Annotated in this window: 370 protein-coding genes, 1 other RNA gene and 3 riboswitches (1 of these 374 cut by a window edge); of the genes, 186 read left to right on the plus strand and 185 right to left on the minus strand. The window is 38.3% G+C overall.

Translation table 11 applies throughout. The features are described 5' to 3' along the window. Positions 1–241 carry the 3' portion of a biliverdin-producing heme oxygenase gene (locus AC1RJ8_RS07925; protein ID WP_492953591.1) on the plus strand. It extends 344 nt beyond the left edge of the window, so the window shows 241 of its 585 coding nt (coding positions 345–585); its start codon lies beyond the left edge, outside the window; it ends in the stop codon at positions 239–241. A 182-nt stretch (positions 242–423) separates the two neighbouring features. After that, positions 424–603 (plus strand): Hc1-related histone H1-like protein, encoded by a 180-nt coding sequence (locus AC1RJ8_RS07930; protein ID WP_010602585.1) that lies wholly within the window; start codon positions 424–426, stop codon positions 601–603. A 363-nt stretch (positions 604–966) separates the two neighbouring features. Here AC1RJ8_RS07930 and AC1RJ8_RS07935 read toward each other — a convergent pair whose 3' ends face one another. Both AC1RJ8_RS07935 and AC1RJ8_RS07940 read right to left on the minus strand, forming a co-directional pair. Continuing rightward, positions 967–2,007, minus strand: a complete 1,041-nt coding sequence (locus tag AC1RJ8_RS07935; RefSeq protein ID WP_492953590.1) for an HmuY family protein — start codon at positions 2,005–2,007, stop codon at positions 967–969. 25 nt (positions 2,008–2,032) lie between these two features. Beyond that, positions 2,033–4,105, minus strand: a complete 2,073-nt coding sequence (locus tag AC1RJ8_RS07940; protein ID WP_492953589.1) for a TonB-dependent receptor plug domain-containing protein — start codon at positions 4,103–4,105, stop codon at positions 2,033–2,035. A gap of 185 nt (positions 4,106–4,290) precedes the next feature. Here AC1RJ8_RS07940 and AC1RJ8_RS07945 point away from each other — a divergent pair, with 185 nt between their 5' ends. Continuing rightward, entirely contained in the window at positions 4,291–5,226 is a 936-nt protein-coding gene (locus AC1RJ8_RS07945; protein ID WP_492953588.1) for a helix-turn-helix transcriptional regulator, read from the plus strand. A gap of 21 nt (positions 5,227–5,247) precedes the next feature. Here AC1RJ8_RS07945 and AC1RJ8_RS07950 read toward each other — a convergent pair whose 3' ends face one another. After that, on the minus strand, positions 5,248–6,264 hold the full coding sequence (locus AC1RJ8_RS07950; protein ID WP_215128868.1) for a LacI family DNA-binding transcriptional regulator: 1,017 nt from the start codon (positions 6,262–6,264) through the stop codon (positions 5,248–5,250). Positions 6,265–6,835: 571 nt separating this feature from the next. Here AC1RJ8_RS07950 and AC1RJ8_RS07955 point away from each other — a divergent pair. The 8 genes from AC1RJ8_RS07955 to AC1RJ8_RS07990 all read left to right on the plus strand — a co-directional run bounded on the left by AC1RJ8_RS07955 (position 6,836) and on the right by AC1RJ8_RS07990 (position 13,497). Beyond that, positions 6,836–7,930 (plus strand): MBL fold metallo-hydrolase, encoded by a 1,095-nt coding sequence (locus AC1RJ8_RS07955; protein ID WP_492953587.1) that lies wholly within the window; start codon positions 6,836–6,838, stop codon positions 7,928–7,930. Between the two features lie 52 nt (positions 7,931–7,982). After that, entirely contained in the window at positions 7,983–8,345 is a 363-nt protein-coding gene (locus AC1RJ8_RS07960) for a hypothetical protein (protein WP_492953586.1), read from the plus strand. 54 nt (positions 8,346–8,399) lie between these two features. Beyond that, positions 8,400–9,182, plus strand: a complete 783-nt coding sequence (locus tag AC1RJ8_RS07965; protein ID WP_492953585.1) for a hypothetical protein — start codon at positions 8,400–8,402, stop codon at positions 9,180–9,182. Next, entirely contained in the window at positions 9,182–10,111 is a 930-nt protein-coding gene (gene miaA / locus AC1RJ8_RS07970) for a tRNA (adenosine(37)-N6)-dimethylallyltransferase MiaA (RefSeq protein ID WP_492953584.1), read from the plus strand. The genes AC1RJ8_RS07965 and miaA overlap by 1 nt, the downstream gene beginning before the upstream one ends. Positions 10,112–10,228: 117 nt before the next feature. Next, the gene (locus tag AC1RJ8_RS07975) at positions 10,229–10,747 is read left to right on the plus strand and encodes a hypothetical protein (protein ID WP_426329591.1); all 519 of its coding nucleotides are present in this window, start codon (positions 10,229–10,231) and stop codon (positions 10,745–10,747) included. Between the two features lie 149 nt (positions 10,748–10,896). Then, complete coding sequence (locus AC1RJ8_RS07980; RefSeq protein WP_492953583.1) at positions 10,897–11,448, plus strand: hypothetical protein; 552 nt, start codon at positions 10,897–10,899, stop codon at positions 11,446–11,448. 95 nt (positions 11,449–11,543) lie between these two features. Beyond that, positions 11,544–12,074, plus strand: coding sequence for a DUF3347 domain-containing protein (locus tag AC1RJ8_RS07985; protein ID WP_492953582.1), 531 nt, complete (start codon positions 11,544–11,546; stop codon positions 12,072–12,074). Positions 12,075–12,207: 133 nt separating this feature from the next. Then, complete coding sequence (locus tag AC1RJ8_RS07990; protein ID WP_057934373.1) at positions 12,208–13,497, plus strand: citrate synthase; 1,290 nt, start codon at positions 12,208–12,210, stop codon at positions 13,495–13,497. 194 nt (positions 13,498–13,691) lie between these two features. Here AC1RJ8_RS07990 and AC1RJ8_RS07995 read toward each other — a convergent pair whose 3' ends face one another. From AC1RJ8_RS07995 to AC1RJ8_RS08015, 5 genes are all read right to left on the minus strand, one after another. Further along, positions 13,692–14,810, minus strand: a complete 1,119-nt coding sequence (locus AC1RJ8_RS07995) for a DUF3667 domain-containing protein (protein ID WP_492953581.1) — start codon at positions 14,808–14,810, stop codon at positions 13,692–13,694. 14 nt (positions 14,811–14,824) lie between these two features. After that, complete coding sequence (locus AC1RJ8_RS08000) at positions 14,825–16,204, minus strand: nucleoside permease (RefSeq protein ID WP_492953580.1); 1,380 nt, start codon at positions 16,202–16,204, stop codon at positions 14,825–14,827. A gap of 187 nt (positions 16,205–16,391) precedes the next feature. Further along, positions 16,392–17,006, minus strand: coding sequence for a bifunctional nuclease family protein (locus tag AC1RJ8_RS08005; RefSeq protein WP_029275168.1), 615 nt, complete (start codon positions 17,004–17,006; stop codon positions 16,392–16,394). Between the two features lie 71 nt (positions 17,007–17,077). After that, a complete protein-coding gene (locus AC1RJ8_RS08010; protein WP_492953579.1) occupies positions 17,078–18,046 on the minus strand; it encodes an electron transfer flavoprotein subunit alpha/FixB family protein in 969 nt (322 codons plus the stop codon). An 80-nt stretch (positions 18,047–18,126) separates the two neighbouring features. Beyond that, a complete protein-coding gene (locus tag AC1RJ8_RS08015) occupies positions 18,127–18,864 on the minus strand; it encodes an electron transfer flavoprotein subunit beta/FixA family protein (RefSeq protein WP_492953578.1) in 738 nt (245 codons plus the stop codon). 131 nt (positions 18,865–18,995) lie between these two features. Between AC1RJ8_RS08015 and AC1RJ8_RS08020 the strand changes: the two genes are divergently transcribed. Together AC1RJ8_RS08020 and chrA are read left to right on the plus strand one after the other, a co-directional pair. Continuing rightward, the gene (locus AC1RJ8_RS08020; RefSeq protein ID WP_108198752.1) at positions 18,996–19,331 is read left to right on the plus strand and encodes a tetratricopeptide repeat protein; all 336 of its coding nucleotides are present in this window, start codon (positions 18,996–18,998) and stop codon (positions 19,329–19,331) included. Between the two features lie 35 nt (positions 19,332–19,366). Then, positions 19,367–20,584 (plus strand): chromate efflux transporter, encoded by a 1,218-nt coding sequence (gene chrA / locus AC1RJ8_RS08025; protein ID WP_492953577.1) that lies wholly within the window; start codon positions 19,367–19,369, stop codon positions 20,582–20,584. A 542-nt stretch (positions 20,585–21,126) separates the two neighbouring features. Here chrA and dnaB read toward each other — a convergent pair. Continuing rightward, a complete protein-coding gene (gene dnaB, locus AC1RJ8_RS08030) occupies positions 21,127–22,689 on the minus strand; it encodes a replicative DNA helicase (RefSeq protein ID WP_029275163.1) in 1,563 nt (520 codons plus the stop codon). A gap of 200 nt (positions 22,690–22,889) precedes the next feature. Here dnaB and rlmB point away from each other — a divergent pair, with 200 nt between their 5' ends. Beyond that, positions 22,890–23,657: a 23S rRNA (guanosine(2251)-2'-O)-methyltransferase RlmB gene (rlmB, locus tag AC1RJ8_RS08035; RefSeq protein ID WP_492953576.1), complete on the plus strand. Its 768-nt coding sequence runs from the start codon at positions 22,890–22,892 to the stop codon at positions 23,655–23,657. A 148-nt stretch (positions 23,658–23,805) separates the two neighbouring features. Here the strand turns inward: rlmB and AC1RJ8_RS08040 are convergent, their stop codons facing one another. Further along, positions 23,806–24,897: a mannose-1-phosphate guanylyltransferase gene (locus AC1RJ8_RS08040; protein WP_492953575.1), complete on the minus strand. Its 1,092-nt coding sequence runs from the start codon at positions 24,895–24,897 to the stop codon at positions 23,806–23,808. 15 nt (positions 24,898–24,912) lie between these two features. Next, the gene (locus AC1RJ8_RS08045; protein ID WP_492953574.1) at positions 24,913–25,881 is read right to left on the minus strand and encodes a KpsF/GutQ family sugar-phosphate isomerase; all 969 of its coding nucleotides are present in this window, start codon (positions 25,879–25,881) and stop codon (positions 24,913–24,915) included. 91 nt (positions 25,882–25,972) lie between these two features. On the opposite strand from AC1RJ8_RS08045, the gene recQ reads away from it, so the two are divergent. The 3 genes from recQ to AC1RJ8_RS08060 all read left to right on the plus strand — a co-directional run bounded on the left by recQ (position 25,973) and on the right by AC1RJ8_RS08060 (position 29,783). Continuing rightward, positions 25,973–28,162 carry a DNA helicase RecQ gene (recQ, locus tag AC1RJ8_RS08050; protein ID WP_492953638.1) on the plus strand — a complete coding sequence of 730 codons (2,190 nt, stop codon included), beginning with the start codon at positions 25,973–25,975 and terminating at the stop codon, positions 28,160–28,162. Positions 28,163–28,251: 89 nt separating this feature from the next. Next, positions 28,252–29,064, plus strand: coding sequence for a 3-deoxy-8-phosphooctulonate synthase (gene kdsA, locus AC1RJ8_RS08055; protein ID WP_029275158.1), 813 nt, complete (start codon positions 28,252–28,254; stop codon positions 29,062–29,064). Positions 29,065–29,066: 2 nt separating this feature from the next. Then, a complete protein-coding gene (locus AC1RJ8_RS08060) occupies positions 29,067–29,783 on the plus strand; it encodes a YqjF family protein (RefSeq protein WP_492953573.1) in 717 nt (238 codons plus the stop codon). Between the two features lie 94 nt (positions 29,784–29,877). On the opposite strand, the gene AC1RJ8_RS08065 is transcribed toward AC1RJ8_RS08060, so the two are convergent. Both AC1RJ8_RS08065 and AC1RJ8_RS08070 read right to left on the minus strand, forming a co-directional pair. Continuing rightward, positions 29,878–31,764 carry an OmpA family protein gene (locus AC1RJ8_RS08065; RefSeq protein WP_492953572.1) on the minus strand — a complete coding sequence of 629 codons (1,887 nt, stop codon included), beginning with the start codon at positions 31,762–31,764 and terminating at the stop codon, positions 29,878–29,880. A 37-nt stretch (positions 31,765–31,801) separates the two neighbouring features. Beyond that, positions 31,802–32,425, minus strand: coding sequence for a 7-carboxy-7-deazaguanine synthase QueE (locus tag AC1RJ8_RS08070; RefSeq protein ID WP_057934199.1), 624 nt, complete (start codon positions 32,423–32,425; stop codon positions 31,802–31,804). Positions 32,426–32,532: 107 nt separating this feature from the next. Here AC1RJ8_RS08070 and AC1RJ8_RS08075 point away from each other — a divergent pair, with 107 nt between their 5' ends. Continuing rightward, positions 32,533–32,868 (plus strand): Rieske (2Fe-2S) protein, encoded by a 336-nt coding sequence (locus AC1RJ8_RS08075; protein WP_492953571.1) that lies wholly within the window; start codon positions 32,533–32,535, stop codon positions 32,866–32,868. Between the two features lie 155 nt (positions 32,869–33,023). On the opposite strand, the gene AC1RJ8_RS08080 is transcribed toward AC1RJ8_RS08075, so the two are convergent. The 4 genes from AC1RJ8_RS08080 to AC1RJ8_RS08095 all read right to left on the minus strand — a co-directional run bounded on the left by AC1RJ8_RS08080 (position 33,024) and on the right by AC1RJ8_RS08095 (position 38,238). Next, a complete protein-coding gene (locus AC1RJ8_RS08080; RefSeq protein WP_492953570.1) occupies positions 33,024–33,905 on the minus strand; it encodes a bifunctional 5,10-methylenetetrahydrofolate dehydrogenase/5,10-methenyltetrahydrofolate cyclohydrolase in 882 nt (293 codons plus the stop codon). A 117-nt stretch (positions 33,906–34,022) separates the two neighbouring features. After that, entirely contained in the window at positions 34,023–35,810 is a 1,788-nt protein-coding gene (gene lepA / locus AC1RJ8_RS08085) for a translation elongation factor 4 (protein WP_029275149.1), read from the minus strand. 260 nt (positions 35,811–36,070) lie between these two features. After that, on the minus strand, positions 36,071–37,495 hold the full coding sequence (locus AC1RJ8_RS08090) for an MATE family efflux transporter (RefSeq protein WP_492953569.1): 1,425 nt from the start codon (positions 37,493–37,495) through the stop codon (positions 36,071–36,073). A gap of 323 nt (positions 37,496–37,818) precedes the next feature. Then, positions 37,819–38,238: an acyl-CoA thioesterase gene (locus tag AC1RJ8_RS08095; protein ID WP_492953568.1), complete on the minus strand. Its 420-nt coding sequence runs from the start codon at positions 38,236–38,238 to the stop codon at positions 37,819–37,821. Between the two features lie 114 nt (positions 38,239–38,352). Here AC1RJ8_RS08095 and AC1RJ8_RS08100 point away from each other — a divergent pair, with 114 nt between their 5' ends. After that, complete coding sequence (locus AC1RJ8_RS08100; protein WP_057934204.1) at positions 38,353–38,556, plus strand: hypothetical protein; 204 nt, start codon at positions 38,353–38,355, stop codon at positions 38,554–38,556. Between the two features lie 7 nt (positions 38,557–38,563). Further along, a complete protein-coding gene (locus AC1RJ8_RS08105; protein WP_492953567.1) occupies positions 38,564–39,040 on the plus strand; it encodes a hypothetical protein in 477 nt (158 codons plus the stop codon). A gap of 98 nt (positions 39,041–39,138) precedes the next feature. Here AC1RJ8_RS08105 and AC1RJ8_RS08110 read toward each other — a convergent pair whose 3' ends face one another. Next, positions 39,139–39,687: a hypothetical protein gene (locus tag AC1RJ8_RS08110; RefSeq protein ID WP_492953566.1), complete on the minus strand. Its 549-nt coding sequence runs from the start codon at positions 39,685–39,687 to the stop codon at positions 39,139–39,141. Positions 39,688–39,876: 189 nt separating this feature from the next. Here AC1RJ8_RS08110 and rpsO point away from each other — a divergent pair, with 189 nt between their 5' ends. The 4 genes from rpsO (at position 39,877) to AC1RJ8_RS08130 (ending at position 45,948) form a co-directional block, all read left to right on the plus strand. After that, a complete protein-coding gene (rpsO, locus tag AC1RJ8_RS08115) occupies positions 39,877–40,161 on the plus strand; it encodes a 30S ribosomal protein S15 (protein WP_029275143.1) in 285 nt (94 codons plus the stop codon). A 177-nt stretch (positions 40,162–40,338) separates the two neighbouring features. Beyond that, positions 40,339–42,474, plus strand: a complete 2,136-nt coding sequence (gene pnp / locus AC1RJ8_RS08120; RefSeq protein WP_492953565.1) for a polyribonucleotide nucleotidyltransferase — start codon at positions 40,339–40,341, stop codon at positions 42,472–42,474. Between the two features lie 290 nt (positions 42,475–42,764). After that, positions 42,765–43,436: a ribulose-phosphate 3-epimerase gene (gene rpe, locus AC1RJ8_RS08125; protein WP_492953564.1), complete on the plus strand. Its 672-nt coding sequence runs from the start codon at positions 42,765–42,767 to the stop codon at positions 43,434–43,436. Between the two features lie 85 nt (positions 43,437–43,521). Further along, positions 43,522–45,948, plus strand: coding sequence for a TonB-dependent receptor (locus AC1RJ8_RS08130; RefSeq protein WP_492953563.1), 2,427 nt, complete (start codon positions 43,522–43,524; stop codon positions 45,946–45,948). 97 nt (positions 45,949–46,045) lie between these two features. On the opposite strand, the gene AC1RJ8_RS08135 is transcribed toward AC1RJ8_RS08130, so the two are convergent. Next, positions 46,046–46,891 carry a M57 family metalloprotease gene (locus AC1RJ8_RS08135; protein ID WP_492953562.1) on the minus strand — a complete coding sequence of 282 codons (846 nt, stop codon included), beginning with the start codon at positions 46,889–46,891 and terminating at the stop codon, positions 46,046–46,048. A gap of 477 nt (positions 46,892–47,368) precedes the next feature. Between AC1RJ8_RS08135 and serC the strand changes: the two genes are divergently transcribed. Continuing rightward, positions 47,369–48,442, plus strand: coding sequence for a 3-phosphoserine/phosphohydroxythreonine transaminase (gene serC, locus AC1RJ8_RS08140; protein WP_492953561.1), 1,074 nt, complete (start codon positions 47,369–47,371; stop codon positions 48,440–48,442). Between the two features lie 62 nt (positions 48,443–48,504). After that, on the plus strand, positions 48,505–49,455 hold the full coding sequence (locus AC1RJ8_RS08145; RefSeq protein WP_492953560.1) for a D-2-hydroxyacid dehydrogenase: 951 nt from the start codon (positions 48,505–48,507) through the stop codon (positions 49,453–49,455). Between the two features lie 338 nt (positions 49,456–49,793). Here the strand turns inward: AC1RJ8_RS08145 and AC1RJ8_RS08150 are convergent, their stop codons facing one another. Then, positions 49,794–50,318 (minus strand): hypothetical protein, encoded by a 525-nt coding sequence (locus AC1RJ8_RS08150; protein ID WP_492953559.1) that lies wholly within the window; start codon positions 50,316–50,318, stop codon positions 49,794–49,796. Positions 50,319–50,502: 184 nt separating this feature from the next. Beyond that, on the minus strand, positions 50,503–51,282 hold the full coding sequence (locus AC1RJ8_RS08155; RefSeq protein WP_057934213.1) for an SAM hydrolase/SAM-dependent halogenase family protein: 780 nt from the start codon (positions 51,280–51,282) through the stop codon (positions 50,503–50,505). A gap of 103 nt (positions 51,283–51,385) precedes the next feature. Between AC1RJ8_RS08155 and AC1RJ8_RS08160 the strand changes: the two genes are divergently transcribed. The 4 genes from AC1RJ8_RS08160 (at position 51,386) to AC1RJ8_RS08175 (ending at position 54,820) form a co-directional block, all read left to right on the plus strand. Beyond that, positions 51,386–52,345, plus strand: a complete 960-nt coding sequence (locus AC1RJ8_RS08160; protein WP_492953558.1) for a PhoH family protein — start codon at positions 51,386–51,388, stop codon at positions 52,343–52,345. Positions 52,346–52,479: 134 nt separating this feature from the next. Continuing rightward, positions 52,480–53,424, plus strand: coding sequence for a phosphoribosylaminoimidazolesuccinocarboxamide synthase (locus tag AC1RJ8_RS08165; RefSeq protein WP_492953557.1), 945 nt, complete (start codon positions 52,480–52,482; stop codon positions 53,422–53,424). Between the two features lie 43 nt (positions 53,425–53,467). Further along, positions 53,468–53,845, plus strand: coding sequence for an STAS domain-containing protein (locus tag AC1RJ8_RS08170; protein WP_426329623.1), 378 nt, complete (start codon positions 53,468–53,470; stop codon positions 53,843–53,845). A 69-nt stretch (positions 53,846–53,914) separates the two neighbouring features. Then, the gene (locus AC1RJ8_RS08175; RefSeq protein ID WP_492953637.1) at positions 53,915–54,820 is read left to right on the plus strand and encodes a ribonuclease Z; all 906 of its coding nucleotides are present in this window, start codon (positions 53,915–53,917) and stop codon (positions 54,818–54,820) included. Positions 54,821–55,024: 204 nt separating this feature from the next. On the opposite strand, the gene AC1RJ8_RS08180 is transcribed toward AC1RJ8_RS08175, so the two are convergent. From AC1RJ8_RS08180 to AC1RJ8_RS08195, 4 genes are all read right to left on the minus strand, one after another. Then, positions 55,025–56,307 (minus strand): IS3 family transposase gene (locus AC1RJ8_RS08180; RefSeq protein ID WP_492953556.1). Its coding sequence is split into 2 segments (ribosomal slippage): positions 55,025–55,938 and positions 55,938–56,307, totalling 1,284 coding nucleotides; the frame shifts between segments, so codons are not numbered across the junction. Between the two features lie 96 nt (positions 56,308–56,403). Then, a complete protein-coding gene (locus AC1RJ8_RS08185) occupies positions 56,404–57,357 on the minus strand; it encodes an MlaD family protein (RefSeq protein ID WP_492953555.1) in 954 nt (317 codons plus the stop codon). Between the two features lie 169 nt (positions 57,358–57,526). Continuing rightward, positions 57,527–58,303: an N-acetylmuramoyl-L-alanine amidase family protein gene (locus AC1RJ8_RS08190; RefSeq protein ID WP_492953554.1), complete on the minus strand. Its 777-nt coding sequence runs from the start codon at positions 58,301–58,303 to the stop codon at positions 57,527–57,529. Between the two features lie 12 nt (positions 58,304–58,315). Then, on the minus strand, positions 58,316–59,179 hold the full coding sequence (locus AC1RJ8_RS08195) for an N-acetylmuramoyl-L-alanine amidase family protein (RefSeq protein WP_492953553.1): 864 nt from the start codon (positions 59,177–59,179) through the stop codon (positions 58,316–58,318). Positions 59,180–59,343: 164 nt separating this feature from the next. On the opposite strand from AC1RJ8_RS08195, the gene AC1RJ8_RS08200 reads away from it, so the two are divergent. The 5 genes from AC1RJ8_RS08200 to trxA all read left to right on the plus strand — a co-directional run bounded on the left by AC1RJ8_RS08200 (position 59,344) and on the right by trxA (position 65,750). Next, positions 59,344–61,914 carry a putative LPS assembly protein LptD gene (locus AC1RJ8_RS08200; protein ID WP_492953552.1) on the plus strand — a complete coding sequence of 857 codons (2,571 nt, stop codon included), beginning with the start codon at positions 59,344–59,346 and terminating at the stop codon, positions 61,912–61,914. A gap of 3 nt (positions 61,915–61,917) precedes the next feature. Continuing rightward, positions 61,918–63,162, plus strand: coding sequence for a competence/damage-inducible protein A (locus AC1RJ8_RS08205; protein WP_492953551.1), 1,245 nt, complete (start codon positions 61,918–61,920; stop codon positions 63,160–63,162). A gap of 56 nt (positions 63,163–63,218) precedes the next feature. Then, on the plus strand, positions 63,219–64,568 hold the full coding sequence (locus AC1RJ8_RS08210; protein ID WP_492953550.1) for a dihydrolipoamide acetyltransferase family protein: 1,350 nt from the start codon (positions 63,219–63,221) through the stop codon (positions 64,566–64,568). A gap of 64 nt (positions 64,569–64,632) precedes the next feature. After that, a complete protein-coding gene (locus AC1RJ8_RS08215; RefSeq protein ID WP_492953549.1) occupies positions 64,633–65,247 on the plus strand; it encodes a hypothetical protein in 615 nt (204 codons plus the stop codon). Positions 65,248–65,453: 206 nt separating this feature from the next. Beyond that, positions 65,454–65,750 (plus strand): thioredoxin, encoded by a 297-nt coding sequence (gene trxA, locus AC1RJ8_RS08220; protein ID WP_057934223.1) that lies wholly within the window; start codon positions 65,454–65,456, stop codon positions 65,748–65,750. Here the strand turns inward: trxA and pdeM are convergent. From pdeM to AC1RJ8_RS08240, 4 genes are all read right to left on the minus strand, one after another. Further along, positions 65,747–66,385 carry a ligase-associated DNA damage response endonuclease PdeM gene (gene pdeM / locus AC1RJ8_RS08225; RefSeq protein WP_492953548.1) on the minus strand — a complete coding sequence of 213 codons (639 nt, stop codon included), beginning with the start codon at positions 66,383–66,385 and terminating at the stop codon, positions 65,747–65,749. The genes trxA and pdeM overlap by 4 nt on opposite strands. A 72-nt stretch (positions 66,386–66,457) precedes the next feature. Next, the gene (locus tag AC1RJ8_RS08230) at positions 66,458–68,935 is read right to left on the minus strand and encodes a ligase-associated DNA damage response DEXH box helicase (RefSeq protein WP_492953547.1); all 2,478 of its coding nucleotides are present in this window, start codon (positions 68,933–68,935) and stop codon (positions 66,458–66,460) included. A 258-nt stretch (positions 68,936–69,193) separates the two neighbouring features. Beyond that, positions 69,194–70,783 carry an ATP-dependent DNA ligase gene (locus AC1RJ8_RS08235; RefSeq protein WP_492953546.1) on the minus strand — a complete coding sequence of 530 codons (1,590 nt, stop codon included), beginning with the start codon at positions 70,781–70,783 and terminating at the stop codon, positions 69,194–69,196. Between the two features lie 2 nt (positions 70,784–70,785). Then, positions 70,786–71,814, minus strand: a complete 1,029-nt coding sequence (locus AC1RJ8_RS08240; protein ID WP_492953545.1) for a ligase-associated DNA damage response exonuclease — start codon at positions 71,812–71,814, stop codon at positions 70,786–70,788. Positions 71,815–71,969: 155 nt separating this feature from the next. On the opposite strand from AC1RJ8_RS08240, the gene AC1RJ8_RS08245 reads away from it, so the two are divergent. After that, positions 71,970–72,581, plus strand: coding sequence for a SatD family protein (locus AC1RJ8_RS08245; RefSeq protein WP_492953544.1), 612 nt, complete (start codon positions 71,970–71,972; stop codon positions 72,579–72,581). Next, positions 72,581–73,291, plus strand: a complete 711-nt coding sequence (locus AC1RJ8_RS08250) for a DUF3307 domain-containing protein (RefSeq protein WP_492953543.1) — start codon at positions 72,581–72,583, stop codon at positions 73,289–73,291. The genes AC1RJ8_RS08245 and AC1RJ8_RS08250 overlap by 1 nt, the downstream gene beginning before the upstream one ends. Positions 73,292–73,324: 33 nt before the next feature. Here the strand turns inward: AC1RJ8_RS08250 and AC1RJ8_RS08255 are convergent, their stop codons facing one another. The 6 genes from AC1RJ8_RS08255 to AC1RJ8_RS08280 all read right to left on the minus strand — a co-directional run bounded on the left by AC1RJ8_RS08255 (position 73,325) and on the right by AC1RJ8_RS08280 (position 81,856). Next, positions 73,325–75,496, minus strand: coding sequence for a S9 family peptidase (locus AC1RJ8_RS08255; RefSeq protein ID WP_492953542.1), 2,172 nt, complete (start codon positions 75,494–75,496; stop codon positions 73,325–73,327). Positions 75,497–75,594: 98 nt separating this feature from the next. Then, positions 75,595–76,242, minus strand: a complete 648-nt coding sequence (locus AC1RJ8_RS08260; protein WP_492953541.1) for a DUF4412 domain-containing protein — start codon at positions 76,240–76,242, stop codon at positions 75,595–75,597. A 22-nt stretch (positions 76,243–76,264) separates the two neighbouring features. Beyond that, positions 76,265–77,041 (minus strand): enoyl-CoA hydratase/isomerase family protein, encoded by a 777-nt coding sequence (locus tag AC1RJ8_RS08265; protein WP_492953540.1) that lies wholly within the window; start codon positions 77,039–77,041, stop codon positions 76,265–76,267. A gap of 1 nt (position 77,042) precedes the next feature. Further along, positions 77,043–79,130, minus strand: coding sequence for a ComEC/Rec2 family competence protein (locus AC1RJ8_RS08270; RefSeq protein ID WP_492953539.1), 2,088 nt, complete (start codon positions 79,128–79,130; stop codon positions 77,043–77,045). 3 nt (positions 79,131–79,133) lie between these two features. Beyond that, positions 79,134–81,131, minus strand: coding sequence for a helix-hairpin-helix domain-containing protein (locus AC1RJ8_RS08275; RefSeq protein ID WP_492953538.1), 1,998 nt, complete (start codon positions 81,129–81,131; stop codon positions 79,134–79,136). 389 nt (positions 81,132–81,520) lie between these two features. Then, on the minus strand, positions 81,521–81,856 hold the full coding sequence (locus AC1RJ8_RS08280) for a MerR family transcriptional regulator (protein WP_029274329.1): 336 nt from the start codon (positions 81,854–81,856) through the stop codon (positions 81,521–81,523). 116 nt (positions 81,857–81,972) lie between these two features. Between AC1RJ8_RS08280 and alaS the strand changes: the two genes are divergently transcribed. Then, positions 81,973–84,591, plus strand: a complete 2,619-nt coding sequence (alaS, locus tag AC1RJ8_RS08285) for an alanine--tRNA ligase (RefSeq protein WP_492953537.1) — start codon at positions 81,973–81,975, stop codon at positions 84,589–84,591. Between the two features lie 114 nt (positions 84,592–84,705). On the opposite strand, the gene AC1RJ8_RS08290 is transcribed toward alaS, so the two are convergent. From AC1RJ8_RS08290 to AC1RJ8_RS08300, 3 genes are all read right to left on the minus strand, one after another. Then, positions 84,706–85,209, minus strand: coding sequence for a hypothetical protein (locus AC1RJ8_RS08290; RefSeq protein WP_492953536.1), 504 nt, complete (start codon positions 85,207–85,209; stop codon positions 84,706–84,708). Positions 85,210–85,336: 127 nt separating this feature from the next. Further along, on the minus strand, positions 85,337–85,843 hold the full coding sequence (locus AC1RJ8_RS08295) for a hypothetical protein (protein ID WP_492953535.1): 507 nt from the start codon (positions 85,841–85,843) through the stop codon (positions 85,337–85,339). 101 nt (positions 85,844–85,944) lie between these two features. Further along, positions 85,945–86,544: a hypothetical protein gene (locus tag AC1RJ8_RS08300; RefSeq protein ID WP_492953534.1), complete on the minus strand. Its 600-nt coding sequence runs from the start codon at positions 86,542–86,544 to the stop codon at positions 85,945–85,947. Between the two features lie 358 nt (positions 86,545–86,902). Here AC1RJ8_RS08300 and AC1RJ8_RS08305 point away from each other — a divergent pair, with 358 nt between their 5' ends. The 6 genes from AC1RJ8_RS08305 (at position 86,903) to AC1RJ8_RS08330 (ending at position 94,343) form a co-directional block, all read left to right on the plus strand. Then, positions 86,903–88,051, plus strand: a complete 1,149-nt coding sequence (locus AC1RJ8_RS08305) for an ATP-binding protein (protein ID WP_492953533.1) — start codon at positions 86,903–86,905, stop codon at positions 88,049–88,051. A 94-nt stretch (positions 88,052–88,145) separates the two neighbouring features. Continuing rightward, positions 88,146–89,609: an Asp-tRNA(Asn)/Glu-tRNA(Gln) amidotransferase subunit GatB gene (gatB, locus tag AC1RJ8_RS08310; protein WP_492953532.1), complete on the plus strand. Its 1,464-nt coding sequence runs from the start codon at positions 88,146–88,148 to the stop codon at positions 89,607–89,609. Further along, entirely contained in the window at positions 89,609–90,721 is a 1,113-nt protein-coding gene (locus AC1RJ8_RS08315) for a redoxin domain-containing protein (RefSeq protein WP_492953531.1), read from the plus strand. Before gatB ends, AC1RJ8_RS08315 begins: the two co-directional genes overlap by 1 nt. A gap of 103 nt (positions 90,722–90,824) precedes the next feature. After that, positions 90,825–91,514 carry a response regulator transcription factor gene (locus AC1RJ8_RS08320; protein ID WP_029274338.1) on the plus strand — a complete coding sequence of 230 codons (690 nt, stop codon included), beginning with the start codon at positions 90,825–90,827 and terminating at the stop codon, positions 91,512–91,514. Between the two features lie 241 nt (positions 91,515–91,755). Further along, positions 91,756–92,478, plus strand: coding sequence for an RluA family pseudouridine synthase (locus AC1RJ8_RS08325; RefSeq protein WP_492953530.1), 723 nt, complete (start codon positions 91,756–91,758; stop codon positions 92,476–92,478). A gap of 74 nt (positions 92,479–92,552) precedes the next feature. After that, positions 92,553–94,343 carry a chloride channel protein gene (locus tag AC1RJ8_RS08330; protein ID WP_492953529.1) on the plus strand — a complete coding sequence of 597 codons (1,791 nt, stop codon included), beginning with the start codon at positions 92,553–92,555 and terminating at the stop codon, positions 94,341–94,343. Between the two features lie 212 nt (positions 94,344–94,555). On the opposite strand, the gene AC1RJ8_RS08335 is transcribed toward AC1RJ8_RS08330, so the two are convergent. After that, on the minus strand, positions 94,556–95,959 hold the full coding sequence (locus tag AC1RJ8_RS08335) for a sigma-54-dependent transcriptional regulator (RefSeq protein ID WP_492953528.1): 1,404 nt from the start codon (positions 95,957–95,959) through the stop codon (positions 94,556–94,558). Positions 95,960–96,065: 106 nt separating this feature from the next. Beyond that, entirely contained in the window at positions 96,066–97,313 is a 1,248-nt protein-coding gene (locus AC1RJ8_RS08340) for a serine hydrolase (protein WP_492953527.1), read from the minus strand. Positions 97,314–97,396: 83 nt separating this feature from the next. Next, a riboswitch (cobalamin riboswitch) is annotated at positions 97,397–97,592 on the plus strand. Positions 97,593–97,687: 95 nt separating this feature from the next. Between AC1RJ8_RS08340 and AC1RJ8_RS08345 the strand changes: the two genes are divergently transcribed. The 13 genes from AC1RJ8_RS08345 (at position 97,688) to AC1RJ8_RS08405 (ending at position 112,051) form a co-directional block, all read left to right on the plus strand. Then, complete coding sequence (locus tag AC1RJ8_RS08345) at positions 97,688–99,724, plus strand: TonB-dependent receptor plug domain-containing protein (protein WP_492953526.1); 2,037 nt, start codon at positions 97,688–97,690, stop codon at positions 99,722–99,724. Continuing rightward, positions 99,721–100,854, plus strand: a complete 1,134-nt coding sequence (locus AC1RJ8_RS08350; protein WP_492953525.1) for a YncE family protein — start codon at positions 99,721–99,723, stop codon at positions 100,852–100,854. The genes AC1RJ8_RS08345 and AC1RJ8_RS08350 overlap by 4 nt, the downstream gene beginning before the upstream one ends. Before the next feature lie 9 nt (positions 100,855–100,863). Further along, positions 100,864–101,979 (plus strand): DUF5074 domain-containing protein, encoded by a 1,116-nt coding sequence (locus AC1RJ8_RS08355; protein ID WP_492953524.1) that lies wholly within the window; start codon positions 100,864–100,866, stop codon positions 101,977–101,979. A gap of 51 nt (positions 101,980–102,030) precedes the next feature. Continuing rightward, the gene (locus tag AC1RJ8_RS08360; protein ID WP_492953523.1) at positions 102,031–103,167 is read left to right on the plus strand and encodes a PKD domain-containing protein; all 1,137 of its coding nucleotides are present in this window, start codon (positions 102,031–102,033) and stop codon (positions 103,165–103,167) included. 4 nt (positions 103,168–103,171) lie between these two features. Next, entirely contained in the window at positions 103,172–104,107 is a 936-nt protein-coding gene (locus AC1RJ8_RS08365) for a PKD domain-containing protein (protein ID WP_492953522.1), read from the plus strand. A 6-nt stretch (positions 104,108–104,113) separates the two neighbouring features. Then, positions 104,114–105,217 carry a DUF5074 domain-containing protein gene (locus AC1RJ8_RS08370; RefSeq protein WP_492953521.1) on the plus strand — a complete coding sequence of 368 codons (1,104 nt, stop codon included), beginning with the start codon at positions 104,114–104,116 and terminating at the stop codon, positions 105,215–105,217. A gap of 273 nt (positions 105,218–105,490) precedes the next feature. Next, positions 105,491–105,682: riboswitch (cobalamin riboswitch) on the plus strand. Positions 105,683–105,779: 97 nt separating this feature from the next. Further along, positions 105,780–107,645, plus strand: coding sequence for a TonB-dependent receptor plug domain-containing protein (locus AC1RJ8_RS08375; RefSeq protein ID WP_492953520.1), 1,866 nt, complete (start codon positions 105,780–105,782; stop codon positions 107,643–107,645). Between the two features lie 39 nt (positions 107,646–107,684). Continuing rightward, the gene (locus AC1RJ8_RS08380) at positions 107,685–108,272 is read left to right on the plus strand and encodes a DUF6580 family putative transport protein (protein WP_492953519.1); all 588 of its coding nucleotides are present in this window, start codon (positions 107,685–107,687) and stop codon (positions 108,270–108,272) included. A gap of 227 nt (positions 108,273–108,499) precedes the next feature. Beyond that, positions 108,500–109,441 carry an ABC transporter substrate-binding protein gene (locus tag AC1RJ8_RS08385; RefSeq protein ID WP_492953518.1) on the plus strand — a complete coding sequence of 314 codons (942 nt, stop codon included), beginning with the start codon at positions 108,500–108,502 and terminating at the stop codon, positions 109,439–109,441. Between the two features lie 8 nt (positions 109,442–109,449). Beyond that, positions 109,450–110,136, plus strand: coding sequence for an SIR2 family NAD-dependent protein deacylase (locus AC1RJ8_RS08390; protein ID WP_492953517.1), 687 nt, complete (start codon positions 109,450–109,452; stop codon positions 110,134–110,136). Beyond that, positions 110,126–110,851: a Dph6-related ATP pyrophosphatase gene (locus tag AC1RJ8_RS08395; RefSeq protein WP_492953516.1), complete on the plus strand. Its 726-nt coding sequence runs from the start codon at positions 110,126–110,128 to the stop codon at positions 110,849–110,851. The genes AC1RJ8_RS08390 and AC1RJ8_RS08395 overlap by 11 nt, the downstream gene beginning before the upstream one ends. A 131-nt stretch (positions 110,852–110,982) precedes the next feature. Beyond that, entirely contained in the window at positions 110,983–111,477 is a 495-nt protein-coding gene (locus AC1RJ8_RS08400; RefSeq protein WP_492953515.1) for a YMGG-like glycine zipper-containing protein, read from the plus strand. 238 nt (positions 111,478–111,715) lie between these two features. Further along, on the plus strand, positions 111,716–112,051 hold the full coding sequence (locus tag AC1RJ8_RS08405) for a Dabb family protein (protein ID WP_492953514.1): 336 nt from the start codon (positions 111,716–111,718) through the stop codon (positions 112,049–112,051). A 511-nt stretch (positions 112,052–112,562) separates the two neighbouring features. On the opposite strand, the gene AC1RJ8_RS08410 is transcribed toward AC1RJ8_RS08405, so the two are convergent. Further along, on the minus strand, positions 112,563–112,814 hold the full coding sequence (locus AC1RJ8_RS08410) for a hypothetical protein (RefSeq protein WP_492953513.1): 252 nt from the start codon (positions 112,812–112,814) through the stop codon (positions 112,563–112,565). A 17-nt stretch (positions 112,815–112,831) separates the two neighbouring features. Continuing rightward, entirely contained in the window at positions 112,832–113,521 is a 690-nt protein-coding gene (locus tag AC1RJ8_RS08415; RefSeq protein ID WP_492953512.1) for a DUF3291 domain-containing protein, read from the minus strand. A gap of 129 nt (positions 113,522–113,650) precedes the next feature. Here AC1RJ8_RS08415 and AC1RJ8_RS08420 point away from each other — a divergent pair, with 129 nt between their 5' ends. The 8 genes from AC1RJ8_RS08420 (at position 113,651) to AC1RJ8_RS08455 (ending at position 119,943) form a co-directional block, all read left to right on the plus strand. Then, positions 113,651–114,130, plus strand: coding sequence for a GAF domain-containing protein (locus AC1RJ8_RS08420; RefSeq protein WP_492953511.1), 480 nt, complete (start codon positions 113,651–113,653; stop codon positions 114,128–114,130). 13 nt (positions 114,131–114,143) lie between these two features. Continuing rightward, positions 114,144–114,749 carry a DNA-3-methyladenine glycosylase gene (locus tag AC1RJ8_RS08425; RefSeq protein ID WP_492953510.1) on the plus strand — a complete coding sequence of 202 codons (606 nt, stop codon included), beginning with the start codon at positions 114,144–114,146 and terminating at the stop codon, positions 114,747–114,749. Positions 114,750–114,803: 54 nt separating this feature from the next. Beyond that, positions 114,804–115,292, plus strand: coding sequence for a pyridoxamine 5'-phosphate oxidase family protein (locus AC1RJ8_RS08430; RefSeq protein WP_492953509.1), 489 nt, complete (start codon positions 114,804–114,806; stop codon positions 115,290–115,292). A 64-nt stretch (positions 115,293–115,356) separates the two neighbouring features. Then, the gene (kynU, locus tag AC1RJ8_RS08435; RefSeq protein ID WP_492953508.1) at positions 115,357–116,646 is read left to right on the plus strand and encodes a kynureninase; all 1,290 of its coding nucleotides are present in this window, start codon (positions 115,357–115,359) and stop codon (positions 116,644–116,646) included. 36 nt (positions 116,647–116,682) lie between these two features. Then, positions 116,683–117,543, plus strand: coding sequence for a bestrophin family protein (locus AC1RJ8_RS08440; protein ID WP_492953507.1), 861 nt, complete (start codon positions 116,683–116,685; stop codon positions 117,541–117,543). Then, entirely contained in the window at positions 117,543–118,445 is a 903-nt protein-coding gene (locus AC1RJ8_RS08445; RefSeq protein ID WP_492953506.1) for a histone deacetylase family protein, read from the plus strand. Before AC1RJ8_RS08440 ends, AC1RJ8_RS08445 begins: the two co-directional genes overlap by 1 nt. Positions 118,446–118,486: 41 nt before the next feature. Continuing rightward, the gene (locus AC1RJ8_RS08450; protein ID WP_492953505.1) at positions 118,487–119,170 is read left to right on the plus strand and encodes a pseudouridine synthase; all 684 of its coding nucleotides are present in this window, start codon (positions 118,487–118,489) and stop codon (positions 119,168–119,170) included. A 38-nt stretch (positions 119,171–119,208) separates the two neighbouring features. Continuing rightward, positions 119,209–119,943, plus strand: coding sequence for a hypothetical protein (locus AC1RJ8_RS08455; protein ID WP_492953504.1), 735 nt, complete (start codon positions 119,209–119,211; stop codon positions 119,941–119,943). 479 nt (positions 119,944–120,422) lie between these two features. Here the strand turns inward: AC1RJ8_RS08455 and AC1RJ8_RS08460 are convergent, their stop codons facing one another. The 3 genes from AC1RJ8_RS08460 to AC1RJ8_RS08470 all read right to left on the minus strand — a co-directional run bounded on the left by AC1RJ8_RS08460 (position 120,423) and on the right by AC1RJ8_RS08470 (position 123,207). Beyond that, the gene (locus AC1RJ8_RS08460) at positions 120,423–121,787 is read right to left on the minus strand and encodes an MATE family efflux transporter (protein ID WP_492953503.1); all 1,365 of its coding nucleotides are present in this window, start codon (positions 121,785–121,787) and stop codon (positions 120,423–120,425) included. Between the two features lie 293 nt (positions 121,788–122,080). Then, on the minus strand, positions 122,081–122,710 hold the full coding sequence (locus AC1RJ8_RS08465; protein ID WP_230141197.1) for an AlbA family DNA-binding domain-containing protein: 630 nt from the start codon (positions 122,708–122,710) through the stop codon (positions 122,081–122,083). Positions 122,711–122,721: 11 nt separating this feature from the next. Then, positions 122,722–123,207, minus strand: a complete 486-nt coding sequence (locus AC1RJ8_RS08470; protein ID WP_492953502.1) for a DUF4442 domain-containing protein — start codon at positions 123,205–123,207, stop codon at positions 122,722–122,724. Between the two features lie 80 nt (positions 123,208–123,287). Between AC1RJ8_RS08470 and AC1RJ8_RS08475 the strand changes: the two genes are divergently transcribed. The 4 genes from AC1RJ8_RS08475 to hemF all read left to right on the plus strand — a co-directional run bounded on the left by AC1RJ8_RS08475 (position 123,288) and on the right by hemF (position 126,294). Next, entirely contained in the window at positions 123,288–123,596 is a 309-nt protein-coding gene (locus AC1RJ8_RS08475; RefSeq protein WP_477583312.1) for a phosphoribosylpyrophosphate synthetase, read from the plus strand. A 127-nt stretch (positions 123,597–123,723) separates the two neighbouring features. After that, positions 123,724–123,945 carry a coproporphyrinogen III oxidase gene (locus AC1RJ8_RS08480; RefSeq protein ID WP_426329677.1) on the plus strand — a complete coding sequence of 74 codons (222 nt, stop codon included), beginning with the start codon at positions 123,724–123,726 and terminating at the stop codon, positions 123,943–123,945. A gap of 102 nt (positions 123,946–124,047) precedes the next feature. Next, complete coding sequence (locus AC1RJ8_RS08485; RefSeq protein WP_492953501.1) at positions 124,048–125,280, plus strand: MFS transporter; 1,233 nt, start codon at positions 124,048–124,050, stop codon at positions 125,278–125,280. Between the two features lie 99 nt (positions 125,281–125,379). Then, positions 125,380–126,294 (plus strand): oxygen-dependent coproporphyrinogen oxidase, encoded by a 915-nt coding sequence (hemF, locus tag AC1RJ8_RS08490; RefSeq protein ID WP_492953500.1) that lies wholly within the window; start codon positions 125,380–125,382, stop codon positions 126,292–126,294. Between the two features lie 132 nt (positions 126,295–126,426). On the opposite strand, the gene AC1RJ8_RS08495 is transcribed toward hemF, so the two are convergent. The 4 genes from AC1RJ8_RS08495 to gyrA all read right to left on the minus strand — a co-directional run bounded on the left by AC1RJ8_RS08495 (position 126,427) and on the right by gyrA (position 132,193). Further along, entirely contained in the window at positions 126,427–127,128 is a 702-nt protein-coding gene (locus AC1RJ8_RS08495) for an endonuclease V (RefSeq protein WP_492953499.1), read from the minus strand. Between the two features lie 113 nt (positions 127,129–127,241). Further along, complete coding sequence (locus AC1RJ8_RS08500; protein ID WP_492953498.1) at positions 127,242–128,387, minus strand: tetratricopeptide repeat protein; 1,146 nt, start codon at positions 128,385–128,387, stop codon at positions 127,242–127,244. A 99-nt stretch (positions 128,388–128,486) separates the two neighbouring features. After that, the gene (locus AC1RJ8_RS08505; RefSeq protein WP_492953497.1) at positions 128,487–129,575 is read right to left on the minus strand and encodes a tetratricopeptide repeat protein; all 1,089 of its coding nucleotides are present in this window, start codon (positions 129,573–129,575) and stop codon (positions 128,487–128,489) included. A 26-nt stretch (positions 129,576–129,601) separates the two neighbouring features. Next, complete coding sequence (gene gyrA, locus AC1RJ8_RS08510) at positions 129,602–132,193, minus strand: DNA gyrase subunit A (protein ID WP_057934667.1); 2,592 nt, start codon at positions 132,191–132,193, stop codon at positions 129,602–129,604. Between the two features lie 598 nt (positions 132,194–132,791). Between gyrA and AC1RJ8_RS08515 the strand changes: the two genes are divergently transcribed. After that, positions 132,792–134,003, plus strand: coding sequence for a TCR/Tet family MFS transporter (locus AC1RJ8_RS08515; RefSeq protein ID WP_492953496.1), 1,212 nt, complete (start codon positions 132,792–132,794; stop codon positions 134,001–134,003). A gap of 157 nt (positions 134,004–134,160) precedes the next feature. Here the strand turns inward: AC1RJ8_RS08515 and AC1RJ8_RS08520 are convergent, their stop codons facing one another. Next, entirely contained in the window at positions 134,161–135,513 is a 1,353-nt protein-coding gene (locus AC1RJ8_RS08520) for a PhoH family protein (RefSeq protein ID WP_492953495.1), read from the minus strand. 796 nt (positions 135,514–136,309) lie between these two features. Here AC1RJ8_RS08520 and AC1RJ8_RS08525 point away from each other — a divergent pair. Both AC1RJ8_RS08525 and AC1RJ8_RS08530 read left to right on the plus strand, forming a co-directional pair. Continuing rightward, positions 136,310–138,427, plus strand: coding sequence for an FUSC family protein (locus AC1RJ8_RS08525; RefSeq protein ID WP_493008043.1), 2,118 nt, complete (start codon positions 136,310–136,312; stop codon positions 138,425–138,427). Positions 138,428–138,545: 118 nt separating this feature from the next. Further along, positions 138,546–138,956 (plus strand): organic hydroperoxide resistance protein, encoded by a 411-nt coding sequence (locus tag AC1RJ8_RS08530; RefSeq protein ID WP_492953493.1) that lies wholly within the window; start codon positions 138,546–138,548, stop codon positions 138,954–138,956. A gap of 230 nt (positions 138,957–139,186) precedes the next feature. Here AC1RJ8_RS08530 and bioB read toward each other — a convergent pair whose 3' ends face one another. The 4 genes from bioB to AC1RJ8_RS08550 form a co-directional block, all read right to left on the minus strand. Then, a complete protein-coding gene (gene bioB / locus AC1RJ8_RS08535) occupies positions 139,187–140,188 on the minus strand; it encodes a biotin synthase BioB (RefSeq protein ID WP_492953492.1) in 1,002 nt (333 codons plus the stop codon). A gap of 24 nt (positions 140,189–140,212) precedes the next feature. Further along, a complete protein-coding gene (gene mgtE / locus AC1RJ8_RS08540; RefSeq protein WP_492953491.1) occupies positions 140,213–141,562 on the minus strand; it encodes a magnesium transporter in 1,350 nt (449 codons plus the stop codon). Between the two features lie 307 nt (positions 141,563–141,869). Beyond that, a complete protein-coding gene (gene corA / locus AC1RJ8_RS08545) occupies positions 141,870–142,991 on the minus strand; it encodes a magnesium/cobalt transporter CorA (RefSeq protein WP_492953490.1) in 1,122 nt (373 codons plus the stop codon). Between the two features lie 3 nt (positions 142,992–142,994). Next, a complete protein-coding gene (locus tag AC1RJ8_RS08550) occupies positions 142,995–143,606 on the minus strand; it encodes a WbqC family protein (protein WP_492953489.1) in 612 nt (203 codons plus the stop codon). A gap of 39 nt (positions 143,607–143,645) precedes the next feature. On the opposite strand from AC1RJ8_RS08550, the gene AC1RJ8_RS08555 reads away from it, so the two are divergent. Together AC1RJ8_RS08555 and AC1RJ8_RS08560 are read left to right on the plus strand one after the other, a co-directional pair. Continuing rightward, the gene (locus AC1RJ8_RS08555; protein WP_492953488.1) at positions 143,646–144,518 is read left to right on the plus strand and encodes a lysophospholipid acyltransferase family protein; all 873 of its coding nucleotides are present in this window, start codon (positions 143,646–143,648) and stop codon (positions 144,516–144,518) included. 5 nt (positions 144,519–144,523) lie between these two features. Beyond that, positions 144,524–145,537, plus strand: coding sequence for a glycosyltransferase family 2 protein (locus AC1RJ8_RS08560; protein WP_492953487.1), 1,014 nt, complete (start codon positions 144,524–144,526; stop codon positions 145,535–145,537). 221 nt (positions 145,538–145,758) lie between these two features. On the opposite strand, the gene aroQ is transcribed toward AC1RJ8_RS08560, so the two are convergent. Beyond that, positions 145,759–146,175, minus strand: coding sequence for a type II 3-dehydroquinate dehydratase (gene aroQ, locus AC1RJ8_RS08565; RefSeq protein WP_492953486.1), 417 nt, complete (start codon positions 146,173–146,175; stop codon positions 145,759–145,761). Between the two features lie 49 nt (positions 146,176–146,224). On the opposite strand from aroQ, the gene xerD reads away from it, so the two are divergent. Further along, positions 146,225–147,124: a site-specific tyrosine recombinase XerD gene (gene xerD / locus AC1RJ8_RS08570; protein ID WP_492953485.1), complete on the plus strand. Its 900-nt coding sequence runs from the start codon at positions 146,225–146,227 to the stop codon at positions 147,122–147,124. 148 nt (positions 147,125–147,272) lie between these two features. On the opposite strand, the gene prmC is transcribed toward xerD, so the two are convergent. Next, positions 147,273–148,133, minus strand: a complete 861-nt coding sequence (gene prmC / locus AC1RJ8_RS08575) for a peptide chain release factor N(5)-glutamine methyltransferase (RefSeq protein ID WP_492953484.1) — start codon at positions 148,131–148,133, stop codon at positions 147,273–147,275. Positions 148,134–148,213: 80 nt separating this feature from the next. On the opposite strand from prmC, the gene ribD reads away from it, so the two are divergent. From ribD to AC1RJ8_RS08595, 4 genes are all read left to right on the plus strand, one after another. Further along, positions 148,214–149,266: a bifunctional diaminohydroxyphosphoribosylaminopyrimidine deaminase/5-amino-6-(5-phosphoribosylamino)uracil reductase RibD gene (ribD, locus tag AC1RJ8_RS08580; RefSeq protein ID WP_492953483.1), complete on the plus strand. Its 1,053-nt coding sequence runs from the start codon at positions 148,214–148,216 to the stop codon at positions 149,264–149,266. Beyond that, complete coding sequence (locus tag AC1RJ8_RS08585) at positions 149,267–150,136, plus strand: EamA family transporter (protein WP_492953482.1); 870 nt, start codon at positions 149,267–149,269, stop codon at positions 150,134–150,136. Next, positions 150,123–150,737: an IMPACT family protein gene (locus AC1RJ8_RS08590; protein ID WP_492953481.1), complete on the plus strand. Its 615-nt coding sequence runs from the start codon at positions 150,123–150,125 to the stop codon at positions 150,735–150,737. Before AC1RJ8_RS08585 ends, AC1RJ8_RS08590 begins: the two co-directional genes overlap by 14 nt. Positions 150,738–150,813: 76 nt before the next feature. Then, positions 150,814–151,674 carry a nucleoside phosphorylase gene (locus AC1RJ8_RS08595; RefSeq protein WP_492953480.1) on the plus strand — a complete coding sequence of 287 codons (861 nt, stop codon included), beginning with the start codon at positions 150,814–150,816 and terminating at the stop codon, positions 151,672–151,674. A 124-nt stretch (positions 151,675–151,798) separates the two neighbouring features. Here AC1RJ8_RS08595 and AC1RJ8_RS08600 read toward each other — a convergent pair whose 3' ends face one another. Continuing rightward, positions 151,799–152,194, minus strand: a complete 396-nt coding sequence (locus tag AC1RJ8_RS08600; protein WP_492953479.1) for a DUF1398 domain-containing protein — start codon at positions 152,192–152,194, stop codon at positions 151,799–151,801. A gap of 3 nt (positions 152,195–152,197) precedes the next feature. Further along, entirely contained in the window at positions 152,198–153,247 is a 1,050-nt protein-coding gene (locus tag AC1RJ8_RS08605) for an aldose epimerase family protein (protein WP_492953478.1), read from the minus strand. Between the two features lie 76 nt (positions 153,248–153,323). Between AC1RJ8_RS08605 and AC1RJ8_RS08610 the strand changes: the two genes are divergently transcribed. The 4 genes from AC1RJ8_RS08610 to AC1RJ8_RS08625 all read left to right on the plus strand — a co-directional run bounded on the left by AC1RJ8_RS08610 (position 153,324) and on the right by AC1RJ8_RS08625 (position 157,327). Next, complete coding sequence (locus tag AC1RJ8_RS08610) at positions 153,324–154,490, plus strand: galactokinase (RefSeq protein ID WP_492953477.1); 1,167 nt, start codon at positions 153,324–153,326, stop codon at positions 154,488–154,490. A 63-nt stretch (positions 154,491–154,553) separates the two neighbouring features. Beyond that, a complete protein-coding gene (locus tag AC1RJ8_RS08615) occupies positions 154,554–155,084 on the plus strand; it encodes an RNA methyltransferase (RefSeq protein WP_492953476.1) in 531 nt (176 codons plus the stop codon). 7 nt (positions 155,085–155,091) lie between these two features. Then, positions 155,092–155,754 carry a YdeI/OmpD-associated family protein gene (locus AC1RJ8_RS08620; protein WP_492953475.1) on the plus strand — a complete coding sequence of 221 codons (663 nt, stop codon included), beginning with the start codon at positions 155,092–155,094 and terminating at the stop codon, positions 155,752–155,754. Positions 155,755–155,989: 235 nt separating this feature from the next. Next, positions 155,990–157,327 (plus strand): OmpA family protein, encoded by a 1,338-nt coding sequence (locus AC1RJ8_RS08625; RefSeq protein ID WP_492953474.1) that lies wholly within the window; start codon positions 155,990–155,992, stop codon positions 157,325–157,327. Positions 157,328–157,491: 164 nt separating this feature from the next. Here AC1RJ8_RS08625 and AC1RJ8_RS08630 read toward each other — a convergent pair whose 3' ends face one another. Continuing rightward, a complete protein-coding gene (locus tag AC1RJ8_RS08630; RefSeq protein ID WP_492953473.1) occupies positions 157,492–158,790 on the minus strand; it encodes a DEAD/DEAH box helicase in 1,299 nt (432 codons plus the stop codon). A gap of 348 nt (positions 158,791–159,138) precedes the next feature. Here AC1RJ8_RS08630 and AC1RJ8_RS08635 point away from each other — a divergent pair, with 348 nt between their 5' ends. Both AC1RJ8_RS08635 and AC1RJ8_RS08640 read left to right on the plus strand, forming a co-directional pair. Continuing rightward, entirely contained in the window at positions 159,139–159,300 is a 162-nt protein-coding gene (locus AC1RJ8_RS08635) for a hypothetical protein (RefSeq protein WP_492953472.1), read from the plus strand. A gap of 744 nt (positions 159,301–160,044) precedes the next feature. Then, positions 160,045–161,067 carry a S66 peptidase family protein gene (locus tag AC1RJ8_RS08640; RefSeq protein ID WP_492953471.1) on the plus strand — a complete coding sequence of 341 codons (1,023 nt, stop codon included), beginning with the start codon at positions 160,045–160,047 and terminating at the stop codon, positions 161,065–161,067. A 92-nt stretch (positions 161,068–161,159) separates the two neighbouring features. Here AC1RJ8_RS08640 and AC1RJ8_RS08645 read toward each other — a convergent pair whose 3' ends face one another. Next, positions 161,160–162,476, minus strand: a complete 1,317-nt coding sequence (locus AC1RJ8_RS08645) for a nicotinamide mononucleotide adenylyltransferase (RefSeq protein ID WP_492953470.1) — start codon at positions 162,474–162,476, stop codon at positions 161,160–161,162. Positions 162,477–162,853: 377 nt separating this feature from the next. After that, on the minus strand, positions 162,854–163,288 hold the full coding sequence (locus AC1RJ8_RS08650; protein WP_492953469.1) for an Hsp20/alpha crystallin family protein: 435 nt from the start codon (positions 163,286–163,288) through the stop codon (positions 162,854–162,856). 123 nt (positions 163,289–163,411) lie between these two features. On the opposite strand from AC1RJ8_RS08650, the gene AC1RJ8_RS08655 reads away from it, so the two are divergent. Continuing rightward, complete coding sequence (locus AC1RJ8_RS08655) at positions 163,412–163,852, plus strand: acyl-CoA thioesterase (RefSeq protein ID WP_492953468.1); 441 nt, start codon at positions 163,412–163,414, stop codon at positions 163,850–163,852. A gap of 85 nt (positions 163,853–163,937) precedes the next feature. Here AC1RJ8_RS08655 and AC1RJ8_RS08660 read toward each other — a convergent pair whose 3' ends face one another. Next, the gene (locus tag AC1RJ8_RS08660; RefSeq protein WP_492953467.1) at positions 163,938–165,341 is read right to left on the minus strand and encodes an FAD-binding oxidoreductase; all 1,404 of its coding nucleotides are present in this window, start codon (positions 165,339–165,341) and stop codon (positions 163,938–163,940) included. Positions 165,342–165,343: 2 nt separating this feature from the next. Beyond that, entirely contained in the window at positions 165,344–165,712 is a 369-nt protein-coding gene (gene folB / locus AC1RJ8_RS08665) for a dihydroneopterin aldolase (RefSeq protein ID WP_492953466.1), read from the minus strand. 113 nt (positions 165,713–165,825) lie between these two features. Here folB and AC1RJ8_RS08670 point away from each other — a divergent pair, with 113 nt between their 5' ends. Genes AC1RJ8_RS08670 through AC1RJ8_RS08690 form a run of 5 tightly spaced genes read left to right on the plus strand, consistent with a single transcriptional unit; the run spans position 165,826 to position 171,149 of the window. Further along, on the plus strand, positions 165,826–167,016 hold the full coding sequence (locus tag AC1RJ8_RS08670; protein WP_492953465.1) for an acyl-CoA dehydrogenase family protein: 1,191 nt from the start codon (positions 165,826–165,828) through the stop codon (positions 167,014–167,016). 15 nt (positions 167,017–167,031) lie between these two features. Further along, entirely contained in the window at positions 167,032–169,707 is a 2,676-nt protein-coding gene (locus AC1RJ8_RS08675; protein ID WP_492953464.1) for a DUF3857 domain-containing protein, read from the plus strand. Continuing rightward, entirely contained in the window at positions 169,694–170,074 is a 381-nt protein-coding gene (locus tag AC1RJ8_RS08680) for an SRPBCC domain-containing protein (RefSeq protein WP_492953463.1), read from the plus strand. The genes AC1RJ8_RS08675 and AC1RJ8_RS08680 overlap by 14 nt, the downstream gene beginning before the upstream one ends. A 7-nt stretch (positions 170,075–170,081) precedes the next feature. After that, positions 170,082–170,894 (plus strand): hypothetical protein, encoded by an 813-nt coding sequence (locus AC1RJ8_RS08685; RefSeq protein ID WP_492953462.1) that lies wholly within the window; start codon positions 170,082–170,084, stop codon positions 170,892–170,894. A 42-nt stretch (positions 170,895–170,936) separates the two neighbouring features. Then, entirely contained in the window at positions 170,937–171,149 is a 213-nt protein-coding gene (locus tag AC1RJ8_RS08690) for a hypothetical protein (RefSeq protein WP_492953461.1), read from the plus strand. A gap of 64 nt (positions 171,150–171,213) precedes the next feature. Here the strand turns inward: AC1RJ8_RS08690 and lysA are convergent, their stop codons facing one another. Both lysA and AC1RJ8_RS08700 read right to left on the minus strand, forming a co-directional pair. Then, a complete protein-coding gene (lysA, locus tag AC1RJ8_RS08695; RefSeq protein ID WP_492953460.1) occupies positions 171,214–172,383 on the minus strand; it encodes a diaminopimelate decarboxylase in 1,170 nt (389 codons plus the stop codon). 318 nt (positions 172,384–172,701) lie between these two features. Beyond that, complete coding sequence (locus tag AC1RJ8_RS08700) at positions 172,702–174,015, minus strand: aspartate kinase (protein ID WP_492953459.1); 1,314 nt, start codon at positions 174,013–174,015, stop codon at positions 172,702–172,704. A gap of 345 nt (positions 174,016–174,360) precedes the next feature. Here AC1RJ8_RS08700 and AC1RJ8_RS08705 point away from each other — a divergent pair, with 345 nt between their 5' ends. The 12 genes from AC1RJ8_RS08705 to rnpB all read left to right on the plus strand — a co-directional run bounded on the left by AC1RJ8_RS08705 (position 174,361) and on the right by rnpB (position 182,990). After that, complete coding sequence (locus tag AC1RJ8_RS08705) at positions 174,361–176,097, plus strand: phospho-sugar mutase (protein WP_492953458.1); 1,737 nt, start codon at positions 174,361–174,363, stop codon at positions 176,095–176,097. Between the two features lie 267 nt (positions 176,098–176,364). Further along, positions 176,365–176,736 (plus strand): hypothetical protein, encoded by a 372-nt coding sequence (locus tag AC1RJ8_RS08710; protein ID WP_492953457.1) that lies wholly within the window; start codon positions 176,365–176,367, stop codon positions 176,734–176,736. A 201-nt stretch (positions 176,737–176,937) separates the two neighbouring features. Then, entirely contained in the window at positions 176,938–177,708 is a 771-nt protein-coding gene (locus AC1RJ8_RS08715) for an MbnP family protein (RefSeq protein WP_492953456.1), read from the plus strand. Between the two features lie 27 nt (positions 177,709–177,735). Beyond that, positions 177,736–178,746 (plus strand): cytochrome-c peroxidase, encoded by a 1,011-nt coding sequence (locus tag AC1RJ8_RS08720; RefSeq protein ID WP_492953455.1) that lies wholly within the window; start codon positions 177,736–177,738, stop codon positions 178,744–178,746. A 25-nt stretch (positions 178,747–178,771) separates the two neighbouring features. Beyond that, positions 178,772–179,686 (plus strand): transporter, encoded by a 915-nt coding sequence (locus AC1RJ8_RS08725; RefSeq protein WP_493008044.1) that lies wholly within the window; start codon positions 178,772–178,774, stop codon positions 179,684–179,686. Positions 179,687–179,696: 10 nt separating this feature from the next. Next, positions 179,697–180,128, plus strand: a complete 432-nt coding sequence (locus AC1RJ8_RS08730) for a hypothetical protein (protein WP_492953454.1) — start codon at positions 179,697–179,699, stop codon at positions 180,126–180,128. Between the two features lie 109 nt (positions 180,129–180,237). Then, the gene (locus AC1RJ8_RS08735; protein WP_492953453.1) at positions 180,238–180,498 is read left to right on the plus strand and encodes a YHS domain-containing protein; all 261 of its coding nucleotides are present in this window, start codon (positions 180,238–180,240) and stop codon (positions 180,496–180,498) included. 142 nt (positions 180,499–180,640) lie between these two features. Then, a complete protein-coding gene (locus AC1RJ8_RS08740; RefSeq protein ID WP_492953452.1) occupies positions 180,641–181,291 on the plus strand; it encodes an SCO family protein in 651 nt (216 codons plus the stop codon). Between the two features lie 154 nt (positions 181,292–181,445). Continuing rightward, a complete protein-coding gene (locus AC1RJ8_RS08745) occupies positions 181,446–181,871 on the plus strand; it encodes a c-type cytochrome (protein ID WP_492953451.1) in 426 nt (141 codons plus the stop codon). Positions 181,872–181,890: 19 nt separating this feature from the next. Continuing rightward, complete coding sequence (locus tag AC1RJ8_RS08750) at positions 181,891–182,118, plus strand: UPF0175 family protein (RefSeq protein ID WP_492953450.1); 228 nt, start codon at positions 181,891–181,893, stop codon at positions 182,116–182,118. Next, entirely contained in the window at positions 182,102–182,560 is a 459-nt protein-coding gene (locus AC1RJ8_RS08755; protein WP_492953449.1) for a PIN domain-containing protein, read from the plus strand. Before AC1RJ8_RS08750 ends, AC1RJ8_RS08755 begins: the two co-directional genes overlap by 17 nt. Positions 182,561–182,608: 48 nt before the next feature. After that, an RNA gene (gene rnpB, locus AC1RJ8_RS08760) (RNase P RNA component class A) lies at positions 182,609–182,990 on the plus strand. Here the strand turns inward: rnpB and AC1RJ8_RS08765 are convergent. Continuing rightward, the gene (locus AC1RJ8_RS08765; RefSeq protein WP_492953448.1) at positions 182,990–183,868 is read right to left on the minus strand and encodes a polyphosphate kinase 2 family protein; all 879 of its coding nucleotides are present in this window, start codon (positions 183,866–183,868) and stop codon (positions 182,990–182,992) included. The genes rnpB and AC1RJ8_RS08765 overlap by 1 nt on opposite strands. A 144-nt stretch (positions 183,869–184,012) precedes the next feature. Between AC1RJ8_RS08765 and AC1RJ8_RS08770 the strand changes: the two genes are divergently transcribed. Both AC1RJ8_RS08770 and AC1RJ8_RS08775 read left to right on the plus strand, forming a co-directional pair. Then, positions 184,013–186,463 (plus strand): transglycosylase domain-containing protein, encoded by a 2,451-nt coding sequence (locus AC1RJ8_RS08770; protein WP_492953447.1) that lies wholly within the window; start codon positions 184,013–184,015, stop codon positions 186,461–186,463. A gap of 174 nt (positions 186,464–186,637) precedes the next feature. After that, positions 186,638–189,811 carry a peptidase MA family metallohydrolase gene (locus tag AC1RJ8_RS08775; RefSeq protein ID WP_492953446.1) on the plus strand — a complete coding sequence of 1,058 codons (3,174 nt, stop codon included), beginning with the start codon at positions 186,638–186,640 and terminating at the stop codon, positions 189,809–189,811. Positions 189,812–189,998: 187 nt separating this feature from the next. Here AC1RJ8_RS08775 and AC1RJ8_RS08780 read toward each other — a convergent pair whose 3' ends face one another. Further along, positions 189,999–190,349, minus strand: a complete 351-nt coding sequence (locus AC1RJ8_RS08780) for a GIY-YIG nuclease family protein (RefSeq protein WP_029275228.1) — start codon at positions 190,347–190,349, stop codon at positions 189,999–190,001. A 133-nt stretch (positions 190,350–190,482) separates the two neighbouring features. Here AC1RJ8_RS08780 and AC1RJ8_RS08785 point away from each other — a divergent pair, with 133 nt between their 5' ends. From AC1RJ8_RS08785 to bioD, 4 genes are all read left to right on the plus strand, one after another. Next, the gene (locus AC1RJ8_RS08785) at positions 190,483–191,259 is read left to right on the plus strand and encodes an XRE family transcriptional regulator (protein WP_086546492.1); all 777 of its coding nucleotides are present in this window, start codon (positions 190,483–190,485) and stop codon (positions 191,257–191,259) included. 79 nt (positions 191,260–191,338) lie between these two features. Beyond that, on the plus strand, positions 191,339–191,791 hold the full coding sequence (locus AC1RJ8_RS08790; RefSeq protein ID WP_492953445.1) for a DUF4890 domain-containing protein: 453 nt from the start codon (positions 191,339–191,341) through the stop codon (positions 191,789–191,791). Positions 191,792–191,865: 74 nt separating this feature from the next. Next, complete coding sequence (locus tag AC1RJ8_RS08795) at positions 191,866–192,987, plus strand: aminotransferase class I/II-fold pyridoxal phosphate-dependent enzyme (protein ID WP_492953444.1); 1,122 nt, start codon at positions 191,866–191,868, stop codon at positions 192,985–192,987. Next, the gene (bioD, locus tag AC1RJ8_RS08800; RefSeq protein WP_492953443.1) at positions 192,988–193,596 is read left to right on the plus strand and encodes a dethiobiotin synthase; all 609 of its coding nucleotides are present in this window, start codon (positions 192,988–192,990) and stop codon (positions 193,594–193,596) included. A 90-nt stretch (positions 193,597–193,686) separates the two neighbouring features. Here the strand turns inward: bioD and AC1RJ8_RS08805 are convergent, their stop codons facing one another. From AC1RJ8_RS08805 to AC1RJ8_RS08835, 7 genes are all read right to left on the minus strand, one after another. Continuing rightward, positions 193,687–194,382, minus strand: a complete 696-nt coding sequence (locus tag AC1RJ8_RS08805; RefSeq protein WP_492953442.1) for a GDSL-type esterase/lipase family protein — start codon at positions 194,380–194,382, stop codon at positions 193,687–193,689. Positions 194,383–194,408: 26 nt separating this feature from the next. Next, positions 194,409–195,308: a glycerophosphodiester phosphodiesterase family protein gene (locus AC1RJ8_RS08810; protein ID WP_492953441.1), complete on the minus strand. Its 900-nt coding sequence runs from the start codon at positions 195,306–195,308 to the stop codon at positions 194,409–194,411. A gap of 132 nt (positions 195,309–195,440) precedes the next feature. Further along, positions 195,441–196,850, minus strand: a complete 1,410-nt coding sequence (locus AC1RJ8_RS08815) for a calcineurin-like phosphoesterase C-terminal domain-containing protein (RefSeq protein WP_492953440.1) — start codon at positions 196,848–196,850, stop codon at positions 195,441–195,443. An 87-nt stretch (positions 196,851–196,937) separates the two neighbouring features. Further along, positions 196,938–198,500, minus strand: coding sequence for a DUF5689 domain-containing protein (locus tag AC1RJ8_RS08820; RefSeq protein ID WP_492953439.1), 1,563 nt, complete (start codon positions 198,498–198,500; stop codon positions 196,938–196,940). 25 nt (positions 198,501–198,525) lie between these two features. After that, positions 198,526–200,091, minus strand: a complete 1,566-nt coding sequence (locus AC1RJ8_RS08825; protein ID WP_492953438.1) for a SusD/RagB family nutrient-binding outer membrane lipoprotein — start codon at positions 200,089–200,091, stop codon at positions 198,526–198,528. Between the two features lie 10 nt (positions 200,092–200,101). After that, positions 200,102–203,413: a SusC/RagA family TonB-linked outer membrane protein gene (locus AC1RJ8_RS08830; RefSeq protein WP_492953437.1), complete on the minus strand. Its 3,312-nt coding sequence runs from the start codon at positions 203,411–203,413 to the stop codon at positions 200,102–200,104. A 504-nt stretch (positions 203,414–203,917) separates the two neighbouring features. Beyond that, positions 203,918–205,138, minus strand: a complete 1,221-nt coding sequence (locus AC1RJ8_RS08835; RefSeq protein WP_492953436.1) for a sterol desaturase family protein — start codon at positions 205,136–205,138, stop codon at positions 203,918–203,920. A 163-nt stretch (positions 205,139–205,301) separates the two neighbouring features. Between AC1RJ8_RS08835 and AC1RJ8_RS08840 the strand changes: the two genes are divergently transcribed. The 5 genes from AC1RJ8_RS08840 to AC1RJ8_RS08860 all read left to right on the plus strand — a co-directional run bounded on the left by AC1RJ8_RS08840 (position 205,302) and on the right by AC1RJ8_RS08860 (position 210,362). Next, on the plus strand, positions 205,302–206,060 hold the full coding sequence (locus tag AC1RJ8_RS08840) for an ROK family protein (protein ID WP_492953435.1): 759 nt from the start codon (positions 205,302–205,304) through the stop codon (positions 206,058–206,060). An 85-nt stretch (positions 206,061–206,145) separates the two neighbouring features. Next, positions 206,146–207,561, plus strand: a complete 1,416-nt coding sequence (gene gnd, locus AC1RJ8_RS08845; RefSeq protein ID WP_057935067.1) for an NADP-dependent phosphogluconate dehydrogenase — start codon at positions 206,146–206,148, stop codon at positions 207,559–207,561. A gap of 29 nt (positions 207,562–207,590) precedes the next feature. After that, positions 207,591–209,105: a glucose-6-phosphate dehydrogenase gene (zwf, locus tag AC1RJ8_RS08850; RefSeq protein WP_057935068.1), complete on the plus strand. Its 1,515-nt coding sequence runs from the start codon at positions 207,591–207,593 to the stop codon at positions 209,103–209,105. Between the two features lie 171 nt (positions 209,106–209,276). Then, positions 209,277–210,002: a 6-phosphogluconolactonase gene (pgl, locus tag AC1RJ8_RS08855; protein ID WP_492953434.1), complete on the plus strand. Its 726-nt coding sequence runs from the start codon at positions 209,277–209,279 to the stop codon at positions 210,000–210,002. Positions 210,003–210,008: 6 nt separating this feature from the next. Beyond that, positions 210,009–210,362: a DUF5655 domain-containing protein gene (locus AC1RJ8_RS08860; protein WP_492953433.1), complete on the plus strand. Its 354-nt coding sequence runs from the start codon at positions 210,009–210,011 to the stop codon at positions 210,360–210,362. 268 nt (positions 210,363–210,630) lie between these two features. On the opposite strand, the gene AC1RJ8_RS08865 is transcribed toward AC1RJ8_RS08860, so the two are convergent. From AC1RJ8_RS08865 to AC1RJ8_RS08875, 3 genes are all read right to left on the minus strand, one after another. After that, on the minus strand, positions 210,631–211,512 hold the full coding sequence (locus AC1RJ8_RS08865) for a Ppx/GppA phosphatase family protein (RefSeq protein ID WP_029275244.1): 882 nt from the start codon (positions 211,510–211,512) through the stop codon (positions 210,631–210,633). Then, the gene (gene ppk1, locus AC1RJ8_RS08870; protein WP_426329759.1) at positions 211,512–213,572 is read right to left on the minus strand and encodes a polyphosphate kinase 1; all 2,061 of its coding nucleotides are present in this window, start codon (positions 213,570–213,572) and stop codon (positions 211,512–211,514) included. Before ppk1 ends, AC1RJ8_RS08865 begins: the two co-directional genes overlap by 1 nt. Before the next feature lie 99 nt (positions 213,573–213,671). Continuing rightward, complete coding sequence (locus AC1RJ8_RS08875; protein ID WP_492953432.1) at positions 213,672–214,301, minus strand: hypothetical protein; 630 nt, start codon at positions 214,299–214,301, stop codon at positions 213,672–213,674. A 76-nt stretch (positions 214,302–214,377) separates the two neighbouring features. On the opposite strand from AC1RJ8_RS08875, the gene AC1RJ8_RS08880 reads away from it, so the two are divergent. From AC1RJ8_RS08880 to AC1RJ8_RS08895, 4 genes are all read left to right on the plus strand, one after another. Next, positions 214,378–214,869, plus strand: a complete 492-nt coding sequence (locus tag AC1RJ8_RS08880) for a YajQ family cyclic di-GMP-binding protein (protein ID WP_029275247.1) — start codon at positions 214,378–214,380, stop codon at positions 214,867–214,869. Positions 214,870–214,944: 75 nt separating this feature from the next. After that, positions 214,945–215,391, plus strand: coding sequence for a GNAT family N-acetyltransferase (locus AC1RJ8_RS08885; RefSeq protein WP_492953431.1), 447 nt, complete (start codon positions 214,945–214,947; stop codon positions 215,389–215,391). Between the two features lie 58 nt (positions 215,392–215,449). Then, positions 215,450–216,046, plus strand: a complete 597-nt coding sequence (locus AC1RJ8_RS08890; protein ID WP_492953430.1) for a DUF4142 domain-containing protein — start codon at positions 215,450–215,452, stop codon at positions 216,044–216,046. Between the two features lie 157 nt (positions 216,047–216,203). Beyond that, positions 216,204–217,817: a S8 family peptidase gene (locus tag AC1RJ8_RS08895; protein ID WP_492953429.1), complete on the plus strand. Its 1,614-nt coding sequence runs from the start codon at positions 216,204–216,206 to the stop codon at positions 217,815–217,817. 253 nt (positions 217,818–218,070) lie between these two features. Here AC1RJ8_RS08895 and AC1RJ8_RS08900 read toward each other — a convergent pair whose 3' ends face one another. From AC1RJ8_RS08900 to AC1RJ8_RS08910, 3 genes are read right to left on the minus strand one after another with little or no spacing between them, the layout of a single operon-like run. Then, on the minus strand, positions 218,071–220,194 hold the full coding sequence (locus AC1RJ8_RS08900) for a xanthine dehydrogenase family protein molybdopterin-binding subunit (RefSeq protein ID WP_492953428.1): 2,124 nt from the start codon (positions 220,192–220,194) through the stop codon (positions 218,071–218,073). A 2-nt stretch (positions 220,195–220,196) separates the two neighbouring features. Continuing rightward, positions 220,197–221,180, minus strand: coding sequence for an FAD binding domain-containing protein (locus AC1RJ8_RS08905; RefSeq protein WP_492953427.1), 984 nt, complete (start codon positions 221,178–221,180; stop codon positions 220,197–220,199). Beyond that, a complete protein-coding gene (locus tag AC1RJ8_RS08910) occupies positions 221,177–221,800 on the minus strand; it encodes a (2Fe-2S)-binding protein (protein WP_492953426.1) in 624 nt (207 codons plus the stop codon). The genes AC1RJ8_RS08905 and AC1RJ8_RS08910 overlap by 4 nt, the downstream gene beginning before the upstream one ends. Before the next feature lie 174 nt (positions 221,801–221,974). Between AC1RJ8_RS08910 and AC1RJ8_RS08915 the strand changes: the two genes are divergently transcribed. Beyond that, on the plus strand, positions 221,975–222,625 hold the full coding sequence (locus AC1RJ8_RS08915) for a YceH family protein (RefSeq protein ID WP_492953425.1): 651 nt from the start codon (positions 221,975–221,977) through the stop codon (positions 222,623–222,625). Positions 222,626–222,926: 301 nt separating this feature from the next. Here the strand turns inward: AC1RJ8_RS08915 and fabF are convergent, their stop codons facing one another. The 5 genes from fabF to AC1RJ8_RS08940 form a co-directional block, all read right to left on the minus strand. Further along, on the minus strand, positions 222,927–224,177 hold the full coding sequence (gene fabF, locus AC1RJ8_RS08920) for a beta-ketoacyl-ACP synthase II (RefSeq protein ID WP_492953424.1): 1,251 nt from the start codon (positions 224,175–224,177) through the stop codon (positions 222,927–222,929). Between the two features lie 104 nt (positions 224,178–224,281). Next, positions 224,282–224,407 carry a DUF2798 domain-containing protein gene (locus tag AC1RJ8_RS08925; RefSeq protein WP_492953423.1) on the minus strand — a complete coding sequence of 42 codons (126 nt, stop codon included), beginning with the start codon at positions 224,405–224,407 and terminating at the stop codon, positions 224,282–224,284. A 12-nt stretch (positions 224,408–224,419) separates the two neighbouring features. Then, positions 224,420–225,190 (minus strand): SDR family oxidoreductase, encoded by a 771-nt coding sequence (locus tag AC1RJ8_RS08930; RefSeq protein ID WP_492953422.1) that lies wholly within the window; start codon positions 225,188–225,190, stop codon positions 224,420–224,422. A 1-nt stretch (position 225,191) separates the two neighbouring features. Further along, positions 225,192–225,689 carry a PaaI family thioesterase gene (locus AC1RJ8_RS08935; protein WP_492953421.1) on the minus strand — a complete coding sequence of 166 codons (498 nt, stop codon included), beginning with the start codon at positions 225,687–225,689 and terminating at the stop codon, positions 225,192–225,194. Positions 225,690–225,727: 38 nt separating this feature from the next. Continuing rightward, on the minus strand, positions 225,728–226,315 hold the full coding sequence (locus AC1RJ8_RS08940; RefSeq protein WP_492953420.1) for a TetR/AcrR family transcriptional regulator: 588 nt from the start codon (positions 226,313–226,315) through the stop codon (positions 225,728–225,730). Positions 226,316–226,439: 124 nt separating this feature from the next. Here AC1RJ8_RS08940 and AC1RJ8_RS08945 point away from each other — a divergent pair, with 124 nt between their 5' ends. The 3 genes from AC1RJ8_RS08945 to AC1RJ8_RS08955 all read left to right on the plus strand — a co-directional run bounded on the left by AC1RJ8_RS08945 (position 226,440) and on the right by AC1RJ8_RS08955 (position 229,147). Further along, entirely contained in the window at positions 226,440–227,351 is a 912-nt protein-coding gene (locus tag AC1RJ8_RS08945) for a helix-turn-helix domain-containing protein (RefSeq protein WP_492953419.1), read from the plus strand. Between the two features lie 82 nt (positions 227,352–227,433). Beyond that, on the plus strand, positions 227,434–228,276 hold the full coding sequence (locus AC1RJ8_RS08950; protein ID WP_492953418.1) for an SDR family NAD(P)-dependent oxidoreductase: 843 nt from the start codon (positions 227,434–227,436) through the stop codon (positions 228,274–228,276). Between the two features lie 19 nt (positions 228,277–228,295). Beyond that, positions 228,296–229,147: an SDR family oxidoreductase gene (locus AC1RJ8_RS08955; protein WP_492953417.1), complete on the plus strand. Its 852-nt coding sequence runs from the start codon at positions 228,296–228,298 to the stop codon at positions 229,145–229,147. 200 nt (positions 229,148–229,347) lie between these two features. Here AC1RJ8_RS08955 and arsB read toward each other — a convergent pair whose 3' ends face one another. From arsB to AC1RJ8_RS08980, 5 genes are all read right to left on the minus strand, one after another. Continuing rightward, a complete protein-coding gene (arsB, locus tag AC1RJ8_RS08960) occupies positions 229,348–230,415 on the minus strand; it encodes an ACR3 family arsenite efflux transporter (protein ID WP_492953416.1) in 1,068 nt (355 codons plus the stop codon). Between the two features lies 1 nt (position 230,416). Continuing rightward, on the minus strand, positions 230,417–230,836 hold the full coding sequence (locus tag AC1RJ8_RS08965; protein WP_492953415.1) for an arsenate reductase ArsC: 420 nt from the start codon (positions 230,834–230,836) through the stop codon (positions 230,417–230,419). A gap of 19 nt (positions 230,837–230,855) precedes the next feature. Further along, a complete protein-coding gene (locus AC1RJ8_RS08970; RefSeq protein ID WP_492953414.1) occupies positions 230,856–231,422 on the minus strand; it encodes a DUF6428 family protein in 567 nt (188 codons plus the stop codon). A gap of 37 nt (positions 231,423–231,459) precedes the next feature. Then, positions 231,460–231,789 carry an ArsR/SmtB family transcription factor gene (locus tag AC1RJ8_RS08975; RefSeq protein ID WP_057935091.1) on the minus strand — a complete coding sequence of 110 codons (330 nt, stop codon included), beginning with the start codon at positions 231,787–231,789 and terminating at the stop codon, positions 231,460–231,462. A 379-nt stretch (positions 231,790–232,168) separates the two neighbouring features. Beyond that, the gene (locus AC1RJ8_RS08980; protein WP_492953413.1) at positions 232,169–234,454 is read right to left on the minus strand and encodes a GH92 family glycosyl hydrolase; all 2,286 of its coding nucleotides are present in this window, start codon (positions 234,452–234,454) and stop codon (positions 232,169–232,171) included. A 471-nt stretch (positions 234,455–234,925) separates the two neighbouring features. On the opposite strand from AC1RJ8_RS08980, the gene mnmA reads away from it, so the two are divergent. Then, positions 234,926–236,017: a tRNA 2-thiouridine(34) synthase MnmA gene (gene mnmA, locus AC1RJ8_RS08985; protein ID WP_492953412.1), complete on the plus strand. Its 1,092-nt coding sequence runs from the start codon at positions 234,926–234,928 to the stop codon at positions 236,015–236,017. 288 nt (positions 236,018–236,305) lie between these two features. Here the strand turns inward: mnmA and AC1RJ8_RS08990 are convergent, their stop codons facing one another. Then, positions 236,306–236,623 (minus strand): hypothetical protein, encoded by a 318-nt coding sequence (locus AC1RJ8_RS08990; RefSeq protein ID WP_492953411.1) that lies wholly within the window; start codon positions 236,621–236,623, stop codon positions 236,306–236,308. Between the two features lie 295 nt (positions 236,624–236,918). Here AC1RJ8_RS08990 and AC1RJ8_RS08995 point away from each other — a divergent pair, with 295 nt between their 5' ends. Continuing rightward, positions 236,919–237,281 carry a response regulator transcription factor gene (locus AC1RJ8_RS08995; RefSeq protein ID WP_492953410.1) on the plus strand — a complete coding sequence of 121 codons (363 nt, stop codon included), beginning with the start codon at positions 236,919–236,921 and terminating at the stop codon, positions 237,279–237,281. 208 nt (positions 237,282–237,489) lie between these two features. Here AC1RJ8_RS08995 and AC1RJ8_RS09000 read toward each other — a convergent pair whose 3' ends face one another. The 14 genes from AC1RJ8_RS09000 to AC1RJ8_RS09065 form a co-directional block, all read right to left on the minus strand. Beyond that, complete coding sequence (locus AC1RJ8_RS09000; RefSeq protein ID WP_492953409.1) at positions 237,490–238,086, minus strand: FMN-dependent NADH-azoreductase; 597 nt, start codon at positions 238,084–238,086, stop codon at positions 237,490–237,492. A 166-nt stretch (positions 238,087–238,252) separates the two neighbouring features. Next, complete coding sequence (locus AC1RJ8_RS09005; RefSeq protein WP_492953408.1) at positions 238,253–240,202, minus strand: glycoside hydrolase family 97 protein; 1,950 nt, start codon at positions 240,200–240,202, stop codon at positions 238,253–238,255. A 67-nt stretch (positions 240,203–240,269) separates the two neighbouring features. Further along, positions 240,270–241,934, minus strand: a complete 1,665-nt coding sequence (locus AC1RJ8_RS09010; protein WP_492953407.1) for an FAD-dependent oxidoreductase — start codon at positions 241,932–241,934, stop codon at positions 240,270–240,272. A gap of 1 nt (position 241,935) precedes the next feature. Continuing rightward, positions 241,936–242,682: an SGNH/GDSL hydrolase family protein gene (locus AC1RJ8_RS09015; protein WP_492953406.1), complete on the minus strand. Its 747-nt coding sequence runs from the start codon at positions 242,680–242,682 to the stop codon at positions 241,936–241,938. A 13-nt stretch (positions 242,683–242,695) separates the two neighbouring features. Then, positions 242,696–243,556, minus strand: coding sequence for an ROK family protein (locus AC1RJ8_RS09020; protein WP_492953405.1), 861 nt, complete (start codon positions 243,554–243,556; stop codon positions 242,696–242,698). A gap of 14 nt (positions 243,557–243,570) precedes the next feature. Beyond that, a complete protein-coding gene (locus AC1RJ8_RS09025) occupies positions 243,571–244,695 on the minus strand; it encodes a glycoside hydrolase family 88/105 protein (protein WP_492953404.1) in 1,125 nt (374 codons plus the stop codon). A 17-nt stretch (positions 244,696–244,712) separates the two neighbouring features. After that, positions 244,713–246,293: a glycoside hydrolase family 28 protein gene (locus tag AC1RJ8_RS09030; protein ID WP_492953403.1), complete on the minus strand. Its 1,581-nt coding sequence runs from the start codon at positions 246,291–246,293 to the stop codon at positions 244,713–244,715. A 15-nt stretch (positions 246,294–246,308) separates the two neighbouring features. Continuing rightward, the gene (locus tag AC1RJ8_RS09035) at positions 246,309–247,460 is read right to left on the minus strand and encodes a glycoside hydrolase family 76 protein (protein ID WP_492953402.1); all 1,152 of its coding nucleotides are present in this window, start codon (positions 247,458–247,460) and stop codon (positions 246,309–246,311) included. Positions 247,461–247,509: 49 nt separating this feature from the next. Next, on the minus strand, positions 247,510–248,643 hold the full coding sequence (locus AC1RJ8_RS09040) for a SusE domain-containing protein (protein WP_492953401.1): 1,134 nt from the start codon (positions 248,641–248,643) through the stop codon (positions 247,510–247,512). A gap of 22 nt (positions 248,644–248,665) precedes the next feature. After that, positions 248,666–250,474, minus strand: coding sequence for a RagB/SusD family nutrient uptake outer membrane protein (locus AC1RJ8_RS09045; protein WP_492953400.1), 1,809 nt, complete (start codon positions 250,472–250,474; stop codon positions 248,666–248,668). Positions 250,475–250,492: 18 nt separating this feature from the next. After that, a complete protein-coding gene (locus AC1RJ8_RS09050) occupies positions 250,493–253,798 on the minus strand; it encodes a SusC/RagA family TonB-linked outer membrane protein (RefSeq protein ID WP_492953399.1) in 3,306 nt (1,101 codons plus the stop codon). Positions 253,799–253,992: 194 nt separating this feature from the next. Further along, positions 253,993–255,129 (minus strand): FecR family protein, encoded by a 1,137-nt coding sequence (locus AC1RJ8_RS09055; RefSeq protein ID WP_492953398.1) that lies wholly within the window; start codon positions 255,127–255,129, stop codon positions 253,993–253,995. Positions 255,130–255,205: 76 nt separating this feature from the next. After that, positions 255,206–255,784: an RNA polymerase sigma factor gene (locus AC1RJ8_RS09060; protein WP_492953397.1), complete on the minus strand. Its 579-nt coding sequence runs from the start codon at positions 255,782–255,784 to the stop codon at positions 255,206–255,208. Positions 255,785–255,896: 112 nt separating this feature from the next. Next, a complete protein-coding gene (locus AC1RJ8_RS09065) occupies positions 255,897–256,580 on the minus strand; it encodes a DUF4142 domain-containing protein (RefSeq protein WP_492953396.1) in 684 nt (227 codons plus the stop codon). 167 nt (positions 256,581–256,747) lie between these two features. Here AC1RJ8_RS09065 and AC1RJ8_RS09070 point away from each other — a divergent pair, with 167 nt between their 5' ends. After that, a complete protein-coding gene (locus AC1RJ8_RS09070) occupies positions 256,748–257,059 on the plus strand; it encodes a hypothetical protein (protein ID WP_426329788.1) in 312 nt (103 codons plus the stop codon). Between the two features lie 54 nt (positions 257,060–257,113). Here the strand turns inward: AC1RJ8_RS09070 and AC1RJ8_RS09075 are convergent, their stop codons facing one another. Continuing rightward, positions 257,114–257,938, minus strand: a complete 825-nt coding sequence (locus AC1RJ8_RS09075) for an ion transporter (protein WP_492953395.1) — start codon at positions 257,936–257,938, stop codon at positions 257,114–257,116. Positions 257,939–257,970: 32 nt separating this feature from the next. Next, positions 257,971–258,822 carry an SDR family oxidoreductase gene (locus AC1RJ8_RS09080; RefSeq protein ID WP_492953394.1) on the minus strand — a complete coding sequence of 284 codons (852 nt, stop codon included), beginning with the start codon at positions 258,820–258,822 and terminating at the stop codon, positions 257,971–257,973. A gap of 194 nt (positions 258,823–259,016) precedes the next feature. Between AC1RJ8_RS09080 and AC1RJ8_RS09085 the strand changes: the two genes are divergently transcribed. Continuing rightward, positions 259,017–260,366, plus strand: a complete 1,350-nt coding sequence (locus tag AC1RJ8_RS09085) for an alpha-L-fucosidase (protein ID WP_492953393.1) — start codon at positions 259,017–259,019, stop codon at positions 260,364–260,366. A 199-nt stretch (positions 260,367–260,565) separates the two neighbouring features. On the opposite strand, the gene cobA is transcribed toward AC1RJ8_RS09085, so the two are convergent. Beyond that, positions 260,566–261,330, minus strand: a complete 765-nt coding sequence (gene cobA / locus AC1RJ8_RS09090; protein WP_492953392.1) for a uroporphyrinogen-III C-methyltransferase — start codon at positions 261,328–261,330, stop codon at positions 260,566–260,568. Between the two features lie 252 nt (positions 261,331–261,582). Between cobA and nirB the strand changes: the two genes are divergently transcribed. The 7 genes from nirB (at position 261,583) to AC1RJ8_RS09125 (ending at position 272,219) form a co-directional block, all read left to right on the plus strand. Continuing rightward, a complete protein-coding gene (nirB, locus tag AC1RJ8_RS09095; protein ID WP_492953391.1) occupies positions 261,583–264,096 on the plus strand; it encodes a nitrite reductase large subunit NirB in 2,514 nt (837 codons plus the stop codon). A gap of 36 nt (positions 264,097–264,132) precedes the next feature. After that, positions 264,133–264,480: a nitrite reductase small subunit NirD gene (gene nirD / locus AC1RJ8_RS09100; RefSeq protein WP_057934647.1), complete on the plus strand. Its 348-nt coding sequence runs from the start codon at positions 264,133–264,135 to the stop codon at positions 264,478–264,480. A gap of 60 nt (positions 264,481–264,540) precedes the next feature. Further along, complete coding sequence (locus AC1RJ8_RS09105; protein ID WP_440822041.1) at positions 264,541–264,936, plus strand: hypothetical protein; 396 nt, start codon at positions 264,541–264,543, stop codon at positions 264,934–264,936. A 38-nt stretch (positions 264,937–264,974) separates the two neighbouring features. Continuing rightward, complete coding sequence (locus tag AC1RJ8_RS09110) at positions 264,975–266,342, plus strand: MFS transporter (RefSeq protein WP_492953390.1); 1,368 nt, start codon at positions 264,975–264,977, stop codon at positions 266,340–266,342. A gap of 42 nt (positions 266,343–266,384) precedes the next feature. Next, positions 266,385–269,936, plus strand: coding sequence for a molybdopterin-dependent oxidoreductase (locus AC1RJ8_RS09115; RefSeq protein WP_492953389.1), 3,552 nt, complete (start codon positions 266,385–266,387; stop codon positions 269,934–269,936). A gap of 294 nt (positions 269,937–270,230) precedes the next feature. After that, positions 270,231–270,734 (plus strand): nitrate reductase associated protein, encoded by a 504-nt coding sequence (locus AC1RJ8_RS09120; RefSeq protein WP_492953636.1) that lies wholly within the window; start codon positions 270,231–270,233, stop codon positions 270,732–270,734. Between the two features lie 3 nt (positions 270,735–270,737). Beyond that, the gene (locus AC1RJ8_RS09125; RefSeq protein WP_492953388.1) at positions 270,738–272,219 is read left to right on the plus strand and encodes a rubredoxin; all 1,482 of its coding nucleotides are present in this window, start codon (positions 270,738–270,740) and stop codon (positions 272,217–272,219) included. 257 nt (positions 272,220–272,476) lie between these two features. On the opposite strand, the gene AC1RJ8_RS09130 is transcribed toward AC1RJ8_RS09125, so the two are convergent. Beyond that, entirely contained in the window at positions 272,477–273,061 is a 585-nt protein-coding gene (locus AC1RJ8_RS09130) for a molybdenum cofactor guanylyltransferase (RefSeq protein ID WP_492953387.1), read from the minus strand. Positions 273,062–273,187: 126 nt separating this feature from the next. Further along, positions 273,188–273,871 carry a Crp/Fnr family transcriptional regulator gene (locus tag AC1RJ8_RS09135; RefSeq protein ID WP_492953386.1) on the minus strand — a complete coding sequence of 228 codons (684 nt, stop codon included), beginning with the start codon at positions 273,869–273,871 and terminating at the stop codon, positions 273,188–273,190. 198 nt (positions 273,872–274,069) lie between these two features. On the opposite strand from AC1RJ8_RS09135, the gene AC1RJ8_RS09140 reads away from it, so the two are divergent. Continuing rightward, positions 274,070–274,270, plus strand: a complete 201-nt coding sequence (locus AC1RJ8_RS09140) for a hypothetical protein (RefSeq protein ID WP_492953385.1) — start codon at positions 274,070–274,072, stop codon at positions 274,268–274,270. A gap of 161 nt (positions 274,271–274,431) precedes the next feature. Here the strand turns inward: AC1RJ8_RS09140 and AC1RJ8_RS09145 are convergent, their stop codons facing one another. From AC1RJ8_RS09145 to AC1RJ8_RS09155, 3 genes are read right to left on the minus strand one after another with little or no spacing between them, the layout of a single operon-like run. After that, a complete protein-coding gene (locus AC1RJ8_RS09145; protein ID WP_492953384.1) occupies positions 274,432–275,730 on the minus strand; it encodes a PepSY-associated TM helix domain-containing protein in 1,299 nt (432 codons plus the stop codon). Between the two features lie 40 nt (positions 275,731–275,770). Further along, positions 275,771–277,018 carry a DUF4374 domain-containing protein gene (locus tag AC1RJ8_RS09150; protein WP_492953383.1) on the minus strand — a complete coding sequence of 416 codons (1,248 nt, stop codon included), beginning with the start codon at positions 277,016–277,018 and terminating at the stop codon, positions 275,771–275,773. Between the two features lie 30 nt (positions 277,019–277,048). Continuing rightward, positions 277,049–279,406: a TonB-dependent receptor gene (locus AC1RJ8_RS09155; RefSeq protein WP_492953382.1), complete on the minus strand. Its 2,358-nt coding sequence runs from the start codon at positions 279,404–279,406 to the stop codon at positions 277,049–277,051. A 271-nt stretch (positions 279,407–279,677) separates the two neighbouring features. Here AC1RJ8_RS09155 and AC1RJ8_RS09160 point away from each other — a divergent pair, with 271 nt between their 5' ends. Further along, the gene (locus tag AC1RJ8_RS09160) at positions 279,678–280,259 is read left to right on the plus strand and encodes a DUF4142 domain-containing protein (protein WP_492953381.1); all 582 of its coding nucleotides are present in this window, start codon (positions 279,678–279,680) and stop codon (positions 280,257–280,259) included. A gap of 119 nt (positions 280,260–280,378) precedes the next feature. Here AC1RJ8_RS09160 and AC1RJ8_RS09165 read toward each other — a convergent pair whose 3' ends face one another. Further along, positions 280,379–281,056: a competence protein CoiA family protein gene (locus AC1RJ8_RS09165; RefSeq protein WP_492953380.1), complete on the minus strand. Its 678-nt coding sequence runs from the start codon at positions 281,054–281,056 to the stop codon at positions 280,379–280,381. 190 nt (positions 281,057–281,246) lie between these two features. Between AC1RJ8_RS09165 and AC1RJ8_RS09170 the strand changes: the two genes are divergently transcribed. From AC1RJ8_RS09170 to AC1RJ8_RS09180, 3 genes are all read left to right on the plus strand, one after another. Then, the gene (locus AC1RJ8_RS09170) at positions 281,247–281,465 is read left to right on the plus strand and encodes a DUF6965 family protein (RefSeq protein ID WP_029276033.1); all 219 of its coding nucleotides are present in this window, start codon (positions 281,247–281,249) and stop codon (positions 281,463–281,465) included. A 263-nt stretch (positions 281,466–281,728) separates the two neighbouring features. Next, entirely contained in the window at positions 281,729–283,816 is a 2,088-nt protein-coding gene (pta, locus tag AC1RJ8_RS09175) for a phosphate acetyltransferase (RefSeq protein ID WP_492953379.1), read from the plus strand. Position 283,817: 1 nt separating this feature from the next. Further along, positions 283,818–285,014, plus strand: coding sequence for an acetate/propionate family kinase (locus tag AC1RJ8_RS09180; protein WP_492953378.1), 1,197 nt, complete (start codon positions 283,818–283,820; stop codon positions 285,012–285,014). 66 nt (positions 285,015–285,080) lie between these two features. On the opposite strand, the gene AC1RJ8_RS09185 is transcribed toward AC1RJ8_RS09180, so the two are convergent. Then, entirely contained in the window at positions 285,081–285,464 is a 384-nt protein-coding gene (locus AC1RJ8_RS09185; protein ID WP_492953377.1) for a VOC family protein, read from the minus strand. A 115-nt stretch (positions 285,465–285,579) separates the two neighbouring features. Continuing rightward, positions 285,580–286,056, minus strand: coding sequence for a DinB family protein (locus tag AC1RJ8_RS09190; RefSeq protein WP_492953376.1), 477 nt, complete (start codon positions 286,054–286,056; stop codon positions 285,580–285,582). A gap of 115 nt (positions 286,057–286,171) precedes the next feature. On the opposite strand from AC1RJ8_RS09190, the gene AC1RJ8_RS09195 reads away from it, so the two are divergent. Then, positions 286,172–287,245 (plus strand): aminotransferase class V-fold PLP-dependent enzyme, encoded by a 1,074-nt coding sequence (locus tag AC1RJ8_RS09195; protein WP_492953375.1) that lies wholly within the window; start codon positions 286,172–286,174, stop codon positions 287,243–287,245. On the opposite strand, the gene AC1RJ8_RS09200 is transcribed toward AC1RJ8_RS09195, so the two are convergent. Genes AC1RJ8_RS09200 through AC1RJ8_RS09220 form a run of 5 tightly spaced genes read right to left on the minus strand, consistent with a single transcriptional unit; the run spans position 287,242 to position 293,283 of the window. Next, the gene (locus tag AC1RJ8_RS09200; protein WP_492953374.1) at positions 287,242–288,216 is read right to left on the minus strand and encodes an L-histidine N(alpha)-methyltransferase; all 975 of its coding nucleotides are present in this window, start codon (positions 288,214–288,216) and stop codon (positions 287,242–287,244) included. The two genes, AC1RJ8_RS09195 and AC1RJ8_RS09200, sit on opposite strands and share 4 nt — an antisense overlap. A 7-nt stretch (positions 288,217–288,223) precedes the next feature. Further along, positions 288,224–289,375 carry an ergothioneine biosynthesis protein EgtB gene (gene egtB / locus AC1RJ8_RS09205; protein ID WP_492953373.1) on the minus strand — a complete coding sequence of 384 codons (1,152 nt, stop codon included), beginning with the start codon at positions 289,373–289,375 and terminating at the stop codon, positions 288,224–288,226. Continuing rightward, complete coding sequence (locus AC1RJ8_RS09210) at positions 289,375–290,946, minus strand: ABC transporter permease/substrate-binding protein (protein ID WP_492953372.1); 1,572 nt, start codon at positions 290,944–290,946, stop codon at positions 289,375–289,377. Before AC1RJ8_RS09210 ends, egtB begins: the two co-directional genes overlap by 1 nt. After that, positions 290,939–291,898 carry an ABC transporter ATP-binding protein gene (locus AC1RJ8_RS09215; RefSeq protein ID WP_492953371.1) on the minus strand — a complete coding sequence of 320 codons (960 nt, stop codon included), beginning with the start codon at positions 291,896–291,898 and terminating at the stop codon, positions 290,939–290,941. Before AC1RJ8_RS09215 ends, AC1RJ8_RS09210 begins: the two co-directional genes overlap by 8 nt. 2 nt (positions 291,899–291,900) lie before the next feature. Beyond that, positions 291,901–293,283: a mercuric reductase gene (locus AC1RJ8_RS09220; RefSeq protein ID WP_492953370.1), complete on the minus strand. Its 1,383-nt coding sequence runs from the start codon at positions 293,281–293,283 to the stop codon at positions 291,901–291,903. A 197-nt stretch (positions 293,284–293,480) separates the two neighbouring features. Between AC1RJ8_RS09220 and AC1RJ8_RS09225 the strand changes: the two genes are divergently transcribed. Next, on the plus strand, positions 293,481–293,615 hold the full coding sequence (locus AC1RJ8_RS09225) for a hypothetical protein (RefSeq protein WP_280739890.1): 135 nt from the start codon (positions 293,481–293,483) through the stop codon (positions 293,613–293,615). 311 nt (positions 293,616–293,926) lie between these two features. On the opposite strand, the gene AC1RJ8_RS09230 is transcribed toward AC1RJ8_RS09225, so the two are convergent. The 8 genes from AC1RJ8_RS09230 to AC1RJ8_RS09265 form a co-directional block, all read right to left on the minus strand. Further along, the gene (locus AC1RJ8_RS09230; RefSeq protein WP_492953369.1) at positions 293,927–296,488 is read right to left on the minus strand and encodes a M1 family metallopeptidase; all 2,562 of its coding nucleotides are present in this window, start codon (positions 296,486–296,488) and stop codon (positions 293,927–293,929) included. 11 nt (positions 296,489–296,499) lie between these two features. Next, positions 296,500–297,684 carry an NRAMP family divalent metal transporter gene (locus tag AC1RJ8_RS09235; RefSeq protein WP_492953368.1) on the minus strand — a complete coding sequence of 395 codons (1,185 nt, stop codon included), beginning with the start codon at positions 297,682–297,684 and terminating at the stop codon, positions 296,500–296,502. Beyond that, complete coding sequence (locus tag AC1RJ8_RS09240) at positions 297,681–298,442, minus strand: 5-oxoprolinase subunit PxpA (protein ID WP_492953367.1); 762 nt, start codon at positions 298,440–298,442, stop codon at positions 297,681–297,683. The genes AC1RJ8_RS09235 and AC1RJ8_RS09240 overlap by 4 nt, the downstream gene beginning before the upstream one ends. Continuing rightward, complete coding sequence (locus tag AC1RJ8_RS09245; protein ID WP_492953366.1) at positions 298,439–299,437, minus strand: 5-oxoprolinase subunit C family protein; 999 nt, start codon at positions 299,435–299,437, stop codon at positions 298,439–298,441. The genes AC1RJ8_RS09240 and AC1RJ8_RS09245 overlap by 4 nt, the downstream gene beginning before the upstream one ends. Before the next feature lie 2 nt (positions 299,438–299,439). Next, positions 299,440–300,180 carry a 5-oxoprolinase subunit PxpB gene (pxpB, locus tag AC1RJ8_RS09250; RefSeq protein ID WP_492953365.1) on the minus strand — a complete coding sequence of 247 codons (741 nt, stop codon included), beginning with the start codon at positions 300,178–300,180 and terminating at the stop codon, positions 299,440–299,442. Positions 300,181–300,485: 305 nt separating this feature from the next. Then, a complete protein-coding gene (locus AC1RJ8_RS09255) occupies positions 300,486–301,259 on the minus strand; it encodes a GDSL-type esterase/lipase family protein (RefSeq protein WP_492953364.1) in 774 nt (257 codons plus the stop codon). 51 nt (positions 301,260–301,310) lie between these two features. Then, complete coding sequence (locus AC1RJ8_RS09260) at positions 301,311–302,624, minus strand: ATP-binding protein (protein ID WP_492953363.1); 1,314 nt, start codon at positions 302,622–302,624, stop codon at positions 301,311–301,313. Positions 302,625–302,708: 84 nt separating this feature from the next. Continuing rightward, positions 302,709–304,325 carry a Na+/H+ antiporter gene (locus tag AC1RJ8_RS09265; RefSeq protein ID WP_492953362.1) on the minus strand — a complete coding sequence of 539 codons (1,617 nt, stop codon included), beginning with the start codon at positions 304,323–304,325 and terminating at the stop codon, positions 302,709–302,711. Between the two features lie 155 nt (positions 304,326–304,480). Here AC1RJ8_RS09265 and AC1RJ8_RS09270 point away from each other — a divergent pair, with 155 nt between their 5' ends. Beyond that, positions 304,481–306,067, plus strand: a complete 1,587-nt coding sequence (locus tag AC1RJ8_RS09270) for a 7TM diverse intracellular signaling domain-containing protein (protein ID WP_492953361.1) — start codon at positions 304,481–304,483, stop codon at positions 306,065–306,067. Between the two features lie 96 nt (positions 306,068–306,163). Here the strand turns inward: AC1RJ8_RS09270 and AC1RJ8_RS09275 are convergent, their stop codons facing one another. Beyond that, positions 306,164–306,295 carry a hypothetical protein gene (locus AC1RJ8_RS09275; protein WP_492953360.1) on the minus strand — a complete coding sequence of 44 codons (132 nt, stop codon included), beginning with the start codon at positions 306,293–306,295 and terminating at the stop codon, positions 306,164–306,166. Positions 306,296–306,617: 322 nt separating this feature from the next. On the opposite strand from AC1RJ8_RS09275, the gene AC1RJ8_RS09280 reads away from it, so the two are divergent. After that, on the plus strand, positions 306,618–306,935 hold the full coding sequence (locus AC1RJ8_RS09280) for a hypothetical protein (protein ID WP_492953359.1): 318 nt from the start codon (positions 306,618–306,620) through the stop codon (positions 306,933–306,935). A gap of 16 nt (positions 306,936–306,951) precedes the next feature. Beyond that, positions 306,952–307,344 carry a response regulator transcription factor gene (locus AC1RJ8_RS09285; RefSeq protein WP_492953358.1) on the plus strand — a complete coding sequence of 131 codons (393 nt, stop codon included), beginning with the start codon at positions 306,952–306,954 and terminating at the stop codon, positions 307,342–307,344. Positions 307,345–307,351: 7 nt separating this feature from the next. On the opposite strand, the gene cysM is transcribed toward AC1RJ8_RS09285, so the two are convergent. From cysM to AC1RJ8_RS09305, 4 genes are all read right to left on the minus strand, one after another. After that, a complete protein-coding gene (gene cysM, locus AC1RJ8_RS09290; RefSeq protein ID WP_477582643.1) occupies positions 307,352–308,224 on the minus strand; it encodes a cysteine synthase CysM in 873 nt (290 codons plus the stop codon). Positions 308,225–308,235: 11 nt separating this feature from the next. Further along, positions 308,236–309,048 carry a serine O-acetyltransferase EpsC gene (gene epsC / locus AC1RJ8_RS09295; RefSeq protein ID WP_492953357.1) on the minus strand — a complete coding sequence of 271 codons (813 nt, stop codon included), beginning with the start codon at positions 309,046–309,048 and terminating at the stop codon, positions 308,236–308,238. A gap of 222 nt (positions 309,049–309,270) precedes the next feature. Continuing rightward, positions 309,271–309,651: a hypothetical protein gene (locus AC1RJ8_RS09300; protein ID WP_492953356.1), complete on the minus strand. Its 381-nt coding sequence runs from the start codon at positions 309,649–309,651 to the stop codon at positions 309,271–309,273. Positions 309,652–309,793: 142 nt separating this feature from the next. Continuing rightward, positions 309,794–312,400 carry a DUF7133 domain-containing protein gene (locus tag AC1RJ8_RS09305; protein ID WP_492953355.1) on the minus strand — a complete coding sequence of 869 codons (2,607 nt, stop codon included), beginning with the start codon at positions 312,398–312,400 and terminating at the stop codon, positions 309,794–309,796. 429 nt (positions 312,401–312,829) lie between these two features. Here AC1RJ8_RS09305 and AC1RJ8_RS09310 point away from each other — a divergent pair, with 429 nt between their 5' ends. The 4 genes from AC1RJ8_RS09310 (at position 312,830) to AC1RJ8_RS09325 (ending at position 316,048) form a co-directional block, all read left to right on the plus strand. Next, positions 312,830–313,000 (plus strand): hypothetical protein, encoded by a 171-nt coding sequence (locus AC1RJ8_RS09310; RefSeq protein WP_157258207.1) that lies wholly within the window; start codon positions 312,830–312,832, stop codon positions 312,998–313,000. Positions 313,001–313,323: 323 nt separating this feature from the next. Then, positions 313,324–314,409, plus strand: coding sequence for a fatty acid desaturase family protein (locus tag AC1RJ8_RS09315; protein ID WP_492953354.1), 1,086 nt, complete (start codon positions 313,324–313,326; stop codon positions 314,407–314,409). Positions 314,410–314,665: 256 nt separating this feature from the next. Continuing rightward, on the plus strand, positions 314,666–315,253 hold the full coding sequence (locus AC1RJ8_RS09320; protein ID WP_492953353.1) for an SGNH/GDSL hydrolase family protein: 588 nt from the start codon (positions 314,666–314,668) through the stop codon (positions 315,251–315,253). A 66-nt stretch (positions 315,254–315,319) separates the two neighbouring features. Further along, on the plus strand, positions 315,320–316,048 hold the full coding sequence (locus AC1RJ8_RS09325; protein WP_492953352.1) for an esterase family protein: 729 nt from the start codon (positions 315,320–315,322) through the stop codon (positions 316,046–316,048). A 21-nt stretch (positions 316,049–316,069) separates the two neighbouring features. Here the strand turns inward: AC1RJ8_RS09325 and AC1RJ8_RS09330 are convergent, their stop codons facing one another. Next, positions 316,070–316,594 carry a hypothetical protein gene (locus AC1RJ8_RS09330; protein WP_492953351.1) on the minus strand — a complete coding sequence of 175 codons (525 nt, stop codon included), beginning with the start codon at positions 316,592–316,594 and terminating at the stop codon, positions 316,070–316,072. Between the two features lie 210 nt (positions 316,595–316,804). Between AC1RJ8_RS09330 and AC1RJ8_RS09335 the strand changes: the two genes are divergently transcribed. Beyond that, complete coding sequence (locus tag AC1RJ8_RS09335; RefSeq protein WP_029280385.1) at positions 316,805–317,587, plus strand: HAD-IIA family hydrolase; 783 nt, start codon at positions 316,805–316,807, stop codon at positions 317,585–317,587. A gap of 286 nt (positions 317,588–317,873) precedes the next feature. Here AC1RJ8_RS09335 and AC1RJ8_RS09340 read toward each other — a convergent pair whose 3' ends face one another. The 10 genes from AC1RJ8_RS09340 to AC1RJ8_RS09385 form a co-directional block, all read right to left on the minus strand. After that, the gene (locus AC1RJ8_RS09340; protein ID WP_492953350.1) at positions 317,874–318,149 is read right to left on the minus strand and encodes a hypothetical protein; all 276 of its coding nucleotides are present in this window, start codon (positions 318,147–318,149) and stop codon (positions 317,874–317,876) included. 666 nt (positions 318,150–318,815) lie between these two features. Then, entirely contained in the window at positions 318,816–320,318 is a 1,503-nt protein-coding gene (locus tag AC1RJ8_RS09345) for an alpha-L-fucosidase (protein WP_492953349.1), read from the minus strand. A 24-nt stretch (positions 320,319–320,342) separates the two neighbouring features. Further along, positions 320,343–321,932: a beta-N-acetylhexosaminidase gene (locus AC1RJ8_RS09350; protein WP_492953348.1), complete on the minus strand. Its 1,590-nt coding sequence runs from the start codon at positions 321,930–321,932 to the stop codon at positions 320,343–320,345. Beyond that, entirely contained in the window at positions 321,932–323,329 is a 1,398-nt protein-coding gene (locus tag AC1RJ8_RS09355; protein WP_492953347.1) for an alpha-L-fucosidase, read from the minus strand. The genes AC1RJ8_RS09350 and AC1RJ8_RS09355 overlap by 1 nt, the downstream gene beginning before the upstream one ends. Positions 323,330–323,381: 52 nt before the next feature. Next, positions 323,382–324,812 (minus strand): beta/gamma crystallin family protein, encoded by a 1,431-nt coding sequence (locus AC1RJ8_RS09360; RefSeq protein ID WP_492953346.1) that lies wholly within the window; start codon positions 324,810–324,812, stop codon positions 323,382–323,384. 58 nt (positions 324,813–324,870) lie between these two features. Further along, positions 324,871–325,146 (minus strand): hypothetical protein, encoded by a 276-nt coding sequence (locus AC1RJ8_RS09365; protein ID WP_492953345.1) that lies wholly within the window; start codon positions 325,144–325,146, stop codon positions 324,871–324,873. A 172-nt stretch (positions 325,147–325,318) separates the two neighbouring features. Next, positions 325,319–327,064 (minus strand): RagB/SusD family nutrient uptake outer membrane protein, encoded by a 1,746-nt coding sequence (locus AC1RJ8_RS09370; protein WP_492953344.1) that lies wholly within the window; start codon positions 327,062–327,064, stop codon positions 325,319–325,321. An 11-nt stretch (positions 327,065–327,075) separates the two neighbouring features. Further along, the gene (locus AC1RJ8_RS09375; protein ID WP_492953343.1) at positions 327,076–330,165 is read right to left on the minus strand and encodes a SusC/RagA family TonB-linked outer membrane protein; all 3,090 of its coding nucleotides are present in this window, start codon (positions 330,163–330,165) and stop codon (positions 327,076–327,078) included. 105 nt (positions 330,166–330,270) lie between these two features. Beyond that, a complete protein-coding gene (locus tag AC1RJ8_RS09380) occupies positions 330,271–331,899 on the minus strand; it encodes a RagB/SusD family nutrient uptake outer membrane protein (protein ID WP_492953342.1) in 1,629 nt (542 codons plus the stop codon). 9 nt (positions 331,900–331,908) lie between these two features. Beyond that, positions 331,909–334,815 (minus strand): SusC/RagA family TonB-linked outer membrane protein, encoded by a 2,907-nt coding sequence (locus tag AC1RJ8_RS09385; protein ID WP_492953341.1) that lies wholly within the window; start codon positions 334,813–334,815, stop codon positions 331,909–331,911. A 721-nt stretch (positions 334,816–335,536) separates the two neighbouring features. On the opposite strand from AC1RJ8_RS09385, the gene AC1RJ8_RS09390 reads away from it, so the two are divergent. Continuing rightward, complete coding sequence (locus tag AC1RJ8_RS09390; RefSeq protein ID WP_492953340.1) at positions 335,537–339,523, plus strand: hybrid sensor histidine kinase/response regulator transcription factor; 3,987 nt, start codon at positions 335,537–335,539, stop codon at positions 339,521–339,523. Positions 339,524–339,873: 350 nt separating this feature from the next. On the opposite strand, the gene AC1RJ8_RS09395 is transcribed toward AC1RJ8_RS09390, so the two are convergent. The 8 genes from AC1RJ8_RS09395 to AC1RJ8_RS09430 form a co-directional block, all read right to left on the minus strand. Next, complete coding sequence (locus tag AC1RJ8_RS09395) at positions 339,874–342,084, minus strand: alpha-galactosidase (RefSeq protein WP_492953339.1); 2,211 nt, start codon at positions 342,082–342,084, stop codon at positions 339,874–339,876. A gap of 52 nt (positions 342,085–342,136) precedes the next feature. Beyond that, a complete protein-coding gene (locus tag AC1RJ8_RS09400; protein WP_492953338.1) occupies positions 342,137–343,972 on the minus strand; it encodes an alpha-galactosidase in 1,836 nt (611 codons plus the stop codon). 214 nt (positions 343,973–344,186) lie between these two features. Continuing rightward, on the minus strand, positions 344,187–346,520 hold the full coding sequence (locus AC1RJ8_RS09405) for a glycoside hydrolase family 95 protein (RefSeq protein WP_492953337.1): 2,334 nt from the start codon (positions 346,518–346,520) through the stop codon (positions 344,187–344,189). A 153-nt stretch (positions 346,521–346,673) separates the two neighbouring features. Further along, positions 346,674–347,894, minus strand: a complete 1,221-nt coding sequence (locus AC1RJ8_RS09410) for a DUF4998 domain-containing protein (protein WP_492953336.1) — start codon at positions 347,892–347,894, stop codon at positions 346,674–346,676. A gap of 27 nt (positions 347,895–347,921) precedes the next feature. Further along, on the minus strand, positions 347,922–349,160 hold the full coding sequence (locus AC1RJ8_RS09415) for a DUF5000 domain-containing lipoprotein (protein ID WP_492953335.1): 1,239 nt from the start codon (positions 349,158–349,160) through the stop codon (positions 347,922–347,924). 99 nt (positions 349,161–349,259) lie between these two features. Beyond that, positions 349,260–351,191, minus strand: a complete 1,932-nt coding sequence (locus AC1RJ8_RS09420; RefSeq protein ID WP_492953334.1) for a RagB/SusD family nutrient uptake outer membrane protein — start codon at positions 351,189–351,191, stop codon at positions 349,260–349,262. Next, a complete protein-coding gene (locus AC1RJ8_RS09425; protein ID WP_492953333.1) occupies positions 351,191–354,442 on the minus strand; it encodes a SusC/RagA family TonB-linked outer membrane protein in 3,252 nt (1,083 codons plus the stop codon). Before AC1RJ8_RS09425 ends, AC1RJ8_RS09420 begins: the two co-directional genes overlap by 1 nt. 788 nt (positions 354,443–355,230) lie before the next feature. Beyond that, on the minus strand, positions 355,231–356,253 hold the full coding sequence (locus AC1RJ8_RS09430) for a GntR family transcriptional regulator (RefSeq protein ID WP_492953332.1): 1,023 nt from the start codon (positions 356,251–356,253) through the stop codon (positions 355,231–355,233). A 358-nt stretch (positions 356,254–356,611) separates the two neighbouring features. On the opposite strand from AC1RJ8_RS09430, the gene AC1RJ8_RS09435 reads away from it, so the two are divergent. Further along, positions 356,612–356,812: a hypothetical protein gene (locus AC1RJ8_RS09435; protein WP_036670470.1), complete on the plus strand. Its 201-nt coding sequence runs from the start codon at positions 356,612–356,614 to the stop codon at positions 356,810–356,812. A 144-nt stretch (positions 356,813–356,956) separates the two neighbouring features. On the opposite strand, the gene AC1RJ8_RS09440 is transcribed toward AC1RJ8_RS09435, so the two are convergent. Continuing rightward, positions 356,957–358,393, minus strand: a complete 1,437-nt coding sequence (locus AC1RJ8_RS09440; RefSeq protein ID WP_492953331.1) for a SusD/RagB family nutrient-binding outer membrane lipoprotein — start codon at positions 358,391–358,393, stop codon at positions 356,957–356,959. Positions 358,394–358,403: 10 nt separating this feature from the next. Next, complete coding sequence (locus AC1RJ8_RS09445) at positions 358,404–361,571, minus strand: SusC/RagA family TonB-linked outer membrane protein (RefSeq protein WP_492953330.1); 3,168 nt, start codon at positions 361,569–361,571, stop codon at positions 358,404–358,406. A 323-nt stretch (positions 361,572–361,894) separates the two neighbouring features. Continuing rightward, positions 361,895–362,001: riboswitch (SAM riboswitch) on the minus strand. A gap of 136 nt (positions 362,002–362,137) precedes the next feature. On the opposite strand from AC1RJ8_RS09445, the gene AC1RJ8_RS09450 reads away from it, so the two are divergent. Continuing rightward, the gene (locus AC1RJ8_RS09450) at positions 362,138–363,406 is read left to right on the plus strand and encodes a peroxiredoxin family protein (protein ID WP_492953329.1); all 1,269 of its coding nucleotides are present in this window, start codon (positions 362,138–362,140) and stop codon (positions 363,404–363,406) included. Positions 363,407–363,986: 580 nt separating this feature from the next. On the opposite strand, the gene AC1RJ8_RS09455 is transcribed toward AC1RJ8_RS09450, so the two are convergent. The 12 genes from AC1RJ8_RS09455 to AC1RJ8_RS09510 all read right to left on the minus strand — a co-directional run bounded on the left by AC1RJ8_RS09455 (position 363,987) and on the right by AC1RJ8_RS09510 (position 379,990). Then, positions 363,987–365,663: a trypsin-like peptidase domain-containing protein gene (locus AC1RJ8_RS09455; RefSeq protein WP_492953328.1), complete on the minus strand. Its 1,677-nt coding sequence runs from the start codon at positions 365,661–365,663 to the stop codon at positions 363,987–363,989. A gap of 3 nt (positions 365,664–365,666) precedes the next feature. Beyond that, on the minus strand, positions 365,667–366,251 hold the full coding sequence (locus AC1RJ8_RS09460) for a TlpA family protein disulfide reductase (RefSeq protein WP_492953327.1): 585 nt from the start codon (positions 366,249–366,251) through the stop codon (positions 365,667–365,669). 66 nt (positions 366,252–366,317) lie between these two features. Beyond that, positions 366,318–368,186 carry a protein-disulfide reductase DsbD domain-containing protein gene (locus AC1RJ8_RS09465; protein ID WP_492953326.1) on the minus strand — a complete coding sequence of 623 codons (1,869 nt, stop codon included), beginning with the start codon at positions 368,184–368,186 and terminating at the stop codon, positions 366,318–366,320. 23 nt (positions 368,187–368,209) lie between these two features. Further along, on the minus strand, positions 368,210–369,343 hold the full coding sequence (locus AC1RJ8_RS09470; protein WP_492953325.1) for a redoxin domain-containing protein: 1,134 nt from the start codon (positions 369,341–369,343) through the stop codon (positions 368,210–368,212). A 64-nt stretch (positions 369,344–369,407) separates the two neighbouring features. Then, positions 369,408–370,829: a PKD-like family lipoprotein gene (locus AC1RJ8_RS09475; protein WP_492953324.1), complete on the minus strand. Its 1,422-nt coding sequence runs from the start codon at positions 370,827–370,829 to the stop codon at positions 369,408–369,410. Positions 370,830–370,839: 10 nt separating this feature from the next. Beyond that, positions 370,840–371,649: a DUF4843 domain-containing protein gene (locus AC1RJ8_RS09480; protein WP_492953323.1), complete on the minus strand. Its 810-nt coding sequence runs from the start codon at positions 371,647–371,649 to the stop codon at positions 370,840–370,842. A 30-nt stretch (positions 371,650–371,679) separates the two neighbouring features. Beyond that, on the minus strand, positions 371,680–373,170 hold the full coding sequence (locus tag AC1RJ8_RS09485) for a RagB/SusD family nutrient uptake outer membrane protein (protein WP_492953322.1): 1,491 nt from the start codon (positions 373,168–373,170) through the stop codon (positions 371,680–371,682). Between the two features lie 32 nt (positions 373,171–373,202). After that, complete coding sequence (locus tag AC1RJ8_RS09490; protein ID WP_492953321.1) at positions 373,203–376,535, minus strand: SusC/RagA family TonB-linked outer membrane protein; 3,333 nt, start codon at positions 376,533–376,535, stop codon at positions 373,203–373,205. Positions 376,536–376,811: 276 nt separating this feature from the next. Next, positions 376,812–377,930: a FecR family protein gene (locus tag AC1RJ8_RS09495; protein WP_492953320.1), complete on the minus strand. Its 1,119-nt coding sequence runs from the start codon at positions 377,928–377,930 to the stop codon at positions 376,812–376,814. A gap of 146 nt (positions 377,931–378,076) precedes the next feature. Next, the gene (locus tag AC1RJ8_RS09500) at positions 378,077–378,700 is read right to left on the minus strand and encodes an RNA polymerase sigma factor (protein WP_492953319.1); all 624 of its coding nucleotides are present in this window, start codon (positions 378,698–378,700) and stop codon (positions 378,077–378,079) included. 264 nt (positions 378,701–378,964) lie between these two features. Further along, a complete protein-coding gene (locus AC1RJ8_RS09505; RefSeq protein WP_492953318.1) occupies positions 378,965–379,456 on the minus strand; it encodes an anthrone oxygenase family protein in 492 nt (163 codons plus the stop codon). A 312-nt stretch (positions 379,457–379,768) separates the two neighbouring features. Beyond that, positions 379,769–379,990 carry a cold-shock protein gene (locus AC1RJ8_RS09510; protein WP_492953317.1) on the minus strand — a complete coding sequence of 74 codons (222 nt, stop codon included), beginning with the start codon at positions 379,988–379,990 and terminating at the stop codon, positions 379,769–379,771. A 122-nt stretch (positions 379,991–380,112) separates the two neighbouring features. On the opposite strand from AC1RJ8_RS09510, the gene AC1RJ8_RS09515 reads away from it, so the two are divergent. Continuing rightward, positions 380,113–380,835, plus strand: a complete 723-nt coding sequence (locus tag AC1RJ8_RS09515; RefSeq protein WP_492953316.1) for a LytR/AlgR family response regulator transcription factor — start codon at positions 380,113–380,115, stop codon at positions 380,833–380,835. Between the two features lie 96 nt (positions 380,836–380,931). On the opposite strand, the gene AC1RJ8_RS09520 is transcribed toward AC1RJ8_RS09515, so the two are convergent. After that, a complete protein-coding gene (locus AC1RJ8_RS09520; RefSeq protein ID WP_057933955.1) occupies positions 380,932–381,111 on the minus strand; it encodes an Hc1-related histone H1-like protein in 180 nt (59 codons plus the stop codon). A 354-nt stretch (positions 381,112–381,465) separates the two neighbouring features. Here AC1RJ8_RS09520 and AC1RJ8_RS09525 point away from each other — a divergent pair, with 354 nt between their 5' ends. The 3 genes from AC1RJ8_RS09525 to map all read left to right on the plus strand — a co-directional run bounded on the left by AC1RJ8_RS09525 (position 381,466) and on the right by map (position 384,321). Then, positions 381,466–382,620: a helix-turn-helix domain-containing protein gene (locus AC1RJ8_RS09525; protein WP_492953315.1), complete on the plus strand. Its 1,155-nt coding sequence runs from the start codon at positions 381,466–381,468 to the stop codon at positions 382,618–382,620. Between the two features lie 157 nt (positions 382,621–382,777). Further along, a complete protein-coding gene (locus tag AC1RJ8_RS09530) occupies positions 382,778–383,389 on the plus strand; it encodes a Crp/Fnr family transcriptional regulator (protein WP_492953314.1) in 612 nt (203 codons plus the stop codon). Positions 383,390–383,520: 131 nt separating this feature from the next. Continuing rightward, positions 383,521–384,321: a type I methionyl aminopeptidase gene (gene map / locus AC1RJ8_RS09535; RefSeq protein WP_492953313.1), complete on the plus strand. Its 801-nt coding sequence runs from the start codon at positions 383,521–383,523 to the stop codon at positions 384,319–384,321. 78 nt (positions 384,322–384,399) lie between these two features. Here the strand turns inward: map and AC1RJ8_RS09540 are convergent, their stop codons facing one another. Beyond that, positions 384,400–385,404 (minus strand): 2-hydroxyacid dehydrogenase, encoded by a 1,005-nt coding sequence (locus tag AC1RJ8_RS09540; RefSeq protein ID WP_492953312.1) that lies wholly within the window; start codon positions 385,402–385,404, stop codon positions 384,400–384,402. 63 nt (positions 385,405–385,467) lie between these two features. Beyond that, positions 385,468–388,221, minus strand: coding sequence for a glycoside hydrolase family 2 protein (locus AC1RJ8_RS09545; RefSeq protein WP_492953311.1), 2,754 nt, complete (start codon positions 388,219–388,221; stop codon positions 385,468–385,470). A gap of 268 nt (positions 388,222–388,489) precedes the next feature. Here AC1RJ8_RS09545 and AC1RJ8_RS09550 point away from each other — a divergent pair, with 268 nt between their 5' ends. After that, positions 388,490–388,675 carry a KOW motif-containing protein gene (locus AC1RJ8_RS09550; RefSeq protein WP_492953310.1) on the plus strand — a complete coding sequence of 62 codons (186 nt, stop codon included), beginning with the start codon at positions 388,490–388,492 and terminating at the stop codon, positions 388,673–388,675. Positions 388,676–389,282: 607 nt separating this feature from the next. Continuing rightward, entirely contained in the window at positions 389,283–391,994 is a 2,712-nt protein-coding gene (locus tag AC1RJ8_RS09555) for an outer membrane beta-barrel protein (protein ID WP_492953309.1), read from the plus strand. Between the two features lie 167 nt (positions 391,995–392,161). Here AC1RJ8_RS09555 and AC1RJ8_RS09560 read toward each other — a convergent pair whose 3' ends face one another. Beyond that, complete coding sequence (locus AC1RJ8_RS09560; protein WP_029277822.1) at positions 392,162–393,286, minus strand: AI-2E family transporter; 1,125 nt, start codon at positions 393,284–393,286, stop codon at positions 392,162–392,164. 312 nt (positions 393,287–393,598) lie between these two features. On the opposite strand from AC1RJ8_RS09560, the gene mnmE reads away from it, so the two are divergent. The 3 genes from mnmE to AC1RJ8_RS09575 all read left to right on the plus strand — a co-directional run bounded on the left by mnmE (position 393,599) and on the right by AC1RJ8_RS09575 (position 397,652). After that, positions 393,599–394,957 carry a tRNA uridine-5-carboxymethylaminomethyl(34) synthesis GTPase MnmE gene (mnmE, locus tag AC1RJ8_RS09565; protein WP_492953308.1) on the plus strand — a complete coding sequence of 453 codons (1,359 nt, stop codon included), beginning with the start codon at positions 393,599–393,601 and terminating at the stop codon, positions 394,955–394,957. A gap of 317 nt (positions 394,958–395,274) precedes the next feature. Further along, entirely contained in the window at positions 395,275–395,457 is a 183-nt protein-coding gene (locus tag AC1RJ8_RS09570; RefSeq protein ID WP_492953307.1) for a hypothetical protein, read from the plus strand. A 572-nt stretch (positions 395,458–396,029) separates the two neighbouring features. Further along, entirely contained in the window at positions 396,030–397,652 is a 1,623-nt protein-coding gene (locus tag AC1RJ8_RS09575; protein ID WP_492953306.1) for a sensor histidine kinase, read from the plus strand. Positions 397,653–397,661: 9 nt separating this feature from the next. On the opposite strand, the gene AC1RJ8_RS09580 is transcribed toward AC1RJ8_RS09575, so the two are convergent. Continuing rightward, complete coding sequence (locus AC1RJ8_RS09580) at positions 397,662–398,024, minus strand: response regulator transcription factor (RefSeq protein WP_492953305.1); 363 nt, start codon at positions 398,022–398,024, stop codon at positions 397,662–397,664. Between the two features lie 514 nt (positions 398,025–398,538). Between AC1RJ8_RS09580 and AC1RJ8_RS09585 the strand changes: the two genes are divergently transcribed. The 6 genes from AC1RJ8_RS09585 to AC1RJ8_RS09610 all read left to right on the plus strand — a co-directional run bounded on the left by AC1RJ8_RS09585 (position 398,539) and on the right by AC1RJ8_RS09610 (position 406,922). Then, positions 398,539–399,132: an RNA polymerase sigma factor gene (locus AC1RJ8_RS09585; RefSeq protein ID WP_492953304.1), complete on the plus strand. Its 594-nt coding sequence runs from the start codon at positions 398,539–398,541 to the stop codon at positions 399,130–399,132. An 89-nt stretch (positions 399,133–399,221) separates the two neighbouring features. Beyond that, on the plus strand, positions 399,222–400,376 hold the full coding sequence (locus tag AC1RJ8_RS09590; RefSeq protein ID WP_492953303.1) for a FecR family protein: 1,155 nt from the start codon (positions 399,222–399,224) through the stop codon (positions 400,374–400,376). A 20-nt stretch (positions 400,377–400,396) separates the two neighbouring features. Continuing rightward, positions 400,397–400,531, plus strand: a complete 135-nt coding sequence (locus tag AC1RJ8_RS09595) for a hypothetical protein (RefSeq protein WP_492953302.1) — start codon at positions 400,397–400,399, stop codon at positions 400,529–400,531. A gap of 132 nt (positions 400,532–400,663) precedes the next feature. Next, positions 400,664–403,957 carry a SusC/RagA family TonB-linked outer membrane protein gene (locus tag AC1RJ8_RS09600; protein WP_492953301.1) on the plus strand — a complete coding sequence of 1,098 codons (3,294 nt, stop codon included), beginning with the start codon at positions 400,664–400,666 and terminating at the stop codon, positions 403,955–403,957. Positions 403,958–403,968: 11 nt separating this feature from the next. Next, complete coding sequence (locus AC1RJ8_RS09605; protein WP_492953300.1) at positions 403,969–405,357, plus strand: RagB/SusD family nutrient uptake outer membrane protein; 1,389 nt, start codon at positions 403,969–403,971, stop codon at positions 405,355–405,357. Between the two features lie 74 nt (positions 405,358–405,431). Further along, positions 405,432–406,922: a redoxin domain-containing protein gene (locus tag AC1RJ8_RS09610; RefSeq protein WP_492953299.1), complete on the plus strand. Its 1,491-nt coding sequence runs from the start codon at positions 405,432–405,434 to the stop codon at positions 406,920–406,922. Between the two features lie 409 nt (positions 406,923–407,331). Here the strand turns inward: AC1RJ8_RS09610 and AC1RJ8_RS09615 are convergent, their stop codons facing one another. Next, a complete protein-coding gene (locus AC1RJ8_RS09615) occupies positions 407,332–408,720 on the minus strand; it encodes a sigma-54-dependent transcriptional regulator (protein ID WP_492953298.1) in 1,389 nt (462 codons plus the stop codon). A gap of 128 nt (positions 408,721–408,848) precedes the next feature. Beyond that, complete coding sequence (locus AC1RJ8_RS09620; protein ID WP_492953297.1) at positions 408,849–410,975, minus strand: sigma 54-interacting transcriptional regulator; 2,127 nt, start codon at positions 410,973–410,975, stop codon at positions 408,849–408,851. 485 nt (positions 410,976–411,460) lie between these two features. On the opposite strand from AC1RJ8_RS09620, the gene AC1RJ8_RS09625 reads away from it, so the two are divergent. Continuing rightward, complete coding sequence (locus tag AC1RJ8_RS09625; protein ID WP_492953296.1) at positions 411,461–412,318, plus strand: alpha/beta fold hydrolase; 858 nt, start codon at positions 411,461–411,463, stop codon at positions 412,316–412,318. A gap of 54 nt (positions 412,319–412,372) precedes the next feature. Here the strand turns inward: AC1RJ8_RS09625 and AC1RJ8_RS09630 are convergent, their stop codons facing one another. Further along, positions 412,373–413,428, minus strand: coding sequence for an aldo/keto reductase (locus tag AC1RJ8_RS09630; RefSeq protein ID WP_492953295.1), 1,056 nt, complete (start codon positions 413,426–413,428; stop codon positions 412,373–412,375). Between the two features lie 135 nt (positions 413,429–413,563). Continuing rightward, positions 413,564–416,128, minus strand: coding sequence for a BamA/TamA family outer membrane protein (locus AC1RJ8_RS09635; RefSeq protein WP_492953294.1), 2,565 nt, complete (start codon positions 416,126–416,128; stop codon positions 413,564–413,566). A gap of 534 nt (positions 416,129–416,662) precedes the next feature. Here AC1RJ8_RS09635 and AC1RJ8_RS09640 point away from each other — a divergent pair. After that, positions 416,663–419,596, plus strand: a complete 2,934-nt coding sequence (locus AC1RJ8_RS09640) for a histidine kinase dimerization/phosphoacceptor domain -containing protein (protein ID WP_492953293.1) — start codon at positions 416,663–416,665, stop codon at positions 419,594–419,596. Between the two features lie 45 nt (positions 419,597–419,641). Here the strand turns inward: AC1RJ8_RS09640 and AC1RJ8_RS09645 are convergent, their stop codons facing one another. The 3 genes from AC1RJ8_RS09645 to AC1RJ8_RS09655 all read right to left on the minus strand — a co-directional run bounded on the left by AC1RJ8_RS09645 (position 419,642) and on the right by AC1RJ8_RS09655 (position 422,120). Continuing rightward, positions 419,642–420,424: an alpha/beta hydrolase gene (locus AC1RJ8_RS09645; protein WP_492953292.1), complete on the minus strand. Its 783-nt coding sequence runs from the start codon at positions 420,422–420,424 to the stop codon at positions 419,642–419,644. 190 nt (positions 420,425–420,614) lie between these two features. Continuing rightward, complete coding sequence (locus AC1RJ8_RS09650) at positions 420,615–421,295, minus strand: metal-dependent hydrolase (protein ID WP_492953291.1); 681 nt, start codon at positions 421,293–421,295, stop codon at positions 420,615–420,617. An 18-nt stretch (positions 421,296–421,313) separates the two neighbouring features. Continuing rightward, positions 421,314–422,120 (minus strand): MBL fold metallo-hydrolase, encoded by an 807-nt coding sequence (locus tag AC1RJ8_RS09655; protein ID WP_492953290.1) that lies wholly within the window; start codon positions 422,118–422,120, stop codon positions 421,314–421,316. Positions 422,121–422,720: 600 nt separating this feature from the next. Here AC1RJ8_RS09655 and AC1RJ8_RS09660 point away from each other — a divergent pair. The 6 genes from AC1RJ8_RS09660 (at position 422,721) to AC1RJ8_RS09685 (ending at position 429,029) form a co-directional block, all read left to right on the plus strand. Continuing rightward, entirely contained in the window at positions 422,721–423,761 is a 1,041-nt protein-coding gene (locus AC1RJ8_RS09660) for an alpha/beta hydrolase (RefSeq protein ID WP_492953289.1), read from the plus strand. Between the two features lie 61 nt (positions 423,762–423,822). Next, a complete protein-coding gene (locus AC1RJ8_RS09665) occupies positions 423,823–424,752 on the plus strand; it encodes an alpha/beta fold hydrolase (RefSeq protein ID WP_492953288.1) in 930 nt (309 codons plus the stop codon). Between the two features lie 259 nt (positions 424,753–425,011). Further along, positions 425,012–425,791, plus strand: a complete 780-nt coding sequence (locus AC1RJ8_RS09670; protein ID WP_492953287.1) for an alpha/beta hydrolase — start codon at positions 425,012–425,014, stop codon at positions 425,789–425,791. 614 nt (positions 425,792–426,405) lie between these two features. Further along, positions 426,406–427,203 carry an alpha/beta fold hydrolase gene (locus AC1RJ8_RS09675; RefSeq protein ID WP_492953286.1) on the plus strand — a complete coding sequence of 266 codons (798 nt, stop codon included), beginning with the start codon at positions 426,406–426,408 and terminating at the stop codon, positions 427,201–427,203. Beyond that, positions 427,193–428,329 carry a PAS domain-containing sensor histidine kinase gene (locus AC1RJ8_RS09680; protein WP_492953285.1) on the plus strand — a complete coding sequence of 379 codons (1,137 nt, stop codon included), beginning with the start codon at positions 427,193–427,195 and terminating at the stop codon, positions 428,327–428,329. Before AC1RJ8_RS09675 ends, AC1RJ8_RS09680 begins: the two co-directional genes overlap by 11 nt. Positions 428,330–428,549: 220 nt before the next feature. Continuing rightward, positions 428,550–429,029, plus strand: coding sequence for a glycosyl-4,4'-diaponeurosporenoate acyltransferase CrtO family protein (locus AC1RJ8_RS09685; RefSeq protein ID WP_492953284.1), 480 nt, complete (start codon positions 428,550–428,552; stop codon positions 429,027–429,029). 105 nt (positions 429,030–429,134) lie between these two features. On the opposite strand, the gene AC1RJ8_RS09690 is transcribed toward AC1RJ8_RS09685, so the two are convergent. Together AC1RJ8_RS09690 and argS are read right to left on the minus strand one after the other, a co-directional pair. Then, complete coding sequence (locus AC1RJ8_RS09690) at positions 429,135–429,908, minus strand: sulfite exporter TauE/SafE family protein (RefSeq protein WP_492953283.1); 774 nt, start codon at positions 429,906–429,908, stop codon at positions 429,135–429,137. Positions 429,909–429,968: 60 nt separating this feature from the next. Then, entirely contained in the window at positions 429,969–431,741 is a 1,773-nt protein-coding gene (argS, locus tag AC1RJ8_RS09695; protein ID WP_492953282.1) for an arginine--tRNA ligase, read from the minus strand. 590 nt (positions 431,742–432,331) lie between these two features. On the opposite strand from argS, the gene AC1RJ8_RS09700 reads away from it, so the two are divergent. From AC1RJ8_RS09700 to AC1RJ8_RS09725, 6 genes are all read left to right on the plus strand, one after another. Then, positions 432,332–433,783 carry an arginine deiminase family protein gene (locus AC1RJ8_RS09700; RefSeq protein ID WP_492953281.1) on the plus strand — a complete coding sequence of 484 codons (1,452 nt, stop codon included), beginning with the start codon at positions 432,332–432,334 and terminating at the stop codon, positions 433,781–433,783. 179 nt (positions 433,784–433,962) lie between these two features. Further along, positions 433,963–434,880 carry a citrulline utilization hydrolase CtlX gene (ctlX, locus tag AC1RJ8_RS09705; RefSeq protein ID WP_492953280.1) on the plus strand — a complete coding sequence of 306 codons (918 nt, stop codon included), beginning with the start codon at positions 433,963–433,965 and terminating at the stop codon, positions 434,878–434,880. Between the two features lie 20 nt (positions 434,881–434,900). Further along, positions 434,901–435,215 (plus strand): hypothetical protein, encoded by a 315-nt coding sequence (locus tag AC1RJ8_RS09710; protein WP_492953279.1) that lies wholly within the window; start codon positions 434,901–434,903, stop codon positions 435,213–435,215. 431 nt (positions 435,216–435,646) lie between these two features. Further along, on the plus strand, positions 435,647–436,225 hold the full coding sequence (locus AC1RJ8_RS09715; RefSeq protein WP_492953278.1) for a PhnA domain-containing protein: 579 nt from the start codon (positions 435,647–435,649) through the stop codon (positions 436,223–436,225). 860 nt (positions 436,226–437,085) lie between these two features. Continuing rightward, on the plus strand, positions 437,086–438,474 hold the full coding sequence (locus tag AC1RJ8_RS09720; protein WP_029277861.1) for an arginine decarboxylase: 1,389 nt from the start codon (positions 437,086–437,088) through the stop codon (positions 438,472–438,474). A 172-nt stretch (positions 438,475–438,646) separates the two neighbouring features. After that, on the plus strand, positions 438,647–439,543 hold the full coding sequence (locus AC1RJ8_RS09725) for a DUF72 domain-containing protein (protein ID WP_492953277.1): 897 nt from the start codon (positions 438,647–438,649) through the stop codon (positions 439,541–439,543). Positions 439,544–439,640: 97 nt separating this feature from the next. On the opposite strand, the gene AC1RJ8_RS09730 is transcribed toward AC1RJ8_RS09725, so the two are convergent. Further along, positions 439,641–440,138 carry a DUF1579 domain-containing protein gene (locus AC1RJ8_RS09730; protein ID WP_492953276.1) on the minus strand — a complete coding sequence of 166 codons (498 nt, stop codon included), beginning with the start codon at positions 440,136–440,138 and terminating at the stop codon, positions 439,641–439,643. Positions 440,139–440,233: 95 nt separating this feature from the next. Between AC1RJ8_RS09730 and AC1RJ8_RS09735 the strand changes: the two genes are divergently transcribed. From AC1RJ8_RS09735 to AC1RJ8_RS09760, 6 genes are all read left to right on the plus strand, one after another. Continuing rightward, positions 440,234–440,947, plus strand: coding sequence for a 3'-5' exonuclease (locus tag AC1RJ8_RS09735; RefSeq protein WP_492953275.1), 714 nt, complete (start codon positions 440,234–440,236; stop codon positions 440,945–440,947). After that, entirely contained in the window at positions 440,948–441,211 is a 264-nt protein-coding gene (locus AC1RJ8_RS09740; RefSeq protein ID WP_492953274.1) for an Imm32 family immunity protein, read from the plus strand. It begins immediately after the preceding gene. Next, positions 441,211–442,917, plus strand: a complete 1,707-nt coding sequence (locus tag AC1RJ8_RS09745; RefSeq protein WP_492953273.1) for an ABC transporter ATP-binding protein — start codon at positions 441,211–441,213, stop codon at positions 442,915–442,917. The genes AC1RJ8_RS09740 and AC1RJ8_RS09745 overlap by 1 nt, the downstream gene beginning before the upstream one ends. Before the next feature lie 6 nt (positions 442,918–442,923). Beyond that, positions 442,924–443,958 (plus strand): sialidase family protein, encoded by a 1,035-nt coding sequence (locus AC1RJ8_RS09750; protein WP_492953272.1) that lies wholly within the window; start codon positions 442,924–442,926, stop codon positions 443,956–443,958. A gap of 306 nt (positions 443,959–444,264) precedes the next feature. Beyond that, positions 444,265–446,397, plus strand: a complete 2,133-nt coding sequence (rnr, locus tag AC1RJ8_RS09755; RefSeq protein WP_492953271.1) for a ribonuclease R — start codon at positions 444,265–444,267, stop codon at positions 446,395–446,397. A gap of 47 nt (positions 446,398–446,444) precedes the next feature. Continuing rightward, the gene (locus AC1RJ8_RS09760; RefSeq protein WP_492953270.1) at positions 446,445–447,419 is read left to right on the plus strand and encodes a polyprenyl synthetase family protein; all 975 of its coding nucleotides are present in this window, start codon (positions 446,445–446,447) and stop codon (positions 447,417–447,419) included. A gap of 144 nt (positions 447,420–447,563) precedes the next feature. Here the strand turns inward: AC1RJ8_RS09760 and AC1RJ8_RS09765 are convergent, their stop codons facing one another. The 3 genes from AC1RJ8_RS09765 to rplU all read right to left on the minus strand — a co-directional run bounded on the left by AC1RJ8_RS09765 (position 447,564) and on the right by rplU (position 449,535). Then, positions 447,564–448,409: a hypothetical protein gene (locus tag AC1RJ8_RS09765; protein ID WP_492953269.1), complete on the minus strand. Its 846-nt coding sequence runs from the start codon at positions 448,407–448,409 to the stop codon at positions 447,564–447,566. Between the two features lie 333 nt (positions 448,410–448,742). After that, complete coding sequence (gene rpmA / locus AC1RJ8_RS09770) at positions 448,743–449,171, minus strand: 50S ribosomal protein L27 (RefSeq protein ID WP_131032291.1); 429 nt, start codon at positions 449,169–449,171, stop codon at positions 448,743–448,745. A 52-nt stretch (positions 449,172–449,223) separates the two neighbouring features. Beyond that, positions 449,224–449,535, minus strand: coding sequence for a 50S ribosomal protein L21 (rplU, locus tag AC1RJ8_RS09775; protein WP_025146774.1), 312 nt, complete (start codon positions 449,533–449,535; stop codon positions 449,224–449,226). Positions 449,536–450,102: the final 567 nt, after the last annotated feature.

The following is a 450,102-nucleotide window of genomic DNA, read 5'->3' on the forward strand; positions in this document are numbered from 1 at the left end:
AGAAGGGGCTACATTGGGCGGAAACGTAATTAAAAGGCATATTTTGGCCAATCCGAATTTTAAAGATCACGAAGAAGGCCTAAATTATTATGGTGTTTATGGTGATGATCTGGGTACAAAATGGAAAATATTTGTCTCAGTAATAAACCAGACCGTTGCTGAGGCCGATTATAAACGCTGTATAAATAGCGCCAATTTAACCTTCAATAACCTGATCAACTTATCCAAACAACTGAATTGAGTTATCAGATTTTGATCTCAAAATCCGAAAAAATACCTCTATAATAGTGCCAGGGCATTTTTTTGATTGTGTAAATGTGCAAAACTTCTTTTAAATAAATATTTGCTTTCTGTTGTTAATTCAAGGTAAATATGTATTATTGAAAAAATAAATTTTTTAAACCTTAAAAACATCAATTAGCGATGGAAAAATTCTCAAAAGTTAAAGCTGCTGTTGCTGCTATTGAAGCAGATGTAGAAAAATTTTATAATGCTGGCAATGCAGCTGCTGGTACTCGTGTGCGTAAAGCAATGCAAGATCTTAAAGTTTTAGCACAAGAAATCCGTGCAGAAGTAACTGACAAGAAAAACTCTGGAAAATAATATTTCGCGAGTAAGAAACAAAAAGGGTTCTGGTATGCCGGGGCCCTTTTTGCGTTTAATGTTAGTTAGACTTACGAAGTCTAACTACGATATGCATGTCAGACTTCATAAGTCTTGCAGCTACTCGTCGTATCGTCACCCTGAACTTGTTTCAGGGTCTTCTTTTAGCATGATAGATGCTGACCACGGAGTAGCTACAAAGCAATTAAAAATACTATTTCTGCTTGTAAAGTAAATCCAATAGCCATCGGATCAACATGGCGTTTAAGACTTATACCCTTCATAAAAAGATAAAGCTCCCCATCGCGGAGAGCCTATATCCAACTAACAAAACATATTTTTTTAGGTAAGCCTTAGCTCACATTATCCCTTCTTAACCAATTTATATTCGATTACCGGTTTACCGCGTTCACCACCATCGCCAGAAATGTAGCTGTTGAATTTCAGTTTATAATAATTACCGGTAGCGTCTTTAATAATATAACAAAGATCAGTTTTAACTGCTCCGCCCGTACCAGCTTGGCTAGGTGAAGTTCTCCAGGTTGTACCAATTACATCTTTTGCCGATAGAAAAGTAAGACCAGCCAAATCTGCTTCAGTAAATGTGGCGTAAGCATCTTTTTTAGCTACCATTGCCGCACTTACACCGCCTAAGTTATTGATTGACACAAAATCCTGAACCCAATAAGGCGAGCCTAAACCAGAGTTGAACGTACTATAACTCCATGAAATATCCCATGCACTTTTTACCGGTTCGGCCTGAACAATTTTATTGTTTTCCAATGAAACAAAAACCAGGTTATAGTCTGCACTTTTAGGCACATCCAAAGTTTTTATTACCGTTTCGTTTAGTCGGGCATATTGAATTTTGTAGCCTGAGCCATTACGTGTAACTTTTAATTTAAACCACTTGTCTTTATCCTTATTCCCTTCGTAGCTTAATAAATAAACTTTGTTTTCTGCTTCAGTAGCACTTACTTCGGCAAAAGCTGTTTTAGTGATATTTCCATCCCAATAATCAACTAACGACACCGTAAGCGGATCCATGATATCGTGATTTAAATTAACTGTTGTTCCTGGGTCTGCCAATGTAACAGCTGTAATGTCGGTTTTTGATGTTACCGTTGCCGTAGTTTGATAAGAAGGATTAAGTACAACTCTGAATTTGCTATCAGAAGTTAACCCGATATTGAAACTCTTTCGCTCTGCAGAAGTCTGTTTATCAGCGCTAAAATCTACATAAACGATATTTGTATAATTTGATTCTGCTGTTTTACCACTAAGGGTTAAAGTACTTCCATCAGAAGGTGGGGCAACAAAAATAGGTTCTTCTGTGTTTTTTTTACAGGCCGTAAATGTTGCAGCTAAACACGCAATAGCGATTAATGAGTTTAGTTTATTCATGTTATTATAATTATGTTGTTTATTGTTAAAGTTTATTCCAGTTATAGGTTAGCCCAAGCACATACGATCGGCCATAACTATATGGAACATCACCACCTGTGCTGTGTGCTCCACCAGTTTCCGTTGAAGTATTGCTTAATTGTGTAACATTAAAGAGGTTTTTAATACCTGCATTAATGGTTAAAGATTTAAATAGATTTTTGTTCAGCATTAAATCTGCGGTATGGAAATCGCCAATTTTCGTCAGTTTTACTGAGGTGGGATCGTTTTCGGCAGTAAGTTTATAGCTTGGTAAGCTCCCCGTATATTTGTAAAAGAGGCTGATACTCCCATTTATTTTCGGAAGCGTATAAGTTATATTCGAGTTTACCTCCGTAGCCCATGCAAATTCAGGAGTCTCCAAGTCTGGATTACTCACACTTAAATCATTATATCGGCCGATATACGATATGCCGAGTGTAGCCTGAATATTTTTATAAATCAATGTATTGTCTAAAGTACCACCCGTGGTTTTATATTTTTCTACATTAAATAGTGAGGTTATGGAGTTATCTGTAGGAGACTGGGCAAAATTAATCCTGTTTTTAAACAGATTGTAGAAACCCGATAGCGTAGAACGGAACTGCAAATCTTTTCGATGTAAACCGGCCCAGGCCAAGGAGCCATTAAAACTGTTCGATTCTTCGGCTTTTAAATTGGGGTTACCTAAAATATTATGACTGGCATCTACAAAATCGTAATATAACTCCCTCAATGCCGGGGAACGAAAACCTTTAGCATAAGCCAATCGAAGATCCAGATCTTTAGCTAAAGTAAACTTGGTATTTATTGATGGAATTACGGGGGGAGCATCGTAAATGGAGTTTTTAATAAACCTCAATCCCGGCCTTGCACTTATTCCATTAGCAAATTTAATCTCGGCAGAAATAAAGGCAGCATAATCATTAATTACAGGTGATCCATTAATTCTCTGTCCGCTGGCAGCATCTCTGTTGTACTCGATGCCAGGCTGAAATGAAACTGACTTATTTAAGGTGTAAATTGCAGTTGCCCTAAAAATAGTTGAGTTAAATTTTGCTATATCTTGTTCGCCCTTATCGTCACTTAATCGTTCTGTGTTGTTTGTAAAATTATGGATAATGGTATGGGTTGATCGTTGTAAATCGGTGTAACCTCCTATAGCTGTAACCTGTAATTTATCATTTAGCCTCCATTCAGACTGCAATTGTTGCGTATAACGTTTGGTGGTGTAGGTAGACAGCTTCCCTTCGAAACTCGATGGATTTATTCCAAAACGCGAATCGATATCCTCGTTTAGCCCATCTAAGCGATACCATAGGCTAAAGTTTTGATTTCTATAGCCGATTTTAGTATTACCAAGCCATTGCTCCTTAGGCTTCCATTGATTTTTATAGCTATTAAATTCTTCTAAAAATGCTGTTTTCGGAGCCATATTCCAGCCACCGAATTCGTTGTGTGATGCACCAAGCAAAACACTCCAGCCTTCTTGCTGCCAACTCATACTTAGATGCTGATTATGCTGGCCTGCACCGTTGAGTAGGTTATATTCTTTTCCAGCGCTTTCTTCCTGTACACGTGCATTAACGCTTAACAATTGCTTTCCGGCATTTTTGGTTATAATATTAATTACTCCGGCCAGCGCATCGGTGCCATACACAACAGACATCGGACCCTCTACAATTTCTATCCTTTCAATGGTGTTGATGTCGATTTGGTTTAAACTTTCTCGGGCATCCGATCGGTCTACCATCGGTACTCCATCCAGCAAAATTTTAATATTTCGGCCGGTCATCCCCATTAAAGAAACATCGGTCGTACCTAAGGTTAAATCGTTACTAAAGCGAAAGCCGAGTTCGGTATTTAAAATCTGCTGCACATTGGTTGCTGCTCTTAGCTTAATCCGCTCTGCACTTATTGTTTTTACATTGTATACCGAATTCCGCAAAGTTTGCGGTCCGTATTGCCCTGTAACTACCACATCTTTCAAATCATTTGCCTTTGTAGTATCAACTTTAATTTCCTGAGCCACAGTAACAAATCCACAAAGCCATAGGAAAATTGATAAATATATCTTCATTTATTTAGACTAATTATAAATAATTGTGCAAATTTGTAGATAATCACAAAAAGCAGATAACGTTAAACGGATAATTAATGCCGCCAAACGGATTAAATAAATAGGGGCCATTATGATTTTTCCTATCAAACCATGGGATGTATAAAATCATGATAGCCTTATTGCATTTAAAACGATATATACAGATGGAAATTAAACTCTCAGCCTATTCAAAAGGAGATATTATTTATAAGAACACCTATCCTGATGACTTTGATACCCTTAAGGATATAGACGAAATGGCTGTCGCGCTGGAAAAGAATGATGTAAAATACCATATTAAGGAAAAGTGGTTTAGGGGGATCCACATTAGCCTTATTGAGATCCACCCTCAACAGGAAGAAAATTTTCATTTTGAATCTTCTCAGCAACACATTGGTTTTCTATTTTGTCTGAGCGGTACAGTTAATTATGGTTATGATCATCAACAAGATCATTTTTTATCACTGAATAAAGAGGAGCAGGATTTTAATATAGGAAGCGTTAATGCAATTAGATTTAATATAACGACGAAAACCAAATACCTTTATATACAACTCACAGAACAGTATTTTCTTCAGATAACGGGTGGAAGATCTACTACCGATACCAAAACTGCCATCCCAAAACCCATTAGCGCTGAAATCGGGTTAATACTGCAGCAAATTATGTATCCTAAGCACGAGGGGAGGATGAAGCGCCTATTTCTGGAAGCCAGAATATTTGAATTAATTATCGCCTATTTTAATCAAAAACCAGAAAAACAAACGCTCATTTTAAAAAAGGAAGATGTAGAAAAAATTCTCCTGGCCAAACAGTTGGTAGCGTATGATTTACAGCATCCGAATTCGTTAATGGAGCTGTCGCGTAAGGTTGGTATTAACGATTATAAGCTTAAAAGAGGATTTAAAGAACTAACCGGCTATACAGTGTTTGGCTATTTATATAAAATCAGGATGGAAAAGGCCCATTACTTTCTTTCTAAGGAAAAGAAAACTGTAAATGAGGTTGCTTTCCTTGTAGGTTATAAAAATGCACAACATTTTATCACTGCTTTTAAAAAACAGTTTAATATCTTACCTGGAAGTTTAAACAAAAGCTAGAAATTTAGCGCAAACGTTTGTTTATTCTTTTACCTCATTCACAATCAAATCAGACTCTACAATGGTGTTGTAGTAAGCCTGGTTCTCAGAATTAGGGCTATGAATAAGATCTAAAAGAATATTTGCGGCTTTTTGTCCCTGTAAATATGGGTATTGCTCTACTGAAGCTACTGGCGAATTATCCAAATAGCTGATAATGGGCAGATTTGCATAGCTCACTACATCAAAATCATTTATTACATTCAGTTTTTTGAAATATTTAATCAAGAAGAGCGCTACATAATCATTAAAGGCCACAATTGCTGTAGGTTTACGCTTATGATTTAAAAATTGATTGGCAGCGTCGATAGTACCTTCCTCAGTTAAATCACAGTTCACCACTAACGACGGATCAAATTTTAAGCGGTTAAAAGTAATCGCCTGCATATAGCCATCTTTACGTTCCTCACTCGCGTACAGGGTACTTGGCCCATTAATCATTCCAATACTTCTGTGTCCTTTTTTCAAAAGATAGTTCACAGCTTTAATTGTTGCACTCTCTAAGCTACACGCTACATAATGCACGTTTTTAAAAGGAGGTATCCGATCAAAAAATACGACAGGTATATTAAATGAATTGAGCTTCTCGAAATGATCAAACTTTGAAGTGTCTTTACTGATGGATACCAACAAACCATCTACACGTTGATTTTTCATTTTTTCAACGAGCTTTACTTCCTGGTCGTAATTATCGTGCGACTGCGCAAAAATAACCGTATAGTTTTTCTTAATGGCCTCGTCTTCAATTGCAGAAATAGCAATAGAGAAAAAGTGTTCTGATAGTTCAGGTAAAATAACGCCAATAGTGTAGGTTTTCCCTTTTTGAAAAAGAATTGCCGCATTATTAGGCTCATAGTTTAGAGACTTCGCCAGTTGCTTAATTTTCTCCCTTGTTACCGCTCCAATGCTTGGATGATCGTGCAATCCCCTGGAAACACTGGATGGAGAAATGTTTAAGATTCTGGCTATTTCTTTGATGGTTGTTGGTTTCGACTGCATTCTGAGTGCTAAACTACATTAAATTTCTTCAATATGTAATAATACAAAATTAATCAAACGTTTGCGCTGTTTTTTTTTCTCATTTCTTTCCTCTGCTATATAAATATCAATACTTTCGGAAAAGATAAAGGCCATACGTTCTAAAAATTAATAATAGAAAAATTATAAATAGAAAGCAATTTTAGCCCCTTAAAAAAAACAAAATTGATATACAATCATAAATTATACCCCAATGATTAACAGTAGTACCCCTCAATTTTTGGAGGGGTATTTAAACAAAAAAGACGAGAAGTGTTCGTACCACTCCCCGTCAAATTGGGTTATTTTCCTGCAAGCAGGCACAAAAGTTATCTAAGCTATCTGTTTAACCCTTATCCAAAGGTATAAAATTTATGCATGTTATAAATAAAGCAGTGCCTTATTCTAATTATTTTAAAGTTTTCACAGCAATGCCTCAGTCAGCTGAGGCATTGCTGTTTAAACCCATGAGAAGTAATCCATACGTCATATATCTAAAGCATGCTATTCTTTTAAAATCATATTCCTACTTTGGTTTTATTAATTTTTAAAAATGATAGCTGTATATCTTTTACTTTTTATCTTAATTGCATTCTTCATTATAACGAACCTGCCTGTTTTTGGCCGTTTGCCAAGGGGACAACGATTAAAAAAAATTCACCATCTGGCTAATTATCGTGATGGTGCACTGCAAAATCAATCGGTAACACCAATGCAGCCTGAGGGTGTAAGCTTTTTTAAGATTTTGAAGGCATTTTTTTTCGAAAAACACCCTGATAAAGTTCCGAATAAAGCACTACCTTTTATTGTGCCTAACATAAACGGCGACCCTAAAAGCGATACCCCTGAAATTATTTGGTTTGGACATTCATCTTATCTAATCAAAATAGAGGGTTTAAGGATTCTGGTCGATCCGGTTTTTAGCAAAACCCCGTCTCCATTTTCATTTATTGGAAGTAAGGCTTTTTTAGGTACAGACGTTGTAAAAGCAGAAGAATTTAGAAATATTGATGTCCTGATCATCACACACGATCATTACGATCACCTGGATTATAATAGTATTTTAAAAATTGTACCACAAGTTAAAACCATAGTTACTTCGTTGGGCGTAGGAGAACACTTAGAAAAATGGGGAATTAAAGTTGATAAGATCAATGAATTGTGCTGGAACGAATCGTTAACATTATTTAATAGCCTGAAGTTAACAGCGGTTCCGGCAAGGCATTTTACCGGAAGAAAATTTAAAAGAAATCAAACCCTTTGGTCGGCCTTTGTATTGAAAACTGAAAACTACCAATTATTTTTGGGTGGTGATTCTGGCTATGATACACACTTCGCCAAAATAGGCGAGGAGTTTGGCCCTTTCGATTTAGCCTTGCTCGAATGTGGGCAGTACAATGCCTATTGGCCGTACATCCATATGTTTCCCGAAGAAACTGTGCAGGCTGCAATCGATTTAAAGGCAAAAGTTTTAATGCCGGTGCATTGGGGAAAATTTAGCTTAGCCATGCACCCCTGGAACGAGCCCATAAAAAGAGTGGTTTTAGCTGCAGCAGCAAAGCAACTTCCTTTGGTTACCCCAAAATTGGGTGAAACAATAATTTTAAATGAATATTTACCGACAGAAAATTGGTGGATTGAGGAATAAAAATTAAACAATAATTGTACTATGGTGTTTAATTCTAAAATCAAATGCAATTATGAAAACTGATCTTGTTGAAATTTTCCAGACCATTAGAGCCGGAATACAGCCCTATGCCACCCGCGGATATACGGTACACGAAAATTCGGAAAACGGGTATGATCTTTATAGTGAAAAAAACGTTGAATTAAACGGTGAAAAAGTAACTGAACGCTTTTTTACAGGCGTTTATATCAATGGGAATGCCGTAGAAGTTAAAATCAATACTGATGAATTTTCTACTACAAATCATAATTTAACCGATTTTGGTAAAAACAAAGCAGGTTTAAAAATTTCAGCACTTGATGATTCCAAATTAAAAGAAGTAGAAACACTGGTAGAAATTATCCATACCAACTTTAAAGAAAAAGAATGGATTTAACAATCTGATGGTTAAATTTGCAGTAGATAATTTTTCTAAAAAACCTTCTACTGATTGAATAATTTAACTTCTGATGCTAACTGGCATCATCAATTAAGCTTAGCACTTGCTAATAACAAAATTGAATGTTTTTTTTTTACAGCGCATGAATTTCGATTATTACAGATTGATTCTCAATTGATCATTCATCTGGTAAGTTTAAACAATGAATTTACCCCGCAACATCTCATTGGATTACAGGAAAAATACCGTCAGGCAGGCATTAAACTCGTTCATCTCTGGGAAGATCTGTGGCAATCAAAACCAGATCAGGTTTTAGCGAGAATAAAATCTTTGCTTGGAAAAAATACCCGTATTCACGGTAGAAAAACTAAAGTATCCAAAATCACCAAACCCGTTGCCGATTCTTTTTTAATTGAAAATCACTTGCAGGGGGCAGTAAGCAGCCGTTATAAAATTGGCCTATTTGAAGAAGAAACGCTTGTAGCGGTTGCTACTTTTTCGGCATTACGCAAAATGAACCATACCGAAAATTATAAATCGGCAGAATTGATCAGGTTTGCTGTTAAAGCAGGTTATTCTATTACGGGTGGACTAAGCAAACTGATAACTTATTTCGCTGAAACGTATAAATCTAATGACCTGATGACTTATGCAGATCGAGACTGGTCGGCAGGAGAAGCCTACATTAAATTGGGTTTTAAGCAAACGGCAATTTTGGAGACACAGACTTACGTTCTGGATGAAAATCTAAATCGTCAGCTTAAAAAAACCAATCAGGTATTGGCAACGGAAGTGTTTAATATAGGAAGTTTAAAGTTTATTCTGAAATTTTAATGGATCAGCATAATCTCATCATCATTTTAGGTGCAACGGCATCGGGCAAAACGAAACTTGCTGTAAGCGTTGCTGAGGCCTTAAATGGCGAAATTATTAGTGCCGATAGCCGTCAGATATTTAAACGGATGGATATCGGTACTGGTAAAGATTTGCAGGAATATCATATTAATGGTAAAACAATTCCTTATCATTTAATCGATATTTTAGCGCCTGGCGAACGTTATCATGTAGATGCTTTTAAAAACGATTTCTACAAGGCCTTTGAAACCATAACAAAAAAAAACAAAATGCCTATTCTTTGCGGTGGAACAGGTATGTACATCCATAGCCTTTTGCAAAATCAGACCTATACAGCTATTCCTGTAAATGAAGAGTTAAGGGATGAGCTGAGCTTTTTATCTAAAGAAGAACTAATTGTTAAACTCAATAATACTAATCATCAAGACCAAAGTCATGTCGATCTATCTTCCAAAAAGAGATTGATCCGAGCATTGGAAATAGCAGATTTCCTAAAACATAACCAGCTAGAGGCTGTAGAGCGGCCAGAAATTAAACCTATTATTTTTGGCTTAAAGAATGAAGTCGAAACAACACGTGCCAAAATCCTGGCAAGGCTCGATCAAAGATTTAAAGCAGGCTTAATTGAGGAGGTAGCGCAATTGCTTAAAGAAGGTATCAGTAAAGAAATTCTGGTTTTTTATGGCTTGGAATACAAATTCATTGTTAATTATCTGGATGGCTTATTCACATTTGATGAACTGAAACTAAAACTTGGCATCGCCATTTGCCAATATGCAAAAAGGCAAAACACCTTTTTCAGGAAAATGGAAAAGGACAATGTTGAGATCATTTGGCTCGATGCATCAGCATCTACAAACCTATTACAACAGTTGGTAATTGAAAAAGTTTCACTTAGCGAAAATTAACTTTTATTGGTCATCTTAATGTTGGTTTATGCCCTAAATGATATTAAAAAAGCCCTTTTGGCACAACCTTTGTATTTGTTGCAGCATATTAGTTTAACTCAAAAACAATACTTTAAAATGAAAACAATTACTAAAATCATTGCTACTTCAGCAGCTGTCGTGGCTTTATTCTTTACCACAAATGCTAATGCGCAATCTTCTCAAAAATTAGGAATAGGAATTTTTGGCGGTATACCAACAAGTGATGCATATAGCGTGGCGCTTGGTGCAGATTTACGTTATCAATTTGATATTGACAAACAATTATCGATTCCCGTTACTGCTGGTTATACCCGTTTCTTAGGTAAAGAAATTGGTAATACTGGTGTAGATGTTCCAGATTTTGGATACATTCCTGTAAAAGCTGGTGTTAAATATTTCTTTAACGAATCGGGTTCTGGTATTTATGGTTTAGCAGAACTTGGTGCAGGTTTTGGTACTAACGAAGGTAGTGGAACATCATTTGTGTATTCACCAGCTCTTGGTTATGCCTGGAGTAACGGTTTAGATTTAGGCGTAAAATACGAAGGCTTAGCTAAAGATGGTAACAGTACTGGTTATGTTGGCCTACGTTTAGCATACGGATTTAGTCTATAAGCTTAATCACAAATAACATTGGAAGCCCCCTTTTTTAGGGGGCTTTTTTATTTCATAACATTCTGAAAAAAATGAAAATTTAAAAATCCACCTCAGGTATTTTAACGTATATAAACCAAACCCTTAATTAATAACTTAAAATATCTAAGATGAAAACAGTTACTAAACTTTTTGCAACGACATTAACGGCCCTTGCAATATTAAGCACTTCAAATTTAAAGGCTCAAACAATGGGCACCACCGAGCCGATGACAACAGGAAGCGGAATGGCTTTTAAAATTGGTGTAGGTGTTAACTATGGGATATTTCCAGATAAATCTGAAATGGATTATGGCTATGGTGCAGATGTAAAACTTCAGTATGATTTAAGCCCTTATGTGGCCGTTACTGCTTCTGGCGGTTATACCCGTTTAAAATGGAAGGGGAGCCCGCTAAAATTCGAGTTCATCCCTGTGATGGGTGGTGTTAGGGTATTCCCGATCGAAAGAATGTACCTCGCTACTGAACTTGGTTCAGGTTTAGCCATAAAAGACGGTGCTAATATGAACTTTATCTATACCGGAGGTTTAGGTTATGAATGGAAAAACGGTCTAGATCTTGGTGTAAAATATGAAGGTTATGTAAACAATAGCGCTTCTGATCTCTACTTCATGAAAACCGGACAATTTAACCTGAGGTTAGCTTATAATTTTAAATTATAATTATAACATCATTTAATTTAAAGTCCCGATGAAAATCGGGACTTTTTTATTTATTTACCATTTTAATTGCTATTTTGAGCCGAAAACCAAATACAATGAAAAGAATATTCGGACTAGTAATACTTACCGCCTTAATGGCCTGTAACCAAGCAGAAAAAAAATCTACGGAAACCAAAGATTCAACAAAAACAGATTCAACATCGGTTAAAAATGAGCTTTCTATAAAAGACAAGCAGAAATCTGAAATCTTTAACCAATATGTAGATTTAAAAAACGCGCTGGTAAAATCAGATGCAGCAAATGCACAAAAATCTGCAGCGCATTTACAAACGAGTTTGGCTGCTTATAAAGGTTGTGAGCCTACTGCAGCTGTAGCGGGCAAAATTGCGGGAAGCAATAATCTTGTTTCGCAAAGAAAAGATTTCACGGTTTTAAGCGCTGATTTAATAGCATTGTTAAAAAATGCGGAAATAGAAAAAGGCACAATTTATGTTCAGCACTGCCCAATGGCGAATAAAGGAGATGGAGGTGATTGGCTATCAACCGAAAAGGAAATTAAAAACCCTTATTACGGTAACGAAATGTTAGAATGCGGTAGAGTTGCCGAAGAGATTAAAGCAAAATAAGGTGCTAAACCTGGTTTAATTAAGCATGATTGTTACGTCATTTTGACCAATTATTCATATTAATTTAACAGATTTGTTATGCATGTATATTAATTTTATATAATTTAGAAAGCTATAAACACAATACAATAATATGTCAGATATTGCAGAGATCAAAGTTGATGGTAAGACAGTAGAATTGCCAGTAATTACAGGAACAGAAGATGAAAAGGCCATTGATATTTCAAAATTAAGAGATCTAACAGGTTTTGTTACTTTAGATACTGGTTTTAAAAATACTGGTTCTACAAAGAGTAAAATCACATTTTTAGATGGTGAAAAAGGCATTTTAAAATATAGAGGTTATTCAATCGAAGAGCTTGCCGCAAAATCAAGTTTTTTAGAGGTTATTTATCTGATCATTTACGGAGATCTGCCAACACAAAAACAACTTGAAGATCTACAGGCTGACATAAGCAAGCATACTTTGATCCATGAAGACATGAAGAAATTTTTTGATGGTTACCCATCAAGATCTCATCCAATGGGTCAATTAGGATCCCTGATCTTCTCATTGTCTACATTCTATCCTGAGTGTTTAAAACCAAATCAAACTGCAGAAGAACAGGATTTAACCATTATCAAACTTTTGGCTAAATTTCCAACCATTGTTTCTTTCGTTTATAAAAAATCATTAGGTCATCCGCTTATTTATCCAAAAAATAAATACGATTATGTAACCAATTTCCTTTGGATGACATTTGGACAACGTACAGAAGATTACGATGTAAATCCAATTGTGGTTAATGCCATGAATAAATTGCTTATTCTGCATGCAGATCACGAGCAAAACTGCTCAGCATCTACAGTACGTATTGTAGGTTCGTCTGACTGTAATTTATATGCTTCAATTGCTGCTGGTATTGCTGCACTTTGGGGGCCACTACATGGTGGTGCTAACCAGGCCGTAATCGATATGCTTGAGTTGATTAAAGCCGATGGTGGTGATACAGAGAAGTGGATTGCAAAAGCAAAAGACAAGAACGATCCATTCCGTATGATGGGCTTTGGACACAGGGTTTACAAAAACTTCGATCCAAGAGCTAAAATCATTAAAAAAGCTTGTGATGATATCCTAGAAAACCTAGGTATTGATGACCCGATTTTAGAAATTGCCAAGAAATTAGAAGAAGCGGCTTTAACTGATCAATACTTCATCGACCGTAAGTTATATCCAAATGTAGATTTCTATTCAGGTATTATTTACCGCGCATTAGGCTTCCCATCCGAAATGTTTACTGTGCTATTTGCTTTAGGCCGCTTACCAGGATGGATTGCACAATGGAAAGAAATGCACGAAAACAAAGAGCCGATAGGTCGTCCACGCCAGATTTATGTAGGTGAAACAGATAGAGAATTTGTTGAGCTTAAGGATAGAAAATAATTTCATTAAGCATAAAAAAACCACTCGACACTATCGGGTGGTTTTTTTTATGGAGTTAACTCTTTACCAATAGTCACCCTGAATTTATTTCAGGGTCTCATAGCAAGCCAAAAAAGATACTGACCATGCAATAGCTACAAGACAATTGAAAACACAATTTTTACTTGCAAAACAAGTTCAGTATGACGATCTAGTTAGGTAGCTACGTAATAAATCAGGTTTACCATGACCACTTCTGATACATTAAAGGCTATCCAATACATTACAATGATCCAAAACATTTTAAAAATTATACTCCAAGGTTTTCTTTGATAAAATACTTTTAAAGCATTGTACATGTACCAGCAGATCCATACCACTACACCAAATTGAATAATATTGGTAATAATAGTACCATTGCCAAAAACATGTTTAATTAAGGGGTTTGTAAAAATTTGCACAATAAAATAGGCGGTCATTCCATGGATAGCAAAAATCAGGTGATTTAAATAATAAATATGATTTTTCCTGAAATTCCACATAATAAAAAGAGCAAGTAAAGGCATTAACAAAAAGTATTGTTTTGGTCGGTTATGCTCTAGCGTTTCTTGAATTACTTCAGATTTTTCTCCAATATTAATTGCCCTTTTTTTGATCATCCGCTCATACCAATTGTCTTGCTCGGTGGGAGGTAATTTCTTTTGCCTTCCTAAATAAGCTGCATAAGTGCTATCGTTTCTTTCAATATGGATATCATTATAATCTTCAATCATATCGGCAATAGAATCAGACGCTAGTTTAGCGTTTTCGGTTCTAAGCCTGTTCAGTTCCTTTTCCTGCTCAGCAAAACCAAGTTTTATAAATTCTTTTTTCTTGATTGCTGTATTAATCGATGTTGTTGCCTTATTTGCAATGTTTTTAGGTATTCCTGAAAGTTTCAGCACCTTATTTACACTATCGGTAACACTTTCATCTCTTCGTTTTTCGATTTTAGTTGATTCATGCGCATCTTTTTCAACATGTTTTGGTGAATACACGACCAAAAAATATACGATTGAGACGAAGATGTACATGCTCACCGGATTAATATACCTTGCTCTTTTGCCAGCTAAATAATCGAGTGTAACCTGCCCGGGCTTTGTTAAAAGAGGAGAGAGGGTTTGGAAGAATTTATTGTCGAAATGAAAGTAATGCGCTATGCTGTGACTAATAAAGGCCCAGAAACTTTCTTTTAACTCTAAATTTGGTTGACCGCAATCGCTACAATAATGTTTCTCAACATGAGCACCGCAGTTTAAGCAATTGTGTTCTTTTCTATACTTACCAGCTGACATAGGATAAATGGAAATTATAAATGATTAATGGCCTCTACTTCTGCCCGTGTATGTTTGTGTTTAAATATGACTACAAAAACTAGCGCAATAACCAGAACATAAATGGTGAAAGATAACCAGATGTTGTGCCAGTCTTTCACATCTAATGCCCTGCTTAAATTTCCATTTTCTAATACACTGATCCCTTTGTTTTTCAAAAATTGAAGGAGATGTTTATTGTCTGCTTCGCTCTTTACATATTTAGATAAGGAATCGATACTGCTATAATAGGTAGTAAAATATTTATTGATCATCCAACCTGACACTAAACTTCCAAACACAGCTCCGAAACCGTTAGTCATCATCATAAATAAACCCTGAGCAGATGAACGTGTTTTTGGTGTAGTTGAAGTTTCGACGAACAGTGAGCCCGAAATATTAAAGAAGTCGAATGCCATGCCATATACAATACAGGAGGTAATGATCATCCATAAATTAGTAGAGGGATCGCCAAAGGCAAATAAGCCAAAACGTAATACCCAGGCAAACATGGCAATTGCAATTACCCATTTAATCCCAAACCTTTTCAAGAAAAACGGAATAGCCAGAATGAATAAGGTTTCTGATATTTGAGAGATAGATAAAATGATCGTAGAATAACGGATTACAAAAGATTCGGCAAAAACCGGGAATAGTTTAAATTCATCCAGAAAAACATCACCATAAGCATTTGTTAGTTGCAATGCTGCTCCTAAAAACATAGAAAAGATGAAAAACAAGGCCATTTTGTAATCAGCAAATAGCTTGAAAGATTCTAAGCCCAGTTTCTGTGCGAATGTTTTTTTCTCACTAATTAAATTTAAAGGTTTACAGGCAGGTAAAGTGAAAGAGTATACACCTAAAAATAAAGCACTTATACCAGCAATATAAAATTGATTTGCACTTGCTTTATTACCGGTTAAATTGGTAAGCCACATGGCAGCAATAAAACCGACTGTTCCCCAAACACGGATGGGTGGAAAGTTTTTTACCACATCGAAGTTGCCATTTTTTAACGTTGTGTAACTAATTGAATTACTTAATGCAATGGTTGGCATGTAAAAACACATAGACACCAATATTACCCAAAAGAAAGTATGCGGATCTTCTACTTGAGGCAGATAGAACATGGTGGCTGCGTAGAGGGTATGTAAAATAGCATACAACTTTTCTGCATTGATCCATTTATCAGCAAGAATACCGGTTATGGTTGGCATGAATAGCGATGCAATGCCCATGGTAGAGAAAATTATCCCAAAATCTGCACCGTCCCATTGTTTGGTTCCGAACCAATAATTTGCAATCGTAATTAACCATGCAGCCCATACAAAGAATTGCATGAAACTCATTATAGTTAAGCGAAACTTAACGTTCATAATAATAGTTTAGTTTGATTATTGAAAGTAAAAGCTGAATATAGAACTATTTTGAATGATAATCCAAAATGAACCTAAATTATTTTAAATAATTTGGCTCATCTTAGAATTTAGCTTTTTATAGAAAGGATTTGAGAAAAAATTTAGACAAATTTTGATTAGGTGAACATTTTTATGAGCAACAACGTTAAGATGTTCCGCGTTTATTCAATTCATCTCTTAACCTTGCGGCTTTTTCATAGGCTTCTTCTGCAATGGCTTCCTGTAACTTCTGCTGAAGTTCTTCTAAGGTAAGATCACCAAAACCTTGTTGTTGGGTTGAGGTGGGTAAGCTATCCGCTTCAGGCTCTTTTGCAATAGAATCCATATTTTCGAGAAAAAGAAAATCATTCCCTTCTATTACGATTCCGGCAGAAGCCAAAATAAACTCGTAAGTATAAATCATGGCGTTAAAGCGAACGGCCAAAGCAATAGCATCGGATGTTCTGGCATCAACTTCATGTGTATTTTTTCCATCGCTACAGATCAACTTAGCATAAAAAACACCATCAACCAGATTGTAGATGATAATTTCCTGGATATTGATATGAAAAGTATCAGCCATAGATTTGAATAAATCATGTGTTAATGGCCTACTAGGAGTCATTTTCTCAATTTCTATAGCAATGGCCTGTGCTTCAAATGCACCAATAATAATTGGTAAGCGGCGGCGTCCATTTACTTCTCCTAAAACAAGGGCATAAGCACCAGATTGAGTCTGGCTGTAAGATAAACCTACAATATCTAATTTTACTTTTTTCATATTTGTCGATGTCATGTTGAGCTTGTCGAAACATTTAGTTTAATCCTTCGACAGGCTCAGGATGACAAAAATTATCCTTTATGTGCTTTTAATGCTTCAATTAATTTTGGTACAACCTCAAAAGCATCGCCAACAATACCATAATCGGCCACTTTGAAGAAAGGCGCCTCTGGATCTTTGTTGATTACCACAATCACTTTTGATGAACTCACACCAGCTAAATGCTGTATTGCGCCAGAAATACCGATAGCAATATAAAGGTTAGGGCTAATGGCAATACCAGTTTGACCAACGTGCTCTGAATGTGGTCTCCAGTCTGCATCCGATACCGGTTTAGAACAAGCTGTAGCAGCCCCCAACAAACCAGCTAATTCTTCGATCATGCCCCAGTTTTCTGGTCCTTTTAAACCTCTGCCAGCCGAAACTACCAATTCTGCATCAGGTAATGAAACTTTATCAGTTGCCCTAACAATTTCTTTAATAACAGTTCCTAGGTCTGATTGTTTAACATCAGCAGTAAAGGCCTCTATTGCCGCATCTGTAGCATTTTCTTTAACACCATAAGCATTTGGATTTAAAGCAATTACTTTATTGGCCGATGTTAATTCGGTAATGGCGAATGCTTTGCCGGAGAAAGCTGTTTTCTTAACCGAAAATTTACCATTAGTACTCGGTAATTCTACCGCACCATCAGCTAAACCCGCTTTAAGTTTTACTGCAATACGGGGCGCTAAACCTTTACCAGAGAAAGAGTTAGATAAAACTACAATATCGGCACCTTCTTTTTCTGCTGCAGCAGCAATAACACTTGCATAGGCCTGATTAACGAAAGTTTTTAATTGATCGGCACTTACGTTTAGTACTTTTGAGGCGCCGTATTTACCTAATTCCTTTAATTCACTGTCGGCTACATCGCCAATAGAAATTGCGGTTAAACTAGTTGATTGTTGATCGGCAATGGCTTTGGCATAAGATACGGCTTCAAATACAGATTTCTTAAATTTCCCCTCAGCTTGTTCTACATATACTAATACTGACATATAATTTATTTCCTTAAAAGGATTTTAGTAAAATTTAATTTTTTAGTTATTTTAAAAGTCCCCTTCAGGGGATTTAGTGGCTAGATTACTTTAGCTTCGCTGTGAAGTAAACCAATTAACGATTCTGTTTGGTCGGCAGGAATTAACTTAACCGTTCCGCGCGGAGCAGGGGTTTCGTATTTCGTAACCTTAGTTACTTCTTCAATAGCAACTGCATCTACTACAGCCAATGGTTTTGTTCTGGCACTCATGATACCACGCATATTCGGTATTTTCGGTTCTGCCACACCTTCAGCACAACTTGCAACAAACTTGCCAGAAACGGTTAATACTTCTTTACCACCTTCAATTTCTCTCTCAATCGTTGCTGTATCACCATCAATAGCTAATTTTTTGATAATAGATACTGAAGGGATATCTAAAAACTCACCAACCATAGCAGCAACCTGATTACCATTGTAATCGATAGATTCACGACCGGTTAAAATTAGATTGAAATCTTTATCTTTTGCATATTCTGCAATCTGTTTTGCCACGAAATAAGCATCCCTAGGTGCCGCATTAACCCTAACCGCATCATCTGCACCAATTGCAAGCGCTTTTCTAATGGTTGGATCGTTACCTGCTTCGCCTACATTAATAACCGTTACCGTTCCTTTACCGCCTTCAGTTAGCTCAATTGCCCTTGATAAAGCGATTTCATCGTATGGATTAACAATATATTGCACTCCTGACGTATTGAATTCGGTATTATCATTAGTAAAAGTTATTTTTGTCGTTGTGTCTGGCACATTACTGATACAAACTAATATTTTCATATGTTAATAGTGGTTTTTATTGCTATGAAGCTATCGCAAGCCGAAATTTTTAGCTCATGATAATTTCATATGTTATATGTTTATTATATAAGGTCTTTCTGCAAATTTAATTAAAAAAGCAAGGAAATAAAATGTCATCAACCCGTTTAAGTAAGTTATTAGAATTTTTAGAAAGCGATCCGAACGATCCTTTTATACTATATGCCTTAGCCACAGAGTATAACGCACAAAATGATAAGGAAAAGGCTTATTCTTTTTACCTTCAGTTAACGGATAAACACCCCGATTATGTTGGCACTTATTACCATTTGGGGAAATTGCTTGAAAAAGATGATCAAAAAGAGAAAGCTATAGCCATTTATCAGAAGGGAATGCAGGTAGCACGCAACAAAAGAGACATGCACGCTTTTTCTGAACTACAGGGCGCATATAATACAGCTGCCGGATTAGATTATGAAGACGATTAGTTCAGTTAAAAGTTATCAATTTTCAGTTTGAGCTAATGCAAACAAAACCCATAGCTGCAAAAAAACAGTGGTTATTTATTAGAAACGTAATCTTTTTTACATTTACTTCTTTTGGAGGTGCACAAGCGCATCTGGCTTTGTTGCTTAAATACTTTGTTCAGAGCACTAAATTTATCTCAGAGGAAGAACTTTTAGAGTTAAATGCACTGGCACAGGTACTGCCCGGACCAGCATCCACCCAAACCCTGGTTGGGATCGCCTGGAAAGTTGGAAAACTTAAACTGGCCATCATTACTTTCCTGATCTGGATTTTACCTACAGCAACCATAATGACCTTTGCTGCAATTAGTTATGCTTTACTGGATCAAAAACAAAAGTTTAACGATATTTTAGAATACATCCAGCCAATTGCACTGGGTATTGTAGCTTATGGTGCATGGAAACTTGGTAAAAAAGTTTTATCCTCTCAGGTTTCTATATTCCTGGCCATTGCTTCGGTTATTGCCACATTAGTTTTGAGAAATGCCTACGTGTTTCCATTGTCGATATTAATAGGCGGAATGATCTCTTCAGCCATCGAAACACCAAAAGAGGAAGCGGAGTTAAGGGTTAAACTTTTTTCGAATATCAATCCTAAAAAACTGGTTTACTTTCTGGGTGCTTTGCTTTTATTTGCCTTGGTAGGTGCAATTATAAACAGAACATCGCCCTTTAGTTTACCGATTCGTTTGCTCGAAAACTTTTACCGTAACGGGATATTGGTCTTTGGCGGTGGACAAATACTTGTCCCTTTGATGTTTACCGAGTTTGTAGAGATGAAACATTATTTACCTTCATCTGGATTTTTATCGGGTTTTGCATTACAGCAGGCCTTACCTGGACCAACATTTTCTTTTACGAGCTACTTAGGCGCATTAAGCATGAGGAATTTTGGTTATGGATTATGGGGCCAAATTTTAGGAGGACTGATCGGGGTGATCGGCATCAACTTACCCGGATTAATCCTCGTTTTATTTATTGTACCTTTTTGGGACGATCTGAAAAAGATCTCACGGATCCGTCATAGCCTTTCAGGAATCAATGCGGTTAGCGTTGGATTTATTATCGCTGCTTTTGTGCTACTGTTAATACCGATGGGCTTTAACTGGATATTTTTAGGGATAATGGGTGCTACATTTTTATTGTTAAATTTTACTAAAGTTAGTCCACCTGTTATTGTATTAGCAGGTATATTAATTGGATATTTATTTTAGTAATAACAAATGAAGGTTTTGAATCTTCACTATAATTTGAAAAGCAATTACAGTACTAATACGTTAATGTAGCCCCGCTATCACTGCTGCTCCGATGAAGTATCGGGAGCATTCGTTTTATCGGGTTTAGATTGGTTGGTTCCCTGCTACTAGGCCAGTTTTCCGTGCCTGAGTTCTAGCTTTTAACTTGAGAGATCTGGTACTTGTGGGTATATTAATAGGAATGACATGAAGATTTTCGTGCATTTTAGCTCATGTGGATTGTCATTGCTAGAAGGCTTTTTCAGCCGACAGCCTGTCCCGACCTTTCGGGGAAGCAATCTTACCGCTAGTAGCGAGCGCTTTAAGATTAGCTTCGCTGAGCACTGCGTGGTTCCCGCCTGCGCGGGAAAGACGACCACCTTAGGGGGGCCGTCAATGGTAGCCAAGTCGAAGGGTAAAAAAAGATCATAACATAAAAGCATAGGCAAACTTCAAAAAAGCTAAACTTTTATGCTAAAAAATAAAAATGAGTTTTGTTCCAAAAGGTAGATTATTTATTCCTAAAACGGTGGATCATCATCGTTATAATCGTCCATTTTTGAAGGGCGGATAATCACATTGCTTTGTTTTTCAAAATCCTGAGATGGGTACATACCGGCTGAAGGATCAGCTGCAAACGAACTTGGCGGCGCATTAAAGTCCTCTTCCAAATCGGTAAACTTCACAAATTTACCTACGAATTTAAGTGGTACAATTCCGGTTTCACCGTTACGGTGTTTTGCAATGATAACCTCACCAATACCTGCTTGCGATCTTCCTTGTTCATCCTCGGTAATACCGTAATATTCAGGACGGTATAAGAACAATACCATATCCGCATCCTGCTCAATTGAACCCGACTCACGTAAATCGGATAACATAGGCCGTTTTCCTTGCAAACCTGGTCTACTCTCTACCGCACGACTTAACTGCGATAGTGCCAGCACCGGAACATCAAGTTCTTTTGCAACCGATTTTAATGCTCTCGAAATACTACCAATTTCCTGCTCACGGTTACCGCCACCTTTTCCTTCGCCTTTACCATGCATTAACTGCAAGTAATCGACAATTACCAATTGAATATCGTATTGTGATTTTAATCTTCTGCATTTTGCCCTGAACTCAAAAATATTTAGTGCAGGCGTATCATCAATTAATAGGGGAGCTTCGGTTAAACGGCCAATTTTACTGTGTAACTGCTGCCACTCCCATTCCTGTAAATTTCCTTTCCTGATTTTTTCCTGCTCAATTTCGGCTTCTCCAGAAATCAAACGATTAACCAACTGAACTGACGACATCTCTAGCGAGAATACTACCGTTGGTTTTGCAAAATCGACGGTGGCGTTTCTTGCACAGGTTAGTACGAAAGCCGTTTTTCCCATCGCCGGACGTGCAGCAATAATTACTAAATCCTGCTTTTGCCAGCCACCAGTTATTCTATCTAGCCCTGTAAAACCAGTTGGCACACCAGTTAAACCATCGGTTTTGGTACGAAGCTCTTCAAGTGTGGCTAACGATTGTTTAATGATATCGTCCATTTTCTGTGTATCTCTACGCAGGTTATTCTGGGCAATTTCGAAAAGTCCTTTTTCTGCCTGGTCTAAGAGATCGAAAATATCAGTTGTATCTTCATAAGCATTTGTAATAATTTCGGTTGAGATTCTGATCAGTTCACGCTGAATATATTTCTGAGAAATAATACGGGCGTGAAACTCGATATTCGCTGCCGAAGCAACTCTATTGGTTAAGTTGGTAATGTAATAGGCGCCACCAACCATTTCTAAAGAGCCTAATGTTCGCAGTTCTGCCGTTACTGTTAAGATATCAACTGGTCGCGATTTTTGAAATAGAATATGAATCGCTTCAAAAATTTTCTGGTGGGCAATGTTATAAAAAACCTCTGGTTTCAAAACATCAATTACAGCAGAAAGCGCATCTTTTTCGAGCATTAACGCTCCAAGAACTGCTTCCTCAAGATCCAATGCCTGAGGGGGAATTTTCCCCTGTGAACTTATAGTATTACTTAACCTGCTTTTTCTAGCAGTTATACTGTTCTTTCCGCCTTGTTCATTATCGATACTCATTCCACAAAAGTAATCAAATTTTGATGCGCTTGTTCGAATTAGTTACTAGCTGTTTGTTAACAAATTGAAGCATAATCAGATTAAATTTTATTGGATTTACGATGTCATATAAATTTTTAAACAATTAAATGTTAATAAGGCGCACATTGTTTAGGGCTAAAACATTTTATTTGAATACTTTTGCCTAACAATTTCAAAACATGGATAATTTTAGAAGACCGCAACGCACAAAAGAGAATAATGAGTTTGTATTCGGCATCAGGGCTGTAATAGAGGCCGTTAAAGCAGGAAGAGACATTGAAACCATTTACCAGCAACGCGGTCTGGGCGGCGATCTTTTTTTAGAATTAAAAGCCCTTCTAAAAGACACTTTGATCCCTTTAAATTCGGTTCCGGTTGAGAAGTTGAACCGCATGTCGCAGAAAAACCATCAAGGTGTAATTGCTGTTATTTCGCCAATTACCTATCAGAATATTGAAGATATTATTCCAACCATTTTCGAAAAGGGCGAGGTTCCATTAATTTTGGTTTTAGATAGTGTTACCGATGTGCGTAATATGGGTGCAATTGCGCGTACGGCCGCCTGCGTAGGGGTTCATGCTATTGTTGTTCCATTAAAAAATGCAGCACAGATCAATGCTGATGCAATTAAAACCTCTGCGGGCGCATTATTCAGCATTCCGATTTGTCGCCATGCTAACCTACACAAAACCTGTTTATTTCTACAAGAAAGTGGACTGCAGCTGGTAGCCTGCACCGAAAAAACCAGCGATTTTATTTATGCACCAGATTATACTATGCCTACGGCAATTATAATGGGATCAGAAGATGAAGGAATTTCTAACGATCTTTTAAGGGTAGCCGATCACCTGGCCAAAATACCAATGGCAGGAAAAATCGAATCGTTAAATGTTTCTGTTGCTGCCGGAGTAATTTTATACGAAGCTGTTAGACAAAGAACAGTTTAATGCAAAAGGGAAGAAGGTTGATGGAATTAATATCGATTAATACATCTCATCAGCGTTCGTCTTCCTGAACTTGTTTCAGGATCTTACAATGGATAAAAATATAAAATGGATGATGAACACTATGCTACATCATCCATTTTACATTTATTTAAATAAATTTATTGCCAAAACGCGATTTAACCTCTGCAACAAACTCTTTAACTTTTTGCTCTTCATTTCTTGGGCAGATCATCAGCATATTATTGTTTTCCACAACAATGTAATCGTGCAGCCCCTGTAGGATAACCAATTTATCTTTAGGAACATTTACCATACAGTTCGATGAATCGAACATCAGTACCTGCTCTGAAGGGATAACCGCATTACCCACATAATCTTTCTCAGCCATCTCATAAATAGAGGCCCAGGTTCCCAAATCAGACCAGCCGAAATCGGAAGGAAGCACATAAACATTTTCTGCTTTTTCCATAATCCCAAAATCTATTGAAATATTGGTGCATTGGAAATAAGCATTATTGATAAATTCTTTTTCGCCAGCTTTATTCAACTCAGACCTACCGATGTTAAATATCTCATACATATCTGGAAGGTGTTTCTCGAAAGCACTCAATATCGACTTCGCCGACCAGATAAAGATCCCTGCATTCCACAAGAAATCGCCACTCTGCAAAAATGATTTTGCCAATTCTAAATTTGGCTTTTCGGTAAAGGTTTTAACTTTATGCAGATCAGTATCGGTATTGAGCACATAATCTGTATGCTGGATATAACCGTAACCCGTATCCGGGCGGTTTGGTTTAATACCCAAAGTGATTAAACAATCATTTTTTGAGGCAGCCGCTAAAGATTGCTCAATAGATGCTATAAAGCCATCAATATTTGCGATGGTATGATCAGAAGGGGCAACAACAATCGTTGCATTAGGGTTTAACTCGGCTATTTTTAAACTTCCATAAGCCACACAAGGGGCTGTATTTCGCATTAAAGGCTCAGCCAAAATCTGGTTATCTGTTAGTTGCGGTAATTGCTCTTTAATTAAATCTGAATAAATTTCGTTGGTAACGATAAATATATTTTCAGGAGGACAGATGTTTAGAAATCTTTCGTAAGTACTTTGAATCAAGGTTTTTCCAACACCGAAAAAATCGATAAACTGTTTTGGATATTCTGTTCTACTTACTGGCCAAAAGCGACTTCCGACGCCACCGGCCATAATTAATGCATAATAATCTTTATTCATTTTTTATTTTAAAAATTACACAATGCCTTCGTTAAGGAGATCGTGTAAATGGATAATGCCAAAGTAAGTATTTTGTTCTAGAACTAGCAACTGTGTAATGTTATTTTGCTTAATAATATCTAAGGCATCAACCGCTAAAGCATCAAATTGTATGCTCTTTGGCGTTCTACCCATTATATCTTCGGCTTTTAAGTTTGCAATAGAATTGTTATTTTCTAACATCCGTCTTATATCACCATCGGTAATAATGCCAAGCACCTTATCATCGCTATCAACAACAACAACAGCACCCAAACGGTTTTTACTAATTTCTATTAACACATCTTTAACAGAAGCTGATGGATGTATGGCTGGTTTTTCGTTAGACAGGGCCAGATCCCGGGCTTTTAAATATAATTTTTTACCTAATGACCCGCCTGGATGATATTTCGCAAAGTCGGATTCATTAAAATCTCTGCACTCCAATAAACAAATAGCTAAGGCATCGCCCAATGCCAATTGCGCCGTTGTACTGGTAGTGGGGGCCAAATTATGCGGACAGGCTTCTTTTTCGAAAGAAGTATTTAAAATCAGATCGGCCTGTTCGGCTAAAAAAGAATTCAATTCACCAACCATCCCGATGAGCAGATTGCCAGAGGTTTTTAACAAGGGGGTAAGTACTTTTATTTCTGGCGTATTTCCACTTTTAGAGAGGCAGATTACAATATCATCAACCTGGATCATCCCCAGATCGCCATGAATAGCATCTGCAGCATGCATAAAAATAGCAGGGGTACCTGTTGAATTAAAAGTAGCTACCATTTTTTGTGCTATGATTGCACTCTTTCCTATACCCGTAACAATTACCCGTCCTTTGCCATGTAAAATGCTCGATACGACTTTTTCAAAATCGCTGTTAATATTCTTTGCAACATTTAATATTGCTGCTGCCTCAAGCTCTAATGTGCTTACAGCCGATTGGATTATTGATTTTTTACTTTTCAAAGAGAAAATAATTGTCTGTTAATACTTGAAATTCTTGTAAAATTATGTTATTTTGGATACAAAAATAGCATCGCATATTTTATTACACAAAATGGACGTGAAAAAGTCGTTATTTGATAACCTACAAAATTTCTTCGGGTTTGACAATTTCAAAGGTGATCAGGAGTCGATCATTACAAATATTTTAGAAGGCAATAACACATTTGTTATTATGCCAACAGGCGGAGGGAAGTCTATTTGCTATCAGTTACCCGCTTTAATGAGCGAGGGAACAGCAATTGTAATCTCTCCACTAATTGCATTGATGAAAAACCAGGTAGACCAATTAAGGGCTTTTGGTGGAAATGACAGTATTGCTCACTTTCTTAATTCATCCCTAAATAAATCTGAAATTACTCAAGTTAAATCTGATCTTTTAAGCGGTCAGACTAAGTTATTATATGTTGCGCCAGAGTCTTTGGCGAAGCAGGATAATATTGAATTTTTAAATCTGATTAAAATCTCGTTCGTTGCCGTTGATGAAGCGCATTGTATCTCTGAATGGGGGCACGATTTCAGACCAGAATACCGTAAGATTAAACAGGTTATTGCAGGATTAGGAAATAATATTCCAATTATAGCATTAACAGCAACCGCTACGCCAAAAGTACAGCAGGATATTATGAAGAATCTTGGAATGACGGAAGCAACCTTGTTTAAATCGTCATTTAACAGGCCCAACTTATTTTACGAAATCCGCCCTAAAAGAGACATTACCAAAGAAATTATTAAGTATATCAAATCTAATCCGGGCAAATCCGGGATTATTTACTGCCTTAGCCGTAAAAAGGTTGAGGAAGTGGCAGAAGCATTAAATCTAAATGGAATTAGTGCCTTGCCTTATCATGCGGGGTTAGACCCAAAGGTTAGGGCCGAAACACAGGATAAATTTTTGATGGAAGATGCCGAGGTGATTGTTGCAACCATCGCCTTTGGTATGGGGATCGATAAACCGGATGTTCGCTTTGTGATTCACCATGATGTGCCAAAAAGTATGGAAGGTTATTACCAGGAAACTGGTAGGGCCGGACGTGATGGTGGCGAAGGCGTATGTATAGCTTTCTACGCTCAAAAAGACGTAGATAAACTGGCTAAATTTATGAAAGATAAACCAGTTTCGGAACGCGAAATTGGCACTCAGATATTAAAAGAAGTGATCGATTACGCTGAATCTGGCGTATGCCGACGCAAACAGATCCTTCATTATTTCGGTGAAAATTTTAACGAAACGGGCTGTAACTGCATGTGTGATAATTGCAAAAAGCCTAAAAAACAATTTGATGCGGAAAGTCAATTGTTGACTGTTTTGAAATTTATCGAAAAATCTGGCGAAAAATTTGATGATGCACACTTGTTAAACGTATTTTTAGGTTTAGAAACCGCTCAGACAATTGCTTACGAACACAGTAAGATTCCTGAATTTGGAATCGGTAAAGAAGAAGGCGAGCTGATGTGGAAATCGATTATCCGCCAGGCTGTTTTAAATAATTATCTTTTTAAAGACATTGATAATTACGGTTTATTAAAATTAACCAAACAGGGAAGAGATTTTATTATCAACCCTTATAGCCTTAAATTCATACTAAACGAACCAATAGAGAACGGTGCTGATGACGATGATGATGATGTAAAACAAGGTACAGGTGCTTTAGATTCCCATCTTTTATCATTGCTTAAAGAGCTGCGTAAAAAAATTGCGAAGCAGAAAAGTGTTCCTCCATTCGTAGTTTTCCAAGACCCATCTTTAGAGGAAATGTGTACACATTACCCGATTACGATGGAAGAACTTCGCCAGATTTCTGGTGTAGGTTCGGGTAAAGCGATGAAATTCGGGACACCTTTTATCGAACTGATCAAAAAATATGTCGAGGATAACGATATCGAACGTCCTATCGATCTGATTATTAAAACGCAGGCCAATAAATCGCAAATGAAGGTTTCGATCATTCAAAATATCGACAGACAGATTGGTTTGGAAGATATTGCCGATTCGAAAGGCATCACCTACGAAGAAATCCTAAAAGAAGTAGAATCGATCGTAAACTCTGGCACTAAACTTAACCTAAACTATTTCATTGATGAGGTAATTGATGATGATAGACAGGATGAAGTATTCGACTATTTCAGAGCAGCTGAAAGCGATTCTATCGACGAAGCACTTAACGAATTAGGTGAAACCGATTATACCCGCGAAGAAATTCAATTGATGCGGATTAAATTCATGTCAGAACTAGGAAATTAAAATAGATTTGAGATGTTAGATTTGAGATAAGAGAGATGTACACTCGTTTCAAATCTCATGTCTCAAATCTCATGTCTCAAATCTCAATTATGTTAAACTATTTAGATAAATTAAAAAATACAGACTCGGGAAATTTCTTTTTAATGGCTGGCCCATGCGCTATTGAAGGCGAGGATATTGCCATGAGAATTGCCGAAAAGATTATTACAATTACGGATAAACTTCAGATTCCATATATTTTTAAAGGTTCGTACCGAAAAGCAAATAGAAGCAAAGGAAGTTCTTTTACAGGCATTGGCGATGAAAAAGCTTTACGCATTTTAGAAAGGATTGGTAGAGAATTTGGTGTACCAACGGTTACCGATATCCATGAAAGTGGCGAGGCCGCAATGGCAGCTGCTTATGTAGATGTATTGCAGATCCCTGCATTTTTATGTCGCCAAACTGATCTATTAATTGCTGCCGCCGAAACCGGAAAAGTAGTAAACGTTAAAAAAGGTCAGTTCCTTTCTGCAGGTTCAATGAAATTTGCAGTTGAGAAGGTAAAAGAAGCCGGAAACAACAAAGTGATTTTAACAGATAGAGGTAATACTTTTGGTTATCAGGATCTGATTGTTGATTACCGTGGTTTACCTGAAATGCAGGGGTTCGGCGTTCCTGTAGTGATGGATTGCACGCATTCCTTACAACAACCTAATCAAAGCAGTGGTGTTACTGGTGGTAAACCAGAATTGATTTCCACTATCGCTAAAGCAGCAATTGCAGTAGGAGCAGATGGCTTGTTTATTGAAACACACCCTGATCCTGCAAATGCAAAATCAGATGGTGCCAATATGTTACATTTAGACCTTTTGGAAGAAACATTAACCAAACTGATCCGAATCAGACAAGCTATATTATAATCTTGAATAATCCGAAAGTATTTCTCACTGCCGAATGGCGTAAACTGGCTTTGGCTCAGTATACTGTAGATAAAGAAATACTTTCGAAATACTTGCCCGCACATACTGTACTGGATGATTGGCAGGGCAAGTATTATGTGAGTTTAGTCGGCTTTATGTTTGTTGATGTTAAACTCCGAGGCTTTAATATTCCCTTCCATACCAATTTTGAAGAAGTTAACTTAAGGTTCTATGTTAAATTTAAAGATGAAGATACATGGAAAAGAGGCGTTGTATTTATTAAAGAATTTGTACCCAAGCCTGCCATCACCTTTGTAGCTAACACCATTTATAAGGAAAATTACCAAACATTTCCGATGAAACATGTTTGGATTGAACAAGAACATCAGCTTGAGGTAGATTATCGCTGGAAGAACCGAACCTGGCATAATTTTTCAGTTATAGCTTCTTCAAAGGCAGAAGAAATACGAGTTGGTAGCGAAGAAGAATTTATTACAGAGCATTATTGGGGTTATACTAAAATCGGAGCGAATAAAACATCTGAATACGGTGTTGAACATCCGCGCTGGCAAGTTTATCCTGTAAAAGATTATAAAATTAATGTCGATTTCGGAATTAACTACGGAGATGATTTTTCTTTTTTAAACGATGCTAAGCCTGATTCTGTATTCTTGGCTGAAGGCTCTGAAATAAGGGTACTAAAAGGAAAGAAGTTTTAATCTAGATCCTTACTCCATGCGTCACCCTGATTTATTTCAGGGTCTAATATAGCATAAAAGGTTCTGAAACAAGTTCAGAACGACGAACGCCTGATTAAATCTTTGTAATCACAAATGAAGTTCTACGATTGTTTTTCCTACCTGATTCAGTTTTATTATCAGCGATCGGTTTACTTGCTCCAAAGCCCTTAAAGGTAAGCCTTTTAGCATTAATACTATTTTTAATCAGGTATTCATAAACAGCATTTGCACGGTTAAAAGATAACTTTTCGTTCAGTTTATCATCGCCCACATTATCGGTATGACCCTGAATCTCAATCTGAACAGTTTCGTTTTGATGCAGAAAATCAATAAGCAGGTCTAGCTCACGGATAGAGGCAGGCAAAAGATTAAACTTATTGGTATCGAAGAAGATATTCCTTAGCGTAACATTCCCGCCCTGCTTTATTTTTTCGATATAAACTTCAATCTGATAAGGCTTATTAATATCCCCCGCCTTAAGTTCGAAGTTTTCAGAGTAAAACATATAACCTTCGGCATTTACATTAAACAAATAATTACTCCCAACAGGCATTACCGCTAAAAACTGACCGGTTTCTGGATCAGTATAATCGTCGAAAACAGTTTTATTGCTTTTCAGATCTACCACCTGAACATTACTTTCGATCGTTTTTTTAGTATCCCGGTCTCTTACTATTCCTTTTACATAAGAAATCTTGAGCGGTTTAGCGACTTCAGGAATTCCAAAACTATAAATATCCTGTAAACCAAAACCTCCTTTTAAATTCGAAGAAAACAAACCGAAACTTCCATCAGCACTTACTACCAAACCACTTTCGTCTTCATAAGAATTGATCGGATACCCCATATTGGTGGGCTTTTGCCATTTACCATCATTTTCCTGCCGGCTGTAATAAATATCTTTGTTTCCGAAACCTGGCCAACCATCAGAAGAAAAATACAAGGTTTTACCGTCTACATGTAAAAAAGGGGTGTTCTCATCAAAAGCGGTATTGATCTCTGGACCAAGATTAATGGCAGGTCCCCATTTGGCATCATCGGTAATGGTGCTTTTCCAGATATCGTAACCTCCAGATCCGCCCGGTCTGTTACTTATAAAATACAAAGTTCTTCCATCGGGACTGATTGCCGGTTGTGATTCCCAATATTCTGAATTAACGGGTTTGCCAATATTATAAGGTTCGCCCCAATCTTTTCCTTCACGGTGTGAAACATAAATATCACATCTACCCAGACCATCCGGTCGGTTGCATCCCGTAAAAAAAAGGTACTTCCCATCAGGTGAAATGGTTTGCGCCCCTTCATTGTATCGGGCAGTATTTATTTTGCTGGATAAGGGAGTAGCGACATCCCATTTACTGTTTTTAAGCTGTGATGTCCAGAAATCTTCATTACCATTTACCTGGCGGGTAAAAACCAAGGTTTCGCCATCAGCAGTTATGGAAGGAAAGTACTCAGCATCTGTTGTATTTACACCTTCACCTAAATTTGTTGGACTATATTTTACGGGTTTATTAATTGCTGTGGCAGCGAAATCACAATCTAAAAGATATTTCTTTGCTCTTCTTGCTCTATCAGATGAAGGATCTAATATCAAAAATTCATTAAAATGCTGTTTCGATTTTAAATAATCCTGACTTGCTAATTCGGTTTCAGCCAAGCCATAAATTACAGCCGGAGCTACCGTTTTATTGATCAATATGGCTTTTTCGTAAGCGGCTTTGGCATCAGCATACTTTTTTTGTGTTTTATAAACGCCAGCAAGCACAATGTAGGCATTTTGAAATAACGGATCAGCTTCAACTGCACTTTTTAATACCTGTTCGGCAGCAGCATAATCCAATTTATCAATAAATGGACCTGCTTTCTCAAAAAAAACCTGTGCTTTTTTATTCAGGGAGCTTTGCCCAAAACAATAAATACTCAGTATGCTAAAGAAGAGGGCTAAGCGAAATTTCATTACATTAACATTTGGTTATAAAGCTAATGTATTGTTTTTAAGGAATATTTAAAAATTTGTGCGTTTGTAATGAAATTTCCCATTTTGGGTTTGCCATTACATAATCAATAATTAATGGTGTAATTTCTTTTGATTTAGACCATTCGGGCTGGAGATATAATTTACAGGTAGGAGATACCATCGCCGCGTATTCTTCAGCCCATTTAAAATCGCTTTTATTAAAAACGATCACTTTTAATTCGTGCGCAAAAGGCGTAATATCCGGCCTTGGTGCTTTAAATTTCTTTGGTGATAAGCAGATCCAGTCCCAATTTCCAGAAAGAGGGTAAGCACCAGATGTTTCGATAAAGGTAAGAATACCTCTTTCTTTTAATTTGTTGGTTAAATAATCCAGGTTATAAATCAAGGGTTCACCACCGGTAATTACAACAGCCTTACCAGGGAATTTATCGGCGTTTTCAACAATTACATCTGAAGCCGTAAGTGGGTGCATTTCGGCATCCCAGCTTTCTTTCACATCGCACCAATGGCAGCCTACATCGCAGCCCCCTAAACGGATAAAATAAGCTGCTTTACCAGTATTAAATCCTTCGCCCTGTATGGTATAAAATTCTTCCATTAAAGGAAGTAATGTGCCGTCTTCTGGTATATCTTGTTTCATTTTTGAGGATGCAAATATCCTAAAAAAATATGGTGATGCTGTTCCTCTTTTAAAATTTAATGCAAAGATGAAATAAGACTGATATTTATTTGCCGTATTTTAGCTGTATGAAGTGGTTTAAGGCGCTAAATAATAATCAAATACCCCGTCCTGATACAATTAAAACAATTGAAGTTGCAGGAAAACAAATTTGTTTGATTAATAATGAAGACAAAATTACCGCAACCCAATCGCATTGTCCGCATGCTGGAGGGCATTTTAGTGGTGGCTGGTGCAAAAACGGGCACCTGGTTTGTCCAATCCATCGGTACGAATACAGTTTATCCACGGGAAGGGGAGCAGAGGGACAAGGTGATTATATCAACATCTATCCAACGGAATTACGCGAAGATGGCCTCTATATCGGTTTTGAAGAAAGCTGGTGGAGTAAACTTTGGGGGTGATTGGTTCACTAATTCATTTGTCATTAGTTTATTGGTGAATTCCCGCCTAACAAAAAAAGCGGCTCAATTTCTTGAACCGCCTTTGATATTTCTTCTGCAATGGGTTTACCTTAAACCCTCCACCTTTCAACCCTATACCTTTCAACCTTCTACCGCTAAGCGTATATCTCTTTTCTAGCCGATGCTAAAGTATTTTTCAATAAACCAACAATAGTCATTAAACCCACACCACCAGGAACAGGCGTAATGTATGAAGCCTTAGGTGCTACGTTTTCGAAATCTACATCACCATATAACTTAAAGCCAGATTTGGTTTCAGCAGAGGTTTCGCGGTTAATACCTACATCGATAATAATGGCGCCAGGTTTTACCATATCAGCCGTAACAAAATTCTTTTTACCAATAGCGGCAATCACAATATCAGCTTGGAGAACCTGTTCTTTTAAATCTTTGGTACGTGAGTGGGTAAGTGTTACTGTACAATTGCCTGGATTGGCATTGCGGGCCATTAAAATGCTCATCGGGCTACCTACAATATTACTGCGCCCCACAACAACACAATGCATTCCGGTCGTATCAATATTGTATTCCTGTAGCATCAATAAAATACCATAAGGTGTAGCCGGGATAAAGCAAGGCAGGTTGCGCATCATCCTACCCAAATTTACCGGGTGAAAACCATCCACATCTTTACGATGATCGATTTTTTCGGTAACTTTCTCCGGATCGATGTGTTTTGGCAAAGGCAATTGAACAATTAAGCCGTCTACATCATCATCCTGGTTAATTTCTTCAATTTTCGCCAATAACTCAGCTTCAGTTACTGAATTATCATATCTATGCAGTGACGATTTAAAACCAACTTTTTCGCAGTTTTTCATCTTACTGGCCACATAAGTTTCGCTACCACCATCATTGCCTACTAAAATGGCAACCAAATGCGGCTTGCGACCACTTTTATTTAAAAATTCAGCAGCTTCTTCTGCAATTTGAACTTTAATCTTTTCTGATACGTATTTACCGTCTAATAATTTCATTCTAAAAGTATCGAGTAGTGAGAATCAAGTATCAAGACCAATGGTCAACTCAATCATCACTGTGCTTTAACTATATTTTTATCTTGATACCTAATACTGGTATCTTGATACTATGTATTAATCTAATTTCAAAACCGCCATAAAAGCACTTTGTGGAATCTCTACGTTTCCAACCTGGCGCATACGTTTTTTACCTTTTTTCTGCTTTTCCAATAATTTACGTTTACGGGAAATATCACCACCATAACATTTAGCTGTTACATCCTTACGTAAAGCGCTTAGCGTTTCGCGGGCAATAACTTTGGCTCCGATAGACGCCTGTATTTTAATCTCGAATTGTTGACGAGGGATTAATTCTCTTAATTTCTCGCAGATTTTCTTTCCGAAATCGTAAGCATTACTTCTATGGATTAGCGATGATAAAGCATCAACAGGCTCATCATTTAACAATAAATCTAATCGCACCAAATCAGATTTACGATAACCAATCTGGTGATAATCAAACGAAGCGTATCCTTTAGAAAGCGTTTTTAACCTATCATAAAAGTCGAATACGATTTCGGCCATTGGCATTTCGAAAACCAACTCAACCCTGTCTGAAGTTAGATATGATTGATTAATGATCGCTCCCCGTTTTTGGATACAAAGCGACATTATTGGACCAACAAAGTCAGCCTTGGTAATAATATTTGCTTTAATATATGGTTCTTCAACCGAATCCAACTTACTTGGATCTGGCAAATCAGATGGATTATTTACAATAAACTCATCACCTTTTGTAGTGTGCGCAATGTATGATACGTTGGGAACTGTTGTAATTACCGTCATATCGAACTCACGTTCTAAACGCTCCTGGATAATCTCCATGTGCAGCATTCCTAAGAAACCACAACGGAAACCAAATCCTAATGCGGCAGAACTTTCAGGTTCGAAAACGATAGAAGCATCATTCAACTGCAACTTGTGCATGGCTTCGCGCAATTCTTCAAATTCATCCGTATCAACAGGGTAAATACCCGCAAAAACCATTGGTTTAACCTCTTCGAAACCTTGAATGGCATCTAACGAAGGCCTGGCAACAGTCGTAATCGTATCACCAACTTTTACCTCTCTGGCTTCTTTAATTCCAGAAATAATGTAACCCACATCTCCGGTTTTCACCACACTACGCGGCGACATATCCAACTTCAAAATACCAACCTCATCGGCCAGATATTCTTTACCAGTATTAATGAATTTTACTTTGTCGCCTTTTTTAATTTCGCCGTTTACTACTTTATAATAAGCAATAATTCCCCTGAATGAGTTAAAAACAGAGTCGAAAATCAAAGCTTGCAAAGGCGCTTCCGGATCACCAACCGGAGCTGGAACGCGGTCTACAATTGCCTGGATTATATCAGGAATGCCCATACCGGTTTTACCCGATGCAGGAATAATATCTTCTCGTTTGCATCCAATTAAATCAATAATCTGGTCTTTTACTTCCTCGGGCATTGCCCCAGGTAAATCCATTTTATTTAAAATCGGAATAATTTCAAGGTCGTGTTCAAGCGCTAAATATAAGTTAGAAATGGTCTGTGCCTGAATACCTTGCGAAGCATCAACAATAAGCAATGCACCCTCACAGGCGGCGATGGAACGCGAAACTTCGTACGAAAAATCTACGTGTCCAGGTGTATCAATCAGGTTGAAATTATATTCAATATCACCAACTTTATAGTTCATTTGTATGGCATGACTTTTAATTGTTATGCCTCTCTCACGCTCTAAATCCATGTTATCGAGCAATTGTGCCTGCGCCTCACGCTTTGAAATTGTCTCGGTGTATTCTAATAACCTATCAGCCAAAGTACTTTTACCGTGGTCAATATGTGCAATAATGCAAAAATTACGTATATGCTTCATCTTTGCGCAAAGATATGCTTTTTAATGGAAAATGTAAGAGGGAAAATGGAAAGCATGTTTGCCATTTTTTTACTGTTTTGGAAAGCAAAAACAAGGTCTATTCGGTTACTGCAGTCCTGCTTTCCACGATATATTTTTTAGTGAGTGCCGCCTAGAGGAGAGGTTAATTTCTTAAAAACCAATATTTAAGAGGGGTTGATTTTAGTAAATTAGTAGGCTACAATGACGAGCTGTCTATTAAGGTTTTATATTACATAAAATTAAACCATCGTTTTTTTCCATTTACCCTTTTTAAACAGGATAAATGCTGCTATGGCAATACCTGCTTCGGCCGTTGGGATGGCAATAAAAACACCTGTTGGGCCCATTTCTAAAAACTTGGCCAAAAAGTAAGCCAAAGGAATCTGGAACAACCAAAAGGCAAAAACATTAATTTTGGTAGGCGTCCAGGTATCGCCAGCGCCATTAAACGCACTACTGAATACCATCGCAGCTCCATAAATCACAAAACCAATACTTAAAATTTTTAAAGCTTTGCTTGCAACGGCAATTACAATTTCATCTGATGTAAAAAATGCCGCGAACAAATGTCCACAGGTTAAGAACAGTACACTTACTACTGCCATGAAAATAATAATGTATTTCAAGGTTTGGAATACCGATTTTTCAGCGCGGTCTATATGGCCAGCGCCCAAATTCTGACCAACCAAGGTAGCGGCTGCATTGCTTAAGCCCCAGGCTGGCAACATAAAAAACATCATGAGCCGTAGTGCTGTTTGGTAACCCGCCGACCCAGTATCGCCACCGGTGGTGGCAACAAGTTCTGCCAAAAACACCCAGCTACAACTCGCAATTACGAACTGAAAAATAGCCGGAGCGGCAATCTTAACGATGGCTTTAATCTGGGTAAAATCAGGCAAGAAGTGACTAATGCGTATTTTTAATATGTTTTTACCACTAAACAGATTATAAACCTGATAAGTAACACCCAAACCGCGGCCAATTGTTGTGGCAATGGCAGCACCTGTTAAACCAAATGCAGGTATTGGCCCTAAACCATTGATAAAAATAGGGCAGAGGATGATATTCGCAATATTGGCGATCCATAAACTCCTCATGGCGATGGCCGCATTACCTGCCCCTCTAAAAATCCCATTGATTAAGAATAAGAGTACAATAATGATACTTCCACCCATCATAATCCGGACAAATGGAACGCCTTGAGCGGCTGTTTCAGCTGAAGCCCCCATGAGCAATAGAATATCTCTGGCGTAAATTAAGCCCAGAATACTGATGATAATGTTAACGAAAACCGCAATTACAATCGTCTGCATACCGGCTTTTGATGCCGCTTCCGGATTTTTCTCGCCAATTCTCCTGGCAACCACCGCTGTCGCGGCCATACTCAACCCGATGGCCAATGAGTAAATAATGGTTAACACCGATTCTGTTAAACCAACGGTTTGTATGGCGTGACTACTGTTTTCCAAGTGCCCTACAAAATACAGATCGACTAAGGCAAAAACCGACTCCATAGCCATTTCCAGCATCATTGGAATGGCCAATAAAATAATTGCGCGTTTGATACTAATTGAAGTTAAATCAACCTCATGACCTTTTAAAGATTGGACGAGGATATCGAAAAAAGACGAAAGTTTGCCCTGCGTCTTTGTTGACTGTGACATATAATAAAGTAAAGTGTAAGGATATAAACCAATGATACGCCTTTAAGCGTACATATCTAAAAATTGAAAGGGGGAGGGAATCCTCGGTTATTTAGAACCTCAAACGGATTGCAGATACTATCATGGCTCTGTTCTTTTTGATGAACCAAAGATAGATAAAATTTTGAATTGTCAAATTTAGATGACTATTTTTTTTGTGAAAGTGATTAATTTTTTATTGTTATCCATGGTATGTGTCTCACAGACCATCCAGGTGGATTTACGAGTGTTTTTTTTATCACGTAGACTATTTAACAGCTATCAGTCTGAGCGCAGTCGAACACTTATATACTATAGGCTTTAATCATTTCTTCTGAAACCTTTGTTCCACGGCCAGTAGTTAAATCAATCAATACGTAATCAAAAATGCCATCTGAAGCTACTTTGCCAGTTTTTCGATTAACGATTTCGAATTGAACCGAACAACCTTTATCGTTCATTGTTAAAATACCAGTCCTAATCAGCATTAAGTCATTCATTAACAATGGGCGTTTAAAGTTAATGTCAACATGGCTTACAACCCAGCCCAGCCCCTGTTTGGTAAAATGCTCCCAAGGCATACCGTAGAATTTTTCCATTTGCTCATAACGTGCTGCCAGTACATAATCAAGGTATTTACTATTATGTACATGGTTAAACATATCGATATCATCAGGACGAACCCGTAATTCACTTTCGAAAATGCTGTATTGATTCTTTTCCAACGGTAAATGTTTTGTGCAAAAGTATTAATAAAGCTTGATTGTAAAGTATTGCTTGCAAAATGTGGAAGAAAATGTAATGTATTACTTGACAATTTTTCGTATTTTTGATATGAAATGGGAAAACTCAAATTATATGATATTAATACTCCGCGCGAAACAATCGTTGAGGAACGTGATGCTATTTATTTGAGTCGCACCCCTGAGCAGCGTTTTTTTAGCGTTCTGCAGCTTAATAATATTTCGGTTACCATGAATGGCGGCAAGCCACTAAAATCTCCGCAAGGCAAAGGGCTTGTAATCCGTAAGCCATCAATTTAATTGGTTTATGTCTTTTGATAAAGAAAATCCTGAAATGCTTTTGTTATTAGAAACATTTGAGCATTTTAACGTCAATTATCTAATTGTTGGCGGCTTTGCCGTTAACCGATATGGTTACAACCGTACTACAGGCGATTTAGACATCTACTTAAAAGACACAGAAGAGAACAGGCAAAACCTTATTTACGCTTTAGATAAAATGGGTTACGGCCGGTACGATATGTTGTTAGACGTTCCAATTATAGCAGGCTATTGTGAAGTCTTAATGGATGATGGCATGTATGCAGATCTAATGACCGATATCCCCGGGTTGGATAAACAGAAATTTAATGAGTATTTTGAAATGGCTACAGTTGATGAAATAAATGGAATTAAAGCCAGATTTCTTCATTATAACCACCTTTTAGACAATAAGCGGGCAACAAACAGACCTAAGGATCAATTGGATGTTTTGGAATTAGAGCGCATTAATAAAAGAAATTAAGTTAATTGCAACATCTGTACCTAAACAGGACTTAGGGGCAAGAGGGTAGCAAACGATGTAAAACTGAATTGGCTTTTTAAAAAATGATAAATTAAAATTTAATCAATTTCCTGTGGCCCGGCTTTATCATTACTGATAAAACGCCATTCTTCTCCATAAAGCGATTTATATTGAACCATAATTTTAATATTAGCTTTTTCTACTAGCGGTCCCAGGTGTTCATCGTTTATATTGATCAGACTTAACTTTTCGCCGACAGGCAAAATTTCATTTTTCCAAAGATTAGTTAGCACGACAGATTTAGTAGCTTCTAATTTGTTATCGTTTTTTATTTCTTTAAGAATTTCCGCAATATTCTCATAACGTTCATTTTTGTAATAAAAACCATAATCGGATACTATGGCCGGGCCAAGTCCTTGGTTTACAATCAGAAACTCATAATGATAATTATCTTCCCCAGTTTTTTTTATATCCGAAAAACTGTTTGAATAACTCATAAGCAGGGGTTTCACAGAAGCATATTGCTGAACTTTTTGCAACCTGGTTTGATATAAGGTTATAATAATGGCACAAACACTGGTTACAATTGCACATAAACCAACCACAGTATTTAATGATAACTTGGACTTATTTTGCGCTTTCTGCATATTTCATGAGGTTTTAAATTCAATCTAAAATAGAAAATATCAGTTGTTGAACCAATAACGTGCTGAATATTTCCAAAACGCCTAATACACAAGAAAGATAATAATAACAGGCACTTGCTTATAAATAAAAATAGCCTTATCTTTGCGCCACAATTAATTAATTTTTTATTGCTTTAATATTATTCAAGAATGTATTTAAGTCCAGAGAAAAAAGCTGTAATCTTTAAAGAACACGGCAAAGTAGAAACCAACACTGGTTCTGCAGAAGGTCAAGTAGCGTTATTTACATACCGTATTGCGCACTTAACGGAACACTTAAAGAAAAATCGTAAAGATTTCTCTACCCAGTTGTCACTTCAAAAATTGGTAGGTAAACGCCGCGGTATTTTGGCTTACCTATACAAAAAAGATATTGAGCGCTATCGTGCTATCATCAAAGCTTTATCGCTTCGTGATATCATCAAACAAAAATAAGCGCAAGTTTATCGATAAAAGCCATTCTTTAGGGAATGGCTTTTTAATTCCCTGTTAATTTTTTTAACGGGTTTTATTATAGATAGGCTTTTTTAATCCTATCTTCGTTTGCAAAAACAAAAACATATATAAACAACGGTGTGTAGAAAGAGGAAAACACACCATAATTCTAATTAAATGAATGTAATAAAAAAATCGTTCGATTTGGGCGATGGCAGAATTGTAGAAATTGAAACGGGTAAACTGGCTAAACAAGCTGATGGTTCGGTTGTAGTAAAAATGGGCGATACAATGTTGTTGGCAACAGTTGTATCTACTGTTGGTGCTAAACCAGGTACTGATTTTTTACCATTATCGGTTGATTATCAGGAAAAATATGCGGCTACAGGCCGTATTCCAGGAGGCTTTTTACGTCGTGAAGCAAGGTTATCTGATTACGAGGTTTTAATCTCTCGTTTGGTGGATAGAGCTTTACGCCCAATGTTTCCAAGTGATTATCACTCTGATACACAGGTGATGATTTCTTTAATCTCTGCTGATAAAGATATTATGCCTGATTGTTTGGCAGGTTTAGCAGCATCAGCTGCATTATCGGTATCTGATATTCCTTTCAACGGTCCGATTTCTGAAGTACGTGTAGCGAAAATTGATGGTAAATTGGTAATCAATCCATTAGCTAGCCAATTAGAACGTGCAACTTTAGAGTTTATGGTTGCTGGTTCAGCTAACGATATAGGCATGGTTGAAGGTGAGTGTGATGAGATTCAGGAAGATGAAATGGTTGAGGCTTTAAAATTTGCACATGATGCAATTAAAGTTCAATGTGCCGTTCAGGTTGAATTAACAGAGGCTACTGGCAAAACCGTTAAACGCGAATACAGCCACGAAGATCATGATGCTGATTTAAAAGCTAAGGTTTATGCTGATACTTACGATAAAGTTTATGCCGTAGCAAAAGCTGGTGGCAATAAAGATGTCCGTAAAGAAGGTTTCACTGCAATTATTAACGAATTCTTCGAGGCTATGCCAGAAGATACTGCAGATTTAACTAAAGCAATGGCTAAACATTATTATCATGATGTTCAGTACGATGCCATCAGAAACCTATTGTTAGATGAAGGTATCCGTTTAGATGGCCGTAAGACTACCGAAATCCGCCCGATCTGGAGTGAAGTTGGTTATTTACCTGCTGCTCACGGTTCAGCTGTATTTACACGTGGCGAAACACAATCATTAACTTCAGTTACTTTAGGTAGTAAAGATGATGAGCAAATGATTGATGGTGCTTTCTTTAATGGTTACAACAAATTCTTATTGCACTATAATTTCCCTGGTTTCTCAACTGGCGAGGTTAGACCAAACAGAGGCGCTGGCCGTCGCGAAATTGGTCACGGTGCTTTAGCACAACGTTCATTGAAAAAAGTGTTGCCTCAAGGTGAAGCAAATCCTTATACCATCCGTATTGTTTCTGATATCTTAGAATCTAACGGTTCATCATCAATGGCAACTGTTTGTGCTGGTACATTAGCATTAATGGATGCAGGTATTAAAATCAAGTCTCCAGTTTCAGGTATCGCAATGGGTTTAATTACCGATGAGAAAACCGGTAAATATGCAATCCTTTCTGATATTTTAGGTGATGAAGACCACTTAGGTGATATGGACTTTAAAGTAACTGGTACTGAACACGGTATCGTTGCTTGCCAGATGGACTTAAAAATCAATGGTTTATCTTACGAAGTTTTAACCAAAGCTTTGTTACAGGCTAAAGAAGGTCGTTTACACATCTTAAACGAGATGAAGAAAACCATCAGCTCGCCTAACGAAGATTACAAACCACATGCACCACGTATTGTTTCTTTAACTATTGATAAAGAATTTATCGGTGCAATTATCGGCCCTGGAGGTAAAATTATCCAGGAAATGCAACGCGAAACCGGTGCTTCAATCTCTATCGAAGAAGTTGATGGCAAAGGTATTGTAGAAGTATTTGCAGATAACAAAGCAGCTATCGATGCAGCGGTTACCCGTATCCGTAATATCGTAGCTAAGCCAGAAATCGGCGAAGTTTACCAAGGTAAAGTAAAATCAATTATGCCATTTGGTGCATTTGTTGAGGTGATGCCAGGTAAAGATGGTTTATTGCACATCTCTGAAATTTCATGGGAACGTTTAGAAACCATGGATGGTGTATTAAAAGAAGGTGATAAAATCGAGGTTAAATTATTAGACATCGATAAGCAAGGTAAAATGAAACTTTCTCGTAAAGTTTTATTGCCAAGACCGGAAAAACCAGCAGCGCCACAAGCGTAATAATCAATACGTCACGCTGAACTTGATTCAGCATCTGTTTAATAGACCCTGAAATAAATTCAGGGTGACGACACAAATAATAAAACCCTTTCAGTTTTACTGGAAGGGTTTTTATTTTATTTAAAAATTTAACTTCGGGCTTTCTGACTAAAAACTTTCGGACTTCTTTCGTAACTTGCATTCTTAGTAAATCGTACAAACAAATCGTCATTGCGAGGCACGAAGCAATCTTCAAGTAGACTATTTTAAAAGATTGCTTCGTGCCTCGCAATGACGGAATTATAAAAGAAATGAAATACATCATTGCCCCATCCATACTTTCTGCCGATTTCGGCAATTTACAACGAGATATTGAAATGATTAACCACAGCGAGGCCGATTGGTTCCACGTTGATGTGATGGATGGTGTTTTCGTTCCAAACATTTCTTTTGGTTTTCCCATCATGGCTGCTGTAAAAAAGCATGCGACCAAAGCTTTAGATGTACATTTAATGATTGTTGAGCCAGATAAATATGTTCAGGATTTTGCCAAAGCAGGAGCAGATAGGATCACGGTACATTATGAAGCCTGCACACACCTGCATAGAACCATTCAGTTAATTAAAGCTTCTGGTTGCAAAGCTGGTGTAGCACTAAATCCTCATACACCAGTAACCTTATTGCAGGATGTAATTGAAGATCTTGATCTTGTACTCATTATGTCGGTTAATCCTGGTTTTGGTGGACAAGCTTTTATCCATAATACCTACAAGAAAATAAAGGATTTAAAGACTTTGATTCAAGGGGTAAATGAAGACTTAATAATCGAAATCGATGGTGGTGTTGGTTTGCAAAATATTGCTACATTAGTATCAGCAGGTGCCAATGCTTTTGTGGCCGGAAATGCGATTTTCGCAACAGATAATCCAACGGAAACCATTTCTAAAATGAAAAGCTTGACAACTAGCGCTATAAATATTTAAATTGTTAAATGTTTTATTGCTAAATTGTTTTTAGGGTGAGGCGCATACAGTCTTAATACCTGATACTTTTGTCTTGATACTAAAAATGCTCAAATTTCGGCTAATCCTCTTCCTTTTAATTGCTGGTTGCAGTTTTGCGGTTGCCCAGCCTTTAGTTAGGGTTTCGGGGATAGTTTACAGTGATGAAAAATTACCCTTGGCGCAGGTTACCGTAATCGTTTTAGGGCAGGCACAATCAACAGTTACTGATGAGTTTGGTGTATATACCATTTATTCAAAATCGAAAACGTTTAGCATTAAATATTCGCTTTTGGGCTATCAACCGCAAACAATAAAATTTAGTGAGCGGTCGGGTGCTCGCATTATCAAACAGATAAATTTAATTGCCAATATCAATGAATTAGAACAGGTTAACATTACCAATAAACAGAATCAGTTAAGTAACACTACTACTATTAATATTGCCGATGTTTCTTCAATGCCATTGGTTTCTGGGAATTTTGAAACCATGCTCAAAACCCTGCCAGGTGTATCTACAAACAACGAACTCAGTGCCCAGTATAGCGTTCGGGGAGGTAATTTCGATGAAAATCTGATTTACATTAACGATGTAGAAATTAACCGACCGGTATTGATCCGCAATGGACAGCAGGAGGGACTAAGTTTTATCAATTCAGACCTGGTGAGCAAAGCAAAATTCTCTGCAGGTGGCTTTGAAGCGAAATATGGCGATAAACTTTCTTCAATCTTAGATATTAAATACGATAAACCGGATAGTAATCAAACCATCTTTAGCAGCAGTCTTTTAAACACTTCGTTAACAACCAAAAAGCTGTTCAAAAACAGCTTCATTTTGGCTGGTTTACGCTATAAAAATAATTCGAGTGTATTAATTAAACAGGACGAAAAGGGAAGTTATAGTCCAAATTTTGCCGATGCGCAGCTCCTGTATCAATATGATTTTTCATCAAAATTCAACATCAGTTTTTTGGGCAGTTTTAATCTTGGTCAGTTTAAATTGGTACCCACCAATAGAGAAACCCAGTTCGGAACATTGAGCACTACATTAAGGCTAAATGTGGACTATATGGGACAAGAAATAGACGATTACCAAACTTTGGGAAGCGCCGTTACCGCTACTTATTCGCCCAAACCAAATCTGGTGATCAAGTTTATTAACAGTTATTTTAGTACGGTAGAAAGAGAGCGTTTCGATATTAATGGCAGCTATATTTTTGATGAGGTGGATAATAATTTTTTAGGTGAAAATTTTGGGGTGATCAATAAAAACAGGGGCATTGGCAGTTATTATAATTATGGAAGAAATAGTTTAAATACACAAATTTTCGCTTCTGAAATAAAAGTAGATCAAAATTTCAATAATCATGTTTTTTCCTGGGGGATAAAATTTGATAAATCTAATTACGACGATCAGTTGAATGAATATAACTATACCGATTCTGCCGGCTTCATTTTGCCCAACAATTCGAAAAATATTACGTTACAAAATGTAATCAACATACAGAACAATATCGATATTAAAAACTACAGTGCTTATATCCAGGATAGTTATTCGCTTTCAAATTCGGCAGAACTGCAATTGGGCGCCCGTGCTACCTACAGTTCATTAAGCAAGCAGTTGCTAATCAGTCCGAGGATATTAATTGCTTACCGGCCTAACTCGAACAATAAAATTTTAAGGTTTTCTGCCGGCGTTTACAAACAACCGCCTTCCTACCGGACCATTCGTGATTTTTCGGGCGTGCTGAATATCGATCAGAAAGCGCAAAGTTCTTACAATACTTCTCTGGGTTATGAATACGCTTTCGATGCTTTTGGAACGCGCTTGAAGTTTACTTCTGAGGCATATTTTAAATATTCGGACCGATTGATTCCGTATAAAATAGACAACCTGAGAATTAAATACCTGGCGAATGAGGTCTCTCGTGGTTATGCTTATGGTGCCGATTTCAGTATTGGCGGCGAATTTGTTAAGGATCTGGTTTCTTATTTCAGAATGTCGGTTATACATGCCAACGAAGATATTATTGGAGATAGTTATATCCAGAATGGAACTACGATTTATCCTGGCTATCTAAAAAGACCAACTGATCAACGTTTAAATTTCTCCATATTTTTCCAGGATAAATTATTAAATAGTCCAACTTATAAAGTACACTTAAACGCGCTTTATGGCTCAAAATTACCGATCGGTCCATCGCAAACACCAAGGTATTTGGATAAGTTTTTTATCCCATCATATAAGCGTGTAGATATCGGTTTTTCCAAAGATTTCCTTGATGACGCCGCTTTGCACAAACCCAAATTTTTAGACAAGAATTTCAGTTCAGTTATTCTGTTTTTCGAGGTTTTTAATATGTTGAATATCAACAACACCGTTTCATACTTATGGCTAAAAGATGTAGATAATGTACAGTATGCTATTCCAAATTATTTAACAGGCAGACAGTTTAATTTAAAATTGATTGTGAAGCTTAAGAACAGACCGTAAAACATTAACCAACTGGCTAAATATCATTAAAAGATATTTTAAAAAAGGCGTCTTTATAGTGATATCTAACGCCTTTATTAAATAATTGTCTTTATTTTTATTTATAAAGATGCTTAAGTGCAACGATATCATTATCGTTAAAAGTACTGCTACTACCATCAAAACAGGCTAACATTATAGATCCGGCGTCTGGTTTTGATGGTGTTCCTTTAATGCGAATGGCACCAATATCAGCCTTCCCCTCATTATTATTTCCGGGATCATTCGGACAGCTAAAATTCCGGTTCATATAATCGGTATGTCTGAAACCAATACAATGGCCAATTTCATGCTGGAGTACAGAAGCGATGTAATTCTTGTTTGGATTAGTACCATAGGCCTGCGGGTGTATATTCATTTTAATGTTTGGATGTGGCTCACCTGATGCTTTAGGAAAGCCAGCATACCCAAGCAAAATTGTTCCATTAGGTTTAGGTCCCTCACGAAAGCCACCGATGTGTATATCGCCTGTTTTGCCAGACATCGCTCTTTTGAATTTAATCCTTAAGTCTAACGCATTATACCTTGAAATCATTATATCTGCAGCTTTACTGTATGGATCTGCTAAATTGGAGCCTATCGATATGCTGATTACTCGTGGTAAACTTTTAACAAGGTTTTTGGTTCTGTATTGTTCAGTTTCAGCAATATTAAGGCTAGTTCCCGACACTGTTTCAGTTAAATTTTCTTCAGTTAAAAAAATATCACCTTCTACTACATACCCATCCTCATACTTTTCTACGTTGCTAGTACCAAACCCCAAGCTTTTTATCTGCTCAATTTTATCAGTTGGTACATCAATTTTAGTTTCTACTGTTTGTTCAGTTACATTGTTTTTACAAGCGTAAAATGCTGTTATAAATAAACAGGCTGTAATTGTTGACGAAAATTTTAGATGCTTCATACACTTGACATTTTAAATTTTTAAATAGCTTACTAATAGCGTTTTAAAATCGCTTTGTTCTCCTCGTAATTAACAGCTATCGCATATTTTTGTTTGATAAATTCAATTTATACGAAGATCGGCAATCTAGCTGTTCTGATAAATAGTTATAAAAGGGGAAATTGTGTTTAAGCAGTACTAGGATAACTGATCAGAGCTTGTAATTCGAATCGTATTCAACGTTGTTTTATAAGCTAGAAATGATATTAAATCGCTAAATCTGAAAAAGGTTTACCAACTGATGAAAACACCATAATTACTACTCAAAATAAAAAATGAATAAACAATTTTAGTTAAACGATTTAATTACAAAAACTGCAATAAATTAATCAATTTTCTACTTTTTTTTAACAAAATTTAATTTTTTATGATACGATTTTATGGGCATAACTGCTTTAAAAATTTTACATTTACGCCCATAAAACATTATATAATAAGATGAAGCATAATTTTGGCGCAGGCCCTTGTATTTTACCTCAAGAAGTGTTTAAACAAGCAGCTCAGGCTGTTTTAGATTTTAACGATGGATTATCAATTTTAGAAATTTCGCACAGAACAACCGAATTTGAGGCAGTTGTTGCTGAAGCTGATAAGTTGGTAAAGGAATTATTAAATGTGCCGTCGGGTTATTCCGTTTTATTTTTACAAGGTGGTGCAAGTTTACAGTTTGCAATGGTTCCGATGAATTTATTGGGCGATGGGCAAACAGCAAGTTATTTAGATTCAGGCGTTTGGGCAACCAAAGCATTAAAAGAAGCTAAATTTATCGGTAATGTAAATGTGGTTGCTTCTTCTAAAGATGCAAACTACACTTTTATTCCAAAGGATTTTGAAATCCCAGCTGATAGTGCTTATTTCCACTATACTTCAAACAATACCATTTACGGAACTGAGCTTTTCGAAGTCCCTAAAACAAACGTTCCTGTTGTTTGCGATATGTCTTCTGATATTATGAGCCGTGTAATCGATGTTTCTAAATTCGATTTAATTTATGCCGGAGCTCAAAAAAATGTAGGTCCTGCTGGTTTAACCATCGCTATTGTTAAGAATGAAGTTTTAGGTAAAATCGACCGTAAAATTCCATCTATGTTGAACTATCAATCGCATATCGATAACGATTCGATGTACAATACACCTCCGGTTTTCTCAATCTATGTAGCTTTATTAAATCTACGTTGGTTAAAATCAAAAGGTGGCGTTGCTGAGATTGAAAAAGAAAACAAACAAAAAGCAGAAGCACTTTACAGAGAGATCGACCGTAATCCATTATTTAAAGGAACTTGTGCAGTTGAAGACCGTTCTAGAATGAATGTTTGCTTCGTAATGGAAAACCCAGAATTGGAAAAACCATTTTTGAAATATGCTGAAGAGCAAGGTATTGTGGGTATTAAAGGGCACAGAAGTGTTGGTGGTTTCCGTGCATCGATGTATAATGCATTGCCAATTACAAGTGTACATGCCCTGGTAGATGCCATGCAGGTATTTGAAGAACAACAGGCAAAAACAAATTAAGAATTAATTATAACCGCAGATTATCAATATAATCGTTTTAATCTGTGTAATCATAAATAACAATGATTAAAATATTAGCAAACGATGGGATTGATCCGATCGGAAAAGAATTATTAGAAAAAGCAGGTTTCCAGGTTGATACTGAAACCGTTCCTCAGGATAAATTAGCTGAAGCATTAAAAAACTATGATGCCATTACTGTACGTAGTGCAACAAAAGTTAGAAAAGAATTAATTGATGCTGTACCTAACATCAAATTAATTGGTAGAGGTGGAGTAGGCATGGATAATATCGATGTAGAATATGCACGTAGCCAAGGCATTAATGTAGTAAACACGCCAGCTGCGTCTTCGTTATCCGTTGCCGAGTTGGTATTCTCTCACTTATTTACAGGTATCAGGTTTTTACAGGATGCTAACCGTAAAATGCCGGTAGAAGGTTCAACCCAATTCAATAACTTGAAAAAAGCTTATGCTAAAGGAACTGAATTAAGTGGTAAAACCATCGGTATTATCGGTTTCGGCCGTATCGGTCGAGCCACTGCAAAAGTGGCTTTAGGCTTAGGCATGAATGTTTTGGCTTACGATTTATATCCTTCAGAATCTGAAATTACACTAGAATTCCAAGGCGGGAAATCAGTAAGCATTCCAATTAAAACGGTTTCATTGGACGAAGTAATTGCAGGAAGTGATTTCTTTAGTTTACATACTCCATTTGCTGATAAACCAATTTTAGGTGCAGAAGAATTTGCTAAAATGAAAAACGGAGTAGGTATTGTAAACTGTTCACGCGGTGGAACAATTGATGAACCAGCTTTAATTGAAGCACTGAATTCTGGTAAAGTTTCTTTCGCTGGTTTAGATGTTTTCGATAACGAGCCTACACCATTGGCAGAAATTTTAACCCATCCAAAAATCTCTTTAACACCACATATTGGTGCATCAACTAACGAAGCACAAGAACGTATTGGTACGGAACTGGCCACGCTGATTATTGAGCATTTTAAGAATTAACATTAGTGCCATCACCCTGAACTTGTTTCAGGGTCTTTCAAAAACAGGTGCTGAAATAAATTTACTGCGTAACTTTCCACTGCGCTACAGGTCAGCATGACGAATTTTGTAAAAAGACCAATCTCAGATTGGTCTTTTTTAATCTAGCGCATTCGTTAGCACCCAATAGCGATAACCCAATATCGCTCTCTGAAAAGCAGTCAGCTTATTCGGATCTTTTCTATACAAACTTGGTAAGAGCGCCTTATTTATCTTCACCAAGATTTTAAACATTCTCTTTTTCATAATTTGTCTATTATTTTTAATAATCAAGAAGCTACTAATATCCAATTGTAATTTTAAGCGCTGATTTTAGCAGTTTTATACCCTTGAAGTTTTTTGCTGAAGAAATAAAATCCACCTGCCATTACTAAAATTAAAAAGACGATGATGTAGGTTGATAGACCTCCTTTATTCTTTTTCTCTAAATCTTCTTTGAGCTGCGCATTCTGATCCTGTAGTTTTTTAATGGTTTGCATATAACGTTCCATACGCTCCTGAGAATTATCCGCCACAGCTACTTTCTGCCGGTTCTGCAAATCTTTATAATCCATTAATACTTTCAGCTCTTTGAAAATATTGTTGTCGGTTAAAACTACCTGACGAAGAATTTCATTGGAATTTTTAATATCACGTTTGGTTTGCCACCCGAATATTCCAGTTCGTTGGTTTAAACTTTCATCATACTGACCAAACTTGTTACTTCTTTCTACAAGTAATGAATTTACTTTAGCACGCTGAGCTGCATAGGCAGCGGTGTCTTGCTGTGCAATCGCCTGCATATTCAGCATCAAAAAAGAGAACAGATAAAAATATTTCTTCATGCGATATAAACGTGAAAAGGGTGAAAGTTGTTTTGGCTGGTTTATTGGTTCATTGGCCATTAGTTCATTGGTTAGCAAAGTGGTTATTCTGTTTCATCATTGCGAGCGCCAAAAAATAGTTTGCAATTAGTTGTTTAGGCACCATGCCAAATGAACCATTGAGCCAATGAACTACTGAACTTTCTTAAGGATGAAACTCCACCCGTACAATATCACCTAAATGCAGGCCTAATAAACCACTTGCTTTACCTTTATTAATTGCTATCTCCAAGTGGTTACTAATCCCAAACAGGCAAAGTTTTTCACCTTCCTGTACTTCGTTGTAATGCCAGCTCAATTGTGTAATGGTTTCGCTTTTTCTAAAGTATAAAGTAAAGTCCCTGTTTTTCTGGATTTTGGTAAACAGATCTTTAGTAATGTTGGTAATTACATTACAAAAAGTATCGATATATACCACACTACCGCGGATCACATCTCGTTCAATCACAGGATGTAAAAGCATCTTCTGCTCAATCTCTGCTACAGGTAAACCGATGTCTTTAAGTTTGCCACCCTTGGCCAAATGCGTTGCTGCTTTAACAAAAATATCAACCAAGGGAAAGTGTAGATATTTCAAATCCTGCATAATGTTCAGTTCTACCACATCTTCCGGAATATCGTCAAAAAGAAGGGAGAAAATACCATTATCAGCCCCTACAAAAAAGTGATCACGATGCTTTACAGCAATATATTTGGTGTTTTCACTGTATACAGAATCGATACCGATTAAGTGCACCGTATTCTTCGGAAAGTAAGGATAAGCGTTTTTTAGCACAAAGGCTGCGTACGAAATATTGAATGACGGAACCTCGTGGGTAATATCAACTAAATTAACATTAGGCATAAGACTCAACAGACTACCTTTAAGGGCACTCTGGTAAAAATCTTTTGAACCTAAATCTGTTGTTAAAGTAATTATCCCCATTAAAAATTCATTATTATTGCTTATTCTTGTGTACGGGCCTAAGCGTCTGCAAATATTCAAATTTTAATTAATATACCCCGATAACTTTTTAAAATACTACAGTTTGAACGAATTAAAATTAACTCTGGATACCGTAAATCCTGCTCACTTTTGGGGGCCGAATAACGAGAATTACGAAATGATTAAAGGTGCTTTCGCGAAGTTGAAACTGGTAGCGAGAGGTAGTGACGTTAAGGTTCTCGGTGATGAACAGGAACTTAAGACTTTCGAGGATAAGTTTAACCAGCTTATTGCACACCTCGAGAAATATAGCTCACTTACCAATAATGATGTAGAATCTATACTGGGTGCAAAGGTAGCCGGTGTAGTAAAAAAAGATGTAGAACAACCTACCGGAGGCGGTGGAGAGGTAATTGTTTTTGGCACAAACGGCCTTTTGGTTAAGGCACGAACTGCAAATCAGCGCAAAATGGTAAGCAGTATTGCTAAAAATGATATCCTATTTGCCATTGGCCCCGCCGGAACAGGAAAAACATATACTGCCGTAGCTTTGGCTGTTAGGGCATTAAAGAATAAAGAAATTAAACGGATTATTTTAACCCGTCCGGCGGTTGAAGCAGGGGAGAATCTTGGTTTCTTACCTGGCGATTTAAAAGAAAAAATCGATCCATATTTACGTCCGTTATACGATGCATTGGATGATATGATCCCTGCAGAGAAATTGAAATTCTACATCGAAAACCGTACGATAGAAATTGCGCCATTGGCATTTATGCGCGGACGTACCTTAGATAACTGTTTCGTGATTTTAGATGAGGCGCAAAATGCGACCGATATGCAGTTAAAAATGTTTTTAACCCGTATGGGGCCTACCGCTAAATTTATTGTCACTGGCGACGTAACACAGATCGATCTGCCTAAAAAACAGATGTCGGGTTTATTTAACGGCTTAAGGATTTTAGAAGACATTAAAGGTATTGATATTATTTACCTAAGTGGCGAAGATGTGGTAAGACATAAACTAGTGAAAGATATCCTGAAAGCTTACGGCGATATTCAGTAAGTCGTAGGTCAGAAGTCAGAAAAGTCCGAAGTTTAGGTCTTACAATAGAACTACTTCGGACTTTTGTTTTTTACCCTTCATCATCCGACTCCTGTCTTCGGACTTTCGGACTTTTTTCCTATTTTTATCCCCTCATGAAAGCACTAAAAGAAACTCATTTCAATTTTCCAAATCAAAGTAATTTTTACAAAGGCAAAGTTCGCGATGTATACACCATAGCTGACCAATTTATGGTAATGGTGGTATCAGACCGTATTTCTGCTTTTGATGTAGTATTACCTGAAGCTATTCCATTTAAAGGGCAGGTATTAAACCAAATTGCAGCTAAGTTTTTAGCAGCTACGCAGGATATCGTTCCTAACTGGGTTTTAGCCGTGCCAGATCCAATGGTTACGATAGGTCGTATTTGTGAGCCATTTAAAGTAGAAATGGTAATTAGAGGTTATTTGGCCGGTCATGCATGGCGCGAATACAGCGCAGGAAAACGTTCCGTGTGCGGTGTTTCTTTACCTGATGGATTAAAAGAAAACGATAAACTACCTCAGCCCATTATTACCCCAACCACAAAAGCTTCGGTGGGGCATGATGAAGACATTTCAAAAGAAGATATTTTAGCAAAAGGTATTGTTTCTATAACCGATTACGAAAAGTTAGAAGAATACACTTATGCACTATATCAACGCGGAACTGAGATTGCTGCTAAAAGCGGATTGATTTTAGTGGATACGAAATACGAGTTCGGCGCTGCTGATGGCGTAATTTATTTGATCGACGAAATACACACACCAGATTCTTCACGCTATTTTTATGCAGAGGGATATCAGGACCGCCAGAATAGTAATGAGCCACAAAAGCAACTTTCGAAAGAATTTGTAAGAAAATGGTTAATCGAAAATGGTTTTCAGGGAAAAGATGGACAAGTTGTGCCAGAAATGACACCTGAAATTGTAAATTCAATTTCAGAACGTTACATCGAACTTTACGAACAAATTGTAGGAGAGACCTTTATAAAAGCTGATGCTGATGCCATTTCTAGCCGCATTGAAACCAATGTTTTAAAGGCTTTAGAAACACTTTAAATTCGAAAGAAATTTATACATTAGTAAAATAAAGATTAGAGAGATGAAATTTTCAGTAGATAAACACGATAAATATGTAACCTTAAAGTTAGAAGAACCTAAGTTTACAAACGATAATGCTCCAGGATTAAAATCAGAGTTCTATTTGCTCAACGCAGAGGGATTTCAAAATATAATTGTTGATTTAAGTCATGTTACAGAGTGTAACGATGCGCAGGATTTAAGCTGCTTATTGGTTGGGGATAGGCTTTGCAAATCGGCAGGTGGATTATTTATTGTAACCGGAATTAATGATGAGTTGGCATCTATTATCGAATTATCAAACATATTTCAATCTGTAACGTTTGTTAATACAATAGACGAAGCAACTGATTTTATCTTTATGGATGAGTTGGAAAAAGAGTTTAGAGGCGCTAAATAACAAATATTTAAATAACATTCCGGCCTCGTAGTTTCTAAAAATCTACGAGGCTTTTTATATCTTATCATGATGAAATTTGAAGTTACAATTTTAGGAAGCAGTTCTGCAACTCCTGTATTTAACAGGAACCCATCGGCACAGCTTTTAAATTGTAATGAAAAATATTACCTCATTGATTGCGGTGAAGGCACACAACAACAATTGGCCAAGTACAACCTTAAAGCCGCCCGCATCGATTATATTTTTATCAGCCACTTACATGGCGATCATTATTTCGGTTTAATAGGCTTGCTTTCCAGTTTGCATTTAAACGGCAGGATAAAACCCATGCAGATATTTGGCCCCAAACCTTTATTAGAAATTTTAGAGATTCAGTTTAAATATTCTGATACCGTATTAAGGTATCCAATTGAGTTTTTTCCGATTGAAGCCGATGAGTCAAGACAGATATTCGAGAATAGTGATTTAACAGTTAAAACTATTGTTTTAAATCACCGTATCCCTACAACTGGCTTTATTTTTCAGCAGAAGAAACGACAACGTAAACTAATAAAAGAAAAGACTGATGAAGTGCCAATGGCGTATTATACGGCCTTAAAAAAAGGACTTGATGTAGAACTACCAAATGGCGATATTTTACGCAGTGAAGATTATACCATCGAGGCAGATGCACCAAGATGTTACGCTTATTGCTCCGACACCTTATTTGATGAAAGTTACTTTGCTACAATAAAAGATTGTGATACCTTATACCACGAAGCTACCTTCATGCATGATTTATTGGATAGGGCTAAAGAAACGCATCACACAACCGCTTTACAGGCAGCAGAGGTAGCCAAAATTAATGGCGTAAAGAAATTACTTATCGGCCATTTTTCTTCGCGTTACAAAACCTTACAAATGCTTTTAGAAGAAGCACAATCTGTTTTCGAGAATACCGAGTTGGCTGTAGAGGGGAGAACTTTCCATCTTTAGGGATTTTATCTTTTTACCACAGAGCACACAGAGGAATGCGCAAAGAACCATAGCGTTGCGTGGATGCCATTCGTCATCCTGAACTTGTTTAGGATCTAGAAAGATGCTGAAATAAATTCAGCATGACGAACGCTAAATGTCTAGTCCTTGAAAAAGTTGACTATTTATTTTACTAAATTATAAAATTAAAAGAACCATTAAAATCTATTTTGATGGTTCTTTTTTCTTCCACCGTTTTACAAATATCTTAGGTTTTGAGTGCGCTTGTCTCGGCGTTAACATATTTACTGAGGAGTGTAATCTCATCTGGTTATATAATTCAATCGCCTGGTGCACTTGTTTATATAATTGGGCTTTCCCCTTAAAGACTGCATCCAATCCAAATTCGTCCTTTAAAATCCCATTGACTCTTTCTGCGACTGCATTTTCATATGGATCACCATTTTCAGTCATACTGATTGTGATGTGGTTATGCGATAAAAGCCTGATATAATCATAGCTGCAATACTGTAGTCCCCTGTCAGAATGGTGGATGAGCTGATGCTCATATTCCCTCTTGCTTATGGCCATCTCCAATGCCTTTTTCGTAGACACAGCCTTCATATCGCCACAGACTTCATACCCCATTATTAGCTTCGAGCCTGCGTCGGTAACCAGATGAAGATATTCATTTCCCGCAACCGTTTGTAGATATGTTATATCTGAAACCCATAGCTGTTCAGGCATGGTAAGTTCCAGGTCCTTAATTAGGTTGGGGTATTTCCTCATCCAGTGCTTCGAATCAGTTGTTCTGGTATACTTGCGTTTCCGTTGGACTAGCAGATGCTGTGATCTTAATATCCCAAAAAGTTTGTCGCGTCCAACCCTCATGTTCTTGCGGGACATGCTTTCCCGTAACATCACATGCAGCTTACGGACCCCGGTCCGCGGTAGCTTATGTCGAATGTTCAGTACCATCTCTTTGATCTCCTGCTCTGCAACAGTCTTTTTTGAGCTATTGGATCCTGCCTTATAGAAAGCCTGTTTCGTGTAGCCAAACAGCTTGCACAACTTAGTAATAGTGTTCTTACTGGATAAAAGTGCTATTTCTTGAACTGCTTGGCGCCAGACTTTTTTCGGATCTCGATGTTCAGTTCCCGCTCCGCGATCTCAACAAATTTCTTGTACATGGAAAGCTGATGTTCTGCTTCCCTCAACTTCTTTTCCAATGCCTTGTTCTCTTGCTTTAACTCGGACTCAAGCTCTTTGAGTCGCTGTTGATCATTGTCCTTCATAGGCCTGCCAATGCTTTTATATCTTGGATAGGCTAATTTACTATATTTTCGCAACCAATTCTGAATACACTGATTGCCGCGGATATCGTATTTACGTTGCAACTGGTCTTTATTCAAATGACCGTTCTCGTATTCCTCTACCACTAATCGCTTGAAACTCTCACTGTAACTCCGGGGTGAACGTTGCAGTTTTTTTAAATTATTATTGACCATTTTGTTAAGATTTGGTCAACCTTTTTTAGGACTCCACAAAAACAAAAAAAGCCCTACAATTTAAAACTGTAAGGCTTTCGAATTTATAAAAATTAATTACTTGTCTTTTTTGTTGCCACCTCCAAATACCGAGAAGTGTACATAACGTTTAGGATTAGCTTTCAAATCGATCATTAATTCATCAAGATTTTTTGAAGCACTATTTAAATTCTGATACATTTTATCATCATTTAACAGCAATCCTAAACTGCCTTTTCCATCTTTAATTCCTGAAATTACACTTTGTAAGTCAGCGATAGCATTGTTTGCATTATCTAAGGTTTGTTTAAAGTTAGCAGCGGCAAACTTATCGGTAACCGTATTAATGTTGGTTAAGATATCGCTGATTTTTTGATTATTGTTATTCAGGTTGGCCGTAATACCTTCAACGTTTTTGAAAATTGCTGCAATACGTGCGCTTTCTGAACCTACTAAACCATCAACTTTTTTCGATGTAGTTTCTAACGAAGCTAATGTGCCAGCTATACTGTTAAAGCTTTTATCGACATTTTTCTGAAAGTTAGGGTTCAGAATAGAGTTTACACTACTTAGAATAGAATCCATTTTGCCGATAATTAATTCTGCTTTCTTTTGAACCGGCTGTACCTGTTCCATTAAGCCTTTTTCTACATTTGCGTTTAAGGTGTAACCATCTTCGGCCATCTTTTTCGAATTACCTAACGACATTACAATAGCCTTGCTACCTAAAAGATCTGTACCTTCTAAACGGGCAATACTATTTTCTGGAATTTCATATTTGCTGTTTACACTTAAGGTGGCAATAATACTACCGTCTGGCTGTAAATCCAATTTGGCCACCCGGCCAATCTGATAACCATTAATTAGGATAGGTTTTGAAACACTTAAACCATCAACCCTCGTATATTTTGCATATAATGTAGTTTCATTTGAGAAAATTGAATTTCCTTTTAAAAAATTATATCCAATTATTAATAAAGCAATGGCAAATGCAGCTAAAATACCTACTTTGGTTTCGTTCTTAATCTTCATGAGTGTTTTATTTAATGGCTACAAGCGCTGAAGGTATTCTTTCTTCACTTGTTAGAGCGTAATTAATTCTTGTGCTAAACCCTATAAATACACAAAGGCTGCACTATTTGTTTGGTACCTTGTTTTATATTTTTTCCAAAGGTAAAATAAACATCATTTATAATGCCACTTATTTAACCTCAATATTTTTTTTATATGTTTTTATTGCTTCCAAAATAGAATTGGCGATTTCGCTTTGTCCATTTTGGGAATTAATATATTTTTCTTCCTCTGTATTCGAGATAAAACCGACTTCTGTTAAAACGGCGGGCATACCACAACGCTGCAGTACTAAAACGCCTTGCTCTTTAACACCTCGGCTTAATCGCTCATCCCGCTTGATATAACTGTTCTGTATTAATTTGGCAAAATTAATACTTTTGTCCCGAAAGGCATTTTTTAAAAGCGATAAAAGGATAAAACTACTCGGGTTACTTGGATCATACCCATCATACTTACTTTTGTAGTTCTTTTCCAATTTAATATCGGCGTTCTCACGTATGGCCGCATCCTGTTCTTTTAACCGGTGCGACCCCGCAACCAATGTTTCTACTCCTTTGATATGCTTGTTGCCTGGAGGCATTGAATTGCAGTGTACCGATATAAAAAGATCGGCATTAGCTTCATTCGCTATTTCCGCCCGCCTGTATAAATCAACATCTATATCCGTTTTACGCGTAAAAATTATTTTAACATCCGGCATTTGCTCCTTTAATAAGGCGCCTAGTTTTAATGCAACCTTTAAAGAAACATCTTTTTCTTTCGAAAAACTACCAGAGGCTCCAGGTTTTCTGCCGCCATGGCCGGGATCAATAACAATTGTTTTGATCTTATAACCTTGAGCAGGTGCTTTTTCAGCAATTAGTAACGAAAAGAAAAGTATTGTAATCAGAAGTTTAATCTTCATGCAGGAGGGATGTTAAAATGAGGTTTCAGCGATACGTTTATAATTTTTAATTGCTTTAATAATTCCACTTACAATTTCATTTTGTCCTTCAGGAGAATTCATGTAATCTTCTTCATCTGGATTACTCACAAAACCAATTTCAGTTAACACAGCAGGCATAGCTGCACGGGCCAATACCGCAAGGCTTTTTTCTTGTACACCTCTGTTGATCCGGCCTGCATTAACATATTCTTGTTGAAGCATTGAAGCAAACTTTAAACTCCTATCTCTATTGGTTTGTTTCATTAACGATAACATAATGTCACTCTCAGGGGTATTTGCAATAAATCCCTCATAGTTTTTCTGATAATTCTCTTCCAGAAACATCGATGCATTTTCTCGTTTGATCACCTCATCCTGCTCACCTAAGCGGCGAGTTCCCGACACGAATGTTTCTGTTCCCCTCGTTGAGGTACTTTTAGATGTAACCGTTCTATAAACAGGTACTTTTCTGCCTCTTACTTTTTTGTAATAATCTACCACTCTCGATACCCGAACCGGCATATCATTTAAGTGGATAGAAATAAATAAATCGGCCTTTGCATTATTTGCAATATTGATACGCTCGTATAAAGGAATAAATACATCCGACTCCCGGGTATAAATCACTTTGATATCTTTCAAACTATCTTGAAGCGCCCGGCCAAGGTTCAATGCCGTTTTAAGTGCCACATCTTTTTCCTTCGAGTATACACCATGGGTTGCACCATCTTTACCGCCGTGACCGGCATCGATCACAATTGTTTTAATTTTATATTCTTGCGCAAACACCTGATTATCAATCGAATTTGATAACACTAAGTAAATAATAATTGTTAAAATGGATTTAAGATACATCAATGGTATATTTTTCACTAATTTTGAACGTTTTTGATTAAACATTTGTGCAAAAATAACATTCAAATACGAATTTGAAACTTCTTAAGAGCTCTATTTTACTAATATCTGTCATTTTATTAACACTTGTTGTTGGTAAAGCTAACGCATTTTCTCATTTTTCATTGCAACAAATCATCCGGCAAGACACAACCAAAAAGGATACGACTAAAAAGACAGGTAAAAATAATAGCAGTATCGACCAGAAAGTAGAATACAAAGCGGAGGATTCCGTAAAAATGAGTGCCGATAAAAGCATTGTGTATTTATACGGAAACGCAAGGGTTGTATACGGTGATTTTGAGCTAGATGCGGCTTATATCAAATACGATAAAAAGCAAAATTCCATATTTGCACGTGGTATTAAAGATCCGAAAACTGGTAGATATACCGGAAAACCAATCTTTAAATCGGGTGCTGATGGAACAGCCATTGCCGATTCTATTTTTTACAATTCAGAAACAACACGGGCCAAAGTATATGGTGTTTTTTCTGAACAAGAGGGAGGTTTCTTCTCTGGTGGGCAGAGTAAAAAGCAAATAGATGATGAGCTGCACATTAAAAATGTAATGTACAGTACCTGTAATCTACCGCATCCGCATTTTGGATTAATGATTTCTAAAGGGGTGGTAACAGAGAAACAGATTATTACCGGGCCTGTTTACATGATTATCGAAGATATCCCCACGTTTCTGGGGCTACCGTTTGCTTTTTTTCCAAAACCTAATAAACGAACATCGGGTGTAATCCTTCCTACGCCGGGCGAAGATGCAACCAGGGGGTTTTTCTTGCAAAACGGTGGTTATTACCTCGGATTGAATGATTATTGGGATGCTAAACTTTTAGGCTCTATTTATACCAATGGCTCTTATGAAACAAGTTTGCTGAGCAATTACACCAAAAGATATAAATACAACGGTAACATTAACTTGGCTTACTCTAGTTTTAAAGATGGTTTAGAAGGTACCGAGGCATTTAGAAACCCCACTAAAAACTTTAGTATCAATTGGAGCCATAGCCAAAATGCCAATGCCAATCCGGGTACAACATTTAGTGCAAGTGTGCGATTGGTATCTACAGGAAGAAGAGGTTATTATAAAAATACTGCAGCAGGTACCACTTACGACATTAACACCATTGCAACCAACTCAACAAGTAGTAGTATCAGTTATGCTAAGGCTTATTCGAATGGGATGAATTTCTCTTTGGCTGCATCAAGTGATCAGACTTTAAGTACAAGAGCGATATCGTTAAGGTTGCCCGAAATGACATTCAACGTACCTACATTTAACCCGTTTCGACCTAAAGATGCAGTTGGCGAGCAAAAATGGTATGAAAAAATAACGGTTGGCTATAGCTTACAGGGAACCAACAGAATTGATACTTTTGATAGTTTGTTGTTCCAAAATGATGGTTTAAAGCGATTAAGAAGTGGATTTTCGCATAGTATTCCGATAAATATGTCTTTTACTGCCTTAAAATATTTAAACTTTAGTTTGGGCGGTACCTATAATGAGGTTTGGAATTTTCAGAGTGTAAATAGAAGATATACACAGTTTGCCGATAATACCTATACTTTTAGAGAAGATACCCTCAGTGGCTTTAAAAGAGCGGGCAGCTACAGCCTATCAACCAGTATGTCGACTAAAATTTATGGCAGAAGAGATTTTAATCCAGCTGGCAAAATTCAGGCACTAAGACATGTAATGACTCCAAATGTTTCCTTCTCTTATTCTCCGGATTTTACGAAAGCAGGAGCGGGGCCTTTTAGACCTGCAATAGACCAAAATGGCAATCAAATTTATACTAGTGGACAACCTTTAAAATATTCCATTTTTGATGGTATGGCACAGCCAGGCTCTTTTGGCGGCCCTAATGCATCCATTGGTTTCGGCCTGGATAATACCGTAGAACTGAAGGTGAGGAATAAAAACGATACGACCGGAACAGGCTCAAAAAAGATCCCAATTATTCAAGGTTTGAGTTTTAGTGGTTCATATAACTTTCTAGCGCCTTCTTATAAATTATCAACCATTGGTTTTAGTGGCCGCTCGCAGTTTACCGATAAATTAGGGATAAATTATAATGGAACATTAGATCCGTATGCTTTAAAAGACACAACAGTTAACGGTCAAACCATTAAAATAAGAGAGGATCGTTTATTTTTCCAAAAGAACAAATTCCTGCCACGTTTAACCAACTTTGGGTTCTCATTCGATTATAGTTTAAATCCAGAGGCATTAAAACGTAAAAATGAGGCTAATGATAAATTAGGCGAAGCCGCCAATAAAAAAGGATTGACCGATATACAATCGGAACAATTGGCGGCAATAAGTCGTGATCCAAATGCTTTCGTTGATTTTAACATTCCCTGGAATTTCTCTTTCTCTTACAGTTTTCAATATTCGAATGACGGAAACAACAATACAATTTCGAATACACTAAACTTTAATGGCGATGTTAACTTAACACCAAAGTGGAAAGTTACTTTTAACTCCGGTTACGATTTTAAGAACAATGGCTTAACCCCAATGAATTTAGCTATTTACCGCGATTTACATTGCTGGGATATGAGTGTAAACTGGGTTCCATACGGTGCATACAAAAGTTATTCTGTTACTATAAAAGTTAAGGCATCGATATTACAGGATTTGAAATTGAGCAAAAGACAAGGTTTTTACAGCACATACCAATAAATTATGCTAGCCGAAATTATTACCATTGGTGATGAGATTCTCATTGGCCAAATCGTTGATACCAATTCTGCCTGGATGGCTAAACAGTTAAATTTAATTGGTGTTTCCGTTAAGCAGATTACTTCAGTTTCTGATGATGAGCAACATATTATTGAAGCCCTCGAACTTGCCGAAAAACGTGCAGATATTGTTTTAATTACAGGTGGACTAGGACCGACCAAAGATGATATTACCAAGAAAACCTTGGCAAAGTATTTCAATATGGGCTTTCGCAATGATCCCGGAGCATTAGAAATGGTTCGTCAGATTTTCGAAAAATACAAGCGTCCTTTATTGGATATCAATATTCAACAGGCTGATGTTCCTGATGGTTGTGAGGTTATTGTAAACAAAAATGGCACTGCGCCTTGTATGTGGTTTGAACAGAACAACACCATTTTTGTATCGATGCCAGGTGTACCCTACGAAATGATGTACCTGATGGATGACGAAATTCTACCCAGAATTACGAGCAGATTTAAGCTACCGTTTATTGTACATAAAACTATTCTTACGGCAAATATAGGCGAATCATTTCTGGCCAAAGAGATTGAGGAAATTGAAGATAGCTTGCCAGCGCACATCAAATTGGCCTATCTGCCAAAATTAGGACAGGTACGTTTGCGCTTATCGGCCAAAGGCGATAACGAAACAGTGTTACTCAAAGAGGTTGAGGTGTATGCCAAACAGATCATTTCAAAAGTAAATAAGTTTGTGGTAACCGACGAAGATATTCCTTTAGAAAAAGCGATCCTGAACCTCATGAAAAGCAAGGGTTTAACCCTATCTACGGCAGAAAGCTGTACCGGTGGGTACATAGCGCATCTGATTACGCAGCACCCGGGTTCTTCTTCGGTTTATTGGGGCGGGGCAGTAGCCTATGCGTACGAGCTTAAAGAATCTATTCTTGGTGTAAAAGAAAGTACCTTAAATACCTTTGGCGCCGTGAGCGAACAAACTGTTACAGAAATGGCCGAAGGTGCAATTAAACATTTCAAAACAGATTATGCTATTGCGGTTAGTGGCATTGCAGGTCCTGATGGCGGAACAGAAGACAAACCAGTTGGTACGGTATGGATTGCAATTTCTTCAAATCACAAAACTGTAGCTAAGTTGTTTAATTTCAGCAACAAACGTATTCAAAACATCGAACGATCTGCTGCATCGGCACTCGCCATGTTATTAAATCTCCTTAAAGAAACAGTTTAGAAAGAATAAAAACTGTATTTTTGTAGCATTACCAATATAAAATACTGTAATTTAATATGGCTCAATACGAACTATTGTTACCAAAAATGGGTGAAAGTGTTGCGGAAGCAACGGTGATTAAATGGGTAAAACAACCTGGTGATTCTATTGAATTAGATGATACCATTCTGGAGATCGCTACTGATAAGGTAGACTCTGAAGTTCCTTCTCCGGTTGCCGGTAAATTGGTAAAACAGTTATTTGCTGCAGATGAAGTTGCCCAGGTGGGCGATGTAATTGCCATTATTGAAACTGAAGGTGGAGAAACCTCAACGGTAGAAGCCCCAGTTGCAGAAAAGCCAATAGCTGAAGAAAAAATTGAAACTATTCCTGGAATTGCACAACTGCCGTCAGAAAAAACAACTGTAGCAACTGATTTCAGCACGTCTGACCGCTTTTATTCTCCTCTGGTTAAAAGTATTGCCGCACAAGAAAATATCTCGTTAGCTGAGCTTGATACCATTAAAGGCTCTGGTACTGACGGACGGTTAAATAAAGATGATCTATTAGATTATATTGCTAAGAAAAATGGTGGAGAACCGATATTAACTCAAACCGTTACTATCACAGCACCTGTTCCACCAACAAACCAACCTGCTGAAAATAAAACAAGTTCAGCATCAGTTGTAAATAAAACATCAACAACCAGTGTTAGTGGTGGCGACGAAATTATTGAGATGGATAGAATGCGTAAACTGATTGCCGATCATATGGTAATGAGTAAAACAACTTCACCGCATGTAACTTCGTTTGTTGAAGCCGACGTAACCAATATGGTTTTATGGCGCAATAAAGTAAAAAATAGCTTCGAAAAGCGTGAAAGCGAAAAAATAACCTTTACACCAATATTTGTAGAGGCAGTTGCCAAAGCGATAAAAGATTTTCCGATGATCAATGTTTCGGTTAACGGTACTCAGATTATCAAAAAGCGTGATATCAATATTGGTATGGCCGCTGCTTTACCAAGTGGAAACCTAATCGTTCCTGTAATTAGAAATGCCGATCAGTTAAATTTGGTTGGCTTAACCAAAGCAGTTAATGATTTAGCTGCAAGAGCGAGAAACTCTAAATTAAAGCCTGATGAAACGCAAGGTGGCACTTTTACGTTAACCAATGTAGGTAGTTTCGGCAATGTAATGGGCACACCGATTATCAACCAGCCCCAGGTAGCTATTTTAGCAGTAGGCGCCATTAAAAAGAAACCAGCTGTTTTAGAAACCGAACATGGTGATGTAATTGCGATCAGGCATATGATGTTCTTGTCTTTATCTTACGACCACAGGGTTGTAGATGGTTCTTTAGGGGGAATGTTTGTACGTAGAGTAGCAGATTATTTAGAAGGCTGGGATCTGAACAGGGAGATTTAACCAGTTTACAGTTAAAAGTTTACCGTTGGCTAATACCAACAATTTACCAGTTTAACAATCAAAAATGTTAGCTTCAAATTTAAAATCGATAGTTTCAGATAATGTATTGCATGCCAAATGGTTAAATACATTGTCTTATATGGAAAATGCAGGTGCAAAGAAGATTTCAGCTTCGGAGCATAAAGAAAATGTAAACCTCATTATTCTTAAACACGCTGCAGAAGAACACCGCCATGCTTATTATTTAAAAAAGCAGATTTCGAAGATTGACGTGGCACATTGTAAAACTTACACCAATGCCGAGTTATTATCTCCAAATCATACAAAATATTATTTACATGCTTTAGATATTGCTGTTTGTCGGTATTTAAAAGCGGTATTTAACCTTTCTGGTTACGATTTAAAATTCGCGGCCTATTTATTTGTTACTTATGCGATTGAAGTGCGTGCCGATGAATTGTATCCAATTTATCAAACGGTTTTAGACGAAGCAAAAAGCAAGGTAAATGTAAAATCGATTATATTAGAAGAAGAGGGCCACTTAGAAGAAATGATGAACCAACTGGTTAGTTTTTCTGATGACTGGGAAAATCATGCAGCTGAAGTAATCAAAATCGAAAAAGCTTTGTTTGAAGGTTGGGTTGCTGCCTTAGCCGCAGAACTGCCGGTAAGTGCTTAATTGAATAATTAATTAATCAAATTCGTCATCTCGACTGAAGCATAGCTGAATGTTCCAAAGGAACTCCTTCTGAGGAGAGATCTATTATAGATTTAGCTTCGCTGAGCACTACGTGGTTCTCAACTACGTTGCATTTCTTTCGAAATGACGATTTTTCGTTAAAAACTAATCCAGCTCATCGTTGTTTCTAAATAAATACAAATATCATGGCTAAGTTTTCAGATTTAATTAATGGTGACAAACCTGTTCTTGTTGATTTTTTTGCCGAGTGGTGTGGTCCTTGTAAAATGATGAAGCCCATTTTGGAACAATTAAAATCTCAGGTTGGCGATGCTGTTTCTATCATTAAAGTAGATATTGATAAGAATCAGCCAGCTGCTTCTTCCTTTAATATTCAAGGCGTACCAACTTTAATTCTTTTTAAAAACGGAAAACAGGTATGGAGACAAAGTGGTGTTTTACAGGCATCACAGTTAAAACAGGTAATTGATGCCCACGCCTAAACTTCTACCACACTTTTAGGCGTTACTGCAAAAATGCGTTCGTTTGCTTTAGGATAAACCGTATAAAGTCCGGTAAATAAACTAAAAGCGGGCAAAACGGCGTAGTCTTTACCAAAATAAAAACATGGAAATTTTAATCTTTGTTTGGCTTTGCCTACAATGGTTACACCTGGATGGATATGGCCGCTAATGGGATATAATTCTTCTTTCATACCATTTGGAGCATCATGAATAAAGCAAAATGGCCCCAGGCAAAAACTAGGTTCATTTATTTCGATATTCATCGCAGCATAATTGGCGTCTGAAAGCCTATCGTGATTTCCCTTTACCAATAAAAAATTAAGTTCCTGGTATTGTTTTCTCCATACAGAAAATTCATCAATATCGGTATTTAAACCATGATGAAACATATCTCCATTAATTAGCAATGTTTTCGGATTGTATTGGTTAATCAATAAACTCAAGCGTTGAAGATCGGTTTGGGCAATAGTAGAAGGTACTTGCAAACCGGCCTGACGGAAGTGCGCAGATTTACCCAAGTGCAGATCGCTTATGGCTAAAAGCTGATGTTTAGGTAAAAATAAAGCCCTTTCTTTATTTAAAATCAATTCTTCACCCTGGCTTATTATGTTCATTTATTTCGCTCTATTGTCTTCCTGAGCCTGTCGAAGGATTTTTTAAATTCCGACTGAGCCAAGAAGATGCATTTATTTAATTTTCTCTGATTCCGCTTTCATCCGTATAATCCGTTGCTCTAACTCTTCTGAACTCATATTTTCACGCAAGCTATCTACCTTAATTGGGAAAGACAGTGGTGTAAAACTTTTAGGATTGGTGATTACAATTGCCCCATGCTGGATTCGATCCAACGCTGCCGCCAATCTTGGCTCTTCCAGTTGTTGGTAAAAAACTTCATCGTATGCCTGTCGCAAAAGTAAATTATGTTTATCATAATCGCTAAAAACATTAAAAAACAAACCAGCAGATGACTGGAGATGCTTATTAGCCACATATTTACCAGGGTAACCCTGAAAAACGAGTCCGGAAATGCAGGCAATATCTCTAAATTTTCGTCTGGCCATTTCAGTTGAATTGATGCTCAGTGTAATATCTTCGGTCAAATTTACGGGCGAAAAAACCTCGTAGGCAATCGATTCGTCCATAGGAATTTCCGTTTCACTCAAAAGTTCAAAGCCATAATCGTTCATGGCAATAGAAAAACTGATCGGCAACAATTTACTTAAACGATAGGCAACCAGGGCCGCCAAAACCTCATGTACCAAACGCCCTTCAAATGGATAGGCAAAGAGATGAAAACCTTCTTTGTTATTAATGAGTTCGATCAGTAATTCATCATTTTTGGGTACATGAGAACGTTTTTCCTGTAATAGAAACAGCGGATACACGGTATCTAATTCTTCATCCTGATGTGTTTTATCCAATGCTTCATTGTATTTCTTCCGTAAAACTGACCCTAAATTGGAAGAAAGAGGTAAGCGGCCACCATTCCAGCTTGGAGAGATCGCATTTTTCTGTTTACTAACCCTCACCACCACAGTCATATCTTTTACCTGAATAAATTCTAAAACCCTACCGGCCAGACGGAAATTATCGCCAGCTTTTAAACGGGTAACAAAATATTCTTCAACCATACCAATATAACCTCCGGAAATAAATTTGACTTTCAGCATCGCATCACTGACGATTGTTCCAATATGCAAGCGGTGTCGCATAGCTAATTGTCTGCTCTTTACTTTCCAAAGCCCATCTTCGTCCTTAACCACTTTCTTAAATTCAGTGTAGGCACTTAAACTATCTCCTCCAGAAGTGATAAATTGCATTACCCAGTCCCATTCTTCGGGAAGGATAAGCTTGAAAGCATGGGTATTCTTAATTTCTTCGTAAATGATTTTATCATCAAATCCGTCACCTATGGCCAATGTAACCAAATATTGAACCAAGGTATCAAATACCATAATAAAAGGCTCACGGCTCTCTATATTATTGGTTTTAGCAGCTTCTTTAATCGCTGCTGCTTCTACCAGTTCTAATGCGTGGGTAGGTAAAAAATATATTTTAGAGGTTTCGTGAGGGGAGTGGCCCGAGCGGCCCGCCCTTTGCAAAAACCGGGCAACACCCTTTGGCGAGCCTACCTGAACAACAGTATCAACAGGTTTAAAATCTACACCCAAATCTAACGATGAAGTAGCAATAACAGCTTTAAGCTGTCCGGTATGTAAAGCATCTTCAATCCAGTTACGAAGCTCAAAATCTATCGATCCATGGTGTATGGCAATCCTTCCGGCAAGTTCTGGTTCGATATTCAACAAATGCTGATACCACATTTCCGATTGTCCGCGGGTATTGATAAAAATTAATGTGGTTTTACTTTTCTCAATAATCGGTAAAAGTTTATAGGCTAGTTTTAAACCCAAGTGTCCAGCCCAGGGCAATGTTTCGATATCATCGGGTAAAATTGATTTGATTAAGATTTTCTTTTCCAAATCGGCTTTAACAATAATCCGTTTGGCCTCCATATTGGGTTCGAGTACATCCAATGCCTCTTCAATATTACCAATAGTGGCAGAAATCCCCCAAATTCTTAAAAACTGGTTTTTCTCTAACTTTTGTAAGCCCTTAATCCGCGATACGGCCAACTCCACCAACACGCCTCGTTTGCTACCCAAAAGCTCATGCCATTCATCAGCAACAATACATTTAAGATTTTTGAACAAAGTTGAAGCGCCTTTTTGCGCCAGTAACAAGTGCAGGCTTTCCGGCGTAATCAACAAAATTTCAGGCATCGATTTTTTCTGCTGTAATTTCTCTGCCTGAGAGGTATCGCCATTACGCACACCAACGTGCCAATCCAACTCCAGCTCCAATAAGGTTTCGCGCATGGCCCTTGCAATATCTTTGGCCAGGGAGCGGAGTGGGGTAATCCAAATTAACTGTAAACGGTCTTTCGCTTTTTTATTATTGGCTTCAGTTGCATTTAGGGCCTCAATCACTACCGCTAAAAATAGAGAAAATGTTTTTCCGAAACCTGTTGGTGCATTTACCAAACCGCTGTAACCATCCAAATAATACTGCCAGGCATCTTCCTGGAACTGAAAAGGCTTGCGTTTATTGGTCTTTAGCCAGGCTTTTATCTTTTTATAACCTTTGGTTTTGGTTTGGTCCATGCTTAAATATCGCTGCTTTTGATGGTTTTCTAATTATTTTTTGAAAAGCAATAACAGTAATGCTTCGGTTACGGCAGTCCCGCCATTCGCTTTACCTTTTTTGTAATTACCGTTAAATGTTAATTTATCAGTAACAAAAAAGGGTACCGCTGCTGTCGGGTTTAAAATCGTGGGGCATACCTATATAGGCTAAACCTGACAGTAGCAAGCATCTTCAAAACCTCGCAGGTTTTGAAAACCTGCGAGGTTTAAAATACCTTACAAAGTTGATTGCAGCAACTGCCTCAAATCTTCCAAAGTATTAATTTCATCGGCTTTTTTATCTTTTCGCCAGCGCAATATACGCGGAAAGCGCAACGCTAAACCTGCTTTATGCCGTTTACTTTCAGCAATTCCCTCAAATGCAATTTCGAAAACCAGTTCGGGTTTTACGGTACGTACCGGGCCAAATTTCTCAATTGCATTACGGGTTACAAAGGCATTTACTTCTTTAATTTCTTTATCCGTTAAACCTGAATAGGCTTTTGCAATCGTGACTAAGTTTTCGCCATCACGAACAGCAAAGGTATAATCGGTAAAGAAATTAGCCCTTCTGCCACTTCCTTTTTGCGCATAAATCATTACCGCATCAACCGTATAGGGATTGATTTTCCATTTCCACCAATCTCCCCGTTTTCGTCCACTATGATAATGAGAGGTTAACTTCTTCAGCATAATCCCTTCGCTATTAATCGATCGTGATGTTTGCCTTAACTCTGCCAATTCTTCCCAAGAGCTGCAACTGATCACAGGAGATATCACCACCGGACTTTCAGTTAAACCACCAATCAACCCTTCGAGTGTTTTTCGTCTTATACTTAAAGGTTCTTCTCTAAAATCCTTGGCTTCATATTCTAAAATATCATAAACAAAAAAGCCAATGGGTGCATCTTCCAATTGTTTTTTACTAATCGTTTTGCGATTTAAACGTTGTTGCAGTGTACTAAATGATAACACCTGTTTATTTTGCACAGCTAATATTTCGCCATCCAAAACCACACCATCAGGCAAAACATCGATCATAAAATGCAGTTCGGGGAACTGTTCTGTAACGAGTTCTTCGCCACGGCTCCAGATAAAAAGTTCTCCATTCCGTTTTACAATCTGCCCGCGGATGCCGTCCCATTTCCATTCGGCCTGCCATTCAGAAATATCACCCAGTTTCTCTGGTTCTTGCTCTAAGGCATAAGCGAGGCAAAAGGGGTAAGGCCAGGAATTATCAGTATTCACATGAATACCATTTATCAGTTCGTGAAAGGTAATTTCATAAGGGTTCCATTTCCCCATAATGCTATGCATAATCTGGGCGCTATCTAAACTGCTTTGTTTAGCCAGCGCATTCACCAGCATTTTATTGGAAACACCAATCCTGAAATTTCCAGAAATCAATTTGTTAAAAATAAAACGTTCCTGTGTTTCCAGTTTATTCCATGCGCTCAGAATAAATTCTTTTTTGGTTTCATCATCTTTACCTTCCAGATCATGCAAATCTTCAATCCATTTGTGCAATTGAAAATCTGAGGTGTTTTCGGCAGGTGGCAATAACAGGGCGATGGTTTCGCTTAAATCGCCAACATTGGCATAACTTTCGCCAAATAACCATTCTGGCGTTTCGGTAATGTTTATGGCCCAATATTTAAGCAGGGCTGATTTAATTGGTCTTTTAGGTTTTTTACCGGTAAACAGTGCGATAACCCACACCTTGTCTTTATCATCAGCATGGTTAAAATAATTAACCAATGCCGCAATTTTATCGTTGGTTTTATTGCTCAGTTCGAGCTGTTGGATCAATTGGGCAAAACGTTTCATCCTTATTTATTTTCGTTTTGATCAACTAGATCTACTTTATTTTCTTCATCATCTTCTTGCCCAAACTTGGTTAATACTTCAGCAGCTTCTATACCTGCATCGTTTAAAAACCGACTAAAGGCAGCCGTAAAACCATGCGTAACATATACTTTTTCTGCTCCGGTTGCAGTAATGGCTTCCATTAAGCCGGGCCAATCGGCATGATCACTCAGCGCAAAGCCGGCATCGGCACTTTGCCAACGGCGGTGTGCCCGCACCTGCATCCAACCAGAACAAATACCTGTTACGGGATGGGCTAAATTTTTGATCCACCGGCTGTCCCTCATAGCGGGCGGCACAATTACAATACCTTTCTGTAATTCATCCTTAGTAGTTTCTGGCGTAATTCTAATGGTTTCTGGAAGCTTTACACCGGCATCAATAATCACTTCATTCAGATTAGCAATACTGTTATGTACGTAAATAGGAATATCACCAGCCAAATTTTTAATCAAACGTTGTGCTTTGCCTAAACTATAGGCAATTAATACACTTGTTTTTTGCTGTATAATATTATCGCTCACCCAACTCTTAATGCCGTTAAAAACAATTTCTTGCTTTTGCCATTTGTAAACAGGTAAACCAAAAGTACTCTCAGAAACAAAGGAATGGCACTTAACAGGCTCGAAGGGTGTGGTAATGCCATCATCTTCAATTTTATAATCACCAGAAATTACACAAATTTCACCTTTATAAGCTAAACGCACCTGCGCAGATCCGATAATATGTCCGGCAGGAAAAAATGAAATATTCACTCCATTACGTGTAATGCTTTCTCCATATTCCAATGTTTCTACGTTCAAATCTTCGCTGATCCTGCGTTTGATGATGGGCTTGGTTAAGGTATGGCAGAGATAGTATTTATTTCCAAAACGCACATGATCGCTATGTCCGTGCGTTGTAACCGCATAATCTACAGGCCACCAGGGATCTATATAAAAATCGCCCTGCTTACAGTAAATTCCTCTTTTGGTAAATTCTATTAATGCCATAGCTATTAAACAATAAATTTATTGATTAGTTTTAGATCAATATCGGCTAAATACCCGATAATTTAAAATATCGGCTAAATACCCGATAAATAGAAATATCGGCTAATTAGCCGATATTATTTTTGAAATATGAATAATAAATTCGATATTGTAGTATGATTTGCATTATAACAGGTGACATTGTAGGCTCAAGGAAGATTAAAGATAGCTGGTTATTAAGCTTAAAAACCGCTTTAAAAATAATTTCCGATCAGAATAACAAATGGGAGATTTACCGGGGGGATAGTTTCCAGGTAGAAGTTGAGCCAGAAAATGCCATCAGGGCTGCTGCTTATCTAAAAGCATCCATCAGGGTAAATAAACCTGCAGATGTAAGGATGGGCATTGGAATTGGAGATATCAAAAACAAACGGAAAAAACTTTCTGAATCCAGCGGAGATGCTTTTGTAAATTCGGGAGCGGCATTTGACAGTTTAAAACAGGCTAAGGTTAATTTAGCCATTAAAACTGATTCTGCTGATTTTGATGAGGAAATTAACGTCTTAATAAAGCTTTCGCTAATATCAATGGATAGCTGGGGAGTTGTAGCTGCCGAAATGGTAAAACTTGCCTTAGAGAACAACAACCTGTTACAAAGCGAACTGGCAGCTATTTCGGGTCGAACACAATCATCTGTAAGCGAAGCTTTAAAGCGTGCACATTATACCGAAATCATGGAAATGGATAGGCTTTACCGTAAAAAATTGAACCAAATGATTTTAAAATAATGGATATCTATTTAATCAAGCTTATCCTTGTGCATTTAATTGGAGATTTCTTTTTACAGCCAAATGCCTGGGTAAAAGATAAAGAAAGGAAAAAATTAAGATCTATAAAGCTCTATTTGCATGTGGCCATCCACATAGCTTTAATATTTATTATTTTCTTAAACTTTGGCGTTTGGAGGATAGCCCTATCAATAGGAGTGCTTCACTTTGTGATTGACGCTTTAAAATCAATCTTTCAGAACAAAAAAAATGCACGGATACTGTTTTTTGTTGACCAGGTTTTACATTTCACTTCAATAGTAGTGGTGTGGCACTTTTTTTATAAGGGAAGTTTAAACATCAGTTTTTTTAATGAAACCAAAACCTGGGTTTTAATTGCAGGAGCTTTATTTCTAACGATGCCTACATCTATTGTGATGCGGGTAATTATTGCCAAATGGCTTCCTGACAACCAACCAGACAGCCCACAGTCGCTACAAAACGCAGGTAAGTATATCGGGATACTGGAAAGAGTGCTGATTTTCTTATTTATCTTAACCAATCATTTCGAAGCTGTTGGCTTTTTACTCGCAGCCAAATCCATATTTCGGTTTGGCGATTTAAAAGAAGCACACGACCTTAAATTAACTGAATACGTACTGATCGGAACTCTATTAAGCTTTGGAATAGCCATTGTTACGGCAATGCTTATTCAAATGTTTATTGCATAAAAAAAGCAGCCCGAAAGCTGCTTTTAAATTTTTCTATCTTGCTCCCGGAGGGCAGTTTTCTTTTAAAAACTTAGTGTAAGTTAGGGATAAATGTTTGCCAGTTCCTTCGCCCTCAGAGATACTGTGGGTTCGGTTTGGATAACTCATCAATTGAAAAACCTTTCCATTTTTGATTAACTCATTAATCAGCATTTCGGCATTCTGGTAATGCACATTATCATCGCCAGTACCATGAATGTACAATAAATTGCCTTTTAAGTTTTTAGCATAAGTAATCGGAGAGCCCTTAATATAAGCCTCTTTACTTGGGAAAGGGGTGCCCATATAACGTTCCTGATAAACATTATCGTAGGTTAACTGATTACCAACCGCTGCAATTGCGATACCTGTTTTATAAATTTCAGGATATTGGAACATCAGGTTTAAAGTAGATGAACCGCCACCACTCCAGCCCCAAACAGCAACACGGTCTTTATCCATAAAGGCATTAGTAGCCAAAAGTTTTTTAGCGGCCATTGCCTGATCGCGGATATTGATCACCCCAATATTTTTATAAATACTTTTGCGCCACGTACTCCCTTTTGGAAGAGGGGCACCTCTATTATCCATTGAAATATAGATATAACCATCTTTGGCCATATCACCGGCATATAAACCGTTTCTTCCTGCACCATAAGTATCTAATGCTGTAGCTGAAGCAGGCTCACCATAAACATAAAATACTACAGGGTATTTCTTATCCGGATTAAAATTATCAGGTTTTTTCATCCAACCGTCCATTTCAATACCATCTTCAGTAGTTACTTTAAAAAACTCAACTTTGTTTTTAGTTGCCGCTTGCTTAGCTAATTGTGTAGTAATGCTCCCGTCCATTGTAAATGGATTCCCGGTAGTAAAGTTCATCCACTCTTTAATTGGCTCAACAAGCGAACTGTTATATGAATGGCGGGCAAAAGCAGCATTTGGAGAAATATCGTAATTGTGTGTTCCTGGTAAAACCGAAGGTGTAACCTGTTCTAATTTACCTTTTCCATCTAATTTGGTTTTAAAAAGATATTTCTGAGTGGCATTTATTGGTGATGCCAGAAAATAGACCATGTTGTTTTTTACATCGATCAATTTTACATCAATCACATCATAATTGCCTTTAGTAACCAATGTTTCTTTTTTTCCATCCAAACTGATTCTATACAAGTGGTTCCAGCCATCCTTTTCAGATACAATGGTAAACTCTTTATTATCATTTAACCATTTCCACTCATCCTGTGCATCAATCCAGGCTTTAGCTTTTTCGGTATAAACTGCTTTTGCCGATCCTGTAGCTGCATTACAGATAAATACTATACTTTCGTTCTGCTCGCGGTTAAGCTGTTGTAAAATAATGTTGTTACTGTTAGGTACCCACTGCATACGTGGAATATAGTGCTGAATATTATCTCCAGGAACATTTAACCAGTTCGTTTTGGCGGTTGCAATATCAACCACACCAACTTTACAAGCCGACGGATTTTCGCCCACCTTTGGATATTCTACAGGAATGGTATACGGATAAATAGAATCTGTATTATTGATCATCAAGAAATTTTTGATCTTGGTTGCATCAAGCTGCCAATAAGCAATAGATTTGCCATCCGGACTCCATCTAAAACCGTCACGACAATCAAATTCTTCCTCATAAACCCAATCGAAAGTACCGTTAATCATTCGGTCTGTGCCATCAGTGGTTAAGGCTTTTGCACCAGTTCCATCGATGTTTTCTACATATAGGTTATGTTTGCTTACATAAGCAACCTTGCTGCCATCAGGCGATAACTTAGCAAACATCAGTGATGAAGCTGGCCTATCTTTTCCAATTTGAGTGATTTTATTGGAAGTTAAATCGGCCAACCAATAATCACCACGGGTATCGTAACGCCAAACTTTTTTACTATTGGTGTAAATTAGTGCTTTAGAACCATCTTCTGATAACTGGAAACTTCTTACTCTAATAGCATCGCTTTTTCCGGCTGGCGTTAATAATGCGCTTGATATAATGGTTTTTCGGTCGTTTTTAGGTAGTGTAATAGAACTGATTTCACCATTTTTGGTAACCTCATAATAGGAATTTCCATCTTTTGCCCAATTGATATTTTGAGCTTTTGCATCAATTAGCGTGCATAATGCTATACAAGCAATTGATAATCTTAATAATAATCTTTTAATCATATATAGTTTTTGGACATAAAAAAAGCTTTTCAACTTTCGGGCTAATTTAAATAAAAAGCCTGCAGTTAAAAAGCTGTAAATTATCTGGAATTGGTTAATTATTCACCACCACCTTGCATGGCTTTCAATTCATCCATAGTTACTACGTCGTAACCTGTAGGGATTTCAGTGCTAATGGCACCTACTTTAGCTTCAGAAAGAGATTTTAGAAGCAGATCTGAATTTACGCCATTAATTACTGCCGAATATTTTACAGGAAGTGCCCCCAGGCCTTTAAAGAAACCACCATTTGTAATTGCAGCAATATCCACATCTTTAGTTGCCCATAATTCATGCGCTCCACCTTTGTCATCTTTGTAGGTGTATTTTTCAGCACTAAATCCAGCTATTGTCTGTTTTTCACCAGTTGCTTTATAATCAGAATATTTTGGCAATAAAGCTTCTTGCGCTTCTGTTTCTGCTTTGCTCACCTTTACCGCAAACTGTTTTTGAGCTACCGGAACGTCAATTAATAATAATCCGGTTTTATCTGCCGTGTTTGAAATGATGTTAACCATAGCAGGGCCATTTTCAATTTCTATTTTGGTTAAGTTACCATTAAATTTAGTTTTAACATCGGTTGTTGTACCATTAGCAGTTACTGCAAATACCAAAGTACCTTCAGCAATTTTCTTTTGTGCATGGGCAATTATAGCAGTACTTACTAAGATTAAAGCTACAACGCTGGTTTTGATTGATTTGAACATGTTTTTATTTCAGTTTAGTTTTTTACCAATTAATTTTTTCTTTGTTTAAAAATGAAGAGATTCCTTTTTTAAAATCTTCACTCTCTCTTACACGGGCATTTATCTGTACCGCAGTTTCCAGGCATTTTTCCAATAGGGGATTGGTTGTTTGCGTAATCAGTTGTTTAGTAATCATTAACGAATTACCAGAGCTCCCGTTACACAAATTTAGTGCAAATTCTCTTACCATTTGATGAATATCGGATGAATTTGTTACAAAATTTATCAAATTATATTTCAATGCCTGCTCAGCAGAAAAGATTTTTCCAGTTAGTAAAATTTCCTTGATGATAGATTCGCTCACTTTTTGTTTTAAAAAACAAGAAACAATAGCAGGTACAAAACCAATTTTCACTTCAGTATACCCAAAATTACTTTCTGGGGTAGCAAAAACAATATCACATATCGTGGCCAAACCACAGCCACCAGCAATGGCATGACCTTCTACCTGTGCAATAACGACTTTTGGTAAATAATAAATGGTTGTAAAGAGTTTTTTTAAATGATTGGAATCGGCTACATTTTCTTCAAATGTATTGTGCTGTAATTGTTGAAGATAGGCTAAATCAGCACCAGCACTAAAAGTATCGCCATTTGCTTTCAATATGATCACTTTTACCAGGTCATCTTCAGATGCATTTATAAATGCGGAAGTTAATTCAGCGATAAGCTGGGGGTTTAGCGCATTTCTTTTTTCAGGTCTATTGATAGTTATCGTTGCTATTCTTTCAGCAACCTGATATAAAACCAGATTTTCCATGTTATTGGGTTAGTTGCACCAAATATGCTTTATTTTTCTTTAAAACATGTACATCTATATCATTATTCTCCATATACTTCTTTAAGATCTCAATTTTATAATCTTTATTAGTAGCATCGATTATTGCGGTTTTATATTTTATATCAAGCCCCATTTTGGCTAAATTAAATTTAGTATTCCCACTTAACCAGATACTTGAAAAGGTAGCATTTCCGTTTATATTTTTATCGTTCAGGTTTTCATCAATCAACAGCATCTTATAATCAAAAAAGGCAATTTGGCTGTTCTTTAATACCAACTGCCCTAAAACAGTATCTTTGTTAAAATGAATAAAATGTATTTTGTCTACCTGCAATTGCGTTAATGCCGGCACAACAGAAAAATTATAATTTTTATCTTCAGCGCTTAAATCTGAAACCAAAACAGCTTCTTTTCCATTAATAAAAGCAGCCGCATAGTTTTTTCTCAATGAAAAGAAAATAATTTTCTTTTGATGGAAAACGTTTAGATCATGGTGTACAACCAAAAGTTGATGGCAAACAAATAACATTAAAGAAGAAAACAAAAGTCGTTTGTTAAATTTCGTCAGGGCATAAATAAACAATCCGAGCGATAGGCTCAACAATACAAATTCAGGCAAATCAATCCATATTGATGATAAACTGGCATATGGTAAATTGGCTATCCATTTTAATACGGCATTTGTAAAATTTATTATCCATTCGAAAACTGCCGCTAAAAACCTGAATGCCGGAATTAATACTGCAATTCCTAAATACATCATTAACCCCAATGGGATGGCGATAAAAAGATTCGCAAAAAGGAAGTAGAGTGGAAATTGGTGGAAATAATAAATACTTAACGGAAACGTGACCACTTGCGCGGCTAAAGACATAGCTGTGAAACTCCATAATTTATCGAGCCAAATGTATTCAGTATAAAGAAGGTTGTAAATTTTAGGCTGAAGATAAATTAGTCCGAATACGGCCAGATAAGAAAGCTGAAACCCAACATCTAAAATTAAAAATGGATTGTAAACCAGCTGACAAAATGCTGAAAAGGCCAAAACATTATAACTATTGGTTTGCTTCGATAAAATATTAGCTGTAATTAGAATGCTGATCATTACAGCCGACCTAGCCACAGAAGGTGATAATCCTGTTAACAAAGCATATCCCCAAATCAAAGTACAGACTAACAAAAGCTTCACAATCCTTAGTGCCCGATTTTTGTTCAAAAAGAAGAACAAAAAATCCAAAACGACATAAATAATGGCTACATGTGCTCCAGATACAGATAAAGCATGAATGGTTCCGGTTTTGGAATAGGCCGATAAAGTTTCTTTGCTTAAATCAGCACGGTAGCCTAAAATAAGGGTAGAGGCTACCGCAAAAGCTTCGTTACTTTTAATCAGGCTTCGGTATTTGGCTACCTGCTTTTCTCTTATGTTTAAAGACATCTTTATAATGGGATTACCAATGTTTTTTTTGTTGCTAACGATATGCTCCTGATCTACAAAAGCCTGATGATAAATATTCTGACTGCCAAGCCAAGCTTTAAAATCAAATTCTGCAGGATTATATGGAGGCTCTATTTCGGCATAAATAGCTGGGATCATAATTTCGTCGCCATACTTTAATTTAATAGGCCTTATACTATCTAATTTTATGGAAAGAAGCATCTGCCCCGATAATCTGATCTGTTTGCCTTCCTGATATCCCGATACTACCTTTGCTTTAAAACGTATGATATTGCTACTTTTCTGAGGTTCATTGTTCACCCAAACTTTTAAATAGCTACACTGCGTTTTTGCAAAGTAATTTTGGTTTAAACTTTCGTTATGGAGCAAGGAAAGTAAACCGCCAAGGCTGAGGAAAAGTATAAAAATTAAAATACCAACAGCTCCCTTGTAACGGTACACATTTAATTTTTTATAAATAATATTCAACAATAAAATGCTCAATAAAAGAACAAGAACGACCGAGGTCAACATTTGAATATATACGCTTTTTGGAGAAAAATAAAAAACGCAGATACCTAAAAGAAAAGGGAACAGGATCCTGACAAAAACATATTCTGACTTAAACATTGTTTAAAATTGATAGCGTACCTGAATTTTAACTTCCGATTTTTTATTGCCCTTAATTTCATCCAGGTAAGTACCTACTGTTTCTACGTCCTTATAAACAAACAACCCATATCGAGCCCAAACATTTAGCTTCTTAGCTATACGGTATTTCAGGTTAAAATAAGTCCTGAAACCTCTTCCATTATACATTCCAAAAGCAAAACTGTACAGCACATCATCTTCATAGGCATAAATTCTGCTGTTATAACTTGGGGTGTTGAAATAGGCAAATCTTACATTTCCGGTTAGCTTAGCGAACATTGGTGAATAATCTACATCCTGATAAACGAGGTATCCAAATTCTCTATTGGCACTACCTTTTTTATATTGAGAAATCTCTAGCCTGTTTTGGAAGTGCCAATTATTATTCAATTGCCAGCTTGCCTCTGCCCGATATCCCCCTCTTTTTACAAGGTCTAAAAAGTTAACAGGAACATCCAAATCCGTATTTTGTTGTTTATGTTCTGTTTTAAATCTGACTAAAACTTTAAAGGTTTTGCTTGGTGTGTAAACGGCCTGGGTTAAAATCTCGTAACCTTTTGACGGCTCATCAACACGGTATTTTAACCACGGGAACCGAAAATAATCACCATAGAAAGAAAAGGCCCAGTGTTTATTTGGGTTAATATTTAAGCCCGCATACAATCCTTTTTCATTTACCGCTTCGCTCGATTCGGATACCGCCTGATTAAAGAAACTATGATAATCTTTAGCATAATCGCGATAAGTTAGCGCAGCAGAAACTGTTGGCGACAAACTAATCAGCACACCGTTAATGTAGGCAAAACCACCACCTAAACCTTTACCTGCCTCGCCATAGAGGTACATATTTTTATAGGTATAATTGTAAAACAACCCCAAATTGGTTAAGGCTGTACCTGTGAAACTATATCGATCGTAAGCTGCTGTTTGTGTAATAAAACGGTTCTTATAATGAGTATGATAAGCAATTGCGCCAACAGCAAATTCGTTTTTGGCATATTGAACAGTAGTACCAAATACGCTTTGCGCTAAAACACCTTTATTCTTAATCTCAGTAGGGGTTCTATGTAAACCGGTTTGATTAATGGTGGCCTGAACTAAGTTTCCTTCCGAATTTAACTTTTGGCTGGCATCAAGATTGCGGAACGAAACAAAAGGGGTAATGTCGACATTTTTAAATAAGTTAATCGTTGCAGCGCTTCCTCTAAAAAAAGAGTATTCGTTAGTAGAGTTATAAGGCCTTAAACCTAAATCTTTTTTAGCTACGCTGGTTACATCAGGACCTTTGCCAAAAGAAAAACCCGACCATAATGTTAAGCCCTGTCCAAATTGTAAGGTATAATCGCCAACTACCAATTTTTTGAGCTTACCCAATTTAAATAGTGCGATATTACCCGAATAAAAATCGAAAGGCTTGCCTATAAATTTTTCACCAGCATCTTTATCTAAAGTTATAGCTGCAGACAAAATTGAGCTATATTGATATCGATAACGCAGCTGAACTCTCTCCGGAGAACCTAAATACCGGTTCCCAGGTAAATCGGTATAACCTCTTTGTTTTTGTAAGGTCTGTGCAAAGCGCATCATCAAATCATTTTCACCAGTACCTATAATGTTTTTAAAATTGAGCTGCTGGTATTCAGCGATATTGGTCAATCTTATAAATGGGAGGAGATTATGCACGGTTTTAATATCAAAACCATCAATACTTTGTAATTCCAGCACATCTGTAAGCTGACCATTTTCCTTTAGGTGTGTAAAGAAATTAGCGATCTGCAAGGGAGACAGTAAAACCAAAGTTTTTAATTCTTCAACTGAAGTACGGTTCAGATTAATTGGATGTTTACGATATTTCTCCAATACATCAATCAGTTCGGTCATATCGTAATCATCCGGGAGGTTTTCCGCCATACTCTCCAAAATATCACGTGTATCTGTTTCCCCAGTATTGACTTGAGCATTTGCCGTGAATCCAATCATTACAAATGCAACAATTAAGCGCTTAAACTGCATAGCTACCTCCCGTTAGAAATTTACGATAAAGGTTAACAGCCCATGCAGTTACCGTTTCTCGGTTAGGGGTCAATGCAATTCCAAAAGGATCTGCTCGCAGAAAGAAATGATTAACTTTTGCAGATAAATAACTGCCCAAATGGCTTGGGGGAAATAAAAAACAGAGGAAAAAGACAAGCAACAATACATACCATATTTTCATAAGCAGGGGTTAAACCAGTTAATAAAAAATAGGGGTGATTGATGTTTTGGTTTTGCTAATATAGAAAAATAATTAAAAACCTACAAAAATGTATTTTTGTAATTACATGAAAGTAATGCAAAGAAAATCGATAATTATAAAGGAAATAAAGTGTTTACAGTTCTTCTGCCAGATTTACCAAAAAGCCTTTCAGTTTTTCTAACGAATCGATAATCTTTTGATTCTCTCTAACACCTGTTTTATTATTCTTTAAATAGTCTTTGGCACCTTTTAATGTAAATCCTTTTTCATCAACAAGATTGAAGATGATCTTTAGGTTTTCAATGTCTTCCGGTGTGAAAAGACGGTTACCTTTCTTATTTTTCTTGGGCTGCAGGATATCGAATTCTTTCTCGTAAAAACGGATCTGTGATGCGTTAACATTAAACATTTCAGTCACTTCGCCCATGGTATAATACATTTTATTAATGTCTCTTTCTTTATACGGCATATTTTGTGCTTGATTATGAGTGTCTTATATCGATTAATTAAAGTATTCAAATGTAGCTCGATTTTTCCTTAATAACGCAATAAAATTTTAATTTTGTTCCCTCCAATAATATTGAAATGACAGCAAAAGAGATTAGACAGGCATTCCTTAGTTTTTTTGAATCGAAACAACATCATGTTGTTCCTTCCGCACCAATTGTGGTTAAAAATGACCCCACTTTAATGTTTACCAATGCGGGTATGAACCAGTTTAAAGATCTGTTTTTAGGAGAGGCCGCCATAAAATATGCTCGTGTTGCTGATACCCAACGTTGTTTACGCGTTTCGGGCAAACATAACGATCTGGAAGAAGTAGGTATTGATACTTACCACCACACCATGTTCGAAATGTTGGGTAATTGGAGTTTTGGCAATTATTTCAAAAAAGAAGCCATTGCCTGGAGTTGGGAATTATTGACCGAAGTTTACAAAATCCCGAAAGAAAAATTATATGTTACCTACTTCGAAGGTGATGAAAAAGAAGGGCTGGAAAAAGATCAGGAAGCATACGATCTTTGGAAACAATACGTTGATGAAAGCCATATTTTACCGGGAAATAAAAAAGACAACTTCTGGGAAATGGGCGATACAGGACCATGCGGACCATGTTCTGAAATCCATGTAGATTGCCGTACAGATGAAGAAAAAGCTTTAGTTGATGGTGCTACCCTGGTAAATGACGATCATCCCCAGGTAATCGAAATCTGGAATAATGTATTTATGCAGTTTAACCGTTTAAAAAATGGTTCATTGCAAAGTTTACCAGCTAAACACGTTGATACCGGAATGGGCTTTGAGCGTTTGGTACGTGTTTTACAGGAAAAAACCTCTAACTACGATACCGATGTTTTCCAGCCGATGATTCAGTTTATTGCAGAAAAATCTGGTATAAAATATGGTGCTGACGAAAAAACCGATATCGCCATGCGCGTTATGGCTGATCACATCCGCGCCATTTCCTTTGTTATTGCCGATGGGCAGTTACCTTCCAATAATAAAGCGGGGTATGTCATCCGCAGGATTTTACGCCGGGCTGTACGTTATGCTTATACTTTTTTGAACTTTAAAGAGCCTTTCTTAAATCAGTTGGTTCCTTTATTGGCAGAGCAATTTAAAGGTGTTTTTGACGAATTGATTTCGCAACAGGATTTTGTTCAGAAAGTGGTGCTGGAAGAAGAAGTTTCTTTCTTGAGGACTTTATCAACAGGAATTCAACGTTTCGAAAAATACCAGGCTACTAATGATGTGGTAGAGGGTGCTTTTGCCTTCGAATTATCAGATACATTTGGTTTCCCAATCGATTTAACAGAATTAATGGCCAGAGAAAAGGGTTGGAGCGTTGACCTGGCTGGCTACGAACAGGCTTTGAAAAAGCAAAAAGACGATAGTCGTGCCGCAACAGCCATTGATACAAGTGATTGGATTGTGGTAAACACCGAAGAACAGAGCGAATTTGTAGGTTATGATGATTTAGAAATTGAAACGGAGATTTTAAAATACCGTAAAGTAAAAGCTAAGGGCAAAGAGCAATATCAAATTGTGCTTCGCCAAACACCTTTCTATGCCGAAAGTGGTGGTCAGGTAGGAGATACCGGCCGATTAGAAGACCATAGCCGCCAGTTTTGGGTAGACATTACCGATACTAAAAAAGAAAATGGCTTAACCGTACACTTTACCGATATCTTACCAGATAATTTAGAAGGTAAATTTTGGGCCGTTGTAGATGAAGATAAACGTGTTTTAACGGAAGATAATCACTCAGCCACGCACTTACTGCATGCGGCATTAAAACAGGTTTTAGGCAAACATGTTAACCAGAAAGGCTCGTTGGTTAATGCAGATTACCTGCGTTTCGATTTTTCTCACTTTGCTAAAGTTACTGACGAGGAATTAGCACAGATTGAGGTAATTGTGAATCAGAAAATCCGCCAGAACATTAAATTAAAGGAACAGCGTAACGTTCCTTATCAAGATGCCATTGAAAGTGGTGTAACGGCTTTATTTGGTGAAAAATACGGCGATTTTGTCCGTATGATTACTTTCGACGACCATTTCTCTAAAGAACTTTGCGGTGGTACACATGTAAAGGCTACAGGGCAGATCGGCTCATTTAAAATTGTTTCTGAAAGTGCTGTAGCAGCTGGTGTTCGCCGTATCGAGGCCATCACTGCTGATAAAGCTGAACAATACTTCTTAGACCAACGAAAGGAACTTGGTCATTTAAAAGCATTACTTAACGGAAGTAAAGATTTATCGGCATCTGTTCAGGCTTTATTGGATGAAAATGCAAAACTGAAAAAGGAAATTGAAAAGTCGACAATAGAACGGGTAAATACCTTAAAACATGAAATTGTTCATCATGTAAGAGGAATTAACGGCATTAACCTGATAGCTAAACACATTGACTTGCAAAGTGCCGATGCAGTTAAAAATCTGGCTTTCTCTTTAAAAGATATGGTTGATAACCTGTTTCTAGTTTTCACTACAGAAATTGATGGTAAACCCGGAATAACCGTAATGCTTTCCGATCACCTGGTAAAAAAAGGATTAAATGCTTCTAATATTGTTCGCGAGCTCGGTAAAGAGATTCAAGGCGGTGGTGGTGGACAACCGTTTTATGCTACTGCAGGTGGTAAAAACCCATCAGGTTTAAAAGTTGTTTTGGAAAAAGCAGAAAGTTTTATTCCGCATCATTGATTGAAATAATAAAATAGAACCTGAAATAAATTTACTTCGTAGCTTTCCGCTTCACTACAGGTCAGGGTGACGTTATGTAAAATAAAAAAGAGGCTCTAGAGACTCTTTTTTATTTTAATGTCTTCCGTGTTTTTCTCTATGTCCTCTAGAGAATAAGCTGGAATTTATGTTTCTATCATGGTATCTGTTATCTACTCGGTAAGATCTGTAATTGTTTCTTGGCGAGCTATAACGTACCCGGTTTCCTCCACCGTATGATGAGCGGTAGTAATTATTGTGATGTGAATAACTTACTCTGTGGCTATTATAATTACGATATGGGCTATTTCCATAAACCACTACTTTTCTTCCGTGGTGCAGATCATAACCTCTATATCTCGCTGGTAAATACCTTGATCTTGTCCACCTGTTCCCACTTAAATAAACAAACTGCCTTTGAGGAACATAATAGTAAGACTGCACTTCCGGGAGATAGTAATAATTAACGTTTTCATAACCTGCAGGCACCCAAGCTGGTTGCGCACCGATATTTACATTAATACTTACCTGAGCGTTAGATTGATTAGATGTTAAAGCCACGATACCTAAAATCGCGGAGATGATAAATAACTTTTTCATAATAATCTATTTTATTTGTGTGTACTTCAATAATTCAAACGCTGTGCCAAAACTTCTATTGTAACAGATATATAAAAAAAGGAGTCTCTTTCGAAACTCCTTTAAATAAACTGATAAAGTTAATGGATTAGTGTTTTCCTTTACCATTCCCATGCCCTTTTCCATTATTTCCATTATTCTGTTTTCCATAAATCTTTTTAGCCTGTCCCGGAGGCATACCATGAGGATGTCCTTTTACTACATAATATTTACGGTCACGGCTATCTCTAATTACCAGCTGACCTTTATTGCCTTTATACTTGGCATATTTCACCTTATCGTTTTTGAAATTCAAATAGGGCTTAGGTGAATTAATGACTACTTTGTATCCATTATATAAATCGTAATTTCCGTATCTTGAAGGTAAAGAATTGGCAAAAACCCAATCGTTTCCATTTAAGTACACAAACTGCTTTTGTGGAACATAATAATAACTTTCTACGTCAGGGAGATAGTAATAATCAACATGATCATAACCCGTTGGTCCCCAGAGCGGTTGAGAGCCGATGTTAACATTTACATTTAACTGTGCTTTTGCGGGGAAACTGAGAAATGAAATCATCATAACTGCAGCCATTAAAAATAATCTTTTCATAATCAATTCATTTAGTGTTTATTATTTATAGCCAAACCACGTGCCAGAAGTAAACAAATAACAAAGGAGCCCCCTTAGAAGCTCCTTTATACAACTAAATATTAATGACGTCCGTTACCGCGGCCCTGATTATTATTTCTTTCAGGACGGTTATCTCTACCATTATTATCCTGAGAACGACCATTATTTTGAGCAGGTCTGGTAACATTTTTTTGTATTACACGGGCAGGGCGGTTATTGTTACGAACTACAGTTACATTTTTGGTCGGTCTTTGATTATATTTTGGATGACCTTTTACCACGTAGTATTTAGTCTCACGGCTATCTCTAATAATAGTTTGATGACCTCCATAGTTTTTATATTTACTATACCTGGTTACATAAATATTATTTCGCAGATATGGTTTTGGTTCATTGATGACCACTTTATAAGCCCTGTACGGGTCAAAGTTTCTGTATTGAGCAGGCAAACTGTTTACCCAAACCCAACTTCCACCGTTTGAATAAATGTATTGACCAGAGGGAACGTAATAATAAGCATCAATGTCAGGGAAATAATAATAATCTACATGATCATATCCTGTTGGTCCCCAAACTGGTTGCGAACCAATATTGATATTTAAGCTAACCTGTGCTTTTGCATTGTTTATGCTGAATAATGAAACCATCAGAACTGCAGCAAATAAAACTAACTTTTTCATAATGTTTTTTAATTAAAGGTTTCTTGTGTGTGTTTGCTGAGATAGACAATAGTAATTTACGCTGGTTTAATTAAAGCAATTCCATTTAACATTCTTTAACTATTGTATAGGCCATTGAGTAATTTTACTCAGCCTATTGAGTAAATTGTAAAAACAAACATAACTAACTTACTAACAGCTATATACTTACTAATTTTTAATATAATAATTAATGAGTACTGCTATTTTTGTTATAATTATTAACTAGAATTCAGTAATTATTTTGAATTACTAGAGGCTTTTAGTAATTTTACTCAACATATTGAGTAAATTGTTAAAAATGTTCCAAAGGTCTTATTTACAGAAACTTGTAAAGATTATGAATGAACCAAAAAGGTTTATTCAAGTGCTTGTGGGCCCTAGGCAAATAGGCAAAACAACAATGATCAGTCAATTGATCAAGGAAATTAGTACACCTTGTATATTCGAATCTGCAGATGCTGTTGCTGCTTCAGATAGAACTTGGATAGAGCTGATATGGTTTAATACAAGAGCGCTATTAAAAGAACCAGGGGTTGATGAATATATTCTTGTGATTGATGAAATTCAGAAAATTGATAACTGGAGTGAAATTGTGAAGCGCTTATGGGATGAAGACATGCGAAATGGGTTAAACTTAAAAGTAATTTTATTGGGATCTTCTAGACTGCTAATTCAACAGGGATTAACAGAATCATTGGCTGGTCGGTTCGAATTAACTTATTTAGGGCATTGGAGCTTTGCTGAAATGGAGAGTGCTTTTGGTTTTACTGCCGAACAATACGTTTGGTTTGGCGGCTACCCGGGCTCTTCAGGTCTAATCAATGACGAGGAGCGATGGAAAAATTATGTTTCAAATGCTTTGATAGAAACCAGTATTTCGAAAGATATTTTAATGTTAACCCGTGTTGATAAACCGGCTTTAATGAAACGTTTGTTTGAATTAGGTTGTGTATACTCAGGGCAGATCCTATCTTTCACTAAAATATTAGGCCAGCTTTCTGATGCAGGTAATACAACAACATTGTCTCATTACCTGGAATTATTGGATACAGCAGGTTTACTGGGAGGCATTGAGAAATTTGCAGCTGATGTGATTCGCAAGCGTTCATCGAGTCCAAAATTTCAGGTACACAATAATGCTTTGGTAAGTGCCCAAAGAAATGAATTCTTTGAAGAGATAAAAAAACAATCAGCAGAATGGGGGAGAATGGTAGAGTCATCAATAGGTGCGCATTTATTAAATTCTTCGTTTGTAGAAGGTTATAAAGTGTTTTATTGGCGACATAGAAACGACGAAGTAGATTTTATTTTAGAGAAACGAGGTAAAATAATTGGAGTAGAAGTTAAAAGTACAGGCCAGATTACGGGTACTTCCGGTATGAGTGCTTTTAACAAAATGTATAAGCCTGATAAAATACTTTTAGTGGGAGCCGGAGGATTGCCCTGGCAAGAATTTCTAAAAATTTCTCCGTCAAGCCTTTTTTAACGAAAGACTAAATAATAACTATATTTGACACATTAATATTTAACCCCAGATTAAATCTGTGGTTAATAAAACTTATAACAACACGAAGCTTTAAATGCCTTTACAAGAAACAAGCCCCCAAACTGCTTTCGAACTCGTTTCAGGACTAGAAATCCACGTTCAGTTAAATACCAACACTAAAATATTTTCTGCTGATAGTGCATCTTTCGGGGCTTTACCCAATCAAAATATATCTACGGTTTCGCTGGCATTACCTGGAGCCTTACCGAAGTTAAACAAAGAAGTAGTTGCAAAAGCCATCCGTATTGGCCTGGCTTTAAACTGTACCATTAACCAGACCAACCATTTTGATCGGAAAAATTATTTCTATGCCGACTTACCAAAAGGATACCAGATTACGCAGGATAATCAACCCATCTGTGTAAATGGTTTTCTGGAGCTTCAACTGGCTGATGGTTCTACGAAGAAAATCGGAATCAATCGCATTCACCTGGAAGAAGATGCTGGAAAAAGCATTCATGATCAGGACGACAACTATTCGTTGGTTGATTTGAACCGTGCGGGTGTACCTTTAATTGAGATTGTAACCGAACCAGATATTCGCAGTTCGGAAGAAGCTTCTGTTTTACTCAGTGAAATCAGAAAGCTGGTGAGGCACTTAAATGTAAGCGACGGCAATATGGAAGAGGGCAGTCTGCGTTGCGATGCCAATATTTCTATCCGTCCGCAGGGCACCACCGAATTTGGAACACGTTGTGAAGTAAAAAACCTAAACTCGATGCGTAACGTACGTAGAGCAATGGATTTCGAATTTGGCCGTCAGGTAGAAGTGATGAGTAATGGAGGAAGAATTATTCAGAGCACACTGAATTTTGATGCCGATAAAGGAACTACCTCACCGATGCGTACTAAAGAAGAAGCGAATGATTATCGTTATTTTTCAGATCCCGATCTGCAACCCATTTATATTTCTGATGATTGGTTAGCTGAGATTAAATCTTTAATGCCGGCTTTACCAAATGAAATTTCGCAGCAGATGGTTGCTGACTTTGGGATCAGTAAAGCTGATGCAGCACTTTTTGCGGAAGATTTAGACCTGTTAAACTACTTTAACCAGGCTCAATCAGCTGTTCACAATAAAAAAAGCTTAATTAATTGGTTAATTGGCCCAATTAGAGCGGTTTTAAACGAAAAAGGGATTACGATATCTGATTTCAAGGTTAATCCCGCACAGTTAGCAGAAGCAATTAACCTGGTTGACGATAAAAAAATCACTCAGCAAATTGCCATTCAACAATTATTACCTGCTGTTGAATTACAGGAAAATGCAAAAGTTACCGATCTGGCACAATCATTAAACTTATTGATCTCTGAAAACGGAGACGAATTAAGTAGTTTTATTGATGAAGTGTTAAATAAATACCCACAACAGGTAGAAGCGTACAAGAAAGGCAAAAAGGGCGTTTTAGGTTTGTTTGTTGGCGATGTAATGAAATTAGCCAAAGGAAAAGCTGATGCTAAAAAATTAAATGAATTAATACTTGAAAAACTGAAATAATGAGACTAAAACAATTGAGCCTGATCATGCTGATCGCGATTGCCTTCACTGCATGTAAACCCAAAGATAGCTTTACAATTGATGGAACTTTCCAAAACCCGGGTACGGAGAAGAAAGTATTTTTATATGGGATGCAAAATAGCAATATGGTTGCAATCGACTCGACCAATCTATCAGAAAAAGGTGAGTTTAAATTCATCCGTAAAACCCCTTCTGTTGATTTCTTTAGGGTATCGGTAGGTAACCATGAGTTTATGTTAATTGCAAAAAATGGCGACGACATTAAATTAGAAGCTGATTTGGCCGACAAAACAATGGCTTATAAAATTTCTGGGGCGAATGAGGTAGAAAAATTATCAGAACTAAATACCATTAGAAACAATTTTGCCAAACAGGTGGAAAAACTACAGACCGATTTCGAAGCGAAAGTAGCAACACAGCCTCAAAACAGGGCGGCCGTGCTGGAATCGATGAAACCTCAGTACGAATCGTACATCAATCAATTAAACACGCAGATCATAAAATTTGCTAAAGACAACAAAGGTACGCTTGCCAGTTTCTATGCCATGAATACTTTGAGTCCACAGGAGTTTGAAGCCGAACTGGTACAATTTGCAGATGAAGTGAAAGAAGAAATTAAAGGCAATGCTACGGTTGATACTTTTGTAAAACAGATGGCACTTTTAAAAGCAGTTCAGGTGGGACAGGTTGCTCCAGCATTCACCATTAATACAGCAGATGACAAACCTGTAAATTTATCAGACTATAAAGGAAAATACGTACTGATCGATTTTTGGGCATCGTGGTGCCAGCCTTGCCGTCAGGAGAATCCGAACGTGGTTAAGGTGTACAATAAATATAAAAATAAGAACTTTGATATCATCGGTATTTCGCTAGATACCGACAAGGCAGCATGGTTAGGCGCAGTGAAAGCAGATGGATTAACCTGGACACACGTTTCGGAATTAAAAGATTTTAACGGAGCAACGGTAAAAAAATACCAGGTGCAAGCTATCCCAACTTCTTACTTAGTTGATCCCTCTGGAAAAATAATCGCTAAAAACCTGCGTGGCGATCAATTAGAGGCATTTTTAGCCAAAACGTTACTTTAAAACAAATTCCATGTTAAACTAATTTAAGTAATTAACAATTTCTTAACTTAGGCTTAACTAAATATTGCATCATAGACACTACTTTCGTAACAAATATTTAACTATGAACAACGCAGGTCAGAAAATATTAATTGTTGATGATGAACCAGATATTCTGGAGCTTATTGAATATAACCTTAAAAAAGAGGGTTATCAGGTTTTCACAGCTACCAATGGCCAAGAAGGAATTACTGTTGCGAAAAAGGTACATCCAGATTTAATCATCCTGGACATTATGATGCCTAAAATGGATGGGATTGAGGCTTGCCGTTTAATGCGTGCAATACCTGAATTCAAGAATACATTTATGGTTTTCTTAACCGCCAGAAGTGAAGAGTATTCTGAAATTGCAGGTTTTAATGTAGGCGCTGATGATTATATCGCAAAACCAATTAAACCGCGTGCTTTAGTTAGCCGCATTAATGCAATTTTAAGACGAAATACAGGAACAGAAGAAGTCTCTGAAAACAAATTGGAAATTGGCGATTTAGTAATCGACCGTGAAGCTTATTTGGTTTTTCAAGGCGGTAACAAAGTGGTATTGGCGAAAAAAGAATTTGAGCTTTTATATTTACTGGCATCAAAACCGGGAAAAGTTTATACCCGCGAATCGATCCTTAAAAATATCTGGGAAGATTCAGTAGTAGTAACAAACAGAACCATTGATGTTCACATCCGTAAACTAAGGGAAAAATTAGGCGAAACATATGTATCAACCGTAAAAGGAGTAGGTTATAAGTTTGAGCTTTCTTAAGTAATAATTATAAAAGCTAAAGTTATTAAGCCGCTCTGATCAACATCGGAGCGGCTTTTTTGGACTTAAAATTTTCAATTAGATCCTGAAACAAGTTCAGGAGGACGATACGCGTAAAGAATTCGTCATGCTGAATTCATTTCAGCATCTTTCCAGAATGTGGTCCTGAAATAAATTCAGGGTGACGCCCGCCTTAAAAAAATAAAATCGTATTTTTGCGGTTCATTAATTGCAGCACAGTTTGAAGTTTCCAAATTTTAAAGACCTTATTCTTTTCGAAGACAACGATTTTATTGTTATCAATAAACCTCCATTTTTAGCCTCGCTCGATGAACGCGGTGGATCTGGAGAAACCAATGTATTACGCCTGGCCAAACAGTATAGCGATGATGCACAGGTTTGTCACCGCTTGGATAAAGAAACTTCTGGTGCGCTAATCATCGCAAAAAATCCTGAAGGTTACCGCCACGCTTCTATGCAGTTCGAAAGAAGGAAAGTAAATAAAACCTATCATGCCGTAGTGGACGGGCACGTTATTTTCGATCAGTTAACAGTTGATCTTCCAATCTTGAACGATGGCAATAAAAACGTAACCATTGATAGGGCAGAAGGGAAAAGAGCTGAAACTATTTTCGATTCGTTAAAGTACTACAAACATTATACACTGGTTGAATGCAAGCCAATAACAGGTAGAATGCACCAGATCCGTATCCACTTAGCAACACAAAGGGCAGCCATTGTTGGTGATGATATGTATAAAGGGAAACCAGTTTTTCTTTCATCAATTAAGAGAGGTTATAAATTAACCAAAGGCGAAGAGGAGCAGCCCATTATGAAACGTTTTGCATTACATGCCAGGCATTTGGTTTTTAAAGCTTTAGATGACAAAGATATTGTGATCGATGCACCTTATCCAAAAGATTTTGCAACCTTAATTAAGTTATTGGATAAATTTGATGCATAAAACAGCCCTTTAAATTGGCTCGTTTCGTTGTTTTTGTTACTTTTGGCCTTCGCCCTCTATTAAAAAACAATAGAATGTACATCAGATTTGTAAATTACCTTGATAAGATTAACCAATATCGAAAATCTAAAATATCAAACCGTAATTTCTTAATTATCCTTGCCGTAATTGTCGGGGTTTTAGCGGGACTCGCAGCTGCCGTTTTAAAAAGTTTGACCCACCACATCGAAGAATTTCTTCAATCAGACTGGCACTGGAAATATAAATACTACCTGTACTTTATATTTCCGATGATCGGTATTTTCTTAACGGTTTTGTACATCAAATACTTTATCCGTAAAACGAAATTCGAAACGGGCTTAACCCCTTTACTTTATGCCATTTCGAAAAAATCAAGCAAGGTAGAAGCACATAATATTTATTCACAGATTATTACCGCAGCCGTTACGGTAGGTTTTGGTGGTTCAACAGGTTTGGAAGCACCAATCGTTACCAGTGGATCGGCAATAGGCTCAAATCTTGGTCGTTTACTCGGTTTATCTTATCGCGAAATTACCATGTTGGTGGCCTGTGGCGCAGCAGCAGGTATTGCAGGAGCATTTAATAGCCCTGTGGCTGGGATTGTTTTCGCTATTGAAATTTTATTGCCAGAGTTTACCATTCCTGCGTTTATCCCGCTTTTGTTATCGGCTGCAACAGCTGCAGTAGTAGCAAGATTATTCTACACACAGCAACTTTTCTTTTTGGTTACAGAAGGATGGAAAGTGAACGCATTGTTTTATTATGTAATACTGGCTTGTTTTATCGGCTTATTCTCCATTTATTTTACCAAAGCAAATTATGCCGTAAAAGGACTATTCTATAAAATAAAACATCCTTATACCAAAGTTATTGTTGGTGGTTTAATGCTTGGCGTTTTGGTTTTTCTATTCCCAACACTTTACGGCGAAGGTTACATCACAATAAAGGGCTTACTAAAAGGAGATTACCAGGCGGTAATCAATAATAGTATTTTCGCCGATTACAATACCATTCCGGCTTTAGTAGTACTGTTTACAGTGGTAACCATTTTTATGAAATCGATAGCTACTTTGGTTACCTTGGGCGCAGGTGGTAATGGTGGAACGTTTGCACCCAGTTTAATTATGGGCGGACTAATCGGGTTTATATTTGCCTATGTGGTAAATCTATCCGGTTTGGCGCAGTTAAACGTATCTAATTTTATTGTGGCCGGTATGGCAGCTGCTTTAGGATCGATTATGCATGCTCCCTTAACCGGTATTTTCCTAATTGCAGAAATTACGGGTGGATATATTTTAATGGTTCCGTTGATGATTACCACTGCAATTTCTTACGCCATTAACCGCAGCTCGCAAAAACATTCTATTTATACTAAAGCACTTGCCGATAAGGGTGAGTTATTATCTCATGAGGATAAGGATACAACTGTTTTAAACCAGATGAAACTGAAATATCTGATCGAGAAAACTTATCCTCAATTATATATGAACGATCTGATTTCGGTTAAGATGACCGAGATTATGCATTCGCATAAAAACATTTGCGCTGTAACAGACGAACTGGGCGATTTCAAGGGCATCATTTACATAGAAGAACTATTTAATGAGATGATCAATCACCCTGATAAGGAAAATTTGCAAGCCTCTTATTTGGTACAACCTGCACCGAACGCCATTACAGAAAATGATGATCTGAAAATCGTATTGGAGAAAATGGAGCAAGATAATGTGTGGATTTTACCTGTATTAACGGCTCAGAACCAATATTTGGGGTTCGTTTCCAAAACAGCAATTTTTAATAAATACCGGGCATTGCTGATGAGGCAAAATGATTACATGGGATAACTCTAAATTCTCCAAGATCGTCATTTCGACCGTAGTGTTCCAAAGGAACTCCTTTGGAGGAGAATTTTTTGTCTGGATATTACTCATAGATCTCTCCATTCCGTTGCACTTCAGTCGAGATGACGATTTGTCTATATGTATAAATAAAAAAGTTGGAATGTTCTCGGACAACCTTAAAACATTCCAACCTCAAAACTTTTAAACTTAATCAGTTACTCAGCTCTTTTTAAGCCGAATTTCTCAATTTTACTGTACAAATGACTTCTCTGGATATCAATCTCATCCGCTGTTTTTGATACGTTCCAATTGTTTTTCTCCAGCTTGAATTTGATAAATTCGCGCTCTGCATGATCTTTATAATCCTGAAAATTATTGAACGAATCGAAAGAAGAAGCTAAGGCTGATCCTCCTGCACCTGCAATCTGTGCACTGGTTGCAGCACCAATGTTTGTACCGCCGCCTGGATTAGCAAAGGCACGTACATCATTTTCGGTAATTACCTTATCGCTCAAAATAATCAAACGCTCAATCATATTATGTAGCTCACGCACGTTACCTGTCCAGGGCAAAGCTTGTAAAGCAGCCATACCGCCATCATTTATTTTCTTAACCGGCATCCCATAATCGCTGCAGATATTCTCTAAAAAGTTCTGGGCAATAACAGGAATATCATCGGTACGTTCCGTTAAATGTGGAACATGGATATTGATTACATTTAACCGGTGGTACAAATCCATACGGAAGTTACCATCTTCGATTTCTTTCAATAAATCTTTATTGGTTGCCGCTAAAACACGAACATTTACTTCAATTTCCTTTTCACCACCTACACGCGAAATTTTATGCTCTTGTAGGGCACGTAAAACCTTTGCCTGGGCAGAAAGGCTCATATCGCCAATCTCATCTAAAAATAAAGTACCGCCATTAGCCAGTTCAAATTTACCGATGCGTTGTTTAACAGCAGAGGTAAATGAACCTTTCTCGTGACCAAACAACTCGCTCTCAATCAGTTCTGATGGAATAGCCGCACAATTCACTTCGATTAAAGGGCTATCTGCGCGGTTCGATTTTTCATGTAACCACCTAGCTACCAACTCCTTACCACTACCATTTGCACCAGTAATTAATACACGTGCTTCGGTAGGAGCCACACGTTCTATGGTTTCTTTAATTTTAGAAATGCTTTCCGATTCGCCTAAAATTTCACGGGTTTTACTCGCTTTACGTTTTAAAACCTTGGTTTCAGTAACTAAATTTCCACGGTCTAAACCATTACGGACCGTAATTAATAACCGGTTTAAATCTGGTGGTTTCGAAATAAAATCGAAAGCTCCTTTTTTACTGGCTTCAATGGCCGTTTCAACTGTTCCATGACCAGATATCATAATGAATGGCAAATCGGGTTTAATGATCTGTGCCTGCTCGAGCACTTCCATACCATCCATCTTATTCATCTTGATATCGCAAAGTACCAGGTCGAAATTTCCTTTTTTGATCATTTCGAGGCCATCGATACCGTTATCGATATCTTCAACATCGTAATTTTCGTACTCCAGAATTTCGCGTAGGGTACTCCTTATCGCGCGCTCATCGTCAATTATTAATAATTTAGCCATTAGAGATGTATTCTTTTATTTGAAATGCGAATATATTATTTTTTAATTAATGTATAGTTTTTTATACAATTAATACGCTATAAACCTAAAAAGATGGGAAAGGTTTTTAATAAGCATAATCCATTTTGAACTTACTTAAATCGGGCTTCTGTTTTTTAGTTCTTTTTAATTCCAATTCGTAAATGGTTCTGCCCAGATTTTTCATAAAAGGGAAACAAACCGTTTCGTACTCGTATTTATTGTCGTTGAAGATACCATCCTCATTGCTCTGCACAACTGCGGTTAAGAAATATTCAATTCCGTTTTTAAAATCAACAAAATAAGAGTTATCGATAATGAAGCCGTAACTATCGCCATATTTATTGAAAATGCGGATATTTGGATCTGGCGTTACCTGTTCTCTACCATAATACAACATCTTGGCATAGGTTGGCCAAAACGCTTTCGGATCGTATTTAGGAAAATCACTTTCCGTTGGGTACTTGCTCATATAAGTATAAATGAGTTTATAATCCGCTTTGTTAAGGTTAAATCTTTCTTTAGCCGGAAAAGCCTCAGGAAAAATCAATTTCTGCATGAGTTTCTGTTGATCATTAATGGCGAAGGCATTTTTCCCCGCTAAACTGAAAGGTTTGTTTACCAGCTTGTCGGTGCTATCCATGTATCCGGTACCCATTACCAGGTTGCTTAATTTCAATTCATACGCTTTTGGGTCGTACTGCGCCGGTTGATCATACACCAATTGTTCACCATTGTAAAATTTGATGGGATTGGTATGTTTCGCAGATTCTCCTGCGTCGCCAATGGCCAGACGGTTTAAAATACGGCTATCGTATAATCCGTTCGCTTTCAGTTTTTCATTAATTTCGGCACGACCAATAAACTCGAATAAACGGTTAAAGGCATCATTATCACTGGTAAGCAAAATCTTTTTAACGTAATGTTCTATTGATGGAAGCCCATTTTTAGCACTTGTATCTGTCAAAACCTTCGTTTGTCCTTTATAGGCACTATCTGTAATCATAGCACTTTTAATTGTTAAACCTGTATTTTTCAACCGGTTTACTTTCTCTAAAGCAAAAATGACTGCAGCAAGTTTAACCGTACTTGCAGGATAAAAATAATGATGCGGATCGAGATTGTAACTAAAGGTTTTAAATGTAGGTTTATTCTTCGCATCTCGGTTAACCTGTGTATAAAGAATCTGGATCTGGTTTTGATCAGGATGATTGAGTACCGCAGAAAAAAGTTCTGGCCTGGTTTCCATCAGTTTCTTCAGAAAAACAGTATCGGTTTTTTGCGCCATAACAGATAGGCTTATTAATGAAAAAGCAACAATTAATATTCTTTTCATAAGTGAAAATTTGATTCCTAATTTAGTCTTTTCTGTTAAAATCACCATTTTCCATCATCCATTTTACATGTTGTTTAATTTTGCTAGTTTTGCAGCGCTTTTGGTTTCCGGCTTTACACCCGGAATTAAAAGGGAATACAGTGTAAATCTGTAACTGTCCCGCAGCTGTAAGCTCCTTAACGGATTTCCAATCAATCTGCCACTGTTCCGACTCGTCGGGATGGGAAGGCCGGAAACCCGGGAGTAAGTCAGAAGACCTGCCTTAGCATTATATTTCATAGCTTTCGGGGATTGAAGCTAAGGGGTGATGTACTTACGTATTCGTATTTCATTTCTTTTCCATCTGTTGGCTGTGGGTTAAACTCACAATCAAAATGACAAGTAAACATTCTGCCTATGCGGGCACAATGCAGTTTTTTCTATATTCTTCCATTTTATGGACAGGATTTCTATTGCCTTTAAATGCCAGGGCACAAACTGACAGCACCAAAAAAGCAACGCAACTGAAAGAAGTTCAGATTAGAGAATACCGCTTAACGGAGCAAAGTAAATCGCCTACTCCGGTACAAATCCTATCTGCCGAAGACCTTAAAAGAATCAATAGCTTATCTATTGCCGATGCCATCCGCTATCTTTCAGGTGTGCAGTTGAAAGATTACGGCGGAATAGGTGGGATGAAAACGGTGAATGTACGCAGTTTGGGTACCAATCACAGCGCAGTTTTTCTGGATGGAATCCAGATTGGCAACGCTCAGAATGGTCAGGTTGATCTAGGTAAATTTTCATTGAACAATCTCGAAGAAATTTCTCTCTACAGTGGCCAAAAGCCCGAATTATTGATTCCGGCGAGAGGTTATTCGGCCGCAAGCAGCATTTATCTCAAAACCAAAGATGCCGATTTCGAAAAAAAACAAAATCAAAAAATAGAACTGGCTTTAAAAAGCGGATCCTTCGGTCTGATCAATCCTGCTCTCGTTTATCAATATAAGATTAATGAAAAGCTAAAGGCGAGTATCAATACCGAATATATACATGCCGATGGTAGATATAAATTCAGGTATACCAATGGTGTTTTCGATACCACTGCAGTAAGAAATAATGGGGATGTAGAGCGCTTTCGTCTACAGGCTGCATTGTTTGGTAAGTTTAGAAATGGGAAATGGCACGCGCAGGCCTATTCATTTTTATCAGATAGGGGATTACCAGGTGCAATTGTAGCCAACAGGTTCGATTTTAAGCAAAGAATATGGGATCGCGATTTCTTTGTTCAGGGGAGCGCAGAGAAAAGTTTTTCTAACAAATTCACCATTATGGTAAACGGTAAATATGCTTATATATATCAACGTTACCTCGATCCCGATTATGTAACTACAGCAGGTTTTTTAGATAACCGGTTTAAAGAGCAGGAGGCTTACCTATCGATTGCTGCAAAATATAAAATCAATTCGGTTTGGGAGGCCGCTTATGCATCTGACTATACCTTCCAGACTTTGGATGCCAATATTTACAGGTTTCCTTATCCAAATCGAAATACTTTTTTAAATGTTTTAAGCTCATCTATAACCTTTGAGAAGCTTAATATCCACGCAAACCTGCTCAGCACAACCGTAGTCGATCGGGTAAAACTTTATTCCTCATCGGGTAACAAGCAGGTTTTTAGTCCAACCGTTATGCTCTCATGGAAAGTGTTAAAGGATCGGGATATCAGAATCCGTGCATTTTATAAGGATATATTCAGGATGCCCACCTTTAACGATCTATACTATACTTTCATCGGCAATACCCTGTTAAATCCCGAGTACACTAAACAGTATGATTTTGGTGTAACCTATTTCAAAAGCTTCAAAAACCAGAAGATAAAGTTTATCGATATCCAATCGGATGTTTATTACAACCGCGTAAAAGATAAAATTGTAGCACAACCTGGTGCCAACCTATACCGTTGGATAATGTACAACATTGGTCTGGTTGATATACGTGGTTTAGAGCTTAATGCAAAAACAGCATTCGAACCACTTAATGATTTCATGCTCAACATAGGCATCAATTATACTTACCAGCAAGCTGTGGATGTGACTTCAAAACTCGAAGAGACTTATAAAGATCAAATTCCTTACATCCCTGAAAACAGCGGTTCTTTTTTAGCCCGCTTAGATTACCATAATTGGCATGCCAACTACGGCTTTATTTACACCGGATTCCGTTACAACCAAAAAGCAAACAACATTTACAATTACATGGAGCCATGGTACACCCACGACGCAGCAATTGGTTATGAGTTTAAATTAAAAAAAGGAAGTGTAAACATCAATGGCGAGGTAAATAACCTGCTTAACCAATACTATGATATTATTCCAAACTTCCCAATGCCGGGCAGAAACTACAGATTAACCTTAACCTATAAATTATGAGGCATTTAAAGTTTCCGATATATATTTTGGCCTTTCTTATGGTGATTATCAGCGCCTGCAGAAAAGATCCGCAGCCTTTACCCTCCGAAATTACGAAGGTAGAGCCAGAGCCAACATCAGTCATTAAAGGTTTTTATCTGGTGAATGAAGGCAATATGAACATGAATAAAGCTTCGCTTGATTATATGGACCTCGTAAACGGTATTTACACCCGTAACCTGTACAATCAGGTTAATCCGGAAGTAACCAAAGGTTTGGGCGATGTGGGGAATGATATTGGCCGATATGGCAGCAAACTTTATGTGGTGGTTAACATATCGAACAAGGTTGAGGTACTGAACATTAAAACCGGTAAAAAAATCGGCCAGATTAACATCACCAACTGCCGTTACATCACGTTCAGTAATGGAAAAGCCTATGTAAGTGCCTATTTAGGTAAAGTTGGCGATCCGAAGGCCCCCAATGGGATAGTGGCTGAAATTGATACCACAGCACTAAGGGTAAATCGTACTATTGAAGTGGGCAGGCAACCAGAAGAAATGGCCATTATGGGCACCAAACTTTATGTGGCCAATTCTGGAGGATATAGTCCACCAGATTACGAACACACTGTTTCGGTAATCGATCTTCCCAGTTTTACTGAAATTAAAAGGATTGAAGTTGCTATTAATCTCAGCCGTATAAAGGCCGACCGTTATGGCGATCTGTATGTCACTTCAAGAGGGGATTATTATACCGTTGCCTCTAAACTTTTTGTAATCGATACCCAAACCGACCAGATTAAAAAGGTATTCAATATTGCGGCCAGCAACCTCGTGATAGATGATGATTACGCCTACATCTACAGCACCGAATGGAATTACATCGAAGGCAAGAACAGGATTACTTACAACATGATCAATACGAAAGATGAAACCGTGATGGATCGCAAATTCATCAGTGATGGCACTGAAAAAGACATTAAAATTCCTTACGGAATTGCGGTTAACCCCATTAGTAAGGACGTTTACGTAACCGATGCCAAAGATTATGTTAGCCCAGGCAAATTACACTGTTATAGCCCCGAAGGGCGATTAAAATGGTCGGTTACTACCGGCGATATCCCCGCACACATTGCATTTACAAATTAAATATAAACCATGAGCAAATTTTACAAAAAACACATTTTAATTATCCTCGCCGCAACGGCCGTTTCTATTTCAGCCTGTAAAAAGGATAGAACAGAGATAGTGGAAAAAAAACAGATCATTACAGATACCAAAGGCATTTATATACTCTGCGAAGGGTTAATGGGTAACGGCAACAGTGCCATTTCTTACTATGATATTGCGACAAAAGCAACAGTAGCCGATTATTACAAACAGGTAAATGGCACATCGCTCGGCGAAACCGCAAACGATTTACAGCAATATGGCAGTAAGATGTACTGTGTTGTAGCAGGCATACAAGGCACCAAACAATCTTTTCTGGATATTATCGATATCAAAACCTGCAAATCGCTAAAAAGGATTTCATTCAATTCAGCGACTGATGGTTATATACCAAGGTTTGTTGCCTTTTATAAAAACAAAGCTTATGTATCGCGTTATGATGGTAAAGTGAGCCGTATCGATACCGCAACAATGGCAATTGATGGTGAAATAATGCTTTCAGAGGGACTTGAACAATTGGCAATAGCTAATGGAAAGCTATATGTGTGCAATTCATCACATCCTTTTTATCAAAATGGAGCTAAAAACAAAGTATCGGTAATTGATCTCGCAACCTTTACTAAAACTAAAGACATTACCGTAAACAATAACCCGGTAAGAATACAAACTGCAGATAACGGTGATTTATTTGTGGTGTGCTGGAACGATTATATCATCAATAACGACCCCTCAGTCGATAGAATTAATAGTGTCAGCGATACCAAAACAGGTTCGTACAGTTATGATCTGGGCATAATTGCCATTAATGGTTCAACTGCTTATGTAGCTAAAGATATTTACTCCAACCCTGAAATTAAATCGTTTAATACCGTAACTGGTGCCATTGGTGCAAATTTAATTACAAGTGGTCAGAACATAAATATACCGTACGGATTAACTATAAATCCATTCAATAAAGAAGTGATCGTTGCAGATGCTAACAGTTATGGCAGCACCACAGGATCAGCATACTGTATTGGAACAGATGGAAAAGTAAAATTCAGTTTTGAGACTGGCGCATTGCCACAACATGCTGTATTCAATTACAATTATAAATACGAATAAAAAGCACATTAACAATTACACATAGAATAAACACGATTACAAAACACATAAATGAAAACAAGTTACCTCATATTAATGCTTGGTGTTGCTACACTGGCATATAGCTGTAAAAAAAATAATGAAGCCGTTCCTGATGTTAACCTCTTTATTAAAGGAGAAACGATGACCGGACAAGTGAATACCAAAACTGCCTTTGCAGCTGGAACAAATAATGGAAAAGGCTTTACTCACCAATGGAAACTTGATGGCACAGTAGTAAGCAGTACCTATAACTACGACTTTACTCCATTAAAAGCTGGCACTTATGTAATTGAATATACTGCAAGTAACAGCGCAGGATCATTTTCGCATAAATACACGGTAAGAGTTCCGGTTCCTGTGGTAGAAATCACCCCAAACAGTACAAAATTTATCACTACTGTTTTTGAATATTTACCTGCACCTGGCCAGTTTATCAACGAAGGTTTAGGAAGCCTAGCAGGTGCACAAAAAATTATTGGCGATGTAAGTAAAACCAGTATGGTTACCCTTGGCGGTTTTGGGGGGTATGTGATTTTTGGATTCGATCACTCGGTAGTAAACAATACAGGTGCCGATCTCGCCATTTATGGTAATCCGATCGGTGGTACAACTCCTTTTGCTGAACCAGGGATCGTAATGGTGAGTCAGGATGCGAATGGAAACGGTAAACCAGATGATGAATGGTATGAGCTCGCCGGCAGCGAATACAACAACCCACTTACGGTTAAAAACTACGAAATTACCTACATCAACCCGAAAGGTTTTGCCAATGTAAGCTGGACAGACAATCAAGGCGGCAGCGGAACCTACGATGTAAACAATTTTCACAAACACAATTTCTACCCTGAATTTGCCCCTAACCAGGAAAAATTAACATTAAAAGGCACCTTGCTTCCATCCACCTGGGGCAAAAACGGCAGCATTTTCATTAACAGTGCATTTGCATGGGGTTATACCGATAGTTGGTCGATAGCAGATGATTATGCCACTAAAAGATACAACAGTTTAGATCTTGATTGGGCCGTTGATCAAACCGGGAAGAAAATCGTATTGCAAACCATCGATTTCGTAAAAGTTTATACCGGGCAAAGAGAAAAAGGAAATACACTCCTTGGAGAAGTTTCAACCGAAGTTAAAGGCGCAGTAGATCTGGGCATTAATAAATAAGCTGATGAAAATAAAATCAATAGTAAGCTTAGCACTTTTATCTGCTGTACTTCTTTCCTGTAAGAAGGAAAATGCAGTTGATAAAGATGGGGAAGGAGATAAACCTACGGTTAACCAATCGCCATACCTCAATAAAATATATGAATTTAAGCAAGCTCCAGGGCAATTTACCAACGACCTTGTTAAAACTGATATCCTAATTGGCAACGCAGGTAATGGCCTGGTTTCACTGGGAGGTTTTGGCGGTTATATTATATTCGGCTTCGATCACAGTATAACCAATGCAACTGGAGCAGACCTTGGTATTTACGGCAATCCGCTTATCGGTGTTGGCATGGAATTTTCAGAGCCAGGCATTGTATGTGTAATGCAAGATCTGAATAAAAACGGTTTGCCAGATGATGTTTGGTATGAACTTGCCGGAAGTGAATATAACGATCAGGCTACCATCAAGAATTACAAAATCACCTATTACAAACCATCGAAATTAACTGATGATATCCGCTGGACGGACAATCAGGGAGAAGAGGGCCTTGTACTAAAAAATCAATTTCACACGCAAGATTATTTCCCTTCATGGGCTACTACAAATGAAATTTCCTTTACCGGAACCTTGGTCAAAAATACACTCACCCCAGGAGAAATCATTACCAATAAACCGTTGGACTTTGGTTACGCCGACAATGGATCGAGCGAATATGCAAGCCTACAGGAACAATTTGGCAGAGGATACAACACCTTCGATATCGATTGGGCTGTTGATGCCACAGGTAAAAAAGTAACCTTAAGCAGCATCGACTTTGTAAAGGTTTACACAGGCCAAAACAGTAACGGTAATCCCTTTAGTCCAGATAATGATAACAACCGTTCGCGCTACATCGGTGAGATTTCTACAGAATTCGGTGGAGCGGTAGATCTTAAACTTTTAAAAAATAAATAATACCCTATGAAACAATTCAACTTTAAGCCATTATTTGTAACTGCAGCTCTTTTAATAACAGGTCTTTATTCTTGTAAAAAAGACAATGTAGAAGATATACAGACCAATCCGGTAGCAGGGAAATATGAAAATGGTTTCTTCGTAATCGGCGAGGGATCTTACGGACAGAGCGCAGGTGCAGTAAGCTTTTACCGTTATGGCGATGATACCCTTTCGATCAGGGCATACGAAAAGGAAAACCCAGGGAAAATATTATCGAATACACCCAAAACCAGCACCTTACAATTTGCGTCGATAATTAACGGTAGCATTTATTTGATGAGCAAAATAAACGGGCCCATTGTAAAAATAAACGAGCAAACTTTAAAAGAAGAGGCCAGATATATACAAGAAGCCAGCAACTGGAGAAGTATTATCCAGGTTGATGGGAGCAGAGGCTTGGTGAGTGCAAATGACGGCGTATATCAGATAGACTTAAATACACTTACCGTTCAAAATAAACTAACAACTGTTGGTGCTGTAAATACAGGCGATATGTTGAAAAAAGGAGATAACGTTTATTTGTTGCAGAGTAATGGAGCAAAAATCATCTCGTCGAGCAATTACTCATTGGTTAAAAGTTTCTCGAACATTAACCGTGGATTCGCACAAACACCAAATGGCAAAGTTTGGGCTTCAACAGGTAGCCGTTTAATCGCAATCGACAATAATTTAGATACTGCAGGTATTGCCTTAACAATAGCTTTAGGATCTTTCGGTCTTGATGCGCCAACGCGTATTACCGCGTCAACCAAAGAAAATGCAGTTTTTTATCACGCTGGAAAATCAATTTATAAATATATTGATGGTGATAAAACATCCTTATCGCAACCATTTATCAATATTACCGAAGATCCTTTTATGGTATACGGTGCTATCCGTTACGATCGGAATAAAGATTATATCGTAGTTAACGGAATCCAGGGTTATGGTGCAGCTTCTACTGTAAATTATCTACTCATCTATAATGCATCAACTGGTGCTTTGGTTAAAAAAATCAAATACGGTGGTGATGGAGTAACAACTGATTTTAGTAAAATCTATTTCCCTGATTTAGCCATATTTCATTAAAATATCATTCAGTAATTACCTCTCGAAGTTAAAGGTCTGCCAGTGGTGCAGGCCTTTTTTTATGGTTTCGCTAGCCTTAAAGCTAAACCTGTTGTAAAATTGATTAGGTATCAGGAAGTATTAGCTACACATTTACCTCGCATTTTGTTCGGGTATTATTGTCACAACCCTGTCTTAAGTCCGAACCAACCCCGAACCAACTCCGTTTTAACCATATGCCATTAAGATGCTAAACTGTTTCTAATCGGTCTCCTTTCTCTCCGCTCTTTTTACTACATTTGCGCTGCTTTTGGTTCCTGATGTAAAATTGGGATTAAAAGGGAATACAGTGTAAATCTGTAACTGTCCCGCAGCTGTAAGCTCTATAACGTTTTTCAATCCATAAGTCACTGTTCCGCTTATCCGGTACGGGAAGACAGAAAAACGGGAGTAAGTCAGAAGACCTGCCTTTAGCATTTAATTTCATAGCTTTCGGGGATTGAAGCTAGGATTGAGATACTTAACGTTTTTCGTATTTTCATTTCCTTTTCTATCTGTTGGCTGTGGGCAAAACCACAATCAAATGAACAAAAAAAGAATGCTAACTGTAGCCAGTCTGGGGCTAGCACAGTTAATGATTAGCCAAGTGGCTAATGCTCAAACTCAAGACAGTTTGCAGCTTAAAGATGTTGTAATTTCTGCAACAAAAAACGATCAAAAACAATCACAAACAGGTAAAGTGGTAACCATTATCAGCCGCGAAGTATTAGAACGCAGCAACGGTAAGTCATTGCCTGATTTATTGAACGAGCAAGCTGGTATCGTTATCAGTGGGGGATATAGTAATCAGGGCAAGGACAAAAGTATATTTACAAGGGGCGCACTTGGTGGCTACACCCTGGTTCTTATTGATGGTATCGTACAGAACGATCCCGCAAGTATTAGCGGAACATTCGATTTACGTCTGTTTTCAATCGATCAGATTGATCATATCGAAATCCTAAAAGGTGGGCAGTCTACCATTTACGGATCTGATGCCGTTGCAGGAGTAATCAATATCATCACTAAAAAGGGTGGACCTAAAGGAAATACCATTTACGGTGTAGCCAGTGCCGGAAGCTTCGAAACTTACAAAGGAACGATCGGCTTAAATGGTGGCGTGGAAGGTTTTTCATACAACATCAATTATACCCATTTGAAAACCGACGGAATTTCTGAAGCCGCTGTACCACAAGGAAGTGCAGCTATATTTGATAAAGATGGTTTTAAAACTGATGGTTTAAACGCAAATTTCGGGATCAAACTCGACAAAAATTTCTCAGTTAATCCGTTTTTACGTTATTTCTATGGCGATTATAAAATAGATCAAGATGGATTTACCGATGGTTTACCTAACAATAATTCTATTTTAAAACAGTTTAGTGCAGGCTTTAACGCTGAATATAAATTCAATACCGGTAAAATAACGCTAAATTATAGCCACCAAAGCAACTCGAACGACGTAAAGTCTAGTTATGCAGGTTTTCCAAGTAATTTTTTAAACTTCGGAAAGCTTAATGTGGTTGATCTATTCTACAACCAGAAACTTGGAAATAAATTAGATTTATTGGTAGGTATCGACGATAGAAAAATGAAGTTGATTACCGACACCAAAAACCCAACAACCAATATCTTCGCCGCTTACGGATCATTGTTTTTACATGATTTAAGCATTTTTAACCTCGAAGTAGGCGGACGTTACAACAAACACGATCAATATGGCGAGAACTATACTTATTCGATTACCCCAAGCATTAACATCATTAAAGAAGTAAAATTATTTGGAACAGTATCTACAGCTTTCAAAGTTCCTACATTGAATATGTTGTTCGGTCAGTACGGCGCCAATCTGGATTTGAAACCTGAAAAATCTCAAAATTATGAAGCCGGTGTAAACTTAAACATTGCTGATGAAGCCTTTACTTTACGTGTTACAGGTTTCAAACGCGATTTAACTGACGCCATTGTTTATACCACAGGTTACATTAATCAGGGTAACCAAAAATATAAGGGTTTTGAGGTTGAGCCAGCTGCAAAATTTAGTGTTTTCAATATCAATGGTTACTATGCTTTTGTAGAAGGAAATACAGGAACAACCAATTTTTTAATCCGCAGACCAAAACACACCTTCGGCATTAATGCAGGTGCGCAGGCAACTGGCAATTTATATACAAGTGTCAACTTCCGTTATTTTGGCAAACGTTTCGATACCAATTTTATATCTTATTTAAATGAAGAGATGCCATCATACTACTTGTTAAATGCATACGTAGAATATGCTTTGGCTAAAAAACGTGTGAAATTATTTTTTGATGCCAAAAATATCCTGAACAAAAAATACACTGAAATTATTGGCTACAATACACCTGGCTTCAACTTTAATACAGGCGTAAGTTTTAATATCCGCTAATAAAAATTTAACTTTGCTTAAATATTAACCAGAAATAGCATGTCTCATTTAAAATTTAATCCACGTACTTTAATTTTGTTGTTAATGATATTGGCAATAACGGCTTTACGTTTGCTGGTAACATTTAACTCAGATGAATTAAAGTTTGCCAATTTTTCATCAATAGGAGCGGTAGCTTTATTTGGAGGCGCTTATTTTAAAGATCATCTTAAAGCATTTGCTTTTCCGCTATTAAGTTTATTTTTAAGTGATTTAGTACTTTACACAACCATCTATAAACAGTATGTAGATATGTTTTTAGTTCAGGAACTTTGGACATACCTTGCAATTGCATTAATGGTTTTAGCCGGTCGTTTCTTATTAAAAAAGGTAAATATTGCCAGCTTATTCCTATCTACAATCGTAATTGTATTTATTCATTGGATAGTAAGTGATATCGGTTCATGGTATAAGAACCCACTGTATACACAAAACTTAAATGGTTTTATAGATTGTTTAATTAAGGCTATTCCGTTCGAAATCAGATTTTTAGAAGGAACAATGATTTATGGTGCTTTGCTTTTTGGAGCTTTCGAAATTTTAAAAGCAAAATACCCGGTATTAAAACTGCAAACACAAGAGTTGTAGCAATATCCATTGTTTGGTATAATACCAATCAAGTGAAAACAACATAGAAATCCTCTTTTGATTCGATTCAAAAGAGGATTTTTTTTAACTTAGGGCTTACGTCAGGCTGTCCCGAATGTTCGGGATCAGTATCTACTAAGATGATATGACTTTAAGGATATCTGACGTTAAGAATAGATCCTGATCCCGATGTAAAATCGGGACAGGATGACGCATAAAATATAGATATGAAAGTTGTTTCCTTTTTACCTGCCGCTACAAAAATGATTTACGATATGGGCCTGCAGGAATACTTGCATGGTGTAACATTCGAATGCCCTAAAGAGGCCACAGACCAGCCCAAAGTTGTACGTTGCATACTAGAAGGCAAAAACTATTCGAGTATCGAAATAGACCGGATCTTTTCGGCATCCAAAGCACAGGGCAAAAGTTTGTATTGGGTAGATGATGCACTGCTGGAAAGTATCGCACCTGATGTGGTTTTCACGCAGGATATATGCGAAGTTTGCAATATCGACACCGTTTGTACCGAAACAGCCGTAATGAAGCTTAGCAAAAAGCCAACACTGGTGCCTTTATCGCCAAATAACTTACAGGATGTTTTCGAATGTGCCATTACCATTGCCAGGGCTTTAGGAAAGGAAGAAGTGGCTTTAAATTATCTTGCAGGCCTGCAAAAGAAAACAGATCATATTTTAGACCAGCTTAGGGCAAACCGTGCACCACTAAAAAGGATTATGTTAATGGAGTGGATCGAACCGATCTACAACTGCGGACACTGGATTCCTTTTCAGATTGCAGCAGCCGGTGGCGTTGATATGTTGTCTAATCCTGCCGGCGACTCTATTGTGACCCAGTGGGATAAAATCCTGAAATATAACCCAGAGGTTTTGGTCATTGCACCATGTGGTTTTGATATGAAAAGAAGCATGGAAGAAATGGAGCTGTTAACTTCAAAACCAGGCTGGAACAATCTTGAAGCTGTAAAAAACAATCAGGTTTATATTGCCGATTTTGATATGTTTACCCAACCGAGCGTAGGTACACTGGTTGAAGGCATAGAAGCTTTAGCCTGTATGTTCCACCCGGAGATATTTATGGCAGACGAAAACATAGCCAAAAAATTCATCAACCACAGTCAATCTCTGAAATCATTTAAATCTGTGTAATCATATATATGAAATTAGTTGTTTTAACAGGAGCAGGGATCAGTGCCGAAAGTGGCTTAAAAACATTTAGGGATTCTGATGGATTATGGGAAGGATATAATGTCTATGATGTAGCCACCCCAGAAGCCTGGGAGCGAAATCCTGAATTGGTGCAAGAATTTTATAATGAAAGAAGAAGACAGGTTTTAGCTGCAAAACCCAATCTGGCTCACCAGATACTGGCTGACTTGGAAAAAGACTTCGAGGTTGAGATTATTACCCAAAACATTGATGATTTACATGAAAGGGCAGGTTCTACCAAAGTTACCCATCTTCACGGTGTAATTACCAAGTCTCAATCAGATAGAAAAGCAGATTTAACTTATCCCATCATTGGTTCAGAAATCAAAATGGGCGAGCTTTGCGAATTAGGTTCTCAACTTCGTCCACATGTAGTTTGGTTTGGCGAAGCTGTACCCATGATCGAGGTAGCTGCTAAACTTTGCAAACAGGCCGATTTGTTTGTCCTTATCGGAACTTCATTGGCCGTTTATCCTGCAGCAGGCTTAATCGATTTTGTGCCTTCCTTTGTCGACAAATACATTATCGATCCAAAAACACCCGATGTAAAACGTTATAAAAATGTAATCAGCATTGAGAAAAATGCGGTAGAAGGCATTACAGAATTAAAAGAAATCTTAGCCAATGCCAGATAAAAAGCTTTGCATTTTTAATTGGAGTGGTGGTAAAGACAGTACACTGGCCTTACACTATGCCCTACAAGATCCTACTATCGAAATCCGTTACCTGATTACTACAGTGACCGAAAAATACAACCGTGTTTCGATGCATGGCGTTAGAGAAGCTTTATTAATTAAACAAGCTGATAGTATTGGTATTCCACTGTATCAGATCCGTTTGAGCGAAATGCCTGATATGGAAACCTACGACAGTACCATGAAGCATCATCTTTCAAAATTTAAAGAAGAGGGTATTACGCATTCTATTTTTGGTGATATCTTTTTAGAAGACTTACGTACTTATCGCGAAAACAAATTAGCAGAAATTGGGCTTAAGGCTATTTTCCCACTTTGGAAAAAAGATACAAAACATTTAATTGAAGAATTCCTAAACCTGAACTATAAAACCATCATTGTTTGCACACAGCAAAATCTCGAAAATTTTTGTGGAAAAGTAATCAGCCTTGATTTATTCAGGCAACTTCCTCCTGATATTGATCCTTGCGGAGAAAATGGAGAGTTCCATACTTTTGCATTTGAAGGACCAATTTTCAAGAATACAATCACTTTCACCATCGGAGAGAAGGTATTCAGAACTTATAATGCTCCAAGTAAAACCACAACAGATGACGATTCACCTTGTTCATCCACAGCACTTTCCGGCTTCTGGTATATAGATTTATTGGAATAATTTTTCTTTTCAAAACATTTTGGCATCATTTTTTCTTTAGTATTGGTAATTAACTAAATCACACAACATATTGAAACCTGTTTAGCGAGGTTAGGTAGCTAAACAAGCGTCATATTAAAAAATTAAGAGTTATGAAAAAGATATTTGTAGTAATCGCATTAAGTACTTCAGTTTTATTTGCTTGTAATAATAAGGCAAAAGAAGAAGCAGCATTAAAACAACAACAGGCCGAAAAACAATTGGCCATTAAAGCAGTTAAAGATAGTTTAAGATTAGATAGCTTTAAAAAAGCCGAAGTGGCCAAAGCAGAACAGGAAAAAGAAGCTAAACACCAGGCAGAATTAGCTGCAGCTAGAAGAGCAAGCTCATCTAGATCTTATGCAAGCTCAGGTGGTGGTTCTAGCAGTGCTTACGGTGGCACACAACCAACAGCTAAGAAAAAAGGTTGGAGCGATGCAGCTAAAGGCGCAGTTATTGGTGGTGCAGCAGGAGCAGTTGGTGGTGCTTTAATTGATAAGAAAAAAGGTAGAGGTGCTATCATCGGTGGATTGGTTGGAGCTGGTGGCGGTTATTTAATCGGTAGAGGTGAAGACAGAAAATCTGGCCGTGTGCAGCCTAAAAACTAAGAAAGGTTTTTAAAGATATACAAAGTCTCGATTTACATCGGGACTTTTTTTTTTGTTTTACCTGTCCCGGGTCGTCATGCTGACCTGTAGCGCAGCGGAAAGCTACGGAGTAAATTTATTTCAGCATCCTTCTAATCATTAAATACATTCAAGAAAAATTGTATATACCATATAAAATTCCATTGTATTTTTTGTGCTTAATATAAAATGATCGATATATTTAACAAAAAAAAGAACCATGATAGAAACCCAAACCGCAGATAAAGGACAGATCCAACACTTCGTAATGTTCTGGTTAAAACCTCAGCTAACCAAAACCGAGATCGCAGATTTCGCTAACTTCTTTGAAAGTTTAAAACCTATAAAATATATTAAAACGTTAAGTTACGGTTTAGCAGCAGGTACACCTGTACGCCCTGTTACCGATAACTCTTTTACTTATTCGCTAACCATTACCTTTGCCAGCATTGCAGACCATAATGCTTACCAGGAAGATAAAGTGCATTTAGATGCTGTAGAAAAATTCTCTAAAAACTGGTATAGAGTAGTAGTGCACGATACCATAATCTCTTAATAAGTTTTAGCCACAGAAACGCCAAGCATACGGAACATTCTGCGGCGCGTCATGCTGAACTTGTTTCAGGATCTTTCCACCCTTAACCATAGGTGCGCACAGATGAATTCATATTTTCATTGATGCGCATTTTTTATTAAAGATTCATTTACGAAGGGATCAATCCCCACGATCCGTCATTTCGAGCGCAGCCGGGAAATCTATTCTAAGTTAAGTAACCTGGAAGAGGTTTGTCAACATGAATTTATTTCAAGGTTACAAAACAATAGATATTTGTTCATTATAGGATGAAGAAAGTCCAAACCTCCCATTTATTTGGCAAAATAAGCATATAAAATTATATTTTGTGATTATATATAAAAATCAATATACCAATTAGTTATATATATTTATTTAAACAAACACTATTCACTGGAGGTGCTTTTCTTTCCAAAAACAATCAAATATTCAAAATATTATTTTAAACAAACAAATAACTCACTAAAAATCAATTAGTTAAACCAAAAAACAACTAGTATTGATGCCTGTTATAGGCCGTTGTAAAATCAGAACGCATTAGCTTAAATCGCGCAACTACAGTTTGGATAAATTCTTCATCAATAATTTCAAACACATCGTTAACACCGCCTCCACTCAGATCAAGTTCTGCGAGTTTATAACTTTGCTCAAAGGTACCCTGCTCAAACTTTACGATAAACTTTTGGTTCATCGAAAAAATGGTGATCTTACATTCCGGATGCGGAAGTTCTGCTACTACTCTCATTTATTTTATATTTTTATTTACAATTCAACAGATACACCATTAAGCGTACCCCAGCTATCTATAATCGAGAAACGGGCAAACAACTCTTCCTTGTACCATTCGCGCTCCCTGGTAAGCTTAATCACATCCGAATGATCAAAAGATTTATAAGCATAGTTTTTCATACTGTCCGCATCAGCCCAGATCGAAAAGGTGGCCTGATCAAAAAATGGATTTTCGCCAATACCTGCCGACAAGACAAAGCCTGGGGCTGTACGCATGGCATCAGCTGCTCTTTTAATATTCCGTCTAAACTCTTTCAACTTGTTAAATTTAATTGCTGCCCTTGTAATTACAGCAATCTTACCCGTGTGGACATTACTCATTTTATTGGGCTTAAATGGCTCTACTGCTGACCATAAGCCATGGCTAGATAAAGGCTTTAATAAGATGGTAAAACTTTCTATTCCAAAGAAACCAAACCATTTCAGCACGAAAGAATGGCGATAAAAATTATCACAATCGTTCCGGTTATCCCAGGTAGTGAGCACAGCCCAATGCTTATAGTCAGGGGCTAAATCTACCCGGGCATCTTTTCCGCTCCCCATTAACTTCCAGAATCTGCAGCGCTTATTTAACCATAATGGTAATCGTAAAACAGCCATCCCTACAAATGCAAAAGGAATGGTAAGGCCACGGAATTTGGTAATGGTTAAGGCTACAATCATAAACTCACGATTAATGATGCCAAAACTAATGATTTTAAGAATAGGTTATCATTCAAATTTTCGTCATTAAATCCACAATTAGCCTACATCTCACAAATCATAATTAACTTTGATTATAGAAAATAAAAAATGGCAGAAGACTTAACTATCACCAGAAATACATCAAAGGAAGAGCAATATCAATCGATTATTCCCCAGATAGACGCTTTACTTTATGGAGAAACAGATTTTATTGCAAACCTTGCAAATGTTGCAGCAGCACTTAAAGAACAGTTTAATTGGTTCTGGGTAGGTTTCTACCTGGTAAAACAAGACGAGTTGGTATTAGGCCCATTTCAAGGTCCGGTAGCCTGTACGCGGATAAAAAAAGGAAAAGGCGTGTGTGGCGCATCCTGGCAACAAGCAGAAACCATTATCGTTCCAGATGTGGAAGAATTCCCAGGTCACATTGCCTGTGCATCTGCTTCTAAATCGGAAATTGTTTTACCGCTGATTGTTAATGGTGAAGTGATAGGCGTTTTGGATGTAGACAGCGAAGTGTTAAACAAATTTGATGAAACAGATAAAACTTATTTAGAGCAAGTTATATCAATTCTATTAAATAGATAGTTAAAATAAAATCTTGAAACTAAGAGAAGAATATTACCGAAATGAAGACGTGGTAAGCCTAGCTAAAGATCTGTTAGGTAAAATACTCTACACCAAAATTGATAACAAAATTACCGCAGGCATCATCGTCGAAACCGAAGCTTATTTTGGCATAAAAGACAAAGCTTCGCATGCTTACGGCGGCCGCAGAACCAACCGAACAGAAACCATGTACGGCAATGGAGGCATTGCTTATGTATACCTTTGCTACGGCATGCACAACCTCTTCAATATTGTAAGTTCTAAAGAAAACGATCCACATGCTGTTTTAATCAGGGGTATAGAACCTTTGGTTGGGATCGACATTATGGAGCAAAGAAGAAATATGCCACATACAAAGGGCGCTATTTCGGCTGGCCCAGGTTCTGCTGCAAAAGCACTGGGAATAGACAAAACTTTTAACGCCAAAAATCTGACTGGAGATGAAATCTGGATCGAGGACCATGCTATCCGCTATCAAGATGAAGATATTGCTGCTACACCACGTGTAGGCATTGCCTACGCAAAAGAGCATGCTTTATTACCGTGGCGGTTCTTTGTAAAAGGCAACAAATACGTAAGTAAACCAAATAAGGTTTAATTAACGTAAACCTTTTAGCGTACTTCCTGTTTTTCATTATAAACAACTGAAAAGATGAAAAACGAGAAAAACATAGCCATCCTTAAGGAAATGGCAGAAAGCGTACGTACCTGTATGTTCACCACATTTTCCTCAGGAGACGAATTCGGAAGCAGACCGATGGGTACCGCAAAAATTGAAGATGACGGGAGTTTATGGTTTTACACCAATGAATACTCACCTAAATCAAAAGAAATTTCTAAAGAAAACAATGTCCTGTTAGCCTATAGCGATCCATCTAACAATACCTATCTTACCGTAAAAGGTAAGGCCGAACTGGTAGATGATAAAGTACGCAAAGAAGCTTATTTTTCTCCGTTTATCAAGGCATGGTTCCCGGATGGAATAGAAGACCCAAGATTAATCCTGATTAAAGTTATCCCAGAAGAGGCTGAATACTGGGATGCTTCAGCATCTAAAATAGTCGTACTATTCAGTATGTTAAAAGCTGTAGTAACCGGTGATACACCCAATTTAGGTAAACATGATACGATAAAATTTTAATTTCATTGCACAAATTGAAAGCAGGTTTGGAAACAATATCTGCTTTTTTTGTATTATTGAGGCAATGAATTTTGAAAACAACTTATTATTTGCACAAACACAAGACGAAACTGATCAGCTTCGTGATTTCAGGTCTCAGTTCTTATTTCCAAACCACAACGGAAAAGATTTTATTTACCTGTGCGGCAATTCATTAGGGCTTCAACCTAAAGTTGCCAGCGAGGTTTTAAAAGGTCAGCTTAACAACTGGGCCAACTATGCAGTAGAGGGCTGGTTCGATGGAAACGAACCCTGGATGTTCTACCACAAGGCACTCAAAAAGTTAATGGCCCCGATTGTTGGCGCCTTACCATCGGAAGTATGCCCGATGAATACCTTAACGGTGAACCTTCATTTGTTAATGGTTAGCTTCTATCAGCCTAAAGACAAACGCTTTAAAATCATTATGGAAGGCGGTGCATTCCCATCTGATCAATACGCAATAGAAAGCCAGGTAAGATTTCATGGTTTCGACCCAAAAGAAGCGATTATAGAGGTTTTCCCCAACGAGGGCGAAGAAATACTCCATACTGAAGACATCTTAGCTAAAATCAAAGAAAATGCGAATGAAATCGCTTTGGTGTTATTTGGCGGAATAAATTATTACACCGGACAATGGTACGATATGGAAACCATTACAAAGGCCGGGCATGAAATCGGTGCAATTGTAGGCTGGGACCTGGCCCATGCCGCAGGTAACGTCCCTGTAAAGCTTCACGATTGGGATGTTGATTTTGCCTGCTGGTGCTCGTACAAATATCAAAATTCAGGCCCTGGGGGGATAAGCGGAATATTTGTTCACGAAAAACATTTCAGCAATACAGAATTGAACCGCTTTGCAGGATGGTGGGGTTACCAGGAAAGTAAACGTTTTAAAATGGAAAAAGGCTTTATTCCAGAAGCCGGGGCAGATGGCTGGCAGGTAAGCTGCACACAGGTAATGCCAATGGCTTTATACCATGCTTCGCTTCAGATTTTCGAACAAGCTGGGTTCATTGAACCATTAAGAAATAAAAGTATTACTTTAACTGCATATCTAGAATTTATTATAAATGAAGTAAATAAGGACTTGGGCGTGGAGCAATATAAAATCATCACACCTAAAGTAGCTAAAGACAGAGGCGCGCAGTTATCTATCATTGCTCAGCGCAATGGCAAACAGATTTTTGATGGCTTAATGGCTAACCACGTACTTGGCGATTGGCGCGAACCTGATGTAATCCGTTTGAGTGCAGTTCCACTTTACAACACTTTCGAAGATGTTTATTTGGCCGGACAAGCACTTTTAAAAGTAAGTAAAGCCGTATTACAATAAAAAAAGACAAAGGCTTATCAAATAAAAAGCAAGCAGATGATCAATTATAACCCTAAAGATTGGAGTACCTTCATTTTTCACATCCACAAAAGTGATACCTTCAGAAAACTATGGCCGTTAATGCTTGCAGTAGCTATTTTTTCGGGTTTTGTGGCGTTTGCAGAACTCAATTTTTTTCAACTTTCTAAAAGCAGCTATGTGACCAACATAGGCATGATGCACAGCTTATTGGGCTTTGTACTATCGATGCTACTGGTTTTCAGAACAAATACGGCATACGACAGGTGGTGGGAAGGAAGAAAGTTATTGGGATCCTTAACCAATGTGAGCCGGAACCTGGCCTTGAAAATAAAAGCGCTTAAATTAACAGGGGAAGATGTCCGTTTTTTCGAATACGGCATTCCTAAATATGCTTTTGCCTTAAAAGAACATTTACGCGAAAGAATGTATTTTGGTAAAAATAGTCTTTTAATAGAGGTTGAAGAAGGTAAACACGTGCCAAACCAGATTGCAGGAAGCTTAATTAACAGGTTATACGAATTACTCGAAAAAGGTGCTATTTCGCAGGAACAATTTATTGTGCTTTCAGGCGATTTTAATCAATTTACCGATATCTGTGGTGCTTGCGAGCGCATCAAAAACACACCGATTCCATATTCTTACAGTGCTTTCATCAAGAAGTTTATCTTTATTTACGTAATTACTTTACCGATTGGATGGGTATTCAGCTTAGGTTATTTCGTAGTGCCGATTGTTCCCTTTATCCTCTATGTATTAGCGAGTTTGGAGCTGATAGCTGAAGAAATAGAGAACCCATTTGGAGAAGATGCGAACGATCTTCCTGTAGATCAGATCTGTACCAATATCGAAAAACACGTGGAGGAAATTTTAGGCTAATGATTAAGATTGCCTGGCATCCACTCTACGCACACCCTTTGCCCGAAGGACACCGTTTTCCGATGCTGAAATACGAGTTGATACCCGAGCAACTTTTACATGAAGGAACCATAACACAGCAGAATTTATTTAACCCGGAACCCGTTTCGGAAGATATTATACTCCTGACTCACGAAAAAACATATTGGGAACAGCTTAGAGACTTAACACTTTCTGCGAAAGACCAAAGGAGGATAGGTTTCCCTTTAAACGCACAGCTTTTAGAACGTGAGCTGAGAATTACCCAGGGCACAATCGATGCCGCCCATTTTGCAATGGGTAACGGAATTGCCTTTAATGTGGCAGGTGGTACCCATCACGCAGGCAGCAATTGGGGTGAAGGTTTTTGTCTATTAAACGATCAGGCTATTACAGCTAATTACCTGTTAAATAAAAAATTAGCTAAACGTATCTTAATTATCGATTTAGATGTACACCAGGGAAATGGCACGGCTGAAATTTTTCAAAATGAGCCAAGAGTGTTCACTTTTTCGATGCATGGTGATAAAAATTTCCCTTTCAGAAAAGAAATTTCAAGCCTGGATGTTCCATTAAATGATGGAGTGCAAGATGAAGAATATCTTTCAAGCTTAAATGTAAATTTGAAAAAGGCATTCGAAAGGGCCAAACCTGATTTTGTATTTTATCTATCTGGAGTTGATGTACTTGCTACCGATAAACTGGGCAAACTGGCATTGAGCAAAACCGCATGTAAAGAACGCGACAGAATAGTGCTGCAGACCTGTAAAGATAAAAATACACCAGTGCAAGTGAGCATGGGTGGTGGCTACTCCGTGGATATCAGAGATATTGTAGATGCGCACTGCAACACCTACCGCCTGGCTTTTGATTTATTTGGATAAGCCCACACACAAAACCATAATATCCTTATCTTCGCGGCCATATGTTGGAGATTATTTATCAGGACGAAAATCTAATTGCAATTAACAAACCCCATGGGTTATTGGTTCATCAATCTTCCATTGCAAGAGATGCCACGGAGTTCGCACTTCAGTTACTCAGAGATCAGGTAGGTAAGCATGTTAGTCCGGTGCATAGGCTAGACAGGAAGACAAGTGGGATCTTATTATTTGCTTTCGACAAAGTATCTGAAATTGCTATGCATCAGCAATTTATGAACACAGAAACCGATAAAAAATATCTGGCTATTCTGCGTGGTTTTACACCCGATGCGATGGATATCGACTATCCGTTAGCGAAAGAAAACGGAACCATGCAAGATGCTTTCACCTCGTTTAGCACACTTCAAAGAGCAGAAGTGGCTGTAGCTTTCGGTAAACATCAAACCTCACGGTATTCGTTGGTAGAGGCCACACCTAAAACCGGGAGGATGCATCAATTGAGAAGACACTTTAGCCATATCCTACATCCAATTATTGGTGATAGGACACATGGTTGCAACAAACAGAACAAATTTTTTAAAACACAATGGGATATGACAACCATGTTGCTTCATGCCTCGGAGTTAGCATTCACTCATCCCATCACAAAAGAAAAAATCCATTTAAAGGCCGGTTTACACGATGAATTTAAAAGAGTGATGGATTTCATGAAAATGGAACCCTAGCACAATTTTTGCCACCAAAATCTGTTTATATAACATCTATGATTAAATACTTACGTTTTACACTTCCAGTTTTAGCGCTTTTTGCAGCCAGTTGTTCTTCTGTTTATATGCCAAACGTACCAAATACCCCTATGTTAAGTAAACAGGGCGAATTTAGCGGCGGTGCACACATCTCTTTAAAAGGCAATGCCAGTGTTAATGGCGCTTATGCAGTTTCTGATCATATTGGTGTGCTTTTTAGCGGTTCCAGAATGAATAGTGAGAGAAAAAGCAAAGATTTCGGGCATAAACTTATTGAAATTGGTGGAGGATACTTTGATACTTTTGGTCCGGATAACAACCGGATTATTGAAGTTTATGCGGGCGTAGGGAAGGGCTGGAGTGATATTACCTTCCGCGATTATAAAAACGATATCCTCATCAGCAGCGAACTGCAGGAAGTAGATTACCGGAAAACATTCCTACAGGTTAATTACAGTTCGAAAAAGAAAAACAACCTGCGGTTATTCGGAACAGACTTCCCAATTAACTATGGTACAGCATTAAGGATTAGCCATATTAAGATGGATAGGTTCTTTTTAAACGGTGTTGTGCAGCCGAAAGAAGATAATATTTTCTTTGAACCGGTTTTCTTTACGCGTATGGCACTCAGCAAAACTTTTCAGCTACAATATACCACCAGCAGTAATATTGGCTTAAAGAACCGTAAATATATGTCTGCAGGCAATTCTATCTTCACCATTGGTGTTGTGGTTAATGTTGGGGGCAAATAACGAATATTTCGTCAATGCGAATGCAATGAAGAGAATATAAGTAAAGGCCCTTCGACAGGCTCAGGATGACACCACAAATAATTAATTTTAGCTAGGTAATTCAATCCACCAATTCAAAAAAGATTTGTCCGTCTGAGCCTGTCGAAGCCCACTAACTAAGATTCTTCGCTTTGCTCAGAATGACAATTACCTACCAAAGCCTTCGTTTTATTCTGAAAACGCCTAGGTAATAGAATAGGATCCGTTAACTTTTCTCCTATTTGTAGTTTTTTCTATCAATAACAGGTATCATTTACACAAACCTTTCATTATAAACCCGATAGCAGTGGATGCCGATTCTTCATCGGCTGGAACGAATAGCGGGACTACTGCATCCCATGAAACACTGGCGTTCATTTCCAAAACCTGATGGCGCTGAAAAGTTAATTCATTTTGATTTTCGCAAAATAAATTAACCACTAGCAAAGCAGCCATTAAAATTATAACGCACGTACCTTCAGCGCCTTCGTTTTATTCTGAAAACGCATAAACAATAGGATAGAAGCCGTTAATAAACCCAGGGTTAGCCCGTACCAGATGCCATTAACGCCTAAGTTAAAATGAAATCCTAGTACATAACCAATTGGGATACCAACTACCCAATAGGCCAAAAAGGTAATAAAGGTGGGTATATTAACATCGCCAACACCACGTAAAACGCCTAAGCCAACCACTTGTGTACCATCAAAAAGCTGAAAAAAGCCAGCAATAATCAATAATTGTGCAGCAATGGGAATAACAGCGGCATCTTCCGTATAAATGAAAGGCATGATGTTATTGGCCAAAACAAAAATCACTGCGGTAACAGACATAAATAACAAAATAACATGGTAGCTGGCTATGGCAGATTTACGCAAATCGTCGAAATTTTTCTTACCAAAGTTATTTCCCGTTTTAATGGTAGCCGCCGAAGCTACACCACTGGCAATCATATAAGTCATGGCAGCTAAACTGATCGCGATTTGATGCGCAGCTTGCTCTACAGCTCCGATTGTACCGATAAGCACTGCAGCACCACTAAAAGCACTTATTTCGAACGAATATTGCATGGCAACAGGCATCCCAATTTTAGCAATCTTAACCGCCCTTATTTTATCAAAAAACGTTGCTTTAAAACTGATCAGGTATTTTTTGAAATGTTGAGCACGCAATACATAAAAACACATTACGGTGGCCATTAAAATCCTGTCTATTAACGTGCTTAACCCCACACCACTAACACCCATCGATTTAATACCGAACATACCTTTCACGAAAATGATTCCTAAAATGATGTTGATGGCATTTCCCCAAACAGAAACAAACATGGCCTGTTTAGTAAATCCTAGACCTTCAGCAAACTGTTTAAAAGTCTGGAAAATCAATAAAGGTATAATTGAAACAGATAAAAGATTCAGATAAGGTTTTGCGTAACGCACTACTTCGGGTGTTTGTTCGAGGTTATCGATCACAAAAAATATCCCCAATTGAACCAGTACATATAAAAATATACCCACACAGATATTAATCATTAAACTGTTTGATAAAAGCTTTCCGCATTCATCATAATTCTGACGACCATTTTCCTGTGCAATAAGTGGCGTTAAACCATACGAAATACCTAAGCCTATTACGAGGATAAGCATAAATATGCTGTTCACCAACGAAACAGCAGCTAATTGGATAGTATCAGTAAAATGACCTACAATAATACTATCGGCCATGTGTACCAAAGTATGACCAACCTGAGAACCTACAATTGGCAGTGCCAGATGAAGATTTTCTTTGTAATAGGGCTTATATTTGGTGTAAATTTTAGAAAACATAGGGCTACAAAGGTCGCATTTTTAAAGCTCAAAAAGTAGAGATGTAGAAAGATAGTTAATGTTTGGTTTTACAAAGGCGATCGTTATATCTGACCTGTAACGAAGTGAAAAACTACGAAGTAAACCGAGCCTCAAGCGAGCTCACCGCAGGTAATTTATTTTACAAGTAGATGTAGTATTTTCAATTACCTTTACGTGGTCAGCATTTTTCCTGTTAGTTTTTATATAATTAAAACGCGGGTAAAATAGATCCTGAAACAGGTTCAGGATGACGACCATCGATAACAAACACCTTATCTCACCGCTGTAAAATATTCTTCTTTTTCTGAAGTATGCGATTTGATCACATTGGTTAATATTAAATTAACGAGGACCTTTTGTGCCTTACGGTAAGAACTGCGCAACAGTTTGCTAAACTCTTTCAGCGTAATCTTTTCGTTCTCTTCCAGGTATTCGAGCAGTTTTTTTTCATTTTCAGAATAGGAGATGAGCACACCATTGTTTTTATATTCTTGTTTCAATACTTCCAAAATAATCCGGCTGGCCAATACGCTTTTATCATCTATACGGATATAAGCCCACCATTTTTTTTGATCATCGAGTGCATAATGCGGCTTTGTATCACTTTCAGGAATATTAACTACCAATACCAATTTATCATCAACATAAATTTCTTCGAAGTAAGGTTCAATAGCCGGTTTGCAGAACTGATGTGCTGCAGTTAAAATCATGTATTTCTCTTCTTCTTCAGATTTTACCCCTTTAATAGATCCATCATCAGCTACGCCGATCAATAGCTTACCACCTTTGTTATTGGCAAAAGCAACCAGACTCTTGGCAATTTTCTCGGTATTGGTAATGGTTTTCTTAAAATCGAGCATAACGCCTTCGCCCTGCAAAATTAAACTCTTAATACTCGGCATAATCTAAAAAATTAGTAAGCAACTCTAGGGGTTTCGCCCTGATGCAGGTTTCGGATATACACTTCATTCATCACAGTAGCACACAGCTCGCCATCCTTATTGGTAATTTCCATCGGGTAGGCTTTTACAAACTTCCCCACGGTTTTTAGTGCATGTTCTGCTTCGTTCAACATCTCATCAGTTACAGTTATGGTAAAGTATAATGTAGAACGGCCAGGCTTTAAATATTGTATAGAGGCGCTTTTTAGCCAAACACGAACTTTATAGCCCCGGCGCTGCATTAACTGATCGAACAATAAGGCATAAAACGGATCTGTAGCCGCATAAATAGTACCACCAAAAATAGAACCATTATAATTTTTATTTAAAAAGCTTTTGCTCAGTCTAACCGTACAGCTTCTAAACTCATTTTCAAATTTCTGAACCCAAATGCGTTGAAAAAATAGGGGTGGGTAAAAACGCATTACCCATTTCAGGGTGTTTTGAGAAATAATCATATTCACTAATATCAGAAAGTTTTATCACCTTTTAAAGTTTTGAAGATCTTGTTTTAGTAATATTTCCGTAATTTAGAATTATGCATGTTTATGATACCATTACCGATGCTTTAACAGATTTAGATAGTCGGGGTTATAATTTAGATTTCAATTTAACAGCAGAAAGTTTAGCGTGTAAATCAGTCAATTTATTCCTGAAGCCTGAAGAATTTGAAATTGAAGAAGTATACCGTTTCGAAGGAATGACCGACCCAGCTGATAGCTCGGTTGTTTACGCCATTTCATCAAATGTGGGAAATTTAAAAGGCGTATTGGTAGATGGTTATGGCGTATATGCTGAAAACATATCGCCAGAATTGCTGAATAAGTTGAAGATCCATCATGAATAATGCATTTATTTTGTTTCGCAACACACTAATAATCAATATTATGTATAAAAAATAAGCAATATGAAATAAAAAAAATTAAAACCAAATGAATATAAGGTTGTTAGGTTTATAGATAACAATAAAAACTATGAAAAAAATAATCTTAAGTCTTGCTTTTGCGGGTTCTCTTATGATAGCCACATCAGCATGCAATTCGTCTAAAAATATGGCTGGTTCTTCAGACAGTACGGCGACGGATTCTACAAAAGTAATGGATACGACTAAAACAATGCCAGACACAACATCAAAAAAGTTGCCTGACACCACCAAAATGCCACCTGATACCACGAAAAAAAATCCTCCGATGTAGGAATATAAAAGCCACTCTTGTTTTAGAGTGGCTTTTATTTTAAAAATCTATTTTAAATATTTGTGTTATTGCGTACTTTCAGCGTCTAAACCAAATAATTAAATGGATCTTCAAGCAAAAGCAAACAACCGTAATGTAATTTTCTTAGTTATTGTAGCTGCTCTGGGTTACTTTGTAGACATTTACGATCTTGTTTTATTCTCTGTCGTTCGTGTTCAAAGTTTAACTGAAATTGGCGTTTCCCAGGCAAATATGCAATCTGATGGCTTTCTGATCATCAATTCTCAGATGTTCGGTCTACTTTTAGGCGGAATTTTATGGGGAATACTGGGCGATAAACTAGGAAGGATCAAAGTTCTTTTTGGTTCGATCCTTTTGTATTCACTGGCCAATATTGCCAATGGCTTTGTTACATCGGTTAACAGTTATGCCATCATCAGGTTTATTGCGGGTATAGGTTTAGCTGGAGAGCTTGGCGCTGGGATTACTTTGGTTGCTGAAACCATGGATAAAGAAAAACGTGGTTATGGAACCATGATTGTAGGTGCTGTAGGTTTATTGGGTGCAGCTGTTGCGGCAACTGTAGCAGCCGAATTTACCTGGCAAACCTCATACTTTGTAGGTGGCGGAATGGGCCTGGTACTGCTGTTACTACGTGTTGGCACTTTCGAATCTGGCATGTTTAAACACGCCGCTAACCAAACAGAAGTATCAAAAGGAAATATCTTAATGCTGTTTAACAACTGGAAACGGTTTTCGAAATATATCTATTGCATCTTAATCGGTATTCCGCTATGGTTTGTAGTTGGGATCCTGGTTACCTTAGCGCCTGAATTTGGTAAAGCTTTAGGTGCTACAGAACCACTAAAAGCCGGTACCGGGATTATGTTTACCTATTTTGGAATTGCAATAGGCGATGTGGTTACAGGTTTACTCTCTCAGGTATTAAAGTCTAGAAAAAAAACAGTCTTTATTTTCCACTTGCTTTCTGTGGCAAGTGTAGTGGTTTATTTAACCAGTTTCGGCTTAACGGGTAGCAATTTCATCTGGATCTGTCTATTTATGGGCTTCTCTGTAGGTTATTGGGCCACATTTGTTACCATTGCATCAGAACAATTCGGCACAAATATAAGGGCTACCGTAACTACAACTGCACCTAATTTTGTTAGGGGCGCATTAATCCCTATTACATTCTTATTCGAATTTTTAACCCATAAATACGGATTAATTACTGCCGGATATTTAGTGATGGGAATCTTAACCCTGATTGCGATGTTTGGTTTGAGCCAATTAAAAGAAAGTTTCAACAAAGATTTAGATTATCTAGAAGAATAACAGCCTCTTGACCTCAGACTCAGGACTAAAACCCAATGTCAATAAAATGTACTATCTAAACATAAATCAATATAGCTACCCGAATAGCTTTAAATTTGTATGGAAATAGAAAGAGCCATCATGTTTAAAGAAGAAGTAGCAGAACGGTATAAGCAAATTCAGGATGAAATTTGCAGGGGATTGGAAATTGCCGATGGCAAAGGTAAATTTGAAGAGGAAGTTTGGGAGCGAAACGGTGGGGGAGGCGGACGCACCCGGATTATGCAGAATGGTGCAATTATCGAAAAAGGAGGCGTAAATTTCTCTGCGGTACATGGTAAATTGCCCGAAGCTGTAAAAAAAGCCTTTAATGTAAGTGAAGATGATTTTTTTGCTACCGGAGTTTCAATTGTGATTCACCCAAATCATCCACTGGTTCCGATTATCCACATGAATATCCGTTATTTCGAACTGAACGAAGAAACGCGCTGGTTTGGCGGTGGCATCGATTTAACGCCACATTACGTGTTCGAAAACGACGCTCGTTTTTTTCATCATAAACTAAAACAGGCTTGCGACGACTTCGATACTGAATTTTACCCAAAATTTAAAACACATGCCGATGATTATTTCTTCATTAAACACCGTGAAGAAACCCGAGGTATCGGCGGTATTTTTTACGATAGACTGAAACCAGAAAATACCAATTTATCGTGGGAGCAGATTTTAGATTTCTCCATTAATATTGGCGAAACATTTTTACCAATTTATACTGAACTGATTGATCGTAACCGCGATAAAGAGTTTACAGAAGCTCAGAAGCAATGGCAATATCAGCGCCGTAGTCGTTATGTAGAATTTAATTTAGTTTACGACTCTGGAACAAAATTCGGCTTAGAAACCAACGGAAGGATCGAATCTATTTTAATGAGCTTACCACCACAGGCTAACTGGGGTTATAATGTTCAGCCGGAAATTAATTCTGAGGAATACAAAACGGTACAGCTGCTTAAAAAAGGAATTAACTGGGTTTAGTAATTTTCGTCATCTCGACTGGAACGCAGTGCAATGGAGAGATCTATCTTGAGGCAGATTTAGCTTCGCTGAGCACTTCGTGGTTCTCGACTTCGTTGCACTTCGCTCGAAATGACGGTAATTTTTGAGGAGTTAAAACAAAGTTAACGGTACAGGTACTTCGTAAAAGCCACCTTTTAGTTTGCCAAGCCTGAAATCGTTTACCAGATTGTGAGCCAGACGCGTTGGTTCAGGAATCCGATAATTTCCAACAGATTTTTTGATTATATCTAAACTTTCTTCTTGCGTAATTAAATGTCCGGCTGAGACATAAACAGGTGCACAATTGATCTTTGTTCTCAATGCAAAACCAAGCATTTCACCGGCATTATTTTTAATTTCTGCAGTACTGAATTTTACATTTTCCGGCTGATGATTTTTTCCATGTAAAAGACTTTTTGCGCAGCCAATTGTGCTATGATTTGCTAATATGCCAAAATGAGAAGCAACGCCCATACGGCGTGGATGTAAAATTCCATTACCATCGAGTACTAGAACATCCGGTTTATTGGGTATCAATTCCCAAACCTTTAATAATGCCGGAACTTCTTTAAAACCTAAAAAACCTGCTTTATAAGGAAAACTGGTTTCGTAAGTTTCTAATGCAAATGATTTTAAAACCATTTCGGGATAAGTTAAGATCACAATCCCGGCGTACATGGTTGTACTGTTTTTATTAAATGAAATATCTGCGCCAGCAATGGTTTCAATTTTGTTAATTGGTTGAAACTTTAATTGTTTGGCAAGCTCAATTTGATATGCGGCGGCATCTTCGAAGCTATAGTGGTCGTACATGGTTATTAGGACAATTTAGCAGTTTAATTGTTTTATTCATTTGTCTTATAATTAATATTATGTTAAGTTGATTTTTCTAATACCATCCTATCTTCACAAATTCTTCAATAAAGTTATAGTTCCTGAAGTTTACGGTTAAGCTCTTGTACTTTGTTGGTTACGCCCTTTTTGGTGTAAATATCGATCAGCAACTGTACTGTTTTTTTATCGTTCGGGTTAATTTCATTTGCGCGCTGCAAAGCGAACTGTGCACGATTGATCAGGCCTTTATATTTTTCAGTTTTATCAGCATCATTTTTGCTCAGGGTTTCATTGGCTGTATTGATGTAAGCCAAACTCAATTGGTACAATGCATCAAAATAATTTTGATCTGTAGACAAAGCTTTATCATAGGCCAAAATTGCAGTAGCATTATTTCCACCAACCTGTTGCAGATAACCATAAAGAAAATAAAGTAGCTTATTTCCTTTTTCTACTTTTAAATTATTTTCGATTAATCCCTGGGCTCTACTATAATTCTCAGTATCAAGTAATAGATTGATATAATCGTTGGTTAAAAAGCGATTGAACGGATTAAGTGCCAGTCCATCCTCCAAAGTTTTAATAGCAGTTTCGTTTTCCGATTTCACTACATACATCTGCGCCATTTTCTGAAAAACCGATGGATTTCTAATCCCGTTTTCTTTTGCACGTTTAAAATAAGTTAAAGATTCGTCGTAAGACTGAATATTTAGTGCGCAAATTGCTGTATTTAACGCCAATGTGGTATCTGCAGGGAAATTATCACACACTTCTTTCAAATCAGCAAATGCTTCTTTAAAATCGTTATTAAAAAAAGCTTCATTACCTTTTTCCTGTTTTTTGATAAGGATATTGTGATTAGAGGCTTTAATAAGGCCACCATTATCATCATAACGATCTAAAGATTTGGCTTTTGCCACCGCTTCAACGGCTGAATCATAAAATTTATTCGCGTTATTGGGATCAGTATCAATTAATGAAGCGAAAGAAGTAAGATAAGATTTTATAGACCAGGTTTCACTCCAGTTTTTAGTTTTGTTATCTTTCTCAGCTGATTCTATTGATTTTAAGCCCTCTGTAATAATCGATAACTGTTTTTTTTCATCTTCTTTATTGGCAATTGAAGCTTGTAGCTTACCGACAGCATTTCTGGCAATAAGAATTTGACTTTTTTGCGCTACAGCATTAAAAGAAACGAAAATTAAAGCGGTTAATGATATTTTAAGGCAATTCTGCATAATATAAACAATGTGGTAAAACCGTAATAAACGATAAAAATAAACATAAAAAAAAGAGCTCCGAAATTTCAGAGCTCTTTTTTTGGATCGATCAATAAATTATTGTTTAGGTAATGCGTCTAAACGTTTCTTGATATCTTCGTAATTTTTAGTATCATTTCTAAAAGCATAGATCGTTTTCAAGGTTTCTAATGCGCCTTGATTTTTAGCATCAACCTCAAGTGCTTTTTTGTAAAAAGGAAGAGATTTATCTAACAGTGCATTCATTTTACCTGTTACTTCGTTAAATTCTTTCACTTTTTTAGGATCGATTTTATTTCTATCAGCCTGTAATTTTAAAGCCTGACTGAAATAGATATTACCCAATAAAACCTGATAATTAGCATTGTTAGGCTCTTTTGTTGCCAAGGCAACTAACATTTGCTCAGATTTGGCAGCATCACCCCTATCAATATAAATCTGGGTTTCAGTTTTAATCCAGTCTGTATTTTCAGGGAATTTAGCAGTTGCTTCTTTAATCACGGCCAAAGCAGCTGTTGTATCTTTTTGTTTAGCCAATGTGGTTGAGATAATCTCAGAATATAAATCTTTAGACTGTGGAGAATTCAAAGAGATTACTTTTTTGAATTGGCTAATCATGTTTGGATAATCCTCATTAAGTCTGGCCGCAATACCTGCATTTAGATACATAGCAGTATCGTTTGGATTGATTACTGTTGCTGCCACGAATTTTGTGTAAGCAGTTTTGTAATCTTTTTTATTGTAAGCAATTACACCACCATTTCTAATGGCGTTGCTAATATTGGTTTCAGCCAAATTAATATTATCTTTTTCACTCCCTTTTGTATCTAACTTTTTAGCTTCAACAACTGCATCTTGAGCAATTTTCAAATTTGCATCAGCGTTTGTAGTACTTGTTGAATCTAAAATTGCTGCAGAAGAAGCAAATAAAGCACGATAAGACCATGCTTCTGGCATCACTTTAGATTTTTCATCGGCAATAGCTTTATCGGTATGAGCCAATCCTTTCGCTAGCGACTCCAGTTTTTTAGCTAAAGGAGTTGATGCACTTGAAGAAGTTAGCTGGAATAAGCCCCAGTCGTTTTTTGCCGCGGTTATTTCACTTTTCTGAGCAAATGCAGAGCTTACCGCACCTGCTAGAACTATACTTAGAAATACTCTTTTCATAATTTTTATTCTAATCTTATTTTTAGTTAATTTTCTTCTTCCGTTTCGTTGTCCGATTCGCCTTCTTCTTCAGTATCATCTGCCTCGGGAGTAGTATCTGCTTCTACTTCTTCACCATCTGTAACTACAACATCCGTTAAATCTACTGTTTCTTCTTCGTCTTCTTCGTGATCAATTTTAGTAACCGACGCAATTTCGTCATCCCCTTTTAATGAGATTAAACGAACCCCTTGTGTGGCACGGCCCATTACCCTTAATGCTGATACCGGAATTCTGATTACAATACCTGAACGGTTAATGATCATCAAATCTTCGCTATCTGTAACGTCTTTTATGGAAACTAATTGTCCGGTCTTTTCAGTAACATTAATTGTTTTTACCCCTTTACCTCCACGGTTAGTTACACGGTAATCTTCAATATCGGTACGTTTACCGTATCCTTTTTCTGATACTACTAACACCGTAACTTCAGGATTGTTTACAGCAATCATGCCAACAACTTCATCCTGATCGTGCGCAAGCCTAACACCACGTACGCCGGTAGCAGTTCTACCCATCGGACGAACCGTACTTTCGTTGAAACGGATTGCCCTACCAGAACGCAATGCCATCACAATTTCGCTTTGTCCGTTAGTTAAACAAGCTTCCAGTAATACATCACCATCATTAATGTTGATGGCATTAATACCATTTACACGTGGACGTGAATAGGCTTCAAGAGAAGTTTTCTTAATGGTACCTTTTTTAGTACACATAATGATGAAATTGTTCTCTAAGTACTCCTGATCTTTCAGGTTTTTAACCTTAATGTAGGCTTTAATTTTTTCCTCTTTCGGGATATTGATAATATTCTGGATCGCTCTTCCTTTACTTGTCCGCGAACCTTCTGGAATTTCGTAAACCCTCAACCAGAAACATCTTCCTGCTTCAGTAAAGAACAACATGTAATTGTGAGCAGTAGCCACCAACATGTGCTCAATAAAATCTTCATTTCTTGAAGTACTGCCTTTTGATCCTTTACCGCCTCTGCCCTGTGCCTTAAATTCAGTTGCTGGGGTACGTTTCACGTAACCCTCGTGAGAGATGGTGATTACCACTTCTTCATCATCGATGAAATCTTCCATACTCATATCTTCGGCCGAATGAACGATAGTTGTTCTACGCTCATCTCCAAATTTCTGACGGATTTCTGCTAATTCATCTTTGATGATCTGCATACGCAAACCTTCATCTGCTAAGATAGATTTTAAATGCTCGATGGTTTTCATTAACTCTGCATACTCTTCTTTGATCTTATCACGCTCTAGTCCTGTTAAACGACGAAGCGTCATATCCAAAATCGCACGTGCCTGAATATCGCTCAGTCCGAATTTTTCCATCAAGCCTAAACGGGCATCTTCCGGAGTTTCAGAGGCACGGATTAATTTAATTACTTCATCTAAATGATCTAAAGCAATTAAATAACCTTCTAAAATGTGTGCGCGTTTTTCGGCTTCTGCCAATTCGTAACGGGTACGGCGAACAATCACATCATGGCGGTGATCCACAAAATGTACGATCAAATCTTTAAGATTTAACATTTGTGGACGGCCTTTTACCAATGCAATGTTATTTACACTGAAAGAAGTTTGTAATGCGGTATACTTATATAAGTTGTTTAAAACGATAGAGGCATTTGCATCACGTTTAATTTCATAAACGATGCGGATACCATCTTTGTTCGATTCGTCTTTAATATTCGAAATGCCTTCCAGTTTTTTCTCGCCAACCAATTCAGCAGTACGCTCAATCATCTGTGCTTTGTTAACCTGGTAAGGAATTTCGGTAACAATAATTACCTCGCGGTCTTTAATGCTCTCGATTTCGGCTTTTGCACGCATTACAATACGGCCGCGACCTGTTTCGAAAGCTTCTTTTACACCCGTATAACCATAAATAATACCACCGGTAGGGAAATCAGGCGCTTTTACAAACTTCATCAACTCCTCTATCGTAATATCTCTATTGTCGATATAGCTCACCACACCATCAATTACCTCGGTTAAGTTGTGAGGTGCCATATTGGTGGCCATACCTACCGCAATACCAGAAGATCCGTTAACCAATAAGTTAGGGATTTTTGCAGGTAAAACAGTTGGTTCTTGTAAGGTATCATCAAAGTTTAACTGAAAATCTACCGTATCTTTATTGATATCGGCAAGCATTTCTTCAGCTATTTTCGAAAAACGTGCCTCAGTATAACGCATCGCAGCCGGAGAGTCACCATCAATGTGACCAAAGTTTCCTTGTCCATCAACCATTGGATAACGTAAGCTCCAATCCTGAGCCATACGAACCATGGTGAAATATACTGATGCATCACCATGTGGGTGATACTTACCTAAAACCTCCCCTACAATACGGGCAGACTTTTTATGTGGTTTATTACTGGTTACACCAAGATCGAGCATACCATATAAAACACGGCGGTGTACCGGTTTCAATCCATCACGTACATCAGGCAAGGCCCTCGATACGATTACCGACATTGAGTAATCAATGTAGGCCGATTTCATCTGCTCCTCTATATTAATTTGAATGATTTTGTCGTTCTGCTGATTTTCTAAATCTTCTGCCATAAATTATTATTCTCGCTACTTAAAACGATATTAAAAAAGGTATTACTATAACCTTGCGAATTTAACAAAATTTAGCCGAATTAAGGCATTGTGGAAAAGTTTTGACCTCGGTTAGAGGTTTTTTATTCCTGACGAAATTTTAATTTACTGAAGGCCAGTTTAAGAGTTTTTGGCTTAAGCTTCGCTGAATTAATAAACTTGCGTTTTTCTGTTATCCGCCAATTTATGGATTTTCTTTTTATGGAAAGTCAGGTTCGGTTTCCATAGTCGACTTTGGTCCGCTTTCCGTTTTATCGTGATGAAGGATCAGGATGTTCACTGCAATCGGGTTTATTTACCATAATAGTAGCCCCGTGGCAGCCACCTAAACCCGACCATAGCGGGATGCCGATTTAAGCAATATTTTTACTGCTTCGTAGTGGTTCCATCGGCAGAAGCAGGGGCGGGATTGCATTTACCTATAAGATGCAGCAACTGCTTTCCAAAACCAAATCGATAACAATTGTAATGGAATGTTTTTAAACCTGGTAGGTTTGTAGAGAACTAAAATTTACAATCTTAACTAATTCTGATACTTTTGCGTTTCAAATTACGCATAATGGCAAACGGAAAGAAATCTGCAATGAGTTTTATTATGGTTACCCTCCTGATCGATTTTACAGGTTTTGGGCTGATCATTCCGGTTTTACCAAAACTTATTCAGGATTTCACTGGTGGCGGCTTCGGTTTAGCGGCAGAATATGGCGGCTGGCTCACACTTGCATACGCATCGGTACAATTTATATTCTCACCCATTATCGGTGCAATGAGCGATCGGTACGGACGAAGGCCTGTATTATTAAGCTCTTTGTTCGGTTTAGGTATCGATTATATCTTTTTAGCCTTCGCCCCTTCTATTGTCTGGTTATTTGTAGGAAGGATTATTGCGGGAATAACAGGTGCAAGTTTTACAACCGCACAAGCATACATTGCTGATGTTTCTCCCCCAGAAAAAAGAGCGCAAAACTTCGGCCTGGTTGGTGCAGCATTTGGTGTTGGATTTATCTTAGGTCCGGTTTTAGGTGGCGTTTTTAGCCATTTTGGTACCCGGGTTCCTTTCATGATTGCTGCAGGTTTATCTTTAATTAACTGGCTTTACGGTTATTTTATACTGCCAGAATCTTTACCAGTTGAAAAACGCCGGGCTTTTGACTGGAAAAGGGCAAATCCAATCGGTTCATTGTTAAGCATTGGCAAATATCCAGCATTATTGGGCTTAATGGCTACCTTATTCCTATTATACTTTGCCAGTCATGCTGTCCAATCCAACTGGACATTCTATACCATGGAGAAATTTAAATGGGATGCTGCCTGGGTAGGCTATTCGTTAGGTTTTGTGGGTTTGGTTGTGGGCCTTGTTCAAGGTGGTTTAATAAGGGTGATCCTTCCCAAAATCGGAGAAAAGAAAGCAGTTTACTTTGGTCTCATTTTATACATCATCGGCTTCGTAGCTTTCGCTTTTGCAAGCAAGGGCTGGATGATGTTTGCCTTTATGCTTCCTTATGGTTTAGCCGGAATCTGCGGACCGGCAATGCAGGGCTTGATTTCAAATCAGGTACCCTCCAATGCACAAGGCGAAATGCAGGGCGTTTTAACCGGTTTACAAAGTTTAGCAGCCATATTTGCCCCTTGGGTAATGACACATATTTTTGCTTATTTTATCGAAGGTAAGGCTCCGGTTTATTTTCCAGGTGCACCGTTTATATTGAGCGCGGTGTTAACTTTAATCGGATTGTTTATCTGTTTAAGGAGTTTGAAGAAATACCATTAGGATACTTTAGACTCGGTCGTCATCTCGACTGAAGCAACGCGGAACGGAGAGATCTGCCCTGTTTGAATGAAGACCCTGAAACAAATCCGATAGCTATCGGATCAGGGTGACGTAACTATTGTAGCCCTTTTCTGCTAGATGAACGGGGAACAAAAACCTAAAGCAACTCATTAGCCAAATTTGCCAACTCGCTCCTCTCGCCTTTATGTAAGGTAATATGGGCATACAGCGGGTGGTTTTTAGCGTTTTCGATTAAATAAGACAGGCCATTACTTTCAGAATCTAAGTATGGCGTATCAATCTGGTAAATATCGCCTGTAAACACTATTTTGGTATGTTCGCCGGCTCTCGAAATTATGGTTTTCACCTCATGTGGCGTTAAATTTTGTGCCTCATCAATAATAAAGAAAATCTTGGTGAGGGTTCGTCCACGGATAAAAGCCAACGGCGCAATGGCAATTTTTTCGGTTACAATCAGTTCATCGATCTTTTCCGACATCTTATCATCGCCAATAAACTGCTCTTTAATAAACCGAAGATTATCCCAAATAGGTGCCATAAAAGGATCAGTTTTCGATTTTGCATCGCCTGGCAAGAAACCGATGTCTTTATTGCTCAGTGAAACGATTGGCCGGGTAACATAAATCTGTCTAAAGTTTTTACGCTGTTCTAATGCGCTTGCCAAAGCCAATAGTGTTTTACCTGTCCCCGCGTTTCCTTGTATGCTCACCAGCTTAATTTCTGGATCTAAAAGCGCGTGGATTGCAAATGCCTGCTCAATATTTTTAGGTTTAATTTTAAATATCGGATCGGTAGATACTGCAGAAATTGTTTTTAAACTATTGTTATAAAATACGTTTGCAGTTTTTCTCTTGTTTTTTAAAATATAAAAGTGATTAGCATTTTTAGGTGGCAGCTCTATTTCACTCGCATCAATAAAAGGTTGTTTTTTTACTTCTTCTATAATTTCCAGAGGAAAATTGCCTATTTCGGTCTTTCCGGCGTAAAGTTCATCTACGTTTTTAATTTTACCGGTTTCGTAATCTTCTGCATTTAAATCCAAGGCTTTTGCTTTTAACCTCAGGCAAATGTCTTTTGATACGAGTACTACTTTTTTATTTGGATATTCTTCTTTTAAACTTAATGCTGCGTTTAAAATCTTATGGTCTGTTTTGCCTTTTCCATATACTTCTTCTGCATTTAGGGTTAAAGGCTTCTCATTTAAAACTACCTTAAATTTCCCTGAATCGGGGCTTTTTAGCGAAATCCAATCGCTGATCAGTTTTTGCTTTGAAGTTTCATCAATAAGGCGGATAAAACTTCTGGCCTCAAAATTCCGGGTATCGTTACCGCTTTTAAAATTATCGAGCTCTTCTAAAACCTGAATGGGAATGGCTACATCGTGCTCATGAAAGTTATTTATCGCATCATGGTCGTATAAAATAACCGAGGTATCTAAAACGAATATCTTTTTTGACGGATTGGAGATTGATTTACCTTTTTTGGCCATTTGGTAAATTTAATATTTTAGGGATAATATGTGGAAGGATTCACTATTCTTTTTTTGATCGAAAGATCAAAATTTTGGGGCAAAATAAAAACGGGGTCCTTCTTCTTTCGATTCAGTTCCCCGTTTTAACTTTAAAAACAACCGTAGTCGCATTTTAAAGCATCTAATTCTTGTTACTTTGATTTTTCCGTTATCGTTAGGTTTTGCAACTTTTGCGATTCGTGAAAATTTATTTCCAACTCGTCCGTCCGTAAACTTCCTAGTTTTCAATAATCTCTGTTTGGGCCTGTGCGATTTTCTTATGATCCAATCTTTCGATGGTTATATATATCCTTACTCGGTTTAACCCTTTCAGAAATTAATCGTTTTCCCTGTAAACACGCCGAAACAATTCCCCTTTCGGTTCTTTATCTCTTTTGGATTGTTTTATCAGAATTCAAAGTACTTCGTATTTGATATGATCTAATTTAGTAGGAAAACACACATTTGTCAAGAGAAAAACGAACGTTTTTATACACAAAGTTATCCACCTAAAATAGCTGGTTATCAACAATTTAATATTATAAAAACAACGTTTTTAAGTGCCTTTTGCGTGTTTACGATAGGTTATTAACATTTCTAATGATACTTACAAACAATTCATAACATTTTATTAATCAAACCATTATCTATTTTCTGCTTAAAAGTTTAAAAAAAGCAAAAAACTTAATTTTAATCGCAACAAAAAACTTCGCTATTATGTTATTTTTGTACCATGCAGATTAGGCAACCCATAAGAAATATACAAGACTTTTTATTGAGTACGTATTTTGCCGATGGTCTCCGCATCACCATTGGTGTACTGCTTCCCTCTTTAATTTTTGCTCAGTTTGGCATGTTAAAGTACGGCATGACTTTATCTTTAGGTGCTTTATGTGTAAGTGTGGTAGATAGTCCGGGTCCAATGGTACACCGAAGAAATGCAATGCTGATTACCACTGCGCTCATCTTTACCTTTTCTATCATAACGGGGCTAACCAACAAAAACCATTATTTTATCGGCTTCTTATTGGCTGTATCGAGTTTTGTATTTTCGATGTTTTACATCTATGGTATCAGAGCGGCGTCGGTTGGTACTGCAGTTTTACTGATTATGGTACTGAGTATTGATGATGTTCGCCCTTGGCAAGAGGTATTGCTGCATGCGGTTATGGTCCTGGCAGGTAGCCTTTGGTACACAGGTTTAAGTTATTTTGTGTACCGCTTACGCCCTTTCCGCCTGGTGCAGCAATCGCTAAGCGATTCTATTCTGGAAGTTGCAGAGTTTCTGCGCGAAAAAGCCAAGTTTTACCATCACAATAATAACTACGAAAAAACCTATTCAGATCTGCTGCAGCTTCAGGTTTCTGTTCACGAAAAACAGGATGCAGTAAGAGAACTGCTATTTAGAACCCGCGAAATTGTAAGAGATTCTACTCCTGAGGGCAGATTTTTGCTATTGGTATTTGTAGACATGGTCGATCTGTTCGAGCAGGTAATGTCTACCTATTATAATTACCAGCAGCTGCATGATCAGTTTGATAAAGCAGGTATTTTATCAGATTATGAAATGGCCATTAAACGGATTTCATATGCCCTCGATGATATTGCTTTTGCTTTAAAAAGTGGTGGAACACCTGTTGTTTCGAAACGTTTATTGATTGAGATTGAAAGGTTAAAGATCAAAATCAACAACCTGGAAAAGAACAATCAAAATCAGGAGTATAATACACTTGGTATTATTGCCTTAAAAAATATTGAAGTAAACATCGAAAATATACTGGCAAGGGTTAAAACCATATTTAGCTATTTTAAAATCAGAAATAGTAAAGATATTAGACAGGCCGAGGTAGATACAGAGAAATTTATCACCAGGCAAAAATTCGATTTTAAACTATTTACAGAGAATTTAACTTATACTTCTTCTACTTTCAGGCATTCGTTACGGGTTACAGTGGTGATGCTTTTGGGTTTTATAGTGGCTCAGATTCTCAATTTCTCGCATAGCTACTGGATTCTCCTCACCATCCTGGTAATTTCGAAACCTGGATTTAGTTTAACCAAAGAGCGTAATTATCAGCGTTTAATCGGTACCACGGCTGGGGCGTTTATTGGTATGGGTGTGATTACTTATATCCACGATCGGAATACTTTATTTGTGATCCTATTAATCTGCATGATTGGCTGTTATAGTTTCCAAAGGAAAAATTATGTAGTGAGTGTACTCTTTATGACGCCCTATATCTTAATCCTATTCGATTTTCTGGGCATGGGATCGATAGCACTCGCACGCGAAAGGATTTATGATACTTTTATAGGCTCTGGTATTGCGCTATTGGCCAGTTATTCTTTATTCCCAACTTGGGAACACGAAAAACTCAAAGAGGCCATGCTCGATATTTTAAAGGCTAATAAGGCTTATTATGGACAGGTGATTAAATTGTATTTTGAGAAAAATTACAACAGAACAGAATATAAATTGGCGCGGAAAGAAGTGTATGTAAGTACAGCAAATTTGGCTTCCCTGTTTCAAAGAATGTTTTCTGAACCAAAAAGCAAACAGTTGTTTATTAAAGAAGTGCATCAGTTTACAGCACTCAGCCATTTATTGTCTTCTTATGTTGCAACACTTTCGCTCTACAATAAGGAACATCAATTCATCTTCGAGAGTTTCGATACCTTAAAACCGATTGCCAACAACACCAATTATTTACTGGATACTTCTATTGAAAATCTGGAGCAAGGAACCAGCACCATTGAGAATGTGCCGTTAATCAGGTTAAATGATAATGGTTTAGCCATAAAAAAAGGGGAAGATTTGGTTCCCGAGCAATTCGACCTTATCCAGAAGGTAGCCTATGATATTTATAAGCTATCAGTAAAAATCAAGATTTAGCGCGAATTTTATTACGCAAGTAATCGTGCTGCATTAGTTCAAGATTTAACCCGTCAATACTTTGCACCAAAAACAAAGGCCACTAAAAATTGTTAAGTATCCATATTAAGAAAACATTATGGAAAAGCTATATACGGCTGAAGTAACAGCTACTGGAGGAAGAGACGGACACATCAAATCAAGTGATGGGATTTTAGATTTAGATTTAAGAAAGCCAAAAGAACTTGGCGGGCAAGGAGGTGCCACAAATCCTGAAGAATTGTTTGCTGCTGCCTGGGGGCCATGTTATTTGGGTGCATTAGGCGGCGTGGCAGAGCGAGAAGGTGTTGATATTAGCGAAGCAAATGTGAAAGTATTGGTTTCGTTTAATAAAGATGGCAATGCATTTGTGCTCTCTGCAGACCTTGATGTACACATCCCAGGGATTTCGCATGAGGAAGCACAAGCTTTAGCGGATAAGGCACATAGGGCTTGTCCATACTCTAAAGCGACAAAAGGAAATATTGAAGTAAGAGTAACTGCTGTTTAAGGCGTTGTTTCTTGTAGGGTCAGAGGTAACATCTGACTCTAAAATATGATTTAACTTAGTGTCAGATAGTAATATCTGACACCACAACTTCGACTAAATGCAAAAAGTCCCGATTTTCTTCGGGACTTTGTTTTATAACACTATATGGTTTGAAATCTATCCATGGTGTCAGTTGGAAACAACCGACACTACGGATAACTGACACCAGAGCTATCAGTTTATATTTTTGATTAAACAGCTTCCTGTTCAATCCTTGTGTTTGCTGGTCGGCCATTTTTAAAGGCGTCGCGGGTTTTCAGTCCCAACAATTCAAACATGGCCATATCGTCAACAAATGCAGGGTTTGGTGTAGTTAATAATTTATCGCCTGCAAAAATAGAACTTGCACCTGCCATAAAGCAAAAAGCCTGTTCTAACGTGCTCATTTCGTTTCTACCAGCTGATAAACGTACCACTGATTTTGGCATTACGATTCGTGCTGTAGCAATCATTCTTACCATATCCCAGATCGGAACACGGGGCTGGTTTTCTAAAGGAGTACCTTTTACGGGTACTAAAGCATTAACAGGAACTGATTCGGGATGTTTTTCCATGTTTGATAAAGTCTGCAACATCGAAACACGGTCTTCTACCGTTTCACCTAAACCGATAATACCACCACTACATACCGTTAATTTAGCTTTACGCACGTTTTTAATGGTATTTAAGCGATCATCGTAAGTTCTGGTCGAAATAATACGTTTGTAATCATCTTCAGAAGTATCGATGTTGTGGTTATATGCATATAAACCAGCATCGGCTAAACGTTGAGCCTGGTTTTCGGTAAGCATGCCTAAAGTACAGCAAACTTCCATATCCATGTCATTCACGGCCTTTACCATTTCAATTACACGGTCAAAATCGCGGTTATCGCGTACTTCGCGCCATGCAGCACCCATACATAAACGTGATGCTCCGCCCTCTTTTGCCTTAACTGCGGCGCTAACCACTTGGCTAACCTGCATCAATGGCTGAACTTCTAATTCGGTATGGTAGCGGGCTGCCTGTGGGCAATATGAACAGTCTTCAGCACAACCTCCAGTTTTGATCGAGATTAATGAACTTACCTGAACTTCATTGTAATCTTTATTTTCTCTGTGGATGCTTGCGGCTTCGTAAACCAAATCTAAAAATGGTCTGTTATAAATTTCGTATATTTCTTCTTTTGTCCAATCGTGTCTTGTCGTTTGCATGGAGATCAGGATTTTTTAATCTATCTATAGTAAAAGTTTGCTGGCCAATCCTAAAATTAATAGGAAACCAAAAACGTCGGTAAAAGTAGTAATAATTATAGATGATGCAATGGCAGGATCGATACCTACGCGTTTTAAAATTAGTGGAATACCAGCGCCTGTTATACCTGCAATTACAAGATTGCCCGTCATAGCCAGGAAGATAACCAATCCAAGCATTGGGTTTCCATCAAAAAAGTAGGCAAAAATAAATACGATTAATCCATTGGATGCCCCATTTATTAAACCTACGGTAAATTCTTTTAAAACGGTACGATAAGCCTGTTTATCAGTCAGGTCATAAAGTGAAATACGCCTAACCGTTACGGCAAGTGCCTGGGTAGCTGCATTTCCACCCATCCCCGCAATAATAGTCATGTAGGCTGCTAAGGAAGGAATTAGCTTAATGGTTGGATCAAAATAACGCACAACAGAAGAAGCTAAAAAAGCAGTTCCGAGGTTGATAATTAACCATGGCAAACGCGATTTTACCGCTTCCACCCAGTTACCGCTCAATTCCTCATCTTCTGATACCCCTGAAATTTTCAAGATATCTTCGGTACTTTCGGCCTCCATTACATCGATTACATCATCGAATGTTACCCTGCCGAGTAATTTCTGGTGATCGTCAATAACAGGAATACTGGTTAAGTTATATTGCGAAATTAGATTGGCTACTTCTTCCTGATCGGTATCAGGGTGTACATAAACGGCATCAATTTTAACCAGTTCGGTTATTTTGGCATTGTGTTTTGCCTTTATAATGTCTTTTAACGAAACAATACCTTTAAAGGTCTCCTCATCATCCACCACATAAATGGTATAGAACTCCTCCATCTCTTCGCTCTGCCGGATGATCTCGTCGATCGCATCTTTTTTGGTAAGGTTGATGTTTACACAGATCAGCTCTGTATTCATCAAACCACCCGCAGTTTTTTCGTCGTAAGTTAAAAGGTTTCGGATTTCTGTAGCATGATCTTCAGTAAGGTCTTCTAAGATCTCCTTTTGTTCGTGATCTTCCAGCTGGGAGATAATGTCGGTCGCATCATCATAATCCAGTTCTTCAACAATCTCCGTACGTTTATCGGGATGGAGCTCAAAAAGTAAATCTTCGGGATGGGATTCTTCATCCATCTCAGAAATAATCTCAGAAGCTATTTCTGCAGGAAGCAGGTTGATAATGTGCCGCTGTTCGGACTTATCCAAACGCTCAAACAAAATCGCAATTTCTGAGGCATGATACTCCTCTAAAACTACTTTTAAAGTTTCATCACCAGCTAAAATTGCATTTTTAACCTTGAGTACGTCGCTTTTATCTATTTCGAATGACTGCATCTATAACCTAACCAAAAATCCCCTAAAGCTACATATATTAAAAATTGATTTTAGAACCTATTCAAATTTATTCTAATCTTTTTATTTATCCTACTGAATAGCAATTATTCATTTAGAGTCAAATAATTTGCCTACTAACATAGTTGTTTTGTGGATTAATTTAGTTTTAAAAATTTCGAGCGCAGGGCAATGCATCCTAGAACCACGAAGTGCTCAGCGAAGCTAAATCTGTCTAGATAGATCTCTCCATTTCGCTTCGCTTCAGTCGAGATGACGATTTGTATATCGAATTTTTTTATGTCAAACACTATTTAAACCAACCTTTACGCCAAAAGTAAATCACTTGCAAAACCGCAATCACAGCCATTACAATCCAGGTGTACAAATAACCATGTTCGGCGTACAATTCGGGCATATTGTCTTTTAATATCTTTCCGGTCGTAGGGTCTTCCCGACTAAAGTTCATTCCGTAAATCCCTGCGATAAAGGTTAATGGAATAAATATGGACGAAATGATGGTCAAAACCTTCATAATTTCGTTCATCCGGTTACTGATGATCGATAAATTCATATCAATATTGGCCGAAGCAATCTCTTTTAATGATTCTATAAAATCAATAATCTGGATACAATGATCGTATGCATCCTTCATGTAGGTTTTGGTAAGATCTGATATTAAGGGGCTATCGGTACGGATAATATCATTCAATTTATCTCTTTCTGGCCAGGCTACTTTTCGGATCATGATTAACGACCTTTTAATCGCTTGTGTATCATACATGATTCTCCGGTCAGGATGATCATATAAACGGTCTTCAATAGTATCCAGCTCTTCCCCCCAAAAGTTTAACAAGGAAAAATAATTATCCACTATCACATCCATAATGGCATACATCAGGTAACTAATACCACCAATACGAATGTTCCCCTTCCCTATTTCTAAACGTTTTCTTACGGGCTCAAAACAATCTGCATAAGTCTCCTGAAAGGTAATCAATGTACGTTCAGACAGGATAAAAGAGACTTGATCATTATTTAAAATATTCTCCTCATTTAAAAACAGATGCCTGCTCACTGCAAAAATGTACTTGTCATTATCATATTCATCCAGCTTGGGCCGCTGGTAAGAACTGGTAATATCTTCTAATACGAGCCTGCTGATACCTAATTTTGAATAAAGTGTTTCGAATATATTAGGATCTGCTAATCCTTTGATATCAAACCAGTAGCAGAAATCTTTATTTTCAATCAGTTTATCAATATTATTAATGTTCTCCAATTCCACTTTTTTATAACTCTTATCGTTATACATATGAAGTACAATAATTGGTTTTAATGCATCTTCATCAATAGTGTATAAACCCGGGCTGGTACCCGGGGCTGGAACTTTATAGTGCTTATGGCGGTTACGCGGCTTGTTTTTTCCCATACTTTATAAATATAGCCGGGCTTGCGGGCCCTGGTTAAACAACAGATCAACAATACTTAAGTTGGGTAAAAATTGATGTCTATCTTCAAAAACCTGATAATATGGCTTATTTTTTACAATATCTTCCTCTTTTTTAGGATTCATAATGGTACGAAAATCAAGTTCAGGAGCGATATAATCAAAATATTCGGTGGTAACTTCGAAGCTTTTATTGAGCTTTAACTTTTTGGAAAGCCATTCTACCAATTCGAGGTTATAATCAAAAAGGAATTCAAATTTTTGATTATAAAACCGCGAAAGTTCATCTTCATAAAACTCAAAATAGGCCGAACTTCTATAACAGCTTTCTAAGCTCAACCAATGTAAACGTTGCCATTTAAAATCGTAGCTAATTCGCACATCCTTCATTTGCGTATGTGTTTTTGAACCTTTAACCACAGGAACGGTAATATCCAGTTTTCCGTTTGGCGAATAAATACTGGCCCTGTTGCGGTAAGTTTGCTTAGCTAAATGTTCATGTTTTTCGATTACAAAATCTACCTCCAGCTTTTGTAATAAACTAAAATAGCCCACTGGTGGAAGATAAAATAATGGAAGTATAGCTGTATTCTGCATTTGAAAATTTATGTTTGTAGTTGAAACGTTTTAAAAATAATGATTAAAAGAGGGATTGCGCACGTTGGCGTATTTTTTTTATACCTGTTATCGCTGCTGCCATTACCCTTGCTCTTTTTTTTTGCAAGATTACTATATTATCTGCTTTATTATGTAATAGGCTATAGAAAAAAAGTTGTCAGACAGAATTTAACCCATTCCTTTCCTGAAAAATCACTCGCCGAAATTAAGGCTATAGAAAAAAAATTCTTTCAATATCTCGCCGAACTCATTTTTGAAATTATTAAAATGACCAGTATTTCAAAAGCTGAAACATTAAAAAGAGTAAAGTTTACAGGATTGGAACAACTAGAAACCCATTTTAAAGCTGGAGAAAGTGTACTGGCTTGCACAGGCCACTACGGGAACTGGGAATTAGGCACTTTAGCTTTAGGACTTAGTATTTCTGCCAAAACCATGGTGATTTTTAAACCCATCAATAACAAAATTTTTGAAACCTGGTTTGATTGTATGCGTACAAAATATGGTAATGTTTTCATTGCCATGCGACAAACGCTGCGTGGTATGGCCACCTATAAAAATGAACCCACACTGCTGTGTTTTGCAAGCGATCAATCTCCAACAAGAGAAGAAACCAAATACTTTGTAGATTTTTTACACCAAAAAACTGCTGCGCTTTTAGGCGTAGAAAAAATTGCAAAATCTACTAAAAGACCCATATACTATTTTAAAGTTAGCGTAGTTAAAAAAGGCTATTACCATGTAGAAGTTTTACCTATGTGCCTCGATCCAGCTAAAATGGATGAGTTTGCGATTACTAATCTGCACTTTAAGTTTTTAGAAAATATTATTAAAGAACAGCCTCAATATTGGCTTTGGAGCCATAAACGCTGGAAATTTAAACCCGAATAAAAAGAATGAACCCATCAGTAGCCGTTGTAATTTTAAACTGGAATGGAAAAGCATATTTACAGCAATTTTTACCCGGAATTTTGCTTTCTGAATATGATAATCTGCAAATTGTTGTGGGCGATAATGCCTCCACCGATGATTCAGTTTTGTTTTTACAAGAAAACTTTCCTACCGTTAAAATTATTCAGAACGACCAGAATTACGGTTTTGCGGGAGGCTATAACAAGGTTTTAGAACGTGTTGAGGCTGATTATTTTATCCTGCTCAATTCGGATGTAGAGGTAACCCATAATTGGATAAAGCCGGTGATTGATTTAATGGAAAGCGATGCGCAGATTGCTGCAGCACAACCTAAAATTAAATGGCAGTTAAACAAGCAACAATTTGAGTATGCGGGTGCTGCTGGGGGGTATCTGGACATTTATTCCTTTCCTTTCTGCCGTGGCAGACTATTTAATGTATATGAGTTTGATAATGAACAGTATAATGATACAACAGAAGTTTTTTGGGCAAGTGGCGCTGCATTTTTTATTAAAAGCAAATGCTGGCAAGAAGCAGGTGGTTTAGATGCCGATCTTTTTGCGCATATGGAAGAGATAGATCTCTGCTGGCGTTTAAAGAACCTAAACTATAAAGTTATGTACTGTCCGGATGCCGAAGTTTACCATGTTGGTGGTGGAACTTTGCAAACTGAAAATCCTTTTAAAACTTATCTCAATTTCAGAAACAACCTCATCATCATGCAGAAAAACCTACCTGCCAGTGATGCCATTTTCCGAATTACAATTAGGATGTTTATAGATTTTATTGCGTGGTGGCACTTTTTATTAACAGGAAAGCCCAAATTTACCATGGCGGTAAGCAAAGGTCATTGGCATTTCCTTAAATCGCTTTCCAAAACAAACAAAAAGCGGAAAGCTGTTCAAAAAGCATATAGCCAACATGCCGGAGTGTACAACAACAGCGTTGTTTGGGCATTTTTTATTAAGAAAATTAAATATTTTTCGGATTTGAAGTAAGAACCTTGCGTCATTTCGACTGAAGCTCACCGATTTTTCATCGGTAGCGGAATGGAGAAATCTTTTTAATTAGTCTTTATAGATTTTGCTTTGCAGCGCCTTCGGGTTCTCGACTGCGTTGCACCCGATAGCTATCGGGTCCGCTCGAAATAACAATCGTGGGATTTTCCGTTTAAGGTGCTGTCAGATGGTGCCATCTGACAGTTGTAATATCGGGTAGATTAAATCAACAAACTTTCAATAGCTAAACGATAACCTTTTATGCCAAAGCCAGTTAAAACACCTTGACAGTTTTTACCGGTTAAAGAAACATGACGATATTCTTCGCGGGCATAAATGTTAGAGATATGCACCTCAACCACAGGGGTTTTAATAGCGGCAATCGCATCAGCAATGGCTACAGAGGTGTGTGTGTAACCGCCAGCATTTAGCACTACCCCATCATAACTAAAACCAACTTCGTGTAGTTTATTAATAATTTCGCCCTCAACATTACTCTGATAATATTCAATTTCGATATTCGGATAAACCGTTTTTAACTCTTTAATATAATCTTCGATACTGGTACTTCCATAAATAGATGGTTCGCGTACACCTAATAAGTTTAAGTTTGGCCCGTTAATAATTTGTATTTTCATAATATAATGTTGTAACGTTGCAATGTTATAAAAAATCTCAAATAAAAGCATGCTTTGGCCATCATATATTAAAGGATTTAAATCGTATTTAAAACTAGAGCGGTCGTTATCTGGTAATTCTGTTGATGCCTATCTGAGCGATATTGATAAATTGATCCAGTATTTTCAATCTTTGAATGAAGCGCCTCAATTAACTGAGATTACCCTCACTGAGCTAAAATCCTTTATTTCATGGCTGCATGAACTGGGTATGCAAGCCAGTACACAGGCCAGGGTAATATCAGGACTAAAAGCTTTCTTCGCCTATTTAATGCTGGAAGATGTGATTTCAAATGATCCTACAGCACTGCTTGAAGCACCAAAACTGAGCAGAAAATTACCAGATACATTAAACATTTACGAGATTAATGCGCTTATTGCGGCCATTGATGCTTCTAAACCTGAGGGTATGCGTAACAAAACCATTATGGAAGTGTTATATGGCTGTGGCTTGCGTGTAACCGAGTTAACTGAGCTGAGAATATCAAATCTATTCCCAAAGATCGAATTTATTAAAGTGATTGGGAAAGGAAATAAGGAACGTTTAGTTCCCATTGGAGGTGTAGCCTTAAAACTGCTCGATATTTACATCAACGAAATACGTGTGCATGCTAATATTAAAAAAGGGCATGAAGATTTCATCTTTTTAAACCGTTTTGGCGCTAAGCTATCGCGTATTTCGATTTTTAACCTGATTAAGAGCCTGGCTATTGCTGCAGGGCTGAAGAAAACAATCAGTCCCCATACCTTCAGGCATTCATTCGCTACCCATTTAATTGAAGGAGGGGCCGATCTACGAGCCGTACAAGAAATGCTGGGCCATTCGAGTATTACCACTACCGAAATTTATACGCATATTGATAGAGATTACTTAAGAGAGGTAATTACGCAGTTTCATCCGAGGGCTTAAGGATTTAAGACAACTAGAAATTAAAGGTATCACGTAGATCCTGAAACAAGTTCAGGAAGACGAACCCCGAGGGATTTTAATACGCTACAACATATCGCAAGACATCTAACTCCTGACTTATTCTATCATTCATCTTACAGCATCCATCTTATATATTAGCTTTAACCATCCGATCTTTCCCTTGCATATCCTGTCTTAACTCGATATTAATAAATCCTTTGACAGCTAACATTTCAACCGTTTCATTACCTAAATATTCGTTGATCTCGAAATAAAGTTGTCCATTAGGTTTTAAATTTGTACTTGCAAAATCAGCAATAGCTTTATAAAATATTAATGGGTTTTCGTCACGAACAAATAATGCTAAATGTGGTTCGTGCGCCAACACATTATCATGCATATCCGCTTTCTCTAAATCTCTGATATACGGAGGGTTACTTACTATAACATCAAATTTTTCTTCAGATTTGAAAGTCAGAATATCTGCTTCAACAAATTTGATCTTCACATTGATCAATTCTGCATTTTCTTTGGCTACAGCAATGGCATGAGCTGAAACATCTAATGTAGATACTTCAGCCTTTGACAAATGTTTTTTAAGTGTGATGGGAATGCATCCAGAGCCGGTTCCAATATCAAGAATACTGATTTTATGGTTGGTGTTAACTGAAAACTGCAAACTGTTATCTGAAATGATCCAATCTACCAGTTCTTCTGTTTCTGGCCTTGGGATAAGCACCTGTTCGTTAACTTTAAATACAGAGCCGTAAAAATGGGCTTCTTCCAAAATATGTTGAATGGGTTTTCCAATCTGCAGGTCGTTAAGGATGCTCAAAAGTTTCTGCATGTTGATAAAGCTGATATCGATATCTTTTTGCAGGGTTAGTTTAGTTGAAGATAAAGCCAAAACCTGCTCAGCAGCAATACTAAATAATGCTTTTGCTTCATTACTATCGTATAAAGGCTCAAGTTCGAGTTCGTAATGCGCCGCTAATTCTCCTATCTTCATATTTACAAAATTACTTAATTGGGATCATAACAACGCTCTTTTGATAAAGCCATGACTCTTTTTTTACTACTTTTGCCCTAATGAGCGATGAATTTTATATAAAACGCTGTCTTGATCTAGCAGCCTTGGCTTTAGGAAATGTTAGCCCGAACCCGATGGTTGGCTGTGTTATCGTTGTAGACGGCAAAATTATTGGAGAAGGATATCATCAGGAATATGGAAAATCGCACGCCGAACCCAATGCCGTTAAAGCTGTTTTTGAACAATACGGCGATGAGGCTGAAAAGCTCTTGAAACAGGCTACTGCTTACGTTAACCTAGAGCCATGTGCGCATTTTGGCAAAACACCTCCATGTGCTGATTTATTGGTAAAACATCAGCTAAAGAAGGTAGTAATCGGCAATAGAGATCCTTTTTCAGGTGTTGATGGCAAAGGTATCGAAAAACTCAGAAATGCAGGAATTGAAGTGGTGAGTGGAGTTTTAGATCATGAATGCCGCTATTTCAATAGAAGATTTTTTACCAGGATACAAAAACAAAGGCCCTACATCATTTTAAAATGGGCCGAAACCGCAAATGGCTATTTTGCAACAAAGGATGGTCACCAGAAATGGATTAGTGGAGCTCTAGCCAAACGTTTGGCCCATCAATGGCGCGGCGAAGAAGACGCTATCCTGATCGGCAAACAAACTGCCATTATGGATAATCCGCAATTAACTGCCCGGGAATGGACGGGCAAAAACCCTATCCGTTTGGTAATCGATAAAAACCTTCAGGTGCCAATAACCAACCACATCTTCAATAAAGCAGCCAAAACCATTATCTTTAATGAGGTTAAAACTGATGTTATCGAGAATATCCATTACATCCAGATGGAAGATATGCACTTTTATTTAGCGCAAAAAATCGCTTTTCAGCTTTACCTGATGGATATACAATCAGTAATTATTGAGGGTGGCGCCAATATATTAAATCAATTTTTAAGTACTAACCTATGGGATGAAGCACGTATTTTCACCTCATCTGCCAGCTGGAACGATGGGGTTTCTTCTCCAAACATTAATGGAAATCTGCAGGAAACAGTACAAGTCGGAAATGACAAACTCTCTATCTATCTAAACGACATCAAATAAATGATCTACATTATTTTAAGCATTTGCTGTAGTGTTACCGTAGCTGTTTTATTGAAGCTGGCAAAACGGTACCAAATCAGTATTATTCAAGCCGTTACCATTAATTATCTTACTGCATTAAGCTTATGTTTTCTTTTTTTTAAGCCCGATGTTAAACTGATTACCTCTACTGCACCATGGCCTATTTATATTGCCCTGGCTATTTTATTACCGTCGATATTTTTATTCCTTGCAGCATCTGTAAAAAACCTCGGCATTGTTAAAACTGATATTGCGCAACGTTTATCACTATTTATCCCCATACTTGCGGCTTATTTTATCTTTAAAGAAGATTTTAATAGCCTGAAAATTATTGGTCTGGCGATCGGTTTTGTGGCTATTTTTTTAACTTTTCTTCGAAAATCCGATCAGGAAGGAAGCAATAAAGGAAGCCTGCACTACCCCATTATGGTTTTCGTCGGTTTTGGCGTAATCGACGTCCTTTTTAAACAAATTGCGTTGTATAAAGAATTGCCTTATACCACCTCACTTTTCACTGTTTTTTGCCTGGCATTTATGGTTTCATTGCTTATTGTGATTTCGATGGTAATGGCCGGCAAAATAAAAATACAACTGGTAAATGTGGCTTGCGGCTTTATTTTAGGCCTCTTCAATTTTGGAAATATCCTTTTTTACATGAAAGCCCATAAAGCGCTGGCAGAAAATCCATCTACCGTTTTTGCAGCAATGAATTTAGGCGTAATCATAGTAGGCACCTTAATTGGTATTGTAGCTTTTAAAGAAAAGCTGAGCAAGTTAAATTACGCAGGCATCATCTTCGCTATTGCTGCTATCATTTTCATTACACTATCGCAAAATGTTGTTCGATGATTCTTATAAAACTATCGAAAGTGCCTCAGAGGGTATCTTTCGAGATAAAGGAAGCAAATTTATTGCATACGCCTATCCAATCCGGAGTGAATCAGAATTAAAGCCGGTTATCACCAAACTTCGCGCAGAACATGTAAAAGCCAATCATTTTTGTTATGCATATCGCTTAACACCAGATCGGTCTGTTTATCGAATGAATGATGATGGCGAACCTTCGGGTACTGCAGGCAGGCCTATTCTGAACTGTTTATTATCAGAAGATATTACCAATATATTAATTGTTGTGGTACGGTATTTCGGCGGAACCTTATTGGGTGTTCCAGGTTTAATTAATGCATACAAAACAGCTAGTATTGAGGCAATTAAAGCAGCTTCGGTTATCAGTAAAACTGTAAATGATATTTACGAGGCGCATTTCGATTACCTTCAGATGAACGACGTAATGAAGTTGAGCAAAGAGGAGAACTTACAGATTTTGGCACAACAATTTGATACGAATTGCATATTAAAATTTGAAGTAAGAAAAGCACAACTCAATCAGGTTTTAAGTAAATTTGATAAAATTGAAGGTGTTAAATTAAAATACCTGCAAACTGTTTAATAACCACTGGTTAAAAGGATGAACATTGATAAAATCTGTGTGAATCATCGAAATCAGCGGGCAAGATAAACCAAATATGAAAATATCCGAAAGCGATTTAATCATCAATCCTGATGGGAGCATATACCACCTAAACCTTTTACCTGGTGATATTGCTCAAACTGTAATTACTGTTGGTGATCCTGACCGCGTTGGCGAGGTAAGCAAATATTTCGATAAAATAGAATTTAAAAAAGGTAAACGCGAATTTATTACCCATACCGGTTACTTGGGCAAAAAACGCGTCACTGTACTCTCTACAGGGATTGGAACAGACAATATTGATATTGTTTTTAATGAGTTAGATGCCCTGGTTAATGTTAATTTTGAAACCCGTGAAATTAAAAAAGAGCTTACTTCATTAAACATTATCAGAGTGGGTACTTCTGGTGCTGTTCAGCCGGATATTCCGATGGGAACGATTTTAGCTTCTTCGTACGGCTTAGGGATGGATGCCTTAATGAATTATTACCTTCAACAATTATCTGGAGATGAACAGATTTTAATGGATGATATCAAAGCACACTTTGGGCATCTTAAAAATATAAATCCTTATTTAACTGCAGCAAGTGAAACATTGTTGAATACGATTGGAAAAGACATGGCGAAAGGTATAACCATTACTGCACCTGGCTTTTATGCTCCACAGGGTAGAATTGTACGTGCTAAAAACGCGGTTCCCGATTTTATCGGTCAGATCAACAGCTTTAAAAGTAATCAGCACCGCATTACTAATCTGGAAATGGAAACCGCAGGGATTTATGCACTGGCCAAAGTGTTAGGTCACAACGCAATTTCAGTAAATGCCATTTTAGCCAGTCGCGTAAATTTCGAATTTAGTAAAGAGCCAAACAAAATTGTAGCGCAAGCAATAAAAATGGTACTTGAGAGAATTTAAATAACCTATTGAATATCAATCAATAGCATCTAACATCAGAGAAATGACTAAAATATAAATGGCAATTGTTTATGGCCAATGATTAAATCAAAAACCACAAACAATCGCCATTACGTATAGATGATTAAACCTTACGGATATTTTCTTTTACCAATTCATTGCCTTCAGCATCTAAATAAGTACAGGTCATTTCTTCCAGGTCGGTTACCCACTTCTCTACACCCGCATCTGCAGCTTGCTTGCAAAATGTAAAATAATCGGTTTCTCCCTGCTGATGTACTTTCAAAGCATGGCTTAACTTACCAGCAGAGGGTTCGTCATTTATAATCAAAGCCGGATATCCATCAGGACTGATCTGCTGTACATTATCTTCATCGTCAAAATAAATCGACAAACCATTGGATATATATACATCGTTCCGCTTAACACCCATTTCCTTAATTTCTTTAATAAACTGAGGGAAATCTGCACCAGTTTTAATTTTTGATTCTGCAGCCCGGATGTCTTCGATCGTGAACATAATTTATCTGTTTAATGAAACTTTGTAAATAGTAGTTTGCGTATACAGATCCTCCGGTCTTAAAATGGTGCTTGGAAATGTCGGAATATTAACCGCATTTGGATGATGTTGTGTTTCTACGCAAAAGGCTCCATAACTGTCATAATCTTTTCCATCCTTACCATTTTTTACGCCTAAATATTTCGCTGTGTACAAATGGGCTACGGGTTCTGTAGTATATACGCTTAAAACTAAACCGCTCTCTTCTTCAATTGTTTTACTGGCCAGCGATAAATCGCCATAAATCTTATCCAAAACGAAAGTCTGATCGTATCCTTCATCTTCATTCCAATCCTGCCCTATTGCTTTAGATTTAGTAAAATCCAATGGTGTACCTTCAACAGGAATTAATGTACCTGTTACCGAATAATTATCGTCCTGCTCCAAATAATTTGAAGCAAAAATCTGTTGCTTATGGTTTTTGATATTCCCACCCTCAGGAGCCAGGTTAAAATAACTATGGTGTGTTAAGTTTATGGCAGTAGCTTTATCTGTTTCTGCTTCATAACTTAAAATCAGTTCATCATTTTCGGTCAGTTCGAAAGTTAAATCAATTACCAGGTTTCCTGGGAAATTTTCCTCTCCGTCTGCACTTTCATATTGCAGGGTAACCGAAGGTTGCGCGCCATCGTTAATTTCAACAATGTCCCAAACTTTTTTATCAAAACCTACTATACCACCGTGTAAAGTATCTGTACCGGCATTTTGTACCAGCTGATAGGTTTCATCATCAATAATAAATCTTCCATTTTTTATGCGGTTGGCATATCGGCCAATAATAGCGCCAAAATAAGGGTAGTTTGCCAGATAAGCTGGATCAAGGTATTCTTCAAAAGTATCGAAACCAAGAACAATATCCTGTTTTTCGCCTTTAGCATTCTTAACTACAAATTTGTTGATAATGGTGCCGTAATTGAATATTTTGACATAAGTACCTTTGCTATTGCTTAGTTCGATTGCGATAACTTCTTCGCCATCAATAATTTTTCCGGTGGGTATTTGCTGAACGCTCATAAATTGTAACTTAGGGCTTTTGTTTCCTAAACAAACATACTATTATTAATGCTTTTTATAAATATATTTTAGCCAAATGAACATTAACCTTGAGGAAAGATTTGCCGAGCAATACCATAAAAAAGCTGTTGCCATTTATTTTACACCCGGACGGATTAACCTCATTGGCGAACATATCGATTATAATGGCGGCTTGGTTATGCCCTGTGCCATTACCTTAGGAACCTGGGTAGCCATTGCCCCAAATAATGATCATAAATTCAGGTTTAAAAGCTTAAACTTTGAAGCTCAAACTGTGGTTGAAAGTAACACCGTAAACGATAAAGATGGCGGCTTATGGGCAAATTACCCGATTGGCGTAATTAACGAATTTATAAAGGATGGTCATGAAATTAATGGCTTAGATTTTCTGTTCTACGGTAATATTCCAATTGGCTCGGGACTTTCTTCTTCGGCTTCTATAGAAATTGCTACAGCATATGCGCTGAATACTTATCTAAATCTAGGCTACGATAAATTAGCACTTGTAAAAATCGCTAAACGTGTGGAAAATGATTTTATTGGCTTAAATTCTGGCATTATGGATCAGTTTGCAGTTGCTTTTGGCGAAAAAAACAAAGCGATTGTTTTAGACTGTGAAACCTTAAAATACAAAATGGTTGATGTTGACCTGGGCAAATATGTTTTGGCTATCATCAATACCAATAAACCAAGAGAATTAGCAGATTCTAAATACAATGAGCGTGTAGCAGAATGCCAAACTGCCCTTAAATTGCTGAACCAAGAAATAACACTTCATTATCTTTGCGAATTAACTGCTGAGAAATTTGCATTACACAGCCATTTAATAACAGATGAAACTATTTTAAACCGCGCAACACATGTGGTTAAAGAAAATGATCGGGTTCATTTGGCTGCTAAAGCACTAAACGGCGGAAACCTTGAAGAATTTGGCCGCCTGATGTACGCCTCGCACGAATCGTTAAGAACACTATATGAAGTAAGCGGTAAAGAATTGGATGCAGTAGTAGATTTCTGCACAGATTACGAGCATGTTATAGGTGCCCGTATGACTGGTGCCGGATTTGGTGGATGTGCGATAGCTTTATTAGAGAAAGGCTTTGAAGAAGACTTTGCAAAGCATTTAACGGATTATTACATAGATAAGATTGGCTACCCTGCCGCAATTTACATTAGCGAAATTGGCAATGGCCCACATTTAACAACAGATACTGATAGATAAGTACAGTTCCGAAATTATATCCAGTCGATGTAATTCCCCCAGTCTGTATAATCAATTAAAATAATGAGAAAATTAAAATTAGACGAATTAAACCGTCCGGATATTGAAGCGTTTAAAGCACAGGAAAAACTACCTGTTGTGGTGGTGTTGGATAATGTGCGCAGCATGCACAACGTAGGTTCTATATTCCGCACAGCCGATGGATTTGCATTGGAAAAAATTATTCTTTGTGGTATAACGGCTCAACCGCCACACCGCGAAATTGAGAAAACAGCTCTGGGTGCCACGCAATCTGTTGATTGGATTCATTATACCGATACTGTACAGGCCGTTGATGCCTTAAGGGCCTTAGGTTATGAGATCATTGCAATAGAACAGGCCGAAAACAGTACCATGCTGAACACTTTCCAGCCCGATCAGGATAAAAAATATGCACTGATTTTTGGGAACGAGGTTGATGGTGTAAGCGATGAAGTGATGGCAAAAATTGATGAATGCATCGAAATCCCTCAATTTGGAACCAAACATTCCTTTAACATCGTAATCTCTGCCGGTATTGTTTTTTGGGATTTCTTCGCTAAACTGAGGCTGTAATGCAATTATGGAAAATTTATTATTAAAAAAACTACAGGTTAAACCTGGTTATGTGGTTAAAGTAATTGATGCTCCTGAGCCTCTGGGTGCCATATTTGGCGATATTCCATCGAATATCGCAATAAACTACAGTGAAGAGGCTGATTTTAATGCATTAATCGCTTTTACCATAACCAAAGATCAGCTCCATCAACAGCTTAAAAACAACCTTAAATATATTGATGCTAAAAGCATTATCTGGATATTCTACCCTAAAAAAACTTCAAAGATCAAATCCGATCTTGATTTAATGAAAAGCTGGGAAGAACTGGATACTTTTGGTTTAACACCATGTGCATCGGCAGCAGTGAACGAAACCTGGACAGCCTTACGTTTGAAACTCATCACCGAAGTTAAACCATCCGGAATGCGGAACGATCACATTAAAACCAACGAGTTTGGTGAATACATAGATCCGGTAAATAAAACTGTTAAACTCCCTGAAGATTTAAAAGCCCTTTTAGAAAGCCACCCTCAAGCATTAGCATACTTTAACCAACTCGCTTACACCAACAGAAAAGAATACGTACTTTGGCTTTTATCTGCGAAACAGGAAAAAACGCGTGCAAACAGGCTCGAAAAAACACTAGAGATGTTACTGAACAGCAAGAGAAATCCGTCAGACAAGTAAAATTTAAACTACTTCAAAAAGGCTCTTTTCATTTTTTTGTATAGAATACTATACAAAATCTACCATGATTTTAGTTGCATAGTAATATTTTTTTGAAATTAGTTTACCCTCCTAATCTTCTGATAATATGCTATTTGTAAGAAAAATAATGCTTTTGGCAGGGTTTTTTCTTAGTCGATGCAAAACAGTATGATATAAAAACTGTTAAGAGACTAATATTACAAAATAGAAAAACATGAATACAAGAATTACTAAATCAACAATGTTGATTGCTTTATTAGGTTTATCATCACAATTATTTGCACAGGAAACGCCAACCAGCACAAGCGCTGCAGGCCGTTTTTCTCCTACTCAATTCCGTACTTGGTCAATAGGTGTTCATGGAGGTTTACTAACCCCGAGAACTATTTTTGGCAATTCTAACCATCAATTTGAAACTCCGGTTGAACATATCGGTTACGGCGGTTACATTAAAAAACAAATTTTACCTTCTTTAGGTATTCAAGCTGATTTTTTGGGTGGTAAAGTTGAAGAATTGAGATTGGCCAATGGAGTTGACGCAAATGGTAATACTACTTATGCTGCCAACACGGGTTATAAAACAAATATGCAATGGTCAGGCGCTTTATCAGCAGTTTGGAACGTAGCAAACATTAGCATCAATCAAGAAAATGCGGTACTAATCCCATATTTAAAAGCTGGTGCTGGTTATATGTCGTCGGGCGCTACAACAACTCCTAATACCAATGATGCCGGTTCTTACAGAGAAGGCTGGTTTGTACCTGTTGGTGCAGGTTTAAAACTAGGTGTTGCTAAAGGTATCAATGTAGATTTAGGTTACGATGTTAACTTTGTTAAATCGGCTAAATTTGATGGATTTAATGGCCCTACCAACGACAGATTTGCCTATGCACACGCCGGTTTAGAGTTTGCCATTGGAGATAAATCAAAACCTCAGTTACAAAACTATAGCTCGTTGGCCAATTTAAATAAGCAGACTGCTGAAGAAAGTGCTGAATTAAGAAGAGCATTATCAACTGCTGAGCAAAATGCACAACGCGATAGAGAACAATATGCTAAAGATTTAGGTGATGATGATAATGATGGTGTAGCAAACAAATTCGACAAATGTCCAGGTACAGCATCAGGTACTGTTGTTGATGGTTCTGGTTGCCCAATCAAAGTTCAACGTGAAGTAATTAAAGAAACCAGGGTAATTACTGAAGAAGACCGTAAAGTGGTTAAAGATGCGATTTCTAACTTAGAATTCGATTTAGGTAAATCAACCATCCGTTCTAAATCGTATGCTACTTTAAACCGTGTTGCTGGTTTATTGGTAGAGAAAAACTTCAGCTTAAAATTAGCTGGTCATACTGACAATACTGGTGGTAGAGAACTAAACTTACGCTTATCTAAAGACAGAGCCGAATCGGTAAAAGCTTATTTAGTATCTCAAGGTGCCAATGCATCAAGAATCGAAGCTACAGGTTACGGACCTGACCAACCAATTGCAACAAACAAAACTGCAGCTGGCCGTCAACAAAACCGTCGTGTAGAGTTTACTTTATATTAATCGTAATTAACGGTTAACAAAAAGCTCCCCAGATTAATTCTGGGGAGCTTTTTTTGTATAGTTTGCGTCATGCTGAACTCGTTTCAGCATCTATCATGCTATAGGTATGACAATTGCTAGAAGATCCTGAAACAAGTTCAGGAGGACGATTTGCAAGATTTTTTTTAAGACAAACCTTTCTTATTTTTATAAGTCATTTTGGCTTTTGTACCTGCGCTATAATTATAGTTTTTCAGGTTACTGGCTTTCTTTTCGTGAAAAGCAGCACCACGTTCTGAAGTTTCATCCTCTTCGGCACCTTTCTTTTTCTTTGGTTTAGCAGCAGCATCAACTACTTTCAAATCTTCAGGTAATTCCATTACCTCCAATTTCTGACCAATAGCCTGTTCAATTTTTTTCACTTCAATTAATTCAATATCAGTAGAAAAAGTAATGGCTACCACATCTTCATCGCCATGTTTAACAATGCGCTGAATTAGCGTTTCTTTCTGCTCTGGCAATTCAAAATGCAGAATAAAAGGAATTCCTTCAATATTGAGTTCGCCTAAATTCTCATTGGCAACAATTAAAACCCTTGCCTCTGGATTATCTTTAAAGTCTTCAATATCATCATAGCCTTTATCATCAAAAAACAGCGAGCGATAGATACTGATCTCACCTTCTTTGTGCTGATTAAAGTTTTTATAAACCGTTTGTGCGGTTAAACGTGTATTGACAAAAACCACAACTTTATCAAAAACCTCAGTATCGTTTAACAATAAGGTTAACAGGTTAAGCTTTGTTCTGAAATTAGGCACCTGATAAAGCATCTGCTGATAAACTTCTGCCTGCTTTTCGCCTATTTCATCTACCTCAATGGTTGTAGTAGAATCTTTCATGAAAGGCGAAATCATATGATTCAATTTCTCGTGCATTACTTCGGTAAACACCACATGCTGAGATTTATAAGCACTGTTAGCCAATTCTACAACGGGTAACTGCAGCCCTTTTTTAACAATCAGCTCTGCATTATCTACAATAAACAACTGTATTTTATTGGTATTTAGTGCTAGTTTTAAATATAAAGCACGAGCGCGATCGGGAACGGCAACGATAATATCAACACCATCTGTTATTTCATTCATCTGTGTATCAACTGCGCCACGGCTGTCAATTCCCAAAATCCTGAAGGTACTGTTCCGGTTCAATAATTTAAATTGCTCCAGAACATGATCTACATGTTCTGCATCTGGTACTAAAATTAAAGCCCTCGGTGCTTCCTCAAAAGCGTACTTCAACTTCATTAAAGTAGCTAAAACATAAGTTGTTGTTTTTCCCGAACCCTCCGGCCCCACCGCTATAACATCTTGTCCACCTAAAATGCGCGACATCGTTCTGGCCTGGATTTCTTTTGGAGTTAAAAATCCTGCATCAGTCATGGCCGCTACAAGTGGTTTGCTAAGTTTTAATTTATCTAAAGACACAATTACTATTTTAATGTTTGAACTGCAAATATCCTTAAAATAATTAGCTTTTCTGAAATTGAATTTAAAGGCTTGGAAATGAATGTGGCAAGTTCATGCCTACTATAGCCCTACTGCCAACCATTAATTGAGTGAAATCTAACCTGTTTCTATTCAATTTATTTAGTTCAGACCGGTATCTTCAATAAATAGCGGCTCTTATAAAAATTATTTTACTGAAAATGAAACAGTTGTAATATTTTACAAAATATAAACTACTAAATCTATAGATATTATATACTTATTTCTATATTTGCTCAACATTAATCATTAACAAAAAATATGTTGAACAATTAAAACGCTAAAATCATGTCTATTTATTTTCAGTACCCAGCTATAGATGAATATCCGAAACTCATTTATCCGTTGCAAACAGAAACACATGAGGCTGCGTTTGCAAAGGATGAAGATAGCTTAAATAAAGAACAGATTTTAGAACTAAGAGATTATTTGGCATTAAAGCAGTTATAAAAACATGGCCAGTTGACCGATTGGAAGGTTGGAGTTTCATAAACTCCCTACAATGGTTCGAATCCATTACTAGGCCGCAAAGTGTATCTCATAGCACTTTACCCTGATTCTGCTCAATCAGGCAAGATTTGGTTATCTTATATTTGTTTTGTTGTTAGCAAAGGCTATCCGCGATGGGTAGCCTTTACCATTTTACATTGATCCTGTTATCCTGAGCACAGCTAAGGGTCTCAATCAAATCCTACCTTTTTGATTATTTAGAAGCGCAAATTCAGTGCGTATAGTACAGGTCTGCTCCTGCTGTCCACTCCAATCTTTTTGGAAAGCTTTCGAAAATACAATATAACGGAACCAAAAAGTATTTCCGTTTCCATCAGGGCTATTTGGCAGATGTAGTGAAACGATACAAGAAAAGTTATATTGCTATTAACAAGCCAATTGTTATTAGATAATTTGTAAACCCCAATGGTTAAGTGCAATGCATTCCTTAATGTCCTTAACTTCTTAATAATAAAAAAACATATTTTTCGTGCGTTCTATAAAAGATGGTTAAAAATATTTTTTTCAAAAATCTCAAAACTTTTTATTTCATTCTGGGTTATCTATATAATTCACATTATACTAATCTTTTACAGATTAATTTGTTTGGTTTAAAAAAGGGATTTATGGATATAAATCCCTTTTCTTTTATGCAAATATTTTAAACCCTATATTAGCTCAATCAACATCACATCCATATTTTAGATGAACAGAAAACATTTCCTTTCTTCATTTATTGCAACTGCAACTGTACTTCCTGCTTTTAAAACACTCGCCAATACCGTTGAAAACGAAAGTTCATCATTTAAGATCCCTCCTTATATAAAACCTGGCGATACCATCGGGATTACAAGTCCAGCGGGATATATTACACAAGAACAGATCCAGCCTTCAGTTTTACAGATGCAAAGCTGGGGGTTTACTATAAAAGTTGGCAATACTATTGGCAAACGTGATTTTACTTATGGCGGAACAGATGAGGAAAGACTAGCTGATTTTCAGCAAATGCTAGATGATCCAACCATTAAGGCTATTATGTGCGCACGTGGCGGTTATGGTTTTGTTCGGATAATCGATAAACTCGATTTCTCTTTGTTCAAAAGAAAGCCGAAATGGATTATTGGATTTAGTGATATTACCGTTTTACATTGCCATTTGGCCAAAAATTATGGCATTGCCTCTATCCACTCCAAAATGTGCAATAGTTTCCCTGATGATTGGAGCAAAGCCGAACCTATACAGATTGAAACGATTTTATCTATCAAAAACGCTTTAATTGGTGAGCAAATGGATTACACTGCCCCTGTCAACATTAATAACAAACCAGGAAAAACTGATGGCATTTTAGTGGGTGGAAACCTGAGTATTATCGAAACTTTGGCCGGGAGTGATTCTGATTTGAATACGAAAGATAAAATCCTTTTTATCGAAGATACTGGCGAATACCTTTATAGTATTGATAGGATGTTGTGGAACCTAAAACGCAGTGGCAAACTGAAAAACCTTAGGGGATTAATTGTTGGTGGCTTTAAAGTTAAACCAGATGATGTTGGTGAAGAGTTCGGCAAAACCATTTATGATATTGTTTTGGAAAAAGTAAAGGAATACAATTATCCTGTAGCTTTCGATTTCCCTGTTGGGCACCAACGAAATAATTTTGCCTTAAAATGCGGTGTAAACCATGCTTTCATTGTAAACGAAGCAGGCTCAACGCTAAGAAGTATTTAATTTCTAATGTTTTAGAGAAATAATTTTAAGATAAACAAATATAAGCCGCCTGAGGTCATCTTAGATGGAGTTGATCATGACGGTACGAAGCATTATGCCGTCTTCACCTCATCTTCACTATAATCCTTAATATCCGTAATATATCCATTTATCAAGAGGAAATCGAATAAAGGTTTTGCCTCTGGCGTAACTGGCATATTTGCCGTGGTAATTACCTCATTGGTCTTTTTGTCAAGGAAAGGATAAGCAAATAACCGCACATTGGTGTTAAACATATCGTTAACATAGCTTAATAACTGACCTGAATAATTTTCTCCGGTAAAATTTTTAGAATTGAATACAAATTTTAAGTTGTTGATGTTTGTTGCCAATCCAACACTTTTAGGTTTGCACCTTGCCAAATATTTCGCCAGACGGTTGTGGCGGGTAAAGTTAGATACGATCACGATGTTACCCGTATCGCACATTTCCTGTGCTCTTTTAGCCACTGTTTCCAGGTCGATATCATCAGGAGTTTCTTGTCCATCCGTTAAAACATTGGTTAACAAAACCTCTATCATGACCGCTAGGTTCCCCTCTTCGACTTTATTGGTACGTTTAAACTGATCGGTAGCTTTATTAAACAAGTTAAAGTTAGGCAATGATTTCTGGCCATATTTGGTCCTTAAAATCATAATATCCTTTTTGTATAAAAGATCTTTGGCCTGACGGGGATGTGCATCAGCATCGAAAATTGCTGCTGCCGAGAAATCCTTCATAATCATATACAGATTAAGCAGGATATTATCTACACCTGGAAAAGCCGGCCCTTTTACTGAAATCAGATCGATTTCTACAGATCCGATGGTTAAGTTATCAGCTAAAGATTCTACCATCAATTTTGGATCCTGATAGTGGTAAAATGCTGCATAAAGTAGGTTAACACCAATTATCCCTAAAACACGCTGTTGCATATTTACGTCTGTATCCAACAAACGTACATGGAAAAATATTTCATTTGGTAAACCACCTGGCTCGCTCTGGAAACGAAGTCCAACCCAGCCATGAGGCTCGTTGGTACGTTTATAATTCAGGGTAGTAACCGTATCAGCAAAGGCGAAAAATGTACGGCTTTCATATTTCTCCCCCGATAAACGCTCATTAAGTAAACCGAATTCGTGATCGAGCATCTGCAAAAGACGGTTCTGACTTACATAACGGCCATTGGTTTCTGCTCCATAAATAGCGTCGCTAAAAGTCATGTCGTAAGCCGACATCGTTTTGGCAACCGTTCCAGATGCTGCGCCAGCATTAAAAAAGTTTCTCGAAACTTCCTGTCCTGCTCCTATCTCGGCAAAGGTACCGTAAATTCGCGGGTCAAGGTTTATTTTAAGTGCTTTACGCTTTGTATCCAGAATTTCTCTCTCCATGCCGCAAAAGTACGAAAAATGAGATTAAGGTGATTTTAAGAATGTAACTTAAAATCAATCTAAATACTTAAGCGGCGAGAAGACCTTAAGGCAACGTCATTTCGATCCGATAGTTATCTGATGAAGCGAAGCGGAATGGAGAAATCTAATATCTTTATTCAACTAGACAGATTTCTCCACTGCGGTCGAAATGACGACCTCACTTAAAAAAATAAGGTTAATGCCATCCAGCATTAACCTTATAAACCTAAACTTAAACTATTATGAAACCTGCATCAGTCACCTGTCACATCTACATCAAATCCACTTGATGCAAGCTTCATAACCTTTGAAAAAACTAAACTATTATGAAAAATCCTCTCTCGAGAAAATCTTTATTACGATACTACAATTTCTTTGTGTTGCAATTTAGCATCGTCTTTTTTGCTGATGTTGATCGATAATATACCGTCTTTGTATTCAGCAGTAATGTTATCACCATCGGCACTATCTGGTAAATTAAATGATCTTGCAAATGAGCTGTAATCAAATTCTTTACGTGTAAAATCTTTAGCTACCTGGGTTTCGTCTTTTTTAACTTCTGCCCAAACAGAAAGTGTGTCTTTTTTTAAATTGATCTGAAAATCTTCTTTCTTTAAACCTGGAGCAGCCAACTCGATTACATACGCAGCTTCATGTTCGTAAATATTCACATTTGGCGATTTATCAACCATTTTGTTTTTAGTTACTGCATCGCTAAACAATGAATCAAAAACATTGTTAAAGTAAGGAGCTGTGTTACGGGTTCTGTTGTTAAAATTTACTAGTGTCATATCGCTTATTCTTTATTTTTTAATTTTTAAATTGATAATACACCATATTCAACTTACATACCAAATCAAAAATTTATGATCTTTAAGACATTTTGGCAAAATAAATCCAAATCAAAAGACAAATTGGCAGAAATAAAGGGTTTTTCAGACAAATTCAACTATAAAACCAATATCCATTTGCGCTTTATTGATTTCGATATGATGGGGCATGTAAACAATTCCATATATTTTACTTATTTAGAAATCGCCAGAACCAAGTATTGGGAAGAAATTATAAAATGGGACTGGAAGAAAACCGGAATCGTAATTGCCCACGCAGAACTGGATTATATTTTACCTATCGTAATGAATGATAAAATTGCTATTCATGTAAAAACATCCAGGATTGGTACCACCAGTTTCGATCTCGACTACCAGATCGTTAAGATAAAAGGAACAGAAGAGATCATCTGCAGTAAGGGAAAAACGGTTTGCATTGCTGTTGATTACGCCACAAGCAGACCAACTGCGATCCCAGAAGAGGAAAAACAGAAAATGCTGGGGTTCGAACAGCTAGAACAATAAAATAGTCGGCATGCTGAACTTGTTTCAGCATCTATATACTTTTTACAATTAAGACCCTGAAACAAGTTCAGGGTGACAAATAAAATTAATCAGGCATAATTTTGCCAGGATTTAATATCCCCTTTGGATCGAAAACCTTTTTAATACCCCGCATTAAATTAAGATGGATTTCGGAATATTTGATTGGCATAAACTCTTTTTGCACCAAACCAATTCCGTGTTCGCCAGATAATGTGCCACCTAAAGCCGTTGTTAATTCGAATATTTCGGCAATGCCAAATTTAAGTTTGTTTTTCCAGTCTTCATCGCTCATTCCAGCTTTAATGATGTTTACGTGCAGGTTTCCATCACCGGCATGGCCATAACAAACACTTTCGAAACCGTATTTTGCACCAATTTCTTTTATACCATTAACCAATTTAGGTAAAGCCGCACGCGGTACCACAGTATCTTCTTCTTTATACACCGAATTAGATTTAACCGATTCGGCCATTGTTCTGCGCATCCGCCAGAGTTCTTCTTTTTGAGCAGCGGTATCTGCAAATAAAACTTCTGTACAGTGATGTTCTTCTAAAACAACATTGGTTTTTTCGCAATTTTTAAAAATGTCATCCAAATCATCTCCATCAAACTCAATCATCAATAACGCAGCAACATCATCTTTTAAATCAAATTTAATATCATCAAATTTAATTACCCATTCCACTCCTTTCCGCTCCATAAACTCTAAAGCCGATGGTGTTACCCCCGCCCTAAAAATTGCAGAAACCGCTGCGCATGCATCTTCGTTCGTACTAAAAGCGCCCATCATTAAAACCGATTGACTAGGTTTAGGCAATAATTTGGTAACGATTTTGGTTACCACCGCTAAGGTACCTTCAGAACCGATCATCAACTGGGTTAAATTATAACCAGATGCATATTTTAAGGTATTTGCGCCTGTCCAAATGATATCGCCGTTAGGCAGAACCACTTCTAGATTGAGAATGTATTCACGTATCGTTCCATACTTCACTACTCTTGGCCCACCAGAACCATGGGCCACATTGCCACCAATAAAACAAGATCCTTTGCTACTTGGATCAACTGGGTAAAGAAGTCCTTTTTCGGCTACAGCATTGATGAATTCTTCGGTAATTACACCCGGCTCAACAGTTGCCTGCAGGTTTTCAGTATCAATATCTAAGATAGCCTTAAACTTCTCCATCGATAAAGAAACACCACCATAAATGGGCAAAGCAGCCCCACTCAACCCCGTCCCACCTCCACGCGGCGTGACCGGAACATGGTGTGCATTACATATTTTTAATAAAGCAGAAACCTCTTCAGATGTTGTAGGCTTCACTACAACTTCTGGCTGATAACGCAAATCCTCCGTTTCATCGTGACTGTAATTATCTAAACTTTCTACATCAGTAAAAACTTTATCTGCTCCAATGGCAGCCTTAATTTCTGCTAAAATCTCAGCATTTATCTTTGTAAAATTCATTTTTAGTTGACTGATGTGTAAGTAAGTTTAACAAAGGAATGTCCAATCTGGCCAGGCATTGGTGGGTTTAATTTTTTCATACTCACCTGTACCATCTCAACAAAAGGATACAATTTGATAACTTTCGAAATGATATTCTTCAAAACTGTTTCTAAAAGCTTTTGTGCGTGCTGCATTTCTTCCATGATGATGTGATTCAGATCCTCGTAATTAACCGTCTGTGCCAGTTCATCATCAAAACCTTGCGGTGTAAACTCTGTCTCAAGATCTACAACAAAATGATTTCCAATAAGTTGCTCTTCCGGATAATACCCATGCAAGGCAAAGCACTTTACATCTTTTAACGCTACGGTTTGTTTGAAATGGTTCATGTATGTTTTGTATGCTGCAAAATTAATTTTTTATTCATGAATATAATGCCCCTTGCCGTAAATTGTTACCTTTGAAATTAACGCGAGTTCTTAACCAGATAACACGAAATTACATGAGCAAATCAGTAAAAAAAGACCTGTACGAGGCCCCAGACTATTATTTATTGGATGAATTGTTAACCGATGAGCACAAATTAATCCGTGCTACGGCTAGAGATTGGGTAAAAAAAGAAGTGAGCCCGATTATTGAAGATTATGCGCAAAAAGCAGAATTCCCAAAACATTTAATAAAAGGCCTGGCGGATATTGGTGCTTTCGGTCCAACTATTCCGGTTGAGTATGGTGGTGCAGGTTTAGATTATACCGCTTATGGAATTTTGATGCAGGAGATTGAACGTGGTGATTCTGGTATCCGTTCCACAGCCTCTGTACAGGGTTCGTTAGTAATGTATCCTATTTATGCTTATGGTACTGAAGAACAACGTAAAAAATACCTGCCAAAACTGGCGAGTGGCGAAATGATGGGCTGTTTTGGATTAACAGAACCTGATCACGGCTCTAACCCGGGCGGAATGGTAACCAATATCAAAGACGCAGGAAGTCACTACATATTAAACGGTGCCAAAATGTGGATCAGTAATGCACCATTTGCCGATATTGCAGTAGTCTGGGCAAAAGACGAATCAGGAAAAATAAGGGGATTAGTTGTGGAACGCGGAATGGAAGGGTTTTCGACTCCTGAAACACACAACAAATGGAGTTTACGTGCATCAGCTACTGGCGAACTGGTTTTCGATAATGTTAAAGTGCCAAAAGAGAATATTTTTCCCGAAATTAGTGGATTAAAAGGTCCGCTAGGTTGCTTAAACCAGGCACGTTACGGCATTGCCTGGGGCGCTTTGGGCGCAGCAATGGACTGTTATGATACTGCTTTGCGCTACTCGAAAGAACGTGTACAGTTTGGAAAACCCATTGGAGGTTTCCAGTTACAGCAAAAGAAACTGGCCGAAATGGTGACCGAAATTACCAAGGCCCAGCTGTTGGTTTGGCGTTTAGGCGTACTGAAAAGTGAAAACAGGGCTTCTGCAGAACAAATATCGATGGCCAAAAGGAACAGTGTAGAAATTGCACTAGACATCGCCCGTAATGCCCGCCAAATGCTTGGCGGAATGGGAATTACCGGAGAATATTCAATTATGCGCCACATGATGAACTTAGAATCGGTAGTAACCTACGAGGGTACACACGATATACATTTACTGATCACCGGAATGGATGTAACCGGATTAAACGCATTTAAATAAACTATTAATTAAAATATGCTAAATAAAAACGCTCTCAAAAAACTTATTCTACTTGTTTTAGCTTTTTGGATCAATATATCTTTTGCCCAAAAAAATAATTTTTTCATTTCCAAAACTGAACCACGGTGGCTACAAAAAGTAAAAACTGTTGATAAACGGCCGGCAGCAAGAGATGTTCAGGATGGTTGGTATTTATTTCTTTATGAGCAACAAACCAATATAGAAACATCAGAAGAATACGAGCATGATATCCGTGAGATTATTTCAGATACAGGTGTACAAAATGGCTCTGAAATATCGGTTACCTTTGATCCATCTTACCAGAAACTTGTTTTTCATAAAATAATTATCTGGAGAGATAACAAACCTATTGATAAACTTAACGCCAGTAATTTCAAAATTATCCAGAATGAGAAAGAGCTCAATAAATTTATTTATAGCGGAACATTTAATGCTTATTTAATTTTAGATGATGTCCGAAAAGGAGATAGAATTGACTTTTCGTACACTATTATAGGAAAAAATCCAGTTTTCGATTCGCGCTACAGCAACATCATTTATTTTGAAGGCGGAAGTCAAATCTCAAATGTTTATGCTAGCCTGCTTTTTAATAAGAAACGCGATATACAACTCAAAAACTTCAACTTTGTTCCTCCTCTAAAAACTACGGAGACAGGTGATTTAAAAATATACCAATGGCAAAGCCAGGTATCTAAAACTTTCACCAGTTACGACTATGAACCCGATTGGTACAACCCTTACGGACGGGTTCAAATCAGTGAATACCACAGCTGGAAAGACATAGTAGATTGGTCTGTACGTTTAAACACTTACGACTTAAAAAGTTCAGTCATCCTTAATGCTAAGGTCAAGGAGCTAAAAGCTAAATCAAACAACAATCCAGAACAATATTTACAACTTGCTACCCGGTTTGTACAAGACGAGATCAGGTATATGGGGGTAGAAATGGGACAGTATTCCCATCGCCCAAATTCTCCTGAAAAAGTTTTAAGACAACGCTACGGCGACTGTAAAGACAAGTCGCTTTTACTCGTTTACCTATTAAAAAATATGGGTATACAGGCCTATCCCGTATACATAAACACCTATCTAAAGAATAAAACAAAAGAAAGGTTACCCTCAACAGGCGCATTTGACCATGTTGTGGTATTAGTTGAATTTAAGAATAAAAAAATCTGGATTGATGCAACCATGTCTGATCAGCGTGGACCTATAACAGAAAATTATTTCCCTTACTCTGCAAGTGTTCTGGTAATAAAACCTGGCAACGACAAACTTGAAGAGGTTAAAAGCAATCCCAAGGGAAAAATTGATGCCACTTCAATTTTTAATGTACCGGATACAATCCTGGGCAAAAAAGCGACCCTCCAAATTAAAACAGTCTACACACACAATTGTGCCGATCAGATCAGGGCAGATTTAAATAGTGATGGGACAGATAAACTAGAAAAGGATTATTTAAGTTATTATTCAAAACTATACCCTGGTATACAAACTGTAAAAAACATAACTGTCAAAGATGATGAGACCAACAACATTGTTTATTTAACTGAAAATTATGAGATTGACAACATTTGGGTAAGAGACGATTCACTTTCTAATAGATTTGACATCTATTTTTATGGCGATCTGATCAGCAATGATTTAAGAAAACTCAAAAAATCGCGTGATGTACCAATGGATCTTGTTTACCCATGCAATATCAATCAAAAACTAAAAATCATTTTCCCAGATAATTGGGACCTTAAAGACAATAAATTTAGTGTTGATCGACCTAGCTATAAATTTAATTACACGCAGAAAAGCGAATCAGATACTTTAACAATAAATTATAACTATCAAAACTTAACCGATGAAATTTCGGGTGCCGATACCAAACAATACATTAAAGATAGAAGCAATATAATGGATAAACTGAGCTACAGTTTATATTGGGGTAATGACTATGAGACGGAAAATGAATCGGATTTAAATTACTGGATGGTAACTTTATGCGTATTTGTTTTCATCATAATGATGGGTGTGTGCGTATTTATCTATACCCGAAAAAGACCGTTTGACCTTGAAGAAATAAAAGATGCTCCAAAAATCGGTGGCTGGCTCATTGTTGCAGGCATTGGAATTGTGGTTTTACCGTTTACCTCGCTATTTACTATAATTAAAGCAGAAACATTTAGTCAAAGTGTTTGGGATAACCTTGATCGTTACGATAGATTTACAACGTTCATTTACCAACTCTGTTTGCTTATGGAAGCGGCATTAAACATGTGTATGATTGCATTTAGCATACTCGTGATATTTTTATTTTTTAACCGCCGAAAAATATTTACAAAATATTATATAGGACTGAAAATAGCCGCTATTATTGTCGCCATTCTAGATTTCGCATTTCTGTTTGCAATGGGTAATCATATAGGTAATCAACTCTTTACCGCCTCAGATGCTACGGCGTTAATTAGAAAAATAATCATTTGTTCGCTTTGGATAGCTTATTTTATTAAATCTACCCGCGTAAAAAGTACCTTTGTATTTACGTATCCGGCATCAGCATGGAGAACGGCTGTGATTAAAGACATAAATGAGAACTTCAGGATTAACAACCTCAAGATTGAAGAAGCTATACCTGATAAGCTAGAAAGAATAGATATAAAAGAAAATGAAAGATTTTAAAAGATACACCTACATACCTGCCCCACCAGAAGAAGTTTATTTAGCCCTTACAAAAGAAACCAGCATAAAACTATGGACTGGTGCTGAAGTAGAATTTGAAGAATTGCCAGAAACAGAATTTTCTTTCTGGGATGGAGATATCACGGGCAAAAACATTGAGTTTGTTTACGGTAAACAGATTGTTCAACAATGGTATTTTGGAGAAGAAAACGAACCTTCTATCGTAACGATCAAACTTCACGAAGATAAAAAAGGAACTTCACTGGAGTTTAAACAAACCAATATTCCCGATGAAGATTATAAAGATTTTACAGATGGGATCCAGGAATATTTCTTGGGAGGTCTGGTAGATTTCTTTGATGAATAGATAAAAAATGAAAACTAAAATTACCGCTCTTTCTTCTTTACTTTTCCTTACCGCATTTACTTCCTGTACATCTTTGCTTACTCCAGCTATATTAGGGAACAACATGGGTTATATGCCAAAAGCAATGGGTGCAGACAGTGTTAAAACGTTAACGAATGTATCAGCAAGTTATGCTGGTTCTACTTCACCAAGCGCTGGTACGGATTTCGAATTGGGAATGGCAAATATAAGCCAGTCGCATACTTTCAAAAAATCAAACATTTCTTATGGTATTTTCGCTTACGCTGGAAAAGCTTCAGGTGGAGAAAACGACAATGATGCAGAAAATTTAAAGAATTATCTTCCATCCTTTAAAAAATCGATCAGTGGCGTTGGTTTAAGATTTTCTGCCGGCCTACACAACACTTCAGCTAACGGAAATACAGATTTCAGGTACATTAACTTTGAAAATGCACTTAGCTTCGAAGGTGGAGCTTATACCAAATTCAGACAAGAGGTTTACAGTAATCCTATTCCCGATTACGTAGCGGTAACAAACAGGAAGGTACTTTGGACAACAGGGTTATCTACTGAGGTAATCTGGAGCGCTAGAAATGACCACGATATAAGGCACGCATTTAGATTTTTTCTTGGAGGTACACCTAATTTTGCAAATAGTTTCAGATCTGGCGTAAAAGCCTACGATGAAATTAATGGAAAAAATTCATTCGGTTGGGTTTTTAACTATTTCTTATACATCAAGCGATTTTCGCTTTCTTATGAAATGGCTGACAATGTTAATTATGCGCAAAAGATAAGTCTCGGTTATTCATTTCAATAAAACATAATAGACCTGATGCTGTTCTGATATAAATAAAATATTATGAACAGAACATTAGGGATTATATTAATGGTTGTGGGTATTGCTATGCTCATCTGGACTGGCTTCTCTTATACCAAAAAAGAAAAAATTGTTGATGCAGGTCCCATTCAAATATCTGCCGATAAAGAAAAATCTGTCAATTGGCCTCCTTATGCAGGTGGTATTATTCTAATAGCTGGTGTAATTGTATTTGTAGCGTCGAAGAAGAAATAATTGATTTGTCATTCTGAGCCTGTCGAAGAACTTTGAAGCATTTCGACAGGCTCAATGTGACAATTTATATCTCTGAACTATAAACCGATCTTATCGCATCCCTTAAGTTATACTTCGAAGCCATCACCTCTCCATAGGCACCAGCGCTACGGATGGCAAAAATATCACCCCTGAACGATTCAGGCTGCTCTACTTCTTTACCAAAGCAATCGGTACTTTCACAGATTGGCCCTACGATATCGTATTTAACGACTTCGGACTTCGAATCTGTTACTCCAGACTGGCTGAGGTTTTCGATTTTGTGATAGGCTTGATATAGGGCTGGGCGCATCAATTCAGTCATACCGGCATCTAAAACCACGAAGTTTTTCTTCTTTCCGTTTTTAATGTAAAGCACACGGGTAATCAATGAGGCCGATTGACCAACCAATGCTCTTCCCAATTCAAAATGTACTTCCTGACCAGGTTTAACAGTCAAAAATTCATTAAAAATCTTAAAATAAGATTCAAAGTCAGGAATCTGATGGTCAGGATTGTAATAATCAATGCCTAAGCCGCCACCAACATTTAATACTTTTAGGTTAAAACCTTTATCTTCAAACCAGGTTGCAAATTCGTTTACACGTACACATAGGTTTTTGTACACATCCAGATTGGTAATCTGAGAACCGATATGAAAATGAATACCGATAAATTTCAGATTTGGAGATGCCTTTAAAGTTTCTGCGCACTCAGGCAAATCCCATGAGTTGATCCCAAATTTATTTTCGTCTAAACCAGTGGTAATGTTGTGATGTGTATGAGCATCAACATTAGGATTGATGCGAATGGCCACCTGAGCTGTTTTACCTTTTTTACCGGCAAGTTCATTTAGTACTTCTAATTCCTGGATAGATTCTACATTAAAGCAGAAAATATCAAGATCAAGGGCTTCGTTGATTTCTTTATCCGATTTACCTACTCCGGCAAAAACGATTTTTTGGTGATCGAAACCTACTTCAACTGCTCTTCTCACCTCTCCTGCACTCACGCAATCTGCACCGAAACCAATCTCTTTGATCTGGTTTAACAGCACACTATTAAAATTCGCCTTTAGTGCATAGTGGATGTGAAATTGATATGGAGCAGCTGCATCTGCGCAGGTACGCAAGGTTTTTTGCAACAGATCGGTATCATAGTAGTAAAAAGGCGTTTCTATATTGTTAAACTTTGATATATCTTTATCGGCGAACATGTTCAAATTCCTTATTATAATTTTAATTTTATTCTTTGGGCTAATTTATTTGGGTAACTACCTGGATTTAAAGCATGGAAGAATTACCCAGAAACAATACAATGGAAAAGTCCGGTTTTTTATCGTGTTACTCTTCATTGTACTGTTTCTCTTATTTATCAAAAAATGAAAATAGCGGCCGCCATATTTATTATGCTTATTCTTTCTGCAGGATTGTATAATTCTTACAAAAAACATAAAAACGGTTTGCTACCGGCAAGCTTTCTGGCTTTTCACTTCCTTATCGGATTGCTGGTAATAATCGGCGCTTTTTTCCTCCTATTCGAATAACCTATTGTGCAGGCTTCTTAAAGCTTCGGTTTTATACTCACTTAATATTAAAAGTGAAACGTTGTAATTGCTTCCTCCATAAGAAATCATACGGATTGGAATGTGTTTTAAACCTTCTAAAACCCTGCTGGCAAAACCATGCTTCTCCGAACCAAAATCGCCCACTACACACACAATGCTGTGATCGGTATCTACTTCTACTGTTCCAAAACTTTCCAACTCTTCGATAATCTGCGGCAAATGAGCTGTTTCATCAATGGTTAACGATACAGCAACCTCAGAAGTGGTAATCATATCAATCGGTGTTTTATAACGTTCAAAAACTTCAAAAACCCTTCGTAAGAAACCATAAGCCAACAACATACGGCTAGATTGGATACGGATTGCCGTAATGCCATCTTTCGCTGCTATGGATTTGATCTTTCCTTTTTCGCTATCATGGGTAATCAACGTCCCCGCTGCTGAAGGTTCCATCGTGTTTAACAAACGAACCGGAATTTTATATTTCTGTGCCGGGAAAACCGATTGAGGATGCAAAATCTTTGCGCCAAAATAAGCCAACTCAGCCGCTTCATCAAAAGATAACTGTGCTATTGGTTTAGTGCCCTTAACAATACGTGGATCGTTGTTGTGCATGCCATCAATATCCGTCCAGATTTGAACTTCTTCCGCCATAATTGCAGCACCCAATAATGATGCGGTATAATCACTACCACCACGACGTAGATTATCTACCTCGCCAAAACTGTTACGGCAGATATAACCCTGTGTGATAAATAATTTATTGTCTTTATGCTGCTCCAAAAGCGGCATTAAATGTTTCGTTGTAAAAGGAATATCAGGTTCGTTATCTTCATCCGTTTTCATAAAATCTAATGCTGGTAACAATACAGACGGTACACCGATAGATTTTAAATAAATATGGTATAAAGTTGTAGATAACAATTCGCCTTGAGCCAACACTACTTTCTCTTCGATAGAAGTAAAAATATCGTTCGCCAAGCCAGCTAAGAAACCAAAGTGATAATCGATCACTTCATTTCCCTGCTCTTGAAATTCGGCAGCCGGCAACAATTCAACAACAAAAGCTTTATATTTCTGGTATAGATTTTCGACACACTCGCTTCCCTTCTTCTTATCTCCAGCTAAAAAATAATTTGCAATTTCTACTAAACTATTTGTAGTACCAGACACGGCCGATAATACTACAATCTGCTCTTCATTTGGATTAACGATATCCAACAACTTCGTCATGCGCTCAGGACTACCTACAGAAGTACCCCCAAATTTTAATATTTTCATTTACTTGCCTATTGTTTTTTAACGGTAATGAAGCTATCAGATTTTTTATCCCAGGTGTGGTTTGAAATCATGATGGTTCCATCTATTTATTAATTGTTTTTTACCCAAGATCAAACGACGCTAACTTTACCTGTTTTACAACTATTTTAAAAAAGTTACATTCGCCTCACATTAATACTGGATTTTCTTTATTATTGTATCGGGGCGTGAAATTAAACAAAAGCAGCTTAAAAGCAACACCCTCAACAAAATAAAATTTGGATGGGCTGAAATAAATACGTTTCAACCAAACATCATTCAATAAAATTTGTTCAACACCAGATATTAAATTTAAAAAACAGCTCAATGCAGGCAATTGACCAATCAACACAAGCCACAATTAATCAGTGGTTAAGTGGAAATTATGATGAAAATACCAAGGCAGAAATACAGGCCCTTGTGGATACAGATGCAACTACCGAATTAACAGATGCATTTTATAGAAGTTTAGAGTTCGGAACGGGCGGTTTACGTGGAATTATGGGTGCAGGCTCCAATCGCATCAACAAGTACACTATCGGAACGGCTACACAGGGATTAGCGAATTATTTAAACAACAAATACCCTAACGAAAAAATCAAGGTTGCCATTGCCCACGATAGTCGCAACAACTCTGATTATTTTGCTAAAATTACAGCTGATGTTTTCTCTGCAAACGGCATCCATGTTTATTTCTTCTCTGCATTAAGACCAACTCCAGAACTTTCTTTCGCTGTGCGCCATTTTGGTTGCAAAAGCGGTGTAATGTTAACCGCATCGCATAATCCTAAAGAATATAATGGTTATAAAGCCTATGGCGCAGATGGTGGTCAATTTACTTCTCCAGATGATAAATTGGTGATCGATGAAGTAAATAAGATTAAAAGTATTGATGAAGTTAAATTCGACCGCGTTGAAGCCAATATCGAACTGATTGGCGAAGACGTAGATAAACTATATTTAGATGGAATCACTGCACTTTCGATTTCTCCTGAAGCCATAAAAAGACAGCACGATTTAAAAATTGTATACTCTCCTATTCACGGAACTGGAATTACTCTGGTACCAAAAGCTTTGGCTCAGTTTGGTTTTACAAACGTAACTTTAGTTGAAGAGCAAAGTACACCTGATGGAAATTTCCCTACCGTAGTGTACCCAAATCCAGAGGAAAAAGATGCATTGACTTTGGCGATGAATAAAGCAAAAGAAATAGATGCTGATTTAGTTTTGGCTACCGATCCTGATGCTGACCGTGTAGGTATTGCAGTAAAAGATAATAATGGCGAGTGGGTACTGCTTAACGGCAACCAAACAGGCAGTTTATTAATCAATTACCTATTATCCGCTTGGCAAGACAGTGGCAAATTAGATGGCAATCAGTTTATTGTAAAAACTATTGTAACCTCTAACCTCATCGAAGAAATTGCCAAAAAGAAAAATGTAACCTACTACAACACCTTAACTGGGTTTAAATACATTGGTCAGTTAATGACAGAACTAGAAGGTAAGAAATACTTTATTGGTGGTGGAGAGGAGAGTTATGGTTATTTAATCGGCGATTTGGTACGTGATAAAGATGCGGTGGTTTCTGCAGCTTTTATCTCTGAAATGACTGCTTATTACAAAGATAAGGGTGCAAGTTTATACAATGCATTATTAGATATGTACGTAGAATATGGCCTTTACAAAGAAGACTTAGTTTCACTAACCAAAAAAGGCAAATCAGGTGCTGAAGAAATTAAAGCGATGATGGTGAAATTCAGAGAAAACCCTCCTGCAACATTAGGTGGCTCGAAAGTTTCGGTACTGAAAGATTACGAATTAAGTCAGCAAACTGATTTAGCAACCGGAAAAGTAAGCAAACTGGATTACCCAACTTCTGATGTTTTACAGTTCATTACAGAAGATGGCAGTATCGTTTCTGCGCGTCCGAGCGGAACGGAACCTAAAATTAAATTCTATTGCAGTGTAAATGCGCCATTAGCCGATAGAAAAGACTTTGATCAGGTTAACGCACAACTTGGCGAAAAAATCAAAGCGGTAATGGCTGATTTGCAGGCATAGTTTTCTTAGTGTCGTCATCTCGACTGAAGCGCAGCAGAATGGAGAGATCTATCTATAAATAGATTTCTCGACTGCGTTTCACTCCGCTCGAAATGACGACATTATTTTCTTCAATTTATTTGTGTTCTCAAGTTTCCGTGGCAAATAATAAAGCCTAAGCGAGACGCTAAGACCAGACAAGAGTTTTTAACATCAAAAAAGTGCTGCGTCTTTCTTAATTTTTCTTTGCTGCAACCAATTTCTTTAATACTTTTGCAGCGCAATACCATGTTCAAAAAATTCTTAATATATCTTATCATTACATGTACCGTTTCTAACGGCGCCATGCAATTGGTGATCTATTCTGGTTATAAAATGAACAAAGAATACATTACAAGTGTATTTTGTATTAATAAAGAACATCCGGAATTGCATTGTGATGGGCAGTGTTTCTTAGCCAAAAAATTAAAAGACCTTGATGGTAAAAATAAACAGGCTCAGGAAAATCTGAAAAGAGTTGTAGAGGCTGAACCAAGATTTCAGACTGTTGCATTAAACCACCATCTTCCTTATTTTATCATCACTTCAGAAAATCTTTACATCGAAAAACCGGTAAAAGATCTTTCCATCTCTATTTTTCATCCGCCGAAAACGGTTTAAGTAAGTTTTTAATTTTTATGCGTTTGTATCGCCATTGCAAAGTTTTGACCATTTGTCATTCTGAGCGAAGCGAAGAATCTGTTTCATAAAAACTACAACAATCTGTCATTGCTATGCTGTTAATTTCTGCTTGATTCTAGAGATTCTTCATTGCATTCAGAATGACAACAAATTATTTTTTACTTATCCAATTTTCTTAAAATGAAATTATCACAATACTTTTTGGCATTGTTATGCCCTATTATACTATTATCTTCTTGTAAAAAAAGCACTGACGAAGTTGCTGCAGATACCAAATCTACTTTCTCTATAGAATTCGAAAATCAGGTAAACGGAAATCCGTTAGTTTTAAATACCACAACTTACAAAAATGCCAAAGGCGAAGATTTTAAGATCAATGTATTTAAATACTACGTAAGCAATATCAAATTAAGCAAAGCCGATGGAACTAGTTATCTGATTCCTGAAAGTTATTTCTTAATTGATGCTTCGAAAGCAGAATCTACTAACATTACGCTAAAAGATGTACCAACAGGCGATTATACCAAAATAGAATACACCATTGGCGTAGATTATGCCCGTAATTTTGCTGGTGCACAAACAGGAGCCCTAGATCCAATCAACGGCATGTTCTGGACTTGGAACAGCGGCTACATATTTGTTAAATTAGAAGGGACTTCACCACAATCTCTCGCATCTGGAAATACAATTACCTTCCACATTGGTGGCGTTACCGATCCAAACAATACCATTAGAACTTTTGCTACGGAGATTAACGCGGCAAACCCACTTCGTGTGAGAACAGATGGCAAACCTAATATGCACTTTAAGGTAAATGCAGCTGCATTATTTACAGGTAAAACCGATGTGAGTTTTGCCACTTTGAATATGACCATGGGTGGAGCAAATTCCATAATTGTAGCCAACAACTATGCAAATGGCTTATTTCGTTTAGATCATATCCACAACTAAATGTTAAGGAAAATAACTGTATTCGCAATGCTTTTTTTAAGCATTGCGTTGATGTATGCCTGTAGCAAAAACGAAGATGAGGTAACGCCTGAGGAAAAGAAAATTACCTTTTCGGTTCCTGCCAACTTCCCTGCTCCGGTATACAACTTCGAAGATAATAAACTAAGTAATGCAGGTTTTGCACTGGGCAAGAAGTTATTTTACGAAGCCCGCTTATCGGCCGATAAAAGCGTTTCATGTGGAAGTTGTCACCAGCAATTTGCAGCTTTTACACAACTTGATCATAAAGTAAGCCATGGCGTAAATAATTGCCAGGGAAAACGAAATACCCCTCCGTTATTTAACCTGGCCTGGCAAAAAGCTTTCTTTTGGGACGGCGGTGTAAAAAACATCGAAACTTCGCCACTAAACGCCATTACCGATGCCTGCGAGATGGGTACTGATATACAAACAATCGTTGCGTTCCTGAAAAACACGGCTCCCTATCCCGATTTATTTAAACAGGCCTTTGGTTCAACAGAAATCAATTCGCAGCTGATTTTAAAGTCGATTACTCAATTTACGGCAGCACTGGTTTCGGGCAATTCGAAATACGATAAAGTAATGCGCAAAGAGAGCGGCGTTTCTTTTACCTCAGCAGAATTGGCGGGTTACAATCTGTTCAAAGAAAAATGCACCTCCTGCCATGCAGAACCATTTTTCACGGATTTTTCTTATCGCAGTAACGGATTAGACCTGGTAAGTACCGATGAAGGCCGATCGCACATTACCGGCATAGCTTCAGACTTTGGAAAATTCCGGGTACCTACTTTACGCAATATCGAATATACCAGCCCATACATGCACGATGGACGCTTTTACAGTTTGGACGAGGTTTTAGCGCATTACAATTCTGGCGTAAAAGCCTCAACAAATCTTGATGCACAATTGAAAAATGGTATCACTTTAAATACAACAGAAAAAGAGCAGATCAAAGCTTTTCTAAAAACACTAACAGACAATGAATTTATTAAAAATACATTATACAGCGAGTCGTAAACTATTGATTTTAGTTTTCGTACTCATGAGCGGCCAAGTTTTTGCCTGCGACATCTGCGGCTGTTTTATGGGCATTACACCCTATTATAACCGCAATAGCATCAGCGTTTTATACCGTTACCGTTCGTTTAGCGGTTACGAAGGGCAATCGCATTCCTTATTCCCTAATGCAGGAAATTTCTTTATCCCAGCACGAAGTCAGGACTCACCAATAACCAATCATGCTGGCAATCCTGATGATTATGAACTTTACCGTTCTTTAGAGGTTAGAGGTAAATATTTCATCAACAGCAAACTGGAAATTAATGCCATTTTACCCTATGTTTCCAATAGCGAGCGCTACAATGGTTATACTTCTTCTATTTCTAGCATGGGTGATATTAACCTGTATGCTGGCTATCATATCGTGCAAAAACTTGAAGATAATTTTAAACAACAATTGATTGCCGGAGCTGGTATAAAATTGCCAACAGGCAAAAACGATTTCAAAAATACGGCAGGTATCCGTTATTCGTCGTTGATGCAGGCCGGAACCGGAAGTACTGATGGTTTTGTATACCTAAACTATATGGTAGGTTTGGGCAAATTTGGTGCAAGTTTAAACACTTCTTATAAAGTTAACGGTACCAATAGCCGCGATGAAGGTATTGCGAATAGTACCACCAGTTTCCTGAATATTTTTTACACCCAAAGAATTGGGAAAGATGTTCAGGTGATGCCCTCTGCACAGTTTTTTTATGAATATTCTGGTGGAGAAAAGTACAAAGGTCAAAAAACCGGAGAACACGTCATGAATAACCTCATGGGCGGCGCAGGTGTAGATATTTTTTATAAAAATGTAGCACTAAACGCTGGAGTACAAAAAAACATTTGGGAAGCTGAAACCGATCATCCAATGAGTGCCGGAAAGGTTTATGTTGGAATTACTTATAATTTTTAAATCACAGCATATGAACAGATTGAACATTTTGTTGTTAAGCATAGCAACAGCGCTTCTTTTTTCCTGTAAAACGCAACCTGACTCGAAAGCGATACGCCAGGAAGTACTTAACATTCACGATAAATTAATGATTGATGGGGAAAAAGTAGTGAAGAATAAAATGAAACTGGATAAGCTCTTGGTTTCAGATCAGATTAAACTTGCTCAGGATTCGGTGATACAAAAACAAAAAATCAACGACTTAATTATACGATTAAATGCTGCTGATGAAAAAATGATGGATTGGATGCACTTCTTTAAAGATGATTTTAAAGGAAAAACCGAGCAGGAAGATCTAGATTATTACAAATCTGAAATGATTAAAATCAGAGCTGTTGAAGATAGCTATATTAAGGTTACCAGAGAATCTGATTCGTTGATAAACACATATCAGGTTAAATAAAATAGTTTGGAAGTCAGAGGCCGGAAGTTTATGAGCATACCAAAACGTCGGTCTTCGGATACCAGACTCCGGACTTTCAAAGAAATTTGTTAATTAAAGAGAATTCAAAATGAAAAAAATAAATTTTATAATAATCCTAATTGGGTTAACAACCCTGTCATTAAAATCAAATGCGACACCAATAATCAATGTGTCACAAATAAGCCCTATCGATTCTGCAAAGAAAGCAACGGTAGATCCAGTCTGTAAAATGAAAGTAAAAGCTGAAACAGCTAAAACTACGGTATACAATAAAGTTACCTATAATTTTTGTTCAGAAAGCTGTAAACAGAAATTTGCAGCAGAGCCAACGAAATACATTCATAAGTAAAGTCAGGAGTCAGAAGACCGGATTCGAAAAAACATTTTGACCATCCAGACCTCGGTCTCCTGACTCCCGACCGCAGACTTTTCAAACAAATAACCTTCTAGACCAAATTACCTTGTATATTTACATTTTTTAACATAAAATCATGAATAAAATCACTGCTTATTTAGCTACATCACTGTTGGCTATTTCCATATTTACCGCATGTAAACAAGAGAGAAAACTTCCTTTTTATGGCGAGCGTCATGCCGAAACCGTTAGAGATGCAGCTGGAATAGAGAAAATTGACACTGTTTACCAAACTATTCCAAATTGGTCTTTCTTAAATCAAGATAGTACAGTAACAACGAACAAGGCAACAGATGGAAAAATCTATGTTGCTGATTTTTTCTTTACTTCTTGTACCACCATCTGCCCTACCATGCACCGCAACCTGATGACGGTTTACAATGAATTTAAAACTAATCCGGATGTGATGTTTGTATCACACACCATCGATTTTAAATACGACAGACCTCACGTGCTGAAAAAATACGCCAAAAAATTAGGTGTAGACGGCCCAAAATGGCTATTCCTTTATGGCAGTAAAGACAGTGTTTATACCCTGGCAGAAAAAAACTACTTAGTAGCTGTTGGTGAAGATAGTACGGCAAAAGATGGTTATATCCATCAAGGATATCTGGTTTTAATAGACAAGGACAGACGGATCCGCGGTGCTTATGATGGCACTAAAGAAGAGCAGGTAGAACAGTTGAAAAAGGATATCCCTGTTTTATTGGCGGAATATAAAAAGTAATAATCTAAATCGTCATTTCGATCCGATAGCTATCGGATGAAGTGCAGTCCCGAACTTTCGGAAGAGAAATCTAATAGATTTAGCTTCGCTGACACTATGTGGTTCTCGACTCTATTTCATTACGCTCGAAATGACGGTTTTACAACAAAACTCCATGCGCAAGTACATCATCAACTCCATTTTTTTCCTTTTCATTATAGGCATCATTGTATCTTGCCAAAACCAAGAAACAATCGATCTGCAGAATTACATGTCGAACGGAAAGGATATTTATAAAACTAAGTGTCAGAATTGTCACGGCGAAAATGGCGAAGGATTGGGCGAGCTTGCCCCCCCATTAACCGATTCGGTATTTTTAAAAACAAACAAAAAACGCCTGGCTTGTTTTATCAAAAACGGTGCAAATGAATCTTTGATCATCAACGGAAAAGAATACAAAGAAAAAATGCCCGCCTTCCCTGAACTAGCTGATATTGATGTAGCACAGGTAATGGTTTATATTACCAATTCGTTTGGTAACAAGCAGGGTTTTGTGCCTTACTCGGAGGTTTCAAAAGATTTGCAGAATTGTAATAAATAATATTTTGTATATTTAAGGCATGACAACGATAACCCTACAAGTTCCAGATAGCTTAGGCGAACATGAACACGATACGGTGCGCTTTATCGCTGCAAAGTTATACGAATCTGGAAAACTATCATTAGGCCAAGCAGCAGCTATGGCTGGCTTATCAAAACATACTTTTGCAGAATTGCTTTCTGATTATGGCGTTTCAATACTTAACTATCCCATTTCAGAAATGTTAAGTGATGCAGAAAAAATATGAAATAGTAATCGCTGATACTAGTTGCTTCATTCTATTAGAAAAAATTGGGGAGCTAGGCCTTTTGAAATTACTTTTCTCAAAAATTATTACAACAGATACTATTGCTTCAGAGTTTGGTTCTCCTTTACCTCCTTGGATCCAAATTAGAACACCTAAAAATATCACTTTTCAAAACTCATTGGATATTGATGCAGGCGAAGCAAGTGCTATTACTTTAGCGTTAGAATCAGAAAGTTCACTTCTTATTTTAGATGATCATAAAGGTAGGAAACTGGCACAAAGACTAAATCTCCTTTTCACAGGGACATTAGGCATAATTTTAAAAGCAAAAAATATCGGAATCATTCCTTCAATAAAACCTATTATTCAGAAAATACAAGAAACGAATTTTAGATTTTCTCAAAAGGTGCTAGAAGAAATATATGCACTAGCGAATGAATAGTACTATCACAATTGTGATAATATAGATAAAAACCTCATCTTTGCGCAAAATGCAGGTTGTTCTATCGCTGTTTCGGGTAAAACCGGAAGAGAGGAAAGTCCGGGCAACACAGGGCATCCCGCTTTCTAACGGAAAGGGATTCAGGATTGAAAACCTGAATTACGGATCAGTGCAACAGAAAATATACCGCCCCGGCTCATGTCGGAGTAAGGGTGAAAACGTGCGGTAAGAGCGCACGAGCACTACAGGCGACTGTAGTGGTTTGTAAACCCCGGGAGTTGAAAGACCAAATAGGCTAACGTACGTAGGGCTGCCCGTCCGATGTTAGTGGGTAGGTCGTTAGAGATAAACGGCAACGTTTATAGTGGATAAATGATAGAAATCCTGAGCAATCAGGAAACAGAACCCGGCTTATAGACCTGCATTTTTTTATTCACTCAATAAAATACTTTTTGTTTCATCGAGTTTGGCCACTTCTGCTTCACCCAAAACAGGAAACTTCAGATCCAGGCTTTTTAATTTATCTTCAATAATTTCACTTATTGCCAATCGGGCAAACCATTTTTTATCGGCTGGTATGATGTGCCAAGGCGATTCTGCTGTGCTTGTTTCGTTAATCGCGTCCTGATAGGCTTCCATATACTTATCCCATAAAGCCCTTTCTTTAATATCACCCGAAGAGAATTTCCAGTTTTTAGTAGGATCATCAATCCGTTCTAAAAAGCGTTGTTTCTGTTCATCTCTGCTCACGTTTAAAAAGAATTTCAGAATTACTGTTCCATTAGCCGTTAAATGCTCCTCAAAATTTTTAATACTCTTATAACGCTGTTGCCAAAAGCTTTTATTTATCTTTTTTACATCATTAAAACCCGGGATGTTTTCGCTTAACACATATTCTGGATGCACCTTACAAACCAACACGTTCTCATAATGAGAACGGTTATGAATACCTATCCTGCCACGCTCTGGCAAGGCTTTATAATGTCTCCACAAAAAATCATGTTCATATTCTTCCGATGTTGGCACTTTAAAAGTATATACCTGGCATCCCTGTGGATTTAATCCACTCATTACATGTTCGATTGCGCTGTCTTTCCCTGCGGCATCCATCGCCTGAAAAATAATCAGAACCGAATGTTTTCCAGATGCATATAATTTCTCCTGTAAATGATTGAGTTCTATTTTCGAATTCACCAATGCATCTTTAGCTTTTTCTTTATTATAACCGCCAGTATAATCTGTTTTATGGTTTTTTAAAGAAAATTTCTTATCTCCTTGTACAATTAATCCTTTAAATTCGTTTTTCATAATCATATATTGTTTTTAGATAAATCGATGCATCAATAATTTAAATATAGAACTAAAAAATAAGTAAATTAAATGCGTTAATTTGCATATAGAGTTTTTTATATTTAACGCCACAGCTTTTACCTAAAGATCATCTTATCCAATATGTTTAAAGAGATAAAAAACAAATACTTACGTTATTCTATAATATTTTTATTTTTTATAATAATTTTCTTTTCTGCCCTTCAATTAAACTTTTTGTGGCTATTTGGCTACTCACCAAGTGTTCGGGATATTAAAGCGCCTACTCTTCGTGTAGGTTCGGAACTTTACACTGCCGATGGAAAACTCATTGGCCGATACTTTAAAGAAAATAGAACGCCTGTAAATTATAATGAAATTGCGCCTAGCGTAGTACAGGCTTTGGTTGCTACCGAAGATGTGCGTTTCTACAAACATTGGGGTATTGATATACAAGCGGTTGGCCGTGCAGTTATTGGTTTAGGAAAAGATGGCGGGGCCAGTACCATTACCCAGCAATTGGCAAAAAATCTTTACCGTACTCGGTATAATAAATCGCAGGGATTATTGATCAAAATACCTTTGGTAAGAACCTTAATTGTAAAATTAAAGGAATGGATGACTGCTGTAAAGTTAGAATCTAACTATTCTAAAAATGATATTATCACCATGTACCTGAATACTGTTTCTTTCGGTAACAATACTTATGGGATAAAAACAGCCAGCAGGATTTACTTTGATAAGGAAGCAAAAGATTTAGCCACTACAGACGCGGCGATGCTTGTAGGTATGCTAAAGGGCACAACCTTATATAATCCAACTAAAAACCCCGCAAAAGCTTTAGAACGAAGAAATGTGGTGCTTGCACAAATGAACAAGTACAAGTACCTGAGCAAAGATAGTCTGGCAGAATTATCTAAGGAGCCGATTAAACTAAAAGAAGGCAAAATGCAGGATGGTAGCGACGGTGACTCTTATTTAAGGGCAGCTGTGGCAAAATACTTAGAGAAATGGTGTACTGATAATGGTTACGACCTTTACGAAGATGGATTAAAAATTTATACGACCATCGATTCTAAACTTCAAAAATATGCTGAGGATGCAGTTGCTGATCAGATGAGGATTTTACAGCGCAGGTTTTATAATGTATGGGGCAACGAAGATCCCTGGTACGATTCTGAAAAACAAAAGGTAAATTATCCCGAGAGAGCGATGAAAAACTTGCCGATTTACGCGCTTTTACAAAAGAAATTCCCTAACGATCCAGATTCTGTTACCGCTTATTTTAACAAAAAGAAAAGGATGCAGATCTTCACTTACAAAGGCGATCGCGATACTTCATTCTCTACTTTAGATTCTATCCGTTATTACGGTAAAATCATGAATACCGGAATGATGACCATGGAACCCGCAAGTGGTAAGATTAAAGTTTGGGTTGGTGGTATAGACCATAAATTTTTCAAATACGATCACGTTAATCAATCTAAACGCCAGGCAGGTTCTACTTTTAAACCTTTTGCTTATTTAACCGCATTAGAACAAGGCATGAGTCCTTGTGATAAATTTACAGATAAACCTGTTAAAATTGCTTATCAGGATAAAGGTGAAACAAAATATTGGGAGCCAAAAAATGCCGATTACAGTGTTTCGTACCGCGAAATGAGTTTAAGGTGGGCAATGGCGAAATCAGTAAACACCATTACAGCTCAGGTAACCGAAAAGGTGGGCTGGGATAATGTTGTAAAATATGCGCACGAGTGCGGAATCGATAGCCATCTGGAATCCGTTCCATCTGTAAGTTTGGGTTCAAACGATGTTACAGTTTATGAAATGGTAAAAGCTTATGCTACCTTTATGAATAAAGGCATCAAAACTGACCCCATTTTAGTTGAGAAAATTACCGATCAGGATAATAATGTAATTGATGAATTTAAACCTAAAACAAAAAGGGTTTTAACAGAAGAAATTGCCTGGTTAATGACTTATATGTTCCGTGGTGGTATGGAAGAACCAGAAGGTACATCGCAGGCATTGTGGGAATGGCCAGATCTATTTAGAAAAAACAATCAAATTGGTGGTAAAACAGGTACTTCTTCTGATTATGTAGACGCATGGTATATGGGTTTAACCAAAGATCTGGTAACTGGTGTTTGGGTGGGTTGTGACGAAAGAACTGCACACTTTAAAAACGGCGAACAAGGAGAAGGCTCCAGAACGGCACTACCTATTTTCGCTAAGTTTATGGAGAAAGTATACCTCGATCCAAGCTCTGGTTATACCTATGGCCCGTTTCCAAAAGCAACGGTTGATATTACCAGAACCTACAACTGCCCTAGCCCACGGATTATTAGAGATACTACATCAACTGACAGCTTAACAGTAGATTCAACAGATTTTACCGTTCCTGAAACACCAGAAACGGTTATCCCTGTAACGGTTGAACCTGAAGTAAAAAAAGAAGAAAAGAAAGTTGAACCTGTTCAAACTCCTCCAGCAACTACTGTTCCTTTAACCAGAAAGGAAGAAAGAGAACTGAGAAGGAAGCAACGTCAGGAAGAAAAAGAAAAGAAAAAGAACGAGAACATTCAGCCTTAATTTTTATTGCAATAAATAGCGCAGATACATCAACTATCCGCGCTTTTGATTAGAAAAATTTTTAAAAAGTGTTAAAATTTTAATACTGTTTTAAACAATTGCTATTTTTATTTCCCAAATCTCATACAATTTCATTTTCATAAATTATTGAACTTCATTACTAAAACTACATATATGAAAATAGGCTCTACTTTATTAAGGCGATATTCTTCTTTATTGCTCCTGCTTATTCTTTCTTTTTCTGTTAAGGCCCAATACTTCGGACAAAACAAGGTAAGGTATAAAAAACTCGACTTTAAAGTTTTGCAAACACCCCATTTCGAGATTTACTACTACATCAAAAACGAGAAACTTTTAAAACGGTTTTCGCAAGATGCCGAAACCTGGTACAAAATGCATCAGGAAGTTTTTAGAGATACTTTTTTAAAGAAAAACCCTATTATACTGTATAATAACCATCCTGATTTCCAACAAACAACAGCACTTAACGGAGAAATTGGAATTGGTACCGGTGGAGTTACAGAGGCACTAAAAAACAGGGTGATTATGCCTGTTATGGAGCTAAATAGCCAAACAAGGCATGTTTTAGGTCACGAGCTTGTTCACGCTTTTCAATACCATCTTTTGCTCGAAAAAGATTCGATTAGCTTAGAAAATGTTGGGCAAACACCATTATGGATGGTTGAAGGTATGGCTGAATATTTGTCGATCGGAAAAAAGGATGCATTTACTTCCATGTGGATGCGCGATGCCATGTTGAACCGTGATATCCCTTCGCTGAAAGATTTGACCAACTCTAACAAATATTTCCCTTACCGCTATGGTCAGGCATTTTGGACTTACATAGGTTCTCAGTACGGCGATACCACTATCGTTCCCTTGTTTAAGAATACTGCAAAATATGGTTATGAAAACGCCATCAGGTATACTTTTGGCTATGATGACAAAACATTGTCGGGTTTATGGAAAAATTCGATCGATGCGCATTATAAACCAATGTTAAAAGCAGATAGTTCGCAGATCAAAATTACGGGTACAAAAATCATCGACAATAAAAACGCAGGCAATATGAACGTTGCCCCTGCCCTTAGTCCAGATGGAAAATATTTGGCTTTCATGTCTGAAAAAGACCTTTTTGGTATTGATTTATTTCTTGCAGATGCCAAAACCGGAAGAATTATCAGGAAGCTGAGCAGCCAGATCTCTAATGGCCATATCGATGATTTTAACTTTATAGAGTCAGCTGGAGCATGGTCGCCGGACAGTAAACAGTTTGCTTTCAGTATCTTCAGCCATGGCAAAAACCAGATGATGATTATCAATGTTTCAAACGGAACCACAGTTTCTCAAACAGCGATGGATCAGGTGCAGCAATTCGGTAATTTAACCTGGTCGCCAAATGGAAAAGATGTGGCTTTTTCGGGCATGGTCGAAGGACAGAGCGATATCTTCTCTTACAACTTAGACACCAAAACAATTACTCAAATTACTAACGATGTATATTCTGATTATGCACCCAGTTACTCTCCCGATGGTAAAAAATTGGTATTTTCATCAGATAGAGCAGCAATTCAGGCGAATGTAGTTAATGCGGTACTGCCTATAAACCTGGCTGTTTACGATATCGCTTCAAAAACGGTGAGCAATTTAAATGTTTTTCCAGGAGCAAATAATCTAAATGCACAGTTCTCTTCAAATAGTCAAAATATCTATTTCCTATCTAACAGAGATGGATTTAGGAATTTATATAAATACAATTTCGCAGATAATACAGTAGATCAGTTAACTGATTATTTCACAGGAATTAGCGGGATTACCGAATTTTCGCCTGCAATTTCGGTTTCTACAACTGATGATATAGTGTACAGCTATTATCGCTACCAACGCTATACTTTGTACAATGCCAAGTTAAGCAGCTTTAAAGCGAAACGAATTGGTAATCAGGAGGAAAATTTTGATGCAGCTATTCTTCCTCCAATGGAAAACATAGGTGTAAACATCATCAATTCTAATTTAAATAATTTTGACCGTTTCGAAAAAACCATAGCCGATTCGATGAGGACTGTGCCCTACAAACCGAAATTCAGGTTAGATTATTTAGCCAATAGTGGTGTTGGTGTTTCTACCAGCCGTTTCGGAACTGGTGTTTCGGGAGGTATTGTGGGTATGTTTAGCGATATATTAGGCACCAATCAAATCATCGCAAACCTATCCGTAAATGGAGAAATTTATGATTTTGGCGGCTTGGTGGGTTATATCAATCAGAAAAGCAGGATCAATTGGGGTGCGGCTGTTTCCCATATCCCTTATGTATCAGGATTTAGGTCTTATGGATACGAAAATATCCCTGTAGGTGATAATCAAACTGTTAATGCCTTAGCAGACAGAACGGATATTATTAGAACTTTCGAGGATCAGATACAGGTTTTTGGGGCTTATCCGTTTAGTAAAATACACAGATTTGAATTGGGCGGCGCATTTTCACATTATAGTTACAGAGTTGATCGATATAGCAACTATTACAATTCGGCGGGTTACTATATTGGTTCAGACAAAAGCAGGATTTCTAACGACGTTGCTTCTCAGGACTACGGCATTCCGTTTAATTCTTTTACACTTTATCAGTTAAACGCCGGTTTTGTTGGTGATAATTCTATTTTTGGCCTTACTGGTCCGCTTGATGGTTTTAGATACCGTGTAAGTGGGGAAAAGTATTTTGGCTCCTATAATTTTGCTGGTGTAACTGCCGATCTTCGTAAATATTGGAGAGCTAAGCCTGTAACTTTTGCCGTAAGAAGTTACAATACTTTAAGAATCGGTAAAGATGCAGATAGACTTTATCCAATGTATCTGGGTTATCCTTATTTAATTAGAGGTTATGAATCAAACTCAATTTACAAAAGTACCTCTGCTCAATCGTCAGAATCTTTCGATATTAACCAGTTAACAGGAAGTAAAATAGCCGTTTTTAACTTCGAAGTACGTTTACCTTTTACAGGGCCGAAAAAGTTAGCTGCAATACCTTCTAAATTTTTATTCTCTGATCTGAATTTATTCTTTGATGCAGGTTTAGCCTGGACAAACGATACCAAAGTAAAGTTTAAAAGTGAGCCGACTTACACTACAGAACCTGTATTAGATAACAATGGTGTTCCAGTTAAAGATGATAAAGGAAATCCAGTTACCTATCAATCTACAACGGAACGTGTACCAGCAATGAGTGTTGGTATATCGGTAAGGGTTAACGTTTTTGGCTATTTTGTATTGGAACCTTATTATGCAATTCCTTTCCAAAGGAAAGATGTTAAAACTGGAGTATTTGGTTTAACATTTGCACCGGGATGGTAAAAAAATTGAATGGTGAAATGAGAGACTAATTGAATGAGAAAATAAATAAATTAACAAATAAGAAAACTAGCTAGTGCTTGAATGATTGGATACAGGTGATCCTTATCATTCAAGCATTTTTTTTATAGGTAGATTTATTAAGCATGATCTTTAATTCAATTATGAAAATTTTAAATCTTAGCATTGACTAAGATAAACTCGTAAATGATAGTTTAACCTGATTGCTTATATTCCGATGTAAAAGAATATTTTCGAAATCGAGCCCTATAGTTAAATCAATCCAATCTGGATTACATGATCTTACCAAACGTTCTTTTTGCATGCGTGTAAACCGACTAATTGATTTAAAACGAAGCAAAGCTTGAGCTTCTGTTTTAAACTCTTCAAAATAAACAAGGCGGGTTAATTGTTGCCCATTATCAAAAAATAAGTTTGGCATCTGTTTGTAGAAATCCAGTGTCTTCATTAAATCAGAGCTCATGCCCACGTGCATACTTGTACGATTTCTGTCGGTAACGATATAAACAAACTTTTTCATGATCTTATGTTTAAAAATTAAAACTAAACTATTTAGTATACCCTCTTGCAATTCAAAATAATATTACTAACTTTATGAGCATAAAATTACTAACTATTTTAGTAATTCCAAATTTATTTTAAAATTTATTTTTATGTCAAATATTTCAAATAATTTAAAGTACCTCAGGAAGAAAAAAGGCCATACACAGCAAAATTTCGCTGATATTATGGAAATCAAGAGATCGCTCATCGGGGCTTACGAGGAAGACCGGGCAGAGCCTAAATATGATTTGCTAAAAAAAATAGCCGAATATTTTGATCTTACCATCGATGAATTCATCAATGAGAAAATATCTGACAGCTGGAAACCGAAGCCAAAAAGCCAGGGTTCTAACCTAAGGGTACTGAGTATTTCTGTTGACCAGAACGACCGCGAAAACATCGAATTGGTTCCGGTTAAAGCGAGTGCTGGTTATTTGAACGGTTTTTCTGATCCTCAATACATTAGCGACCTGCCGAAATTTCAACTTCCATTAGCGGCATTAAGACAAGGTACCTTTAGGGCTTTTGAAATTATGGGCGATAGTATGTTGCCCGTGCAACCAGGCAGTGTGATTATCGGTGAATACCTGGATAACTGGAACGAAGTAAAAACCGGCGAAACTTACATCGTAATTAGTAAAAATGAAGGTGTAGTATACAAAAGAGCTGGTAACCGTTTCAGAGAGAATAAAGATTTAAAGCTAATATCAGATAATAAGGTATACGATGCCTATACAATTGCTGCCGACGACATTCTGGAAATCTGGAAAGCCAAGGCATATATATCTACTTCATTACCTGAACCTGCACCAGACCCAACAATGGAAACCTTGACACAAATGATGGCGCAAATGCAGAAATCAATCTCTCAATTAAATAAAAATTAACAATTTTTAACAAAGCCCGATTAAACCGTTTGCGTTTTTATGTATCTATTGTTTTAACAAACACATAAAAAAACAGAACATGAAAAAGGTAATTTTAACAATAGCAATTGCAGTAATGGGATTAACCGCTGCATTTGCTCAAGACAGTACGAAGAGAGTAAGGCGGACAATGCCTAAAATGACTGCCGAGCAAAGAGCAGAAAAGGTAACTGCCAGATTAGAAAAACAGCTAAGCTTAACCGCTGATCAAAAAACCAAAATTTATGCTATTGAATTGGAAAATGCAAAGAAAATGGAGGCCTGGAGATCTGTTGACCAAGGCGATATGAAAGGCAAAATGAAAGAACGTAAAGCCGCTATTGATGAGCAAAAAGCTAAAATAGACGGCATTCTAACTGCTGAACAAAAAACCAAAATGGATGCTTTCCGTGCCGAAGCCAGAGAAAAAGGAGAGAAAATGAGAAAAGGAATGGGTGGTAGAGGTAAAAAAGACAAAGCACCTGTAGTTTCTAATCCTCCTGCACAAGGATAAATAGCTCAAATATTAATTAATTATATTTTTGAAAGCGTTCCGATTATTCGGGGCGCTTTTTTTACTTTTGAGCGATGAGCAAAATTGAACAGTTTCTTAACGGCAAACTTCAGGAACGAAAAGATAACCTTTCGATCAGGAATTTATCGATTAACATCCCTCCTTTCGATTTTTGTTCTAATGATTATTTAGGTTTTGCCAGATCTAGTGAATTAAAAAAACAGATAAACAGTACCATAGCCACACTCCCCAATTACCTGAACGGAGCTGGCGGCTCGCGACTATTAAGCGGAAATACTGCATTCACTGAAGAAACCGAACAGTTTATTGCCGATTTTCACCTGGCTGAAAGTGGATTGATCTTTAATTCTGGGTATGATGCCAATATAGGGCTATTATCAAGCATCCCACAACGCGGCGATACCATTATTACTGACGAATTGATTCACGCCAGCATTATAGATGGCTGTAGGTTAAGCCATGCTACGCGTTATAAATTTCTTCATAACAAAATAAACGATCTAGAAACCAAACTGAAACTGGCGAAAGGAAATATTTTTGTAGTGGTAGAAAGCATTTATTCTATGGATGGAGATATTGCTCCATTAATAGAGATCGCAAATCTTTGCGAGCGTTATCAGGCCAGCCTGATTGTAGATGAAGCTCATGCTACCGGAGTTTTTGGCGCAAACGGCCGCGGACTGATCAACCAGCTTAATCTAACCAGTAAGGTATTTGCACGAATTGTAACCTTTGGGAAAGCCTTGGGCGTACATGGAGCCATCATTTTAGGAAGTAAAAACTTGCGCCATTACCTGATCAATTTTGCAAGATCGTTCATTTACACCACGGCTGCTCCCATTCATAATATAGTTGCAGTTAGATCGGCATACCAACACTTAAAGAATATTGATCATCAGCTGATTCATCAAAAAATTGCATTGTTTAGAAAAATGTTAAAAGCGCAAAACATTAATGCACTTGATAGCGAAAGTGCTATTCAGGGCATTTTGTTTTCATCAAATGAAGCTACTAAACTGGCCGCCACCACACTGCAAAGTAAAGGTTTTGATGTACGGGCAATATTAAGCCCAACAGTTGCTTTGGGCAAAGAAAGGCTGAGAATCTGTCTTCACAACTTTAATACCGACGAGGAAATTATTTCGTTGGTTAATCATCTTAAAGAATTGAATTAAATGGCTAAATATTTTATCACAGGCATTGGAACGGGCATCGGAAAAACATTAATCAGTGCCATTTTAACAGAAAAACTAAAAGCAGATTATTGGAAACCAATCCAATCGGGAGATTTAGATACCAGCGATAGCATAACATTAGGTAATTTAATAAGCAATACGCAAACGGTTATCCACCCAGAAAGCTATAGGTTAACACAACCCCTATCACCGCATTTATCTGCAAAATTGGATGGCATTGAGATTGATCTCAACAAAATCCATATGCCTTTAACGGATAACAATCTGATTATTGAGGGTGCTGGCGGTTTAATGGTACCCTTAAACGAAAAAGAACTGATTATCGATCTGATCAAAAAGTTGAATGTTGAAGTGATACTGGTTTCACAAAATTATTTAGGCAGTATTAATCACACCCTTTTATCAATCAACCTGCTTAAAAAGTACGAAATCCCGATTAAAGGTATCATTTTTAATGGCGACGAGAATGTGGAAACCGAAAGATATATCCTTCAATATACTAAAACAAAAAAGCTAGGCAGTGTACCTGGCTTAAAAAATATCGATAAAGGAAAAGTGGAGACAGCTGGCCAAAACCTTTTTATTTAACAAAGTCCAAAAGCTAGCCACAGCATGTTTTTATTTTGTAGTTCTCCCAAGAAGTCAAGTTTTTTGAAACTTGACTTCTTTCTAATCATATTATTTCTCAGTTAAATAGCCAGACTTTTTAAGAAAATCGGCCCAAACCTGATATCCGGCAGGAATAAGGTGTAAACCATCCTTGGTGAGATCAGCCTTTAAATGTTTGTCCTGATCGGTAAAATTTGGATACAGATCGATAACCGTTACATTTTTAGCCGCAAATTTCCTGATTTCATCATTTAACCAAAGAATATGTTCGTCTTTGCCATAATGGTTTTTAAATTTTTCGAAAGCAGCATTCACAGGCAAAAGTGTATTAAAATAAATCTTTGTTTTCTTCGATCCCTTTCTGATCCGGGCGATCATTGTTTTATAATTTTTTAAGATCACACTATCCGGAATATTCCGGGAAATATCGTTTATACCAATCAGGATAAAAACCTTTGCAGGTTTACCATCAATTACATCTTGTAAACGCTCTAAAACGCCAAAGGTAATATCGCCTGAAATTCCTCTGTTTTTTGCTTGGGGAAGATCTAAAAGCTTAGCCCAATCCGTGCCAGCGGTAATGCTGTTACCCAAAAAGACGAAATCTGTTTTAGATATTAGATCGGCTTTAAACTTAGCCACCAGCTCAACATATTTCCCGGGGCGGTAAGTGCTGTCCCATTTTACTACCTGAGCGCTAGCTGCCGTAAAACTCAGCGTAAATACAACAGCAGTTAACCATAACTTGTTAAAAAGTGCTTTCATATAATATTTTATAAAGACCTAAAATACTATTTTGCCTGAACTAAAATATCCGGATAATCAGAAATAATACCATCCACATTTAAGGCTTTTAATTTCTGAATATCGGCTAAGGTATTGGCCGTCCAGGGAATGATTTTCACACCATCAGCATGTGCTTTTTTAACCAGTTCTTCGTTTACCATTTGCCACACCGGACTTAAAATAAATGGTTTAAAACCTAAATCGGCGATATTCTCTTCATATGTTTTTTTATTGGCCACCAAAAAAGAGGTTTTCATTTTTGGGTACTTTTCATGAATAAGCTGGATTGTCCTTTTATCAAAAGATTGAACCACCACAAAATCAGCGATTTTTTTCTTCAAAATCACATCCATTAAAAGTTTAACAAATTCTTCAGGCTTAGGATTAGTGACCCCATCTCCACTCACACTACATTTAGTTTCGATGTTATAAAAAAACTGTTTACGTTTATTGGCCTTGATATCATGCTGAACGGCATCAATCAGATCGGAAAGTAAAGGAAGATGCGTTTTTTCTTTCTTCTGCTGAGGAAACAAATCGTAATATTTGGTCCCCAAATCGAACTGTTTAATTTCTGCATAGTTCATTCCAAAAACCGGATATTTTTTGGCATCTGTTACAGGGATATCCTTCCCATCTGGTGTAAGCATAAATGCCGGACTCAGATAATCATCGTGTGTTACCACAACCTTACCATCTTTAGAGATGTGGGTATCCATTTCCAAAGTGGTAATTCCTTCTATTTTCATGGCATTTAACATGGCCGCAATGGTATTCTCAGGCATCAGACCTCTTCCGCCACGATGCGCTTCTGCGCTAAATGCCGGAAATTTAACTTCCTGGCTAAATGATTTAACTGCAAATGCAGATATTAAAATAAAAATTGCTGTTGTATTCAGTTTCATATTTAGAAGAGATTTTATAGTGGCTTCAGATGTTACCATCTGACGCTGTTAATCTATAATTAGTTTAGTTTTTGAAATCATTAATCCGTCAGATGGTAACATTTGACAGCACAGGATCCGACAGCACATGAGTTACGCATTAATTTCTGCCTCAAATTTTTCTCCGAAACGGTCGGTAGCAACTACCTTTACTTTTTTAACCGATGGTTCGAAATGTGCCAAAAACAAATGATCTGTTGATCTTGGCTCTACAAACGGCCTCGGATTTGGCAGTTTATCGCCTTTATACAGCTTTACTGCCAGTGGATCATAACCATCTTGCTGAGCTAATACACCCATTGCTTTTCCATCCAGAAAATATTCTACTGTCCATTCAGGATCATAATTCCAAACGTTGGCAATTAACCTTTTCTGATTGGTTAATGTATCTACATAAATATCAAGTTGTTCTTTCCTATCTCTTCCGGTAGATTTGTAGTACCATTTCAGATTGGTTCCGTCTACTTCATAAACGCCATAGCCACGTGGTGTACCATCTTCACAAATTGGGCCTGTCCACCATCCGCCGCAAACAGTACCATGATTATGCTCATAAATGCCGTTTTTGATTACATTTTTATTAAAATGAGTGTGTCCAGACATGATATGCACGTTTTTGAAATCTTTCAGCACGGCATAAAAATCATCTTTATTTTTAACGGCATTATGTACCGGAATATGAAGGCAGATAATCAGTAATGCATCTTTAGGCACCAGTTGCAGATCTTTGGCCAACCATTCTAACTGTGTTGGGGTGATGTATCCGTCGTAAGTTCTTTCTACGCCCAAATAACGTACATCATCTAAAACTACATAATGCGCTTTACCTCTGTTAAAAGAGTAATAAGTTGGACCATAATGTGCTTGAAAAGTCCGGTCAGAAGTATCATCACCTCCCTGCCTGTAATCCTGATCATGATTTCCTAATGCCTGGAAAAATGGAATCCCGATTTTAGCAATAGCCTCATCATATGCAGGAAAAAGATCAAAATTATCCCAAACTAAATCTCCAACACCGATGCCATGAACAGGTGTTTTCCCCATTGTTTTTACCACTTCTCTTGTGTCAGGAACTGAAGTTTCCATCATTTGCTGAACATCCTTTTTATTCTTCACCTGAGGATCTGCCCAAATGATAAAGTTATGTTTGTTATCGTTTTGTTTTAGTGGCTTAAGATCGAAGTTTAACTTACCAGCGGTGTCTGGTTTATAATAGTGGCGTGCTATGCTACTTTCTGTTTTAAACTCGTAACCCGAAGGGGTGCTGATCCAAACAAAACGGGCAAGCTCATGGAGTTGGATCTGGTAATTACCCATTCTATCGGTCTGTACAACGCTGTAGCCATCAGAAATCACTACACCAGAAATAGCTTTACCTTTGCTGGTTACCGTTCCGCTTACCAATCCATCAACAGTGAATAAAGAAGATGGAAACGATTTTAAACTAACAAATAAGGTTGTGGTTAATAAGGTTGATTTTTGAATAAAGGATCTTCTATTCATTATGAATGATTTTTTACTTACTGCGGAAGAATATAAAATAATTTCTTCCGCAGATGACAAAGATTTTTATAGATATTTTTAAATTTATTATCTTATTTCAGTTGCGTTAGCAGGCTCAATATCTTTAAGTGCTGAGGTTTTAGTTAAAAGAATCGGAGTTTGCATTCTTGCTTTTACCCATTTATTTAATTTTGTATCATAAGCGCCGCCTAAAAGGTAGAAATAGCCTAAATCTGCAGTTAAATAGGTTAACGATTGTGTATTTGTACCTGCTCTGTAAAAAGGTTGAGGAACTAAATTTTGAGGATTAATGATATCGTAAATATCAGTATTACCAATTCTGTAACCTCCACCATAATTAGGGGCACCGCCAGATTGATATAATAGCCCGCCAGTACTAACCCACAATACATCGATAGGTACAGTAGCTCCGGTAACCTCAATACCTCTAAATACTGCCATCCCGAATGCATTACCACTATTTGCCATTAAACCCGTGGTGGCATTACCAGTAACTGTACTAGCTGAGTTAAAACGATCGCTCACCTTATTATAATCTAATGCCCTAATCCATTTTGATGAGGCAATTGATGTAGAATTAGCGCCGTTAATTAATTTATTTATACCACCAACATAGAAAAATTCGCCTTTGCTTACAGTGCCAGAAGTTAGATTTATTTTGTAAGTACGCTGCTGGCCAGTTGCCCAACCTTGTGCTGGTACACCCGTTGGTACAGATGCTCCAGCATTATTAGAAACTATTAAAGAAAAAGGCGTGCTGGCAAAATTAATATCTTTAGTAGCCCTGAGCTGAACGTATTCATTATTGCCATCACCACCATTTACATCACTTATAAAGCCTGAAATTACACATTCAGGAGCATCAATGTTAGTGCTTAAAGCGCCAATATCATTAGCATTAGTTATACGTAGTTGTGGAAGTATTTTATCATTAACGATTTTATTGATTATTATCCCTTTATAATTACCAGAATATGGTGGCTTTACAGATGCAAATGACGCTGTTGGATTGGTATAGAATCCGAAATCATCTGTACCATCATTTAAAACTTTATCGCCTGCTAAGGTTTCTGTAGCAGATAATGTTGGATTGAATGTGCATTTATAAATAGTTAGCAAAGTACATTCGTACCTATCTGGATAAGTAGCTATTAGATTGCCATATCCTCTCGAAATATATAAAGTTTTACCTGAAGCAATTTTAGTAACATCAGCAGCAGTTTTGCCCATAATTTGTAACGTACCATCAACACGTTTCAACACTCCACCTTCAATTTTAACATGAACAGAATCGCCAGGAACATATTTTGCAGCATCAGCACCAATGTTTATGGCAATACCTCTTAATGAATCTAGCCCACCAACAATTCTAGTATTTTGAATGATGAGCAAACCCGATGGCAAATTATTGGTAGAATGATCAGAAATTACCTGCCCTTTAACCATACTGGCCCCACGCATATTTTCGGTTGTAAGCGTTACTTCAGTATTTTTATAAATTTTGCGTAAATCAACATTTGGGATAAACATACTAGGTGTTGATAATACGTAATCGGTATCTCTTTTACAACTTATTATAACTGCAATACACCCTAGTGCAAACAGCATATTTCTTATTATTTTATTCATAACTTTTTAACTCAATTTTAAATAATTATGGTTTCTGCCACCACATTAAGGTATTTATGTCATCAGCACCTTGTGCAGCTATTGCATTATTATAACTAGTTGGATTTGTTGATTGTGTTACCACTGGATAATTTAACCTTGCTGGCATTTTTTGGTTGTTAACCAAACCGGGTCCTTTTGGTAGAATAGGATGCCCGGTACGGCGATATTCAAACCATTGCTGAAAATCCACCAAAAACATTGCGTAGTATTTTTGTATATGAATCATTTCTAACTGACTATTTCCGGATGTGGTATTATCCAATGGAAGTGTTGAATCCCAATCTAAATTGGCTGCCTGTACATAATCAATAAACCTACTATCAGTTGTTGTACTGATGTAATTTGGCAACCAATAATTTATCGCATCAACCATTCCTTTGTAGTAATATTTTTCAGTTGGGCCACTAATCCATCCTCTTGCAGCAGCTTCTGCCAAAATAAAATCAACTTCGGCAGCATTCATAATTATACCTGTAAAACGATCAGTTTGTAAGGTGGGCTTATTTTCAGCATCAGAATTAAAGTGAGATAAAACCGTAAGACCAGATCCCTGAGCATAACCACTTGGAATACCAACAAAACCACCATTTGGTGCAGCATCTATACAAAAACGATTAACATTGTTACCTGTTAAATTACTATTCATACGGGGGTCATCCCATGTTACCAGATTACCCAAAAAGAAATTGCAAATAGGAATTCCTCTGAAATCAGCAGCTCTAATATTCACCATAAATGGTGATGAAAAAACTGCGGTACTACTGTTTGTTCCGTTCCATAAAATTTTAGCCGTGTGGGTATTATTTTGCATTATCGGATATTCTGATGGATTGCCATCAACAATTTGTTTTATTTTGGCAATTATAGTTGGCGCAACTTCGGCTTTGCCCGATGCCCTTAATAATAATCGTAAATATAACGAGTTGCAAAACCTTCTCCATTTTGAAACATCGCCTTGAAAAACAGGATCGCCAGTGGTATTAATTGGCGTACCCTCTTTTAAAAGTTGGTTAGCTTGTTCTAATTTGGCAAACATATCAGCATAAATATCTTTTTGTCTGTCAAATTTAGGTTGTACGTTTCCCTCTTTACCTAAATTGGCTTCGCTATAAGGTACATCTCCATAAGTATCAGTTAATAATTGAGATACCCAAGTTTGAGCAACAAGTGATATGCCTTGATATGATTTGTTTAGCGATTCTGGCTTGCTGGCAATGGTATAAATATCTTTTAAATCAGTTAAAAATAAGTACCAATTGTTCCAGGTATAATCTGCCTGTGTTCTTCGTACATCGTACCTAAAAACACGACCTTCCGAATCGTTAATTTCAACTGTTACTTGCATTAGCTGGTTATTAAAATTCCAATTTCTGCTCATATTTGCGTTAAGAACACCAACTAAAGCAGGTGCTAATAATTGGTTTGCTGTTGTTGTGCTCTTGCCAATAGGATCGGTATTAACTTCGGTAAAGTCTTTTGTACAAGAATTAAAGGTTAAACCAATAATGGCTAAAAAAGTATATGCTAATGTTTGTTTATAATTTTTCATGTTGATAAAATTAAAGTCCAACTACTAAACGGGCTCCAAAAGTTCTGGTTGAAGGCAATTGGCCTGTTTCAAAACCTTGAACTATATCTCCTCCCGCTAATGTTCCAAACTCGGGATCGAAAGCTGGCCAAGGCGACCAAATAAATAAGTTACGCCCATAAACGCCTAGACTCAATTTAGTAAAACCTATACTTTTAAGCACTTTTCGCCCAAAATTGTATGTTAAATTTGCTTCTCTAAATTTTAAGTAATCCGTTCTAAATACACTTCCTTCTGCTTGCCCACTACCATAAATTGATTCGTAATAGGCATTCATATCGGTGGCTACCACATCATTTTTACGGTACGTTCCATCAGGATTTAGAAGTACCCCGTCGCCAACTATGCCATTATATCTTCCTGGCAAGGTAATACTATGTTTACCTAACGATGCCATTCTAGAAAATGTTAAAGAATGCCCAACTGCGCCTAATTGTGCATCAAACAATGCACTAACACTAACATTTTTATAAGTAATACTAGTGCCAAAACCAAACCTAAATTGAGGTATTGTGTTACCTAAATACAGCAAATCAGGATTTTCTAGCGCTACTCCTGTGGTCGGATTAAAAACTATTTGCCCATCTGGTGAACGTAAATAACCTCTACCATACATATCGCCCATGCTACCGCCAACATTGGCAACCACTTGTCCGCCACCTAGCGCACCAGTACGTAACACAACTGAACTATCTGCCAGTTCTCTAATTTTATTTCTATTGGCCGAGAAGTTTGCATTTACCTCCCATTTAAAAGTACGAGATTTTAGCGGTGTAGCATTTATAGCAAGCTCAATGCCTTTATTATCTACCCTACCCACATTTATTACTTGAACATTATAACCGGAGGCCTTATCAACAATGCGACTCAAAATCTGATTTTTGGTGTTTCCGCTATACGCTGCAAAATCAAAGTTTAATCGGTTGTTAAATAATTTTAAATCTAAACCAAGCTCAATTGTAGTCGTTTTTAGTGGCTTTAAATCGGGATTTGGCAAAACACGTGGATTATTCATCGCGCTATCAGGGTAAATACCATCTGCTGCGTACAAATAATTATAAGCAGTTCTGTAAGGCGTGGTGCCACCACTACCAACACTGGCAATAGAGGCTCTTAATTTAGCAAAGCTGATTACTTTTGGTAGTTTCCAAAAATCGGAAGCAACAAAAGCCAAACTTGCAGAAGGATAGAAAAAACCAACATTATCAGTTCTGGTAATTGTTGCTAATGTACTGTTCCAATCCTGACGGGCTGTTATATCTAAATAAAGGTAGTTTTTAAAGCTTAAAGAAGCTAAAGCATAAAAGCTATTGAGCCTGTATTGTGCCGTATCGGGGGCATAAACTAAAGGATTTTCGTTATTGCTTAACTCATAAAGATTTGGAATAACTAATCCATCAGCTCTTTTTTCTAGCTTGTTGTATTGATTACGCATTTGGCTACCACCTAAATTGGCAGTAAGCTGAATATCTTTAGTTAATTGTTTATTATACTTTAATAAAAAATCGGCACTTATTTCGTAAGATCGTATATCCGTAACGCGATAAGAACCATGTGCGAATTTATTACCTGCAGCATCCCAAGGGCGAAGAGTTTCGCGAACATCATTATTCAAATCTCCCGATGCTCTAAGCATTAAACTCAATGCATCCGTAAATCTATAAGTCGCTTGGATATTTCCTAACCAACCATTCCGTCTTTGTCCGTTTAAATATTGCTCTGATATAGCATAAGGGCCTTCAGGGAAAGTGGTAGTTAAATTTGTAAACTGTCTGTAAACTAAGTTTGTTGCCCAATAATCCTTATACCAATCAATATTCATATTTGGTTGTGCAAACATAAACCAATACATTAACGACTGATTACCATAACCCGTGGCTGGTAAATTATCGCTTTTTCTATTGCTATATTGCACCTTGGCGTTAATGTTTAGTTTTTTAGTTACGTTACTTGTAATATTTAATGCAGCAGTAGTTCGCTCCAAACCTGTATTTGGCACAATCCATTCGTTATTGCCATGGCTTGCAGAGAAGCGTAAACCCACTTTTTTATAAGTACCATCTATACCAAATGAATTGGTTGATTCGAAACCGGTTTTAAAAAATGCATCAATTGGATCAGGAGTTGCCACCCATGGTGTTCTGGTTAATCCTTGCGCTCTGGTTGCAGGGTCATATTGAAAAAACATCGCTCCAGGAGAAAACTCAGGGCCATAAGTAGAACTTGTAGAATTGGTGTTTGCTCCATCGGCACTCGCTCCATATGAGTAATATGAATTGCCAGATACCCCAGCGCCGTATTGTGTTTGCCTATCAGGACTTTTGTTAATTTCTTCCCATGCACTATTTGAAGTAAAAGAGATATTAACTTTCTTTTTATTTAAACTGGCAGATTTTGTTGTGATGATGATAGCCCCATTTGCTCCACGCTGTCCATACAATGCTGATGCAGCAGGCCCCTTCAATACGGTTACATTTTCTATATCATCAGGATTTAAATCATTTAACCCACTACCAAAATCGGCAGGCATAATATCTCCTGATGTACCGTAAACACCGCCTCCTGTACCGCCTGTACGCCTTGCCGAACTACTCGCCACAACGCCATCAATTACAATTAAGGCTTCGTTATCTCCTGTCAAATTATTTTCACCACGAAGAATAATTTTATTTGAACCGGCTGGGCCACTATTTCTAACCAAATTTAAACCTGCAACTTTGCCCGATAAAGCGTCTGTCCAGTTACTAGAAACCGCATTGGTAAAGGCCGTACTATCTAATTTAGAAACTGCATAACCTAACGATTTTTCCTCACGCTTTATGCCTAATGCCGTAACCACCACATCGTTTAACTGGCTGTTAGATGAGCTAAGCCTAACAGTCACATTGTTTTCGTTATTATTAAATGTTCTGGTTAAGCTTTTATACCCCACCATATTGTATAAAACGGTAGTTCCCTTAGCAATAGTGATGGTATAATTTCCCTTCTCGTTGGTTACGCCCAAAAACTTCTTATTGTTATCCGTTATCGTTGTTCCAATTAATATTTGTCCATCCTGGTCATCCAGCACGGTACCTTTAATTACAATATTTTGTGCCGGAGTTTGTGCAAAACTTTCGTTAATACAAAATTGTATCAGCACAGCACAAACGAAAAAACTAAAGCGTTTTAGTTTATCCTTAAAAAAAGCACGTCTGTTCTTTTGGTGATTATCAGGACTGCTTTGCTTTACATGCAGAACGCATTGATGCCACGAAATCTGTTGAGTAAAATTTTCGATCATAATTATTATAGTATATCCGGTTAGTAATAGGGTTCATATGTGCGATTTATTTTGTCCGGATTTGCGGGCAAAGTAAGCCTGTTTATGTTAAAAATATATTAAGCAAACATTAAGTATTGAAAAGCAACCAAAATAGATTGCGATTTATTTAGTTTTACTTACTATATATTTCGTTAATTAAAATTAACAAAACAAATCGAAACTAAAAACAATAAAATAAATCTGCAAGAAATATTTTTTAATTGAATGTTTAAACAGACAGAAATATGGATGATCGTAAGAGGAATGGAATAACTAAGCTAAACCTAAATAAAGTAATAAATGGCTTTATTTACAGCATATAAAGAAAGATATGGCATCCATGGAATAAACCACTAGCCCAACAGCGTCACGTAATAATTTTATTACAAGACGTAGCAGCAAGAGAATAAATAGAGCAACAAAACGAAACATCGCCTTGTAACATTTATATATCAGCTAAAACCGAAAGATAAAGAAACACCCCTAACCTGCCTTTGCGTACTCAAATACATGCTTCATGTAAAGTTTACGTAAAGAGAATGTTCTTTCAAGTGCAATTAAGATAATCACTGGAAAGATTAAAAAACCAAGCAGGTTGAAAGCATAGAAAAAATAGCCAAAAATTAATATGAACCTGAAACATTCGAGGTAATAGATCCACCTACGCTGTTCCAATAGCGCACCGATATTGATTAAAGTAAGCAAGATGAAGATAAGAATAGCAGCTTTATTGAATGGGGTTAAAAAACTGTAAAATAAGGTAGTGCCGGTAAGCATTACAACTACTGCTATCAACTGTATATTTAAATAGGTTTTAAACTTAGGTTTAGCAACTCGCTGTATTTTATTCTGAAAGTAACGCTCTTCTAAAATGGGGCGGATGTTTTGGTCCATCAATGCTGGACTCCCAAATACGGCATTCCATTTAGCCCTAAATCCATTGGCACGCTTGTACGCCTCTCCTATTTCTAAATAGTAGTGAAAATGTTGCCAAAGGAAACTATAACTTTTAATAGGATGTGTTAAACCATATTTAGGTGCCTCTTCTTCGGCCTGAAAAGTACCGAATAATTTATCCCAGAATACAAAAACATCGCCATAGTTTTTATCCAGGTATTTTTCGTCGGAAGCATGATGAACACCATGCAAAGAAGGCGTGATGAATATATGTTCCAGCCAGCCCAGCTTACCGATTAATTGTGTATGTGTAAAAAATGAATAGGCTCCATGAGCCAAAAGTATGGTAATAATCATATTGGGATGAAAACCAATTAAGGGTAATATACACCAAAACACATTTCGGAAAATGGCTTGAATGGTCGTAATCCTTGCAGCAGCCGATAAATTAAACTCTTCGCTCTGGTGATGAACAATATGTGCAGCCCACAAAAAATTAATTTCGTGGCCTAGCCTATGGTACCAGTACCAAACAAGATCTGTCGATAAAAGCAATAATATCCACACATACCATTTTGTAGAGATATCAAAAATTGCATAGTTTAAATACACCCAATCGTACACCTGATAAAAACTTGCTGCTATAAATAAGTTCAATAACCTTTCGGCAATTCCTACACTAAAATTTGCAACTGTACTTTCATATTTAAATATTTTCGCTTTTTTTTGGTGCTGGGCGATCTTAAATTCAATAAATACGAAAATAAAAAATGCTGGAATAGCAAATGCAAGGTAGTTTACCGTCATAACTGTAGTGGTCTTTTTTAGTTTAACGGAACAAACATAAATATATTCTATTAAATACATAGACTTTATAGAATATATTATTACACCGAAATTACTTCGATCTTCATTTAATGTTTGTTGTTTTAATTTATTTGTAGAACTTCGAAATTATAAATACACAATTATGGCTACAGATAAAAAAGCTGAAAACAACAATATATTATCTATTGATATAGGCGGCACAAGTATTAAAACGGTTCTTTTGGATGAAAGCGGAAATATGCTTACCGAATATCTGAAAAGCAAAACCCCGCCAGAAGCTACTCCAAAGGATATTGTTTCCGGAATTATAGCGTTGATTAAGCCTTTCCCTGTTAGCTACAACCGCGTATCGATCGGTTTTCCAGGTTATGTTAAAAACGGAATTGTTAAAACCGCCCCTAACCTCGCAAAAAACAAATGGGCAGATGTTGATCTTGCCCAGCGTGTTGCTAACGCGCTAGGTAAATCAGTGCGTTTGGTAAATGATGCCGATCAACAAGGTTTAGGTGTGGTTGAGGGCAAAGGATTTGAAATTGTTTTTACAGTAGGTACGGGTTTTGGAACGGCTTTACTATTCGATGGAGAATTACTGCCGCATTTAGAACTCGCCCATTTCCCGATCAGCAAGGAAGAAGACTATGATGATTATATCGGAAATAAGGCTTTCGAAAAAATTGGAACAGAACGTTGGAATAAAAGGCTCAAAAAAGTAATCGAAATCTATAAAACAGTTTTCAATTATGATACTTTATATATTGGTGGTGGTAATTCTAAACAAATAGACTTTAAACTGGAAAGCAATATTAAAATTGTAACCAACAGAGACGGGATTAAAGGCGGTGCAAAACTCTGGAAACTGGCCGACAAGTACAACATCTTTACTGTTGAGCCTAAAAAATAATAATCTTTATTACAATCTTTTAACAACAATAGCTGCAATATTAATTTGTAAACCCTAATTTTGGGTGCATTAGAAAAAATAAAAAATGGCAAATAACGATTCAAAAAAATATAAATTGGGAATGATCGGTTTAGGCACAATGGGCCGGAACTTGTTATTAAACATGGCTGATAAAGGCTTCTCTGTAACTGGTTACGATAAAGACAGAAAAATGATATCGAAACTTGAAGAAGAGGGCAAGAAACACAACTTAGAAGGTTTTGACGATATTGAAAGCTTTATTTCCAGCTTACAAACACCACGTACATTAATCTTATTAGTACCAGCCGGACCGATTGTAGATAGCGTTATTGCAGAACTAAAACCACTTTTAAGCAAGGGCGATATTATTATCGATAGTGGAAACTCACATTTTACCGATACCAACCGCCGTGTTGATGAACTGGAGAAAGATGGCTTACATTTCTTCGGAATGGGCATTTCTGGTGGTGAAGAAGGTGCACGTTTTGGCCCGAGTATGATGCCAGGTGGCGATAAACAAGCTTATAACGTTGTTAAAGATGTTTTTGATGCAGTAGCGGCAAAAGTTGGAACCGATCCATGCGTAACCTATATTGGCCCTGGTGCTTCTGGCCACTTTGTTAAAATGGTACACAACGGAATCGAATATGCCATTATGGAGCTCATTGCCGAGGTTTATGGCATCCTTAAAAATGGATTAGGTTATACCAACGAAGAAATATATAAAGTATTCAAAAAATGGAACGAAGGCAGGTTGCAATCTTTCTTATTGGAGATTACAGCTGAAATCTTTCTTTTTAAAGATACTGAGACACAAAACGATCTTTTAGATCAGATTAAAGATGAAGCACGCTCAAAAGGTACCGGAAAATGGACATCAGAGGTTTCAATGGAACTTCAGTTACCTGTACCAACCATTAATGAGGCTGTTTCTAACCGCGATTTATCTAAATTCAAAAAACTAAGGGTTTCTTTAGAGGAGGCTTTTGGCAAAAAAGACACCAAAATTGCTGTTACTATTGATGAACTGGAAGATGCATTTTACTTCTCTATGATCAGTGCTTATGCACAGGGCATGCATTTACTGGTTCAGGCTTCAAAAGAATACCAATACGATTTACAGTTACAGGAAATTGCTAAAATCTGGCGTGGTGGCTGTATCATCAGGGCTAAATTTTTAGAAGATATTTATCAGGCTTACGATAAAAACAACGCTTTAGAACATTTATTTGGCGATGCGGGTATCCAGAACATCATTAAAGGTACTTTAGCAGGTACACGCAAAACAATTAGCGCATGTATCAATTCTGGTTTGGGTATCCCTGCATTTGCGTCTACCTTAACCTATTTCGATACCATTACCACAGCCAGGATGCCTTCTAACTTAATCCAGGCACAAAGAGATTTCTTTGGCGCACACACCTTCGAGCGTATTGATAAAGATGGTGTTTTCCATGCTGATTGGAATAAATTATCATAACCTATTAGATTCACGAACAAAAACATAAAATGAAAACCAAAACCGCATTAAACCCTACCATTTTTGTAATATTTGGTGGAACAGGTGATTTAAACAAAAGAAAATTAGCACCTGCCCTATATAATTTATTTATTGAGGGTTACATGCCAGATAAGTTTGCCGTTATTGGTACCGGTAGAACCGAATTTACCGACGATAGCTACAAAGCTGCTTTAGAAGATGCTGTAAATCAGTTTTCACGCAGCGGAAAAGTAAAAAAAGAGAAATGGGACGATTTTGCAAAGACTATGAGCTACTGTCCTACCGATTTTGCCCAGCCAAAAACTTTCGAAAACCTTAAAGCAACCGTTGAAAAATATCAAAAAGAATTTGGAGTTGGAACACAGGTAATTTTCTATCTGGCAGTTGCGCCTAATTTCTTCCCGATTATTGCTGAATGTTTGCAGAAATATAAACTTACGCAAGATGAAGACAATAGCCGTATCGTTATCGAAAAACCTTTCGGCCATGATTTAGAATCTGCAAAAGAGCTAAATACATTATTAAGCACTATTTTTACAGAAAAGCAGATCTATCGCATCGATCATTACTTAGGTAAAGAAACCGTACAAAACATGATGGCTTTCCGTTTTGCCAATGCACTGTTCGAGCCGTTATGGAACAGGTCTTATATCGATCACGTTCAAATTTCAGTAACCGAACAGTTAGGTGTGGGCGATCGTGGAGGTTATTACGAAGGCTCTGGTGCTTTAAGAGATATGATCCAGAATCACCTGTTGCAATTGCTTTGTTTAGTTGGAATGGAAGCACCAATTAATTTTGATGCCGATGAAATCAGGAACCGTAAAGTTGAGGTTTTAAGAGCAATGCGCCCTTTTTCTGCCGAAGATATCCGTTTTCATACTGTTCGGGGTCAATATAGTAAAGGTTGGGTTGAAGGTAAGGAAGTGCCTGGATACCGTCAGGAAAAAGGTGTTGATGCACACTCCAATACCGAAACTTTTGCTGCAGTTAAATTCCATATCGATAACTGGAGATGGCAAGGCATTCCTTTCTATTTAAGAACAGGAAAACGCTTAAACCAAACTTCATCTTTAATTACCATTCAGTTTAGAGATGTGCCACATCAGATTTTCTCATCAGGTGTAACCGAAAACTGGCAACAAAACAGGCTAGTAATCAGTATACAACCTGAAATGAGTATCCGTATGCAGGTACAGGCCAAAAGACCTGGACTGGATATGGTATTAAATCCTGTCGATATGGTTTTCGATTATAAAGGAACTTACGAGGGCGATACCCCTGAGGCTTACGAAACCTTATTATTAGACGCCATGATGGGCGATCAAACCTTGTTTATGCGTGGCGATCAGGTAGAAGCGGCATGGGAACTGGTGATGCCGATTTTAAATACATGGGAAAGTAAAAAATCAATCAACTTCCCTAATTACCCTGCCGATAGCTGGGGACCAGAAGAAGCTGAAGCACTTATTGCAAGAGATGGTTTCCACTGGTTTAACTTGCCATTGAAGAATAAGGAATAATTTTTACCCGGTCGTCACCCTGACCTGTAGCGCAGCGGAAAGCTACGCAGTAAATTTATTTCAGGGTCTTATTTGAGATAGATGCTGACCACGAAGTAGCTATTAGGCTTTTAAAAACAATAAAAAACACTAATAAAATAAATTCAGCATGACGACTTTATCATTGATAAAATGAATCTACTCATATACAAAACATTAGAAGAACTGAATCAGGATCTGGCAGATTATGTAATTAAAATTGCAGAAATGTCTATCGAAGAAAACGACCGCTTTAATTTCGTATTAACTGGCGGAAGTTCTCCTAAAGCACTCTATCATCTTCTGGCTACAGAAGGCCAGCACAGAATTGATTGGGAAAAAGTATACTTCTTTTTTGGCGATGAGCGCAACGTTCCTGCCAATGATGATAACTACAATGGACTAATGGCCAAGAAAGCCATTTTAGATCCACTAGGCATTAAAGAAGATCATATTTTTTACGTTGATACCACTTTAGCTCCGGAAAAAGCAGCTATCGAATATAAAAAAGCAATCGACAAACACTTTAACGGAGAAGATCTAATTTTCGATTTAATCCTTTTGGGTATGGGCGATGATGCGCATACGGCTTCGATTTTCCCTCATACCACTCTTGTTAAAGATGAAGAAGTAAACGTGGCTTCGGTTTATGTAGAGAAATTGGATACTTACCGCATTAGTTTTACAGCACCGTTAATCAATAAAGCCGATAATGTAGCGTTTTTGGTTTTTGGAGAAAATAAAGCCGAAGCCTTAAAACATGTTATTGGCGATGAGCAAAAAGATGTTGCAACTTACCCTTCGCAGTTAATTGATCCGATTGATGGAAAATTAACCTGGTTTACCGATGAGGCTGCAACAAAATTATTGGAAGATTAAAAGGTTATGATGTCTGAAGAAAAACATTTATCAGACTTTTTAAACGGGAAAACGGAATACACCTTAGGGTTGTTCCGTTTTTTTATTGAGCAATTGACCGAATTAGGAGCGATAAATCTCAGGCCTACAAAATCCATGATCGCCATCGAATCAAAAACCAATTTTGCATATATTACGCAATTGGGTAAAAATTTTATTCATGTGGTAATTCCTTTCAATCAACCGCATGAAAACAATCTCTGCTTCACTAAGATTGCACAGGTGCCGGGAACGGATCAATTTAACCACCATTTGAGGATTTTTTTTAAAGAAGATATTAATGATGAGGTGAAAGGTTTTTTAAGGATGGCTATGGAGTAACGCGTTTTTTAACCACAGAGTACACGGAGGAAGACGCAGAGATCGCAAAGTTTGGTGCAACTATCCTATTACCATACCCGTCATTTCGACTGAAGCACAGCGAAATGGAGAAATCTATATAGATAAATTTTTAGTGCTGTTGGATGTTACCATCCGACAGTTCAAAGTAGAAATAAATCCCAATTTCAGATGGAAACATCTGACACCACATATAAAACTGTTTGATAGATTTCTCCGCTCGGTCGAAATGACGATCAAGTAGGGTAATTTAATCCAATTTCTCTTCGATCAACAACTTAATAATCCCGTCAGCCATTCCCACTTTAGGTACATAAATCTGTTTTATACCAGTCCATTTCATTAAGGTTAAATAAATCTCACAAGCCGGGATAATTACATCGGCACGGTCGGGATTTAAGCCTAGCGTATTAATCCTTTCTTTCAATGAATAACTGGTTAATTTATTATACATCGAATTTAGCTTCTGCAACGATAAAGGTGCATTTTCCTTCTCATCCGACATGCGGAAAAGTTTATTGATGTTACCACCGGTGCCAATACCTGCTAAATGTTTATAGGCTTTTGTATGCTCTTTTACCCAATCTTTCATTTCATCCCAGGTTTCTTCCTTATCCTGGTTGTCGAGCATCCTGATAGTGCCTATATTGAAGGATCTTGATGCTTCTGGAGCACCTTTTACAAAAACTGACAGTTCGGTACTACCTCCACCCACATCAATATATAGGTAATTTTTATTTTCGTCTAACTCTTCTTCAATATGGTTAGCGTAAATAATATTTGCTTCCCGCTGCCCCTCAATAATTTCTAAGGTAACGTCTGCTTCCTTTTTAATCAGCTTAACAATGTCTTCTCCATTACGGGCCTCGCGCATAGCAGATGTTGCACAGGCCAAATATTCAGAAACGTGATAAACATCCATCAGATTCTTAAAAGCAGTCATGGTTTTTACCAGATCTGCAGATTTTTTCTCCGAAATATATTGATCTAAGAATGCGTCATCTCCCAACCGGAGCGGCACACGTATAAGGGTGTTCTTTTTGTACTTATATTTTCCGTCTTGTTTGCTAATATCAGCAATGAGTAACCTCACCGCATTCGAACCGATATCTATAGCTGCGTATCTTAACATTATGATTGATGCTTGGTTTTTAAATAGTTGTAGATGTCTACCTGCGCCCTTATCTTTTTACTTAATCTGTTTTTATGGTATTTATTATTGTTCAAAGCATTGATCTGCCTCGATTTGGTATTGTCCTGCAATTGCAGATCTATAATATCCTGTATTTCCTGTTTCACATCATGATCTAAAACCGGAAATCCTACCTCTACGCGGTGTTCGAAATTCCTGCTCATCAAATCTGCAGATGATAAATACATGTCGTTTTTACCGTTATTACCGAAAATATAAACCCTGGCATGCTCCAAGAACTTATCAATAATACTAATGGCGGTAATATTTTCACTAAAGCCCTTTACTCCTGGCACCAAACAGCAGATACCACGGATAATCAGCTGAACTTTAACCCCAGCATTGCTCGCATCGTAAAGTTTGGCAATAATCCCTTCATCCGCTAAACTATTTACCTTTAACATGATGTAAGCGAGCTTGCCCTGTTTAGCATTCCTGATTTCGCGGTTAATAAAATTGACCAGTTTCGAGCGGCTCTCCAGTGGCGAAACAATCAGGTGTTTAAATCCCTTGGTTACGGTACGTTTGCTCAATGCATCAAAAAGTTTTACCAGATCGTTGGTAATCTCTTTCTTTGCGGTGAAAATACTATGGTCGCAGTATAAACCTGCGGTTTTCTCGTTAAAGTTTCCTGTTGCTAAGTTTGCGTAGTAAACCGGCTTATCTTTTTCAATCCGTTTAACCAAACAAATTTTAGAGTGCACTTTGTAGTCGGTTAAACCGTAATTTACCTTAACTCCCTCCTCCATTAAGCGGCTGGTCCAGTAAATATTAGCCTGTTCATCAAAACGGGCTTTAAGTTCCAATAAAACAGAAACTGCTTTACCATTTTTAGCAGCGTTGATTAATGCATTGATTACTTTTGAGTTTTCGGCTAAGCGGTATAAAGTAATCTGTATTTCGGTTACTTTCGGATCAATTGCAGCTTCACGTAAGAACAAAATAATATAGTCATACGATTGATAGGGTAAATTCACCAAATAATCGCGCTGGGCAACTTTATTAAACATACTTTGGGTTCTATGCAGATCGTGCACCTTTAGTGGCACGTTCGGCGCATATTCCAATTCCTTTTTACCTACATTCGGGAAGGCAATAAAATCGCCAAACTTATGGTAACGGTTACCCGGAATTAAACTTTCAGCCTCAAGCTTAAGTTTATTCACCAGTACAGTAAGCATATTTAAAGGCATCGCCGAATCATAAAGCAAACGCATTGGTTTCCCTTTTTTACGTTTTTCCAGACTGCTTTTTAAATCATCGATAAATTTATCATTAATGTTTTTATCAATATCCAACTCGGCATCCCGCGTGAGCTGGATCGAATAAGCTTCTAAATTATCATAAGTAAAAACATAAAATATATCGTCTAAACAATACCTGATAATGTCTTCTGCAAGGATAATAAATTTTAGATCGTTTGTTTCTGGCAGCACTAAAAACCGCGGCAAATTAGGCGGAATTTCAATGAGTGCATATTTCTCTTTAATTTTGGTATCCTTTTTCGAAAGTTTAACAAAAAAGTAAAGGTACCGGTCTTTCAGTTCTGGAAAAGGTTTATCCATATCCAGCATAATGGGAACCAGATTAGATAAAATCTTATCCCTGAAATGATTTTTAACGAATTCTCCCCTGCTTACATTCAATTGGGTATCGTTTAAGATAAAAATCCTGTTCTGAGCAAGTTCGTTTATTAGGGTAGCCTGGAAAAGCTGGTCGAATTTTCTTTCTTGTTTTACGACAATATTTTTAATCTCATTCAGAATTTTCTTTGGATTAAATCCCAAAAGTGCTTTAGCCTTATCGTTCAGATTGGTTAGCCGGGTCATGGTGGCCACTCGCACACGGTAAAATTCCTCCAAATTTGAAGAAAATATAGATAGAAATTTAATCCGTTCAATCAGCGGAACCGTTTCATCGGCAGCTTCTTGCAGTACACGTTCGTTAAAGTAAAGCCAACTGATTTCGCGGTTTAAAAAAGGGATCTTCTTATTGCTCATTTAAAAAAATAAAAAATCCCTGCCAAAACAGGGATGCTCAAAACTGCACATTAATTTGTTAAATCGATGTTAATTCATTTACATGTTAACGTTAACAAATTATTTTTTGGTAGGTGTTTTCGTCTCTTTATTAACCGATGTTGTAGCTTTAGCAACTGTTTTTTTAACAACTGCTGCTGCTTTTCCGGGAGTAGCAGTTGGAGCTACTACCTTTTTAACCGCTGTTGCAGCTTTTGCCGGTGCTTTACTTACGGCGGTTGGCGCTTTTTTCACAACTGTTTTGGCTTCGTCTACAGCTTCTTTTGCTTTTGCAACTGGTTTTGCCAATGCTTTTTCCGCTTTTTCTTCTGTTTCTATCGCCGCAACCTTAATGCTTTGCACTACCGGTTTAGCCTTCGCAACGGCTTTTTTAACCACTTTTTGAGCAGATTTTTCCGACTTACTTACCGCTTTTGAAACTGGTTTTTTCGCCGCTTTTGCTTTCTCTTTTGATGCATGTAACAAATCATCAATTTTTTGTCCAACATCTGCTTTTACGATGGTGAATTTTTTGGTTAATTTTTTAGCCACACGCTTACTTGCTTTCCCCACCTCCGTACTAATTTCCGATACATCATGACCTAAACTTTTGATCACATCTAAGAACTTATCCGTAATCGACTGCTCCAATTGTTTCTTCACTTCTTTTTTGGTGATCTTTTTTTGAGACTTCGGTTTAGTGGTTTTCATATTATTTTTCGTTTTTTTGTGAGGATGGATTAATTTCTATTAAATCTACTTATTTTTTTACTTTAAAGCTAAAACCATGCCTTCTTTTGATATTGTAAGTAAAGTTGATGCGCAAACATTAGACAACGCAATTAACAATGCTAAAAAAGAAATCCTTAACCGATTCGACTTTAACGGATCGAAAAGCACCATTGATCTCGATAAAAAAACAAACGTAGTAACCATCGTTACTGAAGATGATATGCGATTAAAAGCAATCGAAGGTTCCATTATCTCGCGGATGATGAAACAGAATTTAGATCCGAAAAGCTTAGATTTTGGCGATGAGCATCAGGCTTCGGGCAACATGATCAGAAAAGAAATCAGTATTAAAGAAGGATTAGATAAGGAAGCAGCAAAAAAGGTTGTGGCAAAAATCAAAGCCAGTGGATTAAAAGTTCAACCTGCTATTATGGATGACCAGGTTAGGGTAACCGCAAAAAAAATCGATGATCTGCAGGCCGTGATGAACCTTTGTAGAAATGAAGATTTTGGTCAGCCATTGCAGTTTATTAATATGCGTAACTAGGTTAAATGTTTAAACTGGTTATCGGTTAACTGTACTACTGTAATACTACAATTAACCGATTAACCCATCTCAACTATGGAAATCAGCGAAAACGGTTTTGTACTTTCCGATAAAAAAGAGCTTTTAGATCTCGAAGCTATACATCATTATTTAAGTGTAGAATCCTATTGGGCAAAAGACATCCCTTTAGATACCGTAAAACGTTCTATTGAAAACTCGCTTTGTTTTGGCATTTACAAAGGTACAGAACAGGTAGGTTTTGCCCGTTGGGTAACCGATAGAGCTACTTTTGCATGGCTTTGCGATGTTTACGTTAAAGAAAGTTACCGTGGTTTGGGCTTATCAAAAAAACTGATGTCGTTTATGATCTTCCACCCAGATTTACAAGGCTTGAGGCGTTACCAGTTGGCTACTTTAGATGCACATGGCCTATATGAACAATTCGGTTTTTCGCCAATTAAAAATCCAGAAAGCCAAATGGGCATCGTTATTCAAAACGCATACAGTAAGGCATCAGAATAGATATAAAACCTTTTTTAAACTCTCTTGTTTTTCATACACATCAAAACATAGAGAAAACATGAAAAAGATATTTTTATTATCCACTGCTTTTGCCTTAGTGCTTTCAATTCAGGCTTGCCAAACCGCCGACAAGAAATCGGCAACCACAAAAGACAGTGTTGCTGGCGATACCAATATGGTAAATGGCAACCATACTACAGGAGCGGAAAGTACAGAATCGGGTGTTGATGAAGCGGGTGCAACTTTTTTAAGAAAAGCATCAATTGGAGGTATAATGGAAGTTGAAGCGGCAAAAATTGCACAAACTAATGCAAAAAGTACCGAAGTGAAAGACTTTGCGGCTAAAATGTTAACCGATCATACCAAGGCCAATACAGCGTTGAAAGCTTTGGCTATAAACAAAAAAGTAATCACCCCAGATGCATTGCCGGCAGAAGATCAGATTCATTTGGATGAAATGAAGAAAATGACCGGTACAGCTTTTGATAAACATTATATGGATATGATGGTTACCGATCATGAAAAAACAATAGCCTTATTTAAACTGGGTATGCAAAACCGCGATCAGGCAATTAAAAGCTGGGCAGGCAACACTTTAAGTGTAATCGAATCTCATGATGAAATGGCGAAAAAAATCGTTGCCAATATGAAATAAACAGCGGCAAAAATTTGCTTTAAAGATCAAAATCCTGAATAATGAATTTCAGGATTTTTTTCGTTAATAAAATGTGTGAAAAACATCATTTTTAATACAATTTCTTTCAATAAAAAAATTAAAATTAACTTTCGCCGTTTAATACAAAAATACATAAATGAATAAGAGTAGAATTTTCAGTGCGCTGTTAAGTGTTGCGCTTGTAAGTGTGGTACCAACTTTGGCCAATGCGCAAAAAGCCAATTGGCAAAATCTTGATCTTAAAAGTGATAGTACATTCGGAATCAGTACCGAAAAAGCATATAAAGAACTTTTAAAAGGTAAAAAATCTGTTAAAGTTATCGTAGCGGTAAATGATGGTGGCGTAGAAGCTACCCATGAAGACTTAAAACGAATAATGTGGGTAAATACCAAGGAGATAGCCGGTAATGGCAAGGACGATGATAAGAATGGCTATATCGACGATATAAATGGCTGGAACTTTATTGGCGGCCCTAAAGAATCTGTAAACTTCGAAACCTTAGAATTAACCCGTTTGGTTCGTCGCGATCAGGCACGTTTTGCCAATACTACAGATGCGAATGTAGCAGAAAAAGATAAAAAGGATTTCGAAGTTTTTAAAGCAGAAAGAGCCGACTTAGAAAAACAATTGGCAGAAGCCAGGGAAAATCTGGCAGGTATTACTGGTTTTAAAACAGCATTAGACGCTGTAGTAAAGAAAATCGGTAAAGAAAACCCAACCGTAGAAGATTTTAAAAACTTCAAACCATCAACAGAGGTCGAAGCCAGGATCCAAAATGTACTGAGCCAGCAATTGGAAAAAGGCAGCTTTAAAGATTTTTACGAAGATCAGATTGTAGAAGGACTGGATTACTATACGCGCCAGGTCAATTACAATTTAAACCTTGATTATGATCCACGTGCCATAGTTGGCGATGATCCAAACAATGTTAAGGAGAAATTTTATGGCAATAACGATGTTGCAGGACCTGATGCCATGCACGGCACGCACGTAGCCGGTATCATTGCGGCTGATAGAACCAACAAACTCGGTATTTTAGGTGTAGCAGATAACGTAGCCATTATGGGTGTTCGTTGTACGCCAAATGGTGATGAAAGGGATAAAGATGTTGCTAATGCTATTCGTTACGCTGTTGATAACGGTGCAAAAGTAATCAACATGAGTTTTGGCAAGGCTTATAGCTGGGACAAAGCCATTGTTAACGAGGCTATGAAATATGCGGTATCTAAAGATGTATTGATTGTTCAGGCAGCTGGTAACGAAAACAAAAATATCGATGTAGAAAATAATTTCCCTAACCACAAAGATTTAGATGAAAAAACTATTGCTTCGTGGATTACCGTTGGTGCTTCAGGCCCTAAAGATGATGAAACACTAAAAGCCAGTTTCTCTAACTTCGGCAAAACCCAGGTAGATGTTTTTGCTCCTGGCGTTCAGATTTATTCTACTGTACCGGGCTCTAAATACAAAAATTTAGATGGAACCAGTATGGCCTCTCCTGTTGTGGCTGGCTTAGCAGGATTAATCCGTTCTTATTATCCAAAATTAACTGCTGCACAGGTAAAAGAAATCATCGTTAAATCGGTTACCAAAGTTAACCATAACGTAGAGTACGCTAAAGGTGAAGAACCAGGCGCAGAAAAAGTTTCTATCCCGTTCTCTGATCTTTGTATCAGTGGCGGCATTGTAAATACTTACAATGCATTAAAACTAGCGGCAACTTACTCGGGCAAAGCGGTTGCGAAATAATTTTTCTGTCTGTCATTCTGAGCGAAAGCGAAGAATATCCATAAAAAATGCGTCCTGATGTAAAATCTGGACGCATTTTTTGTTTATTTGAATGATTGTCATTGCTGAGGCATGTAAATCCAAAGCATTAAGATTATCTTCGATTGGCACTTCGTAATTTGACATCAAGTTCAGTATCTATCTTACGTAAAGATCCTTCGACTACGCTCAGGATGACAAAATATGTTTGGAATTAAACCAAAAGACAACTTAACTAAGCCAGTATCTTATCAGGCGTAATCGGCAGTGTCCTGATCCTTTTTCCAGTAGCATTAAAAACGGCATTGGCTACAGCGGCAGAAAAACCGATCAATGCAATTTCACCCATTCCTTTTGCACCCATCGGATTAATATAAGGATCGGGTTTATTGATAAAGTGAACATCGATCTCTGGCACGTCGGCATTTACCGGAACATGGTAATCGGCAAAATTATTATTGATATATCTTCCATAACGGTGGTCGATTATTGATTCTTCGGTTAAAGCCATGCCAATACCGCCAACAGCACCTCCGAGCATCTGGCTTCGGGCCGTTTTTGGACTTACAATGGTACCTGAATCGCCTACAGAAACGATTTTACTCACTTTTACTACGCCTGTAAGCGCATGAACCCTTACCTGCACAAAGTGAATGGAAAACGAATACATGGAGTAATTATCCCTTTCCTTCCCTCCCTGACTCTCTTTGGTTACTTCTATTTGCGGAAGATTATTCTTTTTTAAAACATCAACAAAATTAGCCGTTGCATCCATATTCGAATTTGCGGCCAGTTCTGCGATGGCTGATTTTAACGCAACACAAACATCATTTACTGCAGAACCTACCGTAGATAGCGTAGCCGAACCACCCTGACTCGGCGCTGGCGGCAAAGAAGAGTCACCCAATTCGAAGGTAATTTTATTTACAGGGATCTTCATTAATTTATTGGCGATTAAAGTCATACCAGTTCCTGTTCCCGGGCCGATATCGCTGGTTGCACTTTGCAAAAGCAGCGATCCGTCAGCCTTTAAAATGCCCTTCACGCTAGCCTTGCCTCTATTGGCGTTAAAAACCCCAACGCTTACACCATAACCTGTTTGCCATGGTCCCTCAATCAAACTGCCTGGCTTATTTTTTCGGTTTTTCCACCCTATTTTTTCTGCACCAATTTTGTAGGCTTCTTTAATATTTTTGCTCGAAAAGGGTTTGTTTTTCTGTTGATCGGTTTCAGGATCGTTTTTTATTCTGAAATCCAATGGGTCCATATCCAAAGCATGTGCCATTTCATCAATTGCACTTTCCAGGGCAAAAGCTCCTGTAGCCTCTCCCGGACCACGCATCCAAATTGGAACGCCAAGATCTACCGGAACAATGGCATAAGCGGTATTTACGTTATCGCATTGGTACATAAACTTCGCCATGTTCACTACACCTTCAGTAAAGTTCTCGTAAGTGGAAGTTTCGCCATAAGCTCTGTGTGTAATCCCCGTTAATTTACCATCTTTATTTGCGCCCAAACCAATGGTTTGTATGGCGGCCGGCCGATTACCGACCATGGTAAACATCTGCATCCTGGTAATCACCACTTTTACAGGCTTACCAATATGTTTAGAGGCCATTACGGTTGCGATTTCCAATGGCCAGGTACGTAAAGCCATCCCAAAACCTCCGCCAACAAACTCCGAATTTACCTGAATATTCTCTATCGGAATTTTAAAAACGTTAGCAATAGTACCTTGAGTAGCTTTTACACCTTGTGTTTTGGCATAAACGGTAAGCTGGTTATTTGGCCTCCAATCGGCGATAATACCATGAAGTTCCATCGGATTATGCGTTTCAATAGGCAGAAAATATCTTTCTTCGAGCTTCACCTCCGCTGTTTTATAAGCGTTTTCTATCCCGCGTTTATAATCAGCCTGACCTTGAAGTTTCTTTGCTTTAGGGTCTTTTAAAGCTTTTTCAAAATCGGTATTAAACTCTTCTTTGGCATAGGTAGCCTTAACTAACGAAGCCGCATGAGTTGCCCGTTCGAAAGTATTAGCGACCACGATTGCTATCGGTTGTCCATTGTAGAAAATTTTGTCGGTATAAAAAATCTTCATCTGTGGACCACCTTCCTGCTCGTAAGCAGTTGCAGAAGGCTTATTTAAATGCGAAATCACAGCAATTACACCTGGTGCTTTTTCGGCGGCCTTGGTATCGAGCGATGTAATTTTTCCTTTGGTAATGGTGCTTGTTACTAAAACTCCATAGGTTAAACCTGGTAGTTCATATTCCGCAAAATATTTAGCTTGCCCCGTAACTTTTAAAATTCCATCTACGCGGTCGTTGTCGTCTTTTAAAATTCTCTTTTCCATAACTAAGCTTTAGATTTTGCAAGATTCAACGCCTCGATTATTGTATTGGGTGCCAGTTTAAGTTTAAAGTCATTACCTCCAAAAGCTTTTGCATCATTCATGGCCAGTTGGGCCGCCTCTTCAAAATTCGATAAGGTGGCTTCTTTTCCTTTTAAGAAATTTTCGGATGCTGTTAAACGCCAGGGTTTGTGTGCTACTCCACCCATCGCTAATCGAACATCGGTAATTTTATTATTGCTGAGCTCAAATGCTGCTGCTACTGATACAAGTGCAAAAGCATACGAAGCCCGATCTCTAACTTTAAGATAATGGTAATTTTTGGCTAGATTATTTACTGGAATCTCCAGACGGATAATCATTTCATCAGCTTTTAAGTTGTTGTCTAACTGTGGAGTATCTCCTGCCAAGCGATGAAAATCTTTAAATGTAATTTTCCGCTCTCCTTTGGCATTGGCCAGCACTACTTCGGCATCTAAAGCAGCTAATGCTACACACATATCACTTGGATGGACGGCAATACATTTTTCTGAAGTTCCAAAAATGGCATGCATGCGGTTAAAACCTTCTATGGCTCCACAACCTGTTCCTGGCTGACGTTTGTTACAAGGCATTTCGGTATCGTAAAAATAGCCACAACGTGTACGCTGCATCATGTTACCGCCAACAGTAGCTACATTTCTTAGCTGGGCAGATGCTCCTGCCTGTAAAGCCCAGGAAAGTAACGGTAGTTTCTCTTTAATCAGCGCATGCTCTGCAACTGCTGAATTAGATGCCAAAGCACCAATATGGATTTTATTTCCAATCTGCTCAATCTGTTTTAGTGGAACATGATTGATATCGATGAGTTTTTCGGGTGCCGTAACGCCTCTTTTCATTAAATCGATCAGATTGGTACCTCCGGCAAGGAATTTTGCATTTTTATCTTTTACCAATAAAGAAATTGCTGATTTTGCCGTGGTTGTTCTTAAATATTGAAAATTGATCATACCGTTTCGCCTCCTTCCTTAACTTCAATAATTGCGTCAACTATATTAGGGTAAGCACCACACCTACAGATATTTCCACTCATATATTCACTAATCTCTGCTCTCGAATTGGTGTGGCCTTCGCGTATACAGGCTACGGCCGACATAATCTGACCTGGCGTGCAATAACCGCACTGAAAACCATCATGTTTGATAAATGCAGCCTGCATGGGATGTAACGTTTCACCGTTGGCTAAACCTTCAATTGTGGTAATTTTCTTTCCTTCATTCATCACTGCTAAACTCAGGCACGAATTTACCCTCTGTCCATCTATATGAACAGTGCAAGCACCACACTGGCCATGGTCGCATCCTTTTTTAGTCCCTGTTAGGTGTAATTCTTCACGCAAATAATCTAAAAGCGTTACCCTGGGCTCAACCATAGTTTGATATGCTTTGTTATTTACTGTAAGTTTTAATGGGATTTTCTCGAAAAGTTGAGCGAAACGTTCATCGGCATTGCTTTCAGCTGCTTTAACCGCAACACCAGGCGTTAGCGCAATGGCTGTAATTACCGAACTTTTTTTGAGGAAATCGCGCCTGCTATCGCCCTCATTTGGTTTCTGATCGGAAGATTTCATATTTAGATTATTAGATATGGGATGTTCTTCTAAGTTCGTAATTCTTAAGTTCTTATTGTAACCATTCAGAAATTTAGAATTATTCTATTGAGTAATATTTTTATATAACTCCCTAGAAACAAATCATTAACAAAATAATTTTCAAAATGTTCAACCAATTTATACTTTTATAACATGGACAACGTAAAACCACTGCCCGATTTATCAGCAGAAGAACAACGCGTTTTAGGCGCATTAATAGAAAAAAGCCGTACCACGCCCGACTATTATCCAATGACTTTGAACAGTTTAACCGCTGCGTGCAACCAGAAAAGCTCAAGAAATCCGGTGGTAAATTACGATGAGGAAACCATAACTTTAACACTAAACCAGCTTAAAATAAAAGGTTTAATCTCCACTGCTACAGGAGGATCAAGCCGCGCAACTAAATACAAACATAATCTGGCCATTGTTTATCCGCTAGTACCTTCAGAGATGGCCATTATCTGTCTTTTACTTTTACGCGGACCACTAACGCCTGGTGAAATCAATAGCAATTCGGGAAGATTATATGAATTTGAAAGTATTGAAGAAGTTTTGGAACAGCTTCACAAACTGTCGGATGAAGAACCTGCATTTGTAAAACAACTGGCAAAAAGAGCTGGTCAAAAAGAGGCCCGTTTTGTTCATCTTTTAGGCGAACAGGCCGAAACCACTTCAGAACCTGAAACCGAAACAATAAGCACACCGCAATTTGATCCTACTGAACTGGAAAACAGAATAGAGAAATTAGAACTGGAAATTGAAGAATTGAAAGAACTGGTTAATTTATTGATGGACAAGTAATGGGTTCATTAGTTCATTAGGCATTGGTTCATTAGTTTGTGATTAACACGCTGAGCATAGTCGAAGACCCTTACAAATTAAATTTTCTGCGCTTCTGTGCCTCCGTGGCAAAAATTATTAGGATTTTAGCGAAACGCTAAGGCCAGTATAGCATTTGAGATCTCACATAACAGATCTCTCCATTTCGTTGCACTCCAGTCGAGATGACGACACGATTTAATCTATCTAAAACAAAAAAGTGTTTGGCGGTTAACCAAACACTTTATTAAATTTCCAATTAAGCTGAGAATGATAAAATCAATTAAGCCTCATACTTTTTAAAAATAGTACTGGCGGTATGTCCACCGAAACCAAAAGTGTTATTTAACACATAATTAATTTCCTTTTTAATACTTTCTCCCAACACAAAATTCAATCCTTCTGGAATGTTTTCGTCAAGATTTTTCGTATTAATGGTTGGAGGAACCACATTATCTCTGATCGATAAAACACTGATTACACTTTCTATAGCTCCGGCAGCACCAAGTAAATGACCCGTCATCGATTTAGTTGCACCAACTATAACTGGCAAACCATTAAACACCGTATTAATCGCCTGTAATTCACTTAAATCACCCAATCCGGTTGAAGTGGCGTGTGCATTAATATAATCGATTTTATCAGCAGTAATTCCGGCATCTTTTAAAGCTTTTGTCATACCCAAAGCTGCACCAATCCCATCAGGCGGGGTACCGGTTAAGTGATATGCATCAGCTGCCATTCCACCACCAATAATCTCGGCATAAATATGTGCACCACGTGCTAAAGCATGATCCAGATCTTCTAAAACCAATGCCCCTGCACCTTCACTCATCACAAAACCATCTCTATCGGCATCAAAGGGTTTCGAAGCCCCTTGAGGATCATCGTTATTTTTAGATAAAGCCTGAGCGGCATTAAAGCCACCTACAGATGACTTGGTTAACGCAGCTTCAGAACCGCCAGCAATCATTACACTTGCTTTTCCTAAACGAATAGTATCGAAAGCATTGATAATGGCTGTATTAGATGATGCACAAGCAGATACAGTACAATAATTTGGTCCACGCAATTTATGACGGATGGAAATGGCTCCGGCGGCAATATCGACAATCATTTTCGGAATGAAATAAGGATTAAACCTTGGTGTTCCATCACCTGCATGAAATTCTTCCAGCTGCGCTTCAAAAGTACCGATCCCACCGTTTCCTGTTGCCCAGATTACACCAACTTCAGCCAATTGATCATCGGTCATTGCAGTAAAATCTAATCCCGAATCCTTTATCGCCTGATCACTTGAACCGATTGCATATTGGGTAAAAAGGTCGTACTTTTTAATTTCTTTTTTCTCCAGGTATTCTTCAGGATTAAAATCCTTTACCTCGCCCGCAAAGCGGGTTTTGAATTTACTGGCATCAAATTTTGTAATGGCACCGATACCACTTTTTCCGGCCAATATCTGTTGCCAAAACTGCTCAACGGTATTGCCAAGCGGTGTTATTGCACCTAAACCTGTTACTACTACTCTTTTCATTTTAATAATTTTTAGTCAATATCCTTGAATAAATAATCGACCAATGATTGTACGCGTGGGGCAATAATTAATATAGCAGGAATGGCTACAATGTAAGAAATGCCTCATGATTTTAACCAAACTTTCATAAAGATCGATGTAAATCCAAGATTAACACTTATGGCCGCGAAAGTAACTATTCCTGTAGTAAAAACCGCCATAATAAATGCAAATGCCACCTTCTTTTTCATTCCTGCCGTATTTTAATTTTCGACCGAATCAATCCAGGCTTTTCTATTTGCATTCATCACATTTAAAGCATCAACTGGCGATTGCCTGAACAGTTCGTAAATTTTAGCGGTATCGCCTACCCTGATTTCAAATTCATCATTGGCTAAAGCCGCTAGCAATTCATCTGCAACGACAGATGGTTTAATGCCATTATGACCGCCAATTTCTTTTGAGAATTCGGTATCCACCAATGGTGGCATTAATTCGAAAACCTTAACAGCAGTTTCTTCTAAACTTAACCTTAACGAAGTGCTGTAAGAATGTAATGCCGCTTTACTAGCTGCATAAGTTGGCAAAGTAACTCCAGGAACATAAGCCACAATAGATGAAACGTTTACAATAGCTGATTCGCTCTGTGCTTTTAAAACAGGTAGCAATTTTTGATTGATTCTGATAATTGACAAATAATTGGTCAACATTTCATCTTCCGCATTGGCAAAAGCGTCTTGATTGGGATCAGCCAAATTATATAGGATTGCTCTTCCTGCGTTATTAATCACGATATTTAATTGAGGAAAATCGGCTTTGATACGGGCTACCAATTGATCTACATCTTCAGCCTTGCTTACATCAGAGAGAATGGTAGTTACATTTTGTAATGACGCAGCAGCTGCATCCAGCCTGTCCTGGTTTCTACCGGTTATAATTACATGATTATCTAAAGCAGTTAACTGTTTTGCGATTTCTAAACCGATACCAGCTGTTCCGCCGATCAGTAAAACGGTATTTTGTGAAGTTTTCATTTTATATTTTTTTTAAAAATTTTAAGATTAAACAAGTGCTCACCGCGTGAGCAAAAACGCCATTATCTTCATCAACTAATTGCGCTTCTACCAAGGCGGTACGTCCACCAAGGTTGATCACCTTTCCTACGGTTTTTAGCTTCCCGGTTTTGATGGTAACAGCTTTCAGGAAATTTACTTTCAGCTCTAAAGTGGTATATCCTTTTCCAGCAGGTAAAAGCGAATGGACTGAACAGCCCATAGCCGAATCTAAAATAGCAGTGATTACCCCACCATGTACAGTGCCGATTGGGTTGTAATGAAATTCCTGAGGCGTAAATTCGAAAACCACATTACCCTTTTCGATCAGACTTACCCTAAAATCCAAGGTATACAACAATGGCGGCAGCGGAAATTTATGATCACTCATGGCCTGCAGATAATCAACGCCATCCATCTGCATAGCTTCCTTCGCTCCTTTCATGGGGTCTTCCCAAGTTATCGTTCTGGTTCTTTTCATAGTAAAATACCAATCGGTATATTTTTGGTTAAAAATTTTTAGCTGAGGCTGTTGATATATTTTCTTAGCGAATCCATAATTAAATTCCAATGGGCAGGTTTTGCGGTCAATCTCGAAATCATGATACCACCTTCTATTACAGCGATAATTGTTAGTGCTACCTGCTCGGGATTGTGATCTGCATTGATTTCTTTGGCAGAAATACCTGTTTCAACCAGTTTAGCAATTTTATTTTTCCAGCCTAAAACTGCTTTCAAAACTTTTTCCCGCAATTCGGGATGGGTATCATCAGCGTCAACTGCAGTATTTAAAACAGGGCAACCTCCTTCTGATACTGAACCATCAATAAATTTCTGGTAAATATTGATGTATACCAAAAGCTTATCCTTTACGCTGACTTGTTTGTTCATGTCAGCATCTATCCTTGATGAAACATTTTTCAGGTTATAATCAAAAGCCGCCAGTGCCACTTCATCCTTATTGGCGAAATTACCGTAAATACTGCCTTTGGTTAAACCTGTGGCAGCAGTAATATCATTTAAAGAAGTGCCTGCATAACCTTTCATATTAAAAATAGGTGCGGTTTTCTCTACAATGAAATTTCTTGTTTTTTCTGCCTTGGTCATGTTCTTTTAAATTGACGATGCAAATATATACCAATCGGTATATTTAATGCAAATATTTTTATCATCGAAATCTCCTTTTAATTACAGCAATTTATTTTAGGTTTGAATTTTGTAACTTTGATTTATGAACAAGCCAGAAAGCATTGAAGATTTTTACCAGAACAAATTCAGTTTCTTACCAAACAACCTACAGAATGGCGTAGGGCACTTTAACGTTTTCAAGTTAGAAGATTGTTTAAGGGATGATCATAAGCCAATGAGTTATAACCGCAGGGATTATTATAAAATCTGCCTTACCCGCGGACATAATGTTTACCATTATGCGGATAAAAGTATTGAGATTAATGGCACCGCTTTAATCTTCTTCAATCCGCTTGTACCTTATACCTGGGAACTGGCCAGTGGTAAACAAAGCGAGGTGACAGGTTATTTCTGCATTTTTACTGAGGCTTTTTTTACTGAAAAGATCCGCGGAAACATTGGTGACTTACCCATGTTCGTGCCTGGCGGCAAACCAGCTTATATTTTAAATGAAAAACAAGATGCTCAAATAGAAAGCATTTTCAATAAAATGTTTGAGGAAATTAATACCGATTACATCTATAAATACGACCTGCTCAGAAACTATATTACTGAAATTACACATTTTGCGCTAAAGACACAGCCATCTGAAACACTATTTAAACATACTGATGCCAATACAAGGATCACTTCTGTTTTTACAGAATTATTAGAGCGTCAGTTCCCCATCGAAACGACTACGCAACGGCTTACCATGCGCTCTGCCAAAGATTATGCTTCGCAACTTTCAGTACACGTAAACCACTTAAACCGGGCAATTAAAGAAACCACTGGCAAAACCACTACCCATTATATTACTGAGCGTTTATTAAGTGAAGCTAAAGCTTTGCTCAAGCATACCGACTGGAATATATCAGAAATAGGTTATTGCCTCGGTTTTGAAGAGCCTACCCACTTTAATAACTTTTTTAAAAAACTGACCAACCATACCCCTACTTCTTACAGAATTGTTTGAATTTCGTAATCATCAGTTTGATTAACGTAATAAACCGAATTCATTTGTACTGTAATTTTGTCTTAACAAAAAGGATAAAACTATGGGCAAGAAAAAAGTTTGGTTTATTACCGGAGCTTCAAAGGGCTTAGGATTAAGTTTGGTTCATCAGTTGCTAAATGCTGGCCAATATGTTGCGGCCACATCAAGAAATATCGGTGAACTTAAAAAAGCAGTAAATAATGATGGCGGAAAATTCCTTCCTCTGGCGGTTAACCTGGCCGACGAACAAAGTGTTGAAGATGCCATAAAGACGACTATTTCAAAATTTGAAAGGATCGATGTAGTCATCAATAATGCAGGTTACGGAATCGGAGGCAGTATCGAAGAGCTAAGCGATGCCGAAACACGCACCAGTTTTGATGTTAACGTTTTCGGAACACTTAATGTTATCAGAAAAGCTTCACCTTATTTAAGGACACAACGAGCCGGGCACATCATCAACATTGCATCAATTGCAGGTATTGCAGGCGCAACTGGCTGGGCGGTATATGCAGCAGCAAAATCAGCTGTGATTGCATTATCTGAAGTATCGGCAGAAGACCTAAAAGAATTTGGTATAAAAGTAACTGTTGTGGCTCCTGGTGCATTCAGAACTAGTTTCTTAACCACTGATTCGCTGATTTTGGCTGCTAATCCAATTCCTGAATACGAAGAAGTGCGGGCAATACACAGCAAATACCTAAAAATGGACGGTCAGCAGATCGGCGACCCTGAAAAAGCTGCTGCTGCTATGATTTCACTGGCAAGTATGCCTAATCCACCCCTTCATTTACTTTTAGGGAACGACGCTTTTCAAAGAGCAACCAACAAGTTAGAATCGCTACAAAAGGAATTTAGAGACTGGAAAGCCATTACAATTTCAACAGATTTTGACGAAAATTAATTCAATAGACAAAAATATCATGGAAAATCAAAAAGTATGGTTTGTAACAGGCGCATCAAAAGGCCTGGGACTTACCTTAGTAAAAACATTATTAAGCAATGGCCTTAGCGTTGCTGCAACTTCAAGAAACCTGAACGATTTAATAAACGCAGTTGGTGAACACGAAAACTTTTTACCACTGGCTGTTGATTTAATTGACGAAAGTAGTGTAGAAGCGGCAGTTAGCCAAACGATAAGCAAATTTGGTCAGGTAGATGTTGTGGTAAACAACGCTGGCTATGGCATGCTTGGTGCTTTAGAAGAGTTAAGTGACAAAGAATCACGCCAAAATTTCGATGTGAACGTTTTTGGTTCGTTAAATGTAATCAGAAAGGTACTTCCTCAATTGCGGAAACAACAATCGGGTCATATTTTCAATATTTCTTCAATCGGTGGCTTTTCGGGTAACTTCCCTGGTTTCGGAATTTATTGCGCTACAAAATTTGCGGTAGTTGGCTTTACGGAATCGTTGGCTGCTGAAGTAAAATCACTCGGAATCAAAGCAACGGTTGTAGAGCCGGGTTATTTTAGAACCGCATTCCTAACTGAAGGGTCATTAGCGGTACCAAGTGCACCAATTGATGCCTACAAAGAAGTCCGCGATTCGCAGGCCGCTCATCAGAACGACATCAATAACCAACAGCCAGGCGATCCGGCAAAAGCAGTTGAAGTAATTATTGAAGCTTCAAAAAGCGAAAATCCACCACTTCATTTATTCTTAGGTCCTGATGCTTATCAGGTAGCTGATGCAAAAATTGCGGATGTGCAAAGGGATATGGCCAATTGGAAATATTTAGCAACCGCCACTAATTTTGATGAGGTAGATGCTTAAAATTGATTTAATTATGGACCGATCGCTGTCGGTCTATAATTATTTTTTTTTAGAGTTTGTTTAATTTTTATTAGGAGTTATCCGTATGTCAGTCTGAGCGTAGTCGAAGACCCTTTTTGATATATTAAAAGCACTTCGACTCCGCTCAGTGTGACAGAAATGTTAGAAAGTAAATAATTGGATGAAATTTCAACAGGCTCTTACAACTCTTTGAAATACTTCTTCCTAAACCATTGCGCCAGGTTAACCAGCGCAATTAGTGCGGGTACCTCAACCAACGGACCGATTACACCGGCAAATGCCTGCCCCGAGTGGATACCGAATACACCTATTGCCACAGCGATGGCTAATTCGAAGTTATTACCAGTTGCCGTAAACGCAATAGCGGTACTTTTGCCATAATCTGCACCGAAATACCTGCCCGCAAAAAAACTGATCAGAAACATGATCATGAAATAAATCACCAAGGGTAATGCAATTCGCAGTACATCCATCGGAATCTGCACAATTAGTTCTCCTTTCAAACTAAACATCACTACAATGGTAAATAACAAAGCAATTAAAGTTATGGGAGAAATCAACGGTATAAAAATGGAGTAAAACCAGTCGTCGCCTTTCCACTTGATCAATACTTTTTGACTTAAAATGCCGAGTACAAACGGAACCCCAAGATAAATCCCTACACTTTTTGCAATTTCTGCAATGGAAATTGATACAGAAAGGCCTTTTAAACCAAAAATGGGTGGAAAAACCGTAATAAAAAAATAAGCAAATACACTGTAAAGCAATACCTGAAAAATACTGTTAAGGGCAATTAAACCCGCGGCATACTCTCGGTTTCCATCGGCAAGTTCATTCCATACCACCACCATGGCAATACATCTGGCAAGACCGATCATAATCAAGCCAACCATGTATTCGGTATGGTCATGTAAAAATGCAATGGCCAGGAAAAACATCAGAATCGGGCCGATTATCCAGTTTAAAACGAGCGACGTGCTCAATATTTTTACATTTTTAAATACTTCGCCTAAATTCTGGTATTTAACTTTTGCTAATGGTGGATACATCATCAGGATCAATCCGATGGCCAAAGGAATGTTGGTACTCCCGCTCGAAAATGAATTGATCAAAACCGCTGATGAAGGGAACAAAAAGCCTAAGCACACCCCCAATAACATGGCTAAGAAAATCCACAGCGTTAAATAACGATCTAAAAAGCTTAGGTGTTTTCTTTGAGCTGCCGGGGCACAAATATCTGCACACATATTAGCTTTTTAGGTTTTTCTCTACAAAATCCTCCATGTAAACCTTTACCAGATCTCTTGTATTTCTAAATTCGGCCATGATTTCTTCATCGGTACCTACTGCTTTTGCAGGATCGGGAAAGTTATGGTGCAGTTTTATCGCCTGCGTTGGGAAATACGGACAGCTTTCTTTCGCGTGGTCGCAAACGGTAATTACATAATCGAAAGGCACATTAAAATATTCCTCGATATTATTTGAGGTCTGGTTAGAAATATCGATTCCATCTTCGGCCATAACTTTTATCGCCTTTGGGTTAACGCCATGAACTTCGATGCCAGCACTATAAACTTTGGCCGTGTTTTGGGCGAAATGTTTCAAATAACCTTCTGCCAGTTGACTTCTGCAACTATTCCCCGTGCAGAGTACCAATACATTTTTCATTTTTATAAATTTTGAATCATTAACAACATCCACTTCCTGGAGAACAACTATTTTGACTGGCTACCAGATTAACCAATTCTACCTTTTGCTTTATCGGCTGAGCAGGCGCACAACATTCTTCGCCGGTTTCGGTGGTGCCACAGCTTCCGCCACGGTTAATCGCTTTACATTGGGTAGCATCAGGTGTTAGATCCAAAATCAAGTTTTCCCCATCAATTTTAAATTCACCTGGAAACATCTGCCTTGTATCGAACGCAGAATTACCAAATTCAATTTTCACAATTCCTTTGGGGTTTAACGGCAGTTTGCTTTCTACCAAATTGATAATGGATAGTGCTTTTTTCACCTGCATGGCCCTACCCTTTTCTTCTTCTGTGGGTTCCCATAACTGTACAATAATTTCAGTCCAGGCATTCATCACGCCTCCACAATCAACCGAAACAATCGGTGCCTGTTTAATTTCGGTGATGTGATAATTGGCATTTACCCACTTGCCGGGAGCATATTGAAACTGTAATACCAATTCTGGATGTTGCTGAAGTTGAGCCTTAAAGTTGCTCCATTCTGTTGAAGATATATTAATCATAATATTGCAATTTAACGATTGATTTAAGTAAAAAATTTTAACAGCAGTTTTGCCCGCCCTTATATGCAGCAAAGAAATCGCCCAGCTGTGTTTGTAATAACTTCCAGGTTTTAGGTTCTATACAATAGCAAATACTCACACCTTCGATAGTGCCCTGTATAATACCTGCATTTTTAAGTTCCTTTAAATGCTGAGAAATGGTCGCCTGAGCTAAGCCGAGCTCCTCAACCAAATCGCCACAGATGCAGGTATTCGATTTAAGGATACGCTGAAGAATCGCAATTCGCGCAGGATGAGCCATCGCTTTTAATAACGCTGCCATCTGATTCTGCTCTTCGGTGAAGATTTCTGTTTTGGTAAGTCCCATAATTTTATATCGCAATATTACGATAGATAATTTGGATATCAAAATTTATTTTTAATTATAGGTTTGCATCAAAAACAGATTATCCAGAGAAAGAGTTGATGTGTTTTTTACCACGGAGGCAAAGAAAAGCACGGAAATTTGGTCGATAATGGCCTTTGCCCTCACTCTGTTATAAATGCAGAGAATTTAATAACAAGTATCGTCATCTCGACTGGAATGCAGTTGAATGGAGAGATCTACCTCGAAATAGATTTTGCTTCGCAGATCTTCGGGTTCTCGACTATGTTGTACTCCGCCGAAATGACGACATGCGAAGGGTAAATAAAAAAACCGCTGACCAAAAAATTGGTCAACGGTTAAATTCTAAATGGATGTATCGCTATTTCTTAGGTTTTGCGCTCATGTAAAAAGTAAGCTTTCCGCCATTGGTGATATCAGCGTGCTTGATTTTATGATCGGTAATTTCTTTGCCGTTCAATAAAACTTTCTCTACATAAACATTTTTATCGCTTTGCTTAATGGCCTCAACAGTAAATGTTTTACCGTTTTCTAAATTAATTACGGCGTTGTTAACCAATGGACTCCCTAATGAATATACATCAGAACCGGGTGCTACCGGATAAAAACCTAATGAAGAGAACATATACCAGGCACTCATCTGCCCGCAGTCGTCATTTCCACCCAAACCATCGGCAGTAGGCTTGTATTGCATGTTTAGGATGTGACGGATCTGTGCCTGCGTTTTCCATGGCTGGTCGGTCCAGTTGTAAAGGTAAGCGATATGGTGTGCAGGCTCATTACCATGCACATAACCACCCATAATACCTTCACGGGTAATATCTTCAGTATGTGCAAAAAACTCATCGGGTAAATGCATCGTAAACAAAGTATCTAAACGGGTTGCAAATTTCTTTTTACCGCCCATCATTTCAATCAGCGAAGCCGGATCCTGAGGGACAAAGAAACTGTAGTTCCAGCTATTACCTTCAATAAAACCTTGTCCTTCGGTATCTTTTGGATCAAACTCCTTCTTGAAAGTACCATCAGCCAGTTTAGGGCGCATGAAACCAGTAGCACTGTCGTAATTATTTTTCCAGTTGTTAGACCGTTTGATAAATTCGTCGTAAACATCCATACGGTTTAATTTCTTGGCCAGTTGCGCAATCGACCAGTCATCGTAAGAATATTCTAAGTTATTGGAAACTGAAATGCCCGATTTTTCTGCCGGGATATAACCTTTATCCATGTAATAGCCAATTCCCTCATAATCGCGGTGTTTTGCTGTTGCAATGCAAGCATCCAGTGCTTTGTTTGCATCGCCATTATAAGTTCCTTTTATAATCGCATCTGAAATCACAGAAACACTGTGGTAGCCGCTCATGCACCAATTATCGTTGGCATAGTGCGACCAGATCGGCAACATGTGCAAACTACTCTGATCGTAATGTGCCATCATCGATTTCACCATATCATTACTGCGGCCTGGCTGCATGATATTAAAGAATGGATGTAGGGCACGGTAAGTATCCCAAAGCGAGAATGTGGTGTAATTGGTAAAGCCCTCAGCTTTATGTATCCCCTGGTCTAAACCTTTATATTCTCCATTAATATCGGTATAGGTTGTTGGATTGATAAAAGCATGATATAAAGCGGTGTAAAAATTAATTTTATTGTCGCTAGAAGTAGTTACCTGTATTTTATTCAATTCTTTATTCCAGGTCGCCTGTGCCTGAGCCTTTACTTTTTCGAAATCCCAGCCCGAAATCTCTGCACGCATATTTTGCAAGGCATTTTCCTGGCTAACCGGCGATAAAGCAAATTTAATTTTAATCTTCTCTCCTTCCTGGGTATCAAAATCGAAGTACATTTTTAACTTTTTGCCTGCAATTTCAGGAAAGTTCTGTTCCTGGTTAAACTTGCCCCAAAATCCTCTGTAAGCTTGTTTAGCATCGTAGCTTTTACGCCCATAGCTTTTAAAAGCTTTAGAAAAGCTCATCGCAAAATAAACAGTCCTGGTTCTGGCCCATCCATTAGTTTGGCGGTAACCTGTAATTAGCGTATCGTTCACCACTCGAACGTAAGTCCAAACGGTTTTTTCTTCATAATTGTAAATACCTGCCATCAGATCGAGAATAATATGCGATTGATCTGATTTAGGGAAAGTATATTGATGCATCCCTACCCTTGTAGTTGAGGTCAACTCGGCAGTAATGTTATCATCATCTAACTTTACTTTGTAATAACCTGCCTCTGCAACTTCATTGGTATGCGAAAATGCCGAACGGTAACCACTTTTCGGATCTGATGCAGTACCAGGATTCAACTGTAATTTACCTTGTGTAGGCATAATGAGAAAATCGCCCAGATCGGAGTGACCAGTACCGCTAAAATGGGTATGACTAAAGCCGGTAATGGTTTTATCCTCATATTTATAACCTGCACAGTATTTATATACATCGCCATTGTATTTTCCATTTACTTCGTAAGATAAAGTATCCGTTTCGGGGCTTAGTTGTACCGAACCAAATGGAACTGTGGCACCTGGATAAGTATGCCCCATTTTAGATGTACCAATAATGGGCTTAACATACTGCACCAGATTCTGCTGGGCCGATGTAACCATGGCTGATAGCAAAAGACAAGGCAGGATAATTTTTTTAATCATATCTTTTTAAAATTTAGCTTGTTTGTTGAAAATTCTAAGGTATTAATTTATCTTCAAATATGCATAAAACATGAAACTAAAACGTTTAAGTAAAATAAAAAATACATTTAATAAGCTTGAAGATACTACTTATTGTGATTCAAACCCCGCAGGTTTTAAAAACCTGCAAGGTTTATGTGTGTTCTTTTTCATTGCCGAAGACCACAGACTTTATGATCTAAACCTGATAGAACGGAAAGCCCGGAGGTGAGGTATCCCGATTCATCGGGAAGGACTTGAAGGGATAGCAGGACTGCTGACAGCCACGAACACCGGAGTACTCCTTTTCAAAATATTACTGAACACCTGAGCCGCTTTAGCGCATCTAAGTGATAAGCGGAAGCAATTTAACAACCGCTTTTTACAAGTAACTGACTTGCTTTAAATAATTTCAGCTAAATAAACCTTATTTTTGCATCCAATATTTTTAAGATGAGTAAACACGGTAGAATTCTGGTTGCCATGAGTGGCGGGGTTGATAGTTCGGTAGCGGCTGTAATGTTGCATGAGCAGGGTTATGAGGTTATTGGATTAACCATGAAGACCTGGGATTATGCTACTTCTGGTGGTAGCAGTAAGGAAACTGGTTGTTGCTCATTAGATAGTATCAATGATGCCCGTACACTTGCTGTAAACTATGGTTTCCCGCATTATATCCTTGATATCAGGGATGAATTTGGCGATTACGTAATCGATAATTTTGTTGATGAATATCTTGCCGGAAGAACCCCAAATCCATGTGTTTTGTGCAATACGCATATTAAATGGGAAGCACTTTTAAAACGTGCCAATAAACTCGATTGCGAATTTATAGCAACCGGGCATTATGCCAATATCCGCCAGCAAGACAGTGGCCGTTATGTAATTTCAAAAGGAAAAGACGAAAACAAAGACCAATCTTATGTACTGTGGGGAGTTTCGCAAGAAAATCTTTCGCGTACTAAATTTCCATTGGGCAGTTTTGCAAAATCTGAAATCAGACAAATGGCTTTAGATATGGGACAGGAAGAATTAGCAAAAAAATCGGAGAGTTACGAAATCTGCTTTGTACCTGATAATGATTACAGGGCTTTCCTAAAACATAAAGTAGCAGATTTAGAAGACAGAGTAGCCGGCGGAAATTTCATTTTAAGTAATGGAATGGTTGTTGGGCAACATAAAGGTTATCCTTTTTATACCATCGGGCAACGTAAAGGTTTAGGCGTTGCTTTTGGCGAGCCCATGTTTGTAACACAGATCCTGCCAGAAAGCAACACCGTAGTTTTAGGTAAAGCTGATGAGCTTGAACGCCGCGAAGCCATGGTACGCAACATTAACCTGATTAAATATGCAAGCATTGAAGAACCAATGAATGATGTGATTACCAAAATCCGCTACAAAGATGCGGGTATGTTAAGTACAATTGTTCAGGAAAAAGATAAAATGCGTGTGGTGTTCGATCATCATGTTTCGGCAATTGCACCAGGTCAATCGGCAGTATTTTATGAAGGGAATGATTTATTGGGCGGAGGATTTTTAGTTTAATATTCCCCCAACCTATTATGTAATAAAAAAAACGAGTTGCCAAATGGTAACTCGTTTTTTATTTGAGTTTTATTACGCTATACTGGAGAAATCGTCATGCTGAATTTATTTTACAAGTAGAAATAGTGTTTTCAATTGTCTTACAGCTACTATGTGGTCAGCATCTTTCATACCATCTACTGTTTTAAACTTCTATAATTCTATCATCATAACAGTAAATTTATCAATTAAGATTCCCGCATACGCGAGAATGGCGACCACCATAAAATATAACTATAAAGTATTTCTTTATAATTCATTTCCTTTAAAAACATTAATCGATGCTGTTTTCCAGTAGATATAACCTAAATTACCGCAGGTTTGGGCTACAAAGTTTTCTACTTCCTCAGGCACGTCGTTAACTACACGCCATCTTATTTTATATTTTGGGTTATAACTTATATATACTACTAAATCATCACTACGTTGCCCAATGGCATGTAAATGCTGCAAATGAATATCCTGCAGATCTGCAGCAGCAATCCTCAGTCTTTCATTCATGATTTTACCTAATGAAAGATCTGGTCTAAAATCTGTTTCGAATATGGCTAAAACGGTAACGGTCATAGAAAAAAATAAATATGTCAGCAAACAAACCGAGCAAGAAGCTTTTTGTTTAAAATCATCAATTAAATACATCGAATTATCTTGATGATATTTCCTGTATCCTGTCTCTCCAAAAGCAAATCTATACTAAAAAAATTAGTATCAAAATTTATTTTTATATTTTTTTTAGTTAACGTAAAAATTATAGAAATGCATGACACGCACGATTAGAAAGGTTAATAACTCTAATATTGTGCATAACTATCTTAAACATCTGATAACGAGGTGAGTTATCTATATAACAAAAGTTGAGCTTATGAAAAAGTGCATCTATGTAGTAGAAGACAATCCGAGTATCAGAGAAATCATCGAATTTTTATTGATCGAAGAACTTTACGAGGTAAAGACCTGTCCTAATACCAACGATTTTTGGTTTCAAATGAGTAAACACCTGCCAGACATGGTAATTCTTGACATTATGTTACCAGATGGAAACGGGTTGGATATCTGCAATACCCTCAAGCGAAATATTAAAACGCATGATATTCCAGTCATGATAATGTCGGCCAATAACCACCTGAACGCAGTGAAGGCCAAATGTGATGCGGAAGATTTTATCAATAAACCTTTCGATCTGAATGATTTTGCCATCAGGGTTGAGAAGTATCTGGCGGCTTAGTTTTGTCCAGAGTTTTTAGTCAACGGTCATTAGTCGATTTGAACGATAATCGCTGCGCATATTGATAAATCTCATCATTAAGGAATTATGCGCATTAAGTTTGGCGCAGGTAATCCTGGTCCAAGATCATTAGTCCGCAGGTGCTCAGTTGATTTGAACAATCAACCAATTTGCCAATGAACTAATGACCAATGAACTAATAAACCACTTAAATGGCTATACTTTCGATTGCTTTATCCAAAGCCACATCTTTTAAATCTGGAATGCTTACACCTTCTGCGCGATATGCCGTAATATCGGTCATTCCCATAAACCCAAGAACCGATCTTAGGTAAGACTCGGTGAAATCGTAAGGTTTCATCGGTCCTTCTGAATATACCCCACCAGAAGAAATCGCCAAATACACTTTTTTATTTTTTATCAAACCTTCAGGACCTTTTTCTGAGTAACTGAATGTTTGACCAGCACGTGCAATATGATCGATCCATGCTTTTAAAGTAGAAGGAATACCAAAATTATATAAGGGGGCACCGATAACGATTACATCAGCATCTTTAAGTTCGGCAATGGCCTCATTCGAATGTTTTATTGCTTCTGTAAATTCTGCGGTGTGATTTTCCTGTGGCGTAAAGAAAGAATTGATGTGTACTTCCTCCAAATGTGGAAATGGGGTGTTGGTAAGATCATGTGTAGTTAAAGTACTACCGGGATTTGCGGCCTGTAGTTTTTCAACAATCGCATTTCCCAATTTAATACTGAAAGATGCTTCGCCCCTTGGGCTTGATATAAGATGTAATATTTTCATTTTTTTTGCCTTTTTATGTCTGGCAAAATTATGGATACGAAGTATCAAAAAGCTATTACTATACTAAAGGATAGCGCTATCCTTTGGTATAGTAGCAAGTTCATTTTAATAAAAAAGGAGCTTATCCAGCCGATAAACTCCTTTAATTAAAACACATAAATACTTATTATTTAACGGGTTCTATCACAGCAACAAAACCACCGTCTTTTACCATATTGATATCGATCGTTTCTCCTGCTTTAATCGGTTTTACGATGCGTTTAAAATCCATTGCCTGAAAATCGGCATTGATGCCATCTTTGATCAGGGTGATCTGGTAATTTGCATTTGGTTTCAAAAAGCCAGCTTCAATCTTTAAGTCGTGTTTTTGATCATTGCCCATAGCGCCAACAAACCATTTTTCGCCTTTACGTTTGGCTGTAACGATATACTCACCAACACTTGCATCCAGAATTTTAGTTTCATCCCAGGTTACGGGAACGCTGGTAATAAACGAAGTTGTTTCTGGCTCTTTTAAATAGTTAAAAGGATTATCGGCCAGCATTTGAAAACCACTTTCAAAAACAATATACATGGCCAGCTGATGCGCCCTGGTACCAATGCTCATGGTATTTACCCAGCTAGGTTTATAATCCTCTTTATGCGCCGAACGCATGGCTCCAGGTGTATAATCCATCGGCCCCACTGCATTCCGCAAAAAAGGAAGAAATAAGTTGTTGTTCGGTGTGGCCAAACCGCCGCCAATATTTTGTTCCATACCTATAACGCCTTCATAAGAGAGCACATTAGGATAAGCCACTTCCAAACCAGCTGGTTTAAATGCACCATGGAAATCGACCAAAATATGGTGTTTAGCCGCCTCTTTAGCTACACGGGTATAGTAATTTACCATCCATTGATCGCTCCTGTCCATAAAATCTATTTTCACCCCTGCAATTCCCCACTTTTCCAGGGTTTCAAACACATTAAAATTATTTTCTACCGCCAGCCATGTAAACCAAAGTACAATTTTTACATTTTTCTGTTTGCCATAAGCAATTAATTCTTGCAGGTTTATGGTTGGATTAGGTTCAAAAGGATTAAGTGTTGTTTTCGCCCATCCCTCATCCATAATGATATAAGGAATACCAAATTTCGAAGCAAAATCGATGTAATATTTATAGGTATCCTGATTATAACCCGATTTAAAATCTACTCCATAAACGTATGCATTGTGCCACCATTCCCAGGTTACCTGACCAGGTTTTATCCATTTGGTATCTTGTAGCTGATTAGGTGTACTTAATTTATAAACCATTTGGTTGGCAGCCAATTGAGTATCTTTATCGGTAATGACCAAAAAACGCCATGGAAACGATCTTTTACCAGCTGTTTTAGCAATATATCCGGCTTCTTTTAATATTTTCTTGCTTCTATCTCCATCTTCTCCGAAAGCTAGGGGCACTTTAGGAAAAACAGCATCAATGGTTTTATCGTCTACCGCTTTAACAAATAAACATGGGTAATCATATAGATCTGCTTCTGATAAAAGTGCTTTATATTTTCCTGTATTAAACAATATTGGTAATACACTCATCTTCTCTTTATTCACTTTTCCCAGCTCGTTTTGGCGGTATAAAATCTCATACGAAGTTTTAAAACCACCTGTTTCTAAATAAGCTGCTTTAACCGGATCGTTAAAATTAAGATGTACATCTTCACTGTTTACAATGATCGAATCTTTTTTATTGGTGATGAAACGATAAGCGATTCCGTCGTTATAAGCCCTGAACTCTACACTGAAATCGCCCCTAAAATCCAATCGCAATAAATTATACTGATTTACTACAGTACTGTTTTTAAGCGGAACGATTGGATTCGAACTGGTATTAACCGAAGAAAATGTTTTCTTCAACAATTTTGGATCTGCACCAAGTTTTGCCTGATCCAGGTTTAACTGTAAGTAAGAATTGGCCAAAAAAGGATCGCCATTAAAGGTTACTGCATAGCCAATTTTATCTTTAATGGCTACCGATATTTTGATCCGTTTATCAGGTGACAACAGCTCTATGGGCGCACTAAAAAGTTTTACGGTGAACAACAGCAATAAAATAATTAATGATAGGTGTTTTTTCATATTTGATTGAGTTTCTTTCTGTGAAAATTTATATGGCAAGTACGATTTACTAATTCAATAAATCGTTTTAGTTAGCTAAAGTTAAATACTGTTTTTGATTTAACAACAGTTTTTTTAATTGATTATAATTTACATCCTGAATACTAATTCTATGGTCGATAGCCAAAGATGCCGCAGTGGCAGCTGATTCGCCCAGGATCATAAATACAGGTTCCATCCGTACAGATCCATACGCAATATGCGATGATGACAAACAGACCGGAACCAATAAATTTTTGCATTCGGTTTTCTTTGGTACTATAGCCTGATAGGAAATGCTATAAGGTTTTGGTGCTTTAACACCAATATCCCCTTCATTCTGTACGTAACCTTCTGGTGTAACATAACGTTGCACATTATGAGAATCTAAGGAGTAAGAGCCCATCCCTATCGGATTTGGCACTTCTTTTTTGCCTAGCACTTCATGCTCTGTCATCACGAAATCGCCCACCATTCTCCTGGCCTCACGAACATAAATCTGATAAGGCCAGTTCCCATTATCTTTAAACTCATCCTTTGCCAATCCCCATTTTTTAAAACGCTGTTGAATATCTTTTGGCATCCGTTGATCGTTAGCCATGAAATACATCAATCCTTTTTGATAATTTTCATGGGCCTTGACAATCTCTTTCCGCTTAGCATAGGTAGCTTCCGGATATTCATAGTTCATCCCAATAAAATCGGTGCTAAATGGTCCATGGTTATTGGTATCAGTTTTATGGTTAGGAATAGGGTCATATTTATTAAAAAGCTCGTTCCAGCCCGCATTGAAAACCCTTAAAAGTAATTCGTAATCCATTGGATTGTAGCGGTCTGGTTTGGGAAATCCGATCCTGTTTTCGGGCAGATCGGTAAGGCACATCCGGTAGCAATATGCCTGAAGTTTATGGTCTGCTTTTCCTTTTAGCCCGGGTTGATCAGTAGAAATGCCCATTAACAGGCCGCTTGTTTTATCTCCGGGAATTTTATAGGGATCGATCTTATTTTTAAAATAATGTGAATGCTGAAAAACCATGGTCTGTACACCATTCCATTGTTCTTGATAAACGGCATTTGCTTCTCTCCCTACATGATAGCTCACCTTTGCAGCAGCCATCAGATCTCCTTCGTATGTGGCATCGATAAACATTTTAGCGGCAAATATTTTCCCGGATAAAGTTTTGATATTGATTATTTTACCATCTTTCATCTCCACTCCTGCTTTGCGTTCCAACCATTCATTACGATATATGGTTAATTTATTTTCATTAACAAAATCTTCCATAATCTGCTCGGCAACATGGGGTTCGAAAATCCACATGGTCCGGTCCATTCCATCAATAGCGGGTGTGCCCTGTCCTTTGTTACCGTACTCTTCTTTTTTCTGCCATTTCCAGGCACTAGCTTGCTGGTAATGCTGATAAACCTTTTGATAAAATATTCTGGCGAGACCACCAATTACGGATTTATCACCTGTATCGGTAAAGCCAAGACCTGAGGCAGATAAACCGCCCAGATGCAAATCGGGTGAAACTACAATAACACTTTTGCCCATTTTAGTAGCCTGTACAGCAGCAATTATGCCGGCTGACGTTCCGCCATAAATCACAATATCTGCCTGATGTTCATTTTTTAGCTGACTATGGGCCATTACCGACATAAAAAAGCTGAATGCAATAAAACAGATCAAAATTTTCTTAATTGATATAACCATATCATTCTTGAGTTAAAAGTTTCTTTAAATATGCTGGATAACTGTCTCTATCTATCGTTCCGTCTCCTTTGGTAATACTATCTCCGAAACAAACAATATCTGTTTTCGGCAGCCGATGGTCGATAATATAATCGTAAACACTCAAGCCAATAAACCGATACCCATTCGCCGTTGGATGTATACCATCAGTTTTATTGCTGTTTGCTACATTCTGGATCAATGAATCTTTATCTGTTCCTATTTTTCCGATGGCTGAAAACCGATGGCCTAAATCAAGGAAATCAATTTTTTGCTGATCAGCAACTTTTCTGACCACATCATTTACCTGTTTGCGTCTTCCTTGTACTCCTTCTGGCTCATAAAATGAAGCAGGATGACGGGTAAGTAAATGCTCAGCATACATAGGCAAAATCGTCATCAGTAATACTTTGCTTCCTGAAGATTTTATTTTTTTCACCAAAGTGCTTAAATTATTTTCATATTGAGCAATTGGTACATGTTTAACACTATTCATATCATTGGTACCTACCATCAAAATGGTTAATTTAGGATGTTTTGTTAAACAATCCTGGTCAATCCTATTTAAAAGATCTGTCGTATTGTTTCCGCCAATCCCTGCATTTATAACCCTGGGATCTGATGAATCGCTGTTAACCTGGAGGCTTAAAGCATATACATAGCCTGATTTAACCAGCAATGCTGATGAAAGCACGGCAAGCGATCCTTTTATTGCTTTTCTTCTATTCATTTATTCTAATAAATTACGTACTTGCACTGGCACCTAACAGGGTTGCTTTTTCACCTAGCGTTGATTTTTTAACAGGGAAACTATAGCCCATCATTTCGGCCAGCTGTTTACGGGTTTCTTCCATAAAATAATCTTCAGCGAGTGCAATATTCCCTCCGATTACAGCAGCTACAGGCATTTTCTTTTTAATAAACTTATATATGAATTTAGCCAGATTGTAACTGAATTCGCGAAAAATAACATCAAAATAAGGAGATTTTGAATGGTTATCAATCAAATCTTTAACATCCGTAATCTGCAGGTTACTCAATTCGTAGAATCGTTTTACGAACCAGCGTGTAGAAATATAATCTTCAGCAATTCCAGTTAAAAACGGCATTTTCCATAAATCAGAATCGCGCGCTTTGCCTCTTGCAATGTGAGATGTGCCCAAGCCTGTTCCCAATGTTAAACCAATTGCTTTATCGAAACCGTATAAACTACCGCTGTACAGTTCTCCTTTTAAAAAACAGGCCGCATCATTCAAAAAGCTGATTTTATCTGCTTCAAAATTAATTTCTTCTGCCAATAACTGCTTGATATTTAAACCATAAAGCGATCGGAACTTTTCTTGGTCTTTAATTAAACAGATTCCGCTTTTATAATCCATAGGTCCGGGTATGGCAATCTTAATTTTCGCTGGTTTAACATTATAGGCGGCCATACAATGTTGTAGGGTATTTGCCCAGCCGTTTAATATTTCGTCTGCTGTACCATTTGCATCAATTCGATCACGCCGCCAGGTATTTTCCACTATAGTTCTATTTTTTAAATTGATGATCGCAGCCGTAATATGCGACCCGCCAATATCTACCCCCAAAACAATATTTCTCATATCTGATACATCTATTATTTTGTTAACAATGCAAAGCTGCACCATAATACAGGTGCCTGACCATGCATATCTCCGGTAATTCTTTGGCGGTCTAAATAATATTGCCGGTTATTTTCTTTATTTGTACCCTGACAAACTTCTCTCACATCTCCGTTGGTGTTGATGTATTTGGTTAACGCAATCCAGGCTTTGCGAGCCGATGGACCAAATTCTTCTTCTTTTAACCAGCCTTTTTTCATACCGGTAATAAAGGCAAAAGTAAACATGGCACTGCCTGATGTTTCTGGCCAACTGGCCTCATCATCAACCAACTGCAACCACATCCCATCTTCGGTTTGATATTGCTTTAAACTGCCCATCATGGTCTGATAGGCTTTCAATATCTTTGGTCTGTCGGGGTTATCTTTCGGTAGCGAACTTAACAACTCAGTCATACCCGCAGCCATCCAACCATTTCCTCTTCCCCAGAAAAAAGGCACATCGGGCGCATGGTAAAACAATCCATTTGGGCGTTGAATCGAATCTAAATAAACCGCCATTTCATGCGCTGCCCGGTCAATGTATTTCCGGTCGCCTGTAGCACGATAGGCTTGAGCCTGAATATTGGTGATCATATACATATCATCTATCCACATACGCGTTTGCCACGACAAACCCTTATCCAACAATGCGCTATATTCCGGTTTTGGTTTTGCAGGCATTGTCCATTGCTGATCGGCAAACCATTTTCCCATGTCTAAATACACAGGAATTTTGTATTGAATATAAAGTTCTAATGGCAATGAACCGAAAATATTGGGATCAACATGATCTGGCCTGGGCTGAAGGTTCTTTTTCTCATATAATAAAGGCCGGAAACGCTGCTCTAACTTATCTGCCATTGCTTTATCGCCTATAGTTGAGGCGAATTTTAGCGCACCATACCAAGCACACACCTCTGAGTAAGTGATTGAGCCTGGAGGTGTTGGAAAACCAAAATTGGTATGTGGCGTTTCTAAATAGTGTTTGCTTAATTTGTTCCCTATTTCTAATGGAGCAGTACCTTTTGGCCAATCTTTAAAATATTTGTTCTGAGCAAAGGTTTGTGTACAAATTGAAATAGAGGCAATAATTAGAAAAATTAAATTAATCTTTTTCATTGGTTTAATTTATTATGTTATCGGGCTGATACTTTGATGTCATCAGCAAAAGCAATATCTGTCATTCTTAATTCTTTTAAATTTTGGGCAGGCAAGCTTAAACCAGGCATTTTTATATTACTGAATATTAATCGACTAATACAATTTACTTCACTTACTCCTTTAATTTTACCAGGAGATTTACCTGCATCTCTAACCACAATATTTTTAACTGTGATGTTGGAAATAGGCCCGCTTCCTTTCTTATCGCCATTTTGCATAAAAAATATGGCCCAGGTTCTGTGGTCGTCATTTTGATAACTCAACCTTTCGATATCAATCCCATCGAAAACTACATTTTTAACAAAAGCAGTTCCCCATTTATGGTGAATCCCAATGCCCACGGCAGCATCGTAAACCACACAGTTTTTAAACTTGATATTGCTTTGTGGTTGCATTACGCCTTGCCCGATCTTAAAGCCGTAACAGTAAGTCCACGAAATACAATCTTCAAAAACAATATTCTTTTGTGCTTTTGGGCTACCTGGCCAATTTCTGCAGAGATCGGTATTTTGTTCCCAGGTTTTTGTAGAGAAAGGATCATCAAGCGCGATACCAATGGCATGTTTAACCAACACATTTTCGGATTCGATAACATCTACACCATCGTTTTCGCCCATATCGAACCGGTTAAAGAGTTTGAAGTTTTTCAATACGACATTTCTAGACCGTGTTGGAATAATTGCCCAGGCACCAGAATTACGGATAATCAATCCATCAAGGGCAAAATCCTCGGCACCCATTATAGCAAGGATGTGATTTCCGATTTTTCCCTTTTCTGTGGCAAATTTGCCATTACCATCTAAAGTACCGTTGCCAAATAATTTAATGTGCTTAGCATCCATTTTGGTATAAATCCACCAGGTAATGTTTCTTTTCTGAGAATCTTTTCTTGCATTTATGGTATAATCTTCGGCTTTGCCCGAAAAAAGCAGTACCGCTCCTTCTTCCAGATAAATGTTAGTATTGCTCTTAAGTTCAATATTACCCACTTTATATACACCTGCTGGAATGTAAACAGTCCCATTTTTATGGGCTGAAGCATCATTTATGGCATTCTGTATGGAGTTGGTTGTTAAAGTTTTACCAGTCGAATCTGCATGATAAACCGGCTCTAGCACATTAAAAATACCTTTCCCGCTCGACTTTGGCTTCTTTTTAACCTGAGCATCGGCCACAATTACGAGCTCCTTCTTTTTGTTGATCTTAACGATGAGGTAATCTCCCTTACGGATGGTAAAGGTTAACTGTTTTGCCTTGGACTTGGCATTAATATTTAATTTTTTAGGACTAATATTATATGTTGTAATATCTTCATCGGATAAAGAAACGGTCACTTCAGCCGTTTCTGCAGCCATCAAAAAATGGACATAATCATATTTTTCAGTATAATTAACCACCGGAATATCTATGTCCGAAACTGCCAGATTAAATATAAATGATTTTGTATAAATTGACGGTAAAGGATAGGTAGATACAGGTTTTAAGCTAATGTTACCTGCAAACAATATTGCAGGCAACATTAAGAGCGTACATAATATTTTGATTTTTTTGCTCACGTATATTCAATTAAATTATTGTACAATGCCTGCTCTTTTCAGTTCGTCCAATGTTTCGAGCAGCATAATAGCGCTCAGTTGAACTGAACAATCTCCGGTTTTCGAACTGGGTTTACTCACCCAATCAGATCCAAACATATTCTCTGGCGTTCGGAGGGCTTTAGTGTATAAACTTTGACCATTGTTTTTTAAATACTTTAAGTAAAGCTGTTTGGTGTAATCATCAACTGCTTTTTTTAATAAAAGCTGCGCCATGTATCGGATAAAAATCCCTTTAAAAAGACCGCCATCACCAGAGTTTTCGCCTTTTAAAATGCCGTTTGGCGAGAATTTGGTTGCATCGTTCATGATATAATTTGCATTCCGAACGGCATCGTCTAAATAAGTTTGATCTTTGGTAATGAGATAAAGTTCTAAACCAGCACCAAGCCATGTACCTTGATTATAGGTATATAGTGCGCCTTCGCTGGTATTTCCATAGGCATCCCAAACCACCCCTCGTGCAGGTTCAACTAAATAGGCCTTCATCCAGGTATAAATCTTTTTTGCCCATTCCAAATCATCAGCTTTTTTATCCAATTGGTACATTCTGGCAGCAATAATAGCTGCCGGGGCATTGGAACAAGCATTTTTTGAATCTGCAGAGCCTGATGCCCACATAATCCCCCCGTTTTTTACCGTAGTCCACCCTACTTTGATCCAGCCCCAAAGCTGATCTGCAGCCTGCTTGTATTCAATATCTCCAGTTGCATCATAAGCCCTTAAACAGGCCAATGCCCACCATTCCATATCATCGTAAAAAGTATTTTTGTAGGTATTGCCATTTTTAACGTAACAACCTTTTAGCAAAGCTTTCATTTTAGCAAGATACTTGGCATCTTTTGTTCTTTTGTAGGCATCAACATGTACATCCAGGGCATGGGCATTCCACCAATAATTAAAGCCCACATTACCATCGTTGTTTTGGTTATAATAGTTTTGGCTGGTGTTGTAAAATTGAACATCCAGTGCAAGCTGCGCATCGTCAGCAGCTTTTGCCCAATCAACCTCTACCGGTGGTGCAACAGGTTCTGGTGGCGTTACCGAGGTTTTATCTTTTTTACAGGCTAAAAAACAAATCGTAATAAGCAGCCCGCTAAGTATTATATATTTCGAAAATAATTTCATGGCATGGAAAGTTATGGCGGTTAATCGTATCGAAAAACCGCCGTGAATTTTATTTAAAAGTTACTTTATGGGTGTAATCGGCAGTCGATTGCAGCCTGAACTCGATATCTGTTTTCTGTGCTTCTGCTGCAAATTTGTAGGTATAATCGTATTGCGAATTATCCACTTCTTTTAGCAAAAAATAACTTGCCGGACTAGAAGATGTTGCCCTTACATTATCCTTAACCGAGCTACCCCAGTTTTTAACCGTTACTGTACCAGCTGCATCTTTTTCAGTAACCCTAAATTTATAGCGTTCATCTTTACCCCAGGATTCTGTTTTCCAAACAATGGGTACATCTGTCGCTTTCCAAACTCCTGCGGCATCGTAAGTTAAAGTGTTCTGAATTTTATTATAACCCGAAAACCACAAACCAACCGACTGAATTTCGGTAAAGGTTGCTGCTGATTTATTGAAATCGAGATTGATGCGGTAGACTGTTTTAGCGGTAGCCGGACTGACCACTTCTGTTCCTTGTTTTATCACACCGGCATCAATAACGAAAGTTAATGCTGATCCCGTAATCTTATCAACCAATTTATAACTGCCAGCATTTAAGGCTGTATAGATTTCGAACACACCATCTGATATTTTTTTGAAAGGCTGTGCTTTAGTTAAATCTGTTCCTCCCTCACTTGCGGCACCCGTTATAAAAACAGTAGCAGGGTTTTCTGCAAAACCAGCCGGACGTTTCAGTTCGATTATACCAGCACCAGAAGTAGCCGCAATAACACCATTAGAAGCGATAACCTGCCATTTAACCTTACCGCTGGCTAATTCGAAAATACCAGCCGCAGCCGCAATTTTGTTCATTTCTTTGTGAGATAATGACAATTTATTATCGACGCCTACCTTTGCGGGAATCCCTGTATAAACTGGTTTTGAAAAATCGCCGCTTTCTTTATCGAAAACAACTTTATAAAATGCTAAGGTATAATTCCCCGTTGTTGCCGCGTTCCATTCAAACGTAACTACCGCATTGCTCGAGGGACTCAGGTTTATTACCATATTATTTGCTGGCGCACTAAGTGTTGGCTGTGTGATGGTTGTGGTTACATTATCTATCCGATCCTTTTTACAAGAGAATAAGAATAACAGGCAAAGCATGCCCATAGCATATTTGTTTTTAAATATTCTGTTCATTTTATGATCTATTAAAATTGGATTACCAGCCTGGGTTGCCTACAAGTTTTTTGTCTTTGTTCAATTCTGATTGAATGATGTTCCATAGGTAGTTTTTCTTCAAGAAGACTCTATTCTCAAATACTACTCTTTTTTGAAAATCAGCAGAGGTTGTGGCATTAACATCCATTCCATAAAAAGGTCCGCCATCTGTTTGATCTGCTATTTTCCACCTACGGGTATCAAAATACCGAAAACTCTCAAAAGCCAGTTCAACCCTTCTTTCTTTCCGAATGGCATCTCGCCAGGCCGCCTGGTTTGTAGGTTCCGGTACCTGATTGGCTGCCGAACCATATTGAGGAATTCCTGCACGTTCTCTGATCAGGTTAATGTATTTTTTAATATCGGCATTTCCTGGGGTATACTCGTTCAGTGCTTCAGCATAATTAAGGTAGATTTCGCCTAACCTGAAAATGATTTCTGCTCTGTCCGCAATTTGATCGGGTCCTACTTTGCTGTTTGGATTAACCATCTTACGAACAACATAACCTGTTCTAGACCAGTTGCGCCCTGTGTACTGACCACTATTCCCACCTTTATACAATTGAATCGTTATTGGTGATGGTCCGGTTCCGCTATTGTTATTACTGGCATTATTGATCCATTTGCTCAAGTTGAAAGTAATGTTGACATAAAAACGAGGTTCTCTGTTCACATACATGTTTGAAGTGCCTGCTGCATAGTAATTATTCGCAGTGGAAGTAGTTCCAACTTCGGTATAACCTGAAGCCGGATCATCTATCGATCTTCCGTTTGCTGTAAAAAATGCATCAACCGCCTGTTGTGTGGCTCCCCAGGACGACCATCCGCCCAGAATATAAGGCGAACCGTTTTTATCAATGGAATACAGTTTATCATCTACCAACCGGCAAAGAATAACTTCCGAATTCCAATCTTTAAGCCAAAGGTTTTTAAGCGATTCGTAAGGTTTAATATTTCCACCTGCATCCAGTTCTTTATACAAACTATAATCAGGCATATCTATTAGCTCTTTTGATGCATCAGCAGCTCTTTTCCATTTATTCGCATCAAATGTCTGGTTGATCAACACCTTTCCATCCAAATTCTTAAAACCGGCATAATCGGTGTTCCCATTATACAAAGGGCTTGCTGCATATAACAGGGTACGTGATTTAACGGCCAGGGCCATTCCTTTTTTCCATCTTCCAAACTCGCGGGTATTGCCCTGCGAAACGGGTAAATCTGCAATGGCTTTATCCAGTTCTGAAACAATATAATTGACACATTCATCATAGCTATTTCTTGGAAAACTAAAATCTTCGATAGATGCATCTGGTGGAATAGGCAGATCTGGTAATATGATTACAGGCCCATATTGAGCAATGAGACAAGAATAAAAATAGGCCCTTAATGCCCTTGCTTCGGCTACGTACTGTTTAATTAATTGTGGTTCGATTTCGGGATTTTCGGGTACACGTTGCATAAAATAAGATGCCCTGCGGATCCCCTGATAATAATAGATCCATAAATTATAATCTCCACGGTTTTTATCCCAGTTGCCCAAATTCATCGAATAAGTTGGATAATCGTTGTAGGTTACATCAGCCTCATCCGATAAACCTTCCCATGGGCTTCCTAGATTCCAATCGCTGTTTGATTTGATATAGGTGTAAATTCCAGCCAAATATTTCTCAGATTCAATTTTCTTTTTGAAAACATCATCAATGGTCTGTTTGTCATCAGGTACCTGATCGAGGAATTTTTTACAGGCGGTTAAAGAGCAGATCAACACTAAAATGAGAGCTGCTTTTAAAAATATATTTCTTTTCATATCCTAAGGATTTTAAAATTAAAAAGTAGCACTTACACCTAAACTGTAGGTTTTGATATTGGGATAGGAAGTCCCAGAACTTCTGGGTCCGGAATCTGTACCACCTCCTAACTCAGGGTCCCAGTATTTAAAAGGACTTATGGTAAAGAGGTTATAACCGATGAAATACAGCCTGAGTTTCTGCAAACCCATAAATGAAATGGCTTCCTTTTTAAAGGTATAGCCGAAATCCAGGGTTTTAAGCCTGAGGAAACGTCCATTGATTAAAAAGTGGCTGTTTGTAGCATAATTTTGGTTGATATCTGCACCATATGAAAGACGCGGGTAAAAAGCATCTTGCCTTGGGTTTTGAGGGGTCCAGCGATCTAATACATTGGCATATAAACTTCCTTTTGCCGAACCGTTTCTAAATGGCATAAACTCATTCGCGAAATAAAAATCAACTGATCCCGTACCCTGAAAAAACGCGCCTAACGAAAAGCCTTTATAGCCAAATGTTCCACCAAAACCATATAATATCTGAGGCACCTGATCTTTACCAATGAATGTCCGATCGTCGGCATTGATGGCCCCATCACCATTTAAATCTCTGAATTTCAGATCACCGGCTTGCACTACGCCAGTAGTTCTGGCTACTGCAGGGTTATCTATTTCTGCTTGTGTATAAAATCCATCGGCAATGTATCCTGTTCTTGTAAAAACAGATCGGCCTCTTGATTCCTGCCAAGGAAATGCTGGGACAGGCGAATCATCTTCGATCACTTTATTTTTATTATAGGTAAACGTACCTTGCAAAGACATTGAAAAAACACCGAAATTTTTATCAAAATTCCCTGTAAAATCGATTCCTTTTGCCTCCGTTTTACCTAAATTACCCAACAGGTTATTTCTAACGCCTACAAAATCAGGAACACCTTTTCTCACGGTAAAAATATTATCACGTTTACGGCTAAATACGTCAAACTGTAGGCTCAGCGCATTGTTCCAGGTTTTAAGTTCTAAGCCCAGATTTAAATCTTTTTCAGTTTCCCAGGTGGCATCTACCGGGTAATCGGCAATATCTATTCCCTGAAGCACATTATCCCCTCTAACCTGACCATATTGATATGCACCAGTTGTATTACCTACTGTTCCTATGTAAGAAAAACGCCTTCCTCCAATGTTACTGCTTCCTACAGTTCCATAAGAAGCTCTCAGTTTTATCAATTGGAAGACCTGGTTAGCATTACCATAAAACTTTTCGTTAGAAATTACCCATCCAACCGCATAAGATGGAAAGAAACCATAACGTTTATGAGGAGCAAAATTTTCGGCTCCGTTATAACCAAAGGTAACTTCGGCCAAATAACGGTCATCATAAGAATAAGTGGCCCTTCCCACTCCTCCTAAACTCCGGTAAGGGATAGAACCGATTAAATCTCCAGCCGTAGCACTCACCTTATCACTTTGGTAATACAGGGCAAGTCCACCTAATTTATGTTTTCCAAAAGTACGGGCATAATTGATTGCACCTTCCAAGTAGAACTGGCGACTACCCCCATTTGATCTTGAAAACGAAAGATAATCCTGACCAGGGTTAATGCTGCTATAAACCAGATCACCAGCTGCATTTCTTGAAGTTGCGTAATAAGTTGTCGGCGTTTTCCCCCTGGCAAGTGTATTGGTGTTGGTCGCATCAAATGAGTATAATAAATGCGACGACAAACCCTTAACAAGGCTACCCAAATCTTGCGTAACTCTAATATCAGACATGATCTGATTCTCATAGGTGGTAGAATAGCCTCTGTTGGTAAGTAACCCGTATGAACTGTATAATCCACCACCAGTAGATAAAAAGGGTTCTCTATTATCCGGATACATTACCGGATACAAAATTGGATATGTTCTTAGCGAATTCGCAAAAATATCACTAGTACCTGTACCAGGATAATTCCCGTTAGATAACCAGCCTTTAATTCCTAAATCAATCGTGGTGCTCTTGGTTGCTTTTAAGGTTAAAGCTGAGCTGAAATTCACCCTCGAATATTTAATAGAAGAGTTGTATTGCTGTAACCCATCTGTTTTAAACAAACCTGTTTCATCATAATAACCTGCAGAAACATAATAGGTAGATTTTTCTCCTCCGCCTCTAATACTCAAGTTTGCTTTGCGGTTGTGGCCAAAATCATTAAAAATTTCGTCAAACCAGTTCACATTTGGATATAAATAGGGATCTACCTGTGTAAACGTTTTGTTGATGAGGTCTTCAGAATAAATGGGATTTCCACCTCTCGTAGTATTGGCCTCATTGGCCATTTGCATATAGGTTACACCATCTGCTGTTTCTGGTACACGCGTAAATTGGGTAAGCCCCTGGTAATAATCTAAATTAATATCTGTGCGTCCGGCTTTACCTCTTTTGGTTGTGATTAAAATTACGCCGTTTGCACCCCTAACACCATAAACAGATGTAGAAGATGCATCCTTCAGAATAGAAAAGCTCTCTATATCATTCGGATCGATATTACTAAAAGCCCTTTCTACACCATCAACCAAAATAAGCGGCGTATTATTGCCCGTTGTAATTACGCCCCTGATCCATAAATCTGCCCCATCTCTGCCTGGCTCCCCACTTCTTTGAACACCTACCAGGCCTGAAACACGGCCTGCTAAAACGGTAGAGATATTGGCTACTGGCTGTTTTAGCGATTCTACATCTAAGGTAGACTGGGCACCCAAGGTTTCAATCTTTCTCTGTTTCTGTCCGAAAGCTACTACCACAACCTCATTTAAAGAATTGTTTACAGGCTTTAAGATAATTGTTAAATTTTTTCTTTTTTCGACGGGCACTTCTTGCGGATCGTAACCAATAAAACTGATCAGCAAAGTTGCATCTTCCTGCGCTTTGATTGTAAATTCTCCATTTGGATTGGTAGCAACTGTTAGTGTACCGCCTTTAATTTTTACCGTAGCACCCGGAATGGCCTGATTGGTTTCATCCAATACCTTACCTTTTATGATAATTTCATCTTTTTCGGCTAGCGGATTCGTATTTCTTTTACGTAATACGATTGTTCTTTGTTCGATTACATAGGTAAAAGGCTGTCCTGCAAAACATTTCTCCAAAACTTTTAAAAAAGGTTCGTTTATGGCGGTTAGCGTAATGGGATTGGCAGATTTAATCAGCGCATCTTCATAATAAAAATTATAATTGCTCTGCAAATGCAGGGCCTTTAAAACTTTATCGATAGAGGCATTATTTACGCTTAAATTGATGTTTTGAGCATGGGTACTTGCATTGAGCTGTACCGCAAAAGCAAACATTAAAATCAATATAAATTTCATGCGGATGAGAAATTTAAATGACATGAGGGGTTGCCCACAGCATGTAGTTGTGTTAAAAAATTTATACATTTGGTTAGTAAGTTAAATGTAACTTGTGTCGAAATAGGTTTATTTGATTTGCATTTTTGGCTTGTCCAATCGACCTGAAGTGGCTCAAAACACTTCGGGTCTTTTTTAAGCCGGTTGAGTATGGCTTATTTCATAACAACGACCCTCCTCCCTACAATTTTAAATTTCACTGAACCGGTTAATTCCATTGTTCTTAGTACATCGGTAACTTTTCCAAACCGCGAAATCGTTCCGCTATAATATTGCTTGTTAAAATCCCCCTCATAATCAACTTCGATATCGTACCACCTCGAAATCTGGTTCATTATGGAGTATAAGTTATTATGATTGAACAAAAACAAACCGTTTTTCCAGGCGATACTTTCAGCAGCATCCGTCATTGTACTCAGCTCTAAAATCCTCGATTGATTAAAGTTGACTACCTGCTCGCCCGGTTTCATCATTTTACTTTCAGCACCTTTGCTCACCAATACCTTTCCTTCTAATAAGGTGGTTTTAGTTTCTGTTTCATCAGGGTAAGCATTGATATTAAAATGTGTTCCCAATACCTGAACATCTTGTGTTTGGGTATGCACCACAAAAGGCATTTCTTTATTTTTATAAACTTCGAAATAAGCTTCACCACTTAGTTCTACATTTCTTTTCTTACCATCAAAAATTACAGGATATTTTAAAGATGATGATGCGTTTAACCAAACATTAGTACCATCAGGCAGTATAATCTTGTACTGACTGCCACGCGGCGTTTCTATCGTGTTAAAGGCATTTAAATTGGTTTCGTTTTTTTCAACATCCAACACTTCGTAAACCAGTTCTCCTTTGGCTGTTTTTTTGATGCGTATCCCAGCAAGGCTATCTAAAACTAATGTGGATGCATTTTTATCGAGAATAATCTTACGCCCATCGGCCAAAGTTAAAATGGCCCTATCTGTACCTGGCAAAATCTTTTCCGCAGGATTGGCTATTTTCGCAGTAAATTCATTTTTTGGGCGGATAGCAAAATAAATTACGATGGAAGCCACAATTACCAGTACTGCCGCCGCAGCAATCATCTTTTTAAATAATGAAAAGACTTTGGGTTGCTTCTCTTTTGGCAGGTTGGCTGCTATTGCCGCCAAATCATCAGCTATTTCATGTTCAGTTAAAGGAAAGCCATCGGCATGATAATCCAGATAGGAACTTTCTACCAAGGCTTTTTCTTCTTCGGTACATTCGCCTGCGAGATATCTTTTAAGTAAATCTTGAATTTGGTTAGTTTGCATTGGTTTATTGAACACCTTTCTTATGCTCATTAAACTATAGACGGGCGACTAAACCTTATGGGGTAGAAAAAAACAATTATTTTTCGAATAAAAAAATCAAAGCGAAAATAACACTCAGTTTAGGGCGCATAATTTTAAGTGCGTTCTGGATCTGTTTCCGAACCGTTTGCTCTGAAATGCCGAGTTCGGCCGCAATTTCCTTATGGCTTAAATGTTCTTTCCTGCTCAATTCGAAAACCTGACGCATTTTTTCTGGCAAGGCAGCAATTTCTTGCTCAATAAGCTGCATTAATTGTTTATGCCTGATTAAATGATCAGTTAAATCATTTGTTTCGAGTGTGTAGTTTTCTAAATAAGATACATAACCAGAAGCAACATTTTGATGTGCAACATGATCCAAAACGCGGTTTCTAAGCGCAGTATATAGATACGCCGATGGAGCAGTTTTTATGATAATTTCATGCCGTTTTACCCAAAGCGTAGTAAATAAATCCTGCACTAAATCTTTGGCCAATTCTCTATCGCCTACCTTTTTATAAGCATGTGTATATAATAATCTGCTGTACTTACCATAAATTTCTGCGTATGCGGCATGGTCATCCTGTTGTAAACGGATGAACAATTCTACATCTGCATCATGGTTTATTGGAGACATATATTTGGTTAGGGATAAACAAATATATTAATTATTTAAACTTATCAAACCAATATAAATCGATTTAGAAGAATATAAAGGCAAGTTTACAATGCTAAATAACGTAAAGCTATTATTTAGCCAGGGCTTTAATATGTTTTAAATGTTTTTTCAATATTGGTAAATATTTATTTGCATATGCTTTAACATCACTATCGGTAGATTTCGATGCCTTATCAAATAGTGCAACTGCATTTTGATAATCAATAACCATCATCTCGATATATGCTTTATCAAATGAAGCCCCGCTTAAATTATTTAATTTTTCAATCGCATTCGTCACGCCAGTTTCAGTAGCACCATTCGCATTTTTTTTAGCCAGACCAGTATTACCTGCCTCACCTTCGGCATTTTTGGTTCGCGAGGTATCTTTCATGTTTTCAGGTGATGAATCTACCCTGCCATCTGGTCGTAGTTCACCCTCCGGCCTACTCATTGGCAAGTTTACTTTCTTAAGTTTCGCCAATGACCTTAATTCTTCATTGGCCTTTGTATGATCATCAACCATCATCTGGCCAAACGCCTTTATCTTTCGATCTGTTGCTTTCTCTGCCGCAAGTTTCCCGGTCGATACCTCTTTCATTCCGGCAATAGCCGCCTGTTGCAAAAATTGCGCGGTGGTTAAACTATCTTGTTGATTAATGTAATCAAGTGATCTTGCATAATGCCAGTCTGCTTTTGCAACAGCATTAAAGGAAGCAGCCGAAATAATCATTCCCACTACTGCTATTTTCCTGGTATTGCCATGGTTTTTCATAATAAGTAATTAAGGTAAATGCATTAGTAAAACCCCTCTTACATTTAAAAAGTTTGAGCAAATCATATCCATCTTTTAAAAATCTTACAACACCAGTGGTTTAAGATTTAAAATTTTCTCTAAACTTAATCTGATCTGAACCTGTTCTACTATAAAAGACTTTTACTATGGAAAATCTAGAAAACAATCAACCAGAAGAAGAAATTCAAAACATCGAACAGTTCCAGATCAACCGTTCGGAAGGAAATGCGGCAGATGGTCACGCTACTCCTGAGCCATCTGAAGACAATGAATATACAGATGATGAAGTGCAATATGCTGATGGCGAAGGCACACAATTAAATGAGGAAATAGAAGGTCCGGAAGACGAAGAAGATGAGGATGATGAAACAGAAACCGATGACTATAACGAATCGGATATAGAAGAACTGGATAAAGATCCGAATGCATACGATGATGAAGATAGCGAAATGTTATAAGCCAATTTATTTCCGTTATATAAAGATGCCAGGTTAATAATTATCTGGCATTTTTTATTTAAACAAAGAAGACCCACAATATTTACAAAACAAGGCATCGCTATCATGCCCCTCCCTACTACAGCTCGGACAAGATTCTGGTAATTCTTTTTTCTGCCTGGCCGCAACAGCAATATCGTGGGTAATGATCCCGGTAGGAACAGCGATAATGGCATAACCGATCAGCATCACTACAGAGGCCACAAACTTACCCAATGGCGTGATGGGCGAAATATCACCGTAACCAACGGTTGTTATGGTAACGATGGCCCAATAAATGCTTTCGGGGATGTTCGAAAATCCATTTTCGCGCTTTTCTACCAAATACATAATGGAGCCAAGAATTACAGTGATGGTTAAAACGGTTAACAGGAATATGCTGATTTTTCTTACACTGTTTTTTAACGCCTGGGTTAAAAAATTAATCTCTGTTAAAAAATGTCCGAGTTTGAATATTCTGAAAACACGAAGTAGCCTTAGTGCCCTAAAAACCAGTAAAGATTGCGCGCCAATAAAAAAGATGCTCAAGTAAGACGGTAACAATGCAATCAGATCGATAATGCCTAATGGACTGATCACATAACTGATCGGCTTTCTGATACTCACCAATCTTAAAATATATTCGACTGTGAAAAGCGCAGCGAAAATCCATTCCATAACATTAAACAGTTTGCCATATTGCTGATGGATACCAATGACGCTATCGAGCATTACCACAATAATACTAGAAAATATGGCAATCAATAAACCGACATCAAATGCCTTACCTGCAGGTGTATTCGATTCGTAAATAACTTCATGAAGCTTAAAACGCCAATCTTTAGGTGGATCTGATGCCATGGAAATGGTTTAATTTTATTAAAGGTAAGAAATTAACCGTTTACCACTTCTCCACCATTTACATGGATTACCTGTCCGGTGATAAATGAAGCATCGTCTGAAGCCAGGAATACATAAGATGGTGCAAGTTCTGAGGGCTGACCTGCTCTTTCCATGGCTGTTTCAGCTCCAAATGACTTAATCTTTTTTTCATCAAAAGTGGATACGATAAGTGGTGTCCACACGGGTCCGGGTGCTACTGCGTTTACCCGAATACCTGTTTTGGCTAAATTTGTAGCGAGCGAACGTGTAAAAGAAGTTATTGCGCCTTTTGTTGAAGAGTAATCGATCAGATTTGGCGAAGAACGATAAGCCGTTACCGAAGTGGTATTGATAATGGTATCGCCTGCGTGGAAATGCTCCAACACCTCATGTGCAAAGTAAAAATAACCAAATATGTTTGTACGGAAGGTATCTTCCAACTGTTTATCGTCGATCTTTTTTGGATCTTTTTGCGGAACCTGCATGCCAGCATTATTTACCAAAATATTGATCTTTCCAAACTTTTTAACCGTTGTTTCTACTGCTTTTCTGCAAAATGAAGGCTTTTTAACATCCCCTTTAATCAATAAACAATTTTTACCTTCAGCCTCAACCATTTTCTGGGTTTCTTTTGCATCAATATCCTCATCCAGATAAACAATAGCTACATTGGCACCTTCCCTTGCAAAATGAACTGCTACTGAACGACCAATGCCGCTATCTCCACCGGTAATCAGTGCAACCTTATCATTCAGTTTCCCCGCTCCCTTATAGTCTGCTTTAATTACTTCAGGCCTTGGATTCATCTTTGCCTCTATCCCTGGTTGTTTGTTTTGTTTGGCAGGAGTTTTTTGAGTTTTCATTGTTTCTTTTGTCAAATTAAGTTTCACAACACCGTCAATTAAACAAGAATACTACCTTCAAAGTTTTAAGAACCTCAACCTTGCCCGTTAAAACTTAAACCAATTTAACTTAATATTTTGCTCATATTCCACCATTTTACAAGGATATACCTCAGTAAATTAGCACATTATATACTAACCAAAAGAAACCGAAAATGAGAAAAACAATTTTATCAGCTTTGTTCATACTGGGCTTAACCTTACCTGGCCTTGCTCAAAAACGATTGGGCAATGAAACCGCTGCCCAAAAAACGAAAAGAATGGAATGGTGGACTGATGCACGCTTCGGCATGTTTATCCATTGGGGCCTATATGCTCTGCCAGCCCGTCATGAGTGGGTAAGAAATTATGAGCATATTACCAATGAAAACTATCAGAAATACTTCGATCAGTTTAATCCCGATTTATTTAACCCTAAAAAATGGGCCAGAGAAGCTAAAGAAGCAGGTATGAAATATGCTGTGTTAACCACTAAACACCATGAGGGTTTTACTTTATTTGATAGTAAATTCACTGATTATAAGGCAACCAATACACAAGCCAAAAGAGATTTGGTTAAAGAATTTGTTGAGGCTTTCCGTGCCGAGGGTATAAAAGTAGGCTTTTATTATTCGCTGATTGATTGGCACCACCCTGATTTTCCTGTTGATAGGTACCATCCTTTAAGGCCTGATAAGGACCATGAGGATCAGTATGCGGTATTAAATAAAAACAGGGATATAACCAAATACCGCAAGTACCTATACGATCAGGTAACTGAGTTACTTACTAAATATGGCAAAATCGACATTCTTTGGGCAGATTTCTCTTATCCGGGAAAAGATGGTAAAGGTCGTGATGATTGGGGTTCGGTAGCATTACTGAAGCAGATTAGAAAGCTGCAGCCACAGATTATTGTAGATAACCGCCTGGATCTTAATGATTATGAAGATGGTACAGATTTCGAAACACCTGAACAGGTTAGTCCGAAGGAATTAGAAAAATACCGCGGCAAAATTTGGGAAACCTGCCAAACCTTTTCAGGCTCGTGGGGCTACCACAGAGATGAAAACACCTGGAAAAGCAACAGGAAGTTATTAGATCTGTTGATTACTTCAGTAGCCAATGGAGGAAATTTATTGTTAAATGTTGGGCCCACCGCGCGTGGCGAGTTTGATAACAGAGCAAATATTGCTTTAGATAGTCTAGGCCTTTGGATGCACGCCAATTCGAAATCCATTTACCACTGTACTTTCGCTCCAACCGAATTTAAAGCGCTTGAAGGAGTAAAACTCACTTACAATAACGACACCAAAAAACTGTATGTGCATTTGTTCGAATATCCAAATACAGGCTACATTACACTGGATGGATATAAAGACAAGGCAAAATACGCGCAGTTTTTACATGACAACTCTGAAATACAGATTGATGCCCAAAAATCGACCGGTAATACCCTGGTATTAAAACTACCAAAGAAAAAACCTGACTTCGAAATCCCAGTAATCGAATTGACCTTAAATTAATCTACCCATATTAATTATTGGCCTGCAAGTTAAACCTTGTGGGCTTTTTTTTGATAAGGTTTAGACAGTAATCTATTTGGCTGACGATTAAGATTTAAGGGAGTTAAGATTTTAGTTATCGCATATGCAATCAACTGTGAATCTATAAACTATTAACCAATGCAGTAATGATCAGGGACAAATGAACTAATGAACCCTTCTACGCTGATAAAAGTTCTCCTTGATTTAAGTTCGCATAAGCTTTAGCCTGCACTACATTACCTATAATAATAATAGCAGGATAAGTTAAGCCAGCTTGTTCAGCAGATTCCTGTAAATTTTGCACTGAACATACCACTTGTTTTTGGTTTGGCAGGGTAGCATGCTGAATAACTGCCGCAGGCATATTACCCAGGCCTGCATCACAATAAGCTTTAGAGATTTCGCCAACTTTTTTCATACCCATATATATAACAACTGTAGCCGAACTTTTCATGGCGCACTTTAAATCATTGGTTAAACTTCCGTCTTTCTTGGTTCCGGTAAGTATCCATACGCTTTCGCTAATGCCACGGTGTGTTAAAGGAACATCAATAAAACCTGCACCCTGCATACTACTTATCCCTGGAATATAATGACATTTGATGCCCCTGGCCTCTGCATAAATCAATTCTTCGAAGCCTCTGCCAAAAATAAAAGGATCTCCGCCCTTTAAACGCACCACTACCTGATAATTTTGGGCATTTTCGACAATTAATTCATTTATTTTCTCTTGTGGCGTGTATTTTCCATAAGGTTGTTTACCAACATAGATCATTTTGCAACTTTTCGGTGCAATTTCCAGCAATTTCTCATTACTTAAGTTATCATATAGAATAACTTCTGCTCTTTTTAGCACATTAAAAGCTTTCATAGTGATCAATTCAGGATCTCCAGGACCTCCACCCATTATAAAAAGTCCAAAATCGTCAGTTTTTTGATTCATAATTTTAATGATTTAACTATTTAAACATAAAAGTGATGAAAATTTATTAAAAAATTAAATTTTTTATGATAAAAATCACACAATAACAACTTTTAATTGAATTATAATCTATATTTGAATATCAAAAATCATATAAATATAAAAAAATGTATTTTTGAATGGATTATTATCAAGAAAAAACAACAAAACAAATAATTCGAAACAAAAAACAACCAACAGAAACCAACAAAACACAAAATACCTTTAAGATTTATGAAAGAACCACAAATAATCGTAATAGGAAATGGAATGGTGGGATATAAATTCTGCGAAAAGCTGAGATCAAAAACCTCTTCTTTTAATCTTATCGTTTTTGGCGAAGAACCCCGCAGAGCTTATGACCGCGTTCATTTAAGTGAATATTTTAACGGAAAAACAGCAGATGATCTTTCTCTTTCAACTGAAAACTGGTATCAAGAGCAAAACATTACACTTTTCTTAAATAATCCAATCGTTAAAATAGATCGCGAACTTCAGAAAGTTTACACCGCCAATGGCCTTGATTATCATTACGATATTCTTGTATTTGCAACCGGCTCTGGTGCTTTCGTTCCCAATATCCCTGGTATCGAGAAAGAAGGTGTTTTTGTTTACCGTACCATTGAAGATCTTGACCTGATTAGCGGTTATGCCAAAAAAGCCAAAACAGCGTCAGTTATCGGCGGTGGCTTACTCGGATTGGAAGCTGCCAAAGCATTAATAGATCTGGGTATCGAAAAAACGAGCATTATCGAATTTGCACCGCGTTTAATGCCAAGACAAATTGACGCTGCAGGTAGCGATATGCTTAAATCTAAACTCGCAGATCTTGGTTTACAGATCTACTTAAATAAAAACACGACAAGTATTGAAGGTGATGGCCGTATTACCGCACTAAAGTTTAGTGATGATACTGCGTTAGATGTAGATATGCTGGTTATCTCTGCTGGTATAAAACCACGTGATGAACTGGCAAAAGCCTGCGGTATTGAGGTTGGTCCACGGGGTGGTATTGTTGTTGATGAAAAAATGCAGACCAACGATCCAGCTATTTTTGCCATCGGTGAATGCGCTTTGTACGATGGAATGATTTATGGATTAATTGCTCCAGGGTACGAAATGGCCGAAGTGCTGGCTGCAAACCTTTGCGAAGGCGATAAAACCTTCACAGGATTTGACATGAGTACTAAACTGAAGCTGATCGGTATCGATGTAGCCAGTTTTGGTGATAATTTTATTACCGAACCCGACTGCCGCACCATCATCTTCGAAAACAAACATAAAGGCGTTTATAAAAGAATAAATGTTAGTAATGACGGGCAATACCTTTTAGGAGGTATATTAATTGGAGATGCAACAGCTTATAACCTGCTGTTGCAGACCTCTAATAACCGGATTGTATTACCAGAAAACCCTGAAGAACTGATTCTGGGTGCGCGTGGAGGAAGCGAACCTGCTGGCGGAGCCAGAATTACAGGTTTACCTGACGGCGCATTGATCTGTAGCTGTGAAGGTGTTAGCAAGGGTGATATCTGCTCGGCAGTTGCAGATGGCTCTTGCGAAAACATTGATGACTTAAAAAAATGTACCAAAGCAGGCACAGGCTGTGGTGGCTGTTTACCAATGGTTAAAGACTTGATGACATATACCTTAAAATCACAAGGTAAGTATATCAAAAATGTAATTTGCGAACACTTTAACTATAGCCGACAAGAGCTTTTTGACCTTATTCATATCCACGAACTAAAAAGTTACGATGAAGTATTAGATGCCTTAGGCAAAAACGACGGTTGTGAGGTATGTAAACCATTGGTATCATCGATTCTGGCAAGTCTTTGGAATGAAATGATCCTTAAAAAAGGAAATGATGTGGCCCAGGATAGTAACGACCGTTTTCTGGCCAACATTCAAAAAGGCGGCTCATACTCAGTAGTACCAAGGGTTCCGGGTGGCGAAATTACACCCGATAAATTGATCGTAATTGGCGAAGTAGCTAAAAAATATAACCTCTACACCAAAATTACCGGAGGTCAGCGTATTGATATGTTTGGTGCACACCTTAACGATCTTCCTATTATCTGGGAGGAATTAATTGCTGCAGGTTTCGAAAGCGGACATGCTTACGGAAAAGGCTTAAGAACGGTTAAAAGTTGCGTAGGTAGTACCTGGTGCAGATTTGGCCTGCACGACAGCGTGAGTTTCGCCATCCAGATTGAAGAAAGATACAGGGGCATCCGTGCACCACACAAGTTCAAGTCAGCTGTAAGTGGCTGCATCAGAGAATGTGCAGAAGCACAGAGTAAAGACTTTGGCATTATAGCTACCGAAAAAGGCTGGAACTTGTATGTATGTGGTAATGGAGGTAGCAAACCGCAACATGCCCTTTTACTGGCAACAGACTTAGATAGCGAAACCTGCATTAAATATATCGATAGATTTTTAATGTTTTACATCCGCACTGCCGATCCACTTACCCGAACAGCAACCTGGTTGAACAAAATGGAAGGCGGAATAGATTACCTGCGGAATGTGATCATCAACGATAGTTTAGGAATGGCCGCCCAATGGGAAAACGAAATTGAAAACTTAATTGCCTCTTACAAATGCGAATGGAAGGAAGCTGTAGAAAATCCTGCGATCAGAAAACGCTTCTCTCATTTTGTAAATGCGCCAGAAGACAAAGATCCAACCATAGAATTTGTTGAGATGCGCGGACAAAAAAGAACAGCCGAATGGAAAACAGTTTAATCAATAATCTTTACAAAACTTATAAAACCCAAAATCATGAACGAACAATCAAATTGGCTAGCAGCCTGCCGAGTCGAGGATGCCATTGAGAACGGTGGCGTATGCGTAAAACATGGTGAAGATCAGATTGCACTTTTCTATTTCACCAGAAGAAATGAGTGGTACGCCACACAAAATGAATGCCCGCATAAAAAACAGATGGCATTAAGCCGTGGAATGATTGGATCTGCTACCGATGAACCTAAGGTAGCCTGCCCTTTCCACAAAAAAACATTCTCGTTGAGCACTGGTGAATGTTTAAGCGGCGATGAATGCGCAATAAAAACCTATCCTGTAAAGATAGAAAACGGGACTGTTTACATTGGTACAACACCAAAATCTTAACCTGACCCAGTAAGATTTAAACTTTTCCTGATTAAAAAATTTAACCCAAACCAAACCGACATGAAGATTTCTAATTATGTAGCCGCTACAGGCTGCCTTGCACTTACCTTGTTCTTTTTTTCAGCTAAATCGCAAACTAAAGCCGTTTTATTCGATGGCACTATCGTTGCCGGATATGTTGATCACGGCGCTTTTATAAACTGTACAGGCCCGAGCATCAAATTCAGCAAAAAACCTTACACCGTTTTATTGGGATTGTTACCCAGTTTAAGAATTAAAGAAGATAAAGTTGCTGCCGGAGCGCCAAAAAATGCAGCCCTCACCCCTAACCTTGGTTTTGGTTTAACAACAGCCTTTCGCCATGTAGCCTTACAGGTACCGCTATACTACAACCCTAAAACCGCAGTCAAAAATGGCGAATGGAACGTCGGCGTAGGCTTAGGCTATAAATTTTAAAAGAACCCATTTATTTATTTATGCTTAAACAGACCGTTATGACACTAAACTCCATTACTAAACCGCTAGATAAATTAAATATATTTTCGCTCAAAGGTGTTCAGATGAAAACCTTTCACATCACCTGGCTAACTTTTTTCTTTTGCTTTTTCGCCTGGTTCGGCATGGCCCCCTTAATGAAAATTGCAAGAGAACAATTACACCTTACTAAAGATCAGGTGGGCAACATTCAGATTGCATCTGTATCAGCCACCATAATTGCCCGTTTACTCATCGGACGGTTAATTGATAAATTTGGTCCAAAACTCATTTATACCTGGCTTTTGGTATTATGTGCCATTCCGGTACTATTAATCGGAACCAGCCATTCTTATACTTCATTTTTGCTTTTCCGCTTGGCCATTGGCGTAATCGGCGCATCATTTGTAATTACCCAATTCCACACCTCCATTATGTTTGCTTCGAACATTAAAGGAACCGCAAATGCAACAGCAGGTGGCTTTGGTAATGCAGGTGGTGGTGCTGCCAATTTATTTATGCCATTAATTGCATCTGGCATTACCGCTTTGGGCTTTTGTAGCACAGAAGACAGCTGGCGTTATGCTATGATTTTTCCTGGTGTTATGCTTTTGGTCTGTGCTTTTTTATATCACCGTTATACTTTAGATACCCCACAGGGAGATTTTAAGGATTTAAAAGACGAAAACATAAAAAGCACCAAAAACACATTTTTAATCGCCGCAAAAGATTACCGCACCTGGATTTTAACCATTGCTTACGCTGCTTGTTTTGGTGTAGAAATTACTGTAGATAACTTCGCACCGATCTTTTTTACCGATTCATTCGGCGCAACAATTGCCATAGCCGGAATGGTTGCAGGTATTTTTGGCTGGATTAATGTTTTCGCCAGACCGTTGGGCGGAATTGTTGCTGATAAAATCGGCAAAACCTGGGGATTTGATGGCAAAACACTTTTACTTGCGCTGTTACTTTTGATAGAAGGAATCGGTCTGATCTGGTTCGCAAAATCGGGCAATATTGGAATGGCTATTTTTATGATGTTCGTTTTCGGTCTAAGTTTAAAAATGGCCAACGGCGCAACTTACAGCCTTGTTCCTTTCATTAATCCAGTTGCAGTTGGCAGTGTGGCAGGTATTGTAGGTGCTGGTGGAAATATCGGCGCTATGCTTATTGCATTTATGTTTAAAGCCAAAGCTAATCATGCCACTAAAAATGTAATCGAAAACGGGCATACTATCCAAAAAGACCTGATCGATTATACCAGTGCATTTACTTTCCTCGGTTTTATCATTCTCGGAATTGGCATTGCTGTATTTATTTTCAGAACCATTATGGCACAGAAAAGCGCAGAAATAGAAGATCTTGTACTTACACCAAGCAAATAGTCAATACAAAAAGTAAAAATCTACCTACAATACCGTTGATCATTGAAAGAAGAAAAGAATATATCGCTAAATAATACAACAACATGCTGCTATTGCGGCGTAGGTTGCGGTATTGTGGTAAATAAAGATATCCATGAGCGGATAACTGTTGAAGGAGACAAAAGCCACCCTGTAAACAAAGGCATGTTGTGCAGTAAAGGCATGAATCTTCATTACACGGCGAATGACAAAAGCGACAGACTGCTTTACCCCGAGATGCGCTACAACAAAAACATGCCACTCCAAAGGGTAAGCTGGGATACCGCACTGGAAAGAACAGCAGCCGTTTTTAAAGCACTGATTAAAAAACATGGACCCGATAGTGTGGCTTTTTATGCAAGCGGGCAATGTTTAACGGAAGAGTATTATGTAGTAAACAAATTGATTAAAGGTTTTATCGGTAGCAATAATATCGATACCAACAGCCGCTTATGTATGAGCAGTGCGGTTGTTGGTTATAAAATGAGCTTAGGTGAAGATACCGTGCCCATCAGTTACGATGATATTGAAATTGCCGATTGTATTTTTGTTGCGGGCGCAAATCCAGCATGGTGCCATCCTATCCTTTGGCGCCGTGTTGAAGCCGCAAAGCAAAAAAATCCAGACCTAAAAATCATTGTAAGCGACCCTCGAAAAACGCAGACCTGCTCACTTGCCAATGTCCATCTGCAGCTCAATCCGGGCACCGATATTACCCTTCACCACGCCATCGGCAGATGTTTAATTGAAGATGGAAAAATCGATGCTGATTTTATCATCAACAGTACCAATGGTTATGAAAAATACCATGCGGCCGTTTTCAAAACCTCAGTAGCCGAAGCAGCAGTAATTTGTGGCATCGAAGAAAGTGATATCCGCTTGGCTGCATCTTACATTGGCAATGCAAAAGGTTTTATCAGCATGTGGACTATGGGGCTTAACCAAAGTGTGGTAGGTACCAATAAAAATCTTTCATTAATCAACTTAAACCTGATTACCGGCCATATTGGCAAACCTGGGAGCGGACCATTTTCACTCACCGGGCAACCAAATGCCATGGGTGGACGAGAAGTTGGCGGTTTAAGTAATTTATTGCCTGCACACCGTGTTTTAGCTAACGAAAGCCACCGGAATGAGGTCGAAAAATTTTGGCAGATCCCATTGGGTACCATACAATCTAAACCAGGCTTAACCGCAACAGAGATGTTCGATGAACTGAATATCGGAAAGCTCAAAGCGGTATGGATTTTATGCACCAATCCGTTGATCAGTCTGCCAGATGTTCGTTTAGCCGAAGAAGGATTAAAAAAAGCGAAGTTTGTGGTTGTTCAGGACATTAGCAACAAAGTAGAAACCTTAAAATACGCTGACGTAGTTTTACCCGCTGCTGCCTGGGTAGAAAAAGAAGGCACCATGACCAATGCTGGCCGTTACATCTCCTACCTCAGCAAAGTAACAGAAGCACCTGGAGAGGCCTTACCAGATTCGGAAATTATCTGCCGGTTTGCAAAAAAAATGGGCTATCACGGTTTCGATTTCAAAAGCGCTTCCGAAATATACAACGAGCATGCAGCCCTTACCGAAGGAACCAATATCGATATCAGCGGGCTTAATTACGAGATTTTAAAAGAAAAAAGAGCCGTTCAATGGCCTTACCCGAAGCAAGAAAAGGCGTTCGGAACAGCCAGGTTATTTACCGATCATCAGTTTTATACACCAGATAAAAAAGCCAATATTTTATCATTTGATGATCAAAACCAATCGGAAGCTCTAACGCCGGAACATCCATTGATTTTAACCACCGGAAGAATCAGAGATCAATGGCATACCCGAAGCAAAACAGGCAAGGTAAATAAACTGAACCAGCATATTAGCGAATCTTTTTTAGAGATTAACCCGATTGATGCCGAAGCTAGGAACATTAAGGACAACGATATTATTGAAATTTCCAGTTTACGTGGAAATGTTCGTGTAAAAGCAAAATTTTCGGAAGATATTAAACCTGGTGTGGTTTTTATGCCGATGCATTGGGGCAAAATCTTAAAAAGCGATCTAAACCGGGTGAATAACCTCACCAATAACCTGGTTGACCCACAAAGCAAAGAACCCGATTTTAAATTTAGTGCTATAGAAGTAAAACTACATCAAAAATCCCGGCAAAAGATCATTGTTATTGGTGCTGGCGCTGGTGCCTGTGGTTTTGTTAAAAGTTACAGGGCTTTAAATACCGAAGATGATATTGAGATCTTTAGCAAAGAGAATTTCCCTTTTTATAACAGGGTACTTCTCCCCGACTATATTATTGGCACTTTACCCTGGCATAACCTCATTAAAATGAGCGACAGTGAGGAAAACGATTATAGAATTAAATTGCACCGTGGGTTAGGTATCGAAAAAATAAACAAAGAAAACAAAACCGTTACCGATAGTAATGGAGAAACCCACCATTACGATGTTCTGCTCCTGGCCACCGGAAGCAGGGCTTTTATGCTTAAAGATATCCCGAAACTAAACGGCATATTTACCATGCGCAGCCGTAATGATGCCGACAGTTTTAAAAAACATGTGGATACCACAAATGGGAAAGTAGTAATTGTTGGGGGCGGTTTATTGGGAATCGAATTGGCTACATCTTTAGCTGAAACAGGATCAAAAGTGACGATTATCCAACGGATATCGAGATTAATGGGTCGCCAGCTGGATGCATTGGGCAGTCAATTACTACATGAAGAACTGATAAGCAAGGGCATTGAGGTTTTTTACAATGATGAAGTAGACCGGATTATCGGAGAAAAAAGCATTTCGGGCATCCGTTTAAAAAGTGGTTTATTGATCGATTGCGAATCTTTGGTGATCGCCATAGGCACCGTTCCGAATACCGAACTGATTAAAGAAGCAGGTATAGAATGTAAAAGAGGTGTTGTAGTTGATGAGTACCTGAGAACCAACGAAAAAGACATTTATGCCATTGGCGAAATTGCCGAATTTAAAGGTCAGATGTATGGCATTACCGCAGCTGCAGAACAACAGGCCGAAATAGTAGCGAGATTTCTTTGCGGAGATATTGCTAAATTTTACCAGGGCAGCCTGCTCATGAATATCCTTAAAATGCACAGTTTAGAGCTCTGTTCATTAGGGTTGGCCGAAATACCGAACAATGACCCTACTTATGAGGAAATTGTTTTTATAGATAAAGCCAAACGTTACTACAAAAAATGCATTGTACACAGCGATAAGCTGGTTGGGGCCATATTAATCGGCGATAAAAGTGAGTTTTTGGAGTTCCGTAACCTGATCGAAAACAAAATGGAGTTGAGCGAAAAGCGGCTTCAATTGTTAAGAAGTGGCAAAACAACCGAACCTATTATAGGCAAAACCGTATGTAGCTGCAACAGTGTTGGCGAAGGAAACCTGATCAACAAAATTAAAGATGGCTGTAAAGATCATTTGCAGCTTTGCCAGCTCACAGGTGCCGGAATGGGTTGTGGTAGCTGCAGACCTGAGGTGAAAGCCATATTAGATTCTTTTGTAAATGTATTAAAAACGGAACCTAAGCAGGTTTTAGTAGAGAAATGATAGATTTCTGCAGTTAGTGATCCCTTGCAGTCAGTTTTAAGAAAAAGATAAAGGGCTTCTGATGACAGGTTTTTCTAGGGAGCTCGTCATTGCGAGAAGGCTTTTTCAGCCGACGAAGCAATCTTTATCGTAGGTTGGAAAGATTGCCTCGTCGTTCCTCCTAGCAATGAAGATCGATTTTTGAAAATTGTTATTAGTAAACGACCAGGAATCGTAATACAATAAGCTTTAAGATTCCCGCCTCCGCGGTAATGACGACAGATTGCTAAAGAACATTTAAAATTAAACAAAGTGATGAAAGTAAAAATGGAGCCTTCAGAATTTGAAAACCTTAAAGGGATTGAATATTTTAAGTTCGAAGAAGATTTTATTGAAGAAAATGTGCGCTGCATCCCCATGATCGTGCGTTTTAAAATGGATGCAGCAGGAATAAAACTAAAATTGGCAGAATGGAGCAAATTTCATCCATCAGAAAGAATCCAATTGGCTTTACTACCGGTTTCAACTCAGGAACAAACAGATAAGTACCATCAATTTCTGATTGGCCTGATTACCAAATATACCGGAAATCAAGCTACCACATTGGCAATCGACCCCCTGCCCGATTGGGGAAACTTACATCAAATCCCTACGATGCTAAAAGAAAAGGCCACAGAATTAGCATTACAGCTCTCCATAAACCAGTGGCGAAAACTCACTAATATCCAAAGGTTTGCGCTTTTAAAATTATGCAGACCAGGGCATGAAAACAAAAACTTTCCAAAGGCAGTAGTAGAATTTGGACTTCTAAATAGCTAAACCATGTATCAAACCATCATCATTAACTTTCCAGGCGGAATCATATCACCGGGCAACCTGTATAACATCTTGGTTGCAGCTACAAAAGCACGGATCCAATATGTTCGTTTTGGCCTCCGCCAGCAGTTATTGATTGATACCACAACCTACAATATTGCCATATTTACAGGTGAAATGGACAAGCTTGGGATCGATTATGAAGTAGATACCAATAATTTTCCGAATATTATCAGCTCTTATCCTGCTGAAGAGATTTTTATCCGCAAAACCTGGCTTACTGAAGGCGTATACAAAGATGTTTTAGACGACATCGACTTTAAACCTTCCGTTAAAGTCAATATCTGCGATAGCGATCAAAGTTTTACGCCCATGTTAACGGGTAATATCAACTGGATTGCCTCTTCACAATCCGAACATTATTGGCACTTGATTATCCGGTTTCCAAAAACAAATGTAACCTATGAATGGAATCAGCTTTGTTACACCAACCATATTGCGCAGGTTACCAAAGTACTGGAGGGTATTATCAAAAACAATCAGTCACAGTTTGTAGATAATCCACAAGCCAATGGTGAAGAACTCTTTTCATTTTTAGATCAGGACAATTTCATTCTTAAGCCTGCTGAAAACACCGTATCGCTATCTTCATTTAACCTACCTTATTACGAAGGCTTAAACCGTTATAACAACAAATATTGGTTGGGAATCTATAGGCGTGATGAATTGTTCAGCATTCCATTTTTAAAGAAACTCTGCCAGCTTTGTTTAGATACCAAACTTGGTCAGCTGTGCTGTACCTCCTGGAAAACCATTATTATAAAAGGAATTGATGAAAAAGATAAAAACCTTTGGAATGGCCTGCTCGAAGAATTTGAGATCAATATGCGGCATGCGGCCAACGAACTTAACTTTCAGGTGGAAGACAATTGTAACGAGGGCTTAGCGTTAAAAAATTTCCTTGTTAAACATTTAAGCATTGATGATACCAGGACCTTTGGAATCTGCTTTGGCATTAAAACACGCAAAAAAAGTGAGGTTTTCAGTAGTATCCTGATCCAAAAACGCCACTTGATTAATATATTGGGTTTAAAAATACTCCCCGTTTACGATATCCTTTGTGCTAAGGATTTTAACCCCAACGAGCGTACCGGCGAAATTTTCAGCAGGAGTAATCCTAGTTTTTTATTACCGGAACAAGTAAGGCGTTCGATATTTAAGTTTTACAAATACCGTTTAAATGCGATAAAAACCGGTAATCAGAAACTGCACTTTCAACCTGAAGAAACAATAAAAAAAGACGGCGAGTTTTTATACCAGTGTAACAATTGTTTAACGGTGTACAACGAGCGCATTGGCGAAATTGAAAACAGCATTAACCCAGGTACGGCATTTAAAGATTTACCTGAAGGTTATTGTTGCGTGCTTTGTGAAGGAGAAAAAGACAATTTCACTAAGATTGATCAATCGGCATTACAGCTTTTGTAAATCTGAATTTGATGACTTATATTGACTGTTTAAGTTCAATGTTAGGTTAGTGTGGCCGTCACCCTGAACCGAGCCTTAGCGAGCTCACCGAAGGTAATTTATTTTACTAGCAGTTTTTATATTATTAAAGGCCTAATAGCTACTTCGTGGTCAGGGCCTTTCCTGCCAAAAACAATGCTAAAAAAGTTCAGCATGACGATGAGATTTAAGAATAACCTGAAATCTTCAATCTTTACAACTCACTTGTCGAGCGCCGATTATAAGCCATTTATTTCGGCATGGGAGTTAAAATTACTGAAATAACGATAATCCTGGTCTTCAAGGGCAATTTCGCAAACCCGCAAATTACTTAAAACGTATTTCATGCTGTGTTTGGCCAAACCATTTGTTTGCAGCAGCTGTACAATTTTTTTCAAACCTTCCGATTTATAAATTCCACATAAAGGCTCCTGCTGATCATCTTTGGTGAAAATATAAGCCTGGAAAGCGTCATCAGCCTTAAACGAATGCATTAGCTTTTCCAACAACCTGGTTTCCATCAACAACATATCGCAGGCCAATAAGAAAAGATCCTCTTCAGGATTTGATAAGTGAGTAGAAAGCACCCCTAATGATGGCCCTTTGATATCAAGCGAAGGATTGTCGATAATCAATTGCTCATTCCCGAAATAACTCGCATAAGTTTCTTGCTGCGATGGATTAACTGAGAATTTTACCTGGAGATCGAGCGCACTTAATTTGTCAGCCGCCACCTGCGCCCATAGTTTATCCTGATGGCTGAGCAAAGCTTTGTCAGAGCCCATCCGTAAACTCTGCCCTCCACATAAAACGATTCCTAACATATAATATCAATAATTAAAAAACTATTTATCAGTTAAGCCGAGCGAAATATATGTTTTGAAAAGACACTTCGACTACGCTCAGTGTAACAACAACGAATTTTAAATAATTAAAATTATAAACCTTAATTATTTACTACTCAAATCTGTTAGTCCGGCCTCGTTTAAAATACCAATTTGCTTTCCTTTCACAATTATTAACTTTTCTGTTAACAGCTCGTTCATGGTCCTAAAAACGGTTTCATAAGTGGCACCGGTAAAAGCGGCCAGATCCTGACGGCTTAGTGCTAAATTTAAAAATCCTTCGGCATCTAATCCAAACTGATCTCTCAATCCTAAAATAGCCACGGCAAGCCTTCCTTTAACCGACATTAAAGCTAAATTACGCATTTTCTTTTCCGAGGCGTGCAACTCGTCGGCATAAAACATTAATAAACCGTAGGCAAATTCCTGGTTTACTTTTATCGTGGATTTAAAAAAATCGATATCTACAAAACAAAGTTTAGTGGTTTCTAAAGCAGTTGCCGATATTGGATAAGTAGAAATACTGCTGCTGATTCCCCTATGTCCAATGATGGCTCCGTCGTTAGCAAAACGTAAAATCAATTCTTTATCGCCCCATTGTTTATGCACTTTTACATTGCCCGAAGTAACAAAATAAACACCACTAACCGGGTCGCCCTCTTTAATTATTACTTCCCCTTTTTTAGCGATAAAATTTCGTTTATGGCTCTCGATAGCAGGGTGCCACTCTTTTAGTGTGAGTTGGCACATAAAACAGGTTTTAAGATCGCAGGTATTATTTTTCTTCATCTTTTATTGGAGATCTTGGGTAAAAATAGCAAATCATTGCACAATTATCTGGTATCGTAAGCAAATTCGGTGATTCTTCACTATTGTTGAAAATTTCACAAGAATAAAACTCACTGAAAGAGAACACATAACGTTTTTTACAGGCATTCTTATCGCAAAGAAGTTTAAAGATATGCCATCAAATCATAATTTTGCGTTATGGCAAATACAAACGTTAGAAAATCAATCCAGAATAAGATCGAATCATTAGGCAAGGAAATTGAAAACCTACAGGCAGAATTAAAAAGATGGGAAAAAATTGCATCCGATTATGAAACCAACTCGGAAAGCATTGATTTGATTTTATCGATACAATTACCTGAAAAACCAGAACCAAAAACTAAAAAGGTAAAATTGTAAGGCATTTAAACGAAAAAAACCGAGCAATGTCCGGTTTTTTTCGTTTAATAAAATCGTCGTCATCTCGACTGAAGCTTAGCTGAACGGAGAGATCTATCTCGAGATAGATTTAGCTTCGCTGAGCACTACGTGGTTCTCGACTTCGCTCGAAATGACGAACTTTAGAAAACTTCTTCCACTTTTTTTACCGGAATTTTAGCGCTCGGCTTAAAACCAGCAGGCTTATTATTGCCTTCGGTTAAAACGGGCGCCTTTTTTGCCGCTTTCTTCTTGAATTTCCTACCATACCAGATTAGAAAGCCAGTTATAGGTAAACTTGCCCCTATTAGTGACGCTAAAAAAGCCATCACTTTACCAGGGAAACCCAAAATACTCCCAACATGGATATCGTAATTCATTTTGCGAAGTTTACCACCAAAACCAGCCGCTTCATAAGCAATGGAATAAACACCTTCGCGTTTAAATTCTTTTAAAGTATGCTGATCGAAGGTATACCCTTGGTTATTGTAAAACTGACCTGTATTGGGATAAACCGTAATGTTGATCGTGGCTTTTGCTTTTGAAGTATCGGGGAAATTATAGTAAAAACCCTGCGATTTTGGATGACGGCGAATTACTTTTTGCCAGGCCAGATCCATCGCTTTTTGTGGCGTATAGAATTTTCCAACAGCTAAAGAATCTGATTCCAAACGTTGGAAATCGCCTAATTTATCCCCACCAGAGGTTACCCAATATAAACCTTCGCTGTACCATTTAATGCCATAAACCATTCCTGTCAAGGCGATAAAAAGCAAAAAGATTAAAGAATAAAAGCCCAGTACATTGTGTAAATCGAGATTTACCCTTTTAAATGAAGCACCCCATTTAATTTTGAAACTCTTATCGCGGGTTGATTTGTTCCATTTTTTAGGATACCACCAGATTAATCCCGTAATCAACAAAACCACAAATATCATGGTTCCATAGTTTACAATTGGTCTTCCGATGGCATAAGGTAACCACAAGAAACGGTGACCGTTGAGGATAAACCTAAAAAAATCGACCTCTCCTTTTTTATGTACCACTTTACTGATTACCTCTCCTGTATAAGGATTAATTTTTAAAATGGTTCCTCCTCCGCGCCGTCCTTCATCCTTTTTTCCCCTTAAGTTTAAACTGATCGCCCTTCCCTGTTGGTATTGTGCATACGAAGGAATCTTTTCCGGATAAAGCTTAAACGCAATTGCACCCAGTTGCGATGGTGTAATCACAGGTTTATCCTGCTTTTCAATTTTGGTCTCAGGCTCCAATAAACCTGTAATTTCTTCATTAAAAACCCAGATACAGCCGGTTATACAAACAATAAGAACAATGACGCCCGATATTAGGCCGAGCCAGAGGTGAAGCCATTTATTGATGCTGTTAAACAGCGAATCTTTATTTTTTTTCTTTACTGGAGTAGTTCTATTTACCGTTGCCATTGTTCTGTCTTGCTTAGTTTTTTGAGATGATAATTTGTTGTTATTTTAAATGCTGAACGGCAGTGATTATTCCGCCCTCTACTTTTAAGCCTCTTGTAGCCGTTGCTGTAGCAGCATCAATTTTATACACGTAGCTTGTACCATCACTTAAATTGAAGCCCAGGTAAGCCAACTTTCCATCTTTTGGCGTATAGTTATTTGTAGTGATGCTAGAGATAGCAGTTTCGGCAGGAAGCCCGGTAACTTTTTTGAAGGTTTTATCAACTACATTTAATACGCCTATGGTTTTACCTACTGTGTAAGCGCCTTTGTTGGCTTTTAATATCGCATTTACAATGAAATTATTACCACCGATATAAATCCAATTGGTAATTACATAACCACCGGATACAGATTCAAAATCTAGAAAATAAGTTAAATCGAATTCGGTTGTGCCTGCTTTGATTTTGGTAATTGCTGAAGGTTTGGTAGAGGTTATTTTCGAATCGGTAAGCACATCAGTGGTTTCAGTATTATCGTCAACAGCTACTGAGCTCGAGAATGCATAAACGTCTCCATTTTCTACTACGCCCAACCCATCAGTAAAATACCTTCCGATAAAACTTGTACGGTCATCTTTAATTACTTTCTCTAATTTCATTTCTGGATAAGAATAAACGGCTATCCAGGCGGTGTTAGGATATTTTGTCCAGAACCTGCTGCCGTTGATACAGAAAAACGGCGCATACACTTTATTTCCTACCTGTTTAATCCAGCTGAAGTGCGCGATTTCTCCATTATCTGCAGGAGCTGTGGCATCTAATGTTCCTTCTCCGGAGATTAAAAGGCTATTGGTATTTACTTTATACCAGCTTGCTGTTGGAGCAGCTAAATTTCTCGGGATTTTAATCAATAACAGATCGTCGTTAACTGGCGCAAAAGCCTGAACGGTTTCAGTCTGAAAATTAGAAACCTTATTTAGTTTGCCGGCTAAAATATTGTAGGTAGTTACCGCACCTGGATTTCCCTGCCCGTAAAGCATGCTGAAAAACTTATTGTTGTGCGTAACATAATAGCGATAAGTTCCATCTTGTTCTACTCCGTTTCCAGCGGTAGAGATTGTGCCTTTATCCAGATCACTGGCAGTAAGCAAATAATCGGCAACACCTGTAGAAGCTACTGGCGTAACGGCGAGGATAAAGTTTCCTGGATTTTCCGGAACACTTTCGCCTTCTTCTTTTTTCGAACACGAGGTTAGTACTGCAGCGAAAGCTAAAGCTATAAACGCTTTGGTAAAGTTTGTTTTCATATTACTTTTTTTATGTATTAATTATTGATTTTAATTGATGAAATACCTCAGGTTTAGGTAGAAAGCCCTACCTGGTTTTTGAAGGCTAAAGTTGTCGAAGAGGTCAGCATTGGTGATATTTTTGGCTTCAAATCCAATATTGTAGCGACCTTGTTTTAAGCTGTAAACGAAGTTTAAATCGTGATTGAACTGCTGTGGAATCACCTTTTTATCTCCAACTGCGCCCTGACTTGGCCAGTACAACCAAAAAGCATGCACATACAACAAGTTATAACCAATAGATAAATTATTGCCTTTACGGCCCAGATCTTTTAATGAAACCGAAACATCTCCATTGCCATATAGGTATGGAATATTAGGCATCTGATCCAGGTATACATTGCTTACATTGGTGAATTTTTCGCCCGTACTTGGATTAACTTCATATTTCTGAAGATTTTTGAGATTCTGATAGGTAACTGTGGTACCAACACTTAACCAATTTTTATACGAATACCTGATTTCGGCATCACCACCTATTGTTCTTACCCCATCGCGGTTATCGGCAACAAGTTTCGATTGATTTTGGTTCAATCTGTTATAGATAAAATTGGTCGCATTGCGGTAAATACCATTGGCCGTAAAAGAGAAATTATGTTCCCGGTTAATAGAAAAGCCGTAGCTAAGGCCTAAATTAAAATTGTTGCTTTTTTCCGGCTTTAAGCTTGGGTTGGCATCCTGGTTTTCTACATCACCAAAAATCTCCTGAGCCTCAGGCATACGGTTGGTAAGCTCGTATGAAGCTTTTAACTGCGTGTTCCGGTTAATAAAATAAGTAGCTGCAGCGCCATAACCCAACCTATCGATACTATTTTTACCGGCAGTGCTGCCACTTCCGTTAACATTGCCCTGATTGATATATTTCCCGAAAACTGTTGCGCTCCATCGGTCTTTTACATCGAAATTATAACCTAGCCCCAAAACATTTTTATTGGTCTTCTTTGGCCTTTCGTAATCTGCATTGGTAGGATTTAATTCATCGCTCCCTTTTCGGTTAAAAGTGGTAAATACATTACTTACCGCTACCGATTGATTGTCGTCTATTTTGTAGTTCAACATGGTTGTTGCCAAGCCATTGTTGTTTTTGTATTTGTACAAACTCCTGGAGCGTTCGCCATTCGTTCCATTCGGTTTACTGTTTCCGTACCAGTCGTACCGAACGTTTAAAGTATCTATATTCTGCTCGTTACCTAAATTGTAGTTTGCATTAATGGTTACATCTAAACCTTTGATCAGGTTTTCTTTCTTATATTTTAAGGTGGGCATTAAGATGTTACCCCTACGGTGCCAGCCTCCGAAAACCGAAACCATCCTGGCACCGGTTTGTATTTCTTTATAATTCTGACCAACAGTAATCCCAAACAAAAGTTTATCGGCATAACTTTTATCCACCACGCCCACATTTGCGATTAAAGTTTCATTGTGATATTTATCGTTAAATCTCCTTAAAGATGCGATAGGCGCATAAGCTCCGGTGTAAATATCAGAAGCTTCTACATTTACCCTATAATCATTGTCCGAATAATTCTGAAAGGCATTTAATTGAAAGGTTAGCCCATTTGCTGAAGTAGCCGCTGCATTGATTACACTTCTATGTGTATTAAATGATCCGAATGAATAAGAGACGTCAACGTAATTGCGGTAACGATCGCCAGTTACAATGTTGATTGCACCGCCTAAGGCATCAGAGCCCAGCCACATGGGTACCACACCTTTATACACTTCGATCCTATCGGCAATGTTGATGGGAATATTGTTGATCTGAAACGATGATCCAAAATTATCCATCGGGATACCATCAATAAAATACCTCACGTGATTACCTGAAAAACCATTTAAAGAAAGGTTAAAGTTTGAGCCAACCCCTCCCGACTCCCTTACCCTAATGCCCGCTACCCGATCTAAAGCACCAGAAATATCAAGAGTTGTATTGTAAAGTTTCTTGGCATCAACTGAAGTTACATTAAAAGCCTGCCGGTTAACTTCCTGATTGGCCGTTCTCCCAATTACATTAACGGTTTCCATCTCTTCAGAAGATTCTGACAAGTTGAAGTTTAAATTTCCAATCTGACCATCAGCAACATTGATTTCCTTTTTCTGTGTTTTAAAACCAATTGCAGATACCTGTATGGTATATTTTCCCAGAGGAATATTGGAGAGTTTAAAATTTCCACTTTGGTCTGTTGATGTACCATAATTGGTTTTGTGGATTTTAATGGTAGCCCCGGGAAGAGGATTTCCATCATTGGATTTGATTTGCCCCGAGATGCTCAACAATCGGTTTTGGGCAGAAGTAAAAATTACACAGGCACATAGCATGCCCAATAGCAAAATTTTCTTAATTTGCATGGCTTTTAATGGAGATTAAAGGTGAGCCGGATTTCCGGTTTAGCCACACGGGTCCGAACCGTGTGGCATTTTTATTTTCGGCAAATATAGCCTCTATTTAGATCAAGTCCAAATAAGAATTAGTAAATCTTAAACCTGATCCATCGCTTCTACCACCATAACCGGCTTACTCAGCTGAGCATCTGGCCTTTACTACACCCGATTATTTTAAAAGCTTAAAACCCTTTTAGTTTAAAACATGTTTAAGTAGATACAACAAAAAACAAAGTATATGAAAAAGTTAATCTATTTATTGGCCATTTCTGCATTAGCATTCCAAGCCTGCAGCGGAGGAAATAAGGATGCCAAAGAAAGTGCCGACAGTTTAAACATGGCTAAAAACAGTTCTACTAATGCGGTTGCCACCGGTGGAATTGCAGTAGATGAAGCTGATGCGAAGTTTACTACCCAAGCAGCGGTTGGGGGGATGGCTGAAGTAGAACTAGGAAAACTGGCCCTCGAAAAAAGCAGTAATCCGCAGGTTAAAGAATTTGCAACCATGATGGTAAAAGACCACGGCATGGCAAACACCGAATTAATGGCCATTGCAAAACAAAAAAACATTACCCTACCAAGCACTGTAGACGATGAGCACAAGAAAAAAATGGATGACCTGAGTAAAAAAACAGGTGCAGATTTTGACAAAGCTTATGTTGATGCCATGGTAAATGGCCATAAATCTACGCTAAAATTAATGGAAGATGAATTAAGAGATGCTAAAGATGCAGATCTTAAGGCATTTGCCACTAAAACAGCACCAATAGTTCAAAGCCATTTGGTGATGATCAACAAAATTAACGACAGTATGAAATAATGCAGTTAGCGTATTAAATTTCTTAAGATAAAGGGATTTAATACGCTACTTTTTCTTTCACTTTTGACTTCTCCTGATCTTATCCTTAATTACCGAATTTATTTTTTCGAAGGTCATAATTAAAGCTCTGGAGGGGTATGCCAATCGATAAAAGTTTTCCTACTTAACATTTTCAGGTATGGATAATTTCCGTTTAATTGTTTACGCTGCTTTAGCTCATATAAAAAATGCCCTCCCAAGTCTACAATTATTTTTGCGGTAGCTAAATACCATACACTATGTGGCTGTTTCCAACAAAAAGAATAAAGGTTTGAGGTAAGCTTAATACCCTGAAGTTCAGGATGATAAAAATTAAGTATTTTTGGATTGTGCAGCCCCTGCATTACCTCTGATTTCCTAACCATCGAAAGGTGATCGGAATGACAAAATTCATAATCCTTGAGCTTTGGATCATCCACATCAGGCAAATGTTTCAATATTTTAAATCCCTTAAATTTTTTGCCATTCAATACCCATACTAAATTTGGATAAAATGCCTCTCTGCTATTAAGCTCGGCCAATGTGATCGGAGAATTTTGAAATTCGATGGTATAACCGGATGGGGTAAATACATCAGCACGATGGATATCGGCATTGGCTGCATCATAAAAAGCAACTTCTCTAAATGATGGCGGGAAAGCCAATTTCCAATCCCGGTGCCACGCAGTCTCTTTTCGGCAATATTCTTTTTTAAGTGATGAAATACCCTGAATCACATCTGAACGGGAGATATCTCTTTTTATTTCACTATTGTTCATGCTCTTTCAATGCGATTAGAATACTAAAACAATTATTAGGGAAAACAAATTTAAACTAAAATTCTTAGCAAAGGAATAAATTTGAGATAAACGGACAATTTTAAAAATCATTATGATTGACCATTAGGCAGATACCACCTGCTAAAAAAATTATTTCGATCTGCTCAAAATAGAATGATAACTTTGCGGTATGACCATCCAAGAAATACAGCAGTTAGAAGATTTTTTTACTCAGGCCGGAAAACAAGAGGTTCCAATTTATCTGAATCAGGCTACCGTAATTACCGATTATGCCCATTTTCTGGAAAGTCATTTTATGCCTTTAAAGCTTAATCCTGATGCAAAAGTGAACCTGCCACTTATACACAGGCTAAAAATGTTAAAGTTATTGATTGAATCAAATGCGTAAAAATGATTCAATTTAGCTGTTACAGCTTCGCCATTGGCAAGAAGGGGCTAATTTGAATCGCAACATAAGTAATCGAAACACTCACTATCTATTAAACTGGTTCCTGACATCTAATTCATACCCTTCCTATTTATGGCTGTCGAAATAGCCGACTCCGGTTTTCTAATCAGGCAATTAAAAACTTAACCTCTTTTAGTTTTTAAAATAGATATTTCCAACTATATTGGGCGCAATTGGTTATTCGTATACATTGCCCCTTTTTTATGACTAAAAATATATTCATTGCTTCAGCCGAACCCTATACCGGAAAATCAGTAATTGCTTTCGGAATGATCAATATGTTATTGGCTAAAACCCAAAAAGTAGGTTATTTTAAACCCATTATTGCGCAAGATGATCAAAATAAAAAAGATGAACATGTAGAAGCCATGTTGGATTATTTCTCACTCCCTGTTAAGTATGAGGATGCTTTTGCCTTTACCCGGCAAGAAATGCTGCACCAAGCAGAAGATAGTGGCGCAATTATCAATACCATTATCAGTAAATATAAAAAACTGGAAGATAATTACGATTTCACGGTAATTGAAGGAAGCGATTTTTTAGGTGAAGGCATGGCATTTGAGTTCGAATCGAATGCCTTAATGGCCAAAAACTTAGGCGCACCTGTTTTAATAGTGGTATCGGGAAAGAACAAAACAGCAAGTCAGCTTTTTAAATCGGCCATCAACATTTACCGTAACTTCCTGTTGCGAGATGTGCAGGTATTAGGCGTGGTGGCCAATATGGTGAATCCAGAGGAGGCAGACCGTATTAAACAAGCTTTAACAAATCAATTGCCACCCGAATTACTTATCGCCGTTATCCCTACTGAAACAGGCCTGCAAAGTCCAACCATGAAAGAAATTACTTTGGCACTAGGTGGTGAGGTACTTTTTGGATCCGAACTATTGGATAACCAGGTTGATAATTTTGTGACCGGCGCTATGATGCTTCCTAATTTTTTAAGGCACATAAAAGATAACCTGCTTATTGTTACCCCTGGCGATCGTGGTGATATCATTATTGGCGCACTACAGGCCAACTTATCGGCCAATTACCCAAAAATTGCAGGTATTGTTTTAACCGCAGGCAGTTTACCAGATGAGCCGATTATTAAATTGATTGAAGGTTTGCAAACCATTATTCCAATAATAGCGGTTAAAAAAGGAACTTTCGAAACCACAACAACCATTGGTGGTATCCACTCCAAAATTACAATCGAAAACAAGAAGAAAATTGCAGTCGCAATAGAGCTTTTCGAAAAATATGTCGACATTAAAGCGCTTGATGATAAAATTATCACTTTTAGCTATCAGGGAATTACGCCACATATGTTTCAATACCAACTGGTTAAATGGGCCAAGCGTGATAAAAAACATATTGTTTTACCGGAAGGAAATGACGAACGCATTTTAAAGGCTGTAGAGAAACTCATTACCCAGGATATTGTAGACATCACGCTCTTAGGCGATCCAGCCGAAATTACCAACACGATTAAAAGACTTGGATTAAATCTGGATACCAATACTTTAAAAATACATAATCCAGGCCAATCGGCTCATTACAATGACTATGTAAATACCTTACATGAACTGCGGAAAGCCAAAAATGTAAACCTCGAAATGGCCAGAGATATGATGACCGATGTTTCTTATTTCGGAACCATGATGGTATATAAAGGCGATGCCGATGGGATGGTTTCGGGTGCGGTTCATACCACTCAGCACACCATCAGACCTGCTTTACAGTTTGTTAAAACCAAACCAGGTGTATCAGTGGTTTCATCCATTTTCTTTATGTGCCTGCCAGAGCGGGTGGCCATATTTGGAGATTGTGCGGTTAACCCCAATCCTACTGCCCAACAACTGGCAGAAATAGCAATTTCATCAGCAGAAAGCAGCGCCAAATTCGGCATTGAGCCACGCATTGCCATGTTATCTTATTCTTCTGGTACATCAGGCGAAGGTGAAGATGTGGAGCGCGTAAGAGAAGCCACTGCCATCGTTAAAGCAAGGCATCCGGAATTAAAAATTGAAGGGCCGATACAGTATGATGCTGCTGTAGATCCACTTGTAGGTAAACAAAAATTACCAGGCTCTGAGGTAGCAGGAAGAGCAAGTGTATTGATCTTCCCCGATTTAAATACCGGCAACAACACCTATAAAGCCGTACAGCGCGAAACCGGCGCATTGGCCATTGGCCCAATGTTACAGGGCTTAAACAAACCAATAAACGATTTAAGCCGTGGTTGTACTGTAGATGATATTTTTAATACCGTTGTAATTACAGCGATTCAATGCCAAGACATTTAATATGAACATTTTAGTAATCAACTCGGGAAGCAGTTCCTTAAAATATCAGCTTTTTAACATGCCAGAAAAAGCTCCGGTTTGCAGCGGTCTGGTAGAGCGTATTGGCATTGAAGGCTCGTTTATTAAACATACAGTTTATCGCAATAACGAAAAGTATAACATTGAACAATCAGGTTTTATTGCTAACCATGGCGAAGGCTTAAAACAGGTTTTAGTTTTACTAACTGAGGGAGAATACGCGGTAATAGCCAGCCCTGAAGATATTGCAGCTGTTGGCCATAGAGTAGTACATGGAGGTGAACATTTTTCCGGGCCGACTATTATTACCGATGATGTAAAACATCAGATCAAAAAGCTGTTTTCCCTTGCCCCACTACATAATCCGGTTAATTATAAATGTATTGAAGTAGCCGAACAGACTTTTGTAAACGCTAAACAAATTGCCGTTTTCGATACGGCATTTCATCAAACCATACCAGAACAGGCCTATCGTTATGCCATTCCGGAATGGTATTACAAAGAACATGGTATCAGGGTGTATGGATTTCATGGCACCAGCCACAAATATGTAAGTGAGCAGGCCAACAAATGGTTAAATAAAGTTGATACAAAAATCATTAGTATCCACCTGGGCAACGGTTGCAGCATTACTGCCATTAAAAATGGTAAATCGATCGATACCAGTATGGGATTTGGTCCCTTAAGCGGATTAATGATGGGCACACGTTCTGGAGATATCGATCCATCGGTTATTTTCCATTTAATGGAGCATTCCGGATATACTTTAGAACAGTTGAGTACCCTGGTTAACAAACAATCAGGACTGTTAGGTGTGGGTGGCTCGAGCGATATGCGCGACATCAGAAAAATGGTAAGCGAAGGCAATGCGGCTGCAATTTTAGCACTAAAACTGTATGCCTACAGGATCAAGAAATTTATTGGTGCTTATGCGGCAATTTTAAATGGTATAGATGCAATCATATTTACCGCTGGTGTAGGCGAAAACGACAGTAATATGCGTGAATCTGTATGTTCGGAGCTGAATTATCTAGGTATTGAATTAGATCCAAATCAAAATACAGCCTATAATGGAGAATTGAAAGAAATTAACAAGGCAAGCGCTAAAGTAAAAATCCTCGTTATTCCAACCAACGAAGAATATGAAATTGCCTATCAATGTTTTGAGCTTTTAAGCTAATAGCAAAACTTCCGAAGTTTGCGCCAATGGCAATACTCCTGGCTAACTTCGGAAGTATTGCACGGCCTAATTGGTTTCCAAAATAGACAGAATATTGCCTGCAGGATCTCTAAACCAGGCAATGTTTGGCCCTCCGTTTCCCCGGGAGATGCCTTTACTATCCGTTTTGAAGTATTCTTCATTGTAAATCTCGAACTTTATTCCTTTAGCAATAAGTTCGTCGGTCGCTTGATCTATATTTTCGACAGGAAAATTAAGTACTGTAAAAGTTGCCGGAACATGATTTGGCTTTGGGTAAAGTAATACATTTGCTGATCCGGAAATAACCAATTCTATTACGCCCATCGGGTTATCTTTAACTTCGATACCCAATATGCCTTGATAAAAATCTTTTGCTTTCTGTACATCGTCTACAGAAAATGAGCTGAATGCTTTTGAGTTTTGTAACATAATTTCTTTATTTTAATCAATTATCATAAGAACGCATAGTTAAATTTAGCGGATTAAAACAATAGTAACGGGCCGTATAAGCGGCAAAGTACAGGCCCAAATGAGACAATTTCCCTTAACTTTTCCAAGCGCCCAATAAACGCCTGATGACTACAATTTCGGCAATGTGGTAAGCATTATGATCGGCAATCTGTAAGGCTTCGCGTAATATACTTTGTCCATCGCCATGAGGAATGGGCACATATACATCTGAAGAATCTAACAAAGCAATAAATTCTTTCAAATCAGCATCAATCTGTTTTAGTGTATTGTTCCAGGCCTGTTCATCCTTAGGCGCCAGTTCTTTAGGCCAATATTCGTCTGGCCATTTTGGCGATCGATGTGATCCATCTTTACTAAATTCGAGCATATCCCACTGGGCAATTTTGATGTGTTCTACCAATTGCCAAATACTATAGGGTAAATTATAGGGCTTTTCGCCAAGAAGATTAAAAGGCAAATTGGCAACAGCATCTTTAAACCCTACATGTGCTCCACCCCCATTTAATAATTTTTTAAGTTCCGTAACCAGTATTGATGTTTGATTTTCCATAATAACCTTAGCAGATTGTATTATCCTAACAAACGTGATTCTCATAGGTTTGTATAAAAATCAATTTCGGTGGCAGCATTTATTTTTTTAATGCACAATTCTTTTAAATTTGGGCATGAACCTATCTTTTCCGATCCTCACAGCATATACCTATCTCAATACTGCTAATTCTGGCATTTTATCTACCAATCTGGCAGAATGGAGAACTAAACATGATCAAGACTTTATAGCCGGAGGAAGTATTTTCAGAATGGAAAATCTGCCGATCATTACCGACCTCAGAAATAACATTGCTAAACTTTTCATTTCAAAATCCGAGAACACCTATCTGGTTCAGAATTTTTCAGTAGGTTTTAATACTTTATTGAGTGGCTTGGACAAAAACCATCGTTTTCTATTATTGGAAGAGGAATATCCATCTGTGAGTTATCCTGTAATCAGTATGGGTTTTAAATACCATAGCATAGCCATTGATGAAAAGTTAGAAGAAAATATCATCATTGCCATTGAAAAATTTAAACCTACTGTGCTGGCATTTAGTATGGTACAGTACATTAGTGGGTTAAGGATGGATGATGAATTTATCCAGAAATTAAAAGCTACATACCCTGATCTTTTGTTGATCGGTGATGGCACTCAATTTTTAGGTACAACAAATTTTAACTTTGAAAAATCTGGCCTGGATGCTTTGATTGGGAGCGGTTACAAATGGCTTTTGGCTGGATACGGAAACGGTTATGCATTTCTTTCCGATCGTATGAAAGATGCAATATACAGCAGAAACAAACTGGCCGAGTTGCCTACTGCCCCATTTTTAAAGGGCAAAGACCACCTATCTATGTGTTTCGAACCGGGGCATTTAGACACTTTAAATTTTGGCACATTAAACGAGAGTTTAAATAAGCTTGGCTCAATTGGTTTCGATTGGATTGAAAAAACCACACAGGCAATTTCCAATAAAGCCAGGCTAGCATTAAATTCGAGAGGCTTAATTCCAGATTGGACATTGGAGCGAAAATATCAATCTACCATTATGAGCATGCCATTGGATCAAAAAACAGTTGACAAACTCGCATCAGCCAAAATCCTTTGCTCACCGCGAGGAGCAGGCACAAGGATTTCGTTTCACTTTTATAATACAGAAGAAGATTTAAATCAACTGCTCCAGGTTTTGGATAACCGCAGCTAGTCAACCTTCCAAATGGCATCTACAAAATACTGATGTTGATCGAAGAAACGCTTAAGCGGTTTAAATCCGGTTTTTTCTGCAAGCTGATCGATATCATTAAGCGAATATTTTTGTGATATTTCCATAAAAATATGCTCGTTTTCTGCAAAATGAATGGCATTTTGACCAATATTCACAATCTGTTTTTTTAAACTGATGAGGTAACTTTTACAGGCTCCAGATGCTGGATCGTAACTGGCATAATGCTCAAAATTATTCAGGTCGAAATTGCCCTCTAATTCTTTATTGATGCGATGAAGTAGATTGAGGTTAAATGATCTGGTAATTCCGCCTTTATCATTATAGGCAGAAAGAATCTGCTGAGGATTTTTTTTCAGGTCGAATCCAATGATCAACAAATCCTTAGGAGAAAGCAGTTTTTTTAATGACGAGCAGAATTTTCCGGCATCGTCTATATTCATGTTCCCGATATTTGCGCCCATAAAAAGTACAACCTTTCTGCGGCTGGATAATTCTGTGGCCTTTTTAAGCATATTAAAATAATCGCCATTTAAACCTTTCATATCCAATCCAGGAAGTTTTTTAGGCAAATTTTCTTCCAGATCTGAAATTACATGCGCGGAAATATCAATCGGAAAATAACTAAATTCCAACTGACTATCCAACAGTGATTTTAGCAGGTGAATGGATTTTGTTGCATCTCCGGCACCCAGTTCAATTAAATCAAAAGCGCTTCCATCGGCTGATATCGCCTGAGAAATCTGGTTGGCCTGGTATTGCAGGATTTCCATTTCTGCATTGGTTAAATAATATTCCTCCATTTCCATAATCTGCTGAAAAATACGGTCTCCGGTAGCATCGTAAAAATACTTAGAGCGCATAAATTTTGGTTCGGAGTGTAAGCCTGCTAAGGTTTCTTGAAGGAACTGTGTTTTGTTGTCTGTTGTTGTTTCGATAGTGGTGGTGGTCATATCTATACTATTTTACTAATCGGATGCCTGTATATTGCCACCTTAAATGTGGGTGGAAGAAATTTCTATAGGTAATACGTGAATGATTTTCGGGCGTGGCAATTGATGCACCGCGTAGCACTTTTTGGTTAACCATAAACTTCCCATTGTACTCGCCAATGGCTCCCGGCGCTTTACTAAAACCGGGATAAGGCAAATAAGCACTTTCAGTCCACTCCCATCGTTCGCCCCATTTAAAGTGTTCTGCTGCTATCTCCCACTCAAATTCAGTTGGTAAACGCATGCCTTTCCAGCTTGCAAAAGCATAGGCCTCGTAATAGCTGATGTGGCTTACCGGTGCGGTTAAATCAATAGGTAAAAGACCAGCTAAAGTATAATTAAACCATTTTCCGTCTATTAAATGCCAGTACATAGGTGCATTAATGTTATTGTTTTTTACCCAATCCCATCCTTCAGCATGCCAGAAATTAAAATTTTCATAACCGCCTGCACGAATGAATTCGATAAATTCTGCATTATTGACCAATGTTTTACTGATTGAAAAATCGTGTAAGTAAACTTTATGCCTGTTTAATTCATTATCAAAGCTGAAATCTGCTCCATTGTAACCGATCTCATAAATTCCTTCTGAAATTTTAATAAAGCCAGGTTCTGTTTCACGTATGGTTAAAACTTCTTTTTGGTTTTTTGAATAGGCTGGAAAAAGCGGGTTGTTTCCTAAAATGTACTTGATATCGGTAAGTAAAAGTTCCTGGTGCTGCTGTTCGTGGTTAAAACCCAAAATCAACAGTTCTTTTACTTCATCTGTTAGTGTAGTGGCCAGGAATTTCACCATGGCTTCATCTACATAAGCCCTGTACTGGTAAATTTCATTTACGCTCGGTCGACTTAAATTACCACGATCTGTCCGGATTACCCGATTACCAACCGTTTCATAATAACTATTAAAAACGAAATTATACTCATCGTTATATACCTGATAATTAACAGAAAACGGCTTTAATATAAAGGTTTCAAAGAACCAGTTGGTATGTCCCAAATGCCACTTCGGTGGACTTACATCAGCGACAGGCTGTACTACATAATCTTCTGTTTGCAATGGTTCGCAAATTTGTTCAGAGTATTTCCTGATCTGCAAGTATTCTTCTACCAGTGTCATTAATTTTTATCTAGATAGTTTTTAAGATCTGTGATGGTATTAACATTCAGATCTTTTGATTGTTTTTGCCGCATCATTAAAGCATAAGAATTATTAAAACCTATAGGTTTAAGCCATTTGATCTTAAACTTTTTCTCAAATTCGGTGTACACATAATCATAAGTTTTATCTTTATCGTGCGCCATTTCCTTAGCAATTTTTGGATCCGGTTGCAATAAAACCAATAAACCCGTCCCGGTATATTCGGGATAAAAATCGATCTGATCATTCATCAGTGCATCAAAACAGATTTTTGTTCCGCCAAGTCCTGTTTTGGTAGATACCTCATAATCGGTATTCCCTTTGATCAATATGCTGTACATTTCGGCCAGAATATATTGCTCACCAAAAATCTTTGAGCCTATCCTCACTACACCGTTATGTCCGTTTTTTGGTGCTTTATACAAACCAGTACTGATAAGAAAATCCTTTGCCACACGTTCTGGTGTTTGGTGGAGGTAATCTGTTCTGTAATTAAGATCGGTCATTACTGAATCAGTTATTTTACCTGCTAACAGATTTAATGTTTCTTCCAGCTTTGGAAATTGTTTAAAAGCTTCATTCCGAACTATTGGTGCAGCGTAATAAGGCGGAAAAATGACTTTATCGTCTTTTAAAATCTTTAGATCAAAGGCTTTCAAACGTCCATCGGTAGAATAACCGCTAATTACATCCAATTCTTTTGAAAAAGCGGCCTTGTACATTATCGCATCGCTGATTACAATGGTATGGATTTTTAAGCCGTAGATAGATTTCAATCCAAGATCACCATCTTGTCTGCCCATAAATTCAGGCGTAAATCCGGCGGTTAAAGTAGAACCATAAGCCGATGGAAGTACATAAAAGCCACCTAAAATTAAAATTGCAACTGGCAAAACGTACAATGCTTTTCTGAGCTTCTTAAAATCCATTTTCTGTACCAGTGAAAGTAAAGCATCGAGAATAATGGCCAATAACGCAGCAGGAATAGCTCCAGCTAAGATCATGTTTGTATTATTGAGCGAAATGCCCCCAAAAATAAACTCCCCTAATCCACCCGCGGCAATAAAAGAAGCCAATGTGGCCACGCCAACATTAATTACTGTTGCAGTACGGATACCCGCCAAAATAACGGGCATAGCCAATGGCAACTCAACCTTCAGCAAAATCTGACTTTTGCTCATGCCCATTGCCCTGGCGGCTTCTTTAACATATTGATCGATGCCAATAATGCCTGTATAGGTATTGCGGATAATCGGTAACAAGGCATATATCAGCAGCGCCACAATTGCAGGTTTCGCACCAATCCCTAAAACAGGGATCATAAAACCCAATAAGGCAATGCTTGGAACCGTTTGTAATACGCCGGCAATCCCTAAAACCGTTCCTGAAAGTTTTCTTTTTCTGGCAATCAATATGCCCAATGGTAAGCCAATGGCGATGGCAAAAAGTAAGGAAATAAAGGTTAAACCAACATGTTGCAGGGTTTGAGCAAACAATTTATCAGATTGCTCGTGCATAAACTGCCATAAAGTTTGCTGTTGCTCATTCATGTACCTGCGTGTTTTGAAATTGGTTAAATGCTTTGGTTAACTGTTCGAAATTAATGGCTTTGCTTTCTTTATTGGCACCAGAAACCAAAAGTTCACTTCTATCAGAACTTCGCAGCAATTCCATCGCATCCCATACATTCAAATCGGCAGACAGGCTTTTTCCATCCTGTAGTGTTACTTTAGGTAAATAAGACCATATATCCTGTATTTTAACTACTTTAAATTCAAGGGCTAACCTTTGTCCGCTTAAAAATTTCCTTGCAAAACCATTTATCGGTTGATAAAGCAATTCTTTGGGTGTTCCAATCTGGATGATTTTTCCCTTATCCATTAAGCAAATGCGATCTGCCAATTCAAAAGCTTCCTGAACATCGTGGGTAACCATTACGATGGTTTTCCTTTTTAGTTCTTCTAATCCTTTAAATTCTTTTTGGATACTGGTTCGGGTAACGTTGTCTAAAGCACCAAAAGGTTCGTCCATTAACAATACAGAAGGGTCTGTAACCAAAGCACGGGCAAGGCCTACACGCTGCTGCTGCCCACCACTAAGCTCATGTGGAAACATAGACAGACTATCTTCAGGAAGATGGAGTTTTTTGATCAGCTCCTGCGTTCGGACTTTAATTTTTTCCTTATCCCATTTTAAAAGCTTCGGCACAACGGCAATATTTTCTGCGACGGTATAGTGTGGAAAAAGCCCAATATTCTGCATTACATAACCAATTCCTGTTCGTAAAATATCAGGATCTTGATTGGTGATATCCTTGCCATTGATAAAAACCCCGCCTGCATCTGGCTCGATTAACCGGTTGATCATTTTTAGCGTGGTGGTTTTGCCACAGCCACTAGTGCCCAACAATACCAGCGTTTCCTTTTCTTCTACCTCAAAAGAGACTTTATTTACCGCTTGGGCATCACCAAATTTCTTACTTATGCCTTTTAATTCGATCATATTTAGATATCGATTTTCATAAATAGATTATTTAACGATTCGGAATAAGTAGGGTGTGCAAATACACAATATCTGATTCTATCGTAAGTAATATCACCTTCCATTGCCATTTGAAGAACAGACATGATTTCTCCACCCTCTGCGGCCAGGATGGCAGCTCCCAGTATCTTTTTACTACCTGCATCGACAATTGCTTTCATCAGTCCTAAAGTTTCGTTTGTTTCAATACCGCGCGCAACATTCGACATGGGCAGAACGGCAACTTTATAATTCAATTTCTTTTCTTTTGCTTCTTTTTCAGAAATACCTATCCGCCCAAGCTGAGGGTCGGTAAACATGCAATAGGGCACCGGCCGATCGCGAATAGAATAATTTGTGCCTTCCATTAGGTTCCGGTAAACGATGGTATAGTCGTTATAAGCAATATGTGTAAATGAAGGCCCACCTTTTACATCACCGAGCGCATAAATCCCTTTAATATTGGTTTCGAGTTTTTCATTAACAAGAATGTGCCCTTTGTCATCCAATTTTACGCCACAGTTTTCAAGGGTTAAATCTGCGGTCTGAGGCGTACGGCCTGCGGCTACCAACACATGGCTCGCAGTTATTTTTTTCTCGATTTTCCCAGACTCCAGCGTAATGCTAATCTGTTTTTTATCCTGCGCTATTTTATTGATTTTAGCATTAGTGATCAGCTCGATATTTTCGTCGGTTAAAATTTTAGTAAGTGCTGATGAGATATCCTGATCTTCTCTAGCTAATATGCCTGATGATTTTTCCAAAATGGTTACTTTACTGCCAAATCGATTAAACATTTGTCCAAACTCAAGCCCGATGTAATTTCCGCCAATAACCAATAGGTGTTCTGGAACAGTTTTAAGATCTAAAATTGTTGTCGATGTAAGATAATCAATTTCTTTTAACCCTTCAATATCCGGTATGGTAGTTTTTGCACCCGTATTGATAAAAATCCATTCGGCGGTTACTTTTTCTTCACCGCCATTGTTTAGCGAAATAGTTAGTTCTTTTTCAGCACTAAAACTGGCCGTTCCAAATATAAGCTCAAGTCCTTTGGTATTTTTAAGGCCCTTTTCTGATGATGACCTGAACTGGTTTACGATATCGTCTTTCCGTTGCTTTATCTTTTCAAAATCAATTTTGATTGCTCCAACTTCTACGCCCAGTTCAGTTGCTTTTTTGGCTTGATACACTGCCCTTGCCGAAGCGACCATTGCTTTTGTTGGTGTACAACCATCATTAATACACGTACCGCCAACATACCTTTTTTCTATAATCGCTGTTTTTTTGCCTGCTTCGGCAAGCCTTTTGGCCAAAGGAGTGCCTGCCTGACCTGCGCCTATAATTATTGCGTCGTAGTGTTTCATCGGTTCCCAGATTAATAGAATTTGTTTTGTCCTAAAAGATATAACCTAAATACTAGCCCAATGTTTGGTCAATATTGATTTATACCATGCCCAATTGAGACATCACAAGTTCGAATAAAAAAGTTACAAACTATATTCGAAAATCGACGTTAGATAATTGTAGACATTTAATTGACAAACATAAACCGCAGCCTTATATGCAACCTCAAACAACAGAAAACACGAACCTTACCGTTTTTATCCAGGATGATTCTTCAATTGAAGATAAAAGAGATATTTTATTGAATGGTTTATTGAACGATCTGAACAACGAAACCGAATCTTTTAATTAAAAGGCCGATTGTAGATCTAATTTTAGTTTTTTTTATCTTAAAAGACATTTAACCGGCATATAAATGTAAATTCATCTTCTTGCCGTACCGTCACCCTGAACCGAGCATTAGCGAGTTCACCGAAGGTAATCATTCCATGGTCTTAACAGCGGAAAAGATGCTGAAACAAGTTCAGCATGACGTTACGATTAATAGAAGAAGAAAAGGGCAAACAAATTCATGTTTACCCCTTTCAATCTAAATTAACGCTCTCGCGACAAAAGTATAAATTCTTCTTAAACCTCCATGTAACAAATTTATTTATATTAAAGTTAATATACAATAATCTGTGCCCGGCGAAGGTTATCTGTAGTCTGCAAAATTTTATCCTTTAGTTTTGGATTATAGACAGGATGTGATTTTAAGAAATCCTGTACAACTGCATTTGCTTCTTTGTTGTTATAACTCGAAAATGTAGCCGCCAACCACGATTGCGGAAAAAATATATCCCCTGTTTTCTGTATTTCTTCCAATAAATCTAAACTTTCTTTCAGATAATGGATGGATGTTTTTTGCCTGATTGGATGATGCAGGTAAGATAAAGCCGTAGTTACCCAGCCCTCTTTCTGGCGGTTTTTCCGGTCTTTTAAACCATTAAAAAAATTATCTCTTTCCTTAACGTCTAATGATAATGCAGGCATTAAATAAATCAGCCGGTTTTTACGGTCTTCGTTTTTGGTGCGTGCTAACTGATCTTTTAAGATCGTATTTGCAGTATCTGTTTTAAGGGCCAGTGTTAAAGCTAACGCGCTATAATCATCTTCTAACAATTTAATTCCATTTGGTGCGGTTTGTTTGAGCCAGATATTATACATGCGTTTTCCCGCATCCGCACTCAGATATACATTTTGATAAGCATTGAACAAAATCTTCTTGTTATTTTGCGTTTGTTGTTGCTCCATTGCATTCCATATTGTTTTTTCCATGCTTTCATACATTGCATTCCGTGCTTCAGCGGTAAGAAAAGTCCAGTAAATATTGGAGAGGTATCCAGTAATTGACCTGAGGTTCATCTCGTTTTTCTCAACCGATAATCCTTGTAAAAATACAGCCAAAAGTTCTTCAGGCTTGGTGCTTTTGCCCGAAAGCATATTCTCATAGGCATTGATATAGGCCGATGCCCGTTCTAACGGGTCAGCAAGACCATAAAGATTTGCCATCATCTCTTTGTCAATCGGAAAAAGGCCATACCCCGCACCGTTTGCATTAAATAAAATATACTGTGGTTTTGGAAGACCTTTTGCTTCAATTAAATCTGTCTTAGCAAGCTTAGCATTTACAACCAAAATCTTACTCTCTGTTGGGTAAACCAGCTTAACCGTAAAAGATTGTGGCCATACCCGTGGCTGTCCCATCTCACTGCTTTGGTTTAAACTTAAACCGCTTATTTTATCTCCATGGTATTTAATATCATAGCTAAAAACCGGTCTGCCAGGTTCATTTACCCAAACTTTGTTCCAACTATGAAGATCACTTTTGCTGTATTTACTTAAAATGGCAATCAAATCATTCCATGTAGCGTTGCTATAACTGTATTTTTTCAGATACTCCCTTATACCCTGCTGAAAATTCTGTTTCCCCATCAATAATTCCAATTGACGCATCATGATCGGTGCTTTATGGTAAATTATATTGCCATACATCGATCCAGCTTCCTGTAAGTTATCTAATTGCTGGCGAATGGGATTAGCACCCAGTGTTCTATCTACCCCATAAGCTGCCGGATAATGATCTTGTAAAAACTTAAGGTCGAAAGTACTTTTGCCCATTAATTTTTCGGTTACCTTATCGGCCATAAAATTGGCAAAAACCTCTTTCATCCAAACATCATTAAACCATTTCATGGTAACCAGATCGCCAAACCACATATGTGCCGTTTCATGCGAAATCAGGTTAGAGCGCGAAATGAACTGATCTTTGGTTGCACCTTGATCTAAAAACAATGCTGATGCTTTATATTGTACCTCCCCAGGGTGTTCCATACCACCAAACTGAAAATCTGGAATGCTGACAAAACCTATTTTTTGAAAAGGATATTTTATCGCTGTCCAGTCTTCCAAAAAATCAAGCGCATCTCGATGTGCTAAAAAAACAGAATCCACACTGAGCTTAATTTTGGCTGAATCGGTTTCGCGGTGCAGAAATTCCATTTTATTATTTTTTATTTCCCTATTTACCAGTGTGTATTTACCGGCAGTGAAGGAAAATAAATAAGTGGGTAGTTTATCCGAATTATTGAAATGATAGGTGGTAGAATTCCCCTGCACAAGCGAATCTTTTTTAGCAGCATTAGCCATTACCTTCCAATCAGTTGGAACGGTTAACGAAAGTAAAAAATTAGCTTTTAAATCCGGCTGATCAAAGCAAGGGAATACCGTTCTGGCGTGATCAGGAACAAAAAGTGCATACAAAAAATCTTTGTTTCGATTTAATGATTCGTTACCCGCAATAAACCCGATCTCGATATGATTAGCACCTATTTTTAAATATTCTTGTTTTACTAAGATATGTTCGGCTTTAAAATCAATCGGTATCGTTTTTCCATTAACCGATATTCGTTTGATAAGTTCTAAATGCTGCTTAAAGTCGACCTGCAAATAAATTAACCTATTTAGTTTAAAATCAATATTTTCAGTTGAATAAATTGGCGTTGTTTGTTCTGCTGGAATGTTAAAGTGAAGCTTATATTGAATATTACTTATAGCTGCACTTCTGGAACTTGCCAGTGCAAGCGAAACTCCAGGTTCAACGGCTACGGGATTTGTACCCTGCTGTGCAAAACAGGTAGCACTTAATAGGAAGAAAAAGCAAAAATATTTGGTAATCGTACTCATTGTATAAAGATTTATTCTCCTTTTATCATTTGTATAATGGTGCCATAACTCATCCAAACCATGGTTAATACCACAGCTAAACCTGTTAAGGTTAACCAAAGTGGTTGTTTATAATTTGCGATAATTTTAGTTCTATAGGCCGCAATAAGCATAATACCTAGTGCAATAGGCAAAATAAAACCATTAATAGCACCTACGGTAAGCAGTATTTTAACGGGTTTACCAATAAGGATAAAAATAATGCAGGAGATGGATATAAAGGCAATGATAATCTCACGGTTAAACTTTAATATCAGTGGGTGAAAACTCTTAATAAAGGAGATGGAGGTATAGGCTGAGCCCACAACAGAAGAAATCCCCGCAGCCCATATTACTACGCCAAAAATCTTATACCCTATTTCGCCGCTGGCCAATTTAAAAACCGAAGCAGCTGGATTGGACGGATCTAAAGTAAAACCTTTGCTTACTACCCCTAAAGCGGCAATAAATAATAATAAGCGCATAATAGATGCCAATCCGATGGCACTTAATGCACCTTTATTTACAGCACCTAAGTTCTGGATCCCAGTTTGCCTGGCATCCAATAAGCGGTGAGCGCCCGAAAAAGTGATATAACCGCCCACTGTTCCACCCACTATAGTCAAAACTGCCGTAAAACTAAACTGTGTGGGGTTTACTGCCCTTAATGCGGCTTCTGCCAATGGCGGAGAACTGGTGTAGGCAATAATTAAGGCGAGTATAATTTTAATCAGCCCCATGGTTTTGGCAAAAACATCCATTGCCTTGCCGGCTTCTTTGTAAATAAAGATCCCTATTGCCATAATTGCGCTTATTACAGCCCCCTGCCCAACACTAATACCGAATAATACATTGAGTCCTAAGCCAGCGCCAGCAATATTACCAATATTAAAAGCCAAACCACCCAAAAATACCAGGAAAGAAATAAAATATCCTAAACCTGGAAATACCTTATTGGCTATATCTTGTGCAGGTTTATCGGCAACAGCAATAATCCGCCAGATGTTTAATTGTGCAATGGCATCTAATATGATAGATAACAATATCACAAACGCAAAACTTGCCCCTAACTGCTGGGTAAAAACTGCAGTTTGTGTTAAAAATCCAGGGCCAATGGCTGATGAAGCCATTAAAAAAGCTGCCCCTAAAAGTACACTCCAATTGTATTTTGGCTTCATATTGCTGGGGCTTTAATTGCGATGCCTTCCTTTTGTAACCGTTCAGCTATTAATTTAGCAAAAGCAACAGCATGTTCGCCATCGCCATGCAAACAAACTGTTTCGGCTTTAACCGCAATGCGGTTTCCATTTGTACTATTTACTTTCTGGTTTAAAGCAAATCCCAATACCTGATTAATGGCATCTTCTTCATTGGTAATTAAAGCATTGCCTGCTGACCGAGGCGTAAGTAAACCATCATCCTGATAAATTCGATCGGCAAAAACTTCTGATGCGGTTACAATACCCTTTTTTTCAGCTTCATCGATCATCTTACTTCCTGCTAAAGCATATAGGATCAAACCCGGATCGAAATCGTAAACGGCCTGTACAATGGCTTTTGCCAGGGCGACATCTTTTGCAGCCATATTATATAGTGCACCATGCGCCTTAACATGATGCAATTTACTCCCCGCAGCTTTTACAAAACCGCTTAATGCACCAATTTGATATAAAGTAAGCTGATAGGCCTCATTCGGGGTAATCTTCATTTCTCTACGACCAAAGCCCTGCAGATCGGGTAAACCAGGGTGTGCACCAATGGTTACTCCTTTTTTTAAGGCTAAAGCTACAGTTTGCTGCATTACAGCCGGATCGCCGGCATGGAAGCCGCAGGCAATATTTGCTGATGAAATATAGTCCATCAGTTTTTCATCGTTGGGCATGGCATAATTCCCAAATGCTTCTCCCATGTCGCAATTAAGATCGATCGTTTTCATGTTTTAATATATTTAAGGCTTATTGCCGTGGTAATCAATGATAAATCGCGTTCCCGTTCAAAGTAAAGCGCTTCTGCCTCATCTCTCGAAATTTCGGAAAAGCGAATGGCATCACCAGGTTTAAGCTGTGCACATAAAGGCAAATCGACCGCTGCAACATGTGCAATACGCGGGTAACCACCTGTTGTTTGACAGTCGGCCATGAGTATAACCAAATCGCCACTTCCCGTTACCTGGATAACGCCAGGTGTTACTGCCGTGCTGAGCAATTCCTTTTTAACTTTTCTCACCAAAGGCTTTCCCAATAAATGATAGCCCATGCGATTACTCCTTCTATCAATGGTATAAAAATTGGTTAAAAATGAGATAATGGATGTTGCGTCGAACCAACTGATTTCGTTTGCAAGAACAACTCTAATGGTTTGTCTTTTCTCTGGCAGTAAACTTTCCCGCGAAATGCGCCAATTTGGGTAAGTTAACGACCTATTGATTAATTGTTCTAATATTCTTATTGATACTTCGGTATTAATAGCACCGCCGATCAAAACATCTGCCTTTTGCAATGCCCTCCCCTTAAAGCCCCCAAAAGCAGCAGTAAGATAAGTGCTTTTACTTCCCATTACATCAGGTACATCCCATCCACCAGCAATAGCCAAATAGGTACGCACCCCAATTGCATTATGGATTAACTTTATAACAGAACCTGCCGGAAAAAACAATGGCTTTTCTGCAGGCATTAATTCATTATTGTAAACTAAGCAGGCACCATCGCCAGAATAAGAAATTAGAATAGGTGTTTCAGCTTTAAATGACGCATCGGCATAGGTAAACTCAATGGTAGCATGGTTATCATCGTTACCAACTGCTTTATTCGCTAATCGGTGGGCCAGCTCATCCATAGCGCCCGATACAGGTACAGCTTGCGAAAGGTATCGGTACCGCCCCATATCTTGAACGGTGCTTAATAAACCCGGCTTAATGATACTGATTTTCATACTCATATTTCAGCATAAGCATTAAAATCCTTTATACTAATGGCTTTAAAAGTAATCACATCACCTCCCTTTAAAAATGATGGATGTAAACGGTTTACATCAAATATCTTTAATGGCGTTCTTCCAATAATCTGCCATCCACCAGGTGTTTCCATAGGATAAATGCCCGTTTGATTCCCTGCAATACCTACAGATCCGGCAGGTATTTTAGCATTAGGAACCTCTTTTCTCGGGGTTGATAACCTGGCATCCATTCCGCCCATATAGGCGAAACCTGGCACAAAGCCGATCATAAAAACAATATATTGCCTGGCAGTATGTATATCAATTACCTCAGTTTCGCTAAGCTTGTTTGTGCGGGCTACCGTTAAAAGATCCTGTCCGAAATCGCCACCATAACATACAGGAATAATCAGCTTATCAGCTGTTATCCTTGATTTTTCTCTTTTTATATGTGCAATTTTATTTAAATGTGCTGATACCTTGTCGAAACAAACCTGTCCCGGAAGATCTGACAACATCACATTTAAGGGATCAAAAAAAACAGTTAATGTAGTATAAGCTGGAACAGTGGTAATTAAACCAGAAAAAGGATTTTGCAGCAACAATTGGTTAAAATCAGTAATCAGGCCCAGCAAATCGTTATCGATTGCCGTTCCAAATGTAATTGTTACCGATTTTTCGCTCAGCCCGTAAATTTTTAAGGGAGTGTCTGTTTCAAAATATCCTAGCTGCTCGTTCATAGAAAAACAGTAAGATTTAACAATAAATGATCTTCATAAAATGGGGTAACAACTAAACTGCCGCTATAAAAATGATTATATAATATTAAAATCACAAGTTTTGTGAATAATCGCAACTAATTATGCGCAAAAAACAATAAAGAAGGGGTTTTTAAATGACTATACGGGTATTATTATGCTCATACCAACGGTTTAAATTAAATAACTTTTTAGTTTATCTAATATTTCGAGCTGGCTAAAGGGCTCCACGGAAAAGATTTACTTGATTTTTAGTAATCTATTAAAATGAACAGCAAGGCAGGGACTTAAAAATTCTTTTTCACTACCCGCTCAATTGCCTTGCCCCAAAATTCGCCTAAAGATGCGGCGCCTAATTTATTTGGATGCAGGTAAAAAGTACCCGCTTGCCCCTTTTCAGGAATCAACTCGGTAAGGTGATGCTTTTTAAAATAACCAAATGCTTTTTTATCTCCCACAAAAACATGTTTAGGTTTGGTTAAACTATAACTTGAAACCAGGCTATCAATTTTTGGAATGTAAGTCTGTAATCTCAACAAGCCCTCTTCCATATATTTTGAGCTATTATAGGTGGTGGTGCTATACCATATAGGATGATGCAGCACAACAATGGCCTTAGGAAAATCGGCCAATAGCTTATCCACAATAGTTTTTACATTTTCAATATATCGGTCAGGCGAAACCGGAGCGCCATGCGGTCCTTTTATAGCACTATCGTTGGTACCAAGCTTTAACGAAAAAACCAGCAACGCCTCTTTATCGGTAAATGCATTAGCTGCTTCTTCAACTTTGTTAAAAGTACGGCCAGCACTGGGTAAAAAATCGAGAGTGGTGTAGCCGCTATGTCCCTGATTGCTGAATTTAACTTCGTTTATTCCTTTTTGCTTAAGCAAATAAGCTACGGCTATAGCGGGCGGAGCATCAGCAGCATTGGCAATCTGGACGCCTTGCGTGATACTATTACCGATAAAAACAATATTGAGATTATGCTTTTTATCCTGTGCAGATAATAATGTGATATTAATTAGTAAAATACTGATCAATAATAGGTATCTTTTCATCTAAGCTCTTTTTATCGGCAACAAATTACTAAATTACTTACTAGTATCAATCTAATTTTTCGCTGGTTCAAGGTCTTTTATCAATTGCAATAGCTCATCATGCTCTTCGGCCTCTAATTCGATAATGCCATTGAACATTTCAAAAATCTCATCATGCAGGTTAGCGCGCATTAAAAGATCGATCAGGCGCACAAAAGTTTTCTTCTGATCGGTATTCAAACTACTAAACAATTTAGGTTCTACTTCATATAATGCCTTAATTAAATTAACCAGCGCTGGTTTCCTTAATTCTTTTTCTCTTTCGGTAGCATAAACCGGAAATATTTCATCCTGCTCGTAAGTTTCAATGAGGCGATTGGCATATTCTTTTAAAAATGGTTTACGTTTACTTTTAAGATATTCCGTTAACGCTTTAATTAGAAACCGATATTCGACTGAAGATTTAGCCGCACCAAATATGGCCACCTGTCCTTCATTTTCGAAACTCTTAAAATCGAAATCACGAAAAAAATCACTATCGATATATACACTATGGAAATAATCGTCGCTCTTTTTATTTAGGGTGGTGTAATCTTTATAAATTTCTTCACCACCGGCCAAGAAATAATATTTAGACAGTTCCTTATGCAGGTTTTCTTTCCAATGAACGTATTTAATCTTAAAAGTAACGGCTGTATCGGGATAGAAAAGATTAAACTCTTCTAAAGTTTTAACATTGCTGCTAAAATCCAATGCTTTGCCATTTACAATAACTGAATAGTTTTTGTGCCTGTTCAATTCAATAAACCAACAGAATTCGTTTATCAGAAAAGGGATTACCGTTTCTTCTATATCTTGCTGACTGATTTTCAGATTAGTGAATGAAACAGTTGTTCCAGTCTCGCCAGAACTGCTTGGAGCGGCGGTAAAATCGTGACTATAACTATTTAAACCACCAGTGCTAATGTGTATTTCGCCATAACGAAACCCTTGTTCTGATTGGTAAGTGGTGTGCCAAACGGCATCATGCGCAAAAGTAAAAAAAGTAAGCCTCCCTACTCCATTACGGCCATGCATTTTTGAGGTATGCTTTGGCGCTACAATCTGAATGGATTTTTCAGATTCGAAGAACGGATCGAACTTTTGTTGTAAGCGATCAGAATTAATTCCATAACCATTATCAGCAATGGTTAACTGCGCTAAAAGGCCAAGCGAATTGGCTACATAATCTACCCGTATGGTGTTCGCATTGGCATCAAAACCATTCCAAATGTACTCCGCAATGGCTTGCTTTTCATTATAGTTTTTGAGTACCTTTTGTATTCCTTTTGAAGTAATATTAACCTTTACCGACATGATTACTAAATTAATTAGCAAATATATCATTATATTTTAACCATTTCAGCTATTGATGTGGCAAGTTTTACACACAAAATCAACTAGCCGGTTTTAGTGCATTACAAGCGTATTTTATATATCCCGATGACTAAAATGCCTGCGAAGTTTTTCTTCTTCCAGATCAAGCAGCTCTAATTGTTCTCGAATCAGCTCATCATTAATCTGCTCTTTTTTATTTAGTCCTTTCAATAAAATACGCTGCTCAGCCATAATATCTTCAAGTGCAATGCGATAGTCGTGATAAAAGCCGTCAGACCTTGAAATGTTTTCTACTTTTTCCCAATCTCTCAATAATTCCATTTCTGCCTCAATCCGAATTTTTATCGATCTGATCATATCGTTATGCAACAAGGCATCGTGATACTTTTCATCCAGAATTTTAAGCGATAACATGGATAATTTCTTTCTCACCATTTGTTTTTGTTGCTCGAAAGGAACGGTATAATCCGGATCGGGCATATCTACCCATTTTATCAATGCTGGTAATGTTAAACCTTGCAAAACTAAAGTAACCAATATTACACTAAAAGTGATAAACAAGATTAAGTTACGCTGAGGAAAAGCTTCGCCTGATTTTAATGCTACCGGAATAGAAAGCGCTGCAGCCAGGGAAACCACTCCTCTCATCCCTGCCCAGCCAAAAAGCAAGGGTGCCTTCAAACTTGGATTAGGATCGGCAGTGGTAATATAACGACTAATGAAACGCGTAAAGTACAAAGCACCATAGGTACTGGCTAACCTCGTAACAATTAAAACCGTGCAAATAATGGCACTGTAACGGATAGCTGGTAAAAGCCCATCGTTGCCCAAACCACGAATAATCACCGGAAACTCTAAGCCAATTAACAAGAAAACAAAACCATTCAGCACAAAAGCTACAGCTTCCCAAACATTTACCCCCTGTAACCTGCTCCGGTGGGTAAGAATCTGGTCTCTCCGGGCCGAAAGAAACAAGCCACCGCTCACTACAGCCAATACGCCAGAAAACTCAAACTCTTCTGCAGTTATATACATTACATAGGGCGTTAAAAAAGTAAGGATAATATCAATATTTGTAGTGGTTGGCAACCATCTATGCAAAGCATAAAAAACTAAGGCTACTACAATTCCTACCAAAATGCCCATTACAATAACAATTACAAAATTACCAGCAGCCTTACTAAACACGAAACTTCCAGTCATTACTGCGGCTAAAGCAAAGCGGAACACCACTAAACTGGATGCATCGTTTAGTAAACTTTCGCCTTCCAATATTGTGGTGAGCCTTTTAGGCACTTTAACATTTTTAAGTATGGCTGATGCCGATACCGCATCTGGTGGAGAAATAATACCACCCAACAAAAAGCCCAGGGCCCATGTAAAACCTGGAATCAGGCTTTGAGAAATTAGCGCAACAATACTAGAAGTAAGAATAACAATTGGAAAAGCAAAACTGCTGATTACCCTACGCCACTTCCAGAAATCTTTCCATGAAGTGTTCCAGGCAGCTTCATACAGCAATGGAGGTAAAAAGATTATAAATATGAGCTCTGGTTCAATCTCAATATTACGAAGTACTGGTAAAAAACTTAAGGCTAAACCTGCCATTACCAATAAAATAGGATATGCCACACGGATTTTTTGTGCGAGCATTACCACGAACAGAATAATTGCAAGTAAGAAAGCGTATTGTATAATCAGCTGGTGCATATAATTTGGGGCTTGATCTAAAATACAAATTTGAAACGAATGCCAAACCATTAACATTATGTTCTTTTTTCAGATAAAATTTGGATTTTCTATTATAAAGCTATAATTTCTCCCCTGTAATAAGTCATCCCAGCTTTTTTACATTGGTTTAATTAATGAAGACCATTTTTATTCTTATTGCTTTCTTGATAGAAAGCAGTCTTTGCATAGCTCAACCAATGATCCAGGTAGAGAGACAAACTTTTGTTAACGTTGGCAAAGCAGGATACTTTTGGCAGGACACGCTCGAAACAACATCTTTTGAAAAGATAGCGCAATTTAAGCCAGAACGTTTTTCAAAAGGCAAGTCAGCAATTTTTAACGGTGGAACCAGCGGAAAAGTATGGTGGATGAAGCTCCGTTTTAAAAATATCAATCAAACCACTCCTTATCTGTTTATCGATTATGCAAACATCGATTCTATTACCGTATTTTATCGCGATGAATGCGGGATGATAAAGCAGATGAGCGCTGGCATGTTCAACCTGAAACAAAATGATAATATTCTGGGTACCGGCTATGTATTTCCCTTAAAGCAGGTAAAAACACCAATTGGCGAAGTATACGTAAGAATGCGGGCAATGAATACTTTACTTGTACCGGTTAAATTAGTTACCGAATCGGTATTAAACCATGCTTTATTTAAAGCACATAGCGTGCAACCTATTTACATGGGCATTGCATTGATGATTCTCATTTTTCACGTCTTTATGTTCGTTGCTACGCGGAGTAAACTCTTTGCGCTATATATAGCAAGGATCATTTTGCTTTATTTCATTGTAATGGTCTGTTATCTGCAAGGTTATAGCTTATTGCTAGGCCCTTCGATAGCCAGGTTTATTTTAGTGCATGCCCATTTTTTTATTGCAGCCGGTTACATTGCTACGATTTTGTTTAACAGTTATTTTTTAAAACTTAAACGCCAACTTCCGCAGCTCAATAAATTCTTCAAAGTATTACTGTTTGGATGGGGTTTAATCCTAATCTGCTCTTTATGGGATGCCAGAAGCATCACCAATGTACTTACGCATGTTTTATTTTTATTAACCTCATTATTTTTTCTGTTCAGTAGCATTAAAGTGATTATCATCCGCGGTTATGCTAAAAAAAATCCTCTTATCTGGTGTTACGTACTGGGATGGATTCCTGTGGCCTTGGTTTCTATTTACCTTGTTTTTTGCTTATCAACGTTAATACCCTTCCAATCTTACAGTTATAATTTACTCACTTTAGCCGGAATAATTGAAGGAATACTCATCAGCCTCGGTCTTTATGGCCAACGATTAAGGTTATTAACGCGACATAATGCGCATTTTCGAAGGCAACGTATTCTGCTTCAAGAACAGGTGGAAGGTTACCGTAAACAGCTCGATGCTAAAACAGAAAAATCTGTTGAACATTTTTCTTTAAAAGCACTTATCGAACTTGCACACGCCAGAGACCCTTCATTTATGAAACGGTTTAGTGAGGCTGAATCTACCTTTATCGAAAGATTACTTCAGATTTCGCCACAACTACTACCGGCTGAGTTAACACTTTGTGCTTACATCTTGTTAAATTTTGATACTAAAGAAATTGCCAGAACCTGCAAACTTAGTGTACGTGCTGTAGAAAGCCGCAAATATAGAATTCGTAAAAAACTGGGGATAGATGGCGAAACGAATATGCACGCTTGGATGTTAGACCTCACCAAATCGTCCTAAATAATATACAAAAATAGGTTACTTTTTCTTTGCCTTTATTTCAACAACAAATTAGCATCAACCACATAAAACACTATACTACAATAACTTAAATACTTATGCGTAGAAATGCGTATCGCTAAGATCCACCTGCCGCACCCTCTTTGCATATAGCTGATAGAGTGCAAGCGGTGCGATACCGTTTTTTAACCAAACAGGCTTAATGCCTTTTGTCTGGATTGTACTCATATTTTTAACCATGTCGACAGAAACGGTCTTTTCCGGGATGATTTGTTACACGCCTGGCGGCATGGTTTATTTAAAACGCTAATTCATCAAGAACTATATATAATGAACCGAATACCAATTACATTTTATTTTACTACTTGAAATCCAAACATTTAAAATTAGTGCGTATTACTGCGTAGACAAAAATTTTGATAATCTTTAAATGCTCTATTTCTTTGTCCTTATCCCTAAATAAAAACTTTTTAAAATATTGCTGTGCCACAGGAGATCTAAACAGGGGACGGTTTAGCCTTCTGTGCAAACAGCATCTGGAAAACCAACCATGAAACTGAATAACACTCCTGCCAAAATTATCGAAAGCATACAAGAATTTTACAACGGCCGAGATCCTGAAGAAATTTATAACGCATTAGAAATTGATAAAGACTGTTTTGACAGCTGGATTAGAGATTTTGGGGGTATTGCCAATGAGCTTTTGGAGCTGCGAGATGAAAACGATAACCTGAGAACGATGTTTACCAATTTAAGTCTGGTAAACCAGAGCCTGCGCAATTCTCTTGATAGCCTCACCAGAACAGACTCGAAAATATTTGAATTATTGCTTAAAAAGCGAGGTACTGGTAATCTTAGCTTTCCTTAATTAATAACGCAAAGAAATGTTTGCTTTATCCCCACCAAAAATATTAATTATTGAAGATCACCCCGCAACACTTGATGCCATAAAGATGATCTTCGAATTTGAAGGATACATTACGATGAATCTTTCCAGTACGATGGATTTACATGCTAAAGTAGCTGCTTTCCAACCCGATGTTATTGTAATCGATATTTTCCTTGGTATGACCGATGGAAGGGCGATATGTACAGAACTAAAACTATCCATTCATGGGTCCATTCCTATCCTACTCATGTCATCAAGAAATGGCATACATGATAGTGCTTATTACAAAACGCATTGGGATGATTACATAGAAAAACCATTTGACATGGAAATCATTATTCAAAGGGTTGGCATGCTTTTATCCAAAAAAGCCCAACAAGATCAGTGATTGATGCTCAACCAAAAAGATCGCTGCTCAGGTAGCGGTCTCCCCGATCGCAGGCAATAAAAACAATGGTTCCTTTATCCAGTTCACCAGCAAGTTTCAAAGCCGCTGCGCAGGCACCGCCCGAGCTCATGCCAGCAAATAAACCTTCTTCTTTAGCCATTCTTCTCGACATTAGGGTTGCTTCTTCCTGCGCAATATCCATTACCCGATCTACCCGTAGCGGATCGAATATTTTTGGCAGATATTCTTCAGGCCAGCGCCTGATACCCGGAATAGAAGAGCCCTCAGTAGGCTGACAGCCTACAATCTGGATATTATTATCTTTTTCCTTAAAAAACCGGGAACAGCCCATGATGGTCCCCGTTGTTCCCATAGAACTTACAAAATGCGTAATCTGCCCCTCGGTATCTCTCCATATTTCTGGTCCGGTTGTTTTATAATGAGCCAGGTAATTATCAGGGTTTGCAAATTGATTTAATAAAAAATATCCCTTTGAAACGCCTTTTTCTTCTGCATAATCCCTGCATTCTTCTATGCTTTCTAACAGGGTTACTTTTGCACCAAAGGCTTCCATAGTTACCTTACGTTCGCGTGTTGAATTGGCTGGCATAACCAGTTCGATTTCCAGGTTATATAAACTTGCAATCATAGCCAGTGCAATTCCGGTATTACCACTTGTGGCCTCTACCAGTTTAGTTCCGGGAGCGATATCGCCACGTTCTATCGCGCTTCTGATCATATTGAGCGACGCCCTGTCTTTAACACTGCCGCCGGGATTGTTTCCTTCTAATTTGGCAAATACCCTTACAGCTGGGTTAATATTCAGCTTTTGAAGTTCAGCCATTGGCGTATTTCCGATCAGATCGATTATTCCTGCCATATTTTAATATATTAATTGGTTTCTTTATGGTTCCTAATGGTAATTATTGGAGAATGATAAGCCGTAGAAAAAGCTGGAATACTTTCAGTAAGCCACACATTTCCCCCGATGATGCTATCGTGCCCAATGATGGTTTCGCCGCCCAGTATGGTTGCCCCAGAATAGATTACCACCCTATCTTCTACTGTTGGGTGACGTTTGCTGCCTGCTAATGTTTTTTTAACACTCAAAGCGCCAAGTGTTACCCCTTGATAAAGTTTCACATAACGGCCTATTGTACTGGTTTCGCCAATAACAATCCCTGTTCCATGATCAATATGGAAGTATTCGCCAATACTGGCTGCCGGATGAATATCAATGCCTGTTTTAGAATGGGCATATTCGGTAAGAATTCTTGGAACCAGCGGTATACCGAAATTATAAAGCGTATGGGCAATTCTATAGAAACAGATGGCATAAAAACCGGGATAAGTTCTAATTACTTCAAACCTGCTCTGTGCAGCCGGATCGCCTTCATAAATCGCTACTATATCGGTATTCAATACACGGTAAAGTTCTGGCAGTTCTTCAAAAAACTGACCTGCTGCATTTTTACATTCGCTATTTTTAAGCTTACAACTGGCTGATATGATATCATAAAGTTCAAGTTCCAAAACAGCAACATACTCTTTTATATCTATAATTGTTGAAAATACTTTAGGAGAATTTTCTGGAAAAAGCACTTGAATTAGCTTTTCTGCCCAAAGGGATATTACTTCATTGGGTGGAATATTTGGTTGTTCAAGAGGGTTCTTAATAATTTGTTCAAAAAAATGGTCTTCCATAACTGGTGGTCATACCTGCCCGATCTGCTCATCGACTAGGTATATAGATTTAATCGCTAAATGTAAGTTTTGTTTTTTTAAACCAAAACAACTGGCTCATTTTTATGACAAAAATTGCTCGACAATAACAATAAAATTCATGAATATAGCTTTTAGAAAGAATTATCAGTAAAATCAAACCATAAAAGGTAAAGCTGAAAACACATCAGCTACCAAGCTTACTTATTTTTTAGGCCAGCTGCCTATCGGCTTAGCAGAAAAGTTCTTTTGTGATGGCTTCCCGGCATCTAGAAAAACCGATATGGCCTGTTTACTATCAGCTTTGAGCCTTACTTCGAATCCTACAATAGAAGTCCCCGGATTTTTAGCATCATAATCGGTTACCGGATCTGTTGACCAGGTTTTCATTTTAACTTCGCTTTGGCATACATCAAGCAAACGTTTTCCACTCATCACCCGCTCTAGTACGGGTTTATTTAAAACATGATCTGCTTCTGATAGTATGGCTTGATGGATTTGATTAAACTTCTCATCGCGCTTTACATTGTCTAAGATCTGTTCTTCAAGCTCATGGCTGATCAATAACCTTGGATGCGAAGGCATCTTAAAAGTTGAATCAATTTCCTTGTTTTGCCCTACTGCTATCGTTGAGCAAAACAAGGTTATGATGGTACAAATAATGGTGATAAGCTGATTTTTTTTTCATGGGTTACGAATCACCATTATCAAATTCTATTGCGAGAACCTATTTCTTTTGTTCAGATAAGAAAGAAACTAACGAAGCCAGTTCTTCATACGATAATGAATTGGCCAAACCTTCCGGCATCATCGAAGTTTCCATTTCTTTTCTTGATAGGATATCGCCAGCTTTAATGGTAAAAACCTCTCCCGCGATATTACGAACCACCACTTTAGCAGCTGTTTCTTCTGTAATAAAGCCCATATAAGTACGGTCGCCTTTGGCGCTAATCATTACTGAAGCAAATCCCTGGGAAATTGAAGCATTAGGTTTTAATATCGATTCTGCGATCTGCTCACGGTTCATTATAGAGCCGATCTGTCCCATAAAAGGACCTTTCATTTTCTCGCTTTTGCTTAAGCTATGGCAGGCAATACAACCTTGATTATTGAAAATGTTTTTTCCTTTTAATGGATCACCCTGTAATTTATTGATAGCCAATAATACATCTTCGATAGATGATTTACCCACCTGACCTTTTTTGTTTTTAATTTTATCCAGATCAATTTTTGGTTCTTCAGCTACCGCTACTTTTTCTTCTTCAGCAAATTCAGGGATATCCATCCTTTGGCGTGCATTTAAATCAACATAAAATTGTTTTCCCTTTGCTCCGGCTTTTATAGCCTCTTCTTTCAAAAATTTCTCGATAATAGGAGAACCTTCCCATGAAACAGCTTTAAAATATGGTCCGTGAGAATCAGGACGTGTACCCCACCACCAAGAAGCATCATAAGCAATTTCTTTTTTATACAAACGGCCTAAAGTAACCAGAATCTGCTGTTTTAATTTTTCGTCTGTCGATTGTTTGTAGTTTTCGATCAGTCCGTTAACCGCTTTTTCGGTATGTATATAACGTAAGGCCCAAAGTGCAAGAGTAGAGTTTTCAGTTTTAACTGCAGCAAGCAAAGCATCTACCGCCTGAAGATCAACTAAGGCCCTAACAGCTAAGTGAGGCAAAATAATGGCTGAATTTGGTGTTGCATGAGGACCTTCAGTACCTTTGGCAGGTGCTGTAAATGAAGCAGGCACTTTCGTTTGTAAAAGCACATTGGCAACTTCTGCCCTGCCTAATCGGTTTAAACCGATTATCGAAGCAGCCTGAACACGAAGAGAAGGATCCTTTAAGCCTTCTAAAAATGGCTCAACCGGTACTTTGTCGATATTGGCTTTACGGTCAGCTAATGCTTTTAAAGCAAATTCCTTAATTGCTTTATCTTTGGTAAATTCAACTAAAGTAGCGATACCATTTTCTTTGGTGAGCTGTGCATAGGTATAAATACCAGCTATACGAACATCAAGTGCTAAACTCTGATCGGAAGCCACTTTTAAGGCTGTTGCGATAGCTTGTTTATTGTTACGCAAAACCAATTCCTGCGAAGCAGTTAAACGGCCTACTGCACTATTCGATTTAAGTAGCTCGGTTAGTTTTTTAATTGAAGCTTTTTTAACATCGGGAAATGCTTTGTATGTCCAGTTATTTGGCACTGCACGAACAATGTAACCTTTATTAGGACTTCCAGAATAACCTGCACCATCCCAAGCCGACAGATAAAGTCTTCCTGAACCGTCTACATCAAGATCGGTAATCTGAGGTAGTTTAATAAAATCCTCATCTTTTTGTGTAAAAGTTGCTCCATCGGCAGTTACTCTATGAATATATAACATGCTTCTGCCCCAATCGGCCATCATTGGTACGTGGTTATATTGTTCAGGCCAGTTTGGCTCATCCATAAACAATGCTCCGGTACCCGATCCTCCTCCTAAATCTGCAAGTGCAGGAATAATTTCGTCGGTAAAATTCTGAAATAAAACCGGGTAACCATATTCACCGGATTGTATATGGTGCGAGAAACGAACATTCCACCCGCCGCCATCGTTGGTATTTTCTCTGGTAAAAACGTTCATGTAAGGATCGATAGCTACATCATAAACATTACGTGTACCATGTGTATATACTTCCATTTCAGTTCCGTCCGGACGAACGCGCATAATCCCTCCGCCTAACATGGTTAGTTTTTTACCTGAACGGTCTACCGCATCATGGAATCCAAAATCTCCTACAGAAATGTAAATCCATCCATCAATTCCCATTCTGATACCATTTGTAGCATGGTCGGTACCACGTTCGCGGATATATTTGGCATTACTGATATGTTCTATAAGCGGTTTTTCGGGTCCATCTGCCTTTCCATCGCCATCTTTATCTTCGAAAACAACCAAATTCATGCCTGTAGCCTGTTTTGTTTCTTTAGAAAAAGTGGTATGTAATACATATACCTGGCTGCCTTGAACAATAATACCGCGTGGATTATCCACCTCGGCAAAATCTACATGTTCGTCCATTTTACCATCGTTATCCTTATCTATCAATTTAAGAATATGGCCTTTACCAGGATCTTTACCCAAAGAGCCGATCATATCAACACCAACATATACTTCTCCGGTTGGTGCTACGGCTAAACAGGCTGGGCTGGGTGTAACATCAGGTCCTGCGAAATTGGTTATTGTTAATTCGGGTGGTGATACGCGTTGTATTTTTGGTTCGCTAAAGAAGTTTTTTAATCCAAAAAAAACTAGTGTAAAAGAAATTAAGCTTAAAGAAAATTTAATCATTTGTGTGTGTTATTGGTTTCTTGGTGGTTGTGCCGCGTAAACTTACAAAAAAATATAAATTCTCTTGTGCCACAATTTTGTGCATTTTAAGTTAATTCTTAACCATTTGGCACTTTTACTTACTGGTTTCTAAACTTATTTACTTCATTTTAAAGTAAAACAACTTTACAGTCGTTATCCTGATAAAGATCCACATTAATTTAAAGCAACAATTCAAACTAATTACGATGAGCAACTAAATAAGCTTCGAACCGCTATAATTATGCATAACAACAAGTAAAACTCAAATTAAATGAAGAAAAAGCACCTTATAAATAAGATAAAAAACCGCTTTCATCAGAATCGGGTAAATTATTTCGTAAAACATTTGCTCCAAAGGAGATATTTTATTATATTTATCAAATCCAACATTCATTAAATCAGTACGTTATGAAAAATATTCTTTATTTCTTCCTGACTGCCCTGATCTCCTCCATTGCGCTGTTAATTACCAGGGATTCATTCGAACCCGAATTGGTTTATAGCACAGTGGTATTAATATGGATTTTTTACATTTGGTACCATATTTATGCTGCTAATAAGAGGAACTACAGCGAGTAGTCTGTGTCTTAATTAAATTGAATTCTCCTGTTGAATATAATCTGGAGCTAAAATATTAGTGACCAATATTTTCACTTAATCGTTAATTTGTTTAATACAACCACTGTCTGCAAAAGAACTGATTTACTTTCTTGTCAATACATTCATAATTATTTAACCTGATTGCAGGATGCATCACAGTTAATTTATTAACTTCGTCGAAAACTAAAACACAGTAGTTTACGTTTATAACTAAGCTTGGCCAAATTAGCCAGGTTATACATAAAGCTTAATGAACTTGGAGTTATCAACCTCGTACATGGGGTAGATTAGCGCACAAGATCATGAAATTAAAAGCAAAATTCCCTTGTTTAGCAGGGAATACATTTTACTCGGAAGTTCGCCGCAGAGTAAACAACGACTTTAGAGAAAACAATAGAAGCATCAATGCCAACGCACTGATGTGGTTTAAAGCCTTTCTTTTCCTTACTATATTTCTGGGACTTTACTTTTCCATACTCCTTTTAAACGTGCATAGCACCATACTTTTGGTACTTACTGTTTTACTTGGCGCTACTTGTGCATTTATTGGTTTCAATATCTGCCATGATGCCATTCACGGTTCGTTTTCGAGTTCTAAACGCACCAATTCATTTTTTAGTTTTCTATTTAATATGGTTGGTGCCAATCCGTATGTGTGGAACATTACGCACAATGTAGTACACCATACCTATACCAATATACCTGGCCATGATGAAGATATTGAAGTAGCACCAGGCCTTATACGCATCTGTACAGAAGATGAATTAAAACCACATCAGCGTTTCCAGCAGTGGTATGCTTTCCCTTTATATAGCTTAGCTTCGCTTTCCTGGGTGTTTCGTAAAGACTATAAAAAGTTTTTCCAAAAAAGTGTGGGTGCCTGCCAGAACAAGCATCCGAAGGTCGAATACTTTAACCTCTTTTTCTATAAGTTTTTGTACTACTTTATTTTTATTGGTTTACCGGTACTGATAATGCCGCTTGCCTGGTGGCAGATTGCAATCGGTTTTGTGGTTTTACACATGGCTCAGGGCTTAACCATGGGACTGGTTTTCCAACTGGCTCATGTAGTAGAAGGAACAACTTTTCCAATAACCAATGCAGAAGGCAATATGGAAGAAGCCTGGGCGGAACACCAGATGCGTACTACAGCTAATTTTGCGACGCAATCGCCAATCTCTGCGTTTTTTCTTGGCGGCTTAAACCGACAGATAGAACACCACCTTTTCCCTAAAATATGCCATGTTCATTACGGACGAATCTCCATCATTGTAAAACAAACCGCGCTGGAATTCGGGTTGCCTTATCATGAAAACAGCACATTCTTATCGGCACTTCGCTCCCATTACCGCATCCTAAAAAAAATGGGGCAACCAGAAACAATTTAGTGGCTATTGATTTAAGGGCGATAATTCAAATTAGTGTTATTATTCTCTTAATGGTAAAAATTCTCAAACTATGTTTCTTTGATCATTAAGAAGTTTAGGGCATTAACATTTTGAGCTCCTGTAAATTGAGCAATATGTATGACTAATGACCAATGTACTAATGACTAATGACTAATGAACCAACAAACCAACACCTAACATAAACTTAACATACAATACATTTATTCAAGAGGCAGATCTTTTTATCTTTAACCGTATGTACTGGTACGAAGAAGAAGTTAAACAATTGGAACGGGCGCACCGCTTAGATCGGGAGCATCCGGGTGTCATTTTCTATGGCAGTTCATCTATCCGGTTGTGGAATAGTCTCGAAGATGATTTCGATTACATGAAAGTAACCAATTTAGGCTTTGGCGGCTCTACATTAGCTGCATGCGTATGGTTTTTTGAGCGGATTATGATAGACTACAGGCCAAAGGCGCTTGTGGTATACGCTGGCGATAACGACCTTGGCGATGGAAGAAACCCTGAGGAGATATTTATCTTTTTCCAGCAGTTGATGGCTAAAGTTAACCAGCGGTTTGGCATACTGCCCTGTTATTTTATATCGCTAAAACCCAGCCTTACCCGCTGGCAAATGGCCGATCAGTTTAGATATACCAATAACCTCATCGAAAGCGAAATTATTAAACTCAATAGCAACTGGAAATTTATTGATGTATTTAAGAAAATGCTCAACAAAGAAGGCAAGCCAAATCCTGCACTTTACGATCACGATGGATTGCACCTGAGTGAAGAAGGTTATCGTTTGTGGGCAGCTACTGTTAAAGAGAAATTAGGTTAATCATTACGCGCAATTAATATCCTGATAACATGCATGCCTTAATTTTCCACAAAAGAATTGAAGTCAATGAACAGGGAATATCATAAATGGTTCAGCCATAATCTTCAACGGGATATGGAACTATTGGTTTTCGGTCATGCCGGAAGAGCAGTCATCTTTTTCCCTACCCGTATGGCCAGGTTTTACGATTACGAAAACTGGGGAATTATAGCTTCTTTAAGTGCGCGGATTGAAAATGGCGAACTCCAAATTTTCTGCGTAGATAGCATAGATGGAGAAAGCTTTTATAATGACGACGTATACCCATCAGTACGCATAGACCGGCATTTACAATATGAAAAATATCTCCTTGAGGAAGTATTATCGCTTATCTATCAGAAAAATGATGGCGGTTACGTTGAAACCGCTGGCTGTAGCATGGGTGCTTACCATGCTATAAACCTGGCCATGAAATACCCCTGGTTATTTAAAAAAGCCGTTGGTATAAGTGGAAGATATGACCTTACCGATAATATTGGCGATTTTAGAGACCTGCTGAACGGATTTCACAGCGATGAAGTTTATTTTAATATGCCAGCGCAATATATTGCTAACCTGAACGATGATCGATTGCTATCAGCAGTTAGAAACATGGAAATTATTCTTGCCGTAGGTGAAACAGATCCATTTCTAAGTGGAAACCAGCACCTAAGCAGCCTTTTATGGGAGAAAGGTATACCCAATCAGTTTCATACCTGGGAGAGCAATGCACACCGCCCCCACTATTGGCGAAAAATGGCGCCTATGTACATTTAATTATTACATAAGCGCCTCATCTTATTTTACTGCTAAATTAAAATATTGTTTAATGTGGATGGTATCTACAGGTATTTTAGATTTTTCGGCTGCCACAACAATGTGTGCATCAAGTAACCATTTTTCAGCTGATTTATTAGTATTATCCACTTTAATTCCTTTAACTGTACCTGCAATCGGAGTTAAGTTGAAATAGTCGCATGAAGCGCAAGAAAAAAGATGTTTTACCTTTCCAGCCAGAATATCAGCATCAGTTAATAAAAATTTATCACCTTGCATAGGTGCTTGAATATATACCCGCGTGGTGCTAAAGCTATTACTCTTCTTGGCCATAAAAATCCGGTATTGCCCAGTTGTAAGTGCCATCTGCTGATCGGCCATTGCTGCATAATTAACATACTCAAACAGGCAGCTTCCTTCAGTACAAGGTGTTAGATTTTGCGCGTCAATGGTAAAATCCATTTGGTTTTCAGTTTTCTTTTTGCAAGCATTCAAGATGCTTAATGCAATCAAAAAGACGGTGGTTACTTTAAAAGCGTTTTTCATAATTTAATTTTTTATGAATACGGTAGAAATTTCGAATATGCTACAATTCGAACATTAATTTTTTATTAAATAAATGAACAGGAAAGGAATACTATTCAAACTTAGCAGGATAAGTTTGGGTTAAAAACTGACCACCGAAAGACTTTATATTAACACTGATTGAACAAGAAAATATTAAGTTTGTACATAAACAGATTAAATCTACAAAACATGAAACAAGGATTATTAATAGATATGGATGGGGTGATTTATAGCGGGGAAGAATTGATATTTGGTGCGGATAAATTCATTAAAAACTTAATTGATGAAGATATTCCTTTTGCATTTATGACTAACAACAGTCAGAGAACAGCTTTGGAAGTAGTACGCAAACTTAAAGGGTTAGGGATAAAGGTAGAAGAAAGCCATGTATACACCAGTGCGATGGCTACAGGTAAATTCCTTTCCGATCAAAGCCCAAATGGTACTGCTTATGTGTTAGGAGAAGGTGGTTTATTAAGCAGTTTACACGATCATGGTATTACCCTGGTAAACACCGATCCCGAATTTGTGGTACTGGGAGAAGGTAGAAACTTTACGCTCGAAATGGTGCAGCGTGCTGTGGATATGATTCTTGCCGGAGCCAAATTCATCACCACCAACAGAGATCCATCACCTAAAAAACCAGGATGGAACAACCTCGGTATTGCGGCAACCACAGCCATGATTGAAGAAGCAACCGGCAGAAAAGCGTTTGTTACAGGCAAACCAAGTCCGGTGATGATGCGCTCGGCACGTAAATTCCTGGGATTGGAAACCAGCGAAACTACTGTTATTGGCGATACCATGGAAACTGATATACAAGGAGGTGTACAAATGGGATATAAAACCATTCTGGTACTTTCGGGTATATCAAGCAAGGATACTTTAGGGCATTATGCTTTTAAACCCGATATGATTGCAAGCTCTGTTGACGAGATTAAGTTTCCCTTGGCCTGGTGGGAAGGTAAATAGTTTAGATTTTCGAACTTAACCGTGGTGTAAGATGTTACCATCTGGCAGAGAGAATCGTTTTAGAATTGGAATAAAGGATTAAACGAAGTGTCAGATAGAAATATCTGACACCACATGAAAACAGGTCCTTCGACAGGCTCAGGATGACAAATCTATATTTATGACTCAGCCTATGAAAAACACAGAATTCGAATTAAATAAATAGAGTGTCAGATAGAAATATCTGACACTACATCAAGACGCCATTTAATAACAATCTTCTATTCTTATTTTATTAAAGGCTTGGCTACTTTATTTTATTAATTGTAAATAAAGGTACTGAGTTGAGGTATAAAGGCTTAAAAAAATTCAACCTATAATCAGTTGCGAATACAACAGGTGCAACCTCAAACTTAGCAGTCGTATCAACATGATTAAACAATTTAAATGAAGCTGAATCATTTACAATGTGCTCATGCACTGGGATTTCAGGCCCTTTATCACCAGTAAACTTATTCGCTTTGGTTAAAAGTCCAATTGCTGGTATAACCATTAATAGCGCTACGCAAGAAATCAGTCTCATATCATTGTGCTTAAAATTATCCTATTATTTGATTAGGGCCTTTTAACAAAGATGAACCGATGTTATTAGTAAGATAGTTAGCTAGCGTTATGAAATTGTTAAAGTTGCAGTGCAGTTTTAATTCAATATTAAATGTATCAGGCCGATAGCGCGATTTATATTACCGTACCTGCGTTTTATATTATCGCACCCGTGATTTATATTACCGTACCTGCGTTTTATATTATCGCACCCGCGATTTAGATTATCGTACCCGCGATTTATATTATTGCACTCGTGATTTATATTATTGCACCCGCGATTTATATTAAGATATCGGGCTCAACGATTATTTGATTTAATAATTATGATATGGATCTATAGCCATTAGGTTAAAATTAAGATTGCGCAGCAACATCCATCGCTACGCAATCATTAACTAACCAAATAAATGTATTTACCAAGGTTAACATTAGATAACCAGTCTGATGTATGCTTGGTATAGATGGTAAATTGGGCACTAATCAACCTATTCATTACCACATCTTTTACATTTAAATCTTAATCAAAACCGGTTATGATCTTCGGCTAATGCCTCCTTTTATCGGGAAGCCCGGTTTGATCGTTAATAATAGCATGATTTACTTTAAACCTTTGGCGTAAAAATTTAAAGAGAGGCCAATCTGACTATATTTTAGCATCCATTAACTTTGCTGCTTTTACCTTTGGTGCCACCAGTTTCATTTTAATTACAAATGCTTTGCTGGGTTGAAAACCTTTCGGCAGTATGACATCGTAATAGGTATTCTTATCCAGATCCAAACCAAGGTCTGCTGGTTTTAAGGTTAAATTTTTACCCCCAACCAAAAGTGCTGCTGTGCCCGGAACCTGTTTAGCATTTTTAGGCACCGCAATGCGCACAATGCCATTTACGGGTTGATTAAAAACCGTTAAATAAAGGTTATCGTCTTTTTGAGTAAAGTAGCCTAATTTGGAAGGCGTTAATGCAGCATGGCGCACTCCATATACTGCCTCGGCATTTAGTTTTACCCACTCGCCAATTTCTTTTACAATTTTATCCTCTTCGGGATGCATATTTCCATTGCCATCGGGCCCAAAGTTTAGTACAAAATTGCCGTTCATTGATACCGAACGCATCAGCATATCCAATAAATCGTCGGTAGTTTTGGTATAAATTCCCGACCAATCTTTCATATATCCCCAACCGTTTGGCGGAATAGTCATTACCGCATCCCAATCGTTACCGTTTAACCACTCAAATTCTACAGGTAACTTACGCTCCCAGCCCTGCTCGTAATCGCCTAAAATATTGCCATTCGAATCGAAGTGTCTTGAGCCATGTTCATCGTTACGGAAACGCGAGCCGATAATTAATCCAGGGTGTTTTTCGCGAAGTTCTTTTTCTAGATTGTAGGTAAATTCATAGGCGCTTTTCCACGAGGCATCCCAGGTACCATCAAACCAGAAACCTTTAATTTTCGGATAGTTATCCAGTTGCTCTAAAAGCTGATTTCGGGTATAAGCTAAAAATTTACCGAATTTTTCTTTCTCCTCGTCGGTTTTTGGGGCTTTCCCCATATAATTAGGGTTATTCCATTCTAAAATCGAGAAATAGAGATATACATCAATACCTTCGGCGGTATAGGCATCTACAATCTGTTTTACAATATCTTTTTTATACGGCGATGCTGCAACATTGTAATCAGAATATTTGGTTGGCCAAAGTGCAAATCCATCATGGTGTTTGGTTGTAAAAATCACATACTTTGCGCCCATATCTTTAGCCTGTTTGGCCCAGCGTTTGGCATCGAAGTTGTTCGGGTTAAATTGTTTATATAAGTTATCGTAAGTTTTGGTCCAGTCTTTTGGTGCTGTAGGCCCTGCCCATGAGCGAATCCATTCTGATGCCGCTGCGCCACCCCTTGCGCTTACGCCGTTCCATTCGTTACCTGCTATAGAATAAATTCCCCAATGGATAAACTGCCCTAAGCCGTAACTGCGAAAGGCTTCCATATCGGCATCGGTACGGTGTGGTGGTGTTAAGGTCCCGTATTTAACTTCAACTTCTTTTGTAGGCTTGCTCTTCGGTCCTGTCCATTGTGCGTTTGCAGGGTTTACTGCAGCTACAGAAGCAAAGGTAACCAAGGCAAACTTTAATATATTCTTCATATTCAAATTTTATTCGTGTTTTTGTTAATCTTTATAATTTAAGGGTTTCTTTCTCCTAACCGGTATTTCGGGATTTTGCAAAGGTTTTGAAGGGTAATAATAATAAAGCCCTGTTTTACCATAAAGCGCCAGGTGCTGAGTTAAACTATTACTGAAGGTTTTAAAATCCTTATGGTTTTGCGGTGTCCATGCAGCTTCTGCCAAGGCAGCAATGCGTGGAAAAAGCAAATAATCTAAACGGTTATCATTATCTACTGTTTCTGTCCAAAGGTTGGCCTGAATACCTAAAACAAGCTGTTTTTCCTTTTCATTTTCAGTAAAAGACTGCGCATCGAACTGGTATACCTGCTCAATGGGGTTATACAGTTTGTTCCATTTCCTTCCATATTGATGCGTACTATCCTGAACAAAATCGAAATACAGGGGCAAGCGTGGACATAAAACCGTTTGGTAACCTTTACTTAAAGCGGTGCGGAGCTGAGCAGGTTTTTCCTGGCGCCACCAAAACATAATCGTTTTCTCTTTCGGCAGATCGGCTTCGGCCATTTCATCCCAAAAAATAGCCTTGGCGTTTAATTGATAGAGCGAATCGGCCATACGTTTCATAAAATAATGTTCTACCGCAGCATCATCCTTAAGCTTTTCGCGTTCGCGGAGTTTTAAAATATCGGCATTACTTTTCCACTTTTCATTTCCGTAACTCACTTCATCTCCTCCTAAATGGATTAATCCGGCAGGGAAAAGCACATTGGTTTCTTTTAGAATATCGGTTAAATAACTGTACGTTTTTTCCAGACCAGGGTTAAAGGTAAACTCTGGGTGCCCAGCTGAACCGCCTCCTGAATACTCGGGATAGGCTTTATTGGCCGCAGTAGCATGTCCGGGCATATCAATTTCGGGTATCACTTTAATGTAGCGTTCGGCAGCGTAGGCCACAATTTCCCTAATATCTGCCTGTGTATAAAACTGTGCTGGCAAATTGGGGCTTAAATAATCACCAATACCACCGATAAGGGCCAAATTAGGATATTTTTTGATTTCTAGGCGCCAGGCTGGTTCATCGGTTAAATGCCAATGAAAAGTATTTAGTTTATAAAAAGCCATCCAGTTTAGAATGGATTTTACTTTTTGTTTGCCAAAAAAATGACGCGATTCGTCGAGCATAAAGCCACGCCAGCCATAAGCTGGTGCATCGTTTATCTCTGCTACCGGAAGCTGGCTATTTTTATTGGTTATGGCCAATTGCAACAGTGAAACCACCCCATAAAAAATACCATTTGGATGTGTTGCAGAAACAGTAACCCTCTCAGGTTTGATACTGATCTGATAAGCACACGAATCTGCATGTTTCCTCCCTGCTTTTAGTACCAGCATAATATTTGCCGATCTTGCTTTCTGCTGAACGGTAATTCCTTTCTGACTTAATAATTCGTTCTGAAAATAATAGGCAATCGTTTTTAACTGTTCGTTATTGTAACCAATGCTACTGTAATCATTAAGGGTAAAGTAACCACTACCTTTTGCAAATTGCAACGGCATAGGAATAATTCCGGGTTGCTGCGCAAACGCCGTTGAGCAAACAAGTAGTACAGTTAATATATATAGTAACCTCATTAATTGGCTGTTATTTTTAATACATAAACAGGAATTTGGTTCCCTTTTTTATAATCACCTGGTAAATCAAGGCCAAGCCCTTCGTTGTTTATTGTCCATTTGATTTTTTCATTGTTTCCCAGGAGTTCGATATTTTTAACAGACATTGTGCTTTTGTTTATCTGTTTTAGCAGTACATCTGACCTTTTCCAGCTTCTTAGAAAAGCGTATACAGTTTTATCTTTTGAGGTATAATAAACATCTGGCGTTACAGATTTTGGTGTACCATCAAAAACAGCATCCTTAATGGCGTTTTTGCTTTCTTCGATGGAGATGTTATCGCTCTTTTCTGAGCTGTTTTCTTTTACAGCTAACCATGGGTGGCTGGCGTAAATGGCCTCGTGATTAACATCCATCCATTTACCTACAGCTTTTAATCTTACAGTTGCCCAATCCGGAAAGGTACCATCACCTTTAGGGCCAACATTTAACAACAGGTTGCCACCATTAGCTACTACTTCTACCAAGTGCCGTACCAGCATTTCTGGCGATTTCCAGAGACTATCGTGTTTGTTGTAGCCCCAGTTTTGGCCAATGGTTAAACAAGACTCCCAGGCTTTTTTTGATGATGGTGATAAAGACTGTTCAGAAATTGAAAAATCGCCATAACCATTTCCAATTCTATTGTTTACCAAACAGTTTGGTTGTAATTTATGAACTAAAGCTTTAAGTTCTTCACTCTCTTTTTTACTGATAAGTTCGGGCGTATCGAACCAAAGTGTACCAATTGGGCCATAGTTACTTAAAAGTTCTGTAATTTGCGGTTTAACCTTCCTTTCGAAATAACGGTTAAAAACCTTTCCGTCTTCATTCGGATAATCCCAGGTGTTGCTTCTGCCCGCTTTTACAGGCCAATTGGTTGGCACATCGGGATCTTGCCAATCTCTTCCTAAAGAATAATAAAGGCAAAGTGTGATGTTGTATTTTTTACAGGCTTTTGCCAGCTCTACAATTGGATCGCGTTTAAACGGACTTCTTTTTACAATGTTATAATCGCTGCTGGCTGAGTTGTACATGGCAAAACCATCATGATGTTTTGCTGTAAAAACAATATACTTCATACCTGTTTCTTTCGCTTGTTTAACCCAGGCATCTGCATCGAACTTTATGGGATTAAATTGATCGGCAATGGTTCCGTACTCTCGTACCGGAATGCGTTCGTAAAGCATAAAATGCTCTCCTCCTTTAACCCGGTGGCCTTTCCAATCGCCGGCAGTTTGCGCGTACAAGCCCCAATGTAAAAACAAACCGAATTTTTCTGTCCTAAACTGTTCCAAAGTATTATTTTGCACTGTTTGCCCAAGCGATAGCTGGGCAAACAGTACAAATAACAGACTTAAAAAAAGCAGTTTTCTCATTTTTGATTATGGTTTAAAACATTAAAGATAAGCCTGTTTATAAAAATAATAATTAAAGGGCAATCACTTTTATGGATGATGCCTTATCGTTAAAAGTAGAAACGTAAGTGCTCGAAGAGGTTAATTCGATACTACTTCCAGTAAAGTTATCACCATCATACATGATTACTTTCAACCCTAAACCTACATTAACAGATGATACATCGTTATTACTAATACCGAGACTAATTAAATCGGCTGTGGTATACTGGCCAACTGGTAATGATATACCATAACCTCCATAACTGGCATTTTGGTAAAATTTAGCAGAACCGTTTGCACCAATCTGTGGTACACCGTTTAAAAATGAAAATGAATAGGTTTTGCTCACATTACCACCATTCTTCAATAGCAATTTCACCCTAATGTTGTAAGCTTCGTTATTTTTATAATAAAGCTCGCTAAAAGGAATAGTTGCCGAAATTGTATTTCCGGTACCTGGGTTCGATCTCCAGGCCACGGCATTATAATCTGCATCGCTACTACTCAAATCCGGGTCCATGTAAATTAAGATATCATTTACCTCTTTATTGCTGGTAAACGAACCCGTAACGTTGAAGGCCTGGATAGTTGCATTGTAGGCAAATTGTGCATTAATAGTGGTGGTTGCTGCCTCGTAAGGTATTTCTATTGGCAAAGGATTCTGGAACACTTCATTACGGTTTAAAATGGCAGCATCAACTTCGGTTAAGAATGTGGGCTGACCTTTACTGAAAGTTACATTTCCTGATCCCATTAAAGAAGTACCTAAGGTTGGTTGCTCTGAAGCATATTTAGCATGATCGTGTGGTAAATTTAAGCCATGCCCTAGCTCATGTAGCATACCACCAAGTAAATTTGATGTTGCATTAGGAATTTTATCAACCGCCATGTTTGCATTATCAGTGGCAAAACAATTTTTGCCGTAACCATAAAAGGGCTGATCAAAACTACCATCTGTACGCTGCGGCAATAAAATGAGGGTGTGACTCGAATTTGAGAACTCTGAAGCATGTGTAACTTTGTAAGCCGCAATTTCATTCAGGATTTTAGTTGCCGAAATACTGGCATCGTAAGGATAGGCTGATTGTGCAAACTGAGCTGGTATTTCGATAAAACGCACCAATCCGGTTGAATCAACTTTGGGCAGTCCCATGTATTTATCATAGCCATACCTTAACATTTCGGTATGGAACCAACCCTGAAAATGAACCAATAAAGAGGTTAAGCGGGTTTTGTAATCAGAAAGCGCCGGATTATCGGTTGGCACAAACATTACAATGTTCAGGTTTTTGGTATTGGTAACAAAACTCGGCGCAGTGGTTCCCGAGCTTAGTGCCAATGTAGTTGGCTTTGCACTAGCCGTTTCTGGTTTCGAAACAGGTACTTTTTTACAGGCTGTCATTAAAAGGCCGCTTGAAATCATCAAAAGCAGCGCAAAGTAAAGTTGTTTTTTGTTTTTCATGTTTAATGGTTTGAGGTTATTTGATTAATTGATTTTTATTTCATCATTGTCATTTTACTTAAAAAGCGACCTTTACCACCCTCCCCGTAGCCTTCTTGCTAGTTACCAATGTTTCTGGCACCGATACCCTAAGCCCTTTGTAATCCTGTTTCCAGTTGAGTTTTTCACCTGTTCCGTCGAGAAGCACTTCTTTAACCTGTATCTGACTGATAGATAGCGATTTAATAATCAGTTCACCAAATTCGGTTTCGTTTAAAAAAACCTTTAGTTCATCATCCTTCCCCGAATAAAACATAATGGGCTCAATTGTTCTGATTTTTGTTATTGCGTTCATTGTGTATTGGTTAATCGGTTAATTTTTCGAAACGGTTAACTGATTTGCTATTGTTCATTGGTTTACTAGTGATTGGTAATTGATCAATTGGCTCTTCGAAATTGTCATTGCAAGGCTAGCTTGCAATGACGACCTAATCGACTCCAGACTCATGACTTCGGACTTAAGAATCTCACCATCCTGGATTTTGAATCAGCACTGCACTCTTGTTAATTTCTGATTGTGGAATAGGGAAATAATACATTTGAGGATTGGTGAATCTCCTTGTTTCAAAAGAAAAGCGGGCTCCGGTAACGGTTGATCCACTACGTGTCCAACGCATCCCATTAGCCGGACCGTTTATTAAAGTTTCTGCTAGTTTCCATCTTTTGATATCAAAGAATCTAGTCGCTTCTTCATAGGTTAACTCTACCCTTCTCTCATTGCGGATTACTTCCCTCATTTGCTCTTTAGTTAACTGCAATGGCAATTGAAACGGCACTAAACCAGCTCTTTCCCTGATTTGCTCAACGGCCTGATAAACTTCTGTGCCAGGCCCACTAAATTCGTTAAGTGCTTCTGCGTAATTCAGTAATATTTCGGCATATCTGATAGCCACCAAACCAATATTATTGGATATACCAAAATTGCCACCAGCACCTTCGTGACAAAATTTGCGGTATAAATACCCCGTTTTAGTAGAACCCGATGTACCTAAACCGTCGCCAGGGGCATTGGCGTACAAATTGACTACCGTTTTAGTATTTGTGGTATTGTTTAACCACAAGCTGCCATCATATAATATAGAATAATAAAAACGGGGATCCCTGTTTTTGTACATATCTGCTTCTACGTAACCTGAGCCCGCTTCTTTAATATTCTTACCATTTTTCATCGGATAGGTGTCTACCAACTCCTGGGTTGGATAAGAGTAGGCTTGCCCGCCGCGCGAAACCGGGAGCAGAAAACCTTCGTACCACCTGTTTGTTGATTTCATGACCTGAAAAATGTGTTCAGGGGTATTTCTGGTAATCATCATCTGATAATAGCCATAACCGGGGGCAGTTGTATTATCTTTTACCAAATTGTATATGCCCATATCCATTACCGCCTTTGCGGCATCTGCGGCCAGTTTCCATCTATTGTTATCCAGATTATCGTAACCTGCCAGATTTTTATTGGCACCTGTACCAGGATTTTGCCCATTAAAAAGAGGACTGGCAGCCAGGAGTAAAACTTTTGATTTTAAGCCCATTGCGGCACCTTTTGTTGGGCGTCCGAAATCTTCAATTTGTGTGGTTACAGGCAAAGCCGCACAGGCATCTAATTCGCTTACCACATAATTTACAGTTTCGGCAAATGTAGATCTGGCTAAACCAAAGTCATCAGTTATGGCGTACACTTTATCGCCAATAATTGGCACACCACTATAATTGCGTAGTAAATGCCAGTAATAATAGGCTCTTAAAAACCTGGCTTCCAGTTTTAAAGTTGCTCTTCTGGCGGCCGAAATCGGAGATCTGTCTACGTTTGCCAAAAAAACATTTACCCTCCTGATATTATTGTAACAATTGTTCCAGTGGTTCTTAAACCGGCTAAAATCGGCCTGACTTTGAAATGTTGCTGAATTAAAAGCGGGTGCTATTTGTGCCGTAGCACCGCTCCATACGATATCCGAATCGTCTGATGCATCGCTGTACGACCACAAACCACCGCCTGTTAAGCCATTATCGAGATAGTATGTTCCGGCCAAACCGGTATAAATACCCGTTAAAAACCTAAACGTTAACAAACTATCGGCAAATACAGTAGCTTCATTGAGCTGCCCTACATCTGTTTTATCCAAAAAACTACTGCTATCAGTTTTTTTGCAGGCAACAGCACCTATCGCTAATAAGCCAACCAATGTTAAAGTTTTTATATAATTTATATTTTTCATCTGTTTATATATTAGAATGTTACCTGTAAGCCTAGGTTTACAATTTTTTGTTGAGGATAGGATGAATAGGCCTCTACCGTTCCTGTAGAATTTATAGACTCAGGGTCTATATCATAAATCTTCAGGTTAAACCAGGTAATCAGATTTGCGGCATTTGCATAAATACGGGCATTTGATAATCCGATTTTACTTACCAGTTTGTTACTGAAATTATAGCCAAGTTCTACATTTTTGAGTCGGATATAATCTGTTGGGCGTAACCAAAAAGTAGACTGATCAAAGTTGGCGCCACCTAAGCGTGGTAGTTCTGCCGTTTCTTTGGTTTCTGGCGTCCATCTTTTTAGGTGTATTTCGGAAGGTGTACCATTAGTAGTTCCTATCTGAAACATGGTTGACGCACTTAAACTCCCTTTTGCGGCACCCTGAAAAAGCACTGAAACATCAAAGCCTTTGTAGCTTGTGCCTAATGAAAAACCGTAGTTGATCTGAGGGATGTTTGGGTTGCCAATCGGACCAATATCACCCTGATCGATTTTTCCGTCGTTGTTGATATCGGCATACTTCAAATCGCCAGGTTTAACTGCACGGCCAACTGATGTTGGACTATTGGCGATATCGGCCGCATCATTGTAAAAACCTATGCTTGTATACCCATAAATCTGACCAATAGGCCGGCCTGTGCGCATCAGCAAGGGGTTACCTTGATTATAAGGCTCATCACGGTAAATTATTTTATTTTTATAGATGGAAATGTTTCCTTTAACAAAGTAGGATAAGTTTTCTGACAGTTTATTCTGGTATGACAGGTCGAGTTCAAAACCTTTATTATTTACAATACCCAAATTTACCGGAGGTAATGAAATACCCGAGAAATTAGGTACGGTTTCCCTAACAGTTAAAATATCGTACCTTTTATGATTGAAATAATCGAAGGTTATTCCAAGTTTACTGTTCAGCAATTTAATGTCTGTACCAATATCCAGTTTTCGCTCCTGCTCCCATCTTACATCTTCATTTGCGAGGGCACCCGGCGTAATGCCATACTGTAAGCTGTTATTATCGCCAAACCAGTAAGAGTTTGCCGCCGTTGCCGGGGCATTATAGATCTCTTCGTAGATATAACGGTAAGTATTCGGGAAATCGTCAGAACCAACGGTACCCAACGAGCCCCTGATTTTCATATAATTGATAAAAGGAAGGGCTTTTTTAAAGAAAGGTTCTTCACTAATGTTCCAGCCTGCACTTACTGCCGGAAACAAACCATTCCGCTTGCTTGCTTTGAACCTATCAGTACCATTATACGCACCGTTCAGTTCGAAGATGTACTTCGACTTGTAATTATATCCTACCCTGGCAGAATATCCTCTAAAATTTGCAGGAATATTGGCGCCGGAAATATCTGCTAGCTGGTTGTATACGATCAGACCGTATAAATTGTGGTTTCCAAACTGGCGGTTATAATCTAAAATACCCTGTACATTGATTTTACGAAGGGGGTAGTTAGATGTATTGGCATCAAATGTAGTTGTTGCCGTAAGTGGTTCTAACCTGCTTAACTCCGGAAAAACGGGGTCTAAAACATCCGATCCCGGCAGGTAGGCATAAGTAGGAAAGCGCCCCCTGGTTAAGGACCGATTAAATTCTACATTGTTGGTGTAGGCTAAAATTGCCCTTACAGCAAGGCCTTTGGTTAAAAAATCTAAATTTTGGTTGGCTTTTAGGTTTAAGTTAAGGTTATTACTGTAATTTCTGTTGTAACCTGCATATTGCAAAATACCAACCGGATTTAACGTTGCTGATTTTCTACCCCCGTAGCTCCCATCTTCATTTTTTACCGGGTAATTCCATGGATTTAAAAGTCCGCTGCTTAATCTACGCCAAAAAGATATGGCACCACCGGCCAGTACATCGGGCAGGTTTGGCTGGTTAATTTCATTAAACCTCGCCGAAAGATCCAGCTTTAGGGTTAAGGTTTTGGTTACATTCAAATCAACATTCGATCTGATATTATATCTTTTTAAATAATAATTACTATTAAAATTTTCGTCCTTTTGTATATTTTTTAAAATACCATCCTGATAAACGTTGCCAAGTGCCACGAAATACTTTAAATTCTGGGTACCGCCTGTAATGTCGATATTATTGCTTTGCTGCAACGCGTTTTTACGCATGACTTCATCGTACCATTGGACACTCGGGTAGTGGTACGGATCGTCTCCTAATTTAAAATGGTTTAGCGCTTCCTCAGTAACCAGTCCAGGAAAAGTCAGGTTGGGGTCTCTACCTTCATTTACCTCCATCTCTTTCAATAAGGTCAAGGCATTATAAGAATCCAATGGTTTTCTTCTTATGGTAGGCGTTTGCAAACCAAAATCGCTTCTGAATGTAATTTTCGGAGCAGAATTTGTCCCCCTTCGGGTAGTAATCGCAATTACACCGTTAGCGCCCTTTATACCATAGATAGCCGTTGAAGAAGCATCCTTTAAAATGGAAACCGTTTCGATTTCATTAGAATTTAACTGGCTTAACTGTTCGTAAGGGTACTCTACATCATCTACAATGACCAAAGGTCTGTTAGATGCACCTGTGTAAGTGCTAACCCCACGAATGTAAATATTAGCAGCATCGGCACCAGGCTGGCCACTGGTTTGTTGCTGAAACAAACCCGGTAACCTTCCGGCCAGAGCATTTTGAAAGCTTGCAGCAGGGCTCTGTCTTAATTCTTTACCCGATACTGTACTGGTTGCACCGGCATTGGTTATCTTCTTTTGTGGGGTAAAACCCACTACAACCACTTCATTTAAATTTGAATTATCTTCTTTTAAAACAATATTTAAAGTTTGGCTGGTAATGGTTACCACTTTTGTGATGTAACCAACAGAGCTTATGATCAGTTTGGTACTGTTGGCACCAACTTTAATGCTAAAAGCGCCACTGGTATTGGTGATCACAATATTCTTTGGGTTTTCTTGTTCTGTAACCGTTGTAGCGATCAATGTTGTGCCCTTATCATCTGCCACCACACCCCTTACCACTTTGGTTTGGGCGTAAGCCAAATTAGTGATCAGCACAAGCAATATTATATTCAGTATTTTTTTCATCTGTATATAGTTTCTTTTTTATCGGCATGAAGCTGTCCTGATTCCCGTTTCACTTCTGTGATCTGAAAACCTGTATGCTTCATTATTTTAAGTTTATGCCCCTTACTAGTTAGGCCATCCTGGGTTTTGAACCATTTTGTTATTGGCTAATATTTCGGCCTGTGGTATAGGGTACCAATACATTTTGGCATCGAACACAGCATTTGCGGCATTGAAATAAGCATAAGAGAAAGCTGTTCCGTTTTTGATAATCTGCACGCCTCTAATTGGTTTGTTTAATTCAATTTCAGCCAGTTTCCATCTTCTCAAATCCCAGGTTCTGTGCTCTTCAAAAGCCAGTTCTATACGGCGTTCATTCTGAATTATTTTACGCAGTTCATCTTTGCTAAGTGTAAGCGATAAACCGTAAAGATTATTGGAGCCAGGAAGAATTCCTGCTCTTTTCCTGATTAAAACCAAATTGTTAACGATATCGGCAACTGCCCCGCCCGATTCGTTTAGCGCTTCGGCATGGTTTAGTAAAATCTCAGCATACCTCAGTAAGATTACATGGTGGGCCTGATTGGTGTAGCTGGTAGAAGTTTCAAATTTGCCCATAAATTTTCTCAGATAATATCCCGTTCTGGTCTGTGTTCTGTTTCCTCCCGGCTTATCCTGCCCACCTTCAAATGTCTCAACAGGCCTTCCCAACCAATTTTTGCCATTGTGCATAATCGTAGCTGTTAATCTCGGATCTCTGTTTAAGTATGGGTTATTCGGATCATAAGTCGATCCTGCATCAGAAATTGCTTTTCCATCGAGCATTAAAAATGCATCGACCAGGTTTTGCGACGGACTGGTTAAACCAACGCCCTGTAAATATCCAATCGGACCGTTGTTGATTTCGATATTTGTATTTAAAGCATTCTGTTTAATAAAAATAAACTCCGTGTTTTTGGTTGCATTAAAATTGGCTACCCAATCGGTTACCAGGGTATAACCCAATGCTTTAACATCGGCTGCTGCCTGTGCGGCTAATGTCCACCTCTGAGTATTATTTGTCGGGTTACTTAAGGGGCTGGCGGCATATAACAGCACTCTCGATTTCAAGGCCATTGCGGCTCCGATATTCGCCCTGCCCCAATCTCCATCGCTAATGGCATAAGGCAATAATGAACTTTTTATGGCATCCAACTCAGCTACGATATAAGCATAACATTCGTCGAGCGTATTTCTAGGAACATTTATATCATCATTGATGGTATATACCTTATCACCAATTAAAGGCACACCGCCCCAGCGCTTAACCAGTTCGAAGTAAAAATAGGCCCTTAAAAATCTTGCTTCAGCTTTAAACTGAGTTTTTAAAACTGCAGTTGTGGGTACTACATCTACTTTGCTTAAAAAAAGATTGGCTCTTCTGATGCCCAGATAATTCTTGCTCCAAACATCATCAGGAAGGGTTGTAGATGAGATTCTACCCGTACGATAAAATTCTGCCTGGGTTCCTATTCTTGATGGTACGGCATCGTCTGTTCCGGCATCTAAAAAACTGCCATCTATCCTGTTGTACCAATCTGGCAGCAACAAATAGGTTCCGTTTAAAAATTGTTTTGCATAATCAGCATTCTTATCGAGCGGATCAAAAATTAAATCGCCGGTTATACGGTCTAAAGGTTCTGCCTCAAATTTTTTCGAACAGCCAAATGCAAATAACAGGCAGATTATAGCGAAGTATATTTTATAATTATTCATAATCAAGATTTAAAACTGAAGGTTAACACCAAAATTGAATATCCGCTGATTGGGTACATTTCCGATCAGCACTTCCGGATCTACCCCATCTAAGGTTGTAGCGGTTAACAGGTTAAGACCATTGGCAAATACCCTCACATTGGTAAAGCCGATTGACTTGATCAGGTGGCCAGGTAAACTATAACCTATTTCTACATTTCTTAATCTTAAATAATCGCCGTTTTTAACCCAGAAAGAAGAAACCCGGCTATTATTTGGGTTATTGCCTACACTTAAACGTGGATATTCTGCCTGCGAAGCGGTAGCAGGTGTCCATCTTAACAAGCTGCTTTCTAAGGCTTGTCCATATCCGCCGGCTGCACCGGTTGATGCAAAATTGATAAAGTTGAAATACACATTCCTATTTGCTGTACCATTTAAGGTGAATGAAAAGTCTAATCCTTTATAATTGATTCCACCTGTTACACCATAAAAGAAAATAGGTTTGGTACTGCCGATCGCGGTCATATCATAAGTGTTGATGATGCCATCGTTATTTAAATCTTTATATTTTAAATCGCCCGGAACCGGGAGGTAGCCGTCAACCTTAGGTCCGTTGTTAATTTCTGCAGTGTTGTTATAAAAACCATCAGCCACATATCCAAAAGTTTGTCCTACAGGTTGTCCGGTTCTGTATTCGTAAGCATTTTTTCTAAAAGGTTCATCATTAAAAATTACTTTGCTTGCACTCCACGAGCCGTTGGCAGAAATAAAATATTTGAAGTTGTTGATCTGATTTTGATATCCAAGCGCCAGCTCAACACCCGAATATTCGTTTTTACCCATATTTTCAGGCGGCAAAACAGCTCCAATTACAGCACTTGCATTCGTTCTCCTGGTTTGTAACAGATCGTAATAACTGTTCTTATAATAATCGGCTGTTAACCATAGTTTATCTTTTAACATCGAAACATCTAAGCCGATATTAAATTTCTTTGCTTTCTCCCAGGTAATATTTGGGTTAGCCAGCGGTCCTTCATCTTTTGTACTTGAAGTGGTTAGCGGATTTCTGCTATAAAATGTATCGCCATTATCAAAGTTTTGCAGGTATTGGAAATACCCGGCGGCGGCATTTGTAGCGGTTAAACCGTAAGATGTTCTCAGTTTTAATGAATTAACTGTGTTTTTTAAATTGGCAAAAAAACTTTCGTTGGCGATGTTCCAGCCTAAACCAACTGATGGAAAGAAGCCCCACTGATCTCCCGCTTTATAGCGGTCATAGCCCATGTACGAAGTGGCCAGTTCCAACAAATACTTATTATCGTAATCGTAATTAAATCTTCCGCCCAGTGATTGATTAACCTGCGATAAGGCGCCACCTAAAACGTAACTATCCCGTATAAATAACAACTGCGCTTTAAAAGTATTTTTATCGATTGTTTTATCATATCCCAGATCGAAACGGGAAAATATCTGCTGGTTTAGGTCTGTTGGAGAAGAACTATTCGATTGCGTACCATCGCCACCTATTGTTTTATAGCTCGTTTGGTTTGTAACAGGGTTTACTACCGGCGAATACACCGCAAAAGATTTACTTCTGTTAATGTTTTCGTTATAGTAGGAATTGAAAGATATTGCGCCACTAGCATACAAACCAGGCAAAAAAGTATCGAGCTTTTGCATTAACGATACATCTGCCCCTAAATTTCTATTGACCGATGGCCTGTATCCCGATTTTATCGACATACCATACAGGTTATTTTGAAACTCGGTGTTTCCCCCCAGCGAACCATTTTCGTTAAATTTCGGATAGGCATTATTAGGCGTAGTTAACAATGTACTGTAAATACTGGCTATTGTAGATCCGGGTTGATTGCTGTTTCTTATTCTTCCAAACAAGCTTAAACTGAGCGTAGTACTCTTTGTTAAATCAACATCTATATTACTTCTGAAAGAATACCGCTTGAAACTATTATTCGTTTCATAAGTATTGATAGAAGGATCGGTAACTAAAAAACCACTCTGGCTCAGGTAATCGAGGTCTACAAAATACCTTACCTTGTTGCTTCCACCTCTTAAGTTCAGGTTTTGTCTGCTCACAGGTGCTGTAGCCTTTAAAATTTCATCGGTCCAGTTTACATTGGGGTGCGTAAAAGGATTTGTACCATTTTTATACTTATCTAAATCGGCTGTTGCATAAATGGCTTGCCGCCCGTCGTTTACCAGCGCCTCATTAAATAAGGTGGCATAATTGAATGCATCCAGAAATTTAGGCCGTTCAATTTGCTGCTGAATACCGTACTGACTGGTGAAGGTAATTTGCTTAGGCATATTTGCACCACGTTTGGTCGTGATCAGTAACATCCCGTCAGCGGCCTTCATGCCATATAGTGCGGTTCCCAGTGCATCTTTTATTACTGAAATGCTTTCTATCTGTTCAGGATCGATACTGAGATACGAGCGTGGTACACCATCAATTACAACCAATGGCGTTCTTCCCCTTAGCGATATAGCAGGTTCGTCAGAACCCAACTGGAAATTATTTTGAACCACGTACAAACCTGGCAGTTTCCCGTACAACATTAAACCAACCTGTGGCGTAGGAAAACTCTTTAGCTCTTCTCCACTTACAGTAGCTGAAGATTGAATTCTTTTTACATTTTTCTGCGTTCCAAATAAAACCGGAACATTATGGTCTGGCAAAGTTACGGCTACAGAATTCCTGAGTTTGTTTCTCAAAGAATCTCTCAAATTCGATAATGAATCGTTGGGAATTTGTTTACTATTTTTTTTGGCCGACGATGGCACCTGAAATTTCTTGCTTTTTAAAGAATTGGTAAGGTTTGGGAATGCCAAAACATCAACACTGTTTGCCAAGAATAACAGCACCCCAAACAGCGTCATCCGCTTTATAATCGAAGTATAAGTTCCGTTCATTTAAAATAATTTATTTTGTTTATAATTTTAGTTATGCAGAAAGCGACTACTTTCCATGCTGCGCGAAAATTTTAATCATTCCGCATACTGATAGCCAGCATGATTACTGCATACTGCATTATTTGCGAGCATTTACTCACATTTATTCTATTGATATAATGGATTGGGTTTATGCCTTAAGCATAGACATTAGAAGTTTTGATTCGTTTTCAGCAAATAGTAAACGGAAAAGCGGGTATATGCAAAACGACATATTGCCCCATTGGTTAGGGATAAATTTCATTGTTTGGTTATCTTTTTGATTAGTTGATTTGGATTAGTCAATTTAAAGTCGTGAATAGACTATAGTTTAGTTTGTGCGGTTAGCCTTTCTTCATATCCTCTGGTTTGGTCAGTTTATTTAATCAATAGTCTCTGTGCCACTGGTTATTGCGGCCTGGTTAGCTCAATTTTCTTAAACCAAAACTGGCGCATTATTCCTTAAAAAAGGTCGAAAATTGTAAATGAAAGGGTAGAAAAACTGTAATCCTTTAGTATTTTAATAAGTTCGCGTTATATTTAAAGGAAATACATCAAAGGCTATTCTTCTATAGCGATAAGATGGCCAAAAAACTAGCTTAATTTTATGAATCTGCGTTTAAACGCTTTATGGTTTTTCTCAATGCTTTTTATCTGCACCGCTTTGTGTGCCCAGAAGCCTATTGTTTTTAACCACCTTAGGATGGAAAATGGCCTGTCGCAAAATTCGGTGATGGCCATTGCGCAAGACAAAGACCAGTTTATTTGGATGGGTACCCAGCACGGACTAAACCGCTATGATGGCTACCGTTTTAAAATTTACAGCAACAGCTCAGATAATCAAAATAGCATTTCGAACAATGTAATTTCGGCCCTACTGAGCGATACCAAAGGAAGGTTGTGGGTGGGAACAGAAAACGGGCTGAATATTTACAACGAAAAAACCGACCATTTTTATCGCATCAACAAACGGAGCTCAGCAAATTCCTTTAGCTGCGATTCGGTAGAATGTGTTTATGAAGATCCTCAAAAAAACATCTGGATTGGAACATACAATGGGCTAAATTTGGTGATAGACGCTGAAAAGCAGATTTTCAAGAAATTTCTTTTTGACAAGCCCAATCGTAAATCTGCACTCAACTGGATTTTTTCGATTTTTAAAGATGAAAAACAAAACCTTTGGGTAGGTACTTATAATGGTTTAGTGCGTATTTACCAGGTAAAAGGCAAATATCGTTTCGAAATTTTCAGACATAATCCCAATAACAGTAACAGCATCAGTTCTAATGCTGTAAAAAGTATTGTAATCGATAAACAAAAGCGGCTATGGTTAGGCACGTATAATGGTTTAAATCTATTCGATTACGAACATAAAACCTTTAAACGCTTCCAAACCAGTTCTACAGATCAAAATTCTATTATTAATAACGACATTAGAAAACTAACCTGCGACAAAGCGGGCAACATCTGGATCGGTACACAGGAAGGATTAAGTATCCTCGATCCTGTTAACCAAAAATTCAACAATTACCGTTACGATCCTGAACAGAACAGCGGCTTAAGCCAAAACTCCATCCATAGTATTTTTGAGGATTTAAACGGTTCGATGTATGTTGGTACCTTTTATAAAGGTGTAAACGTAGTCTATCCATCTGCTACACCATTTACCGTATTCCGGAATTCGAAAAAACATCAGGGCTTGAGCAGCAACATTGTAAGTGCCATAACCGAAGATCGATACCATAACCTGTGGGTGGGCACCGAAGGCGGCGGCTTAAATTATGTAAACAGGAGCAACAACACTTTTACCTACTATAAATCGGAACCAAATAACAGCAATGGACTCAATTCGAACCTAATTAAAACGCTCTGTCTTGATAAAACAGGTCAATTATTGGTGGGTACACATCGCGGGGGGTTATACTTATTTAACCCCTCAGGCCATAATTTCAAAAAAATAATTAATGTTAAAGATGTAAAAAACAACCTGGGTGGCGCTGAAATAATTGCAATAACTGAAGATAGCGATGGTACTGTTTGGGTAGGTTCCAAAGATGGATTATCGACATTAAAAAAAACAAATGGACAGTATGCTTCTAAAACAGTTAAAAGCCCATTAGAGCAGTACCTAAGGAACAACTATATCCAGGTTATATTTGAAGATAAGGCTAAAAATCTGTGGATTGGAACCAAGGCCGGATTATATGCTTACCACCCAGCCACTAAAAGAATTACAGCCTATTATCATGATCAGAAAAAGAACAGTGCAGGCAGTTTAAATTCAGATTATATTAATTGCATTATCCAAATACGAAATGGAAATATTTGTGTTGGAACTTCTTTTGGAGGTTTGAGCATTTTCGATAATAAAAGCAGAAAATTCAAGAACTACAGCGAAAAGGACGGCCTGCCAAATGGTAATGTATTGGGAATAATTGAAGATGAGGAAAATAACTTGTGGATCAGTACAGATAAAGGACTATCTAAATTGGTTTCTAAAACTGGGAAATTCATTAATTACACTAAAAGCGACGGGCTCGCAGGCAACGATTTTAATATCCGGTCGTTTTTAAAAGATAGTCGTGGCGAGTTGTTTTTTGGCGGTTACGATGGTTTAACAGCCTTTTATCCTAGTCAGATTGATATTAATACGAATGTCGCACCAATTACCTTGACTGAACTCAAACTGTTCGATCAAACCGTAGCAGTAAATGCGCCAGATGGATTGTTAAAGGAAGATATCAAAAGCACCAAACAAATTACGTTTAAACACGATAACAACAATTTCAGCCTCGGTTTTGCCTTATTAAATTACATTAAACCAGAAAAAAACAGTTACCGTTATATCCTTAAAGGCCATAGTAAAAATTGGGTAAAAACCGATGTACCCAGTGTTACCTATACCGATCTTCCTGCTGGCAATTATACCTTTATGGTTACAGGAAGCAATAATGATGGCAATCCTGGTGGCAAAGCTGCAACCCTTAAAATAACGGTGCTTCCACCCTTTTGGGCTACCTGGTGGGCCTATCTTATTTATTTGGCTTTCTTTTCGGGCTTACTGTTTTTAATTGTACGTTATCTTTTTGTACGTGCGCTGCTTAAACGTACGGAAGACATTCAGAAAATGAAACTGAATTTCTTTACCTATGTAGCCCACGAAATCAGAACGCCACTTACCTTAATTCTTGGCCCCTTAGAAAATCTTTCCAAACAATATCAAACCGATACCGAGTTAAATCGGCAGATTATTCCGATAAAAAATAATGCAAATAGGCTAATGCGGCTTATTACCGAATTAATGGATTTCAGGAAAGCTGAAACCGGGCACCTTACCCTACATGTTACAGAAGATAATATTGTCGATTTTATTAAAGAGATTTTCATCTCCTTCGCTCATCTCGCCCAAACAAATGGTATACAGTACGAGTTTGTACACGAGCAGGAAAACATCAGTCTGTTTTTTGATAAAAGGCAGCTCGAAAAAGTATTGTTCAACCTGTTATCTAATGCCTTTAAATTCTGCAATAAAGGTGGCAAAATCTCTGTTTCTCTATTGGAAATGGAGAATGAAGTAGTGATTAGCATTTCAGATAATGGATTGGGCATACCTGCCGAAAGTTTAAAGAATCTTTTCGGCGATTATTTCCAGGTAGATGAGCAACATTCAAATCAAATCGGTTCGGGAATAGGTTTAGCACTTTCTAAAGCAATTGTAGAGGAACATAAAGGGCATATTGCTGTAGAAAGCACACCTGCTGAAAATGGTGAACGTGGTTTCACCAATTTCACGGTAAGGTTAAAGAAAGGAAAATCGCATTTTAAAACGGCTCTTTTTGATGGCGTAAAAGATTACCCAAGCCATCCCGATATATACACGCAACAAGCAGAGCAAGGGGTAGCAATTTTAAAATCTGAAAAAGAAACTGATATTTCTACCGAAACCATATTGGTGGTGGAAGACAATAGCGAAATCAGGCTACTAATTACCTCACTGGTTGGTAAACATTACCAGGTTGCCGAAAGTGAAAATGGATTAATGGGTTGGGAAACAGCTGTAGAAACGCTACCAGATCTGATTATCTGTGACATTATGATGCCGGTAATGGATGGTATAGAGCTTTGCCGCAGACTTAAGGAAGATGAACGTACCAGCCATATCCCCGTTATTATCCTTACAGCCCGCTCTTCTCATATCCACCAGGTTAGTGGCTTAGAAACAGGCGCCGATGCCTATATTACCAAACCTTTTAGTCCTGAACTGCTTTTACTGAATGTTCGTAATTTACTGATGTCTAGACAGGTAATGCGTCAAAAATTCCTGAAACACATTCATTTACAGCCGAAAGAACTCACCATCAATGCCATTGATGAAGCTTTTATGCTAAAACTCTTAAAATACATTGATGAACATATTACTGATGAAGATTTTGGGGTTTCTGAACTGGCTTCGATGGTTGGGATGAGCAGGCCTGTTTTGTATAAAAAAATCAGAAACCTAACCAATCTCTCCGTAAATGACTTTGTTAAATCGATCCGTTTAAAGAAAGCGATGGAGCTGTTTAAACAAAATAGGTTTACCATTTATGAGGTGGCCTACCAGGTTGGCTTTAACGATCCAAAATATTTTAGCAGGGAGTTTAAAAAACAGTTCGGAAAAAGTCCGCGTGCTTTTTATGAACGGAAGTGAAGAAGAGGATTAATGGTAAAGAGTCTTTAGTCGATAGTCTGTAGTCCAAAGTCAATCAATCAATCAATCAATCAATCAATCAATGAGTTACTTATAGTCTCATTTGTCATCCTGAGCGGAGTCGAAGGATCTATATAGGGGGTTAAAATTTTAAAATTGTTTGGCAGACCCAAAACATGGAATGGGCTTTAAGATTCACGCCCGCGCGGGAATGACGATCGTATTTATTTATGCTCCAACTCAGTGCCCTCTGTGGTCTGCTCTCTGTGGGCGCTGTGGTAAAAAAAATGGAGAAACCATTAATTAGATTTCTCCATTTCCCTACGCTTCAGTCAAAATGACGAACCTTATTACTTCAGTTCTTCTAATTTTAACACCACACTGGTCCTCGTGGTATTAACATTAGGGTTAAAGCCCACTTTCATCAGGAAATCGCCAGTATAAGTTTTAGTAGCATCAATCGATGATTTTGTACCTGGATAAAGGTTGATTTCTTTAATCTGGTACTTTTTCGCTGCATCTAAACCATTCAGTTTAATCGGATATTTACTGTTTTCGCCATAACGGTAGTTTACCAGGTAATTAAAAATAACAGCTTCAGTTTTTTCCGCATTTACATATAACACCGATGCGATGCTGCTGCTACGTGGGTTGGCTAAACGGTATTGTTCGCCTTGCCAGATCGTTTGTTTTACATCATTATAGTTTTTAATGGCCTCCTGGCAGAACTGAAGCTCTTTTTCAGGTAATTTACTCACTACAATATCGAAACCCAATTTACCCATCATGGCTACATCGGTACGGAATTTTATTGGCTGTTTTCCCCAATCGGTTACATGGTTGGAACTGCTGATGGCCGGATAAAAATAAGAGTATTCCCATTGCATAAATATGCGCTCTAATGGGTCGGTATTATCACTAGGCCAAAACTCTGTAAAATACTGTAAGGCAGCATAATCTACCCTACCACCTCCACCAGAGCATAACATCATCGGCACCGTTGGATATTTAGCACGGATTCTTTGCAATACACTATACAATCCCCTTACATAATCGATGTAAAAATGAGATTGATTTTTTAAATGCGCGGAGTATGCATTGTAAATTACCGCATTACAATCCCATTTAATGTAAGCCAGTTTCGGGTTTTTAGTAAACAGGCCATCCACCACACCGAAAACAAAGTCCTGCACTTTTGGATTGCTCAAGTCGAGTTCTAATTGGTTCCTGAAATAATATTCAGGTCTGTTAGGCTGTTTCACCACCCAATCAGGATGTTTTTCATAAAGTTCACTTTTAGGGTTAACCATTTCGGGTTCTATCCAAATTCCAAATCTGGTTCCTACATTATCGGCCTCTTTTACCAGAGAAGCTATTCCGTTTGGCAATTTCTTCTTATTCTCCTGCCAGTCGCCAAGCCCGGCATGGTCATCGTTACGGGGATATTTATTCCCGAACCAACCATCATCGAGTAAAAAGAAATCGACACCCAGTTTTTTGGTATCTTTTAACAAATCGGCCAGCTTTTGTTCATTAAAATCAAAATAAGTGGCCTCCCAGTTATTTAAAAGGGTTAACCTGCTGCCTTTTCCATCTAATATCTTATAGTTACGTGCCCAATCTTGCAATTTTCTGCTGGCATCACCTTTTCCCTGATCGGAAAAAGTGTATAAAAAAGCAGGGGTTGTAAAAACTTCACCAGCTTTTAAGCTATAGGGAGAGGCATAATTGTTCATTCCGGCAATAATGCGGAGGTTATCCTGGTAATCCAATTCAAGATCGATCTTAAAATTACCGCTCCATTCCATGGCTCCATACAAAACATTGCCTTCATTTTCTTCAGCAGGCTTATCTAACGAAATCATAAAAACAGAAGGCTGAAACAAATTTGCCCTGGTGCCCAATTTGCTATCTAAAGTTTTAATGCCATGGGTAATTTCACTTTGTTCTGGCTGCATTTCTTTAGCCCAATCGCCATGGTACTGGTTTAACCAAAAATGCGGCGATTTTAAGTGCAGATTGGCTGAGGCATATTTATGCAGCACCACTGTCCCCTTTTCGTTATGTTTAATCTCTGTCCACTGTTCTATTACATCTTGTTTATAAAAAGACTTATAAAACATGGTGACTTCGAAATTGTAAACTGGGTCTTTCAATCTGATTTTAAGTAGACTCACATTATCATCAATAGCCGTTATGGTATGATCTACGTATTTCAGATCGAGCGAGTTATTGCCATCGGCATGGGTAACACTAATGGCTGGTTCTACCAGGTTTCTTGATCCTGAAGGTGTATAAACGGAACTTAACTGCCCGGTGTAATCCTCAGTTTGTTTGTATTGCCCAGCAACCTGCGCATATTCTTGTTTATTACTGAGTTTCTTTCCAAAAAAAATGGTGTTAACATCTTTCTTTACATCAGCCTGTAATACCAATGCATTATGCGCGGTTTCAATAGGGATAATGGTTTGGGCCTTAATATTGCCAACGGTAAAAAGCGAAATGGTAATGACCAATGCTCCGTGCTTGATGTAATATGCAATTTGATCTGACTTGTTCATTTGTGTTTTCAATGTTAATCCGGTAATGTTTATAGGTAGTAGTTGATTTATTTTATTGTTTAAGTATGATTTTGAAGATAATGGCATCTTTTGCGCCCACACTTAAAGCTTGGTTATTTTTGAAGTTTTCAGTTTTTTGAGTGATCAAATTTTGACAGCTGTACACTTCATCCATATTTAAACCGATTCTCGAAAAGTCAAGCGTAAAAGGCTTTACTTCATCGCTATAATTAAATAACGCGAGATATTTCACGTTACCAACCTGTTTTACAAAAAGTTGTGATGCCGATTTCCCCCTATTCCCTTCTACCGGAAGAAATGCCTTTCCATCTTTTAATACGTTTAGGATTTCTGCATTGTTCAATAAACGCTTTGCCGTACTGTTCCATTTGCCTTGCAGTGAAAAATCATCGCCGGTAATGCAGGTTCCCGTAACCATTGCTGATAAAAACCTGGCTGTATTTTCCTGGTCAGATTGATCGGAGAATACCACGTGATCGGCATCAATATAGTCGTAAAGATAAGTTTGCCACCAGCCGTTGCTTACACTATTTAAAGTATATTCGGTATCTTTTATCGATTTGAAGGCATCGCAGGCTATTCTGCGCATGTGTATGTATCGTCCAGAAGCTAAACTTGGTGATATGGCTGCGTAAACCAACATTTTATTATCCAACTGTTTTAATAAAAATTCCATGCCTGCTTTGTAGGCCTGCATTCCTGTAGTAACCTTAGGATCGTAAAAATGATTAGATTCTATTGCAGCGTGACCTAAAAAGTCGATTTTAATCATTTCAAAACCGCATGCTTTAAACTTTTCAATAACCGCAGCCATACGTTGCTGGGTACCCGGATGTGTTGGATCGAGCGCCCTTGCACCATCTATATCGTGGTAGCCTGATCCGATTTTGGTCCACATCTCGCCAAATGTATAATCGCTTCCTTCCGCCTTGCGGTTACCGCCACCAGCAAATCCCCAATCTACAAAGGGTGCCCAGTAGATGCCCGGTTTTAATCCTTTCAATTTAGCATAATCGGCAAATGCTTTTAGTTTAGAATAATCGCCCGTTAGGCCGCCTTTCAGCAGGTTATCCCAATAAGAATCGAGATCGATATATGCTACACCATCACTTCTAAAGGCTTTTAGGCTATCAGCAAAAAAATCGACAACCTGATTGGCTTTTTCGAGTGTTATTTTCTCTTGCATTACGCCCCAACTGTTCCATCCTACTGGAGTTCCGGCTTTCCATTTTAAAATAATAGGTGGTTCTGCTATCCGGTTGGCTCGTGCATAGGTTTCCATACCCGATCGCCAATCGGCAAATGCACCGAAAAACACTTTTGACGAGCTGATCGTATTTCCTTTTAAATAACCATGTTCAATTTTATCGCGGGTAATACTTTCTTCAGTATAACCACAAATGGCCTGAATACCTATTTTTTTCCCGCTATCCATAGCTGTAATAATTCCGGTTTTCCAGTTGCTGTGTTCTATAGATCCGATTACAAAACCTTTTCTGGATTGATCGTGATACAAAGCCGTAACCTCCGCGCTCGGATTGCTTGTGTTCGCCTTTAGCGGAACAGCATTGTAAGAAATAAAGGTATCGTTATCAAAAGGTACAAATAAGCTGGTAGGCACGCCTGAAGTCTCCTGATCGATCAAGTCCCCATTTAAAGGCACCATATGGTTGATGGATAAATTAACGCCCTGTAAAGCAAGACTGATCATAAAATAATCCTTACCTGTATAGGTACAAAAAACCTGTTGCATAGTTGGTAAACCATGCTGCTTTAACAAGAAAACATGTTTAAAACCCTTCCCAAAACCATCTTTAATAGCTGTTTTGGTGTAGCTGATCTGCGAGTAATCCTTCGAACTAAGCATCCTTTTCTGGTATACTGCTTGCGAAAAACCATTTAATAATAGTTGCGCAGCGCTATTTGACACCTGAAAAGTGCCGGTTTTAAGGTTGTAGTCTATTTTTCCTGCCCGACCATAATTGATTATGATTGCAGATGCAGACCGCGCAGAAAATAACAGGACCAGGAAAATCAAGAATAACTTATGCCTGGATAATAATTTAAAAACCATGTATTTCTTAGCGTTTGGTCGACATTATTTCGGTTAATTTTCCATTCATTTTTAGCTTTACCTTTTGAGGCGTGGGCGAAGTAATGCTGTAATATGTAATCTTGCCATCTCTCCACTTCATATCAACGGTAAAATTACCTCTTGCTTTTAATCCTTTAATTTCGCCAAAAGCTTTCCAGGCATCAGGAAGAGCAGGGAGCAGCTCGATAAAACCATCGTGACTTTGGATCAGCATTTCGGCAATAGCGGCCGATGCGCCAAAATTACCATCAATCTGAAAGGGCGGTCCTGCTGATAACATATTTGGATAAACACCTCCACCGGCTCCATAGTTAATATCGGTTCTCAATGTAGGTTTTAAAATTTCTCTAAACAGTTTAAAAGCCCTGTTTCCATCCTGTAGCCTTGCCCAAAATAATTGTTTGTAGGCAATTGACCAACTTGGTCCATCATCTCCCCTCACTTCAAGCGTTTTCTTTGCCGCCTCGGCCAATGCGGGTGTTGATGTTGGTGTAATTAATCCGGCAGGATAAACCCCATATAAATGCGAGATATGGCGGTGTTGCGGATCGGTTTCTTTATAATCTTCCAGCCATTCCTGTATACGGCCATCTTTACTAATTATACCCACTGGCGGAATAGATTTTAATTTTTCCTGCAGCGAAGCACTAAAGGCGGCGTCAATTTTAAGCAGTTTAGCAGCCGTAATTACATTATTAAAAAGCTCTCTTACAATCTGATTATCGATGGTTGGCCCCATTGAAATGCTTGCTGTTTTTCCGTTTGGCAGGTAGAAAGTATTCTCTGGCGATACCGATGGCGAAGTAACCAGCCAACCTGTTTTTGGATCTTTAACCAAAGCACTTTGGTAAAATGCAGCTGATCCTTTTAAGATCGGATAAATGCTTTTCAAGTATTTTAAATCGCGACTATAGGCAAAATGATCCCATAGATTGCTGCACAACCAGCCCGAACCTGCATTTGATGCACCCCATGAGGCACTTTCGCCAGGTTCGGTAAAGCCCCAAACGTTCGTAATTACGTGGGCAATCCATCCATCGGCATTATAATAGGCTTTCGCCGTTTTTGCACCTGGTCCGGTTAAATTTCTTACCAATTCAGCAAGCGGAAGGTTTAACTCCGAAAGGTTGGCAGGCTCAATAGCCCAATGGTTCATCTGTACGTTTACATCTAAATGGTAATCGCCATTCCAGGGTGTATTGATTTGGTTTGCCCATAAACCCTGAAGATTTGGTGGCAAAAGCCCTACCCTTGTACTGCTGATGCTTAAATAACGACCGAACTGAAAGAACAAAGCGCTTAACGAAACGTCATTTTTATAATCTTTGTAAAAACGTTCTAACCTTACATCTGTTGGCAGTTTGGCTGCTTCGCCTTCTCCTAAATTGATTTTTAACCTGTTGAAGAGTTTACCAAAATTTGAGGTATGGTTTGCCACTTCTAAGCTATAGGCTTTCTTTTTCGCGTTTTGTAAAACTTGTTTTACCCTCGCTTCAAAATCGGCATGTTTAAAATCGGTTTCTGCTGCAACGTAAATAATCAGTTCGGTTGCATTCTTCACTTTAAGAACGTTCCCTTCGCTTGTTACCGTACCATCTTTAAGTTTGGTACTCACACGACTCAGGTATTTCATCCCCTTACCATCAGTGCCATTATCGAGTTGGCCAAACATCAGCAGTTCATTGCCTTCGCTGGCTAAAGTTGCTTTTTCTGGTCTGCTGATGGAAATATTGCAGTTCAGTTTTTTAGGCTGATCGGAGGTGATCCTGATTACATTAACATCATCATCAAAACTGCAGAAATACTCCCTTTTGTATTTTACGCCATTGAGCGCAAATTCGGCTACGGCAACAGCTTTATCTAATGATAAAGATCTTTTATATGCTTGTGCGCTTAGGTCTTTTACACCTGGATAATCAAAATCGAGCTGAAGGTTTCCAAGGGTTTGATATTTACCCCAGTTTGCGCCACCCGATCCCTGCCCTTTGCAAACAAAATCGCGGTTAACCAACTCCTGAGCCTCATCGTTTTTACCTTCCAATATCAGCTGCCTGATTTTGGGCAAACTTTTGTAGGCTTCGTAATTGTTGGCATCTTGTTTTCCGCCACTCCACAAGGTAATGTCGTTCAATACAATATTCTCCCTGGTAATACCGCCGTCTGGTGTCATACCGAGTTTACCATTACCTAAGGGAAGGGTTTCTTCCCAGGTTTTGGCCGGTTTATCGTACCATAATGTTAAAGGTTTCTGCTGGGCAGTGGCATTTTTACCGATAAAAAATGAGCATAGTGTAATAATAATAAGTTGCTTTTTATACATTTTTCATTTGTGTGTTGTTGTACTATATCAATTGGATCCGGTTGTGGGGATCGTCATTTCGAGCGGACCCGATAGCTATCAGGTGCAATAAAGTGGGGAAATCTGCCTAGATAGATCTCTCCATTCCACTGCGCTCCAGTCGAGATGACGACATTACTGTTTATTCCAGAACCTGATTTCGCTCATATTGCTATAATTTCCATCACCAGTGGTTACATGTTTAATCCTGATGCGAATATAACGAATTGGTTTCCCTGCATTATCCAGTTCAGCAGTTATTGCATTTTTGCCATCATCGCTTCTGGTTACATCTTTTAAAAGTATCCATCCTTTACTTATGGCTTCAGCTGGCCAACCATTATTACTGGCCGATAAAGTAGTTGTAGCGTTGGTTAAATCGGCTATTCCCCAAACCTCAAAGCGATCCGGATTATTGCAACAATCTCTTCCGGTTTCTTCTATACGCGATAAATTGGTATATACTTTACCTAAATCGAAAGTAATTACATGTGGCATGCCACTGTTACCTGCACTATGGAAAATATTTGGATAGCCCTGCGGTCCAACGCTTCCATCCCAAAGTTTACTAATGCTGGTACCCGATTCGTAAGTTGGCGCATCACCTGGCAAACGCACTTCGCTAAAAAGCGAGCGATCGCACAGTACGTAAGTGAAAATTTTAGGGAAGGTAGAAAAATCAGTTACCGAAAATACATCCAGCGAGCCTTTCCCCGGAATGTAAGAAGATTTATAGGTAATATCTGTTCCGGCTTTATAATCTGTAAGTGTAATAGCGGTATCAGCCGGTAAAAGCGTTTTATCTACACTCGTACCTGTTGTATTGGTGTACCTGATTACCGTATTTACATTGATGGTATCGGGAGTCTTAAAATTTAGCTGAACTGAGCCATTGCTGTTTATCACGTATGGTGTGCTGGCATTGTAAGGCCTGTTTAATAGGCCAGACTGGTATAATGGCCCAAAAACCCGCACATTTCTTGCCTCTATGGGGATAGATTTATGCCCCTGAGCATCATACGAATAGATGGTAAAAGTGTAGGTATACTCGCTCAAATTCGGAATAACCACTTTTATCGTATCTGTTGGGTTGTGACTGCTGGCCGTAACGACAACCGAATCGGCGTTGTTATTCCAATAAACCACATATTTACTTACACTTGGGTCGGGACTTGGATTCCACCATAATGCAGTTCTTAAATTACCAGGTTTGGTAACTATATTGGCCACACGGCCTGGGTAAATAATCTCCCCATCTTTTAAAAAATCTTTAAAAGCAAGATCATCTTTGGTACAGCTCAGTATTACTGTAACCAACAGCAATAACAAACCGCTAATTTTATATATACTTTTCATGTTCGAAAATTTAACTTCTTATATTAATTATCTTGGGTCGCCATAAAAGGCCATTTCCATGGCATGCGCAAAAGTACCGTTAGACCAAGTGGTGCTTACCGATAAACGGATGTAGCGGACTTTAGGGTTGGTTAGCGGAAAATTGAAACTTACACCTGCTTTTACAAAATCATTATCGGCGGTGGTATGTGCAACGGGCGCTAAGCCAGAAGGCGGATTGGGGTAGTTATAATTGCCCATGTTTATCCAATCGCCTATAACAGTACCAACCGGCGCTGATAATGGGAGTTGTGCATCGCGTGGTACAGCTACATCAGATCCCCAAATGGAGAATACCTTTGGATTTCCGTGTCCGTAAGCAAATTTGTCGCCGCCGTCTGGTCTTTCCCATAAAATAAAACGGCTTAATTTTGCACTGATACCCAAACCAAATGTTGCTATTGCTGGCATTGCCCCACCTGGTGCTGTATGCCATCCGTTCGAGTTACCGTCTGTTTTACCATCCCACAAATAAGGAAGATCCCAGCCATAGGCAATTACCCCATCAGATGGGAGTCTGTACTGAAAAAACTTACCTCTATCCAGCAAGGTCTCAAAAAATGGAGTAACAGTTTTATAGGTCGTATCCGAAATGTTCCCAAAATTATCTGTTACATAATAACCAATCTTTTTAGCAACAGGTGCATAACCCCTAACAGAATAATCGAAAATTTCGGTTTTGCCATAATGCTGATCAATAACATCGGAAGTATTATTATCGCCAACATTTAGCAGAATAATCCCCAGATTGTTTTTCAATGGATTAGTCCCTGTAATTTTTATGCCTCCAAAATCAGCCTCGGCATTAATTGTTGGTTTTAAAAGCAGATATGGTGGCGTATCGGGGTTTACCTTTACCACAACAGGATCTGACTTAACCTCTGCCCTGCTTACCGCGTACAAAGTAACATCGTAACCCTGTTTTTTTGCAAAGCCATCTACCATAATAGAATCAGAATAATAACTCGATTTTGTTTCCCGTGTAGTTACTCCATTTATTTTATACTGCGCCAATACATACAATAGGTTTTTTGAGTTGGGCAAAGAATAGGTAATGTATGCGCCGCCATTAAAATTATCAACTTTAATGTTGGTTACCACTCCAGGCTTGGTCATATCTGAAGAAGCTGGATCGTTATAGGTTTCCATTTTTTTGCAGGCAGCAAAGCTGACTAAAACAGAAACGATAAAGATTAGGTAAATACTATTTTTAATATTTTTCATCATTTTGAATTTATTTTCAACGTTGATGAAGCGATGATGCATGCGAACAACAATTATTGCTTAAACTACACACCATGGTTTCATTTCTTTAAATATTTTAAACTACCAATAAGGGTTTTGAACTAAGTTTGGATTTACAACCAGGTCGTAGCTTTTAATCGGCCATAAATAATCTTTTAAACCAAACACCGGAATAAACTGTGTAGTTGGACGGTAGTAATTAATGGCTTCTGCATTGTTTATACTCCAGCCCTGTATCGGATTATTTAAAACTGCCTGAAGTTCTTTCCATCTTCTTAAATCCCAACCGCTCTGGCCTTCAAAACAAAGCTCAATTCTTCTTTCCTGATGAATGATCTGTCTCAAACCTTCTTTGGTGTTAAATTTATTCGGGTTTTTGGCGAAATTCGTCCACGAGGCCTGTACCCCTTGCAAACCTGCTCTTTGCCTTACTTTATCTACATAAGTAAATACTTCTGCCGTAGGCCCGTTCACTTCATTTAAAGCTTCTGCATATAGTAAATATAAACCTGCCAATCTAATCAACGGCAAGCGGAAGGCTGAAGGCTGGAAACCATCATCATAAACTGATGCGTAGCTTACCAGTTTCTTAGGCCAATAACCTGTTATATTTAACCTGATGTTATCACTTGGTGCTGCAAAGCCGCTACCTCTTGCCGATACGTAATATAAAGGATTGGCTGGATCGTCCTGATTGTTCCTTCCATTTCCAAACCAGATACCTCCGTCAAAAGCAATATCTGCATAGAAACGCGTTTCGCGGGCAAAATGGCCTTTTATGGTTTCGTAACCCTGTTGAATATAATACCTGCTCGCATTATCGCCAACTTTAATGGTATTCCTGCCCGCATAATCCCAGGTTTTATCTTCCGTAATCGGCACACCATTAACCGTGTAAAAAAGTTCTTGTGTACTTATTGGAGCCGAAAAAGTAGAAGGATTGGAAAAATTATTAACGGCAGATTTAGCGGTAAGTCTAGGCGTTGCAAATCCTTGATAATTAAATTCAGGGTTTGATGCCCATATGATTTCGGAATTCAACTCCCATCTTTCTGCAACAGCATTCTGTACATCTAATTCTCTTTTTAACGAATCGGACAATTTGCCAACTGTTGATGGTGAGCTGAAGGTATACAATTTAATCCCCTGTGCTTCAGCGGCAGTAATGGCAACTTTTGCAGCATCAGCAGCTTTTTTCCATTTTTGGGCGTCGTAAGCCGCAGGGAAAAGGCTAACACCATCTTTATCTTTAAAACTCACATAATCAGGATTACCGTTAAAAAGCGGACTTGCTGCTGTAGTTAATACATCGGCCTTTACCGAAAGTGCAATTACACTGGTTACCCGGCCCAATTCAGTTGCCTGACTGGTAATAACAGCGGGCAGATCAGGAATAGCCTCATCTAACAGCGAAACAATATAATCTATTGTCTCGTTTACCGGAGCTCTTTTTATCCTTACCTCATCAGTAGTACTGTTTATGGCTAAATTAGTTTTAATCAGCGGTATTGGGCCATACATTTTAAATAACACATAATGATAGTAGGCTTTTAAAAATTTGGTTTCAGCGGTCCAGCGTTTCTTTTCTGCAGCACCTAAATCAATAGGTTTATCGATATTCTCGAGCATAATGTTACAGATTCTGATGGAGCGCCAAAGGCTATAACTCCCTTCTTCACCATCCCAGGTGTTTAAGCCCGGTTTTGCTGCAGTTTGTGTTCCTCTTAATAAATTAAAACCTGTTCTGTTAAAACCTTGGAAATTATCAAGTGTATTTGAATAAATCAATTCTGAAGAAGTGGTAAAGCTTGGGTTTGAAGCCACATCGTTCATCCGTTGCAGATAGGCATAACACGAGTACAGGTAGTTTTCGGCCTCGTTTCTGTTTCTAAAGGCATAATCGAGCGTACCAATATCATCAGGCGTTACATCAAGATATTTTTTACAGGATACAAAGCTGCAAAGCATTAAAACAATGCAACTGTATTTAAAATATTTTTTTATCGTTTTCATTATAAGGTTACGTTAAGACCAACATTGAATACCTTTTGTATTGGATAGGCAAAACCGTTTCCACCTTGCTCTGGGTCCCACATTTTAAAAGGACTCCAGGTAAGCAGGTTTAGCCCGTTGAAATAAATCCGGCAGGAATTCAGCTTTATTTTAGTAGAAATGCGCTGAGGCAGGGTATATCCAAGTTCTACAGATTTTAGCCGCATTAAGCGTCCGTTTCTCATCCACCAGGTACTGGTTTGTGCATTGTTTTCTAAATCGGCAGCATTAACAGCAAGCCTTGGATAAAGTGCATATAAATTCTGGTTTTCAGGCGACCAGTGGTTATCTGCAAAATCTTTCAATAATTGCGTATTTCCTAAAATATACTGCTGATTACTAGGCACAAAAGGACTCACCCGGGTTGGGTCGATAAAGAAGGTCATCCTATCCTGTCCGGTAAAAAAGGCAGAAAGATCGAACCCCTTGTACGATGAGCTGAAACCGAAACCATATACCACTTCAGGAGATTGAGGGAAACCGATGTAAGCCTTATCAGCATCATCAATTCTACCATCATTATTTAAATCGCGGTACTTAATATCGCCGGCCCGTGGTGCTTTACCATTTGCAGAGAAAATCTGTGTTGGCGAGTTTTGTACTTCTTTATCATCAACAAAAAGGCGCTCGGCAATGTAACCAAAGTTTCGGCTAATCGGCTGCCCTGTGGTGTACCGATAAGACTCGGCCCATTGTGGTTCTTCATAATTAATGTATTTGTTTTTAGCAAAAGTTAAATTAGAGCGTACGGCGAAAGAAAATGCGTTTACATTAAACTTATAATCTAACGATAAATCAACCCCTCTGGATCTGGCTTCACCAACATTTGCCCCTACACTGGCTTCTAAACCAAGTGTACTAGGCAGGTTGGCACGGCCCATATAAATATCGTAGCGATAATTATTATATACCTCGGCAATTAAATTTAAGTTTTTAAAAAGGGTAGCTTCTAATGCTAAATTGGTTTGTTGTGATGTTTCCCAGGTAACATCTTTATTTTCGTAATTGTTTATAAATACTCCACTACGGTTAGAGGCGCCATTAAACCCAAATTGAGCATAATTTCCTCCACCGTTTAAATTCACTTCAGAGATATAGAAGAAACGCTGCGCACCAATGGCATCGTTACCCACAATACCATAACTACCCCTTAATTTTAAGCGGTTAACCACATTGGCGATTCCACCAGTCCAAAATTTTTCGTTAGAAAGCACCCATCCGGCACCAATGGTTGGGAAAAAGCCAAAACGATGGTCTTCTGAAAACCTTTCAGATCCATTATAGCCGAAATTAGATTCTAAAAAGTATCTGCTTTTATACGAATAAGTTAATCGTCCGGCTAAACCTAAATTCCGGTAAGGAAGCGAATTCTGTAAGGAACTGGCATTGCTGTACACCGTTTGTTGCGCAGTACCAATTAAAGTACCACTAACATTATGATTACCAAAAGCTTTATCATAATTTAATGATGCCTGTGCATATAAAAAAGTATTGATATTGGTATTACCTGGATTATACGACAGGTATTCTTGCGCAATATTCGGTGCACCGCCCGTTACAGATGAATTAAGCCAGTTTAAAACATAGGTATTGCTTTGCTTGTCGTAAGAACCTATATTATAATAAAATGGAGAATATGCTCTTTGCGAATCGAAATAAGAGTATCTGTTGGTGCTAAAAATAGATTTAAATGAAAGGCCTTCGGTAAAGAAGTCTAATTTTTGGTTGACTTCAAATTGTGCTGACATACGCGATTCAGACGAATTTTTATGTCCGCGTAACATCGCAGCATAAGGATTATTGTCTAAAATACTGTTTACACCCGCCCCACCTCTATTTCCAAATAAAATATGTTGTGCGTTTTGATTGGCCGCATCGGCAGGGTAAAATGCAGGAAACGAAACCGGACTGGTGTGTACCGCAATATTATATAAATCGGTAGAAAAACCGCCGTCTGTTGCCAAAGGACCATTATATTCGCTAAAATTACCCGATAGGCGCACCACCATTTCGGTTGTTTTACTTAAATCGATGTTAATGTTTGAGCGTAATTGGTAATTACGGAATTTCACATTATTATCGTTGTTATTCCGCTCATCCTGTTTAAGTATACCATTATCTAAATTGTAAGAACCTGCAATGTAATAGCGGGCAACGCCACCACCACCGCTAATACCAATATTAGCCCTTTGTGTGCTGGTCCGTTTTTTAAATAACATATCTAACCAATCTACGGCCGGATAAACGTATTCATTATAACCAGGACTTTTATTTATTGTAGCCTGTGTATTAATAATCTGGTTAGGTGTAAACATCGGATCCATGCCTCTGCCAATAGCAGCTTCGTTAAAAAGCTTCATATACGTAATCGGATCGGCAAGCTGTAAACTCTTTACCGATTGAGAACCAGAGTTTTCTAATCGGAAGCTTATTTTGGCTTTACCTTCTTTACCTGATTTCGTGCTGACTAAAATTACGCCATTTGCACCCCTTGCACCGTATAATGCGGTAGCACTTGCATCTTTCAGGATAGAAAAGCTTTCAATATCATCAACCTGTAAGCGGGCAAGGTCTGAAGCACTAAGCTCTACGTTATCGATTAAAATAAGCGGATCCTGTTTATAACCAAAAGTAGTTACCCCACGGATAAAAAACTGCGAGTTATCCTGCCCTGGCTGCCCACTGCGCTGATAACCAATTACCCCCGCTATCTGACCCGAAAGGGCGTTGGTAAGGTTACTAGACGGTATTTTAAGGTTACCCACTTTTACGGTAGTAACAGAACCTACCAATGCTTCTTTACGTTGTTTCTGCCCTAGCGCGGTAATTACTACCTCTTCTGACAGCATATTTTCTTCAGTTAATTTAATGTTCAGCACATTGGCTGCACCAACTGTTGCCCTTTGCTCCCTGTATCCTACATATGAAAATCTCAGTATTTCTCCAGGTGTTACATCGAGTACAAACTTTCCATTATTATCGGTCTGTGTACCCACATTAACCTTGTTTACAACTGCTACAGTTACCCCAGGCAGCCCTACCCCAAGCGTATCTGTAACCTTACCCGTAATGGTTTTCTTTCCCGTTTGAGAAAAACCTTTATTGGGTATAAAAATCAGGAAGAATACAAGAATCGAACCCGTCAATACCATTGCATTTCTTAACCTGTTGGGCACCGATAAGTGCCCACAAAACAAAAATAATTGCTTCATTTGCTAATTAGCTTTTAAATGAGTGAATTAAAACTATTTAAGATAGATGTAAGTAGACAGCAGTATTAGTGTCCTTTAAGATTTTGTAGATCTGCTGGTCGCCCTTTAGCGATCATGAAAGAAAGAAATTGCTTTCCTGTAAAGTAATTTGTAAAATTTCTCATATTTTTTGGTTATTTGGTTAATGAAAATGTAATCGGGACTGGGAACAATTATTACAAAAGCTCATTTAATTGTTTCGCGTATATGAACGAAATTAAGCGCTTAAAAGCAAGCAAATCACATTTTTGTCCTATCCTATCCTATCCTACTATTTCCGAATACAATTATAAACCAAAAAATTTAATATTCCAACTTTCTAAAAATAAATCGTTTAAGAATAATCAGCAGGATTAAATCAGCACATCAGCGGCTGTCTAAAAATGAATAATAAGTTGTTCTCCTTAATGTTTTGGAAATGACCGGTTCTGTCCTTTTTAGTAGTTTTCAGCCCCTTTCACCGTTATTTCCAGTGAAGAACCAGAACCACTGCAATCGCGTAGCAACAAAGTGCTGGTGCTTGTGGCAACATACAAGGAGCAGACCTTTCGATTATAAACCTGACAGCAGCGAACACGTAGTGCAACGAAGTAAAGCGAATGGCAGGACTACATTAGCCAAAAACCACAGTCCATTCATTTCCAAATTAAAAGAAAATCGTGATGTAATTTAGAAACTTCTAAGCTGTTGATAAGATTGGCCAGTTTAGAAGTATGAATTTAAGAACAGCTGTTGCTGCGAAGTTTACACTAAAGTGAATTCCTTCTCATCAGTTTATTCTCCATAATATGTTTTATGGGTTTCAAACTGAGTACAAATTCGGCGGCCAGGCGGCCCATATGCGCAAAATCGATTGAAAATGTAGTAATCCCGTCAAATATGATCTCTTTCACATTATCATCATTATGCGATAGAATACCTAAATCTTTGCCAACCTTTAATCCTTTTACCTTGGCATCTTTTAACATTTCCCAAAGTTCGAGGTTGTGGATAGTAAAATAAACCTTATCGGGTGCAATACTGCCAGATTCATAACTGTTTTTAATTACACCATTAATCTTAAACTCTTTTATGAAACGTTTAAATGAAACCAGTACTTCATTGGGCTCTGCGGACGATGGTTTAAAAAAGAAAACAAACTCCGAAAACTCTTTTATGCGGGGTGCCAGTTGCAAAAAAGCATTATAAGAAGCTTTCTCAAACTCCTGAACGATGTAAGAATACTCGCCTTTCAGCGCTACATAGCGATCCACGATCAGTAGTTTTTCTTTTGGTAACTGTTCTAATATTTCTTTGGCTTCGTTACTTTCTATTGGTGCAATAACATACAAACCATATTGCCCTTTATTGCTGTTGATGATCGATTCGAAAACACTTAAATTATTGTGGTGGAAATATACATCAACCTGAATATTTTCGCCTAAATGGTCGCGGAAGTTCTGGTAAAAAGTTTCCTGAAAGGTATCGAACGCATAAATTAATAAACAAACCTTAAGGTGTTGTTCAGTATCATCGGTTGCCACAAAATAACCTCTTCTGTTTTTCGATTCTAAAATGCCTCTGCTAATGAGTTCTTTATAGGCCTTGCCGATGGTTTCTTTGGCAAAACCTGTTTCCCTCATCATTTCGTTAACTGAAGGCAGAATATCTCCCTTAGCAATCAGTTTATGGTTTAGGCCATTAATGATTCCCTGAACAAGTTGTTCGTGTTTCGATAAAGAATTTATGATGCTCAAATTCTTGATTTCAATGAACAGCTTTTCTTTATTCATGCAACTTCATTTAGTTTATAATCGATTTAGGTTAAGGTAATTTTGCTCGAAATATATAAATTTAATAGAGATTATTGGTAAAAAAATTTTATGCCTGGTTACTGCCCCCCCCCGTGGTCTGTGTCCTCACAGACCACCTTCGGGTTATCGGTTGGTATCTCACTAACATGAACCAATATTAGTTGCCCCGGAGACGCAAATTATCACGAAGGTATTTTTCTGTGGTTCCGTGTTTCCGTGGCAAAAAACAGGAAGATTATTGCAACTTCAACTAAAGGCATTTGTAACAACAGCTATCGTAAATCGTCTAAAACTTTTAACGAACTCAAAATGTTTAACTAATAAAAAAGAAAAGAACATGGGAATTTTAAAAACAGCAATTATTGGCGCCGCAGTTTATGCTGGCGTAAAATATATCACAAAGAAAGATCCAATTACCGGACAATCGATAGTTGATGAATTATTAGATAAGGCACCAGGATGGGTAGATAAAGCAAAAGGATATACCGAAGACCTGAAAAACAGGGCAAGTAATGCTGCCGAAGATTTAGCCAGATGAATACCTGGAAGAAAGCAGGAACTCCAATACACAAGATACCTCTTTCTTTAAAAATTTCAAATGAAAACGTCCCGATTTAAACCGGGACGTTTTTGTTTTCTGTGTCAGATGGCAACATCTGACACCATTTTTACCACTATCGGATTAAAAGGCATCAAACCAAAGTTTGGTGGTTAATAAATCGGCACCCTGGCTACTTACCGCATTTTTATAATTCTGTCCGTTTAATGATTGCTCCGTACCAGGATATATAAAGCGTACCGGAATCTGTCCGTTCAAAACGGTATTTACTGAAGCGGTTAACTGCGGATAATCTAACCTTCTTCTTTCCGCCCAGGCTTCTAAACCCTGACCAAACAAAGCGATCCATTTTTGCTCACCGATTGATTTTTTATAATTACCAGCATCATATTGTACGGAAGCCTGATTTAGATAATCATCAACAACACTTCCACCTATACTGTATTGATCAAAGGATGCCCTGATGGCCTGCTTATACAGATCAGCTGCATTTTCTGTAGTAAAACCTCTTGCAGCGGCTTCTGCCCTATCAAAAAGCAGTTCGGCATAACTAAAAATCACAGCAGGTGCTTTTGCTGCTAAAAAATAAGTTCCTGGTCTGGAAGAATTTGCTAAACCTATTGCACTGGCTTCTGAATTTGTTGAGCCATTCGGAATGCCTACATAGGTTTGAGGTGTAGCATTATCAGTTTTGCTTGCATAAACTGGTAATCTGGGATCATTTAGCGCAAAAAGTTTATCTACGATGGTTTTACTGATCCGGTAATCATTCCTGGTTTCGAATGAGGCTGCTACCGGATTTTGCTGAGGCGAATCACTGTAGAGCAGTGTTGCATTCTCCGATTTGCTGTTAATATAAGTGCCACCCTCAGCCTGTACTTCATCAATTACCTGTTTGGCTTTAGCCGGCTCTTTATCCGCAATGCGTAAAGCGATACGAAGGCGTAAAGAATTGGCAAACTTTTTCCATAAAGCAATATTACCGCTATAAATCACATCTCCACCTATAACTTTTCCTGAAGCTGGGTCTAAAGTTGCCTGAGCAGTCTTTAAATCGTTAAGAATACCATAATAAACATCCTTTTGTTTATCGTAAACCGGCGTAACAAACTGTTTAATTTTTCCAGCCTGTGAATATGGTATATCCCCATAAGCGTCGGTAAGTAACAAAAATACCCACGACCTTAACACAAGTGCAACTCCTTTATAGTTTGGATTGCCTTGTGCATCGCCCAATTCGATAATTTTATTAAAGCCAGCAATACTTTGTGCGTAGCCAGTAGACCATAAAGCCGTAAAGCTACTGTTCGAAAAGATAAACCGATCTTCTTCTGTATACTGAACTTTAGCCCAGTGTTGTACAAAAAGCAAGCTCGAGTTCATATTATTGGTTACCCCCCAATACGTATCAGCTGTAGTTTTAGTGGTACCAGTAAGTAAATAATCGGGTTGAGGAATTTCTGGTGCATTCGGATTAATATTCACCTCATCAAGCTCTTTATTGCAAGATGAAAATGCAATTGTCAGAATGGCCAATATATATAGTTTTTTATTTTTCATGATGGTCAGATTAAAATTTAACATTCAGGTTGATACCGTAACTGCGTGTGCTCGGGTTAGAAAGACTTTCCAACCCCTGTCCGTTACCCGTATTAAAGGCTACTTCCGGATCGATATCTACTGTATTGCGGTGGATAATCCAAAGGTTGCGCCCCACAAGTGATACTGAAACGCCTTGTAAACTTAATGGGCGGAGCCATTTTGCTGGCAAATTGTAACTAAGCTTAACTTCACGAAGCTTAACGTAAGAAGCATCGAAAATATTGGCTTCATCGATATTCCTGAACGATTTATAATATTGTTGGGCAGGTAATACTTTTTCATTACGTTTACCATCAGCCGTTACGCCATCAAAAACAATCCCGTCATCATAAACCGTTACACCTGCCGGAGCGGTTCCGTTTACCCTTACGGTGCCATTTTCCTTTTTATTATCTGGATAATAGTAAGAAATACCACCGTATTCTGCTGCTCTTCCCGGAAGCGTAGAAGCTAAAACTCCGGTATAAGTACCTGTTGCATAGGTACCATTGTAGATAGAACCACCGATACTCGCATCAACCAATACACCTAAACTTATACCTTTATATGTGAAGGTATTGTACACCCCGCCAATCCAGTCTGGTGTATATTTTCCCAATACCTGTTTCGTTGGATTTGTAGCTGGTGCACCTGTAGCGTTTACAATGATATTTCCATTGCCATCTCTTAAAAAGGCTGTTCCAAAAAGCGATCCATAAGGTTGTCCAACGGTAGCAATCACCTGCGCTGAATTGGTAGCGACAATGTAATTCGTTAATAATTTCTCCGCATCGAGCTCAATTACCCTACTCCTGTTTGCAGCGAAATTGAAATCAATGTCCCAGGTAAACTGTTTTTTAATTGGTGTAATGCCCAACTGTGCTTCTATGCCTTTGTTATTTATTTTTCCGGCATTAAGCAGTTTTGAGCTAAATCCGGTACTTTGACTTACATCAGCTGCCAAAATCTGGTTGTAGCTATTGGTATTGTATGCACTTAAATCGAAACGTAACCTTTTGTTAAAGAATACCGCCTCAACGCCCAGTTCTGTTGAAGTGGTAGTTTCTGGTTTGAGGTTAGGATTAAGATCGATATTACTTGTGGTAAGCTGAGGGTTTGCATTAAACGGCGCACTAAATGCATAAGTATTGATTAAGCGATAAGGATCTGCATCTTTACCTACTTTAGACCAGCCTCCACGTATTTTCAAATAGTTAAGCGCTTCACTTTTAATGTCAAATGCTTCTGTTGCTACAAAACTTCCGTTAAATGATGGGTAAAAATACGATCTATTTTGCGCTGGTAAGGTAGATGACCAATCGTTACGGGCTGTGATGTTTGCAAACAGGTAATTCCTGAAACCAAGCTGTCCGGATGCATAAACACTGTAAGATTTTAATCTTGATAAATTATTTGATGAAATCAGCGGATCACGAGAATTTTTAAGTGTATATAGCCCTGCGATGGCCAATTTAGGTGCACTTTGATCGTTCTGCTCGATATATTGCCTGCGGATGTTCCCACCACCTAACAATTCGAGACTAAAATCATTATTCAACTGTTTGTTAAAGTTTAATGTTGCATCGGTATTATTTTCACTTACCGTAAAGGCACTTTCTGTATAAGAACCGAAAGGCGTTCCGTTGGTACCATAGGCAATCCTAACTTTACGTCTATCATTATAATAATCCGTTCCTGACCTGAAATTTAAATCAAGTCCATCAATAATCTTATAATTCAGGGCTAAACTTCCAATAATCCGGCTACGGTTTTGCGATACGGTATTTTCGTAAGCTACCCAATACGGATTGCTGTAATAGCTATTGTTCCAGTTAAACGTTTTTCCATTTTCATCCAAATAATCTTTTAATTGGTTGATATCAACCTGACGGCCAAACCAGGTAAACTGCAACATGGTACTGGTAGATCTTGAACCTCCTGTTCCAGGTAAATTATCAGAATTAAGTTTGCTATAATTTGCGTTGGCAGTTAAGGTTAACTTCGGTGTTATTTTTAATGATGTATTCAGCACAAACGAATTTTTGCCCTGACCAGAGTTAGGCACTATACCAACCTGTTTCAGGTTATTGTATGAAATCCGGTAATCATACTTTTCGCCGGCATCTGCAACAGATACCCCATTATTTAATGAATATCCCGTCTGAAAGAAATCGCGCACATTATCGGGATGCGCAACAAATGGAACGGCCACTCCCTTCGAATAGAATTGTGGAATTAATCTACCATCCAATTTCGGACCCCAGCTTTCATCTACCCCATCGTTAATGCCTTTACCTGCACCATCTACATAGCTAAATTTGCCTTCCGATCCCTGACCGAAGGCATTTTGATATACAGGTAATGTAAGCAAAGTTTCCAATACTGCATTTGAGTTGATGGCAATGCCCAATCCTTTTTTCGATTTACCGGTTTTGGTTTTAATGAGTATAACCCCTGCAGCAGCCCTCGAGCCGTATAATGCAGCGGCATTGGGTCCTTTTAACACACTCATCGATTCTATATCTTCCGGATTAATATCCGAAATGGTGTTCGCATAATCTCTTGCCCCTGCAGAGTTTAACTGAGCGTTATCTACCGGAATTCCATCAACCACAAATAAAGGCTGGTTATTTCCAGCAATAGACGTTTCTCCCCTGATGACCACACGAGACGAGCCCATACTTCCCTGGCTGTTGGTTACCCGTACACCAGCTATTTTTCCAGCGAGTGCATTTACCAGATTGGATTCTTTTGCTTCAGCTACACGGTCCCCTTTCAATTCCTGAACCGCATAACCCAGCGACTTTTTCTCCCTGGAAATCCCCAAAGCCGTAACCACTACTTCATCAAGCGCATTATCGCTTGACTGAAGAATGACCGAAATGGGGCCAGCATTTTTATTGATTTGTATCTCCTGGCTTTTAAAACCGATATATGAAAATATCAATGTGCCCTTATCGGGTGCATGAATTGAAAAAGCCCCTTTTGCATCAGAAATAGTAGCTTGCCTGGTTTCTTTTATTGATACAGAAACGCCAGGCAGTGTTTCGCCATCTGCCGACTTTACCGTTCCGGTAACCGTTACATCCTGAGCAGAAAGCTTTTGTGCCAGGAAGAGCAGCAGGATAAACGTTTTTAATTTTAAATTTTTAAACATATTGTGTAGTTAATTAGTTAAAAAGGGATAATATTTTTGGGCAAAACAATTCCACTACGACTAAAACGTATTGTTTTAAAAAAAATAAAAAGGAATGGTTAGCCTAAAGAAGCCTGTTAAAATGGAGCGATTTTAACAGGGCATGCGCATTCGGAAGGATGCATTAAGGTGTGCATTAATGGGTTTTAGCTCGTCTGTTTTTTTCATTTGAATAATTTTCTTTAAACCGTATTTACTTATCAAGCTTGCATCGGGGCAAAAAAAAAGCACCCCCATAAATCAGAAGTGCTCCATATATTCTTATAAGGATAACGCAATCAACTGACTTAACTACCCCAGATTCATCTGAGATGGAATTAGCACCATTTCTAAAAATTAGATGGTTGCTAAGGCTTCATAGGGCCATTCCCTCCGCCTTTCTTGATAAGTATTTTAAAATAACTGCTGCAAAGGTATAATTAATTCCATTTATCCTATAGTTTTTATAGATTTTTATTGAAAAATTTTTTCTTTCCCAATTACATCCATATCTTTGTCTACTAATTTAGTCGTCAATACACATCCCAATGAAACTTAAATCCCTTTCAACAGCCATATTGGCTATATCAACAACTTTTATCTATGCCCAGGAACATAATACTTTACCCAATCAGGTAGTAAAACTCAACAAAATAAAATCTAAAGCCTTTGTTGCCCTCGGCAATTGGCGTGGAATAGCCAAGATAAAGGAAGGTCTGGAAATTCCTTTTAATTTCGAGATCAATGAAAAAAGCGGTCAGCAGAAATTATATTTCCGCAATGCTGAAGAAAGTTTCGAAGGTGGCCTAGTAAAACAAACGGCCGATTCGCTTTTCGTAAAACTTGATCAGTTTGATAATGAACTCGCATTTGCGATAGATGGAGACCAATTAACAGGTACATTAAGGAAACAGGATAAAGCTGGCAAACCTTTGGTAATTGTTGCTGAAAGGAAAAATTACCGTTTTAAAACAACAGGTAAACCTGCAACGGCAGATTATTCTGGCAGTTATGATGTAGTTTTTAAATCGCCAAATGGTAAGGAAGAAAAAACAGTAGGTTTATTTAAGCAAACCGGCAACAAACTTACCGGCACTTTTCTACGTGTAACAGGCGATTCGCGTTATCTGGAAGGGGTAGTAGAAGGAAATGAATTTCAACTTTCGAGCTTTATTGGCTCCTCTCCTGCCTATTACAAAGGAACTTTTCAGTCAGATGGCTCATTAACTGGCGAAATTTTAGGTGCAAGGGGAAGCCAGCCTTTTACCGGAACTAAAAATAAAGATGCTGCCCTGCCCGATCCTTACAAACTTACCTACCTGAAAAAAGGATACAAAACGCTTGATTTTAGTTTTCCTGATGTAAACGGCAAAAAGATTTCGTTAAAGGATGAAAAATATAAAAACAAGGTAGTGATTTTAACCATAACCGGAAGCTGGTGCCCAAATTGTGTTGACGAAGCTACTTTTATTGCACCCTGGTATAAAGAAAACAAGAAACGCGGTGTAGAAATTATTGCTTTGCATTATGAGCGCTCAACCGAACCCGAATATGCAAAAAAGGTGATGACACGTTTCCGCGAACGTTTTGGCATTGAATACGATCAGGTTATTGCAGGTACTGCCGATAAGCAGGTGGTATCTGAATCGTTGCCTGCACTCGATTCTTTTTTATCGTTCCCAACCACGATAATTATTGATAAACAGGGCAATGTAGCGCAGATCCATACGGGCTTTAACGGTCCGGCAACCGGTAAATTTTATGATGAATTTGTGAAAGAATTTAATACTGAGATTGATACGTTACTGAAGAAATAGGCATAGTACCTTAATTTCTTATCGGTTGGTGTCTCACCAACCGAAATAGAACTTCCGTGATTTCCGTGCTTCCGTGGCAAATTAAATAGTAGCACAGGCAAGCCGCTCCAAATAGTAAATAATAATGCATAATGTATCGTTTTTGTAAAGCAGGTGCAGTGCTTTTCGGTGTAGACAGTCCTTCTTTCCGCTTCTATCTTTTTGTGAATGAATCACATAAACAATTAGTCTTGCAACAAAAAGGATAGCCGCTTCAATAAGGTTTATTTAACAGGGGCTGTTGTACAGAAGCTACGCCGAACCGATCCTGAAGCGAACCCACCAAAGGTAATTACTTATGTATCAGGTTCTCCACAGAAAAAGAGTGCTTAGCCCCGGGCGTAGCGGCATCCCCAAAGCGCAGCGGAGGGATACAGCGAAGCACGGGAACAAACTTTAATCGTAGCACAGGCAAACCGCTCCAAATAATAATGCATAATGTATCGTTTTTGTAAAGCAGGTTTAGGCAGTCCTTGTCGGTCGGTGAGACACCGATCAATAGAACTTCCGTGATTTCTGTGTTTCCGTGGCGAAAACCAAACTACTGAATAGTCTTCAAAATAAATTCTATGATCGTTTTCTTTGGAACCACTACTGTGGTTGTTCTGCTAAACCTCGCGATGTTAATCCCATAAAAATTACCTTCCCAATCGAAAACAGGCGAACCGCAGGCATTGGCTTTAATGGCCGCATCGTGTGTAAAAACAGCATTGAAACCATCTCTCCGCTCCGACTTTCCACCTTCAAATTTCTCTGCCGGGTGATTAAATACCGACTGCCCCCTTCCCTCTAATTTTAGTGTTTTACTCATCTTACCTGAAGCATTTTCCCATTCAAAAATAACTTCGTCATCTGCCCAATACTTCAGTATTTCTGGAGCGAAATCGCCTGCTTTTTTTATCGGTTTACCATTCATACTGATCAGTTCATCGCCAACTTTTATTCCCGCCTTTTCTGCCGGGCTGCCCGCTTTAACTAACGAGAATTGAACGGGGCTGGAATTATACATCACCATTGCACCCAAATAAGGCTGACTGTTTATTTTAGGCAAATTAAATAGCGCACTACCCAAAACACTGCGCATCACTTTGCCAGCGGGATCAATGCTATAAAGAAGTTTACCCAATTCTATTTTAACGCTGTTGCTATCAGAAATATTTAAATCAATCCCACCGGTTATTCGCTGTTCAAGTTCAAATAAAACCAGGTCATTTTCCTGATTTTTTCCAATTAATTTAATTGGCACGGCAACTCCATTAATATCACATAGTGCTTGCTCACCAACCATAGTGCTTTTACTCAGTAGAAACTGTTTTTTAGCTCCATTTGCCGTGTTAACATTCAATAAAGTGGCGTAAATATCCTCGTTTTTTCCTTTTAGCATACTTTTGATGGAAAAGCAGCTATTTTTAAGCGTTGGCATATTAAAATCAGGATGTAAAGCCTTTTGTTTGCTTTCTTTCTGTAATAGCAAAGACAAGGGATCTGTTTTCACACTATCCTTCTCCTCTGGGAAAGCGGTATAAAGTCTTTCACTTTTTAGCGCTGTCCAATAGCGGCGGTAAAGGTCGACTGGAATTTCGAAATTCATTTCCTCTGAGACATCAATGGCACTGTGCAATCCGATTACGCGGCCATAATAATCGAATAAAGGTCCACCAGAATCACCTGGTTCCATTTTGCAGGTTGAGCGGATAAAACCATATTCATTTTTCACTTCTGCAATATTTCCTAACCTTAATGTTGGCAACGTTTGATTTAAGGTTTCGGGATATGAAATACTGATACAAGGTTCGTTTTTAAGCAAGCTTGCCGAATAGCCCATCTCTGCAAAGGGCCAAGTTCCCTTATCGGTAATTTTCATCATGCCCACATCCGGAATGCCTGGCGTCGCTTTGTTTTCTATTTTACCAAGGGCTAGCGCGATGCATTCGCGGCCATCAGGAAAAAAGACCTTATAATTTTTACCGGGTAAAATGGTATGTGCTGCCGTTAAGATGTAGCCATCGGCACTCACCACCACACCACTAAACTGTGCACTGGTTCTTTGGTTTTGCTGTACATCGAAACCCCACATCCTTACACTTGCAGGATAGGCTTTTTTAACAGCTTCGGCAATGGTTTTCTGAAATTTGGCAACCTGTTTTTTCTGGGCCACAGCATTTAAGCTGAGCAGCATAACTATCGTTACTGCTATTCCCTTTATAGCGTTATTCATTTGTTATTTATGATTTTTTGCCAATGTAATCCGCTCAGCAATTTCCTGGAGCGCAGCGGCATCGGTTCCGGTGAAGCCGGTTAGTTTAAATACTGTATTGCCTGCTTTATCGATAATAAATTTTGCAGGGATGGCACTTACGCCGTAATCTTCAACCGCAGCATTATGCCCAGCCCCATCTTTCAGGTCCATCAGCACCTGGAAATTAAAACCCGACTGTGCGATGTATTTTTTCACATCTTCAACTGGTGTTTTGCTGGTTTCCCAGGTATGGATAAATAAGAATTTTACAGAAGGATCGTTTTTATAGGTATTAACAGCCAGTTGCATGGCAGGAAAAGATTTTTTGCAGGGCACACACCATGTAGACCAGAAATCGAGTACAATTACTTTTCCTTTAAGGTCTTTTAACGATACTACATTTCCATCGAGGTCTTTTAAGGCAAAATTAGGAGCAGGCACGGTTATCATTTCTGCCAAAAGCTTGTTGTGAAGCGAATCAGTTCTGCTAGCAGCAGATTGCGCCCACAATGAAGTACAGGTTACACACAGCAAAACCAAAAGGTAAAGCCTGAAAAAAGGTTTCATATTTTAAATTAAGGAGTTAAAAAACAGCAAGGCCATTTTACCGGCCATGCTGAGCGCATAGGTAGATTAGATGAGTATCTCCAATATCTTTTCTTTCGGTGGGTAACATTTGGTTTCATCACACACCTGATAGTATAAACCACATTTAATTTTAGTGCCTGCTTTGGCCTTGCTGTAATCGACCATTATCCTAAAGTTTGCCTTTCCTTCAAAAATAAACATGCCCTCGTTGCCCGGATATGGAATAGCTGCTGTAGTTTTCCATTCATGATCCGCTACGGCGCCTTCAGGAAGTTCCAATCTGGTTTCTGTAACCACAAATGGGTTATCTTTAGACACATAAGCATAAATATGCCAACCTTTTAAAATTTTGGCTTCGATAAGCAAACTGTCTTTTTTATGGCCATTACCGGGAATAAATCTTGCAGAAACCGCAACCGGATCGGCAGTGGTAGGCTCGTCATTAACAACCGCCTTCGGCAACTGATAACTTTGCTGTTGACCGGTAGGAAGACCTTTTCCATAGGTATTAACCATGAATTTAAAGCCACCGGATTCGGTATAGAATAGATTATTGCGGTTTAAATTGAGCCAATTTCTCCATTCAGCTACTTTGCTGAATTTTTGAGTAGTGTAACGTTCGAGCAAACGCTGGGCCATTGCTACCTCTTTGTTGGCCTCCAATAAACCTACACATTTATCTAAAAGCGCCACTTTACGATTAGAAATGCCTAGTTTTTGTACATCACGATCTAACTGAAGGGTATAAACGCCAGAGGGATAGAAATACTCGTAATTTTGACGGTAATACTTGTGATAGAGACTGATGTTAGTACCATAAATGGCAAATAAACTATCTCCGGCATAACCTTTTACATAGTCTTCAAAAGATTGAGTATCGTTGGTTACCGGCATTTTCAAGAACATTTCGTTGCCATGGCCAATATCTTCGCCTTTTGCTTTTTTATCCTTTAATTCCTGTTGCATTTTAAGCATACGGAGGTTACCTTCCCGTCGCGAAACAATGGCCTGATTATAAAGATCTTTGCTTAACCGATAGATCAGTTCATCGATACCGCTACGGGTTTCGATCTGCACTTTTTTAACAATAGACGGAAGATGATCGAATTTTTTGATGTAACAAATCGTGTTTACAAAAACATCTTTCGCCTCATCTGTCATATAATCTGGAGAGCCTGCAAAACCCCACATAAAGTAATTCCCCTGGCGACCTAATGCTACTGCTTCGGCATTTTTAAGGCAAACGCCACCTGAAATAGATTCGGCATCAGGCGAATCATTAAATCCTTCACCATGCGAAACCATACCGATCAGGTAAGGTTCTTTTGAAGAAAAGCCCTGCTTTACCACCTGCCACCTATCCATTTCTTTTGGTGTACCAACTCCCTGATGACCATTAAAAAAAGAACCTGGAGTCGGTTTTTTCACCATGGTTAGTTTCACAGCATTTGGGGTATTAAAAATGGGATGATCGGTTTTGATGTTCAAGGCTTCATCATCCAAACACTGGCAGTACCAATCGAATTTTAAACCTAAAGGTAAACCCACATTGGGTGCCATGGCATGCATCAAAACCATCGGGCGACTAAAGTTTGCGGGCATGTTAACCGGACCTGCATCCATCAGCGTTACATCTACCCCATCAGACATTTCTACCTTATAATCAGCTACATCTATCACCTTAACCTCAGTAAATCTTTGTTCCAAAAAAGCTTTAAAATCGGCCATTCTGGTTTTGTATATTTTTTCAATAATAGCTGGAGCAGTTGAATAATAAACTACATTTTTCGGGATTGGCTTATCGGGATTATAGCCCACATACAAAACCTTTAATGCAATTTTCTCCCGATATTTCGTATTCCCAAAAGTGAGTAGCGAAACCAGCATCAGGCATGCCGTTAGCATCTTTTTCATGATCTATATTTATCAGCCAATAACTAATTGAATATTTCTGCAAGCTTTTTATTCAAAGGTTCGCCACGCAAGCCATTGCCGATGATCTTGCCCTGAGCATCTACCAGAAAACTTGCAGGTACGGCACGTACGCCATATAAACGGCCCACTTCGTTGTTCCACCCTTTTAGGTCAGAAACATGAATCCAGTCTAAACCATCTTTTTCTATCGCTTCTAACCAGCGTTCTTTTACATTATCCAATGAAACTGAGATAATTTCGAAACCTTTATCTTTATAGGTTTGATATTGCTTTACCAGGTTCGGATTTTCGGCCCTGCATGGACCACACCAGCTTGCCCAAAACTCAACCAGAACCACCTTTCCTTTTAAGCTGGCTAACGAAACCGGCTTGCCTACCACATTGTTCTGTGTAAAAAGCGGTGCAACATTTCCAACAGCGGTAATGCCACTTGCAGCAATACGCTGCGCAAGTTCTTTACCCATGTCGGTTTCGCGATAAGCTTTGTTCAAGGCATTAAAAAGAGGCTCAACTTTGGCTACATCAACCTTACTTCCGGCAGCTTCTGATAATGCGACCAAAGCGAAGTACGAAGCTGGGTGTTCTTTAGCAAATTGAAACTGTTTGTCTGTTCTGTTCTGGATGTTCTTTCTGTAACGCAGATCTACCGCTTTCATATAAGCGGTATCTTTTTGCTGGTCGGGTGTACCGCGGTTAAAATCGATATTTACAGCTTTGGTAAGCGCCATAATGGTACCGCCAATGGCTTTATTATAGGCCTCATATTCCTGGTAAACCTTTGAACCAGCAAAAACAGCATTTTCCAAAGAATCTTTTGAAGTGATTGTTACCTGTTCCTTACCAAAATAAAAATAAATCACATCTCCGGTATACACCGCCTTACCTTTGCCACTGCCAGTATGATCTAAGGCCATGCGTGCATAAGCATTACCAGAAATATGTCCGGCAAACTTGAAACTTCCATTAACAAGCGCTACTGAATCTTCGTGACTTACACCATTATCCATGTAATCGATATAGGCTTTCGCCGGTGCACCCAATGTGCCTATTTTACCTGTTAAACTAAAATTCGGCGCTTGTGCCCAGCTTAAAACTGGTAACAAAAAGGCCAATACTGCTAATTTTATGATTTTCATTTGTATGTTTCTTTATGTTTAAATAAGTTCCACGCTCAGATTTAAGCCCAAGCGTGGAACAGCATTATTTTCTGATTGCAACATCAACCGGAGCGCCGGGAATCCCTTCGATCTTTTTAATGAATACACCATTCATTCCGGTAGCTATATTTAGGAAAGAAACGGTTTCTTCTGTTCCTACCATCAGCGTTTCTTCGTCTTCGGTAAGTTTTAACATCGTAATCGATTTACCACTAAAGCTAGTAGCCAGCTCTCTTAGCTCCTCATTTACAGGATTATATCGATACACTTTACTACCATTGGCAATATAGATTACCCCATTTTTAGCACCACTCCATTTTGTATTTTCGTTAATTAACTCCTGGCGTACAAAAAGACGTTTATGTTGAGGGGTAAAGGTAAACGGCCCGTTAAACTGAACATTGAACTTTAATTCATAAATCTTCCCATCGGTACCCTTACAATAGGCAAAACAATCTGCGTTATTAAGTTGCTCCAGATGAACAAGGTCCATACCCACATTTAAAGGATCGAAGGCATTTGTTGTGGTAACCGAATATTGGGTACCAAAGTAAACAGGCGCTCCATAAAGATTGATCCGGACAAATTGCTTTCTGTTTCTGTCGAAGCCAATAAAATAAGTAGCCGATTGCGTAAAGCTCATTACAAAAGATGGGGCCAATTCATAATCACCATCAGCAGGTAAGCCGAACATTCCATAAGTAGCTGCCTGATCCCATGTGCTCGTTGTTCCACCATAAAATTTACCGTTTACAACGCCCATCATTACCCCTTGAGGATGCGAAATCAGTGAACCAACCTCAAGATTATCTGGTTGTGTAAAGAAGTTATCCTTAAGTGTATTCGGGTATTTTGGATCTTCCTGCATGGTATTGGGCTCCAGCCTGATTCCGCCATTTTTTGTAATAATCCAATACCCTAACAATGTACCGCCCGTAAACGTATTCCTAAGCAAAAATAAATTTGTGGGGTTTGCAGGCAAATCCTTCCCTTGCATTGCCCTGTACAAACGTGCCTTTACACTGCCATCTGGTTTTACAAATGAGAACTGTGTGATTCCATTTTCGACACTCAATACCGTTGTACCGCTGGCAAATTCGGTTCCGCCGTCTATATAAAACTTATGGAAATATTTCATTCCGTTTGCTTTGTTGAAGACCGTAAGACGGGCAGCGTATCTTTTAGCCTGCAAGCCGAATATGATCCTTAATGCTGGTCCGGTATAAAGAACATCATTCCCTTCCATTACACTGATTTTCCATTGAAGTTCTACATTAGCCGCATCCACACCTTCTATTTTTGGTTTGATGATCAAACTATCACCTACACTTGCAGTGTAAACAGAATCGAGGTTAGCCAGTTTAGGCTCGATAGGCATATCGATATCATAATTGCCAAGGTCTTTATGACATGCGGCAAGAGAAACCACACCAATTATCAACAAGATTAATTTTTTAATATCCATGTTTTTATATTTAAATAACCTCATTACCGTTTTCATCTATGAAATAATACTTGCCATTTTGCATGTTTTTTCTCAACAGCGTTTTTTTGGCCGGATTTTTTTTATTGTAGAAATAATAACTATTGGTATTACCTGCCGTTACCTCTTCAATTACATAGCCTTTTGCTTCATTTTTAGTTACCCAATTAAATGGATTATTTAACATAGTGGTTAATAATCCTATATAGTAGAGGTTTTTTGGTGCATCCAGTCCGTCGGTAGTAAGGGAGGTTTGCCCGGTTACCAGAATAAACAATTCGTGTTTGGTTCTCGAATAAGGAGGAAGCGGCCAGGTATCCCACCAGCTTGGTTTTTCCAGTTTGGAAGAGAATACTACTTTTGCCCTGATCAGATAAGGGTTTTCTATGCCCAGATCTGATGTACCGGTTAATTTGATCAATATGGAAACGGATCTGTTTTCAAGTTCCTTATCCTTATTATAAATCACTACAGGAATGTATCCTAGTCCTTTATTCGGAAGAATTGAATATTGAGTTTTCAAAGCTTCGTAATGAATTCCGGGCGTGGCCGTAGAAGAATCGGTATCTACCCGCGCACTAAATTTCCGCTCTGCATCTGTTCTGATTCCGGATAAACGTACAGGTAACCATACGGTATCCTGAGCCAGTGTCGGATTATAGGCAAAGGTTCTTACTATACTGTCTTTATCTCCATTATAAATATCGAAATAGACATTAGCACTGTGATCAAAACGCATCTCTTCTGCTTTCTTGCAAGAAACAAGACAAATGATTGCGAATATTAATATATATATTTTCATAATTTGCTATTAATAGAATTTCAAATTGTTTTATCTGCCACCATAAACAATCTCGTCGTTAGGGAGAGGTAACACGAAAATATTATCAGAAGCAGGAATGGTTACACCGGTTTGGCCTACTATAGCTCTATTAAGCCGCTTATACATATAGAACAACTGGCCTTCGGCTAACCATTCTTTACGGGCATCTTTAAGTAGCTCTTTTAATAAATCTTCTTCGTTGTTTATGGTCAATGGATCGCCTATTTGCCTTGCTTCACGAACCTGTGTAAGGTAATTCACTGCCACTGTGGGGTTGTTTGCATAGGAACACTCAGCAGCGATGTAATACAGCTCACTAAGCCTGATTGCAGGAGCCATCAGGTAATGTAGATTTGCGCCTGTTTCAGTGCTTAAGGGATTTCTCCGGTATTTAACGATATCGTAAGACCTTGATGATTGACTAGAGGTAGCAGATAACCAGTATTTATAACGGGAATCACTTGCTCCGGCTGTTGCCTTTTCATAGATATAATCTGCGGCATCCTCAATCAAATAAAAGCCTCTGGTACCACTTTGAAACCAATTGTCTTTTATTTCTTTTGCAGCACCCGGTATGTACCACCCAAAAACAAGTTCCTTATACAGGATACGATCTTTCTTCGAATCTTCGAATGCTTCAAAATCACTTTTTGCGGTCCATGGGAATTTTTTCGAGTCGATAACTTCCTTCGCATTAAGTAAAGCTTTAACCTTATCATTTTTATAAAGGTAAACCCTGGCAAGCGTTCCGCATACTGCATAATAATTTAAACGATGCCTTCTGTTCTGTAAGAAAAGACTTGGATTTTTCTCTTCAGTATTTTTCAGCGTATCGGTAACTAAGGGATAATTTACCACATAATTGGCACTCCGAATCGGATCCACAACTAATAATTGTTTCGACTCTTCCAAATCTTTGATGATCAGATTAATGGTTTCTGAAACGTTGGTAACCGGCGTAATCTCTTTCGTGTATTTGTTAGCATAAGGAATTCCTTTTGCAGAAGGGTTTCTCAAATAAGAGGGCGCAAAAAGACGCAAAAGGTCGAAATGCAGGTAGGCTCTTAAGGCAAGCGCTTCTCCTTTGACAATGGAATAATTGGCTCCGCTAAAAATGTTCTTTTTTGCATCTACATTTTCGAGGATCAGGTTACAGTTTACAATTGCATTGTATAAACCAGCCCATATTTTATCCTTACGCTTAATAAACTCGCCATGTTTATAATTGTACAATGAGGTCTGTCTATAATCCTGTCCGTCATCGCGCATCGAAAAATTTTGGGCAAGTACCTCTGTTGTGCCAAATGTGAGTTCTTTACCGTAAAGATCTGACTCTGTACTGCGGTTATACACACCGTTTATGGCTTCCATAAAGCCATTTTCTGTACTGAATAAAATTGGAGCAGCAATCTCTGATTCCGGCTCAACTTCCAGCCATTTCTTGCAGGAACTCAATAACCCTGTTACCAAGAAGAGGCATATTAACAATCTAATTTTCATGTTTTTATATTTTAAATCTGTTCATTAATAGCTTAAAAAGCTGCCCTAACAGAAAAGGTTAAACTCCTGGTAAACGGATAATTAATTCCTCTTTCTTCTTTTACTGATGACCAACGTACCACATCATTGGCAGTTACCTGAAACATGAGACTCGACATCGATAGTTTAGATGCGATTTTTTTATTCATATCATAAGAAAGGTTTACTGATTGAAGGTTGATCAGATTATCAGGCTGTATAAATCTCGAACTTACATCCGTTTCGCCATTATCTGCTATATTTTTATAAAAAGAAAGGTCGCCAGACTGCTTCCACTTTTCTTCGAATACACGCCTATCAACATTATATTTTGGATCAGCATTTTCAACACGTTCTACAAGTGTCAGGTTATATTTGTCGCCTCCGAAAAAAGTTTGAAACTGTACATACAAGCTAAATCTTTTGTAGTTAACCGTTCCACCAAAGTAACCGCTCACTTTAGGATTAGGATCGCCAATTACCACATAATCTCTCTTATCGTAGTCGTATGTAAGTGTACCATCTCTTTTGAGGTATAATTCACGTCCGTTTTCAGGATCGATGCCTAACGAACGTACACCATAAATGGCATTGAAAGGTTGTCCTTCGCTAAACCTAAGTAAGGGAATGCCCCTGTAACCACCATCTCCTGGTTTTACCGACTGCAATTCGTCTGCCCTGTCATTGTATTTTTTTAACGCATTGGAGATTCTCACCACTTTGTTTTTATTGGAAACCATGCTTGCATTCAGGTTTACCGACCAGTCTTTGCTTCTTACTGCATCTATGGTTAGTCCCAGCTCAGCGCCTTTGTTCTCCATGTCGCCAAGGTTTTCCTTATAAGACAGAAAGCCTGTTGATGGCGGTAAGGTAATATCGGCTAAAATATCTTTGGTAAACTTCTTATATATTCTTGGCGTAAGCATTACACGATCTTTGAACAATCCGATATCGATACCAATATCCGTCATCCTCGTTTTTTGCCACCCAAGGTTATCATTTCCATAACTGTTTACACCGGCACCAATACCCGATGAATACCAGTTTCCGGTATTATACTTATAAATGGTTTTTGATAAGTAAGGATCGAACTCTACCGACCCGGTGAGACCTGTGGAAGCTTTTAGTCTAAGTTGGCTAATTACAGGATTACCCTGCAGGAATTCCTCCTGATGCACATTCCATCCTAATCCGAAAGACCAAAAAGGAGCCAATTTATTGTTCACTCCGAATTTAGAAGAACCATCAATACGAACGGTTCCATCCATAAGGTAGCGGTTTTTATACGAGTAGTTCATCGTAAAGAAAGAGCCAAAAAGCCTTGCTTTTTCGAGCCTGCTTTGCGGTTTTCCGTCCTCAGCATAGCCCTTGGCAAAGCCTATGCTGGTAAAACGATCATTAGCAAATCCAATAGCCGTAAATTCTTTTTGATCGCGCAGCTCTGTACGGGCATTTACACCTACTAAAGCGTTAAAATAACTGCCACCGATCTGCTTTAGCCAAGTTAACCTGATATTACTATCCCAATAGGTTTCTTTCATTTCCCTGTTCGTGTATTCGCCCTTTTCATCTATTTTATCTGTTGTGTACAGGTAATATTTATTTGCAAGCGGAGAAGTAAATATGTCATCAGAATTCGATTTGCTAGTTAAACTCATTTGCGCCCTTAACCGAAGGTTATTCGCCACCTCTATATCGGCAGAAAGGTTATCAATAATTTCGGTGTACTTCGATTTGTTGAAACTGCTTAAACCGGCATCAAACAGTGGATTAAAAACATATTCTCTCGATCGATCTTGTTTTTCATATATATCAGAAATCCTCATCGTCATGCCATTAGCATCTTGCAATGGGTAATAAGGATTCATGCGCACATAATTAGAAAAATCGCCATATGGAGATTCGGTAGCGCCCACTTGTGTTACGGATAATTCATTTCTGAACTGAATTTTCTTCACATTATACTGAAAACTCATTCCGCCAGAATATTGGTCCCTTTCCGATCCTTTCATTGCTCCGGGCCTGGTTTGGTAGCGAAGGTTTACATTATACCGAAATGCTTGCGAACCGCCATCCAGATTTACAGCATGTTTATGCCCTATGGTATTACGCAGGGGTTGGGATAACCAATAACTGTTCACGCCGCCAACAACATTGGCTTTTTTATGATAATAGATTTCATCTAGCTGATCTTGAGACACTTGCTGTTTCGAAGAATTATATAATCCTGCCAAAACTTCATAATCTAGTTTTTCAGCCGCATTTAACACCTGGTAATCCGTTAGATCTGCAGCTGTAAGATTCAATTCGTAATTGTATTCTATCCTTAATTTGCCCTCTAAGGGTGTTTTAGTGGTAATCACAATTACACCATTGGCCGCGCGCGAACCATAAATTGCCGTTGCAGCTGCATCTTTTAACGAGGTAACCGATGCGATTCTGTTCACATCCAAATCAAATACTTTCTCCACGCTTACTTCATAGCCATCTAGCATAAAAACGGGCATGTTCGCTCTACCTTGAATATCATCCCTTCTCAGCACCTGCCCATCGCCACTTGGCAGTGCAGAAGCACCTCTAACATTGATAGAAGGAATTCTGTTAGGATTAGAGCCTGCAAGATTATTATCTATCAGTTTAAATGAAGGATCGAACGTTCCGATACTTTGAAGCAAACTCTGTGGATTTACCCTTCTCAGCTGATCTCCGGATATCGTAATCGCGTTACCGGTATAGTTATCTTTTTTAATTGTTTGATAACCCGTTACTACTACATCGTTCATTTGGGTCATCTTAGAGGTGAGTTTAACGTTTAACGTTTTAGTACCTGTAACCTTGATTTCGAACAATTCGTAGCCCACATAACTAAAAACCAAAATGCTCCCTTCATCAACATTGACTTTGAATTCGCCTTTTTCGTTGGTAATGCCTACACTTGCACCATTTTTGATCGAAATGTTTACACCCGGAATGGTTTCTCCTGTAGCTTTATCAGCAACAACACCTTTTATTTCCATTTTGGCGTTGATACTTGTTGTTGGTGCCGGCAAGTCTGCTTTACCATTAATTACGACAGTTTTGTTAACAATGTTAAAACTGAGGTTCTGATCTTTTAAAGCGGCATTCAACGCCTCGGTTAACGAGGCTTTCATTAATTCTATGGTTACTTCGGGTTTATCCTGTAACAACTGACCTTTATAAAAGAAAAAATAGCCCGTTTGCTTTTTGATCTCCTTAAAAACCTGTTTAAGCGAGGTTTTTCTTTTGGATAACGTTACGGTTTGCGAAAAGGTAGCTGCCGAAACATGTAAGGCGCCAACCAGTAATAAAATTGTAGTCAATTTCATGACCAATAAAAATTTAATCTTTACCCTCCGCATGTCGCACACGGGGTTGTAAAGGGTAGTTAATTTCATACCTTTGTAATGAATGAGGTTAAAAAATAGCAGCTGGGTTTCGAAGCAAGCTGCTTGTCCAAATTTCTACCGGAAGCGTTGTCGCGCTTTCGGTTTTTTTTTAAAGGTAGGATGCTAAATTTCTGGTAGTTTTTTCATCATAAAGTTTAGTTAGTTTGTGAATTGGTTGGTTGATTTCTCGGCTGTTTAAAGAAAAGCCATTCTTGTTTAATTTCCTGATACCGTAAGTACCTTGCCCCTTACCTCAATATGCACATGGTTAAGTTCCAATATTCTAAAAACCTCGGCTAAGTTGCTGCTCCTTGGTATTTCTCCCACATATTTTTCTGGTGTAATTTTGCCCTCGTAAACTATATCTACATCATACCAGCGCGAAATCTGGCGCATAATGCTCTGCAGGTCGTCATTATCAAAAGAGAAAACATTATTCTTCCAGGCCATTTCTTTATCCATATCAATTTCCTGATCGAGAATTAATTTAGCGGTGTTTATATTTAGTCTCGATTGTTCTCCAGGGTGTAGGTTTACACTACCAGAGGCATTGCTCACTCTGACAGCTCCTTCTAAAAGTGTGGTTTTGACTGCGGCTTCATCTTTATAAGCATTAATATTAAAATGAGTACCCAAAACTTCTACCGTTTGGGCATCTGTTTTTACCCGAAATGGGCGGGTATGATCTTTCGAAACCTCAAAGTAGGCTTCGCCATTAAGTTCTACTACCCTTTCGTTTTTAGCAAAAGCATAAGGGTACTTTAAGGTTGTGGCTGCATTGAGCCAAACTTTTGTACCATCGGGCAAACTTACCTGGTATTGTCCGCCACGGGGCGTGCTAATGGTGTTGGAGCCTGTAACTGATCCATTTGGGATTTCTTTAATGATGTATTCCAGCTGGCCGTTTTTTGCCTTACGGATGATGATACCGTTCTGGCTCGCAATCTGACCATTTTTAGCATCATCCAGATTTACCACCGTTCCATTGGCGAGTGTTAACATAGCTTTATTTCCACCTGGAAGGATATATTTTAATTCTGTTTTAGCTGTTAATGGCGCAGCATTACGACCAGCCATAAAATAGAGTCCAACGCTACAGCATAAAATAATACTGGCAGCGATCGCAATGCGCTTAACCGTGACCAATTTTACAGATTTTCTTCCTGGCCTTAACCGGTTCCACACTTCTTCTTTGCTGGTTTCGATAAGTAAATGATCGGGAGCCTCTTTTTCGAAAGGCAGCTGAAGGTACCATGCTTCTACAATAGCCATTTCTTCTGGTGTACAATGGCCTGCACGGTATTTATCTAAAAGCTTCTTTGCATTTTTCTCCATTAAAAAGAAATCTAGTTTGGTTGATTATTGTATATACGGCGAAGGCATAGCCTTGGGGGTATCGAAAAATTATTTTTTTTTATAATAATTTCATTCAATACACATTTAAAAGAAAAAAAAATGAATTTAAACTATATCCGAGAAGATTAGCTATAAGTTTTTAAGAAGAAAGCAACATAAACAACAACGCCTAGTCTTGATTTAAGGATTCTCAATGCTTTTTTAACCTGTGTTTTAACCGTTAACTCAGAAAGTCCTAATTCGGCTGCAATTTCTTTATGAGATTTATTCTCTTTGCGGCTTAAAACAAATATTTCGCGCATTTTTGGCGGCAAAGCATCAATTTCCTGCTCAATTAATAGAGCCATTTGCTTTTCACGCACCATATAATCAGTGGACACATGATCTTGATCTATATAATCCTGCAAAGAATCAATGTATTTACTTTCTACTTTTTGATGCGCAAACACATCCAGTACACGGTTACGAACTGCTGTATATAAATAGGCTGATAAATTACCGTCAGGTGCTACCTGTAAACGTTTAACCCAAAGCGACTCGAACAATTGGTGCAAAACATCCTTTGCTTCTTCATCGTCATTTAAACGTTTATTGGCATGGATAAAAAGTAAGCCATAAAAGCGGTTGTAAATTTCGGTAAAGGCCAACTCATCACCTTGAGTTAACAAGAATGCCAATTCGCTATCAGAATATGAACCGTAAACACGCATAGAGATACACAAAGATAATATAAATACAATCGGTTTCATTGGCTTAAACCGAGTCTTATCTTACTTATTTCTTGATATTTGTAATTTTTTACATAAATCGGCACATTTTACGCCATAAAAATAAAAACAAGCAGTTTTTAAAGTCCTTGTCATTGAAAAAAGACCAAAATAGACACAATTGATGATTATTAGGGTTCAATTGACGAGATTCTGACAGCTAGATCAAGGGGTTTTAATACAGATGCACCCAGATAAACACAGATTTACAGCCGTCTCTAAAGCTACAAACCCGACATACAAGCCTTAAGCATTACGGCTTAATATTGCTGCGTAAGCGACCAGCACAATACAGATAAATGAGGCAATGGTTCTGATCCGATGGAATAAATTCCAGCCTGGCTCAAATTTTTCGCGCAATGCAGTGAGGTCTGTTGCACCAAGTTTACTCAGATTTGCCCCGTCCAAAAGGTTATTAAGGGGTACATTACCAATGATGGTAACCAGAAAAACACCGCCAAAATATAATAAGGTTGCCGCTAAAAGCAAGTAAAATACCATAGCTTGTTCTCTAAAAAACCAAACGCTTATCGGTAATATAACTAGCGTGCCCATAAAAGAAATAAAAAATAAAGGATTTAAAATAGCCCTGTTGATTGATTGCATAGCTTGTAAAAAGGAAGCATCAGAAAGACGCGCCAAGCCCGGAATAACCGAACAGGAGTACGCATAAAAAAGACCACCTATAAGTGCAGTAGAAACTGTACTCAATAAAAGAACCAAGGTTTTGATATTCATAAACAATTGCTTTAAATGTATCCGTACCCTAAAGAATACGACGAATTTAAGCAAAAACGTTATCCGAAAAAAAAATAAATCCTATCTAAAAAAGAGCGCTAATTTAGATAGGAAAGAGAGATAATCTAGAAAAGAAAAGTTAATAGGTAGATGTTAAATAAAAATTTTAATGTTTATTGCTCCCAAACAAAACGCCGTCTAAATTAAAATTTCTACATTTTCATTGATGGTAAACGAAGATCGTATTCTGTCCTTATTTTTAGCACCAGGTTACATAGATCGGTCTGTTTTCTTTACAGATCGGTGCAAATATTAGTCAAAACCCATATTTAGCACTACAATATTCGTAGCCTGGCATCCCACCTGCCCTTGTTCTAAATTAAAGCGAACTTTGGTTCCTACAACTAAAGAAGGACGATAAATCCCTATCAATTTCTGGTTATCTGCATAAACCATTTCCTTTCCATCATCGGGTGCAATAAATCCGAAACCTCGTACCGGATTATACCATTTAATTACTCCTGTATACATCATAAAGCACTTATTTTACCTTAAATTAGCCAATAGAAAGAAAATTCACAGCGAAACAGGATAAAGCGTTCTATTTTCGGTATGAAAAGGTGTATTTTCGTTATGTATGCAAAGAAGATTAACAAATGATTAAGTGTATAGCCATTGATGACCAACAAAACTCGATTTCGGGGCTTGAAAAATATATTGCGGACACCCCAAACATGAAGCTTCTGGCGAGTTACACCGATCCAATGGTGGCCCTGAACGAACTTAAAAAGATTGACCAGGTAGATGTGATATTTATGGATATTCAAATGCCACAGATTTCGGGCATCGAACTTTCTAAAGCAATCCGTTCTAAAACCAGGAAACTGATTTTTACCACCTCTCATGAGGAATATGCCTTTGAAGCATTCGAAGCAGAAGCAGATGCATATTTACTTAAACCCTACGGTTATGCTAAATTTGCCTTAACGGTAAACCGTGTTTTTGAGGAAGAAATAGAAAATATAGGGCAGGAAACTTATTTTTTGGTCAAAAATAAATCAGAAGACCACAAAGCGGTTTTAGTGCACTATGCTGATATAATTGCTTTTGAAAGCTTCCACAACTATATCAAAATACATACAAAAGAGAAGATAATTATTGCTTATTTAAGTCTGAAAGATGTTAAAGAACAACTAAACCTTAAAAAGGGTTTTATCCAGTTGCATAGAGGTTATATTATTTCCATCAATCATATTTTACATGTTGAGGGAACAAGGGTAACGCTTTCCAACCACACCAGCTTTACTGTAGGCGACCTTTACTACAATGATTTTCGCGATTTCTTCACCAATAAACTGATTACGAGTAAACGGAAATAAATAACTTTTAGATAGATAAAGGGCATAGACCTAGATTTGCACATAAAAATAAAGCCCACGTAAAACGCGGGCTTTATTTTTAAAAGCGAAAACAAATTATTTAGCGCTATTTTTTTTATCAGTTACTTCAGCTCTAATTTCTTGGGCTAAAACTTTTAGGTCTTGCATTGCTTTACGTACACGTGTACCTGCTGCAGCATTACCACCATCATAAAATTTAGTTACGTCTGCTTCAACAGAAGAGATTAGATCTTGCACTTTTTTAAATTTGTCCATAAGTTTTCTTTTATAAGGATGCTAAACATCCATTAATTAAATAATATTCCTTTCCGCTCACAATAAACGGGCCGCAAAACTATTGCTTTTTATAAATTAAACAAACGTTTATGCCAAATCATTATTGCGGAAGGCATAAAAAGCCAATAAATATAAAGGGCAGCAGCAGTTATATTTGCCTTATTCCTAACCCAAAAGCACCTCATTTTTAACATTTTGCGAATGGTGCATTTAAGCATATTTTTTTTCAATTAGGGTAATTTAATTTAACAATTATGTTTTATCTTGCCTGGAAATATGCAATCTTTAAACCTTCTCGTTAGTACCAGTTGTCTATTCTTACTTTTATTCTCTATGCACCTTTTTTTCGCAAAAAGAGGGAATAAACTGCTTAACATTCTGCTTTCGGTTATATTTTTTGCTCGGTTTGGACAGATTTTAACCTCATTACTCTTTAAATCGGACCAACCTGATACTTTAGCCTTTTTTTATCAAACTTTTACCCCGTTTTATTATGCTGCCCCAGCCTGCTTTTACCTCTACATTACAGGTTTTCTTCAAGATCGTAAAAGTTTACAAAAAATAGAATGGCTTCATTTTGTGCCAGCTTTGTTAGCTATTATCCACGTTATCCCCTGGCATTTCTCTACAACGCTCGATTGGAATTTGATAGGAAGCCAGTTAGCTGAAAACGGTTATTTCTCACTAAAAGCAAAAAGTGGCCTGTTTCCTTCGTACTTCCACTACTTATTTAGGCCAGTGCTGGTATTTGCTTATTTGTGCTTTACCTGGGTTGCTGTACTTCGCTTAAAAAACAAACCACAACAGCTACTCGACGGTGAAGGCAGAAAATGGATCATCTTTTTTCTTCGGATTGCGACCTTTTTCCAGTTGTTCAGTTTGGTACCCATTATTTTAAGAAGCTTACACATCCCATATGTTAATGCCTCTTTTATTGTGCTCAATTGTTTGGCCTTATTAGTCATTTTATTATATGCGCTTCACAAGCCTTATATATTTTATGGCTACTTGCTAGTGGCAGTTGATTGGACTAAAAAACCGGCAACAAAGAAAACAGAAACTGATTCCTCATTAATTTCTTTATCAGAAGAAGATCCAAAACGTACGCTTACCGCTGTCAAAAAAATTAATCTTTTAGACGCACAGCTATCTGATTATGCCCATGCCATGAAAGAAGCTATGGAAGGGGAACAACTTTACCTGGTTCACAATTTTCAGATTATAGATCTGGCGGCAAAACTTAATCTCCCGATCCACCACTGCTCTTTCGTAATTAACAAACACATCGGCAAAAATTTCCGCGACTGGATAAACAGTTACCGCGTTGATCATTTTTTAAAACAGTATCCGCTTAAATCAGATAAGATAACCATCGAAGCCATTGCTTCTGAAGCTGGTTTTAAAAGTCTGGCTACGTTTTACAACGCATTTAAAAAAGAAACGGGCTTAATGCCAACCACCTATTTTGCACAGGAATTAAGCCGTTAAACTGTTATTAGGCCATTTTTTACTCTAACGATCGTATCGTTAGAGGCCTCAACAACCCTATATTGCGCTAAACACTGCAATACCAGATACCTTTGGTGCTGCTCATCATATGAGTATGCTTTAATCCATTTCTCAGAAATCTAAACCAGCCTTAACTATGCCTTATTCAACATCGTTTTTACGCCCGTTTTTCGATTATATTGAGCAATTCTACCCTTTATCTGAAGGCTTTAAGGCCGAACATGAAAAATCCTGTAAGCTCATCCATGTTAAAAAGAATAAACACATTCTTTCACCAATAGACAGTAATACTTCGCTATATTTTTTGGTACACGGACTGGTTCGTGGCTTCGTACGCGATGGTAAAAAAGACATCAGCACCTGGTTTAGCTGTGGAAATGAATTAATTGGCGCCATACGTCACCCCGATCAGCAGTCCAGTCATTCTATAGAATATCTCCAGGCCCTGGAAGAATGTCAACTCATCTGCATCCCTTATACCCTAATCGATTCGATGTACGAAAACTATCCAGAGGCCAATTTGATCGGCAGAAAGCTGTTGGCGCTTCATTATTATGCCGCATCAGAAAGATCAATCCTGGCCAGGATACCGAAAGCAATGAGCAGGTACCGTAAACTCCAGGAAAGCAACCTGGATATCAACCGAATACCGCAGCGTTATCTGGCCAGCTACCTTGGTATGCGTTTAGAAACCCTAAGTAGAATCAGAAATAAAATTTTAACACTCGATTACCGGCTGTGCTCTTAATGAGCTGTGAAAATTCATCCAACATGCTATTAATCAGTCATTCTATAACATTCAATCTTCTCTCATCAAGTCCTGCTATCATTCAATGCTTCACCTTTTTCCTTTCCGCTTCTTTTGCTAAATTTGCAGCAATGATTTTATATAAAACCAACGAAGAAGTAGAACTGATGCAGATCAGTGCGCTGCTGGTGAGCGATACCCTTGCAGAAGTAGCTAAAATATTAAAGCCAGGCATTACAACCCTCGAGATTGATAGGATAGCCAATGAATTTATTCTTGATAATGGCGCTGTACCTTCCTTTTACAACTATAATGGTTTTCCCTTTCATATTATTACCTCGGTAAACGATGTGGTTGTACATGGCTTTCCGACTAAAGATGAGCTGAAAGATGGCGATATTATCTCAGTGGATGTGGGTACTATAAAAAACGGTTTTCACGGCGATCATGCCTATACCTTTATCATCGGCGAAGTATCGCCAGCGGTACTAAACCTGGTAAAAACAACTAAAGAATCGCTTTTTCTTGGAATTAAAGAAGCCGTTGTGGGCAAACGCATTGGAGATATTGGCGCGGCTATTCAAAATCATAACGAAAAGCAGGGCTACGGCGTAGTAAGAGATCTGGTAGGCCATGGCTTGGGTAAAGATATGCACGAAGACCCCCAGGTGCCGAATTATGGTCGTAAAGGCAACGGTTTACTCTTAAGAGAAAACCTGGTGCTGGCCATAGAACCTATGATAAATATGGGCAAAAAGGATGTTTTTCTGGATGAAGACGGCTGGACAATCAGAACAACTGATGGAAGTCCATCTGTGCATTTTGAACATGATGTATGCATTAAAAAAGGGGAAGCACTTATTCTTTCTAATTATGCCCCTATCGAGGCAGCAGAAAAGCAGAACAGTAACCTTAATACTTCTTATTATTAAATAGTAATGCAATGGGTGCATGGAGATTTTGTGGTGATTAGCTTCTCAAAAAACTCCATGTAACCATCTCTCGGGCTACTACACCAATATTGCATCTGAAGCTACCTCCTCAGCATCATCATCTAACAATATTTTAACCGTTTTTAGGGTATAGGCTGCAATTTCTGTTAAGGCCTCTTGTGTAAAAAAAGCCTGGTGCCCGGTAAGCAAAACATTAGGAAAACTAATTAGCCGCTGAATATCATCATCACCAATAATACTTCCGGAAAGATCTTTAAAAAAGAGTTGTTCTTCCTGCTCGTACACATCAATTCCCAGTGCCGTAAGTTGACCTGTTTTTAGTGCTTCGATTACTTCACGTGTATTAATCAATCCGCCTCTACTTGTATTGATCAGCGTAACACCTTTTTTCATCGTTGATAAGCTATTTGATCCAATCAGGTAATGGTTTTCCGGTGTAAGCGGGCAATGCAGCGAAATAATATCGGCCTCTTTAATTACTTCATGAAAAGGCAAATACTTTACTCCCGCACTTTGCAATGATTTATTCACAAAAGGATCTGAAGCCAGTACAATACAGCCAAAACCAAGCATAATTTTACAGAAAACAGCGCCAATTTTCCCTGTTCCGATTACCCCTACTGTTTTGCCAAAAAGATTGAACCCCATTAAACCTGAAAGCGAAAAATTCTGTTCACGTACGCGGTTATAGGCCTTATGGGTTTTACGGTTTAGCGTAAGCAACATGGCCACGGCATGTTCTGCAACGGCTTGTGGCGAATAAGCCGGAACGCGGCAAACACGAATACCATATTGTTTGGCCGCATTCAGATCTACATTGTTAAAACCTGCACAACGCAAAGCAATAATTTTCACCCCTTTTTGGCCCAGTATGGCTATAACATCAGCTGTTAGTTTATCGTTCACAAATACACAAACAGTATCAGTACCTACTTTTATCGCATCGGCAATATGAGGACCCAGATGAGTTTCCCAAAATTCCAATTCAAAATCATAATGTTTATTACAGCTTTCAAAAAATTCACGGTCGTATGGCTTCGCAGAAAAAAATACAATCTTCATATCGTTAAAAATACAGATTAAATAGGATTCTGCTGTCCTGTTTTAACCTAGAGATCAAAACCCTTATTTTCCAAAATCGAATAGTAGCGTCCCCTTAAAAGTTTTTCCGTCTGTTTTGTTTTTCTGGCTTTGAGGTCCCAATAATAAAGCCGACTGAAACTTGGTCCCGATGGCACTTATCCCTTTTAAGAAACCGATACTCCCTTCTGGGAAAGCGGGCTCTACATTATTGTTGCTTAATGCCGCAGCCTCACGGGCAGGCCTGAACATTTGCAGATAAGTATCCTGATCGGGTATATAAACTGTAAATGGGGCTTCTTTATTTTCTACAGTCACCCAGTTCACTTCGGCATGATAGCCTTTAAACTCAGGGTAGCCCCAGGTTTCGCCGGTAATCGAATTATTGTAATCCTTATGCCAAACTCCAAACTGCTGCCCTTTTAACCTGTTCTTCCAAACCCGGTACGGGCCACGGCCAAGGTATTTCATTCCGGTAATTTTATCCTCGGGATAATTAAAAGTAATCCCCATAAAATCTGCATCGCCCTGTTGATTAAATTCGTATTCTAGTTTGACCAGCTTTCCTGTTTCAAATGTCCACTTCGCATGTAAATTACCGGCACCCTGATAATCAGATTCAACGACATATTTTACGCCTTCTGCTTTATGACTAAAATTCTTCAATTCGGTATTCACACCAGCCAACAGCGGACCTTTTGACAAAGAAATAATGGTATTCCCTTTAACCACTTTCTCCAGATAACCCGTTGCTTTTTCAAAATAGTAGCTCATACCATCCTGTTTAATCAGGAGCGAGCGGTTAGTTTCTTCGGCTTTTACTCCTGAATTGGATAGCATGGTTTCTTGCTTCTCAACAATCAAACGGGCAGTTTTTATTGGCCAGCTCCAGGTAAATATTTCCTTCTTATCAGGCCCATAAGCGGTTAGATATAAAGCATCGCTTTGTGCCCACGATTTTGGCAAAGCCAGATTAAACATTCCTTTTGCGCCTGGCTTAAGCTTAGAAACCATTGCTCCACTGGCATTTACAATAGCTTTTGTTCCTCCAGTGTTAGCCGAGGGGAAACTAAGCAATTTCCATTTAAAAATGCATTGATCAAGATTGGTAAAATTGAAACGGTTCTCGACCGCGATTTTACCATTAAAATCACGATCAATTTTTGGTAGATCGACAAAAACCGGAGACCATATCTCTTTTATAGTATAAAAACTGGCTTCCTTTTCGCGATGTGGGCCAACAATTCCATCAGGAGCATGGTTTCCATCACCATCATAAATACCGTTTTTATCTGTACGGATTACGTTTTCATCCACTAAAGCCCAAATAAAACCGCCGGCACCATGCGGGTGAATGAGCATTTGATTCCAGAAATCATCTAAAGCTGCACCAGCACCACCATCATAAAGCGCGTGCATAAATTCAGTCGGAAAGAAAACCTCCTGTCCTGAAGTAGCCGCCTTAACCATATAATTATAATCTGGGTAATGTTTGGTATCGGTTCCGTTAAACTTCTCCCATGGGTGAATTACGGTACGTTTCTGTGGATCGTATAAGGCATAATCATTGTCGAGATCAGTATTAAAACCTCCCTCATTGCCATTGGCCCAAAAAATAATAGACGGATGGTTAACATCTCTGATGACAAGCTCTTTTACGAGCCTGTGCCCTACGGAATTATCGTATTTTGCCTGCCAGCCCGTTAATTCATTAATCACATATAGCCCTAACGAGTCACAAATATCCAAAAATTCTGCATCGGGTGGATAATGCGACATGCGAACGGCATTCATATTCATTTCTTTCATTAACCTCACATCCATTAAATGTACTTCGCGACTTAATGTGCGCCCGCTTTCGGGCCAAAAGCTGTGGCGGTTAACACCTTTTAAAATCATTTTCGAACCATTAACATAAAAACCGTCGCCATTACGCAGTTCAAGTGTTCTAAAACCGAATTTTTGTTTTACCTGATGAATGATCTGCTGTTTATTTTTGATCCGCACCACCACCTGATATAAATTAGGGAATTCACTGCTCCATAATAAAGGGTTTGAGAAAGTAGCTTTCAAGGTTTGTGGGCTATTATTTAAATTCGCTTTTACAGCAAATGCTTTTCCCACATTTTCGCCAGTTAGTTTTTTCACCTGGGCTTCAAGAATATCATCGGCAGCCAAATTCTGGCCATAAACATCAAGTTGAAAGGTTCCATCGGCCTTGGCATTAACCGCAACTCTCTCTATAAATTTGTTTGGTACCGTCTCGAGGTAAACCGGACGGAAAATGCCGCCAAAAATCCAAAAATCGCTCGTTCTTTCGGCTTTATTAATCGACGCATTTGCCGATACTTTATCAACCGTAACTTCCAGTAGGTTCTTCTCTTCGGGTTTTAATAGTGTGGTAATATCATATTTAAACCGATAAAATCCGCCCTGGTGCAGGTCTCCGGCCAGCTTTCCGTTAATGCTAACCTTAGTATCGGTCATAGCGCCTTCAAAAACCAGGTATACTTTTTTTCCTGTTATTTTACCCATCGGAAATTCATAACGATAAATGCCCTGTTCGCTGGCTTTAACCTTATCATGCCCATAGTTGTAAGTTCCAAAGCCCTGTAACTCCCAGTTAGATGGTACAGATATTTTAGTCCATATGCCGCTTTTACGACCAGCAGTACAATAAAAATCCCATTGTCTGGTATGATCTTTATCCGTTCCGGACAGATAAGTCTTGATCGTTTCTTGCGAAAAGCCCGCGAAAGAAATCAATAGCAACAATAAAGGTATTAATCTTTTGATCATGATATATTTGGTATTAGTATAGAAACAGACGCTATTTTCATCAAAAAAAAAGGGTTTTGGTTCATTAAAGCGAGTATTTCACAAGATAACAGAATTTAATCTCAGATCAGGCAAAATAACCAGCATTTTACATCGTTTCATCATCTTCATTTTATGATGATCGACATCCCATTAAAATTTTATAATTTTAACACAGAAAGTAAGCGAAGCCAACCCAATGCCGAAATAAAATTACACAGTTCAGAACACACTTAAGCTTGTAAATAAGATGGAAACAACGAATTTAAAAGATGGCGACCATTGCATTGTAGTTAAAGGCACCCATAAAGGTAAGGCCGGTAAGGTGAGCGATATAAACACGAGCAAAACAGGGCACATTACCATTACAGTTGAGCAAGATAATGCCGTTAGGTTTAAAACCCTTGGCCGGAATGTAGTACTGAAGGTCAATTGATTTCTTAAAAATCAATATGAATCACGTACATAACTGATTATTTTTTACCCTATGGCTACTTACCCAAATATTTATCGCTGATTTTGCAGATCACTGCAGATTAACTTTCCAGGTTTTTGTTGTCCTGGATTTGTGAACTGGTTTAGCCATTTTGTAATTGCAAATCGCGTCTATTTTTAGCTTTACGATACAAGCCATTGTTCCTAAACCCGATCGGCGTGTAAAGCCCGCAAACCCGAAGCATGAGGGTGAGGACTTGGAACAAAGAGCGGGACAGCTGGCCTCCAAAAGCATTGGGTGTTCATTTCCAAATCTTTTTGAAACGCAAAACCTAAAGCACTGTCATGCTGAGGGATAAATCACCTCCAGCTATCGTCTCTACCGAAGTGAGATCTTTTAATATCGTTCAAAGATTTCTCTATTCCACTACGTTCCAGTCGAAATGACCCCCAATTTTTAGAAATCTTTCATTAATAGAAATCACCTCCTATTATCGTCAACCGAGAGCTATCGGACGCGAGAAGGCTTTTTATTTAGCCATATATACCGGCGAAAGAAAGCAAAGAAAACACCTCATTTACAGCTAAAACCGCCAAAAATTAGTAACATGTTGATTACGCTGAACAGGGTTAACGCGCTGCTCCGTACTTTTATGCCACACACAAATAAACTCATGAGGGCTTTTACTAAATCGATTTTGCTATTCCTGCTCTTTGCAGGTATTTTCATAAACAGTAACGCACAAAATTATGCCGTAAAGGGTATAGTGTTAGATACTGCAGGCTTACCGCTACCCGGTGCGGTAGTTAGGATTAAATTTGGTGCCGACAGTATAGCCACCTCCGCCAATAATGATGGCACATTTGCACTGGATAAAATTAAATCTAAACAGTTTACTTTATCAGCAGCTTTCATCGGCTTCGATACTTTTATTAAACAGTATCAGATCGAAAAGGGTAATATCTTAAATATCACCGATATCAGGCTTAAACCATCAGCGAACACCCTGGAGGGCATAGTGATTTCGGGTGTTCCTCCTGTTAAAGTAACCGAAGATACCGTGAGTTTTAGCGCCAAGGCCTTTCCCGTTAGAGATGGCGATGCGGTTGATGAAGTGCTAAAAAAACTACCCGGTATTAAGGTAGACAAAGATGGGAATGTAACCAGTCAGGGTTCGCCAGTAACTAAAATACGTGTTAACGGTAAAGATTTCTTCGGAACAGATGTAGCTACAGCCATTAAAAATCTTCCGGCCGATATTATTAAAAATCTTCAGTTTATTGACGATTACGGTGATCAGGCTAAACTTACAGGCATTAAAACGGGCGAGCCAGAAAAGGTACTGAACCTGACTATTGAAGAAGATAAAAAGAAAGGTTATTTTGCCAGGGCCTCTGCAGGTTTGGGCAACGCCGATCGCTATAATGCCAATATACGGGGAAATAGCATGAAGGGTGAACAGCAGATTTCATTCGATGGCACCTCGGCCAATGCCAATATGCGTGGTGGTGGTGGCGGCGATGGCATTACCACCAGAAATGTTGCCGGACTTAACTATAAAAATGAGTTTAACAGCAAACTCTCTGCAGATGCCGGGTATAATTTCAACAACAATAAAAACAACACCATCAGTTCTACCTATACACAAAGTGTTTTGCAAGATGCGGGGCAAAATCCGCTGAACAGACTTGAAGATGCCCGCAACAACAGTAAGAGCGATAACTATAGCCATTGGTTTGGCGGTAATTTAGAGTACAAAATAGATACGATGAATTACCTAAAAATTTCTCCAAACTTTTCTTATAATACCAATAGTGGCAATAATACGGGTAGCTCGCTTATTACCCAGGATACTTTATTTACCCGAAGAGAAAGCAATAATTTCAGTAATTCGAATAACCTGAACGCCCGCACCAACATATTTTACAACCATAAATTTTCGAAAAAAGGCCGGAACCTAAGCGCATGGGGTAACATCAATTATACCAATGGCGAAAATTATGGTAATGTGTACAACAAATACACCAACATTCATGCTAACGTAGCGGATTCGGTGCTACAAAACCAACTGAACAACCAGAATAGCCGGAATTTAGGGCTTAATGTTGGGGCATCGTACATGGAGCCACTTTGGAAGAAAACTTTTTTAGAAGTAAACTATAGCTGGAACCGGTCATCGACAAATAATTCGAGAGATGCTTACGATGTGACTAATAATAATCCGGTATTTAATCCTAATCTCAGCAATATTTATGATTATCAGTTCATCACCAATAAAGTGGGACTGAATTATCGGTATATAGGAGAAAAACTGAATTATACAGTGGGCCTTAATGCACAGCCTGCCTTACTTCAGGGACAGAATTTAAGTAATAATATAGAAACCGTTAACCGTACTTTTAACCTCATTCCTTCTGGTCGGTTTTCTTATAAATTTTCTAATCAGCAATCGCTGGATGTAAATTATTGGGGCAGAAATAACCAACCTGGATTTTTACAATTACAACCCATAACCGACAATTCTAACTTACAGAACGTGGTTACAGGTAACCCTAACCTGAAACCCGAATTTATCCACAGCATCAATGCCCATTACAAACAAGCCGATTGGAGTGCAGGAAAAGTAATCATGGCCAATTTCAAGTACGAACGTACTAATGACAGGATTGTAACCACTAAAGAGCGTGTACCTGGTACTGTTAATCAGCTGACCAGTTACGTTAACACAGACGGGTACTACATTTTACAAGGCGATTACGACATTAGTAAACCGCTCTCGCCAGAGCGAAAGTTTACCATTGGTTATTCTGGTTCGGGACAGTTGAACAACAATATTACTTTTACCGATGATAGCAGAATAGAAGCGCGTAATATGGCCTGGCGCCAGGAACTCGAATTTAGGGTAGACCTGAAAGATATTGTCAATTTTGAGGTAGAAACCTCTTATTCGCAAAACCTGACCAAGTATTCGAATGATACATTTACCGACCGCCAATCTAACCGTTTTGAATGTGGGATAGAAGGCCGTAATTATTTCTTTAAAGATCTTACCCTGGGCTACGATTTCACCAAACAGATTAACTCAGGTTTTGATAACGGTGCCGTGCGTAATCCAACGCTGCTTCGTTTATCAATGGAATATAAGTTTATGAAGAACGACATGGCTGCTATCCGTGTAGAAGGATTCGATCTTTTTGATCAGAACTCAGGCATAACGAGAGATGTATTCGATAACGTAATTGTGGATAAGCAAGTTAACCGTTTAGGCAGGTATTTTATGTTATCACTCATTTATAGGGTGCGTAAATTTGGCGGTTAAGATTAGCTTACATTTCTTTACGACGAAGAGAGATTACAATCTCCTCTGCGCTTATCTTCTTAAATCTGCGGGAAACCTAGGCACCAACTGTTCCCGCAGATTACACTGATTACATCTCACATCATCCATCTCACATCACCCATCTTACATTTCCCATCCTCAAAACCCTATCCCTTTTCTATTCCCGTTTTAGTAGCCACTGGTTTTTTCTTCCTAAAGTTGGGAAAAGTCATCGGGCTTTTAGCGGGCCGTTCGTCTCCTAGCAATACACCCCATTGTTTGAATGATTCTGTACGATCGAAGACAATTTTGAGTACAGCCACAATAGGCAGTGCGAGGAACATTCCCGAAACCCCGGCTATACTGCCACCGATAAATACCCCTAGGATGGCAAATAAAGCATTGATTTTTACCTTAGAGCCCACAATTCGTGGCATAAGTATGTTGTTATCTAAAAATTGAACAAATGCAATTACGCCTAAAACGGTAATTACAGGCCATAATTCTTGCGATGAAGTAAGCGTAAGCAGTACGCCTATCAAGTTACCAATTAAAGCACCCACGTAAGGGATCAGGTTTAAGATGGCAAAAATCACCCCGATTAATAAGGCGTGTTTTATACCGATTAACATCAATATTCCGCCCAATAAAATGGTCATATAGGTAATCTGGATTAACAGCCCGATCAGGTAGCTTTTAATGATCGATTCGGTTTCATAAATGGCTTCTTTCACTTTTGGATGATCATCTGTTTTAAACCACATAAAGATAAAACGTAATAAAATGTCTTTATAAAAAAGCATCAGGTAAATATAAATTGGCAATAAACCGATAAATACAAAAATCCCACTCAAGGTAACAGCAGCACCACCTGCAAGCGAGGTACCCATGTTCATCAGATCATCGCTTTTGGTTTGTATGAAGGCTTTTTGCTCCTTATCGTCGTAGTGGGTAATGCGACTGATCCAATCACTTAACGAATTGATATGCTGTGTTACGTTTGCTTTTATCTGCGGAAAATCCTTAACCAAAATACCAATCTGGTTCGAAAAAAACCAAATGATCAAAGCTACAAATAAGGCTACGAGTAAAATGGATAGGATAATGGCTAACGATTCGGGTATTTTTTTTCTTTTTAGAAAGCGGTACACTGGTAGCAACATAATGCTGATGAAAAAAGCCATCAACATCGGCATGATAATGTCTCTTCCGATCACCATAACGGCAACAATGGCCATCAGACCCAATAATTCTATCGATCGTTTAACGGTCAGGGGTAAATTGTTCGTCATAAAAAGCTTATTCTGATTTGAGGTTTAAACACAATCGGGGTTGAAATGTTTTAAGATAAGCTTTAATATTGAAAAGCGAAAGGGGGTTTATAGTCCGAAGTCGGCAGTCTGGAGTCGGGAGCCAATTAACCAATTCCCCCTCTATATGTCACCCTGAGCGGAGTCGAAGGGCCGATAGTTGATTGGAGTTGAGCATTTGGCTTCAGTTAATCTATTTCAACGCTTAACCGATTAACCAATGCTTAAAAAAATTACTTCCCTTACACGATATACCCACAGATTAGCCTTATTTTTGCAGCTTTAATACCGCACATGAACAATCAAGATACCATTATTGCTTTATCTACTCCCTCAGGTTCTGGCGCCATTGGCGTAATCCGCTTATCTGGTCCGGAGGCTATTTCACTTACCAATACCGTATTTGCAGGAAGAGATTTAGAAAAGCAGGCCTCGCATACTTTACATTTTGGCCTGGTTAAAGATGGCGATCATATTGTTGATGAAGTGGTGGCCGGATTATTTGTTGCCCCAAAATCGTATACCAAAGAAAATGTGGTAGAAATTTCCTGCCATGGCTCTAACTATATTATCCAACAGATTATTAACCTGTTAATCAGCAAAGGTGCCCGTGCTGCCAAACCTGGCGAATTTACCCTGCGTGCCTTTTTAAACGGTGCTTTCGATCTAAGTCAGGCAGAGGCAGTAGCCGATTTAATTGCCTCCAATTCGAAGGCTTCGCATGATGTGGCTATGCAACAGATGCGCGGCGGCTTTGCCAACGAATTAAAGGGTTTACGCGAACAATTGATCCATTTCGCTTCGATGATTGAGCTCGAACTCGATTTTGCAGAAGAGGATGTAGAGTTTGCCAACCGTGAGCAGCTAAAAAATCTGGTTAATAAAATCAATTACGTTCTGCAACGTTTAATCTCCTCTTTCGAAATGGGAAATGTGATTAAAAATGGAGTTCCGATTGTTATTGCGGGTAAACCTAATGTGGGTAAATCTACCCTACTAAACGCCCTGCTGAACGAAGAGCGCGCTATTGTTTCGGATATTGCCGGAACCACACGCGACACCATTGAAGATGAACTCACTATTGGCGGCATTGTTTTCCGTTTTATCGATACGGCCGGAATCCGCGATACAGCCGATATTATTGAAGCTTTAGGCGTAGAACGCACCTTAGAAAAAATGAAACAGGCCAAACTGATCATTTATATGGCCGATGCTGCTCAAAGTATTTCAGAAATTGAAGAGCAAATTCGGGGTTTAGCGCAATTGGCCATCCCCTATTTGATTTTAGTCAATAAAGCCGACCTCATGGCAGATGCACAGCGCAAAGCCTTCGAAGCTTTAGATGTTGTTTTTATTTCTGCTAAAGAGAAACAGGGTATCGATGAATTAAAAACCACCTTACTGGAGCAGGTTAACCTGCACCATATTAATACCAGCGAAACCCTGGTGACGAATATTCGCCATGTAGAAGCTTTAAAACAAACCGAACATGCGCTGCAAAGGGTTTTGGCCAATGTAGACAATCCGGTTACCTCAGATTTTTTAGCAATGGACATTAAACAGGCATTGCATTATCTTGGTGAAATTACAGGTACAGTGACTACCGATGATTTGTTGGAGAATATATTCACGAAGTTCTGTATCGGCAAATAATAGCTATAAAACAACCACTAATTTCGACAACTTACAACAATCAAATACTTGATTGTTAGTGATTTATACTAATACTTCTCCATCAATTCCTTGGAGGTTTACCACTATTTTTCGCATTTTTGTTGCTCATTTGTTGCTCATTTGTTGCTCGAACGACTGAAAGCACAGACTTTCTGTGCGCAACGCCAGATAGAAATATAAGCTTTAGCATCACACAGATGGCCACAGTTATCCATTAACAGATTGGTCATGTTGTTCATTCCAAACGACTCAAGAACTAATTTGATTTGTATGTGTTAATTCATAAATAAACAGCTATGAAAAAGGTGACACAAAAAACGTCAAAGCAAGAACTTGAAGATATTAAGAAAGGCGATATTATTCAAGACAGCACAGGAAAAGGTGGAGAGGTTGAAGATGTCGACAAACTATCTTACAATAACGGAGAGCATTACTATTATAAGATAAAACATGACGGAACTATCCTCATTGTAAAATAGAACTACACAATAACGAGTAAGAGGCTTTTTGCTGTCAATTTAAGTTGTGAGTATTTCAAAAGAAATTAGCAACTCCATTCTCTGACCCGTCGTAACTTGACTTGTCGTTTTTGAGTTATACTACTAAAATTATATATCAAACTTAACCTGTCGGAGACAGACGTGGAATACTTTTGGAACAAAAGATACAGCAAAGTCAGCAGCAAAATGGGAATCTATCAGATCATAGAACATCATCCACGAGACATCCCTGCATCTTACGGCAGCCCCTCTCCGACATTTGCAGTAGGCTCGGGAACCCATCCATCCCGTATTTACTGGAGAAAAAAGTAGCTTTGTGAACATGAAAAAAATATATCTGAAGTAAATGGTGAATTCACCACCATAGAAAACCTGTAAAGCCAAACGGCATTTCACCGCAAACTTTAATTTAAAATGAAAGCAATCTACAGGACATCAGATCCCGGGAAGAAGAAATTATTGTTCACTTTTCACAGTGGCTTAAAATTTTGATGTGATGATATTTTTTTGAATAAACCTTGTTTTTACATAACTTATCCTAAATTTAAGAAGTGAACACTTACAAGCACGCCATAGAGCACCTTTTGCCTGATAATGACGAACAGCGGGTTGCAGCATTGAGGAGATATCAGGTTTTTAACGATAAACGTGAACCGGTATTCGATAGCATTTGCGAACTGGCCTGTAATATGTTTAATGTCCCGATTGCGCACATTTCGTTCCTTAATGAGGACAGTGAACTGGTTAAATCCAGCGTGGGGCTAGGCGAACAGTTGATTGTAGTTGACCGATCGATGAGCCTTTGCGCCATCACGGTATTAAATGGCGCTTCGACGGTTATTCCCAATGCCCTGCTGGATGAAAGGCTTGCAGGACACCCGTATGTTTACGGAGAATTTGGGCTGAGGGCTTATGCTGGGGCACCTATCTTAACTAATGATGGCTACATCGTTGGAACGATGTGCCTGGTGAGCCGTGAGGTACGCGATTTTTCGGAGCATGAGGTAGGTTTGTTGGAAGGATTAGCGAACATTGTGGCAGAGCAGCTGGAACTTAGATTGGAAAATCTGGAATACAATGCGCATCAAAAGTCTATCCAAAACAGGCTCATGGCCAGTGAAGCTCGCCTGCGTTGTATTTTAGATACCATGGCCGATGGTGTATGCATTGTTGATGCAAAAGGGACGGCCACCTACATCAACCACATGGCCGAGCAGATTTTCGGGGTTAATTTATTGCAAATGCAAAGCCGGTCGTATAACGACGCGCTTTGGATCAATCTTCGTCTTGACGGATCGGTACTCCCGCCAGAGGAGCACCCCATGTATATTATGCTTAAAACAGGCGCACCGGTTTACGACAGGGAAATTGGCATTTCCAGACCAGAAAAGGACACTTTTTACATCTCGGTCAACGCCGTACCTTTATTCAGCGAGAAGCATGAATTTACGGGCGGAATCTGCACCTTCATCGACGTGACTGCCCAACGGAAGCTCATGAAAGAAAAAGATGATTTCATTAGTATTGCCAGCCACGAACTAAAAACCCCTATTACCAGTCTTGGCGCATCGCTGCAGTTAATGCAGCAAATGAAAGACAATCTTGCCTCGCCAATGCTGCCCAGGCTTATTGAGCAGGCCAATAGCAGTATAGAGCGGCTCAATGGTCTGGTCGGAAACCTGCTCGATGCGAACAGTATTAATATTGGAGCGCTAAGACTGAACAATAAGGTTTTCAATATTTATGAAATGACGGACGAATGCTGCCAGCAGTTGAGGCTGGCTGGCGAATACCGGCTGATGATAACAGGTGATCGCAGCCTGCAGATGTATGCTGACCAGGAAAGGATAAGCCAGGTAGTGGTTAACCTGATCAATAATGCCGTTAAATATGCACCGGAATCCAAGCTGATCGAAATTAATATTTCTACACAGGACGAAATGGCAAAAATTTCTGTAGCGGACCAGGGAAAGGGGATCGACGCCGAAAAGATCCCACACCTTTTTGACCGGTATTACCGCGCAGATTACAAAAGCCTTCATTATTCCGGCCTGGGGCTGGGCCTATACATCAGTGCAGACATTATACGAAGACATGGAGGCGAGATTGGTGTAGACTCGGTACAGGGTCAGGGCGCCTGCTTTTGGTTCACTGCTCCTTTATTTAATCAATAAACAGATTCGTTACCCTTTAAGCAGCGTTGTGATCTTTCCGGTAAGCTCGTAGATATCGAAGGGTTTTGCAATAAAATGCTTTGCGCCGGGCCAGTCTGAGCCTTCAGAAAAACTGGTATGCGCGCTCATGATCAAAACCGGAATGTGTGCAGTTGCCGGGTCGGCAGCTAATGCAGCCCTCACCTCGAGTCCATTGCCATCGGGTAACATGATATCGATCAAGTAAAGATCTGGCAACAGGCCTGCCTGATCTGCGTTAAATCTGCTTATATCGGTGAAGCCTGTTACCTGGTAACCTGCTACTTCAAGCACCATCTGCACAGTTTCGCGAATACCTTTATCATCTTCCAGGACGTATATTCTTTTTGCCATACGGTTAATCCTTATTTTACCTCAGCCAGGTTGTTTTAAAAAAAAATAATTTCTTGCTGATAAAATTATGATTATAATTTAAATGACCAAACTAAATTTTTCGTTACAGGAACAAGACCAGCTTCACTTTAATGAATATCAGTGCATGTTATGGGCGGAATTTCTCAAGCGCAGTATGGGTGCGATCCAGCAGGCGACCAATGCCCTGACAATCAGGTAAACTGCTGCAATTATTATGGGTTTTGCGGTACTGGGCCTGCCTACTGTTTGCGTGTGCCTGAGCGTTTCGAACCTGATTGTGGCTGTCAAATGGGACCTTGCCAGCCATTTTGCTAAAAAATAATTGGTACCTCAGTATCAGCCTGGGGTTACTTTTACAAAAGATGGTAAAAGTTTACTGTAAGCTACACTTAGCCAATTTCTTCGAGCTGCCTCCAAAGTGGGACAATTTAGCGGCTTGAGTTTATTACAGCAGATTATTTTATATTTTTCTTCTATATTCGTTTTATAAACTATGCCATCCCTAAGCCACGTACCGGATCTTGAACTGATCTTACTGATAAACCAGGAAGAAGAGCAGGCCTTTACGGAAATTTACAACCGCTACTGGGAAAAGATGATATCTTATGCGGTGAGGTTAACCAAATCGGAGGAGGAAGCTGCAGATATAGTTCAGGAAATCTTTGTATCGATCTGGAACAGAAGGACTACGCTAAGGGTTAAAAGTACTTTAGGGGCTTATCTTATCCGCAGTACCCGCAATTTATGCTTAAGATATATTGAAAGAAATATCCATACTAGTGATTTTTTAGACAAAATAACCGAACAAGCGGTTGATAATAGTCTGAACATCGAAGAAAGTATCTCGTTAAAAGAATTACAGGAAAACATCGATATTGGGATCGCCAAATTACCAAAAAAAATGCGCGAAGTTTATCTTTTAAGTCGAGATGAACAGTTATCGTACCGCGAAATAGCCGAAAAACTAAATATTGCTGAAGGGACGGTTAAAAAACAGGTAAGCAATGCACTCAAAATAATAGCTAATTCTTTAAAAGGCAAACTTTCGGCTACTATGATGGCCATATTTCTGCACATTTTGAAGTGATCATATTTTTTTTAAAAATAAATCTACCACCAAAATAGCTTTTTCGGAATATACACTTGTAAGGCAAGCTTAATGCGCTTCAAAAACTTATGAAGACCGAACAGGCAAAACAACTAATACAACATTATTTGGATGGAACAGCTTCAGCGAAAGAAGTATACCTTGTTGATTCTTTTGTGGAGCAGCGATTATTGGAAAACGCCTGGACTCTCGATGAAGCTCAAAAAGCGGCTTTTGGCGAAAAGTTGAAAGCACGCATTGATGCACAAAGGCTAAAAGGAAAAGATAAAGAGCAAAATCTGGCAGTAAAACCTAAAACCATCACCCGACAGCTGCGCATCATTGCCGCTTGGGCAGCAGTGTTGGCCTTATGCTTAATTGGTGGCCTGTTTGTAATAAAAAGCAGGACTGAAGACCGGTCTGATCGCTATGCCAATGATGTAGCTCCTGGTGGTAACCGTGCCATTTTAACACTTGCCGATGACCGCAAGATAGATTTATCGAACAGTAGAACAGGACAACTGACCATCATAGACGGGCTCAACGTTAAAAAGGCTGCAGATGGCTTGCTGGTTTTTTCCATTATTGATAATGGAGGAGCAAAAGAAGAAGGAAGAAACAATACTATAACAACCCCGTCAGGCGGACAGTATCAGATAAACCTGCCCGACGGCACCCGGGTTTGGTTAAATGCAGAAACTAAATTCGCTTTTCCGAGCCATTTTAAGGGGAAAAACAGGTGGGTAGAATTGGATGGAGAAGCCTATTTTGAAGTGAGCAAAGATAAAAACCACCCTTTTATTGTTAAAAGCAAAAAACAGGAGGTAGAAGTTTTAGGCACGCATTTCAACATTAATAGCTACCCAAACAGTTTAGATACCAAAACGACACTTTTAGAAGGCTCTATAAAAGTAAAAGGAACAGTGGGCGAAAAAATACTTTCCCCAGGCGAGCAATCGGTCTTGTACGGCAACAACATTGACGTAAATGCGGTTGATCCGAGATTTGCCGTCGATTGGAAAAACGGCGAGTTCAGGTTTAAAAACGAGCCTTTATCTGGTGTTATGCAGAAACTATCGCGGTGGTATGGAGTTCAGTTCGTAATGAATCTTCGTTCTGAGCAAATGCCTTCTTTTTCGGGTTCGGTATCGCGTTTCGATAACATTTCTGAAGTACTTAAAATGCTCGAAGAAACAGGAAATATTAAATTTTACATCAACGGTAAGCTAATAACCGTAAAGTAATACTGCCAACAGCCTTAACCATGCTGTTTAAAATAAATCAATATCAACTAAAACCAAAAAACAATGAAGAAACCACTACAGAAACAGCGTTAGATAGCACACCAGGTTTAGAAGAAAAAACCATGGAAGTGTTGGAAGCACAACCATGGCCATGATCTGAGTTAACCCTTTAAAAACGAATTTCAAGGTCCATTTACGCATTAACCCAAACAAACGAAAGTATGAATATTTATCCTTTTTATCAAGGAAGGCATTTGGCGTGCATTCCTAAAAAAATCATGTTAACCATGAAACTCACCATCATCATCATGACGACCTTACTCATGCATGTTAGTGCCAGTAGTTTCTCGCAAAAACTGACCTATACGGCTAAAAATATAACCATAGATCAGGTTTTTAAAGAAATAGAAAAGCAAACCAACTACAGGGTATTGTATGCCACCAACACGCTTAACGATGCGGCTAAGGTGAGCGTAAGCTTTAAAAACACATCAGTTAAAGAGGTTGTTGAGTATCTGTTAAAAGATAAACAACTAACCTACGACATTGAGCTAAACACTGTATTAATCAAGAGAAAAGAGCGCTCATTTATCGATAAAATAGCTTCAGTTTTTACATCTTCGCGCTTTAACGGCCGGATTGTAGATGAAAACAATAGCCCGCTTGTGGGTGCAACCATTACCGTTAAGGGGAGTAAAAAGTATGCGGTAAGCGGATCAACCGGTGCATTCGTACTTGATCTGGAAGAAAATGATGTTTTGATCATTTCTTATATCGGCTACGAAACCAAAGAACTGAAAGTAACACGCGGCTTATTACAAAGTGGTGTAGCCAGTTTACTGGACATTAAATTAAGTCTGGCTGCTTCTTCATTAGATCAGGTGCAGATAATTGGCTATGGAAGCACCACCAAGCGCAATAATACAGGTGCTGTAAGCTCAATTACTGCCGAAGAAATTGGTAAACAAACGGTAGACAATCCCCTACTGGCGCTGCAAGGCCGCATTGCCGGGGTTCAGATTACGCAAGATAACGGTTTACCAGGTGCTGGTGCCCGAATGAACATTCGCGGTGCCTATACGGGCGTTTCAGGTGCAGGGTATATCCCATTGTACATTATTGATGGTGTACCTTTTACTTTATTTAATGGGGCACAACCTGCCACCGATAACCTGAATGCAAACGGAGTAAGCGCTGCAAACGGTGGCGTAAGCCCTTTTAGTATAATTGCACCCGAAGATATTGAGCGGATCGATATCTTGAAAGATGCCGATGCAACCGCTATTTATGGCTCACGCGGATCGAATGGTGTGGTATTGATTACCACTAAAAAAGGAAGTAAGGGTAAAACGGCTTTTAATTTTAACGTGAATTCGGGCGTAAGCAATGTGGCCAACTATATTCCGATGATGAATACGCAGGAATACCTGGCTACCCGCAGGGCTGCCTTTGCGCGTTCAGGCGTTACGCCTACAGCAGCAAATGCGTTGGATTTAACAGTTTGGGATCAAAATGCCTATACCGACTGGCAAAAATATTTTATTGGTCAGACCGGTCATACCACTAATGCTACCGGATCAGTTTCAGGTGGAAATGCACAGAATTCTTTCTTGTTTTCTTCAACTTACCGCAAGCAAAGCACCGTTTTTGATGGCGATTTTGGTGCAACTACTTTTTCGAGCAGGTTAAATGCTGGTCATAAAAGCAGCGATGGCCGTTTTAATATAGATGGTTCGGTAAATTATACCTACATGAAAAACCTTTTGCCATCTACCGATTTAAGTACCATTTATAACCTGGCACCCAATTATCCCCTGTACAATGCCAATGGTAGTGTAAACTGGACGACCACAAGCCCGCTTTCGTACAACGCGAAAACAACCAATGCACAAACTACCAATTTGTTCACCAACGTAAACCTATCTTATCGAATTATGGACGGGCTGGTAGTTAAAACCAATTTGGGTTATACTTCAACCCGTTTAAAACAGCAGCAAATTAATCCTGCCAGTTCGCAAAACCCGGCTAGCGCACAGGTAAGCTTGTTAAGATACACTGATAACGACAACAACAATTACATTATCGAGCCACAAGCGGTATACACCACCAAAATTGGCGAAGGTAATCTGGAAGCTTTAATTGGGACCACTTTTCAGCAAACTAAAGCAACCGGAATCTTTTTAACAGGTACGGGTTATAACAACGAAAACCTGATCAACTCATTGGCCAGTGCTTCGTCGGTGGTTACCTCTTATAGTGCAGATGCGATATACAGTTACACTGCAGTATTTGGACGTTTAAACTACAACTGGCAAGGTAAATACATTGTAGATGGTACGTACAGAAGAGATGGTTCATCACGTTTTGGCGGTAACAACAAATTTGGGAATTTCGGTGCAGTAGGAGCTTCATGGATTTTTACTCAGGAAGATTTCATGAAAAACCTTAGCTTTTTGAGCTTTGGTAAATTAAGGGCCAGTTATGGTATTACGGGTAATGATCAAATCCCAAATTACGGTTATCTTGCGCTTTATTCGTCAGCCGGTTCAAGTAACAACTACGATGGGACCAGTACTTATATCCCTTCTAATATTCAAAATCCCGATCTAAAGTGGGAAACTAATAAGAAACTGGATGTTGCAGTAGAATTGGGTTTCTTAAACGACAGGATTTTATTAAAAGCAGATTATTACCGCAACCGTGTTTCCAACCTGTTAAACTTCATTACCATTCCATCTCAAACAGGTTCAACCGGTTATACTGCCAATCTGAACGCAACAGTACAAACCAAAGGTTTTGAATTTGAATTGAACACCATTAACGTAAGCGCCGGCGATTTTAAATGGAGTACCAATCTGAATTTAACCATCAGCCGCAATAAATTATTGGCTTTCGATAATCTTGAAAATACTTTTTATGCCAATTCTTACATTATCGGACAGCCAACAGATATCAGGAAATTTTACAAATATACTGGGGTTAATACGGCAACGGGCTTAGCAACCTACCAGGATTTAAACGGCGATGGGAGCATTAGCTTTTCCGGCGACAGGTATGTGGGCTACTATGGTCACCCTTACTATGCGGGCATGAACAACAGCCTGAGCTATAAAGGTTTTGCACTCGATTTTATGTTCCAGTACAATCACCGTTATGGCGTATTAAATTCGACTTTGAGCTCTAGCCCAGCGGGCATTAATTATACCAACATGAGTACCGCCTTGCTAGATCGCTGGGGAGCTGTCGGCGACACGGCACTTTTTCCTGCGGCATCTACCGTTAACGATCCATCTTATGGAAACTTATCTTCTTCGGATGTGAACTGGGGCGATGCTTCTTACTTAAGACTGAAAACGGTAAGCTTAAACTATACTTTTCCCAAAGCTATAGCCAGTAAGTTAAAGCTTTCTAATCTGGGTGTCTACGTACAGGGACAAAACATTTACACCTGGGCCAAGCAGAAATTCACTTACGATCCTGAAACCACCTTACCGGGTACAGGACCAGGCTTGGGCACAGGTCAGTACATTGCTTTCCCGCAGGTGCGTACCATTGTATTCGGTTTAAATTGTTCATTTTAATCAAGGTAATCATGAAAATTAAATATATGTTTCTCAAAAAAATAATGACATTGGGCTTGGTTTTAATAGCAATGTCGTCATGCAAAAAATTTGTTGAAGCCGATTTGGCGAATAATCTTATCGCCAAAGAAGATGCGTTTAACTCCGATAATTCGGCTATCAGTGCTACCTTATCACTTTATTCTTATTATTCAACAGTAGATCACCTAAGATACAGTACCTGGTTTGGCGGTTTATTGGCCGATGAGCTTCAGAATACCACCTCGAATGCTAATTTAATCCAGTTCTCGCAGAATGTGGTGGCACCAACCAATACCAATACAACCAATTACCTATGGACCTATCCTTATCAAACCATTCGCTATTGTAACCTGATTTTGGATGGAATTAGTCATTCTACCGGAATGACCTCGCCGATGAAAAACCAATTAAGCGGTGAAGCTAAATTTTTCAGGGCTTTAATGTACTTTAACCTGGTAAACTTTTATGGAGGTGTACCCATTACTTCCGAAATAAACGAACTGGATAATGCTTTTAAACCAAGGGCTACAATTACGGAAGTTTACGCACAGATTTTTAGCGATTTAAAAGATGCGCAAAACCTGTTGCCCACTACTTATGTAGGTAGTGCCGCATTAAAGGTCAGGGTAAATAAATGGGCAGCAACTGCGTTATTGGCTAAGGTCTACTTATATAATAAAGATTATGTAAATGCCGAGGCAGAAGCTACTAAAGTAATTGGTTCGGGCGCTTACAGCATGGCTACGCTGCCTAATACTTTCGTTAATACCAGTAGCGAAACCATTTTGCAGTTATCTACTTTATTTGGTGCATCGGCCTTTAGCACGTACCGCACAACCAGTTCGGCAGCTAACGTAGCGCCACCGGATTATGTATTATATAACAATTTTACTAAAGATTTTGAACTGAACGATAACCGTAAAACTTCATGGATTGATTCGACCACTTTTAACGCCATTAAATACTACCGGATTAATAAGTACAAGGTACAAATTGCTACAGCAGCTACTTTGGGTAACGAATACACGGTGGTGTCGCGCTTAGGTGAACAATATTTGATAAGAGCAGAGGCAAGGGCCCAGCAATCGAATATTGGTGGAGCACAAGGTGACATCAACGTAATTCGCTTGCGGGCAGGTTTGGGCAATACCACTGCTGCAACCCAAAGTGCACTGTTAACAGCTATTGCCAAAGAACGCAAACTCGAACTTTTTGGAGAATATGGTAACCGCTGGTTTGATTTAAAACGCACTGGAACTGCCGACGCAGTTTTAGGTACGCTAAAACCGACCTGGAAAACAACTGCACAATTGTTGCCGATTGGTGCAGATCAGATTTTGCTAAATAACAAACTAACCCAAAATCCTGGTTATAACTAAAGATTTAATATTAGTCTGCCTGAAACTAAATTCTGGCAGACTAATGATTCGAAAAAAATAAAATATAAAGCCATATGAAATTATTAAAAACAGCCAGCTCGATACTTTTTTTGGTAGTTGTCCTCCAGGCAGCACAGGCACAAAACACTAAACCAGCCGATACCCTGATTCAATACCTGAATAAACTGGTAGCCTCGAAAGATTCGGCCGATAAGCGTTTGTTGAGAGCCAAATTAGTTGACTTATCTGGTGCTAAAACCGAAAAAGATGTGCTAACGGCAGCGAATTATTATTATCGCATAGGTGATGCTAAAAAATCGGAAGCGATTTATGGTGATATCGCAACGCGTTTCCCTTTGGGTACACAGGCCAGAAATGCCGCTTCTAAAGATTTTTATTTGTTTAAAACCGCTGCAGAAGCTGAAGCCGCTTACAAAGCATGGGTCAAAAAATTTCCACCAACGATGTATGAGAATACAAAGGTAGACGACCGTTTGGCTTACGATTACATCAGGGCATTGATTGCCGGAAAATTTGCAGCAGAAAAAAACGTAACCAAAACCAATGAATATGCCAATATGCTTGAAGTTGATTTCTGGAAAGGCAACGCTTACTACGGCATAACCAATGCTTTTTACAAAAACGGCGATTTGGCCAACGCCGAAATTTATGCCAAAAAAGGAATGGATAATGCCTTTTCTTATATCGATGGTAAAAAAGGAAATGAGAACTGGGCCAAGTTTTCGGCTTCAGGCTACCCAGGTTCAACCAGTACCTATGCCAATATTTTATTCGATAGAAAAAAGTATGCAGAGGCATTAAGCTATTCAGAACTTGCTTATAAAAAATCTACGAGCTTAAGTCCCGGATTAAACTATCGTTATGCACAAATTTTAATGGGCCTGAACAGAAACCAGGAAGCTTACGATAAGCTGGAAGAAGTGGTTAAGGCAGGTAAAGCCTCACCGGAAATGGCTGTCGATTTTAAAAAACTTTATGTAAAAGTAAAAGGCAGCGAAAATGGTTTCGATGCTTATGCCGCTGCCATTAGAAAAGCTTATCTGGAAAACCTGGACAAACAATTAACCAAAGATATGGTGAATGACCAAGCTCCGGCTTTTACTTTAACCGACTTAAACGGCAAACAGGTTTCACTGGCCGATTATAAAGGTAAAATTGTAATCCTCGATTTTTGGGCAACATGGTGCGGTCCGTGCAAGGCCTCTTTTCCGGCAATGCAAATGGCAGTAAACAAATATAAAGACGATGAAAACGTGAAATTCCTTTTTATCCATACCTGGGAGAAAGTAGCCGATCCGGTTAAAGATGCTTCTGATTACATTAAAGGCATGAAATACTCATTTGAAGTTTTAATGGATGTTAAAGATGCCGAAACCAAGGTAAATAAAGTGGTAAGCAGCTACAAAGTAAATGGTATCCCGGCCAAATTTGTAATTGATGCCGCTGGCAACATCAGGTTTAAATTAACTGGTTTTGATGGCAGCAATGAAGCCGCTGTAGATGAGTTGAGTATGATGATTGAGAGGGCAAAAGCCAAATCATAAATTTTAAGAAGTCAGTCAACCACAATTTTACAGCTAAAATTTTGCTAGTAAGCCTTTTAAATAATTATGTTAAGCATAAGTCAATATGTATAGATATTATTTAAGATTGAAAAAGACTTAGATGTCTTAGTAATGACCTTTTGTAAAGGCTAAGAGGCGCAGTCTGCAAAACTGCGCCTCTTTACAGACCAAAAATTCTTTTTGTATACCAGACCTACTTCGTGTCTAACAATTTCAGTGTAAGGGTTAAACCTTTGATTTTGATGATTTTCGGAAGCTCGCTTCTGAAATGAAAGCTTAAAAATTTACACTTTTTAACCTTGCTATAATGATACTATTGCCTTAATGGTGTTCTGTAGATTTTTTTCAAGAACAGAAATAACCACTTTAAAATCAGGTAGATAAATAATTATCTTAGGATATTTTCCTTTTTTACACCGAGCTTTTTCATTTTCGAAACCAAGGTTGAATATGGGAGATTAAGTAATTCTGCAGCACCGCCTGCACCCGCAATTTTACCTTTGCAGATTTTCAGCACCTTCATGATGTGCTCGATCTCGTTTTGTTCCATTGTTTTAACGGAAGCAAAAATTTCAGTTGATTTTTTCTCCCCGCTGTCTTCGAAAATTGGCAGCAGCACATTGGTAATAATTTTTCCTGGAGAAAGTAAAATACTCCTTTCAATTAAGTGCTCCAGCTCCCGTATATTTCCAGGCCAGTTGTAGGCCACTAGTGTTTGCAGCGCTTCATCAGAAATTTTTTCAATCTCTTTACCCAGCAATTTTGAATAATGCTGTATAAAATGCGTGACCAAAACCGGGATATCATCTTTACGTGCCCGCAATGGCGGTACAGAAATGGGAAAAACATTTAGCCGATAATACAAATCCATCCGAAACCTACCCTTTGCCACTTCTGCTTCCAGATTGCGGTTGGTGGCTGCTACAATCCGAATGTCTACTTTAATTGTTTCCTTTCCTCCAACCCTTTCGATTTCTTTTTCCTGAAGTACACGCAACAGTTTAACCTGCAAATCGACCGGCAACTCTCCTATTTCATCCAAAAAAATGGTCCCGGTATTGGCCAGTTCAAATTTCCCGATACGCCTGTCGTGTGCACCGGTAAAGGCACCCTTTTCATGTCCAAAGAGTTCAGATTCTATTAAAGAAGCTGGTAAGGCAGCACAATTTACCTTGATCAGCGGTTTATTTTTTCGTAGCGATTGAAAATGAAGGCTATCCACCAACCGTTCTTTTCCAGTTCCGCTTTCACCCAATATCAGTACTGATGTATCGGTTGGCGCAACCAGCTTAATGTGATTAAATACTGTTCGTAAACTTTCGCTCTGGCCAATAATACCTTCAAAATCTTTATGCTGTACAAAGGCATCTTTGGAAACGTGTTCATTTCTAAATTTAAGTTTCAGCTTTTGTTCATGTAGATAATTAGCAATATCAATTGTAACCAAAACATCTTTTTCCCTAAAAGGCTTGACCAAAAAACCATAAGGTTCGGTTTTCTTGGCTTCGGCAAGAATATCTTTGTTTGAATTGGCCGAAAGGTAAACAAAGGCAATATTTTTTTCTCTCAACGTTTTAGCCAAATCGATCCCCGTTAGCTTGCCTTTCAGATAGATATCCAATAGCACCAGATCAGGCTTTTCCCTTTCTATAATTTCCAGCGCTTTGGTAACATAACTCGCAATGTTACAGACGTAATAGCCTGCCCGGTGAAGAATCATTTCCAGGTTATTTGCCTCAACAAACTCATCCTCAACAATAAGTATTCGTTTCTTCATGATTGGTTATTTTAAGCCAGTACAATATATTGTTTCCGGAACGATGGTTAAATTTACAACAAATAACTATTCTTTTTAAAAATTTCAAGCACCTCATATCCAATAAATTACAAAAAAAGCTTAATACATTAAGTATTAACATGTGATAGAACCTTTTCCTTTACAATTCCTAGTTTAGCGATTTTAGAATTTAAGGTAGAAACCGGTACACCCAATTTACATGCAGCACCATGTGGACCAAATACCTTGCCTCCGCAAAGCCGGAGCACTTTCAAAATATGATCGCGTTCATTCTCATCAATGGTTTTGATATAATCGCTATTGATCTCTTTGCCCGCCTCGTTGTATTGGCCCAGCGACAGATGTAACTCCTTAATGGTATTACCTTGCGTTAGCAATACACTCCTTTCCATTAGGTGTTCTAATTCCCTTACATTTCCGGGCCAAGGGTAAGTCAGCAAATCCTGTGTTGCCTTATGCGAGATATTGAAGACGTTTTTACCTGTATTACGCGAAAATTTGGCCATAAAATGCATGGCCAGCATGTATATATCTTCTTTTCTGTTTCTCAGCGGTGGCAGGGTAATCGGGAACACGTTTAAGCGGTAATATAAATCACTTCTAAATTTTCCACTCTCTACCTCCTGCAGTAAATTGCGGTTTGTTGCCGCAATAATCCGTACATTAATCTTTATCGGGCCTTTGCCGCCCACCCGCTCTATTTCCCGTTCTTGCAAAACACGTAATAGCTTTACCTGAAGGTCGACAGGCATTTCGCCAATTTCATCTAAAAAAAGGGTGCCGTTATCGGCCAGTTCAAATTTGCCAATCCGCCTTTCCGTCGCACCGGTAAAACTTCCCTTTTCGTGCCCGAAAAGCTCACTTTCAATTAGGCTGGCGGGCAGGGTTGCACAGTTCAATTTAACCATCAACTTATCTTTCCTGTGGGAATTGTTATGGATAGCCCGGGCAATCAGCTCCTTTCCGGTACCCGTTTCGCCCAGCAACAAAACAGTACTGTTGGTGAAAGAAACCTGGGCCATCATCCTGAAAACTGCTGACATTTCTGCACCCGAGCCAATTATTTCACTGTGGTTGTAACTTTTTTCAATTTCTTTGAGTAAATAGGCATTTTCTTCTTCAAGCCGCTGTTTATAGCTGTTAATTTCAAGCATCTGGTTTTCTACCCTCTCATTGGCAAGAATATTCGAAAGTGCCACGGATAGCTGTGCGATAATCCCCTTGAATAAGCCATTGTAAAAAACTGTTAATTGTCTGGCATCGGCAGGCTCGATCCAGAGCACACCAATGGGTGTTTTGCCAAAGGTTAATGCAACGCCTACCACTATTTCGATCCCGATAGATTTCCAGAACTTAATATATTCAGGTGTGCCCTGAGTGCTTAAAAGTTCATTGATATTATACACAACCGGATGTGGGGAAACCATTACCCGGTTAAAAACACCATCCTGCACTTTATACCTGGTGTTTAAGGCCTGCCTAAATCCGGGCATTTCTACATAGGGAGCTTCTTTATTGTAAATAAATCTGCCGTGCAATTCGCCACCTTCATGAATCACAGAAATTACATAATCTTTTATCGCACAGAGCCTTTTCAGCCGGTCGCTCATCATCACGTTTAAATCATGTGTGGTTCTAATAGTCGCCATGCTATCGCTAAACGAAAGCAAAATGGTTTTTTCCTCTTCCCTACGGTTAATCTCGTCAAGGTAGAGGATGTTAGAAACTGTAATGCCAATCAGATTTGCAATACCCAGAATCAGATTGCGTGTAGCGGCAGTTAACTCGGTTTTGTTTTCCAGGTAAAAAGTAATCATTCCGAAATATTCTTCTGCCTTTTTTAATACAATACAGATTACCTGTCTGATGCCAGATTCGACCAGTACCTTCAAAGATAAGTCGCTACCCGGGCCGATAGTTGTTTCGAGGTTGTGTACTATGGGCTGTGGCAACAATAAAAAATTGGAAATAGGCATCTCGCTTGAGGAGTAGCAGGAACTAATGTATTGCTTGTAATCGGGATGTTTTTGAAGTACGGAAGCCGGATCGAGCAAAAAAATCTTACAGAGCGGTTCTTCCTGGCTAAAGGTACAGATAGCCACATCTGAAAAATGGAATATAGGCTTAAGTTTACCATTAATCAGCTCGAGCAGCTCTCTTTTGCTTTTAATATCCGCAATATCCATACTGATATCCAGCAGCACGTCGCTCACAGAATCAGAAAAAGCAGCCATAATTTTAAATTTTAGGTGGTTTTTAAGTTAATCCCAGCATTAATATCCTTTACCTGATCTTGATAAAAGATCGTTAAATTTAGCTTGTAAGTCCGGCAAAACAAAGTCTGTTAATAGGTAGGTTATCCAACATTTCGGAATCGATGGCCTTTCTTATGCATTCGAAAAGATATTTTGTTAACCGGCGGTTCATGTTTAACTTCCATTTACCTCACTTTCATAAACATCGTACCAACTAGTTAAACCACTGCAATACAAACAATTGACTTTTACCCACAAAAGTAAAATTAGCGACATTTCGACATTTATCGATCAACATCTAAAAAAAAATCACTTTAATGCCATAGCGCAATATCGCCTAAAGTTAAATTGAATTAACGAAATACCGATATTGCTTAGGCCTATAAAAACACCTAAACAACTGATTAACAACAACTCGCACAACGGCATCAATATTGTTTTCGGGCATAAAAAATACTACGGCAATGAAAAAATTAAATTCAGGCTCAGCCACAGCAGTTGAAACACCAACACTTTTTATTGATGCGGGCGGTAATAAAATTGCTTATAGAACCATTGGGCAGGGCAAACCAATTGTGCTCTGCAACAGGTTCAGAGGCATACTCGATACCTGGGATCCCTTATTTCTGGATCAGCTGGCCAGAAAACATCAGGTAATCATATTCGATTATCCCGGTATAGGCCTTTCTACCGGAGAACTTCCCACCACAAGTTTGGGAGTAGCCGAAGAAGTTAAGCTTTTTACGGAAGCATTAAAACTCAGTTCATTTATTCTGGGCGGCTGGTCGTACGGTGGTACGGTAGCACAAACTTTTGCATCGCACTTCCCTAAAATGATTTCCCACCTGCTATTAATCGGAACAAATCCTCCGGGAAATAATGCCACCCCACCCGAACAGGTATTTTTCGATTCGGCATTGAAACCGGTAAACGACCTGAATGACGAAATTATTCTTTTTTTCGAACCAGCATCCAAATCGAGTGTTAAGGCAGCAAAAGAATCAAATAAGAGGATTGCTCAAAGAACAAAAGATTTGAGCGTAATGGTTACGCCCGATTTATTTGAGCGTTATTTTAAAGGAGGGGCTGATTTTAAGGCAGACAGCTCTAACTCACGGGAAAAACTGAGTAACACTAAAATTCCGATCTTAATTTTAATGGGCGACCACGATCCCAGTTTCCCTGTAGAAAACTGGTTTCCGATGGTAAAGCAATGGAAAACTGCACAACTGATTATACTGCCGAGCTCCGGTCATGGCCCGCAGCACGAACACCCAAAATTAGTTGCCAAATATATCGCAGCTTTCCTTAAATGGAGCTAGGTATATTAATACTGACAGATTCCGCATCATATGCAGGAATCTGTCGATAGGTTTTTAACCTGCTTTATGTTTAATTTCAATACCCGACCCGGCACCAAATATGCTTTTCTGCTGCTCAGCAATGGTTTCGTGCGGCGAACCCAAGGCAACCTTACTACAGGCATTTAATCCCTGCATTTCATCATCCGATAAAGAAAAAGCAAGTGCATGCAGGTAATCATCCAGTTGTTGTAGCGTGCGCGGACCAATAATGGTGCAAGCCGAAAGCAGATTGGCAGCATCTTTCTGCCTGAGCCAGGTAAGGGCTACATCAGCTATTTTCATATTTTTTTCCCAGGCAATTTTGGCCACGGCATCGAGGATTAATCCAGCCTGTTCATCATCAGCGCCTTTTACCAAAATACCACCCCAGGCTTTTTGCCTTGAATCTTCGGCCAGATTAACCTCGCGGTATTTTCCGGTTAAGGTGCCTCCAGCCAAGGGCGACCAATATGCTACACCTAAGCCCAATGCTTCGGCCATGGGTAAAAGCTCCCTGTCGGCTGTGCGCTCCAGCAGGTTGTACTCCGTCTGGATGGCAATAATTGGCGACCAGCCTCTTAAATCGGCCATTAGGGTAGCCGTTGCAATGCGCCAGGCCGGAAAATTGGAAAATCCAGCATATAATATTTTGCCTGATTGTACCAAATCATCAAAAGTTCTTACTATTTCTTCAACAGGGGTCTGGTTATCGGTAAAATGGGCCCAGTATACATCGATTCTATCAGTTTTAAGCCTTTTCAGACTGGCTTCAACAGCACGTAGCATACTTTTACGGCTGTTACCCGTAGTTTGGATACTCGAACCTCCTGTGGTAAACTTAGAAGCGATCACCAGCTCCTCCCGTCTCCCCTTTATAAATTCCCCAATCAATTCTTCCGATTCACCATATTGATAACCATCGGCGGTATCAATAAAGTTACCCCCTGCTTCAATATATTTATCGAATATTTTTCTGGCCTCGTCTGCCTGTGTGCCATATCCCCATCGGGTTCCGAAATTACCCGTTCCTAAAACCAGTTCGGAAACCCTTAATCCGCATTTTTGTCCAAAAATTTTATTGTTCATCATATAAAGGATTTGTAAAACAGAATAGTCTATTCCAATAGCCATACCAACATACAAACACCTAACAAACAATACGTTATAAACCGGTTTAAAATATCCGTTTATCGAAATAAAAACAATTTGCTAAAAGATTAGCGATCAATAGCGGAATTTTAAAGAAATGTATGGATACCATCCTTCCTTAGAATAAGCTGCTACAACCCTAAACACGGTTAATGATGCAGGCGCAAAGTACAATCCGGCACCTACACCATGGTGCCACTCATCCGATACTTCATCACGTTTCCAAACCCTCCCCACATCGTACATACCCATAAAACCGATCTGACCGGGCAAAACGTAGTTTACAAAATCGCCCAGTTTAAGGCGCATTTCGAGGTTGTTAAAAAGGCTATGCTCGCCAGCAAACCTGTATTGGCGGTAACCCAATAAATTGCCCTGTCCACCTAAAAACTGCGCCTGGTAAAAAGCAGGTTTCCCAACCGTAATGCCACCTCCAATTCTCTCGGCAATCACCAGATTGCCTTTTGCATCCAGTTTCTGGTAAACGGCAAAACTCGGATTAAACTGCCCGAAGGAATTGGAAAAACTATTAAAACCCTTATAACCTGTCAGCTTCATATCAAGCAATACACCTTTGGTTGGCAAGAGGTTATTATCGCGTGTATTTAAACTGTATTTTAGAATAAAACCGCCAAACATTTTGCTTTCGGCTACCGTGCTGCTATCTGAGGCATGTAACTGTGAGGCATTATTGATAAAGCGACCGGTATTTTCATCTTCATCAAAAGTATAATACTGAAAAGTTGGTCCAATACTAAAAATCATTTTTTTGGTGCGCCAGCGCAATGCAGGGCTCAGTTCGTAAAGGTTAAACCTGGCGCGGTAATAACTGATATTATTTTGCGATTCATCAAAAAAGGTTTCGTTGCCCAAGCCAAAAAAGTTTTGGGTATTGCTGGGTGCATAAATATTGCTCTCTATCAAAAAATCGGCTTTGCCAAGAGCCTGAATCCATTCGCCGGTATAATTAAACTTAAATGCCCCGGTTGCAAAGGAATAGAGGAACGAGAAAGATTGTGCATTGCCGTAAGGCAGCTTTCTGAAACCCGGATTGGTAAATTTAAAAGCCAGGCCCACTGCCAAACCATCATCATTGTTAAAGCCCAGATTAGGAAAGATAAGATGCCTGCTATACAGATCTTTCGGCTGGTAAGCCACATTTAACGAATCGTTTACCAGATGCTGCGCCAGTTTAGCAGCATCGTTACCGCTGTATTTAGCAGCCTTTAGATTATAAAACGGAATGCTGTTTTTGGCATTGGCAATCGCATAATTCTTGTTTCCTTCCCCGCCAATCAACCTTATTTTTATGCGCGATGTTTTATTATCCATCACCAAGCTATCGCTGCCCTTATGCTGGTACAAGCGGATTTCTTTCGTTACCCCCGGATCAAATTTTCGGCGGTAAATTTCAGCGCCCTTACTGCCATTCCGGGTTATTTTTGTTGCCACCACCAGCAAACCTTTATCGGCCGTACCCGTAATTTCGACCAATTCATTCTTATCGCTCATTTCGATATCTACAATCCGGTTAAAGAAATGGTAATAGGTATTCATCATTTTGGGTAATTCTGCCCTTCTAAGTTTCAACTGTGCTAAAAGCTCGTTGTGCCTGATGCGATAAGCCGGTCCGGGCAATCTTTTTAATGCGGTTTCGAAAAGATCATCTGTCATCAGGGTACAAAATTCGGCAACCACCTGGTTCCAATGGTTTTCGTCTATTTCGTTAAACCAGCGGCTGTTAATTTCCCGGCCTTCCCATAAAAACCAGTTTATGCGTTGTATATTCCGTTCGTAACCTTGCATCATAGGCAAAAGCCATGAGGATTGCGCGTAGCGCTGCACTTTACCATCCGAGCGGTAAAAAACCTGATCACGGTCTCGCGGTACAGGTACATAGTTAATCCCTTTCGGAGATTTGAGCGCATGCCAACGCCACTGATCATCGTGCCGATCCCAATCGCCCAATAATACATCGAGGCATTTTAGCCTGAGCAGCAAATCGGCATTAATGGTATTGTCGTTATCCTCAACCAGTTTGCGGTACATTTTGGCGGTATTATCCGATTTACCTATTGGTTCGCGTTCTTCGAGCAATGCTACTTTTCCGGCAAAGTCGGCAGAAAAATCGCCCAATCCAGGATCCGGAGCTACATATCCGATAATCGGATTACTGTGCGCCGCACCGATGGCTTTTGCAAAAACCGGAACAACCAACGCCGAAAACGGATGCTGCGCAGACATATTATCTTTTATAATATCGCGCGCAAAAGTTTGTTGCAGACTGGGCGGTAGCAACACTTCAGGATATTTTTCTACACTCCGCAATACCCACTCATTGCCATTTTTATCTTCCAGCCTGATGGATTTAGACTGATTGCCCCCACCTCGCTGCATGGCTTTTAACCCACCGGCAATAGCCGATAAATGAATAACCGGCAACTTGGTTTCCAAGGCATATTCTTTACGGTAGTTTTCGCCAAAAATTTTGCGGTGGAAATTGCCCACGCTGTCATATCTCGGAATCAGTTTGACGAAAACCGAATCGGGCGTATTATTTTTTTGCTGTGCTACGGCACTTAGACTGCAAAAAGCGAATGCCAGTAGTGCCACACAGTGGGCAGGTTTTATATTTCTCATGTTTATGGGATGATTGGTTAAAGTTGATTTTAAAACTGTAAAAAGCCAAATAGCAAAGGCCGTGCCCACATATAAAACACTGAAAAACTTACACTTACAAGCAAAAAATACTAAAATCATCAGCGATATATCGAAAACAGAGCGAGCCTTAACGATATATCGCTAATTTAATTACAAAAAATAAATACTGAATAGCCATTTGGCTGGGATTTTTATTCTTTTAAAAAAAGTTTGAGTATTTTTATGGGGTAACCAAACTAAAACAACTTTTAAGGACTGGAAAAATGCCAGCACCTGCAAATCCTTTTAATCGTTCCCTGTAAACATTAACGGGCATTTCCAGGCATGCAGGCAGCTACCGGTTACCGATTAAAATTTAATAATGCAGCAGACTGGCTTTACAGGTTAAAGCAATGTTATTAAACCAGCCTTTTCCTGGCTTTTATGGCATAAAAAATGTAATGCAGCTTGCCAAAAGCAATTTCCTGATCGGGAGAAAAACCGGTACATGAAATAACCATTTATGAAACAAACATGAAAGCAATAAAAACAGCCTTTATTTTTATCCTTTTCTTAATAAGCAGCAATTTTAAAGCTGTTGCATTACCGCTGTATGTTCCAATTTCAGATACAGAAGCGAAGAATATTTTGCTATCTATCCATAAAATCCCTGAGAATAAACAAAAGGTAGAGATCTTGCTGGATCTGGCTTACTATTACTTGAGCAGAGCTGAAGAGTCCAGACCAGATTTGGATTCGGCAAGCGCCTACATTTCGCAAGCTACCGAACTGGCCGAAAAATTAAACTTCACCAAAGGAAAATTAACAGGTATCCTGTTTACAGGAATATGGAACCGTGAGAAAAAGAATGAGGCGAAGGCCGTTGTAATTTACAAAAAGGTGCTCGCGGCAGCACAAAAAGAAAAATTATATGAGCTGGAAGGCAGAACCTGGTATGAATTTGCCATTCTGCAGGATAAGCCAGCGCGTTTAAGCTATTACCAAAAAGCCAGATTATGTTACCAGAAGGCAGGTGATAAACTACGTGTTAACTATATGGATATCCTCAGGGACTGGGCTGGCGAAATCTCTGTTAAAAACCAGTATTTCCCTGGAAACCTCCAAATTAGCCCCGCTAACATCCCCGCTATAAAACAAAGCCTGGCGCAAACCAAATCAGAAAAAGAGCGGCTTGATTTACTCCTTAAACTGGCCAGCATTTACATTTATCGCCCCGGAGAAGAAAAGATACATATCGACAGTGCCGTTTTTTTACTGGAACAAGCCAAACAGTTAAGTTTAAAATTAAAGGATAAGCACAGCTACAACGAATCCTTATTACTCTGGGCTTCGGCTTATCAGGATAGAAATGATACTAACGGTAGCCGGGCGATCCTTAAAATGTTAACGGATTCTTCGCGCATTAAACTCCTGGTTAATCTTAGCGATCACTATTGGTTTTCAGCCTATAAAACCCCGGGCAAAATTAATGTCAGCTATATAGATTCGTCTTACCTGCTTAATCAACAGGGTTTAAAAGAAAGTATGCGGCTAAAGAAGCCCTTATACATTAAACAAAACATGGACCGCTTGTTACGGATATGCGATTACCGCAAAAGGGACAGTAAAACAGCGCCTGAAACTATTTACACCTTTATTACCGATAACCAACAGGCTGCAGGATACCCTTCGAAAGCTAAAATTTACAGCATCTTTTGCGGTGATTACAACAACAGGGGGAATTTTTACAAGGCACTTTATTATGCTCAACTTGCTGAACAAAACCTGAACAGCCGGCTTAGCGATGATGATAAGCTTTCAGTTTACACCAACTTGTTACTGCTTTACAAACGAAGGGAGAATTACAAAAAGAGCCTGGTATTTCACGAGAAAATAATGGATGATGCGCCAGTTATGCGCAAAAAGATCCTCATATATTCGATTGTTTCGAGTTATGCCGAGTGTTTAATTGCTATGAAGCAACCCAAAGCTGCATTAAACTACATCCAGCAAACCTACATTAAAATGCCACCCGACCGGGAAGAGGCTTTTGTATATTATCACGTAGCACTTGGCCACTGCTTCAAGGCACTTAACCAATTCGATCTGGCTGAAAAAAACTATAAAGAAGCGATCAAATTCCGTGAGCGCCAGAGAGGTTACACCACGTTATTATATAATGACCTTGCAGCTTTGTACGCTTCAAAAAAAATGTTTAAAGAAGCCAGCGAAACCTTTAAAAATTATGAGGGTAAAATTAACGCCTCCCCGACCCTGATCCCTTTTTTAAGCCTCAAATCGCAGATTGATTCGGCCATGGGCGATTATAAATCGGCCTATAGTCTATTGTCGATTAGCAAAAAACTGAGTGATTCTGTATATGCGGTGAGTAAAGATAAGCATACCCAAGAGCTGGAATTTCAATACCAGACTCAAAAGAAAGAAGCTGATCTCCGGTTAAAAGATGATAATATCCGTTTTTTGAACCAAAGTGCAGAACTACTCAAACAAACCACCCAAAACCAGGAGGCACAACTAAAGGAAGCCAGTCTAATTGCACTTAAAAACATTAGCGATTTAAAGTTAAAGCAAAAAGATATTGACCTTTTAAATCAAAAATCGAAACTGCAGTTAAGTAACATGCAAAAACAGGAGTTTCAACAAAAAGTGGCTATCGGGGCGGCAGTTATGTTATTGCTGCTCACCTTGTTGTTATATCGTTTGTACCATTTAAAACGATCAGGTAATAAACAACTGGAAATACAGCAGCATAAAATTGAGCTCAGTAACAATAAACTGAGAACCCTACTGGAAGAAAAAGAGTGGCTGTTAAAAGAAATCCACCACCGGGTTAAAAATAACCTGCATACGGTAATGAGTTTGCTCGAATCACAATCGGCCTATTTGGAAAATGACGCACTAGAGGCAGTCAGAAACAGCCAGCACCGCATATTCGCCATGTCACTTATCCATCAAAAACTATATCAAACGGATGATGTAAAAACCATTAACATGGCCCAGTACATACCAGAACTGGTTAATTATCTGAGCGATAGCTTTGATACAGGGAGCAATATCCAGTTTAACTTAGCTATTGAAAACATTGAGTTTGGGGTATCAGAAGCTGTTCCGCTTGGCTTGATTATTAACGAGGCGATTACAAACTCATTGAAATATGCCTTTAAAAACGTTCCCGTTGGTCAAATCAGCATTAGTTTACAAGAGATCAGCCCGGAAATTTACGAATTAACGATGCAGGATAACGGAATTGGTCTGCCTGATGATTTTGAACTAAAAAATGTAAAATCACTCGGAATAAAACTAATTAAAGGCTTAACCGGGCAACTGGAAGCCGACTTACGGATAGAAAACAATAAAGGGACAAAAATTACCATTTCTTCGCTTTCCCTGCACAATCCGTTCATTAAATCGATGCAAAACAATGCAGACCTGGAGTCGGTAGCTTAAAATTAACAAAGCATAAGGCCGCCGCCCTATGCTTTGCTGGTTAATTTATTTGGCAGCGCCCTTTGCTGCTTCTTCAATTACCTTAGCCACGGCTTCGGGCTGTGACATAAACACCAAATGACTGCCTTTAATTTCGCTCACCTTAGCACCAGCCCTTTTTGCCATAAAGCGTTCGGCATCTGGCGGAATGGTATTATCTTCGGTGGCTACAATGTACCAGCTGGGCTTTGTTTTCCAGGCTGCATTTTTGATGGCATGGCCAAATACAGCTGCCGAAACCGGAATCTGTGAGTCGGCAAGAAATTCTGCTTTTTCTTTTGGCAGATCAGCACAAAAACCAACATGAAATTTAGCCTTATCGTACCAGATATAGCCATTTTCTGGCGGTAATATGCCCGACTTTGGATTTGGTGGTCCTGATTGCAACAATTTCAATAAGGTTTCGCCATTATCGGGCACAAAAGCTGCAATATAAACCAAACCAACTACATTCTCGGCGCTACCAGCTTCGGTAATAATTGCACCGCCGTAAGAGTGGCCAACCAGTAAAACCGGTCCCTGTTGTCTTTTTAATACCAGCGAAGTTGCCGCTACGTCTTCGGGCATCCCTGTATTGGGGTTGCCTACCACGCTTACCTGGTAACCTTTCTTTTTCAAGATTTTGTACACTGCTTCCCAGCCCGATCCATCAGCAAAAGCACCGTGCACCAGTACAATATTTTTGACTGGCGTTTGGGCATATGTGTTTAAGGCAAAAAACAGCAGCCAAACTAGTAAGGCAATGCTCATTAGCCATTTAATTTTCCTGGTAAACATTTCTTTTTCCATTTTTTTTAGTTTTTAGGTTTAACATTTTCATCAAGTTATACCATTTTTATACCGAATAAACAAAATACTGATTAACAAATAGTTACAATAAAAACAACGATTTAAGGACAACGATATATCACTAAAAAACGAAAATATAATCTAGGATCGGCTATTCAGCTAGCTGATATAAAGGCTTTTAATTTAGTTTTCAAATGGAAACAGTGTTCCCAATGGGCACTAAAAGTAATTCCATTCCTTTTGCGCTAAATTTTTGCAGTGCTGCTTCATGATCGAGAATTATGTAGCCGAAGGTATCGTAATGTACGCCCATTACCTTTTTAACCCCTACCATTTCGGCAGCGATAATGGCATCATCAACACCCATGGTTAAATCATCGCCAATTGGAAAAACGGCAAAATCGAGCGCAGCCCATTTAGGGATCAGTTGCATATCCATGGTCAATGCCGTATCACCACTGTAATAAAATTTGCCTTCCGGGGTATCCAATACAAAACCACTGGCTACCCCACCGTAACTACCATCAGGCATACTGCTGGAGTGCTGTGCAATTACACATTTCACTTTTCCAAAATCAAAAGTCCATGTTCCCCCGGGGTTCATCGGGTGTGTATTTTCTACCCCGTTCGCATTAAGCCAATCTTTAACCTCCCAGGTGGCTATAACTTTTGCACCTGTACTTTTTGCTATCCTTTCCACATCTAAAATGTGATCGAAATGCCCATGCGAGATAAAAATATAATCGGCTTTAATGTCGTCAATCTTAATTTCTCGGGCCAGCTCATTTTCCGTAATGTAAGGATCGAATAGGATGTTTTTATTGCCTGCTTTTACCGAAAAGCAGGAATGACCGTAATAAGTAAGTTCCATGTTTTTGTTTATTTAAGATTAAAAATGGTTTTTCATTAATGGATAAACGGGTGTACGCTGTCCTGACTTCAGAAAAAAGGTTCTTGTTTTCGTGTGCAAATCACCAGCGACGAGCCTTTTCAAATCGGTTTCGTTTTCTTTAAAGTGTGTCCATCCACGGGTATGCACCGGAAATACTTTCTTTGGATTCAATACACTTACGGCTTGCAACAACTCTTTACCATCCATGGTATATTTGCCCAAACCGGTCAGGTAGGGGAACTGCACTCCACCCACGTTTAAAATCGCGATATCAATTTTAAAGCGCCTTGCTATTTCTTCAATCCCCTTAAAAAATACGGTATCACCAGAAAGGTAGATTACCCCGTTTTCTTGCTCATCAAACTCAATAACAAAACCGATAACCTTGCCCGAAACAAACTCCGGTAGCCACCAGGGCCTATGTTGTGCCGGCGTTGCCGTAATTTTTAGTCCCTTTACCTTATTGTTGTAAATGTGGTAGGTATCCCAGTTGTTCAGCCCGGTCACTCCCGCCAAAACCTTACTGGCTGGCACGGTAGAAATAATTAAGCCTACATTTTCCAAAAATGCCTTCCCGGCAGTATCCAGATTATCTTTATGCTGGTGATGACTGAGCAATACCAGGTCGATATTCTCCAGTTGTGAGGCCGTGAGCCCTGGATTTTCTGTCTTCCGGGATACTGCCCCATAACCATGATAATAGAGTTTGCCTGCAAGGTCTAAAGTAGGATCGGTAAGGATCCGGTAGCCATTTATTTCTAAAAGGATACAGGCTGTATCGATATGGGTGATATTGATTTGCACGTGAGTAATATTAGCTGAATTGGACAATTGCAAAATGCCTACCAACAAAATAAAACGCTATATAACAACACTTTACAGAAATTACTCATCTTATACGCATAGCGATATTTAAACATTTATCGATAAGCCAGTCTGTAAACATCTACCTCTAGAGCTGCCGGTACCTTAAAGGTTTGTCTACCTACCCTATCTGTTCTTTCATTTATTGAAGGGTAATTATTGAATTGTTGATACAGCGAACTTTTTGTAAACATGGTGAAGCGAAACCAATAACAAAACACTCATTAACAAGCAAATACAACCATACAATCCATTCTAATGATATCGCCATATCGAAAATATGCTTGTGTATCGGTAATCAGCCTTTAATAGCCATTTAAATCGATCAGAGCAGTACGAACCAGTAGGTTTCTCCATACCTTAAAAGTCCATATTTCAACTTTTAGCGGAATTTCGTTTATTTCACAAAATGCTAAAACACAACAAACAAGCTGACTATCAACAATTTAATCAATCGGCATGTATTTGGCTAATTGGGCTGCACAGATTGACCTGAATGCAATTTGAAAACTTAAAACCTCCAATTAAACCATTACAAAAATGAAAATCCCAAACCACAACTTGCTAAAAAAGACCGCTTTCCTCATTACCTTCATATTACTAAGTTACAAGGTCCGGGCCCAGGTAGATTATTCAACCGACCCACACCTTTCGCCAGCGGTAAAGGCTTTTTTGAAGCCACTTAACAGCGGTGGCCAGCCGCTTGAAACCATGTCTGTAGCAGATGCCCGAAATGTTTTAGTCGGCGCACAGGCGGCTTTTAAAGTTGATTACTCCGGGATAACCGAATCTGAAAAAGTTATTGATATCAATGGCATAAAGATTACACTAAATATTGTCCGCCCTAAAAACAGCAGTGGCAAAATCCCGGCGTTTTTATTTATTCATGGTGGTGGCTGGGTGCTGGGCGACTACCCTACTCATAAACGCATGGTAAGAGACTTAGCTGTACTCACTGGTTTTGCCGGTGTATTTGTAAACTACACGCGGGCACCCGAAGCAAAATATCCACAACCCGTTAACGAGGTATATGCTGCAGCCAAATGGCTAAAACAACATGGTAACGAACTGAATATTGATGGCAATAAAATGGGAATAGTAGGCAACAGTGCCGGCGGGAATCTGGCCACAGCATCTACATTAATGGCCAAGGCCAACGGCGAGAATTTATATCAGGTACAGATTTTATTCTGGCCGGTAACCAATGCCGAATTTACCAACACCTCCTATCAACAATATGGTGCACAGCGGTTTTTAACTACCCCATTAATGAAATGGATGTGGGATCAATATATTCCGGCAGACAAGCGAAATGAAATTTATGCATCGCCATTAAAGGCGTCTTTGCAGGAACTTAAAGGCCTGCCTCCAACACTGATCCAGGTAGCTGAGAATGATATTCTGCGTGATGAAGGTGAAGCCTACGGAGTAAAGCTTAGCGAAGCAGGTGTTGTGGTAACGACGGTACGTTATAATGATGTGATCCACGATTTCGGCCTCCTTAACGGGCTTGCAGAAATTCCCCAAACCAAATCGCTGTTTTTGCAGGCTGCTGCTGAATTGAAAAAATATCTTAAATAAAAATCAAAGCTCCGTTTATCCGATGATGCACCGGGCAATGATTCAACAAAATTCAAAAATCATGTCAATCCAAAAATTTACTTCCCTGATCATTATTGGCCTCCTAACCCATGCGTTGGGAACGAGCGCCCAATTGCAAAAAACTGATGGAAAGCAGGCGCTGGCCGTTAATACACCCACGCGTTACATCAATACAGCAAACAGCAGGATTGCCTACCGAACATTTGGCCGCGGAGCACCAATGATTTTGTGCAACAGACTGAGGGGCATATTGGATACCTGGGATCCTGCCTTTTTAGATCATCTTGCAAAAAATAACACCATTTATATTTTTGACTACCCGGGTATTGGCCTTTCTACAGGTAAACTTGCGCCAACCATGGCTGAGGTTGCCAGAGATGTTAAAAATCTTGCCACTGCATTGAAAATCAAAAAGTTTAATTTGCTGGGTTGGTCTTACGGTGGCGCAGTTGCGCAGTCGTTTACGGCACATTACCCTGAAATGGTAGCTCACCTCATTCTGATTGGTGCGAATCCCCCAGGGAAAAACAACCAGCCTGTAGAGCAGGCTTTTCTGGACGCAGCTTTTAAGCCCGTAAACGATCTGCAAGATGAACAGGTACTTTTTTTCGAGCCCTCTTCTGCAAAGAGTGTTGCAGCCGCTAAACGATCGCATCAGCGTATAGCATCCAGAACGAAAGATCTGAGCGAAATGGTTCCGCCGGATAAATTCGGAGACTATTTCAAAGGAATTGGAGATTATCAGCAAGATGCCAACCAATCGAGAGAAAAACTGGCAGATACCAAAGTGCCAATCTTCATCTTAATGGGCGACCACGATCCCAGTTGTCCGGTTGAAAACTGGTATCCTATCATCAGGAAATGGAAAACAGCCAATTTATTGGTGATCCCACAATCCGGACATGGCGTACAACACGAATATCCCGGACTTTCGGCTCAATATATCCAGCTTTTTATAACCCAGCTATAAATAACAGACAAAATACCCACTAAAAGAAAATTATGACAGAAAATGTTAAAGGTTATGGCTATTGGCCAGGCTGGTTCAATCGCCCGTAATTGAAGCAGAACTCCACCTTCTGGAGAAAATAATCTTCTTCAAAGGAAGGCAAATTTTAACTGGCTTAAGTTAAAAACTTGCTATGCAAAAACCACAGTAACTGAGTATATTTAGTAGCTGTTTAAAATGTTAATCCCTATTTACCACATTGAAATTAAATAACATTATCATGGCCAAATCGAAAACCATCATCCTGATTCATGGAAACTTTGTAAACAATAACTGCTGGATAGACTGGAAAAAATACTATGAGCAGAAAGGATACACAGTGTATACGCCTGCAAACCCGGGACACGGAGGTAACCCCACTGAACTCAGGAAAAAAGTACATCCTGATCTGGTTAAGACAGGATTTATTGATATTATTGAAAACATTGCCGAGCTGATCGGCACCCTCCCTGAAAAACCGCTGATTATTGGCCATTCCATGGCAGGGATGGCTGTTCTTAAACTCGTTGAAATGGGGCTTGCCGAAGCTGGTGTAAGCATAGACGGGGCACCACCAAAAAATGTCTTCCCGCCTTTTCAAACTTTGAAAACCGTTATACCCGCTTTTGGATTTTTTACCTTTAAGAAATATTTTATGGGAAGCCGGAAATGGTATGACTATGCCTTCTTCAATACCATTTCTGACCCTGAGAAAGAAAGTGCTTTCGAAAAACTGGCAGTACCAGAAAGTTTTAAAGTAAGTAGGCAACTCGTTCTCAATTCCTTTTCGAACATTGATTTTAAGAAACCACACGCTCCCCTTTTATTTATCGGCGGCGGCAGCGATCACATTTTTCCACCTGTGCTAACCAAAACTATCGCAGGCCGATATAAAGATCAAGCAAGCCAGGTAGATTTGAAAATTTTTGAGGGCAAGAGCCACTTTATCTGTGGTGAACCAGGCTGGCAAAAAATCGCTGACTACATATTAGATTGGTTTGAAAATAAAGTACCTGAATAGCGCTCCAACATTATCAAATTCAGTTTATTCCAAAAAGAGACTGTCTATCTAAGACAGTCTCTTTTCTATATTTAAAACAGACCCTAATTCCTTGCCAGGAGTGATGATGAAATGCATATTAGAATTTATGGGATCTGCGAAAAAGCATATCCTGGATTCAAGATAAGAACTCAGTGCCTCACTTGAATCATCTCGATTTTGCTATAAGATACCAATAAAAAATAGGTTGACACTCGCAAAGCTTTGCAGTTCAGACAACACTACACGCCGAAGTGCTATTGACAGGAATTTCTGGATAGCAATAGAAACTGCACCTACTACAGCAATGCCCTAGCCTAAATGGATCAATAATCAGCAAGTTATCAACAACACGGGCGAGATAACTACCGATGTTATTTTAGTTTCCGCGTTGCAGCTTTTTCCCTATAAAAAATTGATTTTAAGCGCGTTGCATTTCCTGTATAGGCAAATAATCGCCCAAAACAGCTATTAATTTCGACAACTGAAGCAAATTTTTAGATGATGCATTATACTGGCATTTTCTATTAATATCCTCCGTATATAACATAGCATATTCAGTTTGAAAAATTATTATCTTTACTGACAATCGAAATATGGACGTAATTGAAAGAAACAATGTAATTGTTAAAGGAGCTGGCGCAAATGTTATGATGTTCGCACACGGCTTTGGCTGTGATCAGAACATGTGGCGTTTTGTTTATCCTGCTTTCGAGGCTGAATACAAGATTGTATTATTTGACCATGTTGGCGCTGGCAGCTCAGATCTTTCTGCTTATTCTTACAAGAAATACGATAATCTTGATGGTTATGCCCACGATATTATAGAGATTGCAAACGTACTGGAAGTCAAGGATATGGTTTTTGTTGGGCATTCGGTCAGTGCAATCATGGGGCTTATTGCAACGAATATCGCTCCTGAACTGTTCAAAAGCATTATTCTGGTTAGTCCTTCCCCATCTTATATCAATGATGAAGGATATACCGGTGGTTTCGACAGATCCGAGATTGACGAATTACTCGAATCATTAGAAAATAACCACCTTGGCTGGTCCATGGCGATGGCTCCGGTCATTATGGGCAATCCCGATAGAAAAGAGCTTGGAGATGAATTATCTAATAGCTTCTGTAAAACAGATCCCGAAATTGCCAAACATTTTGCCCGTACCACTTTTCTAACCGATAAGCGTGAAATACTTCAACAGGCCAAGATACCGACACTGATTCTTCAATGCAGTGATGACGTAATCGCACCTGTGGAAGTGGGCCAATATATGCATGAGCATATGCCAGACAGTAAACTTGTCATCATGAATGCTACAGGTCATTGCCCAAACCTAAGTGCTCCCGAAGAAACCATTGCTACCATCACTAGCTATCTCCATGGACTATAAACTGTTTACAGATTTGTCACCATTGGCAAAGGATTTTGAAGATTTTTTTGAAACCTCGCTATGCGGTTTTGTGATCACCGACGGAGAAGGAAAAATTGTCAAAGTAAATAGGCGCACCGCGGAATGGCTGAACAGCACTCCGGATCAATTTCTGGGCAAACGTTTTTCTGATGTCCTGGCCGTTGGCGGCAGGATTTATTTTGAGACACACCTTTGGCCTTTACTGCGTATGCAAGGGTATTTTGATGAAGTAGCTGTTGAACTTGCCAATTCAGGTGATGGAAAAATGCCTGTCTACATAAACGGTTATGAAAGAAAAGGAGACAATAACAAACCTCTTTTCATGCGTTTTACCTTATTTAAGGCATCAGACCGAAGGCTGTATGAGGAAAATCTCCAGATTGCTAAACAGCTCGCTGAAGCCAAGTTAAACATTGAACAGAAAAATGCGCAGATTAGGGAACAGTTTATTGCGGTGTTGGGACATGATTTGCGTAACCCATTAGGTGGAATTATGAGCGCAGCTCAGCTGCTTGCAAGAACAGGACTTAACGAGCGCGAAGAAAGGCTTGTCAATATCATACAGTCAGGTTCTAAAAGGATGTATGAGATGATTAACAACATCATGGACTTTGCCCAAGGTCGCTTAGGTGGAGGCATTCCCGTAAACCCTGTGGCCGTTGATCTTGAAAAACTGCTTAACCAGATAAGTGATGAATTAAAGGTGGTATGGCCGGGTAGACAGATTGAGTCTAATTTTGAAATCGGTAAACCTATAGAATGCGATCCCGCACGAATCTCTCAGTTAGTATCCAACCTGCTCGCCAATGCAATTATACATGGATCAACCGAAACGCCTGTATTCTTCAAAGCGTTTGTAAACGAAACCTTCTGGGAGATTTCTGTTGCCAATAATGGAAGTCCAATCCCTAAAGAGGCAATGGCTCGGGTTTTCCATCCATTCCATAGAGAAGATGCACAATCAAGTCAGAATGGTCTTGGACTGGGATTGTATATTGCCTCTGAGATAGCAAAAGCACATAATGGAACTTTGACAGTGACATCAGACGACCAGCAAACCTGTTTTACATTCCGTGCTCCCCTTGGGATTTTGTTAACGGAGTAGAATGCGCAGCAGTAAAAGCCAAACTGGGTAAAAAAAATCAATGTACCTGTTAACCTGGCTAAGTCCACACTTTTCTATATGAGCAAGAACCGTTTAACAGGCATTGTATATACTTTGGCACACTGCTAATTGTATCCATAAATGTTTTTTTGCAGTTTAAAATATCAATTAATCTCATACTTTTATATTTTAAACATTTTCGCTCCACGTTAAAAAAACAATGATAAAATATCTCACTTTTAGCTTTGCCATTTCTGTTATATCATGGATAGTTGGTATGGTTGTGAATGCAGGCTTAATAAAGACACCATTTTATAAACAATACCTCACAAAGCTTAATTTCATTACAGATGAAAACCTGAATAGGTATATCGGGATAGGAATATTCAAATGGATCATTATTCATTCACTGTTTAAATATTTCAATCCCAAACTGTCACTTAAAAAAAAGATAATGGCATCGGAATTACCAGACCTGCGCAACGAAATGACAATTGCCGAAATCAGCCACCTCATCGGATTTGTTTTTGTGATAGGTTTTGTTTTAGTAAAAGTTGGACAAGGCTACTATTTATTTGCCCTGGTCATTCTGATCGTGAATATACTGATGAATTTGTACCCTACGTTGTTACAGCAGCAGAATAAAAGAAGAATAGATAAGTACCGTAAAATACTGGCGGTAAGAGGAAAATCTAAATAGAAAGTACCTCGACATCTTTCAATATAGATGTTGCCTTTATACCTCCTGACCAAGAAAATGATCGCACAACAAAAACTGGTGAATTTATTATTTTACATTTCCCTTTTACACGGCATATGCTTTCAAAATATCGTAAGCAAAGCGCAGAATCGTTCCGAAAACAACGATCAGAAAAAATACACGGACAAATTTATTTCCTTTAAGTAAGGCTAGTTTTGTACCGAAGAAAGCACCTGTTAGGTTAAACAGCGCCATTGGGATGGCGTATTGAAACAGGATATGGCCTGTAGAACTGAAATAGATAATGGCAGCTAAATTAGTGGCCATATTCACGATTTTGGCATGTGCACTGGCTCCAATAAAATCGAAGCCCAATACCGCAATAAAAACCAAAATTAGAAAAGAACCAGTGCCGGGGCCGATTAAGCCATCATAAAAACCAATCAATATCCCAAACAAACCGGCCATTAAAACTTGTTGCTTAAGCGAATGGTCTTTCTCCTGATGGATACCAAACTGTTTATTAAAATAGGTATAAAGTGTAACTAAAATCAGCACCACGAGGATTACAGGTTTGATGACCGAATTATCGATCCTGCTGACCAGGAACGCACCCAGCAATGCTGCTAAAAATGCAGTTAACACACAAGCCGCAAGTACTTTGTAATTAAAACGAACCTGTTTTGAATATTTGAAAGCGGCTAGTGTTGTACCCGCCATTGATGGGATTTTGGTAGTGCCTAAAAGTGTGGCTACGGGATAATGCGGCAAAATAAGTAAAATGGCGGGCGTTTGTAATAAACCACCGCCACCTACAATAGCATCTATAAATCCGGCAGCAAAAGCCACCAGACATAGTAAAATAAGTTCGTTAACCACTAATTAGATTTTTAGATCAATCCTTCCGAATTTATTAACACTGGCTTCAGCAAACAGCATCTACATCCGCTCTGGCGAAGTAATTCCTAAAATCAGCATTCCGGCATGAATGATATCAGCCGTTTTTTTGCTCAGGTTTAAACGGAACTGTTTTACCTCACCTTCTTCCGTTTTTACAATTGGCGGTACCTCATGGTAAAACTTGTTGAACAGCTTAGCCAGTTCGTATAAATAGTTAGCCAAACTTGCCGGACTATAGGCCTTAGCTGCAACAGCAATTTCTGCAGGGTATTTAGCCAATTGCAGAATCATTTCCAATTCTACATCCGATATTCCTGAAAACTGCTCACTGCCAACTGCAAACTTGTAATCCGACTTACTCAACAGCGATTTAATCCGTGCATGCGTATACTGGATAAATGGCCCGGTATTTCCTTGAAAATCGATACTTTCAGCAGGATTGAACAACAAACGTTTCTTAGGCTCTACTTTTAGAAGGAAATATTTTAAAGCGCCTAAACCTATATTTTTATACAGGTCTTCTTTATCTGCTTCACTAAAATCGTTGGTTTTACCCAATTCTTCTGTTTTTTCGCGAGCCGTAGTTACCATGCTTTCAATCAACTCATCAGCATCTACAACAGTTCCCTCGCGGCTTTTCATCTTACCGTTTGGCAAATCGACCATTCCGTACGATAAATGGTATAAACCTTTTGCCCAGCTTTTGCCTAGCTTTTCTAAAATCAGGAACAACACTTTGAAATGGTAATCCTGCTCATTTCCTACCACATAAATCGACTCATCCATATTGAAATCATCGTGTTTCATTTCGGCAGTACCTAAATCCTGTGTAATGTAAACCGAAGTTCCATCAGCACGTAAAACCAGTTTCTGGTCTAAGCCATCGGCAGTTAAATCGATCCACACCGAACCATCTTCTTTTTTAAAGAAAACGCCTTTGGCCAAACCTTCATCAACCGTACCTTTTCCTAACAGGTAGGTATTGCTTTCGTAATAGAATTTATCAAAATCTACCCCGAGGTTTTTGTACGTTACATTAAAACCAGCGTAAACCCACTCGTTCATGGTTTTCCAAAGCGAAACTACTCCCTCATCTCCTTGCTCCCATTTCAAAAGCATTTGTTGCGCTTCTTTAATTAATGGTGCATTTTTTTTGGCCTCTTCTTCTGTTTGTCCTTCCGCTTTTAAGGCATCAATCTCTTTTTTATACTCTTTATCGAAAATCACATAGTATTTTCCAACGAGGTGATCGCCTTTTAAGCCAGTACTTTCGGGTGTTTCGCCATTACCCCACTTTTGCCAGGCCAGCATCGATTTACAGATGTGGATACCACGATCGTTAACCAGGTTTACCTTCACTACATCGTAACCGTATGCTTTAAGCAGTTCAGAAACCGAGTAACCCAATAGATTGTTACGTACATGCCCCAGGTGAAGCGGTTTATTGGTATTTGGCGACGAATATTCGACCATTACCTTTTTACCGTTCGGTGCATACACGCCAAAATCAGGCGATAAAATTTCTTCGTTAAACTGTTTAAGGAAATAACTTTCGGCAATACTTAAGTTCAAAAAGCCTTTAACCACATTAAATTTAGTAATATCGGTTACGTTGGCAACCAAATATTCGCCAATCTCAGTAGCGGTTTGTTCAGGCGATTTTTTTGAAATTTTAGTAATCGGAAAAACAACAATTGTTGCCTGTCCTTCAAATTCTTTACGTGTTTCTTGTATGTTGATTACACTTTCAGCTACTTCTTCCTTGTAAAGTTCAAAAATCGCTTTCTGTGTTTCGGCAATAATAAAATTCATGCGCCAAAAATATGTAAAAAAGGTGGAAGGTGAAAGGTTTAAGGTGGAAGGTTTTCGAGCTTTTAAAGGGGTTGGAAAGCTAAGTAGTGCCAGTTGGTTACGAGAGTCTTCTTTCCGCTGTAGTCCCGATGGAAGGAATCGGCTATGTTATTGAGTTAAGGGATAAATTATAAAAAGATGTCACCCTGAGCGTAGTCGAAGGGCATTTATTTACGTTTTATCAATCTCAAGAAGTCTTCGACTCCGCTCTCCACAGGAGTCCTTTGGACAGACTGACAACCGCGGTGCTTCATGCGTCAAAAATGGAAAAAAAGTCTCGGAGTCCGAAGTCCAAAGATTTTTTAGCTTAAATTTCAGTTTTCATGGTTTTTAAAGGGTTAGGAAAGCTGCTGTAGTGCCAGTCGGTTCCGATAGTCTTTCTTTCAGCAATAGTCCCGATAGAAGGAATCGGGAGCTGCCGCTTCAATAAGGTTTATTTAGTTGGTTCCATGCAATAAATAAACCTATCTACGTATTCGTCTATCTCAAATCTGTCATCTCCATTCTCATATCTGAATTTTTCTAATAGATTTGCAATAACTAACTTTTTTATGAGCGAGCAGAACCCAAATTTTAAAGTGAGCGTAAACACCGAAATCGGCAGGTTGCGTAAATTATTAATACATAGTCCTGATAGTGGATTAGGCAAAGTAGTACCCTCTAAGGCCCAGGATTGGCTTTTCGAAGATATTGTACATTTAGATACCATCCGTAAAGGCGAATACGATTATTATATTAAACTGTTGATGTATTTCCTTGATCCTGATAAGATTAAAGGAAAACTGGCCGCGATAGATTCGGAAGCATCTAACCGTAATTTTTATAAACCCAATCACCCCGATTTTCACAATTCTCAATCGGTAATCGAGATCCAGAACCTGTTAAGCGAAATGCTGGAGAACGAATCCATCCGTAAAAAACTGGTTGCTGCCGTTTGTGCGATTGAAGGCTGTACCTATAAGGTGCAGATGGAGTTGACCAATACCGATCCGAAACAATTGGCAGAGATTTTTATCTCCGGAACATTGGCCAACGATACAATGATTTTTGCGCCCATTCCCAATTTAATTTTTACCAGGGATGTGGGTACAACCATTAACAATCATATCCTGTTAAACAAACCGGCAAAAAAAGCCCGTGTGCGCGAAACACTTTTAATGCGTTATATTTTCTTCAATCATCCTTTGTTTGAGGGCTACCGCAATAATATTCTCGAAATTCCGGATGTGACCATGCATTTTTTAAGGCCAGGTGACGAACCTGCTTTCAGTACCACTTTAGAGGGTGGCGACGTGATGATGGTGAGTCCTAAGCACGTATTGATCGGTTGTAGCGAAAGAACTTCTGAACATGGTGCCAACGAAGCGATTAAATTATTGTTCGACCAGGATGTGGTAGAAAAAGTTACCGTGGTAAAAATACCAAGCAAACGTGATTACATGCACCTGGACACGGTCTTCACACAAGTTAAACGCAATACCTGGGTAATCTTGAATTCAATTGCCCATTCGCCGAAATATAATCCTTACGAGCCGATCAACTTTTTAAAGGAACCAGAAAAATTGGAGGCTACCACAGCTATTCAGTTTACAAAAGCAAACCCAAGTGAGCCGAAACACTTCGAACACGTAGAAGCCTTATTGGATGATATTAGCCAGAATGATTTAAAAAGCAGTGAGCCAACTAAAATCATCTACAGTGGAAACAATCTCTTCCCTTACGATTCGCGCGAGCAATGGACCGATTCATGTAACCTTTTAGCCATTAAAGAGGGTGTTGTTTTAGGCTACGATAGAAACGATAAAACCGTTGAAGCCTTTAAAGCTGCCGGTTTTAATGTGGTAGATGTTAAAGATTTGATCCAGGATTTAGAAAGTGGCAAAGTAAATGCCGAAACTATAACCGATACTTTGATTTTAATGCCTTCGGCAGAATTATCGCGTGCCCGTGGTGGTTTCCATTGTATGAGTTTACCGATACTTAGGGATAATTTGGTTCAATAGTTCATTAGCCATTGGTTCATTTGTTTTGGTACAGATAATAAATAGCGATAACTTTATAATGCACCGGTGAATGAATGAACCAATTAACACATTATTTGGTTTGGGGCTTGGTGTTTAGCATCAATTAACCGATATCAACAATTAACCGATTTACGAATGACTAATGAACAATTGAACTAATGAATCAATCTACCAACCATATCCTCATGATCCGCCCTGTTGATTTTAAATTCAATGCGCAAACGGCTGGAAATAACAAGTTTCAAATTGCATCTACTGAAACCAATGTACAAGCAGAGGCCTTAAAAGAGTTTGATGCCTTTGTTGATTTATTAAGAAAAAACAATGTAGATGTAACAGTTGTAGATGATACTTTACAACCTGAAACACCTGATTCTATTTTCCCAAACAATTGGGTCTCTTTTCATGATGATGGCTCAGTATATCTTTACCCAATGTTTTCTGAGAACCGTAGGTTAGAACGGAGAAAAGAAATACTGGATGGGTTGAAAGAAAACTTCGAGGTAAACCACATCAGCGATTTAAGCTTTTACGAACAACAACATGCTTTTTTAGAAGGTACCGGAAGCATGGTATTAGACCGGACCAATAAAATTGCTTACGCCTGCTTAAGTGTGCGCACTGATGAAGAAGTGCTGAACAATTTTTGCATGCTTACCGGATATGAACCAGTGGCTTTTCAAGCGGTAGACGGATCAAATTTCCCGATTTACCATACCAATGTAATGATGTGCATTGGCGATCGTTTTGCGGTAATCTGTCTGGATTCGATTAAAAATCCTGAAGAGAAATTAAATGTAACCATCAGTTTAAAAGGCAGTGGAAAAGAAATCATCGAAATCAGTCTGGAACAGATGAATAAATTTGCGGGCAACATGTTACAGGTTAGCAATGCAGATGATGAAAGTTTACTGGTGATGTCAGAGCAGGCCTTTCTATCCTTAACTGCTGAACAGGTTGCTGCATTAGAACAATACAGTAGAATCATTTATACACCACTTTACACGATTGAAAAAAATGGTGGTGGCAGTGCAAGGTGCATGCTGGCTGAGATACATTTACCGGTTAAGGAATAACAGACTGCATATCTATTTTAATGGAATCAGATTTAACAGAAAAAGAATTGCGTTTAGCAACATTTATGAGTGAAATTTCAGAATATTGTTATTCTGCAGGTTGGATGCAGAATTTAGAATATGCCCTATGGAATGCGGTAATAAATGGTGAAAGGAAATATGGACAGTCCTACATCACCAAAGATGATATCTCCACATTGATTAAGCTTTCTACAGATGCAAATGCCTGGATCGTATATAATGACGATAAAGAGGAAACAGCTTTGAGCTTAAAAGAATGGATAGAAAAGTTTAAAAAGGATGTGGAGCAAAACAAAGGAATTATAAAAGGTTAATAGCTTTATTGGTTGGTGTCCCCTCGCCGTGGTTCGTGTCGCCACGAACCATTTTATTTTTGCCACGGAAGTTCTGAAAGCACGGAAAACCCCATCGGACAGATGTATACTCGCTATTCAACCTTAAATAGCAGCACCACCCTAATTTAATAAACCTGATCCCTCGCCGTGGTTCGTGTCTCCACGAACCATTTTTATTTTGCCACGGAAGCTCTGAAAACACAGAAAACCCCATTTGACAGATGTACACTCGCTATTCAACCTTAAATAGCAGCACAACCTTAATTTAATAAACCTGCTCTCCAAATGATCAGCAAATATGCTCTCCTTCTCCAATGCCGTAGAAATGATAATCTATGTTTACTTCTCCCCCCTTTACAATCATCTATTCCGATTAGTTTTATTACTTTCGCCAAAAATCCAGTATCAATATGTCTTTAGCACAAGAATTACAGACCCGTTCGGGCAATAAATGCGAATTATGCACCGCTGAAACCAATTTATCGGTATACGAAGTTCCACCAACCAGCAATGCCAATAGCGATAACAGTATTTTAGTTTGTAAAACCTGCTTAGATCAGATTGAAAAAACGGAACAGCTTGCCCCAAACCATTGGAAAATATTAACAGAAACCATGTGGTCGGAATTTGCCCCGGTACAGGTTGTTGCTTGGAGAATGTTGAGCAGGTTAAGGAATGAAGGCTGGGCAGCAGATAGTCTGGATATTTTATACCTTGAAGATGAAACTTTGGAGTGGGCTAAAAAAACCGGCGACCATGAGCAAGACGGAACTGTAGAATTTCATCAGGACAGCAATGGCACGCGTTTATTTGAAGGTGATACCGTGGTTTTGGTTAAAACGCTGGATGTTAAAGGCTCAACTTTGAGCGCTAAATTGGGTACTGTAGTTAAAAATATCCGGTTAGTTCAAGATAACACCGAACAGATTGAAGGAAAGGTGGAAGGACAAACCATTGTAATTTTAACGAAATACCTCCGCAAAGGATAAGATTCTATTTGGTTCTAGAGCCCATATCTTAAGCTGTGTTTCATCCAAACTTGTCACGTTGAGCTTGTCGAAACGCTTTGCCGGAGCATTTAAACAGGTCCTTCGACAGGCTCAGGATGACAATCTATAATCAATTAAGATTTACCCATAATTGATTAGCCAACCCGCTATCAAACCCCAAATAGCAGAGCGGTCCTTGCCAACTAAACCTGATCGGAACGAACATGAGTGCAACGAGTAAAGTGGAGAGCAGGGCCAACCCTAACCTATAAAAACAGAAACCTGCTTTCCAAATTATTAGTTAAACAGTAATCTTCTTTCATTTATTAAATAATTTACTGAAAAGTCTTAGCGAGGCGCTAAGATCAGAGTGTGTCACGTTAAGCTCAGCCTGTACTGAGCTTGACAAATGTATCGAAATGCTTCACCGGGTATTTAACAGGTCCTTCGACAGGCTCAGGATGACAATCTATATTGATGATACAGCTTCATCAATATCAATCAATTAATGATTTACCTATAATTGATTAGCCAACTCGCTATCAAACCCCAAATAGCAGAACGGTCTTTGCCAACTAAACCTGATCGGAACGAACACGAGTGCAACGAGTAAAGTGGAGAGCAGGGCCAACCCTAACCTATAAAAACAGAAACCTGCTTTCCAAATCTTAAAACTTAAAAATATTATTTGCTCCTGTTTTCCAGATCATTACCAAAATAGAACCACCCACTTTCTCTTCAAAACAATTTGTCGGCATTTTTTGTAGTTAGGCTAAGCGTTTCCTTACAGTAAAAATATTTTCAATACCGTTTAATTCTCGATTTAAAATTACATTTTTGCAAAAATTATTTAAAAGTAAATGCAGAGTTACTCAGAATTTCTTGATCTAAGTGTTGGTTTCCCTCAGGAGGGTTTCGATGTTATAGATGATGAATTATATTTTCAGGATTTAAACCTGATGGAAATGATCGAAACTTACGGTACTCCCCTACGTTTCACGTACTTACCCATGGTAAGTAAGAAGATTCAGCAGGCGAAGATTCTTTTCCAAACCGCTATTTTAAAGAACAATTATCGTGGCGATTATAAATATTGCTACTGTACAAAAAGCTCGCATTTTAAGCATATTGTAGAAGAAGCTTTAAAAAACAATATCCACCTGGAAACTTCTTCGGCTTTTGATATGCCGATGGTTGATGCTTTGGAGAAAAAAGGTGTGTTAACGAAAGATACCACCATTATCTGTAACGGCTTTAAAACCTACCAGTACAAACAATATATCATTGATATGTTGCACGATGGCTATACCAATATTATCCCTGTTTTAGATAACAAAGAAGAGTTTAATCTTTTTGATGATGAGGTTGATATCGATACTCCTTGTAACTTAGGTATCCGTATCGCTGCTGAAGAGCAGCCAGATTCGCAGTTCTATACTTCGCGCTTAGGTGTGCGTATGGAAGATATTATTGATTTTTACAACAACAAAATCGTTCACAACCCTAATTTCAGGGTTAAATTATTGCACTTTTTCATTAACTCTGGTATTACCGATTCGCCATATTATTGGAACGAGTTAGAGAAATACGTAACGTTGTATTGCAAATTCAAAAAAATCAATCCAGATTTAGATACCCTCGATATTGGTGGTGGTATGCCATTTAAAGATTCGTTGGTGTTCGATTTCGATTACGAATATATGGTAAACGAAATTGTAAAAAGGATTAAAGAAATCTGCGCCATCCACGATGTAATGGAACCAGATATTATTACTGAATTTGGTAAATATACGGTTGCTGAAGCTTCTGGTATCCTTTATAAAGTATTGGGCCGTAAACAACAGAACGATCGTGAGCGTTGGTTAATGCTGGATGGTTCTTTCATTACCAACTTACCTGATGTTTGGGCATTAAACCAAAAATACATTTTATTGCCAATTAACAATTGGGATGCTGAATATGAGCGGGTTAACTTAGGTGGCATTACCTGCGATGGGCAGGATTATTACAACCAGGAGGCCCATATGAACAGTGTATTTATGCCAAAAACGCGTAAGGTGCAGTATTTAGGCTTCTTCCACACGGGTGCTTACCAGGAAGTATTGAGCGGTTATGGCGGTATCCACCACTGTTTATTGCCAAGCCCGAAACATGTTTTGATCCGCAGAAACCGCGATGAAAGTTTCAATTTCGAGGTTTTTGGAGAAGAACAGAACAGTAAACAGGTATTGAAGATTCTGGGTTACTAGTTTAGTTTGCAGTTGGGAATTTTCAGTTTGGAGCTCTCCCAAATAAACTTTCAACAATAAATTAAAGCAAGAACAAGTTTCTTATTTTTACAATATATAAATACCTTAGTTAAATAAACTAAGGTATTTTTTTGCCTTAAACCTTTTACCTTACACCTAAAAACCTTTAAAAATGCAATTCGGTAAAGTAGACGACCCTTCGATTATAGATTATACCCTTCCTGCTGATGCTCCTGAAACAGCAGCAATTTTAGCAGCAAATAAACCTAAACAATCTTTCCAGGCCTATGTGGGTTGCGCCAAATGGAATAAAGCCGATTTAAAGGGGTTTTATCCAAAAGGAACTAAGGATGAATTGACTTACTACTCTACTCAATTTAATTCTATTGAGCTTAATGCCACATTTTATGGTATGCCAAGCCGTGAACAGGTAATCACCTGGACGCAAAAAACACCTGCAGATTTTAAGTTTTTTCCAAAACTGACCAATACCATCAGTCACTTTAAAAGGTTGATCAACGTTAAAGAACCTGTAGAACAGTATTGCGATGCTATCAGTAATTTTGAAGATAAATTAGGAATGGCTTTTCTTCAATTGCACGATAACTTTAAACCTAAAGATTTTGAAAGGTTAAAAATCGTAATCAACGAATTTCCTAAAGTAATTCCTTTGGGTGTTGAAGTGAGAAATGAAGAATGGTTCTCAAATCCGGCCATTGCCAACGAATTTGCGCAATTATTTCAGGAAAATGGTGTTGCCAATATTATTGTTGATACTGCAGGTAGAAGGGATATGCTGCATATGCGTTTAACTTCGCCAACGGCCTTTGTACGTTTTGTTGGTGCAAACGATGATGATATAGATAAAAAACGCTTAGACGATTGGATTGAAAGAATTGTAAGCTGGAAAGAACAAGGCTTGCAAAACTTATATTTCTTTGTCCATCAAAATGTTGAGCTATCTTCTCCGTTATTTTCGGCTTATTTTACAGCGAAACTGAATAAAGCTGTAGGAACTGATTTAAAAATCCCGGTAATGGCCAATCAGTCTTCGCCAAGTTTATTTTAGTTTTTTTGTACGTCATTCCCGCGTATGCGAGAATCTTAATGCATTTACATCGGGCATTAAGATTCCCAATCAAGTTGGGAATGACGATCCTTCTAATTTATTTCCTTCTATAAACCGTTTCCGTAGCTTTTGCCTCTTCCCCTTCTGGCGATACATTGTAAGCAGTTAATATAATTTCATTTTCACCAATAATCTCAAGTGATGTTCTCCAGCCCCAAAGCTGCTCGCCATATTCAGGACTCCCATATTCTCCAAACACAGAAAAACCATTGGCAATAGCTTCACCGCTCGAAAGCATAATCTGTGTGTCCATGTGGAAACTATCGACCCAGCTTGTGGTAAATCTTTGGTAGGGAATATCGAAACCGACAATCATTTTGCCCTCAAAAGCTTTTCCTTCCAAACTTCCCTGGTAATCGATAGAGATAAAACGGTTACCCAAAATTGAAGTGATTTTTGCTTCAACTGGAGATTCATCTGCCAGCACATCCTTTTCGAACCAGGTTTTGGTTATCCCATTCCAGGTACCAATTAAACTTTGAAGCTTTTGGTGAGCACCATCTGCTAAAGATTGCTCGAATTTACTTATCGCCATAACCCAAACTTATAAAATATAGTTTAATGTTTAATGGTTTGCATAGAAGATTTTTGAATTGAAAATTGTAAATTGTTATTGTAAACTATCTGTGTATGCTAAAGGCGTTAGATCTCAATCAGGTAATGGTTATCGATATCGAAACCGTGCCTCAATATTCATCTTTTCAAGATGTACCTCCCCATTTTCAGGAACTTTGGGAGCAGAAAACACATTATCAAAGAAGTTCAGACCAAACTGCCGAAGAATTTTATGAAAAAGCCGGCATTATGGCCGAATTTGGTAAAATTATCTGCATTAGCATGGGCATTTTCAATGTTCAGGGCAAGTCATCCGCTTTGCGCATCAAATCTATTTTTGGCCATGATGAAAAAGAAATGCTGTTACAGTTTTCTGCTTTATTGAGTAAACAAATGCCTACCCTAATGTTCTGTGCGCACAATGGAAAAGAATTCGATTTTCCCTATTTATGCCGACGGTTATTGGTTAACGGCATAGAAATCCCGGTTCAACTACAACTTTCGGGTAAAAAACCCTGGGAAATAAACCATATCGACACAATGGAACTTTGGAAATTCGGCGATTACAAGCATTTTACTTCGTTAAACCTGCTGGCTGCTATTTTAGATATTCCTACACCTAAAGATGACATCAACGGTGCGCAGGTAAGACAAGTTTATTATGAGGAAAAAAATATCGATAGAATTGTTACCTATTGCCAGAAAGATGTAATTACCACCGCACAGGTATTGTTAAAATTTAAAGGTATGGATATAATTCCGGCAGAAAACATTACAATTGTATCCTAAATGATAGTCGAAGTAAAACTGGAAATTCCAAAATATAACGATGAAGTAGGATTGCAATCTAGCTGGGTAGATGGGTTCATTCTCCAAACAGATATAATTGAAAATCAAATCCAAATTCATGCGAATAAAGCAGGACTCATTTCTCTTGCAAAACAACTACTTTACTTAGCTCAAGATGAAACTCCAATTGGCTGTCATTACCATTTAGATGATTACAATAGCCTGGAAACAGGCTCAAATGAACTTATTATTTCAAAAATTTGATGCTAAACGTAGAAAACCTAAATATCGATTTCTATAACCAGGACGAAAAAACCTGGTTTAAAGCTGTAAAACAGATCAGTTTTAATGTAAAAAAAGGAACAGTTTTAGGTATTGTTGGCGAATCTGGTTCTGGAAAATCGGTTACATCTTTCTCCATTATGCGCTTGCATGATGAACGTGCGGCAAAAATTACAGGCGATATAGATTTTGAAGATATTAGCCTGCTCAATCTCAGCTCAAATGAAATCCGCCAGATCAGAGGAAACCAGATCTCGATGATTTTTCAGGAACCCATGACTTCGCTCAATCCTGTTTTTACCTGCGGATACCAGGTGGCAGAAGCCATTATGTTACATCGAAAGGTAGATAAAGCGGAAGCAAAAAAACATACTATTTCATTGTTTAACGAGGTGCAACTACCCCGACCAGAAAAAATATTTGATAGTTACCCACACCAAATATCAGGCGGGCAAAAGCAAAGGGTAATGATTGCCATGGCCTTAAGCTGTGATCCGAAACTATTAATAGCCGATGAACCCACCACGGCGTTAGATGTAACCGTTCAGAAAACAATTTTACAGCTCCTGTTAAAACTGAAACAGGAACGGAATATGGCGATGATCTTTATCTCGCACGATTTAGGCGTAGTAAATGAAATTGCTGATGAAGTTGCTGTAATGTACAAAGGCGAAATCGTAGAGCAAGGTCCAGCAAAATCTATTTTCGAAAACCCACAACATCCCTACACCAAAGGTTTGCTTGCCTGTCGCCCCTCACCTAGTCTACAATTAAAAAAACTACCTGTGGTGGCCGATTTCCTTACCGGAAAAATTGATGATGCTTCGGCACATTTACAGGCTTCAAACCAACTAACAGAGGCAGAAATAGCCGCACGGAGAGAAAAACTTTACGCCCAGAAACCTTTACTTCAGATTAAAGACCTATGTACCTGGTATCCTATCCACAATGGTCTTTTTGGCAAAACGACTGATTACGTTAAAGCTGTTGATCAGTTGAATTTTGAGGTTTTTCCTGGTGAAACCTTAGGTTTGGTTGGCGAATCGGGTTGTGGCAAAACCACGCTTGGCCGTACCATTTTACGGTTGATACAACCTACTTCTGGTGAAATTATTTTTAATGGAGAAAACATTACACACATCGACAAAACGGCCTTACGGAAGTTAAGGAAGGATATTCAGATTATTTTTCAGGATCCTTACGCTTCATTAAATCCAAAATTAAGTGTCGGTCAATCAATTTTAGAGCCATTACAGGTGCATAAATTATACCGTAACGATAGCGAGCGTAAACAAAAAGTGCTGGAATTACTTGATAAAGTAGGTTTAAAAGAGGAGCATTTTAACCGGTATCCGCATGAATTTAGTGGCGGACAAAGGCAGCGTGTGGTTATTGCCAGGGCTTTGGCTTTACAACCTAAATTTATCATCTGCGACGAATCGGTATCTGCTTTAGATGTTTCCGTTCAAGCGCAGGTTTTAAACTTAATCAAAGATCTCCAACGCGAATTCGGACTCACTTATATATTCATTTCTCACGATCTTGCTGTTGTAAAGCATATTTCAGACCGTATTTTAGTGATGAATAAAGGAAAAATCCAGGAAGAAGGTTTTCCAGAACAGATATTTTATGCGCCAAAAGCAGCTTATACCCAAAAACTGATCGAGGCTATACCAGGACACCATTAATAGAAAATGCTTAAACATCTTTCAATTGCTTTTATACTCATTATTCTTTCTTTAAACGTTTGTGCGCAAAAAGTAGAAATCATTCAGTCGACTAGTATTTTTGAGAAGGCTCCATTCGAGGCCTGCCATGCCTCAACGCTGGTTGATTTGGGTAAAGGAAAAATAATGGCGGCATGGTTTGGCGGTAAACACGAAGGAAGTAAAGACGTAGTAATCTGGTCGTCAATAAAAACCGGAACGCAATGGAGTTTACCAATCGAAATCGCGAATGGGATAATAAATGATACGAACAGATTTGCCTGCTGGAATCCTGTTCTTTTTAAAACAAAAAACGGCACTTTATTTTTACATTATAAGGTAGGTGCAAATCCCAGGACATGGTGGGCAGAATATAAAACATCTGTTAACAACGGAAAAACATGGTCGAAAGCACAGAAATTACCAAAATATTTTCTAGGGCCAATTAAAAACAAACCTCTTCAATTACCTAATGGAACAATCCTTTATCCATCAAGTACGGAAAGTTTGGATGAAAAAACATGGGCAATCCACATTGAGAAATCAGATGCTGATGGTAAAAACTGGAAAAAGATCAATATCAACTGTGATACGTTTGGTGTAATCCAACCTTCTATTTTAACCTATCCAAACGGCAGGTTACAGTTATTATGTAGAAGCAGACAGAATGTGATTGTAGAAAGCTGGTCGAAAGATAATGGTGAAACCTGGTCAAAACTTAAGGCTACTCAATTGCCTAATCCAAATTCGGGTAGCGATGCCGTAACCTTAAAAGATGGGCGGCAATTACTTGTTTACAACCCGCTAACAGCCGGCAAAAACTGGTGGGAAGGCAGATCAGTATTAAAACTGGCTATATCAATCGATGGTGAAAACTGGCAGGATATTTACACATTAGAAAACCATGCTAAAGGCGAATATAGCTATCCGGCCATTATTCAGGATAGAAGCGGCAACATACATTTGAGCTATACCGCCGAGCGGAAGAAAATTATTTATGTAGAAATCAAGGTTAGTCCATAGTCCATAGTCCATAGTCCATAGTCCATAGTCCATAAGGTGGAATGAAGATTAGAAATAAGGTTTAATCTGGAATATTATTTATTTGGTTAATGGTTAATCCCTGATAGTCAATAGCAATTTTCTCTACCCCGCCTTGGCTATCAACCATGCGCTATTAAGCCATCAGCAGATAACCAGTTTGCCTTACTAATAAACCAATAGCCAATGAACAAATGAACTATAAACCATCATCCATTTTACATATTGTGCCCTATATTTTCCATCCTGAGCATCTTTTCTGTATCTTCGGTAAATTCAGTTTAGCATATGGCAAAGAAAAAATCGGCAAATATAAAATTGGTTCTGAATCAATTGGTTAGTGATGTTTTTGAAAAAAACAATAATCAGCTGCTTAATTACAAGCAGGTTTCGGCCAAATTAAATTTGAACGATCAAGAATCCAGAGAAACCATTCTCGAGATCTTAAAAGAAGGAAAAAGTGCAGGGATTTTCTTAGAACCAGAAAAAGGTAAGTTTAAACTTAAAGAACTTCAAAACTTTATTATCGGTACGGTTGATATGACTGCCGATGGTTCAGCGTACATCGTTCCCGAAGATGAATTTGAGAAAGATATTTTTGTAGCCCCACGAAAACTCAAAAATGCATTGCACGGTGATACCGTAAAGGCTTATGTTTTCGCAAAGAAAAGCGGTCGTAAAAATGATGGCGAAGTTGTCGAAATTATTAAAAGGGCAAAATCAGATTTCACAGGAGTAATCAAAATATCAGATCGTTTTGCATTCGTTATTGCGGATGATAAAAAAATGATGCACGATATTTTTGTGCCACTGGCCGATATCCACGAAGCCAAAAATGGTCAACGCGTATTGGTAACGCTATCAGACTGGCCTGAAAGTGCTAAAAATCCGATCGGGATTGTTAAACATGTACTGGGTAACCAGGGCGAGAACAATACCGAAATGAATGCTATTTTAGCGCAGTATGGTTTTCCATTAGAATTTCCACCTCAGGTAGAGCGCGAAGCCAACGCCATTCCTGAAGAAATTCCTGCAGCTGAAATTGCCAAAAGAAAAGATTTTAGGAACGTATTAACTTTTACCATAGATCCGGCAGATGCGAAAGATTTCGATGATGCCATCTCCTACCAAAAACTTCCTAATGGAAACCATGAAATTGGCGTGCACATCGCTGATGTTTCACATTATGTAATTCAGGGAACCGAACTGGATAAAGAAGCTTATAGCCGTGCGACCTCAGTTTATCTGGTAGACCGTGTAATTCCGATGTTGCCAGAACGTTTGAGTAATGGTGTATGTTCATTACGTCCACATGAAGATAAATTGTGTTTTGCCGCTGTTTTCGAACTGGATGAGCAGGCCAATATTCAATCAGAGTGGTATGGCAGAACAGTAATCCATTCTGACAGAAGGTTTAGTTATGAAGAGGCTCAGGAAGTAATCGAAAATAAAGCAGGCGATTACGCTCAAGAAATATTGAAACTGAATGAATTGGCTTACATCCTTCGCGACCGTAAATTTAAAAACGGTGCCATCAGTTTCGAAAGTACCGAAGTTAAATTCAAACTGGATGAAGCTGGTAAACCAATTGGTGTTTATGTAAAAGAGCGTAAAGATGCCCATAAACTGATTGAGGATTACATGCTTTTGGCCAACCGTAAAGTTGCCGAGTTTATCGCCAAGAAAACTAAAGGAAAAGACAAACTGACCTTTGTTTATCGCGTGCACGATTCACCAAATATGGAAACCCTGAATACTTTCGCAACCTTTGCTTCACGTTTCGGTTATAAAATTAATACCAAATCGGATAAAGAAATTGCCAAATCGCTAAATAACCTAATGAATGATGTTGAAGGGAAGAAAGAACAGAATATTCTAACTTCGCTAGCCATCAGATCAATGGCAAAAGCAATATATTCTACTAAAAAAACCAGCCATTATGGTTTGGCTTTCGAATATTACACCCATTTTACTTCCCCTATCCGCCGTTATCCGGATGTAATGGCGCACAGGCTTTTACAGACTTACTTAGACGGCGGTAAATCGGCAGATATGGAGTTTTACGAAGTGGCCTGCGTTCATTCTTCAGCTATGGAGAAAAGAGCTGCTGATGCCGAACGTGCCTCTATTAAATACAAACAGGCCGAATACTTAGAAAATAATATCGGTACGGAGTACAAAGGTATTATTTCGGGTGTTACCGAATGGGGCATGTATGTAGAGATTGAAGAAAACAAATGTGAGGGTATGATCCGTTTAAGAGACATATCAGACGATTTTTATGTACTCGATGAAAAAAATTACTGCATAGTAGGCCAACGCAAAAAGAAAAAATACCAATTGGGTGATGAAGTGATGATCAGGGTGAAAAAAGTAGATCTTTCTAAACGTCAAATCGATTTTACCCTAATTCCAGATTAAAAATTTAAAATTGTGCCTTAAACACAGTGTTTACGCAATAATTACAAATGCATACTACAGAAGAATTACAACAAATTTTAGATACTGCAATACAAAATTTAAAGTTTCCGGATCATCCTAAACAGCTTTACGATCCGATAACTTATATCATTAATCTAGGTGGTAAACGGGTAAGACCACTACTGGTTTTAATGGCGACAGAGTTGTTTGGTGAAGATGCCAATAAATCGATCGATGCCGCTATGGCCATTGAGATCTTTCATAATTTTACGCTGGTTCATGATGATATTATGGACAATGCACCACTCCGCCGCGGGAAAGCCACTGTACACGAAAAATGGAGCACCAATATTGCCATTTTAAGTGGTGATGTGATGATGGTGGAAGCAAATAAAAACCTGGCAAAAGTAAATCCAGCTTTTCTTGCTCCTGTGTTGAATACCTTTAATGCAACCGCTCAAGGGGTTTGCGAAGGTCAGCAATTGGATATGGAATTTGAAGGCCGTGATGATGTGAGCATTGAAGAATACATCAACATGATCAGGTTAAAAACGGCAGTGCTTTTAGGTGGTGCCTTAAAACTTGGGGCCATTATCGCTGGCGCCTCAGAAAAAGATGCTGATTTAATTTATCAGTTTGGCGAAAATATCGGCATTGCTTTTCAGCTACAGGATGATATTTTAGATGTATACGCTGATCCTGAAAAATTTGGGAAACAGGTTGGCGGTGATATTATTGCAAATAAAAAAACCTTCCTGCTGCTAAAAGCTTTCGAACTTGCCGATGGAGAAACCAGGGCATCATTAGATACCTGGACCGCATATAAAGAATTTAATGTGCAGGAAAAAGTAAATACTGTGCGCCAGGTATACGATACATTGGATATCCAGGATATTGCTAAAAAAAGCATGAACAATTACCTCAACAAAGCTTTAGCTGTATTTGCGCAGATTAATGTGAGTGAGGAGAGAAAATCAAATATTTTAATGCTCACCGAGCAATTGATGGCCAGGGAGTATTAAGGTATTCGTCATTTCGACTGAAGCATAGCGGAATGGAGAAATCTATAAAATTGATTTTTATTAAAATAGATTTAGCTTCGCTGAGCCTTCGGATTCTCGGATTCGTTGCACTTCGCTCGAAATGACGCACTTATATAGCCTAGCTTATGCCTTTACCAACTTGTACTTGATCCAAAAATCAGAAGATTTAGCTGCCGATTCGCCGCCTTCTGATGGCCGTTGACCGCCTCCCCCCATTCTTCCTCCACCACCCATACCGCCACGGCCGCCACCGCCCATAGCTCCACCTCCCATTCCACGGTTTCCGCCTGATCTTCCTCTGCCGCTGCTTGCGCCTTCGGGTCTACCTTCTCTTTTAAAGCCAGATTTATTCGGCTCATTAATTTTGATATTGTAAACCAATGGTTTTTTAAGATCTAAACCTACCTGTAATTGCGCTAACGGAATGCTTAATTCGTAAATAAGGTCTCTGTTGGGCTGAATACTCATTCCGGTTTCAATGCCGTCCTGGTTTATTGCTGGCAGTTCACCATCAGCTATATTTTTAAAACCAGAAACACGAATACTTTTATTCATTACCACAGGATCTTGTGCTGCTCCATCTGGCGATAAAGCAGCATGACCATGGTGCTCCTCTCCTTCTTTAGCCATTGGTGGTCTTTCCATCAAAGGAAAGGTTAACTTAATACCATCTTTCTTTTTACCCTCAGTGTTGATATTCAAGGTAATGCCACCTCTTAGCACGCTAAAAGTGGTTTGCGGATCTAACGATTCGATAATGATGTACAGGTTTTTGTCATCGTTGGCCAGGGCAAAAGCCAGTTTGGTGGCGTCGTTGTATTGGTTAAGCGGTTCGTTCCACTCGTTCGATGTACCATCGGCCTTAAAGGGTTTCACCATGCGGATATTCTCTTCTACATCTTGTGCTTTAACCGAAAAGCCGACTAACATAATAGAAAAAACAGGTAAGCTGAGTATTTTAAAATTCATCGCAAATAATTAAATAATGATATACGAATGTATCACGATGAATTGTTAAATTTTGTTATTTAACAGGCTTTAACAATTGGTTGGAGTTGGGGGATTTGGTTAGGAGCTGATTAATCGGTCCCCACAATATGTCACCCTGAGCGGAGTCGAAGGGCAATTAACCGGTTTTGAGTTGAGCGCCAATTAACCGAATTGACCAATGAACGAATGACGAATGACCAATGAACGAATGACCAATGAACCAGTGTGAACCAGTGTGAACCAGTGTGAACCATATAAAAACAAAAAAGTCCCGATTTGCATCGGGACTTTCCTTTATAACTTTGATACTAATTATTCTGCAGGTGCAGCTTCTTCAGTAGTTTCGTCTTTCTTAGCTGCTTTTTTAGCAGGTGCTTTTTTAGCAACCGGAGCGGCTTCAACAACCTCTTCAGCTACAACTTCTTTTTTAGCAACCGCTTTTTTAGCAACTGGTGCTTTAGCTACTGCTGCTTCAATTTCAGCTTCAGTGATAGGAAGGATAGAAACATAAGATTTGTTATCTTGTTTCTTTCTGAAAATTACAGTACCATCAACTAAAGCAAATAAAGTGTGGTCTCTACCAATACCAACACCTTTATCAGGGTGGTGTTTTGTTCCACGTTGACGTACTAAAATGTTTCCAGCGATAGCTAATTGCCCACCGAAAATTTTAATACCTAAACGCTTACTATGCGATTCACGTCCGTTTTTCGAACTACCGGCTCCTTTTTTGTGTGCCATGATTTTATATTTTGTAACTCGCTAAAAAGCGAATTATTGGGTTAACAATTAATTATAGAGTGATGTCAGAGATCTGAATCTTAGTGAAAAACTGGCGGTGACCATTTTTCTTTTTGTAACCTTTTCTACGTTTTTTGTGGAAAATAATTACTTTATCACCTTTTAAATGAGATACGATCTTAGCTGAAACTTTAGCACCTTTAACTGCAGGAGCACCTACAGTAATTGCACCACCGTTGTCAACCAACAATACATTATCAAATTCAATACTAGCGCCTTCATCTCCTTGTAATCTGTGTACAAAAAGGTGCTGGTCTTTAGCAACTTTAAATTGCTGCCCTGCTATATTTACTATTGCGTACATTGTTTAAATATTAGTTTTTTAATTTTTATTTAACGAGGTGCAAATATAGAACAAATTCAATTAACACACAAATACATATCGAAAATATTTTTCACTAAAATCATACAGGATCAGGATTCGGAGAAATTAAGGATTTCAAGATCGATTTGCCAAGTATTTTAATTGCATTTTCCGAAAATCAGGCTCAATAATTCTTAGGTTAAACCTACCCTACTGCCCAACGTCGTTAAGTTAAGTCATACGGCACAAGCAAAAATATTTAACCACAGATAAAAAGGATGCACACAGATATGAAAATCCGTGTTTATCCGTGATTAACAGCGCTGAACTTAATAACATTTGGGGTAACGCTGCAACCGGGGCTATTGGACCAAAACAGCATTTCATTTCCGGGGTTGCCGGGTGCAGAAACCCTTGTTCCTAAACCCGATTGCAGTGGTTCCGATTCTTTACCGATAACTCGGTACTAAATTAGCATCGGAAAGAACGGAAAGGTACTGTCTTTAAAAGCAAATAAAAGTTGATAAAATTTTATCTTCTGAGAAGCATTAATTTAAATGCTTTCTA

It is taken from the genome of Pedobacter sp. GW822-FHT03F06, from assembly GCF_058801365.1.

Bases quoted from the DNA above. Each gene is read 5' to 3' on its own strand.
- AC1RJ8_RS07930 (WP_010602585.1), top strand. From the start codon at position 424: ATGGAAAAATTCTCAAAAGTTAAAGCTGCTGTTGCTGCTATTGAAGCA.
- AC1RJ8_RS07935 (WP_492953590.1), bottom strand. From the start codon at position 2,007: ATGAATAAACTAAACTCATTAATCGCTATTGCGTGTTTAGCTGCAACA.
- AC1RJ8_RS07940 (WP_492953589.1), bottom strand. From the start codon at position 4,105: ATGAAGATATATTTATCAATTTTCCTATGGCTTTGTGGATTTGTTACT.
- AC1RJ8_RS07945 (WP_492953588.1), top strand. From the start codon at position 4,291: ATGGAAATTAAACTCTCAGCCTATTCAAAAGGAGATATTATTTATAAG.
- AC1RJ8_RS07950 (WP_215128868.1), bottom strand. From the start codon at position 6,264: ATGCAGTCGAAACCAACAACCATCAAAGAAATAGCCAGAATCTTAAAC.
- AC1RJ8_RS07955 (WP_492953587.1), top strand. From the start codon at position 6,836: ATGATAGCTGTATATCTTTTACTTTTTATCTTAATTGCATTCTTCATT.
- AC1RJ8_RS07960 (WP_492953586.1), top strand. From the start codon at position 7,983: ATGAAAACTGATCTTGTTGAAATTTTCCAGACCATTAGAGCCGGAATA.
- miaA (WP_492953584.1), top strand. From the start codon at position 9,182: ATGGATCAGCATAATCTCATCATCATTTTAGGTGCAACGGCATCGGGC.
- AC1RJ8_RS07975 (WP_426329591.1), top strand. From the start codon at position 10,229: ATGAAAACAATTACTAAAATCATTGCTACTTCAGCAGCTGTCGTGGCT.
- AC1RJ8_RS07980 (WP_492953583.1), top strand. From the start codon at position 10,897: ATGAAAACAGTTACTAAACTTTTTGCAACGACATTAACGGCCCTTGCA.
- AC1RJ8_RS07985 (WP_492953582.1), top strand. From the start codon at position 11,544: ATGAAAAGAATATTCGGACTAGTAATACTTACCGCCTTAATGGCCTGT.
- AC1RJ8_RS07990 (WP_057934373.1), top strand. From the start codon at position 12,208: ATGTCAGATATTGCAGAGATCAAAGTTGATGGTAAGACAGTAGAATTG.
- AC1RJ8_RS07995 (WP_492953581.1), bottom strand. From the start codon at position 14,810: ATGTCAGCTGGTAAGTATAGAAAAGAACACAATTGCTTAAACTGCGGT.
- AC1RJ8_RS08000 (WP_492953580.1), bottom strand. From the start codon at position 16,204: ATGAACGTTAAGTTTCGCTTAACTATAATGAGTTTCATGCAATTCTTT.
- AC1RJ8_RS08005 (WP_029275168.1), bottom strand. From the start codon at position 17,006: ATGAAAAAAGTAAAATTAGATATTGTAGGTTTATCTTACAGCCAGACT.
- AC1RJ8_RS08010 (WP_492953579.1), bottom strand. From the start codon at position 18,046: ATGTCAGTATTAGTATATGTAGAACAAGCTGAGGGGAAATTTAAGAAA.
- AC1RJ8_RS08015 (WP_492953578.1), bottom strand. From the start codon at position 18,864: ATGAAAATATTAGTTTGTATCAGTAATGTGCCAGACACAACGACAAAA.
- AC1RJ8_RS08020 (WP_108198752.1), top strand. From the start codon at position 18,996: ATGTCATCAACCCGTTTAAGTAAGTTATTAGAATTTTTAGAAAGCGAT.
- chrA (WP_492953577.1), top strand. From the start codon at position 19,367: ATGCAAACAAAACCCATAGCTGCAAAAAAACAGTGGTTATTTATTAGA.
- dnaB (WP_029275163.1), bottom strand. From the start codon at position 22,689: ATGAGTATCGATAATGAACAAGGCGGAAAGAACAGTATAACTGCTAGA.
- rlmB (WP_492953576.1), top strand. From the start codon at position 22,890: ATGGATAATTTTAGAAGACCGCAACGCACAAAAGAGAATAATGAGTTT.
- AC1RJ8_RS08040 (WP_492953575.1), bottom strand. From the start codon at position 24,897: ATGAATAAAGATTATTATGCATTAATTATGGCCGGTGGCGTCGGAAGT.
- recQ (WP_492953638.1), top strand. From the start codon at position 25,973: ATGGACGTGAAAAAGTCGTTATTTGATAACCTACAAAATTTCTTCGGG.
- kdsA (WP_029275158.1), top strand. From the start codon at position 28,252: ATGTTAAACTATTTAGATAAATTAAAAAATACAGACTCGGGAAATTTC.
- AC1RJ8_RS08065 (WP_492953572.1), bottom strand. From the start codon at position 31,764: ATGAAATTTCGCTTAGCCCTCTTCTTTAGCATACTGAGTATTTATTGT.
- AC1RJ8_RS08070 (WP_057934199.1), bottom strand. From the start codon at position 32,425: ATGAAACAAGATATACCAGAAGACGGCACATTACTTCCTTTAATGGAA.
- AC1RJ8_RS08075 (WP_492953571.1), top strand. From the start codon at position 32,533: ATGAAGTGGTTTAAGGCGCTAAATAATAATCAAATACCCCGTCCTGAT.
- AC1RJ8_RS08080 (WP_492953570.1), bottom strand. From the start codon at position 33,905: ATGAAATTATTAGACGGTAAATACGTATCAGAAAAGATTAAAGTTCAA.
- lepA (WP_029275149.1), bottom strand. From the start codon at position 35,810: ATGAAGCATATACGTAATTTTTGCATTATTGCACATATTGACCACGGT.
- AC1RJ8_RS08090 (WP_492953569.1), bottom strand. From the start codon at position 37,495: ATGTCACAGTCAACAAAGACGCAGGGCAAACTTTCGTCTTTTTTCGAT.
- AC1RJ8_RS08100 (WP_057934204.1), top strand. From the start codon at position 38,353: ATGGGAAAACTCAAATTATATGATATTAATACTCCGCGCGAAACAATC.
- AC1RJ8_RS08105 (WP_492953567.1), top strand. From the start codon at position 38,564: ATGTCTTTTGATAAAGAAAATCCTGAAATGCTTTTGTTATTAGAAACA.
- AC1RJ8_RS08110 (WP_492953566.1), bottom strand. From the start codon at position 39,687: ATGCAGAAAGCGCAAAATAAGTCCAAGTTATCATTAAATACTGTGGTT.
- rpsO (WP_029275143.1), top strand. From the start codon at position 39,877: ATGTATTTAAGTCCAGAGAAAAAAGCTGTAATCTTTAAAGAACACGGC.
- pnp (WP_492953565.1), top strand. From the start codon at position 40,339: ATGAATGTAATAAAAAAATCGTTCGATTTGGGCGATGGCAGAATTGTA.
- rpe (WP_492953564.1), top strand. From the start codon at position 42,765: ATGAAATACATCATTGCCCCATCCATACTTTCTGCCGATTTCGGCAAT.
- AC1RJ8_RS08130 (WP_492953563.1), top strand. From the start codon at position 43,522: ATGCTCAAATTTCGGCTAATCCTCTTCCTTTTAATTGCTGGTTGCAGT.
- AC1RJ8_RS08135 (WP_492953562.1), bottom strand. From the start codon at position 46,891: ATGAAGCATCTAAAATTTTCGTCAACAATTACAGCCTGTTTATTTATA.
- serC (WP_492953561.1), top strand. From the start codon at position 47,369: ATGAAGCATAATTTTGGCGCAGGCCCTTGTATTTTACCTCAAGAAGTG.
- AC1RJ8_RS08145 (WP_492953560.1), top strand. From the start codon at position 48,505: ATGATTAAAATATTAGCAAACGATGGGATTGATCCGATCGGAAAAGAA.
- AC1RJ8_RS08150 (WP_492953559.1), bottom strand. From the start codon at position 50,318: ATGAAGAAATATTTTTATCTGTTCTCTTTTTTGATGCTGAATATGCAG.
- AC1RJ8_RS08155 (WP_057934213.1), bottom strand. From the start codon at position 51,282: ATGGGGATAATTACTTTAACAACAGATTTAGGTTCAAAAGATTTTTAC.
- AC1RJ8_RS08165 (WP_492953557.1), top strand. From the start codon at position 52,480: ATGAAAGCACTAAAAGAAACTCATTTCAATTTTCCAAATCAAAGTAAT.
- AC1RJ8_RS08170 (WP_426329623.1), top strand. From the start codon at position 53,468: ATGAAATTTTCAGTAGATAAACACGATAAATATGTAACCTTAAAGTTA.
- AC1RJ8_RS08175 (WP_492953637.1), top strand. From the start codon at position 53,915: ATGAAATTTGAAGTTACAATTTTAGGAAGCAGTTCTGCAACTCCTGTA.
- AC1RJ8_RS08185 (WP_492953555.1), bottom strand. From the start codon at position 57,357: ATGAAGATTAAGAACGAAACCAAAGTAGGTATTTTAGCTGCATTTGCC.
- AC1RJ8_RS08190 (WP_492953554.1), bottom strand. From the start codon at position 58,303: ATGAAGATTAAACTTCTGATTACAATACTTTTCTTTTCGTTACTAATT.
- AC1RJ8_RS08195 (WP_492953553.1), bottom strand. From the start codon at position 59,179: ATGTATCTTAAATCCATTTTAACAATTATTATTTACTTAGTGTTATCA.
- AC1RJ8_RS08205 (WP_492953551.1), top strand. From the start codon at position 61,918: ATGCTAGCCGAAATTATTACCATTGGTGATGAGATTCTCATTGGCCAA.
- AC1RJ8_RS08210 (WP_492953550.1), top strand. From the start codon at position 63,219: ATGGCTCAATACGAACTATTGTTACCAAAAATGGGTGAAAGTGTTGCG.
- AC1RJ8_RS08215 (WP_492953549.1), top strand. From the start codon at position 64,633: ATGTTAGCTTCAAATTTAAAATCGATAGTTTCAGATAATGTATTGCAT.
- trxA (WP_057934223.1), top strand. From the start codon at position 65,454: ATGGCTAAGTTTTCAGATTTAATTAATGGTGACAAACCTGTTCTTGTT.
- pdeM (WP_492953548.1), bottom strand. From the start codon at position 66,385: ATGAACATAATAAGCCAGGGTGAAGAATTGATTTTAAATAAAGAAAGG.
- AC1RJ8_RS08230 (WP_492953547.1), bottom strand. From the start codon at position 68,935: ATGGACCAAACCAAAACCAAAGGTTATAAAAAGATAAAAGCCTGGCTA.
- AC1RJ8_RS08235 (WP_492953546.1), bottom strand. From the start codon at position 70,783: ATGAAACGTTTTGCCCAATTGATCCAACAGCTCGAACTGAGCAATAAA.
- AC1RJ8_RS08240 (WP_492953545.1), bottom strand. From the start codon at position 71,814: ATGGCATTAATAGAATTTACCAAAAGAGGAATTTACTGTAAGCAGGGC.
- AC1RJ8_RS08245 (WP_492953544.1), top strand. From the start codon at position 71,970: ATGATTTGCATTATAACAGGTGACATTGTAGGCTCAAGGAAGATTAAA.
- AC1RJ8_RS08250 (WP_492953543.1), top strand. From the start codon at position 72,581: ATGGATATCTATTTAATCAAGCTTATCCTTGTGCATTTAATTGGAGAT.
- AC1RJ8_RS08255 (WP_492953542.1), bottom strand. From the start codon at position 75,496: ATGATTAAAAGATTATTATTAAGATTATCAATTGCTTGTATAGCATTA.
- AC1RJ8_RS08260 (WP_492953541.1), bottom strand. From the start codon at position 76,242: ATGTTCAAATCAATCAAAACCAGCGTTGTAGCTTTAATCTTAGTAAGT.
- AC1RJ8_RS08265 (WP_492953540.1), bottom strand. From the start codon at position 77,041: ATGGAAAATCTGGTTTTATATCAGGTTGCTGAAAGAATAGCAACGATA.
- AC1RJ8_RS08270 (WP_492953539.1), bottom strand. From the start codon at position 79,130: ATGTTTAAGTCAGAATATGTTTTTGTCAGGATCCTGTTCCCTTTTCTT.
- AC1RJ8_RS08275 (WP_492953538.1), bottom strand. From the start codon at position 81,131: ATGATTGGATTCACGGCAAATGCTCAAGTCAATACTGGGGAAACAGAT.
- AC1RJ8_RS08280 (WP_029274329.1), bottom strand. From the start codon at position 81,856: ATGCCGTATAAAGAAAGAGACATTAATAAAATGTATTATACCATGGGC.
- alaS (WP_492953537.1), top strand. From the start codon at position 81,973: ATGACAGCAAAAGAGATTAGACAGGCATTCCTTAGTTTTTTTGAATCG.
- AC1RJ8_RS08290 (WP_492953536.1), bottom strand. From the start codon at position 85,209: ATGAAAAAGTTATTTATCATCTCCGCGATTTTAGGTATCGTGGCTTTA.
- AC1RJ8_RS08295 (WP_492953535.1), bottom strand. From the start codon at position 85,843: ATGAAAAGATTATTTTTAATGGCTGCAGTTATGATGATTTCATTTCTC.
- AC1RJ8_RS08300 (WP_492953534.1), bottom strand. From the start codon at position 86,544: ATGAAAAAGTTAGTTTTATTTGCTGCAGTTCTGATGGTTTCATTATTC.
- AC1RJ8_RS08305 (WP_492953533.1), top strand. From the start codon at position 86,903: ATGAATGAACCAAAAAGGTTTATTCAAGTGCTTGTGGGCCCTAGGCAA.
- gatB (WP_492953532.1), top strand. From the start codon at position 88,146: ATGCCTTTACAAGAAACAAGCCCCCAAACTGCTTTCGAACTCGTTTCA.
- AC1RJ8_RS08315 (WP_492953531.1), top strand. From the start codon at position 89,609: ATGAGACTAAAACAATTGAGCCTGATCATGCTGATCGCGATTGCCTTC.
- AC1RJ8_RS08320 (WP_029274338.1), top strand. From the start codon at position 90,825: ATGAACAACGCAGGTCAGAAAATATTAATTGTTGATGATGAACCAGAT.
- AC1RJ8_RS08330 (WP_492953529.1), top strand. From the start codon at position 92,553: ATGTACATCAGATTTGTAAATTACCTTGATAAGATTAACCAATATCGA.
- AC1RJ8_RS08335 (WP_492953528.1), bottom strand. From the start codon at position 95,959: ATGGCTAAATTATTAATAATTGACGATGAGCGCGCGATAAGGAGTACC.
- AC1RJ8_RS08340 (WP_492953527.1), bottom strand. From the start codon at position 97,313: ATGAAAAGAATATTAATTGTTGCTTTTTCATTAATAAGCCTATCTGTT.
- AC1RJ8_RS08345 (WP_492953526.1), top strand. From the start codon at position 97,688: ATGACAAGTAAACATTCTGCCTATGCGGGCACAATGCAGTTTTTTCTA.
- AC1RJ8_RS08350 (WP_492953525.1), top strand. From the start codon at position 99,721: ATGAGGCATTTAAAGTTTCCGATATATATTTTGGCCTTTCTTATGGTG.
- AC1RJ8_RS08355 (WP_492953524.1), top strand. From the start codon at position 100,864: ATGAGCAAATTTTACAAAAAACACATTTTAATTATCCTCGCCGCAACG.
- AC1RJ8_RS08360 (WP_492953523.1), top strand. From the start codon at position 102,031: ATGAAAACAAGTTACCTCATATTAATGCTTGGTGTTGCTACACTGGCA.
- AC1RJ8_RS08365 (WP_492953522.1), top strand. From the start codon at position 103,172: ATGAAAATAAAATCAATAGTAAGCTTAGCACTTTTATCTGCTGTACTT.
- AC1RJ8_RS08370 (WP_492953521.1), top strand. From the start codon at position 104,114: ATGAAACAATTCAACTTTAAGCCATTATTTGTAACTGCAGCTCTTTTA.
- AC1RJ8_RS08375 (WP_492953520.1), top strand. From the start codon at position 105,780: ATGAACAAAAAAAGAATGCTAACTGTAGCCAGTCTGGGGCTAGCACAG.
- AC1RJ8_RS08380 (WP_492953519.1), top strand. From the start codon at position 107,685: ATGTCTCATTTAAAATTTAATCCACGTACTTTAATTTTGTTGTTAATG.
- AC1RJ8_RS08385 (WP_492953518.1), top strand. From the start codon at position 108,500: ATGAAAGTTGTTTCCTTTTTACCTGCCGCTACAAAAATGATTTACGAT.
- AC1RJ8_RS08390 (WP_492953517.1), top strand. From the start codon at position 109,450: ATGAAATTAGTTGTTTTAACAGGAGCAGGGATCAGTGCCGAAAGTGGC.
- AC1RJ8_RS08395 (WP_492953516.1), top strand. From the start codon at position 110,126: ATGCCAGATAAAAAGCTTTGCATTTTTAATTGGAGTGGTGGTAAAGAC.
- AC1RJ8_RS08400 (WP_492953515.1), top strand. From the start codon at position 110,983: ATGAAAAAGATATTTGTAGTAATCGCATTAAGTACTTCAGTTTTATTT.
- AC1RJ8_RS08405 (WP_492953514.1), top strand. From the start codon at position 111,716: ATGATAGAAACCCAAACCGCAGATAAAGGACAGATCCAACACTTCGTA.
- AC1RJ8_RS08410 (WP_492953513.1), bottom strand. From the start codon at position 112,814: ATGAGAGTAGTAGCAGAACTTCCGCATCCGGAATGTAAGATCACCATT.
- AC1RJ8_RS08415 (WP_492953512.1), bottom strand. From the start codon at position 113,521: ATGATTGTAGCCTTAACCATTACCAAATTCCGTGGCCTTACCATTCCT.
- AC1RJ8_RS08420 (WP_492953511.1), top strand. From the start codon at position 113,651: ATGGCAGAAGACTTAACTATCACCAGAAATACATCAAAGGAAGAGCAA.
- AC1RJ8_RS08430 (WP_492953509.1), top strand. From the start codon at position 114,804: ATGAAAAACGAGAAAAACATAGCCATCCTTAAGGAAATGGCAGAAAGC.
- kynU (WP_492953508.1), top strand. From the start codon at position 115,357: ATGAATTTTGAAAACAACTTATTATTTGCACAAACACAAGACGAAACT.
- AC1RJ8_RS08440 (WP_492953507.1), top strand. From the start codon at position 116,683: ATGATCAATTATAACCCTAAAGATTGGAGTACCTTCATTTTTCACATC.
- AC1RJ8_RS08445 (WP_492953506.1), top strand. From the start codon at position 117,543: ATGATTAAGATTGCCTGGCATCCACTCTACGCACACCCTTTGCCCGAA.
- AC1RJ8_RS08450 (WP_492953505.1), top strand. From the start codon at position 118,487: ATGTTGGAGATTATTTATCAGGACGAAAATCTAATTGCAATTAACAAA.
- AC1RJ8_RS08455 (WP_492953504.1), top strand. From the start codon at position 119,209: ATGATTAAATACTTACGTTTTACACTTCCAGTTTTAGCGCTTTTTGCA.
- AC1RJ8_RS08460 (WP_492953503.1), bottom strand. From the start codon at position 121,787: ATGTTTTCTAAAATTTACACCAAATATAAGCCCTATTACAAAGAAAAT.
- AC1RJ8_RS08465 (WP_230141197.1), bottom strand. From the start codon at position 122,710: ATGCCGAGTATTAAGAGTTTAATTTTGCAGGGCGAAGGCGTTATGCTC.
- AC1RJ8_RS08470 (WP_492953502.1), bottom strand. From the start codon at position 123,207: ATGATTATTTCTCAAAACACCCTGAAATGGGTAATGCGTTTTTACCCA.
- AC1RJ8_RS08475 (WP_477583312.1), top strand. From the start codon at position 123,288: ATGCATGTTTATGATACCATTACCGATGCTTTAACAGATTTAGATAGT.
- AC1RJ8_RS08480 (WP_426329677.1), top strand. From the start codon at position 123,724: ATGAAAAAAATAATCTTAAGTCTTGCTTTTGCGGGTTCTCTTATGATA.
- AC1RJ8_RS08485 (WP_492953501.1), top strand. From the start codon at position 124,048: ATGGATCTTCAAGCAAAAGCAAACAACCGTAATGTAATTTTCTTAGTT.
- hemF (WP_492953500.1), top strand. From the start codon at position 125,380: ATGGAAATAGAAAGAGCCATCATGTTTAAAGAAGAAGTAGCAGAACGG.
- AC1RJ8_RS08495 (WP_492953499.1), bottom strand. From the start codon at position 127,128: ATGTACGACCACTATAGCTTCGAAGATGCCGCCGCATATCAAATTGAG.
- AC1RJ8_RS08500 (WP_492953498.1), bottom strand. From the start codon at position 128,387: ATGCAGAATTGCCTTAAAATATCATTAACCGCTTTAATTTTCGTTTCT.
- AC1RJ8_RS08505 (WP_492953497.1), bottom strand. From the start codon at position 129,575: ATGAAAAGAGTATTTCTAAGTATAGTTCTAGCAGGTGCGGTAAGCTCT.
- gyrA (WP_057934667.1), bottom strand. From the start codon at position 132,193: ATGGCAGAAGATTTAGAAAATCAGCAGAACGACAAAATCATTCAAATT.
- AC1RJ8_RS08515 (WP_492953496.1), top strand. From the start codon at position 132,792: ATGGCAAACGGAAAGAAATCTGCAATGAGTTTTATTATGGTTACCCTC.
- AC1RJ8_RS08520 (WP_492953495.1), bottom strand. From the start codon at position 135,513: ATGGCCAAAAAAGGTAAATCAATCTCCAATCCGTCAAAAAAGATATTC.
- AC1RJ8_RS08530 (WP_492953493.1), top strand. From the start codon at position 138,546: ATGGAAAAGCTATATACGGCTGAAGTAACAGCTACTGGAGGAAGAGAC.
- bioB (WP_492953492.1), bottom strand. From the start codon at position 140,188: ATGCAAACGACAAGACACGATTGGACAAAAGAAGAAATATACGAAATT.
- mgtE (WP_492953491.1), bottom strand. From the start codon at position 141,562: ATGCAGTCATTCGAAATAGATAAAAGCGACGTACTCAAGGTTAAAAAT.
- corA (WP_492953490.1), bottom strand. From the start codon at position 142,991: ATGGGAAAAAACAAGCCGCGTAACCGCCATAAGCACTATAAAGTTCCA.
- AC1RJ8_RS08550 (WP_492953489.1), bottom strand. From the start codon at position 143,606: ATGCAGAATACAGCTATACTTCCATTATTTTATCTTCCACCAGTGGGC.
- AC1RJ8_RS08555 (WP_492953488.1), top strand. From the start codon at position 143,646: ATGATTAAAAGAGGGATTGCGCACGTTGGCGTATTTTTTTTATACCTG.
- AC1RJ8_RS08560 (WP_492953487.1), top strand. From the start codon at position 144,524: ATGAACCCATCAGTAGCCGTTGTAATTTTAAACTGGAATGGAAAAGCA.
- aroQ (WP_492953486.1), bottom strand. From the start codon at position 146,175: ATGAAAATACAAATTATTAACGGGCCAAACTTAAACTTATTAGGTGTA.
- xerD (WP_492953485.1), top strand. From the start codon at position 146,225: ATGCTTTGGCCATCATATATTAAAGGATTTAAATCGTATTTAAAACTA.
- prmC (WP_492953484.1), bottom strand. From the start codon at position 148,133: ATGAAGATAGGAGAATTAGCGGCGCATTACGAACTCGAACTTGAGCCT.
- ribD (WP_492953483.1), top strand. From the start codon at position 148,214: ATGAGCGATGAATTTTATATAAAACGCTGTCTTGATCTAGCAGCCTTG.
- AC1RJ8_RS08585 (WP_492953482.1), top strand. From the start codon at position 149,267: ATGATCTACATTATTTTAAGCATTTGCTGTAGTGTTACCGTAGCTGTT.
- AC1RJ8_RS08590 (WP_492953481.1), top strand. From the start codon at position 150,123: ATGTTGTTCGATGATTCTTATAAAACTATCGAAAGTGCCTCAGAGGGT.
- AC1RJ8_RS08595 (WP_492953480.1), top strand. From the start codon at position 150,814: ATGAAAATATCCGAAAGCGATTTAATCATCAATCCTGATGGGAGCATA.
- AC1RJ8_RS08600 (WP_492953479.1), bottom strand. From the start codon at position 152,194: ATGTTCACGATCGAAGACATCCGGGCTGCAGAATCAAAAATTAAAACT.
- AC1RJ8_RS08605 (WP_492953478.1), bottom strand. From the start codon at position 153,247: ATGAGCGTTCAGCAAATACCCACCGGAAAAATTATTGATGGCGAAGAA.
- AC1RJ8_RS08610 (WP_492953477.1), top strand. From the start codon at position 153,324: ATGAACATTAACCTTGAGGAAAGATTTGCCGAGCAATACCATAAAAAA.
- AC1RJ8_RS08615 (WP_492953476.1), top strand. From the start codon at position 154,554: ATGAGAAAATTAAAATTAGACGAATTAAACCGTCCGGATATTGAAGCG.
- AC1RJ8_RS08620 (WP_492953475.1), top strand. From the start codon at position 155,092: ATGGAAAATTTATTATTAAAAAAACTACAGGTTAAACCTGGTTATGTG.
- AC1RJ8_RS08625 (WP_492953474.1), top strand. From the start codon at position 155,990: ATGAATACAAGAATTACTAAATCAACAATGTTGATTGCTTTATTAGGT.
- AC1RJ8_RS08635 (WP_492953472.1), top strand. From the start codon at position 159,139: ATGTCTATTTATTTTCAGTACCCAGCTATAGATGAATATCCGAAACTC.
- AC1RJ8_RS08640 (WP_492953471.1), top strand. From the start codon at position 160,045: ATGAACAGAAAACATTTCCTTTCTTCATTTATTGCAACTGCAACTGTA.
- AC1RJ8_RS08645 (WP_492953470.1), bottom strand. From the start codon at position 162,476: ATGGAGAGAGAAATTCTGGATACAAAGCGTAAAGCACTTAAAATAAAC.
- AC1RJ8_RS08650 (WP_492953469.1), bottom strand. From the start codon at position 163,288: ATGACACTAGTAAATTTTAACAACAGAACCCGTAACACAGCTCCTTAC.
- AC1RJ8_RS08660 (WP_492953467.1), bottom strand. From the start codon at position 165,341: ATGAATTTTACAAAGATAAATGCTGAGATTTTAGCAGAAATTAAGGCT.
- folB (WP_492953466.1), bottom strand. From the start codon at position 165,712: ATGAACCATTTCAAACAAACCGTAGCGTTAAAAGATGTAAAGTGCTTT.
- AC1RJ8_RS08670 (WP_492953465.1), top strand. From the start codon at position 165,826: ATGAGCAAATCAGTAAAAAAAGACCTGTACGAGGCCCCAGACTATTAT.
- AC1RJ8_RS08675 (WP_492953464.1), top strand. From the start codon at position 167,032: ATGCTAAATAAAAACGCTCTCAAAAAACTTATTCTACTTGTTTTAGCT.
- AC1RJ8_RS08680 (WP_492953463.1), top strand. From the start codon at position 169,694: ATGAAAGATTTTAAAAGATACACCTACATACCTGCCCCACCAGAAGAA.
- AC1RJ8_RS08685 (WP_492953462.1), top strand. From the start codon at position 170,082: ATGAAAACTAAAATTACCGCTCTTTCTTCTTTACTTTTCCTTACCGCA.
- AC1RJ8_RS08690 (WP_492953461.1), top strand. From the start codon at position 170,937: ATGAACAGAACATTAGGGATTATATTAATGGTTGTGGGTATTGCTATG.
- lysA (WP_492953460.1), bottom strand. From the start codon at position 172,383: ATGTTCGCCGATAAAGATATATCAAAGTTTAACAATATAGAAACGCCT.
- AC1RJ8_RS08700 (WP_492953459.1), bottom strand. From the start codon at position 174,015: ATGAAAATATTAAAATTTGGGGGTACTTCTGTAGGTAGTCCTGAGCGC.
- AC1RJ8_RS08705 (WP_492953458.1), top strand. From the start codon at position 174,361: ATGCAGGCAATTGACCAATCAACACAAGCCACAATTAATCAGTGGTTA.
- AC1RJ8_RS08710 (WP_492953457.1), top strand. From the start codon at position 176,365: ATGTTCAAAAAATTCTTAATATATCTTATCATTACATGTACCGTTTCT.
- AC1RJ8_RS08715 (WP_492953456.1), top strand. From the start codon at position 176,938: ATGAAATTATCACAATACTTTTTGGCATTGTTATGCCCTATTATACTA.
- AC1RJ8_RS08720 (WP_492953455.1), top strand. From the start codon at position 177,736: ATGCTTTTTTTAAGCATTGCGTTGATGTATGCCTGTAGCAAAAACGAA.
- AC1RJ8_RS08725 (WP_493008044.1), top strand. From the start codon at position 178,772: ATGAGCGGCCAAGTTTTTGCCTGCGACATCTGCGGCTGTTTTATGGGC.
- AC1RJ8_RS08730 (WP_492953454.1), top strand. From the start codon at position 179,697: ATGAACAGATTGAACATTTTGTTGTTAAGCATAGCAACAGCGCTTCTT.
- AC1RJ8_RS08735 (WP_492953453.1), top strand. From the start codon at position 180,238: ATGAAAAAAATAAATTTTATAATAATCCTAATTGGGTTAACAACCCTG.
- AC1RJ8_RS08740 (WP_492953452.1), top strand. From the start codon at position 180,641: ATGAATAAAATCACTGCTTATTTAGCTACATCACTGTTGGCTATTTCC.
- AC1RJ8_RS08745 (WP_492953451.1), top strand. From the start codon at position 181,446: ATGCGCAAGTACATCATCAACTCCATTTTTTTCCTTTTCATTATAGGC.
- AC1RJ8_RS08750 (WP_492953450.1), top strand. From the start codon at position 181,891: ATGACAACGATAACCCTACAAGTTCCAGATAGCTTAGGCGAACATGAA.
- AC1RJ8_RS08755 (WP_492953449.1), top strand. From the start codon at position 182,102: ATGCAGAAAAAATATGAAATAGTAATCGCTGATACTAGTTGCTTCATT.
- AC1RJ8_RS08765 (WP_492953448.1), bottom strand. From the start codon at position 183,868: ATGAAAAACGAATTTAAAGGATTAATTGTACAAGGAGATAAGAAATTT.
- AC1RJ8_RS08770 (WP_492953447.1), top strand. From the start codon at position 184,013: ATGTTTAAAGAGATAAAAAACAAATACTTACGTTATTCTATAATATTT.
- AC1RJ8_RS08775 (WP_492953446.1), top strand. From the start codon at position 186,638: ATGAAAATAGGCTCTACTTTATTAAGGCGATATTCTTCTTTATTGCTC.
- AC1RJ8_RS08780 (WP_029275228.1), bottom strand. From the start codon at position 190,349: ATGAAAAAGTTTGTTTATATCGTTACCGACAGAAATCGTACAAGTATG.
- AC1RJ8_RS08785 (WP_086546492.1), top strand. From the start codon at position 190,483: ATGTCAAATATTTCAAATAATTTAAAGTACCTCAGGAAGAAAAAAGGC.
- AC1RJ8_RS08790 (WP_492953445.1), top strand. From the start codon at position 191,339: ATGAAAAAGGTAATTTTAACAATAGCAATTGCAGTAATGGGATTAACC.
- AC1RJ8_RS08795 (WP_492953444.1), top strand. From the start codon at position 191,866: ATGAGCAAAATTGAACAGTTTCTTAACGGCAAACTTCAGGAACGAAAA.
- bioD (WP_492953443.1), top strand. From the start codon at position 192,988: ATGGCTAAATATTTTATCACAGGCATTGGAACGGGCATCGGAAAAACA.
- AC1RJ8_RS08805 (WP_492953442.1), bottom strand. From the start codon at position 194,382: ATGAAAGCACTTTTTAACAAGTTATGGTTAACTGCTGTTGTATTTACG.
- AC1RJ8_RS08810 (WP_492953441.1), bottom strand. From the start codon at position 195,308: ATGAAACTGAATACAACAGCAATTTTTATTTTAATATCTGCATTTGCA.
- AC1RJ8_RS08815 (WP_492953440.1), bottom strand. From the start codon at position 196,850: ATGAATAGAAGATCCTTTATTCAAAAATCAACCTTATTAACCACAACC.
- AC1RJ8_RS08820 (WP_492953439.1), bottom strand. From the start codon at position 198,500: ATGAATAAAATAATAAGAAATATGCTGTTTGCACTAGGGTGTATTGCA.
- AC1RJ8_RS08825 (WP_492953438.1), bottom strand. From the start codon at position 200,091: ATGAAAAATTATAAACAAACATTAGCATATACTTTTTTAGCCATTATT.
- AC1RJ8_RS08830 (WP_492953437.1), bottom strand. From the start codon at position 203,413: ATGATCGAAAATTTTACTCAACAGATTTCGTGGCATCAATGCGTTCTG.
- AC1RJ8_RS08835 (WP_492953436.1), bottom strand. From the start codon at position 205,138: ATGACGGTAAACTACCTTGCATTTGCTATTCCAGCATTTTTTATTTTC.
- AC1RJ8_RS08840 (WP_492953435.1), top strand. From the start codon at position 205,302: ATGGCTACAGATAAAAAAGCTGAAAACAACAATATATTATCTATTGAT.
- gnd (WP_057935067.1), top strand. From the start codon at position 206,146: ATGGCAAATAACGATTCAAAAAAATATAAATTGGGAATGATCGGTTTA.
- zwf (WP_057935068.1), top strand. From the start codon at position 207,591: ATGAAAACCAAAACCGCATTAAACCCTACCATTTTTGTAATATTTGGT.
- pgl (WP_492953434.1), top strand. From the start codon at position 209,277: ATGAATCTACTCATATACAAAACATTAGAAGAACTGAATCAGGATCTG.
- AC1RJ8_RS08860 (WP_492953433.1), top strand. From the start codon at position 210,009: ATGATGTCTGAAGAAAAACATTTATCAGACTTTTTAAACGGGAAAACG.
- AC1RJ8_RS08865 (WP_029275244.1), bottom strand. From the start codon at position 211,512: ATGTTAAGATACGCAGCTATAGATATCGGTTCGAATGCGGTGAGGTTA.
- ppk1 (WP_426329759.1), bottom strand. From the start codon at position 213,572: ATGAGCAATAAGAAGATCCCTTTTTTAAACCGCGAAATCAGTTGGCTT.
- AC1RJ8_RS08875 (WP_492953432.1), bottom strand. From the start codon at position 214,301: ATGAAAACCACTAAACCGAAGTCTCAAAAAAAGATCACCAAAAAAGAA.
- AC1RJ8_RS08880 (WP_029275247.1), top strand. From the start codon at position 214,378: ATGCCTTCTTTTGATATTGTAAGTAAAGTTGATGCGCAAACATTAGAC.
- AC1RJ8_RS08885 (WP_492953431.1), top strand. From the start codon at position 214,945: ATGGAAATCAGCGAAAACGGTTTTGTACTTTCCGATAAAAAAGAGCTT.
- AC1RJ8_RS08890 (WP_492953430.1), top strand. From the start codon at position 215,450: ATGAAAAAGATATTTTTATTATCCACTGCTTTTGCCTTAGTGCTTTCA.
- AC1RJ8_RS08895 (WP_492953429.1), top strand. From the start codon at position 216,204: ATGAATAAGAGTAGAATTTTCAGTGCGCTGTTAAGTGTTGCGCTTGTA.
- AC1RJ8_RS08900 (WP_492953428.1), bottom strand. From the start codon at position 220,194: ATGGAAAAGAGAATTTTAAAAGACGACAACGACCGCGTAGATGGAATT.
- AC1RJ8_RS08905 (WP_492953427.1), bottom strand. From the start codon at position 221,180: ATGATCAATTTTCAATATTTAAGAACAACCACGGCAAAATCAGCAATT.
- AC1RJ8_RS08910 (WP_492953426.1), bottom strand. From the start codon at position 221,800: ATGAAATCTTCCGATCAGAAACCAAATGAGGGCGATAGCAGGCGCGAT.
- AC1RJ8_RS08915 (WP_492953425.1), top strand. From the start codon at position 221,975: ATGGACAACGTAAAACCACTGCCCGATTTATCAGCAGAAGAACAACGC.
- fabF (WP_492953424.1), bottom strand. From the start codon at position 224,177: ATGAAAAGAGTAGTAGTAACAGGTTTAGGTGCAATAACACCGCTTGGC.
- AC1RJ8_RS08925 (WP_492953423.1), bottom strand. From the start codon at position 224,407: ATGAAAAAGAAGGTGGCATTTGCATTTATTATGGCGGTTTTTACTACA.
- AC1RJ8_RS08930 (WP_492953422.1), bottom strand. From the start codon at position 225,190: ATGAAAACTTCACAAAATACCGTTTTACTGATCGGCGGAACAGCTGGT.
- AC1RJ8_RS08935 (WP_492953421.1), bottom strand. From the start codon at position 225,689: ATGAAAAGAACCAGAACGATAACTTGGGAAGACCCCATGAAAGGAGCG.
- AC1RJ8_RS08940 (WP_492953420.1), bottom strand. From the start codon at position 226,315: ATGACCAAGGCAGAAAAAACAAGAAATTTCATTGTAGAGAAAACCGCA.
- AC1RJ8_RS08945 (WP_492953419.1), top strand. From the start codon at position 226,440: ATGAACAAGCCAGAAAGCATTGAAGATTTTTACCAGAACAAATTCAGT.
- AC1RJ8_RS08950 (WP_492953418.1), top strand. From the start codon at position 227,434: ATGGGCAAGAAAAAAGTTTGGTTTATTACCGGAGCTTCAAAGGGCTTA.
- AC1RJ8_RS08955 (WP_492953417.1), top strand. From the start codon at position 228,296: ATGGAAAATCAAAAAGTATGGTTTGTAACAGGCGCATCAAAAGGCCTG.
- arsB (WP_492953416.1), bottom strand. From the start codon at position 230,415: ATGTGTGCAGATATTTGTGCCCCGGCAGCTCAAAGAAAACACCTAAGC.
- AC1RJ8_RS08965 (WP_492953415.1), bottom strand. From the start codon at position 230,836: ATGAAAAATGTATTGGTACTCTGCACGGGGAATAGTTGCAGAAGTCAA.
- AC1RJ8_RS08970 (WP_492953414.1), bottom strand. From the start codon at position 231,422: ATGATTAATATATCTTCAACAGAATGGAGCAACTTTAAGGCTCAACTT.
- AC1RJ8_RS08975 (WP_057935091.1), bottom strand. From the start codon at position 231,789: ATGGGACTTACCAAAACAGAAATCTTCACCGAAGAGCAGAATCAGATG.
- AC1RJ8_RS08980 (WP_492953413.1), bottom strand. From the start codon at position 234,454: ATGATTAAAAAAATTATCCTGCCTTGTCTTTTGCTATCAGCCATGGTT.
- mnmA (WP_492953412.1), top strand. From the start codon at position 234,926: ATGAGTAAACACGGTAGAATTCTGGTTGCCATGAGTGGCGGGGTTGAT.
- AC1RJ8_RS08990 (WP_492953411.1), bottom strand. From the start codon at position 236,623: ATGACCGTTACCGTTTTAGCCATATTCGAAACAGATTTTAGACCAGAT.
- AC1RJ8_RS08995 (WP_492953410.1), top strand. From the start codon at position 236,919: ATGAAAAAGTGCATCTATGTAGTAGAAGACAATCCGAGTATCAGAGAA.
- AC1RJ8_RS09000 (WP_492953409.1), bottom strand. From the start codon at position 238,086: ATGAAAATATTACATCTTATATCAAGCCCAAGGGGCGAAGCATCTTTC.
- AC1RJ8_RS09005 (WP_492953408.1), bottom strand. From the start codon at position 240,202: ATGAAAAAACACCTATCATTAATTATTTTATTGCTGTTGTTCACCGTA.
- AC1RJ8_RS09010 (WP_492953407.1), bottom strand. From the start codon at position 241,934: ATGGTTATATCAATTAAGAAAATTTTGATCTGTTTTATTGCATTCAGC.
- AC1RJ8_RS09015 (WP_492953406.1), bottom strand. From the start codon at position 242,682: ATGAATAGAAGAAAAGCAATAAAAGGATCGCTTGCCGTGCTTTCATCA.
- AC1RJ8_RS09020 (WP_492953405.1), bottom strand. From the start codon at position 243,556: ATGAGAAATATTGTTTTGGGGGTAGATATTGGCGGGTCGCATATTACG.
- AC1RJ8_RS09025 (WP_492953404.1), bottom strand. From the start codon at position 244,695: ATGAAAAAGATTAATTTAATTTTTCTAATTATTGCCTCTATTTCAATT.
- AC1RJ8_RS09035 (WP_492953402.1), bottom strand. From the start codon at position 247,460: ATGAAATTATTTTCGAAATATATAATACTTAGCGGGCTGCTTATTACG.
- AC1RJ8_RS09040 (WP_492953401.1), bottom strand. From the start codon at position 248,643: ATGAACAGAATATTTAAAAACAAATATGCTATGGGCATGCTTTGCCTG.
- AC1RJ8_RS09045 (WP_492953400.1), bottom strand. From the start codon at position 250,474: ATGAAAAGAAATATATTTTTAAAAGCAGCTCTCATTTTAGTGTTGATC.
- AC1RJ8_RS09050 (WP_492953399.1), bottom strand. From the start codon at position 253,798: ATGAAATTTATATTGATTTTAATGTTTGCTTTTGCGGTACAGCTCAAT.
- AC1RJ8_RS09055 (WP_492953398.1), bottom strand. From the start codon at position 255,129: ATGCAAACTAACCAAATTCAAGATTTACTTAAAAGATATCTCGCAGGC.
- AC1RJ8_RS09060 (WP_492953397.1), bottom strand. From the start codon at position 255,784: ATGTCTCCAATAAACCATGATGCAGATGTAGAATTGTTCATCCGTTTA.
- AC1RJ8_RS09065 (WP_492953396.1), bottom strand. From the start codon at position 256,580: ATGAAAAACCATGGCAATACCAGGAAAATAGCAGTAGTGGGAATGATT.
- AC1RJ8_RS09070 (WP_426329788.1), top strand. From the start codon at position 256,748: ATGGAAAATCTAGAAAACAATCAACCAGAAGAAGAAATTCAAAACATC.
- AC1RJ8_RS09075 (WP_492953395.1), bottom strand. From the start codon at position 257,938: ATGGCATCAGATCCACCTAAAGATTGGCGTTTTAAGCTTCATGAAGTT.
- AC1RJ8_RS09080 (WP_492953394.1), bottom strand. From the start codon at position 258,822: ATGAAAACTCAAAAAACTCCTGCCAAACAAAACAAACAACCAGGGATA.
- AC1RJ8_RS09085 (WP_492953393.1), top strand. From the start codon at position 259,017: ATGAGAAAAACAATTTTATCAGCTTTGTTCATACTGGGCTTAACCTTA.
- cobA (WP_492953392.1), bottom strand. From the start codon at position 261,330: ATGAATCAAAAAACTGACGATTTTGGACTTTTTATAATGGGTGGAGGT.
- nirB (WP_492953391.1), top strand. From the start codon at position 261,583: ATGAAAGAACCACAAATAATCGTAATAGGAAATGGAATGGTGGGATAT.
- nirD (WP_057934647.1), top strand. From the start codon at position 264,133: ATGAACGAACAATCAAATTGGCTAGCAGCCTGCCGAGTCGAGGATGCC.
- AC1RJ8_RS09105 (WP_440822041.1), top strand. From the start codon at position 264,541: ATGAAGATTTCTAATTATGTAGCCGCTACAGGCTGCCTTGCACTTACC.
- AC1RJ8_RS09110 (WP_492953390.1), top strand. From the start codon at position 264,975: ATGACACTAAACTCCATTACTAAACCGCTAGATAAATTAAATATATTT.
- AC1RJ8_RS09120 (WP_492953636.1), top strand. From the start codon at position 270,231: ATGAAAGTAAAAATGGAGCCTTCAGAATTTGAAAACCTTAAAGGGATT.
- AC1RJ8_RS09125 (WP_492953388.1), top strand. From the start codon at position 270,738: ATGTATCAAACCATCATCATTAACTTTCCAGGCGGAATCATATCACCG.
- AC1RJ8_RS09130 (WP_492953387.1), bottom strand. From the start codon at position 273,061: ATGTTAGGAATCGTTTTATGTGGAGGGCAGAGTTTACGGATGGGCTCT.
- AC1RJ8_RS09135 (WP_492953386.1), bottom strand. From the start codon at position 273,871: ATGAAGAAAAATAATACCTGCGATCTTAAAACCTGTTTTATGTGCCAA.
- AC1RJ8_RS09140 (WP_492953385.1), top strand. From the start codon at position 274,070: ATGGCAAATACAAACGTTAGAAAATCAATCCAGAATAAGATCGAATCA.
- AC1RJ8_RS09145 (WP_492953384.1), bottom strand. From the start codon at position 275,730: ATGGCAACGGTAAATAGAACTACTCCAGTAAAGAAAAAAAATAAAGAT.
- AC1RJ8_RS09150 (WP_492953383.1), bottom strand. From the start codon at position 277,018: ATGAAAACAAACTTTACCAAAGCGTTTATAGCTTTAGCTTTCGCTGCA.
- AC1RJ8_RS09155 (WP_492953382.1), bottom strand. From the start codon at position 279,406: ATGCAAATTAAGAAAATTTTGCTATTGGGCATGCTATGTGCCTGTGTA.
- AC1RJ8_RS09160 (WP_492953381.1), top strand. From the start codon at position 279,678: ATGAAAAAGTTAATCTATTTATTGGCCATTTCTGCATTAGCATTCCAA.
- AC1RJ8_RS09165 (WP_492953380.1), bottom strand. From the start codon at position 281,056: ATGAACAATAGTGAAATAAAAAGAGATATCTCCCGTTCAGATGTGATT.
- AC1RJ8_RS09170 (WP_029276033.1), top strand. From the start codon at position 281,247: ATGACCATCCAAGAAATACAGCAGTTAGAAGATTTTTTTACTCAGGCC.
- pta (WP_492953379.1), top strand. From the start codon at position 281,729: ATGACTAAAAATATATTCATTGCTTCAGCCGAACCCTATACCGGAAAA.
- AC1RJ8_RS09180 (WP_492953378.1), top strand. From the start codon at position 283,818: ATGAACATTTTAGTAATCAACTCGGGAAGCAGTTCCTTAAAATATCAG.
- AC1RJ8_RS09185 (WP_492953377.1), bottom strand. From the start codon at position 285,464: ATGTTACAAAACTCAAAAGCATTCAGCTCATTTTCTGTAGACGATGTA.
- AC1RJ8_RS09190 (WP_492953376.1), bottom strand. From the start codon at position 286,056: ATGGAAAATCAAACATCAATACTGGTTACGGAACTTAAAAAATTATTA.
- AC1RJ8_RS09195 (WP_492953375.1), top strand. From the start codon at position 286,172: ATGAACCTATCTTTTCCGATCCTCACAGCATATACCTATCTCAATACT.
- AC1RJ8_RS09200 (WP_492953374.1), bottom strand. From the start codon at position 288,216: ATGACCACCACCACTATCGAAACAACAACAGACAACAAAACACAGTTC.
- egtB (WP_492953373.1), bottom strand. From the start codon at position 289,375: ATGACACTGGTAGAAGAATACTTGCAGATCAGGAAATACTCTGAACAA.
- AC1RJ8_RS09210 (WP_492953372.1), bottom strand. From the start codon at position 290,946: ATGAATGAGCAACAGCAAACTTTATGGCAGTTTATGCACGAGCAATCT.
- AC1RJ8_RS09215 (WP_492953371.1), bottom strand. From the start codon at position 291,898: ATGATCGAATTAAAAGGCATAAGTAAGAAATTTGGTGATGCCCAAGCG.
- AC1RJ8_RS09220 (WP_492953370.1), bottom strand. From the start codon at position 293,283: ATGAAACACTACGACGCAATAATTATAGGCGCAGGTCAGGCAGGCACT.
- AC1RJ8_RS09225 (WP_280739890.1), top strand. From the start codon at position 293,481: ATGCAACCTCAAACAACAGAAAACACGAACCTTACCGTTTTTATCCAG.
- AC1RJ8_RS09230 (WP_492953369.1), bottom strand. From the start codon at position 296,488: ATGAGTACGATTACCAAATATTTTTGCTTTTTCTTCCTATTAAGTGCT.
- AC1RJ8_RS09235 (WP_492953368.1), bottom strand. From the start codon at position 297,684: ATGAAGCCAAAATACAATTGGAGTGTACTTTTAGGGGCAGCTTTTTTA.
- AC1RJ8_RS09240 (WP_492953367.1), bottom strand. From the start codon at position 298,442: ATGAAAACGATCGATCTTAATTGCGACATGGGAGAAGCATTTGGGAAT.
- AC1RJ8_RS09245 (WP_492953366.1), bottom strand. From the start codon at position 299,437: ATGAAAATCAGTATCATTAAGCCGGGTTTATTAAGCACCGTTCAAGAT.
- pxpB (WP_492953365.1), bottom strand. From the start codon at position 300,180: ATGAACGAGCAGCTAGGATATTTTGAAACAGACACTCCCTTAAAAATT.
- AC1RJ8_RS09255 (WP_492953364.1), bottom strand. From the start codon at position 301,259: ATGAAAAGATACCTATTATTGATCAGTATTTTACTAATTAATATCACA.
- AC1RJ8_RS09260 (WP_492953363.1), bottom strand. From the start codon at position 302,624: ATGATATATTTGCTAATTAATTTAGTAATCATGTCGGTAAAGGTTAAT.
- AC1RJ8_RS09265 (WP_492953362.1), bottom strand. From the start codon at position 304,325: ATGCACCAGCTGATTATACAATACGCTTTCTTACTTGCAATTATTCTG.
- AC1RJ8_RS09270 (WP_492953361.1), top strand. From the start codon at position 304,481: ATGAAGACCATTTTTATTCTTATTGCTTTCTTGATAGAAAGCAGTCTT.
- AC1RJ8_RS09275 (WP_492953360.1), bottom strand. From the start codon at position 306,295: ATGAGTACAATCCAGACAAAAGGCATTAAGCCTGTTTGGTTAAAAAAC.
- AC1RJ8_RS09280 (WP_492953359.1), top strand. From the start codon at position 306,618: ATGAAACTGAATAACACTCCTGCCAAAATTATCGAAAGCATACAAGAA.
- AC1RJ8_RS09285 (WP_492953358.1), top strand. From the start codon at position 306,952: ATGTTTGCTTTATCCCCACCAAAAATATTAATTATTGAAGATCACCCC.
- cysM (WP_477582643.1), bottom strand. From the start codon at position 308,224: ATGGCAGGAATAATCGATCTGATCGGAAATACGCCAATGGCTGAACTT.
- epsC (WP_492953357.1), bottom strand. From the start codon at position 309,048: ATGGAAGACCATTTTTTTGAACAAATTATTAAGAACCCTCTTGAACAA.
- AC1RJ8_RS09300 (WP_492953356.1), bottom strand. From the start codon at position 309,651: ATGCCTTCGCATCCAAGGTTATTGATCAGCCATGAGCTTGAAGAACAG.
- AC1RJ8_RS09305 (WP_492953355.1), bottom strand. From the start codon at position 312,400: ATGATTAAATTTTCTTTAAGCTTAATTTCTTTTACACTAGTTTTTTTT.
- AC1RJ8_RS09310 (WP_157258207.1), top strand. From the start codon at position 312,830: ATGAAAAATATTCTTTATTTCTTCCTGACTGCCCTGATCTCCTCCATT.
- AC1RJ8_RS09315 (WP_492953354.1), top strand. From the start codon at position 313,324: ATGAAATTAAAAGCAAAATTCCCTTGTTTAGCAGGGAATACATTTTAC.
- AC1RJ8_RS09320 (WP_492953353.1), top strand. From the start codon at position 314,666: ATGTACTGGTACGAAGAAGAAGTTAAACAATTGGAACGGGCGCACCGC.
- AC1RJ8_RS09325 (WP_492953352.1), top strand. From the start codon at position 315,320: ATGAACAGGGAATATCATAAATGGTTCAGCCATAATCTTCAACGGGAT.
- AC1RJ8_RS09330 (WP_492953351.1), bottom strand. From the start codon at position 316,594: ATGAAAAACGCTTTTAAAGTAACCACCGTCTTTTTGATTGCATTAAGC.
- AC1RJ8_RS09335 (WP_029280385.1), top strand. From the start codon at position 316,805: ATGAAACAAGGATTATTAATAGATATGGATGGGGTGATTTATAGCGGG.
- AC1RJ8_RS09340 (WP_492953350.1), bottom strand. From the start codon at position 318,149: ATGAGACTGATTTCTTGCGTAGCGCTATTAATGGTTATACCAGCAATT.
- AC1RJ8_RS09345 (WP_492953349.1), bottom strand. From the start codon at position 320,318: ATGAAGAATATATTAAAGTTTGCCTTGGTTACCTTTGCTTCTGTAGCT.
- AC1RJ8_RS09350 (WP_492953348.1), bottom strand. From the start codon at position 321,932: ATGAGGTTACTATATATATTAACTGTACTACTTGTTTGCTCAACGGCG.
- AC1RJ8_RS09355 (WP_492953347.1), bottom strand. From the start codon at position 323,329: ATGAGAAAACTGCTTTTTTTAAGTCTGTTATTTGTACTGTTTGCCCAG.
- AC1RJ8_RS09360 (WP_492953346.1), bottom strand. From the start codon at position 324,812: ATGAAAAACAAAAAACAACTTTACTTTGCGCTGCTTTTGATGATTTCA.
- AC1RJ8_RS09365 (WP_492953345.1), bottom strand. From the start codon at position 325,146: ATGAACGCAATAACAAAAATCAGAACAATTGAGCCCATTATGTTTTAT.
- AC1RJ8_RS09370 (WP_492953344.1), bottom strand. From the start codon at position 327,064: ATGAAAAATATAAATTATATAAAAACTTTAACATTGGTTGGCTTATTA.
- AC1RJ8_RS09375 (WP_492953343.1), bottom strand. From the start codon at position 330,165: ATGAAAAAAATACTGAATATAATATTGCTTGTGCTGATCACTAATTTG.
- AC1RJ8_RS09380 (WP_492953342.1), bottom strand. From the start codon at position 331,899: ATGAATAATTATAAAATATACTTCGCTATAATCTGCCTGTTATTTGCA.
- AC1RJ8_RS09385 (WP_492953341.1), bottom strand. From the start codon at position 334,815: ATGAACGGAACTTATACTTCGATTATAAAGCGGATGACGCTGTTTGGG.
- AC1RJ8_RS09390 (WP_492953340.1), top strand. From the start codon at position 335,537: ATGGAAAATGGCCTGTCGCAAAATTCGGTGATGGCCATTGCGCAAGAC.
- AC1RJ8_RS09395 (WP_492953339.1), bottom strand. From the start codon at position 342,084: ATGAACAAGTCAGATCAAATTGCATATTACATCAAGCACGGAGCATTG.
- AC1RJ8_RS09400 (WP_492953338.1), bottom strand. From the start codon at position 343,972: ATGCTTAGTTCGAAGGATTACTCGCAGATCAGCTACACCAAAACAGCT.
- AC1RJ8_RS09405 (WP_492953337.1), bottom strand. From the start codon at position 346,520: ATGTATAAAAAGCAACTTATTATTATTACACTATGCTCATTTTTTATC.
- AC1RJ8_RS09410 (WP_492953336.1), bottom strand. From the start codon at position 347,894: ATGAAAAGTATATATAAAATTAGCGGTTTGTTATTGCTGTTGGTTACA.
- AC1RJ8_RS09415 (WP_492953335.1), bottom strand. From the start codon at position 349,160: ATGATGAAAAATATTAAAAATAGTATTTACCTAATCTTTATCGTTTCT.
- AC1RJ8_RS09420 (WP_492953334.1), bottom strand. From the start codon at position 351,191: ATGAAAACGATAAAAAAATATTTTAAATACAGTTGCATTGTTTTAATG.
- AC1RJ8_RS09425 (WP_492953333.1), bottom strand. From the start codon at position 354,442: ATGAAGCAATTATTTTTGTTTTGTGGGCACTTATCGGTGCCCAACAGG.
- AC1RJ8_RS09430 (WP_492953332.1), bottom strand. From the start codon at position 356,253: ATGAATAAAGAAAAGCTGTTCATTGAAATCAAGAATTTGAGCATCATA.
- AC1RJ8_RS09435 (WP_036670470.1), top strand. From the start codon at position 356,612: ATGGGAATTTTAAAAACAGCAATTATTGGCGCCGCAGTTTATGCTGGC.
- AC1RJ8_RS09440 (WP_492953331.1), bottom strand. From the start codon at position 358,393: ATGAAAAATAAAAAACTATATATATTGGCCATTCTGACAATTGCATTT.
- AC1RJ8_RS09445 (WP_492953330.1), bottom strand. From the start codon at position 361,571: ATGTTTAAAAATTTAAAATTAAAAACGTTTATCCTGCTGCTCTTCCTG.
- AC1RJ8_RS09450 (WP_492953329.1), top strand. From the start codon at position 362,138: ATGAAACTTAAATCCCTTTCAACAGCCATATTGGCTATATCAACAACT.
- AC1RJ8_RS09455 (WP_492953328.1), bottom strand. From the start codon at position 365,663: ATGAATAACGCTATAAAGGGAATAGCAGTAACGATAGTTATGCTGCTC.
- AC1RJ8_RS09460 (WP_492953327.1), bottom strand. From the start codon at position 366,251: ATGAAACCTTTTTTCAGGCTTTACCTTTTGGTTTTGCTGTGTGTAACC.
- AC1RJ8_RS09465 (WP_492953326.1), bottom strand. From the start codon at position 368,186: ATGAAAAAGATGCTAACGGCATGCCTGATGCTGGTTTCGCTACTCACT.
- AC1RJ8_RS09470 (WP_492953325.1), bottom strand. From the start codon at position 369,343: ATGAAAATCATAAAATTAGCAGTATTGGCCTTTTTGTTACCAGTTTTA.
- AC1RJ8_RS09475 (WP_492953324.1), bottom strand. From the start codon at position 370,829: ATGGATATTAAAAAATTAATCTTGTTGATAATTGGTGTGGTTTCTCTT.
- AC1RJ8_RS09480 (WP_492953323.1), bottom strand. From the start codon at position 371,649: ATGAAAATATATATATTAATATTCGCAATCATTTGTCTTGTTTCTTGC.
- AC1RJ8_RS09485 (WP_492953322.1), bottom strand. From the start codon at position 373,170: ATGAAAATTAGATTGTTAATATGCCTCTTCTTGGTAACAGGGTTATTG.
- AC1RJ8_RS09490 (WP_492953321.1), bottom strand. From the start codon at position 376,535: ATGAAATTGACTACAATTTTATTACTGGTTGGCGCCTTACATGTTTCG.
- AC1RJ8_RS09495 (WP_492953320.1), bottom strand. From the start codon at position 377,930: ATGGAGAAAAATGCAAAGAAGCTTTTAGATAAATACCGTGCAGGCCAT.
- AC1RJ8_RS09500 (WP_492953319.1), bottom strand. From the start codon at position 378,700: ATGAAACCGATTGTATTTATATTATCTTTGTGTATCTCTATGCGTGTT.
- AC1RJ8_RS09505 (WP_492953318.1), bottom strand. From the start codon at position 379,456: ATGAATATCAAAACCTTGGTTCTTTTATTGAGTACAGTTTCTACTGCA.
- AC1RJ8_RS09510 (WP_492953317.1), bottom strand. From the start codon at position 379,990: ATGATGTATACAGGAGTAATTAAATGGTATAATCCGGTACGAGGTTTC.
- AC1RJ8_RS09515 (WP_492953316.1), top strand. From the start codon at position 380,113: ATGATTAAGTGTATAGCCATTGATGACCAACAAAACTCGATTTCGGGG.
- AC1RJ8_RS09520 (WP_057933955.1), bottom strand. From the start codon at position 381,111: ATGGACAAATTTAAAAAAGTGCAAGATCTAATCTCTTCTGTTGAAGCA.
- AC1RJ8_RS09525 (WP_492953315.1), top strand. From the start codon at position 381,466: ATGCACCTTTTTTTCGCAAAAAGAGGGAATAAACTGCTTAACATTCTG.
- AC1RJ8_RS09530 (WP_492953314.1), top strand. From the start codon at position 382,778: ATGCCTTATTCAACATCGTTTTTACGCCCGTTTTTCGATTATATTGAG.
- map (WP_492953313.1), top strand. From the start codon at position 383,521: ATGATTTTATATAAAACCAACGAAGAAGTAGAACTGATGCAGATCAGT.
- AC1RJ8_RS09540 (WP_492953312.1), bottom strand. From the start codon at position 385,404: ATGAAGATTGTATTTTTTTCTGCGAAGCCATACGACCGTGAATTTTTT.
- AC1RJ8_RS09545 (WP_492953311.1), bottom strand. From the start codon at position 388,221: ATGATCAAAAGATTAATACCTTTATTGTTGCTATTGATTTCTTTCGCG.
- AC1RJ8_RS09550 (WP_492953310.1), top strand. From the start codon at position 388,490: ATGGAAACAACGAATTTAAAAGATGGCGACCATTGCATTGTAGTTAAA.
- AC1RJ8_RS09555 (WP_492953309.1), top strand. From the start codon at position 389,283: ATGTTGATTACGCTGAACAGGGTTAACGCGCTGCTCCGTACTTTTATG.
- AC1RJ8_RS09560 (WP_029277822.1), bottom strand. From the start codon at position 393,286: ATGACGAACAATTTACCCCTGACCGTTAAACGATCGATAGAATTATTG.
- mnmE (WP_492953308.1), top strand. From the start codon at position 393,599: ATGAACAATCAAGATACCATTATTGCTTTATCTACTCCCTCAGGTTCT.
- AC1RJ8_RS09570 (WP_492953307.1), top strand. From the start codon at position 395,275: ATGAAAAAGGTGACACAAAAAACGTCAAAGCAAGAACTTGAAGATATT.
- AC1RJ8_RS09580 (WP_492953305.1), bottom strand. From the start codon at position 398,024: ATGGCAAAAAGAATATACGTCCTGGAAGATGATAAAGGTATTCGCGAA.
- AC1RJ8_RS09585 (WP_492953304.1), top strand. From the start codon at position 398,539: ATGCCATCCCTAAGCCACGTACCGGATCTTGAACTGATCTTACTGATA.
- AC1RJ8_RS09590 (WP_492953303.1), top strand. From the start codon at position 399,222: ATGAAGACCGAACAGGCAAAACAACTAATACAACATTATTTGGATGGA.
- AC1RJ8_RS09595 (WP_492953302.1), top strand. From the start codon at position 400,397: ATGCTGTTTAAAATAAATCAATATCAACTAAAACCAAAAAACAATGAA.
- AC1RJ8_RS09600 (WP_492953301.1), top strand. From the start codon at position 400,664: ATGAAACTCACCATCATCATCATGACGACCTTACTCATGCATGTTAGT.
- AC1RJ8_RS09605 (WP_492953300.1), top strand. From the start codon at position 403,969: ATGAAAATTAAATATATGTTTCTCAAAAAAATAATGACATTGGGCTTG.
- AC1RJ8_RS09610 (WP_492953299.1), top strand. From the start codon at position 405,432: ATGAAATTATTAAAAACAGCCAGCTCGATACTTTTTTTGGTAGTTGTC.
- AC1RJ8_RS09615 (WP_492953298.1), bottom strand. From the start codon at position 408,720: ATGAAGAAACGAATACTTATTGTTGAGGATGAGTTTGTTGAGGCAAAT.
- AC1RJ8_RS09620 (WP_492953297.1), bottom strand. From the start codon at position 410,975: ATGGCTGCTTTTTCTGATTCTGTGAGCGACGTGCTGCTGGATATCAGT.
- AC1RJ8_RS09625 (WP_492953296.1), top strand. From the start codon at position 411,461: ATGAAAAAATTAAATTCAGGCTCAGCCACAGCAGTTGAAACACCAACA.
- AC1RJ8_RS09630 (WP_492953295.1), bottom strand. From the start codon at position 413,428: ATGATGAACAATAAAATTTTTGGACAAAAATGCGGATTAAGGGTTTCC.
- AC1RJ8_RS09635 (WP_492953294.1), bottom strand. From the start codon at position 416,128: ATGAGAAATATAAAACCTGCCCACTGTGTGGCACTACTGGCATTCGCT.
- AC1RJ8_RS09640 (WP_492953293.1), top strand. From the start codon at position 416,663: ATGAAAGCAATAAAAACAGCCTTTATTTTTATCCTTTTCTTAATAAGC.
- AC1RJ8_RS09645 (WP_492953292.1), bottom strand. From the start codon at position 420,424: ATGGAAAAAGAAATGTTTACCAGGAAAATTAAATGGCTAATGAGCATT.
- AC1RJ8_RS09650 (WP_492953291.1), bottom strand. From the start codon at position 421,295: ATGGAACTTACTTATTACGGTCATTCCTGCTTTTCGGTAAAAGCAGGC.
- AC1RJ8_RS09660 (WP_492953289.1), top strand. From the start codon at position 422,721: ATGAAAATCCCAAACCACAACTTGCTAAAAAAGACCGCTTTCCTCATT.
- AC1RJ8_RS09665 (WP_492953288.1), top strand. From the start codon at position 423,823: ATGTCAATCCAAAAATTTACTTCCCTGATCATTATTGGCCTCCTAACC.
- AC1RJ8_RS09670 (WP_492953287.1), top strand. From the start codon at position 425,012: ATGGCCAAATCGAAAACCATCATCCTGATTCATGGAAACTTTGTAAAC.
- AC1RJ8_RS09675 (WP_492953286.1), top strand. From the start codon at position 426,406: ATGGACGTAATTGAAAGAAACAATGTAATTGTTAAAGGAGCTGGCGCA.
- AC1RJ8_RS09680 (WP_492953285.1), top strand. From the start codon at position 427,193: ATGGACTATAAACTGTTTACAGATTTGTCACCATTGGCAAAGGATTTT.
- AC1RJ8_RS09685 (WP_492953284.1), top strand. From the start codon at position 428,550: ATGATAAAATATCTCACTTTTAGCTTTGCCATTTCTGTTATATCATGG.
- argS (WP_492953282.1), bottom strand. From the start codon at position 431,741: ATGAATTTTATTATTGCCGAAACACAGAAAGCGATTTTTGAACTTTAC.
- AC1RJ8_RS09700 (WP_492953281.1), top strand. From the start codon at position 432,332: ATGAGCGAGCAGAACCCAAATTTTAAAGTGAGCGTAAACACCGAAATC.
- ctlX (WP_492953280.1), top strand. From the start codon at position 433,963: ATGAATCAATCTACCAACCATATCCTCATGATCCGCCCTGTTGATTTT.
- AC1RJ8_RS09710 (WP_492953279.1), top strand. From the start codon at position 434,901: ATGGAATCAGATTTAACAGAAAAAGAATTGCGTTTAGCAACATTTATG.
- AC1RJ8_RS09715 (WP_492953278.1), top strand. From the start codon at position 435,647: ATGTCTTTAGCACAAGAATTACAGACCCGTTCGGGCAATAAATGCGAA.
- AC1RJ8_RS09720 (WP_029277861.1), top strand. From the start codon at position 437,086: ATGCAGAGTTACTCAGAATTTCTTGATCTAAGTGTTGGTTTCCCTCAG.
- AC1RJ8_RS09725 (WP_492953277.1), top strand. From the start codon at position 438,647: ATGCAATTCGGTAAAGTAGACGACCCTTCGATTATAGATTATACCCTT.
- AC1RJ8_RS09730 (WP_492953276.1), bottom strand. From the start codon at position 440,138: ATGGCGATAAGTAAATTCGAGCAATCTTTAGCAGATGGTGCTCACCAA.
- AC1RJ8_RS09735 (WP_492953275.1), top strand. From the start codon at position 440,234: ATGCTAAAGGCGTTAGATCTCAATCAGGTAATGGTTATCGATATCGAA.
- AC1RJ8_RS09740 (WP_492953274.1), top strand. From the start codon at position 440,948: ATGATAGTCGAAGTAAAACTGGAAATTCCAAAATATAACGATGAAGTA.
- AC1RJ8_RS09745 (WP_492953273.1), top strand. From the start codon at position 441,211: ATGCTAAACGTAGAAAACCTAAATATCGATTTCTATAACCAGGACGAA.
- AC1RJ8_RS09750 (WP_492953272.1), top strand. From the start codon at position 442,924: ATGCTTAAACATCTTTCAATTGCTTTTATACTCATTATTCTTTCTTTA.
- rnr (WP_492953271.1), top strand. From the start codon at position 444,265: ATGGCAAAGAAAAAATCGGCAAATATAAAATTGGTTCTGAATCAATTG.
- AC1RJ8_RS09760 (WP_492953270.1), top strand. From the start codon at position 446,445: ATGCATACTACAGAAGAATTACAACAAATTTTAGATACTGCAATACAA.
- AC1RJ8_RS09765 (WP_492953269.1), bottom strand. From the start codon at position 448,409: ATGAATTTTAAAATACTCAGCTTACCTGTTTTTTCTATTATGTTAGTC.
- rpmA (WP_131032291.1), bottom strand. From the start codon at position 449,171: ATGGCACACAAAAAAGGAGCCGGTAGTTCGAAAAACGGACGTGAATCG.
- rplU (WP_025146774.1), bottom strand. From the start codon at position 449,535: ATGTACGCAATAGTAAATATAGCAGGGCAGCAATTTAAAGTTGCTAAA.